A 360,693-nucleotide genomic window follows, 5' to 3' on the forward strand; every position below is an offset into this window, starting at 1 on the left:
GGGGGCCCGGGGCCCGGCGGGGGGGGCGGGGGGCCGGGGGGCCCCCCGGCCGGGGCCCGGGCGGGGGGGGCGGGGGCCCCGCCGGGGGGCCGGGGGCCCCGCGCGCCCCCCGGGCACGCCGGTCGGGGCCGGCCCCATACAGGACGCCGGCCGTCCGGGTTCTCAGGACACCGAGCAGGGCGTGCCGTTCAGGGTGAACGCGGCCGGGGCCGGGTTGCCGGAGCCGTAGGAGCCGTTGAACCCGATGCCGGTCGAGGCGCCGGGCGCGAGGGAGGCGTTCCACGACAGGCTCGTCGCGGTGACGTCGGCGCCCGACTGTGACCAGGTCGCCGACCAGCCCTGGGTGACGCGCTGGTCGCCGGGGAAGGTGAACCGCAGCGTCCAGCCGTTGATCGCGGAGGTTCCGGTGTTGGCGACGGTGACGGTGGCCCCGAAGCCCCCGCCGCCCCAGTCGCCGGCGGCGTAGGTGACCCGGCATCCCCCGCCGCCGTTCCCGGCCCTCGTGGTGACGTTCACTGTGCCGGACCTGGGCGAGCGGTTGCCCGCCGCGTCGCGGGCGTAGACCGCGAACGTGTACGCGGTGCCCGCGGACAGGCCGGTGACCGTCGCCGAGGGGGCCGCCTGCGTCGCCACCGTGGTCTCGGTCGTGCCCTGCACCCGTACGACGTCGTAGGCCGTCACGCCGACGTCGTCGCTCGACGCCGCCCAGGACAGTTCGACCTGCGAGGACGTCACCTCCGACGCGACCGGCACACCGGGCGCGGACGGCGGGGCGGTGTCGGCGGGCGTGTCCCGGTAGGTCAGGCCGTGGCCGTAGGGGAAGAGCGGCGTCTTGCCGTCCCCGTCGTTGATCGGCTGCTGGCTCACGTCGCTCATCCAGGTCATCGGCAGCTTCCCGGTGGGCTTGACCGCGCCGAACAGGACGTCGGCGACGCCCCGCCCCTCGGTGCCCGGCAACCAGGCGGCCACCAGGGCGTCCCAGCCGGGCAGCTGGGCGGCGATGTCCAGCGGGCGGCCCGAGACCAGCACCACGACCAGCGGCACCCCGGCCCGGCGCAGCGTGTCGAGGGTGCGCAGGTCGGTGGCGTCCAGGCCCATGGATCCGGTGCGGTCGCCCTGGCCCTCGGCGTACGGGGTCTCGCCCACCACGGCGATCGCCGCCCGGTAGGAGCCGTCGACGCCGCTGCCGTCGCGGCTGTAGGTCACCGTCGCCGCCGAGCCGACGGTGTCGCGGATGCCCTGGAGGATGGTGGTGCCGGGGGTGATGTTCCCCGTGGAGCCCTGCCAGGTGACGGTCCAGCCGCCGCTCTGGACGCCGATGTCGTCGGCGCTCTTGCCTGCGACGAAGATCTTCCCGCCGGAGGCGGTCAGCGGCAGGACGTTCCCGCTGTTCTTCAGCAGCACCTGCGACTTCGCCACCGCCTGGCGGGCCAGGGCGCGGTGCGCCGCGCTGCCCACGGTGGAGGTGTAGGACCGGTCGGTCAGCGGCTTCTCGAAGAGTCCCAGCTCGAACTTCTTGGTCAGGATGCGCCGTACGGCGTCGTCCACCCGCGAGGTCGCCACCCGCCCGGCCTGCACCTCGGCCCGCAGCAGGGTGATGAACTGCTTCCACGCCTGGGGCTCCATCACCATGTCGACGCCGGCGTTGACCGCGGTGCGCACGTCGGTGGCCGACAGCCCCTCGGCGCCGTCGATCTGGTCCACGCCGTTCCAGTCGGAGACGACGATCCCGGTGAAGCCCAGCTCGCCCTTGAGCACGGAGGTGATCAGGTACCGGTCGCCGTGCGTCTTGACGCCGTTCCAGCTGCTGTAGGAGACCATCACCGAGCCGACCCCGCGATCCACCGCGGCCTTGAACGGCGGCAGGTGGACCGCCCGCAGCTCGGCCTCGGTCAGGCGGGCGTCGCCCTGGTCGTCCCCGCCGGCCGTGCCGCCGTCTCCGACGTAGTGCTTGGCGGTGGCCATCACCGAGGCCGGGCCGCCCAGCTGCGAGCCCTGCAGTCCGGTGACGATCGTCGTCATCGACGCGGGGAGCTCGGGCACCTCGCCGAACGACTCGTAGGTGCGTCCCCACCGGTCGTCGCGTGCCACGCACACGCAGGGGGCGAAGTCCCAGTCGACGCCCGTGCCGGAGACCTCCTCGGCGACCGCCCGGCCGATCTGCCGCACCAGCTCGGGGTCCCGGGTGGCGCCGAGCCCGATGTTGTGCGGGAAGATCGTGGCGCCGACCACGTTGTTGTGGCCGTGCACCGCGTCCGCGCCGTAGACGAGGGGGACGCCCAGCGGCGTGGCGAGGGCGGCCCGCTGGAAGCCGTCGTACATGTCGGCCCAGGAGGCGGCGTTGTTCGGGGAGGGCGCCGAGCCGCCGCCGGACAGCAGGGAGCCCAGCCGGTAGGCCGTGATGTCGGCGGCGGTGACGGAGGCGCGCTCCGCCTGGGTCATCTGGCCGATCTTCTCGTCCAGCGTCATCCGCGAGAGCAGGTCGGCGACGCGGGTCGCCACCGGCAGGGACGGGTCCCGGTAGGGCTCTCCGGCCGCGGCCCGGAGCCCCGCTCCCGGGCCGGCCATGGCCGGGGTTCCCGCTCCGGCCACGGTCGTGGCCCCCGTCGCGGTTCCCGGGCCGGACGCGGCCCCGGCCGTGGTGGTCGCCGCCGGGATCGACATCCCGGCGGCCAGCAGCGCGGCGGTGAGCCCGGCGCGGAGCCGGGCCCGGCGGCCGGGTGGGAGGGAGGTGCGCACTTCGGTCCCCTTCACAGGGTTCGGTCCCCTTCACGAGGGTCGTCGGCGGGGCGGGCGTCGTGCCGGCCGGCGGCACGGCACGGGTACGGCGTCCCGGTCCGGGACCGGGACGCCGCGGCGGAGGGCCCGGGGTACGGCCGGGCGAGTGCGCCGTACCCCCGGGCCGGTTCAGGACGCGGTGCAGGTGTAGCCCGAGGGGACCTGGAGGTTGCCGCCGGGACGGGTGACCTGGAAGCCGAAGCTCGCCTTGGCGCCGGGCGCGAGGGAGCCGTTGTGGCTCGCGTTGCGCGCGGTGACGGTCTGCCCGTTGACGGTCACGCCGGCGTTCCAGGAGCCGGAGAGCGTGTGCCCGGCCGGGAGGGTGAAGGTGACGGTCCAGCCGTTGGTCGTCGAGGAGCCGGTGCTGGTGACGGTGACCGGATCGATGACGTAGCCGTTGTTCCACTGGTTCGCGGTGGACCCGGCGGCCGAACAGGTGCGGCCGCCGCCGTTACCCGGGTCGCCGTTGCCGGGGTCGCTCCCGCCGACGCTGTAGGAGAAGTTGTTCACCGCCAGACCGGCCTGGCCCACCCACGGCTCGAAGCCCGCCTGAACGCTGGTGAGGTACCACGACCGCTGGGCGTAGCCGCGGTTGATCGCGTCGTCGGCGAAGGTGCGCACGGCGAAGCTGATCGAGTTCGTCGCCGAGGTGCGGACGTAGGAGATCACGTTCCAGCCGATGTTGCCGTACCAGACCTCCCAGGTGGCCCCGGCGAGGTTGACCGTGCCCACCCGCGAGCCGACCGGCTGGATCGACCCCACGCGGTTGAGCCACACCATGATCTCCGCGCCGGTGTTCTGGCCGTCGGTCCGCGGGGTCGGGTCGAACCAGATGTCGTAGGCGGCGTCGTACACCCCGCCTCCGGGGTAGCTCATGCTGACGCTGGTCTGGACGCCGTTGAACCGGCTGTCGCTGACCCGCATCGGCAGGCCGCTGCCGGAGGTGCAGTTGGCGTAGTGGCAGCCGGCGTAGATCGACGGGTACGAGCCCGGCGCGCCGTTCGTCGGCTTGTTGTGGCTCGCCTGGGTGACGGTGAAACCGGTGCCCGTGACGTTGATGCACTGGGTCGTGTCGTCGCCCCAGTTGTTGTTCTGGACGATGTACTTGCCGTTCTGGATGCTGGTCGAGCCGTACTTCTCGCAGATGGTCGTGTCGGCACGCGCCGGGGCGGTGACCGCTCCGGCCGCGAGGACCAGGCCGAGCGCGGCGAGGATCACCGCGACGGCCCGGCTCATGCCGCGTCGTTCCGTCGTGTCCGTCATGGTGCGCTGCTCCGGGGGTCGCGAACGTCTGTGGGGTCCCTCCTGCACGACGCACCATAAAGTCCGGTCTCCCCGCTGCAAACGGCCGTCCGGCCGTGCCGCGCCGCGTCCGGCCGGTCACCAGGCGCTATCCTCACCGGCGGGCCGCGGGGCCCGTGAAAATTTCACCTGCCCCGCCCGGCCGGAGCCCCACGATCCGGAGCCCCACGGCCCGGAGCCCCACGGCCCGGAGCCCCACGGCCCGGAGCCGGGGCCGGGGGGTCAGGGCCCGGGATCCGTCCGCGTGGAGTTCACCGGCCGGAGCCCGCCTGCCCGGAACTCACCCCGCCGGGTCGTCCCAGCCGTGGAGCGCGAAGCCCCGCCCCTCTGCGATCGCCCGCAGGGCCGCCGCCGGATAGGCGACCATGTCGGCGGGCAGCGCGTCGAGCGGGTACCAGTCCAGGCCGTCGCACTTGCCGGGTTCGGCGTTGTACGGCTCGCCGGTCCAGCGCTCGGCCCGGAAGAACAGTCCGATCCGGTCGGGGGCGCGGTGCATGACGTGGACGAACGTCAGGTCCGCCGGGTCGACGGTGACGCCGACCTCCTCCGCCGCCTCGCGGGCCGCGGCCCGGAGCGCAGGCTCCCCGGCCTCCAGGTGCCCGCTGGGCAGATGCCACAGGCCGTCGCCGTACCCGGTGTTCGCCCGCCGTCCGAGCAGCAGCGCGCCGTCGCGGACGAACATCACGTGCACGTCGACGATCGCGGTGAACCGGGTCTCACGCACCCGGTGCGGCGCGGTCGCGACGCGCCGGTCGAGGGCCTGCGCCCACTTGACGGCGACGGCGGCGACCTGGATCAGCTCGCCGCGCAGCAGGTCGGGGTCGTCCTCGGCGAACGCCTCCAGGACCTCCTCGTGCAGGATGTGCCGCCAGGTGACCCTCCCCGCGCGCTTGGCCCCGTCGAGGTCGCGCTTGGCGCGGTCGGCGGCGGCCGTGCCCTCGGGGCCGGTGCCGTCGGGGTGCTCCTGCACGCCCCACATGGCGTCCTGCGCGGCCCGCTCGGCGGCGACGTCGGCGAGCACCTTCCCCAGGGATCCCGGCACGCCGGAGTCTCCGTCGGCCCTCACACCCACACCCTCTCCTCGCGCGTGCCGCCGTACGGTCTCCGGCGGGGCCGCCGTACGGCCGTACGGTCGCGGCGGCGGAGCGGTATCCGGCGGTGACGCCCTTCGCGGGTGAACCGCCGCGAAAAGGCGTCACCACCGACGACCGGTACCGGATCCGGGCGTCTAGTGACGGATCCGGGCGTCGCGGATGTCGGCCGGGAGGGCGGGCCTGCCGTCGACCGGCGGGGTCGGGTCCCCCTCGGCGGGCTGGATGCCGCCGGCCGCGATGCGGTCCAGGGCGGCGAGCCCGGCGGCGTCGACCGTCCCGAAGACCGTGTAGTTGGCCGCCAGACCGGAGTCGCCGTAGACCAGGAAGAACTGGCTGCCGTTGGTGTCCGGCCCGGCGTTGGCCATGGCCAGCAGCCCGCGCGCGTACGTCCTGCGCTGCCCGGTGGAGTCGCCCGGCCACGGCGGCAGATCGGTGGGCAGTTCGTCCTTGTACCGGTAGCCCGGTCCGCCCTCGCCGGTGAAGCCGGGATCACCGCACTGCAGCACCTTCAGCCGGTCGTAGGCGGTCAGCCGGTGGCATGAGGTGCGGTCGTAGAACCCGTGCCGGACCAGGTGCACGAAACTCTGCACCGTGCAGGGCGCCTTGGCCGGGTCGAGGGTGAGCCCGATGTCGCCGTGGTTGGTCTTGAGGACCGCGGAGACGGGGCGGGCAGGGGTGCGGCGCGGGTCCGGCGGGAGCGGGACCCTGCGCACGGCCGGCTCGTCCGGGGTCGGGGTGTAGCGGCACGGGCCCTTCGTCGGGCTCGTCGGCCTGTCCGCGGCTCCGGCGGCCGAAGCGGGCATCACTCCCGACGTGACCAGCGAGCCCGCCGCCGCCATGACCAGCGCGGCGCGTGCCGCGCGGCGCGGCAACGCTCTGTCGAACACGGTGACCTCCCGGGAGATGATCGATGACCTCATGAGGTCTAATCGATCTGACCGAGGACGTCAAGGAGTCGGCGGCGTATCCGTGGGACGCGAGGGGGCCGGAACGCCGCCGCGTCCCCGCGCCGGATGGCAGACTCGGACCATGTGGATGAGGCTGGTCCATGGGGACATCACCACCCAGAACGTCGACGCCGTCGTCAACGCCGCCAACTCCTCGCTCCTCGGGGGCGGTGGGGTCGACGGGGCGATCCACCGGCGCGGCGGCCCGGCAATCCTCGCCGAGTGCCGTGAGCTGCGCGCCTCCCGCTACGTCCACGGGCTGCCGACCGGCATGGCGGTGGCCACCACCGCGGGCGATCTGCCGGCCCGCTGGGTCATCCACACCGTCGGCCCCGTCTTCTCCGCCGACGAGGACCGCTCGGAGCTGCTCGCCTCCTGCTACCGCGAGTCGCTGCGGGTCGCCGACGACCTCGGCGCGGCCAGCGTCGCCTTCCCGGCGGTGTCGGCGGGGGTGTACGGCTGGCCGATGGACGACGCCGCCCGCATCGCGGTCGACACCGTGAACGCCACGGCCACGCGGGTGTCGGAGGTGTGGTTCGTCCTGTTCACCACGACCGCCCACACCTCCTTCGACTGGGCGCTCAGCCGGCTGAACCGGGAGTGACCCCGCGCCCGGCCGCGCCTGCCAATCCGGTGGCCCGGCCGCGGCCGTACGTGGCATGGTGAACCGGTGTCCGGAATGAGCAGACTTCCCCGTTCCGTCGATGAGGCCGTGGCCGCCGAGCGGGACGGCGTGATGCTCCGTCACCTGTTCTTCTGGGGGCACCGGCCGCCACGCGGCGGAGGCGTCGGCCCGGGATGCCTCAGCCAGTGGTGGGAGGCCCCCTTCACCGCGGGCGGGCACGTCTTCCGCTCCGCGGAGCACTACATGATGGCCTGCAAGGCGTGGCTGTTCGGCGACGGCGGGACCGCCGCGCGAATCCTCGGAGCCCGGCATCCCGGCGAGGTCAAACAGCTCGGTCGCGAGGTCCGGGGCTTCGACGAGACCGTCTGGCGCGAGCATCGCTACGGGATCGTGGTGCGCGGCGGTGTCGCGAAGTTCGGCGCGCACCCGGAGCTGAGGGAGTTCCTGCTGGGCACCCGCGGCCGGGTTCTGGTCGAGGCCAGCCCGGTGGACCGGATCTGGGGCATCGGGCTGGCGGCGGACGACGCGCGCGCCGCCTCCCCCACCGCCTGGCTCGGCCTCAACCTGCTGGGCTTCGCCCTCATGGACACCCGCGACGCCCTGGCGGACGACGGTCCGGCGGACAGCGGCTTGGCGGACGACGGTCCAAAGGACGGTGACCCGAAGGGCGGTGACCCGAAGGACGGTGACCCGGCGGCTCCGGGGACGGGTACGGGGCTCATCCCGAACGCGTCGCAGTGATCGCCCATGTACCCGGCTCCCGGCCTCACGCGGTGTGAGGGCCGAGCCGGATCCGTGACCCCCCGTCCCGCCCCGACCATGTGGCCGACCGGCCGGGCCACCGCGCCGAGCCTGCCTCCGGACGGCCGTACGGCCCGCCCCGGATCCCGGCGGGCACGGGTCACTCCGGATCCCGGCGGGCACGGGTCACGCCGGATCCCGGCGGGACGCGGACCTTACTGTATCGAGCATTCCAAAATGTGTTACGGTGACCGCATGGCACGGCCGAGGACGTTCGACGAGGACCGGGCCCTGGACGCGGCGATGCACGCCTTCTGGGAGAAGGGCTACGAGGCCACCTCGACCCAGGACCTGTGCGACGCCACCGGCCTGGGCCGCAGCAGCATCTACAACGCCTTCGCCAGCAAGCACGACCTGTTCAAGCGCGCGCTGGCCCGCTACATCGAGACCATGAACGCCGCCCAGTTCGCCCTCCTGGAGGACGAGAGCCGGCCCGGCGCGGAGCGGATCCGCACCCTGTTCGCCATGGTGATCGGCGACGACCCGGACGACCGGCGCGGTTGCCTTTCCGTCAACACCGTCGTGGAGCTCGCCGACCGCGACCCGGAGGCGGCCGCGATGCTGGAACGCGACACCGCGCGCCGGCTGGCCGTCATGCGCGTGGCGCTGGAGGCCGGGCAGCGTGAGGGCGGCATCACCTCCTCCCGGGACGCGGCCTCCCTGGCCCGTTTCGTCAACGCGGTGATCGCGGGGTTGCGGGTCTCCGGCCAGGGAGGCGCCGACCGCGCCACGCTGGAGGCGGTCGCGGCGACGGCGATGGACGCGCTCACCCGCGAGCCGGATCCGTCCGGCCCCGCGCCCCGCGAGCCCGCACCCTCGGACCTCGGGCCCGCCGGACCGCCCGCCCAGGACCGCTGAACGCCGGACCGCCGGCTCACCGGCCCCGGACCGGCGGCCCACCGGTTCACCGCCCTCGGATCGCCGGCCCACCGGTTCACCGGCCCCGGACTTCCGGCCGCCGGACCGCCGGGCCGCCCGCCCAGGACCGCTGAACGCCGTCCCACCGGCTCGGACCCCGCCCCTCCGAAAATCCCCGGAGCCCCGCGGCGTCTCCATGCCCGAATTTTGAACTGATCAATCCAAAACAGATGTCCCCAAGGAGCGCCGTGCACCGCGCCGTACACATAATGGCCCTCGGCATCTTCGCCATGGTGACCAGCGAGTTCGCCGTCGCCGGCCTCATGCCGCAGATCGCCGACGGACTGGGCGTCACCGTCCCGCAGGTCGGCTACCTCGTCACCGCCTTCGCGGCGGCCATGGCCGCGGGCGGCCCTTTCCTGACCGTGGCGTTGCTGCGGGTGAACCCGAGGACCGCGCTGACGGCGCTGTTCGCCGTCTTCCTGGCGGGCAACGTGCTGGCCGCCGTCGCCCCCGGCTACGGGGCCATGACGGTGGCGCGGGTGATCACCGGAGCCGCCTCCCAGGCGTTCTTCGGGATCTCGGTCTCGCTGTGCATGCGACTGGCGCGTCCCGAGGCACGGGGCCGGGCCGTCGCGGCGGCCATGAACGGCCTGATGCTCGGCACGCTGCTCGGACTGCCGCTGTCCACCCTGATCGGCGAGTGGCTGGGCTGGCGCGCCGCCTTCTGGGCCGTCGGCGTCCTGACCGTGATCGCCGCCCTGGCCACGCTCGCCGGGGTGCCGCGCCTGGAGCGCGACGGCGACGGCGGGAACCTCCGGAGCGAACTGGCCGCCTTCCGCGCCCCACGCCTGTGGCTGACGCTGTCCACCAGCACGTTCGTCATCGGCGCGACGTTCGCGGCCTTCACCTACTTCACCCCGGTCCTCACCGGCGTCACCGGCTTCGCCGCCGGGACCGTCCCGGTGCTGCTCGTCGCCTACGGCGCCGCCACCGTGATCGGGAACGTCGTCGTCGGGCGCCTCGCCGACCGGCACACCCTCGCCGTCCTGCTCTGCGGCCTGGTCCTGAACCTCGCCTTCCTCACCGGCTTCGCGCTGCTGGCCCACCTTCCGGTCCCCGCCGTGACGTTCATGATGGGGATCGGCCTGGCGGGGGTCACCCTCAACGCGGCGATGACCGCCCGCGTCCAGCGGGCCGGGAACGCCGGGCCCCTGGTCAACACCGTCCACACCTCCTTCATCACCCTCGGCGTCATCATCGGATCCTCGGCCGGCGGACTGGGCATCGACGCGTTCGGCCTGCGCGCCCCGCTGTGGCTCGGCGCGGCCCTGGCCGCGGCCGGGATCCTCACCCTCGTACCCGACGTCCTCCGCCGCCGCCGGACACCCGCGGACGCGCCGCGCGACGGCACCCGGGCCGACGACGATCTACTCACGGAAGCCGCGAGTTGAGAACGGCTTCGGGAACGCCTGGCCGTATGAAGCCCGGTCCGGTCTGATCCGGCCCGGCCCGGAACACCAGGCGGAGGTGTCCGGGCCAGGGTCCAGGCAGGGTCGGTCAGGCCGGGGCGACGAAGGTGCCCGGGCTGCCGTCGGTGGCCCGCCATTCCGGGCCGCGCTCGGGCCTCGCCTGGGCCAGCGCCTCGCGGACTCCCCCGGCGTCCCTGTCCGTGGCGTAGACGGGCGTGCCGGGCTGCTGGCGCCAGGAGTCGTCCAGGCCGCCGGCGTCGACCGGGTCGAATCCGAGCTGGTCGATCAGGTCCATGACGACCCTTTTCGCGGCCTCGTCGTCACCGGCCACCGGCAGGGCCACACGGCCCGGCGCGCCGGCGGGACGGCCGTGCTCGGCGAGGTGCCGGGCGTAGATGTTGTTGAACGCCTTGATCACCGGACGGCCGAGGCGCCTTTCCACCCAGCGGCTCTCCGGCAGGCCGGACTCGATCTCCTCGATGCGGCCGTCACGCTGCTGGGGGTAGTAGTTGCCGGTGTCGACGACGACCACGTCGTGCGGCACCCCGTCGAAGAGACCCGGAGGCAGCTCGGGCACCCGGCACTCCGGGATCGTGACCACGACGAGGTCGGCCCCGCGTGGCGTCTCCTCGACGGTCACCGCCTTCGCCCCGGTCTCCGAGGCCAGGTCGGCGAGGGTGTGCGGGCCGCGCGAGTTGGCCACCGTCACCTCGTGGCCGAGGTCCGTCAGCCGCCGGGTGAGGGCGCCGCCGATGTTTCCGGCGCCGATGATGCCGATCCTCATGGTCGCTCCAGGGATTGTCCGGTGAATACGGCGTGGCCGTCCGCTCCGGGCCCCGGGATGAGCGGGCCTGCGCGGCCCCGGAAGGGCCGTGGAGGCGGGCGCCACCGGAAAACCGATCGTACGCGAAATCGCCGCCGTCGCGGGTTCCACGCCACGTAAAGGAATTCCCCTCCGGACTTCTGAGCCATTCACGGGAATTTGAGACGCTGCGGTGCGGACCGGAATTCCGGAATACGGAACGCCCGAGAGTACGGCATGGCCCGCCGGCGCTCGCGGAGCCGCGCCCGCGCGCCGCATGGACGGCCACGTCCATGTGGTGCGCCGCCCGCCGAAGCCGTCGGCGCCGTCCACCCGCGCCCCTGCCGGCCGGCGATGGATGGCTATGCTCGGGAACACCACTGTCCGGCGTGCTGGAGGCGGGCGATGACGGAACGCAGGCCACTCGGTGTCGGCTTCGAGACGTGGGTCGACCGGCAGATCCGCGAGGCCGCGGAGCGCGGCGCGTTCGACGACCTGCCGGGCGCGGGCAAGCCGCTGCCCGGCGAGGGCGAGCCGTACGAGGAGATGTGGTGGATCAGGCAGAAGCTCCGCTCGGAGGGCCTGTCGATGCCGCTGCCCGGCACGCTCGCCCTGCGCAGGAAGGCCGAGGAGGCGCGGGCCGCGGCCGCTGAGGCGCGGTCGGAGGACGAGGTCCGCCGGATCGTCGGGGAGATCAACGAGGAGATCGTCGAGGGGAACCGCAAGGCCCTCTCCGGTCCCCCGCTGAACCTGATGCCCTTCGACGTCGAGGAGGCCGTACGCGACTGGCGCGACCGCCACCCCGTCCGGGAGGAGCCCTCCGAGCCCCCGCCCGCACCCGCGCGGCGCGGACGGGGACCGTTCGGCCTGTTCGGCCTGTTCGGTCTGTTCCGCCGGGGAGGGTGACCCGGGCTTCGGCCGGCGGACGCGACGCCGGTTCCGGGGGTGCGCCCGGGGCGTCACCGTCTCCCCTGCGGTCTCCCCCGCGGCGAAGGGCGCGCCCCGGCTCTCCGGGGCGCCGGCGCCCTTCCCGCACCGCGGATTTCTTGGAAACCGCCATTCTCGAACGAAAAAAGCGACCGGCCATTCCTTCCCCTCTACGGTTGACACCGACCGCGTCAATCGCAGGAGGAATCCATGAATATGAAACGGCTGGTCCGTTCGACCGCGGGAACCGTACTGCTGCTCGTTTCCGGTGTGGTGGCGCCGGGCGCCGTCTCGGCCTCCGCGGGCGCCGCGTGCACCTGGACGCGATCCGCCTTACCCGTGCCGGCGGGCACCGGGCAGTCCGAGGTCACCGCGACGAACCACCAGGGTGGCTTCTCGGGCCGCGCCGTACTCGCCGACGGCTACTGGCACGGCGTCTCATGGCGGAACGGGCTGTTCACCGACCACGGCACCAAGATAGGCAACGAGCCGCTCCTGAGGCTGCCGGACGAGAACCGGTCGGGCACGACACTGGCCTGGGCCGCCATAGCCGTCCCGCCGTATTACGGCCCCAGTTACGCGGTCCTCCTGAAGAACGGCCAGGCGGCGAAACTCGTCCGCCCGGACGGAACCGGATTCGTCACCCCGCTCGCCATCAACGAGAAAGGCGACGTCACCGGCAAGAACATGGTCCGGATCGACAACCGGTTCGAGTACCGCCTGCTGCGCTGGCCCGCGGACCGTCCCGGCCAGGTGATCGAAACCGTCCTGCCCGGCGGCTACCAGCCCGAGGACGCCGACGAGGACGGCACGGTGCTGCTGCGCGGCCCGGACGGCCCGGCGCTGTGGCGGAACGGCGCGATCACCCCTCTGGCGAAGGTGCCGGGGGCGTCCTCCACGTCCGCCACCAGGATCTCCAACGGCCGCGTGATCGGCCGGGCCGGCTACGCCTCGCCCTCCCGCGGCCAGGGCGTGCTGTGGGACACCGACGGGGTGCCGCGCCTGCTGCCGAACAGCTCCGACACCCGGGCCCTCAACCGCGACGGCCTGATCACCGGCCCCACCGACGAGGCCACCGGAGGCGGCGAGGGCATCTGGCGCCTCGACCGGTTCGTCCACGCCGTCCCGAAGTCGCCCACGTACAGCATGTCGCTCACGGTCGCCTCGGACGACGGCTCGGTGGCCGGGAGCACGTACAACGTGCACGACGGCACGGGCGAGTCGTTCGTCCTGCGCTGCGTCTGACCGGCCACGGCGTCCGGACCTCCCGCACCGGGAGTGTCCAGCCGCCCACCGGCGGAACGCGACCGGGCGGCGACACCGGCGGGCCGCGCGGAGCATGAGGATCAACGCGGCGACCCGGTGACGTGGTCGCGGAAGCGGGCGGCCGGGTGACCGGGTAAGCCGACGGGCCCCGCCCGCCGGGCAGGCGAGGGGGGCCGAGGGCCGGGCGGCGGAACCGTGTCAGTTGATCGTGACGATCGTTCCGGCTCCGTTGGGGTACTCGACGTAGCCGGTGTTCGTCCGCGGCGTCGCCTTCGTCCAGGAGGCCGTCAGCGGGATCGGCGTGCCGACGGTCGCCTTCGGCTTGCCCGGTGCCAGAGTGAGCGCGCCGCGCACGTGGTCGGCGGTCACGAGGTTGATCTGGGTGAGGAAGTCCGTGGACGTGGTCCCGGGCAGGTCGCCGAGGCTGAGCACGACCAGGGTGTGCCTGCCGGGGCGCGGGTGGGGCAGCACGACGCGATGGTCGCCGTCCGGGCTGGACACCCACGACTCGAACTCGAGCGTGCCGTTCTTCTCGTAGAAGATGACGCCGCCGACCTGAGCCTCGGGGTTCGCCGCCCGGATCTTGAACGAGACGGCCTTGGCGCCGTCGGGAACCATGACCGGGATCTCGCGGCCCAGCACCTCGCTCTCGCTGACGGTGCCCGGCACCTCGTCCGCCGACACGGGACCGTACGGGATGACCGGGAACCTCTTCACCCCGGGCGTCACCTCGAAGCCCACCGAACCGTCGGTTCCGGCGCCCTTCACCTCGACGGGCGCCCGCGCGCTCAGCGGGGTGGCGACGACCGCGCTGCGCACGGTCGTGCCCGCGCCGGTCCACGTGAGCCGCCCGGCGACGGTGCCCGTGATGTCCGACGGGACCGTCTCCATGGAGACGGTGAACTCCTTGGTCTCACCCGCCTTCTTGAAGACCAGCGTGGACGGCTTGACCTTGGTCTTGAAACCGGGCAGCTCGATCGCCGAGTGGTAGACGCCGGGGGTGACGGCGGTGACCCTGCGGGTGACCGTCCGGGAGCCGAAGAGGGTGCCGACGGAGATCGTCGGGTAGTTCAGGTCGGGCCCGGCCAGCGGCTTGACGCCGGTCCCGGTGCCGACGCCCAGGCCCTCCAGGTAGCCGTACCAGTCCTCGGCGCCCGCGTCGTAGGTCAGGCCCGGCGTGAGCATGCGGGCCGGGTCGACGTGCCCGGCGCCCTGGGCGAACACGTCCGGGGTCTTGGTGTCGTAGGCGGTGGTCATCATGGCCGATTTGATCGCCATCGGCGACAGGAGTGGGTGCTCGCCGAGGTAGAGGGCGGCCAGGCCGGCGATGTGCGGGGCGGCCATCGAGGTGCCGGAGTAGAAATCGAAGTCCTTGCCGCCGTTGCCGGGGGGCGCCACGGCGGCAAGGATCGCCGAGCCCGGCGCGGTGATGTCCGGCTTGAGCAGGTCGCCGTTGTTGGTGAGCGAGGGGCCGCGAGAGGAGAAACTCGTGACCTGTGGGTACGGCGCGCCGCCGGAGGCGGCCGGGACGAACGTGACCGTCGCGCCCGCGGTGGCCGCGTAGCCCTCGACCCTGCCCGAGTCGGGGGCGTTGACGTGCACGGTCGGCACGGAGTGCAGGTCGACGTCGGTGTCCTGGTCGGTCGGGTTGCCCAGCACCATGCCGACACCGCCGGCCCGCTTGACCTCGGCCGACTTGTCCACGCGGAGCGTAGTCCCACGCCGGCAGTAGACGATCTTCCCGGCGGTCTCGGCGGGGTCGAGCGAACCGGCCGCGCAGACCTGCGCGTCGGCCTCGGCGGCCGTGTCCATCTTCACCGACGCGGCCGTGACCAGCGGCTTGGGACCGAGCGGGGCGAGGACCGTGGTGCTCACGCCGTCGGCGACCGTGCCGTCGCCGAGCCGGATCTCGGCCTGCCAGGGCGCGATCGTGCCGGCCGCGACCGTCGTCGTCCACGGCATCGTGTTGTCCACCGTGGACGGGTCGGGACCGGAGTTGCCCCCCGCCGTCGCGACGAAGACGCCGGCCTCGGCGGCGGCCAGGAAGGCGCGCTGGACCGGATCGTCGGCCGCCGACTCGAACATGCCGCCGACCGAGTAGTTGATCACATCGACACCGTCGGCGACCGCCTGGTCGACGGCCGCCACGAGGTCGGAGGTGTAGCCGCCCGTGACTCCGCCGTCCTTGCCCTGCCAGAGGGCCTTGTAGACGGCGACGGCCGCACCGGGGGCGACGCCGGAGATCGTGCCGTAGTCGGCGCCGTTCGCCGTGGCCCGGACGGCGTGGTCGCCCGCCGCGGTGCCGGCGGTGTGCGAGCCGTGGCCCTGGGCGTCCCTCGGGGAGACGTAGTCGGCGCGCTTGTCCGGCGGATTGCCCTTCAACCACTGCTCACCGAAGTACCGGGCGCTGATGACCTTCTGGTTGCACAGGTTCGCGGCGAACTCCTCGCCGGTCTGGCACAGGCCGATGAAGGTGGCGCCGTCGGCCTTCTTCATGACCGTGACCCCGTCCTTCAGGTAGGGCCGGTACGGATCGGTTCTCGTGGGCGGCTCCGTGCTGAGGGCCGGGGCGGCGAAGGAAGGGTTCTCCGGCCAGATGCCGGTGTCGATGACACCGACGACGACGCCCTTCCCCGCCTTGCCGACGCCGCCGAGCTTCGCCCATAGGCCGGCGTCGCCCGTCAGGCCGAGGAAATCGGCGGAGTTGCGGTCGTCCAGGGCCTTGCGCAGAGTGTCGGGGACGACGGACAGCACGCCCTGGGTCGTGTGCAGCCGCAGTGCCTGGGCTGGGGTCAGCTCGGCGGTGAAGCTGTTGGAGGCGACCGCGTGGTGGCCGGTGGCGGCCGCGCCGACGCCGCGGGCCACCTTGTTCTGCCGGTCGACCAGGCGGTCGCGGTAGCGCCTGGCGTGGGAACTGGTGGTGTCGACCTTCCTGCCCTTGCCGCCCCTGGTGGGGGCGATGCCCTCCGTGCCGCCGTCGTAGGTGGCCAGCGGTGGTTCGGCCAGGGTGACGATGTACGAAGTGGGGGCGACCGCGGAGGCGGCCCCGGGAGGTGCCGACGCCGCAGCGGGCCGGGCGATGGCCGGGGTGATGACGGTGACCGCCAGCGCGGCGGCCAGCGCCGGCACACGACGGACGCGGGGGTTGCGGAACATTGCGCCTCTGAGGGGGAAAGAGACTGGTCACCCGTCCGGGAAGATCACCGGAGGGCCGCTACGGAGTCAAGCGTCCGGCGTGGATCCCTGTCGAGATATAGTGCTGACATTTTCGGCCGCATGACCAAAAACGACATTTCGGCAGGTGCTTCGTGGGCGATCGGTCCGTGCTCGGCGCCGTGGGCGTCACGGACTCCGACGAACGGGTGTACCGGTTGCTGCTGCGCCGGCCTGGCCGGCGGACGGGGGAGATGGCCGCCGAACTCGGCGTCGGCCCGGCCCGGGTGCGTTCCGCACTGGCTCGCCTGGCCGACGCGGGGCTGCTGCGCCGCGGTGGGCCCGGCCGGTACGAGGCGGTGCCCCCGGAGGCGGCGATCGAGTGGCTGGTGGATCGGCGACGGCTGGAGACCGAGGCGCGGCTCGCCGCGGTAAGGACGGTCGTCTCGGACTTCTCCCAGCTCTACCACTCGGGCCGGATGGAGGCCGGTCCGGCCGGGGTCGTGGAGGTCCTGGTGGGAGAGGAGGCCGTCAAGCGGGTCGTCACCGAGGTGCAGCGGACGGTCGGCACCGAACTGCTCGGCTTCGACCGCCCGCCCTACGTGGGCCGCCCCGACGACACGGCGGACACCAACGAGTCGGAGTTGAAGGACACCCGGAGCCTGCTGGCGCGTGGCGTGGACATACGCGTGGTCTACTGCGCCGACTCCCTGTACCGCCCGGGACGCCTGGAGACCCTGGTACGGCTGGCCGAGGAGGGCGAGCGCTCCCGCTTCGTCGAGCGCCTGCCGTTCAAGCTGCGCATCGCCGACCGCAGAGTCGGCCTGTTCCCACTGGTGGACGGGGTCTACGACAACATCGCGCTGCTTCACCCCTCCCGGCTGCTCGACGCGCTCGTCGAGCTGTTCGAGGTCTACTGGGAACGCGGCAGGCCGCTGACGGGCGTACCGCCGACGGTGGACGAGCGGCCGCCAGAGGAGGACCTGCTCGTGCTGCGGTTGCTGAACACCGGTCTCAAGGACGAGGCCATCGGCCGGCATCTGGGCGTCAGCCCGCGGACGGCCACCCGCAAGATCGCCGCCGTGGTCGAACGGCTCGGCGTGACGACCCGCTTCCAGGCCGGCGCGGCGGCCGCCGCCCGCGGCTGGCTCTGACGAACCCGGCGGGGGTGAACCCCGCCGGGGGCCGGCCCGGCCTCCGGCTGCCTGCGCGGCAGGCCGGTGACGCGGTCGCGGAGGCGGGTGGCGGCGGTGCCTCGGGGCAGGGGGCCGGGCGGGTCGCATAGGCACGATCGCCACGCCCGGCCCGGCGGCGACGAGGTCCTCGATGGCGGCCAGGTCCTGGCTCTCGAACGAGATCGCCGGCGTGACCCCCGCGCCCCGCCCGCCCGGCGGAGTGTCCACCGGTCAGGCCGCCTCGCTCCACCTGTTCACGTACCACCTGGGCTCGTCGGTCTTCGGCAGCCTCACCGGCCCCGTACGGTCACCGGTCACCGGCCCCTACGTGCCGAGGTCCGCCTGGAGCGAGACGTGCACGGGGGTGAACCCGCGCGCCCGGTAGAAGCGGACGGCGTCGGAGTTGGCCGCGTAGGCGGACACGACGGCCTGGTTCGCGCCCCGCTCCCCGGCCCACGCGAGGAACCGTTCGACGAGCCGGGCCCCCACGCCGCGCCCCCGATGCTCCTCGTCCACCCGCATGCTGAGCAGCTCGGCCACGACGGCGTCCGGGCGGAGTTCGTCCCGGCCCCGCATCCGGGCGGTGAGATGACCGACCACCGGCCCCTCGCGCGCATCGGACCGGGCCAGCAGCGCCAGGCTCCCCTCGCCCGTCACCATCCCCCGGTAGTAGTCGTGCCCCTCCCGGGCCGGCCAGTTCACGTCCATGAACGGATCCCGCCTGCCGCCGTCCTCCCGGAAGAGCGCCGCGGCCGAGGCGATGAGCGCGGGCACGTCCTCGACCCGCGCCGTCGTGATCATGATCTCCACGCCACCGACGGTAACAATCATGATTAATCATGTAAATGCCGACCTTGGAAGGCCATGCGGGTCCAGAGTGGTACGTCCTGCGAGCGGCTTCAGGCGTCGGTGTCCTTAGGATGCCGGGGTGAGGCATAGACGAGATGAACGGTCCTCCGGGGCTCGTCGACGAGGCAGCGCACCCGCCCTCCCGCGGTGACCTCGTACTCCCATTGCGGATACTCGCGGCCGCCCAGCGTCCCGGAGGCGAGACGCCCGCGCAGCCGGCGCTGACGGTCCGGGTCCTTCTGCGACAGCGGATCCGTACGCAGCGCCTCGAAACACTGCCGGGTGTTGCCCGGCGCCTCACCGCACAGATCGATCCAGCCCTTGGCCGCCTCTCCGGTGGCGAAACGCAGATGCCACTCGTCACCGACCGACGGCGGCGCTACCGCGTCACCGCGCTTGGGGCTCACGGTGTGGTCACCTCACCATGGTCCTCATCCGGCAGTGGACGGGTGAGCTGCGCGGTCAGCGCCGGGTCAGCCAGGATACGGGCGGTGGCGCGCCACTCGACGATGACTCGGTGCAAGGTGGCGTGGACGTCCAGATCGACCGCGTCGCGCGTGGCATCGACGAGTTCCTGCGCGAACTCGCGCCTCTCATCCGCGGACAGGTGCCGTCCCCAGGGAAAGACCACGGGCAGGGCGTGCAAGATGACGCGGACACCCTCATCGCTGGACAGCAGGGCGGCGATCATGCGGGCTGCGACATCCGCCGTCTCCTCGCGCTGGCGGTCGTGCTGAGCCGTGGAGATGAACAGATCCTCCCCGTCACGGCGTTTGACGTGGACCCGATGGAACTGATCGATGGTCTCGGCGACCTGCTTGGAATGCTTCGACAGGTCAGAGAACGGAACGGTCGGCACAGCCATACCACACCATATTTCGGAACACATTCCGAAGTAAAGCGAGGACACCGGAGGCAGCCGCGGCTGCGGAGCATGCGCCGACGTCGGCCGCGCCGGCCCTCCCCGTGATCCGGCGAGGCGAGCACGGGCGGCGGCCCGGTCGAGGTGGACGGCGGCATGGACGAGGGCGCGCAGACCGCGATCGCCCATGCCGTCATACCGGCTCAGGCCAGTGATCGACCGCAGGGGAATCCGGCGTCACCCTTCTCCCAAAGGCGAAGGTGAGGCGATATCTCGTCTTACTCGCCGATCTTCTTCGCATACAAGGTGATCAGCGTATCGACCGTCACCTTCCGCCCAGCGGCAGGTGTCTGCTTGGTCACCACCCAGTTGCGGTCGAACACCTGGAATCGATTTTGGCCGGTGGCGTCCTTGTCGTTCAAGATATAGAACCCGGCGGCCTGCATTGTGTCCTGTCCTTTCTGCAGGTTCATCCCGACGACGTTCGGCAGGACCTTTTTCTCTGCGGTCTCTTCCTTCTCCCCGACCGGGGTGGGGGCGGGTTTCGGATCGTCCCGCTCACCCGGCTCGGAGGACTTCTCCGCGGGCGGTGAAGCGGTGACGGTCACAACAGGTGTCGCAGTATCCGCACCCGCCCCACACCCGGCGAGAGCGGCGACGAACAAGACGAGGACGATCGAGTTGGTGATCCTCATGCGGACGCTCCTGTGCCATGACGGATGGGTAGGTGGGGACGTCCGAAGGAGTTCATGGGTTGGCCGGTGAACCTCGTTCCGTTGACCCGGCAGGTGACGTACCGCTCAGCGTCGGAGACGGGCCGGGAGCAGGCGGCGCGGATTCGGGTTGATCACCGTTTCTCCAGGTCAGATCTGGGAGCGGCTTCCTCGCGTGTCATGTCCGGGCGGCATCGGGTTCGGTGAGCAGTGCGTCGAGCACGTGCATGGCGCGCCACGCCTTGGTCATGCCGAACTGCGCGGAGAACCGTACGACGGCACGGGCCTCCTCCGGGGTGGCGCCGGCGCCGAGGGCGCGCGTCACGTGGGCGTGGAAGCTTTCCTGCAGGGTCTGGAAGAGCACGTCGACGGTCATCGTGATGAACGCGCGCTCACGGACCGACAGCAGTCGCATGCCCGCGCGCATCCGCGACTGCAGGTCCATGTAGGTGCCGAACGGCGCGTCCAGGGTGGCCACGGCCTGCCGCATCGACTCGGGCATCGGGCTGCCCGTGCCGTCGGCGTTCACCTCGTGACCCTGGCCGGTGGGGGCGGGCAGGACATGCGCCCGTTCCAGCTCGGTCAGGCGGGTGAGCGCCGCCAGGGCGGCGGGGTATCCGCTGTCGTAGGCGACGAAGCGCAGCATCTCGTGCAGGTCGTCGGTCGACAGACCGCAGTCGGCCGCCATCGTCACGTGCTGTTCGAAGGGCGGGCCGAGAGTCTGCTGGCAGACATCGGCGGTGAGGTACAGCAGGACCTTCTCGCGCCCGGTGAGCTCAGGGGTCTCGTCCCGGAGCAGGTGGTCGGTGGCGGCGCTCATCTCGGCGAACACCGAGTCCAGTGCCTTCACCTGGTCATCCATGGAAGCCCTCCTTATATGAACAGCTGTAGCGCTACGACTGTAGTGCAATGCTCGTCCGCCTACAATGGGCATCCATGGACAAGACCGCCTCCGCCCCGGCCGGCCCTCGCGATGGCAGGAAGGGCCGCAATCCACGGGGCCAGGGTGAGCGGCTGCGGGAGGACGTCATCGGCGCCGCCCTGCGCCTGCTGGACGAACTCGGCGACGATCAAGCCCTGTCCATGCGCGCGGTGGCACGGGAGGTCGGCGTCGCGGCGACTTCGGTGTACATCCACTTCGCCGATCGGGACGCGCTCGTACTGGCCGCCCTGGAGAGGTCCCATCGCGAACTCGTGGAGACCGTCGATCAGGCCGAGACCGCCGCCACCGATCCGGCGGGGAAACTGCGTGCCCGCGTCCTGCTGCTGGGCAGCTGGGTCCAGCAGCACCCCGGCCTGTACAAGGTGCTGCACGAGAGCACCCTCAACCAGCGGGCGGCCATGTCGTTCAAGCAGGAGCTGGCCGAGCGCACCACCGCCGCGGTGCAGCGGTGCATCGATGCCGGAATCGCCCCGGCCGACGATGCCGCCGTGGTCTCACTGGATCTGAGGGCGGCGGTGCACGGAGCCGTGTCGATGCGGGTCAATCAGCCCGACCTGCCATGGCCACCGCTGGCGGAGCAGGTCGATCGTTTCCTCGCCAAGCTCGTCGGCCTCGCACCCGCACCCGGCGGCCCACCGGAATGATCGCCTTGCGGGCGAGGAGCGCCTCGGCCGGGGATACCCGGTGAGTCGAGGATCCGGCACCTTCTCACCCACTGGTCATTCCGCCAGGAGCTGCAAGGACCACCCGGACATGCCCTGACCGCCGGAACGGCATCGGCCGTCTCATGTTCTCAGCGCTCGGGGCGCCGTAGCTCTCCGCGCTCGATGCCCCCGATGAAAGCGTCGTACTCGGCGTCGGTGAACAGGTGCGGCGGCTTGTCGAGGTTCTTGGAGTCGCGCAAGGCCACGACGCCGCGCTCCAGAAAGGCGACCTGGACGCAGTTGGTCCCGCCGCTGCTGAGGCTGCTGGTGTGCCAGCGGGCATCTCGGAGCTGGGCCTCGACCCAGGCGGTGTCCAGAGCGTTCTTGTTCACGAGAACTCCTTGGCGATGGTGGCGAGGAGCGGCAGCGACGCCTTCGGCGAGAGGGCGTCGGACTTCAGCAGGTCGCTGGTGGTCCGGTAGAGCTCGACGGTCTCGGGTTCGTTCAGGTGCAGGGAGGTTCGCAGGGACTCGACGCACACGAGGTCACGCCCGGCGGGGAAGGACATGAGCATGAACGGGCCGTCCATTCCCGCGTGCGCCCCGGCGGAGAACGGCAGAACCTGGATGGTGACGCTGGGGCTGGTACGGGCCAGATGCATCAGGTGCTCGATCTGGGCACGCATGCAGGCCCGCCCTCCCACCTCCTGGCGCAGCACGCCCTCGGGGATGACCGCCCAGAGCTTCAACGGCGGCCGGCGCTCCGCCATCGCGCGCTGATGCTCCAGGCGTAGCGCCACGAAACGGTCGATGTCCTCGGGGGTTTTCCAGACCCTGCTGCCTTCGGTCACCGCCCGGGCGTACTCCGGGGTCTGGAGCAAGCCGTAGATCGCCAGGGGGTTGAAGACGAACAGGGCGCCGGCGTTCTCCACCTGGGAGAAGTAGTCGCCGAGCGGATCGTCGACCACGCCTTCGTAGCGCTGCCACCAGTCGATCTCGCCGGCACGGCGCACCAGATCACGGAGTTCCTCGCGCAGAGCGGCATCGGTGACGCCGTAGACCTCGAAGAAGTGGGGAAGCTGCTGGATCCTGAGCCCCTGCAGCCCGTTCTCGATCTTGCTGACCGTTGAGAGGGACTGGTATCCGAGACGGCTCGCCGCCTCCTCCTGGGTCCATCCCAGAGCTTCACGGATCCGCCTGAGCTCCGCACCCAGGCGTCGTCGGCGCGGAGTGGGCTCGACGGGCATGACCACCCCCTTCTCGTGGAGAAGGGTAATGCTCTCGGCCTCCCCAGAGAACCTCATTTCCCCTACAGGAAAGACTTTCCTCTGAGAACAGCTTGCCTATGAGGTGACTCTTGCTCCACCATCATCTCGACAGCGGAAAGTGGTCGTCCGATCACATCTAGCCATAGCCGCTGGATCTGTTCGCTCATCTCCCCGGAGACGTCGATGCCTGCTGCTACGCCGGTCCTTCCTGCCCGTCAGTGCTACATGGTGTTCTCCGAGGTGGACCCGGAGGTGGTGGGTCCCGTCCGCGAGTTGGTCCGGGTTCACCTCAGGCTGTGGCACAGGGGCGAACTGAGCTTCGTGGCCGAGCTCGGAGTCACCGAGCTGCTGACGAACGTCTACAAGCACGCACCCGGCGCCTGTGAACTGCTGGTGCGCGAGACGGTGGATGGGATCACCATCGAGGTCACCGACTTCGACAGCGCGCTTCCGACAGTCAAGGAACCGCTCCTGGACGAAGAGGGCGGCCGAGGACTGTTCATGCTGTCCATGCTCACCGAGGACCTGAGGGTCGAGCCGCTGTTGGGCGGGAAGTGCGTGTGGTTCCGTCTTCGCGAGACCCGTCCCGGCCCTGGTGAGCCGCAGAAACCCTGAATAGATCACTTCGAAGGGCATCACCGTGGTCTTCCAGGAGGAAGAAGGCCCGGAGACCATGCACCCTCCCCCATGACCCGTCCGCTCCGGCTTCCCCGTGCCTGAGAGCGGACGCCCATGGGCCGCGTCCGAGCTTCGGCTTTCCCCGGACAGCGGCTCCGGCCCCGGGTTCGACGGCGAAGAACACAACCCGCCGGACCCGGGGCACTCCATGCGCTGGACGCGCTCATCATGCCCAGAGGACCGCACGATGATCGTTGATTGAAAGCACGGTCATCCGTGTCGCGGGATCCGTACCGGGCAGGCCGTCGGCATCGCGTCACCCGGGCAGCAGGTGTTCGCGCGTCACCGATACGGGACCGTACGGCCTGCTTCAGCACAGCCGGGGAACGAGGCGGCCTTCCGGGGGCGTGAGAACGCGGGCCGGGCGGACTTCTCCGTGGACCGCGAGAGGTAGGGCGGGCGGGACTCGAACCCGCGACCCAGGGATTATGAGTCCCCTGCTCTAACCGGCTGAGCTACCGCCCCTCGCGCGCGTACCGTACTGCGGCATTCAACCAAAGGTCGGGCCCGTTCGCACATCCGGCGAGCGGGTCGCGTTCAAGCTGTGATCTTCACGGGCCTTCGAGCGGCCTCAAGGAGCTTCGAGCGGCTTCGAATGCCTTTGAGGGGCTTCGCGCCGCCTTCGGAGGCCGGTGGGGCGTCCCGGACTCGCTACCCTACGGAGGGACCCTGTTGAGGAGTGTTTGACCATGCGCGTTGTTGATGCTTTTCGTGAGTCCTTCGGTGCGGAGCCGCGGGGGGTGTGGCACGCTCCGGGACGGGTCAACCTGATCGGCGAGCACACCGACTACAACGACGGGCTCGTCCTGCCGTTCGCGGTGCCGTGGGGGATCACCGCGGCGGTCTCGCCGCGCGAGGACGACGTCGTACGGCTGCGCTCGCTCCAGGCGGCCGAGCCGGGGGCCGTCGAGACCCTCGAGGACCTGGGGCGGGCCGCGGGATGGGCCCGCTACGCCGTCGGGGTGTTCTGGGCGCTGCGTGAGGCGGGGCACCCGGTGCGGGGCGCCGACCTGGTGATCGACGGGGACGTCCCGCAGGGGGCGGGGCTGTCGTCCAGCGCGGCGCTGGAGGTGGCCGTCGGCACCGCCCTCAACGACCTGTACGGCCTGGGCATGACGAAGCTGGAGGTCGCCCGGGTCGCGCAGCGGGCCGAGAACGACTTCGTGGGCATGCCCTGCGGGATCATGGACCAGGCCGCCTCCGCGCTCGCCGAGGAGGGCCGGGCGCTCTTCCTCGACTGCCGGAGCCTGGGGAGCAGGAACGTCCCGTTCGACCTCTCCGCGCACGGCCTGCGGCTGCTGATCATCAACACCGGGGTCCGCCACGAGCTGGCCGACGGCCAGTACGCCCGGCGCCGGCGCGACTGCGAGAGCGCCGCCGGGCACCTGGGCGTGGCCGCGCTGCGCGACGTGACCGACCTGGCGGCCGCCCTCGGGCGGCTCAGCGGCGACGAGCGCAGGCGCACCCAGCACGTGGTGACCGAGAACCACCGGGTGGAGGCGGTGATCGGGCTGCTGCGAGCCGGGGCGGTCCAGGAGATCGGCGCCCTGCTGAACGCCTCCCACCTGTCGCTGCGCGACCAGTTCGAGGTGTCCTGCCCGGAGCTGGACGTGGCCGTGGAGGCGGCGATCCGCGGCGGGGCGCGCGGGGCGCGGATGACCGGCGGCGGGTTCGGCGGGTCGGCCATCGCGCTGGTCGCCGAGGACCGGGTGCAGGCCGTACAGGACTCGGTGATCCTCGCCTACGCCGAGCGCGGCTGGGCCCGTCCGGAGATCTACCCCGCCGTCCCGGCCGCCGGAGCGCGTCGTCTCCAGTGATCCATCTATGTTATCTTGGTAACATGGTAACAGTTGAGCGGGTCCAGACCGGGCTGCGCGTCGAGAAGAACGTGCTGAAGGTCCTCAAGGGCCTCGCGGAATACCTGGACGTCTCCCTCGGCGATCTCGTCGAGGGCATCGTCCTGCACTCCTTCGAGGGCAGGGCGCCCTTCTCCGAGGAGACCATGGCGAAGATCGAGCAGCTCCGAGCCGTCTACGGGCTGACCCTGACCTCCGCCGACGCTCACCGGCTGGAGGAGGGGCGATGAGACTCACCGGCACGCTCACCGTCCCCCTCCCGCCGAGCCGGGCGTTCCGCCTGTTCACCGCGCGCGGCGAGCAGGACTGGGTGAAGGGCTGGGAACCCCGCTTCCCGGTGCCCGTCGAGGACGACACCGTGCCCGGCACCGTCTTCGAGACCGACGCCGACGGCGTGACGACCACCTGGGTCGTCACCGCCCGCGAGGAGCACTCCCGCATCTCCTACGCCCGCGTCACCCCGGGCCACCGCGCCGGGACCGTGACGGTCGCCCTGGCCCGCGACGGGGACGGGGACGGCAGCGAGGTGACGGTCACCTACGACCTCACCCCGTTCGACGACGAGGCCGCCCGGGAGCTCGCGGAGTTCGCCCGCGGCTACACCGCCTTCCTCCGCTCCTGGCAGGACGACATCGAAGCCTTCCTGCGAGCCGTCTGACGGCCCGCCGGCCGCGCCTCGCCGCGCGGCGCCACCACCGAGCTCCGCCGTACGGCCACCGTGTCCGGCCCGTACGGCGGCCCGCGGGATACCCTCCCGCCGCGCCTTCACGCCGTCCGCAGCCGGCCGCGCGGCGTCCCGTGGGAACCCCGGACGCCGTACGGCCCGCGCACTCGCACCCGCCGGCCGTACGGCGTCCACCACCGCCCGGGCAACGGGGGCACGGGCGGAACGTTCCGGGAGGGATCCCGGACGGCGGGGCGAGGGCGCCGACCGGCCGGGGGCCGCGCCCCGGCGCCCTCGGCCCGGCCGGAAACGGGAGGCACGGACGGCCGCCCGCCCCATAGGGTCGGGGAATGCCCTCCGAGATCGTGAACGTGGTCTACCGCAAGTACGACGACTCCCTGCACTGGCACCACCCGGCCGTACTCCTCGGCGAGGACGAGCACGGCGTCTGGACCGGCTGCCCCACCGGCACCGTCGCCCGCCGGGGCTCCGAGACTCCCATCACCTGGCACCACGCGTTCGTGATGCTCTTCCCCCGCGACGCCTGGTGGACGGCCTGCTTCAACGCCGAGCCGTACAAGGCGGAGATCTACTGCGACATCTCGACCGTGCCGGAGTGGCGTGACGGCGAGGTGACCATGGTCGACCTCGACCTCGACGTGCTGCGCATGCGCGACGGCCGGATCATCCTGGACGACGAGGACGAGTTCGAGGAGCACCAGGTCCGCTACGCCTACCCGCCCGAGGTCATCGGCAACGCCCGTGCCTCGGCGGACCTGCTGCTGGAGGCCGTCACCGCCCGCACCGCCCCCTTCGGCCCCGCGCCCCACTGGCTCTCCCTGGTGTCATGAGGGGTGCCTCATGAGGGCGGGAGCGGCGGGAAGGCGGGCGGGCGGCGCTCCAGGAAGGCCGCCACGCCCTCGGTGACGTCGGGACGGCCGAACGACTCGGCCATCAGCCGGACCGCGTCGGCCTCGGCCTCCTCCAGGCTCCGGTTCCAGTCGCCCCGGATCTGGCGCTTCATCACGGCCATCGACGCCGGCGAGCTGTGGAGCGCCAGCTCGCGGGCGTAGGCCGCGGTCTCCGCCATGAGGCCCTCCCCCGGCACCGAGCGGCTGACCAGCCCCAGCCCGTACGCCTCGGCCCCGGTGAACGTACGGCCGGACAGCAGCAGGTCCATGGCCCGCGCCTGGCCGGCCAGCCGGGGCAGGATCCAGGACAGGCCGTACTCGGCGATCAGGCCGCGCCGGGCGAAGGCGGTGGTCCACTTCGCCTCGTCCGCGGTGAAGACCAGGTCGCAGGCGAGTGCGCAGACCATGCCGAGCCCGGCGCAGGCTCCGTTGACCGCGGCGATGACGGGCTTGCCGAGCGTGGCCGGGAGGGTGACGGAGCGCCGGTCGGGCTCGCCCTCCCAGCGGTGGGAGCCGTCCAGGACCGCGGTGAGGTCCTCGAAGTCCGCGCCCGCGCAGAAGCCCCGGCCCGCGCCGGTCACGACGACCACCCGGACCGCCGGATCCCGCTCCGCCTCGGCGAGCAGGTCGAAGTAGCGGCGCCCCATCGCGTGGGTCCACGCGTTGAGGCGGTCGGGCCGGTTGAACGTCAGCGTCAGCACGCTCCCGTCGATCGACGACAGCACCGGATCCGCCATGTCCCGCCCATCCCCTCCGCCGGCCGTCCGCACCGGAACGTCTCCCGGGCCGGGAGACGCCCGCCGGGAACGCCCTCCGGGGGGCGCGCCTCCCGTCGCCGGGCACGGGCCCGGCCAGAACACCGAATCATGTTCTGCTCAGGCCCGCAACACCACCCGCCGGACGGCACGGCCCCGCCATCCGGACCGGCGGGGCCCCGCACCGCCCCGGACCCGTGGGGTCCGGCGCCGCCCGGTCACCGGGGCCGGGCGGCGCGTACGGCGGCGGCGCTCCCGGCGTCGCCCCGCTCCTCCAGCCCGGCGATGACACCGTCGATGTCCGGCCCCGGCCGGTTCTGGCTGAGCTTGAACTTCGCCTCGACGCGGCTGATGACCACCTCGACCCCGACGACGGCCCGCAGCTGACCGGCGACGAACTTCGCGGGGGCGTCGTCCACCGACCAGGCCGGGTCGTTCCCGGCCTCGTGCAGCTCGGTGAGCCTGCGGACCACCGACTCCGTCCAGACCGGGTCGTCGTGGACGACCAGCCGGCCGTGGACGTGCGCGGTGACGTAGTTCCAGGTCGGCACCACGCGCCCGTGCTCGGCCTTCGACGCGTACCACGAGGGCGTGACGTAGGCGTCCGGGCCCCGGACGATGACCAGGGCCTCGCCCTCGGCGGGCTGCCGCCACTGGTCGTTGTTGCGGGCGAGGTGACCGAGCAGCGCCCCGTGCGGACCGGCGTCCGGCTCGTACACGAAGGGCAGGAACGTCGCGAGGAGCCCGGCCGGGGTCACGGTGACCAGGTCCGCCGCACCCGGAGCGGCCAGGAGGTCGCGTACGGCGTCGGCGTCGGGAGCGAAGTGGGCGGGGACGTACATGGCCTTCCTTCCGTTCCGGGCGCCGCGGTCTCCCGGGCGGGGGCGCGCGTGACAGAACCTACCGCCCGGCCGGTCACCCCTCCGGGACGGGCCACCGGCCGCGTGACCGCTCCAGGGCGTCGGGGTGGTGGACGGATGCCGGGCGCGGCCCCGCCTCGGTCCCGCCTCGGTCCCGTCTCAGCCCCGTTTTGTCGTGGCGGTCGTGGCAGCGGTGGGAGACCGGCGTGGCCGGGCTCAGGACAGGCGAGGTGATCGGCTTTCAGGTGGCCGGGACACGGGAACGCGGAAGGTCCCGGGAGCGGACTCCCGGGGCCTTCGTTGGCTCCCGCGATAGGACTCGAACCTATAACCTGCCGGTTAACAGCCGGCTGCTCTGCCGATTGAGCTACACGGGATCGTCGCTTTGCGCTGGTCAGGGGGGAGGTTTTCCCCGCTCCTCTCGGCGCAGGAATAGATTAGCGCACTCTGAGAGTGTGTGTCGCATCGAAGCTCGCGGGTAGGTCGGAGAGGACCGCCCGTCCATGGGTAGGGGGTTCTCGCGAAGCGCGGATGTGGAGGTTGAGATGTATCGACTGATGTTCGGGGCAGGGCTCGCCGTGGGCTACGTCCTGGGAAGCAGGGCCGGACGGCAGCGCTACGAGCAGATCAAGCGCATGGCCGAGCGGGTGGCCGACAGCCCCGCCGTACAGGAGGCCGCCGGTCTGGTCGGCGCGCGTGTCTCGAAGGCCACCGACATCGCCAGGACCAAGGTCGGCGACGTGGCCAAGAACAAGCTCCCCTTCCTGCAGTCCGAGAACGGCTCGCAGATCGGTGAGCACGACGAAGCGGGCACCGGCTGGCCGCAGAAGGAGAGCCAGGCCGCGGCCGGACCCTACTGACCCGCGAGGTGCACGAGCACGACGAAGGCCCCTTTCCCGGGGGCCTTCGTCGTGTCCGGGGCAGGAGTCCCCCGGCCCGCCGTCAGACGCCGAAGCTGCGGCGGGCCTCCTCCAGCGCCTGCTCGGCCAGGGCCCGCAGGCCCGGGTCGTCGGGGTCCATGCCGCTGTCGAAGACGAACTCCCAGACCGTCCGGTCGTCGTCGGTCTTCCTGGCCACCAGCCGCACTCCCCCGCGCGCGTCCAGCGGGGCGTACCGGCTCACCACGATCGAGGCGGTCACCCGCTCCCGCACCGTCTCCGGGACACGGCCGGGCTCGGGCAGCAGCGCCCGGTGCTCCTCGCCCGACGTTGTGACCACCGTCAGGCCCTCCTCGTCCCACACCCCCCGGTCCACCCGGAACCACGGCAGCCTGGTCCCCCGGATGTAGAGCGCCCGGTCGGTGGCGATGACGTGGCCGTCCGGCCCCTCGGCGTAGGTGAGCACCCGGTCGGGCGGTGTGACGGCCTCGCGGACCTCGGCGGGCATGCGGTTGAAGAGCTTCATACGGCCACGTTATCCGCGAGCAGGTCGAGGGTGAGGGCGGCCGAGGCGGAGAAGTCACGGCTGCCCCGGCCGCTGCCGTCGAAGGGGTCGAAGCACTCGCGGAAGCCCGCCTGCCGTACCAGGCGCAGGGTCCCGGCGGCCAGCAACCGGGCCAGCTCGGTACGGCCGTGCGCGTCGGCCGCCCGCAGCAGCAGCCAGTTGGTGATCACCCAGGACGGTCCCCGCCAGTAGCGGGAGCGGTCGAACTGCGGGGAGCGGATCTCGCAGCTCGGCACCGGGTACCCCGCGGCGCCCATGAACCTGGGCGACTCCAGCACTCCCACCAGCGTGTCCACCCGGTCGGACGGCAGCCCCGGATCGAGCAGGGGGCCGAAGGAACCGACCGCGCAGACCGGGCTGAGCCGTCCGGACCGCAGGTCGCGGGCATGGAAGAGGCCGTCGAACCAGAGGCGTTCCAGCAGCGCCGCGCGGATCCGCTCCGCCGCCTCCCGGTGCGGCGCGGGGTCGGCCCCCGCCACCGGCGCCAGTTCGGCGAGCGCCTCGCAGGAGGCCAGCCAGATCCCGTTGAACATCGGATCCTCGACCGCGAAGGGGTGGTCGTGCAGGTATGCGGGGTCGTAGCCGGAGTCGCGGTAGCGGGAGGCCAGCCAGACGTAGCGGTCGTGGTGGCCGGTCTGTGGCTCACCGTGGGGCTCACCGTGGGGCTCACCGTGGGGCTCACCGTGCGGCTCCCGGCCCCGGTAGGCGGGGTGCAGGGGCGGCAGCGCGTCCAGCGGGGCGTCCCAGACGGGGCTGTCGTCCATCCCCGACTCCCAGGGGTGCACGATCGCCGCCAGCCCTCCCCCGCCGAGGTCCCGGGTGGCGGCGATGTGGTCGTGCTGCGCGACCAGCATCGGGTGGACCCGGCGGACCAGCGCCGCGGCCTCGTCGCGGTCCGTCGCGTGCCGCCACACCCACCAGAGGGCCAGGGCCTGCGACGGCGGCTGGGTCAGTCCGGAGGTGGGCACCCGGCGCGGGGAGGCGGGGTGGTCCCGCGACCGCCAGAAGGCGGGGCCGGGGAAGTACGTCTCGGCGTGGGAGGCGTGGGAGGGGTGGAAGACGATGTGCGGCACCATGCCGGTGCGCCACTGGCCCTCCATCAGGCCGAGCAGCTCCGCGCCGGCCCGGCGGGTGTCCCAGCGGGCCAGGCCCGCGACGACGAAGGCCGTGTCCCAGTTCCACTGGTGCGGGTAGAGGCCGGGTGCGGGCACGGTGCAGGAGCCCGTCCGGTTCGCACCGAGCACGGACCACGCCTCACGCCCGAGCGCGCCGTTGTCCAACGCGGGCCGCGCTTCCATTCGCCCAGTCTGCTCCCGCATCGACGAGGAGAACAAGGTTCGGATCGGCTACCGACCCGTTGCTCCGCCGCCGGCGGGCCGGGCCGCACGGGCCCGCCCGAAGCCGTGCCGGGAGCCCCCGGGACCGCTCCGGGACGCCCGAGGCCGCACGGGACGCCCGGGGCCGCACCGGATTCCCGGGGCCGCGCCGGGACGCCCTGGAAACGGCTGCGGGAAGTCCTGGAAGGGCCGCGGGAACGGCGAAGGCCCCGGGGAGCTGAGGTCGCTCCCGGGGCCTTCGCCGTACGGATGTCCCGCCGGACGCTCAGTCGAGGTAGTCGCGGAGCATCTGGGCGCGGGTCGGATGGCGGAGCTTGGCCAGGGTCTTGGACTCGATCTGGCGGATCCGCTCCCGCGTCACGCCGAACTCCCGGCCGACCTCCTCCAGTGTGCGGGGGTGGCCGTCGGCCAGGCCGAAGCGCAGCTGGATGATGCGCTGCTCACGTTCGGACAGCGTCGCGAGGATGTCGTCGAGCTGGTCCTGCAGCATGATGAAGGCGGCCGCCTCCATCGGCACGACGGCGTCGGCGTCCTCGATGAAGTCTCCGAGGTCGGAGTCCTCCTCCCCGATCGGCGACTGCAGTGAGACGGGCTCCTGGGCGATGCGCTGGATCTCGATCACCCGCTCGATCGGGAGGTCCATCTCCAGCGCGATCTCCTCGGGCGCGGGCTCGCGGCCGAGGTCCTGATGGAGCTGGCGCTGGACCCGGACGAGCTTGTTGATCGTCTCGACCATGTGCACCGGAATGCGAATGGTGCGCGCCTGGTCGGCGATCGCCCGTGTGATCGCCTGGCGAATCCACCACGTGGCGTACGTGGAGAACTTGTAACCCTTGGTGTAGTCGAATTTCTCGACCGCCCGGATGAGTCCGAGGTTGCCCTCCTGGATAAGGTCCAGGAACAGCATCCCGCGGCCGACATATCTTTTGGCTATCGAGACGACGAGCCGCAGATTCGCCTCGATGAGGCGCTGCTTGGCGCGGTTGCCCTCCCAGACGAGCTCCCGGAACTCCGGGAAGGCCAGGCGCGAGGCGGCACTGGTCAGCTTGTCCTCGGCGAACAACCCGGCCTCGATCGACTTGGCGAGCTCCACCTCCTCCTCGGCGGTGAGAAGCGGCACCCGGCCGATCTCCCGCAGGTAGATGCGGACGAGATCGCTGGTCGGCGCGCGTTTGCCGACGTCCTCCTCATCCGGGCGGCTCGGCTCCTCGTCGCCCTGGGGCTCGAGGACCTCCACTCCCTGTTCGGCGAGCATGCGCACGACGCGTTCGAGCGCGTCGGACGGCAGCTCTGATCTGTCGAGAGCGGCGGCCACGTCCTCGACCGTGACGCTTCCGCGCTCTCTTCCCTTTGCGACGAGGTCGGCCACCTGGTCTACCGCTGGCGGCCCGCTTGGCAGCACCGATGCACCCACGGGAGACAGTCTGCTGTATTAGGCAGTCAAAATGGCAGACCCATTTTTGTAACCGAAGGTAAGGCCGCGATCATTATCGAATCGAGACCTCATTAGGGTTTGACCTAATGACGGCATGGAAATCAAAGACCATTACGCTTCAGCTTCCCGCGGCGCGTTCCCGCAGCACGCGCCGCTGCTGCTCCATCGCGACCAGCTCGCCGAACAGGCGGTTGTACTCCTGCTGCTCCTCGACCGGGTTGGTCCGCTCCATCCGCGACTTCAGCCGCTCGATCTCCCGGGACACCGAGATGAGCTCCAGGGCGGCCAGCATGGCCGAGGCGTAGCGCTCCTCGATCCCCACGCCGGCGCGCAGCTCCTCCACGGCGAAGCGGGTCACCGTACCGCGCAGGTCGTCGGGCGCCCCGGCGAGCAGGCGGTCGACCCACTCGCGGCCGCCCGGCCCGGCGGCGGCCGCGCCCCCGGCGTCGACGATCAGCTTGTGCAGGGCGGCGTGCTCGGGCAGCGTGAACGCCTCCGCGCCGACCGCGTCGAACCCGGGTCCGAGCAGCGCGGGACGCTGTACGGCCAGCTTCAGGATCTCCGCCTCGGTCCGCACGGCCGGATCGGTGAGGTCGGCGACCTTCCTCGGCCCGGCGGGCCGCTGGGCCCGCTGCTGCTGCCGGTCGGCGGAGACGGAGATCTCGGCGATGCGGTCCATGACGAACCGCTCGTTGTTGAAGCCCAGCCACCGGTCGAGGTCGACGGCGTACAGCTGGCGCAGGGCACGGTCCTTGATGCCGGCCACGATCGGCGCGGCGGCGTCCAGGGCGGACAGCCGGCCCTCGTTGGTCGTCACGTCGTAGCGGGAGATCACGCTGCGGATCGCGAACGCGAACAGCGGCTCGCGGGAGGCGATCAGCTCGCGCACCGCGGCCTCGCCGTGCCCGGTGCGCAGGTCGCACGGGTCGAGGCCGTCGGGCTGCACGGCCACGAAGGTCTGGGTGACGAACTTCTGCTCGTCGGCGAAGGCCCGCAGCGCCGCCTTCTGGCCGGCCGCGTCGCCGTCGAAGGTGAAGATCACCTCACCGTGGGAGCCCGCCTGGTCGAGCAGCAGCCGCCGCAGCACCTTGATGTGCTCGGCGCCGAACGCGGTGCCGCAGGTCGCCACCGCCGTCGGCACGCCCGACAGGTGGCAGGCCATCACGTCTGTGTAGCCCTCGACGATCACCGCCTGGGACCGCCGGGAGATCTCCCGCTTGGCGAGGTCGACGCCGTACAGGACCTCGCTCTTCTTGTAGAGGGGGCTCTCGGGGGTGTTGAGGTATTTCGGGCCGTCCTCGGCGTCGTTGAGCTTGCGCGCGCCGAAGCCGATGACGTCGCCGGTGATGTCGCGGATCGGCCAGATGAGCCGCCCGCGGAACCGGTCGATCGGGCCCCGGCGCCCCTCCTTGGCCAGCCCTCCCTTGACCAGCTCGGCGGCGGTGAACCCGCGGGACATCAGGTGCCGGGTGAGCGCCTCCCACTCGGCGGGGGCGTATCCCACGCCGAAGTGCTCGGCGTCGGCCCGCTCGAACCCGCGCTCCGACAGGAACCTGCGCCCGGCCGCCGCCTCGGGGGCGGCCAGCTTGGAGGCGTAGAACTCCGCCGCCGCCCGGTGCGCCTCGATCAGCCGGCTGCGCTCGCCCTGCTCCCGGCCGGGGACGTATCCCCCCTGCTCGTAGCGGAGCTGGATGCCCGCGCGGTTCGCCAGCCGCTCGACGGCCTCGGCGAACGACAGGTGCTCCAGCCGCCGGACGAAGGTGATGGCGTCGCCGCCCTCGCCGCAGCCGAAGCAGTACCAGTAGCCGCGGGCGGGCGTGACGTTGAACGACGGGCTCTTCTCGTCATGGAAGGGGCACAGCCCCTTCAGGTTGCCGCCACCCGCGTTGCGGAGCTGGATGTGCTCGCCCACGATGTCGGCGATCGGGGAGCGCTCACGCACGAGCGCGATGTCGTCGTCACTGATCCGGCCTGCCACGCCGCGAGTCTAGTCGGGCGCCCCGACAGGTCGGCGTCCCCGAGGGCCTCCCCGAGGCGTCCCCGTGGCGTCTCCACGGCGCCCCCCGGGGGCGTCTCCATGGCGTCTCCGCGACGGAGCCGCGGCGGGGCCGTGATGGGGCCGCGACGGGGCCGTGATGGGACCCCGGTGGGATCGCGGCAGGGCCGCGAGGAAGCCGCAAGGGGGCCGCGAGGAGGCTGACTTTCCCGAATCGGTCATGACGGGCAATGAGGTCGGTTACAAATGTAAGGGCTGTTTCTCGATAGGTTACGCGGGTGGAGATCATGCGATCGGGGCACAAAGCACGACTGGCCGCCGTGACCGGCGCGGTGCTCGTCACCGGGGCCTGCGGCTCGGCCGGCGGGGTGACGAGCGTCAGCGCGCGGCCCGCCGCCCTTTCCCAGGCGGTCGCCGCGACGGCGACGGCCACCCCGGAGACCCCGGCCGTCACGGCGACCGGGAGCCCGGCGCCGGCGGCCACGGGGACGCCCGTCCCCCGGGTGCCGCCACAGACGGTGCGGCGTCCCAAGGCCGACGAGCCGGTGCAGGTGCCACCGCCCAGGCTCTCCGACTTCACCTACTCCTTCCCCGTCCAGGGATGCCGGGTGACCTACCAGAGCCAGCTCCTCGTGCTGCCCAAGACCACCGTCTGGGCCGCCAAGGGCTGCTCGTTCGTCTCCCCGGTGAACGGCGTGGTCGACGAGGTCAACGTCAAGAACCGGTGGTCGGCCTCCACCGACCGGGGCGCCGACCGCGAGGGCCGCTTCGTGACCGTCATCGGCGACGACGGCGTGCGCTACCTCGGCGGCCACCTGGAGCGGGTCGCCCCGGGGATCGTCCCCGGCCGGCGGGTGACCGCCGGCCAGATCCTCGGCCAGGTCGGCAACTCGGGCAACGCCCGCTCCACGGCCAGCAACCTCTACTTCGCGATCTCGTGGAAGACCGACCCGTCGCTCTGGTGGGTACGGCGCGGCATGGTCAACCCGTGGAACTACCTGGACGCCTGGCTGAACGGCAACCGCACCCTGTCCCCGCGTGACGAGATGACGGCCGTCAGGAACCGGACCGGCGCGACGCCCAGGTGCGCGACCCTGTGCGCCTCGAAGCCGAAGCCGAAGTCCAAGCCCACCGAGCGCCCGCCGCGGCCCGACGACAAGCACATCACGGTGGGCACGCTCAGCGGCGGCTGACCTCCGTACGGCCCGGCCGTCCCGCCCCGTGCGACCGGCCGGCCGTGCGGCCCCGTGCGACCGGCCGTGCGGCGTGACCGGGGGAGCGGGCGGCGTGGCCGGGTGAGGCCGCGGCCCGCGCCGGTCAGCGGGCCCCGTCCTCCAGGCGCCGGTGCCAGGTGACGGCCGCGGTGTCCGACAGCGAGGCGACCTGGTCGACGACCACCCGTAGCCGCCCGGCGTCGTCGGCCGCCTTGACGAAGGCCGCCCGCAGCGCGGGTTCCAGCGTCTCCGGGGCGCCCCGCATGATCAGGTCGGCCAGACCGCGGATGAGCTCGCGCTGCCTGGCCTGGTTGGCATGGTGGACGTCGCGGGTCATCACATAGTGGGCGGTGAGCCCCTTCAGCACCGCGCACTCCAGCCGGGTGACCCTCGGCACGATGAGGGCGGCCTCGTGGCGGCCCGCGGCCGGGCCGTACGCCTCTCGGGTGGCGACCTGCGCGGACCGGCACAGGTGACCGATGAGCTCGCTGGTCAGGGCCTTGAGCGCGGCGAGGTCGCCGAGGGAGCCGTCGAAGTGACGGGGCCAGATCGGCCGGGCCACCAGGCGGGTGAAGACGTGCTCCAGCTCGCCGGGGTCGGCGTCCGGGGCGTACCAGGAGGCGGTGGTCACGCACACCTCGCGGCGCTCGGCGGGGTCGCGCAGGGCCGCGAGCACGACGTCCCCGGCGTGCAGGGCGTCCTCCAGGTCGTGCACGGAGTAGGCGACGTCGTCGGCCCAGTCCATGATCTGGGCCTCGAAGCTGACCCGCCGCTCGGGGGCGCCCTCCCTGATCCAGGTGAAGACGGGCAGGTCCTCGTCGTAGGCGCAGTACTTGGGGCTCGTCCGGCGCGTCCAGGGATACTTGATCGTGGCGTCCAGGGAGGCCCGGGTGAGGTTGAGCCCGGCACTGCGGCCGTCCTCGGTGAGGACCTTGGCCTCCAGCCGGGTCAGCAGGCGCAGGCTCTGCGCGTTGCCCTCGAACCCCCCGCACGGGGCGGCGATCTCGTCGAGCGCGGCCTCCCCGTTGTGCCCGAACGGGGGGTGACCGAGGTCGTGGGCCAGGCAGGCGGTCTCCATGAGGTCGGGGTCGCGGCCGAGCGCCTGCCCCATCTCCCGGCCGATCTGCGCGCACTCCAGCGAGTGGGTCAGCCGGGTGCGGGGGATGTGCTGCCCGCTGCCGAGGGTCTCGCCCGGCCCGACCACCTGGGTCTTGGCGGCCAGCCGTCGCAGGCCCGCGCTGTGCAGTACCCGCGCCCGATCGCGCTCGAACGGCCCTCGCTCCGGGTTGCCGGGGGGTTCCGGCACCCATCTGGCCTGGTCATGCTCCTCGTAACCGTGCATAAGTGCAGTGATTTTATCCGGCGTCCGCCAATCCATTCCGAACTATGGGAAAACCTCGGATGCCGCGCCGGCGGCGGCCCGGCGGGCGGGGTCCCGCGTCTCGCGGGACCCCGCCTGCCGGACCTCTCAGGCGCTGGACCTCCCGGCCCGGCCGCCCCTTTCCGGCCAGGTCTCCCCTTCCGGTCCCCGGTTCCGTCCGGTCCCCGGTTCCGTCCGGCTCCTCCCGGCCTCCCGGGGGGTCAGCGGGTGTCGGAGTCCCCGCCGACCAGGGCGGCGCGGCCCGCCTCCAGCCGGGCCACCGGGATGCGGAACGGCGAGCAGGAGACGTAGTCCAGCCCGCTCTCGTGGCAGAAGTGGATGGAGTCGGGGTCGCCGCCGTGCTCGCCGCAGATGCCGAGTTTGATGTCGGGACGGGTCCGGCGGCCCTCCTCGGAGGCGAGCCGTACGAGCCGGCCGACGCCGTCGCGGTCCAGCGACTCGAACGGGGAGACGCCGAAGACGCCCAGCTCCAGGTAGCGGGAGAAGAACGCGGCCTCGACGTCGTCGCGGGAGAAGCCCCAGGTCATCTGGGTCAGGTCGTTGGTGCCGAAGGAGAAGAACTCGGCGGCCTCGGCGATCTGCCCGGCGGTCAGCGCCGCCCGCGGCACCTCGATCATCGTGCCGACCAGGGCCTCGACGCCGGTCTCGGCGAGGATCGCCCGCGCCTCGTCCCGGACGTTCTCCAGTTCCTGCACGGCGGCGACGAGCGGGATCATGATCTCCGCGCGGGTCCCCTCGACGGCCTTGGCCGCCTCGGCGATCGCCCGGACCTGCATGGCGAACAGTCCGGGGATGACCAGGCCGAGCCGTACGCCGCGCAGGCCCAGCATCGGGTTCTGCTCGTGCAGCCGCTTGACCGCGGCGAGCACCTTGAGGTCCTTCTCCTCCGCCTGGTCCCCGGCGAGGGCGACCTTCACCGACAGCTCGGTGCAGTCGGGCAGGAACTCGTGCAGCGGCGGGTCGAGCAGGCGGATCGTGACCGGCAGGCCCTTCATCTCCCGGAAGAGCTCCACGAAGTCGCCCTGCTGCAGCGGGCGGAGCGCCTCCAGCGCGCGCTCGCGCTCGGCGTCGGTCTCGGCCAGGATCAGCTCCTCGACGAGCTGCCGCCGGTCGCCGAGGAACATGTGCTCGGTACGGCACAGCCCGATGCCCTGGGCGCCGAACCGGCGGGCGCGGGCGGCGTCCTCGGCGTTGTCGGCGTTGGCCCGCACCTCCAGCCGTCGCTTCTCGTCGGCGTGCCGCATGACGCGGTCCACCGCCCGCACCAGCTCGTCCTCGTGGTCGCCCGAACCCTCGAAGTACTCCACGACCTGGGAGTCCACCACGGGCACCTCGCCGAGGTAGACCGCGCCGGTGGAGCCGTCGATGGAGATGACGTCTCCTTCGGAGACCACGACGCCGCCGGGGGCGGTGAACGAGCGGTCCTGGACGGAGACCTCCAGCTCCTCGGCGCCGCAGACGCAGGTCTTGCCCATGCCGCGGGCCACCACGGCCGCGTGTGAGGTCTTGCCGCCGCGGCTGGTCAGCACCCCCTGGGCGGCGATCATGCCGGCCAGGTCGTCGGGGTTGGTCTCCCGGCGGACCAGGATGACGTCCTCCCCCCTGCCCGCGAGCTCGACGGCCCGCTCGGAGGAGAAGACGGCCTTGCCGACGGCCGCGCCCGGGGAGGCGTTCATCCCCTTGGCGATCCGCTCGGCGTCCGCGTCCCCGGCGAAGCGGGGGAACATGAGCTGGGCGAGCTGGTCGCCGGTGACCCGGGTGACGGCCTCGTCCATGCTGATCAGTCCCTGCTCGACGAGCTGTACGGCGATGCGGAACGCCGCGCCGGCGGTCCGCTTGCCGACCCGGGTCTGCAGCATCCACAGCTTGCCGCGCTCGACGGTGAACTCGATGTCGCACAGGTCGCGGTAGTGGTTCTCCAGCGTCGCCATGATCTGCATGAGCTCGTCGTAGACGGGCTTGTCGATGCGCTCCAGCTCCTGCAGCGACAGGGTGTTGCGGATGCCCGCGACGACGTCCTCGCCCTGGGCGTTCTGCAGGTAGTCGCCGTAGACGCCCTGGTGGCCGGTGCCGGGGTCACGGGTGAAGGCCACGCCGGTGCCGGAGTCCATGCCGCAGTTGCCGAAGACCATGGAGCAGACGTTGACCGCGGTGCCGAGGTCGGCGGGGATGCGTTCCTGGCGGCGGTAGAGGATGGCGCGCGGGGCGTTCCACGACCTGAAGACGGCCTCGACGGCCATGCGCATCTGAAGGTGCGGGTCGGCGGGGAACTCCTCGCCGGTCTGGTCGCGGACGATGCCCTTGTAGGTCTCGACGAGGCGCTGGAAGTCGGCGGCCTCCAGGTCGAGGTCGTCGCGGCCGGCCTTGAGCTCCTCGAGCGCGTCGTCGAAAAGCTCGCCGTCGATGTCCTGGACGGTCTTGCCGAACATCTGGATGAGGCGGCGGTAGGAGTCCCAGGCGAAGCGCTCGTTGCCGCTGGCCTGCTTGGCCAGGCCGTGTACCGACTCGTCGTTCAGCCCGATGTTGAGGACGGTCTCCATCATGCCCGGCATGGAGAACTTGGCCCCGGAGCGCACGCTGACCAGCAGCGGGTCGTCCGCCTGCCCCAGGCGGCGGCCCATCTTCGCCTCCAGCGCCGAGAGGTGCTCGGAGACCTCCTCCTCCAGCCCGTCCGGGAGCCCGCCCTCCGTCAGGAAGTGGCGGCACGCCTCGGTGGTGATGGTGAAGCCGGGGGGCACCGGCAGGCCGAGGTTGGTCATCTCCGCCAGGTTCGCCCCCTTACCGCCGAGCAGATCTTTGAGATCTTTGTTGCCCTCGGTGAAGTCGTAAACGTACTTGGGCACGGCTGCTCCTTCTGCGACTTCAAGCGACGTGTGTCACCGCCTCACTCGGGACTCTACCGATGAAAAAGATGATGAAACGTCACCCATCGGTATGCAGTGCGTTTCGGCATGTCAGCGGGCATACGACGGTCTAATCCAATCCAAAGGAGAGCCAAATAAACCGCCATATCGGCCCGCCGGTGAATTGGTTTATACCAATTGGTATAAACCAATTCACCGGGCATTCACGGGCCGCCGGAGCCGCGCCGCGAGGTTCGGAAAGCGCATTCCATGACAGGCCGGAGAACGCGTACGGCCCCCGCCTCACGGGAGGCGGGGGCCGTACGGGACGGGACGCCGGGCGGGCCGGCGGCGGGTCAGTCGTTGAGGTGCTTGCGGAGGTAGGAGTCGACCTGGTCGAGGGCCACGCGCTCCTGGGCCATCGAGTCGCGCTCGCGGATGGTCACCGCCTGGTCCTCAAGGGTGTCGAAGTCGACGGTGACGCAGAACGGCGTGCCGATCTCGTCCTGGCGGCGGTAACGGCGGCCGATCGCGCCCGCGTCGTCGAAGTCGACGTTCCAGCGGCGGCGCAGCGCGGCCGCCAGGTCGCGGGCCTTGGGCGACAGGTCGGCGTTGCGCGACAGCGGCAGCACGGCCACCTTGACCGGGGCGAGGCGGTGGTCGAGGCGCATGACCGTGCGCTTCTCCATGACGCCCTTGGCGTTGGGCGCCTCGTCCTCGGTGTAGGCGTCGAGCAGGAAGGTGAGCGTGGCGCGGTCGACGCCGGCCGCCGGTTCGATCACGTACGGGACGTAGCGCTCACCGGTCTCCTGCTCGAAGAAGCTGAGGTCGGTGCCGGAGGCCTTGCCGTGCGCGGTCAGGTCGAAGTCGGTGCGGTTGGCGACGCCCTCCAGCTCGCCCCACTCGCTGCCGGTGAAGTTGAAGCGGTACTCGATGTCGACGGTCCGCTTGGAGTAGTGGGACAGCTTCTCCTGCGGGTGCTCGTACAGCCGGAGGTTCTCGGGGTTGATGCCGAGGTCGGTGTACCAGCGGTAGCGCTCGTCGATCCAGTACTGGTGCCATTCCTCGTCGCTGCCGGGCTTGACGAAGAACTCCATCTCCATCTGCTCGAACTCGCGGGTGCGGAAGATGAAGTTGCCCGGGGTGATCTCGTTGCGGAACGACTTGCCGATCTGGCCGATGCCGAACGGGACCTTCCTGCGCGCGGACTGCTGCACGTTGAGGTAGTTGATGAAGATGCCCTGGGCGGTCTCGGGCCGCAGGTAGGCCAGGCCGGACTCGTCCTCGACCGCGCCGAGGTAGGTCTTCAGCAGGCCGCTGAACTGCCGGGGCTCGGTGAAGGAGCCCTTGTTGCCGCAGTTGGGGCAGGTGATCTCGGCGAGCCCGCGCTCCGGGGCGTGGCCGTGCTTCTCCTCGAAGGCCTCCTCGAGGTGGTCGGCGCGGTAGCGCTTGTGGCACGACTGGCACTCGGTGAGCGGATCGGTGAAGGTCTCGACGTGGCCGCTGGCCTGCCACACCTCGGGGGCCAGGATCACGCAGGAGTCGAGGCCGACCACGTCGTCACGGCCCTGCACCACGGCCTTCCACCACTGGCGCTTGACGTTGTTCTTGAGCTCCACACCCAGCGGGCCGTAGTCCCAGGAGGCGCGCAGGCCACCGTAGATCTCGCTGGAGGGATAGACAAGACCACGTCGCTTGGCGAGGCTGACGATGGTGTCCATGATGTCCGTACGGCGTGCCATAAGGGAAAATCTCCATCCGGCTGGAGGTCGGCGAGGAATCGTTGGGCTCCAGCTTAGGGGAGCCGGGCGGGCCGGGTGCCCGCACGGACCGGCACGTCCGTCTTGTCCGTGAAAAGCCCGGGGGAACGTTCCCGGCGGCCCGTCAGGCCCGTGCGACGTCCTCGAAGGCGCTCGGCTCGTTGATCATCAGTGTCATGAGCGGGTACATCGCCATCCGGGCCGCGCCCAGCGCCCGCCGGTAGAACCCGGCACCCTCCCACTCGCTGACCAGCGCCCACAGCTCCGGGTCGTCCACCGACCTGGCGACCCGGCCCCTGATGTGCCCGGGCTGGGCGGCCAGAGTGTCGGCGATGTCGTGTGCCTGGGCCAGGAACTCCCCGGTCCGGGCGGCGGGCACCGAGTAGCGGATGACTGCGAGCATCCGCCCAGCATGCCAGAGCCGCCCGGAAGGGCCGCACCGCGCACCGGCGCGGGAAGAGCGGCGCCGCACGTGCCACCGGAAGGGCCGCGCCGTACACCGGCGCGGGAAGGGCCGCGCCGCGCGTGCCGTCGCGGGGAGGGCGGCGTTAGGCTCGGGCCGTGGCCGACAAACGAAGCCAGCGTCCCGCGCACCCGCTGGCCAGAAGCCGCCCCCCGGAGCGAGGACGCCCCCGGGGCGGCCGCCCGCTCCCGCCGGGCGAGCACTTCCTCACCCCGGGCGCCACGGGCCTGCGGCGCACGGTCGAGCGGCGCAGCGCGGCGCCGCTGGTCTTCCTGTTCGGGCTCCCCCGCTGGATCCTGCCCGCGCTGCTGGTGGTGCTGCTCCTGGCCGGCTTCGCGGTGCCGTCCGTCTGGGGCGGGCTCGCGGTGCTGCCGGCACTGGCGTTCGTCGCCTGGCTGGCCTACATGTCGTGGCCGTCGCTGGGGGTGAAGGGGCGCGTCCTGCGGGTGGCGCTGATCACCTTCCTGGTCCTGCTGATCGCCGACCGTTTCGGGGCCTTCTAACCTGATTTTGACAATCATTTTCATTCTCGTCCATACTGATGGACATGAAGTCGGACTTCTCCCGACGTATGCCCATGCATATCGCCGGCGCCCTCGCCCTCACGACCCTCCTCACCACCACCGCGGCCTGCGGCTCCGGCTCGGCCGACGCCGGGAGATCGGGAGACGCGTTCGGCGTCAGCGCGGCCATGTACCCGCTGCAGTGGCTGACCGAGCGGGTGGGCGGGCCCGACATCGCCGTCACCGGCCTGGCCAAGCCCGGCGTCGAGCCGCACGACCTGGAGCTGTCGCCCATCCAGGTGGCCCGGCTGGAGGAGACCGGACTGGTCGTCTACATCAGGGGCGTGCAGCCGGCGGTGGACGAGGCGGTCGGGCAGCACGCCGCCGACCGGGGGTTCGACGCGGCGACCACGGTACGGACCCTCCCCGCGACCGCCGGCGACGAGCACGGTGACGAGCACCCCGGGGAGACGGCCGAGGAGCACGCCGCCGAACACGGCGACGAGCACGGTGACGAGCACGCCGGGGAGGACGGCTCCCCGATCTCCTACGACCCGCACATCTGGCTCGACCCGTCCCGCTTCGCGACGGTCGCCGCCAAGCTGGGCGAGCGGCTCGCCGCCGCCGACCCCGCCCACGCCCCGGGGTACCGGGACCGCGCCGCCAAGGTGGCGGCCGAGCTGACCGCCCTGGACGGCGAGCTGGCGCGGGGCCTGCGGACCTGCGCCTCGGACGCCATCGTCACCAGCCACTCCGCGTTCGCCTATCTCGCCGACCGCTACCGCCTCCGCCAGATCGGGGTCAGCGGCGTCAACCCGGACGCCGAGCCCGCCCCCGCCCGCCTCGCCCAGGTGGCCGAGGTGGCCCGGCGCGAGAAAGTGACTACCATTTTCACCGAGAGCCTCGTCAGCCCCAAGGTCGCCGAGGTCCTCGCCACCGAGGTCGGCGCGAAGACTGCCGTCCTCGACCCCATCGAGAGCCGGCCGGAGAGCGGCGACTACACCTCCGCCATGCGCCGCAACCTCACCGCACTCCAGGCGGCGCTCCGCTGCTCGTGAAGGACCATCGTGACCTCTGACCAAACCGTTTTCGCCATGAAGGGCGGCCAGGTGAGCCTGGACCGCCGCCCGGTGCTCCGCGGCGTCGACCTGACCATCGAGCCCGGCGAGGTCGTGTCCGTGCTGGGCGCGAACGGATCCGGCAAGTCCACCCTCATCCGCACGCTGCTCGGCCTGACCCCGCTGACGGCCGGCACCACCCTCCTGTACGGCAGGCCGCCCGCCCGGTTCCGCGACTGGCGGCGGATCGGCTACGTGCCCCAGCGGCTGTCGGTGGGCGGCGGCGTGCCGACCACCATCCGCGAGGTCGTCGCCTCCGGCAGGATCGCCCGGCAGCGGAGGTTCCGCCGGACGAGCGCGGCCGACCGCGAGGCGACCGAGCGGGCCCTTTCCGTGGTGGGCCTGGCCGACCGGGCCAGCGACCCGGTCCAGGCCCTGTCGGGCGGCCAGCAGCAGCGGGTGCTGATCGCCCGCGCCCTGGCCGGGGAGCCCGACACCTACGTCATGGACGAGCCCACCGCCGGGGTGGACTCCGGCAGCCAGCAGCTCCTCGCCGACACCCTGTCCACGCTCGTCGCCCAGGGCAGGACGGTTCTGCTGGTCGCGCACGAGCTGGGCCCCCTGGAGCCGCTGATCACCCGCGCCGTGGTGCTGCGCGACGGCTGCGTCTGCCACGACGGCCCGCCGCCGCGCGCCGTCGGCGCCCACGCACTGCCCGGCCACGACCACGTGCACCCGCACGCCGAGGAGAATCCCGTGAGCACGCTCGACTGGAGGCCCACGCCGTGATCGAACTGCTCAGCCTGGGCCTCATGCGGCGGGCGCTGATCGCGGCCCTGCTGGTCGGCCTGGCCGCCCCGGCCATCGGCACGTTCATCGTCCAGCGCCGCCTGGCCCTGCTCGGTGACGGCATCGGCCACGTCGCCCTGACCGGCGTGGCGCTCGGCTTCCTGACCGGCACCGCCCCCGTGCTGACCGCCGTGGCGGTCTCCGTGCTGGGCGCCGTGACGATCGAGCTGGTCCGGGCGCGCGGCAGGACCAGCGGCGACGTGGCGCTCGCCCTGCTGTTCTACGGCGGCATCGCCGGAGGCGCGCTGCTCATCTCACTGGCCCCGGGCGGCAGCAACACCACACTGATGTCCTACCTGTTCGGCTCGATCAGCAGCGTCACCGCCCAGGACGTGTGGGCGATCGGCCTGCTGGCCGCGGCCGTGCTCGGCGTGGTCGCCGTCTTCGGGCGCGAGCTGTACGTGCTGTGCCAGGACGAGGAGGTCGCCAGGGCCAGCGGCCTGCCGGTGCGCTTCCTCAGCCTGCTGATCGCCGTCACCGCCGCGCTGACCGTGGTCATCGCCATGCGGGTGGTGGGCCTGCTGCTGGTCAGCGCGCTGATGGTGGTCCCGGTGGCGACGAGCCAGCAGTTCACCCGGGGGTTCCGGGCCACGATGCTGCTGTCCATGGTGTTCGGGGTGCTCGCCACGGTCGGCGGGCTCACCTCGTCCTTCTACGTGGAGGTGCCGCCGGGTGCGATCATCGTGGTGGTCGCCCTCGCGGGGTTCGTCCTCGCCCTGGGGCTCGGTAGATTCGTACGCCGCAGCCGATCACAGGAGTCCACGCCATGAGCAACAGGCGCGATGCCGTACACGCAGTCCTCCGCAGCAGCGAGGGGTTCCGCAGCGCCCAGGACGTGTACGCCGAGATGCGCGCGCAGGGCGCGAAGATCGGCCTGACCACGGTCTACCGGGCGCTGCAGAACCTCGCCGACGGCGGCCAGGTCGACATGCTCCGGACGGACGACGGGGAGTCCGTCTACCGCGCCTGCGCCAGCGGCGACCACCATCACCACCTGGTCTGCCGCGTCTGCGGGCGGACGGTCGAGGTGGCCGGGCCCGTGGTGGAGCGGTGGGCCGAGGCGGTCGGGGCCGAGCACGGCTTCACCGAGGTCACCCACACGGTCGAGGTCTTCGGCACCTGCGGCGCCTGCTCGGCGGCGAAGGCGGCGGGAACGACGGGAACGGCGGCCCGCTCCTGACCGGTCCGCTCCCGACCGGTCCGCGGTTCCCGGCGGGTCCGCTTCCGGCCGGTCCGCGGTTCCCGTCGCGTCCGCTCCCGTCCGGCCCGCGGCGCCCGTCCGGCGAGATGCCCCCGCGGGACCGTTCGCGGGATACGCTTCCGAGACGGCCGGTCGCCGTACGCGTTCCCGCGAAAACCACATATAACAGGAGTCAACATGCCATTCGCACATGACATGCTGTGCTCACTCGCCACCATGATCGATCTGATCAACACCTCGCCCACCGTCAACGGCGAGGAAGGGCTGGGCGATCTGCGGACGCTCGGCGAGTTCGTGGAACGTCAACAGGTGAGCAACGTCGGCAGGCTGCGCGCCGCCGACCTGACCGAGGTCCGGGCCCTGCGCGAGTCCTTCCACCGGGTCATCACCGCCCCCGACCGGGCAACCGTGATCATCCGGCTGAACACGCTGCTCGGCGGCACCAGGATCACCGCGGCCCTGGCCGAGCACGACGGCCACCCCCTGCACATCCACTACTTCGCGCCGGGCGTGTCGCTCGCCGAGCGACTGTCGGCCGACCTCGGCGTCGCCCTGGCCCACCTGCTCGTCGAGGACGAGTGGGAGCGCCTGCGGAGCTGCTCGGCCCCCGACTGCGACCACTTCTTCCTGGACGAGTCGCGCAACCGCTCACGTGTCTACTGCGACAGCCGCACCTGCGGCAACCGCATGCACGTCGCCGCCTACCGCGCCCGCCGCCGCGCCTGACCTCCTCCGGGCGCCCTCGCGGCGGGTGACGCCGCGGGAACGGCTCCGGCGATCGGCTTCACGGCGGACGGCTCCGCGGGAGCACCCGAAAGGCGGGGCGGACGAGAACGGTGAAGCGCCGTCCGGGGCGGGGCTCAGCTCGCGCCGAAGCTCCCGTGACGGCCCTCCCCCGCGATGAAACGCGCGGCGCCCGTAACGATGCCCGGCAGGACCTCCAACCCATGGGCCAGTTCGCCCTCCATGGCCTCCTCCTCGCTCAGCCCCTCCTGTTCCAGCACCGACATGCGGTCGCCGCGCATGCAGTCCTGTGGGAGACGCGCCAGGTCGGCGGCGAGGCTCTCGGCGGCCGCGCGTGCCCGGCCGGCCGGGACCACCCGGTTGACCAGGCCCATGTCCAGTGCCTCCAGGGCGGCCACCGGCCGGCCGGTGAGGATCATGTCCATCGCGCGGCCCGTCCCGACCAGCCGCGGCAGCCGTACGGTGCCACCGTCGACCAGCGGCACGCCCCAGCGGCGGCAGAGGACCCCGAACACCGCGTCCTCCTCGGCCACCCGCAGGTCACACCAGAGCGCCAGCTCCAGCCCACCGGCCACCGCGTACCCCGCGACGGCCGCGATCACCGGCTTGGTGAGCCGCATCCGGGTCGGACCCATCGGCCCGTCGCCTCCGGGCGCCACCCGATTGCCCCGCGCGGTGCCGACGGCCTTGAGATCGGCACCGGCGCAGAACGTGCCGCCCTCGCCCCACAGCACGGCCACCGACGCGCCCGGATCGGCGTCGAACTCACGGAACGCGTCGGCCAGGGCCGTGGCGGTGGGCCCGTCCACGGCGTTGCGCGCCTCGGGCCGGGACAGAACCACGGTCGTCACCGGCCCGTCCCGCTCGATCCTGACGGTCATCGCCCACCTCCGGCGCGGCGTTCCCCGACCCTTCGGGCCTTCGTGGCCCGATCCGACTCCCCCATTCAACCGGGAGCTCCCCGACTGCGGGTCTCCGCCCGGGAAACACCGTGTTCGGGCTCCGGACCGAATATGGGATGCGCGCCGCATTCGCCGGTTCATAGGGTGACGTACATGGTGAGGACCGCTTCGCGTCTGTCCGCTTATCCTCCTCTGAACGTGCAGGTGCACACGCCCCGCCTGACACTGTCCGGGGCCACGGACGAACTCCTGGAACGCCTGGTCCCAACGGTCCGCAAAGGCGTGGCCACAAAGCCTCCGTGGCCCTTCGACGATCCGATGTCGCTCTACGAGGAGAGCCCGGAACGCGAGTGGGGCTGGCTGCAGGGAGTGTGGCGCGGCCGCGGCAGGGTCGGCCCGAGCTTCTGGCGTCTGTACTTCGTCGTGGTCATCGACGGAGAGCCGGTGGGCATGCAGGACCTGATCGGCATCGACTTCACCACTTTCGGTACGGTCACCACCTTCTCCTGGCTCAGTCCGGACGCGCGGGGCGGCAGCCTGGGGAGGGAGATGCGCCAGGCGGTGCTGCATCTGGCCTTCGCCGGGCTGGGTGCCCGTGAGGCGGGCAGCGACGCCTTCTTCGACAACCATGCCTCGAACCGTGTCTCCCAGTCCCTGGGATACGTGCCGAACGGCATCGCCTGGGACACCCGGCGCGGTGAGCCGGCGGAGATCAGACAGTGGAGGCTGACCCGCGAGCAGTGGAACGAGCGGCGGCGCGACGACATCGAACTCGTCGCCGTCGATGAGTGCCTGCCGGTCCTCGGGATCGGCCCATCGCCGGCGGACTGATCACCGAGTCACCGCGTTCGGGCGGCTCCGCGCGGAGCCGCCGCCCCTTTCGATCTCAGACCTGGTTGGGCACCGCCCCGCCGTACCGGCGGTCGCGCTTGGCGTAGGTCTCGCACGCCTCCCACAGGTCGCGGCGGTCGAAGTCGGGCCACAGGCGGTTGAGGAAGACCATCTCGGCGTAGGCGCTCTGCCAGAGCAGGAAGTTGGAGGTGCGCTGCTCGCCGGAGGACCGCACGAACAGGTCGACGTCGGGGATCTCCGGCTCGTCGAGGTAGCGGGCGAAGGTCGTCTCATTGACCCGGCCGGGCTTGACGCGCCCGGCGGCGATGTCGGCGGCCAGGCGGACCGCGGCGTCCACGATCTCGGCGCGGCCTCCGTAGTTGACGCAGAACTGCAGGGTCAGCGTGGAGTTGCGCTCGGTCATCCGCTCGGCGTCCTGCAGCTCGCCGATGACGCTCTTCCACAGCCGCCCCGGCCGGCCCGCCCAGCGGACCCGCACGCCCATCTCGTGGAGCTGGTCGCGGCGGCGGCGGATGACGTCGCGGTTGAAGCCCATCAGGAAGCGCACCTCGTCAGGGGAGCGCTTCCAGTTCTCGGTGGAGAAGGCGTAGGCCGAGAGGTACGGGACGCCCAGCTCGATGGCGCCCTCGATGACGTCGAAGAGCGACGCCTCGCCCGCCTTGTGGCCCTCGGTGCGCGGCAGCCCGCGCTGCTTGGCCCACCGGCCGTTGCCGTCCATCACGATCGCCACGTGCCGGGGCACCAGGTCGCGCGGGATGGGGGGCGGAATGGCTCCGGAGGGGTGCGGTGCCGGAGGGCGGACGTTCACGTTGCAGACTCCCTTTCTACGTGTCGAAGAGAGCGTATTCCGTGTTCGAGGTGCCATTGGAGATACGCGGCGACCAGGCCGCTGCATTCGGCGCGGTGGCGCCCCTCGGAGGCGTCGGCGGTCGCCCAGTCGCCCTTCAGCAGCGCGCTCATCAGGGCGATGGTCTCCCCGGCGGGCACCGCGGCGCCGGCCGGGCGGCACGCGCCGCACACCACTCCCCCGGCCACGATGGCGAACGCCCGCACCGTGGGGGCCTTGCACCGGGCGCACGCCTCCAGGGCCGGGGCGTAGCCGGCGACGGCCAGCGAGCGCAGGAAGTAGGCGTCGAGCACCAGCCTGGGCTCGTGCCCGCCGGAGCCGAGCGTGCGCAGGCCTCCGACCAGCAGCAGGAACTGGCGGAGCGCGGGCTCCTTCTCCCCCATGATCAGCCGGTCGGCGGTCTCCAGCATCGCGCTGCCCGCGGTGTAGCGGGGGTAGTCGTGGACGAGCGCCTCGCCGTACGGGTGGATCGTCTCGGCCTGGGTGACCACGTCGAGGGTGCGGCCGGTGTGCAGCTGGAGGTCGACGTGGGTGAACGGCTCCAGCCGGGCGCCGAAGCGCGACATGGTGCGCCGGACGCCCTTGGCGACGCCGCGGACCTTGCCGGTGCGCCTGGTCAGGACGGTGACGATGCGGTCGGCCTCGCCCAGCTTGTGGGTGCGCAGCACGATGCCCTCGTCACGGTACAGACTCACCGGATCAGCTTAGTGCGGTGACCGGGGTGAAAGGCCGTTCTACCCGGTTCATCGGCACGGAACGATCACGAGTGCACGTTGTTCACCTGAAACTAACTAAACTTTGGCTCTCGGCGTACCCTCCGCCTTGATGTTCCACCCCCACCCCCGCACGAAAGGGTGCCATGCCCCGCGTGGTCCTGCTGGGTTCATCGCCCGGCCACGATGACGTCCCCGGCCAGCCGGCGCCGCCCGCCGCGCTGACGCTGCCCGCGCTCCCCGGCTGCCCCACGGTGATCGGCAAGCTGCACGGACAGCTCGCCTCCCTCGACCCGGCGCCGGTCACGATCGCCCGCGTCGCCGACGCGCCGGCCTACCGCGGCTTCCCCGGCACGCTCGTCGAGACCGCGGATCTCGCCGGCGACCTGCGCGCCCTGGCCGACGCGGTCGAGGACGGCGAGGAGAACCTGCTGATCCTCCCGGCCGACTCGCTGATCCACGACGAGCTGATCTACCAGATCACCAAGTCGAAGCGCGGCGCGCTGGCGCTGATCGCCAAGGAGCCCCGCGAGGACCGCGAGGAGGACGAGAACGGCGATCTCATCGTCCCGGACGTCCCGATCGCCGAGGCCGAGCCGGAGATCGGCGATCGGGTGTACGAGGGCCTGCCGGTCCGGCTGCGCGCCGCCAGGTCCCGGGTCGTCTCGGTCGGCTCGGCGTTCCACGCGGTGACCCGGCCCAACGCCATCGCGCTCGGCCCGCTGCACCTGCACCGCAAGCACGCGCCCACGCTGGCCGAGGCCGCCCGCGAGCTGGCGGACATGGCCCACCTGTTCGGCCCCGAGGACGACCTGGTCCAGCTCCTGATCCTGGGCCTGGTACGGCGGGGCGTCTCGGTCGGCATCCGCGGCCGCCGTGACCTGTTCTTCCGGCGGATCACCTCGCCCGAGCAGGCCGACGAGGCCGTGGCCGAGCTGGCGACCTTCGACGAGGACCGCGCCCGGCTGAACAACGCGGTCAAGGGCGCCGACGGCTTCTTCACCACCTACTTCGTCAGCACCTACTCGCGGTTCATCGCCCGCTGGGCGGCCCGGCGCGGGCTCACCCCGAACCAGGTCACGCTGATCTCGATCGCCCTGGGCGTGGCGGCGGCGGCGTGCTTCGCCACCGGTGCGCGGGCCGGGATGATCGCAGGCGGCGTCCTGATCTACTTCGCGTTCGTGTTCGACTGCGTGGACGGCCAGGTCGCCCGGTACGCCCGCAAGTTCGGCGTCCTCGGGGCGTGGCTGGACGCCACCTTCGACCGCTTCAAGGAGTACGTGGTCTTCGCGGGCCTGGCGGTCGGCGCGGCCGTGTCCGGCGTCGGCGACGTGTGGACGCTCGCGCTGGTGGCGCTGGCCCTGCAGTCCGCCAAGCACCTGCTGGACTTCTCCTTCGGCGCGGCCAACCGGCGCAAGCCGCCGTCGCCGCTGCCGTCGATGCCCCTGTCGATCAGCCCCGACACCGACCTGCGCCTGGCGCTGGAGCAGCGCCGTCTCGCGCGCAGCGGCGGCATCCGCGGGCTGCTGAGGATGTGGAGCAGGGCCGGCCGGAACCGCGCCGTGTACTGGGCCCGCAAGATGATCGTCTTCCCGATCGGTGAGCGCTTCGCGGCCATCGCGATCGTCAGTGCCCTCTTCGACGCCAGGATCACCTTCATCACGCTGATCATCTGGGGCGGCATCGCCGCCACCTACACGCTCACCGGACGTCTGATGAGGTCGCTCGCATGATCACCCAACCGCAGACCGCGCCCGTCCCGGACCCGTACGAGGAACGGCTGCGCATCCAGACCGCCCGGCTGCTCGCCTACCGCGACGACGGCCCGCTGGTGACGGCGCTGCGCGGCAGGGTCGGCCCCGGGCTGCCCGCGGTGCCCGCCGCGCTCGCCGCGCTCGCCGCGATCATCGCGATGGCTGCGGCCGGGATCCTCAAGGACGGCCCGGTCCTGCTGCTCCCGCCGGTGGTGATGCTCGTCCTCGTGCTGCCGACCGCGGCCCGCGACCACCTGGGCAGGATCGACTGGCTGCTGCCGCCGCTGATCCGGTCCACCGAGTTCCTCACGATCATCCTGATCGGCCTGGCGGCCGACGCGCCCAAGTGGCTGATGTACGTGCTGCTGTACGTGATCGGCTACCACACCTACGACACGGTGTACCGCACCCGGCAGAGCATCTGGCCGCCCGACTGGGTGTTCCGGGCGGGCCTGGGCTGGGAGATCCGGCTGCTGCTGATCGGCGCCGGCGCGGCGCTGGGCGTGCTGACCTGGGTGCTGGCCGCGCTGACCGTCTATCTCGGCGTGCTGTTCGCCGTGGAGAGCGTGACGAGCTGGGTGCGCCTCGACAAGCAGTCGGCGATGCAGGCGAGCGCGAGCGACGACCTGGAGGCCTCCCCCGAGGAGGCGCAGGAGCAGGTGACGGGCGAGCCCGCCTGATCCTCCTTCCTCACCCGGTCCTTCGGAGAAGGGGGCCGCGACGATCCGTCGCGGCCCCCTTCTCGCTTTCCGTCACGACGTCCCCGACGTTCCGATCCGGTCGGCGGCGACGAGGACGGCGGCGCCCAGGGCCGCCAGGCTCAGGTTCGCATAGACCTCGTAGCCGGTCAGGAAGTCCAGGTGCGGGATGACCACGCGGTTGAAGAGGTTGAGGAGCCCGCCCATGAACGGCTGGACGAACAGGCGGTCGATCGTCCCGCTGACGCCCTGGAGGAGCATGAGGAATCCGATGAACTGAATGGCTTTGCCCATGGATCCGACGCTAGGGATCGCCGTCCCGGCGGGGATCGGCCGTCGGAACGCCCCGCTCCGACCGGCGTCGCCGTCCCCGGGCCCCGCCACCGGCGAAGGTAGACGCCGGGTGCGACTTTGGTATCTCCTGCCGTCCGTGAGGAGCGGCGTCCCCCTCCGGGCTCCTAGGCTTTCGGGCGATGAACGGATCCGCACCCGCCGCCGGGGTACGGCGGAGCCCGCGCGACTGGGCCGTGGACCTCCTGCTGTTCCTGCTGGCGGTGCTCTTCGGGCTCGTGATGGCGGGGTTGCGGCTGGAGGTCCGCCCCCGGCCGGAGACGTGGCTGTTCAACCTCGACCAGGTCACCGGCGCGCTGGGCTGCGCCGCGCTGTGGCTGCGCCGCCGCCGGCCGGTCGAACTGGCCGTCGTGCTGGTGATCCTGTCGTCGTTCTCTGAGACGGTCGGCGGCGCGATGCTGGCCGCGTTGTTCACCGTGGCGGTGCACCGGCCGCCGCGCACCTCCTCGGCGGTCTTCGCGCTGAGCCTCGTGGGGGCGCTGGGCTTCGTCGTGCTGCGCCCGGAGCCCGAGGACCCTCCCCTCCTGGTGTTCCTGCTGGGCGTCTCGTTCCAGGGCGCCGCGGTGGGCTGGGGTCTGTTCGTCCACCACCGGCGCAGGCTCGCGGCGTCGCTGCGCGACCGCGCCGCCCGGGCCGAGACCGAGGCGGCGCTCCGCGCCGAGCAGGCCCAGCACCGGACCCGCGAGGCGATCGCCCGGGAGATCCACGACGTCCTCGGACACCGGCTGTCGCTACTGAGCGTGCACGCCGGCGCGCTGGAGTACAACCCCGGCGCCCCGGCCGAGGACGTCGCCCGGGCGGCCAAGGTGATCCGGGAGAGCGCCCACCGGGCGCTGCAGGACCTGCGCGAGGTCATCGGCGTGCTCCGGGCGCCTGTCGGCGAGCTGCCGCAGCCCACCCTCGCCGACGTCCGGGAGCTGGTCGCCGAGTCGGGCAGGGCGGGCATGGAGGTGACCCTCGGCGAGGACCTCGCCGGGGCCGCCCCCGATCCGGCGGGCCGCACCGCGTACCGGATCGTCCAGGAGGCGCTGACCAACGCGCGCAAGCATGCCCCCGGCGCCCGGGTGACGGTACGGCTCGCGGGGGCGCCGGGGACGGGGCTGACCGTCGAGGTGCGCAACACCGCTCCCCCCGCCGCGCCGGAGGTTCCTGGGCCCGCGTCCGGCGTCGCCGGGTCCGCGTCGCCCACGCACGGCGATCACCCGGACGAGGGCCCCGCCCTCGCGGCGGCCGCGTACGGCAGGCCGGGCTCATCCGCGTCCGGCGCGGGGTCGGGCCGGGGCCTGGCCGGGCTGGCCGAGCGCGTCGCCCTGGCGGGCGGCCGCCTGGAGCACGGCCCCGACGACGCGGGCGGCCGGCGGCTGACGGCCTGGCTACCATGGCCGCCATGACCGCCGTGACCGGTTCCGTCCCCGCGCCGGTCGGCGTGCTCATCGCCGACGACGACCCCCTGGTCCGCGCCGGTCTGACGATGATGCTGGGCGGCGCCCCCGACATCCGCGTGGTCGCCGAGGCGGGCGACGGGGCCGAGGCGCTCCGTCTCGCCGACCGGCACTCCCCCGACGTGGTCCTGATGGACATCAGGATGCCCTCGATGGACGGGCTGGCCCCGACCGAGAGGCTGCGCGCCCGGGGCGGCGCGCCGGAGGTCATCGTCCTGACCACCTTCGACGCCGACGAGCACGTCCTGCGCGCCCTGCGCGCCGGGGCGGCCGGGTTCCTGCTCAAGGACACCCCGCCCGGTGAGATCGTGACCGCGATACGCCAGGTGGCGCGGGGATATCCGGTGCTGTCGCCCTCGGTGACCCGCCGCCTCATCGACCGGGTGGCGGATCCCGCCCCCGACCTGAGGCGGACCCGCGCCAGGGAGCGTCTCGCCCTGCTGAACGACCGTGAGCGGGAGGTCTCCGTCGCGGTCGGCCAGGGCCGGTCCAACGCCGAGATCGGGGCGGTGCTCTTCCTCAGCGTGCCCACGGTCAAGACGCACGTATCGAGCGTCCTGGCCAAGCTGGGCCTCAACAACCGCGTCCAGATCGCGCTGCTGGTCCACGAGGCCGGGCTCCTCGACGACCACCGCGGAGACGGCCCCGGCTGAGACGGCCCGGACGGGCCGTACGGCCTGACCGGGCGGACCGCGGCGGACCGGCGCGAACCGGAGCGGCGCAGAGCGGGACGGACCGGCGCGAACCGGAGCGGCGCGGACCGGATCGGCCGGGGCGCATCGCTCCCGGGGCGGCCGGAACCGGGGCGCGGGCGGCGGGCCGTACGGCTCGCCGTACCGGCTCGCTGTGTTAGAAAGCAGCGGTGGAGTTGGACCGGCTGGACCGTGACATCATCGGGGCGCTCGTCGAGGACGCCCGCGCCACCTACGCGGAGATCGGGCAGCGGGTGGGCCTGTCGGCGTCGGCGGTGAAGCGCCGCGTCGACCGGCTGCGCGACCGGGGGGCGATCACCGGGTTCACCGCGCGGGTGGAGCCCGCGGCGCTCGGGTGGACCACCGAGGCGTACGTGGAGCTGTTCTGCGCGGGCAAGACCTCGCCGTCGGCGATCGGGGTGGCCGTGGCCCGCCATCCCGAGGTGGTCTCCGCCTGCACCATCACCGGCGAGGCCGACGCGCTGCTGCACATCAGGGCCACCGACGTCCGGCACGTGGAGCGGGTGATCGAGCGGATCGCGGCGGAGCCGTTCGTGGTGCGGACGAAGAGCTCCATCGTGCTCTCCCGCCTCACCGACACCCCGGTCATCGTCACGCACAACGAATCCCCGTTTCCCCGGTGAAACACGCAAGGAATCCGCGCGAACGCGCACGATCGCGCCCTTGGCCTGCGTGAACCCGCGTTCCTAGGCTGTAGCCGTTCTCACCGCGACGGTCTCGCCACGACGGCCGCCGTCGTTTCCCACCACGACGTCCTTTGCGGGGTTTCGCATGTCCAAGCACTACCTCATGTGCCGGCCCGACCATTTCGCGGTGGAGTACGCGATCAACCCGTGGATGCACCCGGAGGCGGGCGCCGACCGGGACCGGGCGATCCTGCAGTGGGAGACCCTCAGGAAGGTCTACCTCGAACTCGGGCACGAGGTCAGCCTGATCGAGCCGGTCGAGGGCCTGCCGGACATGGTGTTCGCGGCCAACGGCGCGCTGGTCGTCCGCGGCCGGGTGTACGGCGCGCGGTTCACCTACCCGCAGCGCGCCGCCGAGGGGCCCGCCTACCTGAACTGGTTCGTCTCCAACGGCTACGACCGGATCTGCGAGCCGGCCTTCGTCAACGAGGGCGAGGGCGACTTCCTCACGCTCGACGACGTGATCCTGGCCGGGACCGGTTTCCGGACCGACATCACCGCGCACAAGGAGGCCCAGGAGTTCCTCGGCCTGCCGGTGGTGACGCTGCAGCTCGCGGACCCGCGCTTCTACCACCTCGACACCGCACTCTTCCCGCTAAACGGACATAACGTGGCATACTTCCCAGGGGCCTTCTCGGCGGGCAGCCAGGAGGTGCTCCGCGCCATGTTCCCCGAGGCCGTCATCGCCACCGAGGACGACGCGACCGTCCTGGGACTCAACGCGGTCAGCGACGGGACCAACGTAGTGATCAACACGGAGGCGGCAGACCTCCAGCTGGAGCTCAAGCGCCGCGGTTTCGAGGTCGTGCCCGTCGACCTGTCGGAGCTGCGCAAGGCGGGCGGCGGCCCCAAGTGCTGCACGCTGGAGATCCGGGGATGAATCCAGGCAGGACGGCCTGACAGCTCTGACAGCTCTGACAGCAAGGAACCGCACCGAAGGAACGGCGGATATCGGATGACCAGCACCAACGAGTTCATCGAACTCAGTGAGCGCCGCAGCGCGCACAACTACCACCCGCTCCCCGTCGTGATCCACGAGGCGCAGGGGGCCTGGGTGACCGACGTGGAGGGCAAGCGGTTCCTGGACTGCCTGTCCGGCTACTCCTCGCTGAACTTCGGCCACGGGAATCCGAAGATCATCGCGGCGGCCCAGGAGCAGCTGTCCCGGCTCACCCTCACCAGCCGCGCGTTCTTCCACGACCAGTTCGCCGCCTTCGCGGCCGGACTCGGCGACCTCACCGGCAAGGAGATGGTCCTGCCGATGAACACCGGGGCCGAGGCCGTGGAGACCGCGATCAAGGTGGCCCGCAAGTGGGGTTACGAGGTCAAGGGCGTGACGCCGGACCGGGCCAACATCATCGTGATGGAGGACAACTTCCACGGCCGCACCACCACGATCGTCAGCTTCTCCACCGACCCCGACGCCCACGACGGCTTCGGCCCCTACACGCCCGGTTTCAGGATCGTGAAGTACGGCTCGGCCGAGGCGATCCGCGAGGCGATCGACGAGGACACCGTCGCCGTGCTGCTGGAGCCCATCCAGGGCGAGGCCGGCGTGCTGGTCCCGCCGGACGGCTACCTCACCCAGGTGCGGGAGCTGTGCACCGAGCGGAACGTCCTGATGATCGCCGACGAGATCCAGTCCGGCCTCGGCCGTACCGGTGACACCTTCGCCTGCGACCACGAGGGCGTCGTCCCGGACGTCTACGTGCTGGGCAAGGCCCTGGGCGGCGGCGTCGTCCCCGTCTCGGCGATCACCGCGAACGCGGACGTGCTCGGCGTGATCAGGCCGGGCCAGCACGGCTCCACCTTCGGCGGCAACCCGCTCGCCTGCGCGGTGGCGAACGCGGTCATCGAGATGCTCGGCACCGGCGAGTACCAGGCGCGGGCCAGGGAGCTCGGCGCGGTCATGCACGAGCGGCTGCGGGCGCTCATCGGCCACGGCGTGGTGGCCGTGCGCGGCCGCGGCCTGTGGGCGGGCGTGGACGTCGACCCGTCTCTGGCGAGCGGCCGCGAGGTCTCCAAGGCGCTGATGCGCCGCGGCGTCCTCGCCAAGGACACCCACGGCTCGACCATCCGGCTCGCCCCGCCGATCGTCGTCTCCGAGGAGGACCTCGTCTGGGCCGTCGAACAGCTCGCCGACGCCATCGCCGAATTCACGGGCTGACCGCCCCGGTACGGCCCCGCCCCACGGCGCGGGCCGTACCGGCCGTCACTCCCAGGCGCGCAGGAGATCCTCAGGGCCGTAGGCGGCCGCCAGACCACCCGCCGTCGTCCCGGATCGGGAAACGGCGATCATCGGAAGGGGCGTCGCCCCCGCGACGGCCCCCTGCGCCTGTGCCAACCTGGCGAGGTCGTGGTCGTCGAAGGGCCGCTCCTGGAGCCACTTCACCGAACCGACGAAGAAGAGCCGTTTGGCGATGGGCCCGCGATCGGCTCCGACGATGTCTATCTCCACATTGTTCGTGCGGGTCCAGAAAGAGCCCACCTCGACCACGTCGGGGAAGGTCTCACCGGGTAGCAGACGGGCCAGAGCCTCGCGTACCACGGGTTCCACCGCCCGCCCGCGCCAGGAGGTCCAGCCCTCCCGGATGCGGCGCAGCACCACGTCGGAGCGTCCTCGTTCGAGCAACGGCAGGGCGGGCTCAAGGAATCGCGTCCAGAACCGCAGGTAAGGATCGGCGATGCGATAGCGGCGATCCCTGGAAGGACGGGTGCTCAGAGGGAGCTCGGCGGCCACGACCTGTTTGACGGTGAGAAGCTCCAGGGATCGGGTCGTCGTCGCCGCGGAGAGGCCTCCGCAGGCCCGTGAGATGTTGCTGAAGGTCCGCTCGCCGGAGCCGATGACCCCGAGCACGTCCTTTGCGATCGCCTGCTTGGGGAACTCCGCGGCGAGCGAGCGTTCGGCGGAGACCAGCAGCGGAGACGTGGGGTCGGCGAGGGCACGTTCGAGGAACTCCCACACCTCCTCTCCGGGCTTCCACTCGGCGCAGATCAGCGGGAGCCCACCCGTCACCAGCCAGGCGTCGAAGGTCTCGGCCGCCGGAAGGGCCAGCATGCGGCCGACCTCACCCGGCGTCAGGGGACCGACTTTCATCTCCCGCCCGCGCTGGTAGAACGGTCTGCCGTAACCGGTGAGCGCCTCCATCACCGACAGGTCCGAACCGATCAGGATCAGCAGGACGGGCTTCTGCTCGAAGAACCTGTCCCAGGCCCGCTGCAACGTGCCCTCGAAGCCGGGGTCTCCCTGCGCGAGATAGGGAACCTCGTCGATCACCACCACGGAGGCCCGGTCGTCGGGCAGCACCTGGCTCAGCAGGTGAAACGCACCGTCCCAGGTGTTCACCGGGGTTTCGGCGAGCAGTGCCCATTCCCTGACCCCGGAAAGCGCGGCGTCCTTGCGGAACTGCTCCAGTTCCTGCTCCACGCGCACCCCGCCGGCGGTGTAATACAGCACCGGTGCACCGGAGGAGCGGGCGAACTCCTCCACGAGCCGCGACTTGCCGACACGGCGACGGCCCCGCATGATCAGGCAACGGCCCGGGCGGCTGCCGCCGATCGCCGCTCGTACCAGATCCAGGTGATCACGGAGAAGGCCGAGCTCACGCTCACGTCCGATGAACTGCACCATGGAATGCTCTCATCCATGTTAGTAACTTCGCTGGAACTTTCACCAATGAGAGTATCTTCCGCGACCAGTGGCGCCCGGACCGCGCCTCGTGGCGCGGCGGCTTCCGGGGCGGCGCCGTGTCAGGGCAGCCGGACCGTGCTGACCTCGGAGATCTCGGTGGCCGCCGCGGTGTCCCAGCGGACCGACGGCGGGGTGCTGTCCAGCGTCAGGGTGGCCACCGCGTTGGAGAACCACGGCCCGTGCGCGATCTTCCACTTCATGGACGGCTTGGGGATCTTCGCCAGGCGCGCCAGCCAGCCGCCGATCAGCGTGGCGACGCCGAACTGGGCGACGATGTTGGCCAGGCGGAGCGTACGGCTCAGCGGGTTGCGGATCGGCGAGCAGACGAGCTGGTAGACCGGTAGCCCGTCGGCCTTGGCGACGTAGGAGTAGTGCACGTCGCCGGACAGGATGATCACCGGCTTGCCCGTCCGCGCCAGCAGTCCGGCCAGGTCCTCGAAGGAGCGGCGGAAGGCCGCCCAGTGTTCCAGGTCGACGGCCTGGCGCAGCTTCTCCGACCAGCGCGCCACCCGGGGCCCCCAGGCGCCCTGGGCCAGCTTCTCGTTCCAGTTCTGGATGTGGTGGATCCCGGAGGGCAGCAGGAACGGCACGGACGTGCCGATCACGAAGCGCTCGGCGCCCTCCCGCCGGAACTGCTCGGCGAGCCATTCCCACTCGACCGGATCGATCATCCGCCGGTCCTTCGGGTCCAGCTGGCGGGCGCACCGGGAGTCGAGCATGATCAGGCGGGTGTCGCCGAGGTCGCGGGCGTAGCTCCACCGGTTGTCGGTCGGGACGGCGTCGGCGTGCTCGGCGAACGCGTCGAGGATCTCCGCCCCGTCGCCCTCGGCCTTGCACAGCCTGGCCAGCACCTCGTCGGAGGCGCGCTCCCCGGGCGACATGTTGCCCAGGTGCTGGTAGACCCAGTAGGCGCTGAGCCCGGAGATCACCCGGCGCGGCCACCACGACACCCGGGCCATCTGCTCGCGCCAGGTGGCGGAGGTGTTCCAGTCGTCCCGCAGGTCGTGGTCATCGAAGATCATCGCGCTGGGCATCGTGGACAGGAGCCAGCGGATCTCGGGGTCGGTCCACGCGTAGCGGTACAGCTCGGCGTACTCCTCGAAGTCCGCGATCTCCCCGGTGGGCTCGCCGTCCCGGCGGTTCCTGATGAACTCCAGCATCTCGCTGGACGGCTCGTCCGCGTAGACCTGGTCGCCGAGCAGCAGGAGCAGGTCGGGCCAGTCCTCCTCGGGCGTCTCCATCATCGTGCAGCCGTAGGCGCGCAGCACGTCCACCCCGTGGGAGATGGTGTGCAGCGTGTCGTGCGGGACGCTGGTGCGGCACGAGCCGAACATCACCCGGCGGGGACCGTCCGCCCCGAGGAGGCGGATGCGGCTGGGCGGCTGGTCGGGCAGCGGCCAGACGACCTCCCCGTCGAGGCGGACCTCGTAGGTCCCCTCATGGGAGACGTCGACGATCGCGTAGTGGTGGCCGTGCACGGTGAACGTCGACGCCCGCGACCGCACCCCGCCGACCTCGACGGTCACCTCGCAGGGCTCGCTGGTCTCCACCCACACCGACGCATCGGTCTCGTCCACGTAGCGCAGCATCGGACCGACGACAAGTTCCGGCACCTCAGACCTCTCAACCAGTACAGAACGGCAGGCTTTCACAGGGAAGCCTGCCGTATCGGCGCGTTCCCCCGGCCCGTTCCACCTGATCTGATCGGTTTCAACGGATCAGGCCCGCAGGCAGCGGAACGCACAAGAAACGTTCACACGAACGCAACATGCCCTGCTTGGCGGGCAAAAAACCCGTCATTAATGTGATCGTCACCAACAGTTCCGGGCGGGGCAACGGCGCCCCGCCCATCCTATGGAGGCTGTCCTCATGACCACCATGGTGCCGTCAACGACGCCGGCGACCACTCTCATCGGCCCGGGGCGCCAGGCGCTCGACGCCGCGCTGCTCCAGCTCGACCGGGCCGCCGACCGGCTCGGACTCGACGACGGCCTGCGCACGATGCTGGCCACGCCCCGCCGCTCGCTCACCGTCTCGGTGCCCGTCCGCCGCGAGGACGGCCGGATGGACGTCGTGCAGGGCTTCCGGGTGCAGCACAACACCACCCGCGGCCCCGCCAAGGGCGGTGTCCGCTTCCACCCCTCCACCGACATCCACGAGGTCACCGCGCTGGCCATGTGGATGACGTGGAAGTGCGCCCTGGTCGGCATCCCGTACGGCGGCGCCAAGGGCGGCGTCGCCGTGGACCCGGCCTCGCTGAGCACGCGGGAGCTGGAGCGGGTCACCCGCCGCTACGTCAATGAGATCATGCCGATCATCGGCCCGGACCGGGACATCCCGGCCCCCGACGTCGGCACCGACGAGCAGACCATGGCCTGGATCATGGACACGTACTCCATCAACGCCGGCCGTCCCGTGCCGGGCGTGGTGACCGGCAAGCCCACCATCCTCGGCGGCTCCGCCGGGCGGGCCGGGGCCACCTCGCGCGGCGTGCTGATCTCCGCGCTCAGGGCCCTGGGCGGCTCCGCGGACGGCCGTACCGTCGCGATCCAGGGGTTCGGCAAGGTCGGCGCGGGCGCGGCGCGGTACTTCGCCGACGCCGGCTGCCGCGTGGTGGCGGTCTCCGATGTCACCGGGGCCGTGGTGGACCGTTCCGGCCTGGACGTCGACGCCCTGCGGGCGTGGGCGGAGGAGACCGGCGGCGTGTACGGCTACCGCCACGCCGACGCCCTGTCCCACGACGAGCTGCTGGAGCTCGACGTGGACGTGCTGGTGCCCGCGGCGCTGGAGGGCGTGATCACGGCGGGCAACGCGTCCCGGATCAGGGCCGGACTGGTCGTCGAGGGCGCCAACGGCCCCACCACGCCCGAGGCCGACCGGATCCTCGCCGACTCCGGCACCACGGTGGTCCCCGACATCCTGGCCAACGCGGGCGGGGTGATCGTCTCCTATCTGGAGTGGGTGCAGAACCTCCAGGCGTGCTCCTGGAGCGCGGGCGAGGTGGACGCCAGGCTGCGCGGGCTGATGGAGGACGCCTTCGACGCGGTCGCGGCGATGTCGGCCGAGCGCGGGATCACCCTGCGCGAGGCGGCGCACGTCATCGGCGTGGACCGGGTCGCCGAGACCCACCGGATGCGGGGCCTCTACCCCTGAGCCGCCCTCCTGGAGCGGAGAGATCGGCCCGTCCGTGGCGGGTGGGCCGGTCGGGGAGAGTGGGCCGGTCAACGGCGGATCGGTCCGGGGGAGTGGGCCGGTCAGGGGCGGACCGGTCAGGGGCGGGTATGCCCGTCCCCGGCGCGGCGAAGCGCCGCGGCCGCGTGCTGGGCGGGCCGGTCGTCCTCCTCCAGGGCGCCGACCAGGCCCGCCAGGTCGCGCATGAGCCGCTCGGTGCGCTCGGTGCCGTAGGCCGCCTCGATCAGCCGGTGGTGGCCGGCCACCCCGCCCTCCACCCGGCCGAGCAGCTCGGCGCCGCGGTCGGCGAGGAAGACCGCGACCCGGCGGCGGTCGGCCGGGTCGTGGCCGCGGTAGACGAGGGAGCGGTCGATGAGCCGGTCGATCGCCTTGGTCAGCGTCGGGTGGGGCATCAGCACGGCCTCGGCCAGGTCTCCCATGGAGTGGCCCCGGCCGTCGGCGAGGGCGCGCAGGATACGCCACTGCTCGACGGTCACGCCCTCGGCGGTCACCGCGGCGGCGAGCCCGCGGTTGACGCTGCGCTCGGCCCGGCTGAGGAGGTAGGCGAGCGAGGAGCCCAGCCCGGTGGTCGCCACGTGACGCTCCCGTCTCGGTCGGGTGACGGGCCTGTCGGCGCCCGTCGGCAGTGGAGGATACTCCGCAGTGTGGCAGACATCGTCACGCCCGTCATGGAACCGCTGGAAGCCCGGTTGCTGCGGAGCGCCGCGCTGCGCGTCGGGCTCGTGGTGCCCCTGTCGGGGGTCCTCGGCCTGGTCGGCCCGTGCGCGGTCAACTGCGCGGTCCTCGCCGCCGACGAGGTCAACCTCGCGGGCGGGATGCTCGGCAGGCCCGTCGAGCTGGTGCTGGTCGACGGCGGCGGGCCGGCCGCGCGGGTGGCGGCCGAGGTCGCCGGGCTGGCGGCCTCCGGGGCGATCGACGCGGTGGCGGGCACGCACGGCAGCGACGTGCGGATCGCGGTCGTGCGGGCGCTGGGCGGCCGGGTGCCGTTCGTCTACGCCCCGCCGTACGAGGGGGGCGGGCACGCGCCGGGGGTGTACTTCCTCGGCGAGACGCCGGGCCGGCAGCTGCGGCCGGGCCTGGACTGGCTCATCGACCGGCGGCGGGCCCGCAGGTGGTTCCTGCTCGGCAACGACTACGTCTGGCCGCGACTGGTCCACGGGACGGCCCGGCGTCACCTGCGCTCGCGTGGCGCGGAGGTGGCCGGGGAGCGGCTGGTGCCGTACGGCGTGCGCGACTTCGCGCCGGTCCTGGCCGAGCTGGCCGCCTGCCGGGCCGACGCCCTGCTGGTCAGCCTGATCGGCAGCGACCTCGTCTCCTTCAACCGGGCCTTCGCCGAGGCGGGGCTGTCGCATCCGCGGCTGTGCGGGGCGCTGGAGGAGCACGGCCTGCTCGGCATCGGCGGTGACGCGACCGGCGAGCTGTACGGGGCGATGGGGTATTTCGCGAGCCTGGTCACCGACGAGAGCCTGAGCCTGGGCGAGCGCTACGTCCGCCGGTTCGGCCCCGACGCGCCGCTGCTCAACGGGCACGGCCAGGGGTGCTACGAGGCGGTGCTGATGCTGGCCGCGCTCGCGGGCCGGGCCGGGACGCTGGCCGTGCCCGCGGTGGACGCGGTGGCCGACGGCGCCTCCGTCGTCACCGCGCGCGGGCGGCTGACCCTGCTGAACCGGGGGGTGCGGCGGCGGGCCCATCTCGGCCGGGCGGACGGTCTGGACTTCGACATCGTCCGTTAAATCTTTCTATAGAAAACTTTTCATATGGAAGGATCGCCCCTAAGGTACGACCGGACCCCTTTCCGGCGCTTAGGAGCTCGCTTCCATGACCACCGAGCCCTCCATAGAGCAGTTCGGCTACCGACAGGAACTGCGCAGATCCCTCACCTTCACCGACCTGCTCGTCTACGGCCTGATCTTCATGGTCCCGATCGCGCCGTTCGGCATCTTCGGCAGCGTCTACCAGGGCTCCGGGGGCATGGTCGCGCTGACCTACGCCATCGGCATGGTCGCCATGGCGTTCACCGCGTCGTCCTACGCGCAGATGGCCCGTGCCTTCCCGATGGCCGGCTCGGTCTACACCTACGCGGGACGGGGCATCGCCGCCCCCGTCGGATTCCTGTCCGGGTGGGCGATCATGCTCGACTACGTGCTGGTGCCGGCGCTGCTCTACCTCATCGCGAGCGCGGCGATGGCGTCGTTCGTGCCCTTCATCCCCATCTGGGGATGGCTGATCGTGTTCGTGCTGCTGAACACGATCGTGAACTACACCGGCATCCAGATGACCGCGCGGGTCACCAAGATCATGCTGGTCGCGGAGCTGATCGTCCTGGCGATCTTCCTCATCGTCGGCGCGGTCGCGCTCCTGTCGGGCAAGGCCCAGGTGGGGGCGCTCAGCCCGCTGTTCGACTCCTCGACGTTCTCCTGGCCGCTGGTCTTCGGGGCGGTCTCGATCGCGGTGCTGTCCTTCCTCGGCTTCGACGGCATCTCGACGCTGGCCGAGGAGAGCCAGGTCGACAGCCGCCGGCTGGGCAAGTCGATGATCGCCGCGCTCGGCCTGGCCGGCGCGCTGTTCATCGCGCAGACCTGGGTGGCCGCGCTGCTCGTCCCCGACCGCGCCCGGCTGCTGTCCCAGGGCGACCCGGCCGGCACCGCGTTCTACGACGTCGCCGAGTTCGCCGGGGGCCGCTGGCTCGGCATCCTGACCGCGGTGGCCACCGCCATCGCCTGGGGTTTCGCCAACTCCCTCGTCGCCCAGGCCGCCACCTCGCGGCTGCTGTACGCGATGGCCCGTGACCGCCAGCTCCCGTCCTTCCTCGCCAAGGTGGACCCCCGGCACCGGGTGCCGGTCAACGCCACCCTGCTGACGGCGGCGGTGTCCCTGGCCGTCGGGCTGTACCTGACCACCCGCCCGGACAACGGCATCCCGCTGATCAGCGGGCTGGTCAACTTCGGCGCGCTGGCCGCCTTCCTCGTGCTGCACGTGTCGGTGGTCGTCCACTACGTCGTACGGCGGCGCAGCCGCGACCTGTGGCGGCACCTGCTCGCCCCGGTCATCGGCTTCGCGATCCTGGGCTACGTCGTGATCAACGCCAGCTTCGAGGCCAAGACGCTGGGGCTGTCCTGGATCGCCCTCGGCGTCGTGCTGCTGGCCGTCTCCTACGCACTGGGCCGCCGCCCCACGCTGTCCGGGATGCACGGCGACGCGCCGGAGCCCTCGGCCTCCCGCTCCGGGCGGACGGGGGACGCGCGATGAACGTCGTCTCCTACCGGCCCGAGCCCTCCGAGCTGAGCTACACCTTCGGCGGGCGGCCGGCCGTACGGCGGATCCGGCCCGGCACCGTCGTCGAGATGTACACCGAGGACTGCTTCGCCGGGCGGGTCCGCTCCGTCGGGGACCTGCCCTCGCGCGTCTGCGACTTCCCCTACCTGAACCCGGTCACCGGCCCCTTCCACGTGGAGGGCGCCGAGCCCGGCGACACGCTCGCCCTGCACTTCGTCTCCATCGAACCGGCCAGGGACTGGGCGGTGTCGGCGACCTTCCCGCACTTCGGCGCGCTCACGCCCACCCACGCGACGGCCATGCTCGCCCCGGCGCTGCCGGAGGTCGTCTGGCGCTACGACATCGACGCCGAGGCCCGCGTGGTCCGCTACCACGCCCGCAACGGCGACTTCACCGTCGAGCTGCCGCTGGACCCGATGCACGGCACGGTCGGCGTGGCGCCCGCCGCGTCCGAGGCGCGGATGACGATCACCCCGGACACGCACGGCGGCAACATGGACACCCCCGAACTGCGGGCCGGGGTCACGGTCTACCTGAACGTCAACGTCGAGGGCGGCCTGTTCGCGGTCGGCGACGGCCACGCCCGCCAGGGGCACGGCGAGGTCTGCGGCACCGCCGTCGAGGCGGCGATGAACACCGTCGTCGCGGTGGAGCTGGTCAAGGGGGTGACCACCCCGTGGCCGCGCCTGGAGGACGACACCCACCTGATGTCGACCGGCTCGGCCCGCCCGCTGGAGGACGCCTACCGGATCAGCCAGCACGACCTGGTCACCTGGGCCTCGGAGGTCACCGGCCTGGAGACCCTGGACGCCTACCAGCTCGTCAGCCAGATCGGCGAGGCGCCGGTCGGCAACGTCTGCGACACCAACTACACGATGCTCGCCAAGATCCCCAAGGCGTACCTCGGAGGTCCGGCGGTCTACGAGTCGGCCCACGAACGGCTGCGCGCCCTCGGCCGGGCCTACCTCGGACAGCGCTGACATCTTCGGGCCCGGATCAGGGGCGGGCCCGGCATGTCCCCCCGGCCGTCCGGGCCGTCCTGCGACGCGGCCCGGACGGCCGGCCGGGGCCTAGAGGGCGTCGGTCGCCGGGTGGATCGCCGCCCGGACGATGTCCTCGCAGACCGCGTGGGTGACCAGGGCGTCGCCGGCGTCGATGACGACGCCGGAGCGGACCGCGTCGAGGAACTCCCGGCAGACCTGCTCGATGCCGCGCTGCTCGCCGACCGGGACCCAGTCGCCGCGCCGGGTCAGCGTCTCCCCCCCGGCGTAGTCGATCACGTCGGCCAGGTTCACCACCCGGCGCTTGACGCCCCCGCCCATGACCTCCACGGTCTCCTCGGACGCGCCGCTCGTCCTGCTCATGATCCCGAACGCGGTGAAGCCGTCGCCCGACAGCTCCAGCGTCACGTGCTCCAGCAGGCCGTCGGCGACCCGGGTGCGGATCTGGGTGTGCTCGACCGGGCCGGGCGCCAGGAACCTGAGCGTGTCCACGACGTGGACGAAGTCGTCGAAGATCGCGACGCGCGGGTCCTCGGGGAGGTCCCTGCGGTTCTTCTGCATGACCACCAGGTCGCGGGGCAGGCCGAGCAGCTCCCGGTAGGACGGCGCCCGGCGACGGTTGAAGCCGACCAGCAGCGACCGCCGCCGCTCGCGGGCGAGCCGTACCAGACGCTCGGACTCGGCGTAGGTGTAGGCGATCGGCTTGTCGAGGTAGACGTGGACGCCCGCCCGGAGCAGCGGCTCGACGACCTTGACGTGCGCGGCGGTCGCGGCGTGCACGAAGGCCGCCTCGACCCCGGCCTCGATCACCTCCTCCACCGAGGTGGAGCGGGACGCCACCCGGTAGGCGTCGCCCAGGCGGTCGAGGGTGTCGCGGTTACGGGTGCTGAGGTGGATGTCGAGGCCGGGCAGCGCGGACAGGACGGGCAGGTACGCCTTCTCCGCGATGTCCCCCAGGCCGATCATGGCGATCTGCATGCTCCGAGCGTACGGCCTACGCCGCCGCCGCGAGACGGTTCCGCCACCACGCGATCGTCGAGGTCAGCGCCTCGTCGAGCGGGGTGGGCGACATGCCGAAGGTCGTCTGGAAATCGGTGGAGTCGAGAACGAAGGGCCGGGTGAACTGGTATCGCAGCTCCTCCAGCTCGCCGAGCATGGGCGAGAAGGCGCCCCCGGCGCGGACCAGCCAGTGCGGCATCGCCCTGACGCCCGGGTTGCGGACGCCGGCCAGCTCGCACAGCCGGTCGGCGACCTGGGCGGCCGGCAGCGGCGCGTCGGTGGGGATGTGCCAGGCGCGTCCCCAGACCCGGTCGTCCCCGGCCGCCGTCACCAGGGCCCGCGCCACGTCGGGGGTGTAGGTCCAGCTGTGCGGCTGCCCGGGGTCGCCGATGAAGCGGGCGACCTTCCCCGAGAGCAGCCGGGGGACGAACCTCTCCCCCAGGTGCGCCTGGTCCAGCGAGCCGGGGCCGAAGTAGTCGGAGGCCCGCAGCTCGGTCACCCTGACCCGGCCGGCCTCGTGCGCGGCCAGGGCGTCGCGCCACAGCCGCACCCGGACGGCGCCCTTGGCGCTGGGCGGGGTGAGCGGGTCGCTCTCGCGCATCGGCCGGTCGGGGGCGGCGTAGCCGTACAGGCAGCCGAGGATCACGTATCCGGCGCCGGAGGTCTCGGCGGCGCCGAGCATGGAGGCGGCCATCGGGGGCCACGCCTCGGCCCAGCGGTGGTAGGGCGGGTTGACGCAGTTGAACAGGGTGGCGGCGCCCCTGGTGAGGCCGGCCATCCGGTCGCGGTCGGCCACGTCCGCGGCGACCCGGCGGACGCCCGGCAGTTTGGGGCCGGAGCCGGAACGGCTGACGAGGACCACCTCGTCACCCCGCTCGGCCAGCAGCCGGGCCACCTGCGAGCCGACCTGCCCGGCCCCCGCGACGACGTGCTTGCTCATGGTCGCTCTCCCTCTCACTCTCACTGGTCTCTCACCGGTTCTCACTGCTTCTCACTGGTTCCACAGCAGCCGCAGCCCCGCGTTGACGAGGAAGACCGCGGCGAGCAGCGCCCCCGCGCCGGTACGGCCGGCCGCCACCAGGGCCGCCGCGCCGCCGCCGAACCAGACGACCTCCAGGGCGACCCGGCCGAGCCCGGTGGCCGGGATCGGCGCGTTGGCGCCGCCGCCCGCGCCGAAGACCGCCCAGACCACGGCGAACGCCACCGGGGCGCCCAGCCCGAGGAGCAGCCTCATCGGCCAGTTCGCTCCGGTGGTGAAGCCCCAGACCCCCGCCGCGACGAGGACGCCCAGCTCCAGCAGGAACATGACGAGGAGGTTCGCGCCTTTGGCGAGGTTCAGCATGGGGGGCTCCGATGAGATCGTTGCTTCGTTGTGAGAGCAATGCTCTCTCAAAAGAGAGACTCTCGTCAAGAGCAGTGCTCTCTTTTATTTCCGCCGCTCTGATATCGTCCTGACCATGAGCTCAAGCCGAACAGCACGGGAACGGGTCAGAGCCGAGCTGACCAGGGAGATCGCCGACATCGCGCGCCGGCAGCTCGCCACCGAGGGGGCCGCGGGGCTCTCACTGCGGGCCGTCGCCCGGGAGATGGGCATGGTCTCCTCGGCGATCTACCGCTACTTCCCCTCCCGGGACGACCTTCTCACGACCCTGATCCTCGACGCCTACAACGCCCTCGGCGAAGCCGTGGAGAACGCCGACGCGGCCGTGCCCCGCGAGGACCACACCGGCCGGTGGCTGGCGGTCTGCAACGCCGTACGGGACTGGGCGCTGGCCCACCCGCACGAGTACGCCCTGCTGTACGGCTCGCCCGTGCCCGGCTACCAGGCGCCGCAGGACACCGTCGCCGCGGCCGTGCGCGACACCGTCGTCTACGGCCGCATCGTCTCCGACGCCCTCCACGCCGGGGCGCTGAACCCGCCCGACCTCACCCCTCCCCCGGCCGCGTCGTTCGCCGAGGACGCCGCCCGGGTACGGGGGATCATCCCGGACGTCCCCGACGACGTGATCGCCCGCGCCCTGGTCGCCTGGACCGGCCTGTTCGGCTGGGTCAATTTCGAGCTGTTCGGCCAGTTCAACAACGCGATCCTCGACCGCGACCCGGCCTTCGACCACGCCATGCGCTCCCACGCCGCCTACCTCGGCCTGCCCCTCTGAGCCCGTCACCGCGCTCATCACGCCGCGGCTCCCGGCCGGGCCCGGGAGCCGCACCAGGCCGGCCCTCGAAGGGGCATGACCTCGGACGTGGCGCGTGTGACCTCAGGGTCGGCCGCACGCCCCGGGACAGAACCCGGCCTCGGGGAAGCGCTGTGACGGCCCGTCCAGGAGGGGCTGCCGCCGTGACTTCAGGTGCCGGTCGAGGAAGGCCGCCACGTACGAGCGGACGAGCTCGGCGGACCGCGCCGCGGGCAGGACGCCGGGAGGGTTCCTGATGCCGAGGGCGTCCTCCAGCAGCGGCGAGTCGGTGAAGGAGCCGTGTTCGCTGCCGGACAGCACCAGCCAGCGCTTCCACCCGGTCAGCCGCTTCCAGTCACGGTCCCACGAGGTGTCGCGGCCCCCCGGGACGTGCTGCGGCGACCCCATGAACATGAACGGCCGGGAGAGGCCGCTCCGGGGGATCCGGGCGTAGGTGGTGCCGTCCATGTCGATCCCGGCCCGCACGCGGGGGTCCTCCACCATGGCCGCCAGGGCGGCGGCCCCGCCGATCGACTGGCCCGCCATCGCGATCCGGGTGCGGTCGATCAGGCCGTGCGCCCCCCACCCGGAGATCAGCCGGTCGAGCACGAAGGAGACGTCGGCGGCCCGGCCCCGGACCACGCCCGTGCCGAAGCCCGGGTCGGTGTCGCTGTCGCAGGCGAGGCATCCGGCGACCCGCCCGCCGGGGAGGGTCGTGGCGTGACTCTCGTAGGTGTGGTCGATCCCGGCCACGACGTACCCCCGGCCGGCCAGGTCCTCGGCCAGGGAGGTGAGCGTGCTCACCGGCTCGGTGAAGCCCGGCGAGAGCACCACCAGCGGAAGCCTCCGTCCGGCGGGGGCGGCGTCCTTGACGGCGTTCGTACGCGTCCTGCTCAGCGTGTCGTACGGCACGCCGGCGATCCCCTTGCCCTTCAGCAGGAGCTCCGACTCCTCGGGCGTCATGTACGGCGCCCGAGGCCCGTCCCGCCGCCCGGCCGGGTACCACAGGGTGACCTTGAGTTCTCTGGCGTCGGCGTCGAGGTTCCACGGATCAGGGCGGGAGGTGTCCTTCAGGTACAGGGCGGTGGTGCCGACCGGGTGGGGGCCGGTCGGGGCGGGCAGGGCCGCGGGGCCGGTCGGCGTGACCGGCGGGGTGCCGGTCCGGGGCGGCGTGGGCGTGGAGCAGGCGGACACTGTCAGGACGGCCAGGACGGCCAGGGCTGTCAGGGCTGTCAGGACGGCCGGTCCCGCGACGACGGCCGGGAACTGTCTCATGGAGAGGTCCGATTCACTCGTGCAGCAGGGTCAGGGCCTTGACCAGCGCGGGGTCGCGCCCGGCGGCCGCGTCCTCGGGGGTCGGGGGCACGTGGTGGTCGGGCGGCACGCCGATCCGGTCGATCACCTCACGGTCAGGCCCCAGGTGGTGCCTGGCGGGGAGGCTCAGGACGGTGTTGTTCCTGAGCAGGTATGGCTGCGCCGGGCCGGAGACGACCCCGGCGGTCCTGGTGCCGACCAGCCGGCCGGCGCGCAGGTCCTTGACCGCGGCGCTGAAGTGCTCGCAGGCCGAGGCGCAGCCGCGGTCGACGAGCACCACCAGCGGCAGGCCGAGCAGCTCGACGGTGCCGTCGGTCCACATGGCCTGGCACCTGTCGTCCACGGTGCACTGGTAGGCGGTGACCCTGCCGTGGACGAACGCGCTCACCAGCCGGGTCGCCTCCGCGGGGCTGCCGCCGCCGTTGCCGCGCAGGTCCAGCACGAGGCCGGACAGCGTCCGGCCCGCGCGCAGCCTGGAGACGGCCTTGAGAACCCTGTTCGCGGAGTCGGAGGCGAACCCGCGCAGCCGTACATAGGCGACGTCGTCGTCCAGCAGCTTCGACGTCACCACCCGCAGGGTGGCCGGATCCTGCGGGTAGAGGCCGGGCTTGAGCGTGACGGTCCGGCGGCGGCCGGTGCTCTGCCGCAGGAGTCGCAGTTCGACCGGGCGCGCCTCCGGATAGCGCGGGTAGAGGGCGGCGATCGCGGGGCCGGCCTTCCCGTCGACGAAGGGCGCCGAGCCGTTGATCGATTCGATGACGTCACCGGGGCGCAGCCCGGCGGCCCGCGCAGCGCCGCCCGGTACGGCGGTGACGAACAGCGGGGGGAGCGCGGCGCCGGGGTCGCCGTCCACCTGCGGGCCGCTGACGTTCGCCTCGACACCCAGGTCGTAGCCGTCACCGTCGTAGTGGTCGGGCGGCGTTCTGACATCGTGCGTCCAGCGGGCGTGGTCGTCGCCGAGGGCGGCCACGACGGCCTCGAGGGTGACGACGGCCAGCCTGTCGCGAAGGCCGGGGACCTTATCGGTGATCTTCCGGTAGGCGGCTTCGAAGGCGGCCCAGTCGGCTCCGCGGTCGCCGGTCAGCGCGGGCATCGTCGCCTCGGGCAGGTCGCGCCCATCGCGGTTCAGCTCCTGGGTCAGGGCGACGAATCCGGCGGTCAGCAGCGAGCGCGCGTCCAGGGTGGCGCCGCCGTAGTGGTTGCCGAGGATGCAGAAGTACGCCTGTTCGATGATGTCGATCGTGGTGGCCGTCTCCGGCCCGGGGATTCCGCGAGGCCGCGCGCAGACCGTGCCGGCGGCCGTGCCCGCCTGGCTGCGCGGCGGCGGCGGCGTGGTGCAGGCCGCCGCCGACAGGAGGGCGAGCCCGGCGGCCGCGGCCCTGACGGCGGTCATGATCGTCTCCTTCGGCGATCGGATGCCCGGGGTGCCGTGCTCACCGATGACCTCGGCACGCCCGGTCATGACAGACGCCTGCGGATCCACCAGAAGCAGAACCCCGTGAGACCGGCGGTGAGCAGGGCGTAGATCCCGGTCTCGATCCACTGGAAGGGCCAGAAGCGCTCAAGGGGGTGGTAGGTCGCCCGCTGCCGGTAGCCGAGGCCGTTGACCTCGGCCAGGCACGCGCCCATTTCCGGCGATCTTCCCATCGGCGCGCAGGGGCCCGACGTGGTGGAGACGCCGACGGGGCCTTCCTCTCCGACACGGGCGATCGTGCGCCCGGACGGGTCGAGGAGGTCGCTGGACAGGGCCCAGGCGCCGGGATGACCGGGAACGACCGGCCTCAGCACGATGTGCGCGGATCCGGTCTCCCCGTCGATGGCGATGCCGGGCACGTTCGCCTGGCTGATCTCGAAGGTCTCGGTGATCGGGGACATCAGGTGGGGCCGGACCAGCAGCGGCACGGCGAACTGGACCGCGACGAAGGCGGTCAGGGTGAGGGCCACGGCGGGCAGCGTGCGGCGCACCAGCATGCCGACGGTCACGCCCAGGACGACGGCGAAGGCCGCGTACCCCATCGGGGTGATGCCGCGCGCGCCGAAGACCAGGGGAGCCATCACGGCCAGTTCGGGAACGGCCGACCTGTCCAGGGGGCCGGACCACCAGGTCACCACGAGGCCGCACAGGCAGGCGGCGGCCGTGGCGGTCAGGCCGATGAGGCCGAGCTTGACCGCCAGCCAGCGGCCGCGGGTGACGCTCTGGTTCCACACCAGCAGGTGGGTGCCCGCCTCCAGTTCGCGGGTGATCAGCGGTGCTCCCCAGAAGAGCCCGAGGAGGACGGGCAGGAGCAGCACGACGAGGCTGACGGCCAGGAAGGGCAGCTGGTGGCCGTCGAAGAAGCGGTCGTAGAAGCGCTCGCAGGTGTCGTCCCTCGTACAGGCGGCGATCCCCGCGGAGTAGCGGGAGGCCAGGTCCGGGCCGGTCAGGGCCAGGACGGCGGTGAGGACGACGAGGACGGCGGCCGTCATCGCGGCCGAGCCGCGGAACTGGCGCCAGGTCAGCCAGATCATCGCCGCACCTCCAGGGCGACCCGCCGGCCGTCGGTGACGGACCCGTCCATGTGGGCCAGGACGAGGTCCTCCAGGCCGAGCCGGCTGACCGTCCAGGCGGGGTCGTGGATCGGGGCGTCGGTGCGGACCACGTACGTGCTCTGCCGGTCGGTGTGGTGTGCGGAGACCACGTGCTGGTCGGCGGGGAGCCTGCCGGGGTCGCGGCGCGGGCCGGTGAGCCGGTGATGGGTGCTCAGCAGCGTGTCGATCTCCCCGGCGACCCGGACGCGCGAGTCGACGAGGACGATCAGGTAGTCGCAGACCCGTTCCAGGTCGGAGACCAGGTGGGAGGAGAGGACGACGCTGAACTCGTGCTCGGCGACGGCCTCCATCAGTCCCCGCATGAACTCGCGGCGGGCCAGCGGGTCGAGCGCGGCGACCGGCTCGTCCAGGATCAGCAGCTCGGGCCGTTTGGCCAGGCCCAGGGTGAGGGCGAGCTGGGCGCGCTCGCCGCCGGACAACCCGCCCGCCCGGTGGGCGGGGTCGATGCCGAGCCGGGCGATGCGCTCCCGCGCCGCGCCGTCGTCCCAGCGGGGGTTGAGCCGCGCCCCCAGCCGCAGGTGCTCGGCGACGGTCAGTCCCGCGTAGACGGGGGCGTCCTGGGCGACGAACCCGACCCTGGCCAGCTGCGCGGGCGTGCTTCCCGGCCGGCCGCCGAGCACGGTGACGCCGCCCGCCGTCGGTTCGAGCTGACCGCAGGCCAGCTTCAGCAGCGTGGTCTTGCCGGCTCCGTTGGGACCGACCAGCCCGACGACGTGACCCGCCGGGATGTCGACGGTGCACTCGCGCAGCGCCCAGCGCCTGCCGTACCTCTTGCCCAGTCCCCGGGCCTGTAAGACGGCGGTCACGCTATGTCCTCCTGAGCGGTGGTCCGGAAGGTCGTCATGAAAAGGGCCTCGATGCTCTCGTCGTCGAGACCGGCCAGGCGGGCCTTGGTCAGCCAGCGGCGCAGCTCCTGACGCAGCGGCCCGTGCGCGGCCAGCGAGGCGTCGGTCAGCGTCCTCGTCACGAACGTCCCGACGCCGGGCCTGGCGGCCACCAGTCCTTCGTGCTCAAGCTCCCGGTAGGCCTTGAGCACCGTGTTGGGGTTGATCGCCAGCCGCGCCACCACCTCCTTGACGGTCGGGAGCCGGTCGCCCTCACGCAGCAGGCCGAGCCGCAGCGCCTGCCGTACCTGCTGGACCAGTTGCAGGTACGGCGAGACACCCGACCTGCCGTCCAGATAGAACTCGATCACTGTTTCCACCATTTATCTAGTCTCCTAGTACTTTAGGCTAATGGATGTTGATGGATCATGGGAAGCACCCCGCCGGACCGGCTCCTCCGGCGGCCGGGACCGGCGCCCGCCCTCACTCCCCCGGGCGCCTCCCGGCACGCGCCCGGAGGTTCGTCCCTCTCCGGCGATGAATCCGCGCCCTCCACGGGATCTCCATCGGTGACGGAGTCCGCGCGCGACGAGATCAGGGAGACGGCGATGTCGATTACGGTGGAGGCCGTGGCCGGCGGTCAGGAGTTCACGCGTCTGGCGGAACCGCTGCGACGCGAGCTTCTGGCGCACTGCTACCGGATGCTCGGCTCGGTCCACGACGCCGAGGACCTGGTCCAGGAGACGTTCCTGCGGGCGTGGCGCGCGTACGACAGGTTCGAGGGCCGCTCGTCGCTGCGCGTCTGGCTGTACCGGATCGCGACCAACGCCTGCCTGCGGGCCCTCGAACAGGGCGGTCGCCGCGCGCTGCCCTCGGGGCTGGGCGCGCCGGGCGGACGGCCGGACCTCCCACTGGAGACCGGGGCGCCGGGAGTGAGCTGGATGCAGCCGCTTCCCGGCGATCCCGCCGACATCGTGGCCGGGCGCGACCACGTCCGGCTGGCGTTCGTCGCGGCGCTGCAGCATCTCCCCGCCCGCCAGCGCGCGGTACTGCTCCTGCGTGACGTGCTGGGACTGCGGGCGGCCGAGGTCGCCGGCATGCTCGGCACCAGCACAGCGGCGGTGAACAGCGCCCTGCAACGCGCCCGCGCGCAGCTCGAACGCACGGCGCCGGCGGACGACGCCGTCGGCGATCTCGACGACCCCGGCCTGCGGGCACTGCTCGGCCGGTACGTCACGGCGTTCCAGGACGCCGACCTCGCCGCCCTCGAACAGGTCCTGCACGAGGACGTGGCCCTGGAGATGCCGCCGTTCGCGACCTGGTTCACCGGCCGGGCGGCCGTGGTGGGCTTCCTCGGCTCACGGATCCTCGACCGGCCCGGCCGGATACGGATGGTCCCCACCGCCGCCAACGGCCGGCCCGCCTTCGCGGCGTACCTGCGCGATCGGGACGGCGTGCACCGCGCGCACGCCGTACACGTCCTCGACGTCACCCCCGCCGGGATACGCCGCGTCCTGGTGTTCATGGACGCCGGGCTGTTCGCGGCGTTCGGACTGCCCGTGGTCCACCCGGCCGGCTGACCGGGGGAGCGCACCGGCCGCGGTGGCGGCCGTACGGCCCGGGCCGCACCATTTCCCTCATTCGCAGCCCCTCTTCCTCGGCCGGGCGATGAGTTCGGCGACCGGCCCGGATCTCCATTCCCGAACCCACGGCGCACGGCGCCGCCCCCGGGCGGTGGCCGTGCCGTACGAGAACGAAGGAACACCCATGCCCCTCAAGGAACCCGCCGGGACCACGGCGCTCGCCTCCGGTGCCGGCCTCGCCCCGGCCGCCTGACCGCACCCGCACCCGCACCCGCACCCGCACCCGCACCCGCACCCGCACCCGCACCCGCACCAAGGGAGACCCGAAGAACATGTCAGAGAGCAAGCCCCGGGGAGTCACCGCGCTCCCCGTCTTCCTGCGCGTCTACGGCGTGCTGTCGTTGATCATCTTCGTCCCGCTGTTCCTGGGATTCATCGTCCGGTCGCCGTTGCTGGCCGAGGACGGCGGACCGATGAACTGGGCCATCTGGAACGACGTCCACGCCGGCCACGACTCCGCGCACGTGCCGCCGATGCTGTTCGCCATCTACATCACGTGGGCCGTGTTCCTCCTCCTGGCCGCCCGGCGGCCACCGGCGTACGCGTCGTTCCTCACCTTCACGATGTGGGGCAACCTCGTCCACGGTCTCCTGATGGCCGCGCAGGCTGCGACGGACCTGGACCGCTACTGGAGCAAGTTCCTCACCGACATCCCGTTCGTACTGATCCTGGCCCTCGGGATCTTTCTCTGGCGGCCGAAGGTGAGAGACGGCGAACTCGTCACGGCCTGAGACGGCCGGGGCGCCGAGATCATCTAGGCTGGGCGGTCGTGGAGTATTTCGTGTACGGCCGCGACCGTCCCGGCACGTTCGGGCTCAAGGTGGATCTGAGCGAGGACCACTGGGCCTTCATGGACGGGTACGCCGAGGTGCTGGTCGCCCGGGGTCCCACGCTGACCCATCATGGCGACGAGGCCGAGCCGACGGGCAGCCTGCACATCGTCGACCTCCCGGATGCGGAGGCCGCCCGCGCGTTCGCCCATGAGGAGCCGTACCACCGGGCCGGCGTCTTCGAGTCGGTGCGGCTGTACCGCTTCCGCAACGTCCTGGGCCGCACCATGTGGGACTTCACCGGGGCCGTCGACGGCTACGGCCGGTTCCTGGTGCTCGCCATGGGCGGACCCGGCCCCGCGCCGGCCGCGTCGGAACACCTGATCGTGTACGGCGAGCTGCTCTCCCTCGACGGTGAGACGCGGCTCGGCCGGGCGGCCCTGGTGGAGGCTCCGGACCGGGAGACCGCCGCGGCGCTGTTGCCGGCCGGCGACGACGGCCGCACGGAGGTCCACCCCTGGCGCTTCGGCGGCAGACCCGCTCAGGGCCGCTGACGACCGGCACGAGAGCGACCCGGCCATGTCGAGAGCCGACGTGGCTCATCGGATGAAGGCCCGTCCGGGCGGCAGGCCGAGATCGCTCGCCGTCGTCACTTGTAGTTCGGTGAACCGGCTACACGCGGAACTAAAGGTTATTTGTAGTTTCGCGAGGCCACAGTGCTGTTTCCCGATCAGCCCAGGCCTCGGGGCACCTGCCGCCGTCGGCTCCGCACTCGAGGTCCGGCCGGCTCCGCATCCAGGCCTCATTCCTCGGAGCGGGCGAACAGTTCGAGGTGGGAGCAGCGGGTGCAGCGGAACGCCTCGATGATCCAGCGCGTCTTTCCCATACGCCTGGCGTTGCCGAGCGGGCCGCGCTTCAGAGGACCCGCGATCCAGCGACCGTATCCCCGTGAATGCTCTCCGGCGTCCTCGACGAATCCCGGCTCCAGGTCCGTGCCGTCACATTGGGTGCAGCGCATGGTCATGGTTTCCAGTCTCTCGGATTCCCGGAACTCCACCGGCCCGTACTTCCCGGAGCGCCGACGCTGTAACGCTTTTTCGCTCTCGATGGCGACAGGGGCACGAGCTCATGATGACGTCCTCTCGCGCTCCGATCATCCGCATTTCGTGTCACTCGACAGGGCCGCCTCCCAGAGCGGCCTCAGCGATGAGTCGTGGGCCTTTCCGCGGTATGTACCGGCGGACCGACGAGTAGGGTCCGGTCACGGCCGGGACGACGAGGAGAGAGCCGACGATGACGACGAGTGGGGGCGCCGAGGAGTTCGCGGGCCGTACGGCGCCGTTCCGGGGGGAGTTGCTGGCGCACTGCTACCGGATGCTGGGCTCGGTGCACGACGCCGAGGACCTGTTGCAGGAGACCATGCTGCGGGCCTGGCGGGCCTACGACCGGTTCGACGAGCGGCGGGCCTCGCTGCGCACCTGGCTGTACCGGATCGCCACGAACGCCTGCCTCACCGCCCTGGAGAAGCGGGACCGCAGGCCGCTGCCGTCGGCGATCGGTGCTCCGGGTGACGATCCGGAGGGGCCGCTGACCCCGGGCTGGGAGGTGCCCTGGTTGCAGCCGTTCCCGGACGCGCTGGTGCCGCCCGCCCACGGTGACCCGGCCGCCGTCGTCGCGGCCCGGGGAAGCCTGCGGCTGGCCCTGGTGGCGGCCATGCAGTTCCTGCCCGCCCGGCAGCGCGCCGTGCTGATCCTGCGCGACGTCCTCGACTGGCCGGCGGCCGAGGTGGCCGAGGCGCTGGGCACCACGACGGCCGCGGTGAACAGCGCCCTGCAGCGCGCCCGCGCACGGCTCGGCGAGACGGCTGCGGCCGGCGAGGACGGCATCGGCGAGCCCGCGGACCCCGCCCGCCGGGCGCTGATCGACCGGTACGTCACGGCGTTCGAGAACGCCGACGTCGCGACGCTGGAGCGGCTGCTGACCGAGGACGTCGTCCTGGAGATGCCGCCGTTCCTCGACTGGTTCACCGGGCGGGCGGCCTACGGCCGTTTCATCGCCCGCGTCTTCGCCATGCGGGGCACCGGCTGGCGGATGGTCCCGACCTCGGCCAACGGCCAGCCCGCGGTGGCGGCCTACGCGCGCGGGGAGGACGGCCGCCATCACCTGCACACCCTTCAGGTGTTCACCGTCGCCGGCGGGCTCGTCCGCCGTAACACGGTCTTCCAGGACGCCGGGGTGTTCACGGTCTTCGGGTTGCCCGCCGTGCTGGAACCGGGGGCGTTCCCGGCGCGGGCCGGTGGGGCGGGGCCGGGAAATCATATGTAGACAGTCTACGTATCAGCGGTTAGCTTGAGCCCATGAGCGAACTCAGGCGATGGCCGTGGCTTCCCTCCGTGATCGCCGGCGGGCTGGTGCTCGCCCTCATGCTGCTGCTCTACGCCGGCAAACCGCTGCGTGGAATCGTGCTCGCCAGCGCCGTCAACATGGCGTGCGTCGCCTTCTTCCTGGTCGGCGGGATGTTCTTCGCCGCGCGGGTTGCGACCGGGCGGGGCGGGGCGGCGTTCGTCCGCCCGCTGCTGGCCGCCCTCGTGCCCTTCGCGGGCTGCCTGCTGGTCGTGGTGGTGTCCCGGCGGCTCACGCTGCCGGACGAGCCGTTCGCCGAGTCCTTCCTGCAGGACGGGCTCGGCCGGGCGGTCGTCGTCTACCTGCCCGCCGCGGCCGTGGGCTACGTCGCCGAGCTCTTCCGGCGGGTCCGCCCGGCGGGTCCGCGCCGCCGCTGAGCGTCCGGCGGCCGGCTCTCCCCCCGGGCCTCGGCCAGGCGGCCGGTCTCCCCGAGGCGGCCGGGCGGCCGGTCCCTCCTGCCGGACCTGCCGGAACCGCGGCCCGCCACGGCAGGCACCGCGGGCGGCGTACTCCCACGGGGTGATCCGTACCGCACCGAGAGTAGGCCGTTCGCCTCCGTCCGGCGGACGACAGCGCGGGCCGCGTCGGACACCATCGCCAGTGACCGTCCGACGACGGGCGGAAGCGATGGAACAGGAAGGAGCGAACCGTGCGCAAGGTCTACGTCGTGCTGGCCGGCCTGCTGCTGGCCTCCGTGGTCGTGCAGTTCTACTTCGCGGCGGTCGGCGCGTTCGACAGGCCCATGGAGGAGGGCTCGTTCGCGCTGCACGACACGTTCGGCATGATGGCCATCCCGATCCTGTCGCTGCTGGCCACCGTGGCCGCGGCCCTGGCCAAGGCGCCCGGACGGCTGATCGGGTTCACCCTGCTGCCGCTGGGCCTGGTGATCGTCCAGGTGCTGATCGTGGTCCTGGGCAGGGCGCTGAACGACGACACCGGCTACACCACCACCGCGGGCCTGGCCGTCCTCGGCCTGCACGCGATCAACGGCTTGGCCGTCATGGGGGCGGCCGGATCGGTCCTGCGACGGGCCAGGGCTCTGGCGGCGGCCCCGGCCGGAGCCGCGTCCGGCGGGACGGCACCGGGAGAGCCCGCGGCGCGCGTGTCATGAGCGTCGCCACCCTCATCACGTTCGACCTGCTGGTCTCGGTCCTGGTCGCCGTGGCGTGGCTGGGGGCGGGCGCGGCGGCGGCCGCCCGGCGGTCCGGGATCGCGCTGGCCCTGTTCGTCGCGGCGGCCGTCCTGTCGGTGGCCCGCGCCGTCACCGCCGCCGTGCTGGCCGGGGCGGGCTGGTGGTTCGTCCAGGAGAAGATCACCCTCACGGTGCCGCTGCTCGCCGTCGCCGGACTGCTCGCGGCGGCGGTGGCCGGGCCGCGCCTGGTCAGGGCGGCCCGCGGCGGCGGGGCGGACCTCGCGGGGCGGCCCGCCGTCGTCGTCCCGCTGCTCGGCGCCGGCTACGCCGCCGTGGCCGGGCCGGTGTACGCGCTGCTGCTCGGATACCCGGCGACCTGGAGCGCCGGGCTGGTCACGGTGGCCCTGGTCGGGGCGGCCGTGCTCCTCACCTGGCGGATCGTCTCCGCCCCCGTGTCCCTTCCGGCGTCCGCCACGAGGGTCGCCGTCGCGGCGGCACTGGCGGCGGGGCTCGCCGGGACGGGGCTGGCGTTCGTCCCCGCCCCGGAGACCGACGCGGGCGGCGGGCCGCCGAGCGGCCACATGGCCGCCGGGCACCCGGCGGACGGCCGTACGGCGAATGCCATCGGATCCCACACCGCCGGTGAGCACGCGACCGGCACCGGCGCCATGGGAGAGCACGGGTCGCAGACGCACGGAAGCGGCGGGGAAGCCACGGGAGAGCGCGCGCCGGAGACGCGCGGAGCCGCGGTGGGAGACACCCGGCCGGTGACCGCGCTGCGCGGCCCCTCCGAACCCGCGCCGGGCGGCACGGTGCGCAGGTTCACGCTGACCGCCCGCACCGCCACCGTCACCCTGTCCTCCGGGCGGCGCGTGGCGGCGTGGACCTTCGACGGCCGCGTGCCCGGCCCGCCGATCACCGCCGTCGAAGGCGACCTGATCGAGGTACGGCTGCGCAACGCCGACGTCACGTCGGGCGTGACGATCCACTGGCACGGCTACGACGTGCCCGCCGGCGAGGACGGGGTCCCGGGCCTGACCCAGGACGCCGTACGGCCCGGTCAGGAGTTCACCTACCGGTTCCTGGCGGACCAGGCGGGGACCTACTGGTACCACACGCACGAGGTCTCCGACATCGGCGTCCGGAAGGGTCTCTACGGCACGCTGGTGGTCAGCCCCCGGGCCGGCGGACCGGCCGGCTCCGGCTCCGGCTCCGGACCCGGTGCGGCGTCCGGCGGGGAGAGCGGGCGGACGCGGGACGGCGGCTCCGGCGGACCGGACGCGTCCGCGGCGGGACTGGATCTCACGCTGCCGGTGCACACCTTCGGGGGCGCGACGGTGCTCGGCGACCAGGACCGGACGATCGAGCGGTCCGCCGCCCCCGGGACCCCCGTACGGCTCCGTCTGGTCAACACCGACAACACGCCGCACCGGTTCACCCTGGCGGGCACGCCGTACCGGCTGGTGGCCGTGGACGGGCAGGACCTGAACGGCCCCGGCGAGCTGGGCAGGACCGGGCTTCGGCTGCCCGCGGGAGGTCGTTACGACCTGGCGTTCACCATGCCCGCGGCGCGGACGGTGCTGCTCGCGGTGGACGACCGTACGGAGGGGCTGCGGCTGTCACCGCTGTCATCGCGAGAGGGCAACCCCGCCTCCGGGGGCGCCTCGACGCCCGCTCCGGGGTCCGGACCCGGAACCGCCTCGGGGGCCGGTTCCGGGACCGCCGGATCAGCGGGGAGCGCCGGGGACGGCGCGAGCTGGCCGGAGCTCGACATCACCCGGTACGGGACCCCGGCCGGCACGCCGTTCGGCTCCGGCAGCCGCTTCGACCGGCGGTTCACCCTCGTGCTCGACCGCGGCCTGACGTTCTCCGGCGGCCGGCCGATGTACGCGCACACGGTCAACGGCCGCGCGTTCCCGTCCATCCCCACCCAGGTCGTCAGGGACGGCGAGCTCGTCCGCTTCACCGTCGTCAACCGGAGCCGTGACACCCATCCCTGGCACCTGCACGGTCACCGGGTGCTGGTGCTCTCCCGTGACGGGCGGGCGACGGGCGGCAGCCCGCTGTGGCTGGACACCTTCGACGTGCGTCCCGGCGAGGTGTGGGAGGTCGCCTTCCGCGCCGCCAACCCGGGCATGTGGATGAACCACTGCCACAACCTCGCCCACGCCGACCAGGGGATGGTCCTGCACCTGGACTACGAGGGCGTGACCACGCCGTTCCACGGCGCCCACGGCGGCTGAGGGCTCCCCGCCCGGCCGGCGGACGACGGGTCCCCGCGACGACGGTCGCGGAGACCGCGTCCCCGGCACACGGGACGTGCCGGGGGCGCGTCCCTATCCCCTGCCGAGCACCCGGCGCGCGATGCCGCCGAAGACCTGGTTCGGCCGCTGCTGCTCGCCGTGCAGGGCGTTCAGGACGACGAGGCCGCCGGTCATGGCGGGGATGACCCACTGCACGACGCGCAACCGCCGCTGCACCCGGGCGACGTCCTCCGGGGTCTCCTTACCCGGCTCCAGGGAGCCCTCGGCGGGCACGTCGCCCGCCCGCTCCAGCTTCTTTCCCAGTGCCCTGCCGTAGGCGGTGGCGACCATGGCCCCCGCGGTCAGCGCCGCCTTGGCGGTGCTGCTCTTCCCTACGCCGCTCTGGGTCGCGACGCGGCCCTTGTTGGCCGCCAGCACGGCGGCCGAGCCGAGGAGGTTGGCGGCGATGCCCGCGGCGTTGACCGGTGTCCACCGGCTCCATCCGACGTTAGCCACCCTCGTCCGCTCGCTCCTGTCGTCGACCGCCGAGGCGGCGCCGTTGAGACCGACGGCGCCCATCAGCGATCCGCCGAACCAGGCGGCCATGCCGAGATCGTGTACGGAGCGCACGATGGTGTTGCGTCGCATGTCTTTCCCCTGTCCCCGAGCGGCGGGCCGTCCGGTTCCCCGGCGGCCCGCCGCGTTCCATTGCGGCGGGGACTGCCGTACCCGACGTGTGGGCCGCAACCCTTCTGGGTGGAACTTCATTCTGCGGAAACCGGGGTCGGCCGCCCCACACGCGGTTCAGGTCTCCCGAAGAGAGGTGAATCACACTGGGAAGTTCGCCCGCCGTTGTCCCGGGCTTCAGGCCGTCGTTCCCGGACCCGCCACCGGCCCGTCCAGGATCTCTGCCGGGACGCGGAAACCAGCGCCGAATCGGTCGTGCAATGCACTACCCGGCGGCGTACCGTCTCCAAAAGACCGTCCCGTTCGAGAAATACGACGGATGAGGCTGATTCCGTCGCTCTGTGAGGAGTGATCCATGCCGAGAAGGTTCCTGTCCGCACTGGCCGCGGCGGCCGCCATGACCACCGCGACGATCACCGGAGCCGGCGTGGCCGCGGCGGACGGCACGACCGCACCGGGCGGCACGACCCCGGCGACCGGCATGACCGCGACGGGCGGCACGACCGCGGCGAGCGGCGGCGTCTGCGCGAGCGCCCCGGACACCCCGGTCACCACGGACGCCGTCTTCAGCGAGCCCGTCGGGGGCGACCCGGCCGCCATCGTGCGCAGGCTCTGCGGCCTGGTCCACCAGACTCCCGCGGGGGCGCGGATCCAGGTCGCGCACTTCGTCATGTCCGGTACGGCCGGCACGGAGTTCGCCGAGGAGCTCGCCGAGGCCCACCGGCGCGGCGTCGAGGTGCGGGTGATCCTGGACGGCGACAAGCGCGGAGCCACCGTGGCGTCGCGGCTGGCGGCCGAGCTGGGCACGGACACCTCGGCCGGATCGTGGGTGCACGTCTGCACCGGCCCGATGTCGGGCGGCACGGCGGCCTGCATCGGGGACAAGGGGCAGCACAACAAGTTCTACACGTTCTCCCGGACGGGCCGGGCCTCGAACGTGGTCGTGCAGTCGTCGGCCAACCTCACCGACCTGAACTCCACGACGTACTGGAACAACGCGGTCGTCCTGCCCGGCAACCGGCGGCTGTACCAGGCGTACGACGGCTACTTCGCCGACCTCGCGGCGGAGCGGAAGAACCTCGACTACTACCGCGTCGTCAACACCGGCGCGGCCGGCGGCTCGGTGCGGGCGCACTTCTTCCCGCGGGCGGGCACGGACGCCTCCACCGACCCCGTCGTCGAGTACCTCGACAAGGTCTCCTGCGAGGGCCGCACGAAGCTCCGCGTCGGGATGTCGGAATGGGACGCCTACCGCGTCGCGATCCCCGAGCGGCTCCGCGATCTCGCCGCCCAGGGCTGCTCGGTGCAGATCGTCTACGGGATCATGGACGACGAGGTCAGGCGGCTGCTGCTGGCCGAGCCCCGCGTCGAGCTGCGCGCCCTCGGCGACGGGAACGCGCTGCCCGGTCGCATCCACTCCAAGTACCTGCTGGTCGAGGGTTCCTACGACGGGGACCGCGACGCCCGCTGGGTCTTCACCGGCAGCCACAACTACAACGAGACGTCGCTGCGCCGCAACGACGAGACCATGCTGCGGCTCAACGACAAGACCATCTACCGGCGCTACGTCGCCAACTTCGACAAGGCCCGCGCCGCCGCCGTACCGGTGTCCGCGACCTGAGCACCCGCCCCGCGGCCCGGAAGGGCCCGCGACTCCCCCGCGAGCCGTACGGGGGTGCCCGGAGCACGCCGTACGGCCGGCGCGGTCAGGTCCCGTCCGGGCGGGTGGGCCCGGACGGGACCTGAACCCTCAGCGGGCGGCGCGGTTGACGGCGGAGATGACGGCCTTGAGCGAGGCGGTCGTGGTGTTGGAGTCGATGCCCACGCCCCACAGCACCTGGCCCGCCACCTCGCACTCGATGTAGGAGGCCGCCTTGGCGTCGGTGCCGGCGCTCATGGCGTGCTCCGCGTAGTCCAGGACGCGCACCGGGAAGCCGATCCGCGTCAGGGCGTCGCAGAAGGCGGAGATGGGGCCGTTGCCCACGCCCTCGGCCTCGCGGATCTCGCCGTCCAGCCGCAGGTCGACGCTGATGACGTCCTTCTCGTCGACCGTGGAGACGCCGCGGTGCGCGAGCAGGCCCAGCCTGCCCCAGGGGCGCGCCGGGTTCGGCAGGTACTCGTCGGAGAAGACCTCCCACATCTCGGCCGGGTTGACCTCCCCGCCGAGGGTGTCGGTGCGGGCCTGGACGACCCGGGAGAACTCGATCTGCAGGCGGCGCGGCAGGTCGAGGTTGTGGTCGGCCTTCATGATGTAGGAGACGCCGCCCTTGCCGGACTGGCTGTTGACCCTGATGACCGCCTCGTAGGTGCGGCCGATGTCCTTGGGGTCGATCGGCAGGTACGGCACCGCCCACGGGAACTCGTCCACCGGGACGCCCGCGGCGGCCGCGTCGCGCTCCAGGTGCTCCAGGCCCTTCTTGATCGCGTCCTGGTGGGACCCGGAGAAGGCGGTGTAGACCAGCTCGCCGCCCCAGGGGTGGCGGGGGTGGACCGGCAGCTGGTTGCAGTACTCGGTGACCCGGCGGATCTCGTCGATGTCGGACAGGTCGACCTCGGGGTCGACGCCCTGGGAGAACAGGTTCATCCCCAGCGTGACCAGGCACACGTTGCCGGTGCGCTCGCCGTTGCCGAACAGGCAGCCCTCGATGCGGTCGGCCCCGGCCATGTAGCCCAGCTCGGCGGCGGCCACGGCGGTGCCCCGGTCGTTGTGCGGGTGCAGCGACAGCACGATCGAGTCGCGGTAGGCGAGGTTGCGGTGCATCCACTCGATCTGGTCGGCGTAGACGTTGGGGGTGGCCATCTCCACGGTGGCCGGCAGGTTCACGATGACCTTGCGGTCGGGGGTGGGCTGCCAGACGTCGTTGACGGCGTTGCAGACCTCCACGGCGTACTCCAGCTCGGTCCCGGTGAAGGACTCGGGCGAGTACTGGAAGTAGATCTCGGTGTCCTCCAGCTCGGCCGCCAGCTTCCTGCAGAGCTTGGCGCCCTCGACCGCGATCGCGGTGATGCCCTCGCGGTCCTGGCCGAACACCACGCGGCGCTGCAGCGTGGAGGTGGAGTTGTACAGGTGGACGATGGCCTGCCTGGCGCCGCGCAGCGACTCGAAGGTCCGCTCGATCAGCTCGGGCCTGGCCTGGGTCAGGACCTGGATCACCACGTCCTCGGGGATCCGGTCCTCTTCGATGATCTGCCGTACGAAGTCGAAGTCGGTCTGCGAGGCGGCGGGGAAGCCCACCTCGATCTCCTTGTAGCCGGTCTGCACCAGCAGCTCGAACATCTTGAGCTTGCGGTGGGCGTCCATCGGGTCGATCAGCGCCTGGTTGCCGTCACGCAGGTCCACCGCGCACCACCGGGGCGCGGTCTCGATGACCTTGCCGGGCCAGGTGCGGTCGTCGAGCCTGACCGGGACGAAGGGCTGATAACGCCGGAACGGCATGGGACTGGGCTGCTGCTGCGGATACATGCAATGGCTCCTCGACGTGGGAAACGATCGTGGCCGACGCGCATGGCTCGCTCCGCGACGAGGGGGCCGACCTCTTACAGGCCCTCGTCGCGGCAGCTAAGAAGCAGCCCGCGCAGCATGTCTAGCACGTTAGCAGACCGTCCCAAATCCACGCCTGCGGATCTCATGAATCGAGACGTCCCAGCTCACGGGGGGTGTGGGACGACATCGTCAGCCGAGGAAACCCCGCTCAGGACAGAGCCGTACCGGCCGGGTTAGATTGACGCTACCGCCGAATCCGAATCGGGGAGACCCATGAAGGACACCGACATCCTCGCCCACATCCACGACCTCATCGAGGAGGAGCACGACCTGCGCCGGCGGCTGGCCTCCGGCGGGATCTCCTCGTACGAGGAGAACAACCGGGTCCGGCAGGTCGAGGAGGCGCTCGACCAGGCATGGGACCTGCTGCGGCAGCGCCGGGCGCGCCGGGACGCCGGGGAGGACCCCGACTCGGCGGCGCCGCGCCCGGTCGGCGAGGTCGAGGGCTACCGCCAGTAGCAGCCGGCGGGAGCCGCCGTCCGGCCGTCCCGCCGCCCGTGGTCGCCCGTGGCCGGCGCGGTCCGCGTGGTTAGACTGCGGCCCATGCGCCGAGCCCTCATGTCGCCGCTGCGACGAGCCGTCGGCGTGGCCACCGGCGTGCCGACCGGCCTGGCCGGGCTGGGGTGGGTCTGCGTCTCCTGGGCGGTCGGGGGCGAGCGCGCGCGGAGGGCGACGGCCGCGCTGGTCGGCCTGGAACGGCTCCGCCTGGCCTCCTGGTACGACCACCGCCGCGTCGGCGGCTCCGGCGGGCGCGGCGGGCGCGCCTATCTCCTGCTGCGGGGCGTCCTCGGCGTCCTGGGCGGCTACCTCGCCTTCGCGGGCGTGTTCCTGGCGACCCTCCTGCTGTACGGCGGGGCGGGGCAGCTCGTCTCGGGTGAGGCCCATCCCATCCCCCTCCGGTTGCCCGGCGTGCGGGTGACCGGGGACAGCTCGGTGTACGGCATCGTCCTCGGCCTGACCGCGCTGGCGCTGTCCGTCGGCTGGGGCGCCGTCCTGGTGGGCCTGGAGCGCAGGCTGGCCGACCGTTTCGCGCCCTTCGGGCGGGACGAGGTGATGAGAGGCCGGATCGCCGAGCTGACCGCCTCGCGCTCCGGGATCGTGCGGGCCGTCGACGACGAGCGCCGCCGGATCGAGCGCGACCTGCACGACGGGGTCCAGCAACGCGGGGTGACGCTGGCGATGCTGCTGGGGCGGGCACGGCACGCGTCCGAGCCCGCCCTGATCGACGAGGCGTACTCCGAGGCGCGGCGGCTGCTCGACGAGCTGCGTGACGTGGCGTGGCGGATCTATCCGGCGGAGCTGGACTCGCGGGGCCTGCGCGCCGCGCTGGACGAGGTGGCGCATCGCTCCGCGGTACCGGTGACGGTCGCCTGCCACTCACCCGGGCGGCTCGCGCCGGAGCGGGAGACCTGCGTCTACTTCATGGTCAGGGAGGCCGTCACCAACGCCAACAAGCACGCCGGGGCGGGCGCGATCATGGTCGGCCTGCGCGCGACGGAGGAGGAGGTGACCGTGACGGTCTCCGACGACGGCCGGGGCGGCGCCGACCCGGACGGCGGCGGCCTCGCCGGGCTGGCCCGGCGGGTGCGGGCGCTCGACGGGACGTTCACCGTGGACAGCCCGCCCGGCGGCCCGACGACGGTGACCGCGAGGCTGCCGTGCGCCTGATCCTCGCCGACGACTCCGTGCTGTTCCGCGAGGGGCTGGCCCGGCTGCTGCGGGACGCCGGGCACGAGGTGACGGCCGTGGGCGACGCCGCCGCGCTCCTGGAGTCCATGGCCGGGGCCCGGCCGGAGGCGGTGATCGTCGATGTGCGGATGCCGCCGTCGCACACCGACGACGGGCTGCGGGCCGCCCTGGAGATCCGCGGCCGGTGGCCCGGCGTCGGGGTGCTCGTGCTGTCGCAGTACGTCGAGCCGTCCTCCGCCTCCCGGCTCCTCGCCGGCCCCGGGGAGGGCCTCGGCTACCTGCTCAAGGACCGGGTGTCGGAAGTGGCCGGGTTCCTCGCGTCGCTGGAGCGGATCGGCTCCGGCGGCACGGTGTTCGATCCCGAGGTGGTCAGGCGGCTGCTCGCCCGTGCCCCGCTGGACACGCTGACCGGCCGCGAGCGGGCCGTCCTGGAGCACCTGGCCCAGGGCATGGTCAACACCGCGATCGCCGAGCGGCTGCACGTGTCGCAGAGCACGGTCGAGAAGCACGTCAACGCCGTCTTCGACAAGCTCGGCCTTGACCGGACCCCCGGCTACAGCCGCCGGGTGCTGGCGGTCCTGCGGTATCTCGACGTCTGAACCAGGCGCGCCGCGACCAGCACGGAGCCCGCGACCGCGGCCGTCACCAGCCAGGCCATGAAGGTCGGGTAGAGGTAGGCCACCTGGATCCAGGAGATGTCGCTCCCCCGGGCGAGGATCCGGAAGACCGGCACGACGGCCGCGCACAGCGCGAGCGGCGCCAGCCAGGGCAGCAGCCCCAGCCACCACCGCCACCCGCTCCGGCGGGCGGCCCACCTCCCGGAGCGGGCCACCCCGCGTGCCGCCGGCCCGGCGGTCGCCAGGATCAGCAGCGCGAACACGAGGTCCGTGACGAGGAAGGGCGTGGCGGGGATCTCCGGCGTCGCGCCCTCGATCAGGGCCACCAGGCCGTCCATCAGGGCTCCGGCGTCGGCGAAGGCCATGCCGGTGTTCGCCATGACGGCGACGCCGTACCCGGACGCCGGCATCAGCAGCTGCCCGGCGGTGGCGGTGAACAGGTCGCCGCCGTGCTCCACGACGGGGGTGCCGCGCTCCGTCTCGCCGAGCATCCAGCCGAGGGCGTACTCGTCGTTCTGCGCGGAGGGGGTGCGCATCTCCTCGACGGTCCGCGGGGAGATGCGGCCGTCCCGCTGCGCGATCAGCCACCGGGCCATGTCGTTCGCGGTGGTGAGGACGCCGCCGGAGCCGTTGCCGAACGCGGTGGGCTCCGGCAGGGCGACGGCCCGGCCGAGGATGTACAGGTGGCCACGTGAGGCGGGCGGCAGGTCCCGGTCGGTGTCGACCGTCCGGCTGTGGCGCATGCCGAGCGGGGCGAACACGTGCGCGTCGAGGTATCCGGCGAACGACCGGCCGCTCACCACCTCGACGAGCCGGGCGGCGACCTGGTAGTTCGTGTTGTGGTAGCTGAAGGCGGTCCCGGGCTCCGTGGCGAGCCTCGCCGTCCTGAGCCGGGCCACCGCGCCCTTCAGCGTGGTGGGCTGGGGCAGGCTCCGCTCGTGGAACGCCGTGTCCGCCATGCCCGACGTCTGGTGGAGCAGCTGCCGTACGGTGATCTTCGCCGCCCTGGGGTCGGCCATCGTGAACTCGGGCAGGTGGCGGCGGACCGGGTCGTCGAGCCCGAGCCTGCCCGCCTCCACCAGCCGCATCACGGCCAGGGCGGTGAAGGACTTGCTGACCGAGGCGACGGGCATGGGGGTGTCCGCCGTCACCGGTGCGCCCGCGGCGGTCACGCCGTACCCCGCGGCGTGGACGACCTCCGTGCCCCTGGTGACCACCACGGCCGCCCCGGGCAGCCCCGTTTCCTCGCGGTAGTCCTCGACGAACGCGGTGATCGCCGCGGGGGTGACGCCGCCGGGCGGGGCGGCTCCGGGCGGGGCGGCTCCGGGCGGGGTCCCGGGCAGGAAGGCACCGGCCGCGGGAAGTACGGCCATGCAGATCGCGATGAGAGTTCTCAGAGACACCCGCCGGACGCTAGTCGCCCGTTCAGGGCCGGAACCATTGCGAGAAACCTCCGTCTCCGCGATGGGAAACCGCCGTACGGCGGGGCCGGCCGGGACGTGTCGTGCGCTGCCCGTACGGCGGGCGGGAAGGACCGGGAACCCCGCTCAGTCCGCGGAGCGGCCCTGGCAGCGCGGATCGGCCGGTCTCTCCGGCGGGGCCGGGGCCAGCCACGACAGCATGCTCTTCTCGACGTACCAGCCGTGCAGGTTCACCCAGGTCCGGGGGGCCTGGTCGGGGTCGGGGCAGAGCACCTTCGACTCCAGCCTGTCGCCGCGGACGAAGCTCACGGTGCCGTCGGCCCCCAGTACGGTCACCATCTGGTCGTCGCTGGCGACCAGGTAGCCCACGAGCACCCTCGGCGTGTCCCGCCCCTTGTCCGCCTTCATCTGGAACGCCGTCAGCGGCAGGATCGGCGCCTTCATCACCACCACGCCCACCAGGAACGGCGCGAAGACCGCCACGACGACGGCGAGCCCGTGGGTGAGGAGCCGCGCGAGCACCCGCGGCACCGGACCGGTCAGCAGGCCCGCGATCCCCGGCGGCAGGATGAGCAGGACCGAGGTCGTCGTGTCCCGCGCGGCGATCGCCTGGCCGATGGCGGGCCACAGCGCGGCGTAGACGAGCACGGCGGCCGCCACGGGCAGGGCGTAGCAGACGACCACCCGCAGTCTCTCCCTGCCGGGGAAGCGGTCGCGCACCGTCAGCCCGGCGGTGGCCAGCGCCAGCATCTCCAGCGTCGGCAGGAACCGCAGCTCCCAGGAGACCAGGCCCACCACCACCGCCAGCACCACCACCCAGCCCGGCAGGCGCTCGGTGGCGTTCAGCAGCCAGGAGGAGCGGTTCGCGCCGCTCCAGTCCCTCGTGCTGATCCAGTACAGGGCGCCGAGCATCCGCCCGCACAGGACGAGGACCGGCAGGATCCACACGGTCGTCAGCAGCACGGCGGTGAGCAGGCCCAGCGGGCTGATGTTCTGCACCAGCAGGAGCAGGGTCTGGGTGTCCTGACGGCTGGCGTACCACAGCCGCATGATGAGCAGGACCAGGGGGAAGGCCGGGAGCAGCGCGAGCAGCCACTCCTGGTTCCTGGGGTGGATTCTGGACGTGCGCTTGGTCCGCCCGATGCCGATCAACTGGTCGAGCACTCCTGGACGGGAAGCGTCCGCTCCCACGGCCACCTGCGCACCGGCGGGGGCAGCGCGCAGGGCTGCTGCGCCTGTGCGACGTTGATGCCGGGGTTGGCCGCCAGCAGCGGGTCGATGTACATCTGGTACGCCTGCTCCCACCGCTGGTCCCGAGGGTCGGCGTAGGAGCGGTAGAGCGCGAGGTCGACCAGGTCGCGCAGCGCCCTGTTGGGGCCGGTGTTGACCGCCCACATCTCGGTCTTCTCCAGTGCGATGTCGTGGTGGACGAGTTTCCCACCGGACTCCGCGACGAACCCGGCCAGGATCGCCGCGTCGGTGGTCACCGCCTCGAACCTGCCCGCCTTCAGATCGGCGATGCAGTCACTGATCAGGTTGCGGGCGGTGGCCTTGGCCCCGGTCGCCTTCTCCAGCTCGATCGCGGAGGTGGAGCTGCCGAGCGTGCAGACGCGCTTTCCCTCCAGATCCACCAGAGAGGTGATCTTCCCCGGGTAGTCGGACCTCGTCACCACGGACTGCTCGGTGTACAGGTAGGGCGTGGAGAACCCGACGGCCGCGTCCTTCCGCCGATCGGGCGTCACGCTGAAGGTGGCGACCACCAGGTCCACCTTGACGAACCGGCCCTGGTCGTCCTTGGCCTGCATACGTGCCCTGTCCTCGGTCTCGATGGACAGGAAGTCGATCTTGTCCGGCGAGAAGCCCAGGTCGGCGGCGATCATGTAGGCGATCTGGATGTCGAACCCCTTGAAGGCACGCCTGCCCGTCTTCTCCTGGAGTGAGATGCCCGGGGTGTCGGACTTCACGCCGATCCGGAGCCGGTCCTTGCTGAACAGCCCGGCCCGCTCCCGCAGCTCCGCCTCGGTGGGCGGCCCGTTCGCCAGCAGGATGGACGTGCCGACCACGACCGCGGCCATGACCAGGGCCACCCAGCCGACGAGCCGGAAGATCCGGAACCTCTTGACCGGTGGCGGCTCCGGCTGCGGGGCCGGGTCGGGCACGGGATCGGGTACGGGATCGGGTACGGGATCGGGCACGGGGCCGGCCTTCTCGCCGGGGCGCCGCAGCTTCCCGGCGAAAAGACCCGCCTTCCCGGACGGTGCCGTCACGCCCTCGTGCTCTTCGGTCATAATCCCACGAACCCCCTGCTCATTAGGCAGGCTAGGGCGTGGCACCGGCTGTGAGGAGGCCCTTCATCAATACGAGATCAAACCGCCTCCCGGCGAAGTGACCGGAATACCCCCTAAGATCCAGTACCGAATGTCAGGAGCGGAGGACGACTCCTCCGCTCCCCCGAGAGGAGCGGCTTCCCGCTTTCCCCGGCTTCCCCGGCCGGGGCGGGCGACGAACGAGCTCTGCCCGTTTCGACCGCAGCTAAGGAGGCGATTCCCCTGCCGGGTGAACCCGTTGGGGGGATGCTGGACGGGATGGATCTCATCATCGGGCCGTACCACGTGACCGGCAGGCTGGGGCAGGACGCCGCCGGCGAGGTCCTCCTCGCCCACGACCCCGGTGGACGGCAGGTCGCGGTCAAGGTCCTCGACCCGGCCCTGACCGCCGATCCCGGCGTCCGGTGGCGGTTCCAGCAGGAGACGGGCGCCGCGTCCCGGGTCGCCCCGCGCTGCGTCGTCCCGGTGCTCTCCGCGGGGTTCGACGGTGACCGCGCCTACGTCGTCACCGAGCACGTCGAAGGCCCCTCCCTGCGTGAGCGGGTCGGGGACCAGGGGCCCCTGGCCGGGCCGGGCCTCGGCTCGCTGGCCGTGTCCGTCGCCGTCGCCCTGCAGGCGATCCACGCCGCGGGCATCGCGCACGGGCGGCTGACGCCGTCCGGCATCCTGCTGAGCCCCCTCGGGCCGAGGGTGGGGGGTTTCGGTCTCGCCGGCCTCCCCCTCCGCGACGTCCCCGGCGAGGCCGCGCCGCCGGAACGGGCGCGCGGCGAGGCGGCCACCGCCGCGTCGGACGTGTTCTCCTGGGGCGCGGCCGTCCTGTACGCGGCGACGGGACGTGATCCGTACGGCCGTGCCGGGCACGAACCGTACGGCGACGCCGACGCCGGCGACCCCGAGGAGACCGCGAGGGTCGTCCGCCTCCGGCCCGACCTGACCGGCCTGCACGGCCCGCTGCGCGATCTCGTGGCGAGCGCCCTCGCCGAGGATCCCGCCCGCCGCCCGGACGTGCGCGACATCGTCCGCGCCCTGACGGGCGTCAGCGACCCGGCCGCCGCGCCGGTCCCGCCCAGGCCGCCCGGCGCGGGCCCCGCGCCGGTCCGGTCGCCGGTCGTTCCGGAGCCGGTCTCCCCGCCCGTGCCCGGTCCGGAAGCCGCCCCGCCGCCCGTCACGGCGGTCCCGGGACAGGCCCCGCCGCCCGTGCCCCGTCCGGAAGCCGCCCCGCCGCCCGTCACGGCGGTCCCGGGACAGGCCCCGCCGCCCGCCGTACCGGCCGTCCCCGGGTACGCGGGCGCGGCCCCCGCCGTCGTGGGCACGGCTCGCCGTACCGATGCGGCCCGCCGGGCCGATGAGGCGGTTCCGGACACGGCGCGGCAGGTCAGGCGGCATCTCATCCCCGCGGTTGCGGGACTGGTCCTCGCCGGGGTCATCGCCGGGGTCGCCTGGCTCCTCCCCCGGGACCCGGCGACCGGCGACGTCGCGTCACAGGCCCGGCCCAGCGCCCCGGAGAGCGCCGGGCCCGCCCCCACGGGCTCCCCCGCCCCCGTGACGGCGTCGCCGTCGCCGTCACCGTCCCCGTCGCCCGCGAAGCGCACCGCCCGGCCTTCCACCGCGCGCACCCTGCCGTTCAAGGACGACTTCGGCGCCGCCGGCGGCTGGAGCAGCACGGCGGCGGGGAAAGCCGGGAAGCACCGGCCGGACCACGGCGCCTACCGGCTCACCGTCCGGGCCGGTGCGGACCTCCCGGTCACCGCCCCCGTCACCGCCTCGCTGCGGAACACCGTCATCACCGTGAAGGTGCGCCTGATCTCCGGCAAGGGAGACTTCGGGGTGTTCTGCCGCGGCCGGAAGGGGACGGCCGAGCGTTACGAGTTCGCGCTCACCGGTGACGGCGACGCCTCGATCACCCGGAGCGGCAAGGCTCCGTCGGCGGTGCGGCGCGTCCCCGGCCTGCGTCCCGGACGGCTCACCGTCCTGCAGGCGGTCTGCCGCGGCGGCGCGACCGGGACCACGCTGAGCCTGCGGGTCAACGGCAAGGAGGTCGTCTCCCAGGTGGACCGGGCCCGGCCGCCGGCCGCCGGTTCCATCGGTGTCTTCGCCCGGGGCCGGCGCGGCGGTCCCGGGCTGGACGTCGCGTTCAACTCCTTCGAGGCCCGCTCCTGACGGACGCCTTCCCGGTCCGTACGGTCCCGGCTCCGTACGCACCCGGCTCCGTGCGGTCCCGGCCCTGTCGGCCCGTTCTCAGGCGTCCGCCCCTGTCGGCCCGCTCTCAGGCGTCCGCCCGTGGCGGGCCGTACGGACCCTGCCCGTCCGGCCGCCGGGCGGGAGACCGGGTCAGACCGCGAGCAGGCTCTGGACCTCCTCGTCCCGCAGCTCCGCGACCGGGCCGGCGCGGACGACGCGTCCGGCGTCGAGGATCAGGAAGCGGTCGGCCAGGCGCAGCGCCAGGTCCACGTACTGCTCCACCAGCAGTACGGCGAGCCCCGAGGCGTGTAGCCGCTCGATCGCCTCCTCGATCTCGATGACGATGGACGGCTGGACGCCCTCGGTGGGCTCATCCAGGATCAGCATCCTGGGGCGGGCGACCAGGGCACGGGCGATGGCGAGTTGCTGCTGCTGGCCGCCGGACAGGAACCCGGCGTGGCGCTTCAGCAGGGGCTTGAGCCGGGGGAAGACCTCCAGCGCCTCCTCCAGCGCCTCCTTCGGCCCGCCGGCCGCCTCCAGGGCGACCTGAAGGTTGCCGAGCACGCTGAGCTGGGGGAACGCCGCGTGCCCCTGGGAGACGTAGCCCATGCCGAGCCGTACCCGTTCGTGGGGCGCGAGACGGGTCACGTCGCGCCCGTCGAAGACGACCGACCCGGCGGTGGCCGGGAGCACGCCCATCACCGTGTCGAGCAGGGTGGTCTTGCCGACGCCGTTGCGGCCCATCACGCAGACGAGCGTCCCGGGCTCCACCTCCAGGCCGACCCCGGACAGCACCCGGGCCCTGCCGTACCCGGCGTCAAGATCCCGTACCGACAGCATCGCCGCTCCTCCTCCCGAGGTAGACCTCCTGCACCCGGGGGTCCTCGCGGACCTGCTCCACGGGCCCCTCGACCAGGACCCGGCCCTCGTGCAGGACCGTGACCCGCGAGGCGTACCTGCGCAGGAACTCCATGTCGTGTTCGATGACGACCACCGTGCGCTCGCGGGCGATCGACGTCAGCAGCTCGCCGGTGCGCTCGCGCTCGCCCTGCGACATGCCGGCGACCGGTTCGTCCAGCAGGAGCAGCCGGGGCCGCTGCGCGAGCAGCATGCCGATCTCCAGCCACTGCCGCTGCCCGTGGGAGAGCACCCCGGCGGGCCGCTCCGCCATCGGGCCCAGGCCCGTCGTCTCCAGCGCCTCGGCGACGGCCTCACCGACGCCGCGCCGACGCCGGAGCAGCGACCACGGCGTACGGCGGAACGACGCGGCCAGGTCGAGGTTCTCCAGCACCGTGAGCTCCTCGAAGACCACGGAGGTCTGGAAGGTCCGCCCGACGCCGAGCCGTACGATCCGGTGCTCGCGCAGACCCGCCAGGTCACGGCCGGCGAACCTGATCTCCCCGGCGGTGGGGCGGGTGAGGCCGGTGACGGCGTCCACGAGCGTCGTCTTGCCCGCGCCGTTGGGCCCGATGAGGAACCGCAGCTCCCCCCGCCCGACGGTCAGGTCGACGCCGTCGACGGCGCGGAAGCCGTCGAAGACGACCGACAGGCCGCGGATCTCAATGATCGGGTCCTCCGGAACGCCCGCTCCGGGGCCGGACGGGTCAACGCCTGCCTGGGAGCCGGGCGGACTCATCGCTTCCTCCGGGAGGCATGCCCGGGGGCCGGACGGGTTCATCGCTTCCTCCGGTTCTCGCCGAACCGTCCCGCTGAACGGTTCCCGCCGGACGGTTCCCACCGGCGCGGAGAGGACGTCACGCGACCTCCTCCATGACGCGGCCGGCGCCGGGCCCGCCCGGCCGGGGGCTCGCCTCGGTACGGCGGGCACGCCTGCGGGCGAGCGCGTCCCGGCCCGTCGCGGCCAGGCCGAGGACGCCCCGCGGCGCGAGGGTCATCACGAGGATGAACAGGGTGCCCTGCAGGTACAGCCAGCCGCCGGCGAACTCCTCGCTGAACGCGGTCTTGGCGTATCCCATGACGACCGCCCCGGCGACCGCCCCGGCCAGGGTGAACCGGCCGCCCACCGCCACCGCGACGACCAGTTCCAGCGAGGGGACCACGCCCAGCAGCGCCGGGGAGACGATCCCGACGACCGGCACGAACAGCGCGCCGGCCAGCCCGGCCATCCCCGCGGAGATCGCGAAGGTGACGGTCTTGACGAGGGCCGGGTCGTAGCCGAGGAACCTGACCCGGTCCTCGCCGTCGCGGACCGCGACGAGCAGGCGGCCGAAGCGGCTGCGGGTCAGCTGCCGCGCGCCCAGATAGAGCAGGCCCAGCGTGAGCGCGACCACGAGGTACAGCCCGCGCTGGACGGCGTCGTCCGCCAGGTCCAGGCCGAACAGGTCGTAGAAGTTGGTCAGGCCGTTGGTCCCGCCGGTCAGGCCCTGCCGCCCGACGAGGAGGATGGCGAACGCGGCGGCGAGCGCCTGGGTGAGGATCGCGAAGTAGGCTCCCCGGACCCGCTGCCGGAACACCAGAAGGCCCAGCGCGGCGGCGATCAGCGTCGGGACCGCCACGGCGGCGGTCAGCGCGAACACCGGATTCGTGAACGGCCTCCACAGCGCGGGCAGTCGCTCGACGCCGCTCCACACCATGAAGTCGGGCAGTTCGCCCCGGGCGTCGGCGAGTTTCAGGTGCATGCCCATGGCGTAGCCGCCGAGTCCGAAGAACACGCCCTGGCCGAGGGCCAGCATGCCGCCCTGGCCCCAGGCGAGGCCGATGCCCAGGGCGACGATCGCCAGGCACAGGTACTTGGCCAGCAGGCCGAGACGGAAGGGCTCCAGCAGGAGGGGGGCGGCGACCAGCGCGAGCACGGCCACGGCCGCGAAGACGCCGGGGCCTTTCAGCGTTTTCAGCCCTTTCAGTGTTTTCAGGGTCTTCGGCATTTCCCGTGTCCTCGGTGTTTCCGGTGTTTCCGCTGTTTCCGGCGTTTCCGGATGGGTGAGGTTCATTCAGACCAGTGCCCTCGATCGGGTGACGAACAGGCCCTGCGGCCGGAACTGCAGGAAGGCGACGATCGCGGCGAACACGATGACCTTGGCCAGGCTGGCGTCGGTCCAGAACTCGGCGTAGGAGTTGAGCAGGCCGAGCCCGGCGGCGGCGATCACGGCGCCGCGGAGCCGCCCGAGGCCGCCCGCGACGACGACCAGGAAGGCATCGACGATGTAGTAGGTGCCGAGGGCCGGTCCGACCGGGCCGATCAGGGTGAGGGCGACCCCGGCGACCCCGGCGAGGCCGGAGCCGATGAAGAAGGTCCGCCGGTCCACCCGGCCGGTGTCGATGCCGCTGGTCGCGGCGAGCCGCCGGTTCTGCATCACGGCCCGCATCCGCCGTCCCTGGCCGGTGCGGTTCATGTAGGCCCAGACGGCGACGACGGTGAGGACCGCCAGGGCGAGGATGAACAGCCGGTTGTACGGCAGCGTGCCGAGCCCGCCGCGCAGCCAGTCCGGTGCCTGGACCTGGACGTTGGGCGCCCCGAACAGGTCGCGGGCGAGTTGCTGGAGCACCAGGCTGACGCCCCAGGTGAGCAGCAGGGTGTCCAGCGGCCGGCCGTAGAAGTGCCGGATCGCGGCCCACTCCAGCAGGAGCCCCATGAGCCCGGCGACCAGGAAGGCGACGGGCAGCGCCACGACCACCGCGTCGCGGCCGGCGACGCCCTGGAGCAGGTAGGCCGTGTACGCCCCGGCCATGATGAACTCTCCGTGGGCCATGTTGATCACGCCCATCTGGCCGAACGTGAACGTCAGCCCGACGGCGATGAGGAGCAGCACCGCGCCGATCGACAGGCCGATCGGCAGCTGGTTGAGAAACGCCTCCACCTTCGTCCCTTTCCGCGAGGGGTCTGGCTCCGGAGCGCGGCGGCGCCGCGGTTCTTGCCGCGGGTCGTTCACCGCCGCGCTCCGGAGCCGGTCAGGGGCGGCCCGGCCGGACGGCCGGCCCGGGGCGCGCGTCAGCCCGAGGCCAGGCCGCTCGCCCAGGGGTAGCCCTTCAGGTAGGGGTCGGGTTTGATCGGCTCGCCGGACTTCCAGACCTCCTTGATGAGGCCGTCCGGCTGGACCACCCCGATCCGGGCGGTCTTGTACATGTGCTGGTTCTCGCCGTCGATGGTGACCAGGCCCTCGGGGCGTTCCAGGGCGATGCCGCCCGCGGCCTTGCGCACGGCCTCGACCTCGGTGGTCCCGGCCTTCCTCACCGCCTCGGCCCACAGGTACACCGCGTTGTAGCCGGCCTCCATCGGATCGGAGGTGACCTTGCCGGCGCCGTATCTGCCCTTGAACGCGGCGACGAACTTCTCGTTCGCCGGTCCCTGGGTGGTCTGGTAGTAGTTCCAGGCGACCGGGTGGCCCGCGATGTTGTCCACGCCGATCCCCTTGACCTCCTCCTCGGCGACGCTCACCGACAGGACGGGCATCTTCTCGGCGGTGACCCCGGCGCTGGTGAGCTGCTTGAAGAACGCCACGTTGCTGTCGCCGTTGAGGGTGTTGAAGACCGCGTCCGGCGCGGCCTCGACGACCTTGTTGGTCAGCGTGCCGTACTCGGTGTGCCCGAGCGGGGTGTACTCCTCGCCGAGGACCTGCATCCCGTTGGCCGCCGCGTACGCCTTGATGATCTTGTTGGCGGTGCGCGGGAAGACGTAGTCGCTGCCGACCAGGAAGAGCTTCTTCTTCCCCTGCTCCTTCAGGTAGTCGAGCGCGGGGATGATCTGCTGGTTGGTGGTGGCGCCGGTGTAGAAGATGTACGGCGAGCTCTCCAGGCCCTCGTACTGCACCGGATACCACAGCAGGGCCTTGTTGCGTTCGAAGACGGGAAGCATCGCCTTGCGGCTCGCCGAGGTCCAGCCGCCGAAGGTGGCGGCGACCCTGTCGCGCCGGATGAGCTTGGTGGCCTTCTCCGCGAAGGTCGGCCAGTCGGAGGCGCCGTCCTCCACCACGGGGACCAGTTTCTTCCCGAGCACCCCTCCGGAGGCGTTGATCTCCTCGACCGCGAGGAGTTCGGCGTCCTTGACCGTCACCTCGCTGATGGCCATCGTGCCGCTCAGCGAGTGCAGGATGCCGACCTTGATGCCGTCGCCGTCCGCGCCGCCGCCGGCGGAGGCGGCGTTCCCGCCCGCCGGAGCCTCCCCGCCGCACGCGGCGAGCGCGACGGCCAGCAGGGCGGCGGTGACGCCGGAGCGCCAGGCTGTTCTCCTCAAGTGCCTTCCTCTCTCACCGGTTCCCACCGGTACGGCCCCGCACCGATCCACCTGCCGACAAGGTGGGCGAGTAAGGTTTCCCGAGAAGATCGCGGATGTTAATTGCGCTTTGCCGGGGTTTCACCCCCGTGACGGCCCGGACCGGAAACCACCCGGACATCACCGTGCAACACTTCGGTAACAGCCGGTTCTTATGGTCCGTCCAATGCGGCTCACACCACACGAGCAGGAACGCCTGCTCATCCATGTCGCCGCCGGTGTCGCCCGGGGCCGGAAGGCCCGGGGTCTCCGGCTGAACCATCCGGAGGCGACCGCCGTCATCGCGTCCTTCCTCATGGAGGGGGCCAGGGACGGCCGGACCGTCGCCGAGCTGATGGAGGCGGGGCGCACCGTGCTGTCCCGGGGCGACGTCATGGACGGCGTGCCGGAGATGCTGGAGTCGGTGCAGGTCGAGGCGACTTTCCCCGACGGCACCAAGCTCGTCACCGTCCATTGGCCGATCCCGTGACGGCGGGCGACCGCACGGACGTCCCCCGGGAGGCGTCACCGCGTACGGACCTTCCGCACGAGACGGCGCGGGAGGAGCGCATGGTCCCCGGCGAGATCCGGTACGGCGAGGCCCCCGTGCCGCTCAACCCCGGCCGTGAGCGCGTCACCGTCCGGGTCGTCAACGTCGCCGACCGGCCGATCCAGGTCGGGTCGCACTACCACTTCGCCGCCGCCAACCCCGGCCTGGAGTTCGACCGGCGGGCGGCCTGGGGCACCCGCCTGGACGTGCCGGCCGGCACGGCGGTGCGCTTCGAGCCCGGCGTCGAGCGCGACGTGACCCTGGTGCCGATCGCCGGGCGCCGGATCGTGCCCGGCCTGCGCCCGGAGTGGGCGGGCCCCCTGGACGGGATGGACGGGAGCACCGATGTTCGTTGAGCGGTCCCGCTACGCCGCGCTGTACGGTCCCACAACCGGGGACCGGATCAGGCTCGCCGACACCGACCTGTTCGTCGAGGTCACCGAGGACCTCGCCATGGGCCCGGCGGGCGCCGGCGACGAGGCCGTGTTCGGCGGCGGCAAGGTCGTCCGGGAGTCGATGGGCCAGGCCAGGACCACCCGCGCCGAGGGCGCCCCCGACCTGGTGATCACCGGCGCGGTCGTGCTCGACCACTGGGGCGTGGTCAAGGCCGACATCGGCGTCCGGGACGGCCGGATCGTCGCGCTCGGCAAGGCCGGCAACCCCGACACCATGGACGGCGTCCACCCAGATCTGGTGATCGGCCCGTCCACCGAGGTCATCTCGGGCAACGGGAAGATCGTGACCGCGGGGGCGGTCGACTCCCACGTCCACCTGATCTGCCCGCAGATCCTCGACGAGGCTCTGGCGGCCGGGGTCACCACGATCGTCGGCGGCGGCACCGGCCCCGCCGAGGGCACCAAGGCCACCACGGTGACCGGCACCTGGTATCTCGCCCGGATGCTGGAGTCGCTCGACGCCCACCCGGTCAACGTCGCGCTGCTCGGCAAGGGCAACACGACCGGCGCCGAAGGGCTGCTGGAGCAGCTCCGCGCCGGGGCCTCGGGGTTCAAGCTGCACGAGGACTGGGGCAGCACCCCCGCGGCCATCGACGCCTGCCTGTCGGTCGCCGACGCCACCGGGGTGCAGGTGGCGCTGCACACCGACACCCTCAACGAGGCGGGGTTCGTGGAGTCGACGCTGAAGGCGATCGGCGGCCGGGCCGTCCACGCCTACCACACCGAGGGCGCCGGCGGCGGCCACGCGCCGGACATCATCCGGGTCGCCTCGCATCGCAACGTCCTGCCCTCCTCGACCAACCCGACCCGTCCGCACACCGTCAACACGCTGGACGAGCACCTCGACATGCTGATGGTCTGCCACCACCTGAACCCCTCGGTCCCGGAGGACCTGGCGTTCGCCGAGTCGCGGATCCGGCCGGCCACCATGGCCGCCGAGGACGTGCTGCACGACCTGGGGGCGATCTCGATGATCGGCTCGGACTCCCAGGCGATGGGCCGGGTGGGCGAGACGATCATCCGGACCTGGCAGACCGCGCATGTGATGAAGCGGCGGCGCGGCGCGCTGCCGGGCGACGGACCGGCGGACAACCTCCGCGCCCGGCGCTACGTCGCCAAGTACACGATCTGCCCGGCGGTGGCGCACGGCCTGGACGGGGAGGTCGGCTCGGTCGAGCCCGGCAAGCTGGCGGACCTGGTGCTGTGGCAGCCTGCCTTCTTCGGGGTCAAACCGGACCTGGTGCTCAAGGGCGGCGTGATCGCCCACGCCCAGATGGGCGACGCCAACGCCTCGATCCCGACCCCGCAGCCGGTGCTGCCACGTCCGATGTTCGGCGCCGTCCCGGTCACCGCCGCCGCCACGTCGGTCCACTTCGTCGCCCCGCTCGCGATCGAGGACGGCCTGGCCGACCGGCTGGCCGTACGGCGGCGCCTGGTGCCGGTGGCCGACGTCCGCCGCCGGGGCAAGGAGAGCATGCCCCTCAACGACGCCACCCCCGAGATCGAGGTGGATCCAGACACCTTCACCGTGCGGGTGGACGGCGAGACGGTCGAGCCCGCCCCGGCCGAGACCCTGCCCATGACCCAGCGCTACTTCCTCTTCTGAGCGTCGCGTGAACGCCGCGCTGCTGCTGCTGGCCGACTCCCGGCTGCCCGCCGGGGGGCACGCGCACTCGGGGGGCGCCGAGGAGGCGATCCGCGCCGGGGCGGTCCGCGATCTCGCGAGCCTGGCCGCGTTCCTGCGGGGACGGCTGGCCACCGCCGGGGCGGTGGCGGCCGGTCTCGCCGCCGCGGCCTGCGACCTCGCCGCGTCCCGCGAGGCCGGCACGGCGGCGGCCGCGACGGCCGGGGCGACGACCATCGGGACCGGGAACGGGGCCGGGAACGATCACGCCGGGGAGGACCCCCGGGGACGGTCCGCGGACGGCCTCCCGGCGCGAAGCCGTCCGGACGGACGGCCGTCTCCGGACGCCGCGTGGGAGCGCCTGGACGCCGAGGCCGACGCGCGGACGTCGTCGCCCGCGCAGCGGGAGGCGAGCCGTACGCAGGGCAGGCTGCTGTTGCGGAGCGCCCGGCGGATCTGGCCGTCGCCGATCCTGGACGACCTGGCGCGGGCCGCGCCCGCGGGCGCGCACCACGCGGTCGCGCTCGGCGCGGTGGCCGCCGCCGCGGGGTGCTCCCCGGCGGAGGCGGCGCTCGCGGCGGCCTACACCGCGGTCACCGGCCCCGCCACGGCGGCGGTCAGGCTCCTCGGCCTCGACCCGGTCCCGGTCCACCGGCTCCTCGCCGCCCTCGCCCCCGACCTGGAACGGATCGCCACCGGCTCCGCAGCGCACCTGGCGGGCCCGCCGGACCCGGGATCCGGCGAAGAGGCCGGAGTACCGGGCTCAGGACCAGACGGGAGAATCGGCGCGCCGGCCCCGGGACCGGACGGGAGGCCCGGAACACCGGGCTCGGGATCCGCCGGGGAGGCCGGGGCGCCGGACCCCTGGGAACGGCTGCCCGCGCCCACCGCGCCCGCGCTCGACCTGCTCGCCGAACGGCACGTCCGCGCCGAGCCGAGGATGTTCGTCTCCTGACGTCCGGGGCGTCCTGACGGACGCCCCGGACGGAGCACCGGCCGGCACCGCCGCCCACCGGGAAGACCACCACGACAGACCACCAGGGAAAGAAGGGACGGTGACCCTCATGGGCGCTGACCACGACGACCACCACCCGGCGGCCGATCCGCGCGGGCGGGCGCTGCGACTGGGCATCGGTGGCCCCGTCGGCAGCGGGAAGACCGCGCTGACCGCGGCGCTGTGCCGGACGCTGGGCCCGGCGCTCCGCCTCGGGGTGGTCACCAACGACATCTACACCACCGAGGACGCCGACTTCCTCCGCGCGGCGGGGGTGCTCGACCCGGCGAGGATCGCCGCCGTGCAGACCGGCTGCTGCCCGCACACCGCCATTCGTGACGACATCGCCGCCAACCTCGACGCGGTGGAGTCCCTGGAGGAACGGTTCGGCCCGCTCGACCTGGTGATCGTGGAGAGCGGCGGGGACAACCTCACCGCCACCTTCAGCCGGGGTCTGGCCGACCGGCAGATCTTCGTACTGGACGTTTCGGGAGGCGACAAGGTCCCGCGCAAGGGCGGCCCCGGCGTGACCACCGCGGACCTGCTCGTGATCAACAAGACCGACCTGGCGCCGATGGTGGGCGCGGACCTCACGGTGATGAACCGGGACGCGGCGGCCGTGCGGGACGGAAGGCCGGTGCTGTTCACCTCGATCCGGGAGGAGCCGGACGCACCCGCGGTCGCCGAGTGGGTCTCCGGCCTCGTCCACGCCTGGGCCCACGAGCACGGCCGCACCCACGGCCACGAGCACGGCCACGCCGACGAGCACGGGCACGACCTCGCCCGCGAGCATGACCGCGCCCGCGCCTGATCGCGCGGAGGCGGCCCGGCCTCCCGGAGACCGCCCCACCTCCGCGTCTCCCGCTCACCCTCGCCTCACGGACGGGGACCGCCCCTCCCCCACCCCTCCCGCCGATCCTCGCCGTACGGAAGGGCACCGCCCCTCCCCCGCCCCTTCCGCGCCACGACGCTCGATGCGGGCCAGGGCCGCGCTGGTCACCGAGCGCGGTCCGGACGGCCGGACCGTCCTGGTCGCCATGCGGTCCGATCCGCCGCTCACGCTGCGCCGTACCGGGCCGGGCCGGGTGCACCTGGTCTCGACCGCGGCGGGTCCGCTCGGCGGCGACGACCTGGCCCTCGACATCGAGGTGGGTCCGGGCAGCGAGCTGGAGGTCCTGTCGGTCGCGAGCACGCTCGTCCTGCCCGGTACGGGGGAGTCGGCGCTGACCGTCACCGCCAGGGTCGGCGCCGGGGCGTCGCTGCGGTTCGCGCCCGAGCCGACCGTGCTGGCCGCCGGCTGCCTGCACCGCTCGGCGGTACGGCTGACGCTGGAGGAGGGCGCCCGGGTGTCCTGGCGCGAGGAGATCGTCTTCGGCCGGTACGGCGAGCGGCCCGGCCGCTGTCACGCCCGCTTCGACGCGGTGACCCCCGCGGGTCCGCTGCTGCGTCAGGAACTCGTCGTGGGCGACCCGGTGACCGACGGCTCCCCCGCGGTCTACGGCGACGCCCGCTGCGTCGGCAGCGTCCTGGTCACCGGGCGGGCGCCCGCCTCGTCGGTCGGGGACGGCTGGGCGATGCTCCCGCTGGCCGGGCCGGGAACGCTGGTCTCCGCGCTGGCCGCCGACGCCGTCGAGCTGCGGCGGCGTCTGGACGAGGGCCTGTCGCGCCTGCCCGGCACCGGGACGTGACGGCAGGCGCGCGGCTCGCCGAGCCGCGACACGGGAGGACGGGCACGCGGCTCCGCCGTACCCGCGTGGGACGGCGGAACCCCGCGGGCGGCCGTCCCGCCCCGCGCCGTCAGTCGTAGAAGCCGAGCCGGCGAAGCTGCTTGGGGTCGCGCTGCCAGTCCTTGGCGACGCTGATGCGCAGGTCGAGGTAGACCCGGGTGCCGAGCAGCGCCTCGATCTGGCCGCGGGCCCGGCTGCCGACCTCCTTGAGGCGGCTTCCCTTGTGCCCGATCACGATGGCCTTCTGCGAGGGCCGTTCGACGAACATGTGGGCGTAGATGTCGAGCAGGTCGTCGCGGCCCTCACGGGGCAACATCTCGTCGACGACGACCGCGATGGAGTGCGGCAACTCGTCGCGGACGCCCTCCAGGGCCGCCTCCCGGATCAGCTCGCCCACCAGCACCTGCTCGGGCTCGTCGGTGAGCTGTCCGCCCTCGTACAGCGGCGGGCTGGCCGGGAGCCTGCCGGCCAGCACGTCGCGCAGCACGTCGAGCCGCTCCCCGCTCTCCGCCGAGACCGGGACGATCTCCTCGAACTCGGCGAGCTGCGACACGGCCAGCAGCTGCGCGGCGATCTGCTCGCGGGTCGCCAGGTCGCACTTGGTGACGACGGCGACGACCGGGGTCTTCTTCACGGCGGTGAGCTTCTCGGCGATGAACCGGTCGCCCTTGCCGATGGGCTCGTTGGCAGGCACGCAGAAGCCGATCACGTCCACCTCGGTGAGCGTGGACAGCACCAGGCTGTCGAGCCGTTCGCCCAGGAGGGTGCGGGGACGGTGCAGACCGGGGGTGTCGACGATGATGAGCTGGGCGTCCGGGCGGTGCACGATGCCCCGGATGACGCGGCGGGTCGTCTGGGGCTTGGAGGAGGTGATGGCCACCTTGGTGCCGACCAACGCGTTCATCAGCGTTGATTTGCCGACGTTGGGCCGTCCGACGAAACAGGCGAAACCGGCGCGGAAATCAGCTGCTGAAGAACTCACGTCACCCATTGTCCCCGATCGTCGGCTCAGTTCTGACGCGGTGTCCCGTCCGGGCCGGCCACCAGCAGCCGCTCGCCACCCATGTCGCGCACGGCCCGCTCGTCCGCCGGGGAGGGACCCTCGCCCGCGGTGACCAGCGCCGCGGCCTCCAGGGACTCCGCGCCGCTGGAGACGGCCATGGCCACGGCGACCTGCAGCGCCGACAGCGTCAGCGAGGGCAGCGCCACGTCGGTCGCCACGTAGGTCCGGCCCGTCTCGTCGCGCACCGCGGCGCCCTCGGCGGTGCCGTTGCGGGCACGGGCGGAACGGGCCAGCACGATGATCTTGTTGTCCTCGGGGTCGAGGTTCGCGTCGCTCACGGCACAAGGGTATTCAGCCGCCGGATCAGGCGGAGAGGCGGCCGACCATGAGCCGGGCGAGCCGCCGGGTGCTCTCCTCGTCGATCCCGGCCATCCCGCTGTGCACCAGCGAGACGACGGTGTTGCCGACGCGGGCGAAGACCACGTGCAGCTCGTAGGGGTAGCCGTTCAGCCTGCCGCGCAGCCGCCCGGCCCGCACGTCGCCGGGCACGTCCACCTCCAGGGGGGAGACCCGCAGCGAGGTGCCGCGGCCGGCCAGGGGACCGGTCGCCACCGGGCAGTCGTCCAGGGCGTCGGAGATCTCGGCGAAGCGGAGGGCGGCGCCCACGCCGGCGTAGGACACCAGGGCGACCCCGGCCAGCTCGCCCACGTCGTCGCCCTGGTAGGTCACGGTGACCCGGGGCCCGGCGGCACGGCGCGGAGAGCCGCCGCCGGCCATGTTCAGGAGGGTCCGGCACTCGGGGTTCTCCGGGCGGAACGGGGGCCGCCAGCCGTCCCTCGGCCGGGCCGAGAACCCGTCCGGCATGTCCTCCTGGACGGGCAGCAGGCCGCGCAACCGCGCCTGCTCCGCCCTCGCGTCCGCCCGGGTGTAGCGCGCCGGCCCGGTGCCGCACGCGACCGGGACCATCGCCAGCAGCCCACATACGGCGACCGCGGCGGCGGCCCGGACCCCCGGGGTCCGAGTCCCCCGCCACATGTCCGTTCCCCCGATGTCGGGCGCGGGCCCCCGCCCCCGCCGACCTGCTTCCTTCCCACTCGGCAAAAGCGGCAATCATCGGCAAACACCCAGGACGCCGCCGACCCGGCCTTCTCTCAGGCCTTGCTCTGGTCGTGCTCCGACGCGGTCTCGGCCGGGTCGGCCTCCTCCGGGGGGACCCGCCGGACGAGGACCGTGCCGATCCGGTTGCGCCGCCCGGCGAGGCTCTCGGCCGTCAGGCTGAGCCCCTTCACGACGGCCTCGGAACCGGCGATCGGCACGCGGCCCAGCGCGTGGGCCAGCAGGCCGCCGACGGTCTCCACGTCGTCGACCTCCAGCTCGGCGTCGAAGAGGTCCTCCAGGTCTCCCACGGGGAGCCGGGCGGTCACCCGGACCGCACCGTCCCGCAGGGACTCGACGCGCGGGACCTCCTGGTCGTACTCGTCGGTGATCTCTCCGACGATCTCCTCCAGGATGTCCTCGATCGTCACCAGGCCGGCCGTCCCGCCGTACTCGTCGATCACGATGGCCTGGTGGATCCGGCGGGCCTGCATCTCCCGCAGGAGCTGGTCGATCGGCTTGCTCTCGGGGACGTAGGCGGCCGGACGCATGATCGTCTCGACCTGCTCGGCGCGGCCCGCCTCGCCCGTCTCCTGGACCCGGCGCACGATGTCCTTGAGGTAGGCGATGCCGATGACGTCGTCCTCGTTCTCGCCGACCACCGGGATGCGGGAGAAGCCGCTGCGCAGCGCGAGCGACAGGCCCTGGTGGAGGGTCTTGCCGCGCTCGATGAACACCATGTCGGTACGGGGCACCATGACCTCGCGGACGATGGTGTCGCCGAGCTCGAAGACCGAGTGGATCATCTCCCGCTCGTCCGGCTCGATGACCCTGCGCTCCTCGGCCAGGTCGACCAGGTCGCGCAGCTCGGCCTCGGAGGTGAACGGCCCCTCACGGAAGCCCTTGCCGGGTGTCAGGGCGTTGCCCAGCAGGATGAGCAGCTTGGGCAGCGGGCCGAAGATCCGGGTGAGGCCGTACACCAGGGGGGCGCCGGCCAGCGCGATCGGCTCGGCGTGCTGGCGGCCCAGCGTGCGCGGGGAGACGCCGACGATGACGTAGCTGACGACGATCATGATCGCCGCGGCGGCGGTGTAGGCCCAGCCCTGGTCGCCGAACCAGTCGATGCACAGCAGCGTGACGATCACCGTGGCGATCATCTCGCAGCTCAGCCGGATCAGGAGCAGCAGGTTGAGATATCGGGGCGGATCGGCGACGATCTCCTGCAGCCGAGGGGCGCCCCGGCGCCCCTCGCGGACGAACTCCTCGGCCCGGACCCGTGAGATCCGTGTCAGCGCCGTCTCCGCGCTGGCGATCAGACCGGCGACCACGACCAGGACGACGGCCGAGAACAACCACCCATTGGCACCGTTCACCGCTGGGCGCGCACCTCCCGCCACGATTCGAGCAGCTCGGCCTGGAGGCCGAACATCTCCTTGTGCTCCTCCGGCTCGGCGTGATCATAGCCGAGCAGGTGGAGGATGCCGTGGGTGCACAGCAGCTCGAGCTCGGCCTCGGCGCCGTGCCCCGCCTCGGCCCCCTGCCTGGCGGCGACCTGCGGGCACAGGACCACGTCACCGAGGAGGGCGGGGTCGGCGGGGGCGTCGCCCTCCTGCCGGGCGCCGCTGCCGCCGCCGGGCCGCAGCTCGTCCATCGGGAAGGACAGCACGTCCGTCGGGCCGGGCTCCCCCATCCACTGCTCGTGCAGCACGGCCATGGCCTCTTCGTCGACGACGAGGATCGACAGCTCGGCGAGCGGGTTGATGTCCATCCGCTCCAGCACGTGGCCGGCCAGCGAGACGATGAGGCCCTCGTCGACCTCGACGCCGGACTCGTTGTTGACCTCGATGCTCACCGGTCGTTCTCCACTGTTTTCACGATCTTCCTCGGGGGCGCTTGGCCACGCCTTTGATCGGCTGCGGCGCGCTCTGCCGCTGCGACTCGTCGTAGCGGCCGTAGGCGTCGACGATATCGCTCACCAGCCTGTGCCGGACCACGTCGGCGCTGGTCAGCCTGCTGAAATGGATGTCGGGGATGCCGTCGAGGATGTCCTGCACCACCCGCAGGCCGCTCTGGGTGCCACCGGGCAGGTCGACCTGAGTGACGTCGCCGGTGACGACGATCTTGGAGTTGAAGCCCAGGCGGGTCAGGAACATCTTCATCTGCTCGGGCGAGGTGTTCTGCGCCTCGTCCAGGATGATGTAGGCGTCGTTGAGCGTACGGCCGCGCATGTAGGCCAGCGGGGCGACCTCGATCGTGCCGGCCGCCATCAGCCGGGGGATCGACTCGGGGTCGAGCATGTCGTGCAGCGCGTCGTACAGCGGGCGCAGGTAGGGGTCGATCTTCTCGTACAGCGTGCCGGGCAGGAAGCCCAGCCGCTCCCCCGCCTCGACCGCCGGGCGGGTGAGGATGATCCGGTTGACCTTCTTCTCCTGCAGGGCCCGAACGGCCTTGGCCATCGCGAGGTAGGTCTTGCCGGTACCCGCCGGGCCGATGCCGAAGACGATGGTGTGCTTGTCGATCGCGTCGACGTACCGCTTCTGGTTCACCGTCTTCGGGCGGATGGTCCGGCCCCGGGAGGAGATGATGTCGAGGGAGAGCACCTCCGCGGGGCGCTCGGAGGTCATCCGCAGCATCGCGATGCTGCGCTCCACCGCGTCCGCCGTGAGCTCGGCGCCGCTGCGGACGAGCTCGGTCAGCTCCTCGAAGAGGCGCACGACGGTGCCGCTCTCCTCAGGGCTGCCGGTGATGGTGATCTCGTTGCCCCGGACGTGGATGTCGGCCCGGAAGGCGCCCTCGATGACCCGCAACAGCTCGTCGCCCGAGCCCAGCAGGCTGACCATCGAGTGGTCGTCCGGAATCACCACCTTCGCCTGGGTGCGCCCGGGGGTCTTCGACCGCGGCGACGTTCTGTTGGAATCGTTTGTCTCGGACATAGGCGGGCCTTTCGGCCTGTTCGCCTCCAGATATCGGAGTGTGACTTCTACGCCATGGTATCCGCGACGGGACCCGTGACGCCTCCCGGTTATCAGCCGGGAGGCCAGTTCAGGCCGCGCCCGCCGAGCACGTGTCCGTGCACGTGGAAGACGGTCTGACCGGCGCCGGGACCGGTGTTGAAGACCAGCCGGTAGCCGGACTCGGCGATCCCCTCCTGCTCGGCGACCTCGTGGGCGGCCCTGATCACCTCGTCGGTGAGCCCGTCGTCGGCGGCGGCCAGGGCCGCGGCGGTGGGGTAGTGCTCCTTCGGCACCACGAGCACGTGGGTCGGCGCCTTCGGGTCGACGTCACGGAAGGCCAGCGTGCGGCCGGTCTCGTGCACGATCCGCGCGGGGATCTCCTTGGCCACGATCCTGCAGAACAGGCAGTCGGCTTCACTCACCATGCGGGCACCCTATCCGGTCCGGGCGTTGCCAATCGGTGATGGTCCACGCCCAGCGAAGAAAGATCCACACGGATATGGTGGGTGTGCAAAACTTCAACAACTACAGACCATTGCGATTCGCACGACATGGCCGCCGGGCCGAGGACACGACTGGGTCATGCCCCCTAATGAACCGGAAGAGCGTAAACCCTCTGGGAAGGCCGAGCGTCCCACTGATGTGACCACCGAGACCCTCGTGGCCGACAGGTCGCTCGGGGCGGTGCCCGTCGGCTGGGACGCCGATGCGGCCGTTACCGCGCTCTACAGCGCGCACTACCGGTCGCTCGTGCGTCTCGCTGTCCTGCTCGTCCGCGATGTGGCAACCGCGGAGGAGGTCGTACAGGACGCGTTCGTCGCCATCCACGGCGCCTGGCGCCGCCTGCGCGACACCGACAAGGCACTCGCCTACCTGCGCCAATCGGTCGTCAACCGATCTCGCTCCGTGCTGCGGCACCGGGCGGTCGTGGAGAAGTACGCCCCCAAGGGCATGCCGGACGCGCCGAGCGCCGAGAACGGCGCGATCGGCGAGTTCGAGCGCTCCGCCGTCATCGAGGCGCTACGCGCCCTGCCCGCCCGGCAGCGCGAAGCACTGGTCCTGCGCTACTACGGTGATCTGTCCGAAGCACAGATCGCCCACGCGATGGGAATCAGCAAAGGCGCGGTCAAGAGCCACACGGCTCGTGGCATGGCCGCCCTACGAACCACACTGGAGCAACTGTCATGACCGAGTCCCCCGATGAGCACGGCGAGCTGCTGCGCCGTGCCCTCAACGCGGAGGCGAACTCGGTCGTTCCCTCCCCCGACGGGCTGGAGATCATCCGGGCCCGGATCGAGCGGCGCGGGCTGCGCGGACTCCGCGGGCTGGTGTGGTGGCGCGTCGGCGCCTCCGTCACTGGAGCGGTCCTTGGCGCGGCGACCGTCGTGATGATGGTCCCCCAGCTGCGCGAACAGGTGATCCAGGAGGTCTACAGCGGTGAGGTGAACTTCACCCAGTCCACCGCGCCCGACATGTCGGCCACCTCGCGCCCGCCGTCGAACAACGACAACCGGGTCCCGGCCGTCCCCAGGACGTCCAGCCCCCCGCCCCCGCCCGAGCCGACGACCGAGCGCTCCAGGAGCGCCGCGCCGAACACGAAGGCGACCCCCACGCCCAGGGCGACCCCCACGCCGAAGCCCACTCCGTCGGACGGCTGCCCCACGGTGCCGGGCGACGTCACCGAGGAGTGCCCGCCCACGCCGACCGCGGCGCCCGAGCCCACCGGTGAGACGGAGAGTCCGTGCCCACCCGCCGGCTGCTCCCAGCCGGACGAGCAGCAGCCCCCGGCTCCGAGCGAGGGCGTGCCCACCCCGGTGAGCCACTGACCGGCGCCGGTCCCCCGGTCGGCTGAGCCGCCGGCCGGGGGCCGGTCCGCCGCGCGGCCGGCCGGGAGTGCGTGCGACCGGTCCGCCGCATGCCCGGACGGCCCGGCCGTGCGGCCGGGCGGGGAGGGCCACCGCGGGCGGCGGGGCACGGCCGTACCGCCGTGCGCCTACCAGCGGCCGGTACGCGCCTGAAGCACCGCCGCGGCCGCGACCCCGGCCGTCGAGGTGCGCAGCACCGTCGGCCCGAGCAGCGCCGGGGCGGCTCCGGCGGCGCGGAAGGCGGTGATCTCCTCCTCGGAGACCCCGCCCTCGGGGCCGACGACCACCACGATGTCCCCGTCGGCGGGCAGCGGAAGCCCGGACAGCGGGGAGGCGGCCTCCTCGTGCAGCACGACGCCCAGCGCCGCCGCCGACAGCAGGTCCGCGACCTCGGCGGTCCTCGCGAGGCCGGTCACCTCGGGCAGGTGGAAGCGGCGTGACTGCTTGGCCGCCTCACGGGCCGTGGAACGCCAGCGGGCCAGCGACTTCGCCGCCCGCTCCCCCTTCCACTGGGTGACGGAGCGGGCCGCGGCCCAGGGCACGATCACATCCACCCCGGCCTCGGTCATCATCTCCACGGCCAGCTCGCCCCGGTCGCCCTTGGGCAGGCCCTGGACGACGACCAGGCGGGGACGCGGCGCGGGCACCTCGTAGCGGCGCAGCACCCGCACCCGCAGGGAGTCCTTGCCGGCGTCGTCCACCACGCACTCCGCCACGACGCCCGCGCCGTCGGTCACGTCGAGCCGTTCCCCGGCACGCAGCCGCCGTACGGCCGCCGCGTGCCTGCCCTCCGGACCGGCGAGCGTGAACCCCTCCCGGCCCAGATCGGCCGCGTCGGCCAGGAAGACCGGCGCCGTCATGCGGCGGGGACGCCGCGGCGGGTCCGGCGGGCGCCGCCCGCGACCCCCCGGAGGACGCCGCTGCGGGCCGGACAGGCGCCGCCCGCGACCCCCGGCAGGACGCCACGGCGGACCCGGGAGGCCCCGCCCGCGGCTCCCCGGAGGGCGCCGGGGACCGCCGGGTCAGCGGCCATTGAAGGCGTCCCGCAGGCGGGAGAAGAAGCCCTGCTGGCCCGGCGCGAACTTGCCGGGCGGGCGCTCCTCGCCGCGCAGCCTGGCGAGCTCGCGCAGCAGCTCCTCCTGTGCGGGGTCGAGCTTGACGGGGGTCTCGACGTTGATGTGGACCAGCAGGTCTCCGCGGCCGGTCTCGTTGAGCCGCTGGACGCCGCGGCCGTAGAGCGGAATCGTCTGGCCGGACTGGCTGCCGGGCCGGATGTCCAGCTCCTCGGTGCCGTCGAGGGTCTCCATGACCAGGACGGTGCCGAGCGCGGCGGCCGTCATCGGGATCTGCACGGTGCAGTGCAGGTCGTCGCCCCGGCGCTCGAAGACCTCGTGCGGCCGCTCGACGATCTCTAGGAACAGGTCGCCGGGCGGGCCGCCGCCGGGGCCGACCTCGCCCTCGCCGGCGAGCTGGATGTGGGTGCCGTCCTCGACGCCCGCGGGGATGCGGACCTTGATGGTCCGCCGGGTGCGGACCCGGCCGTCACCGGAGCACTCCTGGCAGGGGTTGCGGATGATCGAGCCGAACCCGCCGCACTGGGGGCAGGGCCGGGACGTCATGACCTGGCCGAGGAAGGACCGGGTGACCTGGGAGACCTCACCGCGGCCGTGGCACATGTCGCAGGTGTCGGGGTGGGTGCCGGGCGCGGCGCCCGCACCCGAGCAGACCTCGCAGAGCACGGCGGTGTCGACGACCAGCTCGCGGGTGGTGCCGAAGGCCGCCTCGCGCAGGTCCAGCTCCACCCGGATGGTGGCGTTGCGGCCCCGGCGGGCGCGCGAGCGCGGCCCGCGACCGCCGCCGCCGGCCGCCGCGCCGAAGAAGGCGTCCATGATGTCGCTGAACGGGAAGCCCGCGCCGAAGCCCCCGGCGCCCGCGCCCCCGCCGGGAGCGAACGGATCGGCACCCATGTCGTACATCTGCCGCTTGCTGGGATCGGACAGGACCTCGTAGGCCTGCGTGATCTCCTTGAACCTCTCCTGTGTCTCAGGATCGGGGTTCACATCGGGGTGCAGCTCGCGCGCCAGCCTGCGGTAGGCCTTCTTGATCTCCTCCGCACTGGCGTCACGGCGTACCCCGAGGGTGCCGTAGTAGTCGCTCTTAGCCACTTAGTTGACCTCTTAGGATGCAGCCAGGATCTGGCTGACGTAGCGTGCCACCGCGCGCACCGCGCCCATCGTGACCGGGTAGTCCATTCGCGTCGGGCCCAGCACGCCGAGCCGGGCCAGTTGCTTGTCTCCCGAACCGTACCCGGCGGCGACGATGGACGTGCCCTGGAGACCGGTGTAGGGGTTCTCCGAGCCGATCCGCACCGTCAGCGCCGACAGGTCCGAGGTTTCTCCGAGCAGGCGCATCAGCACGACCTGCTCCTCCAGGGCCTCCAGGACGTCGCGGAGACCGACGCTGAAGTCGGCTCCCGCGAGGTTGGCGGCCCCGGCGAAGACGATCTTCTCATCGTGCCGTTCGACCAGCGACTCCAGCAGCACCGACAGGATCGTGGTGGCGAACGGGCGGTCCTCGATCGGAAGCCCCGAGGGCAGGTCGGCGACCTTGTCGGGGACCTTGGCCAGCCCGCAGCCGTCGAGCGAGGCGTTGAGCGTCGCGCGCAGGTGCGCGACGCGGGTCTCGTCGACCCCCTCGGGCAGCTCGACGACGCGCTGCTCGACCCGGCCGGTGTTGGTGATGAGGACGAACATCAGCCGCCGCTCGTTCAGCGGGACCAGCTCGACGTGCCGGACCGTGGAGTGCGTCAGCGTGGGGTACTGCACCACGGCGACCTGGCGGGTGAGCTGCGCCAGCAGCCGCACCGTGCGGGTCACGACGTCGTCGATGTCCACCGCGCCGGCGAGGAAGCTCTCGATCGCTCTCCGCTCCGCGCCCGACAGCGGCTTGACCTGGGAGAGCCGGTCCACGAACAGCCGGTAGCCCTTGTCGGTGGGCACCCGCCCCGCGCTGGTGTGCGGCTGGGCGATGTATCCCTGCTCCTCCAGCACCGCCATGTCGTTGCGGATGGTGGCGGGCGAGACGCCGAGGTTGTGCCGCTCGGCGAGTGCCTTCGACCCCACCGGCTCGTTGGTGGACACGTAGTCCTCGACGATGGCCCGAAGCACCGCAAGCCTGCGGTCATCGACCAACGTGCTCACCTCCTTGCCCTGCGCCGAACCGGGAACGCGGAGTCTGGCACTCTGTGTTCCCGAGTGCCAAGTGTACGGCTCCTGCCGACGGGGTGCGATAAGGCGGCGGCCCTTTGCTAGCGTCCTCTGGATCGGTGAGGCGTGAGGAGGTGCGGTCGGCGTGTACGAGCGCGACGTGCTGGCGGGGAACTGGCGGCGTCCGGGCAGGGGGAGGATCCCGCAGGTCCCCGCCGAGATCGACCTGGTCGTGGAGGACGCCGACGGCGGATTCTGCGGCGCCGTGGTGGCCTGCGACAAGGAATCCGTCACCCTGGAGGACCGCTTCGGGCGGCGGCGCGTGTTCCCGCTGGAACCCGCCGCGTTCCTGCTGGAGGGCCGGGTCGTGACCCTGGTACGGCCGGCCGCCGCGCCCCGCGCCCCGCGGCGCAGCGCCTCCGGCTCCATCGCCGTGGAGGGCCTGCGGGCCCGGGTGGCCAGGGAGAGCCGGATCTACGTCGAGGGCGTGCACGACGCCGCGCTGGTGGAGAAGGTCTGGGGTCACGACCTGCGCGTCGAGGGTGTGGTGGTGGAGTACCTCGAAGGGGTCGACCACCTGCCGGAGATCGTCGAGGAGTTCGAGCCGGGCCCGGAGCGCCGCCTGGGCGTGCTGGTCGACCACCTGGTCGCCGGGTCCAAGGAGAGCCGGATCGCCGACCGGGTGGCCTCGCCGTACGTGCTGGTGGCCGGGCACCCGTTCGTGGACGTCTGGCAGGCGGTCAAGCCGTCGGTGCTGGGCATCGGCGCCTGGCCGCGGGTGCCGCGCGGCGTGCCGTGGAAGGAGGGGGTCGTCGCCGCCCTGGGCTGGGACCTCGCCCCGGCCGACGCCTGGCGGCGCATCCTCGGCTCGGTCACCACCTACGCCGACCTGGAGCCGGAGCTCCTCGGCCCGGTCGAGCGGCTCATCGACTTCGTGACCGCCCCGCCGGAGGACGTCTGAGACCGGCCGTGACCGGCCGAGCCCGCCGCCGTCCCCGCCGGGGCCGGGCGCGGCCGGCGAGGTCCACGGGATGACGGCCGAGACCGGAGCCCGGCGCGACCGGCGAGGTTCGCGGGATGACGGCCGAGACCGGGCCCGGTGCGGCCAGGTGAGGTCAGGTGAGGTCGCGGACCAGGGCGTCGGCCAGCAGCCGGCCGCGCAGCGTCAGCACCGCCCGGCCCGCCTTGAACGGCTCGACCTCCAGCAGCCCGTCGGCCAGCGCCCGGGCGGCCACCGGCGGCCGCTCGATCTCCGCCAGGGGGAAGCCCCGGGCGAGCCGCAGCTCCAGCATCAGCCGCTCGACCGCCCGGTCCTCGTCCGACAGCACCTCGCGGGCGTGGGCGGGTGAGACGCCCTCGGCCAGGCGGCGGGCGTAGGCGGCCGGGTGCTTGACGTTCCACCAGCGGGTGCCGCCCACGTGGCTGTGCGCGCCGGGGCCGACGCCCCACCAGTCGCCGCCGGTCCAGTAGAGCAGGTTGTGCCGGCAGCGCGCGGCCTCCGAGGTCGCCCAGTTGGACACCTCGTACCACTCGAAACCCGCCTCGGCGAGCATGACGTCGGCGATGAGGTAGCGGTCGGCCGCCACGTCGTCGTCGGGCATCGGCAGCTCACCGCGCCTGATCCTGGCCGCCAGGCGGGTGCCGTCCTCCACGATCAGCGAGTAGGCCGACACGTGGTCGGGCCCCGCCTCGATCGCCGCGGCCAGCGAGGTCCGCCAGTCGTCGTCGCTCTCACCGGGCGTGCCGTAGATCAGGTCGAGGTTGACGTGGCCGAACCCGGCCTCCCTCGCCTCCCGTACGGCGTGCGCCGCCCGGCCCGGGGTGTGGCGGCGCTCCAGCACCCGCAGCACGTGCTCGCGGGCGCTCTGCATGCCGAAGCTCACCCGGGTGAACCCTCCGTCGCGCAGTCCGGCGAGGTAGGCGCGGTCCACCGACTCCGGGTTGGCCTCGGTGGTCACCTCGGCGCCGGGGGCGAGCCCGAACTCCTCGTCGATGGCGCCGAGGATGCGGACCAGGTCGGCCGCGGGCAGCAGGGTGGGGGTGCCACCGCCGAAGAACACCGTCTCGACCGGCAGGTCGGCGTCGCCGAGGGCGGCCCGCGCCCGCCGCACCTCCGCGACGGCGGTCGCGGCGTAGTCGGCGTGCGAGGCGCCGGGACCCAGCTCGGAGGCGGTGTAGGTGTTGAAGTCGCAGTAGCCGCAGCGGGTCACGCAGAACGGCACGTGGACGTAGAAGCCGAACGGCCGCTCACCGAGCCCGCGCAGCGCGCTGCCGGGGAGCCGGCCCGAGGCCGGTACGGGGTCGCCGTCGGGAAGTGTGGATGGCACGGGTCAAGTCTGCCGCCCCGGGGCAGGTGCCCGGTACGGCGCCGCCCGCCGCCCGGGTGTCCCGCCGTACGCGCCGGGCACGGGGACCCCGCCCGGGGCCCGGTGTGCGCGGCGGTCACCGGGATCCCGTCCGCCGCTCCCCCGCCGGCGGGCGGCGCCGTCCCTACTTCTTGGCCTTGTCGACGGAGGATTCGGTGGACAGCGCGGCGACGAAGGCCTCCTGGGGGACCTCCACCCGGCCGACCATCTTCATCCGCTTCTTGCCTTCCTTCTGCTTCTCCAGCAGCTTGCGCTTACGGGAGATGTCGCCGCCGTAGCACTTGGCGAGGACGTCCTTGCGGATGGCGCGGATGTTCTCGCGGGCGATGACCCGGGCGCCGATCGCGGCCTGGATGGGCACCTCGAACTGCTGCCTCGGGATGAGCTCGCGCAGCTTCTTGGCCATCTCCACGCCGTAGCCGTACGCCTTGTCCTTGTGGACGATGGCGCTGAAGGCGTCGACGGCCTCGCCCTGGAGCAGGATGTCGACCTTCACCAGCTCGGCCTCCTGCTCGCCGTGCGGCTCGTAGTCGAGCGAGGCGTAGCCGCGGGTGCGGGACTTGAGCTGGTCGAAGAAGTCGAAGATGATCTCGCCGAGCGGCATGGTGTAGCGGATCTCGACGCGGTCCTCGGACAGGTAGTCCATGCCCTGCAGGGCGCCCCGGCGGTTCTGGCAGAGCTCCATGATGGCGCCGATGAACTCCGACGGGACCAGCACGGTCGCCTTCGTCACCGGCTCGAAGACCTTGTCCACCTTGCCGGTGGGGAACTCCGAGGGGTTGGTGACGTCGACCTCCTTGCCGTCCTCCATGATCACCCGGTAGACCACGTTGGGCGCGGTGGAGATGAGCGAGAGGTTGAACTCCCGCTCCAGGCGCTCGCGGACGATCTCCATGTGGAGCAGGCCGAGGAAGCCGCAGCGGAAGCCGAAGCCCAGGGCCGCGGAGGTCTCCGGCTCGTAGACCAGGGCCGCGTCGTTGAGCTGGAGCTTGTCCAGGGCCTCGCGCAGCTCGGGGTAGTCGTCGCCGTCGATCGGGTACAGGCCGGAGAAGACCATCGGCTTGGGATGCTCGTAGCCGCCGAGCGCCTCCGTGGCGGCGCGGACGGACGACGTCACCGTGTCACCGACCCGCGACTGGCGGACGTCCTTCACACCGGTGATGAGGTAGCCCACCTCGCCGACGCCCAGGCCCTTGTCCGCGACCTTCGGCTCCGGCGAGATGACGCCGATCTCCAGCGTCTCGTGCGAGACGCCGGTGGACATCATCTGGATGCGCTCGCGCTTGCCCAGGTGGCCGTCCATGACGCGGACGTAGGTGACCACGCCGCGGTAAGTGTCGTAGACCGAGTCGAAGATCAGCGCGCGGGCGGGGGCGTCGGCGACGCCGACCGGGGCGGGAACGTTCGCGACCACGTGGTCCAGCAGTTCCCGGACGCCCTCGCCGGTCTTGCCGGAGACCTTCAGCACCTCCTCCGGCTCGCAGCCGATGAGGTGGGCCAGCTCGGCGGCGTACTTCTCCGGCTGGGCGGCGGGAAGGTCGATCTTGTTGAGCACCGGGATGATCGTCAGGTCGGCGTTCATCGCCAGGTAGAGGTTGGCCAGCGTCTGCGCCTCGATGCCCTGTGCCGCGTCGACCAGCAGGATCGCGCCCTCGCACGCCTGCAGCGACCGGGAGACCTCGTAGGTGAAGTCGACGTGCCCCGGGGTGTCGATCATGTTGAGGACGTGCTCGGTGTCGCCGACCTTCCACGGCAGCCGGACCGCCTGCGACTTGATGGTGATGCCGCGCTCGCGCTCGATGTCCATCCGGTCGAGGTACTGGGCGCGCATGGAGCGGTCGTCGACCACGCCGGTGATCTGCAGCATGCGGTCGGCAAGGGTGGACTTGCCGTGGTCGATGTGCGCGATGATGCAGAAGTTGCGGATCACCGCGGGATCGGTCTGGCCAGGCTGAATGCGCACCGGTGTCCGTTTCGCAGTATTGAAGAGATCTACGGCTGGCATCCCAGCCGTCTTCCATGGTGACATGTCCGGGTGATTGCCCGGACCAGAGCACGGCGCGGCCTGCGGTTTCTCGCGGTGGTGGCGGCCGTCCTCCTTGTGCTCCCGGGGGTGGCCGCGGCCACCCTCACCCTGCAGTTTACCGGGACCCCGGCGTCCTGGGCGAAGGCGAGCGGCCACGACGCCCTGTGGCTGGGCCACGCCTGGGTGGACGGCCGCAAGAGCGCGGCGGACCTCAGACGCCTGGCCGACCGGCTGCGCCGGACCGGGATCAGGGACGTGTACGTCCACTCCGGGCCGTTCAACGCCGACGGCTCGCTGCCCGACCGCAGTCCCGGGGCGCGCGACTTCGTGAAGCGGTGGCACGCCGAGCTGCCGGACGTGCGGGTGTCGGCGTGGCTCGGGCAGAAGGTGGACGGCTTCCTGGACCTCGACGACCGGGCCGTCCGGGACCGGCTGGTGGAGAGCGCGCGCTCCGTCATGACGCTGGGCTTCGACGGCGTCCACTACAACTTCGAGCCGGTCGGCGACGGCGACGCCGACTTCCTGGACCTGCTGGAGCGCACCCGCCCGGTCCTCGGCGGCGGCCCGCTGTCCACCTCCACCCCGCAGATCGAGCCGTTCCCGCTGACCCGGCCGGTGGTCCGGGGCGTCATCGGCCACGACAAGTACTGGTCGCCGGACTACTTCCGGCAGGTCGCGGCCCGCGTCGACCAGGTCGCGATCATGACCTACGACTCCTTCCTCCCCTCCGAGCTGCTCTACGGCGGCCATGTCGTACGGCAGGCCGTCTTCGCCCTGGACCTCGTGCCCGCGGACAAGACCCTGCTCATCGGCGCGCCCGCCTACCACGACCACGGCGTTTCGTGGTCCGACGGGGCCGAGAGCGTCGCGACGGCCGCGAGGGGCGCGCGGCTGGCGCTGACCGCCCACGGCGGGCACCGCGAGCGGTTCGGGCTGGCGCTGTACGTGGACTTCGCCGCCACGGAGCAGGACTGGGAGGAGTACCGGCGGTTCTGGTTCCGACCGTGAGGGGAGAAGGGTAAGCTTGTCAGGCATCCTTCCGACCCGGCTGTCGATTTGAGCGATCGTCCAGCCGGTTGGTAGTCTGTTCAACTGCGTGTGGCGCGCCCTCTCTGCCCGCGCGCCCCACTCCGACAACTTTCACCGAGGCTTCTTCGTGGCGAACATCAAGTCCCAGATCAAGCGCAACCGGCAGAACGAGAAGGCCCGGCTGCGTAACAAGGCTGTCAAGTCGTCCCTGAAGACGGCGGTCCGCAAGTTCCGCGAGGCCGCCGAGCAGGGCAATGTCGACGAGGCCATCGCGCTGCAGCGCGCCGCCTCCCGTCAGCTGGACAAGGCCGCCAGCAAGGGCGTCATCCACAAGAACCAGGCCGCCAACCGCAAGTCGGCGATCGCCCAGCGCGTCGCCGCCCTGTCGGCCTCCAAGTAGTCCCGGTTCTTCCGGAGCTCGACCCGGGTCTTCCGGAGCGCCGCGTCCCCTCGGGGACGCGGCGCTCCGGCGTTTCCGGCCCTCGCCGCATCCTCCCGAGCCCCTCGGCGCTCGCCGGGCCATGCCGGCCTCCGCTGCTCACCGCGCGCCGGTACGGCTCGCCTTCCGCCGCGCCGTCGACCGGGCGCACGCCTCGGACCCGTACCGCCCGTCGGGACGGCTAACGGCCGGTACGGCTGGCGACGACGACCTGGATCAGGTGTTCCAGCGCATAGGCCGGGTCGGCCCCGCCGCCCTTGACCTGCGCGTCGGCCGCGGCGACGGCCTGCAGCGCGTGGGCGAGGCCCTCCGGGCCCCAGCCGTTCAGCTGCTTCCTGGTCCGGTCGATCTTCCACGGCGGCATGCCGAGATGGCTGGCGAGCTGTCCGCCCCGCAGATTGCGCGGGGCGCCGCCCACCTTGGCGAGCGATCGCAGGCCCCCCGCGAGCGCGCTGACCAGCAGGACCGGGGCCGTGCCGGTGGCGATCGCCCAGCGAAGCTGCTCCAGCGCGTCCCCCAGCCTGCCCTCGACGGCCGAGTCGGCGACGGTGAACCCGCTGACCTCCGCCTGCCCCCGGTGGTAGCGGGCGACGGCGGCCTCGTCGATGGTCTTGCCGGGGGTGTCGAAGGCGAGCTGGTTGCAGGCCGCGGCCAGCTCCCTGAGGTCGTTGCCGACCGCGTCGAGCAGCGCCGCGGCCGCGTCCGCACCGATGGACCGGCCGGCCCGTTTCATCTCGGTCCTGATGAACGCCAGCCGCTCGGCCGGCTTGGTCAGCTTGGCGACGGTCACCACGTGAGCGCCGGCCTTCTTGACGCCGTCGGCCAGCGCCTTGCCCTTGGCCCCGCCGGCGTGCGAGAGCACCAGCACGGTGTCCTCAGCCGGGCGGGCACTGTAGGAGACGACCTCGGCGGCGACGTCCTTGACGAGGTCCTGGGCGGAGCGGATCACCACCACGGCTCCACCGCCGAACAGCGACGGCGAGGACAGCCGGGTCAGCTCCCCCGGCTCGACCTTCGAACCGACCAGGTCGTGGACCTCCGCGCCCGGGTCGGCGGCGCGGCACGCCGCGACCACCTCGCCGACCGCGCGATCGGCCAGCAACTCCTCGTCGCCGACCACCAGTGTCACCCGTGCCGGGTCGTTCGCCGCCATGCCCAGCAGCATGCCACGTGCGGGTGACCGAATCGCAATCAGCAAGCCGTTCGCAATCCGGATGCAGTCGTCCTCGGGCACGCTGTGGAACAGCCGAAGGAGACGAGATCCTCCCCACGGCTGAAGCCAGGGGTCTCCACGCTCAAGGAGTTTCCATGAACCTCATGATGCGCTCCGCCGTCTGCCGTCACACCTGCCCTCGTTGCGGATCGCCCCTCGACGAGGGGCCCGTGGTGTACCGCTGCGCGCGCTGCGGCCGTTCGGTCTACGCCGCCGACGTGGACACCGAGTTCCGCCGCCCGCCGGCGCCTCCCGCTCCGGCTCCGGTTCCGACCCGGACCCCGGCTCCGGCTGTGGCTGTGGCTCCGGCTGCGGCTCCGGCTCCGGCTCCGGCCCTGGCTGCTGCTCCGGCTCCGGCCTGAGGCCTTCAACCGCATGGCCCCTCACGAGAGGCCGCGGCCCCTGACGACGATCGCCAGGCCGTCCTTCCCGGCCACCACGGCGAGATCTCCCGACAGGTCGGTGCGGTAGACCCGCATGCCCAGATGGTTGAGCCGGGCCAGGGTCGCGGGGGCGGGATGGCCGTAGTCGTTGCCCGCCCCGACGCTGATCAGCGCGGCCCGCGCGCCGGTGGCCGTGAGGAAACCGGGATCGCCCCTGGCGGACCCGTGATGGGGCACCTTGAGGATTTCGGCCCGGGGCAGGCCCCGTCGCAGCAGCTCCGTCTGGGCCTCCGTCTCCGCGTCCCCGCTGAGAAGCGCCGACCCCGTCGCCCAGCTCACATGGACCACGACGCTGGCGTTGTTCACTGCCGTCTCCTCTCCGCCGCCGGCGACGACGCCCTCCGGGGGGCCGATGACCGTGAGACGGGAGGGGCCGAAGGTCCAGCTCATACCCGGCCGCGCCGCCCACTCGGGGATCCGCCGGCGGGCGAGGTCGCCGCTCAGCCGGAGCCGCCCGGGCCCGGATCCCCCGTACGGGGTGACGACCACCGCTCCCACCTCGCGCCCCCGGACGACCCCGTCCAGGCCGCCGACGTGGTCGAGGTGCGGATGGGTGAGGATGACCAGCGGCACCTGGCGGATCCCCATGTCGCGCAGACACCGGCCGGTGGACACCGGATCGGGCCCCGCGTCGACCACCACGGCCCGCCCGGGACCGGCGGCCACCAGGAGGGCGTCTCCCTGGCCGACGTCACAGGCGACCAGCAGCCAGCGCTCGGGCGGCCAGCGGGACACGACCGGCCCCGCCACGGTCGTCGCGACGACCGTGCCGACGGCCAGGGCGAGGACGATCCGGCGCGGCCGCCGGCGCCGCAGCGCCAGGACGGCGACGGGCACGGCGACGGCCAGCGCCGCCAGGCCGGGCACGCCACCCGGCCACGGGATCACCGCCAGCGGGAACCCGGCGGCCCGCCCGGCCACCGTGATGATCCACCCGGTGGCCAGGCCCGCCGGGCGGACCAGCAACCGGGCGAGGTCCATCTGCACGGGGGCGACCAGCGCCGTGAGGAATCCGATCAGCGTGGCGGGTGCGACGGCGGGCCCGGCGAGGAGGTTCGCCGGGATCGCCACCGGTTCGAGCTGCCCGGCCATCAGGACCAGCACGGGGGTGACGGCGGCCTGCGCCGCCGCGGGCACGGCGACCGCCTCCGCCGCCCAGCGGGGCAGCCGGGTGGCGAGCCGGTCACGCCAGCGCGGCGCCAGGAGCAGGATGCCGCCCGTGGCGCATACCGACAGCGCGAAGCCGTAGGAGCGGGCGAGGACGGGGTCGAAGAGGATCAGCCCGAGGACCGTCGCCGACAGCGCCGCCACCCCGTCGCGGGACCGGCCGGTGCCGAGCGCCGCCGCCGCGACGAGGCCCATGACGAGAGCCCGCAGGACGCTGGGCGACGGCCGGGCCACCACGGTGAAGGAGATCATGGCCATCGCCGCGAGCACCGCCCTGACCGGCAGGGGGAGCCCCGCGACGCGGGCCAGGGCGATCGCCGCCCCGGCCACGATCGCCAGGTTGGCTCCGGAGACCGCGGTGAGGTGGCTGAGCCCGGCGGCCTTGAAGTCGGCGGTGACCTGCCGGTCCATCCCGGATACGTCACCGGCCACCAGGCCGGGCAGCAGGCCGCGCTGGTCGGGTGGCAGCACCGCGGCGGCCTCCCGCAGACCGGAACGGAGTGCCCCGGCCGCCCGCTGCTCCCAGGAGGGCGCGCCCAGTACTCGCGGAGGCCCGCGCACGAGCACCACGGCGGCGAGCAACTCGGCGGAGTCCGCGTGGACGAACCGGCCCCGGATCGCGACCCGCTGGCTGGGAAGCAGCGGTCGCCACTCCCCGCCCGTGGTGAGCAGCATCACCGGTGCGCGCAACGCCACCCTGCCGTGCGCCGTCTCGATCACCTCGACCCTCGCGGGCACCGCGAAGCCTTCCCGCTGGTAAGGGCCCGCGCGCCGGGGCAGTTCCCGGGGATCCCCCGTCAGCACCGCCTCGATCCCCGCCGGGGCTCCGCTCCTGACGAGTTCGGCCACCGGGCCCGTGCCGACGGCGTGGACCCGGAACGCCACCGTCCCGGCGACCGCGGCGACGCAGCCCAGCACCGTGAGAGACGTGTTCCGCCAGGCGGGGCGCGTTCTCGTGACGCGTGCGCCCATGGCGATGCCGAGAGCCGCCGCGGCGGCGAGCGCGGCGGTGACGGCTCCCACCGGGGCCGGGCAGCCCAGAAGGACGAGGGCGGTAGCCCACGAGGCGAGCGCGGGCAGGGTGAGCCGCGGGGCCCGGTCGAGAAGGACGCGCGCCGCATTCCGCGCCCGGTCCCTCCCGGTGAGGGTCCGTGCCCCGTCGAGGATCCGCGCCGCACCTGGTGTCCGGCCCCTCGGTCCGAGGATCCGTGCCATGTCCCGTGTCCACTCCCTCCGGTCGGGGGTTCGGGTCAAACCCGCACCCGGTCCTTCATCTCGGCGTACTTCCGGTCGCCGATGCCGCTGACCTCACGGAGCTGCTCCACGGTGCGGAATCCGCCGTGGCCGTCGCGGTATTCGACGATGCGGCGGGCCAGCACCTCGCCGACCCCCGGCAGTTGTTCGAGCTGTTGCGGGGTGGCGGTGTTGAGGTCGATGACGGCCTCCGCGGGAGCGGGGTCGGCCCCGGCCGCCGGCGCGGCGGCGGGCCCCGGCGCGCCCACGTCGATCTGCTCGCCGTCGACGAGCCTCCGGGCGAGGTTGAGGTGACCGGTGCCGGCTCCCCGGCGGACTCCCCCGGCGGCCCTGACCGCGTCGGTGACCCGGGACCCGGCGGGCAGAGCGATCACACCCGGCCGGCGGACCTTGCCGGTGACGTGGACCACGACCTCGGGGACGGCTCCAGGGACCCGGCCGGTTCCCGCGACGCCCGGCGCCGGCGGCTCCGGACCCTGCCGCGCGAGATCAGGCGGCGCGGAGGAGGGCGAGGGCGCCGGGGCCGCGAGCGGAGCGCCGGGGACGGGGGCGAGGGCGGGGACGGGCGGCGTGAGCGGCTCGGGCTCGGGCTGGGACCGCCAGGCGTAGAGACCGCCCGCGACGACCGCGGCCAGGGCGACGAGGAGAAGCAGGCGCAGACCGGGGCCGCTCGGCGCGGACGCGGGGGCCCGCGCGGCGACGGCCGTACGGAGAGCCTCGAAGGAGAAGGGGACGGGTGCGGAACGCGGGCGCGCGGCGGAACCGCCGGGCGGAAGGTCGCCCGGCGAGGGCAGGCCGCTTGCGAGCGGGGAGGGGCCTCCGGCGGACGGGGGCCGGCCGCCGGGTGGCGGGAATGAGCCGCCGGGCCGGAACGGGTCACCCGGCTGGAATGAACCGGCGGGAGGCGCGAACGGACCGCGGGGCTGGAGCGGGCCTGCGGAGGGAAAAGGGTCGTCGGGTAGGGGTGGGCCGGCGGGTGGGAAGGGGTCGCCGGGTGGGGGCGGGCCGGCGGCGCCGGGCGCCGTCAGCGCCCGCAGCCGTGACTCGGCCCGGAATCGCTCGGTGTCGTGGTCGCTGATCCGCACGCCTGGGACGCTACGGCGGGCTCACCTGCCGTATCCGCGCCGAATCCCGTTCTGGGGATAACCCGCCCTCCCGGGACGGTCTCTGGAAAGGCATCGTCCGATTCCGGTGGCGCGAGGAGACGCGGCCCCGGGATCCGACGCCGGAGAAAGCCGGAAGAGACCGGTAGGGAAGGGTGGGCGGCGAGGGACCCGGTGATCCGGTGAAGAGGCTCGGCGGCGGGCCGAGCCTCCCCCGGGGATGACGCATGGGAGGGTGCTCACCGGGCCGGTGAGCGGCTCAGCGGTGCGGGGAGACCGTGAGGCCGAGCATGCCGGGGCCCACGTGGGCTCCGATTACCGCGCCGACCTCCACCACGGTCACCGAGACGAGCCCGGGGACGCGCTGGGGCAGCCTCGCGGCCATGGCCCGGGCGCGGTCCTCCGCGGCGAGGTGCTGGACCGCGATGTCCACCGGGCCGTTCCCCGCGGCCTGGACGGCGAGATCCTCCAGGCGGGCGATGGCCCGGGAGGCGGTGCGGACCTTCTCCAGGGGGACGATCACGCCGTCGGCGATGTGCAGCAGCGGCTTGGTCCGCAACGCGGAGCCGAGCAGCGTGGCCGCCGCGCCGATCCGGCCTCCCCTGCGCAGGTGTTCGAGGGTGTCGACGTAGAAGAAGCTGCGGGTCTCCTTCATGCGACGGCGGGCGGCGTCGGCCGCCTCGGTCCGGGTGGCGCCCCGCGCGGCGGCCTCCGCGGCGGCGAGGACGGGGAAGCCGAGACCCATGGCGATCGACGCGCTGTCGATGACCTCGACAGGCACGAGCGAGTCCTCGGCCCCGGCGCGGGCCGCCTCGACCGTGCCGGACATCTCCCCCGACAGGTGAATGGAGACGATCCCGGTCGCACCCCGTGCCGCGGCGGCCTCGTAGGCGTCCGCGAAGCGCTGGGGCGCGGGCCTGGAGGTCGTGACCGGAGCCCACTCGCCGAGCGCGTCGTTCATCCCCGCACCGTCTATCTGGGCCACGTCGTCGAGCCCCCTGCCGCCGACGACGACCTGCAGCGGCACCACGGTGATCCCCAGGCGTGAGACCGACTCCTCAGGGAGGTAGGCGGTGGAGTCGGTGACGATGGCGACCGAGGGCGGCATATGCCGAGATTACCGGGCGGGATCGGCCGGACGCGGGGCGCCGTCGCCGGACCCGGGCGACGACGCCCCGATCACCGGACCCTCCGGGTCACCGGATCGGGAAGGGCGCCGGATCGGGACGATCACCCGACCGTACGGGTCTCCGAAACACCAGGAGGCTCCGGACCGCCGCGGACGCCCGGACCGGGACGATCACCGGACCGTCCCGGTCGAACGACCGGGACGATCACTGAACCGGGACGCCTCCGCGCCAGACGCGGCGGGGTTTGAGACCGAAGGCCCAGGCGAAGGCGCCCTCGTGGTCGGCGTCCCACTGGACGATGTCGGCCAGCCGCCCGGGGGCCAGGACGCCCCGGTCGGGGGCGCCGAGGACCGTGGCGCCGCCGAGGGTGGCCGCGCGGAGCGCGTCACCGACGCTCATGCCGAAGGCCGCCACGGCGAGGCTGATGACCAGGGACATCGAGGTGATGCCGCAGTGGCCGGGGTTGTGGTCGCTGCCGAGCGCGACCGTGACCCCCTGGCCCAGCATCCGGCGCACCGGGGGCAGGCTGCCGTGCTGGAGGGCCGTGCCCGGGCAGAGCACGGCGGGAACGCCGTACCTGGACATCAGCGCGATGTCGTCGTCGGAGGTGTGGTGGAGCAGGTCGGCCGACGCGCAGCCCATCTCCGCGGCGAGCTGCACGGCGCCGCGGCGGCTGTGGGCGCCGGCGTGGATGCGGGGCAGCAGGCCGACGTTGCGGCCGGAGGCGAGCACCCAACGGGCCTCGTCGGTGGTGAAGTGGCCCTCGTCGCAGTAGACGTCGACGCTGTCGGCCCCGGCCGCCGCGGCGTCGGCGCACCAGGAGCCCACGGCCTCGACGTAGTCGCGCTGGCGGCCGAAGTACTCCGGGGGGACGACGTGCGCGGCCATGAACGTGACGTGCACGCGCGGCATCATCGGCTCCTTCTCCAGCTCGCGCAGGAGCCGCACGTCGGCCAGCTCGCCGTCGCGGGTGAGGTGGTAGCCGGTCTTGGCCTCGACGGTGGTGGTGCCGCTGAGCAGCCACTCGCGCAGGCGCTCGCGGACGCCGTTGCACATGGTCCACGGGTCGGTGCCGCGGGTGACGGTGACGGTGGAGCCGACACCGCCGCCGGCGGCGGTGATCGCCGACATCGACGAGCCGCTGGAGCGCATCGCCATCTCGGCGTAGCGGTTGCCCGCGTAGACCGGATGGGTGTGGGCGTCGATCAGGCCGGGGGTGACCAACGCGCCGCCGAGGTTCTCCACGTGGTCGACGTCGACGATGTCGTCCACCACCCCGGGGACGCTCTGCGGCAGGTCGGCCGCGCGGCCTACCCAGGCGATCCGGTCGTTGTGCACGAGGATCGCGCCGTTGCTGCAGACGTCGTTGCCGGTCCAGAGCCGGCCGATGTTGGTCAGAAGGCGGACCGTCATCGCATCACCGCCTTGTGCGCGGGGGGAGGCGTCGGGGAGGAGACCTCTCGCGGCCGCGCCGGGCCGCCCCGGCCGGTGCCGGACGCCGTGCCCGCCGGGACCGCTGTGCATCCGGACGCCATCGGGGGTCTCCTGCTCTTATCCGCTTGCTCGTTGGTGGGGCGACAGTAGCGCCGGGATCATGATCAGGCGATTTCAGTTCAGTTACGTTATTTCACAAGTGAGCTTGCTGTACAGGCTAATTGGGAAGAACGCCACTTCACCCCGGCCACCGCCGCCCGGCCGTCCCGGGGGCCGCGCTCGGAGTGGACCTCTCCCTCGCAGCTCAGGCCACTTTTCTCTCATCCGCAACAGGGGACTCCGGAACACCTCCGGGCATGCCGTCCCTCTGAAATTTTTATCATGGCGACCCTGCCCTTGGCAGGAAAACGTCACTTTTGGAGAGTTTTGTACGATTTCTTCAAACCATCAGTCCATTCCACCGATGCCCCCGACCGCAAGCCGGGCCATTGAAATCCCGCCACTGGGATATCTAGTCTGAGCATCCACGGCGGTGAGAATCCACGGCGCGTGACCGGAAACGGTCACGCCGTCGAACGCGAGACCGCCCGGCGCGTACGGCCCGCGCACCGTGGAACCGGCCGCCGCGTACGGCCCGCACGCCGTCGGACCACCCGATGCGTACGGCCCGTGCCGCCAAGCCACCCGGCGCGTACGGCCCGCACGCCGGAGGCCCGGCGGAGACGTGGCGGCAGGCCCGCGCGGACGGCCCCGTCCCCGCGCGCCCGCCCCCTCCACCAGACCCCCCCTACCAGCAAAAATGCCATCGAAGTGGGGCCCACCATGTAATCTTTCGTGGAACCACCCTTCAGATGTAAGCATGGGAGCTACCTTGTCGGTCTCCGCGGACGCCGGACGGCATCGCATCGAAACACTTCTGGCCACGCACGAAGACCAGATCTTCAGGCGTTGGCTCGAGATAGCGGGAGCTTCCTCCAGCGGGCACGTCGACCGCGGAAACCTCAGCGGTCAGCTCCGTGAACTCTACAGCGCCCTCGTCCGGGCGTTCGGCGACTCCGGCGACCCGGGTGACTCCAGCGATCTGCGCGGGCTGCTCGCCGAGCTCTCCCGCAGCCGCGCCCGCCAGGGCTTCACCCCGACCGAGACCGCCACCGTGGTGTTCGGGCTGAAGGAGGCGGTCTACGAGAGCGCCGGCGCGGACGGCTCCTCCGAGACGCTGCAGGGCTTCCTCTGGTTCTCCCGGATCATCGACGACCTGGGCCTCTACACCATGGAGACCTACAGCTCGACCCGAGAGAAGATCATCCTCGACCAGGCCGAGCAGCTCCTCGAGCTCTCCACCCCCGTGGTCAAGCTCTGGGAGGGCATAGTCGCCGTGCCGCTGGTCGGCACGCTCGACTCGGCCAGGACCCAGGTCGTGATGGAGAAGCTGCTGCAGACGCTGGTGGACACCGGCTCCGAGCACGCGGTCATCGACATCACGGGCGTGCCCGCGGTGGACACCCAGGTCGCCCAGCACCTCCTCAAGACGGTGGTGGCGGCCCGGCTGATGGGCGCCGAGTGCGTGATCTCCGGCATCCGCCCGCAGATCGCCCACACCATCGTCACCCTCGGCATCGAGTTCGGCGACATCGTGACCAAGGCCACCCTCGCCGACGCCCTCGCCCACGCGCTGCGTGAGAGCGGCGTCGAGATCGTCAGGAACCGCGGATCCCGCGTCGCCCTGCGGACCGTGGAGGAATGATGGATCGCGTACCCGTCCTCAAACTCGGCGACATCCTGATCGTCTCCATCCAGATCGACCTCCAGGACCAGAGCGTTCTCGTGCTCCAGGAGGACCTGGCGAACAAGGTGGTGGAGACCGGCGCCCGCGGCGTGATCATCGACATCACCGCGGTGGAGATCGTCGACTCGTTCATCGGCCGCATGCTGGCGACCATCGCGGCCATCTCCCGCATGCTCGACGCCGAGACGGTCGTCGTGGGCATGCGGCCCGCCGTGGCGATCACCCTCGTGGAGCTGGGTCTTTCGCTGGGCGGTGTGCGCACCGCTCTCAACCTCGAAAAGGGTGTCGCATTGCTGAACCACCTCGACGGCTCCCAGATCGCCTCGGCAGCACGGTGACGACCCCCGCCGAGCTGCCCATCCACGGCAACAGCGACATCGTGCTGATCCGTCAGCGCGTCAGGACCGCCGCCGTGGAGGTCGGCCTCTCTCTCGTCGACCAGACGAAGGTCGTGACCGCGGCCAGTGAACTGGCACGCAACGCCCTGGTCTACGCGGGGGGCGGGCAGGTTCGGATCGAGGTCGTGCACAACGGCCTGCGCCGGGGACTGCGGCTCGCCTTCAGCGACGAGGGCCCCGGCATCCCCGACCTCGAACAGGCGCTCACCGACGGGTGGACCACCGGCGGCGGGCTCGGACTCGGACTCAGCGGCTCACGCCGGCTGATGGACGAGTTCGAGCTCAAGTCGGCTCCCGGCGAGGGAACGCTGGTGACGGTGACCAAATGGGCAAGGTGATCCGTTCCCAGAACGACACCTGGCTGCGGGCCGAGGACGCCAGCGCGATCGGCGCCATGCGGCGGGTCGCGGTCACGCTCGCCGAGGCGCGGGGGTTCGGCGAGGAGGACGCCGGGCGGGTCGCGGTCGCGGTGAGCGAGGCCGCGTCCAACCTGGTCAAGCACGCGGTCGAGGGGGTCATGCTGATCCGGCCGCACCCGGAGATGCCCGAGGCGATCGAGGTCGTCGCCCTCGACCGGGGCCCGGGCATGCGCGACGTCTCCCGCGCCCTGCGCGACGGATACTCGACGACGGGCACCCTCGGCATCGGCCTCGGCGGCATCGCCCGCATGGCCAGCGGATACGAGGTTCACTCCACGCCCGGCCGGGGCACCGTGGTCGGCATGTACTTCACCACCCGTGACGCCCCGCGGCCCGAGGCCCGGGTCAGCGGGATCACTCGCCCCATCGGCGAGGAGACGGTCTGCGGTGACGCGTTCGCGATCGTCGAGACCGGCGCCACGACGACCGTGATGCTCTGCGACGGGCTCGGGCACGGCGATCCCGCGGCCAAGGCGTCGCAGGAGGCGGTGCGGCTGTTCCTGAAGGACGCGGACCGGCCCCCCGTCACCATCCTCGAACGACTGCACGGCGGCATGCGGCAGACCAGGGGCGGCGCCGCGGCGGTGGCCCACGTCGACCGGGCCGCGGGCAGGATCACCTTCGCCGGGCTCGGCAACGTCTCCGCCTGGATCACCACCCAGGACGGCCGCCAGGGGATGATCTCGGTGCCGGGCATCGCCGGGCATCAGGCTCGCACCCTGCGCCAGTACGAGTACGACATTCCGCCGGAAGGCGTGGTCGTGCTCCACTCCGACGGTCTGTCGGACCGGTGGGACATCACCTCCTACCCGGGACTCGTCACCCGCTCCCCCTCCGTCGTCGCGGCCACCCTGCTGCGCGACGCCGGGACCCGCAGGGACGACGCCTGCGTGGTCGCGCTGAGGACCGGCCCATGACGGGCCGGACGACCGGCGAGGAGCTGATCCGGATCCGTGTCCGCGACGACTCCGACCTCTTCGTCATGCGGAAACTCGGCCGCGAGGCGGCGGAGGCGGTCGGCCTGGCATCCCAGGACCAGATCCGGGTGGCCACCGCGCTGAGCGAGATCAGCCGGGAGGTGCTGAGCGAGGGCCACGAGGCGTCCGCCGCGTTCCTGCTGGACGGCGAGACCCTGGTCGTGACCATCGACCTCCCCGCGGCGACCGGCTTCCGGTCGGCGGACGGCGTGACGCTGGCGGGGCGTCTCCTCGACGAGATCGAGTTCGACCGCGCCGAGGGGCGGGTGAAGATGGTGAAACGGCTTCCCGGGGGACGGCCCGACCGTTCGGTGGCGGAGATCCGCGCGCGGCTCGCCAGGCTGACGCCGGCGACCGCCGTCGACGAGCTGCGCCAGCAGAACCGCGAGCTCGCCGAGACCCTCCAGGAGGTCCTGCAGCTCAACGCCGAACTCCAGGAGACCAACCAGGGAGTGGTCGCCCTGTACAACCAGCTCTCCGAGGAGCTGGAGGAGACCAACCGCGGAGTGGTCGCGCTGTACGCCGAGCTCGACGAGAAGTCCCGGCAGCTCCGGGCGGCGAGCGACGCCAAGAACAGGTTCTGGACCACGGTCAGCCACGAGCTGCGCACCCCGCTGAACTCCATCATCGGTCTCGTCCGGCTCCTGGTGGGCCCCGGCGGCGAGCCGCTGGCCGAGGAGCAGCGCCACCAGGTCCAGCTCATCGGCTCCTCCGCCGAGACGCTGCTGACGATGGTCAGCGAGCTGCTCGACATGGCCAAGGCCGAGGCCGGGCGGCTCGAACCGCAGCCGTCCCAGGTGGACCTCGTCGCATTGACCGAGCGGCTGCGGATGACGCTGCGTCCCACGAGCGGGAACGACCGGGTCACGATCTCGGTGGACGTCCCCGGCGAGGCGTCGGAGATGCTGGTGGACGAGACGATGCTCACCCGGATCCTGCGGAACCTGCTGTCCAACGCGCTGAAGTTCACCCAGGAGGGCGAGGTCAGGCTCGACGTGCGGACCGACGCGCCCGCCCAGGAGATGGTCTTCACGGTGACCGACACCGGCGTCGGCATCCCCGAGGAGCACCTGGACCGGGTCTTCGAGGAGTTCTTCCAGGTCCCGGGACCGATCCAGGTGCAGGTGAAGGGCACCGGCCTCGGCCTGCCGTACGCCCGCCGCCTGACCGAGGCGATGGGTGGCACGCTCCAGCTGGACAGCGCCCTCGGCGAGGGCACCCGGGTCACCGTACGGCTGCCGCACCGGCAGGACGGGGAGCCGGTGGTCGGGCGGGTGCTCGTCGCCGACGACAACGAGGAGTTCCGGGCCACCGTGCGGCGGATGCTCGCCGGATTCGCCGCCCACATCGACGAGGCCCCGGACGGGGAGGTCGCGCTGGAGACGATGGCGCGCGAACGGCCCGACCTCGCGCTGGTGGACCTGCTCATGCCCCGTCTCGACGGCGCGGCGCTGATCGAGCGGATGGCCTCCGACGAGCGGCTCCGCGACGTGCCGGTGATCGTCGTGACCCACGCGACCTCCCACCACTACCCTCAGGGCGTCAGCAGGGTGCTGCCCAAACAGGGACTGCGGAAGGAAGACCTGCTGGAGACCGTACGAGAGGCTCTGGGGCGTGACCATGCCTGACGGACCGGCGACCGTGCTGGTCGTGGACGACACCCCGACCAAGCTCTACATCCTGTCCAGCTGGCTGCGCCGCTCCGGGCACGAGGTCCTGCAGGCCACCGGCGGCGTGGAGGCGCTGGGCAAGGTCCGGGACCTCCGCCCCGACCTGGTGATCCTGGACGTCCGGCTGCCCGACATGAGCGGCTACGAGGTCTGCGAGCGGATCAAGGCCGACGAGGCGACGTCCTCGATCCCGGTCATCCAGATCTCCGGGGCGGCGATCACCCCCGCCGACCGGACCCAGGGGCTGGAGCGCGGCGCCGACGCCTACCTCGCCGAGCCGGTGGAGCCGGACGAGTTCGCCGCCACGGTCGAGGCGACGCTGCGCTACTACCGTGCCCGGCAGCGGGCCGAGCGGATGGCGAACCGGCTGGCGACCCTCACCGAGGTCACCCTGGAGATGAACTCCGCCGACAGCTTCGAGGCCCTGCTGAGCACGGCCGTCGAGGGCGCCTCACGGATCCTCGGCCGGTACGCCGGGGCGCTGGCGATCCCGCCGGACGGCCAGACCCGCAGGTTCGTCGCGAAGTCGCCGTCCGCCGACGCGATCGCCCTGCCCGCCGCCCCCGACCTGCTGCTCCGGATCGGCGCGCTGTCGCTGGGCAACGCCGCGGGGACCCAGGTGTTCACGGCCCCGGCGCAGGACTGGCTGGATCTGATGCCCGACGCCGGGATCAGCGGCGAGGTCACGGCCGTGTTCTGCCGGACCAAGGTCGGCCGCCCGCCGGTCTGCCTGGGGGTGGAGGCGATCCGGCCGCTGGACCCGGACGAGGCCAACATCCTGCGCCAGCTCGGCCAGGCCCTGGCCCTCACCGCGGACGCCCTGCGCGCCTATGCCGAGGAGCACGCGATCGCCCTGACGCTGCAACGAAGCCTGCTGCCGGCGCGGATCCCGGACACCCCGGGGCTGGAGATCAGCTGGCGCTACCAGCCGGCCGTCGACAACGTCGAGGTCGGCGGCGACTTCTACGAGGTGCTGCGGCTGGGCGACCGGGTGATGCTGGCCATCGGCGACGTGCAGGGGCACTCCCTGCTGGCCGCGACGGTCATGGCGGAGCTCCGCCACGCGCTGCGGGCCTCCATGCTCGGGGCCGTGGACCTGGGCGCCTCCATGGCGTTGCTGAACAGCGTGCTGCGGTGCTACCACCCGCGCATGACGGCGACGGTGTGCCTGATCCTGATCGATCCGGCGACCGGCGAGATGGAGATCGCCAACGCGGGGCACATCCCGCCGCTGCTGATCGGCGGTGAGTCCCGCTACCACGGCCTGGGCAACCTGCTGCTGGGGGTGGCGGACGAGACCTACCGCGTCGACCGGGTCACCCTGACCGAGGAGGAGTCCGTGCTGATGTTCACCGACGGGCTCATCGAGGACCGCGACAAGCTGCTCGACGAGAGCCTGGAGATCGTGCGGTCCATGGCCGAGACCTCCGACGAGGACCTGGAGCTCTTCTGCGACCGGCTCATCCGGCAGTTCGGCGCCCGCGAGGACGACGTCGCCCTCGTGGCGTTCCGCCGTACGAAGGCCGGCTGAGACGGCGGGCGCGGGGTCGGCCGAGACGGCGGGCGCCACGCGGATCCGGCTCTGTGCGAAGGCCACCCCGGTACGGCGCGGGCACCACGCGGATCCGGCTCCCGACGGAGGGCCAGGCCCGGAGTGAAGACCGCCGCTGAGAGCCGCGGACACGGATCGGGGCCGGCCCGCGGATGCGGACCGGCCCCGGGAAAACGGCGGGTCAGACGGTCTCGACCGGCTTGGCGGTCCGCTCCAGTTCCGCGAAGAGGCCGGGCAGGACCCTGGCGTGCAGGATCGTGCCGTCCTCGGTGTGCTCCACGTCGATGACCTCGCCCTCCGTGTGGGCGCGGGAGATCAGGTCGCCGCGCTGGTACGGCACCAGCATCCTGACCTCCTGGTCGAAGCGGGGCAGCTCGCGCTCGATGACGGCCATCAGCTCTTCGATCCCGGCGCCGGTGCGGGCCGAGACCACGACGGTGTGCTTCTCCCGCGCGGTCAGCTGGGCCAGCACCACCGGGTCGGCGGCGTCGGCCTTGTTGACGACCACGATCTCCGGGATGTCCCGGGCGCCCTCGATGTCGGAGAACACGGTTCGCACGGCGGCGAGCTGGGACTCCGGATCGGGGTGCGAGCCGTCCACCACGTGCAGGATCAGGTCGGCGTCGCCGACCTCCTCCAGCGTGGAGCGGAACGCCTCGACGAGCTGGTGCGGCAGGTGCCGGACGAATCCGACGGTGTCGGCCAGCGTGAACAGACGGCCGTCGGGCGTGTGCGCCCGGCGGACGGTCGGGTCCAGCGTGGCGAACAGCGCGTCCTCGACCAGCACGCCGGCGCCGGTCAGCCGGTTCAGCAGCGACGACTTGCCGGCGTTGGTGTAGCCGGCGATCGCCACGGCGGGGACCTCGCGCTGCACCCGGCGTGCCCGCTTGGTCTCGCGCGCGGTGGTCATCTCGGCGATCTGCCGGCGCAGCTTGGCCATCCGCTCGCGGATCCGGCGGCGGTCCAGTTCGATCTTCGTCTCACCGGGACCGCGGCCGCCGATGCCGACGCCGGCCGCGGCGCGACCGCCGACCTGGCGGGACAGGTTGCCACCCCAGCCTCGCAGCCGCGGCAGCAGGTAGTTGAGCTGGGCCAGCTCGACCTGGGCCTTGCCCTCGCGGCTCTTGGCATGCTGGGCGAAGATGTCCAGGATCAGCATGGTCCGGTCGATGACCTTGACCTTGACGACGTCCTCGAGCTGACGGAGCTGGCCGGGGCTCAGCTCACCGTCGCAGATGACGGTGTCGGCGCCGGTGGCCGAGACGATGTCGGCGAGCTCCTGCGCCTTCCCCGAGCCGATGTAGGTCGCCGTGTCGGGCTTCTGGCGGCGCTGGATCAGACCTTCCAGCACCTCCGAACCCGCGGTCTCGGCGAGCAGCTTCAGCTCCAGGAGCGAGTTCTCGGCATCCGCCGCCGTACCGGAGGTCCAGACGCCGACCAAGACGACCCGCTCGAGTCGCAGCCGGCGGTATTCGACCTCGGTGACGTCCTCAAGCTCGGTGGAGAGTCCCACGACCCGGCGCAGTGCCTGGCGGTCGGCCAGGTCCAGCTCACCGGTGTCGATCGGCTCGTCGAACAGGTCGATGTCCAGCGACTCACGAGTGTCTATGTCGTTGCTCCATTCAGATGCATGGTTCATACGCGTCCTCATCTCACAGGGAACAACGCCTGAACCCTCCGGGTATCTTCCCTCGATGGTGCCACGCGGGCACCGCCATTCTCACCCGGTTATCGGCGGTTTCGCGGTAGGGACCCGCGGCGGACCGGCCGTTTCGCCGGGTGCCGCCGTGAGCCGAACCCGCGCCGCCGCCAGCCGGGATCCGCGCCATGAGCGGGGGCCCGCGCCGCCGCCCGCCGTACGGGCCGTCTCAGGAGGGCAGGACGTCGATGTTCCCCGAGCCGGTGCGCGCCTCGACCTTCCTGGGGGAGGCCGAGTCGTTTCCGACCTGGACGGTCTTGTCGCCGGAACCGGTGTCGAGGGTCAGCGCGTAGGTGTTCCGCGGCAGCCGCAGGGTGACGTCGCCCGAGTCGGCCTTGACGGTGACCTGGTCCGGCGCGTCGGCGAACCCCGCCTCGACCGCCCCCGAGCCGCTCTCGGCGGTGAACGTCCGGGCGGTCAGGGAGCGGGCGTCGATGTCGCCGGAACCGCTCTCGGCCCGCACGTCCTCGCCCTTCAGGCCACGCAGGGTGACGGCGCCCGAGCCGGTCTCGGCGGTGAGCTCCCCGACCTCCGAGGAGCCGGCCTCGATGTCGCCGGAGCCGGTCTTCGCGGTCGCCTTCGCCCCCTTCAGGCCGCGCAGGGTGATGGTGCCCGAGCCGGTGTCGGTCGTGACGTCCAGTCCCTTCGGGATCTCGACCCTGTAGTGGACCTCGCAGTCGCGGGCGCAGTTCTGGCGCAGGGTCAGCGTGCCGCCGCTGACCGGGTGCTCGGTCTCGGGACGCTTCTTGCCGCGCCAGCGGAGCGTCTCGGTGACGTGGACGCCCTGCCGGTCGGAGGCGTTGACCACGATGTCCCCCGAGTTCGTGGTGACGTCCAGGGACTTCAGGGAACCGGCGACGTCGTAGGAGACGACGTCCTGATTGGACGGGCCGAAGCCGATACCGGCCCCGCAGCCGGAGAGCAGCGCGACGGCGCCCAGCATCGCCCCGGCGACGACCAGGTTCTTCTTCATGGGTCCCTTTCCTCGGCACACCTCGGCTCGCGGAAGCGCTTCGCCCGCCCGGCCGCTCCCCGCGGCGGGGGAGTCGAGCACAACTCTCACACGGCCCGGTGAGCGGGGGCATCCGGGACTCCCCCGAGCCCACCCTGAGGAAAACCCCACCATTGACCGGCCGGGACCCGCCCAGTAGCGTCTATTCCACATCTCAGAATTGATTTTCCACGATACGGAAAACAATACGGAAAGGAAGCGTATGGACGACGTTGAGATCACCGGCCCCATGGCGGACAGGTTCGACGAGATCCTCACGCCGGAGGCGCTGGCCTTCGTGGCCGCCCTCCAGCGCGAGTTCGGCCCTCGCCGCCTCGACCTGCTGCGCGCCCGCCAGGAGCGGCAGGCGGAGCTGTCGGCGGGCGGCACCCTGGACTTCCTGCCCGAGACCGCGCACGTGCGCGAGTCGGAGTGGACGGTCGCCCCGCCCGCGCCCGGCCTGGTGGACCGCCGCGTGGAGATCACCGGTCCGGTGGACCGGAAGATGACGATCAACGCGCTGAACTCCGGGGCGAAGGTGTGGCTGGCCGACTTCGAGGACGCCAACGCCCCCACCTGGGAGAACACCGTCAACGGCCAGCTCAACCTGCGCGACGCGCTTGACCGGGCCATCGACTTCTCCTCCGGCGGCAAGAGCTACGCCCTCGGTCCGGACGAGGAGCTGGCCACCGTCGTGGTTCGCCCGCGCGGCTGGCACCTGGACGAGAAGCACGTCGTCGTCGACGGCTCCCCGGCCTCCGGCTCGCTCGTCGACTTCGGCCTCTACTTCTTCCACTGCGCCCGGCGGCAGCTCGCCAAGGGCAGGGGCCCCTACTTCTACCTGCCGAAGATGGAGTCGCACCTGGAGGCCCGCCTCTGGAACGACGTGTTCGTCCGGGCCCAGGAGCTGCTGGACATCGCGCGCGGCACGATCCGGGCGACCGTCCTCATCGAGACCTACCCCGCGGCGTTCGAGATGGAGGAGATCCTCTACGAGCTGCGTGAGCACTCCGCCGGCCTCAACGCGGGCCGCTGGGACTACCTGTTCAGCGTGATCAAGAAGTTCCGCACCCGGGGCCGGGAGTTCCTGCTGCCCGAGCGGAACGCGGTGACCATGACCGCGCCGTTCATGCGCGCCTACACCGAGCTGCTGGTCCGCACCTGCCACAAGCGGGGCGCGCACGCGATCGGCGGCATGGCGGCCTTCATCCCCTCCCGCCGGGACCCCGAGGTGAACCGGGTCGCGCTGGAGAAGGTCAGGGCCGACAAGACCCGCGAGTCGGGCGACGGCTTCGACGGGTCCTGGGTGGCCCACCCCGACCTGGTGCCGATCTGCCGCGAGGTGTTCGACGGCGTGCTCGGCGACCGGCCCAACCAGCTCGACCGGCTGCGCGAGGACGTCCGGGTGACGGCCGAGGACCTTCTGTCGGTCTCCAAGACGCCGGGCGAGATCACCGAGGCCGGGCTGCGCAACAACGTGGACGTGGCGCTGCGCTACCTGGCGGCCTGGATGGGCGGGCAGGGCGCGGTGGCGATCCACAACCTGATGGAGGACGCCGCCACGGCGGAGATCTCCCGGTCGCAGATCTGGCAGTGGATCCACAACGACATCGAGCTGGCCGACACCGGGGCCGTGGTCACCAGGGAGCTCGTCGAGCGGATCATCGACGAGGAGCTCGGCCGGATCAAGGCCGAACCGGGCTACGACGAGGCCGGCTACGACCAGGCCACCGCTCTGTTCAAGGAGGTCGCCCTGGACGACGACTTCGCCGAGTTCCTGACCCTGCCCGCCTACGCGCGGATGCCCTGAGGCGGCGTGACCGCACGGGAGATCCGGGAGGGAGGAGCGATGGCGGCGGAACCGCTCGCGGAGCTGACCCGGCGGCTGGAGGAGGTCCTCGGCCGCGGGTCGGTGATCACCGATCCGGTACGGCTGCGCACCTACGAGTGCGACGGGCTGACCCACCACCGGGCCGTCCCCGGCGTCGTCGTGCTGCCGGAGACGGCCGAGCAGGTCGCGGCCGTGGTACGGCTCTGCGGCGACCACGGCGTGCCGTTCGTGGCCAGGGGCGCCGGCACGGGCCTGTCGGGCGGGGCGCTGCCCCGCACCGACGGGGTGCTGATCGTCACCTCCAGGATGCGGCGTGTCCTGTCGGTCGACGTGGCCGCGCGGCGGGCCGTGGTGGAGCCGGGGGTCACCAACCTCGCGATCACCGAGGCCGTGCGCGACCTGGGCTACTACTACGCGCCCGACCCCTCCAGCCGGCAGGTCTGCTCGATCGGCGGCAACGTGGCGGAGAACTCCGGCGGCGCGCACTGCCTGAAGTACGGCTTCACGGTCAACCACGTGCTCGGCCTGGAGGTCGTCACCCCCGACGGCGAGATCGTCGAGCTGTCGGACGACGACCCCGGCTACGACCTGCTGGGGGTGTTCGTCGGCTCGGAGGGCACGCTCGGCATCGCCACCAAGGTCACCGTACGGCTGACGCGGGCGCCGGAGGCCGTGACGACGCTGCTGGCCGCCTTCGACGGCATCGAGCGGGGCGGCCGGGCGGTGTCGGCGATCATCGGCGGCGGCATCGTGCCCGCCGCCATCGAGATGATGGACGCCCTGGCGATCGAGGCGGCCGAGGCCGCGGTGGCCTGCGCCTACCCCGAGGGCGCCGGGGCGGTGCTCATCGTCGAGCTCGACGGACCCGCCGCGGAGGTGGCCCGCCAGTACGAGGAGGTGACCCGGATCTGCCGGGAGACCGGCGCGTTCGAGCTGCGGACCGCCGACGGCCAGGAGGAGCGCGACGCGATCTGGAAGGGCCGCAGGTCGGCCTTCGCCGCGGTGGGCCGGATCAGCCCCGCCTACATCGTGCAGGACGGGGTGGTGCCGCGGACCGCGCTGCCCGGGGTGCTGGCGAGCATCGACCGGCTGTCACGGGAGCACGGCATCCGGGTGGCCAACGTCTTCCACGCCGGGGACGGCAACCTGCACCCGCTGGTGCTGTTCGACGACGCCCGGCCCGGAGAGACCGAACGGGCCGAGCTGGTATCGGGGCGGATCCTGGACCTGTGCGTGGAGCACGGCGGGTCCATCACCGGTGAACACGGCGTCGGCGTGGACAAATCCCGATATATGCCGAAGATGTTCTCAGAAGATGATCTCGACACCATGCAGCGGGTGCGCTGCGCCTTCGACCCCCGGAGCCTGTCGAACCCGGGCAAGGTCTTCCCCACCCCCCGCCTGTGCGGCGAGGTCCCCGGGGTCCGCAGGGGCGCGCACCCGCTGGTCGAGTCAGGACGGGCGGAGCAGTTCTGATGGACGACCGGCGCGAGGACGCGCCACAGCGGACCACGTCACAGGGGACCACGTCACAGGAGACAGCGGCCCGGCAGGCGGCGTCCCGGCGGACGGCCCCGGACCGGGCGGCGCCGTACGGGACGGGGGCGGCGGTCCGGGAGGCCGGGCCCGGCGACGCCGTGTCCGGCGTCCGTCCCCGCTGGACGGCGCTGCCGGAGAGCACCGAGCAGGTCGCCGCCCTGCTGCGCCACGCGGCCGCGCACGACCTCGCCGTGGTCCCGGCCGGCGGGGGCACCAAGCCGAACCGGGGCCTGCCGCCCGAACGCTGCGACCTCGCGATCGGCACCCGCCGCCTCGACGGGCCACCGGAACACGCCGCGGGCGACCTGATCGTCCGGGTCACGGCGGGCACGACCATGGAGACGCTGGCCGCCGTCCTCGCCGAACGGGGCCAGCGGCTCTGCCTCGACGTCCCCGACGGCGGCGCCACGGTCGGCGGCACGCTCGCCACCGCCGAGGCGGGCCCGCTGCGGTTCCGCTACGGCACCGCCCGCGACCTGCTGATCGGCGTCACCGTCGTGCTGGCCGACGGCACCGTCGCCACGTCGGGCGGCAAGGTCGTCAAGAACGTCGCCGGATACGACCTGGGCAAGCTGTTCACCGGCTCCCACGGCACGCTCGGCGTCATCACCGAGGCCGTCTTCCGCCTCGGCCCCGTGCCGCCCGCCCGCCGCTGGGTCGTCGCGGAACCGCCCGTCTCCGGCTCGTCGGCCGCCGATCCGGACGCGACGGCCAGGCTGGACGCGCTGGTCGGGCTGCTGGCCGCCTCCCCCGCCGAGCCGAGCGCGATCGAGGCGGACCTGCCCGGCCCCGGCCGGGAGCCCTCCCTCGCCGTCCTGGTCGAGGGGAGCGCCGCCGAGGAGCGGGCGCGCGCCGTACGGGACCTGCTGGACGTCCACGGCCCGGCGCGGATCGCCGGTGAGGCGCCCGCGTGGTGGGGTGCGCCGCCCGGCGAGGAGACGCTGCTGGAACTGCGGTTCCCGCCCGGCCGGGCCGCCGGCGCGCTGCGGGCCGCGGCGGCGGGCGGCGTGCCCGCCCGGGTGCGCGGATCGGTCGCGTCGGGCGTCCTGCGGGCCGGCCTGCCCTCCGGCGTCGCCGCGCCGGAGTTCGCGGGGTTCGTGACGTCGGTCAGGGACGGCATGGCCGGACTCGGCGGCAGGCTGACCGTCGTCGCCGCGCCGCCCTCGCTGATGACCGCCGTCGACCCCTGGGGGCCGGTGAGCGCGCTGCCGCTGATGCGGCGGGTCAGGGAGCGCCTCGACCCCGATCGCAGGATGTCCCCCGGCCGCCTCCCAGGAGGGATCTGACATGGACCCCGAGCTGATCGCCGACTGCGTGCACTGCGGGTTCTGCCTGCCGACCTGCCCGACGTACGTGCTGTGGGGCGAGGAGATGGACTCCCCCCGCGGCCGGATCCACCTGATGGGCCAGCACGTCGAGGGCACCCCGATGACCCCGGAGATGGCCGGGCACTTCGACGCGTGCCTGGGCTGCATGGCCTGCGTGACCGCCTGCCCCTCCGGGGTGCGCTACGACCGCCTCATCGAACAGACCCGCGCCGTGGTGGAGCGCGAGCACGTCAGGGAGCCCGCCGACCGGGCGCTCCGGGAGATCGTCTTCCGGCTCTTCCCCTACCCCCGGCGGCTGCGGGCGCTGCGGCTGCCGCTGCGCCTGTCCGCGGGGGCGCGCCGCCGGATCGCGCCGCGTCTGGAGCGGATCAACCCGTCCCTGGCGGCCATGGCCGGCCTCGCCCCCGACGTGCCGGACCGGGTACGGCTGCCGCGCCGGGTCCGGGCCGTCGGCCGGCGCAGGGCCACGGTCGGGATGCTCACCGGGTGCGTGCAGGGCGAGTTCTTCCCGCAGGTCAACGCGGCCACCGCCCGGGTGCTCGCGATGGAGGGCTGCGACGTGGTCATCCCGCCGTCGCAGGGATGCTGCGGGGCGCTGTCGCTGCACGCGGGACGTGAGGAGCAGGCCGTACGGCTCGCCCGCCGGACGATCGCCGCCTTCGAGCGGGCCGGCGTGGACACGGTGGTGGTCAACGCGGCGGGCTGCGGCTCGACGATGAAGCAGTACGCCGAGATCCTCGGCGGCGAGTGGGCCGAACGGGCGGCCGCCATCCGGACCGCCGACCTGGCCGAGTATCTCGCCGCCCTCGGCCCGGTGGCCCCGCGGCACCCGCTGCGGCTCTCGGTGGCCTACCATGACGCCTGCCACCTGGCGCACGCCCAGGGGATACGGTCACAGCCGCGCGCGCTGCTGGCGGCCATCCCGGGTCTCACGGTGCGGGAGGTCGCCGAGTCCGCCGTGTGCTGCGGCTCGGCGGGCACCTACAACCTGCTGCAACCCGAGGCCGCGCGCGAGCTGGGCGACCGCAAGGCGGCGCGGGTGCTGGAGACCGGCGCCGACCTGCTGGTCTCGGCCAACCCGGGCTGCACCATGCAGGTCACCGCGGCCCTGCGCCGCCGGGGCGGCCCGGAACTGCCGGTCGCGCACACCGCGCAGGTCCTGGACGCCTCCCTGCGGGGCTTGGCGAAGGTGCCCTGAGGGCGGGACGGATCGGACAGGAGAAGCGCATGAGCGGCGTGCAGTCGGTCGACCGGGCTCTGGACGTGCTGGAGGCGCTGGCCGAGCGGGGCGGCGAGGCCACGCTGTCGGAGATCGCCGCCGGGACGGGCCTGCCGTACGGGACGATCCACCGGCTGCTGCGCGCGCTGGTCGACCGCGGGTACGTGCGCCAGGACGAGGGCCGCCGGTACGCGCTGGGCGGCGCGCTGCTGCGGCTCAGCGGGGTGGCCGAGCGCATGGTCGGCGCCTGGGCGCAGCCGTACCTGGCGAAGATGGTCGAGCTGTCCGGCGAGACGGCCAACCTCGCGGTGCTGGAGGGCGACTTCGTGGTCTACGTCGCCCAGGTGCCCTCGCCGCGGCGGCTGCGGATGTTCGCCGAGGTCGGCAGGCGGGTGCTGCCGCACAGCACCGCCGTGGGCAAGGTCCTGATGGCCGCGCGGCCGGACACCGAGGTGGCCTCCATCGTGGAACGGACCGGCATGCCGCGGCGGACCGCCAACACGATCACCGACCTTCCCGGCATGCTCGCCGAGCTGGGGCGGGTGCGTGAGCGCGGCTACGCGACGGACCTGGGCGAGGAGGAGCTCGGCGTCCACTGCCTGGCCGTCGGGGTGCGCGACGGCTCACGGGTCGTGGCCGCGATGTCGGTGTCCGGCCCGGCCGAACGGATCGACGCCCTGGACCGGGAGGAACTGGCCGGGGGCATGCGGGAGATCGCCGAGGCGTTCCGCGCCGAACTCGGCTTCTGACCGTCCGGCTCGGCTTCCGGCCGGCGGGTTCGCGGCCGGCCCGGATCGGCCCCGTACCCGGCTCGCGGAGAACGCGGGCGACGGCGCCCGCGCGCCGGGCTGCGAGGAGGGCCGGGCGCGGTGACGAACGCGGCGCCGCCGGAGGGCGCGGAGTCAGTCGTCGAGGGTGTGGACCGGGGCGTCCGAGGCCGAGCAGCGGACCTCGACCTTCACCTCGCCGGACTCCGACTCGAACTCGACGCGGGCCCGGCGGTCCGGCCCCCGGTCCACCTTGTCGACGTGGAAGCCCTGCGCCGGGCTCCACGACCGCAGGGTCACCAGCCCTCCGTCGCAGCGGGCGATCACGTTCCCGCCGGCCGTGGCGATCAGCCGGCTGCGGCCGGGCGACGCCCCGGCGGCGGGGGTGGGTGGCGTCCCCGCGTCCGCGGGCCCGGCGGTCGTCGGCCCGCCGGTCGTCGGGCTGAGGGCCGTCGGGCTGAGGGCCGTCGGCCCGGCGGTCGGAGACGCGGCCGGGGCGGCGGACCCGGGCCCGGCGGCGGTCGGGCCGCCCGAGGGGGCGGGATCCGCGCCCGGGGGCACGGCGGCCGGGGTCGCGCGGGCGAGGGCCTCGCGGACCTCCCGCGCGGACAGCGGACGTCCGGCGGAGTCGGCCAGCGGCTCGCCGAGGACACCGATCACCGTGACACCCGCCCCGGTCGCGATGACGGCGGTGATCAGCCAGCCCGCGGCGGCGGCGAGGGGAATGCGCCTGCTCACGGGTCCCACTCTCCCAGCACGATCGCTAAGGCGTGGTTAAGGGGTCGATAACGTGCTTATGCCGAGGGTCGCAACCGGGCTACCGTTGCGGCAAATGTCCAATGTGCTGCTCATCGAAGACGACGCCGTGATCCGCGTCTCGCTCACCCGCGCCCTGCACGATCGGGGCCACGCGGTGGCGTCGGCCGCCGCGGCCCTCGACGGCCTCCGCCTGGCCGTCGAGGAGCGCCCCGACCTGGTCGTGCTCGACCTGGGCCTGCCCGACCTCGACGGCCTCGACCTGCTGCGCATGCTCCGGGCGGTCAGCCGGATCCCGGTGATCGTGGCGACCGCCAGGGACGGCGAGGCGGAGATGGTCCGGCTGCTGGACGCCGGAGCCGACGACTACGTGGTGAAGCCGTTCACCGCCGCCCAGCTCGACGCCCGGATCCGCGCGGTGCTCAGGCGCGCCGGAGCGGACCGCGCCGACGGCGCGGTGACCGTCGGCGGTCTGCGGGTGGACGCCCGCACCAGAGAGGCGAGCCTGGACGGCGCGCCGCTGGACCTCAGCCCCAAGGAGTTCGAGCTGCTGCACTACCTGGCCTCCCGGCCCGGCGAGGTGGTCACCAAGCGGGAGCTGCTCACCCACGTCTGGCAGATCCCCTACGGCGGGGCCGACAAGACGGTGGACGTCCACCTCTCCTGGCTCCGCCGCAAGCTGGGCGAGACCTCCGCGGCCCCCCGATACCTGCACACCGTGCGCGGCGTCGGCGTACGGCTGGCCGCCCCGGCATGAGGCGCTGGCTGGCCCTGCTGGTCGCGGCGACCACCTCCCTCGTCCTGATCGCCCTGCTCGTCCCGCTGGCGCTGCTGGTCCGCACGGCGGCCGAGGGCCGGGCGATGAGCGCCGCCGGGAGCGAGGCCGACTCGGTGGCCGTGACGGTCGGCTCGGCGGACGCCGAGACCCTGCGGCTCGGCACCGAGCGGGCGGCGCACCCGGTGACGGTCTTCCTCCCGGACGGACGGGTGGTCGGCGCCCCCGCCCGGCGCTCCCCCGCCGTCGAGCTGGCCGCCCGGGGCCGCAGCGTCACGGCGGCGGTGCCGGGCGGTAGGGAGGTCCTGGTGGCGGTCCAGGGCGTGCCGGGCGGCACGGCCGTGGTGCGGGTCCACCTGAGCGACGCCGACCTGACCGAGGGGGTGGCGCGGGTGTGGGCCGGGCTGGCGGCCCTCGGCGTGGCCCTGGCCGGGCTCGGCGTGCTGGTCGCCGACCGGCTGGCCCGCGCGGTGACCGGGCCGGTCTCGGCCCTGGCCGGGGTGTCGCACCGGCTGGCCCGCGGCGACCTGGCGGCCAGGACCGTGCCCGGCGGCCCGCCGGAGGTGCGGGCGGTCGGACTGGCGCTCAACCACCTCGCCGAGCGCATCACCGGCCTGCTCGCCGAGGAGCGGGAGAACGCGGCCGACCTCTCCCACCGGCTGCGCACCCCGCTGACCGGGCTGCGGCTGGAGGCGGAGTCGCTGGCCGACCCCGGTGAGGCGAGGCGGATCGAGGCCCGGGTGGACGCCCTGGAGCGGGCCGTCACCTCGGTGATCGTCGAGGCCAGACGGCGGACGCGGGACCGGGCCGGCTGCGACGCGGCGGCGGTCGTCTCGGCCCGGGTCGCGTTCTGGTCGGTGCTGGCCGAGGACCAGGCCCGCCGGCTCGACCTCGACCTGGCCCCGGGGCCGCTCCCCGTCGCGGTCCCCGCCGACGAGCTGGCCGCCTGCGTGGACGCGCTGCTGGGCAACGTGTTCGCGCACACGCCCGAGGGGGCGGCTCTCGCCGTACGGCTGGCGACGGCGGACGGCGGGGCGCTGCTGACCGTGTCCGACGACGGGCCCGGCTTCGGGACCGGGACCGCCGCGCCCGCGGAACGCGGCAGGAGCGGCGCCGGATCGACCGGTCTCGGCCTCGACATCGCCCGCCGCACGGCCGAGTCGTCGGGCGGCTCGCTGTCCCTGGGCGCCTCCGCGACGGGCGGCGCGAGCGTCGTCCTCCTGCTGGGCGGGGCGTAGTGCTCCGGGGCGCGGCCCGCTTTTCGGAGCGGCCCGGAAACGCGGCTCGTTTCGTGTGGTCCTCCGGGGCGCGGCTCGTTTCGCGGAGCGCCCCGGGGCTCGGCTTGTTTTAGGGCGGGCTTAGCGCGGCGCTATCGTGATCGCGGCGAATCTAGACACATGAGACAGATCACCAAGGTCGCCCTCGCGACCGCCGCCACCGCGACCACCGCAGCCCTCCTGTTCGGCGAGGGCGGCACCGTCCTCGCCGCCGCCCGGCCCGCGGCCGGCGCCCCCCTCTCCGCCGCCTCGACGACCGGCACGGCGACCACCGTGGTGCCCGCCGCGGCGACCGCCGCCACCGCGGGCATCTCCTACCGCGAGGCGATCCGGATCGCCCGGAAGCGGGTGCCCGGCGCCCGGGTGACCGAGGTCGAGCGGGAGTGGGAGCACGGACGCCGGGTCTGGAAGGTCGAGCTGCGCAAGGGCCGCTGGGAGTACGAGGTCCACGTGTCGGCCGCCTCCGGGAAGGTCACCCGGGTCAAGCGGAAGCTCGACGACTGATCAGCAGGACTTCAGGACGGTCCGCATGGCGTCCTTCTCCCCGGACGTCACCCACAGGTCGTACTTGATCTTCACCTGGACCTGACGGGAGACGTAGGCGCACCGGTAGGCGCGGCGCGGCGGCAACCAGGTCGCCGCGTCGCCCGCGCCCTTCTGGCCGTTCAGCGGGCCGTCCACGGCCAGCAGGTTCAGCGGGTCGTTGGCCAGTTCCTTGCGCTTGCTCTCCGGCCACTGCTGAGCGCCCTTCTGCCAGGCGTCGGCGAGGGCGACCACGTGGTCGATCTGCACCGCCGAGCTGGTCTTCTGGCCCCGCTCGAACTTGATCGTCTTACCGCTGTAGGGGTCGTCCAGGACGCCGCTCACCACGATGCAGTCGTGGGTGCCCGCCTTGAACTTCTCGTCCTTCAGGTCGCGCTTGAGGATGTCGTTGCGGGTGTCGCAGCCGTTGTGGTCGACGTCCGACCAGGCGGGGCCGAACTCGTCGCGGTCGAAGCCGGTCATCGGGGCCCGGCCCTTGACCTGCAGCCTGTCGAGATCCTTGAGCGCCTGGGCCGCGGACTTCCCCGCGGCCGCGTCCTGCGTGCCGCCGGGGGCCGCCCCTGTCAGACCGCCGCAGCCGGCCAGCGTGAACGCCGTCATCGCGGCGACCGCACCCCGCACCGTCGCCGATCGCACTATGCCACTTCTCACACCGCTTCGTTACCCATGAACTGGCAAAGTACCCCACCACCGACAGGTGGTCATCAAAACCTCAACGCGGTGGCGAGCCCGAAGCGGGAGGACATCTCCCGCTTCGTCATACTTCGTCCCTTGATCTTCCTGGGTCTCCCCCGGTCTCCCCGGCGGCTCAGGCGCGGCCGTAGGAGTCCTCCAGCCGCTCGATGTCGTCCTCGTCGAAGTGACCGAAGGCGATCTCCATGATCCGGACGGCCGGCCCCGAGGAGCCGAGGCGGTGGGTCTGGCCCGCCCTGATCAGCACGCGGTCGCCGACCGCCGGCTCGATCCGCTCGCCGTCGATCTCGAACACCGCGCCGGGGTCGAGGGCGACCCAGAGCTCGTCGCGGTGTTCGTGCCGCTGCAGGCTGAGCCGCTGGCCGGGCGCCACCTCGATGATCTTCACCGTGGACTGCTCGTTGAGCGTGTACCGCTCGAAACCACCCCAGGGGCGCTCATCCCGTACAACCGCACCGAGCCGATCGATCTGCTGCAACTCTCCTCCATCCACTCTCACCCAAGCGTGTCGGGTGACTCGGGTAAGAGGCACTCTCGCATGCCTTCGTGACGAGCGCACATGCGCCACGGGTACGGCGGGCGGCCCCGGCGTGCACGGCCGCCCCCGTACCGGGCCGTCGCGGCCGGACAGGCGCCCGCCCCGGCGCGCACGGCCGCCTCTCACCCCCGCGCCGGTCAGGTGACGAGGATCCCGCCGTCCACCGGGATCACGGCGCCCGTCACGTAGGAGCCGGCGTCGGAGGCGAGGAAGACCGCGGCGGCGACGAGCTCGGCCGGGTCTCCCGCGCGGCCCATCAGCACCCGCGTCTCCAACTGCCGGGCCATGTACTCCGGGGCGTACTGCTCGGTCATCTCCGAGGCGAAGAACCCCGGCTCCAGGCAGTTCACCCGGATGCCCCGGCGGCCCGTCCACTGCTGGGCCAGGTCCCGGGTGAGGCCGATGACACCCGCCTTGGACGCGCTGTAGGCCGCCTGTGGCAGCCCGGCCGTCGTCTCCCCCAGGATGCTGCCGATGTTGACGATCGAGGAGCCGGGGCGCATGACCTGGGCACATGCCTGTGCCATCCAGTAGGTGCCGTGCAGGTTGACGTCCACGACCCGACGGAACTGCTCGGGGGTCTCCCTGAGCGCCGGCACGGCCGTGGCGACGCCCGCGTTGTTGATCAGGACGTCCACCGCGCCCAGCTCGGCGACGGCGGTCTCCACCAGCCTGCGGCAGTCGTCGGGGCTGGTCACGTCGGTCTGTACGGCGACGCACCGCCTGCCGGTCTCCTCGACCAGCGCGCGGGTGCCGTCCAGGCGCTCCGTGCGCCGCGCGCCGATCACGATGTCCGCGCCCGCCTCGGCCAGGCCACGGGCGAACGCCACACCGAGCCCCGAGGAGGCTCCGGTGACGATGGCGACCTTGCCGTCCAGCCGGAATCGGTCCAGCATCCGGTTCCCCCTCACTCGCGGTAATTACCGAACGAGATTCTAGAGGTGAACGCCGACCGCCCGTGAGGGGGCTTTCCCTCACGGGCGGTCGATGTGCGCCCGGCGCGCCGGGTCCGAGGCTCCGGGCCTCGGACCCGGAGCCTCGGGCTTCTACAGGCCGTACTCCTTGACGATGCGCTCGTGCCGCTCCACCTCGACGTCGATCGACCTGGCCAGGTCCAGCCAGGCCAGCGGGTGGACCCAGCGCTCGGTGGCGTCGTCGAGGAGGGCGTCCACCTCGGTCGGGGTCACGTTCGGCGGGACCGCGATCCAGCCGAAGACCCCGGGGATCCGCTCGCCGTTGGCCGGGTTGGTCACGGTGTAGTTCTCGTCGCTGTAGACCCACATCGGCCAGCCGCGCTCGGCCAGGACCTCGTTGAACTCGGCCCAGTCGGCCTCGCTCGGCGCCGCGCCGTCGAAGAACCAGCTCGTGTAGCCGCCGGGACGGAGCATGCTGACCGCGGCGAACGGCGGGATGAAGCTCTCCTGCTCCTCCGGCTTCTCCGGGATCGGCTCCAGCAGCTGCGGGTCGAAGACGACGAGGTCGCCGGCGTTGTAGTCCATGCCGGGAGGCTGCGGGATGGCCAGGCGGGCCGTGGCCGGGCCGGTGCGCAGGCTGATGACCGCCCGCTGGCTGCCGTCGGGCGCGGGGAGGATGACCCGCACCAGGCCCAGCTCCTCCTCGATCGGCCCCTCTGCCGACTGCAGCGGCATGCCGACCTTGGCCGCGCCCAGCCGTACCGTCTCCCAGTCCTCGGCGGCCGTCGCCATGGTGATCATCCGCCAGACGTCCTCGGCCTCGGTCTCCTCGGAGTCGATGACCTCCTTCAGGATCGCGGCGCCCTTGGCGTTGTCACCGGCCTGCTGTACGGCGCCGGCCCACAGCCGCCTCGCCTCGATGCCCGCACCACCGGCGGTCACCGCCGCCTCGGCCTCCGCGGCGGCCTGCTCCCAGCGCTCCCGCGCCCGGTGCAGGCGGCCCAGGGCCAGGTGGCGCTGCGCGGCGGGCAGCAGCTCGGCCAGCTGCTCCAGCCGCTCGTCCTGGCGGGCCTCGACCAGCAGGCCGGTGATGTAGCCGATGTCCTCCGGATCGGCCGTCGCGGCGTCGCCGGAGTCGACCAGCAGGGTCCAGTAGGTGTCGGCGCCCTGGCCGGGATAACCGAGGAAGCCCATCGTGGTGGTCTGCCGCCGGGTGGCCTCCAGGTCGCGCCCGGCCAGCGGGGCCAGCCAGCCCACCCAGCGCTCGGGGTCGGCGTTGAAGCCGTCGGCCGCGTCGAAGTAGGCGACCAGCTCGGCCTCGGGGCCGGGGGCCGGGAGCGCGGTGGCCGCGTCGCCCGCGGCACGCAGCTCGGCGACCCGTCCGGCGACGTCACCGGACTCGCGCAGCTCGCCGGCCGCGGACTCGGCGAGGTCGGCCAGCAGCCGGGTCTGCCAGACGCCCTGCCGGGCGACGGCCAGGTGACCGGCGATGATCGCGAGCTCGACCCGGGCGCGGTGGCCGCCCATCATGGCGAAGTAGTCGATCCACTGCTTGAGGACCCGGCCGAGCTGCCAGCTGTTGGTGATCTGCTCCGAGCCGGAGAGGAGGCGGATGGCCCGCGCCCACTCCACCCACACCCGCGGGTGGTCGGCCACGACGTCGAGGTCGGGCAGCGCCTCGACGGCCTCCGGCGTCCTGCCGAGGGTGGCGAGCGTGAACGCCCGCAGCACGCCCTCGCGGTGCGCCTTGGCCACCGGGTCGTCGGGCTTGAAGTCGGCCGCGGCGTCCAGCGCGGTCAGCGCGTCCTCCGGGCGCCCCGCGGCCAGCAGCGCGCGGGCCGAGGCGGCCCCCAGCTCCCAGCTCGCCTCGCGGCCGGCCTCGCGCAGCGCCGCCACGGCGGCCTCGGCGTGGGCGACGGCCTCCACCGGACGGCCGGCGTCGATCAGGGCGGCGACGTGCTGCTCGGCCACGGCGGCGAAGGCCGGGGAGGCGGGCGAGACGTCGAGGGCGCCCAGGGAGGAGAGCCGCTCGGCGGCGTAGCCGGGGCCGTCGGTGTTCGCCTGCGCGATGGCCAGCGCCAGGACGGCCCCGGGGGCCGACGGGCAGTCGCGGACGTCCTCGCGCCGGGCGAACTCGGCCAGCGCCTCGGCGTCGGCGAGGGCGACCGCGCCCTGGGCGCGGTTGCCGACCCGGCCGATCAGATGCCAGTAACGGGCGTAGAACTCGAGCCAGGGCAGCCCCATCGTTCCCGCCTGCTGGGCGATGGCCGGCGCGAGCACGTCGAGCTGCGCGTACCGGCCCTCCAGTGCCTGGGCGGGCACGTCGCCGATCGCCATTGCCAGACCGGTGTTCCCGGCTTCGTGCAGTTGCCGCTGGGTGTCGCCGACCCAGGACCAGATGTCCACGTCCATGGGACGTCAGTCTGCCAGGTCGGCGACCGTGCCCCAAACGACTTGACCATCTCGCCAGGTCCGATGCCCCGGCCGGTCCGCTCGTGTCCCTTTCGCCGTCCGGTCCGTCATCCGGTCCGCCGCCCGGCTCGTCATCCGGTCCATCGCCTGGCCCGCCGCCCGGGCCGCCGTCAGATGAGGATCTCGCCCGAGGCGACCAGCACCGCGGGTCCCGCGAGGTGGCTGGTGTGCTCGTCGAGGGTGACGGTGAGGGTGCCGCCGGGGACCTCCACCTCCCAGGTGCCGGTGCTCTCCCCCGCCAGCCGCGCGGCCGCCACCGCCGAGGCCACGGTGCCTGTCCCGCAGGACCGCGTCTCGCCCACCCCCCTCTCGTGGACCCGCATCACGATCCGGTGCGGACCCACCGCGTTGAGCAGCTCGACGTTCACCCCGTGCGGGAAGGCCTCCGGGTCGAACGCCGGCTGCCGCGTCAGGTCGAGCCCGGCCACCGGGTCGCCGATCACGCAGGCCAGGTGCGGGTTGCCCATGTCGACATGGACGCCCTCGTACTCGCGGCCCCCCACGACCGCCCGGCTCTCGCCCAGCACCCGGGGTGCCCCCATGTCCACGCTCACGTCGCCGCCGCGGGCCAGCCGTACCCGCCTGACCCCGCCACGGGTCGCCACGCCGAACTCGCCCTCGTCCATCAGGCCCGACTCGACCAGGTAGCGGGCGAAGACGCGTGTCCCGTTGCCGCACATCTCCGCGATGCCGCCGTCGGCGTTGCGGTAGTCCATGAACCACTCGGCCTCGCCGGCCTGGCCGGCCACCTCGGGGACGAGCTTCGTCCGCGTCACGCGCAGCACGCCGTCGGCGCCGATCCCGGCGCGCCGGTCGCACAGCGCCGCCACCCTCGCCGCCGTCAGCTCAAGCTCGCCGTCCGGGTCGGGGAGGATCACAAAGTCGTTCTCGGTGCCGTGGCCCTTCACGAATCGCATGTCCCAACTGTAGGCACGCCCCGGATCGGGGAGAGAATCGCGGGCGCGCCCCGGGACGGGCCCGGCCCGTCGCGGACACGCCCGGAGGTCGCCTCACGGGTGCGCCCCGGGCCGGGCCCGGCCGGCCGCGGGCGTGCCCGGGGTCGTCTCGCGGACGCGGCGCCCTCCGGTGGCCGTCGCGCGCCGCCTCCGCGGCACCTCCACGACGGCCGGTCACCTCGTGGGCGGAGCGTCCTCCACCACGGCCAGCGCGCGGTCGAGCAGGCCGGGATCCTCCTGCGGGAGCCACACCACCCGCGGGTCGCGGCGGAACCACGACTCCTGGCGGCGGACGAACCTGCGGGTCGCCCGGACCGTCTCGGCCTTCGCCTCCTCCTCGGTCCACTCGCCGGCGAGGAGACGCAGCACCTGGGCGTAGCCCAGCGCGCGGCTCGCCGTACGGCCCTCGGCCAGGCCGCGTCGCAGCAGCGACCGCACCTCGTCCACCAGTCCGGCCTCCCACATGCGCTCCACGCGCAGCGCCACCCGCTCGTCCAGCACGTCCCTCGGCACCTCGACGCCGATCTGCACGCTGTCGTAGACGGCGTCGTAGGAGGGCATCGTGGCCGAGAAGGGACGCCCGGAGATCTCGATGACCTCCAGCGCGCGGACGATCCTGCGGCCGTTGCCCGGCAGGATCGCCGCGGCCGCCTTCGGGTCGCTCCCGCGCAGCCGCTCGTACAGCGGGGCCGGGCCGAGGCGCTCCAGCTCGGCCGAAAGGCGTGCGCGGACCTCCGGATCGGTGCCGGGGAACTCCAGGTGGTCGAGGGCCGCCCGCACGTACAGCCCGGACCCGCCCGCCAGGATCGGCGCGGTCCCCTTCGCCCGCAGCTCCTCGATCAGCGGCCGGGCCGTCTTCTGGTACTCGGCCACGCTCGCGGTCTCGGTGACGTCCAAGACGTCGAGCAGGTGGTGGGGGACCCCTCGCCGCTCCGCCGGGGTCAGCTTCGCCGTACCGATGTCCATGCCCCGGTACAGCTGCATGGAGTCGGTGTTGATCACCTCGCCGCCCAGCCGGAGGGCGAGATCGACGGCGAGGTCCGACTTTCCGGCCGCCGTGGGTCCGACGACGGCGATGACTGGTAGCTGACGCACAGGACAAGTGTGTCAACCTCCGGGGTATGGGCGAGCCCCGTGGGTATGCATGCGGTTGACGTCACGTCACGTCACGTCGAACAGGGGGACGCAGCCATGTCGATCATGCAGAAACTCAAGGAGATGCTGCGGGGCAACCCGCGGGCCGGGGAGTTCGCCCAGAAGGGCATCGACAAGGCCGAGCAGATGGCCAGGCAGAAGAGCGGCGGCAAGTACGACGACAAGATCGACCTCGCCGCGCAGAAGGCGCGGGAGGCCGCCGAGAAGATGACCGCCCGGCCCGGCGAGCCCGGTCAGGCCGGGGGGTACGGCGAGGCGGGCACCGCCGCGGGATACGGCGAGCACGGCACGCCGCCCGGCCGGCCCGAGACCGACACCGACGCGCCGCCTGCCCCGGGCCGCCCCGGAGCGCCCCCGGCGCCCTAGCCGCCACCGGGAAGGCTCACCGGGCCCGTCCGGCCCGGCACCGGTTTCCGCCGGGGCGGCGCCGTCCGGCGAAGGTCTCCGGCCACGGCGTCAGGCACCCCGGAGGCCCGCCGTCTCCGGACGGTTCCGCTGTCCGGCACCCGTCTCCGGACGGTTCCGAGGTCCCGTCCGACGCCCTGTCCTGCCCGATTTCTGACCGGCCGACCGATTCATCCGACCGGAGCCGGTCAGCCCCAGTCGAGCATCGGCTGCAGGTAGCCCTCCAGGGTCAGCAGCCACCGCTTGGACTCCACGCCCTCACCGCCGCTGAAACCGCCCAGGCCGTTCCCGGCGACGACCCGGTGGCAGGGGACGATGACGGGGATCGGGTTGGCGCCCATGATCGAGCCGATGGCCCGCGCGGGGACGCCCGTCCCGCTGCGGGCGGCGAGCTCGCCGTAGGTCACGGCCTCGCCGTACCCGACCGTCTCGTACAGGGTGCCCAGCACCCTGCGCTGCACCGGCGTGGTCAGCCGCCAGTCCACCGGCGAGGAGAACGTCCGCAACTCCCCCGCGTAGTAGCGGGCCAGCTCGTCCAGCACCGGGGCCGTACGCGCGGGGTCGCTGGCCTCGGCCAGACCCAGTCGGAGCAGCAGCCGTTCCCGCAGCTCCCCGTCGCGGCCGCCGCTCCAGCCGACGCCCGCCACCCCGTCCTCGGTGACGGCGGCCAGCATGTCCCCCAGCGGGGTCGGGACGCTCCCGAACGCCACCGTTCCTACCATGTGCACCGTGTCCCTTCGCGAACTCGTCGTCCTCGGCACCTCAAGCGCGGTCCCCACCCGCCACCGTAACCACAACGGATATCTCCTGAGATGGGATGGTGAGGGGTTCCTGTTCGATCCGGGAGAGGGTACCCAGCGCCAGATGATCCGGGCCGGCGTCGGCTCCCACGACGTCACCTGGATCTGCGTCACCCACTTCCACGGCGATCACTGCCTGGGGGTGCCGGGCGTCGTCCAGCGCATCGCCAGGGACGGTGTGACCCACCGGGTCCGGGCGGCCTACCCGGCGAGCGGCGAGACCTACTGGCGGCGGCTGCGCCACGCCAGCGTCTTCGCCGACACCTCGGTGATCGACGAGTGCCCGCTCTCGGGCTCCGCGCCGGCCTTCGACGCCGGGCCGGTGACCCTGACCGCCCGGCCGCTCTCCCATCCCGTCGAGTCCTACGGCTACCGCCTCGACGAGCCGGACGGCCGGAGGATGCTCCCCGGGCGGCTCGCCGAGCGCGGCATCCGGGGCCCGGCGGTCGGCGAACTCCAGCGCGAGGGCTCGGTGCGCGCCCCTGACGGGTCGGTCGTGCTCCTCTCGGAGTGCAGCGAGCCCCGCCCCGGCCAGAGCGCGGCGTTCGTCATGGACACCGCGCTGTGCGACGGCGTCCTCGCGCTCGCCGAGGGCGTGGACCTGCTGGTGATCGAGTCCACGTTCCTGTCCTCGGAGTCGGACCTCGCCGCGCGGTACGGCCACCTGACCGCCGCCCAGGCCGGCCGGGTCGCCGCCGAGTCCGGGGTGCGCCGCCTGGTGCTGACCCACGTCTCCGAACGCTACGACGCCGCCGACGAGCCCCGGTTCACGGAGGAGGCGCGCCTGGCCTTCGACGGCGAAGTGGTGCTCGCCCACGACCTGATGCGTGTCGCGGTCCCGCGCCGCGACCAGCGATGACCGATGACCGATGGCCGATGACCGTCCTGGTTCCGCGTCGCGGCCACCGGCGCCCGCTCCGTTCCGCGTCGCGGCCACCGGCTTCCGCCCCGTTCCGCGAGCGACGGGGTCATCCCGTCCAGCGGGCGACGAAGTAGCCGACGCCGTAGGGGGCCGCGTGGTAGAGCACCTCGGAGTACGGCGCACCGCCCGCCCCGGCGAGGACCTGAAGGGCCGCGCGACCGGCCACCTGCGACTCCGCGGCCTCGCCCGGGTCGAGCGCCGCGAGTTCCCGGACGTCTCCCCGGGCCAGCGCGCCGACAATCGCGGCCTCGTACGGCTCGGCGCGGGGATCGAGGTAACCGGGGGACTTCTCCGTCAGGCGGGCCGAGCCGTCGGCCATGACGAGCAGCGCCACCCGGCCCGGTCCGTCCGCCAGCCGCGCGCCGAGCGCGGCGCACTCCGCCGGCGAGGCGTCGAACGGCACCGCGTGGAAGGACGAGGCGGCCATCCCCGCCCGGTCGAGCAGCCAGCGCCCGATCGTCAGGGACAGGGGCAGGACCGGCTCACCCTCACCGGCCCGGACGTCGACGCCCCAGGGCGCGAGGCTCCCCGCGGCGCCGGCCCCGTGCTCTCCGGCCAGGTCCGCTCCGCCGACCACCACGATCCGGTCGGGGCGGGCGTCGCGCAGCGCGTCCAGCGCGGCCGCGCAGGCCGCCCGGAGGTCGTCGAGCTCGGGGCCCGCGGCGCCGGCGAGTTCGGGGACCAGCAGCGGCGGGTGAGGACACACGGCGGCGGCGGCAAGCACCCGGCCAGACTAAGGGATCGGGTGCCGGCCGCCGCCGGTGGCCGCCGTCAGCCGTTGGGGCCGTTCGGGGGGACGGATCCGGGAGGGCCGTCCGAGCGGGGGTCGACGGAGCCGTCCTCGCCCGAGGACGACCCGGTGCCGCTCTGGTGCTCCTTGGCGGGCGCGGGCGAGCTTTTCTTACCGGTCGTGGTCTTACCGGTCGTGTCACCGTTCGAGGAGCGGGAGCCGCTCTGCGAGCCGCTTCCGGTGGCCGCGCCGTCGCCGCCACCCGCGGCGCGCTCCGTGCCCGGTCCGGCGTCTCCGACGGATCCGCCGGAATCACCGGATCCGTCGGACGCCTCGGATTCGCCGGATCCGTCCGAGGAGGCGTCTCCGGACTGCCGGCCGGACTCGCCGGAGGCCGGGTCCTGGCCGGCCTCCTGGCTGGTTCCGGTGCCGTTCGGCGCCGACGGGCCGGCGGGATCGTCGCCGCCGGCGACGGCGAAGACGATGCCGCCGCCCACGACGGCGGCCACCGCCACCCCTGCGACGGCGGAGGCGACGGTCATGGCCGGACCGCGCTTCCGCCTGCGGGTGGGGGCGGGCTTGCCGGTGGGCTCACCGGCGGGGAGGGGCTCACCGGCGGGGCCGGCGAGGATCTCGGTCTCTCCGAGCCGCCGGGGGTGGTCCGGCGAGAAGGGGATGGGGTCTCCGGACTGTCGGGGGTGGCCCGGAGACGAGGGGACGTGGTCTCCGGGCTGCTGAGGGTGACCCGGAGATGAGGGGACGCGCATTCGGAACAACTCCCTGCGGTTATCGGGGGGAAACCTCCACGGCTTCCGCGGGCGCCGGACCACACTAGCCACAGGAATGGTGTGATCGCACACTGATCACAACGAAATCACGACTTGTCATCGGTGGAGCCGACGACCGGGGACGACCCGGCGCGGCCCCCGAAATCCGCCCCGACCGGCGGCTCGGCGGGCGGTTCCGCACCGGGTGGGCGGAATCCGGGACGATCGTGTGAAGGACCGGAAAAGAACGGCGGAGGACTGGAAAAGACCGCCGGAGGACCATCACGGCCCGCCGCGCGGGACACGCCGCGGCGGGCCGTACGGAGAGGGACCGTACGGGAGAGCGGCGGTGGAGAGGGGCGATGGCCCGCCGCGCGGAGGCGCCGCGGCGGGCCGTACGGAAGGAGGTGGGCCGGATCGGCCCACGCGGTTCAGGGGCTGACGGAGCAGCCCGGCGTCTCCTGCGGGAGCGGGGCGGGCCGGCCGATCGCCGGCATGCCGAGCAGGACGCCCCCGCCCGAGGCGGCCGGGGCGGCCTGCCGGGCCTCCCAGGCGTCGCCCGCGCGGGTACGGCGCAGGCCCAGCATCGGGCCGTCGGCGACCAGGTGGTGCGGCGCCGCGTATGTGATCTCGACGGCGACCATGTCACCGGGGCGCGGCGTCCCGGCGGCGTCGCCGTCCCGGGAGCTCGGTGTGAAGTGCACCAGGCGGTTGTCGGGGGCGCGGCCGGACAGGCGGCGGGTCGCCTCGTCCTTGCGGCCCTCACCCTCGGCCACCAGCACCTCGATCGTCCGGCCGACCTGCTTCCCGTTCTCCTCCCAGGAGATCTCGGTCTGCAGGGCCACGAGGCGCTCGTAGCGCTCCTGCACGACCTCCTTGGGGACCTGGTCGTCCATGGTGGCGGCGGGCGTGCCGGGCCGGATGGAGTACTGGAAGGTGAAGGCGTTGGCGAAGCGCGAGGCGCGCACGACGTCGAGGGTGGCCTGGAAGTCCTCCTCGGTCTCGCCGGGGAAACCCACGATGATGTCGGTGGAGATGGCGGCGTCCGGCATGGCCGCGCGGACCCGCTCGATGATGCCGAGGTAGCGCTCGGCGCGGTAGGAGCGGCGCATCGCCTTCAGGACGCGGTCGGAGCCCGACTGCAGCGGCATGTGGAGCTGGTGCATCACGTTGGGCGTCTCGGCCATCGCGGCGATGACGTCGTCGGTGAAGGCGGCCGGGTGCGGGCTTGTGAAGCGGACCCGCTCCAGCCCCTCCACGTCGCCGCAGGCGCGCAGCAGCTTGCCGAAGGCGAAGCGGTCGCCGAACTCCACGCCGTAGGTGTTGACGTTCTGGCCGAGGAGCGTGACCTCCAGGACCCCCTGGCCCACCAGGGTGCGCACCTCGGCCAGGACGTCGCCGGGGCGGCGGTCCTTCTCCTTGCCGCGCAGCGACGGCACGATGCAGAACGTGCAGGTGTTGTTGCAGCCGACCGAGACCGACACCCAGGCGGCGTAGGCGGACTCCCGCTTGGTGGGCAGCGTGCTGGGGAAGGTCTCCAGCGACTCCTTGATCTCGACCTGCGCCTCCTGCTGGACGCGGGCCCGCTCCAGCAGCACCGGCAGCGAACCGATGTTGTGGGTGCCGAACACCACGTCCACCCAGGGCGCCCTGCGAACGATCTCCCCCTGGTCCTTCTGGGCCAGGCAGCCGCCCACGGCGATCTGCATGCCGGGCCTGCCCGCCTTCGTGGGACGCAGGTGGCCGAGGTTGCCGTAAAGCCGGTTGTCGGCGTTCTCCCGGACGGCGCAGGTGTTGAACACGACCACGTCGGCCGTCTCCCCCTCGGGCGCCGGGACGTATCCGGCGTCTTCGAGAAGGCCCGACAGGCGCTCGGAGTCGTGCACGTTCATCTGGCACCCGTAGGTACGGACCTCGTACGTGCGGGTGCTCTCCACGGTGGCAGTCATCTCAACAGACAAGGGTAGGCGCTCCGCGCGGCCTCCCGGTACGGCCGCCACCCCCCGCACTTTCGGTAAGGGAAAACAAACGGAGAGTAATGATCCTTGTTAGGGTGGGGCCCGAAGCCGCGTGCGAGAATAAGACTCGACCGACAGAGCATTTGGGGCGGTGAGCCGTATGGCGATGCTCGTGCAGACCTCGGAGGCGCCGGTGAAGGCCAACAAGCCTCACAGGAAGAAGGCGGCGCCGAAGCGGAACGGCCTCTGGTCCACCCCCGGGGAGCTCAGTGTCGATGAGTGGTTCGAGCTCAACTCACGCGACGACGGCAGTCGTTACGAGCTCATCGACGGGAGCCTCATCGTGTCCCCTGCCCCACCGTTCAGGCACCAGCGCCTCGGAGACCGGCTACAGACCTACCTGGAGTCCGTCGCACCGGAGGACATGGTCGCGGTCACCGCGACCGGCCTGATCCTGGATCGCAAGCCGGGTGTCATCCCCGATGTGATGCTGGTGGAGAAGAAGCCCTTCAGCGAAGGAGCCGAGGTCGCCCAGCCCGAATGGGTCCACCTGGTCGTGGAGATCGTCTCCAGGTCCACCACGGCGACCGACCGCAGGCTGAAGCCTTCCAAGTACGCCGAGGCGGGCATCCCCCACTTCTGGCGGATCGAGATGCTCCCCTTCCAGGGACAGGGCAACGAGCGACTGCCGATCGTGTTCACCTACGAGCTCGACGAGGACGGCGGCTACCGGCTCGTCCACCGGGTCGCCGCCGGAGGGGTGGCCGAGCTGACCGAACCGTGCAAACTGACACTCGACCCGGCGGGTCTCGCGCGGATCTGACACTCCGGAGCGGCTCTGACACGAATTCATCCCTATTTCATCGCATATCTCCAGGTCGTGACCTGATCGGTACCGCAGGGTTAGCCCGAGGTGCCCTTCACGGCTTTACGTTGTGCTCCATGACGGAGAACGGGGACGCGACTCCTCTTGTCGTGCTCAAGGACGTGAACAAGCATTTCGGCAGCCTGCACGTCCTGCGCGACATCAACCTGACCATCTCCCGCGGCGAGGTCGTGGTCGTCATCGGCCCCTCGGGCAGCGGCAAGTCGACCCTGTGTCGGGCGATCAACCGGCTGGAGACCATCGACGGAGGGACGATCACCTTCGACGGGCAGCCGCTCGCGGCCGAGGGCAAGGCCCTGGCCCGGCTCCGGTCGGAGGTCGGCATGGTGTTCCAGTCCTTCAACCTGTTCGCGCACAAGACGATCCTCGAGAACGTCACACTGGGGCCGATCAAGGTGAGGGGCACCGCCAGGGCCGAGGCCGAGCGCCGGGGCATGGAGCTGCTGGACCGGGTCGGGATCGGCGCGCAGGCGTCGAAGTACCCCGCCCAGCTCTCCGGCGGCCAGCAGCAGCGGGTGGCCATCGCCCGGGCCCTGGCCATGGACCCGAAGATGATCCTCTTCGACGAGCCGACGTCCGCGCTGGACCCGGAGATGGTCCAGGAGGTGCTCGACGTCATGGTGGGGCTCGCCGCCGAAGGCATGACGATGGCGGTCGTGACGCACGAGATGGGCTTCGCCCGCCGCGCGGCCGACCGGGTGGTGTTCATGGCCGACGGGCAGATCGTCGAGGAGAACACCCCCGACGAGTTCTTCACCGCTCCCCGGACCGATCGCGCCAAGGACTTCCTCTCCAAGATCCTCACCCACTGAGGCTCTCGGGCCGGCTGCACATTTCCAGGAAAAAGGGGTAACGAAAACATGCGACTACTACGTGCCGGTGCGGCGCTGGCGGCCGTCGGCGCGCTCACTCTGGGTCTGGCCGCCTGCGGGGGCGACGACGGCGGGGACGGCGGCAGCGCCGCCTACTCGACGGTCGTGGACAAGGTCAAGGGCGCCAAGAAGATCGTCGTCGGCACCAAGTGGGACCAGCCGGGCATGGGCCTGAAGAAGGGCGCCGAGCCGGAGGGGTTCGACGTCGACGTCGCCAAGTACATCGTCAAGGAGCTGGGCGGCGGCCAGGACGTGGACATCACGTGGAAGGAGTCCGCCTCCTCCAACCGTGAGGCGTTCCTCGCCAACGGCACGGTGGACATGATCGTGGCGACCTACTCCATCACCGACAGCCGCAAGCCGAAGGTGACCTTCGGCGGGCCGTACATCGTCGCCCACCAGGACGTCATGGTCCGCGCCGACGACACCAAGGTCACCAAGCCGACGGACCTCGCGGGCAAGCGGATCTGCCAGGTGGCCGGCTCCAACTCCTACAAGCGGATCACCGACCCGCCGCCGGAGGGTGAGCTCGACCTGGACGCCCAGCTCGTCGGCGCGGCGACCTACTCCGAGTGCGTGGCCAAGCTCCAGGGCAGCAACCTGGACGCCGTCACCACCGACAACCTGATCCTCGCCGGGTTCGCCGCGCAGGCGCCCGACAAGTTCAAGGTCCTCGGCCAGCCGTTCACCGACGAGAAGTACGGCGTCGGCCTGAAGAAGGGCGACACCAAGACCTGCGAGGCCATCAACACGGCCATCACCAAGATGTACCAGGACGGCACGGCCAAGCAGCTGCTGGACAAGTGGTTCGGCAAGACCCAGGGTCTGGAGCTGCCCACCGAGGCGCCGAAGTTCGAGCCCTGCGCCTGACGCCACGACCGGTCTCGTAGGAGCGGCGGCCGGTGACCCGACCTCGGGCCACCGGCCGCTGCCGTCCCCCGATGGAGCACGATGGACGATCTGATCAAATACGCGCCGGACCTGCTGGCGGGCTTCCTGAAGAACGTGCAGCTCTCCCTGGTCTGCGCTGTCCTGTCCCTGATCCTGGGCACGATCCTGGTGTCGATGCGGGTCGCGCCGGTCCCGGTCCTGCGGGCCGTCGGCACCACCTACGTCAACATCGTGCGGAACACCCCGCTCACACTGGTCCTGGCGTTCTCCGCGCTGGGCCTCAGCGACACCCTGGGGCTCACCTTCTCGGACGAGCCGAGCAGCAACGGGTTCTGGCTGGTGACGCTGGGCCTGTCGGCCTACACGGCGACGTTCGTCTGCGAGGCGCTGCGCTCGGGGATCAACACGGTGCCGCTGGGGCAGGCGGAGGCGGCCCGCGCGATCGGGCTGACGTTCTTCCAGTCACTGAGGATGATCATCCTTCCGCAGGCGTTCCGCGTGGTCATCGCCCCGCTGGGCAGCGTGATGATCGCAATGATCAAGAACACCACGGTCGCGGTGGCGGCCGGTTACCTGGCGGAGTCAGCGTTCGTCATGAAGGACACCTTCGACGAGACCGGCGTGTCGATCCCCATCTTCATCGGGCTCGTCATCGCGTTCATGGTGGTCACCCTGCCGATCGGCTTCCTCACCGGCTGGCTCGCCAACCGTCTGGCGGTGGCCCGATGAGCCGATCCGAGGCGTCGGTCCTGTTCGACACGCCGGGACCCCGCGCGCGGCTGCGCAACAACGTCCTGACGCTGGTGGCGGCGGTCGCCGTGGTCGCCGTCCTCTACGTCGTCTACGCCAGGTTCGACGCCAAGGGCCAGTGGGACGGGCAGATCTGGGAGCCGTTCGTCCGGCTCGACACCTGGACCGTCTACATCATCCCCGGCCTGCTCGGCACGCTGAAGGCGGCGGGTCTCGCCGCGATCCTCGCACTGGTCTTCGGCGCGATCTTCGGCCTGGCCAGGCTGTCGGACCACGCGTGGCTCCGGGTGCCCGCCGGCGTGGTCGTCGAGGTCTTCCGGGCGATCCCGCTGTTGCTGCTGATCTTCTTCATCTTCTACCTGGCGCCCAGTGCGTTCGGCGGCGGCGACTACACGCTGATCGCGCTGGTGACGGGTCTGACCCTGTACAACGGGTCGGTGCTGGCCGAGATCGTCCGGGCGGGCATCCGCGCCGTCCCCAAGGGACAGTCGGAGGCCGCCTACGCGATCGGGCTGCGCAAGGGCGGGGTCATGCGGCTGATCCTGCTCCCCCAGGCCGTCACCGCGATGATGCCGGCGATCGTGAGCCAGCTCGTGGTGCTGCTCAAGGACACCGCCCTCGGTTACATCATCGCCTACGTCGACCTGCTGAACATGGGCTTCAAGATCATCCCTGCGGTCAACTTCGGGTCGCTGATCCCGGCCGCCATCGTCATCGGGATCATCTACGTGGGCCTGAACATGACGCTCAGCGCCGTGGCCACCTGGCTGGAGCGGCGCAGCCGCCGCAGCCGCAAGTCCGCGGCCGGGCCGATCGAGCCGCCGGGTGCGGTCGGCGTGGCCGTCGGCAGCGGTGCCACTCCCGTCTGAGCCGCGATCCCCTTCCGGCCGCCCGCCGTCCCGTGCGGGCGGCCGGACCTGTTCCGGTGCGGCCATGGCGCGTGTCATACCGGCGACACGCGCCGGGTTATCGGGCAGGATGACCTCATGTCCCCCGAGCAGGCCGTCCTGCCGTACGCCGCCTGGCCTTCGCCGGTGTCCACCGCCGAGGTGGCCCGGTCCGGGCTGCGCCCGGCGTATCCGACGGTGTCCGGCGAGCAGGTGTGGTGGACCGAGGACCGCCCCGCCGAGGGCGGACGGACCACGATCATGCGGCGCGACCCCGACGGCACGCTCCACGAGCTGCTGGCCTCGCCGTGGAACGCCCGTACCCGTGTCCACGAGTACGGCGGGCGCGCCTACGCGGTCGTCCCGGGCGGCGGCGTGGTGTTCGCCAATCTCGCCGACCAGCGTCTTCACCTGCTGCTCCCGGGCGGCGCGCCCCGGCCGATCACGCCGGAGCCCGGCCGGGACGCGGGGCTCCGCTACGCGGACATGAGCGTCCGCGACGGCCGGGTCTGGTGCGTCCGGGAGCGGCACCACGACGGGCGGGTGAGCCGTTCGATCGTCTCCGTCCCGCTGGACGGCTCCGCCGAACCGCGCGAGCACGTCGGCGGGAGCGACTTCTACGCCTACCCGGAGCTCTCCCCCGACGGAGAGCACCTGGCCTACATCTGCTGGGACCACCCGCGCATGCCGTGGAACGGTACAGAGCTGCGGATCACCCGCCTGGCCGACGGCCGTTCACGAACGCTCTGCGGCGGGCCCGCCGAGTCGGTTCTGGCCCCCCGCTGGTGCGGCGACCGCGCCCTGTACCTCGTCTCCGACCGGTCGGGCTGGTGGAACCTCTACCGGGTCGCACTGGACGGCGCCGCCCCGGAGGCGCTCCACCCGGCGGAGGAGGAGTTCGCCGGACCGCTGTGGCAGCTCGGCGCCCACCCCTACGCCGTGCTGGACGACGGGCGGATCGCGGTCCTGCACGGGCGGGGAGACCTGCGGCTGGGCGTCCTCGACCCGGCCGGCGGCACGCTGACCGACCTGGACGTGCCCTACTCCGGCTGGGCCCCGGTCCTCGACCGCGACGGGCGCTCACTCGTCGGGATCGGCTACGGCCCTGCGACGCCCCGCTCGCTCGTGCGCCTGGACCTGCCGTCCGGACGCACCGAGGAGCTCCGGCACGACACCGAGGAGCCTCCGGAGAGCGCCTACCTCCCGGCCGCACGGAGCGTGGAGATCGAGGGCCGGTCCGGCCGGGCGGTGCACGCGTTCGTCCACCCGCCGTCGAACCCGCGTTGCCGCGGGGAGGGCCCCCCTCCCTACATCGTGTCCGTCCACGGCGGCCCCACCTCGCACAGCACGAGCGAGCCCGACCTGTGGAAGGCGTTCTTCACCAGCCGGGGCATCGGCGTGCTCGACGTCAACTACGGCGGCTCCACCGGGTACGGCCGCGCCTACCGCGACCGGCTGCACGGCGAGTGGGGGGTGGTGGACGTCGAGGACGTGGTCGCCGCCGCCGGGTGGCTGGCGGCTCAGGGTCTGGCCGATCCCGCGCGGATCGCGATCCGGGGCGGCAGCGCGGGCGGCTGGACCGTCATGGCGGCCTGCTGCGCCTCCGACGCGTTCGCCGGCGGCGTCTCCTACTACGGGGTGAGCGCGCTCGGCCCGCTCGTCGCCGCCACCCACGACTTCGAGTCCCGCTACGTCGAGTGGCTGGTCGGCCCGGAGGACCCCGTCCTGTACGGCTCCCGCGAACCGCTCGCCCGGGTCGCCGGGGTGAGCTGCCCGATGCTGCTCCTGCAGGGGCTCTCCGACCCGGTTGTGCCGCCCGCCCAGTCGCAGGCGTTCGCCGACGCGCTCGCCGAGCGCGGTGTCCCGTGCACCTACATGACCTTCGAGGGCGAGGCCCACGGTTTCCGCCGCGTGGAGACCCGCAGCGCGGCCCTGGCCACCGAGCTCGCCTTCTACCAGCAGATCTTCCGCGGCTGAGAGCCCGGCCCGGTCCGTCCCGGCCGTCCCACGGACCGGCCACGGGTCCCGCCCCCGGAGAGGGCATCCGGTGGGCCGGAGGGCACGGACCGGCCGGAACCGTACGGGCGGCAGGGCGGACCGGACGGGCCAGGCGGACAGACCTGGCAGACCTGGCAGACCTGGCAGACGGGACAGGCGGGTCGGGCGGGTTCAGCGGGCGAACTCGGTGGCGCGGGACTCCCGCACGACCGTGATGCGGATCTGCCCCGGGTAGGTGAGCTCCTCCTCCACCTGCTTGGCCACGTCGCGGGCGATCACCTGGGCCTGGATGTCGTCCACACCGTCGGGTTTCACCATGACGCGGACCTCCCGGCCGGCCTGCATGGCGAAGACCTTCTCGACGCCGTCATAGGAGGTGGCGATCTCCTCCAGCCGCTCCAGCCGCTTGACGTACGCCTCCAGCGACTCGCGCCGGGCGCCCGGCCGGCCGCCGCTGATGGCGTCGGCCGCCTGGGTCAGCACCGCCTCGACGGTCTTGACCTCCACCTCGTTGTGATGGGCCTCGATGGCGTGGACGACGTCCTCGTGCTCGCCGTATCTCCTGGCGATCTCCGCACCGATGAGCGCGTGGCTGCCCTCGACCTCGTGGGTGAGGGCCTTGCCGATGTCGTGCAGGACGGTGCAGCGCTTGAGCAGCGTCGGGTCGAGCCGGAGCTCGGCGGCCATGATCCCGGCGATGTGGGCCGACTCGATGAGATGGCCCAGCACGTTCTGGCCATAGGAGGTGCGGTAGCGGAGCTGGCCGAGCAGGGTGACCAGCTCCGGGTGCATGTCGGTGAGGCCCAGCTCCACCAGGGCGTCCTCACCGGCCCGCACGCACAGCTCCCTGACCTCCGCCCTGCTGCGCTCGTGCGCCTCCTCGATCCGCTGGGGATGGATGCGCCCGTCGAGCACGAGCTTCTCCAGCGTCAGCCGGGCGGTCTCACGGCGGACCGGGTCGAAGCACGACAGGAGGACCGCCTCGGGCGTGTCGTCGATGATGAGGTTGACCCCGGTCGTCGTCTCGAAGGCGCGGATGTTGCGGCCCTCGCGGCCGATGATGCGGCCCTTCATCTCGTCGCCCGGCAGGTGCAGGACGCTGACGACGGACTCGGCGGTCTGCTCGGTGGCCACCCGCTGGACCGCCAGTGTGACGATCTTGGTGGCGCGCTTCTCGCCCTCCTTGCGGGCGTCGCTCTCGATCTGCCGGACGATCAGGGCGGCCTCGCGCTTGGCCTGGTTCTCGATCTCGCGCACCAGCTCGGTCTTGGCCTCGTCACCGGTGAGACCGGCGACCCGCTCCAGAACGGCCCTGCGCTCATCGGCGACGCGGTCGAGCTCCTCCCGGCGGGCGGCCAGCTCGGTCTCGGTCTCGGCGAGCTTGCGGGCCCGCTCGGCCTGGCGTCTCGCCTCCTCGTCCAGGCGCTGCTCCCGCTCGGCCAGCCGGTTCTCCCGCCGCTCCAGGTCCGAGCGGAGCTCCTTGATCTCGTACTTCAGGCCCCGGCTCTCCGCCTCGGCCTCCTTGCGCAGCTCCGCGGCGGCCTCGACGGCCAGCTCGGACCTGCGCAGGATCTCCCCCGCGTCGCTCTCCGCCTTGGCCCGGATGTCGGCGGCCTCCCGCCGGGCGGCCTCCAGCTCGGTCTGGACCTCGGCCAGCTGCGCGGGAGAAGGGCCTATCGGCCCGCCGCCGGTACGGCGCAGCAACACGATCAACGCGACTATCGTCACCACCGAAAGAACCGCGACGGCCCCGGTCAGTATGACGACCACAATCGGATCCATGCGCGCCCCGCCCTCCTCGCGTCGCGGATATCAAGCATGCGAGGGGTCACACGCACGGCACGGAGAAGTCAGGCGGTGTCGTCACCACGGCAGGTGCCGACCGAGGGTCCACTCCACACCGGCTGATCACGCCGGCGCGTCGTCCGCCCTCATCCGCCGCTTTGTTCGCCCGTAATCAACCGTTATGACAATCCGCACTGCGCGGAGTAACTCCTCACTGTCGTCGAGGCTAAGCGTCAAACAGGTAACGGGCAAGCAAAGGCGCACTACGAACCGGCCGGCATCGCGAAGGCGGCGTTCCGGAGCGGCATCGCGGAGGCGACGCCCGGACCGGAGTGCTACCGGAATCGTCCGCGGCGCTCCGGCCTTCAGGCCGGGGAGCGCGTCAGTCGAAGGGGTGGTCGAGGTCGTCGGCGAACGCGGCGCCTTCCGGCTCCTCGTTCTCCAGGGCTTCGCGGACCACGCGGAACGCCAGCCCCGGACCGTACCCCTTGCGGGCGAGCATGCCCGCCAGCCTGCGGGTCCGGACGGCACGGTCCAGCCCCCGGGTGGCGGAGAGCTTGCGCGCCACCAGCCTGCGAGCGGTCTCCTCCTCCTGCTCGGGGTCGAGCTGCTCCACGGCCTCCTTCACCGTGTCCTCGTCGACCCCGCGGTGCCGGAGCTCCGAGGCGAGCGCCCTGCGGGCCAGCCCCCGCCCGGTGTGGCGCGAGCTCACCCAGGCGGCGGCGAACGCCTCGTCATCGATGAGCCCGACCTCGGAGAACCGTTCGAGCACGGCCTCGGCCGCCTCGTCGGGCACGTCGCGCTTGCGCAACGCCTCGGCGAGTTGCGCCCGGGTGCGCGGCCCCATGGTCAGCAACCGCAGGCAGATGGCGCGAGCCACCGCCTGCGGGTCGGCGTCGGGGCCCTGGCTCGCCGGGGAGCCCTCGACCGGCCCGTCCGGGAGACGCCCGTCGGGGGCGCTCCGGGAACGCCTCCCTCCGCGCCGGCCCTCGCGTCTTCCCCCCTTCCGGGAGGAACCCGAGGGCTCGGGCACGTCGGGCCAGGCGCCCCAGTCCCGCGGCCCGGCCTGGCCGGCCGGACCGGAGTCGGATCCCGTCGGTCCTGTCGTCGAGTCAGGTCCCGTCGTCATCGGCCGGTCCCGGATCAGGCGTCACCCGGCTTGGGGGTCGCCTTGGAACCCCGGCCGGACGCGGCGGGAGCGGGAGCGGCGGGAGCGGAAGCGGCGGGCGGCGGGGTGGCCGGACTGTCGAGGCGCGGGCCGATGCCGAGCTTCTCCTTGATCTTCTTCTCGATCTCGTTGGCCATGTCCGGGTGGTTCCGCAGGAAGTTGCGGGCGTTCTCCTTGCCCTGGCCCAGCTGGTCGCCCTCGTAGGTGTACCAGGCGCCGGACTTGCGGACGAAGCCGTGCTCGACACCCATGTCGATCAGACCGCCCTCACGGGAGATGCCGACGCCGTAGAGGATGTCGAAGTCGGCCACGCGGAAGGGCGGGGCCATCTTGTTCTTGACGACCTTCACCCGGGTGCGGTTGCCGACCGCCTCCGTGCCGTCCTTGAGCGTCTCGATGCGGCGGATGTCGAGACGGACCGAGGCGTAGAACTTCAGCGCCTTTCCACCGGTCGTGGTCTCGGGCGAGCCGAACATGACGCCGATCTTCTCGCGGAGCTGGTTGATGAAGATCGCCGTGGTGCCGCTGCTGTTGAGCGCGCCGGCGATCTTGCGCAGGGCCTGGGACATCAGGCGCGCCTGGAGACCGACGTGGCTGTCGCCCATCTCGCCCTCGATCTCGGCCTTGGGCACCAGGGCCGCGACCGAGTCGATGACCAGCAGGTCGACCGCGCCGGACCGGATCAGCATGTCGGCGATCTCCAGCGCCTGCTCACCGGTGTCGGGCTGGGAGACGAGGAGCGCGTCGGTGTCGACGCCCAGCTTCTTCGCGTAATCCGGGTCGAGGGCGTGCTCGGCGTCGATGAACGCCGCGATGCCGCCGCCCTTCTGGGCGTTGGCCACCGCGTGCAGGGCGACCGTGGTCTTACCCGAGGACTCGGGACCGTAGATCTCGATGATGCGGCCGCGCGGGAACCCGCCGATGCCGAGAGCGACGTCGAGTGCGATGGAGCTGGTCGGGATCACTTCGATGGGCGCCCGCGCCTCGTCGCCGAGACGCATGACGGAGCCCTTGCCGAACTGCCGCTCGATCTGGGCGAGAGCGGTCTCGAGCGCCTTCTCGCGGTCGTTAGCTGCCATGGGAGCCCCCCTGGAGGGTCACGGGATGAATCGGTTGCCAGAAAGCTACGGGGTGCGACCGACATTTTCTGGAAGAGCACGCCATCGGTGGCGGCGTGTCCAATATAGCCGAACGATTGTTCGACGGAGGCTCGACGCTCCCATCCGTCCCCGGCGCCCCGCGTCGCGGGACGGATGGACCGCATGGCACGGGCCGGCCGCACGGCACGGACCGGCGGGACGGCGGATCGGCGCGCACGGCGGGTCGGCGTGGACGACGGGATGTCGCGGACGACGGCATGGCGGATCGGCCGCGCGGCATGGACCGGCGGGACGGTGCGGACGGCGGATCGGCGCGCGCCGGCGCTCAGCGCAGGGCGGCGGCGACGTCGGACACCCCGCACACGGCCCGCCAGACGTCCTTGGCGGCGATGCCGTCCGCCAGCGCCTGGTTCACCGTCCTGCCGTCCAGGCCGGCGATGACGTAGTCGCGGGCCCACGACTCGGCGTAGGCGTCACCGAAGTGGAGTCTCATCCGGTTCCAGAAATCCGACAGGCGCATGCCTCCAGTCTGACCCCTCCCCGCGGTGCTCATGACCGGACGCGCCCGGTGTCCGCCGGGCGGCCACGCCGCCCGGCACGGGCCGGGACGGGCCGGGACGGACCCGGGACCTGCGCCGCGGGCCCACGGTGGACCCAGCAGTGAGCCCGACGGCGGGCCCGGGGTGGGCCCGCAGCGGGCCACCCCGGGCCGCGGTCACGCCGTCGTGGCGATGATCTCCTCCACGATTTCCATCGTCGTGCCGGGATGCAGGAACGCGAACCTTCCGACCGTCTCGCCCTCCCATCCGGTCGGCGTGACGAACCCGACCTGCCCGGCGAGCAGCCGCTCGGACCACTCGTAGTAGTCCCGCCCGGTCCAGCCGGCGCGGCGGAAGAGCACCGCCGACAGTTCGGGCTCGCGGATCAGCTCCAGGTGTCCGGTGCGGCCGATCAGCGCGGCGGTCTCGCGGGCCAGCCACAGCCCCCTCTCGACGGCCTCGGTGTAGGCGTCGGTGCCGTTGACCGCGAGGGAGAACCAGAGCGGCAGGCCGCGGGCGCGCCTGGTCAGGTGATAGGCGTAGTCGGTGGGGTTCCACTCGTCGCCCTCCACGTGCAGGACATCGAGATAGGAGGCGTCCTGGGTGTGCACGGCGCGGGCCAGGCGGGGCTCGCGGTAGAGCAGGGCCGCGCAGTCGAAGGGCGCGAACAGCCACTTGTGCGGGTCGACGACGAAGGAGTCGGCGTGCTCGATCCCCTCGTAGCGGTGGCGCACGGAGGGCGCGAACAGCCCCGCGCCGCCGTACGCGCCGTCCACGTGGAACCACATGCCGCGCTCGCGGGCGACCTCCGAGACCCCGGCGAGGTCGTCGATGATCCCGGCGTTGGTGGTTCCGCAGGTGGCCACGACGGCGATCACGTCGGAGGGGTCGGGGTCGGCCGCCAGGGCCGCGCGCAGCGCCTCTCCGGTGAGGCGGTGGTCGGCGGACGGCACGACGAGGGCGTCCACGCCGATGATCCGCAGCGTGTTGGAGACGGAGGAGTGCGCCTGGTCGCTGACGGCGACGCGCAGGCGGCCCCCGGGGCGGCGGTGCCGGGCGGTGTCCCTGGCCACGACGAGCGCGGACAGGTTGGCGGCCGAGCCGCCGGAGACGAAGCAGCCGCCCGCGCCGGCCGGCATGCCGGCCCTGTCGGCGATCAGCCTGAGCACCTGGTTCTCCGCGGCGATCGCGCCGGAGGCCTCCAGCCAGGAGATGCCCTGCAGCGACGCGCAGGAGACCACCATGTCGAACAGCAGGGCGGCCTTGGTGGGGGCGGCCGGGATGAACGACAGGAAGCGGGGACTGTCGGCGGAGATGACCGCCGGGGCCAGCTGGGTCGCGTAGACGTCCAGGACCTTTCCGGCGTCGGTGCCGCCGGGCGTGATGAGCCCGGCGAGGGCCGCGTCGAGTTTGTCCTTCACGCCGGGGTTGTCGAGGGGGACGGGGTCGAGTGAGAGCCGCTCCTTCATGTAGGAGAAGACCAGGTCCGTCAGCCGCTCGTCGTAACTGTGCACGCGAGAATTATGCGGATAAAAGGTTTAAAACGGATAACAAGGACCTCAGATCATGTTCAAGGTAGATTCTGTCGATATCCCCCCGCACCGTGTGACGTCCCGCGGGCGGACGGTTCTGTCGGTGGCGAAGGGCAGTATGGATCCGTGACCGGCTCAGCGCTCGACCACTTCAGCCCGGTGACCAGGGAATGGTTCGCCGGCGCCTTCGCCATGCCCACCGCCGCCCAGGAGGGGGCGTGGGCCTCGATCGCCCGCGGGGACAACACCCTCGTCGTCGCGCCCACCGGCTCCGGCAAGACGCTGGCGGCGTTCCTGTGGTCGCTCGACCGGCTGGCCGCCGAGCGCGCGGCGGAGGCGGCGGAGACGGCCGCTGTCTCCGGGGCGGACGGCGGGCCCGGCTCCGCCCCGTCCGGCGGGACCGAGCGGGTCGTCCGGAAGTCCGGCGACCGGCGGGACCCTCGCGGCTCCGGCGGTCCCCGCGGGCGCGCCGGAGAGGACGGCGAGGCCGCCCGGCGCTGCCGGGTGCTCTACGTGTCGCCGCTCAAGGCGCTGGCGGTCGACGTCGAGCGCAACCTCCGGGCGCCGCTGACCGGGCTGCGGCAGACCGCCCGGCGGCTCGGACTGCCGGTGCCGGAGATCTCCGTGGCGATCCGGTCGGGCGACACCTCGCCGGAGGAGCGGCGCCGGTTCGCGGCCAGGCCCGCCGACATCCTCATCACGACCCCCGAGTCGCTGTTCCTGCTGCTGACCAGCCAGGCCCGCGAGGCGTTGCGCGGGGTGGAGACGGTCATCGTCGACGAGGTGCACGCGGTGGCGGGCACCAAGCGCGGCGCCCACCTGGCCCTCAGCCTGGAGCGGCTCGACGCCCTCCTGCCCGCCCCCGCGCAGCGCGTCGGGCTGTCGGCGACCGTGCGCCCGGTGAGCGAGGTCGCCGAGTTCCTCGGCGGTCCCCGTCCGGCCGTCGTGGTGCAGCCCCCCTCGGAGAAGGAGATCGAGATCGAGGTCGTCGTCCCCGTCGAGGACATGACCGAGCTCGACTCCGCCCCGCCGCGGTCGCCGTCCGGTGACGGCGGCGCTCCCGGCCACGGCGCTCTGGGTGACGGTGCTCCCGGTGACGGCGACCTCGGCGACGACCGCTGGCTCACCGAGCCGCCCACCCGGCGGTCCATCTGGCCGCACGTCGAGGAGCGGCTGTTCGACCTGATCGGCGCCCACCGCTCGACGATCGTGTTCGCCAACTCCCGCAGGCTGGCCGAACGGCTCTGCACCCGGCTCAACGAGCTGGCCTGGGAACGACGGCCCGGCACCGGGGACGCCGACGCCGCCGGGGACGGCGGGGACGACGGAACGCCCTGGAAGGGGACCCCTACGGAGCCCGTCCACTGGGCCGACGGGTTCCCCACCCCGCCCGGCTCCGCCCCGGCCGGCCCCACGCCGGGCGTCGCCTCCACGCCGCCGACGGCCTCGTCCGCCACCCCGGCGGAGATGATGGCGCAGGCGGGCGCGTCCAGGGGCGTGATCCCGGAGATCGTCCGGGCCCATCACGGGTCGGTGTCGAAGCAGGAGCGCGCGGCGATCGAGGACGCCCTCAAGTCCGGGCGGCTGCCCGCCGTCGTCGCGACCTCCAGCCTGGAGCTCGGCATCGACATGGGCGCGGTCGACCTGGTCGCCTGCGTGGAGTCGCCGCCGAGCGTCTCCAGCGGCCTGCAGCGGATCGGCCGGGCCGGTCACCGGGTGGGGGCGGTCTCCCGTGGCGTGATCTTCCCCAAGTACCGCGGTGACCTGGTGCAGACGGCCGTGGTGGCCGAGCGGATGCGCGCCGGGGAGATCGAGGAGCTGCGCTGTCCCCGTAACCCGCTCGACGTGCTCGCCCAGCAGATCGTGGCGATGACCGCGCTCGACGAGTGGACGGTGGACGACCTGGAGACCCTGGTACGGCGGGCCGCGCCGTACCGCACGCTGCCCCGCGGCGCCCTGGAGGCGGCGCTCGACATGCTCGCCGGGCGCTATCCGAGCGAGGAGTTCGCCGAGCTGCGCCCGCGGATCGTCTGGGACCGCGTCACGGGTGTCCTGCGGGGCAGGCCCGGGGCCCAGCGGCTGGCCGTGACCAACGGCGGCACGATCCCCGACCGGGGGCTGTTCGGCGTCTTCCTGGCCGGGGAGAAGTCCTCGCGGGTGGGCGAGCTGGACGAGGAGATGGTCTACGAGTCGCGGGTGGGCGACGTGTTCGTGCTGGGCGCGACGTCCTGGCGGATCGAGGACATCACTGCCGACCGGGTCCTGGTCTCCCCCGCGCCCGGCCGACCGGGCAAGCTGCCGTTCTGGCACGGCGACAGCGCGGGGCGCCCGGCCGAGCTGGGCCGGGCGATCGGCGCCTTCCTCCGCGAGGTGTCCGCCTCCGGGGACGGCGCGGCGGAGCGGATCCGGGCGGCCGGGTTCGACGGGTTCGCCGCGGCCAACCTGCTGTCCTACCTCGCCGAGCAGCGGGAGGCCACGGGATACGTCCCCGACGACCGGACGCTGGTGGTCGAGCGGTTCCACGACGAGCTGGGCGACTGGCGCGTCGTGCTGCACTCGCCGTACGGCGCGCGGGTGCACGCGCCGTGGGCCCTGGCGATCGGGCGGCGGCTGCGCGAGCGTTACGGCGTCGACGTCCAGGCGATCCACTCCGACGACGGGATCGTGCTGCGCATCCCGGACACGCTCTCCGACCCCCCGTCCGACGTCGCGGTCTTCGACGCCGAGGAGATCGAGCGGATCGTCACCGAGGAGCTCGGCGGCTCGGCGCTGTTCGCCGCGCGCTTCCGGGAGTGCGCGGGGCGGTCCCTGCTGCTGCCGCGCCGCACGCCCGGCAGACGCACCCCGCTGTGGCAGCAGCGGCAGCGGGCCTCGCACCTGCTGGCCGTGGCGAGCCGCTACGGCTCGTTCCCGGTCGTGCTGGAGACGATGCGCGAGTGCCTGCAGGACGTCTTCGACGTGCCGGGCCTGATCCGGCTCATGCGCGACATCGCGGCGCGGCGGGTGCGGCTGGTCGAGGTGGAGACCTCGCAGGCGTCGCCGTTCGCCGCGTCGCTGCTGTTCAACTACGTCGGCGCGTTCATGTACGAGGGCGACGCCCCGCTGGCCGAGCGCCGTGCCCAGGCGCTGGCGCTGGACACGACCCTGCTGGCCGAGCTGCTGGGTCAGGCCGACCTGCGCGAGCTGCTCGACCCCGACGTCATCGCCGACACCGAGCGCGAGCTGGCACGGCTCGACCGGCCGCTGCGCGACGCCGAGGACCTCGCCGACCTGCTGCGCTCGCACGGTCCGCTGCTCGCCGAGGACGTCAGCCTGCGCGAGGGCGACCCGGCGTGGCTGACCGGCCTGGAGGAGTCCAGGCGGGCGATCAGGGTACGGATCGCCGGTCAGGAGCGGTGGGCGGCGATCGAGGACGCCTCCCGGCTGCGCGACGCGCTCGGCGTGCCGCTGCCGGTCGGCGTGCCGCAGGCGTTCCTGGAGCCGGTGGACGACCCGCTGGGCGACCTGGTCGCCCGGCACGCCCGCACCCGCGCCCCGTTCGCGGCGGCGACGGCCGCGGTGCGGTTCGGCCTGGGGCAGGCGGTCGTCACCGACGCGCTGCGCCGCCTGGCCGCGACGGGCCGGGTGGTGAGCGGGGAGTTCCGGCCCGGTGGCCGGGGCGAGGAGTGGTGCGACGCCGGGGTGCTGCGGCTGCTGCGCCGCAGGTCGCTGGCCCGGCTCCGCAAGGAGGTCGAGCCGGTCTCCCCCGAGACGCTCGCGGCCTTCGCCCCCGCCTGGCACGGCGTCACCGGCGCCTCCCGGAAGGGCAGGCCGCCGATCGACGCGCTGGTGGGCGCGATCGAGCAGCTCCAGGGCGCGGCGGTGCCCGCCTCCGCGCTGGAGACGCTGGTCCTGCCCTCCCGGGTGCCGGGATACGACCCGTCGCTGCTGGACGAGCTGACCTCCTCGGGCGAGGTCGTCTGGGCCGGGCAGGGTTCGCTGCCGGGCGCGGACGGCTGGGTGGCGCTGTACTTCGCCGACACCGCGCCCCTGCTGATGCCCGAGCCGCTGGAGATCAGCATGACCCCGCTGCACGAGGCGGTCCTGTCCGCCCTCGGCGGCGGAGGCGCGCTGTTCTTCCGCGAGCTGGGCGTCCGCGCCGGCGCGCTCCTCGTGTCCGGTCCGCCCCCGGACGACACGGTGCTCGCGGCCGCGGTGTGGGACCTCGTGTGGGCGGGCCGGATCACCGGTGACACGCTGGCGCCGCTGCGCGCCACGCTCGGCACCGGCCGCCCGGCGCACCGCCCGGCCACCACCCGCAGGCGGCGGCCGGTGCTGCCGAGCCGCAGCGGCCCGCCGACCGTGAGCGGGCGCTGGTGGTTGCTGCCCGAGCCCGCGGGGGACGCCACCCAGCGGGCGCACGCCCAGGCCGAGACGCTGCTGGAACGGCACGGCGTGGTGACCCGGGGCGCGGTGGCCGCCGAGCGGCTGCCCGGCGGGTTCGCCGCCGTCTACCAGGTCCTGCGCGCGTTCGAGGAGAGCGGCCGCTGCCGCCGGGGCTACTTCGTCGAAGGTCTGGGCGGGGCGCAGTTCGCCCTGCCGGGTGCCGTGGACCGCATGCGCGCCGCGGCGGAGCCGCCCCGGCCCGTCGAACCGGCCCCCGACCTCTGGAGCACCCGGAAGCCCGCGGCGGACACGCCGCGGGCGGTGGTGCTGGCCGCCGCCGACCCCGCCAACCCGTACGGCGCCGCCCTGCCGTGGCCCGCCCATCCCGGGGAGGTGTCCCACAAGCCGGGCCGCAAGGCGGGTTCCCTGGTGGTGCTCGTCGACGGGCACCTGGTGCTCTACGTCGAGCGCGGCGGCAAGACCCTGCTGTCCTTCACCGACGGCGAGCGACTGCGGCCCGCCGTGGACGCGCTGGCTCTGGCCGTACGCGACGGCGCCCTCGGCAAGCTGACCGTGGAGCGCGCGGACGGTTCGGCCATCGGCGACTCCCCCCTGGCCGGCGCGCTGGAGGCCGCCGGGTTCCACCCGACCCCGCGCGGTCTGCGCCTGCGGGCCTGACCGCGGCGACCGTCGTACGGCCCCGAGGGCACGCGGCACCGGCCATGGTCTCGGATTCGGGCTTCACGTCGGTGGAACCCGCCGGGCCGTCCTGGGAACACCCGCTTGCGGCCCCGGAACGGAGCCGGGGCCGGGCCGGGACCAGGGGGCCGGGGCCGGGGCCGGTCAGACGGTTTCGGAGAAGACCTGCTCGCGGGCCTGGCCGAGGGCCGAGACCAGGGCCCCGCGCAGCACGGGGTTGCCCTCGACCCGCGAGACCACGACCCGCGGCCGGCTCGGGCAGATCCTGGCCACGGCCTCCTCGACCCTGGCCGCCAGCGTGGAGCCGCCTGCCCGGCCGACGTCGCCGCTGAGCACGACCAGGCCGGGGTCCAGCACCACCGATACCGCCGCCACGCCGACCGCCAGCCGGCCGGCCAGCTCGACGAGGAAGTCCTCCGCCCCCTCCTCGACGGCCGCGCGGACGTGGTCGCCCAGAGACGCGGACACGTCGGAGAGAGCGACCTCATGCGAGCCGTTCGCGGAACCCCACGCGCCGACACCGCCGACGCCGCCGATCCCGGCCCTTGGGACGCGCCCTGAAACCGGCCCTGCGACCGGCCCGGAGATCGATGCGGGGCCGGAGGCGGTGCCGTACGCGCCGGCCGGGCGGGAGCCGACGCCGACACCGACGCCGAGGTCAAGGCCGAGACCTATGCCGTGCGCGCCGGCCAGGCCGCGCACGGCGTCCCCGCCGACCAGGCGCTGGAAGGAGCCGGACTGCGGCTCGTGCACGTCCGTGGGGAGCGGTTCCCCCGGCACCGGGAGCCAGCCGATCTCGCCCGCGCCGCCGGTGAAGCCCCGGTGCAGCCGCCCGCCGAGCATCACCCCGAGTCCCTGTCCGACCCCGGACCAGACGAGCACGAAGTCGTCCAGGCCCGAGGCGGCGCCGTGGGCGTGTTCGGCGAGCGCGGCGAGGTTGACGTCGTTCTCTATCCGCACGGGGACGTCGAGGGCGTCGCGGAGCCCGGCGAGCACGCCCACGTGCCAGGACGGCAGGTCGAAGGAGAAGCGGACGTCGCCGGTGCCCGGATCGACGACGCCGCGGGTGCCGATCACGAAGGCGCGCAGCCGGGAGCGGGTGATGCCGCCCGACGCGCAGACCGCCTCGACGGCGTCGCAGACGAGGCGGACCGGGTCGTCGTGACCGTTGGGGTCCACCGACACCTCGGCGACGGTCTCGCCGGTGATGTCGGCCACCGCCGCGCTGACGCGGTCCGGCTGGACGTCCAGCCCGGCGGCGTACGCGCACGACGGCACGAGGCCGTAGAGGGCCGCGTTGGGGCCGCGCCCGCCCGCCTGCTCGCCGACCACCGTGACGAGTTCGAGTTCCTCCAGGCGGGCCAGCAGCTGCCCCGCGGTGACCTTGGACAGGCCGGTCCGCTCTCCCAGCTCGGCCCGGGTCAGCGGCCCGCCGGACAGCAGCAGTTCCAGCGCCGCCCGGTCGTTGAGCTGGCGCAGCAGCCGGGGTGTTCCCGGGCGTCTGGGCAAGGTCGGCTCCCCCCGTCACGATCCGCTAACGATCGTTTCTTTTAAGAAAGTTTATTGTTAGTTTAACCATGGCCGGCCCGCAGGCGACAGTCCCGCGGGCTACAGGACGCCCACTCCGCCCGGAGCGAGCTCGGGTCGCGGGGACCCGAGCCGACAGCCCGAAGAGCGTCACCCCCGTTGAAATGCCGGAAAGGGAGAACTCCAGTGAAGTTCGCGAGAATCGCCACCACGACGGCCGCCACCGCAGCCCTCGCGCTGGGACTGGCCGCGTGCGGCGGCTCTGATTCGTCCGATGGCGCCGCCACCTCCGGGGCGTCGGCGCCGGCCGCCTCCGGCCCCAAGTACGCCGGCCAGACGCTCACCGTGTGGCGGCTCGGCGACAGCAACCCGGCCGCCCAGAAGTACATGGACGAGCTGAACGCGGCCTTCGAGAAGGAGTCCGGCGCCAAGGTCAACCTTGAGTGGATCCCCTGGCCCCAGGTGAACGACAAGTTCACCGCCGCCGCCGCGGGCGGCGCCGGCCCGGACGTCACCGAGATCGGCAACGACCAGGTGCCGCTCTGGCAGAGCCAGGAGGCGCTGTCCCCGGTCAGCGAGATCGTGAAGTCCGGCGACCAGGCGGGGATCCCGAAGAACCTCCTCGGCCTGGAGACCATCGACGGCGAGGTCTACGCCATCCCGTGGGGCGCGGGCTCCCGCGCGGTGCTCTACCGCAAGGACTGGTTCGCGGACCTCGGCATCGAGGTGCCGAAGACCTGGGACGAGGTCGTCGCCGCGGCCAAGAAGATCCAGGCCAAGAAGGGCAAGGACGTCGACGGCTTCGCCTTCAACGGCGGCTCCGACGCCAACCACCTGCTCGCCGCGTTCGCCTGGTCCGAGGGCGGCGAGTACGCCGTCAAGGAGGGCGACAAGTGGGTCGGCAAGCTGACCGACCCCACGTTCAAGAACGGCTTCGCCACCTACACGAGCCTGGTCACCGACGGCCTGTCCGGCAAGTCGCGCCTCACGCAGAACACGGTGGACATCCGCAAGCGGTTCGCCAACGACAAGGTCGGCATGTACCTGACCGCCGGCTGGGACCTGCCGGGCATCGAGGAGGACAGCAAGGGCAAGCTGAAGGGCGACAAGCTGGGCTTCTTCCCGCTTCCCGCCAAGTCCGGCGGTGAGGCCCCGTCCTTCTTCGGCGGCAACGACATCGCCGTCTGGGACGGCGCGAAGAACAAGGACCTGGCGGCCGACTACCTCAGGCTGGCCACGAACAAGGAGTGGGCCGGCCGCTACGCCGCCGACGGCGGTCTGCTGCCGATCTATCCCGAGGCCCTCGCGAAGCTGAAGGACGACCCGGCGCAGGCCCCGTTCGCCGCCGCCTTCGCCAAGGCCAAGGCGTTCCCCGCCGACCCCAACTGGACCGAGGCCAACGAGACCAAGGCCGTGCTGCAGAACGCCGCCCGGTCGGTCATCGAGGGCAAGGCCACCGCCGACGACGCCCTGGCCAAGGCCAACGGGGAACTCGAAGAGATCCTGAACCAGTAGCCCTATGACGAACACGTCCACGGTCGCCCGGGGCGGGGGGGCCACCCCCGCCCCGGGGCGGCGCCGCCACGCACCGCAACGTCCCGCCAAGGCCCGCGGGCTCTCCCCCCGGGCCGTCCCCTACGTCCTGCTCGCGCCCGGCCTGCTGGTGATCGCCGGCCTGCTGCTCTACCCGCTGGGACAGATGATCTTCATCTCCTTCCAGAAGGTGGGGATCCCCCAGATCAACGGGAAGAAGCCGGCGACCTGGGAGGGCTGGGACAACTACGCCAGGGTCCTCGACAACGAGGTCTTCTGGTCCTCCCTCCGCAACACCGTCGTGTTCGCGGCCGTCACGGTGACGCTGACGCTGGTCCTCGGGACCGCGGTCGGCACCCTGCTCAACCGGCTGAGCAAGAGGATGTCCACCTTCGTGGTCATCGGCATCATGTCGGCCTGGGCCGTGCCGCCGGTCGCCCAGGGCGTCATCTGGCGGTGGCTCTTCGACGCCGACGCCGGGATGATCAACTGGGCGCTGAACCTCCTGCCCGACTGGCTGTCGGAGCTGCTGTTCGACCGGTCCGACTGGACCGGCGAGCCGTGGCTGAACGACGCGTTCACCATCTACCTCGTGCTGGTCGTCTGCGTCCTCTGGTCGTCGTTCCCGTTCGTCGCGGTGTCGGTGCTGGCCGGTCTCAAGGGCATCCCCACCGAGCTCTACGAGGCCGCCCGGGTCGACGGCGCCACCCCCTGGCGGATCTTCAGGAAGGTCACCTTCCCGCTGCTCAAGCCGGTCTTCTCGGTGCTGACGATCCTGTCCATCATCTGGGACTTCAAGGTCTTCAGCCAGCTGTACGTGCTGATGAACGGGCCGACCAACCGCGAGGCGTTCAACCTGTCGATGTTCTCCTTCGCCGAGGCGTTCCGCAGCCCGCCGAAGATGGGCGTCGGGGCGGCGATCGCGGTGATCCTGACGCTGATCCTGCTCGTCGTCACCGCCGTCTACATCCGGCAGCTCGTCAAGACGGAGGACCTGCGATGACCCCGCTCGCCCGCAAGCGCCTCACGAGGATCGCGCTGAACACGGCCGGTCTGCTGGTCTTCCTGTTCGCGGTGTTCCCCGTCTACTGGATGGTCTCGACCTCCTTCAAGGCCAACGACCAGATCTTCACCACCGACTTCATCCCGTTCCCCACCCATTTCACCTTCGAGCACGTGGACCGGGTGCTCAGCGAGGGCGTGGCCGGCAACTCCATCTGGCTCTACATGCGCAACAGCGCGATCGTCGCCCTGGGCACCGTCCTCATCGGCGCCGCACTCGCGCTGCTGGCGGCCACCGCCATCGCCCGCTTCGCGTTCCGGGGCCGTACGGGCTTCCTGGTCCTGCTGCTCATCGTGCAGATGATCCCGGCGGAGGCGCTGCTCATCCCGCTCTTCCTCAACGTCAAGCGGCTCGGCCTGTACGACCAGCTGCTGGGTCTGATCGTCATCAACGTCGGCCTGACGCTGCCGTTCGGCATCTGGATGCTGCGCACGTTCGTCGCCGCGGTGCCCAGGTCGCTGGAGGAGGCCGCCTGGATCGACGGCGCCAGCCGGATGACGACCTTCTGGCGGGTGCTGTTCCCGCTGGTGGCCCCCGGCCTGGTGGCGACGAGCATCTTCTCGTTCATCACCGCGTGGAACGAGCTGATCTTCGCGCTCATCCTGATGTCGGACTCCTCGGGCTACACGATGCCCGTCGCGCTGCAGTTCTTCTTCGGCCAGCGCGGCACCGACTGGGGCGCCATCATGGCCGGTTCCACGATGATGACGATCCCCGTCGTCGTCTTCTTCCTCCTGGTGCAGCGGCGCATGGTCACCGGCCTCGTCGCGGGCGCCGTCAAGGGCTGACCCCGGCACCGGTACGGCCCGGCGCCCACGCGGTGCGGGCCGTACGGGACGCCGCCGGCGACCGATCCCCCGGTCCTCACGGTCCTCACGGTCCTCACGGTCCACTCGGTCCGCACCGTCCGCGCGGTCCGCGCCGTCGGACCCCGCCCCCCGATCCCCTCCGCCGGGCGACCCGTCCCGGCGACTCCCCAGGTAAGGAGCGTTCCAGCGCCATGTCCGAGCTCACCGCAGGTCCCGCCGACCGGGGCCTGTACCGTCTCGCGGCCGGCACGCTGCTCGCCGCCTTCCAGGGCGTCACCGCCCCAGAGTGGATCGTGCGGGAACTTGCGGCCGGCCTCGGCGGCGTCACCCTGTTCGGCTTCAACGTCGCGGGCCCCGACCGGTTGACGGCCCTCACCGCGCGACTGCGCGAGGCGGGTGAGCCGGTCGTCTCACTGGACGAGGAGGGCGGCGACGTCACCCGCCTCGACTACCACGAGGGCAGCCCCTACCCCGGCAACGCCGCCCTGGGCGCCGTCGACGACGTCGAGCTGACCCGGCGCGTGCACCGGGCGATCGGCGACGACCTGGCCCGCTGCGGGATCAACCTCGACATGGCCCCGTCCGCGGACGTCAACAGCGCCGACGACAACCCGGTGATCGGCACCCGCTCGTTCGGGCCGGATCCCGCGCTGGTGGCCCGGCACACCGTCGCCGCGGTGCGGGGCCTGCAGTCCGCCGGGGTGGCCGCCTGCGTCAAGCACTTCCCCGGCCACGGCGCCACCCACCAGGACTCCCACCTGGAGGTGCCGCTCGTCGACGCCTCCCTGGAGCTGCTGCGCGAGCGCGAGCTGGTGCCCTTCCGGGCCGCGATCGACGCCGGGACCAAGTCGATCATGACCGCGCACGTCCGCGTCCCCGCGCTGACCGGCGCGCTTCCCGCCACGCTGTCACCGGCCGCGCTGACCGGCCTGCTCCGCGGCGAGCTGGGCTACGACGGGGTGGTCGTCTCCGACGCCCTCGACATGCGCGCCGTCACCGACGCCTACGGCCTGGTGGACGGCGCCGTGCTGTCCCTGGCCGCCGGGGCCGACCTGTTGTGCCTCGGTCCGCTGCCGACCGAGGAGGACGTCCGCCGGATCATCGCCGGGATCCTCGCCGCGGTGCGGGACGGCCGGCTGCCCGGTGAGCGCCTGGAGGAGGCGGCCGAGCGGGTGGCGCGGTTGCGCGCCTGGTTCGCCGCGTCCCGGGCGGACGCGAGGACGGCGGCCGCGGCGGGCATGGACGGGGAGCGGGTGGTCGGCCTGGCCGCGGCCCGCCGGGCGGTCAGGCTCACCGGGACCGCGGCCCCGCTCGTCGATCCGCTGGTGGTGGAGATGGAGACCCCGCCGACCATCGCGGTCGGGGACGTGCCGTGGGGGTTCGGCCCGCTGCTGCCCCGGGCGGAGGTCGTTCGGGTCCGGCCGGAGGACGCCGACGTGCCCGCTCTGCTGGCGCGCGCCGAGGGCCGCTCCCTGGTCGTGGTGGTCAAGGACGCCCACCGCCACACCGTCGGCCGGTCGGTGGTCTCGGCGCTGCTGGCCGTCCGCCCGGACGCGACGGTGGTGGAGATGGGCCTGCCGGTCTGGCGGCCCGAGGGCGTGACCTACCTCGCCACGTACGGCGCGGCGCGGGCCAACGCCCAGGCCGCCGCCGAACTGCTCGGCGTCTGACGGCCCCGGCGGAACGGCACAGCCGTACGGGCGGCCGGTGCGGGGCGGCCTTGCGGAGGACGCTAAGGGGCGTTACGGGGCGATGCGGAGCGTACGGGGGTTCGGGCGCGGTGCGGGGCGGCCATGCGGAGACCGGGGCGGCGCGGGCCGTGCGGAGGCTCAGGCGGCGCGGGCGGTTCAGGACGCGAAGAGCTCCTCGCGTGCCTGCTCCAGCCCCGCCAGCACGGCGCCCCTCAGCACCGGGTCGCCCTCGACCTCGCCGGAGACCACGCGGGGCCGCACCGGGCACATCCGGGCCACGGCCTCCTCGATCCTGAAGGTCAGCTCGCCACCGCCGGCCCGGCTGACCTCGCCGGCGAGCACCACGAGCCCGGGATCCAGCACGACGCACACCGACGCCACGCCCAGCGCCAGCCGCCTGGCGACCTCGTCCAGCAGCGGCCGGCCGCGCTCCCCCGCCTCCACGGCCGCAGCCACGCACTCGGCCGCGCCGCGCCCGGTGAAACCGTGCGCCCGGGCCAGCTCGGTCACCGCCTCGTCGGTGACCAGCGACTGCAACCCCCCGGCGAGGGACGGCATGCGCCCGGGGACCTCCCGCACGTCCTCGGCGAGCGGAACGCCCGGCACCGGCAGGTATCCGATCTCCCCGGCGCTGCCGGAACGGCCGCGGTGCAGCCGGCCGCCGAGGACGACGCCGAGGCCGATGCCGCGGTCCACCCAGAGCAGCACGAAGTCGTCGGCCCGCCGCGCCGCGCCCAGGGCGTGCTCGGCGATGGCCACCAGGTTCACGTCGTTCTCGATCCTGACGTCGCGACGCAGGTCGCGGGCGAGCCGCTCGTGGATGCCCTCGCGCCAGTCCGGCAGGTCGAAGGAGAACCGGACGTCCCCGGTGCGGGGATCGACGACGCCGGGGGTGCCGATCACCACGGCCCGCAGCCTCGCCAGGGCGACCTTGGCGGACCGGCACGCCTTGACGATCGCGCTGTGCACGAGGGCGACCGGGTCGTCGTGCCCGTCGGGGGCGACCGTCACCTCGGCCACGATATCGCCGCTGATATCGGCGACGGCGGTGGTGACGAATTCCGGCCCCACGGCCAGGCCCACGACATAGGCAGAAGACGGAATAACTCCATAAAGGGCGGCATTCGGCCCTCTCCCGCCCGCCTGCTCCCCGGTCACCTCGACCAGTCCGCGTCCTTCGAGCCGGGCCAGCGTCTGGGACGCCGTCACCTTGGAAAGCCCGGTCATCTCACCGATCTGCCCCCGGGTCAGGGGACCGGAGTCGAGCAGGAGCTCCAGGGCGGCCCGGTCGTTGATCTCCCGCAGAAGCCTGGGAACGCCAGGACGTCGCTCCATACGCATGCTCTCTTGTCCGCCGTTTCCCCGTCGCTTTTGCATTCAGGCGAGAAGCGTTCGCATTAGTCAATAAAGGTTCCTGACAGCTTAGCCGCGCGGGAGCCGCCGCGGGTTCCCGCGGGCCACCGCGCCGTACCTTCCCCGGGGCCTCGCGGACGGCCACGACGTGCCTTCGCGGGTGCTCACGGACGGCCGCGCCGTACCCGCGCCGCATCCGCCGCGCCTCCCCGGAGATTCGCGGCCCGCGCGTCACGGGCCGTCCGCGGACCGCGACACGCCCGGCGGCACGGCACCCCCTCTGCCACGACCCGCCCGGCACGAACCATCACAGAGTGTGACGGAAACCCTCGCGGGGCGGACCCGCCGACGGTCACAGAGGCGACATGTTCGGCTCTTCCGATCCCTCGCGCCTAAGCAGTCAATAGCAGGCGGGATAATCGTCTACATGCGCCTATCTGCTCGTGTCGACTATGCCCTTCGTGCCGCCGCCGAACTCGCCGCCGCCGGCGACGGACCGACCACGGTGGGCGAGCTGGCCAAGGAGCAGGACATGCCGCCGAAGTATCTGGAGAACATCCTGCTGCAGATGCGCCGGGCCGGCCTGGTCCGCGGCCAGCGCGGCCCCGAGGGCGGCTACGTGCTGGCCCGCCCCGCGCGGGAGATCACCCTGGCCGACGTGATCCGCGCGGTGGACGGCCCGCTGGCCAACGTCCGGGGCGAGCGGCCCGAGCACGTCGGCTACCGCGGTCCCGCCGAGTCGCTGCAGAAGGTCTGGATCGCGCTGCGCGCCAGCGAGCGGGCCATCCTGGAGGAGGTCACGCTCGACAGCGTCGCCACCGGCGTGCTCCCCGAGCGGGTCATGACCCTCGCCGCCGACCCCTCCGCCTGGGACTGAGCCGGTCCCGTGCCCGAAGGCGACGTCGTCTACCGCACCGCGCGGCGGCTGGGCCGGGCGCTCGACGGCCGGGTCCTGGTCAGGTCCGACTTCCGCGTCCCGCGGTACGCCACCGCCGACCTGACCGGCAGGCGCGTCCTTGAGACCGTCTCACGCGGCAAGCACCTGCTCACCCGGGTGGAGGGGGGCCTGACCGTCCACACCCACCTGCGGATGGAGGGGAGCTGGCGGATATCGCCCGCCGGCCGGCCCGTCCCGCCGGGTGACGTGGTCCGCCTCGTGCTGGCGAACACCGAGTGGCAGGCGGCGGGGGTACGGCTCGGCATGCTGGACCTGGTGGCGACCGCCGAGGAGCACCGGCTCGTCGGGCATCTGGGCCCCGACCCGCTGGGGCCCGGCTGGGACGCGGCGGAGGCCGCGCGGCGGCTCGTGCGTGATCCCCGGGCGACCATCGGCGAGGCGCTGCTCGACCAGCGCAACCTCGCGGGGCTCGGCACCATCTACCGGGCCGAGACGCTCTTCCTCGCGGGGGTCTCGCCGTGGCGGCCGGTGGGTGAGATCGAAGATGTGGAAAGGATCGCCGCGCTCGCGCGGCGGCTGCTGCACGCCAACCGTGACCGGGTGACCAGGGCGACGACGGGCGACCCGCGTCCGGGGCGGGACACGTGGGTGTACGGCAGGGCAGGAAGGTCATGCCTGCGCTGCGGACATCGGATCAGTCGGGGCGAGATGGGGGCACAGCCGCAGGAACGGCTGATCTTCTGGTGCCGTCACTGCCAGCCGGGAGAACCGGCCGGCTAGGCGGCGACCATGTCGTTGACCTCGGGGAACACATCCTCGGGAAGCGAGCCGGGCACGGTCTCGGCGATCGGCAGGCGCTCCCGCTCGGGAACGTCACCGGCGAGCACCGGGGCGTGCTGAAGCTCGGCCAGGGCGAACTGGTCGGAGACCTCGCGGAGCACCTGCGACAGCGGCACACCGAGGGCGCCGCAGATCGACGCGAGCAGTTCCGAGGACGCCTCCTTCTGACCACGCTCCACCTCGGAGAGATATCCGAGGGAGACACGGGCCAACGTGGAAACCTCACGCAGGGTGCGACTCTGCCGCACCCGCAGTCGCCGCAGCACGTCACCGAGCAGCTGACGCAGCAGGACCATCTGTCGCTCCCTCCCCAGCGCGGGAGCCTGGGCGACCCCCCGCGCGATCGGTTCGTGCCGCCCGTTCTTGCGCGACCCTTGGTGCATACTCCTCGCCGTCATCATCGCTTGACCTTTACATCACTCACGGTTCCACCGTACCTGCATCCACCGATGCGACGGCAGACCACGGGGAGCATGTTCGCTGGGGACGTAACGCGGTAATCACCCGGAATGTTCCCCCACGCTCGTCTCCAGGACTCTCCGCAGAAGGTCCACTGCCTCGATCACCGTCGACCGCCGGATCTCGTCACGCGTTCCGGCGAGGTTCAGATCTTCATGCCATACCCGCCCGTCCGAACCGCTAACGGCCAAATGTACGGTGCCGACCGGTTTTCCGTCCTGCGGATCGGGTCCGGCCACCCCGGTCGCGGCCAGCCCGTAGGAGGCTCCGGTGAGCCGGCGGACGCCGTCCGCCATCGCCGCGGCGACGGCCGGGTGAACCGCCCCCTCCCGTGCCAGCAGGTCGGCCGGGACACCCAGGAGGCGGTGCTTGAGCTCGGTGGCGTAGGAGATGACCCCGCCGGCGAAGGCGGCCGACGCGCCGGCCGGGGCGGTGAGGGCCGCGCCGATCAGCCCGGCGGTCAGCGACTCGGCCACCGCCGCCGTCTCCCCCCGGCGGACGAGCAGGGACAGCACCTCGGCGGCGGGCGGGACGCGGCCCATCAGGCCTTCCTCGCCTGCTTCGCCACCTGCCGCAGCTTGACCGCGCGGACGACGTAGTCGATCCCCGTCCCCACGGTCACGACGACCGCGGCGCCCATCACGACCCAGCGGAACACCTCCGGCATTCCCGGCCACATGTAGAGGGCGATCGCGGCGATCTGCAGGACGGTCTTCACCTTCCCGCCGTAGCTGGCCGGGATGACCCCGTGCCGGATCACCGCGAACCGCAGGAGGGTCACGCCCAGCTCCCGGCCGAGGATCACGCCGGTGACCCACCACGGCAGCTCGTTCAGGACCGACAGGCTGATCAGCGCGGCGCCGGTCAGCGCCTTGTCCGCGATCGGATCGGCGATCTTCCCGAAGTCGGTGACCAGGCCGTAGCGGCGGGCCAGCTCGCCGTCCAGCAGGTCGGTGAGCGAGGCCACCAGGAAGACCACCAGCGCGGTGATCCGCCAGCCGTACCCCTCCAGGAAGAGGCACGCCACGAAGAAAGGGACCATCGCCAGACGGAGCACCGTGACGACGTTGGCGATGTTCCAGGCGCTCGGCCTGGAGTCCATGGATGCCGAGGTCGATCCGGTTCCGGTCTCTGGCGGGTTGGTCATACGCTCTCCCGGCCGGGCGGCGCGCTCACGGAGCGGCCTTGATTCGGGCGATCAGGTCGACCCCCTCGGAGTCGACGACGACGGCCCGCACGATCTGCCCCGGCACCAGGCCGATGCCCTGGACCGTGACGGAGCCGTCCACCTCGGGTCCCTGGTGGGCCGCCCGCCCTTCGTAACCGCCGTCGCCGAGGTCCTCCTCGACGAGGACGTCCACCTCGGCGCCGATGCGCTCCTCCGCCCGCTGGGCCATGAGCTCGTCGGCCAGCTCGGTGAGCGCGGCCACCCTGGCGTCGACGATTTCCTGGTCGAGCTTGCCGGGCAGGGACGCCGCCTCGGTGCCCTCCTCGTCGGAGTAGCCGAAGACGCCGATGACGTCGAGCCTGGCCTCCTGCAGGAAGTCGACCAGCTCGCCGAACTCCTCCTCGGTCTCGCCGGGGAAGCCGACGATGAAGTTGGACCGCACGCCCGCCTCCGGGGCGCCCGCGCGGATGGTCTCCAGCAGGTCGAGGAAGCGCCGGGGGTCTCCGAAGCGGCGCATCCTGCGCAGCACCGTGCCGCTGGCGTGCTGGAAGGACAGGTCGAAGTAAGGCGCCACGCCCTCGGTCGAGGAGATCGTCTCCAGCAGGCCCGGCCGGAGCTCGGCGGGCTGGAGGTAGCTGACCCGCACCCGCTCGATCCCCTCGACGGCGGCCAGGGCCGGCAGCAGCCTCTCCAGGGCCCTCAGGTCGCCGAGGTCCTTGCCGTAGGAGGTGGAGTTCTCGCTGACCAGGACGAGCTCTCTGACGCCCTCACCGGCCAGCCAGGCCGCCTCGGCGAGGATCTCCTCCGGCTTCCGCGACACGTAGGCGCCGCGGAAGGCGGGGATGGCGCAGAAGGTGCACCGCCGGTCGCAGCCGGAGGCCAGCTTCAGCGAGGCCACCGGCCCGCCCCCCAGCCGCTTGCGCAGCGGGCGGGGGCCGCTGGCCGGGGCCAGGCCCTCGGGCAGGTCGCCGTGGCCGGGGATGTGGGTCTTGGGGGCGGCGGCGCGCTCGACCGGCGAGATCGGCAGCAGCGTCCTGCGGTCGCGCGGGCTGTGCGGGACGAGCGGCCTGTCGGCCAGCACGTCGTCCAGCCGCGCGCCGATCTGGGTGTAGTCGTCGAAGGAGATGACGGCCGACGCCTCCGGCAGCGCGTCGGCGAGCTGGTCGCCGTAACGTTCGGCCATGCAGCCCGCGGCGACCACCTTGGCGCCGGAGTCGGCCGCGGCGAGCAGCGTGTCGATGGAGTCCTTTTTCGCTGAGTCGATGAAGCCGCAGGTGTTGACGACGATGACGTCGGGGTCGTCGTCGCCCACCTGCCAGCCGGCAGCCTCAAGACGCGCGGCGAGCTCTTCGGAGTCGACCTCGTTGCGCGCGCAGCCCAGTGTGATCAGCGATGCGGTTCGGCGGGATGACATGGTGAACACTACGGTATCGGGAGTTGGCCACCATCGGCGCACTCCCCCTCCCCCAGGCTCCCCTCCCCGGCCGTTCCGGCCCTCCGGGAGGCTCTTCCCGGCCCTCCCGGAACCCCGCGCGGTCAGGACTTGGAAGCCTTGTAGGAGTGTTTGAGCACCTCGCCCTCGGAGCCCGGGACACCGAGGTCCACGCCGTTCATCCGGACCGAGAAGGCCCCCGCGTCACCGAAGGTGACCTTCAGCGCCTTCTGCGCCCGCCACACGGACGCCTGACCGGCCGTCATCCGGCCGGAGAAGAGCCGGTGCCCGGCCGCGTCCTTGATGTCGAGCCAGGACGGGCGTTTCGCGGTGATCTGGAGGACCACCTCGCCCCGCTTCGGGGCGAGCGCCGCGCCGGCCCGGCGAGGGCCGCCGGCCAGCGGCCGCGCGTGCGCCGAGTGCGGCGCGGCCGACTTCTTGGCCGGGCGGATGTCGGCGGTCGGGGTCTCCTCCCCGCCCATCATCTTCGCCACGCCGAACACCACGATGATGGCCAGCGCCACCGCCATGGCCATCGTCCAGTTGGGCGAGCGCCGCTCCCGGATGTTGATCGGCTTGTCGGCCTGGAAGACGCTGGCCGCCCGCACCGGCAGCGGGACGCCCCCGTGCAGCTCGTCGTACTCGTGCACCATGGCCTCGGGGTCCAGCCCGAGGACCTTGGAGATGTTGCGTATGTGACCCCGCGCGTAGAAGTCGCCCCCGCAGTGCGAGAAGTCGTCGCGTTCCATCGCGTGGATCAGCGCCTCGCGCACGCGTGTGCGCGCGCTCAGCTGCCCGACGGTCATGCCCGTCGTCCGGCGCGCCTCTGCCAGACTGCCGCCAATGCTCATGCCGCACGCCCCCCCAGCCCATGACGTTGCGTAGTGAGTCCCATTCAATCAGTAATCAGGGGGACTGGGTACGCCGGGGGGGTCATCACCCTCTCAAGTCGGCCGGGAGAGACGGCGCGCCGTACGGCGACGGCGGCGGCGAGGCGCGGTCGTCACCCTCTCAGATCGGCCAGGAGACCCGGCAGGTCGTCGGGTTTGACCAGCACCTCCCTCGCCTTCGACCCCTCGCTCGGCCCGACGACGTTGCGGCTCTCCAGCAGGTCCATCAGCCGGCCCGCCTTGGCGAAGCCCACCCGCAGCTTGCGCTGGAGCATGGAGGTGGAGCCGAACTGGGTGGTGACGATCAGCTCGGCCGCCTGGATCATCAGTTCGAGGTCGTCGCCGATGTCCTCGTCGATCTCCTTCTTGGCGGTGGCGGCGGCGGTGACGTCCTCGCGGTACTCGGCCTGCATCTGGGCCTTGCAGTGCGCGACTATCTCGACGATCTCCTTCTCGGAGACGAAGGCGTTCTGCAGTCGCATGGGCTTGCTCGCGCCCATCGGCAGGAACAGCGCGTCGCCCTGGCCGACCAGCTTCTCCGCGCCGGGCTGGTCGAGGATGACCCGGCTGTCGGCGAGGCTGGAGGTGGCGAACGCCAGCCGGGACGGCACGTTCGCCTTGATCAGGCCGGTGACGACGTCCACCGACGGCCGCTGGGTGGCGATCACCAGGTGGATGCCCGCGGCGCGGGCGAGCTGGGTGATGCGGACGATGGAGTCCTCGACGTCGCGCGGGGCGACCATCATCAGGTCGGCGAGCTCGTCCACGATCACCAGCAGGTACGGGTAGGGCTGGTAGACCCGCTCGCTGCCGGGCGGCGGCACGAGCTTGCCCGCGCGCACCGCCTTGTTGAAGTCGTCGACGTGCCGGAAGCCGCTGGCGGCCAGGTCGTCGTAGCGGCGGTCCATCTCCCCCACCACCCACTCCAGGGCCTCGGCGGCCTTCTTGGGGTTGGTGATGATCGGCGTGATGAGGTGCGGGATGCCCTCGTAGACGCTCAGCTCGACCCGCTTGGGGTCGACCAGGACCATCCGCACCTCGTCAGGGGTGGCGCGCATCAGGACCGAGGAGATGAGGCCGTTGACGCAGACCGACTTCCCGGCGCCGGTGGCGCCCGCGATGAGCAGGTGCGGCATCTTGGCGAGGTTGGCCACGATCGTGCGGCCCTCCACGTCCTTGCCCAGGCCGACGATCATGGGGTGCTGGTCGGCCTGGGCGACCTGGGAGCGCAGGATGTCGCCCAGCGACACGAGGTCCTTGTCGGTGTTGGGGATCTCCACCCCGATCGCCGACTTGCCGGGAATGGGGCTCAGGATGCGGACGTCGGCCGACTTGACCGCGTAGGCGATGTTCTTGGTGAGCGCGGTGACCTTCTCGACCTTGACCGCCGGGCCCAGCTCGATCTCGTAGCGCGTCACCGTCGGCCCGCGGGTGAACCCGATCACCTGGGCGTCGATGGCGAACTGCTCCAGGACGCTGGTCAGCGCGTTCACCACGACGGTGTTGGCCTTGGTCTGCGGCTTGGGCGCGCTGCCCGGGCGCAGGAGCTGGCTGTCGGGCAGGGCGTAGGGGCCCGACTGCGAGGAGAGCAGGAGCTGCTCGACCTTGCGCGGCGCCGGGGTCGGCGCGGGCGGCTCGGGCGGCGCCGGAGGCTCGGGGCTGGGCACGGGCGGCTCGTCCACCAGCCCCGGCACGATCTCCGGTGAGTGCTCGGCGGCCCGCTCGCCCGCCTCGGTGAGCAGCGGCGTGTCGTACGGCCGGACGCCCTCGGGCCCCTCCGGGCCCTCCTCCTCCCCGTTCCCACGGCCGCCGCGGGGCTTCTTGGGCGTCGTGCGCCTGCGCGGCTCGCGGGTCCGGGCCGGGAGGTCCCGGTTGAAGAGCATGTGCCGGATCTCAGCCAGCCGTTCCGGGACCCGGTGCACCGGGGTGGCGGTGATCACCAGGACGCCGAAGCCCGCCAGGATCAGCAGCAGGGGGACGGTGATGAAGGCGGGCAGGATGCTCGCCGGAGGCGCGGAGACGATGAACCCGATCATGCCGCCCGCGGCGGCGACCTTGTCCATGCCGTCGGCGCCGCCCCCCGACGGGTACGGCGTGCCGTGCGCCACGTGCACGATGCCGAGCAATCCGGCCACGAGGGCGGACCAGCCGATGCCCATCCGGCCGGTGTCGGCGTTCTCGTCCGGGTGCCGCAGCAGCCGCCAGGCCAGCAGCGCCACCAGGATCGGCGCCAGCCAGGCGAGCGAGCCGAACGCCCCGCGCATGAAGCCGTTGACGATCTCGGAGAACGTGCCGGTGGTGTCCCGCCAGATCAGCGCCGCCAGCACGATCGCCCCGGAGAAGACGGCCAGCCCGAGCCCGTCGCGGCGGTGGACGGGGTCGAGTTCGCGGGCGTTCTGGCCCATGGCCCGCGCGGTGCTGCCGACGGCCCCGGCGAGCACCATCCAGATGCCCATGAGCAGCTTGCCGAACATGATGAAGACCCAGCTGATCGGGTCGGGCTGCAGGGGCGCGGGCCTTCGGGCGGCGGGCTTCGCCCGGGCGGCGGCCGCCCGCCTGGCGGGGGCCGTACGGGAGGGAGCGGACCTCGCCCGGCCGGGTCCCCCCTTGGCCGGGGGCTTGCCTGAAGGTCGGGACGTACGGGTGGCCATGGTAGCGAGGCTAACGAGCCGGGACGCGGATCGCTCGGCGGCGCGCCGGGGAGGGCCGAAGAAGCCGGCGAGGCGGGAGAGAGCTGAGAGGCCGGAGAGAGCGGCGGGCGCCGGGCGGACGGTGGCGTCACCGTCCGCCCGGCGCCGGAGGGGATCAGGAGTAGGAGATGTCGGAGGAGGAGTAGAGGCAGTTCACCCCGTCGGCGCCGCTGCCGATGTGGCTCGGCTCACCGCTGGTCACGCCCTTGTACTTGTCGCAGATCACGACTTTGCGGCTGGAGTCGTTGACGATGCGGATCGAGGAGAACCGGGCGGTGTCGCCGTAGTTGGTGTTGATGCCGGCGATCACCTTGCCCGGGGTCGTCGCCACCACGTTGGAGATGACCACGTTGCGCTGGTACTGCTTGGAGCAGTTGCCGCAGGAGCGGTAGAGCTTGCCGAAGTTCTCGACCCGGAAGTTCTTGATGTACATCGTGCCGGGGCCGTTGTGCTGGAAGACCTTGTCGCTGGCGGACCTGGCGCCGCCGCCGTCGATGGTCATCGTCTGGGAGGCGGAGGTGCCCTTGAAGGTGGCGGCGTCCTCGCCGACGTCCTCCCACCAGACGTTCCTGAGCGTGCAGGTGCCCGTGCAGTGGATGCCGTCGGCCGCGGGCGCGCCGAGGATCACGTTCTGCAGGGTGGCGCCGTCGGCCAGCTTGAAGATCGGGTCCTGGCTCTCACTCTGCCCGTCGGTGCCGAGGGCGCCGGTGCCGTAGTAGCGCTTCATGCCGCCGTCCATCGAACCGCTGACGTTGATGGTGGAGCCGACGGCCTGCTGGCCGTTCGGCGACGGCCAGGAGCCGGACGGCGGCGGGGTCGTCGGGCCGGTGGTGGGGGTCGCCGTGGGGGTGGGGCCGGGGCCGGAGCCGGCGGCCTTGAGGGTCCACTGCTTGCTCGCCGCCGAGTCGCAGGAGTTCTGCTTGACCGTGCTCCCCTCGGCGTTGAGGCACTTGGCGCTGCCGATGTTGACGACCCGGTAGTTCGAGCCGCCGGCGGTCAGGTCCCAGCTTTGGAAAGCGCTTCCCGAGCATCCCTGCTGAAGAACGAGTTTGCCCGCCGAGGTGCTGGCGTCCTGGATGCCGGCGCACCTGCCGCTGTGCGAGGCGACCAGCTTCTGGCCGCCGGAGGCGGAGGAGAGCTGCCAGGTCTGACTGGCGGCCCCGTTGCACGAGGACTGGGTCAGCGCCGCGCCGTCGGACGTCGAGGCGCCCGTCACGTCGAGGCAGAGGCCGCTTGCGGAGTTCACCAGCGTGTAGGACCCGGAGGCCGGCGCGGCGGAGGCGGGGAGTTGCAACCCCACCACCGCGCCGGCCGCGAGCAGCGCCGCGGCACCCGCCGTGACGCAGGCCCGCAGCCTGCTTTTCGTCGACACGATCGTCTCCCTTGTGAGCCTGGCTCTCGCGAGCCTGTCAGGTGGGCTGAAGGTAGTTTCACAAGATAGGACGACTTCCCGTGAAATGGAACAGTCGGAACCGGCCGATCTTTGGGACCAAAGGAAAGCGCATTCCGTCCTATGTATTGACATGATGTTTCATGTAGCAGAACATCCTCACCAACGAGGCGTTGGGAGGAGACTTCATGTCCGCACTCGACTGGTCCGTTCTGGGCGCGTACTTCCTGGTCATGGTGGGCATCGGCGTGTGGTCGAGGAGCCGGATCAGAAACGTGATCGACTTCTTCACCGCCGGAGGCCGGATCCCCTGGTGGCTGTCCGGCATCTCCCACCACATGTCGGGCTACAGCGCGGTCATGTTCGTGGCGTTCGCCGCGGTGGCCTACGCCTACGGCCTGGCCATGTACGTCTGGTGGGCGCTGACGATCGGCATCGGCGTCGGCATCGGCGCGTTCCTGTGGGCGGCCAGATGGAACCGGCTGCGCTCCAGACACGGCGTCGTCTCGCCGCTGGAGTACCTCGCCCGTCGTTACGACCTGCCCACCCAGCAGGTCCTCGCCTACAGCGGCGCGCTGCTGAAGGTCGTCGACATCGCGGCCAAGTGGGTGGCGATCGCCATCCTGCTCCGGGGCTTCACCGGGATGCCGATCTTCTGGGGCATCACGATCACCGGCGTCGTCACCCTCGTCTACATCACCGCCGGCGGCCTGTGGGCCGACGTGCTGACCGACTTCGGGCAGTTCGTCATCCAGGGCTTCGCGGGTGTCGCCATGTTCGTCGCGATCATGAGCCACCTGGACGGCGTGTCGACCCTGTGGACGATGTGGGACAAACTGCCCCCGGGACACGGCGACCCGTTCGCCGGGCCGTACACCACGACGTTCTTCCTCGCCCTGCTGTTCATCAAGACCTTCGAGTACAACGGCGGCATGTGGAACCTGGCCCAGCGCTACATGGCCTCGCCCTCGGGCTCGGCGGCCAGGCGGTCGGCGCTGCTGTCCAGCGCGCTGTGGCTCGTCTGGCCGCTGGTGCTGTTCGTCCCGATGTTCGCGGCGCCCCTCATCGTGCCGGGCCTGGCCAACCCCGAGGAGGCCTACGTACGGCTGGCCCAGACCCTGCTGCCGCAGGGCGTGATCGGCCTGGTGCTCGCCGGCTTCTTCTCCCACACCATGGCCATGGTCGCCTCCGACGCCAACGTGATCTCCTCCGTGATCACCAGGGACATCGCCCCGGCGATCGTCCGCAGGGTGCGCGACCTGTCGGCGCGGGCCGAGCTGACCTTCGCCCGGGTGACCACGTTCACCTTCGTGCTGATCAGCATGACGATCGCGATCGCGACCCAGGGCGAGGGCGTGGTGCTGAAGATCGTCGTGGACCTGGTCGCGGCCACGATGGGGCCGATCTCCATCCCGCTGATGCTGGGCATGCTCCCCTGGTTCAGGCGGAGCGGCCCCACCGCGGCGATCGTCTCCTGGGCGGCGGGCCTGGGCGTCTGGGCGTACGTCAAGTGGGTGGTCGAGTCCAAGGACACCGCGATGGTGGTCGGGGTGCCGCTGGTCACCTCGCTGGTCCTCTACGTGGCGGTCGGACTGCTGAAGCCGGAGAACCGGGCCGACCGCGACGCCCTGGTCGACTCCCTGGGCGACGACACCGAACCGGAGCGGACGGCCGCCGCGGGCGTCTGACCGCGACCCGGGAGGGGCCCTCCCCCGCCCCGGGAACCGGCCGGACCGGTCCGGCGCCGGAGGCCGGACGGGCCGCCACGCGGAAGGGAGGGGCCCGCCGCCGTCCGGCGCGTCCGGGCGGCGGCGGGCCCCCGTCCGTGCCTACCTGTCGGACTCCAGGACACCGCCGTTGGCGACGTCGGACTTCTCGATCTCCGTGAAGACGATGCGCACCGCCTCCGGGCGGACCTTGAGGATGTCCACGGCGGACCGGGTCACCGCACTGACGAATTCCCTGCGCTGGTCGAGGGTACGGCCGGAGAGCAGTTCGACGGTGATGTTCGGCATGCTGAACCTCCACTCCACAGTTATTTCGTTACATGAGAACATATCCCGCTACATGAAACAAGATGGAGTCGTGGGAGCACACCGCACCGCCGTACCGGCGGGACGGAGACCGGTGAGACGCACCCGCCGGGACGGGGTCCGGCCGCGCGGAGCAGGAAGCGGGGAAGCGGTCAGCCGGCCCGGAGAGGGTCGGGGGCGCCGAGCGCCTGCGAGACCTCCCGGGCGGCGCTCATCACCTCGGGGGCGAGCCGCTCGACCTCCTCGCGGCCGAGGTCCATCGCGAGGGCGGAGATGGAGATGCCGCCGAGCACCCGGCCCGTGTGGTCGAAGACCGGGGCGCCGACGCACAGCACGCCGGGGAGGTTCTCCTCGTCGTCCAGGGCGTACCCGCGGGCGCGAACCACCGCGAGGTGGGCCAGCAGGTCGTCCGCGGTCACCAGGGTGTGGGGCGTCCGCCCCGGCAGCCCCGCGCGGGCGCAGATCTCCCGGACCTCCTCCTCGGGGAGCTGCGCCAGGACGGCCTTGCCGATGGCGGTGCAGTGCAGGAACAGGCTCATGCCGATCCGCGAGGGCATCTGGTACGGCCGGCGGCCCTCCAGCTTGTCGACGTAGACCGCCTCGTCCCCGTTGCGGACGGCGAAGTGCGTGGTGTAGCCGGTGCGCTCGTGCAGCGCCCGCAGCGCCCCGGACGCCTGGCGGGCCGGGTCGAAGCGGTTCATGACCCGGCCGGCCAGGGTGAGGATCCGGGGGCCCGGCTCGTAGCCCCCGGAACCGTCGGACCGCGCGAAGCCCCATTCGACGAGCGACTGGAGGATCCGGTGGACCGTCGACTTCGACACACCCGTCACCGCGGCGATGTCGGTCACGCGGTGGTGCTCGGCGATCGCCTCCAGCACCGCCAGCGCCTTGTCAATAGAACTGCCTTCCCTGACCACGCTGCGAGCCTACTGGTCAGCGTGCCAACCAGCCCCCGTCCACCGCCAGCAGATGGCCGTTGACGTAGTCGGACGCGGAGGAGGCGAGGAAGACCGCGGCGCCCACGAGATCCTCCGGCGTACCCCAGCGGCCCGCCGGGATGCGCCCGGCGATCTCGGCCTCCCGCACCGGGTCCTCGCGCAGCCGCCGGGTGTTCTCCGTCGCGATGTAGCCGGGGGCGATCGCGTTGACCTGCACGCCGGAGGCGGCCCACTCGCAGGCCAGCGCCCGGGTCAGCCCGGCGACGGCGTGCTTGGACGCCGTGTAGCCGGGGACGTTGACGCCGCCCTGGAACGACAGCATCGAGGCGATCATGATGATCTTCCCCGAGCGCCGGGCCAGCATCCCCGCGCCGACCGCCCGGCTGAGCAGGAAGACCGCATCGAGGTTGACGTCGAGCACGTCACGGAAGTCGGCGTAGGAGTGCCGGTCCGCCGGAGCCCGGCGGATGATCCCGGCGTTGTTGACCAGCACGTCGACCGGACCGAGACGTTCGGCCGCCGCCGGGATCCGCCCGGGGTCGGACAGGTCGAGGATCCAGCGCGTCGCCCGGCGACCGGTTTCGCGGACCTCGGCCTCGACCTCGTCCAGGTCGTCGTCGCGCCCGTGCAGCACCAGGTCGGCGCCGGCGGCGGCCAGGCCCACCGCGACCGCCCGGCCGATCCCGGTCCGGGCGCCGGTGACGAGCGCGGTCCTGCCCTCCAGCGAGAACATCAGCGCATCTCGCCGATCGCGACCTGCTCCACGTCGTCGTACGCCTGGTTCTCCCCGCCCATCGCCCAGACGAAGGAGTAGCTGTGCGTGCCGAATCCGCAGTGCACCGACCAGGACGGCGAGATCACCGCCTGGCGGTCGGCGACCACGAGGCTGCGGGTCTCGTCGGGGCGTCCCATCAGGTGGATCACCCGCTGGTCGGCGGGCAGGTCGAAGTAGAGGTAGACCTCGGTCCTGCGCTCATGGGTGTGGCAGGGCATGGTGTTCCACATGCTGCCGGGCGCGAGCACGGTCACGCCGAGCACGAGCTGGCAGCTCCGGATGCCCTTGGCGTGGACGTACTTGTAGATCGTGCGCTCGTTGGAACCCTCGGGAGCGCCCAGCCGTACGGGCTCGGCGTCCTCCAGGGTGGCCTTCGCCGTGGGGAGGGAGGCGTGCGCGGGGGTGGAGACGAGATAGAACGGACCTCCCTCGAACGTCACCTCCCGCGTCCCCATCCCGGCGTACAGGCACTCCTTCGCGGCCAGCCCGTACGGCGTGCCGTCCACCGTCACCGTGCCCGCCTCGCCCACGTTGACCACGCCCAGTTCACGGCGCTCCAGGAAGTATCCGGCCCGCAGCCCGTCGGGGCAGGGCAGCTCCAGCGGCCCGTCACCGGGCAGCGCGCCGCCGACGACGATGCGGTCGTGGTGCGAGTGGACCAGGCGGACCTCTCCGGGCACGAAGAGCTGCTCGGCCAGGAAGCGGCGGCGCAGCCATTCGGTGGTCGCGCCGGGGATCTGGTCGGGCGCCGTGGCGTGCCGTACCTCCATCGACCCTCCATGTTCTCTGTTGATCAGATTTGTTCTATTACATGGAATTAAAGCCTGTTACATAGAACATGTCGAGCGTACGGCGCAGCCCCTGGCGGGCTTGCCCCTGACGCGCGGGTCAGGGGTTAACGTCGCGACGCCGCACACCCCCCGGCCTCCCGCATTCCCCCACTCCACAGAGGAACATCGCATGCCCACTCCGCCGCGCGTCTCCCGCGAAGTCCGGCTGACCACCCTGCCCGACGGCCTGCCGGGACCGGAGCACTTCGAGATCGCCGAGACCCCGCTGCCGACACCCGGGGACGGCCAGGTCCTGGTCAGGAACCGCTTCTTCCACGTGTTCGCCGCGCTGCGCACCCTCATCGGCGGGGGCGTGGACGGTGCGCCGTTCCCGCCGCTGCGCCCCGGCGACACCCTGTTCGGGGCGGCCGTCGGCGAGGTCGTCTCGGCCCCCGGGGGCAGCGGGCTGCGCCCCGGCGACCTGGTCTCGCACTGGCTCGGGTGGCGCGAGTACGCGGCCGTGGACGTCACAGACTGCACCCCGCTGGACGGTTCCCTGCCCGATCCGGCCGCCCACCTGGCGCATGGCCGGCTGGCCTACACCGCGCTGACCAGGGACGCCGAGATCCGGCCCGGCGACACGGTCTTCGTCTCGGGCGGCGGCGGGGCGGTCGGCTCGATGGCCGGGCAGATCGCCCGGCTGCTCGGCGCTGGCCGGGTGATCGGCAGCACCGGTTCACCGGAGAAGGCCGGGCGGCTGGTCTCCGAGCTCGGTTACGACGCGGCCGTGGTCCGCGGCGCGGGCCCGATCGGCGAGCAGCTCGCGCGGGTCGCGCCCGACGGCGTCGACGTGCTGCTGGACAACGTCGGCGGCGAGCAGCTGCGGGCCGCGGTGGCGGCGGCCCGGCCCGGGGCGCGGTTCGTCCTGGTCGGAGCGCTGTCCGGCCAGCTGTCGCCGCACGGTTCCGGCACCGAGGCGCCGGTCGGGCTGGACTCCTACCGGCTCATCCTCAGGCAGGTCACGATCCGCGGCTTCGGCGGCGCGGACGGCCCCGATGAACTCTCACGATGGAACGAGCGCTTCGGCGGCTGGCTGCGCTCCGGCGATCTCACCTTCCCGCACGTGCGGGTCCGCGGCATCGAGAACGCCCCGCGGGCGCTGCACGATGTGTTCCACGGCCGCCACCTCGGCACCGTTATCGTGGAGCTCTAGGCTCCGCCGGTCGGGGCCGCGGAACACGAGGACCCGGGTGCCGGAGGGCTGATGAGGATCGGCGACGCGGCGGCCGCGGCGGGGACCACCCCGCGCGCGCTGCGCTTCTACGAGCAGCGGGGGCTGCTGCCCCCGCCGCCGCGCACGGCGTCCGGGCAGCGGGAGTACGGCCCCCGCGAGGTGGCCCGGATACGGATCGTCCGCGAGCTGCTGTCCCTCGGGCTGACCGTCGAGGACGTGCGGAGCCGAGCCGATCGCCTCCACCTCCTGGAGGGCGACGACCCGCCGTACGACGCCCCCGGGTGCGCCGAGGGCAGGGGGGTCGTCGGGCGCCGGCTCGCGGCGCTCGACGAGGAGATCGCCCGCCTGACCCGGCTGCGCGAGCGGCTCGCCACCCGGACCGGCGTCCAGGACACCGTGGCCCCGTAGCCCCTTCGGCGGCATGCCCTCGTACCGCGTGCCCTCACAGCCTCACGATCCGGCGGAAAGGGGTTCCCGCCGCACGGCGAGAACCCCTCCGGAACGCGGGAACGGGCCCGTCAGACCTCGATGATCACGGGGACGATCATCGGGCGGCGGCGGTAGGTGTCGCTCACCCACCGGCCGACGGTCCTGCGAACCACCCGGCGGATCTGCTGGGCGTCGGCCACCCCGTCGGCCGCGTTGCTCTCCAGCGCCCGCTCGATCTGGGGCAGGATCTCGTCGAACGCGTCCGGGTCGATGCCGGATCCCCGGGCGTGGATCTCCGGGCCGCCGGCCAGCTTGCCGGTGGCGGAGTCGACGACGATGACGATGGAGACGAAGCCCTCCTCACCCAGGATCCGCCGGTCCTTCAGCGCGAAGTCGGTGACGTCGCCCACGGAAGTGCCGTCCACGTAGACGTACCCGGCGGAGACCGCACCGGCGAGCCGGGCGCGGCCGTCGACGAGGTCCACCACGACGCCGTCCTCGGCGATCACGATGTGGTCGCGCGGCACCCCGGTCAGCGCGGCCAGCTCGGCGTGCGCCCGCATGTGCCGCCACTCGCCGTGCACCGGCATGAAGTTGGACGGCCGGGTCACGTTGAGCAGGTACAGCAGCTCACCGGCGGCGGCGTGCCCGGAGACGTGCACCTTCGCGTTGCCCTTGTGCACCACGCGGGCGCCCCACCGGGTCAGGCCGTTGATCACCTTGTTGACGGCGGTCTCGTTGCCCGGCACCAGCGAGGACGCCATCAGCACGGTGTCGCCCTCGGCGATCCGGATCGGGTGGTCGCGGTTGGCCATGCGCGACAGCGCGGCCATCGGCTCACCCTGGGAGCCGGTGCAGATCAGCACCAGGTCCTCCGGCGGGAGTGCCTCGACGTCCCTGGAGTCGATGATCAGCTCCGGCGGCACCTTCAGGTAGCCCAGGTCGCGGGCGATGCCCATGTTGCGGATCATCGAGCGGCCGACCAGCGCGACCTTGCGGCCGTGGTTGGCCGCGGCGTCCATCACCTGCTGGACCCGGTGCACGTGGGAGGCGAAGCTCGCCACGATCACCCGCTTCTGCGCGGTGCGGATCACCTCGTCGATGACCGGCGCGATCTCCCGCTCACTGGTGACGAACCCCGGCACCTCGGCGTTGGTCGAGTCGGACATCAGCAGGTCCACGCCCTCGGCCCCGAGCCTGGCGAAACCTCCCAGGTCGGTCAGGCGGCCGTCCATCGGCAGCTGGTCCATCCGGAAGTCGCCGGTGTGCAGCACCAGTCCGGCCGGCGTCCTGATCGCGACGGCGAGCGCGTCCGGGATCGAGTGGTTGACCGCGAAGAACTCGGTCTCGAACGGTCCGAACCGGTGCCGCTCGCCCTCGACGACCTCGACCTTGGACGGCTGGATGCGGTGCTCGGTGAGCTTGGCCTCCACCAGTGCCAGCGTCAGCCTCGACCCCACGATCGGGATGTCACGCCGCTCGCGCAGCAGGTACGGCACCGCGCCGATGTGGTCCTCGTGACCGTGGGTCAGCACCAGCGCCTCGACGTCGCCCATCCGGTCACGGATGTACTCGAAGTCGGGAAGGATCAGGTCGATGCCGGGCTGCTCGGGCTCGGGGAACAGCACCCCGCAGTCGACGATCAGCAGGCGCCCGTCGTACTCGAAGACCGCCATGTTGCGGCCGATCTCCCCGAGGCCGCCCAGCGCGACGATGCGCAGCCCGCCCTCGGCGAGCGGCGGCGGTGTCCCGAGATCCGGGTGCGGATGGCTCATCCGGTCACCCCTTCCCCGCGCGCCGCGGACCTCGACCGGGCGCCGTGCTCCCGGCGCTCCTCGCGTTCCCTGTGTGCTCTGCGTTCTCTGAGGCTCAAACTTCCATTCCTCCCCACTGCGGCCACCTGCGGCCGCCACGTTTCCTTCTCATGCGATCCCGTCGGGCAGCTTCACGCCGCCCGCGATCAAGTCTTCTCGCAGCCGCGCGAGCTGCGGCTCCGTGGCCTCCGCCAGAGGCGGCCGCACGGCTCCGGCCGAGCGGCCCAGCAGGGCCAGCGCCGCCTTCGCCATGATCGCCCCACCGGCCTGCGTCATGATCCCGGAGACGACCGGGAGCAGCCTGCGGTGTACGGCGAGCGCGCCCGAGACGTCGCCCGCGCGGTACCGCTCCATCATGGCGGCGATGTCCGCGCCCACCACGTGCCCCACCACGCTGACGCAGCCCGCGGCGCCGACCGACAGCCACGGCAGGTTGAGCGCGTCGTCACCCGAGTAGAACACCAGGTCCGTCCCGGCCATCACCTGCGAGGCGGCGAACAGGTCGGCCTTGGCGTCCTTGACCGCGACGATCCGCTCGTGGGCGGCCAGCCGCAGGAGGGTCTCGGTCGCGATCGGCACGCCGGCGCGTCCCGGGATGTCGTACAGCATGACCGGCAGGCCGGTGGCGTCGGCGACGGCGGTGAAGTGGCGGTAGAGCCCCTCCTGCGGCGGCTTGCTGTAGTACGGGGTGACCACCAGCAGGCCGTGCGCCCCCGCCCGCTCGGCGGCCCTGGCCAGCTCGACGCTGTGACGGGTGTCGTTGCTGCCCGCTCCGGCGACGACCACGGCGCGGTCGCCGACCGTCTCGACGACGGCGCGCAGGAGACGCTCCTTCTCCTCGTCGGAGGTCGTGGGCGACTCACCCGTGGTGCCGCTCACGACGAGACCGTCGTTGCGCTGCTCGTCCACCAGATAGGCGGCCAGGCGCCGGACCCCTTCGTAGTCGACCGAGCCGTCCTCGGCGAACGGCGTGACCATCGCGGTCAGCATGCGCCCGAAGGGCGCGTCGGAGGTTGTCGTCGGCGCTGTCATAGACCGAACGGTACCCGGACTCCCTCAAAACGGTTGACCCCGCCACCCCGTCCGCGCTACTCGCGAGGACGGGCCGGTGAGGACGGATCTGCCCACGGCGCCCCGCCGCAGGCGACGGGCACGGGCGCGGCGACCGCCGGAGCGGGCCGTTCCCGTTCCCGGGCCGTCTTCCCCCTCGGCTCCCGGGGCACACCCCACACTACTCGACGCCTCTCCGGGGCGGCGGTCAGGAGAGGCCATACCCACCCGGTTTCTCAACTCTTGCTGCCAAAAACAAGCAAAAAATGCCATACGGGGCCGACGACCGGGCGCCGATACTCACCGGGCAAGCGAGAGACCGCCGATATGTGCTCGGGGGTACACACATCGACGGTCTCTTCCGTTGAATCGGGGCCGCTTACCCGGGCGTTACACGGTCTCTGAGATATTTTCTGGCGCTTTCGGCGTGGGCAAAGTTGGGGCTCCAAACAGCGGCGATCACCCTCCGTGTCGTCGCGGATGCGACAGGATGAGGCGACGCCCGCCGACCCCTGGGATGGACATCGTGGCAACCTCCGATCCTGTCTACCTGCGCGTCGTCGCCGACATCCGCCGTCAGATCGTCGACGGCTCCCTGCTCCCCGGCGCGCCCGTCCCCTCCCGCGCCCAGCTCACCCGCAAGTACGGCGTGGGCGAGACCGCCGCCCGGCACGCGCTGCGCGTGCTCGCAGCCGAGGGCCTGATCGTCGGCCGCGTCGGCTCCGGCCACTACGTGCGGGCACAGCCGGTACTGCTGCCCCTGCACCGCTGGCGCCTCCACGACCATCACGTCCCCTTCGCCGCCGACGCCGGCCCCGACGACGTGCGCGTCACCTGCGACCGCCGGTCCGAGCCGGCCACGGCCACCCCCGACATCGCCCAGCGGCTGCGCCTGGGCGGCTACGCCCCGGTGACCCGCACCCACTACGTCTTCCGCGGCGACGGCAGGCCGATCCAGCTCTCCACCTCCTACGAGCCCGCCGGGCTCGGCGAACCCGTTCCGGGTCCCGGCCTCGGCTCCGGTCCCGGCTCCGGTCCCGTTCCCGGCCTCGGTCCCGGCTTCGGGCCCGGCTTCGGGCCCGGCTTCGGGCCCGGTCCCGACGAGCATCACCGCGGACCGGCCGCCCGCCTCGCCGCCCTCGGCATCAAGGTCACCGAGATAGTGGAGCAGGTCCGCACGCGCGTTCCCCAGCCCGCCGAGAGCGACACGCTCGCCCTGCCCGCGGGCGTCCACGTCCTGCACGTGGAGCGCACCCACTGGGCCGGCGACCGCCCGGTCGAGACCAGCGACATCGTCATCCCGGGCGACCGCTTCCGCCTGATCTACACCCACCCGGTCCAGTCCTAGGTTCGCTCCGCGGGCCGTACGGGCGTACGGGCCGTCGCGTGATCCCGTACGCCGAAACCGGGCTCCCGACGCGGTGGGGCCGCGGGATCCCGCGGCTTCCGTGATCCCCACCGCGACCGCGCCGGAATGTCGGCGGCCCCTGGTACAACCGACCTGGTTTCCCGAGCCGGAGGTGCCTCGCGTGCGCGTCAAGGACATGCCCCCCAGCGACCAGCCCCGCGAGCGGCTCCTGTCGAACGGCGCGACCGCGCTGGCCGACCGGGAGCTTCTCGCGCTGCTGATCGGCTCGGGGAGCCGGGGCACCAACGCGGTGGAGCTCGCCTCCCATCTGATCGCGCACTGCGGCGACCTGCGCGGTCTGGCCCGCTCCGACGCCCACCGCCTGATGTCCGTCCCCGGCATCGGCCCCGCCAAGGCCGCCCGGGTGATCGCCGCCTTCCACCTGGTGCGCCAGGCGCAGTCGGAGCCGGAACGGCGGCGGATCACCTGCTCGGGAGACCTCGCCTCGGTCGCCGCCCCGCTGCTGCGCGGCCTCGGCCGTGAGCGCGTGGTCGTCGTGGTCTGTGACGCCGGGGGCGCGGTGACCCGCCGGGCGGTCGTCAGCGAGGGCGGTGGAGACCACGTCCCGGTGTCCGTCCGCGAGATCGTCAGCACGGTCCTGACCTCCGGCGGCGTCTCCTTCGGCCTCGCCCACAACCACCCCGGCGGCTCCCTCGACGCCAGCCCCGACGACCTGGAGCTCACCGCGCGCCTGCACGAGGCGGCCGAGACCGTCGGCCTCCGCTTCCTGGACCACGTGATCGTCACCGACGCCGCCTGGCGCCGTGTCGGCCTCGACGGCGCGTTCTGACGGTCTCTCCGATGCGGTTCGGGGTGAGGGCGCCGTGCCACCCGGACGGCACGGCGCCCCGCCCCGGCCCCGTCCGCGGACCCCTCCCCCGCCGTGGCCGGCCAGGCGTCTCCTCACACCGTTGTGAGGAGACGCCCGACCGATCCTCACCACGGCGGGAACCCGCGGAACAGGACCGGCCCCGGCGAGCCGATGGAACGTGGGAAGCGGCTCGCCGGACGACCGGGGCCCGGCGGGCGGCATGGGGTCGCCCGCCGGGGATCCTTGTGGTCCCGCATCGGCCCTCCACCGATGCGGGACCGCCTCCCGTCTCAGGCGCCATGGCCCCCCAAGAGACGGGTGGTCGGTATGCCCGGCGGCGGGGCACCCCTGCACATCCCGCCGCCGGGCACGCTTTTCTGCCGTCACCGCGCGACTTTCCGCCGTCACCGCGCGGCGCCGGTCAGCAGGCGGCGCCAGAGCTCCTGCGTCCGGCTCGCGATCTCCCACGGTGACTCGTGGACGATCGTCACGCCGTTCCGCCGCTCCGTCCGCCGTACGAACATCAGCCCTCCCGCCTGACACAGCTCGTAGAACGTGGCCTGGCAGTCGCAGGTGTGCTCCTTCACCCGCACCCGCGAGGTCCTCGGCCGCTCCGGCCGCCAGCCGACCAGCCCGTGCTCAGGCCAGAGAGGGCCCATGTGAACGCTGTGGTGCCGCTCCTGACTCGCCATCACCCAAAGCTTCCGTCCGGCCACCCTGTGACTATAGGTCCTCTCGTCCATCCAGGTCTACTTGCACGTATCTTCCACGGCGAATAGACGTCTGATTTGTGGGTATACGTGCTTGTTGGTCTAGCATTTGATCGTGCTTGATCGAGACGGCCCCATACCGATCTACAAGCAGATCGCCGAGGCGATCCGCGATCGGATCACCATCGGGGACATCACCCCCGGCGAGGCCATGCCCAGCGAGGCGGAGCTGGAAAGCGAGTACGGCATCGCCCGCACGACCGCGCGCCGAGTCGCCCGGGAACTGCGTGAGCAGGGACTCGTCTACACGGTCCAGGGCGAGGGCACCTTCGTCGGCGAGCCCGACGTACCGCGTGCGCCCCGCAAGACGCCCCGTTACCAGCGAATAGCCGAAGAAGTCGCCGAACGCATCCGGCGGGGTGACTTCCCACCGAACCGCGCCATCCCCAGCGAGAAGACGCTCATGGCCCAGTACGACGTCGCCAAGGCCACCGTTCGGAACGCCGTGGCCTACCTCCGCGAGCAGGGATGGGTCTTCACCGTGTCACATCGAGGAACGTACGTCTCCTCCAAGGAGAAGTGGCCCGACACGACGCGAAACCCGTGAGACATACCGGGTTACGAGGGGCGACCCGCCGTAACCGGCGCATGCCCTCTCCAGTGCCCGCCAGGACAGACACCGGGACGACCTCCCGGGTCGTGATCGGGTCGACGTCCGCGCGATGAGACCCGCGGGAACGTTTCGCGGCCTGGCGATCATCTTCGGGCCGCATGGGTGGGCCGGAACCAAGCGTTTTCACCACATGACCAGCCGGACAGCGCGCCGCCATATATCTTCCGGATGTGCTCGACCATGACGGGGACACCCACCTCTACCTCCAGATCGCCGAAATCATCCGGAAGCGGATCTCCGCCGAAAGGTTGTCTCCCGGAGAGCATGTCGCCAGCGAGGCCGACATCAAGAGGGAGTTCGGCGTCGCCAGGACGACCGCCAGGCGAGCATTACGACTGCTGCGCGAGGAAGGGCTGGTCTACGCCCTCCAGGGGGAAGGCACATTCGTGGGGCCGCCCGGCATTGGAGTCAGGCAACCAAGTAAGACGCCGATGTACCGGCAGATCGCGGAAGACGTGATCGAACGCATCCGCAGCGGAGCCATCCGGCCACGTCGCCCCATCCCCAGTGAGATGACCCTGACCCAGGAGTACGACGTGGCTCGGGAAACTGCCCGCCGGGCCGTCGCCCTCCTCCGCGAACAGGGATGGATCTACACCGTGCCGCAGCGCGGAAGCTATGTCTCCCCCGAGGAGAAGTGGCCCGGCGCGGCGGCCGGGCGCTGAGCCCCGGAGCCTCCGGGCCCCCGAGCGCCGCGCTCTCCGAGCTATCCCGGCGACTTGGCGGCGACGACGTCGAACGGGTTGATCGCCGGGGCCTTCTCGAAGAGGTCCGGGGCCTGCTCCGACAGTGCCCGGATCAGCTCGCCCGACATGTGGGCGGTGCGGGCCTCCTCGTCGGGGAACGCGCCGAAGATCGCGTACAGGGTGGAGCCCAGGCGCATGGCGAACCAGTCCGTGGTCCCCGGCTCCTTCTCGACGAGCTGGAGTGCCTCGGTCAGGAAGCTCTCCGCCGCCTCCTCCTTGCCCGGCTTGACTTCCAGCAGGGTGAGCAATCCCAGGGTGACCATCTCGCCTCCCGCTCGTTCCGGCGAAGGTCCTTCGCCTCTGAGCTTCTCCGAGATGGGGCCACGGCTACACCGCCCGACCTTCCGGGACCGTCACACATAAACCCGCGACCGTCTCCGCCGGGTCATGGCGGTGCCCGCAGTCATAAAACTCGCGGAACGACGCCGCTCTCACCGCTCCCACTTCCCGGGTTCCGCCCTGCCGTACTCGACCAGCAGTTCCAGGGCGCGTCGCTGACCGGCACCCAGGTCGGCCAGCATGAGCTGACCGAACCGCGCGTTGGCCGCCATCGCGGCGGTCGGCTCGGCGGGGGCGTCCGCGGGCAGCAGGCCGGGCAGCATCGCGTACAGCTCGCGGGCGATCTCCTCCACGCGCGGGTCGTCGGCGCCGACGCCGGCGAGGGCGCCCAGTCTCTCCCCCCAGGCGCGCTGCGGCGAGTCATCGCGCATGCCCGCGAGGTAGGACTCGGCGTCGAACTCGGGCAGCGCGGCGGCCGCCGCCCTGAGGGCGTCGATGTCCGGGCGCGCCAGGTCGAGCGTCTGGACGGCCGCGGCGAGCTCGGCGGGCAGGGTCGGGTCGTGCCCGTGTTCGAGGAGACGCGCGATCACGGCGCGGCGGTCCTTGATCACCGTCTCGCGGGCGGCCAGCTCGGCGTCCAGCTCGGTCAGCACCTCGCGCATGTCCGCCGCCCCGGCGTCGTCCAGCGCGTCGGCGACCTCGCTCAGGCTCAGGCCCAGGGAGGTGAGCCTGCGGATCTGCAGCAGGCGGCTCAACGCGCCGAGGCCGTACTCGCGGTAGCCGCCGGGGGTGCGCGAGGGCTCGGGCAGCAGGCCGATCCGGTGGTAGTGGCGGATGGTCCGCGTCGTGACGTCGGCGAGCCGGGCGAGTTCGCTTATCTGCATCATCATGACCGCCAGTGAAGCCGCTGACCTTACGACAAGGTCAAGCCGACGGCGGTCACGCGCCGGCGCGTGACCTCAGGGCCGCCAGGGCGCGGTCGGCGTGGGCGCGCATGTTCGTCTCGCTGTGCACGACCTCCAGCACGCGGCGGTCCGTGTCGATGACGAAGGTCATCCGGCGGGTCAGGAACGGCCCGGCCGCGAAGGCGCGGCGGGCGCCCAGCGCGCGGGCGACGACGCCGTCAGGATCGGACAGTAGGGGGAAGCCCAGCTCGTAGGTGTCGGTGAACCTCTTCTGCCGGGCGACGCCGTCGCGGCTGATCCCGACCGGATGGGCCCCCAGCGCGGCGAAGTCACCGGCCAGGTCGCGGAAGTGGCAGCTCTCGGCCGTGCAGCCGGAGGTCATGGCCGCCGGGTAGAAGAACAGCACCACCGGCCCCTTCTCCAGCAGGTCGCTGAGCCGCCGCGCCGTACCGGTCTCGTCGGGGAGTTCGAAGTCCTCGACCACGTCTCCGACCGCGGGCCCACCGCTCATGCCATGTCCTTCCCTCGCGCCGGCATCCCGTCCCGTCCCGGGTGGGGCGGCGGCCGGTGCTCCGGCCCCCATTGTGGAGGGGGCGACGGCTCGTGGGACAGGGCCCCCGCGGCCGGCCGTACGGATCTCCCCACCGTACGGCGGCCGCGGCCGCCCCGGCGGGGCGGCGTGCTAGCGTCGCCGCCCATGACGGAGAACGTGTACGTGGGCAATGCCGGCGTGGACGCCCCCGGTGACCGCGGCTGGCTGCTCGGGCACTTCAAGCCGGTCGGCGACGTACGGCACAGCGAGGACGTGGAGATCAAGTGGGGCGTGCACCCGCGCGGCGACGAGCGGGCGGAGTGGGTGCGGGGCGAGAAGCGCACCGCGCTGCTGGTGCTGATCAGCGGGCGGTTCCGGGTGGAGCTGCCGGGACGCAGCGTGGTGCTGTCCGAGCGGGGTGACTACGTGGTGTGGGGGCATGGCGTGGACCACTCCTGGTACGCCGAGGAGGAGTCGGTGGTGCTGACCGTGCGCTGGCCGTCCGTCCCCGGCTATGCCGTCGCCTGAGGACTTCCGATGGCCGCGGACGCCCTGCGGACCCGCCCGCGACTTCGTGCCGTTTCCGCACGTGGACGGACCTGTCCGCTCTATCCTGACCGCATGCCGTACGTCGAGGAACGCGTCTCCGCGGTGGAGACCGACATCAAAGAGATCAGATCCGACATCACCGAGATCAGGGGTGACATCACAGCGATCAGATCCGACATCGTCTCCATCAAGGACGAGCAGAAGAAGATGCGGAGCGACATCACGTCCATCAAGGACGAGCAGAAGAAGATGCGAAGCGACATCGTCTCCATCAAGGACGAGCAGAAGGAGATGCGGAGCGACATCACGTCCATCAAGAAGGGCCAGACCGCCATGGAGCTGAAGCTCAACCGCGCGGTCGGTGACATCGCCGAGCTGAAGGCCGGGCAGGTCGAGATCCGCGATCTCCTCGCCCGCGTCGTCGGCAGGCTCGAAGGCGTCAGCGGCTGACGTCCCCCGGTCCCGCTCGCCCGCCACCCTCCGGCGGGGAGCACGGCCCCGCTCTTCCGCGGAGAGCATGTATCACCCTCGATACCGGCATAACCGCAAATCCCGACGGAGGGGACCGTAACGCGCCGGGCGCCCGATGGCGGATGTCCGGTCAGAACACCGGGATGATGTCGTCCGGGTCGAGGAAGCCGACCTCGACGCCGTCGATGTCGAGCTCGGGGATCGCGGGGAACTCGATGCCCCAGCGCTGCACGATGGCCCGGATCTTGGCCATCGCCACCCGCCAGTTGTCGGCCTGCTCCTCGTAGGAGAGCACGCCCAGGCCCGCCTCGCGCGCGTGGTCCATCAGGACGCGGTGGTTGGCCAGGAAGTACGGCGGCAGCTCCCAGAAGCCGTCCGGCGGCTCCCACAGGATCATGGACAGGAACACGAACCCCGCCCGGAGCTGCCGGGTGATCAGCGTGCGGGTGTCGTCGGTGAGCCCGGGCCACTCGTTGTCGAGGATGGTCATGCAGATCTGCAGGTGGCGGGACTCGTCCCGGCCGATGCGGTGGAACATCTCGCTGAAGACCGGGTGGCGGGTGCCGCTCGCCATGCCGCGGAAGAGGGTGGAGGCCGCCATCTCCCCCATCATGAAGCTGGTGAACAGCACCGGCAGGGTGTACTTGCCGACGGCGCTGTTGTAGCCGGTCCAGTAGCGGCCGCCGTTGTGGTAGAGCCAGCCGATGTTGTTGTGGGCGGCCTTCTCCAGGTCGGTGACGGGGGTCCAGTCGAGCGGGCCGCCCGGCCAGAGCCTGGCGATGGTGCGCTGGCAGCACTCCTCGTGGTTCATCTCGTCACGGGTGATCGAGAAGAAGCACTTGCGGACCGGGTCCTCCTCGTGCTTCTCGAACGCCTGGATGGTGGCGCGGGCGAAGACCGCCGGGCCGGAGGCGTCGAAGTTGGCCAGCACGGAGAACCAGTACATGATCCCGAGACGCTGCTCGGTCGTGAAGGCGGCCGGGTCGAGGTCGTCCCAGGGCAGGTCGGCGGGGTTCCAGACCATGCGCTTGGACTTCTCGTAGATGGCCGCCAGCTTTTCGGTCTCCACCCGCCATTCCATCGGGTAGATGTTCGGTTGGGGAACCGCGGGGGCGGGCCAGAACCCACCCTCGGGAACCGTCAGGTCCGCCATGATGCCACCCCTTCGGCCGCCCGGTTGTGACAGGCACAGCTCACATCCTGCGCCCGGATGTCACAATCTTTCAAGAGCGTGCCCGTTGGGAGGCGGCGACACACGCGAGCACCGCGACGGCGGCCACGACCGTGACCGGCCCGAACCGCTCGCCCATCAGGAGCCAGGCCCACACCAGCGTCAGCATCGGCTGGGCGAGCTGGGTCTGGCCGGCGCGGGCGATCCCGCCCGCGGCCAGGCCGGCGTACCAGGGGATGAAGCCGAGGAACATGGAGAACAGTCCGACGTAGGCGAACCCCGCGAGCGACACCGCGTCCGGCCGCGATTCCGTCGTCAGTGCCAGTGCGACGGTCACCGGGACGGTGAGGGGCACGGCGACGACGAGGGCATGGGAGATGACGTGCGAACCGGGGATCTCCCGGGCGAGCCGGCCGCCCTCGGTGTAGCCGACGGCGGCCGACACGAGCGCGCCGACGAGCAGCAGGTCGGCTCCGGTGACGTGGCCGCCGCCCCGGCTGAGGGTGAAGGCGGTGATCGCCGCGGCGCCCAGGGCGCACGTCGCCCAGAAGAGCGGCCGGGGCCGCTCCCCGCCGCGTACGGCGGCGCAGGCGGCGGTGGCCGCGGGGAGCAGCCCGATGACCACCGCGGCGTGGGAGGTGCTCGCCCCGGCGGCGAGCGCCAGCCCGCTGAAGAGGGGGAAGCCGACCACGACGCCGGCCGCGATGAGCAGGTAGGGGCCGAGCAGGCGTCGGGGCGGCAGCAGGGGCGCCCGGGTGGCGAGGAGGAAGACCAGCGCCGCGGCGGCGGCGAGGGCGGCCCGGCCGGCGGCCACGAGGTAGGGGTCGAAGCCCCTCATCGCGAATGCCGTGGCCGGGAACGACATGGAGAACGTCAGGACGCCGAGTCCGGCGAGGACGGTGCCGCGCCACGCCGTGTCCGACGGGCCCTCACGGTGGGGCACCGCTACTCGATTCCGGACAATAGCGCTACTCTTATCCATCATGAATGACGATAGCAGTATCGTCCGGCTGGCAGCCAGCATCAGGGAGACCGCCGCCCGGATGCGCCCCGGCGACCGGCTGCCGTCGAGCCGCGAGCTGGTGCGGACCCACGGTGTGAGCCCGGTGACCGTGTCGCGGGCCCTGGGGCGGCTCGCCGCGGAGGGCAGGGTGATCATCAGGCCCGGCAGCGGCACCTACGTCGCCCCCGCCGTTCCCCGCCCGGACGACGCGGCGGACCTGTCCTGGCAGACGGTGGCCCTCGGCGACCGCGTGGTGGACGACGCCGCGGTGAGCGGCCTGCTCACCCCGCCGCCGGAGGGCGTCGTCCCCCTCACCGGCGGCTATCTCCCGGCGGCGCTGCTGCCGGAGCGGGCCCTGTCTGCGGCGGCCTCCCGCGCGGCGCGCCGTCCCGGCGTCTGGGAGACGCCGCCACTGAACGGCCTGGCCGAGCTGCGCGGATGGTTCGCCCGGGAGGCCGGCGGCGGCGTCACCGCGGCCGACGTCCTGGTGGCCGCCGGGGGCCAGGCCGCCCTGACCCACGCCTTCCGCGCGCTGGCCGCGCCGGGCACGGCCGTACTCGTCGAGACGCCCACCTACCCCGGCGCGCTCGCCGCCGCGCGGGCGGCCGGGCTGCGGGCCACGGCCGTGCCGGTGGACCGCGACGGGGTGCGGCCGGAGCTGCTGGCGGAGGCGTTCGCGGTGACGGGCGCGCGGATCTTCTACTGTCAGCCCACCCTGCACAACCCCACCGGCGCGACGCTGCCCCCGGACCGGCGGCACCAGGTGCTCGCGATCGCCCGGGCCGCCGGGGCGTTCGTCGTCGAGGACGACTACGCCAGATATCTGACGACCTCCCCGGCCCCGCCCCCGCTGGTCGCGCTGGACCCCCACGGCACCGTCGTGCACGTCAACTCGCTGACCAAGCCGCTGTCGGCGGGCATGCGGGTCGCGGGGGTCGTCGCCCGCGGACCGGCCGCCCTGCGGCTGCGTGCGAGCCAGGTCGTGGAGTCGTTCTTCGTGCCCAGGCTGCTCCAGGAGACGGCGCTGGAGCTCGTCGGCTCCCCCGCCTGGCCCCGCCACCTGGCGGCGCTGGGCGCCGAGCTGGCGGCCCGCAGGACCGCGCTGGTCACGGAGCTCACCGTCCACCTGCCGGCCGTCGACGTCCACCTCGTGCCCCGGGGCGGCCTCCACCTGTGGTTACGGCTGCCGCCCGGCACCGGCGAGGACGCGGTGGTGGAGGCGGCCCGGCGGGCGGGCGTCACGGTCAGTCCCGGCCGGGTCTATCACCCGGCCGAGCCTCCCGGGCCCCGCATCCGGGTGACCCACTCGGCCGCCGCCCACGTGGCGGAGCTGTCGGAGGGGGTGCGGCGGCTGGCGGCCGCCCTGGGAGTGCCACCGGAATACGGCAGGAACGGGCCGCGGGGTGAGATAGCTGCTGGTCAACCGCCGGTGAGCGCCCCGTAGGTGGTGGAACGGCCGACCTTGAGGGTGCGGGCGGCTTCGGCGACGGAGACGCCGTCGTCGACCAGCCCGCGCGGGGCGGCGAGTTCGGCGGTCCCGATGACGGTGGAGCGGCCCGATCTTCTTGCCGGGCAGCGTGTCGCCGTCGGCTTCGCGGCGTTTGACCGCTTCGATGCCCTCGGCCCGGCGTTCGGCGCGGAGCCCGGACTCGGCCGTGGCGGCCAGGGCGGTGAACGTGAACCGGCCTTCCCGGGTACCGAGGTCGAGGTTCTCGGGGTGGCCCCTGACCCACCGAACCCGGTTCGCCGTTCCACTCCTACCGGCGGGCCGAGTAGGCGCGGTACCAGTCAAGGGTGGCGGTGACGGCGGTGGCGTGCGGAGTCGCGGTGAACGGCCCGAACGTGGCGGTGAACTTCGAAGTGTCGCTCACGAACGGCCGGTCGCGCTGATACCACGTCTCGCCGAGGGCACGCACGGTCGGGTTGAACAGGCCGATCAGACGTTGCGCCGGACGGCCGAGCGCCGCCGTCCTGCAGGGCTTCCCCAGCGCGGCGATCACCAGATCGAGGAACTCCCGGCCCGTCACGGCCGGTGCCGCCGGCAGGTGCCAGACCTGGCCGTCGGCGCGCGTGTCGCGGCCGAGCCTCACCAGACCTCTGGCGATGTCGGGCAAGTAGCCGAGCGTATGGGGCTGGTCGAGCGCCCCGACCCAACGGATGGGCTTGCCGGCCAGCGCCGCCGCGAACACCGTCGCGCCGGCGACGGTGTTGACGCCGCCGGGACCGTAGTAGTCGGAAGCCCTGCCCAGCGCGACACGCAGCTCGCCGGATCGGTGGGCGGCAAGCAGGGACTCGGCCATCTGCGCGCGAACCCGGCCCTTGGGATTGCGGGCGGCGCAGGGCAGCGTCTCGGTCATGGGGGCGCCGACGGGTCCGTACATGTACAGGTTGTCGGCGAGCACGAGCTTGGCACCGGAGGCGGCGGCGCCCTGGCGCACCGCGTCGGTCATACGGGGGAACTCCTCCACCCATCGGTCATAGGCGGGCGCGGCGCAGTGGTAGACGACCTCGGCTCCGGCGCAAGCCGCCTCGGCCCCCTCCACGGTCGTGATGTCGGCGCGGTGGGCCTCCACCCCGGGCAGCGCCGGCACCCGTCCGCTGCGGTTGACGGCGCGGACGCGGCATCCCTGGGAGGCGAGCTCACGGACCACGGAAGCGCCAACGGCCCCTCCGGCGCCGAGGACGACATGCAGATCGGATAGAGCGGGCACGGTGACCTCCCTGTCGACAATTTGGAAACGCTGTTATGAAACATCGTTGCTATATACTTGTCAAATGGCACGCCCACGTACCCGCGACTACGACGAGTTGCGCCGAGACCTCCTGGACGCCGCCGGACGGTTGCTCGCCCAGGAGGGCCCACAGATGCTCAGCACCCGACGCCTGGCCCAGGAGGTCGGCACCTCCACCAAAGCCGTCTATAACCTCTTCGGCGACAAGGCCGGCCTGCTGCGCGCGATGTTCCTGGAGGGATTCGAGCGGCTCGCCGACGAGTTCGCCCGGGTGCCCGCCGACGGCGACCCGGAGGCCGGCCTGATGGCGCTCGGACTCGCCTACCGGGCCTCAGCCCTGGACAACCCGCATCTGTACCAGCTGATGTTCGGCCGCCCCATCGCCGACTTCCAGCCGGACCAAGCGACCCTGGACCAGATCCAAGGCACGTTCGACACGCTGGTACGGGCCGTCACGAGATGCGTCGACGCGGGCCGGTTCGCCCCCGCCGACCCCCGCGATATCGCCGTTCACCTCAACGCCTTGGTCCACGGCCTGGCCAGTCTTGAACTCCTCGGCTCGCTCGGCCCTCGCCCCCAGGCCGACCACCACTGGCATCTCGCCCTGGAGGCGGCTTTCCGCGGCCATCGCACCCCGGCCCCGTAGCCGGTCAGAGTCCAGCCGTGTGTCCCCATTCCTTCTGATCGGGGACGCACGGCTGGACTCTCCCATATGGGGAGACCCCACGCTGGGGGCATGGACGAGGAGCCGTTGCCGATCGGCCGGTTCGCCGGCGCCACTCACGTCGGCCCGTACGGCCAGATCGGGCCGACCGCGCATGCGCTGTTGTCCCGGTGCGCCGAGCGGCGCTGTCCCGTCCGCGGTCCGATCCGCGAGGCGTACGTGCCGGACCCGGCAACCACCCCGCCCGATCGGCTGATCACCCACCTGATGATTCCTTTGGAGGAGCCATGACACCGCGATTGGTCCACTGCGGCCCCGTCGCCTGCCTCAACGTCACCGGCCTGGGCGAGCCCGGCGGCGCCGAGCACGTCTCGGCCATCGGCGCCCTGTACGCTGTGGCCTCCGCCATGGGCGGTCCGGCCGGCCCCCTGGAAGGCCGCTGGTGGGTGGAGGACACCACCCTGCCGCCACTGGAGGTGCCGCGCGACCGATGGCGCTGGCACCTGCTGCTGCCGCTGCCCGACACACCCGAACCCGGGACGGTCGAGACGGCATGTGAGCAGGCCCGCACGTCCGGCGCCGCCGCCGACCGCGTCCAACTGGTCATCTTCACCGAGGGCGAATGCGTGGAACTGCTCCACGAGGGGCCCTACAGCGAAGAGAAAGCGTCACTCGACGTGATGGAGGCGTTCATGGCCGAGCACGGCCTGGTACGCAACGGCCTGCACCACGAGATCTACCTGACCGACTTCACCGATCCCGAACCCAGGACCCTTCTCAGGCAGCCGGTGGCACGCATCGCCGGGTGATCGGCCCGCCGCCGGCGCCGAGAGCGGGTGAAGCCGCCAGAGCCCGGGCGTCGCCCCTTCACAGACCACCCGGCAGGCATCGAAGATGACGCGGCCAAAGGCCGTGCGGGTGTCTACGGCGGACCGGACCGCGGACCGTCCCGGGCCCCGGATGGCGGCGGGACCGCCTCCGGGCCCGGCCCGGGTCGCCGTAGGACCGCCCCGGGCGGATCCGGGCCCGGCCGCGAGGCCGACCGCGGACCCGGTCGCGAGACCGCCGCAGGGAAGCCCGCGCCCCTGAACACCGCCGAACCGTCCATGGTGGAGTCGCACGGAATACAACCCTCTAATGCCATACAGTGGTTGCGAAGAGGTGATCGCCCCGATGAACGATCCTGCCGCCCTGGTCTGCGACTTCGTGAACACCTACGACGTCGAGAGCGGCGCCGACACGATCCCGTCCCCCGCGGCGCTGGCGGCCTGGCTCGCCGGGCGCGGGCTGGCCGCGCCGTCCGACACGGCCACCGCCGACGACCTCGCGCTGGCCGTCGCCCTGCGGGAGACCCTGCGCGAGGCGCTCCGCCGTAACCACGCCCCCCGCAACCGCGACGCCCACGGCCGCGGCGACGCCCGCGACCGCGATGACCTCCACGGCGTCCGCGACGCCGATGCCCCCGGCGGCCCCGGCGGCCCCGGCGGGCCGGCGGACGATGACGTGCCCGGCGACGGACGGTCCGGCCCTCCGTCGCGGGTGCTCGCCGGGCTCCCGCTGCGGGTGGTCCTGACGGCCGGCGAACCGGCCCTGGAGCCGGTCGCGGAGGGGACGCCCGCAGGGCTGGCGCGGATCGCGGCGGCGGTGATGGCCGCGCACGCGGCCGGGATGTGGTCCAGACTGAAGGTGTGCACCGAGAGCACCTGCCAGTGGGCGTTCGTCGACTCCTCGAAGAACCGCTCGCGGTCCTGGTGCTCCATGAGGGTGTGCGGCAACCGTACAAAGACTCGGGCATATCGGGCACGACGTCAGGCGGAGACCGGATCGCGTCATCTACGAGCCGGATTCCCCGATACGGTGTAGGTGCCTGTCTCACGGATCACCGCGCCTGATGCCCGCTCGCGCGGCCGGAGAACCGCGAGGCAGCGCGTCCTGAGGCGACGGCACGGCAGCAAAGGAGCGGGCCGAGATGGCAGACGTAGGCGTGCGGGTGGCTCGGCACGATGATGTCGCCGCGGTGACGAGCACCCAGATTCGCGCCTGGAAATACGGCTACCGGGACTTCCTTCCCGAGGGGCCGCTCGAGCAGATGACCAACGCGGCGGCCGAGGCGATGTGGCGGCGCCAGTGGGACGAGGCGATCGTCAGCCCGCCGTCCTCCCGCCACCGGGTCCTGGTGGCGGTCGAGCAGGTCGTCCTCGACACCGACGCGTTCCCCGCGCTCGGCCCCGGCGGGATCGAGGCCGCCGCGGCGATGCGGGGCGCCGAGCGTGTGGTGGGCCTGGCCTCCCACGCCCCCGCCGAGGACCCCGACCTGAACCCGGACACCACGGCGGAGATGCTCAGCTTCCTGGTGGACCCCGACTACGTCCGGCGCGGGCACGGCAGCCGCCTGCTCAACGCGACGGTCGACTACCTCCGCGACGACGGCTACCACACCATCGTGACGTGGGTCTTCGCCGACAACCACCGGGTCCTCGGGTTCCTGGAATCGGCGGGGTGGGGTGAGGACGGGGCCGAGCGGGTCCTTAACATGGGGCGGCCGGTGCGGATGGTCCGCCTGGCCACCGACATCAGCTGAACGCCGGCGCGCGCCGGCCCGGGGCCGCGATGCGCCCGGGACCGGCCGCGGGCCGGTGACAACGCTCGAGAGGAACCCCGCAGCCCATGGCCACCCCGAGCCAGTGGATCGCCGGAGCACGTCCGCGCACCCTTCCCGCCGCCGTCGTCCCCGTCGCCGTCGGCACCGGCGTCGCGATCGGGGACGGCGGGGCGGTGTGGTGGCGCGCCCTGCTCGCCCTGTTCGTGGCGCTCGCCCTGCAGATCGGGGTGAACTACTCCAACGACTACAGCGACGGCGTGCGCGGCACCGACGACCAGCGGGTCGGGCCGATGCGCCTGGTCGGCTCGGGGGCGGCGGCGCCCCGCCAGGTCCTCGCCGCGGCCCTGGGCTGCTTCGCCGCCGCCGCGGTGGCGGGCCTGGCGCTGGTCGTGGTCACCCGGGCGTGGTGGCTGCTGGCGGTGGGCGCGCTGGCGATCGCTGCGGCCTGGTTCTACACCGGCGGCTCGCGGCCCTACGGCTACCGCGCGCTCGGCGAGCTGTCGGTGTTCGTGTTCTTCGGCCTGGTGGCGACGGCGGGCACGACGTTCGTCCAGCTCGAACGGCTCTCCTGGACCGCCCTGGCGGCCTCCGTGCCGGTCGGCCTGCTGGCCTGCGCGATGCTGGTGGTCAACAACCTGCGTGACATCACCACCGACGGTCCGGCGGGCAAGCGCACCATGGCCGTGCTGCTGGGCGACCACCGTACCCGCGTCCTCTACACCCTCTGCCTCGTCCTGCCGCTGGCCGTCGCGCTCGTCATGGCGGTGTGGCGGCCGTTCACGGCGCTGGCCATCCTGTCCGCGCCGCTGGCGATCGCCCCGGTGCTGTTCGTCGGGCGCGGCGCAACCGGCCCGGCCCTGATCGCCACACTCCAGCAGACGGGCCGTTTCCAGCTCGCCTTCGGCCTGCTGTTCACCGTCGGCCTCGCCCTCTGACAAGGGCCGCCGAGCCGGTCCGGCCCTCCGTACGGGCCCGGCCCGGCGGCCCCGGCGGCCACCGGTGATCCTCACGGTCCGGCCGGTGCGCCGGGGTTCAGGCGGCCAGCGGGCGGCGCATCACCACGCGGGGCGCGAGCTCGATGCCCAGCTCGCGCTCATGCGCCACCAGCGCGGCCATCTCCGGCCCCCACTCCGCGGGATCCAGTACGGCGAAGCCGCGCCGGGCGTACCAGGGCGCGTTCCACGGCACGTCCCGGAACGTCGTCAGCGTCACCGCCGACGCGCCGACCGAGGCCGCGTGGTCGCAGACCGCCTCCAGCAGCCGCCCCCCGATGCCGCGCCGCCCGTGATCCGGGTGGACGGCGAGCTGGTCGAGGTGGACGCCGCCGTCCACCCAGCCGATCATGGCGAAGCCGACCGGCGGTGTGCCGGCCACCAGGACCCGCGACGGGTCGCCGGTCTCCGCGATCGTCGTGGGGTCGGGCGGGAAGATGATGCCCACCGCGGCGAACATCCCGTCGGCGGCGGTCTCCACCGCGGCCAGCCCGGGCAGCTCCCCCGCCTCGGCCCAGCGCGCCCCGCCCGGATCCGGGCGTCGATCTCCTGTCACGGGATCGGAGGATACCGGAGCATGCGCTTCCTCCCCAGGTGACCGGCATGCCGGGAAAGCCGCCGGAGGCCGATGACCCGGAGCATGGAAGGCCCGCCGGACAGCCGGGACGGGAGGGCCGGTGGAGGTCCGCGGCGCGGTGTCCGGAGCCCCCGTCCGGTGGGCTCCGCCGGACGAACCTCCTCAGGGCCCGCCGGATACCGCCGGACGGGCCCAGGACGGTCTCTCAGAGGTCGAGCAGGTGCTCCAGGCCCACGGTGAGCCCCGGCGTCTCCCCCACCCGGCGCACGCCCAGCAGGACGCCGGGGGTGAACGACGAGCGGTTCATGGTGTCGTGGCGGATGGTGAGGGTCTCGCCGTCCCCGCCCAGCAGCACCTCCTGGTGGGCGATCAGCCCGGCCAGCCGTACGGCGTGGACGCGGACCCCGTCCACCTCGGCGCCGCGCGCGCCCTCCAGCTCGGCGCTGGTGGCGTCGGGCATCGGCCCGGCCCCGGCCTTGCGCCGCGCCTCGGCGACCAGCTCCGCCGTACGGCGGGCGGTGCCGGAGGGCGCGTCGGCCTTGTTCGGGTGATGCAGCTCGACGATCTCGACGGAGTCGAAGTAGCGGGCGGCCTGCTGGGCGAAGTGCATCATCAGCACGGCCGCGATGCCGAAGTTGGGGGCGATCAGCGCGTTGACGCCGGGGCTGGCATCGAGCCAGCCGCGCACGGTGGACAGCCGCCCGGCGTCGAAGCCGGTGGTGCCGACCACCGGGTGGACGCCGTGGGCGATGCACCATTCGAGGTTGCCCATGACGACGTCGGGGTGGGTGAAGTCCACCACCACGTCGCAGCCGGTGAGCCCCTCGATCGGGTCGCCCTTGTCGAGGGGGGCGACCAGCTCCAGGTCACCGGCGGCCTCGACGGCCTTGCACACTTCCCTGCCGACGCGTCCGCGCGCGCCCAGAACTCCAACCCTGATCACGGCCACAGGCTATACCGTCGGCCGTCCCGCCCCCTCGCGAGCACCGCCCGGCGCGGCGGAGGAGCGGCTCGGGCGCCGGACGGCCAGGACACGGGACGGCCAGGACACGGGACGGCCAGGACACGGGACGGCCAGGACACGGGACGGCCAGGACACGGGACGGCCAGGACACGGGACGGCCCCGGCGCTCGGGAGCGCCGGGGCCGTCCGTGATGCCGTGAGACCGTGACCTCGAAGCCGGTCAGCCGGTCAGAGCCGCGCTGAAGTCCTTGCCCTCGTAGGGCCCGATCACCGCGAGGGTCATCGGGCGGCTGAGGACGTCACGGGCGACGGCGGTGATCTCCTCGGGGGTGACCGCGTCGATCCGGGCGAGGATCTCGTCCACCGACAGGTGCTCGTCGAAGACCAGCTCGCCCTTGCCGATCCTGGACATCCGGGAGCCGGTGTCCTCCAGGCCCAGCACCAGGCCGCCGCGCATCTGCCCCTTGCCCCGGCCGATCTCCTCTGAGGAGATGCCCTCGGCGGTGACCCGCAGGAGCTCCTCGCGGCAGATCTTCAGCACCTCGTCGATCTTCGACGGCAGGCAGCCGACGTAGACGCCGAACTGGCCGGTGTCGGCGTAGGAGGAGGTGTAGGAGTACGCCGAGTAGGCGAGCCCCCGCTTCTCCCGGATCTCCTGGAACAGCCGCGACGACATGCCGCCGCCGAGCGCCGCGTTCAGCACGCCGAGCGCGAAGCGGCGGTCGTCGGTGCGGACCAGGCCGGTCGTGCCGAGGACCAGGTTGGCCTGCTCGGTCGGCCGGTGCAGCACCCGGACGCCGGAGTGCGACTCGACGCCGGGGCCCGAGACGCGCGGGGGGACCGGCGCGGCGTCGCCGCCGAGGGCTCCGGCCCGCTCGTAGGCGGCGGCGACCAGTTCGACGACCCGCTCGTGGGTGACGTTGCCCGCCACCGCCACGACGGTGTGCGTGGGCAGGTAGTGCCGTCGGTAGTACTCGGCGATCCGGTCGCGGTCGATGGCGTTGATCGACTCGACCGTGCCGAGGATCGGCCGCCCGACGGGCGTGTCACCGTACAGCTCCGCGGAGAACTGCTCGTGCACCACGTCCGACGGGTCGTCGTCGTGCATGGCGATCTCCTCGAGGATCACGCCACGCTCGGCCTCGACGTCCTCGGGGGTGATGACCGAGGAGGTGACCACGTCGGAGAGGACGTCGATCGCCACCCGCAGGTCCTCGTCGAGGACCCGCGCGTAGTAGCAGGTGTACTCCTTGGAGGTGAAGGCGTTGATCTCACCGCCGATGCCCTCGATCGCCGCGGAGATCTCCAGCGCGTCCCGCGTGGGGGTGCCCTTGAACAGCAGGTGCTCAAGGAAGTGGGAGGCCCCCATGTGCTCGGGGGTCTCGTCCCTCGATCCGATGCCGACCCACATGCCGACCGCGACGGAACGCACGGTCGGCATGGACTCGGTCACCACCCGGAGCCCACCGGGGAGGACGGTGCGCCGCACCACCCCGGCGCCGTCCTTGCCGGGGTGCAGAGTGGTCGTGATCACGAGTTGCGGTCTTCCCCCCCGCGGCCGCCGCCGCCGTTGCCGCTGCGGGTACGGGTGCGGGTGCGGCGCGGCCGCTCCTCACCGGACTCGGCCGGGGCGGCGGACGCGACGGGAGCGGCGTCACCCGACTCCGGCGTGCCGGCCTCGCCCCTGGCCTCCGCCTCCCGCTCCACGACCTCGACCGGGACCAGGGACAGCTTGCCGCGCGAGTCGATCTCGGCGATCTCCACCTGGACCTTCTCGCCGACGTTCATGACGTCCTCGACGTTCTCGATGCGCTTGCCGCCGTGCAGCTTGCGGATCTGGGAGACGTGCAGCAGACCGTCCTTGCCCGGCATGAGGGAGATGAAGGCGCCGAAGGCGGCGATCTTGACGACCGTGCCCAGGTAGCGCTCCCCGACCTCCGGCATGTGCGGGTTGGCGATGGCGTTGATCGCCGACCGGGCCGCCTCGGCGGACGGGCCGTCGGTGGCGCCGATGTAGATCGTTCCGTCGTCCTCGATCGTGATCTCGGCGCCGGTGTCGTCCTGGATCTGGTTGATCATCTTGCCCTTCGGGCCGATGACCTCGCCGATCTTGTCGACCGGGACCTTGATCGTGATGATGCGCGGCGCGGTGGCGTTCATCTCCGCCGGGGAGTCGATCGCCTCCTGCATCACGTCGATGATGGCCAGACGCGCACCCTTGGCCTGCTTCAGCGCGGCGCCCAGGATCGAGGCGGGGATGCCGTCGAGCTTGGTGTCGAGCTGCAGCGCGGTGATGACGTCCTTGGTGCCGGCGACCTTGAAGTCCATGTCGCCCATGGCGTCCTCGGCCCCGAGGATGTCGGTCAGCGTGACGTACTGGTCGCCCTCGTTGATCAGGCCCATCGCGATGCCGGCGACGATGCCCTTGAGCGGGACGCCCGCGTCGAGCAGCGCCATCGTCGAGGCGCAGACCGAGCCCATGGAGGTCGAGCCGTTGGAGCCGAGCGCCTCGGAGACCTGGCGGATCGCGTAGGGGAACTCCTCGCGGGCCGGCAGGACCGGGATGAGCGCCCGCTCGGCGAGCGCGCCGTGGCCGATCTCGCGGCGCTTGGGCGAGCCCACCCGGCCGGTCTCGCCGGTGGAGTAGGGCGGGAAGTTGTAGTTGTGCATGTAGCGCTTGGTGCGCTCGGGGTTGAGCGTGTCGATCATCTGCTCCATGCGGAGCATGTTCAGCGTCGTGATGCCCATGATCTGGGTCTCGCCGCGCTCGAACAGGGCCGAGCCGTGCACCCGGGGCACGACGTGGACCTCGGCGTTGAGCTGGCGGATGTCCTTGACCCCACGGCCGTCGATGCGGACGCCCTCGTTGATGACCCGCTCGCGCATGAGCTTCTTGGTCACCGTGCGGAAGGCCGCGGAGATCTCCTTCTCGCGACCCTCGAAGTCGGCGCCCAGCTTCTCCAGCGCCAGGGCCTTGACGCGGTCGAGCTCGGCCTCGCGCTCCTGCTTGCCGGCGATGGTCAGCGCCGCGGCGAGCTCGCTGCGGATCGCGGTGGTCACCGCCTCCAGGACGTCGTCCTGGTAGTCGAGGAACAGCGGGTACTCGGCGGTCTCCTTCGCGGCGACCTTGGCGATCCTGGCCTGCGCGTCGCACAGCACCTTGATGAACGGCTTGGCCGCCTCGAGGCCCTGCGCCACGGTCTCCTCGGTCGGCGCGACGGCGCCGTCGGCGACGAGCTTGAGCGTGTCACGGGTGGACTCGGCCTCGACCATCATGATCGCGACGTCGCCGTCGTCCAGGACGCGGCCGGCGACCACCATGTCGAAGGTGGCGCGCTCCAGCTCCGGGTGGGTCGGGAACCCGACCCACTGGCCGTCGATCAGCGCGACGCGGACGCCGCCGATCGGGCCGGAGAAGGGCAGCCCGGCGAGCTGGGTGGACAGGGACGCGGCGTTGATCGCGACCACGTCGTACAGGTGGTCGGGGTGCAGCGCCAGGATGGTCGCCACGACCTGGATCTCGTTGCGCAGGCCCTTGACGAACGACGGGCGCAGCGGCCGGTCGATCAGGCGGCAGGTGAGGATGGCGTCCTCGGAGGGACGGCCCTCACGGCGGAAGAAGGAGCCGGGGATGCGGCCCGCGGCGTACATCCGCTCCTCGACGTCGACCGTCAGCGGGAAGAAGTCGAGGTTCTCCTTGGGATGCTTCGAGGCGGTGGTGGCCGAAAGGACCATCGTCTCGTCGTCGAGATAGACGACGGCGGAACCCGCCGCCTGGCGCGCCAGGCGCCCGGTCTCGAACCGGACGGTACGCGTGCCGAATGAGCCGTTGTCGATGACGGCTTCGCTGTTGTGGACACCCTCCACGGGGGACCTCCTTGTGGGATCGGTCGCCCGCGCCCGGTCAGGCACGCGTGTCGCGCCTGACCTCCTTTTGCCGGCCTCCCCGTGGTGCAGCGCCGGTCTTCGATCGAAGCGCCCGGTTCCGTACGGCTCTCGCCGTGATGACCGGGGGCCACTACCGAGGACCGGCCCTCCCACGCCGTGGGGCGCGCTTGCTGGCGGACGCGGGGCAGTTGTCTCGGCTGTTCAGTTTTGCGCATCGGACCGGTGCTCCTGTGGCGCGACGCGCCGGGCACCTTCCGATGTGGCCGGGGAGCGGCGCGTCGCGCCGCTCCCCGATCATTCTATCGCCGCAGGCCGAGCCGCTCGATGAGCGAACGGTAACGCTCGATGTCCTTGCTGGCGAGGTACTTGAGCAGACGGCGACGACGACCGACGAGCAGCAGCAGGCCGCGGCGGCTGTGGTGGTCGTGCTTGTGCACCTTCAGGTGCTCGGTGAGCTCGCTGATGCGCTTGCTGAGCAGCGCGATCTGCACCTCGGGGGAACCGGTGTCGGTCTCGCCCTTGGCGTACTCACCGATGATCTGCTTCTTTGCTGCGGTGTCGAGCGACACGTGTCTCCTTGAACCTCTACGGGCACGCGGGATCTCAGATGCCCGAGCGACCGTGCGTGCCTACAGTCGCCGTGGCGGCGTCAGCACCGGCGTGGCGGCGTCGCCGACCTCGCCAATTACAGAACTGACATGCCAGATTACCACCCGGCTCCAAGGTCTCGCACATCCGGTGCCGCGTACCCCGCGCGTCCGCCGTACTCCCGCGGACCGCTTTCACGCGGGCGGGAGCCCGGGAGACGGCTCAGAAGGAGCCGGGAGGGGTCCAGGTGCCGGTGAGGAGACGCGCCCGGTCGACGTCGGCGCGCATCTGCCCGATGAGCGCCTCGACCGAGTCGAACCTGAGGTTGTCGCGGAGCCGCGGCCCGAAGTCGACGGCCACGTGGGCGCCGTACAGCTCCAGGTCGTCGCGGTCGAGCGCGTACGCCTCGACGGTGCGGGGCACGCCCTCGAAGGTCGGGTTGGTGCCCACGGAGATCGCGGCGGGCCAGCGCTCGCCGTCGTAGGCGACGGGGAGGTTGCCGTTGGGGACGCACTGCAGCCAGCCGGCGTAGACGCCGTCCGCGGGGATCGCGGTGAAGGCGGGCGACTCGACGTTGGCCGTGGGGAAGCCGAGCTGCCGGCCCCGCTGGTAACCGCGGACCACCACGCCCTCGACCCGGTGCGGGCGGCCGAGCGCCACCGCGACGGCCTCGGTGTCGCCGGCGGCCAGCCCGTCCCGGATGAGGGTGGAGGAGATGATCTCCCCGTCGCTCACCAGCGGGACGGCCTCGGCCACGAAGTCGTACTTCTCGCCGAGCGTCTGCAGCGTCTCGATGTCACCGGCGGCCTTGTGGCCGAACCGGAAGTTCTCCCCGACCACGACGCCGCCGGCGTGCAGCCGGTCGACCAGGATGGTCTGCACGAACTCGTCCGGGCTCATCCGGGAGAACTCCAGGGTGAACGGCAGCACGCAGACCGCGTCCACGCCGAGCGCGGCCAGCAGCTCGGTGCGGTGCCGGGGCGTCGTCAGCCTCAACGGGTGCGTGCCCGGCCGCACCACCTCCTCCGGGTGGGGGTCGAAGGTGACCACGACCGAGGACATGCCGAGCTCGCGGGCCATCTCCACGGCGCGGGCCACCATCTTCTGGTGACCGCGGTGAACCCCGTCGAAGACGCCGATCGTGATGACGGACCTGCCCCAGTCCCCGGGCACGTCTTCCAATCCGTGCCAGCCTCGCACCGCAGCCTCTTCCCTCGTACCGGATCGACTTCCTAAAGCCTGCCACGTCCCGGGGGCTTTCCCGCAACCGGGGAGGCCGACGGAGATGACAGGTCACCTTACCCCGGACGCGGGAGCCGCCCTTCCGGGCACCGCCCCCGGGACGCGGGGACGCGCCGCCCTCAGGGCACGAAGACCGCCAGCGACCTGGTGAACCCGCCGCGCTCCTCGACCAGCGCCAGGAGCGTGCCGTCCGGGCCGAACACCCCGATCGGCCCCTCGCCGGCCCCCAGGGCGGGAAGCCGCCCGCCGTGCCCGACGACGGCCGCCTCCTCGGCGGTCACGTCCCGCCTCGGGAAGGCCGCCGCCACCGCCTCGGCCATCGGGGTGATCACGCAGTCCGCGGCGAGCTGCTCGATGGTCCGGGCCGTCGCCAGGCCGTAGGGGCCGACCCGGGTGCGGCGCAGGAACGTCAGGTGTCCCCCGGTGCCCAGCGCGGCGCCCAGGTCGCGGGCCAGGGCCCGGATGTAGGTGCCGCTGGAGCAGGTCACCGAGGCGTCGACGTCGACGACGTCGCCCTCGCGGCGGACGGCGGTGACCTCGAAGGCCGAAACGGTGACCGGCCGTCCGCTCAGTTCCACCTCCTCCCCCGCCCGGGCCCGCTTGTAGGCCCGCTCGCCGTTCACCTTGATGGCGCTGACCTGCGGCGGGACCTGCGTGATCCGGCCGGTCAGCGCGGCGACGCCCTTGGCGATCCCCTCGTCGGAGATGTGCGCGGCGGACGCCGTGGCGGTGACCTCGCCCTCCGCGTCGTCGGTGTTGGTGGACGCCCCGAGCCTGATCGTGGCGTCGTAGCCCTTCTCGGTGAGCGCGAGGTGCCCCAGCAGCCGGGTGGCCTTCTCCACGCCGACCACCAGCACCCCGGTGGCCATCGGGTCCAGCGTGCCGGCGTGTCCCACCCGGCGGGTGCCGGCGATGCCGCGGAGCTTGCCGACGACGTCGTGGGAGGTCCATCCGGCGGGCTTGTCCACCACGATCAGCCCGCTCGGCGGCGGGGTGCGCTTGGCGCGAGCCGTACTCATGTCGGGGTCGTCCTTCTGCGAGAGCCTCTGCGGGAGCTTCGGCGGGGTCCTTCCGGGCGCGGGTTCCTCCGGGCCGGGATTCTTACCGGCGGGGATTCCTCCGGGTCCGGTCTCTCCGGGTACGGGTTCCGGTGCGAGTTCTCGGTGCGGGTTCCGATGCGGTCCCTCCGGGCACGGGTTCCTCAGGCGGTGCGGGGTTCCTCAGGCGGCGCGGCGCAGCAGCGCGCGGAAGGCGGCCATCGTCTGCTCGACGGGCTGGTGGGAGGTGAAGCCCGCCGCCTTGGCGTGCCCTCCGCCGCCCAGAGTGGCGCAGACGCGGGAGAGGTCGATCCCACCCTTGGAGCGGGTGGAGACCTGCCAGGCTCCCTCGTCGTCCTCCTTGAGGATCACCGCCACGTCCGCGTCGTCGGTGCGGCGGACCACGTCGATGATGCCCTCCACCTCGTGGTACGGCAGGCCGTATGCCTCCCGGTCGTCGTGGGTGACGTACGTCCAGACCAGACCCAGGCCGTCGCCCGCCTCCGGTTCCAGGACCACCCGCTCCAGGGCGAGGCCGAGCACCCGGAGGTAGCCGAACGGGGAGCGGTCCCACAGCTCCCGGGCGATCTCCTCGGGGTTCAGGCCGGTGGCGATGAGCCGCCCGGCCATGGCGTGCACCTCGGAGGTGGTCGAGGAGTGCCGGAACGACCCGGTGTCGGTGACCAGCCCGGCGTAGAGGCAGGTCGCGATGTCCCGGTCGACCGGCAGGCCGAGCCGCCGGATCAGCTCCTCGGCGAGCACAGCGGTGGCCGCCGCGCCGGGGTCGACCAGGTTGAGCGTGCCGAAGCCGGTGTTGGACGGGTGGTGGTCGACCACCACCAGTTCGCGCGCCTTGCCCGCGACGCGGGCCAGCTCGCCCAGCCGGTCGGGGATGGGCGCGTCGAAGGAGATCATCAGCTCGGGCGCGGCGGGGTAGTCGTCGGGGTCGACGAGGAGATCCTGGCCCGGCAGGAAACGCAGCAGCCGGGGCACCGTGAAGCCGCGCTCCCCGAAGGAGGCCACGACCCGCTTGCCCACCGCCCGCAGCGCCAGCCCGACCGCCAGGGTCGAGCCGAGCGCGTCGCCGTCCGGGGAGATGTGGCAGGCCAGCGCGACCTCCTCCGCGGAGGAGATCAGCTCGACGGCCCGGTCCCAGTCACGACCGGGAACCGGGCCCTCGTCACGCGGCTGCGGCGTCACGTCGCCGAGCGTCCCGCGCGCTCGGACGGCTCGTCCTCGGCCTCGCCGGCCTCGTCCACGCCGTCCCTGTCCTCGGGCTTGCGGTAGGGGTCGGCCTCACCGGCGTGCCTCGCGCTCTCCGCCCGCCTGGCGATCTCGGCGTCCCTGGCCTTCGCCTCGGCGAACAGGCCGTCGAGGTGCCGGGCGTTGTCGGGGAGGGGGTCGTGGGTGAACAGCAGCGTCGGCGTGTGCCGCAGCCCGGTCTGGCGGCCCACCTCCGAGCGGATGAGCCCCTTGGCGCTCTCCAGAGCCGCCGCCGAGTCGGCCCGCTCGGCCTCGGAGCCGAACACGGTGTAGAACACCGTCGCCTCACTCAGGTCGTTGGTGACCCGCGTGTCGGTCACCGTCACGAAACCCAGCCGAGGGTCCTTGATCCGGCGCTCCAGCATCTCGGCGACGATCTGCTGGATCCGGTCGGCGATCTTACGTGCGCGCCCTGCGTCCATGTTCGCTCTCCCCCCTTCTCACAGTACGGCCGGGCGCAAGCGGGGGGCGGCCGGCCGTCTGCGGCTAGTCCTCGTTGTCGTTGTAGAGCCGCTGCCTGGCCGACAGCAACTCGATCTCCGGATGGAACGCGACCAGGCGCTCGCAGTCGTCCATGACCGCGCCGCAGTTCGCGGCGGTCGCCGAGACGACCGCGATCCCGATCTCCGTACGGCGGTGCAGGTCCAGATGGCCGGTCTCGGCGACGGCCACACCCGGGAACCGTCGCTGCACCTCGGCGATGATGGGTCGCACCACGGAGCGCTTCTGCTTCAGCGAGCGGACGTCGCCGAGCAGGATGTCCAGTGTGAGGGCACCTACATACATGTCGGATCACGCCACGAACGTCGTCGTGCCGCCGGCGGGAGCGGGACCGCCCGCCGGCCGGTGGCCCTCGCCCACGAGGGGCGGGGCCTTCCGGCCGACGGGCGGCCCGTCACCGGACCGGGACATCAGACGCGCGGCTTCTCCCGCATCTCGAACGTCTCGATGACGTCGTCGATCTTGATGTCGTTGTAGCCGACTCCGATACCGCACTCGAAGCCCTCGCGGACCTCGGTCGCGTCGTCCTTGAACCGGCGCAGCGAGGAGACCGTGAGGTTGTCGGAGATGACGACCCCGTTGCGGATGAGCCTCGCCTTGCTGTTCCGGACGATCGTGCCCGAGCGGACCAGCGTACCGGCGATGTTGCCGATCTTCGGCACCTTGAAGACCTCGCGGACTTCGGCGGTGCCCATCTGGACCTCTTCGAACTCGGGCTTGAGCATGCCCTTGAGGGCCGCCTCGATCTCCTCGATCGCCTGGTAGATGACCGAGTAGTAGCGGATGTCGACGCCCTCGCGCTCGGCCAGGTCGCGCGCCCGGACCTCCGGACGCACGTTGAAGCCGATGATGACGGCGTTGTCGTCGGCGACGGCCAGGTTGACGTCGTACTCCGTGATGGCGCCGACGGCGCGGTGGAGCACCCGCAGGCGCACCTCGTCACCGACGTCGATCTTGAGCAGGGCGTCCTCGAGAGCCTCGACCGAACCGGAGACGTCACCCTTGATGATGAGCTTGAGCTCGTCGACCTGGCCCTTCTCCATCTCGCTGAAGAGCTCTTCGAGGGTGCGGCGACGGCCGGACCTGGCCATGTCCGCGGTGCGCTTGCGCGCCGCCCGCTGCTGGGCGATCTGACGCGCCATGCGGTCGTCGGTGACGACGATGAAGTTGTCACCGGCGCCCGGCACCGCGGTCAGGCCGAGGACCTGGACCGGACGCGACGGACCGGCCTCGTCGATCGACATGCCGTTGTCGTCGAGCATCGCCCGGACGCGGCCGAAGGCCTCGCCACAGACGATCGAGTCGCCGACGTGGAGCGTGCCGCGCTGGACCAGCACGGTCGCGACCGGGCCGCGGCCCCTGTCGAGGTGCGCCTCGATGGCGACGCCCTGGGCGTCCATCGCGTCGTTGGCCCGCAGGTCGAGCTCGGCGTCCGCGGTGAGCAGGATGGCCTCGAGCAGGTTGTCGATGCCGGTCCCGTTCTTGGCGGAGATGTCGACGAACAGCGTGCTGCCGCCGTACTCCTCGGCCACCAGGCCGTACTCGGTGAGCTGGGCACGGACCTTGTTGGGGTCGGCGCCCTCCTTGTCGACCTTGTTGACCGCGACCACGACCGGAACCTCGGCCGCCTGGGCGTGGTTCAGCGCCTCGATGGTCTGCGGCTTCACACCGTCGTCGGCCGCGACCACCAGGACGGCGATGTCGGTGACCTTGGCACCGCGGGCACGCATGGCGGTGAACGCCTCGTGACCCGGGGTGTCGATGAAGGTGATCCTCCGGTCTTCGCCCTCGTGCTCGGCGGAGATCTGGTAGGCGCCGATGTGCTGGGTGATGCCACCGGCCTCCCGCGCCACCTCGTTGGTGTGCCGGATCGCGTCGAGCAGCTTGGTCTTACCGTGGTCGACGTGACCCATGACGGTCACCACCGGCGGACGCGCGACCAGGTCGCCCTCGTCGCCCTCGTCCTCGCCGAACTCGATGTCGAAGGACTCGAGGAGCTCGCGGTCCTCCTCCTCCGGGCTGACCACGAGCAGGTTGTAGTCCAGCTCGGCGGCCAGGAGCTGCAGCGTCTCCTCGTTGACCGACTGCGTGGCGGTCACCATCTCGCCCAGGTGCAGCATGATCTGCACCAGGGACGCCGGGTTCGCGCCGATCTTGTCGGCGAAGTCCGCCAGGGAGGCGCCGCGCGACAGCCGGATCGTCTGGCCGTTGCCGCGCTGGACCTGCACGCCGCCGATCGCCGGGGCCTGCATGTTGTCGAACTCCTGGCGCCTCTGGCGCTTGGACTTGCGACCGCGGGTCGGGCGTCCGCCCGGACGGCCGAAGGCGCCCGCCGTGCCGCCACCGCGGCCACGGCCACCGCCGCCACCGGGACGGCCGGCGAAACCGCCGCCACCGCCACCGGGACCGCCGGTGCCGACGCCGGGACGGCCACCGCCGCCACCGGGACGACCGGCGAAACCGCCGCCGCCCGGACGGCCACCGCCGCCACCGGGACGGCCCGCACCGCCACCGGGACGGCCACCGCCGCCACCGGGACGACCGGCACCGCCGCCGCCGGGACCGGCGGGCCGGCCCTGGGGCATCATCATCGGGCTGGGACGCGGACCGCCGGGACGCGGGCCAGCGACACCGCCGCCGCCACCCGGGCGCGGACCACCCGCGCCGGGGCCCGGACGGGGACCGGCGGCGCCGGCCGGGCCGGGGCGGGGCCCCGGACGCGGTCCGGCGCCGTCACGCTGCCCCTGCTCGCGGGGACCGCCGTCACGCGGGCCCGGACGCGGGCCGCGGTCGCCCGGACCGCCGTCACGGCCACCGGGACGCGGCGGACGGGCCTGGCCCATGCCGCTGGCGTTCGAGGAGAACGGGTTGTTGCCGGGACGCGGGCCACGCGGGCCCGGACGCGGGCCGGGCTTGGGACCGCCGGCGCCGGCGCCGGCGCCGGAACGCGGAGCCGAGGGTGCGCCGCCGGGACCGCCGGTGGGGCGGCCCTCCGGACGCGCGGCCTCGGGACGCGGGCCCTGGCTGGGACGCGGACCCGGACGCGGACCCGGCCGGGGGCCGGACGCCGGACGCGTGGCCTCGGGCCGGGGCGCCTCGAACCGCGGCGGCTGGACCGCCGAGGGCGGAGGCTGCTGCTGCTGAGGCTGGGAGACCTGCGGGGCCTCCGGAGCCTGCGGCGCCTCAGCCGCGGGGGCCGCGGGACGGGCCACGGGGCCGGGCCGCGGACCCGGCTTGGGAACGGGTCCCGGCCTGGGACCCGAGGATCGCGGCGCCGCGGGGGCGCCGGTTCCGGCCTGGCCATCGGCCGGCCGGGGTGCCGCCTGCGGCGGCCTGGACGGCCTGTTGCCGCCCCTGTCGGACGACCCCTTGACGGGACCGCCCAAAGCTTCGGTGAGCCGACGGACCACCGGCGCCTCGATGGTCGAGGACGCCGAACGCACGAACTCGCCCATCTCCTGGAGCTTGGCCATGACGACCTTGCTCTCAACGCCGAACTCCTTGGCGAGCTCGTATACCCGGACCTTCGCCACTGCACTCCCTTACTCGGCCCGGGAGGCACAGCCGCCGGACCGTCGTTACGTAGACGTACTCATCGCCGCATGCTCATCAGGCGCTCATAGCTATCTGACCAGCCCATCAACTCGGCGTCCTACATGACAGTTGGCAACCATTTCACCCGTTCCTTTCGGAGTGGAGCCCTTCCAGGTGAGCCCGTACCGGCGACGGGTCGAGCGGTCCCGCGGCGCGAAACGCCCGCGGAAACGCCCGCCGCCGCTCGGCGAGCTCCAGGCAGCTCAGGGAGGGGTGCAGTGAAGCACCACGCCCGTGCAGCCGTCTTCGCAGGTCGGGGACGATGACGCCCTCGACCGCCACCAGGCGGAGCAGCTCGGAGGAAACCGTGCGAACCCGGCACCCCACACACGTTCGCAGTGGGGTGGCCTGGTCACCATATTCCAGCTTACCGCGTGGGCGCATCTGCGGAACCGGCCGCCTCCCCCGTCTGGGTATCGGGCCGGATGTCGATGCGCCACCCGGTGAGGCGATTGGCCAACCGGGCGTTCTGCCCTTCCTTGCCGATCGCCAGGGAGAGCTGGTAGTCCGGCACGGTCACGCGAGCGGCACGCCCCTCGCTGTCGATCACCTCGACATGCGAAACACGCGAGGGCGACAGGGCATTCCCGACGAACTCGGCCGGATCCTCCGACCAGTCGATGATGTCGATCTTCTCGCCGTGGAGCTCGGCCATCACGTTGCGCACCCGCGAGCCCATCGGGCCGATGCAGGCGCCCTTGGCGTTGATCCCGGGCCGCCGGGAGCGGACCGCGATCTTCGTACGGTGGCCCGCCTCGCGGGCGATGGCCGCGATCTCGACGGTGCCGTCGGCGATCTCCGGCACCTCCAGGGCGAACAGCTTCTTCACCAGACCCGGGTGGGTGCGCGACAGGGTCACCGAGGGGCCCTTGGGGCCCTTCTTGACCTGCACGACGTAGCAGCGGAGGCGCTCGCCGTGGACGTACTCCTCGCCGGGCACCTGCTCGTTGTGCGGCAGGACGGCCTCGATCTTGCCGAGGTCGACCAGGACGACCCGCGGGTCCTTGCCCTGCTGGATCACCCCGGCCACCAGCTCGCCCTCGCGGCTGGCGAACTCGCCGAAGTTGATCTCGTCCTCGGCGTCCCGGAGCTGCTGCAGGATGACCTGCTTGGCGGTGGTCGCGGCGATGCGGCTGAAGTTGCCCGGGGTGTCGTCGTACTCCCGGACCACCTGGCCGCCGTCGTCCAGCTCGGCGGCGTAGATGGTCACGTGCCCGGTCTTGCGGTCGAGCTCGGCGCGGGCCTTGGCCGCCGCCCCCTCGCTCCGGAAGTAGGCGATCAGCAGCGCGTCCTCGATGGCCTTGACGACCAGGTCGAAGGAGATGTCCTTCTCCCGCTCCAGGCTGCGCAGGACGCTCATGTCGATGTCCACGAGGCTCCCCCTTAGCCCTCGTCGCCGTCTTCGCCGTCGTCTTCGGCGTCGTCGAACCGGCGGAACTCCACCTGCACCCGTCCTCGGGCCAGGTCCTCGTACCCGACGCGGCGCGGTGTCCCCGCCACGTCGAGCTCCACGCCGGTCTCGTCGGTGGCGACGATCCGGCCCTCCATGCTCGTGCCGTCCCGCAGGTCGGCCTTGACCAGCCGGCGCACCGCCCGGCGCCAGTGGCGCGGCTCGGTGAGCGGGCGGTCGACCCCGGGAGAGGAGACCTCCAGCACGTAAGGGGTGCTTCCCATCACGTCCCCGGCGTCCAGGGCCTCGGAGACGGCCTGGCTGACCTCGGCGACGTCGTCCAGGCTGACGCCGCCGTCGCGATCGACGACGACACGCAGCAGGCGCCGCTTGCCCGCCGGAGTGACCGTGACGTCCTCCAGGTCGAGCCCGGAGGCGAGGGCGACGGGTTCCAGAAGCTTCATCAGGCGGTCGCGGGATGTGGCGCTGCCCATGCCGACCTCCCATTTTCACGATCTACAGCCGGGCGGACCTCGCCCTTGCGGTTCACAAGCCTATCCACATCAGGGCGCGGAAGAAGCGCCACTCGGCGCGGCGAGCCAGCCCGAGAGGCGCGGTGAATGGTTTCCCAGCCCTTACGATGCTAGATGCGTCAGCAGCTCATCCGTACCCGGAGGTCGTCCGTGCGTTCCCTGTCCCGGCGTGACCTGCTGCGGGACACCGCCGCCGGGGCCGCCGCCGCGGCGGTCGCCGTGACGGCCGCCGGATGCGCCGAGGAGCCCGAGCACCAGCGCGCCGAGCCTCCCGACCCGGAGACCGTGCTGCTCAGGCAGCTGATCGCCGACAAGGAGCGGATCATCGGGCTGTACGCCTCGGCCTCCTCCGCCAAGCTCCTGCCCTTCAGGCGGCGGCACGAGGCCCACCTCGCCGAGCTGCGCCGGAGGCTTCCCCCCGCCGCCCGCGGCGCCGGGGCCTCCGCGACCCCGGCGCCCTCCGGAGACGCCGCCGCGCCGCCTGGGCCGTCTGAGCCCTCCGCTTCCGGGACGCCCGCGCCGGAGCCCCGCGCCTCCCTGCGGAGCCTGCGGACCGCCGAGCGGAAGGCCGCCGGCTCGCGCCCCCGGCAGGCCGAGGGCGCCTCACCCGCGCTGGCCCAGCTGGTCGCCTCCATCGGCGCCTGCGAGGCCGCCCACGCCGTGGCCCTGGGGAGGCCGCTGTGAGGGCCCGGGACACCGCGCGGAACGCGGGACCGGCCGGGGCCCCGGCGCTCACGGGACTCACGGGGGCCGCGGGGTTCACGGGAGCCGCGGGCGCGGTCGCGCCGGCCACCCCGGCCCCCGGAGCCGGCGGGGGGCTCGGCACGGCGCTGGCGGCCGAGCACGCCGCCGTCTACGCCTACGGGGTCCTCGCCGCGCGGGCCGAGGGCTCGCTGCGCTCCGTCATGACCGCCGCCTTCAACGCCCACCGCGCCCGCCGGGACCGGCTCCGCGCCATGATCATCGAGCGCGGCGGCACCCCGGCCGAGCCCGACGCGAGCTACCGGTTGCCCGCCGTCCCCTCCACCTCCGCCCAGTTGACGGACCTGGCCGTGTCGGTGGAGCGGGGGGTGACCGCCGCCTACATCGAGACCGTCGCGTCCGGTGACCCGGCCGTCCGGCGGATGGCCGCCCTGGCCGTGCAGGAGTGCGTGGTGCGGGCGTACGGCCTGCGCCCGGAGATCGAGACGTTCCCCGGCATGCCCGCCCCCGCGCCCTCCTCCCCCGCCGCCACCCCGACGCCGCCCCCGCCGTCCTGAATTCGTGCCCCCGTGCACGTGGCCCGGGGCCTCCGGGCGGCTCGGCATGGACGTCCGGCGCGGCCCGGGACCGCGAGACCCGTCCGGCGCGGACGTCCGGCGCGGTCCGGGATCGAGAGATCCGTTTGCCGTTCTCCAGACGGGTAGCTGAAAGGAGCAGACGGTCAAGGAGGAAGCAATGGGCTGGCAATACCGGAAGTCACTGAAGTTCGGTCCGTTCCATCTCAACCTGTCGCGCGGCGGCGTCGGGCACAGCTGGGGCAACCGGGCCTTCCGCGTCACGAAGACCGCCGACGGCAGGAAGACGGTGACCGTGCACCTCCCCGGCGGGTTCCACTGGCGCAAGACCCTCAGCGGCTCCCGCTGAACCGTGCCCGTCCGGGCGGTGCGCGACGTCCCGCGCACCGCCCGGACGCACGAGACGTCTCACATGTCGCCCGGACGGGCACACGGCGTCCTCCGCCACGCCCGGACGGGCACGACGTCCCACGCGTCGCCCGGACGGCCACGCGGGACCTCCCGCCGCCGGACGGGTCGCGGCGTTTCCCCCCTCTTCCCGGGGGCACAGTCGCCACGTGATGGATAAAACGGACATAGGGGATGACCGTGTCACGGTGACCCCGTGCGAGGACGGGCCGCTGCTGCTGCGGGGCCCGTTCGTCATCACCACCCAGGACGGAGCCGTCATCGACCCCGGCCGGTCCACGGTGGCGCTGTGCCGCTGCGGGCGCTCGGCGGCCAAGCCCTTCTGCGACGGCTCACACCGGCCCGCCCGCTTCCGCGCCCCGAGCGAGCCCGACCCGCCCGCCTGACGGCGCCCCGGCCGGCCCGGCGGCCCTGATCCGCCGGACCGAGTGCGCCGCCGTCCGCATCCGGCGGCCCGCGTACGGCACGCCGCCGAAGAACAGCCGCGCCGCGAGCGCCAGCCAGGCGCAGACCGCCCGCTCCAGCAGCCACACCGGCGCGAACAGCGCCGCGGAGAAGGGGAAGATCCGCCGCCCTCCGGCCCGGCGGCGGCCGGTCTCGGCGACCCCCACCGCCAGCCCGGCGCAGATGAGGACCGTCCCGTACCGGCGGCGCGACAGCGCGGCGGCCAGCGCGGGCAGCACGGACAGGAACGCCGCCAGCCGGACGGGCTGCGCGAGGTCGTCGTAGGCCTGCCGGACGCGCTGGGACCAGAACCGCGCCGGGTCGGGCGGCAGCCGGCGGACGTACAGACCCCGCGGACTGCACTCCCGCCCGCCGTGGACGCGGACCGTGCGGATGAGTTCGAGGTTCTCGAACAGCACGTCCCCGTCGTAGCCGCCCATCTCGTGGAAGACCGACCGGCGCACGCCGAAGGTGCCGGGGTAGTCGGCGCCGAAGGCACGGTTGAGGAGGGTCCGGGCGGTGTCCCAGCGGGCGTGCCAGGGCAGCGGGTCGAAGTGGTTCTGCGGCCTGACCAGATCGGCCCGCCCGAGCAGGACGCCGATCGCGGCCAGCTCGGCCTCGCCGTAGCGCACGTCGTCGTCGGCGATGACCACGCGCTCGGCACGGGCCCGGCGCATCCCGGTGATCACCCCGTTGACCTTGCCGTTGACGAAGGCGAGGTCGTCGTCGGGCCGGAGGTGCTCGGCGATCCCGGCCCAGACGGCGGCGTGCCGCTCGAAGACCGGAGACGGGGAGCCGTCGACGACGATGACCCGCGCGTGGCGGGCGAGCAGGCGTAGGTAGTCCGTCAGCTCCGCCAGGCCCGCCTCGTCACCGTCGTCCCAGCGCAGCGGCAGGACGTAGTCGAGGCCGGGGGCCTTCGCCGGGCCCGCGTCCGTCATCGGCCGCTCACCGCCAGCCCGGTCCCGTCACGCGCGGTCCCGTCACGCGCGGTCCCGTCACGCGCGGTCCCGTCACGCGCGGTCCCGTCACGCGCGGTCCCGTCACGCGCGGTTCTGCGCGGTCCGGCCTCGCGCAGTGAGGTGACCCCGCGCTCCCAGCTTCCCAGGAGGTGCTCGGCGAAGAGCCGGTCCAGGGCGAGGGCGCACGCCGCGCCGTACAGGACGTCGGCGGCCAGGCCGGGATGTTCTGCGGCGAACGCGCCGCACATGTCGTGCGCGGCGATCTGCTCGTGGACCGCGTCGGCCTGCACGTGCTCGTCGTAGAAACGGCAGGCCGCGTCGTCGCCCCCGAGGCGGCGGAGTCCCCGGGCGTACCTGCGGTTGGGGACCGAGGAGGTCATCTCGAAGGCGGCGAGGTGGCCCAGCAGCGCGCCCCGGTGCCGCCGGTGCAGCCCGAACAGCGAGATGACGTTGCCGGTCGCCAGCGTGACCGCCGGCACCCGGTCGAGGTGGGCGCCGTAGGAGTCGTCCAGGCCGAGCCCGCGCATCGTGGCCCCGAACAGCTCCGAGTGCATGCGCCCGGGGCGGCCCGCGCCGTACTCGTCGGCCTGGATCTCCACGAGGGCGGCCTTGGCCGCACCGCGCAGCCGCGGGATCGCCCAGGTATGCGGGTCGGCCTCCTTGAGGTGGTAGACGGAGCGGTGGACGACGAACTCGCGGAACCGCTCCAGGTCGGCCCGCCGTTCCAGGAACGCCGCCAGTGACGGGCCGCCGTCGGCGGCGGCCACCAGCCCGGCCAGCGCCCGGCGCATGCGCGCGGGCGTCCCCGCCGGTACGGCGGGCGGCCGCGGCACGGCCTCCGCGAGGCCCGCCTCGAACCGCCGTTCCAGCGTCCGCCGGACCGCCAGCAGCGACGGCTCCCACTCCCAGTCCTCGGCCACCTCGTCGAATCCCTGATAGTGCAGCTCGTAGCAGGCGAAGAGGGCGAGCTGGAGGTCCTCGTCCCCGAGGGGCGGTCCTCCCGCGGGCTCCGGCGCCGGGCCGAGGTCGTGCGGCGGCCGGGCCAGCCGGTCGAAGAGGAAGCCGGTGAGGGGCCCCCGAGGGGCGGGTAGCTGCATTTCTCGGAACTCCAGGGCGGTGCGGGTACGGCGGTGACGGGGCTCGGGGACGCGGCGGGTCCGGCTCAGCGCCGGTAGACCGACACGTGCCCCCGGCTGTCGCCGGTGAACGGAGTGGCCCGCCAGTCGGACCAGCGGTGTTCGAGCCGCATGCCCGCCAGGCGTGCCATGAGGTCGAGTTCGGCGGGCCAGGCGTAGCGGTGGTTGGCGGGCAGCAGCCGGATCCCGCCGGAGGTCAGGACGATCTTGGTGGTGTGCATCATCTGGTCGGCGGGCGACAGCCGGGCCGCCTCGGCCACCACCCCGTCCTCACGCAGCGACACCAGCCGCAGCGCCGTGCCGTGGTGGAACGCCCCCACGTCGGGCACCCACGCCTCGACCACGAACCGGCCGCCGGGCACGAGGTGGGCGGCGGCGTTGCGGAAGCAGTCGACCTGGGCGTCCTGCGAGGGCAGCGCGTAGATCGTGTTGTAGGCGAGGACGACGAGGCCGAACTCGCCGTCGACCCGGGTGGTGGAGAAGTCGCCCAGCGTCACCGGGACGCGGTCGCCGCCGGGCTTGGCCCGCAGTACCGCCGTCATCTCGGCCGAGCCGTCGATCCCCGCGACGGTGAGCCCCCGGGCGGCCAGCGGCAGGGCCAGCCGGCCGGTGCCGACACCGAACTCCAGGACGGCCCGGCCCTCCGCCAGTTCCTGCAGCCGGTCCACCGCCGGCTCGGTGGGCAGGTGCGTCGCGACCTCGTCGTAGACGTCGGCGGCGGCGCGGCCGTAGGCGGAAGGGTCGAACTCCTGCACCATGCGTCCCCCACCCCCCTGAATGACAAAAAGGGCTTTCCCCCCATAAGCCCACAAAAACCCCCGCGGCCGGTCCGGATGACGGACCGGGCGCGGGGGCTTCCGGATGTACGGGGACCCGGACGCGGAGACTCGGAACGCGCGGGGAACCAGATGCGGAGACGCCTGACGTTCCGGATGCGGAGGCTCCACATCCGGAACCCGGCCCCCTGGACCTACGCGCGGGGACTCAGGCGCGGGGACTCAGGCGCGGCAGGCGGCCTCGACGCGGTCGGCGGCCTCGGCGAGGGGGATCTCCTCCTTCGCGCCGGTGGCGCGGTCGCGCAGCTCGACGACGCCCTGGGCCAGGCCGCGGCCGACGATCAGGATCGTCGGCATGCCGAGCAGCTCGGCGTCCTTGAACTTCACGCCCGGGGAGACCCCCGCGCGGTCGTCCAGCAGGACCCGCAGGCCGCGCGCCTCCAGCTCGGCGGCGATCCGGCCGGCGACCTCGATCTGGTCGTCCTTGCCGGTGCCGACGACGTGGACGTCGGCCGGAGCGATCTCGCGGGTCCAGCGCAGCCCCAGCTCGTCGTGGCGCTGCTCGGTCAGCACGGCCAGTGCGCGGGAGACGCCGATGCCGTAGGAGCCCATGGTGATGCGGATCGGCTTGCCGTCGGGGCCGAGGGCGTCGAGCTTGGCGGCGTCGGCGTACTTGCGGCCGAGCTGGAAAATGTGGCCGATCTCGATGCCGCGGTCGATGGACAGGCCGGAGCCGCAGACCGGGCAGACGTCGCCCGCCCGGACCTCGGCGGCCTCGATCGTGCCGTCGGCGACGAAGTCGCGCCCGGCGACGACGTTCACGGCGTGCCGCCCCGGCTCGTTGGCACCGGTCACCCACGCGCTGCCGTCGACCACGCGGGGGTCGACGAGGTAGCGGATGCCGAGGTCCTTGAGCACCTGGGGGCCGATGTAGCCGCGGACCAGGCCGGGGTGCTTCGCGAAGTCCTCGGCCTCGAAGATGGCGGGCTCGCCGGGGGCGAGCGCCGCCTCCAGGCGCTTGAAGTCGACCTCGCGGTCGCCGGGCACCCCGATCACCAGGGTCTCGGTCTTGTCGGAGCCGGGCGTCGTGACCTTGACCACGACGTTCTTGAGCGTCCGGTCCGCGGTGACGTCCAGGCCGTGGTGGGTGTTGAGATGCGCGACCAGCGTCTCGATGGTCGGGGTGTCAGGAGTGTCGAGGACCTCCATGGCGGGCCGCTCACCGGTGACCGCGGCCGGGGCCGGGGTGGTGACCGCCTCGGCGTTGGCGGCGTAGCCGCAGCTGTGGCAGGACACGAAGGTGTCCTCGCCGGTCACGGCGGGGGCGAGGAACTCCTCGGAGGCCGAGCCGCCCATCGCGCCGGAGGTGGCGAAGCAGATGCGGTAGTCGATGCCGAGCCGGTCGAAGATGCGGATGTAGGTCTCGCGGTGCCGCTCGTAGGAGCGCTTGAGACCGTCGTCGTCGAGGTCGAAGGAGTAGGAGTCCTTCATGACGAACTCGCGGCCGCGCAGGATCCCGGCCCGGGGGCGGGCCTCGTCGCGGTACTTCGTCTGGATCTGGTACAGCGTCACCGGATAGTCCTTGTAGGAGGAGTACTCCCCCTTGACCATGTCGGTGAACATCTCCTCGTGGGTGGGCCCGAGGAGGTAGTCGGCGCCCTTGCGGTCCTTGAGGCGGAAGAGCAGGTCGCCGTACTCGGTCCAGCGGCCGGTGTTCTCGTAGTACTCGCGCGGCAGCAGCGCGGGGAAGAGGACCTCCTGGCCGCCCATGCGGTCCATCTCCTCGCGCACGACGCGCGCGACGTTCTCCAGGACCATCTTGCCGAGCGGCAGCCAGGAGTAGATGCCGGGCGCGACGCGGCGGACGTATCCGGCGCGGACGAGCAGCTTGTGGCTCGGGACCTCCGCGTCTGCCGGGTCGTCCCTCAGAGTTCGAAGAAACAGCGACGACATGCGCAGCAGCACGGCTACTCCTACCTAGCGGGGATCGAATGGCTACAGGCTATCGAGTCGCGCAACCGGGTTGCCGGTCATCCGGCGTTCTCCGGCGCCTCTCTGGGGCCGCGGGCGGGGCCGCGGCCCGGAGGCACGTGACGCGGAGGAACGCGGCGCGGGCTCAGGCCCGAGTCGCACAGCGCGGCTCAGAGGAACGCGGCGCAGACGGCCACCATGGCGACCGCCACCGCGGCCGAGCGGGCGCGGCCCCACCCGCGACGGGTCGTGACGAGCAGGCCCAGCGCCAGCACCCCGACGACCGCCGCCTTCCACGGCCAGAAACCCGCGATGTACTCCGGCCCGCCGGGCAGCGCCTTGTCCAGGCCGTCGAGCGCGACGAGCCCGGCCAGCACGCCGCCCGCCAGGTCGCCCCACCGGGTTCCGCGCCGGGCGAGGTGGGCCAGGACTCCCATCACGACCAGGACGGCCACCGTGATGTTCAGGCCCTCCGCGCCGCCCGCGCCCAGGAACATGGCGCCGGGGTCGAAGACCGTGGCGGCCAGCAACGACAGCAGCGGGCCGAAGGTGGCCAGCGCGCAGCTCAGCACCGCCCAGCCGAGACCGGCTGCGGTGTACCCCGCCACGACGACGAGCAGCACGTAGGCGTAGGGCTCGTAGAACGCGTCCAGCGGGCTGTGCGCGTACGACAACACCGCGCCCAGGGTGCCGAGCAGCATCCCCACGAGGAGCGACAGCACCATGTGCAGCACGATGCCGCGCTGCCGGCGGTCGATCTCCGCGCAGTCCACCTCCGCGCAGTCGTACTCGAAGGTCGGTTCAAGACGTGCCACAGATCCCCCGATCATCACGCGCTCGTGGCCTTGGAAAGCATATGTGACCTGCAAGAATGCACAAAATTCCACCAAGCGCCGTTAAACCGGGAAAGCTCCCTGCGGCGCCGCTCCCCGCCGGCTCCGCCGGAACGCCTTCCGCCTCCCCGGCGGGCCGCTCTGGCGGCGACGGCTCCGGTGGTACAGAGTCGGGGGTGAGAGCCGTCGATACGGTCGTCGCCGACGAGGGGCCGCCGCCCCGGGCCTCCCGGTCCGCCGGGGGCGGGCCCCGCGCCCGCGACGTCCGACGCCGAGGAGGCCGCGTGTCACTGCGAGTGGCGATTGTCGGGTCGGGCCCCGCCGGGATCTACACCGCCGAGGCGCTGACGAAACAGGCCGGAGCCGGGGTCGAGGTGGACGTCCTGGAACGGCTGCCCACGCCGTACGGCCTGGTCCGGTACGGCGTGGCCCCCGACCACACCTCCATCAAGTCGATCGCCGGGTACCTGCGCCGGGTGCTGGAGCTGCCCAACGTCCGGTTCCTGGGCGGCGTCGAGTTCGGCCGGGACGTGGGCGCCGCCGACCTGCTCGGCTGCTACGACGCCGTGGTCTACTGCACCGGCGCGATGGTGGACCGCCGGATGGGGATCCCCGGCGAGGACCTTCCGGGCAGCGTGGCGGCCACCGACTTCGTGAACTGGTACTGCGGCCACCCCGACATGCCGGCCGACCGGTTCGTCCTCGACTGTCCCGAGGTCGCGGTGGTCGGCGTGGGCAACGTGGCGGTGGACGTGGTGCGGATCCTGGCCAAGACCGCCGAGGAGCTGCGTGCCACGGACGTGCCGGAGGAGGTGCTGTCCCGCCTGGCGGGCAGCCGGGTCAGGACCGTCCACATGATCGGCCGCCGCGGCCCCGAGCACGCCAAGTTCACCCTCAAGGAGCTGCGGGAGCTGGGCGGGCTGGCCAACGCCGACGTGTGCGTGCGGCCGGAGGAGGCGGTGGCCGACGTCACGGGCCTGCCGCGGCAGGTTCGGGGCAACGTCGAGGTGCTGCGGGACTGGGCCGCCCGCGGGCCGGCGGGCCGTCCCCGGCGGCTGGAGGTGCGGTTCTGGATGCGCCCGGTGGAGATCGTCGGGGAGGACCGGGTGACGGGCCTGCGGCTGGAGCGCACCCGCCTGGAAGGGGGCCGGGTCGTGGGCACCGGCGAGTTCGAGACCCTCCCGGTGGGCATGGTGCTGCGCTCGGTCGGCTACCGCAGCGTCCCGCTGCCGGGCGTGCCGTTCTCCGAGGAGACCATGACCGTGCCGAACGAGGCCGGGCGGGTCCGCGACCGCGAGTACGTCGCGGGGTGGCTCAAGCGCGGGCCCACCGGGGTGATCGGCACCAACAAGTCCGACGCCGCCGAGACGGTCCGCACCCTCCTCGCCGACCTCGCCGGCCTCGCCCGCGACCCGGTACGGCGCGGCGACGTCGACGCCCTGCTGGCCTCCCGGGGCGTCTCCCCGATCACCTACCGGGAGTGGCTGGCCATCGAGGCGGCCGAGGCGGAGCTGGCACGGAGCCTGGGACGCGGCGAGCGCGTCAAGCTCCTGGGCCTGGCCGCCATGCTCACCGCGTCGGGCCGCTGAGCCGTACGGCGGGCGTGTCCACCCGGAGCCGCCTCGGGCCGCCGAGCCGTACGGCGGGCGTGTCCACCCGGAGGGCGTCCGGCGCGTCCACTTTCGAGCACGTTTCTGAGCACTTCTCTGAGCACGTCCGAACGACCCCCCGAACGCCCGTCAAGCACCACGAGGAGCGACCCCCATGCGCGTCACGCTCGGCGACCCGCTGGCCCTGATACCCGGCTTCGAGCGGGCCCACCGCGAGCAGACGGCGACCTACCCCCCTTCGGAGGTGGAGTGGCAGCCGGTGCACACCGTCTACGTGCCCGCCGACCGCTTCGACGCGGGCACGGTCGCGGCCTGGGGCGAGGCCGCGCTGGACCTGATGCGCCGGCACCTGTCCAGGAAGGACACGGCCCGTTTCTTCGAGATGCACGAGCAGACGGCCAGGGCCGTGCACGAGAGGGTGACGGCGAAGCTCGCCGCCGAACCGGTCGAGGACCTGCGGATCGACTTCGAGGACGGCTACGGCGGGAGCCCCGCCGAGGAGGACGGCCACGCCGTCCGGGCCGCCGAGGCGGTCGCCGTCATGCACGCCGGTGGAACGCTCCCCCGCCGGTGGGGGCTGCGGGTGAAGTCGTTCGCCGACGGCGACCCGGTCAGGAGCGTCCGGACGCTGGACGCCTTCCTCACCGGGGTGGTCGAGCGGGCGGGCCTGCTGCCCCCGGGGTTCGTGGTGACCTTCCCCAAGGTGCTGATGCGGGACTACCTGGAGCAGTTCACCGCCTGCCTCGCCGCCCTGGAGAAGGGGCTGGGGCTGGGTGAGGGCGAGCTGCGGTTCGAGATGCAGGTCGAGGCCGTCCAGACGCTGCGGTTCCTCGACGCCGGGCTCGTCGCCGCGCTCGGCGGCAGGCTGGCCGCCGCGCACTTCGGCGTCTTCGACTACACGGCGAGCTGCTCGCTGCCCCCGCACGAGCAGCGGCTGGACCACCCCGCGTGCGACCACGCCCGCCAGGTCATGCGGGCGGCGTTCGCCGGGACCGGGGTGGAGCTGTCGGACGGCTCGCTGGCCGCCGCGCCCGCCTCCGACGACCGGTACGCCGTGCGCAACCTGTGGTGGCGGCACGTGAGCCTGATCCGGCACTCCCTGGCGGACGGCTTCTACCAGGGCTGGGACATGCACCCGGCGCACCTGGTCAGCCGCTACGTCGCGGTCTACCACTTCCACCTGTCCCGCTACGACGAGTACCTCGGGCGGGTGCGGGCCTGGGAGGAGCGGCGCGCGGCCGAGGGCGGGACGCTGGAGGAGCCCGCCACGATCAGGACCGTGGCCGCCGCCCTGCGCCGCGCCGACCTGGCCCTCGGGAACGCCTGACCCCGTGCCCGGCCCCGCCCGTCCGTGAGGGGCCGGAGGGAGTAGGAGGGGGACCGTACGGCGGACCGGCCGGCCCGCCGTACGACGGGCGTCAGTCGATCAGCGCCCGCCACCGGCGGACACGGTCCGGGTCCACCGGGTCGGACCACGACGCCCGTACGGCGCTGCCGACGTGGAAGGCCCGCACGCCGTACTCCAGGAGCGCCGGGACGTGGGACGGCCGCAGCCCGCCGCCCGCCATGATCAGCGGCCCGTCCCCGGCGGAGCAGCGGGCCCGGATGATCTCCAGGCCGTCTCCCACGCCGCCGGGGGCGCCCGAGGTGAGCACGGTGGCGAGGTTGGGCAGCAGCCGCACGGCCCGCCAGCCCGCCCTGACGTCGGCCGCGTGGTCGACGGCCCGGTGGAAGGTCCACGGCAGCGGCGCGACGGCGTGGATGAGCGCCTCGGTGGCGGCCAGGTCGACCGCCCCGGCGGCGTCGAGGAAACCGAACACGAACCCGGCCGCGCCCGCGTCGGCGAGGGCCCGGGCGTCGCGCCGCAGGCCCTCCAGCGACTCGGGCGTGGCCAGGAACGACGCCTCACCGCGCAGCATGACCATCTGCGGCAGCGCGCACTCCTTGGAGATCGCGGCGACCGTCTCCGCCGCCGGGGTGAGCCCGTCGGCGGCCATATCCGCCACGATCTCCAGGCGGTCGGCACCGCCCTCCTCCGCGGCGACGGCGTCGCGGACGTCGAGGGCGATCACCTCAAGCAAGGATCCGGTCATGGAGTGAGGCTATCGGATGACTTTGTCCTGGGATCGCCTTGGTTCAGCGGCGCCGTTCCGGAGACGGTCCGTGATCTCTCATCGACGGCTCCTGACGATCGACGGCGAGCCGCCGTCCTCCGCGCCCGCCACGACGGGCTCGGCCGGGACGGTCAGCGGGCCGGTCAGCGGGCCGCGGAGGTCGGCGAACGGCAGCGCGCCGGCGAGGGCGTCGCCGCGCAGGCCGCCCGCCCTCTGGAACAGCGCCCCGGAGGCGCGGTGCGGCAGGTCCACCGTGCGCAGGTGGGTGAAGCGCTGGCCGCGGTAGTACCGCTGGAGTCCGGGGTTGTCCTTGGAGCAGTCGAGGCGCAGCCACCTGCGGCCCGTCGCCAGCACCCTCAGGCCCGCCCAGTCGAGCAGGGCCTGCCCCAGGCCGAGCCCGGCGTAGGCGCGGGAGACGGACAGCTTGTGGACGTAGAGCGCCGCCTCGGGGACGTCCCCGGCGGTCCAGAACTCGGGGTCGGCGTGGCCGTCCAGGGCGAGGGTGGCCGCGGGACCGGCCTCGCCCTCCTCACCGCCTTCGGCGCCTTCGCCGTCGAGCACGTACATGGTTCCCTCCTCGATCAGCGGGCTGATGCGCTCGGCCGGGAATCCCCCGGCGGGCCACTGCCGCACACCGCGGCGGTTGAGCCAGCCGGCGGTCTCGGCCAGGAGCGCGAGCACGCCCGCGAGGTCGCTTCCGTCCGCCCGGCGCAGGGTGAGACGGGTGGTGGTGGTGGGGTGGGTGGGGCGAGCGGTGCCGGAGTGCATGGTGCATCCCTTCGTTGCGATGGGTGAATGAGTGGACACGGAAAGTGCCGGTCCGATGGCGTACGGCGACCGTGTCCGGCCAGGCGGAACGCCTAGGGGTCGAAGACGCGTAAGGGGAACGCGGAGGGGGGCCGGGAACGGGCTCCGGCGGAGACGCGCCGGCTGCGGCGCCCGGGAGGACGGTGGCCCTCGGGGACGGACCGGCCGCGCCCGGAACCGGGACGGCGGCGGCGGCCGGGGAGTCCGAGCCGGTGGTGGTCCGGGAAGGCGAACCGGTGGTGGTCCGCGTGAACGGGACGGCGACGGGCCGGGCAGAGGAGCCGGTGGTGGTCCATGGGGCCGTGCGCGAGAGGAGCGAGAGGAGAGGGAACGCCGGGACCGCGGGCGCGGCCCGGTCCTCGCCCGTGGGGCGGGCGGGACTGGAGCCGCCCCGTCAGGGCGGTCACGGAGGCGTCAACGGCTTTCCAGTTCGTACCTGATCAGATGCTTGTCGGCGGGGAGCACGGACACCGCGACCCGTACCGGGGTGTCGGAGGGGTCGTAGCCGACCCGGACGTAGACGATGACCGGCGTGCCCTGCTGGAGCTGGAGCCGGTCCGCCTCCGAGCTGGTGGGCATGCGCGCCCAGATGTCATCGACGACCCGGACCTGGGGGTGGCCGAGCTCCTCCAGCACCCGGTTGCCTCCCCGGGTGATGTCGCCGGGGCGGGCGATCTCGGAGTCGGAGACCAGCTCCAGCGGGAAGTAGGAGTCGTTGGTGTTGTACGGCTGGCCGTCCACGAACCGCAGCCGGCGGCGGACCACGGCGTGCTCGTCGTCGGCCAGTTCCAGCCTGCTGGCGATCTCCTCGGCCGGCCGTACGATCGCGACCTCGATGTTCTGGCCGGGCGAGCGGCCCTCCTGGGAGACGGCCCAGGCGAACGCCTCGCGGGTCTCCCCCGGCTGGGGCCGCAGCTCGCGCTGGGGATGTATGAGCAGCGGACGGCGCTCCCTGACCACGGTCCCCCGGCGCGGGGTGCGGGTGACCAGGCCCTCGTTGACCAGCTCGCCCAGGGCGAGCCGCACGGTGTTCCGGCTCACCTGATGGGCCAGCATGAGCTCCGCCTCGGTCGGCAGCTGATCCCCCGGTCCGAGCGCACCGGAGTAGATGGTCCTCCTGAGCTCGGAGGCCACCTGCTGATACAGCGTTGACCGTGGCATTAAGTCCCCTTTGTGCCAACAAACTAGACGATCTGGTTCTAGCGGGAAACCGGCCCTTGACCCAACCTCCCGCAACCCGCATCATCCAATCGTTGGTACAAATCCATCGAAAGGTCGGCGAGGGGGTGAAGGTCCGGGTGTTGCCGGTCCCCGCGGACGCGCCATATGTGCCCTGGCGCGAACCCCGCGAGGCAACGCGTTCACTGCGCTACGCGCTGCATCGCCAGGGGTTCACCCACACCTACCAGAGCAACGGGAACGGGATGTCGGTCCTTTCGGTCCAGGCAGACCTGACCGTCTGGTGCAGAAGCGGGCTCTTCGTCTGGGACGAGGAAGGCCGCGAGACCTGCCACCCCGCCGACGATCCCGCGGGGGCGGCCCGCGTCATCTCCTTGCACTACCGGAGACCCGCGTCCGCCGCCCCCGTCCGGGAGAGGACGGGCTTTCGCGCCCCCGCCTCTCCCGTCGCCTACTCCGTGCGCGAGTGAACGGCCCGAGGACCCCAACCCTCGCCGGGGTCCTCGGGACGGCGCGCCGGAACGGGGCGCGTCCTGGCGGGTCCCCCACGCCCGCCAGGACGCGCATCCCACACCCCTCGCCGCGCCTCCTTCCGTCCCGCGCCCCCCTACCCCGGTGTCCCCGGTCACGGGTGTCCCGGCGTCGGCGTCCCCCGCTCCGGGCGTCCCCGCGGACACACCCGGTGAAGGCGTCCGCGGCACGGGTCCCCGCGCCGCGGACGGTCCCGGCCCGGTCATGCCGCCGTCCGCCCCGCCGTCCATGGCGGAGATCCGGAGGACCAGGCGAGCCCGGGGGGCCCGGCGCGCGTCCGGGGCCGCGGATGCGAACATGGGCTCCTACGCGACCCGGGCACCGGAGCCGGGCCGCCGCCCACGCGCCGCCCCCGAGGGACGCGGGGCCGGCCTCGACGGAGTCAGCATGCACAGCGGCCTTCCCCAGGACCCGCCAGGCGACCGGGACACGTCCCGCGACGCACCCGGCGGGACGCCCGGCCGGTGGGGCGCGCCCGGCGGCCCGGAGACGCACGGCGGCCCGCGAACGGCCGGAGGGGCGGGAAGCCGTCCGCGGGACGTCGACGAACGGCGGTTCCGCTCGGTGCTGGGTCACTTCGCCACCGGCGTGGTCGCCGTCACCGCGCTCGCCCCCGGCGGCCGCCCGCACGGCCTGGCCGTCGGCTCCTTCACCTCCGTCTCCCTCGAACCCCCGCTGGTGGCCTTCTGCGTGGGCAGGACCAGCACGAGCTGGCCGCACCTGCGGGCCGCCGACGTCCTGACGGTCAACGTGCTCGCCGAGCACCAGGGGCCGGTCTGCGACGCCCTGGCGGCCAGCGGCGGGGACAAGTTCGCCGGCCTGGACTGGACCCCCTCCCCCGCGGGCAACCCGGTGCTCGACGGGGCACTGGCCTGGATCGACTGCTCGGTCGAGGTCGAGTATCCCGCCGGAGACCACATGATCGTGGTCTGCCGGGTGCGCGACCTGGACGTCCACGCGAGCGGCGGGCCGCTGGTGTTCTTCCGGGGCCGCTACGGCGAGCTCCGCCCCTGACGCCCCTCCACCCCGGACACCTCCGGCCCCTGACGCCCTTCCGCCGCCGTCCCCACCCCGGACACCTCTCCGCCGGCGCTCCTCCATTCCGGGCACCCTCACCCCGGACGCCCTTCCGCCGACGTCCTCCACTCCGGACGGCCCTCCGCCGGCGCCCCTCCACCCCGGCCTCCGCGCCCCGATGTCCGCCACCGCTCCCGGCATCCGCGGAGGACGGGGACAATTGCCGGGTGCGATTCGGGATTCTGGGGACCACGCGGGCGTGGCGGGACGACGAGACCGAGGTGAACCTCGGTGGGCCCGCCAGGCGGGCGCTGCTGACCCTGCTGCTGGCCCGGCCCGGAGAGGCGGTGGCGGCCGACCGCCTCATCGACGACCTGTACGGCGAGCGGCCGCCGGACGGCGCCGGGCACGCCCTGCAGTCGCAGATCTCCCGGCTGCGCGGGGTCCTGGGTCCCGGCGCGGTGATCGAGGCGGCCCCGCCGGGCTACCGGCTCGCGGCCGGCCCCGGCGACGTGGACGCGCACCGTTTCGAGCGGCTGGCCGAAGAGGGACGGCGGGCGCTCGCGACCGGGGACCCGGCGCGGGCCGCCGCGCTGCTGCGCGAGGCCACGGACCTGTGGCGGGGCCCGGCGCTGGCCGACGCCGCCTCGGCCGGGTCCGTCCAGGCGCTGGTCACGCGGCTGGAGGAGCGCAGGCTGGGCGCGCTGGAGGATCGGATCGAGGCGGACCTGCGCCTGGGCGGGCACCGCTCCGCCGTACCGGAGCTGCGGGAGCTGGCGGACCGGCATCCCCTGCGGGAACGGCTGCGCGGCCTGCTCATGCGCGCCCTCGCGGCCGACGGCAGGCAGGCCGAGGCGCTCGTGGCCTTCGAGGAGACCCGGCGGCTGCTGGCCGACGAACTCGGCGCCGACCCCTCCGCCGGGCTGTCCGCGATCCACCGGTCCATCCTCCGGGGCGAGACGCCCGCCGCCCCCGGGCCGTCCACACCCACCGCGCCCACGACCGGCCCGCCCGCGTCCACCGCACCGGAGCCGTCCGCCCCCGCCGTGCCGGGGCCGCCCGCGCCCGCCGCATCCGGCCCCGTGCCCGGCCCGCCCGCCGCACCCGGCCCCGTCCTGCCCGCGCCGCCCGCGCAGCTGACGAACTTCGTCGGCCGCGCCGGAGACCTCGCCGAGGTGACCCGGCTGCTGGACTCCGCGCGTCTGGTCACCCTGCTCGGTCCCGGCGGCGCGGGCAAGACCCGCCTCGCGGTCGAGGCGGTGAGCGGCCGGTCCGGCGTCTGCTTCGTCGAGCTGGCGCCGTTGCGTGACGGCGCGGAGCTGCCGCGGGCTCTGCTCGGCGCGCTCGGACTGCGCGAGGGCGGGCTGCTCTCCGTACCGGCCGGGGCGACCCCCCTGTCCCGGCTGGCCGCGGCGCTGGCCGATCGGCCGCCGCTGCTGGTCCTCGACAACTGCGAGCACGTCGTCGCGGCCGTCGCCGAGCTGGCCGGGCGTCTGCTGGCCGCCTGCCCCGGGTTGCGCGTCCTGGCCACCAGCCGCGAACCGCTCGGCATCACCGGCGAGCACCTGTGGCCGGTCCGCCCGCTGGCGCCGGAGGAGGCCGCGCGCCTGTTCGTCGACCGGGCCGCGGCCGTACGGCCCGGCTTCGCCCGGAACGAGACCGGGAGCGAGGCCGGGACCGGAGCCGGAGCCGGGACTGCGACCGGGACCGGAAGCGGGATCGGGGCCGGGGCGGAGGCGGAGGCGGAGGCCGTGCGGCACGTCTGCGCGGCGCTCGACGGCCTGCCCCTGGCGATCGAGCTGGCCGCGGCGAGGACCCGCACCCACGACGTGACGGAGATCGCCGTCCGCCTGGACGACCGGTTCCGCCTGCTGACACGCGGCAGCCGCACGGCCGACGCCAGGCACCGGACGCTGCGCGCGGTCGTGGAGTGGAGCTGGGACCTTCTGAGCGAGGAGGAGCGGGTCGCGGCCAGGCGGCTGACGGTCTTCTCCGGCGGCGCGACCGCCCGCGCCGCCGGGCGCGTCTGCGGGATCGAGGACGCCGAGGACGTGCTCGACTCGCTGGCCGACAAGTCCCTTCTGGAGTCCGGCGGCGGGCGCTACCGCATGCTGGAGACGATCCGCGCCTACTGCGCCGAGCGGCTGGAGGAGGCCGGGGAGGCCGGGGCCGTACGGCGGGCGCACGCCGGCCACTTCCTGGACCTGGTCAGGGACACCGCGCCCGGCCTGCTGCGCGCCGGGCAGCTCCGCCGGATGGAGGTCCTCATCGCCGAGCACGAGAACCTCCACGCGGCGCTGCGCTGGGCCGTCGAGGCCGGGGAGATCGGGACCGGCCTGGGCCTCCTAGGGGCCATGTCCGGATATTTATGGATGCGCGGCATGCGTTCCTTGATGACGGCGCAGGCCGTCGCGCTGCTGGAGGCGATCGGATCCGACCCCGACCCGGCGTTCGGGGACGACTACGTCATGTGCGCGCTCACCGCCGCCGCCGGCGAGGCCGGCAGGGATGCGTGGGAGCGTCACCGAAGAGCCGCGGAGGCGATCGTCCTGCGTCCGGACCGGCCGCGGCGCAACCCGCTCGTCGCGTTCCTGTGGCCGATGCTCAACAGCGGCGGGTCCGGCGAGGACGTGGAGGCCGCCCTCACCGTGATCGGCCGTGGGCGGACCGCCCCCGACCCCTGGGAGCGGGCGGCCTCCCGCCTGGTCTGGGGCTACCCGCAGATGGTGACCGGTGACTTCGCCCAGGCCGAGCGGGACTTCACCGCTGCCGCCGACGCCTTCCGGGCGCTCGGCGACCGCTGGGGCAGGGCACTGGCCCTGGACGCGCTGGCGGGACTGGCCGGGTGGTGCGACGACCCGGTGCGGGCGATCGCGCTGACCGACGAGGCGCTGGCCCTCACCGAGGAGCTGGGAGCGGACGAGGACGCCTCGGACCTCCTGTGCAACCGGGGCGACCACCGGGTCCGCCTGGCCCGCTCCGCCGGATCCGAGTCCGTCCCCGTCCCCGGGTCCGGCGGTCACCGCTCCGCGGAGGGGCGGGCGGCCCAGGGCCCGCCGGACGGCGGACTCGACGGCGCGCGCGCCGACTACGCGCGGGCCGCCGAACTGGCCCGCCGCGCGGGCAGCCCCACCTGCCTGGCCGCCGCGCTGCGCGGTCTCGGCGACATCGCCCGGCTGGAGGGGGACCCGGCCGGAGCGCGGAGGCTGTACGAGGAGGCGCTGGAGCGCTTCGACCCGCACTGGGTCAGGAGCCTGAGCAACCGCGTGGGCACGCTCGTCGGGCTCGGCCGGGTCGAGGAGGGCCTCGGCCGGATCGCCGAGGCGCGGGCGCGGTACCGGCAGGCCGTCGAGCTGGCGGTGAGCGCGGGGCCGATTCCCGACGGCGCGCGGGCGGTGGAGTGCCTCGCCGGGGCCGCGCTGGCCGAGGGCGACGCCGCCGCGGCGGCCCGGCTGCTCGGCGCGGCCGCCGCGCTGCGCGGCGTCACGGCCGACGGGGACCCGGACGCGGCCGGGACGGCGGCCGCCGCGCGGGACGCGCTGGGCGAGCGGGCGTACGAGGCGGCCCACCGCGAGGGGCTGCGGCTGGCTCCGGACGAGGCGCTGCGCCTGGCCGGGGTCTCCGAGCACGTCATCCGCTCCTCGCCGGTCCTCGGCTCCGCCTCCGAGGACTGAGACCGAGGGCCGGGGCTGAGACCGAGGGCCGGGGCTGAGGGCCGGGAGCGCGGGACGCGCCGGAACGGCGGGCGGACGACGGGCATCGACGGGTGACGGGTGAGGACCGGCGGCGGGCGCTGTGAGTCTGCGGGAGCCCCGGTGAGCGGCCGGTGAGGCGCGGCGGGAGGCGGTGAGGCGGAGGTGAGGGCGCGGTGAGCGCCCCCGGACAGGCTTGCCGTCATGAACACCACTTCGCGGCTCAAGAACAAGAACGTCCTGATCTCCGGCGCGAGCGTCGCCGGCCCCGCGCTCGCCTACTGGCTGCGCCGCCACGGCTTCACCCCCACCGTGGTGGAGCGGGCGCCCGCGCCGCGCGACGGCGGCTACGCGGTCGACTTCCGCGGCCGGGCCCACCTGACCGTCCTTGAGCGGATGGGCATCCTGGACGACGTCCAGCGCGCCCGGACGGGCATGGGCGCGATGTGGCACGTCGACGAGTCCGGGAAGAAGCTGGTCTCCATGCCCGCCGACCTCTTCAGCGGCGACATCGAGATCCTCCGCGGAGACCTGGCCCGCATCCTGTACGAGGCCACCGCCGGCGACGTCGAGTACGTCTTCGGCGACTCCATCGCCTCCATGACCGAGGACGACCACGGCGTCGAGGTCACCTTCGAGCGGGGCGCGCCCCGCAGGTTCGACCTGGTCGTGGGCGCCGACGGCCTGCACTCGACGGTCCGCTCGCTGGTCTTCGGCCCGGAGGCGCGGTACGTGAAGGACCTGGGGCTGCACTGCGCGGTCTTCACCACCGGGAACTTCCTCGGTCTCGACCGCACCGGGCACATGTACAACACCCCCGGCAGGCTCGTCGGCCTCTACAGCGCCCGGAACAACACCGAGGCCAAGGCCATGTTCTACTTCGGCTCGCCGGAAGCGCCCTATGACCGCCACGACACCGGGCAGCAGAAGAAGATCCTCGCCGAGACGTTCGCCGGGGTCGGCTGGGAGACCCCGCGGCTGCTGGAGGCGATGTGGGACGCGCCCGACTTCTACTTCGACTCCATCAGCCAGGTCCGGATGGACCGCTGGTCGCGGGGCCGGGCCGTGCTGCTCGGCGACGCCGCCGCCTGCCCCTCGCCGCTGTCGGGCATGGGCACCGGCCTGGCCATGGTCGGGGCGTACGTCCTGGCCGGGGAGCTGGCGGCGGCCGGCGGCGACCACCGTACGGCGTTCGCCCGCTACGAGGAGGAGATGCGCGGCTACGCCGACGGCTGCCAGAAGGGGGCCGAGGGGACCGCGAAGGCGATGGTCCCGGAGAACCGCTTCGTCGCCTGGTTCATGAGCCAGAACTACCGGCTGCTGCCGTACGTGCCGTGGAAGGGGATGATCGCCAGGGGCGCCCGCAGGACGGCCGAGGCGATCACCCTGAAGAACTACTTTCTGTGACCAAGCATCACCCTGGGTACCAAATCATCATGGAACGAACGGCGCAGCCCGGTGGTCCCGGTCGCCGCGCGGCCGGAGGCCGGAGCGCGGGATGCCGGTGATCGCGGTCGTCCTGGCCCTGTGCGCCGCCGCGTGCAACGCCGCCGCGTCGGTGCTGCAGCGGCAGGCGGCGCGCGCCCTCCCGGAGAACGGGGTGTCCGGCCTGGCGCTGGCCTGGAGACTGGTGCGGACCCCGGTGTGGCTGGGCGGCATCGGCGCGCTCATCGGAGGCTTCCTCTTCCAGGCCTCCGCGCTGGACAACGGCGGTCTCACACTCGTGCAGCCCCTCCTCATCACCGAACTGCCCTTCACGATCGCCCTCGCGGCGAAGGTCTTCGACATGAGGCCGGACCTGGGGACATGGCTGGCCATCGGCTCCCTGACCGGGGGGCTCGCCCTCCTGCTGGCGGCCGCGGCCCCGTCGCCCGGCCTGAGGTATCCCGACCCGGCCGACTGGCTGGTCACCGTGGTGGCGACGGTCCTCACGACGGGGGCCCTCCTCGCGGCGGCGAGGGTCTCCCGCGGGCGGCTCCGCGCGGCCCTGCTCGGCACGGCCTCCGCGCTGGGGTTCGCCTTCACCGCCACGCTGATGAAGGAGAGCACCCACGTCTTCTCCAGGGAGGGGGCGGGGGTGCTGACCACCTGGCCGCCGTACGCCATGGCCGGGGCCGGCCTGGTCAGCGTGGTGCTCCTGCAGCAGGCGCTGCGCAGCGGAACCCTGGTGGTCGTGCAGCCCGCGCTCAGCGTCGTCGATCCCGTGATCAGCATCGTGTACGGCGTCGCGCTGTTCGACGAGGCGATCCGGCTGGGCCCGTGGGTCGTGGCGGAGCTGGCCGGTCTGGGACTGATCCTCTACGGCACCGTACGGCTGGCCCGTTCCCGGTTCATCCAGGGCTGAGCCGTACGCCGGCGACCGGCCCTCCGGCATCGGTGAACGACGGCCGGTGAACGACGGCCGCGGCCGGTCACCGGACACCGGTTCTCCGGGACCGAGCCGGACGCGCGCTCCCCAGGGCGGCGCGCCGGTCAGCGTCCCGGGCCGAGGGGGTCCGCGAGGCCGAAGAACGACTCGGCGGACGGCGCGGCGAACAGCGCCGCCGCCCGGACCACCCGGCGGTCGCGTTCCCCGTCGGACGCCAGCCGGTCCAGCGCGGCCGGCAGCTCCCCGGGGCCGGGGACGTGCACGCTCAGCCCGGCCCTCGCCATGGCCAGGACGCCGTCCCTGCCGTGGCCGGGGATCGGCCGGCAGGAGACGACCGGCACCCCCGCCGCCATCGCCTCCCGGCACGTCAGGCCCGCCGCGTTGTCCACCAGCGCGTAGGCGGCGGCCATCAGCCCCGGCATGTCGTCGCACCAGCCGAGGGCGATCCCGGTGCGCGCCAGGCGGCGGCGCAGCTCCCGGTTGCGCCCGCACAGCACGACGGGCACGTACCGTCCCGAACCCGCCAGGACGCGGGCCGTCTCCTCGACCTCCCCCACGCCCCACGAGCCCGCCGAGACGAGGACCAGCCGCTCCCCCGCCGGCACGCCCGGCGGGAGCCGCACCGTACCGGGACCGGGGCCGGGGCCGGAACCGGGACCGGGGCCGGAACCGGTGTCCGGAGCGGAGCCTGCGTCAGGGCCCGAGCCGGAACCCGGGCCGGCGCCGGGGCGGTGGAACTCCGGGCGCACCACGGGAGCGTGGCAGGCGGCCGGGCGGCCGGTCGCGGCCCGTACGGCGCGCGCGGTCGCCGGATCCGGGCACAGGTAGCGGTCGTTGCCCGGATGCAGCCAGAGGCGGTGCACCGCGAAGTCGGTCAGCAGGACCGTGCTGGGCGCCCGCAGGAGGCCGCGCCTCCGCAGGTGACCGGCCGCCTGCGCGGCCAGGTGGAAGGTCGAGACGACCTCGGACGGCGGCCTGCGGCGTACCAGCCGGCGCAGCCCGGCCGCGGCCAGGAGCGTCAGCGGCGACACCGGGACCGTCCCGTTCCGTACGGACACCCCGCCCGCCACGGGTGTCCCGTTCCGTGCGGGCCTCCGGCCGGGCGCGAAGAAGACCCGGTAGATCAGCGCGTACATCCAGGGGGCCGAGCGCATCATCCAGCCGTACCAGCGGCGCATCCCCTCCCCCAGCCGCAGCGGCAGCAGTTCCAGCACGTCGGCCACCTCGGCGGAGACGCCCCCGGCTTCCAGCCTCCTGGCCAGCTCGGCGGCGACCGCGTCGTGCCCGGCGCCCATGCCGGCGCTGAGGATCAGCACCGTGCGCCGCGTTGGCATCGCGCCTCCTCTCGCGCAGACTCGGAGGGGTGAGACGTTCCGCGCCGCTCCCGGCCGGCTCCGGCGAACCGGGTCGCGGGAAGACGGGCTCGGGGAGGACGGGCCTCAGGAAGACGGGTCTCGGGAAGGCGGGCTCGGGGATGACGGGCTTGGGTAAGGCGGGCCGTGCCACGCCGGCCTCGCGTGTGCCCGAAGCGCCGGGCCGGGCCGCGCTGGCGGTCGCGGGCCTGGCACTGCTCCACGTGGGACCGGCGGCGACCTGGCTGTCCGCCGTACGGCGTCTGCTGCCGGGGCTGGCCGGGGTGGGGACGCCCGGCCACGTCGCCCTGACCTTCGACGACGGGCCCGACCCGCACTCCACCCCGCGTTTCCTCGACGAGCTGGCGCGGCTCGGCTGCCGGGCCACCTTCTTCATGCTCGGCGAGATGCTCGAACGCCATCCCGGGCTGGGCCGGCGCGTCGCCGCCGACGGCCACGAGATCGCGGTGCACGGCTGGCACCACGGCAACGCCCTCGTCACCCCGCCGGGCCGGACCGCGGCCGGGATCGGCAGGACGGCCCGGCTGGTGGCGGACGTCACCGGCGTCCGCCCCGCCTGGTACCGGCCGCCCTACGGCGTGCTCAGCGCCGAGGCCCTGGTCGCCGCGCGGGCGCTGGGCCTGCACCCCGTGCTGTGGACCGCCTGGGGCCGCGACTGGACCCGGTCGGCGACGCCGTCCTCCGTGCTGGCGGCCCTGGCCCCCGGCCTGCGCGGCGGGGCCACGCTCCTGCTGCACGACTCCGACCGCACCTCCGCCCCCGGCTCCTGGCACTCGGGGCTCGGCGCCCTGCCGGAGCTGGTGGGACGCTGCCGTTCCGCGGGGCTGCGGGTCGGGCCGCTGAGGGACCACGGCGTCAGCGGTTCCGGCGGCGCCGGCCGCCGCCGTCCGGTCCTCCATGACGCCTCCGAGACCACCGTGCCGGGAGACGCGGTTCACGCCGGCGACACGGACGGCGCGGACGCGGAAAACACCCCGGACTTCCTGGAACGACTTTCATGACAATCCACCAACTATCACTCCGAAGGAAAAGCCCTGCGCTTTCCAATGACTAGGTAAGGGCAAAACATCAAACGCTCTCCCACCTCATTTCCGGTAAACATCAATGGCCCGAAAGCCCATGTTTGCCCTGCACGACGGGGGACATCCTCTGTTCATGCATTCGGGGGAGGGCGATGCGGCGGGCATCACGCCCAAAACGCACGGGGAGAATTTCCCGGTGGCCGCGCTGGTACTGCCGCGCGATATCCGCCGCCACCTCCTCTCGGTGTACGGCTTCGCGCGGTTCGTTGACGACGCCGGTGACGAGGGCCGCGTCCGCGACCCGCTGCGGCTGCTCGACGAGGTCGACGCCGACCTCGGCCTCCTGTACGCCGGACGGCTCCCCCGCCTGCCGGTCGTCCGCACCCTGGCGCCGCTCGTCGAGGCCCGCGCCGTCCCGGCCGAACCGTTCCACCGGCTGGTCGAGGCCAACCGGCGCGACCAGACCGTCGGCCGGTACGGCACGTTCAAGGACCTGCTGGCCTACTGCGAACTGTCGGCGAACCCCGTCGGCCACATCGTGCTGCACGTCTTCGGCCTGGCGACCGCAGGCCGGATGGCCCTGTCCGACCGCGTCTGCACGGCGCTGCAGATCGTCGAGCACTGCCAGGACGTGGGCGAGGACCACGCGCGGGGCCGCGTCTACCTCCCGGAGGAGGACCTGCGCCGCTTCGGCTGCGCCGAGCACGACCTCGCCGGGGAGACCACCCCGCCGAGGCTGCGCGGCGTCGTCGCCCTCCAGACGACGCGGGCCGAACGGCTGCTCGACGAGGGGGAGCCGCTCGTCGCCTCGGTGGGAGGCGCCGCCCGCGTCGCCGTGGCGGGCTACGTCGCGGGCGGCAGGGCCACCGTCGCGGCGCTGAGACGGGCCGGTCACGACGTCGTCGGGCGGGCGGTGCGCCCGCGCCGCGTCCGGATCCTCTCGGCGTGGACGGGCATCCTGGCACGAGGCATGCGAGGGGGGAACGGCCGTGGACGTCCCTGACGCCTACCGGCACTGCGAGCGGGTCGTCGGCCGGGAGGCGCGCAACTTCCTCTACGGCATGCGGCTGCTGCCGCCGCCCAAGCGTCACGCGCTCAGCGCCGTCTACGCGTTCGCCCGCCGGATCGACGACATCGCCGACGGGGACGAGCCGGCCGGGCGTCGTCTCGCGCGGCTGCGGGAGGCGCGGTCGGCCCTGGACGCGGTGCGCTCCGCGTCCGGCTGGCCTCCGCCCGGTCCCGAGGACCCGGTCCTGGTCGCGCTGCGCCACGCCTCGCTGCACCACCCCATCCCCCTGCGGGCTTTCGGGGAGCTGATCGACGGGTGCGCCGCGGACGTGCGGGGGACGCGCTACGCGCGGTTCGAGGAACTGCTGACGTACTGCCGGTGCGTCGCCGGGTCGATCGGGCGGCTGTCGCTCGGCGTCTTCGGCGTCCAGGACGGCCGGGACCTCCGTGAGGCCGAGCCGCTGGCCGACGCGCTGGGGGTGGCGCTGCAGATCACGAACATCCTCAGGGACGTGCGCGAGGACCGGCTGGCCGGGCGGATCTATCTTCCCGCCGAGGACCTCGACCGGTTCGGGTGCACCCTGGACGTCGACTCCTCCGGCGGGCTCACCGACCCGCCGGACCGGCTCGCCGCGCTGGTGCGCTTCGAGGCCGACCGGGCCCGCTCCTGGTTCGCCGAGGGCATGCGCCTGCTGGCCGTACTGGACGGGCGCAGCGCGGCGTGCACGGCGGCGATGGCCGGCATCTACCGGTGCCTGCTCGGCCGGATCGCGGCGGACCCCGCCGGGGCGCTGGCCGCGCGGCTGTCACTGCCTCCCTGGCGGAAGGCGATGGTCGCGGCGGGCGCGCTCGCGGGGACGGTCCGGTGAGCGGCGGTACGGCGCCCGGCGGTCCCGCCGGAAACGGCACGGGCGGTCCCGAAGGAGACGCCCCGGACGGCCCGGACGGCCCGGCGTGGGGCCCTCCGGCGGCGAGCGGTCCGGTGAGCGGCGGCGCCCCCGTCGTGGTCGTCGGCGGCGGCCTGGCGGGCATCGCCGCCGCCGTCGCGCTCGGAGAGGCCGGCCACCGCGTGACCCTGTTCGAGTCCCGGCCGAGGCTGGGCGGCGCGACCTGCTCCTTCACCCGCGGCGATCTGACGGTCGACAACGGCCAGCACGTGTTCCTGCGCTGCTGCACGGCCTACCGGGGTCTGCTCGAGCGGCTCGGCGGCGCCGGGCTGGTGCACCTGCAGGACCGGTTCGACGTGCCGGTGCTCACCCCCTGGGGGCGGTCCGGGCGGCTGCGGCGCGCGGCCCTGCCGGGGCCGTTCCACCTGCTGCCCGCGCTGGCGCGGTACCGGTTGCTGGGACCGGCCGACCGGCTGCGCGCGATGCGGGCCTCGCTGGCCCTGCGCCGGCTCGACCCGGCCGACCCCGCGATGGACCGGACCGACCTCGGGAGCTGGCTGGCCGCCCACGGGCAGAGCGACGCCGCGCGGCGGGCGCTGTGGGAGCTGTTCGCGATGGCGGCGCTGAACGCCGCCGTCGAGGACGTGGCCCTGGGGCCGGCCGCGATGGTCTTCAGGACGGCGCTGTTCGGCCGGGCGGACGCGGCCGACATCGGGCTGCCCGCCGTACCGCTGGGCGAGTTGCACGGCGCCGCGGCGCGGGCCGCCGTCGAGCGGCTCGGCGGCACGGTGCACCTGTCGTCGAAGGTCACCGCCGTCGGGCCGGGTCCGGCGGTCACCGTGAACGGCGGCCGGGTCGAGGCGTCCGCCGTCATCGTGGCCACGCCGCACGAGCAGGCCGCGGCGCTGCTCCCCGAGGAGGCCGTGCCCGGCGCCCGGCGCTGGAGCGGCCTGGACGCGAGCCCGATCGTCAACGTGCACGTCGTCTACGACCGGCGGGTCACCGAGGCGCCGTTCGCGGCGGTCGTGGGCTCCCCCGTGCAGTGGGTCTTCGACCGGTCGCGGGTGGCGGGGCTGGAACGCGGCCAGTATCTCGCCGTGTCGGTGTCGGCGGCGGACCGCTGGATCGACACGCCCACGGCGCTGCTGCGGGCCGTGTTCGAGCCCGCGCTGGAACGGATCTTCCCCGCCGCCCGGCGGGCCGAGATCGTCGACTTCTTCGTCACCAGGGAGCGGCGCGCCACCTTCCGCCAGCGTCCCGGCAGCGGCGCGCTGCGTCCCGGAGCCGCCACCCGGTGGCCCGGGGTCTTCCTCGCCGGCGCGTGGACCGACACGGGCTGGCCCGACACCATGGAGGCCGCCGTGCGCAGCGGGCTCTGCGCGGCCCGCCTGGCCGGACACCGCCTCGGCGGGCGGGCGGCCCGGCCTCCCCGGACATCCTGCCACCGGGAGACCCTGACATGACCACCGAGACCGCCGGGGACACCGGCGAGGCCACCGGAACCACCGGGACCGCAGGAGCCGCCGGAGCCGTCGACACCGCCGGACCCGCCAGGGCCACCGGGACCGCCGGTAGCGCCGGTAGCGCCGGGACCGTTCCGGCCGTCCCGGCCGCCGGAGCCGCCGTGCCCCTCGCCGCCCCGGTGATCGCCGCGTCCGCCGTGACCGTCGCACCGCCCGGGACACCCGGACCCGCCAGGACGACCGGGACGGCCGGGCGCGCCGCGCTCGCCCTGGACGCGGCGTGCGAGCACCTGCTGGGCCTGCAGTCCCCCGAGGGGTGGTGGAAGGGCGAGCTGCAGACCAACGTGACCATGGACGCCGAGGACCTGCTGCTGCGGGAGTTCCTCGGCATCCGCACCGAGGAGGACACCGCCGCGGCGGCCCGGTGGATCCGCTCCGAGCAGCGCGGCGACGGGACGTGGGCCACCTTCCACGGCGGGCCCGGCGACCTGTCCACCACGGTGGAGGCGTACACGGCGCTGCGCCTCGCCGGTGACCCGCCCGACGCCGCCCACATGCGGGCCGCGGCCGGTTTCGTCCGGGACTCGGGAGGCGTCGAGGCGGCCCGGGTGTTCACCCGGATCTGGCTGGCGCTGTTCGGGCGGTGGCCGTGGGAGCGGCTTCCGGCGCTCCCCCCTGAGATGATCTTCCTGCCGCCGTGGTTCCCGCTCAACGTCTACGACTGGGCCTGCTGGGCCCGGCAGACGGTCGTGCCGCTCACCGTCGTGGCCGCCCACCGGCCGGTCCGGCCGCTCCCGTTCGGCCTGGCCGAGCTGCGCACCGGCCGCGACCCCGGCGGGCGGCCCCGTCCCGGGTGGGAGGCCGCGTTCACCGCGCTCGACCGGGTCCTGCACCGGTACGAGCGGCACCCCGTCCCGGGCCTGCGGCGGGCTGCGCTGCGCCGCGCCGCCGAGTGGATCGTCGCGCGGCAGGAGGCCGACGGGTCGTGGGGCGGCATCCAGCCGCCGTGGGTGTACTCGCTGATGGCCCTTCACCTCCAGGGCTACCACCTCGACCACCCGGTGATGCGCAGGGGCGTGCGGGGACTCGACCGCTTCACGATCAGAGAGGCCGGGACACGCAGGCTGGAGGCGTGCCAGTCCCCGGTGTGGGACACCGTCCTCGCGGTCAACGGCCTGCTGGACGCCGGCCTGCCCGGCGACCACCCGGCCCTGCTCCGGGCGGCCGGATGGGTGCTCGGCGAGGAGATCCGCGGGCCGGGCGACTGGTCGGTGCGGCGGCCGGACCTGCCGCCCGGCGGGTGGGCGTTCGAGTTCGACAACGACGGCTACCCCGACATCGACGACACCGCCGAGGTGATCCTCGCCCTGCGCCGGGTGCGCCACCCGGGGGCACGGCCGGCCGTCGACCGGGCGGTGCGCTGGATGACCGGCATGGCCTCCCGCGACGGCGGCTACGGCGCCTTCGACGCCGACAACACCCGCGTGCTGTGCACGAAGCTGCCGTTCTGCGACTTCGGCGAGGTCATCGACCCGCCGTCCGCCGACGTCACCGCCCACGTCGCCGAGGCACTCGCCCACGAGGCCCCCGGCTCCCTCGCCCTGCGGCGGGCCGTGGTGTGGCTGCTGCGGGCCCAGGAGGCCGACGGGTCGTGGTTCGGCCGCTGGGGCGTCAACCATGTCTACGGCACCGGCGCGGTGGTGCCCGCGCTCGTCGCGGCCGGGGTGCGGCCGGACGGCCCCTGGATCCGGCGGGCCGTCGCCTGGCTGGAGCGCCACCAGAACGCCGACGGCGGCTGGGGCGAGGACCTCCGTTCCTACACCGACCCGTCCTGGATCGGGCGCGGCGCGTCCACGCCCTCGCAGACGGCGTGGGCGCTGCTGGCGCTGCTCGCCGCCGGGGAGCGCTCGCCGGCGGTGGACCGGGGCGTGACGTGGCTGGCCGACCACCAGCGGCCGGACGGCACGTGGGACGAGCCGTACTTCACCGGGACCGGCTTCCCCGGCGACTTCTCCATCAACTACCACCTCTACCGGCTCGTCTTCCCGGTCAGCGCGCTCGGCCGCTACCTGCGGCGGGAGCGGCGCGCGGACGCGGGTGCCGGGCCCTCCCCGGACGGCGCGCGCCGGGAGCGGCGGACCGGCGCCGGAGGCGGGCCCTCCCCGGACGGGGTGGGCGGGCATCGGCGCGCGGGCGGCGGGGAGGATCGGTCGTGATCGCCCTGCTGGTCTGCACCGCCCTGGGGATCGAGGCGCGTGCCGTACGGCACGGCCTGCCGGCCGGGGACGCGCTGGTGCTCCGCACCGGGATGGGGCCGGAGCGGGCCGGGCGGGCGGCGGCGCGGCTCCCGTCCGCGGGCGCGCTGGCCGTGGCCGGCTTCGGCGGCGCCCTCACGGAGGACCTGCGCGCGGGAGACGTGGTGGTCGCGAGTGAGATCCGCTTCGGGGAGCGGGCGCTGCCCTGCCCCTCGGCGTCGTTCCTCGCCGCCGAACTGTCCCGGTACGGCCTGCCGGTGCGGACCGGCCCGCTGGTGACCTGCGACCACGTGGTGACGGGCGCCGGACGGGGGCTGCTCGCCGGGCGGGGGGCGCTGGCCGTCGACATGGAGACCTGGCCGCTCGCGGAGGCCGCGAACGGCCTGCCGTTCGCGGCGCTGCGTGTCATCGCCGACACCGCCGGGGTCCGGTCGCCGTGGGCGGTCCCCGCGTACGGCGTCGTGGCGTACCGGACGCTGCGGCGGATCGGCCCGGCCCTGGCCCGCTGGGCGGCGCACGCCTCCGGCACCGGCCGCCCTTCCGGCACCGGCCACGCGGCGGGCGCCGGCCGCGTCGCGGACGCCCGCCGTACGGAGGGCGCCGGCCACGTGAGGGACACCGGCCACGTCATGGACGCCGGCCGCGGAACAGACCCGGGCGCGGACGACGACTCCGCGCCCCGGGGAGAACATCCGTTTCCGACATCCAGGGAGGGGTGATCCGGATGGCGATGCCAGTGCGCCAGTGCCTGCGAATCGGCGGCTACATCCTCGGTCAGCGGCTTCGCGGGCGGAGGAGGTTCCCGCTCCTGCTGGAGCTGGAACCGCTGTTCGCGTGCAACCTGGCCTGCTCGGGCTGCGGGAAGATCCAGCATCCCGCGGGGGTGCTGAAGCAGCGCATGGACGTCGCGCGGGCCGTGGCGGCCGCCGAGGAGTGCGGCGCGCCCATGGTGTCGATCGCGGGCGGGGAGCCGCTGATGCACCCCCGCATCGGGGAACTCGTCAGGGAGCTGGTCTCCCGGAAGAAGTACGTGTTCCTGTGCACCAACGCGCTGCTGATCCCGCGGAAGATCGACGAGTTCGAGCCCTCGCCGTACTTCGCCTGGACGGTCCACCTGGACGGCCTGCGCGAACGTCACGACGAGTCGGTGTGCAAGGAGGGGGTGTTCGACGCGGCCGTCGCCGCGGTCCGGGAGTGCCGGCGGCGCGGCTTCCGGGTCACCACGAACACCACCTTCTTCAACACCGACAGCCCGCAGACCGTCATCGAGGTGCTCGACTACCTCAACGACGAGCTTCAGGTCGACCAGATGATGATCTCCCCCGGCTACGCGTACGAGAGGGCGCCCGACCAGGACCGCTTCCTCGGCGTGCGGGAGACGCGGGAGCTGTTCCGCAAGGCGTTCTCCGGCGGGAACCGGCGGCGGTGGAGGTTCAACCACACGCCCCTGTTCCTGGACTTCCTGGAGGGCAGGGCCGACTTCCCGTGCACGGCGTGGGCCATCCCGTCCTACTCGGTGTTCGGCTGGCAGCGGCCCTGCTACCTGATGTCCGACGGCTACGCGGCGACCTACCGGGAGCTGGTGGAGGAGACCGACTGGGACTCCTACGGCCGGGGCCGCGACCCCCGGTGCGCCAACTGCATGGCCCACTGCGGGTACGAGCCGACGGCCGTCTTCGCCACGCTGTCCTCCCTGCGGGAGTCGCTGCGCGCGCTGCGCGAGGCCTGAACCGGCCCCGGGACGTCAGCGGGCTTGTCGCCGCACGGGAGGTGGCGCGCACCGCCTCACCGGCGGCGGTCACCGCTGCGCGGACAGTCCGGCGAGCACCCGGAAGGGACCGGGGGCCGCGCCCCGCAGCCGGGCCGGGAAGCGCAGCCAGCCGGGGACGTACGACTCGGTACGGCCGCGCTCGACGGCCGCGACGATCGCCCTGGCGACCCGCTCGGCGGGGATCGGCGCCGGCCACCGGCGGGTGTACGGCGCGCCGCGCCGCTCGAAGAACGGGGTGGCCACCACGCCGGGCAGCACGACCGACACGCCCACCCCGCGCAGCTCGTACCGGAGGCTCTCGGCGAAGCAGAGGAGGCCGGCCTTGGTCGCCGCGTACACCGCCTCCCCCGGCACGCCGACCGCCCCGGCGATCGACGCGACGAAGACGACGTGTCCCCGCCCGCGTTCCACCATGGCGGGCAGCAGCAGGCGGGTCAGCCGGATGGGGGCGGTCAGGTTGCCCGCCACCAGGCGCTCGATGGCGTCGTCCGGCATCGCCTCCAGCGGCCCGGCCCACCCGGCGCCGGCGTTTGCGACCAGGACGTCCACCGGGCCGGCGCGCCGGGCCAGGTCCGCGGCGTCCGTCACGAGGTCGCCGGCCAGCGCCCGCCCGCCGGTCCCGGCGGCGACGGCGTCCAGCCTGGCGGGGTCGCGGCCGGTCAGTACCAGGCGGGCCCCGGCCGCCGCCATGGCCCGCGCGGTCGCGGCCCCGATGCCGGACGACGCGCCGGTGATCAGCACGCGGGCTCCCGCGATCCTCATGGTCACACCATCCCCTCGTCACCGGGGGGAGACCGGAACGACTCCGACGCCGTCTCCGGCGTCGTTCCCCGCGCTGGCCCGCCGCATGCGCGCCGGGCCCTCACCCGGTCCGGCGGGGCTCATCGAGCGTGACGTCGAGCATGACGAGGCCCGCCGGGAACGAGAGGGGACGAGGACGCCGGATCCGGCCGGCCCCGCCGCCGCCCGGTCTCCGGCCGGATCGCGGCACCCCGCCTCGACGGGGTTTCCCGGTTGCCTCTAGCGTGCGGGTCATGACCGACGATGGGCGCTCGGCCCACATCCTCGACGTGCTGGTCACCGAGTTCGGTGACGCCATGGGACGCGACCCCGCCGCCTTCCGGCGCAAGTTCCGGAAGATGGCCGCCACCCCCTTCGCCTTCTACCGCGGCAGCGCGGCCCTGTTCTACGCGGACATGACGGGCGCGTTCGCCGACGACGCGTTCCTCGACGAGCGGACGAGGCGGGTGTGGATCCACGGCGACCTGCACGCCGAGAACTTCGGGACCTACATGAACGCCTCGGGCGTCCTGGTCTTCAACGTCAACGACTTCGACGAGGCGTACGTCGGCCCCTACGTCTGGGACCTCAAGCGGTTCGCGGCCAGCGTCGCGCTCATCGGGTACGCCAAGGCCCTGTCGGACGAGGCGATCACCGGCCTGGTGACCGGTTTCGCCCACGCCTACCTGGCCGAGCTGACCGCCGTCTCCGTGGGCGGGGACGACGCGATCGGCTCGCTGACCCTGGAGACCACCACCGGCGTGCTCCACCGGGTGCTGCAGCTCGCCCGGCTGAACACGCGGGTGGCGCTGCTGGACGCCGAGACCACGGTCGAGGACTTCGACCGCAGGTTCGCCGTGATGGACGGCCGCCGTCCCATCGACGAGGAGACCCGGCAGGCGGTGGAGGCGGCCTTCCGCGAGTACCTCACCACGTTGCCCTCGCAGCCCTCGGTCTCGCCGGTGGAGCACAGGATCAAGGACTTCGCGCTCCGCACGGGCGTCGGCATCGGCTCGGCGGGGCTGCCGTCGTACAACATGCTGCTGGAGGGCCACACCCAGGCCCTGGAGAACGATGTGATCCTCTACATGAAGCAGGCGCAGGTCCCGGCGGTCGCCCGGTACATCGCCGACGAACGGGTGAGCGGCTACTTCAGGGACCAGGGCCACCGTACGGCCGAGTCGCAGCGGGCGCTGCAGGCGTACGCCGACCCCTGGCTCGGCCACACCACGCTGAACGGCGTGGGCCAGCTCGTGGCCGAGGTGTCCCCCTACTCCGCCGACCTCGACTGGGGCGACGTCAACGAGCCCGAGGACCTCGCCTCGGTGATCGGGGACCTGGGCCGGGCGGTGGCCCGCATGCACTCGGTGGCCGACGACGAGTCCAGCCACGACCTGGTCGACTTCTCCACCGAGGACGCGATCGTCGAGGTCATCGGCGGCGACGCCGCCGGTTTCACCGCCATGCTCACCGGCTTCGCGCACGCCTACGGCGCGCGGGCCAGGGCCGACCACCAGCTCTTCGTGGACCTCTTCCGCAACGGCCGTCTTCCCGGCCTCTGACGGGAGCCGCCGGGCCGGTCCCGTCGGCGGCCCGGAATCCGGTGGCCGCCGGCGCGGCAGGCCCGGCCGCCGGGGGGCGGGCCCGTCACCGGCGCCGGTCCGCGTCGAGGGCGGCGCGGCGGACCCGCCGCGCCGCCCGCCTCACGCGCCCGTGGGCTCCCTGCGCCCGTCCCGCTCCCGGAGGGCCGTCGCCAGCCGCTCGCCGCGTCCGCCGTACCAGGCGCTCCAGACGCCGAGCAGCGCGATGGTGGCGATGAGCAGGAGCGACGACAGCCCGGCCATGACGTCGACGGGCAGCAGGTAGACCAGCGGGATCCGGGCGGCCGACTCGGCCAGCAGGACCGCTCCCCAGACGAGCGTCATGACCAGGTAGACCCGGCGGAAGGAGGGCTCGGCGGCGTAGAGGACGTCCCAACGCCGGGCGGTCTCCTCGTCCTCGGCGCCGAAGCGCTTGGCCACGGCGAAGGCTGCCGGACGGCCGGCGACGCAGGTGCCGAGGAAGATGAGCCCGGCGACGCAGGTCGTGAGGGACTTCGTCGCCATCAGCGTCCTCTCGTCGCCGGTGAGGAGGGACAGGGCGATCCCGACGCCGAAGACGACGGTCACGAAAGCGGCGAAGCCATCGAACCTGCGTTCCCGGATCGCGACGTAGCCGACGCGGAGGAACCCGACCGCGGTCGCGGCGAGCATGGCGGCGTACTCGCCGACGCCCACGGCGCGGAGGACGTAGTAGGCGGCGATCACGGGGACGACGTCCCACAGCACCACGCCGACGATCGAACGGTTCATCTCATGCTCCCGAAGGTGGTGTCCAGCCAGTCGCCGATGCGCGCCATGGCGAGCCGCTGCGCCCCTGACTGGCAGTGCGCGTCGGCCCCCTCCTCGGCGGTGAACTCGGCGAAGGTCTTGTCGCAGGTCAGGTGTTCGTACAGTGCCTCGGGCTGGCCGGCGAAGGCGAAGTCCCCCGCGGCCGAGCAGACGAGGGTGGGGCAGGTGATCCGCTCGGCGACGCCGTCACGCAGGTGGTAGTCGAGCAGGGCGGCGGCGTAGCCGCGCGGCGTGGACGCGCCCATGACCCGCATGCCGTGGACGACCACCCACCGGGTGACCGGGTCGGCGGCCATGAGCGCGGCCATGGCGTCGTCCGCCTCGGGCAGGGCGAGAGCGGCCCGCGCGGCCTCCCGGTCGCCGTCGAAGACGGCGGTGACCTTCCAGCCCATGTCGTAGACGCCGTCGAACGCGATCAGCGCGGCGATCCTCGGTTCGAAGGCGGCCGCGCGGGGCGCCAGCAGGCCCCCCATGCTCGCGCCCAGCAGCGCGACACGGCCGGGGTCGGCGATCGCCTCCCCCGCGGGCCGGTCGAGCAGGAAGTCCAGCACGGGTCCGACGACGTTCTCCCAGTCGGGGCGGAAGACGAGGCCCTCGCGACGCATCGGCCCCGGCTGGCCGGGTCCGTCGAAGGTCAGTACGTGGTAGCCGCGCCGGACCATGGCCTCGGCGGCGAAGAAGTGCATCTCCTCGGCGCTTCCGTCGAAGCCGTTGTGCATCACGACGACCGGGCCCGGCCCGTCGCCCGCCCGGTAGAGGTAGCCGGGCAGGGTGGTGCTCCCGTAGGGGATCTCGACGGGACGGATGTCGAGGTCGGACAGCTCGGCGGCGGCCCGGAAGCAGGCGACGGCCTCGTCGTGGGCGGCGTCGGCGCGCGGACCGGCGGAGTCTCCGTGCGGGCCGGCGGTGTCGCCGTGCAGGAAGAACCCGGCCGAGCGGTGGTAGGTGGAGGCACGCAGGAAGGCGTCGTGGGCGCTGACCCGGTGGCCGGCCGCGTGGCTCCGGCGGGCCTCGGCGGCGACCCGGTCGGCCGTCGCCCGCCACGCGTCGTGCCAGCCGTCGCGGTCGCCTTCGGCCACGCGTTCCACGGTGACGGCCACCTCGCCGAAGTCGGCGCCGCCGTAGGCGATGTGGCCCAGGACCCGCAACGTCTCGTACCAGAACGACGGGTCCTTCTCGAAGACCAGTGGACGCACCGGATCCCCTTCACTTAAAGCGAGTTATTTCGCTTTAAGGTAGCGGGAGCGGACTGCTAACGCAATGGGATTCGCGTTAACATTGGGCCATGCCAGAACATCGCCCCGCCCACCGGCCGGGAGGCCGCAGCGCCAAGGTCCGCGCGGCAGTGCACGAGGCCGTCCTCGACCTGCTGCTCGAGAAGGACTGGGATGATCTGTCCGTAACCCAGGTGGCCGAACGGTCCGGCGTCCACCAGGCCACGATCTACCGCCGCTGGGGCACGCTCGGCTCACTGATCGACGACGCGGTGACCGAGCGGCTCACCCGCTCCTCCCCCGTCCCGGACACCGGCACGCTCCGCGGTGACCTGGAGGCGTACGCCACCCGGATGGCGGCCGACCTGGCCGGTCCGCTGGGCCCGGTCTACGTGCGGGCCGCCATGCTCGGCAACCGCGCCGAGGACGCCGGGGAGCCCGACCCCTACCTGCTGGAACGCGCCGTGCAACTCCAGGCGATGCTCGACCGGGCCGCCGCGCGCGGGGAGGACCCACCCGCACTGCTGGAACTGATGGAGGTCGTCCAGGCGCCGCTGTACTTCCACATGATCTTCTTCGGCGGGCCCGCGGACGTGGGGCACGCCGTCGCCCTGGTCGACCGGCTGCTGTCGCTGCCCGGCCGCGGCCCCGGGGCCGCGGCCGGCTGAGACATCAGGCCTCGGTCGGCCTCTCGTAGCCCTCGGCCTCCCCGTAGACGTGCTCGTCGGGGTCGGACTCGGGCTGGCCCGCCGGATCGGTCTCCGACGTGGTGAACTCGCCCGCGATGTCGGGCTCCGCATATGCCTCGGGATCGTCCCGCCGGTCGGCGAGCGACCTGTTCTCCTCTGGCTGTGACATGTGCTCCCCTCCTCTTCGTACGGGGAGGACGTGCCCGCCGGGAGCCGGTGTATGTCCCGGCGGGGCACGGAAGGACGCGGGCGTCAGGAGCGGACCGGGGCGGGGCCGTGGGGATCCGCCGGGTCCGGCACCGGTGTCCGCGCCGGGCGTCAGGAGCGGGCCGGGGCGGTCGCCTCCGCGTAGTGGCAGGCCACATGGGTCTCCGCCGACGACGGCGCGGCGGGCAGGATGTCCAGGAGCTGCGACCTGCACCGCCCGTCCACCCCCGCCTCGGCCGCCGCGCCGGAGGCGAGGACCTGGCAGCGCGGATGGAAGCGGCAGCCGCCGGGGATGCGGGTCGGGTCCGGCGGCTCGCCGCCCAGCACCACGGGCTCGGGCGACTCCGGCAGCACCGACAGCAGCGCCTGGGTGTAGGGGTGCGACGGCGAGGTCAGGATCTGCTCGACGGGCCCGGACTCGACGATCCGGCCGAGATACATCACCGCGACGCGGTCGGCGATGTTCCAGGCCAGCCCGAGGTCGTGGGTGACGACCAGCGCCGACAGGCCCAGCTCGTCGCGCAGCCGCAGCAGCAGGGCGAGGATCTCCCCGCGCACCGAGGCGTCCAGCGAGGCCACCGGCTCGTCGGCGATCAGCACCCCGGGGTCGAGGGCCAGCGCCCCGGCGATGACGACGCGCTGCCGCTGGCCGCCGGACAGCTCGTGCGGGTAGGACTGCAGGAAGCGCTCCGGCGGGCGCAGCCCGGCCCGGGACAGCGCCGAGACGACCCGTTCGTGCTCGTCGGCCATGCCGTGGATGCGCGGCCCCTCGGCCACCGCCTCGTAGACGGTGTGCCGGGGGTTGAGCGACCCCATCGGGTCCTGGAGCACCAGCTGCACCTCGCGCCGGTAGGCCTTCAGCGCACGCGAGGAGTAGTTCAGCGGGGCGCCGTCGTAGCGGACCTCGCCCGCGGTGGGGCGCTCCAGCCCGAGCAGGGTGCGTGCCAGCGTCGTCTTGCCGCAGCCGGACTCGCCGACCAGGGCGACGATCTCCCGCCGGCCGACGGCGAGGTTGACCCCGTCCACCGCGCGGGCGCGCCGTCCGCGCGCGCTGAACTCCACGCGCAGGTCACGGGCCTCCAGCAGGGGGGCCTCGACGTCCGTACCGTCGCTTCGCCCGTTCACCGGACCTCCTTCGCCGGTCGCATGACCGGAACATCATCCTCGGCGCCTTCCGGGAGGTCCCCGGAGACGCCCGGGACGTCCTTGTGGCCCGGGAGATCCCCCGGCAGCGCCGGGTCCGGCAGGACGTGCACGCACGCGGCCCGGCGCCCCTCCCCGGCCGGCCACAGCTCGATCGGCCGCGACGCGCAGGAGGGCAGGGCGACGTCGCAGCGCGGGTGGAAGGAGCAGCCGGACGGCAGGTGCATGGGGTCGGGCGGGTCGCCGGCCAGGCCGCGGGGCGCCAGCCGGGAGGCGGGGTCGCCGACCGTGGGGAAGGCGGCCGACAGGGCGCGGCTGTAGGGGTGGCGCGCGTCGGCGAACACCTCCCGCGAGGGGCCGTGCTCCACCACCTGACCGGCGTACATGACCGCCAGGCGATCGCACATGGAGGCCAGGACCGACAGGTCGTGCGAGATCATGATCATGCTGATGCCGTGCTCGGCGATGAGCGAGCGGATCAGCGTCAGCACCTGTGCCTGGATCATCACGTCCAGCGCGGTCGTCGGCTCGTCCGCGATGATCAGGCGCGGCGAGCAGGCCAGCGCCATGGCGATCATCACGCGCTGGCGCTGCCCGCCCGACAGCTCGTGCGGGTAGTTGCGGCCCCGCCAGGCGGGCAGGCCGACCTGCTCCAGCAGCTCGGCGACCCTGCGCCGGGCCTGGGCGGCGGTGGCCTTGCCGTGCACCAGCAGCGGCTCGGCGATCTGCTCCTCGATGCGGCGCACCGGGTTCAGAGCGTGCTGCGCCCCCTGGAAGACGACCGACGCCGACGCCCAGCGGACCGCGCGCAGCCGTCCCCACTTCATGGCGAGGACGTCCTCGCCGTCGAGCAGGACCTCGCCGGTCACCCGGGCGTCGCGGGGCAGCAGCCGCAGCAGGGCCATGGCCAGCGTCGACTTGCCCGACCCCGACTCCCCTGCGACGCCGAGCGCCTGACCGGCCTCGAGGTCCAGGGAGACCCCCCGTACGGCCGGCACCTCGCCGGAGGCGACCCGATAGGTCACCGAGACGTCGCGAAGCTGAAGCAGGCTCATCGGGAAACCCCCCGCAGGCGTGGGTTGAGTACGGCCTCCAGCGCCCGGCCGCACAGCGTGAACGCCATCACGACCGCGACGATGCACAGGCCCGGCGCGAGGATGTACCACCAGGCGCCGGCGGTGGCGGCGCCCCAGTCGTAGGAGCCGCGCAGCAGGCCGCCCCACGACACCTGGCCGGAGTCGGCGCCGAGGAAGGCCAGCGTCGACTCGGCGACGATGGCGCTGGCCACCTGGAGGGTGGTGTTGGCCAGCACCAGCGGGGCGACGTTCGGCAGCACGTGCCGGGTCATGATGTGCCAGTGCCCCGCGCCCAGCGCCCGGGACCGCTCGATGTACGGCCTGGCCTCCACCGACAGCGTCTGCGCCCTGATCAGCCGGGCCGTGGACGCCCAGGACGTCACGCCGATCGCCAGGATGATCGTGGCGGTGCTGCCGCCGAGGATGGCCGCGAGCACCAGGGCCAGCACCAGCGAGGGCAGGACCAGGAACCAGTCGGTGATCCGCATCAGCACGGCGGAGGTCCAGCCGCGGAAGTGACCGGCCGCGATGCCGACCACCGTGCCGATGACCATGCTGAGCAGGGCCGCGAGGAAGCCGACGAGCAGCGAGATCCGCGAGCCCCACAGCACCATCAGCAGGACCGACCGGCCCGACTCGTCGGTGCCGAACGGGAACGCGAGGCTCGGGGCCGCCATCTTCGCGCCGGTCGCCTGGGTGACGTCCAGCCCGGTGGAGTCGGTGAGCAGCGGGGTGAGGAGGGCCAGGGCGACGGCCACGACGAGGATCACCGCGCCGTACAGCCCGGCGCGCTGGCGGCGGTACTCGCGCCAGAAACGTGCCAGCGCGAGCCTGCGGCGGGTCCGGGCGAGGCTCGCGGCGCTGACGGAGCCGGCGGCGCCGCCCCTGTCCCCCGCGCCGGTCGCGTTTCCGGCGCCGTCCGGGTTCCCGGTGCTCCCCGGTCCCGTGGTGTTCGGAGTGCTCACGCCGACCTCACCCTCGGGTCCAGGACGTGGTAGGCCACGTCGGCCAGCGTGTTCATGATGATCACGGCGGTGCACACCACGATGAACGTCCCCTGCATGACGGCGAAATCAGGACCCTTGATGGCCTCGTAGAACAGCAGACCCAGTCCCGGCCAGGAGAAGACGGTCTCCACCGACACCGCGCCGCCGACGACGAAGCCGATGTGGATGAACACCAGCGTGATGGTCGGCAGCAGCGCGTTGGGCACCGCGTGCCGGCGGCGCACCTGGTCGTCGCGCAGGCCCTTGGCGCGGGCGGTGGTCACGTAGTCCTGGCCGATCTCGTCCAGCAGCGAGGACCGCATGACCAGCAGGTACTGGGCGTAGACCACGGCGACCAGGGTCAGGCACGGCAGCACCAGGTGCAGGGCGACGTGCGGGATGTAGGCCAGGCCGTCGGGCGCGTCCACGCCCTCCATGCCGCGGGTGGGGAAGATCCCCGGGATCGGGCCGATGCCGGCGGCGAAGACCATCAGCAGCAGCAGGCCGAGCCAGAACGTCGGCACCGACCACAGCACGAGCGAGACGCCGGTGGACATCCGGTCGAACCGGCTTCCGTGCTTCCACGCCGCCCGGGTGCCCTGCCACAGGCCCAGGCTGACCGCGATGACCAGGCCGGTGCCGACCAGCACCAGCGTGGGGCCCAGCCGCTCGCCGATGAGGTCGAGGACCGGCCGGCGGTACTCGTAGGAGGTGCCGAAGTCCAGGCGCACGGTCCGCAGCACGAAGTCGGCGAACTGCTGCATCAGGGGCTTGTCCAGGCCCATCTGGCGGCGCAGCAGGTCGAGCTGGTCCGGGCTGAGCGGCACGTCGCGCGTGTAGGCGAGCGCGGGGTCGCCGGGGATCAGCCGGAACAGGAAGAACGTCGCGACGATGACCATGCCGATGCTGAGCAGGGCCCCGCCGGTTTTCGTCAGCGCGTAGCGCAGCACCCCCCGATGGGCGCCGCGCTCTTCCATGGCGGGGCCCGCCGCCGCGGTCGCGGCGGCGGGCTCCGTGTCGAGAGGTGCGGTCATCGAGACGCTACTCGCGGTCGTCGGTGACGGAACGGCGGCGGCGGGCCAGGAAGAAGCCCAGGGCGCCGAGGACCACGACGGCCACGACGCCGCCGATGATGGGGCCGGTGCTGGAGCCGCCGTCACCGGCGGAGCCCGCGGCCGCGGGGGCCGGGGCGTCCAGCGAGTAGATCGGCCAGTGGCCGCTGGCGCCGTAGAAGATGCCCTTGTCCTCCGGCATCGGTGTGATGCTGGAGATCCGGTCCTTGCGGTAGCCCTCCAGGTCGTTCTGGTAGTAGAGGGCGATCACCGGGGCGTCGGTGTAGAGCTGCTTCTCCATCTTCTTGATGACCTCGGCGCGCTTGGCGCGGTCGAGCTCGCTGAGCTGCTCCTGGTAGAGCTTCTCGTAGTCGGGGTTGCAGTAGAACGACTCGGTGCCGCCGCCGTCGCCGCTGGCCGTGGGCCTGCGGCTGCACAGGTGGGTGGCGAGGATCTCCTCGGGGTCGGGGTTGACCGACCAGCCGCTGATGGCGATGTCGAACAGGCCGGTGTAGCCGGTCTCCTCGGTGAACTTCGTCGAGTCGAGCTTCTTGGTGGTCAGCGTGATGCCGATCTGCTTGAGCCACCCGGTGAGGTACTGGGCGAGCTTGTCCTCGACGGGGGCGTCGGTGTGGATGCTGAAGCGCATCTCCAGCTTGCGCTTGCCGTCGGGCATGGTCCGGACGCCGTCCGGGCCCTTCTTGTATCCGGCGTCGTCGAGGATCTGGTTGGCCTTGGCGATGTCGAAGGTGACCTTCTCGTCGCCCTCGGCCTGCCAGAAGAAGTCCTTGTACATCGGCGGGATGATCGACCCGTCGGCGGGCACGGCCAGGCCGTTCTGCACCTGGTCGACCAGGGCCTTCTTGTCGATCGCGTAGTGGATGGCCTGGCGGACCTTCTGGTCCTTCAGCGCGGGGTGGCCGTCGCCGACGGGCTTGTCGTCGATCGTGGTGGCGCCGTGGTTGATCTGGAGGTAGGCGGCCCGGCGGCCGTTGCCGTTCCACTGCACGATGTTCGGGTCGCCCTTGAGCGCCTCGTACTGCGGGGCGTCGAGGCGGCCGATGAGGTCGATGTCGCCCTTCTTCAGGCCGGTGATCGCGGCCTCGGGGTTCTCGTAGAAGACGACGTCCAGCTCGTCGATCTTGGGCTTGCCCTGCCAGTAGTTCGGGTTGGCCTCAAGCCGGACGTAGGCGTCCTTCTTGTGCTCGACCGCGATGAAGGGGCCGGAGCCGACGATCGGGTACTGGTCGTTCTGGAACTTGCCGGGGTCGCCGGCCTTCTCCCAGACGTGCTTGGGCACGATCGGGATGGGGTTGTCCAGCATCGACGCCTGCGGCTTCTTGGTCTTGATGACCAGGGTCCGGTCGTCGGTGGCGGTGACGCTCTCGTAGTTCTCCACGACCGGGCCGTTGCCCTGCTTGGCCGCGTCGTTCGTCATGATCGTGTTGAACGTCCACGCGACGTCCTGCGCGGTGACCGGCTGACCGTCGGACCACTTGGTGTCGCGGATCTTGAAGGTCCACGTCAGCTTGTCGTCGGAGGTCTCCCACGACTCGGCCAGATCGGGGCTTGGCTGGAGGGTCTTGGGGTCGGGGACCGTCAGGTAGCTGTAGATCCACCGGTGGACCGACGAGGAGACCAGCCGGACCGCCAGGAACGGGCTCATCGAGTCGACGGCCTGCGTCGCGCCGATGCGGACGATCTTCTTTCCGGCTGCGGGAGCCTTCTGCTGTACGGCCTGCGCCTGCGTGGCCTGTGTCTGCGCCTGCCCTTGCGCAGCGGGGAGTGTGGCCACTACCAGCGCCACGCCCAGCGCCGCCAGGCGCCCGCCCAATCTGGTCATCGTTTCTGTCCCACCTTCGAACCGGTGAATCGTTGTAGAAGAAGCCACACCATAGGGACGGCGCGTGTCAACGAATGGTGGAAGATTGTTTCACTCTCGTTTCCTGGCGTGATATTTCTTTTCAGTCACGGCCCGGGGCTCCGGTGAGACGGGTCTTGACGGCGCACCGGCGACCGTGGGAGGCGGCGCGCGACCCGCGCCCTTCTCGCCGCCCGGGAGGCCCGGCGGGACCGCGTGGACGGTGAAGCCGCCGGTACGGCATGCTGCAGAACATGACTCTGTTCTCCGTGGAAGGCAAGACGGTCGTCGTCACCGGCGGCTCCCGGGGCATCGGACGCATGATCGCGACCGGTTTCGTCCGGGCCGGGGCCACCGTCTACATCTCCTCGCGCAAGGCCGCCGAGGTGGAGAGGACCGCCGCCGAGCTGGGCTGCGTCGCCGTACCGGCCGACCTGTCCACCGAGGACGGCGCCGCCGCGCTCGCGGAGGCGGTCTCGGCACGAGAGTCACGGCTGGACGTGCTGGTCAACAACGCCGGGGCCGCCTGGGGCGCGCCCCTTGAGGAGTATCCCGAGGCGGCCTTCGACAAGCTCTGGGGGATCAACGTCAAGGGCGTGTTCGGCCTCACCCGGCGATTCCTGCCGCTGCTGCGCGCCGCCGCGAGCCCCGGGGACCCGGCCAGGGTGATCAACGTCGGGTCCGTGGACGGCATCCGCGTCCCGGCCATGGAGACCTACGCCTACTCGGCGACCAAGGCGGCCGTCCACATGCTGACCCGGCACCTGTCCCAGCGACTCGCCGCGGACTCGATCACGGTCAACGCCATCGCGCCCGGACCGTTCGAGTCGAAGATGATGGCGTTCGCGCTCAACGACCCGGCGACCCGCTCGGCCGTCGAGTCGCACGTACCGCTCGGCCGGATCGGCACCCCCGAGGACATGGCCGGGACCGCGATCTTCCTCGCCTCGCGGGCGGGGGCCTACCTCACCGGGACGGTCATCCCGGTGGACGGCGGGATCACCGCCCACGGCTGAGCCGCCTCCGGCCGCGCGCCGGCGGGGCGGTGAGCCGATCGAGCCGCAGCGCTCCGAAGGCGGCCCCTCCGGCCGTGCGCCGCCGAGGCGGTGACGACGCCGGGACGAGCCCCGTACGGCGTGCGCCCCACTGCGCCGGGGCGCACGCCGTATCGGTTCCCCTTCCGGGCGGTGCGGCGGTTCAGACGGCCTCGGCGAGGGCTCGGGCGAGGCGTTCGGCGGCGCCGGGCGCGTAACGCAGGAACAGGTAGGGCTCGGTCAGCTCCAGCTCGATGAGGACCGGGGTCCCGTCGGCCGTGCGCACCATGTCGACGCGGGCGTAGAGCAGGTCCGGCAGCTCGCCGAGCACCCGCTCGGCCAGCGCCACCTGATCGGCCGCGGGGTCGCGCAGCTCGGCCCGGCTGTTCTGCCGCTCCGTGGCGGCCCCGGCGGTCAGCGCCGCGCTGCGCCGTACGGCGTGGCTGAACCGGCCGCCGAGGTACACCAGCGAGGTCTCCCCCTCGGTCTCCACCATGTCCAGGTACGGCTGGACCATCACGGTCCGGCCCTCGGCGGCGAGCCGGGCTGCGTGCGCCTCGGCCTTGCCGCGGTCACGGGTCCTGATCGTGTCGCGCGCCCCGGCCGAGACGGCGGGTTTGACCACGTACTCGTCCAGGACCGGCAGGTCGGGCGTCTCACCCGGTCCGACCCAGCAGGTCGGGATGAACGGCGCGTCCAGGTCCCGCATGTAGGTCTTGTCGGTGTTGCGCTCCAGCACGGCGGCCGGATTGAGCAGCCGGGTGACCCGCTCGACGCGGCCGGCCCAGCCGAGGAACTCCTCGCGCCGGTCGATGTAGTCCCAGGCGGAACGGACCACGGCGGCGTCGAAGCCGGCCCAGTCCGCCTCGGGGTCGTCCCAGCGCACGGCCCGCCCGCCGATCCCGGCCGCGGCCCAGGCCGCGAGGACGACCTCCTTCTCGTCGTCGATCCCGTCCGGGTCAGCGAATGTCACATAGGCCGCGGAAACGCTCACTTGGTGTCCTATACGTAAGTCATCAAATAACCGTATGAACACTACATAAAGCAGAGCATTTCCACAGAGCCGACGGTGACGGGCCGAACGCGGCGGAGGCCGCCGGATGGCCGGTCGGCCCGGCCGGCCCGGCCGGGACCTGGGGCTCCGCGGGCCGCCGGGCGGTCCGCGGCCGGGGCCGGAAAGCGGCGGAGGCGGCCGGGCGGTCTACGGCCGGGGCCGGAACCCGGGAAGCGGCGGAGGCCCCGGGCGGCCCGGGTCAGCTCCTGGGGAGCTTGCCGAGGGCCTGGGCGACGATGGTCGCGGTGTCGGCGATGGCCTGGTTCTCGTTGGGCGCCTTGGCGGCCCGGTGGGTGGTGTAGATCGCCATGACCAGCGGGGCCTTGGCGTTCTCCGGCCAGACGACGGCGATGTCGTTCGTCGCACCGTGGTACGAGCTCGCGCCGGTCTTGTCACCGACGGTCCAGGTCTTGGGCAGCCCGGCGCGGATGCGCTTGTCACCGGTCTTGTTCGCGCGCAGCCACCCGTTGAGCCGCGCCCGGTCCTTGGCGTTCAGCGCGTCACCGAACGTCAGCTCGCGCAGGTCGGCCGCGATGGCCGCCGGGGTGGTGGTGTCCCGCTTCTCCTTGGGGTTCCAGATGTTCAGCTCGGTCTCCCAGCGGTCCAGGCGGGAGACCGGGTCCTTGAGGGTGCGGAAGTACCGGGTGAGGCCGGCCGGGCCCCCGATCTGCTTCAGCAGCATGTTGCCGGCCGTGTTGTCGCTCTCGGTGATGGCCGCGTCGCACAGCTCGGCGACGGTCAGTCCGTCCTCCACGTGGTGCTCGGTAACCGGCGAGTTCTCCTTCACCTCGTCCTGCGTCCAGTGGACGACCTTCTCCATCAGCCCGGGCTCGGTCGTACGGGCCTTGTCCAGCACCGCGGCGGCGGCCACCGCCTTGAAAGTGGACAGCAGCGGGAAACGCTCACCGGCCCGGTGAGTGATCTTCTTGCCGGTGGCCGTGTCGACGGCGTAGACGCCGATCCGGCCGTCGAACGACGCCTCCAGCGCGCGCAGCCGGCGCCCGGCCTCGGCCTGACCGGACGGCGCGACCGCCTGCCGGTCGTGCCGGACCTGCGCCACCGGCGCGTGAACGGCCGCCGCGGGGGTCTGGACGGCCGCCGTGGCTGCGGCCGGGCCGTGGACCGCGCCACCCGCCAGGACGGAGACGGTCAGCGCGGCGGCCTTCAGTGCCGCGGGGAAACGCCGGGTGTGCAGGGGTCGCATGCCATGTCCTTCGGTCTCGATGACTACGGAGCTGCGAGCACATCAGAACGGATCAGCCGATGTCCAATATTCGCATGATCGCCGGATCAATAATCGAATGGATATAAAGCCAGGTCAGAGCACCAAAAAATGATCATGGAGGGTCGGGGCGACATAACCCCCGCAACACGTCCTCGACCCGCCCCGCTCCCGCAGACACCTGCCCTCGACCCGCCCCGTTCCCGCAGAGATCCGCCCGGCTCCCACAGGGACCCGTCTTCGACCCGCCCGACTCCCGCGGAGACCCGTCCGGCCGGCCTCAGGTTCGAGCCGCCACCCCGGGAGGCGGGGCGGCGGGGCGGGAACCGGCGGAAGGCCCTCATCCGGCCCCTCCGGAGGCGCAGCCGGGAAGATAAACCCTGTGGGGGTATGTTACAGTCTCGCTCGACATACCCCCCATGGGTAAACGAGAAGGAGGACGGACATGTGCACTGCGTGTGCGTGCGGCACTGAGCAGGTGCGGACCGAGGCGCCCGCTGAGACGGGCGCGGCGGACGGCAAGGTCTATTCGGTGAGCGGAATGACCTGCGGACACTGCGTCTCGTCGGTCTCCGGGGAGATCGGCAAGGTCGGCGGCGTCACCGGCGTCGCCGTCGATCTCCCTACCGGCGCGGTCACCGTCAGCGGCTCGGGATTCGCCGACGAGGAGATCCGGGCCGCGGTGGAACAGGCGGGCTACGCGCTGGCGAGCCGGCCCTAGGGGCGGGTCCCGGAAGAAGGCGGTGGGCGTGCACTGGCATGCACGCCCACCTGCGGGATCGGCCCGACTCGACATCACACCCGACCCCTACCGCATCCTCCCACCGCGAGGCGGATGCGAAGAACAGGAGTGCGGCATGAACGCCGTCAATCCGCGCAGATGGCGGGCACTGGTCGTGCTCGCCACCGCGCAGTTCATGGTCATCATGGACACCTCGATCATCGGGGTCGCTCTACCCGACATCCAGCGCGACCTCGGCTTCACGGCGGACGCCCTGCAGTGGGTTTTCAACGCCTACGTCATCGCCTTCGGCGGCCTGCTGCTGCTCGGCGGACGCCTGTCCGACCTGTTCGGCGCCCGCAGGGTCTTCACCGCCGGCTGGCTGGTCCTGATCGCCGGCTCGGTCGTCGCCGCCGCGGCGCAGGGCCCGTGGATGGAGATCCTCGGCCGGGGCGTGCAGGGCGCCGGTGGCGCCCTCATCGCTCCGGCCTCGATGACCCTGCTCATGATGCTCTTCGGGCACGACCCGCGCGAACTCGGCAGGGCCATGGCGCTGTACGGCGCCGCCGCGCCGGCCGGAGGCACCGCCGGAGTGTTCCTCGGCGGGGTCGTCACCGAGTATCTGAGCTGGCCGTGGGTCTTCATCCTCTACATCCCGATCGGCGTCGCCACTCTGCTGGCCGTACCGGCCCTGCTGCCCGCGGTCGCCGGCAGGCGCGGCTCGGTGGACGTGCTCGGCGGCCTGGCCGTCACCGCCGGGATCGCCCTGGCCGTGTTCGCCATCGTGCGGGCTCCGGAACAGGGCTGGGGATCTGCCACGACGCTGCTGGAACTGGCGGGGGCGGTCGCGCTGCTCGCGCTGTTCCTGCTCGTGCAGCGCGCGGTCCGGGAGCCGCTCATGCCACCGGCGATCTGGCGCACCCCCGGACTGGCCATCGCCAACCTGGCGATGGCGCTGCTGGGCGCGGCCTGGATCCCGATGTGGTACTTCCTCAATCTCTACCTGCAGCAAGTCCTGGGCTACAGCGCCTTCCCCAGCGGAGCAGCCCTGCTTCCCATGACCGTCGCCGTCATGATCTTCATGATCGGGATCACCGCCCGGCTGCTCGGCCGGTTCGGCGCCAAGCCGCTGATCGTCATCGGGCTCGCCGTACTCGCGGCGGGGGTGGCCGGGTTGTCCCTGGTCCGGGCGGACGGAAGTTTCGCCGCCGACGTGCTGCCCGCGTCGCTGGTCGCCGCGGTGGGGATGTCCCTGGCCTACATTCCCGCGATGATGTCGGCGATGTCCGGCGTGCGGCCCGAGGAGAGCGGGCTGGCGTCCGGCATCGTCAACACCACCTACCAGATCGGCTCGGCCCTCGGCCTGGCCGTGATGACCGCGCTCGCCACCGGCGGGGCGACCGCCGGAGCGACCGGCCGGGCCGCGCTCACCGACGGATTCCAGGCCGCCTTCGTCGGCGCGGCCGTCGTGGCGGTGTCGGGAGCCGTACTGACCTTGCTGCTGATGCGGAGACCCGCATCGGCCGGGTCCCCCGCGGCGGACGCCGAGGCGGCACCCACCCGGGTGTGAGAGTGACGACGAGCGGGCCCGCCCCCAGCGACGGCGGGCCCGCGAAATACGGTAGGGGGGTGGGGTGTTAGGTAGGGCGACGGGCCTCAGAGCAGGGAGCGGGGAGATGGCCGGATACACGGAAGCCAAAGAAGACCACCTCAGGCGGCTGCGCCGGATCGAGGGACAGGTCCGTGGACTACAGCGGATGGTCGGCGAGGACAAGTACTGCATCGACATCCTCACCCAGGTCTCGGCCGCCAACAGGGCGCTCCAGGCGTTCGCCCTGGAACTGCTCGAAGAGCACATGGCGCACTGCGTCGCGGAAGCGATCGCCAAGGGCGGCGGCGAGGCCGACGCCAAGATCAAGGAAGCCTCCGACGCCGTCGCCCGCCTCGTCCGCTCCTGATCATCCCGACCGGCTCGCGGCCCGTCCACCGATCAACACGAGCCACCCGCCGTCCGTCGATGGCCGTCCGTGCTCCGCCTCGAACACGATGACCGAACCGGAGTACGGCTCAGCGCGAGACATCGAACTCCCCGGCCTTGACTCCACCGACGAAGGCCCGCCAATCAGCGGGGCTGAAGAGCAGCTTGGGACCGTCGGGGTCCTTGCTGTCCCGGATCGCGACCACTCCGGGCAGGTCGGCGGCCACCTCGACGCACTGACCACCGTTTCCGCCGGAAAGCGATGACTTTTGCCACACAGCATTACTCAGGTCCATTCCCGCCTCGCATCCTCGATCATCTTGAGGGACATGTGCTCAGGGTAGGCCCATAGCCGGATCGTTTCATAGCGCTTCCAGGTCGCTGCCACGGATTCCGGGTCCATCGTGACGTGCCCTTCAGCTGAGGAGTCCACGTGGAGGGTATCCGGCTGTCCATGCGGAAGCTCAGCGATCATGAATGCGCCGAGAAGCCCGACAAGGCATTTCGGGTCCACTATTTGCAGGAAGATGTTCGACCTCTTTGCAGCATCGAGAAGATGGCCGAGTTGACCGCGCATCACCTCCGCGTCGCCTACCTGCCGACGGAGGACACCCGCGTCGATGAGGAAGAGAAGGGAGAAGGAGTCTTGTCGATCCAGCACTCTCTGCCGGTCCATTCGATCCTTTACCCGCTCCTCTATCTCCTCGGAAGTGGTGTGCGGTTCCTGGCTGAAGATGTGGCGGGCGTATGCCTCGGTCTGGAGGAGGCCGGGCATCAGGAGTGGGTCCCAGGAGCGCAGGACCAGGGCGGTGGGCTCGATCTCCTCGGCCCAGTCGCGGAACCAGATCGGGCTGCGGGACTGGGAGACGATGCTTTGGTAGATGCGGGTGAACGACGAGGCGTTGGACGGCTTGAAGAGCTGGTCCAGCCGTTCGGCGTCGGATCTCGACGGAGTGCGGGTGGCCGCCTCCAGGCGGCTGATCTGGGTCTGGGTACAGCCCAGGCGGGCTGCGACGGCGGCCTGGGAGAGCTGCTCGGCCTCACGCAGCCGCCGCATCTCGGCACCGAACCGCACACGCGGGGAGCCGGGGTCCAGAGATGGCATGTTGTCCATCGCACTTCCTCCCGAATTAGAAAAAACGGACCTATCCCTCGATTGTCGACATTGATCTGGCATGGTCATGCCAGCCACTGTCATCGCCTGCTTTAAAATGGTCTTATGATCTGTTGATCGACTGACCGTGGGTGAGGCATTCTAAGCACAGGAATTAGAACCCCAATAGCACTATAGAGAAAATCTTCCGTCACTCCATAGAACGGAGGGAACGGTCAGTCAATGCCGCGGAGACTGCCGGGCGTTTGTCCTCACGGCAGAAGGCTTCGGAGGGTGAAGCCACGGTGACGGGCGATTCTCCGGCCATCGAAGGCACGAAGAGTCTGGCCCTCAAATCGGCCGATCGATCCAAAACGGTCACTGCTGACAAATAGGTGGCCGAAGGGTGTGGCGCAGCCGGGCGGAGTGGGCGAAGATTGGGATGTCCCGGTCTCAGCCGCTCCGGAGGTGCTGAATGCGTATCACCCGACTGCTGGCCATCGGCTTGACACTGGCCATGGCGGCCTCGGGATGCGCCTCCGAGCCGTCACTGAAGGATGCGGCGGCCGAGCTGCAGAAGGATACGCACCGCCTGGAGACCGACGATCTCTTCAAGAACCCACTTATGAAACTCCGAGTGTTGCAGCGTCCAGAAAAAGACATCCCATGCGATAAAGGGAAATTTAAGCGGGTGTTGCGAGCCACGGCAGACGATGAACGAGCCGACGAGCCTCTGACCTCTCATCTTGGGCGGGCTCAGGCAGTTATGGAGAACGTCCTAGCCCAGCGGCTTGGCTACAAGGTTAATTCTGATTCCAGTCAGGAAAATGCAGAAGAGGGGCGCTTCGTTCAGGGTTCTAAGAGTTCAGGGGTCACAGTGATCGTGTATATTTCCCCTGAACCCCCTACGTGGCGACTGTATGCCATGACCACCTGCCTGCCACGATGAAGGCCGCGCTAGTTCCATACCCTTATTTGTTCTTTGGCTTGCTCGCTGGCAAGGAACGCCGACGAGTATTCAATTTTTTTGTCGAACCCGTCATTGCGATCCATCCACTGCTCGTATGAGGCCAACTTCGTCCGGAGCGCTTGCTCCAACGTCTTGTCTTTACTGACCTCTCTCTTGGCTTCGTTGAAGAGCTCATCATAAGTCTTTAGATGGCCAGTCTTCTTGCTGACAAGTTCGGGCGGCGGATCACTCGCGGGGTAGCGAGCCTCGTGGAGGATATACGCCATGTCGTACTTCTGGCGGAGGACGAAGTCCGATCGAGCCCCGGTCGCTTTCTCGACCCTGGTCTCGAAGCTGTCGGCCCAACCGTCCAGAAGAGTGCTGATGCCGTATGCCTTGGCCAGGGTCCAGGCGGCTCCTGGGATGGGGATCTTGTCGATTCCAAGAGCCATGGTGTTCTTTGTGATGTCTCGGATCAGGTCGTCGGTGGCGTCCAGTTCGCCACGTACATCCAGCGTCGCTTTGAACTCGACTCCGGCGAGGTCACCGAACATCCTCGCCGTGTCTTCGAAGTATCTGGTCGTGCCACGTGCGTCCAGACGGGCTGCGGCTGTCAACGTGTCATGGCGGAACCGGCCCGCTTCCGTGTCGAAGTCCTCGGTGAGCCGTTCGTCCCCGACGAAGGTCTTGAGGAAGCGATGGGTGTCACCGGGGCTGAGATAGAACGCCGGAGTCACCCCCGGAAGAGTGATCCAGTTCTCTGGGATCTTCATGCCGGAGGCGCGGTCCACGGCCTTGTCGAAACGGGCACCCGAGGCCATTTCATGGATGTAGGACTTCGCGATGGCCACCATGGATTCTCGGGCGGCCTCGGGCATGTCCTCACCGAAAGAGCCCGCCGCCCTCATCATGTCCATGGTGAACGCCGCGGCCTCCGGGCTGTGATGCCCTGCCTGTTCGGTCGTCGCCTCGGTGCCCGCCTTCACGGCCCGGCCGAAGGCCGCCGCCACCTCGTCCCCGGTGTCGATCACCTTGGCGTAGCCGATGAGGTGTTTCATCTTGTCGACCTGGCTCATTTTCAGATCCGTCCCGCCCATCTTCGCGAACGCGTCCCGTACGGCCGCGCCGTCCCCGGCGAGGAGATCCAGCGACATGGCGACCAGGTCGGCGGAGTATCCGTACGCCTTCGTATCGGTGGTTCCGGCGGCGCGGCGGTCCTGGCCCGGATTCTTGGCGAAGTCGTCCAGGACCAGGCCGCGGGCCACCGTGCTGCGGACGTCCGCCGGAGCGCCTGCCCCCTTGAGCAGGGCGAGACGGTTCCAGGCAGCGGCCTTGTCATTGGTCGGCTTCGCCAGGTCGGCCTTGACCTTGGTGAATGCGGGGACGAGGGCGGGAGCGTGGAGAGCCGCGCCCAGAACCTTGCTGAAGGCCGCCAGGTCCTGCTTGGCGGTCTTGCTGCCGGTGCGCGCGATACGGCTGGCCAGGCTGTCGCGGACCTGTGGGGACAGCAGAGCGTAGAAGGCTGCGGCGGCCTGGGGGTTCTTCGCCAGGGCGGCGATCTCGTCGACGTGCTCGTGGATCAGCTTGGCCTGGAAGTCGCCTTCGAAGGTGACGAAGATGTCCTTGCCGTACATGGTCGCCAGTCCCCGGGCGGCCTCCAGCGCCTCCAGGTCGGCGGGGAGCCGGACGAGCGAGGAGCCACCGGCCCCTCCCGTGCCGCCCGGCTCCGGGGCGCCCGCGCCCAGGTCGTTGATCAGGTCGATCCGGCGGCGCAGCATGGACACCTGCTCGCCGCCCCAGCCCGCGATGTCGGCGATCTCCCGCAGCTCCGGAGCGCTGATCCCGTACCGCCGCAGTCTGCCGTCGAGCTCCCGGCTGAGGGCGGTCAGCCGGTCGGCCGCGCCGCCCAGGGAGGACGCCAGCCCTCCCATCCCCTCGGGGTCGATGCCGCAGAACTCGTCACTGGATGCCACCGGGACTTCCCCCTTTTCGATCGTTGACGGGCGGATGGGACCGGTCGAGCCGGTCGGCGACGGCCCGGTGTCCGGCGAGAGCTGGCGCCGTGCCGGTCGGGTTCGGTGTCCGGCGAGGGCTCGGATCGCGCCGGTCGGGTTCGGCGTCCGGCCGGAGCTCGGGCCGCGCCGGTCAGGTTCGGCCGGCCGCCTCCCGGCGCATGGCGTTCGCCTGCGACTCGGGCACCGTGGCGGGCTGGCGGCGCAGCTCCTCCTCGATCGCGTCGACCACCCGTTGGGCGAGCTGTCCGAGCCGCCGGTGCCTGGCCTCCAGCTCGGCGGTCCACGCGGTGGCGGTCGGCCCCGTCCAGACCCGCCCCGACCGCATCGCCGCGGAGGAGGGCCGGTAGGCCCGCCGTACCTCTTCGGCCCGGTCCGCGGCCTCGGCCAGCAGGCGTCTCAGTTCCGCGTGCCGGGGATTGGGCACCATCGGCTCGGCCACACCGCCCCCGCCCTTTCCAGGACCCCGATGAAAACAGACCGTTGAATACCGTTGAATACCACAGTAGGTATTGATCGTTCACGCCGACAAGGCTCGGATGGCGTTTGCCCCGTTTTCGGGTTCGCTTATCGCCCGGCCCGATCCGCCATTTCCCGTGGAATCCCGTTTTGAAATATCACGACTTTCGCCTCGGCCGGGCGGGCTCTCCCCTGCCACGGCGGACCTCCCGGTCTCGGTGATCCGGAGACCGGGAGGTCCGCGCACGCGGGGAAGCAACCGGGCATCGCACGCCTCGCACGCGGGGAAGCGCCGGGCCGGGCAGGCCTCAGTCGTGAATGTGGTGGCGCCGTTCGAGAGCCGCGCCCTCGACGTCCACGTTCGGCATGATCCGGTCGAGCCACTTCGGGATCCACCAGGCCGACCTTCCGAGCAGGTGCATGAGCGCCGGCATCAGCAGCAGCCGCACGACGAACGCGTCCAGGAGCACCCCGAAGGCCAGGCCGAACCCGACCGAGCGAATGATGATCGACTCACTGAACACGAATCCGCCGAACACCGCCACCATGATGACGCCCGCCGCGATGACCACCGAACGGCCGGCGCGCAGGCCCTGAGTGACCGCGAGACGCGCCGGTGAGCCGTGCACGTACGCCTCACGCATGCCGGAGGCGAGGAACAGCTGGTAGTCCATGGCGAGGCCGAACAGGATGCCGACCAGGATCACCGGCAGGAAGCTCAGGATCGGACCGACTCCGTCGATGCCGAGCAGACCGGCGAGCCAGCCCCACTGGAACACGGCGACGACCGCGCCGAAGGTCGCCAGCAGCGACAGGATGAAGCCGCCGGTCGCGACCAGGGGCACCAGGAACGAGCGGAAGACCACGATCATGATGAGCAGCGACAGGCCGACCACGATCAGGAGATACACCGGCAGGACCTCGGCGAGGCTCTCGGAGATGTCGATGTTGATCGCCGCCTGGCCCGCCACGCCGAGCGAGACCTCGCCGTCCACGGCCTCCACGAAGACGGGCTTCATCGTGCGCAGGTCGCGGACGAGCCGCTCGGTCGACTCGCTGTTCGGCCCCTCGGAGGGCACGACCTGGAAGGCGATGACCGTCTTGTCGCCGGACACGCCGGCCGGGGCGACGGCTTCGACGTCGCCGAGGTCCGCGAGGGCGTCCGCGACGGTCGCCTCGGCGGCGGTGAGGTCGTCGTCCGGCACCGCGGCCGGGAGGGTGGCGACCACGAGGAGCGGCCCGTTCGCGCCCGCGCCGAATTCACGCTCGACGACGATGAAGGCCGCGTTCGTGGTCGATCCGCTCGGTTCGGACGAGCCGTCGGGAAGCCCGAGCCGCATGGACAGGGACGGAATCGCGACGACGAGCAGGGCGATCACCGAGGCGAGGGCCGTCACGACGGCACGCCACGTCGGCATGGGCGCGACGGGCCTGCTCACCGGTGCGGCGTCCGCCGCGGCCGGGGCCGCCGCCGCGCGTTCGCGTTTCCTGCGGGAGAGCACGCGCATGCCCGCGAGCCCGAGCAGGGCGGGCGTGAGTGTGATCGCGACGAGTACGGCGATCAGCACGCAGACGGCGCCGACCGTACCCATCAGTCCGAGGAACGGGACGCCTGTGACGTTGAGCGCGAGCAGGGCGACGATCACGGTCGATCCGGCGAACACGACGGCGTTGCCGGCGGTGCCGTTGGCGAGGCCGACGGACTCGTGGACGCCGACGCCCTGCAGCAACTGCTTGCGGTGGCGGTTGACGATGAACAGCGAGTAGTCGATCCCGACGGCCAGGCCCAGCATGACGCCGAGGACCGGGGTCACCGAGGCCATCTGCACCACGCCCGAGAAGGCGAGGGCCGCCAGGACGCCGGTGGCCACGCCGACGAGCGCCGTGACGATCGGGAACGACGCGGCCACGACGCTGCCGAGCATGACGAGCAGGACGACCGCGGCGATCACGACGCCGACCGCCTCACCGACGCCGATGATCTCCGGGACGCCCTGCGCGATGTCGGTGGAGAAATCGACCTCGACGCCGTCGATCGGCTTCGCCGTGAAGTGGTCGATGACCCCGTTCTTCGTCTCGGGGGCCAGTTCCATGCGGGGCTCGGTGAACGCGATCGTCACCTGGGCGGCGGAGCCGTTCCCGGACACCATACGGATCTTCGACGCGTGGGCGAGCAGTCGCTCGCCGAGCGCGAGCGACTCGCCGTTCCTCGTGAGCTCGGTGCGTGAATCGTCGATCTTCTTCCGCTGCTTCGCGAGTTCCGCCTTCTGCGCGTCCAGCCGCTTCTGCTGCGCGTCGAGCATCGCGAGCTGCGGCGCCGGCGCGCCCGCCGACTTCGCCTGCTCGCGCGCCGCGTCGAGCCGGGCCTGGGCGTCCGCGAGCCGTTTCGCACCGGCGTCCAACTGCGACCGGCCGGCGTCCAGCCGGGTACGGCCGTCCTCGATCTGCCGTTTGCCGTCGGCGAGTTCCCGTTCGCGGCCCGCCCGCTGCTTCTCGGTCTCGAACGGGTCGACGGTCCGGGCGACTCCCTTCAGTCCGCCGGCATCCGCGACCAGCGCGCTGATCCGCTGCCGCTGCTCCGGGGTGAACGGCGAGCCGTCGGCGGTGTGGAACACGGCGGTTCCGGACGCTCCGGCGAAGTCGGGGAACCTGCCGGCGAGCTCGTCCACGACCTTCGACGAGGCCGTGTTGGGGATGTCGAAGTTCGAGGTCAGCGTGCCGGATCCGGCGGCGAAGCCCGCGCCGGCCAGGACCAGCAGCACTGCCCACGTGGCGATCGTGATCCACGAGCGCCGTGCGGCCGCCTTGCCCAGCCGGTAGAGGAGTTCGGCCATGTAGTCACCCCTTCAGGGCTTCCGAGAATTATCATACGCAACGTACCGTATTTGAAATATCGCTAGGATGAGGGCCATGCCGAGCCGAGGTCGCGGGGCGCCCCGCAGTGAGAGCGCGCGGCTGGCGATCCTTCAGGCGACCGCCAGGCTGTTCGCCCAGCGGGGCTATGAGCACCTGTCGATCGAGGGGATCGCCGCCGAGGCGGGAGTGAGCAAGCAGACGATCTACCGCTGGTGGCCGGCCAAGGGCGACCTCGTGGCCGACTGCCTTCTGGACGGGATGCTGCTGCCGTCCAGGCTGACGATCCCGGACACCGGAGATCTGCGCGCCGACCTCGTCGCGTGGCTGGATCAGCTCTTCCAGCTCCTCCGGGAGCCGGACGGGCGCGGGCTGATGATCTCGCTGATCGCCGCCGCGACGGCGAACGAGCAGATCGGCGCCCGGCTGCGGGACAGCCTCGGCGGGAGCTCCTCGCTCGCCGGGCGCCTCGCCACAGGGGTCGAGGCCGGTCAGCTGCGCGGCGACGCGCTCGTCGCGGAGCTGAGCGAGGCCCTGGTGGGCGCCATGATCGTCAAGGCCCTCAGCGGCCGCCCCGCGGAGAGCGCGGACGCCGTACGGCTCGTCGACGCCCTCCTCGTGCCGCCGGGCTGACCGCGCGGCTCCGGCCATGACGCCCCCACCAAGCCGCCCACGCCCTCAGGCCGCTCGCATTCTCACGCCGCCTACGTCCCCCGAGCCGCCCGCGTCCCGAACCGTCCGCGTTCCCAAGCCGTCCGCGCGTCGGCCGGGGCACCCGTAAGGTTGGCCAGAATTGCCGGGACGGAGTCAGTAGGGGCTGATATGCCGGATGTGACGCCGGATCTGATCGCGGGGCGGTATCGGCTCGTGGAGCGGATCGGCCAGGGCGCCGGGGCCGAGGTGTGGCGAGCGTACGACCACCGGCTCGACGTGGCGGTCGCCGTCAAGATCCTCGACCCTCCGGCGGGCGGTGCCGCCGCGGCCGAGCGGTTCGCCCGCGAGATGCGGGCGGCGGCGCAGATCGTGCACCCCAACACGGTCACCCTGCTGGACGTCGGCCAGGAGGAGAACCGCCGCTTCATGGTCATGGAGCTGCTGACCGGCCGCGACCTCGCCGCCGAGCTGGCGGCGCGCGGCCCGCTGCCGGTGGCCGAGACCTGCCTCCTGCTCGCCCAGGCCGCGGCGGGACTGGCGGCGGCGCACCGCGCCGGGGTGGTGCACCGCGACGTCAAGCCCGGCAACCTCCACCTGAACGGCGACGGCACGCTGAAGGTCGTCGGCTTCGGTCTCGCGCACGTCGCCGGCGAGGCCGCGCGGCCGACCAAGGCCGGCGCCATCGTGGGCACCGCCGCCTACCTGGCGCCCGAGCAGATCGGCGAGTCCGGCGGGGAGGCGGCCTGCGACCTGTACGGGCTCGGCTGCGTCGCCTACGAACTGCTGTGCGGGCGTCCGCCGTTCACCGGCTCGGTGCCCGAACTCATCCACCAGCACGTCCACCGCTCCCCCGACCCGCTGAGCGTCCACCGGCCGGGCGTCCCCGCCGAGCTGGAGCGGCTCGTCATGGCCATGCTCGCCAAGAATCCCGGCGAACGGCCGGCCGGGGCCGAGCAGGTGCGCCAGGTCCTGGACGGCATCGCCCGCTCGGTCCACACCCCGGTACGGCCCGCCGCCACTCCGGCGGTCCGGGCGGCCCGCGCGGGCGACACCACCGTGTTCGAGGCCCCGCCGGTCCCACCGGTCGTTCCGCCCGCCGTACGGCCCGGCCGGCCCGGCGGGGCGAGAGGGGATCGGCGGCTCCTCCTTCAGGTCGGCGCGGCCCTCGCGGCCATCGTGGTCGCCACCGTGGGAGCGGCGACCCTGTTCTCGGGCTCGTCCGGTCCGGCGGAGACGACCGCCACCGTGTCCGCCGCCGCCCCCGTGGAGCCGGTCCGCGAACGGAAGCCCTCCGCCGCGCCGACCCCGGCCGCCCGGCCCACGACACGGCCGACCGCAAAGCCGACGCCCGCGCCGACCGGGACCCCGGCCCGGCCCGCCGTACGGGATCCGCGTGCCTGGCTGGCGGCCTTCGACCGGGCCGTGACCGCCCAGCAGGCGCGCGGCGGCATCGATCCGCGACTGGCGCGCAGGACGCACGACAGGATCCGGGAGGCGGCCCGCAAGCTCGCCGAGGGCAGGGCCCGGGAGGCGGGCAGGAAGATCCAGGAGGCGGGGCGGGATCTGATGAGGGCCCGCCGCGAGGGCAGGCTCGCCGACGGGCCCCTGACCGCGTTCCTCGGCGACGCCGGTCTCGACACGTTCAGGGACCCTGCCCCGAAGGACGACCACCGCGGTCGCCCCGGCAAGCACTAGCCGAGGGCCGCCGGTGCGCCCTGCTCGTCAGCCGAACGCCGTCAGGGCGCCCCGCTCGTCGAACGCGGCGTTCGGCGCCCACGCGATCTCCCACCGGTGGCCCTCCGGGTCGGCGATGTAGGCCGAGCGCCCGCCCCAGGGCCGGTCCACCGGCTCGGCGACCGGAACCGCGCCCGCCGCCACGGCGGCGGCGAAGGCGGTGTCCACCTCCGCGGCGTGGTCGACGTTGCAGGCCAGGGTGATTCCGGACCATCCGCCCGGCGGCGGCGTCCCCGGCGCGGCCTCGGCGGCCAGCTCGTCCAGCGGGTACAGCGCGAGCACCGCCCCGCCGAGTGTGAAGGCGGCCCACGCGTCGTCACTCGACGGCAGCTCCGGCCAGCCCAGCCCGCGGTAGAACGCCCGCAGCCGCGGCAGGTCTCTCGCCCCCAGGGTCACGATGGACAGTCTCGATGGCATCTCGGTCATGCACCCGATTCTGTCCCTGAGCCGCCGGCGTCGCGCCGTCCTGGCCGAACCGGGTCCGGGCGGAGAGCGCCCGGCCGCTGCCCCGATCCACGCCGTGGCGGATCAGGAACCGGCTCTCCGGGGCCGGGGACGCCGGCCGGCCCGCGCCCGGATGGCGGCGGTGGCGGCGTTCAGCTCGTGCTCGTCCTTGAGGGTGACGTTCCCCTCGTAGGTGACCCCGTCCGGCGGGTCGTCGTGGCCGATCGGGTCGGCGTCCCAGAAGTTGTCCCGGTAGACGACGTTCTCCAGCGGCGGCGCCACGTGCAGCACGGCCGTGTTGTCGGCGCGGGCGACGACGTTGCCCTCCACCGTCACCCACGAGGCCCCGTAGTCGGTGTAGAGCCCGAAGTTGTACGGCGTGCGGGTGTCCTCGATGACGTTGCCCCGCACCAGTGCGCCGTCGTCGTACGAGCGGCCCTGCGACCCGGACAGGTAGATCCCGCCGCCGTCGGCCAGGACCCGCATGGTGTCGGCGGTGCGGTTGTGCAGGATGCGGGTGCCCTCGCCGGGTCCTGCCACGATCCCGCAGTGCGGCACGTCACCGATCTCGTTGTGCGCGACGACGCAGCCGGACGTCTCCATGATCGAGATTCCGGGCGATCCGCGGTACTCCAGCCCGATGCCGCGTACCAGGTTGTCCTCGATCACGGTGCCGCGGCCGCCGGACACCACGACGGCCCCGGCGGAGATGGTGTCGAATTCGCAGCCCCGCACGGTGAGCCCTTCGCCTCCGGACACGCCCAGCCCGGACGCTCCGAGCCGGGTGAACCGGCAGCCCTCGACCACCGCGTCCACGGTGTCCTCAAAGACGACGCAGGCGGGAATCGTCACGGACGCGGCGGGATACGTCACGAACGCTCCCTCCCCCAGGGCGGCCACCTCGACGCCGCCGCCCTCGTAGTAGCCGCTGCCGTGGTAGTGCACGAAGCCCTCGGGGCGGCTCGGGCGCAGCCAGGTCGCGTCGGCGAACACCAGCCCCAGGAACGCCGTCCCCCGCGCGCCGGTCACGCGCAGCAGGGTCTCCAGCACCGGGGCGACCGCCTTCGTGCGCGCCGGCTCCTCGCCGGGACGGGGAAGGTAGTGCAGCACGTGGTCGCCGGGGCGGGATCGGTCGAGCACGAAGGTGCCCGGCTCGCGCAGGAAGCTCGGGTCGTTCTCGATCCGGGTGGGCAGTCCGGGGCCGGTGGAGGTGACGCCGCCCCACGCGGAGTCGTACAGCTTCATGGCCCAGCCGAAGGCGGGCCGGGCCATGGTGATCACCGCCCGGTCGCCGTCGCGGGCGACGTCCGCGACGCCCAGTCGGGCCTCGGTCCACGGGTAGACGCCCCGGTGGACGAACTCCACGTCGCGGGGGCTGCGCCAGCCGAGCGGGCCGGTGCTGTCGGTGACGTAGCCGGTGGCGGTCGCGGCCGGGGACGAGCCCGGCAGGCCCGGGATGCCGGCGCGTTCGGCCCGGCGGCCGTCGACGTGGAGCTGGCGGGTCTCCAGGTCGCCGACCTCGGCCGTCCAGACACCGTCGCGCTCCCTCCACCCGGTGATCGTCCGGCCGCCGCTCAGGACGGCCTCCTCCTGCGCGGGGGTGCCGTATCCGTACGCCTGGTAGACGACGCCGGAGTCGGCCTCGGTGAGTTCGAGGGGCCGGGTGAGCTCGTGGACGCCGCCCCGGAGCAGGACGACGACGTCCCCGTCCGCCTCCCTTCCCGCCTCCCTTCCCGCCTCCCTGGCGGCCGACCGGGCCCGTTCCAGGGTGGCGAAGGGGCGTTCGAGGGAGCCGGGCCAGAAGTCGTCCCCGCCGGGGGCGACGTGGAGATGGAGCATGCTTGACCGCCTTTGCTGTTTATACCGTACACAAGGTAATACACTATAAACACGGGAGGTGCCAATGGCGCGAGGCAGATCGGGGGACCCCGACCACGGCATGGAACTGCTGTGGCGGGAGGCGGAACACGAGCCGCGACCGGGCCTCAGCCTGCGCCGGATCGTGCGCGCCGCCGTCGAACTGGCCGACGCCGAGGGACTGGAGGGGCTGTCGATGCGCAAGGTCGCCGACCGGCTCGGCTTCACGACCATGTCGCTGTACCGGCACGTCCCCGGCCGCGACCAGCTCGTGGACCTGATGGTGGACGAGGTCACGGGCGAGGTCCTCGCCGAGGCGCGGGGCCGCTCCCCCTCCGGGGCGCCGGACCGCCCGCAGGCCGGGGAGGGCTGGCGGGAGAGGCTGGAGGAGGTGGCCCGGCAGGGGTGGGAGCTCCGCGGGCGGCATCCCTGGCTGGCCGAGGTGCGCGGATCCCGGCACCTTCCGGGCCCCAACGGCGTCGCCTACTACGACCACATGCTCGGCACGCTGGCCGGCACGGCGCTACGGCCGTCCGAGGTGATCGCGGTGATCGGACTGCTCGGCCGGTTCGTGGACGCCGAGGCCCTGCTCCTGGTCGAGACGCGACGCGAGGAGCGGCGCAGCGGCGTGTCGGAGCAGGACTGGTGGGGCGCCCGCGACTCCCTGTACGAACGGCTCGGCCGCTACCCCGCGATCACCCGCCTGTGGGAGACGGGAGGCTGGGACCGTCCGGAGGACTCCTTCACGTTCGGCCTGAGCCGCCTCCTGGACGGCGTCGAGGTGCTCGTCCGCGAACGCGCCGGGGAGCGTGACGATGGACCCGGCGGGGAGCGTGACGAAACTCGTGACGTAATTCGTGACGGGATTCGCGGGGAGAGCTGCCCCGAATGCGGCACCCCGCTGGACGCCGCCCGCTCCGGCCGTCCCCGCGTGTACTGCTCGCGGGCCTGCCGGCAGCGCGCCTACCGCAGGCGCAGCACCGACGCCTAGAGGACCAGGACCGCCTGGGAGATGAGCCGCTCCTGGCGTGACGGCTCGAAAGGGAGGGAGACGGGGATGCTGGACCGGCTGAACCAGGCCATGCGGTACGTCGAGGAGCACCTCGACGAGCCGATCGACGTCGCCGAGCTGGCGCGGATCGCCGTCACGTCGGACTACCACTTCCGGCGGATGTTCTCCGCGCTGGCCGGCATGCCGCTGTCGGAGTACGTCCGCCGCCGGCGGCTCAGCGTCGCCGGGGCCCTGGTGATCGCGGGAGAGGAGACGCTGCTCGACGTGGCGGTGCGGTACGGCTACGGCTCGGGTGAGGCGTTCGCCCGCGCGTTCCGGGCCGTGCACGGCATCGGTCCCGGCGAGGCCAGGCGGACCGGCGCGGCCCTGCGCTTCCAGCCCCCCATGTCCTTCCGCCTCGTCATCGAGGGGAGCACGAGCATGCGATACCGGATCGTGGAGAAGGACGGGTTCCGCGTGGCCGGCAGGAAGGCGCGGATCCCCCTGGTCCAACTGGGGGTCAACCAGCCGATGGCCGACCACATCCGGAGCATCGGCCAGGAGACCCTCGGGCGGATGGCGGCGCTGTCGGACCAGGAGCCCCGGGGGATCGTCTCCGTGTGCGACGACATCGACCCCGGCCGCGCGGAGGGCAGCGAACTGGACTATTACCACGGCGTGGTGACCGGCGCCGACGTCCCCGGGGATCTGGACGCCCTCGCCGTCCCGGCGGGGACATGGGTGGTCTTCGAGGACTCGGGGCCGGTCCCGGAGGCACTGCAGCGCATCTGGGCGGACGCCTACTCGCAGTGGTTCCCGTCCAACCCGTACCGCACCAGGCCGGGGCCGGAGATCCTGCGCACCCGGATGTCCCAGGACGGCGGGGAGGCCGAGGCCGAGCTGTGGCTCCCCGTGGAGCGGACCGGGGGCTGAGCAGGGGGCGGGAGCGGGGACCGGATCGAGGACCGGGCGCCCGCGGGCCCTCCCGACAGGAGCGACCCGCCGCCGGGGAAACCGTTCGCCACCGGCCCGGAGAGGAGAGGATCATGTCCGTCATGAGCCTCCCCGTAATCTCCGAGATCCCGACCGGACCGGTGCCCGTCCCCGCCGTCGTCGCGGCGCTCGCCGGCGGCGACACCGTCACCCCGGTGTGGCGCAACGAACTCGGCGGCCTGACGTTCCGCCTCGGGGACGCCTCCGGCGGCGGCCGGTACGTCAAGTGGGTCGCCGCGGGCACTCCGGAGATCGACCTCGCCGGTGAGGCGGAGCGCCTGGCCTGGGCGCGGCGGTGGGTGACCGTTCCGCGGGTCGTCGAGCACGGCGCGGACGCCGACGGCGCGTGGCTGGTCACGGCGGCGCTTCCCGGCCGGTCGGCGGTGGACCCCCGGTGGACCGCCGACCCGGCGACCGCGGCCGCCGCGATCGGCCGGGGACTGCGTGTGCTGCACGACGCCCTGCCCGTGGACGGATGCCCGTTCGACTGGAGCGTCGAGCGCCGGCTCGTCCGCGCCGACGAGCGTCTCGCCGCCGGCGACGGACCGGTGAGCGAGCTCGCCGCGCACGGATGCGCCGACCTCGCCGAGGCCAGGGCGCGCATCGGCGCGCCGCCCCCGATCGACCGCCTGGTCGTCTGTCACGGCGACGCGTGCGCCCCCAACACCCTGCTGGACGACGACGGCGCGTTCGCCGCCCACGTCGACCTCGGCTCGCTCGGCGTGGCCGACCGGTGGGCCGACCTCGCGGTCGCGGCGTGGAGCACCGACTGGAACTACGGCCCGGGATACGACGGCGTCATCTACGACGCGTACGGGGTCGCCCCGGACACCGAGCGCATCGCCTACTACCGCCTGCTGTGGGAGATGGCCTGACCGGTCGTGTCCACCCCGACCGAACCCGAGCCGTGCCGGGAGTTCGGCGTCTCCCCCGTCCGGTCCGGGTCGTTCTCCTCGGCGAGGACGCCCTTTACGAAGTACGTCCTATTTGCGAACAATCAGAACTATTCCGATTCAACCGGCATTTCGGGAAGGACCGGTCGTGGGCTTCGGCGCGGCCCCGGCCGTCCCGTCGTCAGAACCCCGCGCCCCCGGCGAGCAGTTCGGCGGCGGCCTGACCGCAGACGCGGGCGGCGCCGTACGTCGCCAGGTGGACCGCGCCGAGGTCGCGGCGGCCGGGTAGCCCCATCTCGACCACGACGGCGTCCGGCCGGGCGGCCAGCAGGTGCTCCAGGACCGCGGCCTGCCAGGCGTGGCGGTGGGCGTCGCGGACGACGGCGACCAGGGGCCGGCCGGACGCCGCGGCCAGGACCGTCTCAACCGCTCCCCCGGTGGCCTCCGGGGCGGTCAGGCGGGTCACCGTGGTGCCGGGCAGCAGTTTGCCGAGCGGCTCGCCGACGCCCCAGGGGGTGTGCGGGTCGATGGCGAGGTTCATCTCGGGGGCGAGTTCGAGCACGTGGGGCGGGGCGGGCAGCGGGATGACGGCCGCGGAGGAGCGCCGGGTGACCCGCAGCGCCCGCCGGGCGGCGGCCATACCGGCGGGGACGCCCCCGGGACGCGCGGACGCCTCCGGGGAACCGGCCGGCGCGACGGTACGGCCGGCGGCCGGCCCCCCGGGAGACGCGGAGACGGCGGACCGGCGGGCGGGTCCCGCCGAGGCGGCCCAGAGAGCCAGCTCGCAGACCCGCTCGGCCGCGTCGGCCAGCCGTTCCTCGGGGAGCCTGCCCTCGACCACGGCGTCGGCGATGGCGTCGCGCACCGCGACGGCGGTCCGCTCGTCGGCGTGCTCACCGCCCACGCAGATCGCGTCGGCCCCGGCGGCGACGGCCAGCGCGGACGCGCCGCCGATGCCGTGCGGTCCGGAGACCGCCTCCATCTCGATGCCGTCGGTGACGATGACGCCTCCGAAGCCCAGTTCGTCGCGGAGCAGGTCGCGCAGCAGCGGGCCGCTGAGCGTGGAGGGCATGGCGGGGTCGAACGCCGGGACCAGCAGGTGACCGGTCATGACCGCCCGCACCCCCTCGGCCACGGCCGCGCGGAAGGGCTGCAGCGCCACCTCGCGCAGTTCGTCGGCGTCGGCGCCGACGAGCGGCAGCCCGTGGTGGGAGTCGACGGAGGTGTCGCCGTGACCGGGGAAGTGCTTGGCGCAGGCGGCGACCCCGGCGGACTGCAGGCCGCGGATCCAGGCGGCGGTGTGCCGGGCGACCAGATCCGGGCCGGAGCCGAAGGAACGCAGTCCGATGACCGGGTTGCGCGGATTGGAGTTCACGTCCGCCGAGGGGGCGAAGTCGAGGTTGATCCCGGCCAGGGCCAGGTCGCATCCGAGGTCACGGGCGATCTCCTCGGTGAGGCCGGGGTCGTCCACCACGCCCAGGGCGAAGTTTCCCGGCCTGCTGCTGCCGGTGGCGGCCTCCAGCCGGGTGACCTCCCCCGTCTCCTCGTCGACCCCGACGAGGACCTGCGGGTTCTCCGCGCGCAGCGCCGCCGTGAGGTCCGCGACCTGGCTCGGGGAGGCGATGTTGCGGGAGAAGAGCACCACCCCGGTCAGACCTTCGGAGAGCCGCCGCCGGAGCCAGTCGGGCGGGGTCCTCCCCTCGAATCCGGGGAGGACAACGGTGTCCGCCAGGCGAAGCAGCTCTCGGCCGTGCTTCATTCATCCTCCTCGCCCGGCGACGGCGTCTCCTGCCGTGGGCGCGCGGGCAGCACGTTGTCCCAGGGGTCTTCCCGGCGAGAGCGCTCTCCCGGGACTCCCCGCAAATCTAATAGGAAAGTTTACTAATTGCCAGTGGGCTGACCGTGGGTCTTCACCCCGGCCACCGGCCGCCCCTCCCCTGCACGGCCGCCCCTCCCCTGCGCGGCCGGTCCGTACGAGGGAGGGCCTCCCGCACCGCCTGCTCTGCGCTCTCTCCCGGCCCTCCGGGCCCGCCGGTCCTTCACACGCCGCCAGACCCCCGGGCCCACCGGCCGTCCGCGTTCTCCCGGCCCTCCCGCACCGTGCCGACACGCCGGGGCGGGGCTCCGCGGAACGCCGGACGCCACCCCGGCATTGACTAAAGTCAACGGCAGCCGGCGACGTTCGGCGACGGCCGGCCGCACCTCCCGCTTCCTACGGTCATCAGCACCGTCTGGAACGACACGGAGGAAGCGTGCACAACGAGATCGAAGACGTCCCCGACGTGAGCGCCGAGTGGTACCGGCAGATCACCGCGTTCGCCCGGACCACCCCGCACTGGTTCCAGGAGCTGGCCGAGGTCGGTACCGAGGCCGTGCTGATGGTCTTCGCCGTCCTGTACCTCGTCGCCTGGTGGCGGGCCAGGCGCGGCGGCGACCGGGGTATGGCGCTGGCGCTCCTCGCCCCCGTCGCGATGACGGCGTCCTACCTGGTCAGCGAGGTCCTCAAGAACGCGCTGCGGATCGACCGCCCCTGCCGCCTGGTCCACGGCGTGGTCACCCTCGTCCCGTGCCCGGAGTTCGGGGACTGGTCGCTGCCGAGCAACCACGCGACGCTCGCCGGCGCCACCGCCGTGGCGCTGGCCGTCGCCTGGCGTCGCACACTGTTCTACGTGCCGGTGCTGGCGGTGCTGGGGGCGTTCTCCCGGGTGTTCGTCGGCGTCCACTTCCCGCACGACGTCATGGCCGGTCTGCTGCTCGGCGCGGTGGTGGCGCCGCTGGTCATGTGGGCCCTGGTCGCCCCGGTGACGAGGCTGGTCGGCAGGCTGCGCGGGCACGCCTCCCTGCGGGCGCTGCTGCTGGACACCGGTACGATCCGCCGTCAGAGCCGTTAGAAGCGCCCGTTCCGCTCCCGTCCGGGCTCCGGGAGGATCTCCTCCGGGTTCGGAGAGAACGGGCGTGAGCTGGTGTGTTCCGGCGAACAAGCGATTGCGCAAAGTCTCATAATGGGTGACGTGAACACGCGAAAGAACTCCGGCGGCACGACCAGGACCCCGGCCGGACGCCAGGGCGCGGCCAGGCGCGCGACCGCGTCCGGGTCGGCCTCCGAGCGCCGTGACCACCTCGTCAAGCTGGCCGCCGAGCTCTTCGCCCGCAAGGGGTTCCAGGCCACGACCGTCCGCGAGATCGCGGAGGAGGCCGGCATCCTGTCCGGGAGCCTCTACCACCACTTCGACTCCAAGGAGTCGATCGTCGACGAGGTGCTGACCACCTTCCTCGACGACCTGGTGGGCCGCTACCGCGCCGTGCTGGCGCGCGGGGGCGAGCCGCGCGAGGTCCTGGCGGAGATGGTCCGCACCGGGTTCGCCGCGCTGGAGCCGCACCGCGCCGCGGTCACCGTCATGCAGAACGACTGGAACTACCTGCGATCCCTGCCCGGCGACCGCTTCGGCTACCTGGTGAAGGCCGAGGAGGAGGTCGAGCGGATGTGGATCGAGCAGATCAAGCGGGGCCAGGCCACCGGCGGGATCCGCCCCGACGTCGATCCCAAGCTGACCTACCGCATGATCCGTGACACCATCTGGGTCGCGGTCCGCTGGTTCCGGCCTGACGGCCGCCTCGACACCGCGGCCGTCGCCGAGCACTACATCACGATCCTGTTCGACGGCCTGGCCACCGGCGAGCGCAGCAGCCACCAGGACTGACGGGGAGCGATGGACACACTGCACAAGGCCGTGCGGATCGCCCTGACGGAGGCGGCGGACCCGGGCAAGGCCGAGGCGATGCGGGCCTACATGAAGTCGGACCTGCCCTTCCTCGGGGCCCAGGCGGTGCCGCGCCGTACGGCGCTGCGGAGGGTCTTCGGCGAGCACCCGCTGCGGGACGCGCACGAGTGGCGCGAGGCGGCGCTGACGCTGTGGCGGGACGCCGAGTACCGCGAGGAGCGCTACGCCGCGATCGAGCTGACCGGTTTCCGGCTCTACCGGGCCCACCAGACGCTCGACGCGCTGCCGATGTACGAGGAGATGATCGTCACCGGGGCGTGGTGGGACTACGTCGACGAGCTGGCCGTCCACCGCGTCGGCGGCCTGCTGGCGGCCTTCCCCGACGTCATGCGCCCGCTCATGCTGCGCTGGGCCCGCGACCGCGACCTGTGGCGGCGCCGTACGGCCATCCTGTGCCAGAACCGGTTCCGGGGCGCCACCGACCCCGGTCTGCTCCACGCCTGCATCGAGCCGAGCCTGTCCGACAACGACTTCTTCGCCCGCAAGGCGATCGGCTGGGCGCTGCGCGAGTACGCCAAGACAAATCCGGGCGAGGTGCTCCGCTACGTGGACCACATGGGCATCACCGGCCTGAGCCGCCGCGAGGCCCTGAAGAACCTGACGGACCCAGGGAACCCGAGGGGCGGCCCGAGGGGCCCGAAGCGCCCGGAGGCATGAGGACCGCGGGGAGCTGAGGGGCCGCCCGCCGGCCCCGGTCCGGCGCCGCCGGGCGGCCCCTCCCGGGGAAGGAGGAGAGGCCACCCGACGGACCGTGCCGGCGGGGCGTCAGCGGGGCGTCACTTGAGCGCCCCGGCGGTCAGGCCCTTCTGGATCTGGCTCTGGAAGATCGTGTAGACCACGAGCATCGGCAGGATCGCCATGCTGAGCGCCGCGAACAGGGCCGACCAGTCGGCGTCGTAGCCCGCGGCGGTGGAGAAGTCGGCGATGCCCTGGGTGAGCACCCACTTGCTCCGGTCGGAGTTGAGCAGCACCAGCGGGAGCTGGTACTGGTTCCACTGACCCAGCACGTTGAAGATCGTCACGCTGACGATGCCCGGCCGGGCCATGGGCAGCATGATCTGGAAGAACACCCGGGTGTGCGAGGCCCCGTCCACGAACGCGGCCTCGGCCACCGCGCCGGGCAGCGTCCGGAAGAACGCGGCCAGGAAGAACACGGTGAACGGCAGCGAGTAGGCGATGTAGACCAGGACCAGCCCGGCGTGGGTGTTCAGCCCGATGAACGGCCCGACCACCGGCAGCGTCCCCATGTTCTGCACCACGAAGAACAGCGGGGTCAGCGCGAGGTAGACCGGGAAGGCCAGGCCCGAGACGAACAGGAGATAGATCGCCCGGTTGCCGAAGAACCGGTAGCGGGCCAGCACGTAGGCGGCCATGGAGCCGAACAGCATGGTGCCGAACACGCCGAACGCCACGACGACCACGCTGTTGATCATGTACTGGCCGATGTGGGCCTGGTCCCACGCCCGCGCCCAGTTGTCGAGGCGCAGGACGGCCGGCAGCGACCAGGCGTCGCCGAAGATCTCGTCCTCGCTCTTGACCGACGCCAGGAAGGTCCACGCGATCGGGATCACGACCAGGACCGTCCACACCAGCAGAGCGAGGTGCGTCAGGACCCCGAACGGGCCGAGCCGCCGCCTGCGCTCCTCCCGGGCGAGGGCCCGGCTCCGGGGAATCGCCGCTTCCGCCACTAGAACTCGATTCGCTCACGCCGCGACAGGCGCAGGGCCAGCGCCGCGAACCCGATGGTGAAGAAGAAGAGCACCACGCCCATCGCCGAGGCGTAGCCGAACTTGAAGTACTGGAAGGCCGTGCGGTAGATCTCCGCGGCCATCACGGTCGTGGAGTGGTCGGGCCCGCCGTGCTCGGCCGTCATCACCCACACGACGGCGAAGACGTCCAGCGCCGCGATGCCGAGGTAGACCCAGCCGACCTGGATGGTGTCCCACAGCAGCGGCAGGGTGATCCGGAAGAAGAGCTGCGCTCCCCCGGCGCCGTCGATCGCCGCCGCCTCGAACAGGTCGCGCGGGATGGAGGCGATGCCGGCCGAGAACAGCACCACGTAGAAGCCGACCGCCTGCCAGACGAGCACGCCGAGGATCGACCACAGCGCCACGCCGGTGTCGGACAGGAAGCCGACCGGCTCGAACCCGAGGGCCATCAGCGGCGCGTTGAGCATGCCGCTGCGGTCGGGCCGGAAGACCTGCTGGAACAGCACCGCGACCACGGCCACGGCCAGCACCTGGGGGAAGAAGAACACCACCCGGTAGAACTTCGACCCCCACACGCCCGCGGCGCCGCCCCGTCCCCCGGCGTTGAGCAGGAAGGCGAAGAACAGGGCGATGCCGATGGTGAGCAGCGGCATCAGGATCAGCAGGAGCAGGTTGTGGCCGACCGCCGTCCAGAAGACGTCGTCCGCGAAGAGCCTGCGGAAGTTCTCCACGCCGACGAAGCGGGGGGACGCGGTGACCCCGCGCCAGTCGGTGAGCGCGATGTAGAACGCCTGCGCGTAGGGGGCGATCACGTAGATCAGGTACAGCGCCACCGGGACCGCGAGGAACCCGGTGACGAACCTCAGCCTGCCGTGGTTCACCGGCCGTCCCTCGCTTCCCCGGCCGCCGCGCCCGCCGCGTGCTCCGTACGCGCCGGACGCGGAGCCCCTGCCGTATGAGCCGTGCCGCCGCTCACCCCGCCTACCTCGAGAACTTCTTCACGGAGGAGTCGTTCTTGATGGAGTCGGCCTTCTTCTGCGCGCGGTCCGCCCACTGGTCGACGGTGAGCTTGCCGTTCATGAGCTGCCCGGACGCGGCGGCCACCTCGTCGTGCAGTTCGGCGTACCACTTGCGGAACAGGAACCAGACGGTGTTGTCGCCGGCGGCGGTCAGCGCGTCGGAGGAGCTCTTCAGGCCCGGCTTGAGGGTGCGTCCCTCACCGGCGCCCTTGACGATGGTCAGCGTGGAGACCAGCTCCATGAACTTGCCGGCGCCCTCCTTCGAGAGCATCGCGCGCATGTACTCCATGCCCGCCCGGGGGTTGCCCGACTTGGACGGCACGACGTACTCCTCGCCCGGCTGGGCGTGCAGCGTGCCGTACGGCAGGGCGTCGGAGGAGGTGAAGTCCGGCAGCGGGAACATCGCGTAGCCGAAGTCGGCGGGGGTGGTGTCCTTCTGCTCGTTCTCCAGCCAGGAGCCGCAGGGCAGCATGGCGACCTGGCCCTTGTTGTGGGCGGTCTGGGTCTGGATGTGGTCCAGTCCCGCGGTGCCCTGCAGGAGGTACTTGGCGCCGAGCTCGGCGAAGGCGGCGGCGGCCTTCTTGACCGGCTCGGCCTTCCAGGCGCCGTCCTCGAGGTTGTCGATGTTCTTCAGCACGTCCTTGCCGCCGATCTTCGCGGCGAGCGTGAGGATGGTCTCGTAGATGTAGTAGGGGTGCTTTCCGGCGTAGGTGAACGGCGCGGCCTTGCCGGACTTCTTGATGGTCTCGCAGAGCTTGAGGAACTCGTCCCAGGTCTTGGGCGGCTGCCAGCCCTCGGCGTCGAAGAGCTTCTTGGAGTACCAGATGCCCCAGACGGTGTTGGCGTAGTTGAGGACGTACGGCGTGCCGTCGTAGCTGCCCAGTTCGATCGCGACGGGGTCGATCGTGTCGCGCACCTTGACGGCCGGGTCGTCCCAGCTCGGCGCGTCGAACAGCGGGGTGAGGTCGGCGAGCTGGCCGTCCTGGACGAGGGCGCCGAAGTCCATGGCGTTGGCGCCGGAGTTGTTGATGAACTCCGGGGGGTTGCCGCCGGCGAAGCGCGGCTGGAGGGTCTTGGCGACCTCCTTGGTCGCGTTGTGCTTGATCTCCAGCTTGGGGTGCTTGGCCTTGATCAGCGCTTCGTGGATGTCCTTGGCGTAGGCGTCGCCGAAGCCGCCGTCGAAGATCCAGATCTCCAGGGGCTTGTCCTCGGCGAAGCCGAGCGGGTTGGCCGCGCTGGTGGCTCCGGCGGCCGGCGCGGACGGGGAGGCTCCGCCGCCGGTGCCCGCGGGGGTGGCGCAGGCGGACAGCGCGGGCAGCGCGATTCCCGCGAGGACCGCGCTGCGCAGCAGCTCGCGCCGGGACAGTTGGGTCATTCTTCCTCCTGGGGGGTGATCAGGCACCTCGCCGGATCCTTCCGGCGTAGCGGTTCTCAAGGTCGCGGTTGTGCTCGTCGCCGCCGGTCACGTTGACGGACCGGTAGACCGGCGGCGTGCGGCCCGCCCCGGCCAGGGCGCGCACCACCTCGGCGACGACCATCTGGGCCAGCAGGGCGGAGGTGACGGTGGAGACCGCGCCGAACGTGCCGCCGCCCGGCAGCGGCATGATCGCGTCGCCGTACGGCGCGCCGTTGTCGAGGACCACGTCGGCGAAGTCGAGGAGCTTGCGGCCCGAGGGGTGGCGGGAGGTCATCTCCGTGCTGTGCCGTACGGAGGTCAGGGCGACCAGGGCGTGGCCCTTCTCCTTGACGACGGAGGCCAGCTCCACCACCGAGCCGTTCACCCCCGAGCTGGAGATCAGCACGAACGCGTCCTGGGGCCGCACGGGGGCGAGGTCGTAGATCCGCCGGGCGACCTCGGGGTCGCGCTCCAGCTCGCCGGGGGCGCCGAGGAGGACGTCCACCGGGGCTCCGCCGTACAGGACGAGGTCGCGCAGCGCGAGGCGGTTGGTCGGCACGAGCCCGCCCGCGCGGCCGGCGATCTCCATCGCGATGGCCTCGGAGTGGCCGGAGCCGAACGCCTGGATGACGCCGTCGTCCAGGACGGACGCGGTCAGCAGCGCGGCGGCCCGTCCCACCGCCTCCGCCTGCGTGCGGACGACCTCGTCCATCAGCGTCCGCGCCTCGCGGGCGTAGTCCGCGGCTCCGATCCCCATGCCGGTCTCCACTCGTCAGTTCCTTTCCACGCGGTGGCTCTCGAGCGCCCGGATGGTGAGCTCGAACGCCCGGTCGGTCTGCTCGTAGGTGCGCTGCGCGACGGCGACGTAGACGGTGTCGAGGACGAACAGCTGGGAGTGGACGGCGGCCAGGCCGCCCAGCCGGAAGGTGGTCTCCCTGCTGGCGGTGGTCAGCACCAGGCGGGCGAGGTCGGCCAGCGGGGAGCGGGCGAAGGAGGTGACGGCGACGGTCGTCGCGCCGCGGGCGGCGGCCTCGGCGAGCGGTTCCAGGACCTCGCGGGTGCGGCCTTGGTGGGAGACCCCGATCGCGACGTCGCCGGGGGCGAGCAGCGCCGCCTCGGCGAGGGACTCGTGGGCGTCGGCGTGGCTCCAGCAGGGCATCCCGATCCGGCGCAGCCGCCCGGCCATCATGCCCGCCGCGGACCCGCTGGTGGAGACGCCGAAGATCAGCGTCCGGCCGGCGGCGACGACGGCGTCGGCGACCCGCGCGACGACGGCGGCGTCGAGCTGGGCCGCGGTCTCCTGGATGAGCCGGGAGTCGGCGGCGGCCATCACGCCGATCGCGACGTCGAGGGGGTCGGTGGGGGCGATCTCGTGGCCGACGCCGGCGTCCCAGTGGGCCTGCGCGGCCCGCCCGGTCTCGGTGGCCAGCGCGACCCGCAGCCCGGCGTAGCCGCTGAAGCCGAAGACCCGGCAGAACCGGGTGACGGTCGCCGGGGAGCTGCCGCTGCGCTCGGCGAGCGCCATGATCGTGGAACGGGCGGCCGCGGCGGGGTCGGCCAGGATGGCCTCGCCGACCCGGCGGAGGGCTCCGGGCAGCGTGGGCGTCTCGGTCTGGATGCGTCCGAGCGCGCCTGCGGCCACAGACATTCCTTTCATCCGCCGGGAGGTTGGATGAAAATTATTCTTACCAAGGGACTGCGTCAACCCCTTGCTGCTTTCCGATGGAAAGTGATCCTTTGGCGAAGGAAATCACGCGAATTCCTGGAAACCGCGTTGATTTCGTCGGCACCCCCTGCTTTCATGCCATTCGGCTACGTCACGGCGGGCCCGCCCGCGGGCCCGGCCCGCCGCTCCGACGGCGGGCCGGGCCGCCGATACCATCCGATCATGCGGATCTCCCAGCTCAGCGCCGCCACGGACGTCCCCGTCCCGACCATCAAGTACTACCTGCGCGAGGGCCTCCTTCCTCCCGGGGAGCAGACGTCGGCCACCCGGGCGGAGTACGGCGAGGCCCACGTGCGCCGGCTGCGCCTCATCCGCGCGCTGCTGGAGGTGGGCCGGCTGCCCATCGCCGCCATCCGCAAGGTGCTCGCCGCCGTGGACGACGAGGGCCTGGACATGCACACCGTGCTCGGCACCGCCCACTACGCCCTCGCGCCCGGAGTCGAACCCCGGTCCGGCGACGAGGACTGGCGGCGTGCCCGCGCCGAGGCGGACCGGCTGATCGGCGACCTCGGCTGGCGGATCACCCCCCTCGCACCCGCCCGCGACGAGCTGGCCCAGGCCGTCCTGACCCTCGACCGGCTCGGCATGCCCGCCACGGACGAGAAGCTGCGGTCCTACGCCGGGGCCGCGCTCCGGCTGGTCACCGAGAACGAGACCGGCGTCATCCCCTTCGCCGGCCCCCGGGAGAGCGCGGTCGAGGCGCTGGTGGTCCTGACCGTGGTGTACGGCCGGATCTTCGACGCCATGCGCCGCCTGGCCCAGGAGTCGGTCTCGGCGGATCTCTTCGAGGCCGGCGCGCCCAGGACACCCTGAACCCGGCAACCGTCCCGAAACCGGGCAAGTGGGCATCGGTAACATTCTGTTCACATACGGGCAACAGCCGGGAAATCCCCCCTTGCGAGTCTTGCAGCGCACCAGACATCTCTCTCCTCAAGGAAGTCCCGCGGATGACCTTCAAGGCCGAATACATCTGGATCGACGGCACCAAGCCGACCGCCAAGCTGCGCTCCAAGACCAGGATCCTGGCGGACGGCGCCGAGCCTCCGCTCTGGGGCTTCGACGGTTCCAGCACCAACCAGGCCGAGGGCTCCTCCTCCGACCGTGTGCTCAAGCCGGTCTTCACCTGCCCGGACCCGATCCGCGGCGGCGGCGATGTGCTGGTGCTCTGCGAGGTCCTCAACACCGACATGACCCCGCACGTCAGCAACACCCGGGCCAGGCTCGTGGAGGTCGCCGAGCGGTTCGCCGGCCAGGAGTCCTGGTTCGGCATCGAGCAGGAGTACACCTTCTTCAAGGAGGGCCGCCCGCTCGGCTTCCCGCAGGGCGGCTTCCCCGCACCGCAGGGCGGCTACTACTGCGGCGTCGGCGCCGACGAGGTCTTCGGCCGCGACGTCGTCGAGAAGCACCTCGACCTGTGCCTTGAGGCCGGTCTGGCGATCTCCGGCATCAACGCCGAGGTCATGCCCGGCCAGTGGGAGTTCCAGGTCGGCCCGGCCGGTCCCGTCGAGGTCGCCGACCACCTGTGGGTGGCCCGCTGGCTGCTCTACCGCGTCGCCGAGGACTTCGACATCGCCGCCACGCTCGACGCCAAGCCGGTGAAGGGCGACTGGAACGGCGCCGGCGCGCACACGAACTTCTCCACCAAGGCGATGCGCGAGGGCTACGACGCGATCATCACCGCCTGCGAGGCGCTCGCCGAGAACGCGCTGGAGCACGTCAGGAACTACGGCGCCGACGTCGAGGACCGCCTCACCGGCCACCACGAGACCGCCCGCTGGGACCAGTTCAGCTACGGCGTCTCCGACCGCGGCGCCTCGGTGCGCATCCCGTGGCAGGTCGAGGTGGACAAGAAGGGCTACATCGAGGACCGCCGCCCCAACGCCAACGTCGACCCCTACACGGTCACCCGTCTCATCGTGGACACCTGCTGCACGGCGCTGGAGAAGGCCGGCCAGGTCTGATCGTCCCCGCCGCCCCCGTCCGGGCCGCGGCCGCCCCCGTCCGGGGCGGTCGCGGCCCTTCGCCGTCCCCGGGGTGCTCCTGTACGGAATATGGGGCCGAATTTGGCAGTTTGGGACAACACTAAACGGTGACAGCGCGCCGTAGCATGACTGCGATGCGAGACGTCGTGGAGCAGTTGCAACGCCTGGGCATGTCGGGCTACGAGGCCAAGGCGTACGTCACGCTGGTCGGGGCCGGACGGCCGCTCAACGGCTACGAGGTGGCCAAACGCTCGGGCGTGCCGCGCAGCACGGTCTACGAGACGCTGGGCAAGCTGGTGTCCCGGGGCGCCGCCTACGAACTGCACGAGGAGGAGGGCGTCGTCGGCTACCAGCCGCTGCCGCCCGCGGCCCTGCTGGAACGGATGCGCCGGGAGTTCGACGACTCGATGGAGTCGCTGCAGTCCTCGCTGCCCACGATCGCCGCACCGCCCGAGGTTCCGCCGACCCACAACCTCAGGGACGCCGAGTCGCTGCTCACCCGTGCCGGGGACGTGGTGGCCGCGGCCCGCTCCTCCCTGCTCGTCGCCGCCTGGCCGGAGGAGACGGCGCGGCTGTCCCCGTTGGTCCGCAGGGCCGCGAAGCGCGGGGTCGAGGTGTCGGAGACGTGCTCCGGGACCGAACGGGGCCCGGTGGGGGACGCGACGGGGGACATGACCGGGTCCGGGCGGGACGCGGTCGGGGGCACGGCCGGCGAGGACGCCGGGAGCCGTCTCCTCGTCGTCGTGGGCGACCGCCGGGAGGCCCTGATCGGCGGCCTGGCGAACGGCGCGGGCTGGGGTGTGTACACCCAGGACCGCGCCGTGGTGCTGCTGGCCGAGCGGTACATCGCCGGCGTCCGCCGTTGATCTTTCGGGGTGTCCGATATAGGTATGACCGCCTATGACATCCTTCAAGGAAGCGCCGTCTCCTGGAAGGCAGATAATGGATAAACCGGTCATCGTTACGGTTGACGACGACCCGGGCGTGTCGCGGTCGGTGGCGCGTGACCTGCGACGCCGCTACAGCCACTCCTACCGCGTCGTCCGGGCCGAGACGGCGGCCCAGGGCATGGAGAGCCTTCGCGAGCTCCGGCTGCGCGGCGACGACGTCGCGGCCGTCCTCGCCGACTACCGCATGCCCCAGATGAACGGCGTGGAGTTCCTGGAACAGGCCATGGACCTGTACCCCCACGCCCGCCGCGTGCTCCTCACCGCCTACGCCGACACCGACGCGGCGATCCAGGCGATCAACGTCGTGGACCTCGACCACTACATGCTCAAGCCGTGGGACCCGCCGGAGGAGAACCTCTATCCGGTGCTGGACGCCCAGCTCGACGCCTGGCAGCGGACCGACCGGCGCGAGACCGGCGAGCTGCGGGTGGTGGGCGCCCGCTGGTCGGCGCGGTCGTACGAGGTCCGCGACTTCCTGTCGCGCAACCAGGTGCCCTACCGCTGGATGCTGGCCGACACCCCCGAGGGCGCCGAACTGCTCGCCGCGGCGGGCGAGACGGGCGCGGGCGAGACGGGCGCGGTTGAGACGGGCGCGGGCGGAGCGGGTGCGGGCGGGACCGGCGCCGCCCCGCCGCCCGACCGGCTGCCCGTGGTGGTCACGGCCGAGGGCGTGACGCTCACCGCCCCCTCCGTCCCGGAGCTGGCCGCGGCCGTCGGCCTGTCCACCACCCCGGCCACCGACTTCTACGACCTGGTCGTCATCGGCGGCGGCCCCGGAGGACTGGGCGCGGCGGTCTACGGGGCCTCCGAGGGGCTGCGCACGGTGCTGGTCGAGCAGCACGCCTCCGGCGGCCAGGCCGGGCAGAGCTCCCGCATCGAGAACTACCTCGGCTTCCCCGACGGCCTGTCCGGCGCCCAGCTCGCCGACCGCGCCCGCCGCCAGGCCCTGAAGTTCGGCGCCGAGCTGCTCACCGCCCGCCAGGTCACCAGCCTGGAGGTCAGGGGTCGGGCACGGGTGATCGGTTTCGCCGACGGCGGCAGCATCGCGGCGCACACCGTGATCCTGGCCACCGGCGTCGCCTACCGGCGGCTCACCGCCCCCGGGCTCGACGGCTTCATCGGCTCCGGCTGCTACTACGGCGCGGCCCTGACCGAGGCGGCCGAGTGCGCCGGCAGCGACGTCTACGTCGTCGGCGCGGCCAACTCGGCCGGGCAGTGCGCGGTCCACCTGTCGAAGTACGCGCGCACGGTCCACCTCCTCGTCCGGGGCGACGCCCTGGAGAGGTCCATGTCGCACTACCTGATCGAGCAGATCTCCGGGCTGCGGAACGTCGAGGTGCACACCGGGACCGAGATCACCGCCGCCGAGGGCGACGGGCACCTGGAGCGGCTGGTCCTCAAGGGGCCGGACGGCGAGCGGGCGGTGGACACCGAGCGGTTGTTCGTCTTCATCGGCGCCGAGCCGTTCACCGACTGGCTCGGCGACACGGTCGAGCGCGACGCCCGGGGCTTCGTCCTCACCGGGCCGGACCTGACCGCCGGGGGGAACCGCCCCCGCAACTGGCCGCTCCAGCGCGAGCCGTATCACCTGGAGACCAACGTGCCCGGCGTGTTCGCCGCCGGGGACGTGCGGGCCGACTCCATCAAGCGGGTCGCCTCGGCCGTCGGCGAGGGCGCCATGGCCGTGGCGCTCGTCCACCGCTACCTGGAGAAGGCGTGAACGTGGCATACGGCGCGGGCGGGGCGTGGGCCCGCGGCGTCGCGGAGGCCGGGAGGAAGGCCGCATGACCGATCCTGAGGTGCTCAGAAGGCTGTTCCTGTTCGACAGGCTCGACGACGAGAAGATCGCCTGGCTGGTCGCCTACGGCGAGGAACGCGGCTACGACGCGGGTGAGACGGTCCTGCGGCAGGGCGATCCCGCCGAGTCGTTCTTCGTGCTCATCGACGGCGAGGTCATGATGACCACCGAGACCCCCGCCGGGCCGGTCTCCATGGCCCCCACCTCCCAGCCCGGCGTCTACGCCGGGGCGATCTCGGCCTACCTCGGCGACCGCGCCCCGGACACCTACGCCCACTCGCTGCGCGCGACCAAGCCGTCACGGCTCTTCGTGCTCCCGGCGAAGAAGTACGGGCACATGATCGGCGAGTGGTTCCCGATGGCGGTGCACCTGCTCGACGGGGTGCGTCTCGGCGGGCTCGCCCAGCGGGACTTCATCGACCGCAGGCAGCGGCTGACCGCGCTCGGCACGATCACCGCCGGGCTCACCCACGAGCTCAACAACCCGGCCGCGGCGGCCGTGCGCGCCGTGGGCGAGCTGCGGGAGATGGTCCGCTCGTCGCGGCGGGAGCTGGCCGCGCTGGCCGAGTCGGGCATCCCCGCCGACAGGCTGCGCGCCCTGATCGACCTCCAGGAGGGCTGCACGGACGGCGCCTCGGAGATTCCCGCGCGGTCCCCGCTGGAGATCTCCGACGCCGAGGACACGCTGGGCGAGGCGCTGGAGGACGCCGGGGTGCCGGACGGCTGGGAGCTGGCCCCCGCCCTGGTGAGCGCGGGCTTCGGCCCCGGCGGGCTGGACACGGTGCGCGAGGCGGTCGGCGAGGAGCACCTGCCCGGCGCGGTGCGCTGGCTCTCGGAGGCCATCGAGATCAGCCAGATGCTGGACGAGGTGACCGACGCGACCGGGCGGATCTCCTCGCTGCTGGCCTCCGCCAAGCAGTACTCGCAGATGGACCGCGCGCCGTACCAGACGGTGGACGTGCGGGAGCTGCTGGGCAGCACGCTCGCCATGTTCAAGGGCAAGATCCCGCCCGGGGTGAGCGTGGCGACCGACTACGACCCGGAGCTGCCGCCGATCCCCGGTTACGCCGGGGAGCTCAACCAGGTGTGGACCAACCTGATCCACAACGCGCTGGACGCGATGGACGGCAGCGGCACACTGACCGTCCGCACCCGCGTGGAGTACGACACCACCGCCCTGGTGGAGATCTGCGACACCGGCCCCGGCGTCCCGGAGCACCTGCAGGAGCGGATCTTCGAGCCGTTCTTCACCACCAAGGCCGTCGGCGAGGGCACCGGGCTGGGGCTGGACATCTCCTACCGCATCGTGGCCGGCCGGCACGGCGGCGACCTGCGGGTGGAGTCGAGGCCCGGCGACACCCGCTTCCAGGTACGGCTCCCGCTCGTCGAACCGCCCGCCTGACCGCCCGCCCGGCCGTCCGGCGGAAGCCGGGCGGCCGCGAGCGGAGGCGGAGCGGGAGACGGGTCCTGAGACGCGGGACGGGACCCGGGGGCGGGGCGGAAGCGGGACGGCCCGGCGGCTCAGGGGCCGTGGACGCCCTTGACCGTCTCCATCAGGCGGGCGAGGACCCGGCCGCCGGAGACGCGCAGACCGTCGTGCTCCCACTCGTTGGTCACCCAGGCCCGCACCCCGCCCACCGCGCGGGCCGTCTCCATCGACAGGCCCTCGTCGACGTACATGTCGTCGTAGTACACGGCGGCGGCGACCGGGACCCGGTTGGCCGCCAGCCGTACCGGGTCGTAGAGGGCGGGCCAGCCGGAGCGGGCCGCGATGATCTCGGCGGCGCCCCTGAAGGGGCGCAGCGCGGCGATCTCGTCGAACATCCAGGGATAGATCATCTCCCCGGTGGGCAGCAGCGGGCGCGCGTCCTCGGCGAAGTCCTCCGGCAGCAGGCGGTGCGCGGCCCAGGCGGTGGCGCCGCCCTGGGCGTAGATCGACTCGTGCAGGACCGCGTAGAGCGGGTTGCCGACGAACCCGGTGGCCGTCATGACCTCGTACAGGAACGGGTCGGAGAGCCGGTCGCCGGCCCACGCCTCCTCCAGCATCCAGTGCAGGCGGTCGGCGCCGTCGCCCGTCCCCAGGCACATGCCGAGGCTCTGCAGGCGGCGCACGGTCAGCCGGTCGCCGTCGGGCAGCAGGACCTCCCGGTCGCGCAGATGGTCGGCGATCGCGTCCAGGCGGGCGGAGTCGCCGGGGTGGCGGGCGAAGTACCGCTCGGCCTTGGCGCGGACCCTGGGGTAGGTCCGCGCGTAGACGTCGTCGGCGCTCGCCGCGAGCCCGGCCAGGCCGCCGGTGACGTAGCAGGCGGAAAGGCCCTCGGGCGCCCGCGACAGGTAGGTCAGCGTGACGAACCCGCCGTAGCTCTGGCCGAGGGTCTCCCACGGCCGCCCGCCGCACAGCTCGCGGCGGATCAGCTCGGCGTCGGCGACGATCGCGTCGGCGCGGAAGTGCGCGAGGCGGGCGGCCAGCCCGGCGTCGGAGCCGGAGACGGTCGCGGCGGTGACCGGGGTGCTGCGGCCGGTTCCCCGCTGGTCGAGCAGGAGCACCCGGTGGGTCTTCAGCGCCTGCCCCAGCCAGCCGTCCGCGCCGGTCGGCCGCGGCGACCTGCCGCCCGGCCCGCCCTGCAGGAAGAGCAGCCACGGCAGGTCCTCGTCCCGCCTGGCCGGGTCCACCGCCTCCCGGGCGAAGACCTCGATGGTCTCGCCTCCGGGGTCGGCGTGGTCGAGGGGGACGGTGAGGACGTGGTCGGTGAGGGCCACGCCGGGCAGCAGGACGGTCACCCGCCGAACGGTACCGGAAAGCGGCGAACCGGCGGACTCCTCGCCGCGCGCCTGCTCGGCGTTCCCCCGGCCGACGTCTACGATTCCTGGTCGTGACGATCGACAACGGCGGGGACGACCCCGCCTACCGGCGGCTCGCTGACGTCCTCCGGACGCAGATCACCCGCGGCGAGATGGAGATGGACCGCCCGATCCCCTCCGTGGAGGCCCTCGGGGAACGGTACGGCCTCACCCCCGAGGACGTACGGCGGGCGGTCCAGGTGCTCCGGGACGAGGGGCTCCTCTACACGCTGGAGGGCACGGGGGACTTCGTGTCCTCGCGCGCCGAGGAGACCGGCGGCGGCTGACCCGCGGCCGCCGGGCGCTCCGTGCCGCCGGGCGCTCCGTGCCGCCGGGTGCTCCGTGCCGCCGGGTGCTCCGTGCCGCCGGGTGCTCCGTGCCGCCAGTCGGCTCCGGGCCGCCGGGTTCCACGGGTGCGACGCCGGACGAGCCCGTCCGCGCGGAGCCGGCCGGAAGCCCTCCGGAGCCGCCGTGAGCGTCCGGAGCGGACGTGGCGTCGGGGCCGCGGGCTCAGCCCGCCGGTGGCTCGTCTCCCCCGGCGCCGAACGCCCTGGCCAGCAGGTAGCAGCCCAGCGCCAGGACGGCCCACGCCGCGGTGGCGGCGGTCAGGACCGCCCACAGCGGCCACCGGGCGGCCAGCCCGGCGGCGAGGACCGCGGCGAAGCCGAACAGCCCCACCGCGCCGAAGGTCGCGCCCCGGGCCTCGTTGCGGGCCTGGCGCACGCTCTCCTTCTTGGCGACCAGCGTCAGCGACGCCATCAGGATCGCCGGGAACGCCAGGAAGAGGCCGCCGAACCGCGGACCGGCCACCGTGGCGATCACGGCGGCGAGGGCGGAGACCCCGGCGCCGAACCCGAACCGGACCAGCCACTCGCGCGGCCTGGTCTCCGCGAGCTTGCGGGGGGCGAACCGTACCTCGTCGCGCCGCTCGTCGTCCCGCCGGCGGCCGCCGGAGCCATCGCGATCGCCGTGGAAGCCGTGGCCGCCGCGATCGTCGTGGGGACCGGTGCGGCCGCCGCCGGAGTCGCGCCCGCCGGGCAGGCCGCGGCGCCGGTCCTCGTGGTCGCCGTGGAGGTCGCTCGTCACGGCCACACCACCAGGTAGCCCGCCACGGCCGCGACCAGCCAGACGCCGAGCGCGGCCGCCGACCCCTTCCAGGCGCCCCACCGCTTCAGCAGCGGCACCCCCACCAGGCAGTAGACGACGAACGCGATCGCCCCGACCGCCATGCCCAGTGCCGCCTGACGGACGTCGGACACCCCGCTGAGTCCGGCCGTCACCAGCATGCCGCCCAGGGCCACGGACGGAGCCGCGGAGAACACGCCCGCCAGCCTCTTCGGGGCGATCGCCTCCGCCAGCGCGGCGAACAGCAGCACGAACAACCCGCCCGCCGCGGCCTTGAGCAACACCTTGACGACTTCGAGCCCCATGGCACTCCTTCTCCCGGGCATCCTCCACCCAGGCCACCACGCTGCCCGCGGTTCCGCCGGTCATGCCCTCCGCCACGCCGTACGGCCGCCGGAATCCGGCCCCGGAGTCCGGTCGCGGAGTCCGGCCCCGGGAGCGGGTCCCCTCCGGGCCGGCGCCGCCCGCCGCGCGGCGGGTCAGGGCCCGTCGTCCTCGCCCCAGGCCCGCCGGACGGCGGCCGGCAGGCCGTAGGAGTGCCCCCGGGGGGCGGTGATCCTCGGATCCCGGCGCAGCTCCTTCACCAGGGCCACGCAGAGCAGGAGCATGACGGCCACGAACGGCAGCGCGACCAGGATCGTGGCGCGCTGCAGCCCTTCCAGGCCGCCCGCCAGCAGGAGCACCAGGGCGATCATGCCGGTCAGCACCCCCCACATCACGACCAGCGGCCGGGGCGGGTGGAGCGATCCCCTGCTGGACAGCGAGCCGAGGACGAGCGCGGCCGCGTCCGCGCCGCTGACGAAGTAGAGCGCGACGAGGATCACGGTGATCGCGGTGGTGACCAGGGCCAGGGGCAGGTGGTCGAGCAGCGTGAACATCGCCGACTCCGGTCCCTTGGCGAGGGTCGCGGAGAAGTCCACCGTGCCCTCGCGCTGGAACCACACGGCGGCGCCGCCGCTGATGACGAACCAGAGCACGCTGACGCCGGACGGGACGAGCAGGACACCGATGACGAACTCGCGGACGGTCCGCCCCCGGGAGATCCGGGCGATGAAGGCCCCGACGAACGGCGCCCACGACATCCACCACGCCCAGTAGAAGATGGTCCAGGTCCCGAGCCACTGCTTGTCGATGAACGCCCCCGTCCGCGAGGACATGGGGATGAGGTCCTGCAGGTAGCCGCCGACCGACGCGGGGAGCAGGTCGAGGGTGGCGATCGTGGGGCCGAAGACGAAGATGAGCACGGCCAGGAGGGCGGCCAGGTAGATGTTGGCGGTGCTCAGCCACTGCACGCCCCGGTGCACGCCGGTCGCCGCCGAGACGACGAAGGCGGCGGTCAGCACGATGATGACGATCACCTCCAGCCGCCGGCCGCTGAGCCCGAACAGCGCGTTGAGGCCGTACTCCACCTGCAGGGCTCCCAGCCCCAGGCTGGTGGCGGTGCCGAAGACCGTGGCGAGGAGCGCCAGTAGATCCAGTGCCCGTCCCGCGAGCGGCCGGGGCCTGCCGCCGAACAGCGGGATGAAGGCGTCGCTGAACCGGTTGCCGCGCCCCATGCGGAAGGTCGAGTACGCCAGGGCCAGTCCGGTGATCGCGTAGATGGCCCAGGGGTGCAGGGTCCAGTGGAACAGCGAGTACTCCATCGCGACGCGCGCGGCCTCCGGCGAGCCCGCGGTGACGCCCAGTCCCGGAGGCGGCCGGAGCAGGTGCGTGACGGGCTCGGCGACGCCGTAGAACATGAGGCCGATGCCCATGCCGGCGCTGAACATCATCGCGACCCACGCGAGGTTGGAGAACTCCGGGGTGTCGTCGTCCTTGCCGAGCCGGATCGTGCCGTACCGGCTCGCCGCCAGTACGACCGCCAGGACCAGGAAGAGGTCGGCGGCGACCACGAACAGCCAGCCGAAGCCGTCGAGCACCCAGCCGAGCGCGTCCGTGCCCGCCGTGTTCAGCGATTCCGGGGAGATCACCCCCCACGCCACCATCGCGAGCAGCAGCGCCACGGCGACCGCTGCCAGCGGGACATCGAGTTTCCGCATGGAACCGGGCCCCCGTCATCGATGCATCCCCCGTATCCGGCTTACTGCCCGGTGCGAAGTTCGCGAACCGTGACAACCGTCCCGGGGGGTGAGACCGTCGAACAACCGACGGCGCTCGGAGGGGGACTGGATGGTTCCGGGATACCGCGAGGTGCGAGAGCTCGGCGGCGGGGGCGGCGGCCGCGTGGTGCTGGCCACCTACGAGGCCACCGGCGCCTATGTGGCCATCAAGTATCTCGGCGCCTCCCTGCGGGACTCCCCCGGGTTCCTGGCCGGGTTCCGGCGGGACGCCCACGTCCTGGCGGACCTGCGCGATCCCAACGTGGTCTCGTTCCACGAGTACTACGAGGACGTGATCCAGGCCGCGATCGTGATGGAGCTGGTGGACGGGGTCCCGCTCCGGAGGATCCTGGCCCGGCACGGCGCCCTCGGCCCCGAGGCCGCGCTGGTGGTGCTGCGGGACTCGCTGGCGGGCCTCGCGGCCGCGCACTCCGCGGGAGTGGTGCACCGCGGCCACCGGCCGGAGAACGTGCTCGTCCAGGCGGACGGCGCCGGCAAGCTGACGGACTTCGGCGTGGCCGCCCGCACCGGCGGGCCGGGGCCGCCGGGCGGCCTGCCCTACGCGGCGCCCGAGTGGTGGGACGGGCTCCCGGCCGGTCCGGCGGGCGACCTGTACGCGGCCGCGTGCGTGTTCTTCGAGTGCCTCACGGGGCGCCCGCCGTACGGCACGGCGCACGCGGGGCCCGGCCCGGAGACCGCGGGACCGGCGGAGCTCGCGGAGCTCGCGGAGCTCGCGGAGCTTGGGCGGCGGCACCGGATCGAGCCGGTCCCGGTGGAGGCGGTTCCGGCCCCGGCCCCTCGGCTCCACGGGCTCCGCGAGCTGGTGACACGCGGACTGGCCAAGGACCCGGCGGACCGGCCGGCCACGGCCCGGGAATTCGCCGCGGCCCTGGAGTCGGTCGCGCCCGCGGCCTGCGGGCCGGACTGGGAGCGGCGGGGGCGGCAACGCCTGGCCGAGCTCGCCATCGGGCTGGCGCTGGCGTTCCCGCTGGCCAGGACCACTCCCAGGGCCGGCGTCCCGAAGCCCGGGAACGCGGCCGGCCGGGCGGGCACGGCGCGCCGGCCCCGGCTCGGCCCGCGGATCGCGGCGGCCGCGGGGATGATCGGCGTCGCGGTCGTCACCGGACTGGTGGTCGCGGGCCGGACCCCCGACCGGCTCGCCTCGGGCACGGTCTTCACTCCCGCCCCGGGACGGCACGCGGGCGGCACGGCCGCCTCCGGCGACCACGGGACGGCCCGGCCGGCCGGCCGCGGACGGTCCCGGGACCCCGTCGTCCCCAGCCCCTCCCCCGGGCCGCCGAGGAGCGCCGCCCCCGGCCGGACCGCGCCGCCCGCGCCCACCGGGCCGGGCGGTTCCCCGGACCGGTCCGCTCCTCCGGCTCCCACCGGCGGGCCCGGGCGTCCCGGCCCCACCGCGCGGCCGGGCAGTCCGGGACCCACCGCGACGGCCACCGGTCCGGGCCGGCCGGGTCCCACCGCGACGGCCACCGTCCCCGGCCGGCCGAGCCCGACGGGATCGGCGCCCTCCCCGGGCACGCCGCCCCCGGCCGGGCCTTCGCCCACCCCCTCTCCCGGCGCCCCGGCCGCGGAGGCGGAGATCATCTCGTTCGACGGCTCCGAGGTCGGCTTCCGGGTGCGGGCCGCGGGCACCTCGGCGGTGACCGTGCGGCTGGGGTTCGCCCAGAAGGTCGTCGGCGGCGAGGGCGGGCTGACCGGCGGCGTCCGCACCCTGACGCTGTCCGGTCTGACGGAGTACACCCGCCGGGTCCCCGGGGAGTTCGCCGCCCTTCCCCCCTGCGGGGAGTACGCCCACCGGCTGGTGACGATCGCCGTCGTCCCCGGCGGCGAGATGCGCTCCCGGGACGTGCGGCTGGGCCTGCCCGCCTGCGGGCGGGGCACGGCCTCCGGGCCTTCCGGGCGCTCCGGCCTCTCCGGCTCCTCCGGCTTTTCCGGACCTTCCGGGCTCTCCGGGCCCTCCGCTCCGGAGGCGGACCCGGATCGCACCGGGACAGACTCCGGCGTCTCCGGGACGGGCGGCCTCCCGGAAATCGGAGACCTCACGGGGACGGACGACGTCTCGGAGGCGGCGGGGGCGGGTGGCTGAGTGGAGGTCCGGCCCGGCGGCGGACGGCCGAGTGGAGTCCGGCCCGGCAGGCGGACGGCCGAGCGGGTTCCGGCCCCCCGAAAACCGGGTGAAGCACGGCCGGTACCCAGGTTTCGCAAAAAATCACCTGGAACCTCGTCTTGTAGCTGGAAACCGGCATCGCTAGCTTGTCGATCGACAACCGACCCCCGCGGAGGCTTCCTTGACCAAGCTTGGCAACGTCCTGATCCCCGTGGCCGACATGGGAGAGGCGATCGCCTTCTACTCCGGGACGCTCGGCCTGGCGGTGCGCTTCCGCGACGGCGACCGGTTCGCGGCCCTGGACGGGGGCGGCGCCACGGTCGCGCTGGTGGCGGCGGAGGAGCGGGTGGCCGGGGAGGTCACCGCGCCGTCCTACCGGGTGGACGACGTCGCGCGGGCCGTACGGGAGCTGGCGGACGCGGGCGCGACGGTGGTGCGCGAGCCGGAGGCGGGACCGCACGAGACGAGGGCGGTGCTCCGCGACCCCTCGGGGAACACCCTCGTCCTCTACGCACCCATCTGAGTGGTCCTACCCAGTTTTGAGATCTATGCACGCTTTACCGTGACGTAACCTATTCTTGAAGCATGTAACCCCTCCCGTCACGGAAGACACTGGCCAATGGTGCCGCCACACGCGCCCCGGTCCCTCTCCGACCGCCCGCGTGAACGCACCATCGTTCGACCCCGTCCCCGATGCCCAGGTCGCGAAGGCGGCGCGACCACACACGCGTGGCCATCGGGGTTCTCGCGAAACTCTCTATGACCCCTGAGATGCACAAGTTCATCGAGCTGCTGGAAAGCCAGCTCGGTTACTCCGAGAAGTCGGACGGTTACACGAAGTTCGGCGGCTGGTACGACGGCACCGTGGTGTCGAAGGACGACTACTCCTCCGCCCCCTGGTGCGACATGTACCTGTCGTGGGCGGCGCACAAGCTCGGCTACGAGAGCTGGGTGGGGCAGTTCGCCTACACCGTCTACCACGCGCGGTGGTTCAAGGAGCAGGACGCCTGGGGCACCACCCCGGAGCCCGGCGCCATCGTCTTCTTCGACTGGGGCGGCTCGAACAAGATCGACCGCATCGACCACGTGGGCATCGTGACCAAGGTCGAGGGCCGGAAGATCCACACGATCGAGGGCAACATCGACGGCGGGGTCGCCAAGCGCAAGGTGCGCGACACCGACAAGGTCGTCGGCTACGGCTACCCCGAGAAGATCAAGGCCCGGCTGGAGAAGGAGGCGGCCCAGAAGAAGACCGTCGTCACCTCCTCCGACGTCCGGTCCGACAACTCGGTGGAGGTCTCGCCCGACCCCGGTGTGCTGGCGCTGTTCGCCGTGCCCGACCCCGTGCCGGTCGAGAAGACCGGCACGAAGACGACCGCCAAGCCCGCTCCCAAGCACGCCAAGGGCCCCGGCAAGCACGCCGCCCCCTCGCCGTCCCCCGCCCAGGCCGAGGCCCCGGCGACCACGACCACGACCGTCAACGGCGTCGGCACCGGTACGGCGGGCGCCACCGGGACCACCGGCACGACGGGCGCGACGGCGGGGATCACCGGCACGACGGCCGGGCAGGCCGCCGCGCCGTCCGGGACCTCGGCCGGAAAGCACGCCAAGCCGGCCACCGCGGACACCAAGGCGATCTCCGCGGACCCGGTCGCCTCCGGCCGCGACCTGTCCCTGCCCGTCCCCCAGCTCGGCAGCCCGACCGTTCTCGCGCCGGTCCTGCTCACCGCGATGGCGATGATCGCCCATGCCAGGATGAAGCAGTCGCGGACCCGCCTCGCCTTCGCCGGCGCGGTCCCCGCGGCCCCGTCGCGGAAGGCGCCCGCCCGCCGGGCCCCCGGCCGCCGCCGCGCACCGGGACGCCGCCGGATGACCAAGAACGCGCCTGCCACGGCCGTGTCCCCCGTCTCCACGGCCCCGGTCGTCGAGTCGCGGACCGCCGGGACGGTCCTCCCCGAGATCACGCCCACCCCGGTCCCCATCCCCGCGGCCACCACGGCGCGGGACGGCCGGGTGTCCCTCCCCGGGGCCGCGACCGCACGGACGGCCGTCTCCACCACCGCGGCGGTCCCGCCGGCCGAGCAGGCCGTCGTCACGGCCTCGTCCCTGCACGTCCACCGGGCCGACGAGGCCCTGCCGGCGGCACTCGCCCGTACCGGCTCCCACGGCGCGGGGGCCGAGCCGTTCCCCGACGCGGCCAGCCTCACGCACGCCGAGGAGACCGACCTGACGGCCCTCCTCGCCCGCGTGAGCGAGACGGCGGAGAGCTGGCTCTCCGCCGTCTCCGGGGACCGCCCCGAGGCCGCCTCCGAGAGCTGGTTCTCCCCCGTATCGGGCAGCCGGTCCACGACCGCCTCCGAGGGCTGGTTCGCGTCCGTTCCGGAGAGCCGGTCGGGCGCGGCCGGGGACGCCGCAGGGACCGGAGACGCCGGGAGGCCGGAGCGGGCTCCGGACCGGGAGATCTCCCCGGTCCGCCGCCACGACGGCCCGAGGGCGCCCTACCAGGGCAGACGCCGCCTGCGCGAGCATCCCGCCGAGGCCATCGCCTTCACGCAGGACGCCCGGCAGCAGGACCGGCGGCACCATCGCGAGCACCCGCTGGAGACGTCGGCCTTCGCCCAGGACGTCCCGCTGCGCGGCCGGCGGCACCGGCGTTCCGAGTCCGTGGCCGGCACGACCGTCCGGCTCGGGCCCGCCCCGGCCGTCCGCACCCGGTCCGTCGACCTCCCGAACCGGTCCGTCGACCTCCCGGGCCGGTCCGCGGACGTCCTGAGCCGGTCCGCGGCCGTCCTCGCCCAGGAGGACATCGTGGTCGGCGGTGACGTCCTGGTGCGCGGCGGTTACCGGGGACGCCGCCGGGCGAAGGTCCCGGAGCGGGTGTGACCGCCGCTCCCGGCCCCGCGAGGGATCCGGGAACGGCGCGCCCGAAGGTCTCCGGATGCCCCATGACGTCCGGGGGCCCGCGGGTCTCCGGGCGCTCCATGACGTCCGGGGGCCCGCCGGGAGCGGCGCCTCAGCGCCCGTCGTCCGGGTGCCGGCCGAGACCGCGGCGCAGCCGTTCCAGCTCCGCCTCAAGATCGGCGATCCTGGTGTCGGCCCCGGGGCCGGCCTGCGGGGCCTGACCGTACGGCGGCTGCGGGGCGACGGCGGGGCCGTCCCCCGGCCCCATCGGGAGGGGGTGCGGCGAGCGCCGCGAGTGGACGGGCCGCCGCGGCGCGCCGTACGGATCGTGCCCGCCGTACGGGTCCGCGCCGTACGGGTCGTACCGTCCGGACCGGTCGCCCTGGGGCACGGGCCCGTGCCCCGCCATCCGGGGGGCCTGCCGCGCGTCGTACGGGATCTCGGGGAAGGGCGCCGGCGCCTTCGGGCGGCGCCTGCGCCCGAGCACGACGGCCAGGGCGCCGAGCGCGGCCACGAGCGCCAGGCCTCCGCCGCCCCACATCAGCCACGGCGGGATCGGGCCCGGGCTCCTGTCCCGGCCCGCGGTGATGGCCTGCTGGGAGTCGGAGATGTACCGGGCGACGTAGGGGTGGTTCGGGTGCAGCGCCTGGACCTCCCGGAACTTCGGCAGCGCCTCGGAGTAGTGGTCGGCGAAGAACAGCTCCAGCGCCTCGTTGTAGGTCCTCGTCGTCACCGACTCGGCGGGCCGGATGTTCTTCTCGTTCAGCTTCTCCTTGACGACGCCGACCGGCAGCACGAAGCTCTCCCCCTCGGTGGAGCCTCCGTCCTGCTGGATCAGCCCGCCGACCAGGATGCCGATGACCTTGCCGTCCCTGCTGAACACCGGTCCACCGGAGTTCCCCGGGTAGGAGGGCGCCTGCGTCTGGATGTACGGCACGCCCTCGGGGGTCTGCCTGGAGGCGTTGTAGGGGCCCTCGGTGAACGCGGGTTCGAGCTTGGACTCGATGTTGAAGATCGAGGTCTGCGTCACCGTGCCGGGGAAACCGCTGATGTAGAGCGTGTCGCCGACCCGCACGTCGGAGTCGGCGCCCAGCGGAACGGTCGGCAGGTTGTTCATGCCGTTGGCCTTGAGGATCGCGACGTCCTTGCCCGGGTAGACCGTCCCCCTGGCGACCAGCTCGATGGGGACCGCCTTGGCGGTCTTGTCCACGCCGCCGCCGGGCAGGCTCTGCAGCAGGGACAGCGAGCTCTCGACGTTACGGATCTTGATGTTGTCGGCGTTCCAGATCTGGAAGATCTTGGCGGCGGTCCGGACGATCTCGTCGTCGGAGGCGAACTCGCCGAGGTCGGCCACCAGGTCGGCGGCGTCCTTCTTGTTGATCTTCTCGAGTGCCTGGGACGCGAAGGTCCGCGCCAGCTGGGCGTCCTCCTGACCGACGCAGTGGGCGGCGGTGACCATGTAGCCGTCCGGCGTGACCCACCAGCCCGTGCACAGCCCGCCCGCGGTGGCCTTCACGACCCGCTCCGGCTTCCCCGGCGAGAAGTAACGGCCCGGGTTCCCGGCCATCTGCTGGACGATCCACCGGTAGATGCTGTTGTCGTCGGAGGAGATCTTGCCCGACCGGACGGCCTCGACCCCCTGTACGGTCAGGTTCCTGATCGCCGCCGGCTTGGCCACCGGGGTCGGCACCGCGACGTCGGCGGTGTAGGACACCGAGGTGAGCTGCACGGCCGGATGCGTCCGGGCCGCCAGCCGCGTTCCCACGGGAATCTCCGAATCCTTCGGGGCCGCCAGGGCGGCTCCGGGTGACGCCATGACGCCGGCCAGGACCAGTCCCGCCAGCCCGGCCGCGACGGTTGTTCGTGCCTGCATTAGCTCGCTCTCCCCAAACTCGCTTTCCGGAGCGGAGCATTCCGGGCACGACTTGGGGAGGACTTGGAACCGGCTGGCAGCCCCGCCCGCTCATCGGCGGAGCGCGGGCCGGGCACGCGGCGGGCACCGTACGGCGCGGCCGGCGAGCGCTCCCCGTCCGGCGACGGGGCACGGGCCGGGGACGCGGCAAGGGCCGGGGACGCGGACACGCGGCCCGCGGCCCCGGCCTCTCGCGGGGCGCGTCAGCACGTCCACGGGCTCCAGGAGTTCCAGGAGGTCCAGGGGCTCCACGCGCTCCAGGTGCCGACGAGCCGTCCACGACGGCGGGCAGGGGGTGCAGGACGGCGAGCAGGAGGTGCAGCAGGTCCACCCGGACACGATCGGCGTGACCGGCGTCAGGATCTCGATCGGCCGCACCGGCACCGTCCCGATCGTCACCCCGGGGATCATCCGGACGGGCGGGACCACCGGAGGCGCCGGAGCCACCGGGACCGGCGGTCTCGGCCTCGCCGGGCCGGGAGGACCCGCGGACCCCGCCGGACCCGCGGGACCGGGTGGGCCTCCAGGCCCCAGCGCGTTCCCCGTGCCGGGGGGCTGGTCGCCGCCGGGGCTCCCGCCTGCCTGCCGGGGGCGGAGTGCGGCGCTCGCCCGCACCGTGGAAGAAGCACATGAATCTCCCTGTGCCCTTGATGGCGGAAATCTTGCTTGATTACGCACCGAATGTGCTGATCAGCCAAAAAGGTACTTCGGGGTGCAAAAAACCATCCGGACCACACGGTTCGCCGGAAGCAAATAGATGCCAGGAAATCACAACCCTCGCACCTTCTCACGGGGGTTGATCCCTGTTGTCGGATCCAATCCGAGAAACACCTGGCGCACCCGGTGCGCCTATCCGGAAAAGGCGATATTTCCGGCGGCCGGCGTCTCGACACGCCGGCCGGGGTGCCGCGCATGCCGGGGTCCAGGGCCGACAGGACGAACATGCGCGGCACGTCTTCCGAACCCGAGGGGCACGGAGGGCGACGGCTCCCGGTCGTGGGACGCGGACGGTGACGACTCCCGGTCACGGGGTCGCGAACCGGGGACTCCGGCCGGGGACCGGACTCTCCCCGGCCGGAGGACTCGGAAAGACCCCGGCGCTCAGAACGCGAAGACCAGGCCGGTAGCCCTGCGCAGCTCACAGGAGTTGGGGTAGGTCCGCTGGAACCGGATGTACCGGCCGTTCCAGGAGCCGTACGCCCGCGCCGTGACCGGCTGGTAGATGCGCGAGCAGAAGATCGGCGACACGACGCTGACGAACGCCGGGTTGCCCTGCGCCGGGGCCAGCTCCCTGCACGCCGCGTACGGGTTCGGGTGCGTGCCGCGCACGGGAGAGCAGCTCAGCCAGACGGTCCGCGGCTGGGTGAACGGCCCGTAGGCCCTGGCGACCGACAGCGTGAGCTGCCTGACGCCGGGGAAGGGCGGCCTCACGGACGGAGGCGGCAGGGGCATGGGAGGCGGTACGGGCCGGCCGGGCCCAGGCGGTACGGGCATGGGAAGCGGTACGGGCCGGCCGGCCCCGGGCGGCATGGGCCGGGGACCGGGCGGAGGCGGCGGGATGTCCGCCGGGTCCGTCATGTCCTGCCAGGCCGGGTCCGCCTGGAGCTGCGCGGAGCCCGGGTCGTACCCGGGGTCGTACTCGGGATCGCTGGGCCCGGTGGCCGCCTGGGCGGCGGTGACGGTGCCGCCGAGCAGGATCAGGCCGGTGACGGTCGTGCACAAGAGACGTCGCATGGAATCCCCAAAGAAAACGCGTTGCCTGAAAGGCCGGAAAGGGGCTTTCCAGCCTTTTCGGGGGGATGATGTGCGTCCTGAACAGTGAAAATGCTATATCCGCTAAGGCCGGGATGTCGCATGGCGACTCGCCGCCGAACGTCATCTGTGACCCGTTTTTCCGGCACGGAACCGCTTAATCAACACATAACCGATTAATCAGCACAAAACTATCCGGCCGACGCGAAACCGCTCCGCCGGAGCGGACAGGCGTCCCGGCCTCCGGCGCCATTCTCGCCGAGACCGGCGCCGCCGCGTGGGCTCATCGGGAAAACCGCGGGGAACTCGGCGAGGACGGCCCAGGCCGGCGCGGGTGACCCCGGGCCGGCGACGCGGGTCATCCCAGGCCGGCGCCGACGAGCCTGCCGCGCGGCTCCTCCGCCGGGGCCTCCTCCTCGTCGTGCCCCTCCACGGAGAGGTCCGGCAGGATCCGGTCCAGCCAGCGGGGGCACCACCAGTTCAGCCTGCCCAGCAGGGCCATGGTCGACGGCACCAGGAGCCCGCGGATGACGGTGGCGTCCACCGCGACGGCGACGGCGAGGCCGACACCGAAGATCTTGACCATGGGGTCGGGGTAGGCGATGAAGGCCACGAAGACGGCCACCATGATCAGGGCCGCGGAGGTGATGACCCGGCCGGTCGACCCCAGCCCCTCGGCCACCGCCCGGCGGTTGTCCCCGTGCCGCAGGTACGCCTGCCGTACGGCGGTGAGCAGGAAGACCTCGTAGTCCATCGACAGGCCGAACAGCACCGCGAACAGCATCAGCGGGATGTAGCTGTCGATCGGCACCGTGAAGAAGATCGCGGTCAGGAAGGAGTCGTCCACGCCGACCGGCGGGTCCATGCCGACCAGGGCGCTGCCCAGGCCGAAGGAGAAGACCAGCGACAGCGCGCCGAACGCCGCGCCGAGCGAGACCAGGTTCATCACCGCGGCCTTGATCGCCACCACGGGCGACCGGAACGCCAGGAGCAGCAGCAGCGCGCTCAGCGCCACCACGACGGCCATGACGATCGGGGTGCGCTCGGCCATCCGCGCGTTCGCGTCGGCCATGCCCGCCACCTTGCCGCCCACGTGCACCTCGGCCCCGTCGAGGCGGATCGCGCGCACGCCTTCGACCACGTCCAGCGCCCGCGGGTCGCCGGGACCGTACTCGGGGATCGCCTGGACCAGCGCGGCGGTGCCGGTGTCGTTGAGGACGGGGTCGGCGGTGTGCGCCACGCCGTCGACCGCGGCGACCTTCCTCTTGAGCTCCTTGAGCACGGCCGGCTCGGGCCCCGAGGCCGGAGCCTTCTCGTCGAGCGAGGCCACCACGATCAGCGGCCCGTTGAACCCCGGCCCGAACCCGGCCTCCAGCAGCTCGTATGCGCGGCGGGCGTCGGTGCCCTTCTCGGCGTAGCCGTCGTCGAGCGTGCCGAGCTTCATCCCGAGGGCGGGGGCGGTCAGCGCGCCGAGGATCACGACGCTGAGCGCGAGCACCCGCCAGGGGCGTCGGGCGACCCAAGTGCCGAGCGCCGACCAGCCCGAGGCGCCGTGGCTTCCCTTCCGGCCGCCCGCGAACGGCAGGCGCAGCGCGTTCACCCGGTGGCCGAGCAGGCCGAGGAGCGCGGGCACCAGGGTGACCGCGGTGATCACCGCGCAGACGACCGAGACCCCGGTGATCCAGCCGAGCGTCTGCAGCATCGGGAACCCGGCGAGCATGAGCGCGCTGAGCGCGATGATCACCGTGCCGCCCGCGAAGACCACCGCGCCGCCGGAGCTCGCCACGACCCGGCGCACCGCCTCGTGCACCGGCACCCCGGCGGCCAGCAGCCCGCGGTGCCGGCTCAGCAGGAAGAGCGCGTAGTCGATGCCGACGCCGAGCCCGATCATTGTCGCCATGATGGATGCCTGCTTCGGCACGTCCACGACGTGCCCGAGCAGGCTGATCAGGCCCAGGCCGGTCGCGATGCTGATCAGCGCCGTGAAGATCGGGATCATCGCGGCCACCACGGTGCCGAACGCGAAGACCAGCACCAGCAGCGCGCAGAGCACGCCGATGATCTCGCTGGCCCCCGTCTTGATCTCCTTGTCGGCGGGGGTGGAGGCGACGGCGGGCACCGCCTCGATCCCCGCCGCCCGCGCGGGGGCCGCCGCGTCCGAGACCTGGCGGCTGATCTCGGCCACCTTGTCGGTGTCGTGGCCCTGGAGTTTGGCGGTGATGATGCCGATCTGGAGGCTGGAGGCCATCCCGCCGACCCGGTAGGGGGTCTGCACCTCGGTCACGTGGGGCAGCGCGCGGATCCCGTCCATCGCCCGCTGGACCGCGTCCTTGCGGCTCTTGGCGGTGAGGGGCCCGTCGGGCGAGTAGAGCACGATCTGGACCGTGCCGCCCGTGTCGTAGCCGGGGCCGAAGCCCTCGCGCATCAGGTCGTGCGCCCGCTGGGCGTCGGTGCCGGGGATGGCGACGTTGTTGTTCACCGGGCCGGGGAACAGCAGCGAGCCCGCGGTGAGCAGCACCGCCACGGCGACCCACAGCGCCAGCACGGCTCCGCCGTGCCGCGCGCACCAACTTCCCAGCCGCCCCAGCAAGCCCGACATCGGTGACCGTCCCCTTGAGAACCCTCGAAACCGGCGCGGCCCTCGTACGGCACGCGAAATCCCCAGGAGAGCGTATTGCGAAATATCACGAAATAAGGGATCTCAACGGTGAATGAGACGATGAACACACTCGTACGCCGGACCCCGTCCGCATCAGCCGCCCACCGGGACCGCCCCGGGCCGCCGCCCAGGCCCCAGCGGCCCCATCGACCCCAGGAACCCACAGGTCAACGCCGTGACGACGCCTCGCCCCGAATCCGGCTCAGCCTTCGCCCGCCGGGTCCTCCGAGGGGCCGGGCTGTTCCGTGGCGGGCGGGTCCGGCGGCGCGGAGGGGTCCGGCCCGGTGGAGGGCTCCCCGGGCCCCGGGCCGGACTGCCCGGCGACGCCGACGGTGATCACGACCGTGGCGCCCGGCGCGGCGCACCCGCCCGGCTCCGGGCTCTGGGCCAGCACCTTCCCGTCCCGCTCCGGGTCGTCGACGAGCCGGGGCCGGAGCCGTACGGCGAGCCCCGCCCCGCTCAGCGCGTCACGCGCGGCCTCCGCCGTCCGCCCCGCCACCGACGGCACCGCCGTGCCGCGCCGGGACACGACGAGCGCGACCCTGTCGCCGGAGGAGGCCCGCGCACCCGCGCCGGGGGTGCTGGCGAGCACCTCTCCCCCCGGCCGCGCCGAGCAACGCGTGGTCACCGCCCCCCGGGCCAGGCCCGCCCGGGTGAGGGCCGCCCCGGCGGCCTCCGTGTCCAGGCCGGCCAGCCGCGGGACGGCCACCCCCGCCGAGATCTCCAGATCGACCCTGGTCCCCCGGGCGACGGTGGCCCGCGCCCGCGGCCGGCTCCCCACGACCTGACCGATCCGCCGGTCGGAGTCGGTCCGGGTGAGCGCGCCCAGGATCAGCCCGGCCTTCTCGATGAGCCGGGACGCCTCGGCGTGGTCGAGCCCGGCGAGCGCGGGAACGCTCACCCCCGGAACGGCCGGCGGCGGGGTGGAGGCGCCCTCTCCCGGCGGGACGGCGGTCTTCCCCGTCTGCGACCTCGTGGGCGGGACGCGCGGCGCGGTGGCGCCGGACGTGTTCTCGGCCGGGCGGGCCGTACGGCCGGGGTGCGCCGTGAGCCGGTCCCGCGTGCCGGTCTCGGCGGACGGACCGATCAGCCCGCCGCCCATGGCCTGGCTCCCGCCCCCGCCCACCGCGGGTACCAGTGCCCCCGCCAGCACCGCAGCGCTGACCAGCAGCGCGCCGGACATCGCGACGGAGGCCCTGGTGACCGCCCGCCGGGGATGGGCGGGCGGCTCGGTCACCCTGGCGGGGAAGGCGGCGGGGCCCGGTGCGGCGTCGTGGCCCGCCGCCCGCCCGGCGGACGACGGACCCGCCGTGTGCCCCATGGACGACGGGTCCGCCGTGGACCCCTCGAACGGCGGGGGGCCCGCCGGGTGCCCCGCGGGTGACGAGTCGGCCGCGTGCCCCCCGGATGACGGGTCCCCCGCGTGCCCCGCGGACGACGGGTCCCCCGCGGGCCCCTCGAACGATGAGAGGCCCGCCGGGTATCCCGCGCGCGGCGGCCCGGTACGGCCCGCGCGCGACGTGACGCCCGCCGACGGCCCGCCGCCGTCCTCCCCGAGGAGTGCGAGCAGCAACTCCCGGCTCGTGGGGCGGTCGCGGAAGTCCTTGGCCAGACAGCCCGCGACCAGCCTGCCGAGCCAGCCGTCCAGGCGGCCCAGCTCGGGGGGCGCGGTGAGGACGCGGTGCAGCACCGCCGCGACCGAGTCATGGCCGAACGGGGGCCAGGCATTGGCCGCGAAGCACACGGTGGCGCCCCAGGCGAAGACGTCGGCCGCCGGGCCCACCTCGGCCCCCTCCACCTGCTCGGGCGCCATGTAGGCGGGGGTGCCCGCGCCGCCGGACACCGGGGCGGCGCCGGTGTCCAGCGCCCTGGCCAGACCGAAGTCGATCACCCTGGGGCCGTCCGGGCCGAGCAGCACGTTCTGCGGCTTGAAGTCGCGGTGCACGATCCCGGCCCGGTGGATGGCGGCCAGCGCGGTGGCGGTGCCGATCGCCAGGCGTTCCAGGGCGCCTCCGGCCCGGGGGCCGCCGACCTCGACCTCCCGCTGGAGCGAGGGCCCGTCGACGAACTCGCTGACGATGTAGGGGCGGTCGCCCGCCAGCCCGGCGCCGACCACCTGGGCGATGCAGAAACGGGCGACCTGCTTGGCCAGCTCCGCCTCGCGCAGGAAGGCGTGCCGGTCCTCCCCGAGCGACCGGTACAGCAGCTTGACGGCGTAGTGCTCGTCCCCGCCCCCGGGACGCGCGGCGAGGTAGACCGTTCCCTGGCCCCCCTCCCCCAGACGGCCGATGACCTCGTACTCCCCGAGTCTCCGGGGGTCCGCTGACGTGAGCGGCTCCGTACGCGGCACGTGAGCCTCCCTCCCCCGCCGTCGCCCCTTGCATCCACTCAAGAAGAGGTGTCCCCGGCAGTCAACGGTGACCAGGCCACCGGCGGCCCGACCGTGACACTCATGTGATGCTCAGGTCAGTGCCTTTCCCCCCGATCCCCCCGAAACCGGCCCCGCTCGCCCCCGGGCGACCCGGTAGCCTGGCGAGGTGCTGGAACAGATCACGGCGACCCGCTACGTGACGCCCCTGCGGGAGGGCGGGTCGCTGCCCGGGGTGGTCGAGGCCGACGACCTCGGCACCTACGTCGTGAAGTTCCGGGGCGCCGGGCAGGGCCGCCGGGTGCTCGTCGCCGAGGTCGTCTGCGCCGAGCTGGCCAGGCGGCTCGGTTTCCGCACCCCCGAGCTGAAGGTGATCGACATCGACCCCCAGCTCGGCGCCCGCGAGCCCGACGAGGAGATCCAGGACCTGCTCAAGGCCAGCGAGGGCGCCAACCTCGCGGTCGACTTCCTGCCGGGGGCGCTGGGCTTCGAGCCCCTCACCTGGCCGCCCGACCCGGAGTTCGCCTCCCGGCTCATCTGGTTCGACGCGCTGATCCACAACGTCGACCGGAGCTGGCGCAACCCCAACCTCCTGCTGTGGCACGGCGACGTCTGGCTGATCGACCACGGCGCGGCCCTGTGGTTCCACCACAACTGGCCCACCGCCGACCCCCGGCGCGGCTTCCGCGCCGACGACCACGTGCTGGCCCCCTTCGCCACCGAGACGGCGCGGGCCGACGCCGAACTCGCTCCGATGATCACCCGGGACCTCCTCGACGCGGTGGTGGACGAGGTCCCCGACGAGTGGCTGGAGGACGAGCCGGGCTTCGACGGCGCGCAGGCCGTACGGCAGGCGTACGTCGACCACCTGCTGGCCCGTGTCCAGGAGCCGCGGACGTGGGTGCCGGAGCCGCCCGCCACGCCGGGGCGGGCCCCGCGGCAGGAGACGAAGACCGGCTCGGTGGGCGCGTTCTGGAAGGACAACCGGTGAGGGACGTCTACGAGTACGCCGTGATCCGGGTCATCCCCCGCGTCGAGCGCGGCGAGCTGATCAACGCCGGGGTGCTGCTCTACTGCCAGCCACGCGGCTACCTGTGCGCGCGGGTGGAGCTGGACGAGGCGCGGCTGCGCGCCCTGGATCCCCGGGCCGACACCGAGGGGGTACGGCAGGCCCTGGGCGTCTACCAGCGGTCCTGCGCCGCCGAGGAGGGCCCGCTGGCCGCCGAGCCGCTGGGCGGCAGGTTCCGCTGGCTGACCGCCCCGCGCAGCACGATCGTGCAGACCGGCCCGGTCCACGCCGGCCTCACCGCCGACCCCGACGCGGAGCTGGAGCGCCTGATGACCTGCCTGGTGCGCGGCGTCTGACCCGGCGCGGCGCACCGGTCAACGGTCCTCCGCTCGGAACGGCACCTCAGAACGGCACCTCAGAACAGCACCGACATGAAGGTGCCGACCTCCTCGAACCCGGCCTTGCGATAGGCGGCCCTGGCGGGGGCGTTGTAGTCGTTGACGTACAGCGAGACCACCGGCGCGAAGCAGCCGAGCGCGTGCTGGATCACGGCGGCCATCCCGGCCGCCGCGTGCCCCCTGCCCCGCAGCTCGGGGTGGACCCACACGCCCTGCACCTGGCAGGCCAGCGGCGTCACCGCGCCGATCTCGGCCTTGAAGACGACCCGGCCGTCCTCGATCCGCGCGTAGGACCGGCCGATGCGGATCAGTTCGGCGACCCTGGAGCGGTATAACGCGCCGCCGTCCCCGGCCTCCGGGGAGACGCCCACCTCCTCGGTGAACATCGCCACGCAGGCCGGCAGGAGGATCTCGAACTCGTCGGGCCGGACCCGCCTGACCAGCGGGTCGGGTGGCACCGGCGACGGCCGGACGGCCGCCATCACCGGCTGCGCCCAGCGGACGGCCCGAGCCGGGCCCCAGTGGGGCTCCAGCCGCTCCCACAGCGGTCCCACGGCCTCCACGGGGCCGACGATCGACGAGCAGCGGCGGCCCTGCCTGCGGGCACGGTCGGCGAAGGCGTGCACGGCCTCGTGGCCGGCGTTGACCGGCACCAGGTTGGCGCCGGCGTAACAGAGGGCGGTCAGGCCGCCGCGCGGTCCGAAGCCCCACATCTGCCCGCCGAGCCTGGCCGGGCTGAGCCCGACGGCACGGACCCGGGAGGCCACGAAGACGTTGGCCACAGGGTCGGCGTCGAGCAGCGCCAGAACCTCGTCACGGTCGTTGTCGTCGAGCACGCGCGACGCCATCGTGCGGAGCATCACGGCCTCAGCCTACGCGACCCCCTCGATTTTGGCAGGAACCAACTCAGAGGCCGTCATCCCCCCATGGCGATCGCGCGGGCCACCGGGCGCTCCTCCGCGGGCACGGGCTCGGGGTTTCCGGCGCAGCGGACGTCGGCGGCGATTCCGGGACGACGTGCCGCGCCGTATGCGGATCCCGTCCCGTTCCCGGCCGTTCCGGTCCTGGCGGCTCCGGCACGGCGGGCGTCATCGGACGCGGCCGGCGGCGCGGGCACGGGCAGGACACCGTCCCTCAGGTAGGCGAACAGGCGGCGGTCCACGCACGCGTTCCCGTCGAGGGCGACGCCGTGGTTGCCGCTCGTCGCGCTCACCAGCCGGGAGGCGGTGAACAGCCGGCGCAGCCGCAGCGCCCCGTCGTACGGCGTGGCGGCGTCCCGCTCGGCCTGGATGAGCAGGATCGGCGGGAGCCTCGGGTCGTCCCGCAGCCCGACCGGCGTGCCGCCCCGCTGCGGCCAGAACGCGCAGGGGGCGTTGTACCAGGCGTTGGACCAGGTGAGGAAGGGCGCCCGGCTGTGCATCCGCGTCATGTCCCGCCGCCAGACGCCCCAGTCGCGCGGCCAGGCGGCGTCGCGGCACTGCACCGCGAGGTAGACCGCGTAGCTGTTCTCGGCCGCGGCGTCGGTCTCGACGTTGCGGCGGTAGGCGGCGAGCAGCGGCCCGGCGTCGCCCTTGCGGACGTAGGCGGAGAACGCCTTGGCGAACTGGGGCCAGACCAGGTCGGAGTAGCCCGCGACGGTGTAGAGGTCGTCGAGTTCGCTCGGGCCGAGCCTCCCGCCCGCCGGGTGGTCGCGCAGCCGGTCGCGCATGGCGTACCAGGCGAAGGAGACGGCCTTCTGGGTCGGGCCGAGCCGGTAGAGGTCGTTGTGGCGGGCCGTCCACCGCAGGAAGTCCTGGTGCCGCCGGTCGAAGGTGACGTTCTGCGCGAGGTTGGACTCGTACCAGATCCCCTTGGGGTCCACCACGCTGTCCAGGACCATCCGCCCGACCCGGTCGGGGAAGAGGGTGGCGTAGACCGCGCCGAGATAGGTGCCGTAGGAGTAGCCGAGATAGTTGATCCGCCGCTCGCCGAGCGCCTCCCGGATCGCGTCCATGTCCCGGGCGGAGTTCTCGGTGGTCATGTACGGCAGCAGCCAGTTCCACCGGCTCCCGCACGCCTCGGCGTACCGGCGGGCGCGGTCCGCCAGCACCGACTCCTCCCGGCGGTCGCGCGGCACGTAGTCGGGACGGGGGGCGTCGTAGAGCTTCCCGGGGCTCATGCAGCGCAGCACGGGCCGGCTCCTGCCGACGCCCCGCGGGTCGAAGCCCACCACGTCGAACCGGCCGGACAGGCCGGGAGGGAGTTGGGCGGCGACCCGCCGGGCAAGGTCGCGGCCCGAGGCGCCGGGCCCGCCCGGGTTGACCAGCAGCACCCCCAGGTGGTCGCGGCCGGGTGCGGCCGTCCCGCGGATCCGGGTCAGGGCCAGGCTGATCGTCCGGGACGGGTCGCCGTAGTCGAGCGGCACCCGCACCGAGGCGCACTCCTCGGTGTTCGCCGCCCGGCCGGGGACGGCCGGCGGCCCGAAGATCCCGGTGCCGTGCTGCCCGCCGCAGGGTTTCCAGGCCGGCTCGTCCCGCCGCTGCGCCACCGCCCCCTGGGGCGCCCCGAGCGCGGCGACCAGCAGCGATACGCCCCCGATGACCCCGATGACCCTTTTCACATCATCCCCCTACTCCTACGGCAGAGGTGATGGTCTCCCGGGGCGGGACGGGGCCACCGGCGACACGGCCGGTTCTTTACCGGCGCACGCCCGGCCGATTACCTCCGCGAGGGACGCGGGACCGACGGCGGCGCGCCCGGACCGGGAGGTCCGACGGCCGGCCCGGGAGGTCCGCCGCATCACGCCGGACGGCCCCGCGCGAACCGTCCGGGATCCGTCTCCGGTGAGCAGCGGACGCGTGGAGCGGCGGACCCTCGTCGAGGGCGGGTGGATTCCCTTCCCCCCTGACCTCAGGTGACGGTGGAGACGACCACCCGGCGGTTCCTGGCGCGTCCCGCCGGATCGTCCGAGCCGTCGGACCTGGTGTTCGGCTCGACCGGTTTGGCCTCGCCGTATCCCCGCGCCTTCAACCGTGATCGCGCCAGGCCCCCCTCGCTCGCCAGCCACTCGACGACCGCCTGGGCCCGCCGTTCGGACAGCGACCGGTTGTAGGAGTCGTCGCCCTTGGCGTCGGTGTGCCCGTCGACGGCGATCGGCGCGCCCGCTTCCGCCTTCTCCCCGATCTCCCGGGCGATGCGCCTGAGCTCGGAGGCGGCCGCGGGCTTGATGACCGCCTCGTCGAAGTCGAACAGCACGTCGGCCCTGAGAGTGAAGGCGATCGAGTCGTCTCCCTTCAGGATCTCGCTCTTGCCGACCTCGTACGACTTCAGCTCGGCGGCCGGGATCTCCACCGCGGGCACCTCGACCGCGGGCACCTCCACCGCCGGCACCTCGACGGCCGGGACGCACTCGTTCCGGTCGTTGCAGGCGTTCGGCCGGATGATGAACGGGCGGATGACGAACGGCCGGATCACGAACGGGCGGATGATGAACGGCCGGATCACGAATGACACGATCCCGCCCTCCTTCGGTTCGACCTGGCACACCTCGGGTGTCGACACGCCCTCGGCGTGCTGCGCCTCGGCCCGCTTTCCGTCGGCCCGAACCGGATCGAGCTTGATCCCGCCCGCGTCGACGCCGGGTATCTCGACCGGCGGGATCTCCACGGCGGGAATCGACACCGGCGGGATCGACGCCGCGCCGAGGCACCCTCCGGGAGCCGGGGCGATCTCGGTGCACTGGGCGGGAACGCGCTGTGCGGGGATGTCGACGCCGGGGATGGTGACGGCGGGAACGGTGGTGCCGCCGATCTTCGCCTCCGGGATGACCACCGGGTCGGCGTGCACGGCCGGGATGTCCACCGCCGGGATGAGCTTCCCGTTCGGGCAGTCCGCCGGCTCGGACCCGGTCGGCACCGGCGTCGGCGTCGGCGAGGCCGGGCCGCCGGACGCCTCGGTGGCCGTGGTGGCCGCGGTGGTCGCGGTGGCGCTTTGCGAGCTCGCGTGGGCCGGCGTCTGGCGCTCCTCCCCGCCCCCGCCGATCGTCGTGGCACCGCACGCGGCCGTCACCACGGCGAGCAGCGGTGTCAGAAACCTGATTCTCGTCGTGATGGATCTCCCGGGGATTCTCCACATGACCCTCGACGATAGGAGATCCACCTTCAGGATCCGTATAGCGCGTTCATCGAGGCCGAGCGGCGGGGATCCGTGGCACGGGACCCGGGCGTGTGGATCCTCACGGTGGTGAGGATCCACGAAGCGCGTGGGTCAGCCGACGACGACCTGGGCGCCGGAGCCGTCCTCGTCGTCGAGGTCGACCTCGACGCCCATCTCCTCGGCCAGGCGCAGGGCCTCCTCGATGAGGGTCTCGACGATCTGCGACTCGGGGACGGTCTTGATGACCTCGCCCTTGACGAAGATCTGGCCCTTGCCGTTGCCGGAGGCGACGCCGAGGTCGGCCTCGCGGGCCTCCCCGGGGCCGTTGACGACGCAGCCCATCACCGCGACGCGCAGCGGGACCTTCAGCCCGGCGAGCCCGGCCTGCACCTGCTCGGCCAGGGTGTAGACGTCGACCTGGGCGCGGCCGCAGGACGGGCAGGAGACGATCTCCAGGCCGCGCTCGCGCAGGCCCAGGGACTCCAGGATCGCGGCGCCGACCTTGATCTCCTCGACCGGCGGGGCCGACAGCGACACCCGGATGGTGTCGCCGATGCCCTCGGCCAGCAGCGCGCCGAACGCGACGGCGGACTTGACCGTGCCCTGGAACGCCGGGCCCGCCTCGGTGACGCCGAGGTGCAGGGGGTAGTCGCAGCGGGCGGCGAGCAGGCGGTACGCCTGGACCATCACGACCGGGTCGTTGTGCTTGACCGAGATCTTGATGTCGCGGAAGCCGTGTTCCTCGAACAGCGAGCACTCCCACAGCGCCGACTCCACCAGCGCCTCGGGGGTGGCCTTGCCGTACTTCTCCAGCAGGCGGCGGTCGAGCGAGCCGGCGTTGACGCCGATCCGGATCGGCACGCCGTGGTCGGACGCGGCGCGGGCGATCTCGCCGACCTTGTCGTCGAACTTCTTGATGTTCCCGGGGTTGACCCGGACCGCGGCGCAGCCGGCCTCGATCGCGGCGAAGACGTACTTCGGCTGGAAGTGGATGTCGGCGATCACCGGGATCTGCGACTTCTTCGCGATGATCGGCAGCGCCTCGGCGTCGTCCTGGGACGGCACGGCGACGCGGACGATCTGGCAGCCCGAGGCGGTCAGCTCGGCGATCTGCTGCAGCGTGGCGTTGATGTCGGCGGTGACCGTGGTGGTCATCGACTGCACCGAGACCGGCGCGTCCCCGCCGACCGGCACGGAACCGACCATGATCTGACGGGATTTGCGACGCTCGGCGATCGGCCGGGTCCGTACGGACGGCATACCGAGAGCAACAGAAGTCATTTTTCAGCCCTTGAAAAAGTCGACGGCGTTGACAGTCTAGGCAGCCGCGGTGAGCTCCCGGGCACGAACCCGCGCCCAGGTGTCGGCGGCGAGCACCTCCTCGACCGAATCGGCCTCGGTGACGGCGTGCTCGGCGACCACCGCGGCGACGGTGTCGACGATGCCGGGGAACGGCAGCCGACCGGCCAGGAACGCCTCCACGCAGACCTCGTTCGCGGCGTTGTAGACGGCCGGGGCGGTGCCCCCGGCCTCGCCGACGTGCCGGGCCAGCGCGACGGCGGGGAACGCCTCGTCGTCGAGCGGCTCGAAGGTCCAGGTGTGGGCGCGGGTCCAGTCGACCGGGGAGGCGGCGCCGGGGACCCGGCCGGGCCAGCCCAGGGCCAGAGAGATCGGCAGGCGCATGTCGGGCGGGCTGGCCTGGGCGACGACCGAACCATCGGTGAACTCCACCATGGAGTGGATCATCGACTGCGGGTGGATCACGACCGTGATGCGGTCGAAGCCGATGTCGAACAGCAGGTGCGCCTCGATGACCTCCAGGCCCTTGTTGACCAGTGTGGCGGAGTTCACCGTGACGACCGGCCCCATCGACCAGGTCGGGTGGGCCAGCGCCTGCTCGGGGGTGACCCCGGTGAGCTCGGCGCGCGGCCTGCCGCGGAAGGGGCCGCCGCTCGCGGTGACGATCAGCCGCCGCACGGCCGAGGCGTCGGGGCCGGTGGGGCTCGCCGCCCACAGGCACTGGGCGAGCGCGCTGTGCTCGGAGTCGACCGGGATCAGCTGCCCCGGCCCGGCCAGGCGCTTGACCAGCGGGCCGCCGACGATCAGGGACTCCTTGTTGGCGAGCGCCAGCGTACGGCCCGCCTCCAGCGCCGCCAGCGTCGAGGTCAGCCCCAGCGCGCCGGTGATGCCGTTGAGCACCACGTCGGAGGGCCAGGCCGCGGCCTCGGCGACGCCCTCGGGCCCGGCGAGGACCTTCGCGGTCACGCCGAGCGCGGACAGGGCCTCGCGCAGCGCGGGGACGGCCGCGGGGTCGGCGACGGCCACCGCCTCGGGCCGGAACTCGGCCGCCTGGCGGGCCAGCAGGTCGACACGGGAGCCTCCGGCGGCGAGCGCGGCGACCCGGAACCCGCCCGGGTTGCGGGCGATGACGTCGAGGGACTGGGTCCCGATGGAGCCGGTCGAGCCGAGCAGGACGACGGAGCGTGTCATGTCTGGGTCCATGGCCCCATTCTCGCGGCTCCCGCCCACCGGTCGCGCCCCGCGTCGGGAGCGGGTTTCGCGGAACGCGGGAGACGGGCGATAAAAAGCGCAATTTAAGTCCGAATTTAGATATAGCAATACCTGTAAATCTTGAGAAATATAGACATGCGGCGCACTAGCTTCCCGACCCATCGATTCAGGTTTTCGGAGGTAGAGAAATGCGCCGTACGGCACGCCTGGTCCCCACCCTCACGCTCGCCGCGGGCAGCGCCCTGCTGCCAGCGGCGTTCGCCCACGGCGCGTCGGCGGCCGCCGCACCCGGCGCGGCGGTCGCGCACGGCTCGTCGGCGGCGGGCCCGCACGGCGCCGGCGCGGCGCGGAGCGCCTCACGACCCGCCGCGCGCGCCGCCGCGGTTAAGGCGGCCCCGGAGCCGGTCGGGAAGGAGGCCGCGGAAACCCGGAGCGAGCAGCGCGCCGTCAGCCGCTACTGGACCGGGGCGAAGATGGAATCCGCCAAGCCGCTCGACGTGCCCGCGCCCAGGAAGGAGGGTGTCCGGCTCACCGCGGCCGCGACCGCCGAGCAGGCCGCGGCCGACCCGGTCGAGGTCCCGGCGACCCGTCCGGGCGGCGGGACCGTGACACCCGCCGCGTCGGCGGCGCGCACCTCCAGCGGGGCGGCGTGGACCCGCGGCGGGACGGTGGCGAAGACCGCCGGCCGGGTGTTCTTCACCTACCAGGGCCGCAACGCCTCCTGCTCGGCCACCGCCGTCACCGGCGGCAACAGGAGCACGGTGATCACCGCCGGGCACTGCGTGCGGATGGGCGGCGCCTTCCACACCAACTGGGTGTTCGTCCCCGGCTACGCGAACGGCGAGCGCCCGTACGGCACCTGGGTGGCGACGGCCCTGTACACCACCCCGCAGTGGAACAACGGCGAGGACGTCAACTACGACGTGGCCGCCGCCGTGGTGGCCCCGCTGGAGGGCAGGTCGCTGACCGACGTCGTCGGCGGGCAGGGCGTCTCCTTCAACCAGCCCCGCAGGCAGCGGATGCACGCCTTCGGCTACCCCGCCGCCGCCCCCTACGACGGCTCCAGTCTGACCTACTGCGCCGGCCAGACGTTCGACGACTTCATGATGTCCCGCGACCTCGGCCTGAACTGCACGATGAACGGCGGGTCGAGCGGCGGGCCCTGGTTCGCCGGCTTCGACGAGAACACCGGGCTGGGCACGGTGAACTCCGTCAACAGCTTCAAGTACGGCTTCGCCGGCGGCTGGATGTTCGGCCCGTACTTCGGCGCCGAGGCCCGCGACGTCTACGAGGCCGCCCAGGAGGCGGCCACGCCCATTGACCGAAAGTAGTCACAACGACACACCACGTAGTGCAAAATCAGTCCTCATGACCTCAAGCCTCCCCCTGCTTGCGGGTGCCGCGCTCGTCGCCGGGCTCGTCGGCGGCCCCGCGGCCCGTCCCGCGACCGACACGGCGCCCCCCGGACCCGGCCGGACGGCGCCGGCCGTCGCCCAGCGGACCCGCCCGGCCGGCGCGGTGACACCCGGCACACCCGGCACACCCGGCACACCCGGTGCGCCCGGTGCGCCCGGTAAGGCGGGCCCGTCCGGTACGGCCGGTCCGGCGGCCCCGGTCACCCCGGTGGCCCCGATCGCGGCCGGTGTCGCCGACGTGGCGGAACACGCGGCCGCGGACGACGCGTACGGCCACCGGCGGGTGCTCGGCTACTGGACCCCCCGGCGGATGGCGGCGGCCGTCCCGATCGGCATGCCCGGGGAGGTGACCGGGCTGCTGGACGGCCGCCGTGCCGTCGCCGGCGGTGGCCGTACGGGGGCCTTCGGGGTGAAGGACCTTCCCGGTCCCGCCTCCGCAGGGAACGACCGCCCGGCCGTCTCGGGCGAGCGCCTGGCCGCTCCCGCGGCCGGGACCCGGCGGGCCGCCCCGGTCACCGGGGCCCGCTGGGTCACCGGCGGCTCGGTCGCCCAGACCACCGGGCGGGTCTTCCTCACCATCGGCGGGGTCGACTACGTGTGCTCGGCCAGCTCCGTCCGGAGCGCCAACCGCGACCTGGTGGTGACCGCGGGGCACTGCGTCAAGGACGGCACCGGCGCCTGGGCGGACAACTGGGTCTTCGTGCCGGGCTACGACCGGGGGCGGCAGCCGTACGGGCAGTTCACCGCCCGCCGCATGTTCGTCGCGGGCCCCTGGGCGCGCGGCGCCGACGACAGCTACGACGTGGGCATGGTGGCGCTGAACACCAGGGACGGCAGGCACCTCGGCGACGTCGCCGGGGCGCAGGAGATCGCCTTCGGCGCCCCCCGGGGCCGCCCGGCCCACGGTTTCGGCTTCCCCGCCGACGCCCCCTACGACGGTGAGCACCTGGTCTACTGCGCCGGGCCCGTGCGCGACGACCCGCACGAGCAGACCACCGACCAGGGCATGCGCTGCGACATGACCGCCGGCTCCAGCGGCGGCCCCTGGCTCACAGGTTTCGACTCCGCCACCGGCCGCGGCACGATCACCTCGGTGAGCAGCTTCAAGTACAGCGACGACCGCGGCACGATGTACGGCCCCTACTTCGGGAGCACCGTCAGGGACCTGCACACCGTCGCCGAGCGGTCCTGACGGAGACGGCTCCGGCGGCCCCGGGAGACGGCGGCCGGAGCGTGCGTGGCCCGCGGCCCGATGAGGGTCGCGGGCCACGCGGAGACGACGCGGAGGGGGAAGCCGGGCCCGGCCCGGCGGCCCCGCCGGGCGGTCAGAGAGAGGACAGGCCGGTGAGGACCATGACCTTCTCGTAGGTGAGGTCCTCCATGGCCGAGCGGACGCCCTCGCGGCCGACGCCGGAGTCCTTGACGCCGCCGTAGGGCATCTGGTCGGCGCGGTAGGACGGGACGTCGCCGATGATCACGCCGCCGACCTCCAGCTCCCGGTTGGCCCGGAAGGCGATGCCGAGGTCGCGGGTGAACACCCCGGCCTGCAGGCCGTACCTGGAGTCGTTGACCGCGGCGAACGCCTCGTCGACGCCGGAGACGGTCTGGACGGTCATGACCGGGCCGAAGACCTCCTCGCAGCCGAGCCTGGTGTCGCCCGGCACGTCGGCGAGGACGGTGGGGGCGACGGTGGCGCCGTCGCGGGTGCCGCCGGTCAGCAGCCGGGCGCCGGCCGCGACGGCCTCCTTGACCCAGCTCTCGACGCGCTCGGCGGCCTCGACGGAGACGAGCGGCCCCACCTGGGTCTTCTCGTCGGCGGGGTCACCGGTGACCAGGGCCTCCACGGCCGGGACCAGCTTGGCGAGGAACGCCTCGCTCACCTGCTCCTCGACGATGACCCGCTGGACCGAGATGCAGCTCTGCCCTGCCTGGTAGTTGGAGAACAGCGCCGTCCGGGAGGCGGCCCAGTCGAGGTCGGCGTCGGCGAGCACGACGGCCGCGGCGTTGCCGCCCAGCTCCAGCGTGACGTGCTTGCGCGGCACCCGGTCCATGATGGCGTAGCCGACCGGCCCGGATCCGGTGAAGGAGACGACCGGCAGGCGCGGGTCCTCGACGAGGGCGGAGGCGCGGTCGTTCGGGACGGGCAGGACCGAGAACATGCCGGCGGGCAGGTCGGTCTCGGCCAGGATCTCCCCCAGCACCAGGGACGACAGCGGTGTCGCCGGGGCGGGCTTGACGATGATCGGGGCGCCGACCGCGATGGCCGGGGCGACCTTGTGGGCGACCAGGTTCAGCGGGAAGTTGAACGGGGTGATCGCCAGGACCGGACCGTGCGGGACGCGGGAGACGTAGGCGAGGCGCCCCTCGGAGGCGGCCTCGGTGTCCAGGCGCACGGTCTCGCCGTTGAGGCGGCGGGCCTCCTCGGCGGCGAACCGGAAGGTGGAGACGGCGCGACCGACCTCGCCGCGGGCCCAGAAGATGGGCTTGCCGTTCTCCTCCATGATGAGCCGGGCGATCTCCTCGGTCCGCTCGGTCAGGCGGCGCGCGACGTGGGCGAGGGCCGCGGCCCGCACGTGGAGGGGCAGCGCGGCGGCCTGCCTGCGTACGGCGTCGGCCGCGGCGACGGCCTCCTCGACCTGCTCGGGGGTCGGCACGGAGCAGACGCCGACGACGCGGCCGTCATGGGAGTTGGTCACGGTGAGCTCGGCGTCCCCCGTGGCGGGGCGGCCGGCGAGCCAGAAGGGGCGCACGTCCATGGCTCAGACGCTATGTCACGGCCCTCGGGGCGGTGTTGCTCCACGATGCACAAGACCCTTGCGCCGCCGCGCCGTTACGCATAAAAATATCTCGCTCTCAGCCTGTAACGAAAACAGGGCCAATTATGGATATTTCTGAGATGGCACCTGTTTCATGGAGCGCGGCCCCGATCACGTCACAGATCGCCACCACCCGAGAGCGGAAAGGCATGGTCGCATGACCTCTACGGCGCCACGCGGCCTTCAGGGCGCCTATCTGGTCGGCGAGCGCGCCGGCCAGGACGAACTGCGCGGCAGGCTGCTCGACGTGGCCAGTCAGCTTCTGATCACCGTCGGCCCGGAGAGCCTGTCGATGCGCCGCATCGCAGCCGAGGCCGGATGCTCGACGACCGTCATCTACACCATGTTCGGCAGCAAGGAGGGACTGGCCGAGGCTCTTTACCTGGAGGGCTTCGAGCGGTTCCGGCGGCGGCTGGAGGCGGTGCCGCCGCACCGCAACGCGCTGGAGCACCTGACCGCGCTCGGTCCCGCCTACCGGGAGGCCGCGCTCGCCGAGCCCGGGTACTACGCGCTGATGTTCGAGCGGGCCATCCCCGGCTTCTCGCCGAGCGAGCGGGCCAGGACCCTCGCCAGGGCGGCGCTGAACGTCCTCGACCGGGTGATCGCCGACTGCATCTCGGCGGGCTATCTCATCCCGACCCAGCCCAGGAAGATCGCCGACGCGCTGTGGGCGGCGGCCCAGGGCGCGATCGGTCTGGAACGCGCCGGGCACCTGCGCGACGACCGCACCTACCAGACCGTCACCTACGCCACCATCTCCCGCTACCTCGCCGACCGCTCCTGACCGTCCGGCCTCCCGGCCTCCCGGTCGTCCGGACCGTCCACGCCGCTCGATCCGCCCCGGACCGCCGGGCCCGGCGCGCCGCGACCGCTCCGTCCCCGCCTCCGTCCCCACCTTCGTCCCCGCCTTCGTCCCCGCCTTCGTCCCCGCCCTTGGCCGCGCCGCGGCCGGCCCCGGCCTCCCGGCCGCCGGACTCGCGGCGGTCAGCCCGCGACGGTGAGCGCGACCCACAGCTCGGCGCGGACCGCCGGGTCGTCGAGGTCGCGGCCGAGGAGCTCGGCGACCCGGCGCATGCGGTAGCGCAGGGTGTGCCGGTGCACACCGAGCCGCTGCGCCGCCGCGTCCCAGTGGCCGTTGCAGGCGAGGTAGGCGCGCAGCGACTCCAGCAGGTCGGCGCGCGAGCCGTACTCGCGCAGGGGGGCGAGCAGCGCCGCGGCGAACGCCGCACCCGCCTCCGGGTCGAGCAGGGCGAGCAGGCCCTGCCCGGCGAGGTCGGCGAAGCGCATGACCCCCGCCTGGCCTCGGCGGGCCCCGGCGAGCGCCCGGTCGGCCTGGTCGAGCCCGGTGCGCAGGTCGTCGAGGCCGACCGGGGCGCCGATCCCGACGGAACCCTGACCGGCCAGCGCCGCGGCCGTCTCCTCCGCGCGGTCCTCGGCCACGACGACGACCACCCGGTCGTCGAGGGGCGCGGCGAACTCACCCCCGGCGGCCTCCAGCACCGCCTCGGCGTCGCCGGCCGCGCAGAGCACGGTCAGCGGCCCGTCCGGCAGCCCGTCGCCCAGCCGTTCCAGCGCCTCGACCCCGGCCCGCACCTGTCCGGCGAGCAGCAACCCGAGCACCGCCGAGCGGACCCGCCGCTCGGCGGCCAGGTGCTCCCGGCCGTGCTCGACGGCGAGGGTCAGCAGTGAGCCGGCGGCGTTGACCACGGTGTGCGCGACCGGGGTGAACGGCCGTTCCAGGCCGACGGCGAAGAAACCCCTGACCCGGCGGGCGCCGAGCGGCTGCACGACGACGTGCTCCCCCGGCGTGGACAGCGACAGGCTCGCGGGCGCGCCGCTCCCGGGGGGTCTGCGGAGGCGTTCCAGCTCGGGGCGGAGGGCGGCGACCCGGGAGGCGCCCCGGCCGGTGGCGTGCCGTACGGCTCCGGACTCGTCGAGCAGGACGGCCCAGCCGCCGAGCTCGCGGGCCAGGCGGTCGATGACCGCGCGCGGTCCCTCGGGGCGCAGCGCGGCGCGGGTGAGGCGTCCCTGGGCGGCGAAGGCGCGGCTGATCTCGTCGTACTGCTCGGCCGCGATCAGGTCGCTGACCAGCTTGCTGATCGCGACGAAGGGCGTGTCGCGGGGCACCTCGACGAGCGGCAGCCCGGCCCGCGCCGCCGCGGCCACCAGCTCGGCGGGGACCGTCTCGTGCCCCAGGCCGACGCCGAGCCCCAGGCCGGTGACGCCCTTGCCGACCAGCCGGGCGACGTACGGCGCGGCGTTGCCGGCGTCCAGGCGCATGCCGGTGGTCAGCACCAGTTCGCCGCCCTCCAGGAAGGGCGTCGGGTCCTCCAGCTCGCTGACCGCGACCCAGCTCACCGGCCGGTCGAGGCCGTCGTGCCCGGCCAGGACGCCGAGCCGGAGCGGCAGGCGCCGCACGACGGTGCGGAGCGTCGGCGCCACGGTCCACCTCCGGTTTGTACGTTACGTCCAGCACGCTCTTCGCAATTTTGCCATAGTGCATCATCAGCGCACCGGCGGACGCGACATACCTTCGCACTATGAGCACCGTCACCCAGGGCGGCCCCTCGCTTCCCCAGGAGCGCCGGGTCGTCACCGAGATCCCGGGCCCCAAGTCGCGCGAGATGTTCGCCCGCAAGCAGGCCTCCGTCCCCCAGGGCATCGGCACCACCCTGCCGGTCTTCGTGACGCACGCCGGTGGCGGTGTCGTCGTGGACGCGGACGGCAACTCCCTCATCGACTTCGGCTCCGGCATCGCGGTGACCGGCGTGGGCAACGCGGCCCCGCGCGTGGTCGAGCGGGTCACCCGGCAGGTCGCCGACTTCACCCACACCTGCTTCATGGTCACGCCGTACGAGTCGTACGTGGAGGTCTGCGAGAAGCTCAACGCGCTGACCCCCGGCGACCACGAGAAGCGGACCTTCCTCCTCAACAGCGGCGCCGAGGCCGTGGAGAACGCGGTCAAGGTCGCCCGCAGCGCCACCGGGCGCGACGCGGTCGTGGTGTTCGACCACGGCTACCACGGCCGGACACTGCTCACCATGACGCTGACCGCCAAGAGCATGCCGTACAAGCACGGTTTCGGGCCGTTCGCCCCCGAGGTCTACCGGGTGCCGCTGGCCTATCCCTACCGCTGGCCGACGGGGCCCGAGAACTGCGCCGAGGAGGCCGCGGCCCAGGCCATCGACCAGATCTCCAAGCAGGTCGGCGCGCAGAACGTGGCGGCCGTGGTGATCGAGCCGATCGCCGGCGAGGGCGGCTTCATCGAACCGGCCAGGGGATTCCTGCCGAGGATCGCGGAGTTCTGCCGTGAGAACGGCATCGTCTTCATCGCCGACGAGGTCCAGACCGGCTTCGCCCGGACCGGGAACCTGTTCGCCTGCGAGGACGAGGGCGTCGTCCCGGACATCATCGTGACCGCCAAGGGCATCGCGGGCGGCCTGCCGTTGTCGGCCGTCACCGGCCGCGCCGAGCTGCTCGACAAGGTCCACCCGGGCGGACTGGGCGGCACCTACGGCGGCAACCCGCTGGCCTGCGAGGCCGCGCTGGGCGTGATCGAGACCATCGAGGCCGACGACCTGGTCGGCAGGGCCCGTCACATCGGCGAGGTCATGCTGCCCCGGCTGCGCGCCCTCGCCGAGCGTCACCCGGTGATCGGCGACGTGCGCGGCCGCGGCGCCATGATCGCCATCGAGCTGGTCGTCCCCGGCACCAAGGACCCGCACCCCACCGCGGCGGGCGAGATCGCCAGGCGGTGCCACGCCGAGGGCCTGCTGGTGCTGACCGCCGGCACCTACGGCAACGTGCTGCGGTTCCTGCCGCCGCTGGTCATGCCCGACCACCTGCTGGAGGAGGGCCTGACCATCCTGGAGAAGGCCATCAGCGAGGTCTGACCGTTTACATCCTCATAAAAGGGGCACCCGGCTTGATGGCGGGTGCCCCTTTTGCTGCCATATGGCATGCACACGGGACGTGATTTAACCGCTCCTTGGCTCTCAGCACGACGATCACGGGAGATCGCGGCGTTATAACGGTTGCGATACGAGATCGCAGATCACGACCGGAGGCGCGATGAGCCGGCGGCCGACCAGAGGGGGGCAGGACGCCATGACCTTCGATCCCGAGGGCCTGACCCGCACCCAGCGGGAGGGCGACGCCTGCGTGGTCTGCCACAAGAAGTGGCCGCGCCCGCGCATCAGGATCGGGCGGCTGCCCGACGAGGCGGCCCTGTTCGCCTGCCCGGAGTGCGCCGACGCGCTGCTGCAGGACCCGCGGGAGAACGTCTACCCGCTGCCACGCCGCGCGGCCTTCTTCTAAACCCCCGGCGTCTTCCGGCTTCTGGACCCCCCGCATCTCCCGGCGGAGAAGGGGCTCGCCGTAGCGCCGGGAAGGGCCGGGAAAAGGGCCGTGCCCTCCCCCGCCGGAGCGGGGAAGGGCACGGAAGACGCGGTCCCGCGCCGGTGTCACCGGGCGGGGGCGCCTACTTGGTGAAACCGATCTTCGTCCAGTCCTTGTCGGCGTAGCCGAAGGAACCGTAGTTCGCCAGGGTCTTCTTGGCGGCGTGGATGTCGGGACGCTGGTAGATCGGGAGGGTGTGCACCTCGTCCCAGATCAGCTTGTCGGCCTGGTTGCCCAGCTCGATGGCCTTGGCCGGGTCCATCTCACCGCCCACCTGCTCGATGATCTTGTCGAGCTCGGGGGTGCCGATGCGCGGGAAGTTGCTGCCGAAGTTCTCCGGGCCGGTCGGCGTCTTGTAGATCTGCGCCAGGCCGCCGAGCGGGAACGGCGTGCCCAGCCACGAGAACGGCGTGAGGTCGAAGTTGCCGGGGATGATGAAGTCGTCGAAGAACTTGTCGCCCGGCACCGGCTCGACGGTGACCTTGACGCCGACCTCCTTCAGCATCGCCTGGGTGAGCTCGCCCTCCTGCTTGGACAGCGGCAGGTCGGCCGGGACGATGAAGCGGAGGTTGAGCTCCTTGCCGTCCTTCTTGCGGTACTCGCCCTCCTGCTTCCAGCCGGCGGCGTCCAGCAGCTGCTTGGCCTTCTCCGGGTTGTACTTGCCGAGGTCCCCGGAGTTGTCCACATAACCCTTCTGGGTGTTCATGTAGACGTGGTTGTTGAGGAGCTGGATCGGCCAGTCCATGTCCTTGAGGTCGGACTGGGCGATGGCCTCGCGGTTGATGCCGAGCACGACGGCCTGGCGGACCGACTTGTCCTTCAGCATCTCCGAGGAGCCGTTGAAGGTGAAGTGGCGCCAGTTCGGGGCCGCCGCCTTGCGGATGTCGACGTTCGGCACCTCCTTGGCCCGCTTGAGGTCCGCGGCGTTCGCCGGGATCTCCACCGCGTCGATCTCGCCGTTGGCGAAGGCGCCGATCATGGCGGTCTGGTCGATGGCCCGGAAGATGACCTTGTCGAGCTTGGCCTTCTGGCCCCACCACTTGTCGTCACGGACGAGGGTGGCGGTCTTGGCGGTCTGGTCCATGGACTCGACCTTGAACGGGCCGGCGGTGACCGGGAGCTTGTCGATCCAGCCCTTGTTGAAGTGCTCGGGCGTGTCGTTCGTGGAGGCCGGGTAGAGCGGCCCGAACAGGCCCTTCCAGTCGGGGTAGTTCTTGGCGAAGGTGACGATCACCTCGTAGTCGGAGGCGCCCTTCTCCACCGACTCGATGCGCTCGTAGCCCTCGGTCGAGGAGACCTGGTACTTCTTGTTCTCGCCGTTCAGCGCCTTCCACTGGGCGACGAAGTCCTTGTAGGTGATCGGCGTGCCGTCCGACCAGACCGCCTTCTCGTTGAGCTTGTAGGTGACGACCTCCTTGCCACTGCTGAGGTCCATGTTCCACTCGGTGACGTAGTCCGGGTTGTTGACGACCTCGGCCTTGTCATCGGCGATGCCGATGATCGGCATCAGCGGCTCGATCACGTCCTTGGTGCTGGCGTTGGTGCCGTTCACCTGGTTGTAGTTCCACTGCTCCTGCCACTGGCTGAGGCCGAGCTTCACCACGCCGCCGTCGGCGACCTGCTCGTAGGCGACCGGGTTGATCGTGCTGCCGGGCAGCTGGGAAGCCTGCTGCTGGGCGGCCTGGCTCGACTCGGCCTTCGGCTTGTCGCCGCTGCCGCCGCCGCAGGCGGTGAGGGCCATGGCCAGGAGCGCGGCTCCGGCGGCGGCCTTGTAGCCAACCTTCACGTGTTCCTCCATCGGGGATTCGTCAGGAGACCGCGGTCTCGGGGACCTCGGTCACCTCGGGGTAGTGGCAGGCGGCGCCGTGATCGGCGGCGGGCGCGAGCCGGGTGACAAGGGGTTCTTCGGTGTCGCACCGGCGCGCGTCCTCGGCGCTCAGCCGGGCGCGCTTGGGGCAGCGGGTACGGAACCGGCAGGCCGACGGCGGCGATGCCGGGCTGGGCAGGTCGCCCTCCAGCAGGATCCGCTCGCGTGAGCGCTCCAGGTTCGGGTCGGGCAGCGGGATGGCCGACAGCAGCGCCCGCGTGTAGGGGTGGGCGGGCCTGGCGTAGACCTCCTCGACCGTGCCGATCTCGGCGATCTTGCCGAGGTACATCACGGCCACCCGGTCGGCGATGTGCCGGACCACCGACAGGTCGTGGGCGACGAAGAGGTAGGACAGGCCGAGCCTGACCTTCAGCTCCTCCAGCAGGTTGATGACACCCGCCTGGATGGACACGTCCAGCGCCGACACCGGCTCGTCCAGCACGATCAGCTTCGGCTCCAGCGCCAGGGCGCGGGCGATGCCGATGCGCTGGCGCTGGCCGCCGGAGAAGTGCTGCGGGTAGCGCTCGGCGTGGGACGGCTCCAGGCCGACCAGGGTGAGCAGCTCGGCGACCCTCGCCCTGACGTCCTTGCGGCCGTGCGCGCGCAGCGGCTCGGCGAGGATGTCGCCGACCGGCATCCTGGGGTCGAGCGCGGCCATCGGGTCCTGGAAGACGATCTGCAGGTCCCTGCGGAGCGCGAGGCGCTCGCTCCGGCCCAGCGTGGCGCTGTCCTTGCCCAGAACGACGACCGTGCCGCCCTGGGGCGCCTCCAGCTGCATGATCTGCTGCAGGGTGGTGGTCTTGCCGCAGCCCGACTCGCCGACCAGGGCCAGCGTCTCGCCCTCGGCGATGTCGAAACCGATGCCGTCCACCGCGTGCACGGTGCCGACCCGGCGCTTGAACACCGCGCCCTTCATGAGCGGGTAGTGCCGGATCATGTCCTCGACCTTGAGCACGGTCTCCCGCTCGGCGCGCGGCCGGGGCGCCTCCGTCTCGACGGGGGGCTCGGGAACCGGGTAGATCGTGGCGCCGTCGAGGTTCTTCAGCTCGATCTCGTGCGCGCGGATGCAGGCCGCCCGGCGGGTGCCGGGGCCCACCGGCTCCAGCTCGGGCTCGCCGTCGTCGCAGGCGTCCACCTTCATCGGGCAGCGCGGCGCGAACGGGCAGCCCGGCGGCAGCGCGGCCGGCGAGGGCGGGTTGCCCTCGATCGGGATCAGCCTGGCCGACGGGCGGTCCATCCGCGGGATCGAGGCGAGCAGCCCCATCGTGTACGGCATGCGCGGGCGGTAGTAGATCTCCTCCACGCCGCCCAGCTCGACCGGCCGGCCGGCGTACATGACCAGCACCCGGTCGGCCAGGCCGGCGACGACCCCCAGGTCATGGGTGATCATCACGATGCCCGCGCCGGTCTCCCGCTGCGCGGTCTTGAGCACCTCCAGTACCTGGGCCTGGATGGTGACGTCGAGCGCGGTGGTCGGCTCGTCGCAGATCAGCACGTCGGGGTCGTTGGCGATGGCCATGGCGATCATGGCGCGCTGGCGCATGCCGCCGGAGAACTCGTGCGGGAACGCCTTGGCCCGGACGTCCGGGTGCGGGATGCCGACCAGGTCCAGCAGTTCGACGGCCCGCCTGGCGGCCTTGTCCTTGCCGACCTTCTGGTGGATCCGCACCGCCTCGGCGATCTGGTCGCCGATGGTGTAGACGGGGGTGAAGGCCGACAGCGGGTCCTGGAAGATCATGCCGATGGACTTGCCGCGGAGCCTGGTGAGCTCCTCCTCCGGCATGCCGATCAGCTCCTGACCGTGGAGCTTGACCGAGCCGCTGATCTCGGCGCCCTCGGGCAGCAGGCCCATCACGGCCAGCGAGGTCACCGACTTCCCGGAGCCCGACTCGCCGACGATGCCGAGCACCTCGCCCCGGCCGAGCCGATAGCTCACGCCCCGGACGGCCTTGATGCCGCCGCGGAAGGTGACGTTGAGGTCGTTCACCTCGAGAATCGTCATGTGTTACTCCCCGGGTCGAGCGCGTCGCGCAGGCCGTCGCCGATGAGGTTGACGCTGAGCACCAGCAGCACGAGCAGACCGGAGGGGAAGAGGAAGAGCCAGGAGTAGCCCGGGACCTTGTCACTTCCCGCCGCGATCAGGGTGCCGAGCGAGACGTCGGGCGGCTGGACGCCGAATCCGAAGAACGACAGCCCGGCCTCGCCGATGATCGCGGCACTCACGTTCAGCGTGGCGTCGATGATCAGCAGGGAGGAGAGGTTCGGCACGACGTGCCGAAAGATGATCTTCCATCCGGGGATGCCCATGTAGCGGGCGGCCAGGATGTACTCCCGTTCCCGCAGGGAGAGCGTCATGCTCCGCACGACCCGGGAGGTGATCATCCAGGAGAACACGGCCAGCAGCAGCACGAACCACAGCCAGGAGCCGCCCCTGAGGCGCGGCGAGACGATCGCGATGATCAGGAAGCTGGGCAGCACGAGCAGCAGGTCGGCGCCCCACATCAGGGCCTTGTCCAGCCAGCCGCCGAAGTAGCCGGCCGCGGCGCCGACGAGGGCGGCGAGGCCGGTGGAGATGAGCGCGACGAGGAAGCCGATGACGATCGACTTCTGCATGCCGTGCAGGGACACCGCGTAGACGTCCTGGCCGATCTGGGTGGTGCCCCACCAGTGCTCGGCCGAGGGCGGCTCCATGAACGCCGTGAAGTCCTTGTCCATCCAGTCGTGCGGGCCGAAGAACGGGCCGACGTAGGCCAGGAGGAGAAGCAGCAGCAACGCGATCAGACCGTAGCGGGTCTGCCGGTTGCGCATCATGCGGGCGAAAACGACCTTGGATCGCATCTCAGCTCACCCGCACCCGGGGGTCGAGGGCCGCCACGAGGAAGTCCGACAGCAGTCCCGCGACGAGCACGCAGACGGCGGCGAACAGGTTCACCGCGGCGACCGCGTTGGTGTCGTTCTGCTGGATCGAGTCCACCAGCCAGGCGCCCATGCCGTTCCAGCCGAAGATCTTCTCGGTGAAGATCGCGCCGGTCAGCAGCGTGCCGAAGGTGAAGGCGAAGTAGGTGGCGGCCGGCACCAGCGCGGTCCGCAGCGCGTGCTTGAGCAGCGCCGCCTTGCGGCTGAGGCCCTTGGCGCGGGCGGTGCGGACGAAGTCCTGGCCCAGTACGTCCAGCATCATGTTGCGCTGGATCCGGCTGTAGAAGGCGATCTGCCCGAGACACAGGGAGATCGTCGGCAGGATCAGGTGGTTGAGCCGGCTGATCGTCTGGTCCCAGCCGCTCAGTCCCGGGGTGTACTCGCCGGTGTACTCCAGCTTGGTGCCCAGCAGCTCGTTCGTCCCGACCGCTCCGATGGTGAGCATCTTCGCCATCACGAAGACCGGGACCGCCATGATGACGAAGGACGCGACGCCGATGACCCGGTCGCTGACCCGGTACTGCCTGATCGCCGCGAAGGCCCCGACGGCCACACCGATCCCCGAGCCGAGGACCGTGCCGATGAGCAGCAACCGGAGGCTGACGCCGATCCGGCGGCCCATCTCCTCGTTGACCGACTTGCCCTGCCAGGTCTTGCCCAGGTCACCGGTGACGACGCCGGAGGCCCAGGTCACGTAGCGCTCGAAGACGGGCTTCTTGTCATTGAGGTTGTAGTCGTCCAGCGTCGAGTCGACGACGGCCTCCGCCACGGGCGGTTGACGACCTTCGTACTTCGCCCTGGGGTTGAGGCTGGTCGCGGCGAGGAAGTACGCCATGCTCGCGGCGATCGCCACCAGCAGGACGTTGCTGACCAGCCGCTTCAGCAGGTAGGCGCCCATCGGCCTCCCCTCATGTGTCGCCCGGGAGCGCGAGGGACGGCGGCGGTTCACCGCTCGGTGGACGTCACCTGATCCCAACTAGCGCATGGTTGATCCCGCTATGTCTCTTTTAAGGCGGGATGAGCGAAACCATACCTGGGGGTAGTGATTACATCTGACCGTAGGGGGTAACGATCCGGATTCGAGATGTCCAGATCCTGTGACACAACGTCGTCTTCGCAGGTCAGAGCTCCGTCCTCGCGGCCTTCGAGCGCCGCCCGGCTCCGGGCGCGCCGAGGAGGCGGCCCCGGAGCCGGGACCGCCTCGATGGGCGAAGCCGTACGGAAGACCCCCTCGGCCCACGGAAACCGTACGGCAGAGCCGCCTCCACCCGCGGAATCCGTACGGAGGACGGCCGCCGGCCGGGACCCCACGGAACGCCCCGACGGGACCCCCGCGAAAGGGCCGGCCGGGACCCCCGTGAGGGAGCCCCGGCCGGTGGCCGCGCGGACGGCTCAGGCGGGCTGGAGCGCCGCGAGCTGGTCGCGCACGCCCCACGGGGAGCCGTACTCGCCCAGCAGATCCAGGAACGGCACCGCGTCGAACGCCTCCGGCCCCAGCACCCCGGAGCCGGTCCAGGCTCCGGTGGCCAGCAGCTCCAGCGCGACGACCGGATGCAGGGCGGTCTGCCAGACGACGGCCTGACAACCGTACTCCCGCATCGACCACTCGTTGTCGACCACGTGGTACAGGTAGACCTCGCGCGGCCCGCCGTCCTTGCCGACGCCCTTGACCCAGGTGCCCGCGCAGGTCTTGCCGCGCATCCGGTCGCCGAGGGTGGCCGGGTCGGGCAGGCTGGCGGCGACCACGTCGCGGGGCGAGGTCTCGACGCCGCCGACACGGATCTTGCCGGCGTTGTCCAGGCCGAGCTTGTGCAGGGTCTTCAGCACCCCGATGAACTCCTCGCCGAGGCCGTACTTGAACGTCACGCGCCTGGCGTCGACCCAGCGCGGGACGAGCAGCACCTCCTCGTGCTCGACGTTCACGCACTCCACCGGGCCGATGCCCTCGGGGAAGTCGAACACCTCCGGCTCGCTGAACGGCTCGGTGGTGCGCCAGCCGCCGTCCTCCCAGATGACCGGCGGGTTGAGGCACTCCTCGATGGTGGTCCAGATCGAGAAGGTCGGCGCGAAGTCGTAGCCGTCCACCACCAGGTTGGACCCGTCGCGGATCCCGATCTCGTCGATGCTCTCGAAGAGGTGGTCGGCGGCGTAACGGGCGAACACGTCGGCCAGGCCGGGCTCGACCCCCATGCCGACCAGGGCCAGCCGGCCCCGGTCGCGCCAGGCGCCGTCCATCGCGAACTGCTCGTCGCCCAGCTTCACCCCGGGCAGCTCGTACGGTCGCCGGGGGTGGGGGCGCGACAGCGACATGGCCATGTCCAGGTAGTGCGCGCCGGCGTTCAGCGCCGCCCGGAACAGGGGCATGGTGAAACGCGGATCCACGGCGTTGAAGAGCACGTCGCAGCGGTGCTCGGCCAGGGCCGCCTCCACCGCGGCCTGGTCGGAGGCGTCCAGCGCGATGGCGCTGAACCGTGGATCGGCGACCTTGGCCACCGCCGCGGCGGCCCGGTCCTGTTGGGAGTCGGCAACCACGATGTGTTCGAAGAAATGTCGGCGCGCGGCGATCGGAACGACGGCGGACCCGACGCCGCCCGCTCCCACAAGGAGGATTCTCATGGCCCGATCCTACTCACTGACTGGTCGACCAGCCAATAGCGAGGACACAAATTCACCACTGAATCCATCGCTGATCGCGAGCAGAGCTACGGAAATCGCGGTGATCCCACCGTCTGACAGACATACATGGGGACCCGCATGGCAGATGCACCCGGGGACGAGGCGGGCGCTCCGGGGTCGGGGGAAACACCCGGAGCGCCCCTGACGGGCCACGCCCGGCGGGGGGTCGGGCGCGCCCGCGGCTCGTCAGGCGCGGGTCACCGGCGGGTCACGGAGAAGCCGGTCACTCCACCAGGTTCTTCCACCGCTTCACCCAGTCGGTGTAGTCAGTGCATTCCCCGCCCGCGCCGCCGCAATCCTTCGACGGGCGAACGGCAAAGAAGACGCGCTTCAGCCACGCCGCGTCCCCGACATGGTGGGCGTCGCAGACGCGCCGCGTCTCGCCGCCGCACGCCTCGGGGTTCGCCGGGGCGAGGCCGGTCCAGGCCGCGGCGGCGCGCTGCGCGGCCGGCGAGGTGATCCAGTCGAGCCACCGGTACGCGCAGTTCGGGCTGGCGGCGCCGGAGGAGAGCATCCAGGAGTCGGCCCACCCGGTCATCGGCGCGCCGCCGAGCGCCTTCACCGGACGGCCCGCCCGCGCGAAGAGGTCGGCGTGGTACGGCAGGGCCCCGCCGAGCCGTACCCGGTCCGTCGCGAACGCCCGGATCACGTCCAGGGAGTCCCGCCAGTAGACCCGGCCGGGCCCGTCGTGCCGGGAGACCAGCTCCACGGCCGCGTCGAGCTGCTCCGGCGTGAGCTGGAACGGGTCGTCGATCTCCAGGTCCGGCCGCGTCTCCTTCAGCGCGAGCGCGGCCCCGGCGAGGCTCATCGGGGTGTCCCTGATCGCCGCCCGCTCGTCGTCGTAGAGGTCCTGCGGGCCCTTGGGCCGCTCACCCCGGTAGAGGACCTCGTCGGCGCTCCACAGGTACGGCACGCCGAAGACCTCCTCCCCCCGCCGCGTCGAGGGCAGCTCGCGCAGCCGCTCCGGAACGTCCTTGTAGGAGGAGAGGAGACCGGTGTCGATCGGCGCGACCTTCCCCTCCGCGACCAGCTCCCCGGCCAGCTCGGGTGAGGGCGACACGACGTCGTAGGACCCCGGCCGGAACTTCGCCGCCATCTCCTCGGCCGAGCCCACCCGGTCCAGCCGGACGACCCGGCAGCCGGTGCGCTCCTCGAAGGGCGAGACCCAGTCGGCCCCGGTCAGCGTCGCGCCGTACTCGACGTGGCCCTGGAAGGTGAGCACCCGCAGGATGCCCTCCCCCTTGCCGATCGAGGCCGAGGGCTTCGGCGAGGGGCTCCGTCCGGCCGGGCCGCCGGTCGTCCCGGGCCCCGGGGTGGCCCCGGATCCCGGCGTCGCGGCGGACGTCGCGGTGGGCACCGGGGTGGGCGCCGGGGTGGGCGCCGGGGACGGCGAGCCGGTGGACGCGGGCGCGGCGTTCCGGGCGGCGGCGGGGTCCCGGGCGGCGGCCGCCGACCCGGTCACGGTCCCGCCGGCGGTCACGGTGCCCGCCGCCACGCACGCGGCCAGCGCCAGACCACCCGCCAGCGCGCCCCGGCGTGTACGGCGCAGCCCGTCCCTGCCCACGAAGACCCCTTACCGACGCGTCGACATCTGTGCGGAGCCTACCCCGGCCCGCGTCCGGCCCGGCGGGGACTCGCGGCCGCGGATCCCCGCCGGGGCCCCGAGGCTGAGCCCGTCCGGCGGGCCGTCCCGCCCACCACGAGCCCGGGTCATCGGTCTCCCCGTCCGCCGTGCCCGCGGGGCGGGGTGTCAGGAGGCGGGGTGTCAGGAGTTGGTGGGGAAGCCGAGGTTGACGCCGCCGTGGCTGGGGTCGAGCCAGCGGGAGGTGACGACCTTGCCCCGGGTGTAGAAGTGG

At 72.7% G+C, this 360,693-nt stretch carries 326 protein-coding genes and 2 tRNA genes; 151 read left to right on the plus strand and 177 right to left on the minus strand.

From position 1 onward, the window contains the following. Positions 1–162: 162 nt before the first annotated feature. The 4 genes from ACFYSC_RS02440 to ACFYSC_RS02455 all read right to left on the minus strand — a co-directional run bounded on the left by ACFYSC_RS02440 (position 163) and on the right by ACFYSC_RS02455 (position 6,094). Positions 163–2,739: a glycoside hydrolase family 3 N-terminal domain-containing protein gene (locus ACFYSC_RS02440; RefSeq protein ID WP_389955507.1), complete on the minus strand. Its 2,577-nt coding sequence runs from the start codon at positions 2,737–2,739 to the stop codon at positions 163–165. Between the two features lie 168 nt (positions 2,740–2,907). After that, positions 2,908–4,041 (minus strand): cellulose binding domain-containing protein, encoded by a 1,134-nt coding sequence (locus ACFYSC_RS02445; protein WP_389955510.1) that lies wholly within the window; start codon positions 4,039–4,041, stop codon positions 2,908–2,910. Positions 4,042–4,360: 319 nt separating this feature from the next. Next, the gene (locus tag ACFYSC_RS02450; RefSeq protein WP_389955512.1) at positions 4,361–5,146 is read right to left on the minus strand and encodes an NUDIX domain-containing protein; all 786 of its coding nucleotides are present in this window, start codon (positions 5,144–5,146) and stop codon (positions 4,361–4,363) included. Positions 5,147–5,308: 162 nt separating this feature from the next. Next, entirely contained in the window at positions 5,309–6,094 is a 786-nt protein-coding gene (locus tag ACFYSC_RS02455) for a peptidylprolyl isomerase (protein WP_389955514.1), read from the minus strand. Positions 6,095–6,203: 109 nt separating this feature from the next. Between ACFYSC_RS02455 and ACFYSC_RS02460 the strand changes: the two genes are divergently transcribed. The 4 genes from ACFYSC_RS02460 to ACFYSC_RS02475 all read left to right on the plus strand — a co-directional run bounded on the left by ACFYSC_RS02460 (position 6,204) and on the right by ACFYSC_RS02475 (position 9,859). Continuing rightward, the gene (locus tag ACFYSC_RS02460) at positions 6,204–6,725 is read left to right on the plus strand and encodes an O-acetyl-ADP-ribose deacetylase (RefSeq protein ID WP_389955516.1); all 522 of its coding nucleotides are present in this window, start codon (positions 6,204–6,206) and stop codon (positions 6,723–6,725) included. Positions 6,726–6,800: 75 nt separating this feature from the next. Beyond that, positions 6,801–7,487, plus strand: coding sequence for an NADAR family protein (locus ACFYSC_RS02465; protein WP_389955518.1), 687 nt, complete (start codon positions 6,801–6,803; stop codon positions 7,485–7,487). A 255-nt stretch (positions 7,488–7,742) separates the two neighbouring features. Then, complete coding sequence (locus ACFYSC_RS02470; RefSeq protein WP_389955521.1) at positions 7,743–8,405, plus strand: TetR/AcrR family transcriptional regulator; 663 nt, start codon at positions 7,743–7,745, stop codon at positions 8,403–8,405. 248 nt (positions 8,406–8,653) lie between these two features. Further along, positions 8,654–9,859, plus strand: a complete 1,206-nt coding sequence (locus tag ACFYSC_RS02475; RefSeq protein WP_389955523.1) for an MFS transporter — start codon at positions 8,654–8,656, stop codon at positions 9,857–9,859. Between the two features lie 106 nt (positions 9,860–9,965). Here ACFYSC_RS02475 and ACFYSC_RS02480 read toward each other — a convergent pair whose 3' ends face one another. Next, positions 9,966–10,661, minus strand: a complete 696-nt coding sequence (locus ACFYSC_RS02480) for an NADPH-dependent F420 reductase (protein WP_389955526.1) — start codon at positions 10,659–10,661, stop codon at positions 9,966–9,968. Between the two features lie 423 nt (positions 10,662–11,084). Here ACFYSC_RS02480 and ACFYSC_RS02485 point away from each other — a divergent pair, with 423 nt between their 5' ends. Further along, the gene (locus tag ACFYSC_RS02485) at positions 11,085–11,585 is read left to right on the plus strand and encodes a DUF1992 domain-containing protein (protein WP_389955529.1); all 501 of its coding nucleotides are present in this window, start codon (positions 11,085–11,087) and stop codon (positions 11,583–11,585) included. A 231-nt stretch (positions 11,586–11,816) separates the two neighbouring features. Beyond that, a complete protein-coding gene (locus ACFYSC_RS02490; RefSeq protein ID WP_389955531.1) occupies positions 11,817–12,851 on the plus strand; it encodes a hypothetical protein in 1,035 nt (344 codons plus the stop codon). Between the two features lie 219 nt (positions 12,852–13,070). Here ACFYSC_RS02490 and ACFYSC_RS02495 read toward each other — a convergent pair whose 3' ends face one another. Then, positions 13,071–16,028, minus strand: coding sequence for a S8 family serine peptidase (locus ACFYSC_RS02495; protein ID WP_389955532.1), 2,958 nt, complete (start codon positions 16,026–16,028; stop codon positions 13,071–13,073). Positions 16,029–16,180: 152 nt separating this feature from the next. On the opposite strand from ACFYSC_RS02495, the gene ACFYSC_RS02500 reads away from it, so the two are divergent. After that, on the plus strand, positions 16,181–17,179 hold the full coding sequence (locus ACFYSC_RS02500; RefSeq protein WP_389955534.1) for a helix-turn-helix domain-containing protein: 999 nt from the start codon (positions 16,181–16,183) through the stop codon (positions 17,177–17,179). 345 nt (positions 17,180–17,524) lie between these two features. Here ACFYSC_RS02500 and ACFYSC_RS02505 read toward each other — a convergent pair whose 3' ends face one another. The 5 genes from ACFYSC_RS02505 to ACFYSC_RS02525 all read right to left on the minus strand — a co-directional run bounded on the left by ACFYSC_RS02505 (position 17,525) and on the right by ACFYSC_RS02525 (position 20,486). Then, the gene (locus ACFYSC_RS02505) at positions 17,525–18,001 is read right to left on the minus strand and encodes a GNAT family N-acetyltransferase (RefSeq protein WP_389956321.1); all 477 of its coding nucleotides are present in this window, start codon (positions 17,999–18,001) and stop codon (positions 17,525–17,527) included. A gap of 98 nt (positions 18,002–18,099) precedes the next feature. Continuing rightward, positions 18,100–18,456 carry a hypothetical protein gene (locus ACFYSC_RS02510; protein WP_389955537.1) on the minus strand — a complete coding sequence of 119 codons (357 nt, stop codon included), beginning with the start codon at positions 18,454–18,456 and terminating at the stop codon, positions 18,100–18,102. Continuing rightward, positions 18,453–18,914: a hypothetical protein gene (locus ACFYSC_RS02515; RefSeq protein WP_362928508.1), complete on the minus strand. Its 462-nt coding sequence runs from the start codon at positions 18,912–18,914 to the stop codon at positions 18,453–18,455. Before ACFYSC_RS02515 ends, ACFYSC_RS02510 begins: the two co-directional genes overlap by 4 nt. Before the next feature lie 275 nt (positions 18,915–19,189). Then, complete coding sequence (locus ACFYSC_RS02520; RefSeq protein ID WP_389955539.1) at positions 19,190–19,606, minus strand: PASTA domain-containing protein; 417 nt, start codon at positions 19,604–19,606, stop codon at positions 19,190–19,192. A 196-nt stretch (positions 19,607–19,802) separates the two neighbouring features. Beyond that, positions 19,803–20,486, minus strand: a complete 684-nt coding sequence (locus tag ACFYSC_RS02525; protein ID WP_389955542.1) for a carboxymuconolactone decarboxylase family protein — start codon at positions 20,484–20,486, stop codon at positions 19,803–19,805. Between the two features lie 74 nt (positions 20,487–20,560). Between ACFYSC_RS02525 and ACFYSC_RS02530 the strand changes: the two genes are divergently transcribed. Beyond that, on the plus strand, positions 20,561–21,211 hold the full coding sequence (locus ACFYSC_RS02530) for a TetR/AcrR family transcriptional regulator (protein ID WP_389955544.1): 651 nt from the start codon (positions 20,561–20,563) through the stop codon (positions 21,209–21,211). Positions 21,212–21,360: 149 nt separating this feature from the next. On the opposite strand, the gene ACFYSC_RS02535 is transcribed toward ACFYSC_RS02530, so the two are convergent. Both ACFYSC_RS02535 and ACFYSC_RS02540 read right to left on the minus strand, forming a co-directional pair. Continuing rightward, positions 21,361–21,603, minus strand: a complete 243-nt coding sequence (locus ACFYSC_RS02535; RefSeq protein ID WP_389955547.1) for a DUF397 domain-containing protein — start codon at positions 21,601–21,603, stop codon at positions 21,361–21,363. Continuing rightward, on the minus strand, positions 21,600–22,514 hold the full coding sequence (locus ACFYSC_RS02540) for a helix-turn-helix domain-containing protein (RefSeq protein WP_389955550.1): 915 nt from the start codon (positions 22,512–22,514) through the stop codon (positions 21,600–21,602). The genes ACFYSC_RS02535 and ACFYSC_RS02540 overlap by 4 nt, the downstream gene beginning before the upstream one ends. A 147-nt stretch (positions 22,515–22,661) precedes the next feature. On the opposite strand from ACFYSC_RS02540, the gene ACFYSC_RS02545 reads away from it, so the two are divergent. After that, positions 22,662–23,093, plus strand: coding sequence for an ATP-binding protein (locus ACFYSC_RS02545; protein WP_389955551.1), 432 nt, complete (start codon positions 22,662–22,664; stop codon positions 23,091–23,093). Positions 23,094–23,547: 454 nt separating this feature from the next. Here ACFYSC_RS02545 and ACFYSC_RS02550 read toward each other — a convergent pair. Then, positions 23,548–23,621 (minus strand) — tRNA-Ile (locus ACFYSC_RS02550). Positions 23,622–23,845: 224 nt separating this feature from the next. On the opposite strand from ACFYSC_RS02550, the gene galK reads away from it, so the two are divergent. From galK to ACFYSC_RS02570, 4 genes are all read left to right on the plus strand, one after another. After that, on the plus strand, positions 23,846–24,973 hold the full coding sequence (gene galK, locus ACFYSC_RS02555; RefSeq protein ID WP_389955552.1) for a galactokinase: 1,128 nt from the start codon (positions 23,846–23,848) through the stop codon (positions 24,971–24,973). 23 nt (positions 24,974–24,996) lie between these two features. Further along, positions 24,997–25,242 carry a hypothetical protein gene (locus ACFYSC_RS02560; RefSeq protein WP_362928502.1) on the plus strand — a complete coding sequence of 82 codons (246 nt, stop codon included), beginning with the start codon at positions 24,997–24,999 and terminating at the stop codon, positions 25,240–25,242. Further along, complete coding sequence (locus tag ACFYSC_RS02565; protein ID WP_389955555.1) at positions 25,239–25,670, plus strand: SRPBCC family protein; 432 nt, start codon at positions 25,239–25,241, stop codon at positions 25,668–25,670. Before ACFYSC_RS02560 ends, ACFYSC_RS02565 begins: the two co-directional genes overlap by 4 nt. A 356-nt stretch (positions 25,671–26,026) precedes the next feature. After that, positions 26,027–26,527, plus strand: coding sequence for a DUF402 domain-containing protein (locus ACFYSC_RS02570; protein WP_362928498.1), 501 nt, complete (start codon positions 26,027–26,029; stop codon positions 26,525–26,527). 8 nt (positions 26,528–26,535) lie between these two features. On the opposite strand, the gene ACFYSC_RS02575 is transcribed toward ACFYSC_RS02570, so the two are convergent. From ACFYSC_RS02575 to ACFYSC_RS02585, 3 genes are all read right to left on the minus strand, one after another. After that, the gene (locus ACFYSC_RS02575) at positions 26,536–27,324 is read right to left on the minus strand and encodes an enoyl-CoA hydratase-related protein (protein WP_389955558.1); all 789 of its coding nucleotides are present in this window, start codon (positions 27,322–27,324) and stop codon (positions 26,536–26,538) included. A 236-nt stretch (positions 27,325–27,560) separates the two neighbouring features. After that, on the minus strand, positions 27,561–28,184 hold the full coding sequence (locus ACFYSC_RS02580; RefSeq protein ID WP_389955561.1) for an FMN-binding negative transcriptional regulator: 624 nt from the start codon (positions 28,182–28,184) through the stop codon (positions 27,561–27,563). A gap of 319 nt (positions 28,185–28,503) precedes the next feature. Further along, positions 28,504–28,579 (minus strand) — tRNA-Asn (locus ACFYSC_RS02585). A 168-nt stretch (positions 28,580–28,747) separates the two neighbouring features. On the opposite strand from ACFYSC_RS02585, the gene ACFYSC_RS02590 reads away from it, so the two are divergent. Next, on the plus strand, positions 28,748–29,062 hold the full coding sequence (locus tag ACFYSC_RS02590) for a YtxH domain-containing protein (RefSeq protein ID WP_389955563.1): 315 nt from the start codon (positions 28,748–28,750) through the stop codon (positions 29,060–29,062). Positions 29,063–29,144: 82 nt separating this feature from the next. Here the strand turns inward: ACFYSC_RS02590 and ACFYSC_RS02595 are convergent, their stop codons facing one another. From ACFYSC_RS02595 to dnaG, 4 genes are all read right to left on the minus strand, one after another. Next, positions 29,145–29,606, minus strand: coding sequence for a hypothetical protein (locus ACFYSC_RS02595; protein WP_389955566.1), 462 nt, complete (start codon positions 29,604–29,606; stop codon positions 29,145–29,147). Continuing rightward, the gene (locus ACFYSC_RS02600) at positions 29,603–30,943 is read right to left on the minus strand and encodes a hypothetical protein (protein ID WP_389955569.1); all 1,341 of its coding nucleotides are present in this window, start codon (positions 30,941–30,943) and stop codon (positions 29,603–29,605) included. Before ACFYSC_RS02600 ends, ACFYSC_RS02595 begins: the two co-directional genes overlap by 4 nt. 304 nt (positions 30,944–31,247) lie before the next feature. After that, on the minus strand, positions 31,248–32,351 hold the full coding sequence (gene rpoD / locus ACFYSC_RS02605) for an RNA polymerase sigma factor RpoD (protein WP_389955572.1): 1,104 nt from the start codon (positions 32,349–32,351) through the stop codon (positions 31,248–31,250). Between the two features lie 184 nt (positions 32,352–32,535). After that, entirely contained in the window at positions 32,536–34,395 is a 1,860-nt protein-coding gene (dnaG, locus tag ACFYSC_RS02610; protein ID WP_389955573.1) for a DNA primase, read from the minus strand. 305 nt (positions 34,396–34,700) lie between these two features. On the opposite strand from dnaG, the gene ACFYSC_RS02615 reads away from it, so the two are divergent. Next, a complete protein-coding gene (locus ACFYSC_RS02615) occupies positions 34,701–35,606 on the plus strand; it encodes a M23 family metallopeptidase (RefSeq protein WP_389956323.1) in 906 nt (301 codons plus the stop codon). Between the two features lie 124 nt (positions 35,607–35,730). Here ACFYSC_RS02615 and ACFYSC_RS02620 read toward each other — a convergent pair whose 3' ends face one another. From ACFYSC_RS02620 to ACFYSC_RS02635, 4 genes are all read right to left on the minus strand, one after another. Next, positions 35,731–36,969: a deoxyguanosinetriphosphate triphosphohydrolase gene (locus ACFYSC_RS02620; protein ID WP_389955576.1), complete on the minus strand. Its 1,239-nt coding sequence runs from the start codon at positions 36,967–36,969 to the stop codon at positions 35,731–35,733. A 239-nt stretch (positions 36,970–37,208) separates the two neighbouring features. Beyond that, positions 37,209–39,851 (minus strand): pyruvate, phosphate dikinase, encoded by a 2,643-nt coding sequence (ppdK, locus tag ACFYSC_RS02625; protein ID WP_389955579.1) that lies wholly within the window; start codon positions 39,849–39,851, stop codon positions 37,209–37,211. Positions 39,852–40,207: 356 nt separating this feature from the next. Beyond that, positions 40,208–41,593: a glycine--tRNA ligase gene (locus ACFYSC_RS02630; protein ID WP_362928480.1), complete on the minus strand. Its 1,386-nt coding sequence runs from the start codon at positions 41,591–41,593 to the stop codon at positions 40,208–40,210. A 142-nt stretch (positions 41,594–41,735) separates the two neighbouring features. After that, a complete protein-coding gene (locus tag ACFYSC_RS02635; RefSeq protein ID WP_389955583.1) occupies positions 41,736–42,014 on the minus strand; it encodes an antibiotic biosynthesis monooxygenase family protein in 279 nt (92 codons plus the stop codon). Between the two features lie 158 nt (positions 42,015–42,172). Here ACFYSC_RS02635 and ACFYSC_RS02640 point away from each other — a divergent pair, with 158 nt between their 5' ends. From ACFYSC_RS02640 to ACFYSC_RS02665, 6 genes are all read left to right on the plus strand, one after another. Next, on the plus strand, positions 42,173–42,577 hold the full coding sequence (locus tag ACFYSC_RS02640) for a DUF6703 family protein (RefSeq protein ID WP_389955585.1): 405 nt from the start codon (positions 42,173–42,175) through the stop codon (positions 42,575–42,577). 68 nt (positions 42,578–42,645) lie between these two features. After that, positions 42,646–43,635 carry a metal ABC transporter substrate-binding protein gene (locus tag ACFYSC_RS02645; RefSeq protein WP_389955588.1) on the plus strand — a complete coding sequence of 330 codons (990 nt, stop codon included), beginning with the start codon at positions 42,646–42,648 and terminating at the stop codon, positions 43,633–43,635. A 9-nt stretch (positions 43,636–43,644) separates the two neighbouring features. After that, entirely contained in the window at positions 43,645–44,424 is a 780-nt protein-coding gene (locus ACFYSC_RS02650; RefSeq protein ID WP_389955592.1) for a metal ABC transporter ATP-binding protein, read from the plus strand. After that, positions 44,421–45,254, plus strand: a complete 834-nt coding sequence (locus tag ACFYSC_RS02655; protein WP_386150273.1) for a metal ABC transporter permease — start codon at positions 44,421–44,423, stop codon at positions 45,252–45,254. Before ACFYSC_RS02650 ends, ACFYSC_RS02655 begins: the two co-directional genes overlap by 4 nt. After that, a complete protein-coding gene (locus tag ACFYSC_RS02660) occupies positions 45,251–45,664 on the plus strand; it encodes a Fur family transcriptional regulator (RefSeq protein ID WP_389955594.1) in 414 nt (137 codons plus the stop codon). Before ACFYSC_RS02655 ends, ACFYSC_RS02660 begins: the two co-directional genes overlap by 4 nt. Positions 45,665–45,862: 198 nt before the next feature. After that, positions 45,863–46,411 carry a CGNR zinc finger domain-containing protein gene (locus ACFYSC_RS02665; protein ID WP_389955597.1) on the plus strand — a complete coding sequence of 183 codons (549 nt, stop codon included), beginning with the start codon at positions 45,863–45,865 and terminating at the stop codon, positions 46,409–46,411. 134 nt (positions 46,412–46,545) lie between these two features. Here ACFYSC_RS02665 and ACFYSC_RS02670 read toward each other — a convergent pair whose 3' ends face one another. Then, positions 46,546–47,310 (minus strand): crotonase/enoyl-CoA hydratase family protein, encoded by a 765-nt coding sequence (locus ACFYSC_RS02670; protein WP_389955599.1) that lies wholly within the window; start codon positions 47,308–47,310, stop codon positions 46,546–46,548. A gap of 174 nt (positions 47,311–47,484) precedes the next feature. Here ACFYSC_RS02670 and ACFYSC_RS02675 point away from each other — a divergent pair, with 174 nt between their 5' ends. After that, a complete protein-coding gene (locus ACFYSC_RS02675) occupies positions 47,485–48,162 on the plus strand; it encodes a GNAT family N-acetyltransferase (RefSeq protein WP_389955601.1) in 678 nt (225 codons plus the stop codon). A 55-nt stretch (positions 48,163–48,217) separates the two neighbouring features. Here ACFYSC_RS02675 and ACFYSC_RS02680 read toward each other — a convergent pair whose 3' ends face one another. Beyond that, positions 48,218–48,991: an isoprenyl transferase gene (locus tag ACFYSC_RS02680; protein ID WP_362928466.1), complete on the minus strand. Its 774-nt coding sequence runs from the start codon at positions 48,989–48,991 to the stop codon at positions 48,218–48,220. Further along, a complete protein-coding gene (gene recO / locus ACFYSC_RS02685; RefSeq protein ID WP_389955605.1) occupies positions 48,988–49,725 on the minus strand; it encodes a DNA repair protein RecO in 738 nt (245 codons plus the stop codon). Before recO ends, ACFYSC_RS02680 begins: the two co-directional genes overlap by 4 nt. A 164-nt stretch (positions 49,726–49,889) precedes the next feature. Between recO and ACFYSC_RS02690 the strand changes: the two genes are divergently transcribed. Together ACFYSC_RS02690 and ACFYSC_RS02695 are read left to right on the plus strand one after the other, a co-directional pair. Then, positions 49,890–51,476 carry a CDP-alcohol phosphatidyltransferase family protein gene (locus tag ACFYSC_RS02690; protein ID WP_389955608.1) on the plus strand — a complete coding sequence of 529 codons (1,587 nt, stop codon included), beginning with the start codon at positions 49,890–49,892 and terminating at the stop codon, positions 51,474–51,476. Continuing rightward, a complete protein-coding gene (locus tag ACFYSC_RS02695; RefSeq protein WP_389955611.1) occupies positions 51,473–52,177 on the plus strand; it encodes a DUF5941 domain-containing protein in 705 nt (234 codons plus the stop codon). Before ACFYSC_RS02690 ends, ACFYSC_RS02695 begins: the two co-directional genes overlap by 4 nt. A 72-nt stretch (positions 52,178–52,249) precedes the next feature. Here ACFYSC_RS02695 and ACFYSC_RS02700 read toward each other — a convergent pair whose 3' ends face one another. Continuing rightward, positions 52,250–52,489, minus strand: a complete 240-nt coding sequence (locus ACFYSC_RS02700) for a hypothetical protein (protein WP_389955614.1) — start codon at positions 52,487–52,489, stop codon at positions 52,250–52,252. 179 nt (positions 52,490–52,668) lie between these two features. Between ACFYSC_RS02700 and ACFYSC_RS02705 the strand changes: the two genes are divergently transcribed. The 5 genes from ACFYSC_RS02705 to rocD all read left to right on the plus strand — a co-directional run bounded on the left by ACFYSC_RS02705 (position 52,669) and on the right by rocD (position 57,554). Then, the gene (locus ACFYSC_RS02705) at positions 52,669–53,937 is read left to right on the plus strand and encodes a sensor histidine kinase (protein ID WP_389955617.1); all 1,269 of its coding nucleotides are present in this window, start codon (positions 52,669–52,671) and stop codon (positions 53,935–53,937) included. Continuing rightward, the gene (locus tag ACFYSC_RS02710; protein ID WP_389955620.1) at positions 53,934–54,641 is read left to right on the plus strand and encodes a response regulator; all 708 of its coding nucleotides are present in this window, start codon (positions 53,934–53,936) and stop codon (positions 54,639–54,641) included. Before ACFYSC_RS02705 ends, ACFYSC_RS02710 begins: the two co-directional genes overlap by 4 nt. Before the next feature lie 209 nt (positions 54,642–54,850). Next, positions 54,851–55,324, plus strand: a complete 474-nt coding sequence (locus ACFYSC_RS02715; protein ID WP_362928451.1) for an Lrp/AsnC family transcriptional regulator — start codon at positions 54,851–54,853, stop codon at positions 55,322–55,324. 148 nt (positions 55,325–55,472) lie between these two features. Then, positions 55,473–56,267 (plus strand): dimethylargininase, encoded by a 795-nt coding sequence (gene ddaH, locus ACFYSC_RS02720; protein ID WP_362928449.1) that lies wholly within the window; start codon positions 55,473–55,475, stop codon positions 56,265–56,267. A gap of 75 nt (positions 56,268–56,342) precedes the next feature. After that, positions 56,343–57,554, plus strand: coding sequence for an ornithine--oxo-acid transaminase (gene rocD, locus ACFYSC_RS02725; RefSeq protein WP_389955624.1), 1,212 nt, complete (start codon positions 56,343–56,345; stop codon positions 57,552–57,554). A gap of 45 nt (positions 57,555–57,599) precedes the next feature. Here the strand turns inward: rocD and ACFYSC_RS02730 are convergent, their stop codons facing one another. After that, positions 57,600–59,018, minus strand: a complete 1,419-nt coding sequence (locus tag ACFYSC_RS02730; protein WP_389955627.1) for an ATP-binding protein — start codon at positions 59,016–59,018, stop codon at positions 57,600–57,602. 119 nt (positions 59,019–59,137) lie between these two features. Next, positions 59,138–60,667 carry an alkaline phosphatase D family protein gene (locus ACFYSC_RS02735; protein WP_389955629.1) on the minus strand — a complete coding sequence of 510 codons (1,530 nt, stop codon included), beginning with the start codon at positions 60,665–60,667 and terminating at the stop codon, positions 59,138–59,140. Positions 60,668–60,947: 280 nt separating this feature from the next. Here ACFYSC_RS02735 and ACFYSC_RS02740 point away from each other — a divergent pair, with 280 nt between their 5' ends. Continuing rightward, positions 60,948–62,231: a Glu/Leu/Phe/Val dehydrogenase gene (locus ACFYSC_RS02740; protein WP_362928441.1), complete on the plus strand. Its 1,284-nt coding sequence runs from the start codon at positions 60,948–60,950 to the stop codon at positions 62,229–62,231. Positions 62,232–62,347: 116 nt separating this feature from the next. Here ACFYSC_RS02740 and ACFYSC_RS02745 read toward each other — a convergent pair whose 3' ends face one another. After that, a complete protein-coding gene (locus ACFYSC_RS02745; protein ID WP_389955632.1) occupies positions 62,348–62,845 on the minus strand; it encodes a MarR family winged helix-turn-helix transcriptional regulator in 498 nt (165 codons plus the stop codon). A gap of 69 nt (positions 62,846–62,914) precedes the next feature. Between ACFYSC_RS02745 and ACFYSC_RS02750 the strand changes: the two genes are divergently transcribed. The 3 genes from ACFYSC_RS02750 to ACFYSC_RS02760 all read left to right on the plus strand — a co-directional run bounded on the left by ACFYSC_RS02750 (position 62,915) and on the right by ACFYSC_RS02760 (position 66,526). After that, the gene (locus tag ACFYSC_RS02750) at positions 62,915–64,003 is read left to right on the plus strand and encodes a substrate-binding domain-containing protein (RefSeq protein WP_362928437.1); all 1,089 of its coding nucleotides are present in this window, start codon (positions 62,915–62,917) and stop codon (positions 64,001–64,003) included. A gap of 85 nt (positions 64,004–64,088) precedes the next feature. After that, complete coding sequence (locus ACFYSC_RS02755; protein ID WP_389955636.1) at positions 64,089–65,519, plus strand: APC family permease; 1,431 nt, start codon at positions 64,089–64,091, stop codon at positions 65,517–65,519. Next, positions 65,516–66,526, plus strand: coding sequence for an acetamidase/formamidase family protein (locus ACFYSC_RS02760; protein WP_389955638.1), 1,011 nt, complete (start codon positions 65,516–65,518; stop codon positions 66,524–66,526). The genes ACFYSC_RS02755 and ACFYSC_RS02760 overlap by 4 nt, the downstream gene beginning before the upstream one ends. A 90-nt stretch (positions 66,527–66,616) precedes the next feature. Here the strand turns inward: ACFYSC_RS02760 and ACFYSC_RS02765 are convergent, their stop codons facing one another. Genes ACFYSC_RS02765 through ACFYSC_RS02775 form a run of 3 tightly spaced genes read right to left on the minus strand, consistent with a single transcriptional unit; the run spans position 66,617 to position 68,888 of the window. Then, positions 66,617–67,525 (minus strand): Gfo/Idh/MocA family protein, encoded by a 909-nt coding sequence (locus tag ACFYSC_RS02765; protein WP_389955640.1) that lies wholly within the window; start codon positions 67,523–67,525, stop codon positions 66,617–66,619. Positions 67,526–67,541: 16 nt separating this feature from the next. Beyond that, positions 67,542–68,486, minus strand: a complete 945-nt coding sequence (locus tag ACFYSC_RS02770; RefSeq protein ID WP_389955643.1) for an NAD-dependent epimerase/dehydratase family protein — start codon at positions 68,484–68,486, stop codon at positions 67,542–67,544. Between the two features lie 51 nt (positions 68,487–68,537). Further along, positions 68,538–68,888 carry a YrdB family protein gene (locus ACFYSC_RS02775; RefSeq protein WP_389955646.1) on the minus strand — a complete coding sequence of 117 codons (351 nt, stop codon included), beginning with the start codon at positions 68,886–68,888 and terminating at the stop codon, positions 68,538–68,540. 115 nt (positions 68,889–69,003) lie between these two features. Between ACFYSC_RS02775 and ACFYSC_RS02780 the strand changes: the two genes are divergently transcribed. Continuing rightward, entirely contained in the window at positions 69,004–69,702 is a 699-nt protein-coding gene (locus ACFYSC_RS02780; RefSeq protein WP_389955649.1) for a TetR/AcrR family transcriptional regulator, read from the plus strand. A gap of 102 nt (positions 69,703–69,804) precedes the next feature. Here ACFYSC_RS02780 and ACFYSC_RS02785 read toward each other — a convergent pair whose 3' ends face one another. Genes ACFYSC_RS02785 through ACFYSC_RS02805 form a run of 5 tightly spaced genes read right to left on the minus strand, consistent with a single transcriptional unit; the run spans position 69,805 to position 74,830 of the window. Next, positions 69,805–70,995, minus strand: a complete 1,191-nt coding sequence (locus ACFYSC_RS02785; protein WP_389955651.1) for an alpha/beta hydrolase family protein — start codon at positions 70,993–70,995, stop codon at positions 69,805–69,807. 13 nt (positions 70,996–71,008) lie between these two features. Continuing rightward, the gene (locus tag ACFYSC_RS02790; RefSeq protein ID WP_389955654.1) at positions 71,009–72,496 is read right to left on the minus strand and encodes a S41 family peptidase; all 1,488 of its coding nucleotides are present in this window, start codon (positions 72,494–72,496) and stop codon (positions 71,009–71,011) included. After that, entirely contained in the window at positions 72,493–73,542 is a 1,050-nt protein-coding gene (locus ACFYSC_RS02795; protein WP_389955657.1) for an ABC transporter permease, read from the minus strand. The genes ACFYSC_RS02790 and ACFYSC_RS02795 overlap by 4 nt, the downstream gene beginning before the upstream one ends. Beyond that, a complete protein-coding gene (locus tag ACFYSC_RS02800; RefSeq protein WP_389955660.1) occupies positions 73,539–74,429 on the minus strand; it encodes an ABC transporter ATP-binding protein in 891 nt (296 codons plus the stop codon). Before ACFYSC_RS02800 ends, ACFYSC_RS02795 begins: the two co-directional genes overlap by 4 nt. Next, positions 74,426–74,830 carry a GntR family transcriptional regulator gene (locus tag ACFYSC_RS02805; protein ID WP_362928413.1) on the minus strand — a complete coding sequence of 135 codons (405 nt, stop codon included), beginning with the start codon at positions 74,828–74,830 and terminating at the stop codon, positions 74,426–74,428. Before ACFYSC_RS02805 ends, ACFYSC_RS02800 begins: the two co-directional genes overlap by 4 nt. A gap of 225 nt (positions 74,831–75,055) precedes the next feature. Here ACFYSC_RS02805 and ACFYSC_RS02810 point away from each other — a divergent pair, with 225 nt between their 5' ends. From ACFYSC_RS02810 to ACFYSC_RS02820, 3 genes are all read left to right on the plus strand, one after another. Next, positions 75,056–76,027, plus strand: a complete 972-nt coding sequence (locus tag ACFYSC_RS02810) for a sigma-70 family RNA polymerase sigma factor (RefSeq protein ID WP_389956331.1) — start codon at positions 75,056–75,058, stop codon at positions 76,025–76,027. 335 nt (positions 76,028–76,362) lie between these two features. Further along, entirely contained in the window at positions 76,363–76,821 is a 459-nt protein-coding gene (locus ACFYSC_RS02815) for a DUF6632 domain-containing protein (RefSeq protein ID WP_389955663.1), read from the plus strand. A gap of 38 nt (positions 76,822–76,859) precedes the next feature. After that, the gene (locus ACFYSC_RS02820) at positions 76,860–77,414 is read left to right on the plus strand and encodes a YciI family protein (RefSeq protein WP_389955665.1); all 555 of its coding nucleotides are present in this window, start codon (positions 76,860–76,862) and stop codon (positions 77,412–77,414) included. Between the two features lie 248 nt (positions 77,415–77,662). On the opposite strand, the gene ACFYSC_RS02825 is transcribed toward ACFYSC_RS02820, so the two are convergent. Then, a complete protein-coding gene (locus tag ACFYSC_RS02825) occupies positions 77,663–77,884 on the minus strand; it encodes a hypothetical protein (RefSeq protein WP_362928409.1) in 222 nt (73 codons plus the stop codon). A 269-nt stretch (positions 77,885–78,153) separates the two neighbouring features. On the opposite strand from ACFYSC_RS02825, the gene ACFYSC_RS02830 reads away from it, so the two are divergent. The 4 genes from ACFYSC_RS02830 (at position 78,154) to ACFYSC_RS02845 (ending at position 82,638) form a co-directional block, all read left to right on the plus strand. Next, positions 78,154–79,185, plus strand: coding sequence for a sigma-70 family RNA polymerase sigma factor (locus tag ACFYSC_RS02830; protein WP_389955667.1), 1,032 nt, complete (start codon positions 78,154–78,156; stop codon positions 79,183–79,185). Between the two features lie 32 nt (positions 79,186–79,217). Continuing rightward, the gene (locus tag ACFYSC_RS02835; protein ID WP_389955669.1) at positions 79,218–79,640 is read left to right on the plus strand and encodes a hypothetical protein; all 423 of its coding nucleotides are present in this window, start codon (positions 79,218–79,220) and stop codon (positions 79,638–79,640) included. A gap of 272 nt (positions 79,641–79,912) precedes the next feature. Beyond that, on the plus strand, positions 79,913–80,374 hold the full coding sequence (locus tag ACFYSC_RS02840; RefSeq protein ID WP_389955672.1) for a DUF6220 domain-containing protein: 462 nt from the start codon (positions 79,913–79,915) through the stop codon (positions 80,372–80,374). After that, positions 80,371–82,638: a multicopper oxidase family protein gene (locus tag ACFYSC_RS02845; RefSeq protein WP_389955675.1), complete on the plus strand. Its 2,268-nt coding sequence runs from the start codon at positions 80,371–80,373 to the stop codon at positions 82,636–82,638. Before ACFYSC_RS02840 ends, ACFYSC_RS02845 begins: the two co-directional genes overlap by 4 nt. A gap of 93 nt (positions 82,639–82,731) precedes the next feature. Here the strand turns inward: ACFYSC_RS02845 and ACFYSC_RS02850 are convergent, their stop codons facing one another. Further along, entirely contained in the window at positions 82,732–83,286 is a 555-nt protein-coding gene (locus tag ACFYSC_RS02850) for a hypothetical protein (RefSeq protein ID WP_389955677.1), read from the minus strand. A 394-nt stretch (positions 83,287–83,680) separates the two neighbouring features. Here ACFYSC_RS02850 and ACFYSC_RS02855 point away from each other — a divergent pair, with 394 nt between their 5' ends. Further along, on the plus strand, positions 83,681–84,946 hold the full coding sequence (locus tag ACFYSC_RS02855; RefSeq protein ID WP_389955681.1) for a phosphatidylserine/phosphatidylglycerophosphate/cardiolipin synthase family protein: 1,266 nt from the start codon (positions 83,681–83,683) through the stop codon (positions 84,944–84,946). A gap of 129 nt (positions 84,947–85,075) precedes the next feature. Here ACFYSC_RS02855 and leuA read toward each other — a convergent pair whose 3' ends face one another. Beyond that, positions 85,076–86,788: a 2-isopropylmalate synthase gene (gene leuA / locus ACFYSC_RS02860; RefSeq protein WP_389955683.1), complete on the minus strand. Its 1,713-nt coding sequence runs from the start codon at positions 86,786–86,788 to the stop codon at positions 85,076–85,078. A 294-nt stretch (positions 86,789–87,082) separates the two neighbouring features. Between leuA and ACFYSC_RS02865 the strand changes: the two genes are divergently transcribed. The 3 genes from ACFYSC_RS02865 (at position 87,083) to ACFYSC_RS02875 (ending at position 89,157) form a co-directional block, all read left to right on the plus strand. Then, the gene (locus ACFYSC_RS02865; protein WP_362928391.1) at positions 87,083–87,328 is read left to right on the plus strand and encodes a DUF2630 family protein; all 246 of its coding nucleotides are present in this window, start codon (positions 87,083–87,085) and stop codon (positions 87,326–87,328) included. A gap of 84 nt (positions 87,329–87,412) precedes the next feature. Then, on the plus strand, positions 87,413–88,537 hold the full coding sequence (locus ACFYSC_RS02870; protein WP_389955685.1) for a sensor histidine kinase: 1,125 nt from the start codon (positions 87,413–87,415) through the stop codon (positions 88,535–88,537). Beyond that, entirely contained in the window at positions 88,528–89,157 is a 630-nt protein-coding gene (locus tag ACFYSC_RS02875) for a response regulator transcription factor (protein ID WP_389955687.1), read from the plus strand. Before ACFYSC_RS02870 ends, ACFYSC_RS02875 begins: the two co-directional genes overlap by 10 nt. Here the strand turns inward: ACFYSC_RS02875 and ACFYSC_RS02880 are convergent. From ACFYSC_RS02880 to ACFYSC_RS02890, 3 genes are all read right to left on the minus strand, one after another. Further along, entirely contained in the window at positions 89,112–90,578 is a 1,467-nt protein-coding gene (locus ACFYSC_RS02880) for a serine hydrolase domain-containing protein (RefSeq protein ID WP_389955689.1), read from the minus strand. The genes ACFYSC_RS02875 and ACFYSC_RS02880 overlap by 46 nt on opposite strands. 144 nt (positions 90,579–90,722) lie before the next feature. Further along, a complete protein-coding gene (locus ACFYSC_RS02885) occupies positions 90,723–91,760 on the minus strand; it encodes a hypothetical protein (RefSeq protein ID WP_389955692.1) in 1,038 nt (345 codons plus the stop codon). Next, the gene (locus ACFYSC_RS02890) at positions 91,745–92,884 is read right to left on the minus strand and encodes a transporter substrate-binding domain-containing protein (protein ID WP_389955693.1); all 1,140 of its coding nucleotides are present in this window, start codon (positions 92,882–92,884) and stop codon (positions 91,745–91,747) included. Before ACFYSC_RS02890 ends, ACFYSC_RS02885 begins: the two co-directional genes overlap by 16 nt. 297 nt (positions 92,885–93,181) lie before the next feature. Between ACFYSC_RS02890 and ACFYSC_RS02895 the strand changes: the two genes are divergently transcribed. Beyond that, positions 93,182–95,083: a serine/threonine-protein kinase gene (locus ACFYSC_RS02895; protein ID WP_389955695.1), complete on the plus strand. Its 1,902-nt coding sequence runs from the start codon at positions 93,182–93,184 to the stop codon at positions 95,081–95,083. Between the two features lie 171 nt (positions 95,084–95,254). Here ACFYSC_RS02895 and urtE read toward each other — a convergent pair whose 3' ends face one another. The 5 genes from urtE to urtA all read right to left on the minus strand — a co-directional run bounded on the left by urtE (position 95,255) and on the right by urtA (position 100,295). Further along, positions 95,255–95,944, minus strand: coding sequence for an urea ABC transporter ATP-binding subunit UrtE (urtE, locus tag ACFYSC_RS02900; RefSeq protein ID WP_389955697.1), 690 nt, complete (start codon positions 95,942–95,944; stop codon positions 95,255–95,257). After that, entirely contained in the window at positions 95,922–96,740 is an 819-nt protein-coding gene (gene urtD / locus ACFYSC_RS02905; RefSeq protein ID WP_389955699.1) for an urea ABC transporter ATP-binding protein UrtD, read from the minus strand. Before urtD ends, urtE begins: the two co-directional genes overlap by 23 nt. A 118-nt stretch (positions 96,741–96,858) precedes the next feature. Next, complete coding sequence (gene urtC, locus ACFYSC_RS02910; RefSeq protein ID WP_389955701.1) at positions 96,859–97,989, minus strand: urea ABC transporter permease subunit UrtC; 1,131 nt, start codon at positions 97,987–97,989, stop codon at positions 96,859–96,861. 66 nt (positions 97,990–98,055) lie between these two features. Beyond that, positions 98,056–98,922, minus strand: a complete 867-nt coding sequence (urtB, locus tag ACFYSC_RS02915) for an urea ABC transporter permease subunit UrtB (protein ID WP_362928377.1) — start codon at positions 98,920–98,922, stop codon at positions 98,056–98,058. Positions 98,923–99,053: 131 nt separating this feature from the next. Continuing rightward, the gene (urtA, locus tag ACFYSC_RS02920) at positions 99,054–100,295 is read right to left on the minus strand and encodes an urea ABC transporter substrate-binding protein (protein ID WP_389955709.1); all 1,242 of its coding nucleotides are present in this window, start codon (positions 100,293–100,295) and stop codon (positions 99,054–99,056) included. A 205-nt stretch (positions 100,296–100,500) separates the two neighbouring features. Here urtA and ACFYSC_RS02925 point away from each other — a divergent pair, with 205 nt between their 5' ends. From ACFYSC_RS02925 to ACFYSC_RS02950, 6 genes are all read left to right on the plus strand, one after another. Beyond that, positions 100,501–100,803, plus strand: coding sequence for an urease subunit gamma (locus ACFYSC_RS02925; protein WP_389955712.1), 303 nt, complete (start codon positions 100,501–100,503; stop codon positions 100,801–100,803). Further along, the gene (locus ACFYSC_RS02930) at positions 100,800–101,219 is read left to right on the plus strand and encodes an urease subunit beta (protein WP_389955714.1); all 420 of its coding nucleotides are present in this window, start codon (positions 100,800–100,802) and stop codon (positions 101,217–101,219) included. Before ACFYSC_RS02925 ends, ACFYSC_RS02930 begins: the two co-directional genes overlap by 4 nt. Continuing rightward, positions 101,209–102,924, plus strand: coding sequence for an urease subunit alpha (locus tag ACFYSC_RS02935; protein ID WP_389955717.1), 1,716 nt, complete (start codon positions 101,209–101,211; stop codon positions 102,922–102,924). Before ACFYSC_RS02930 ends, ACFYSC_RS02935 begins: the two co-directional genes overlap by 11 nt. A 7-nt stretch (positions 102,925–102,931) precedes the next feature. After that, entirely contained in the window at positions 102,932–103,897 is a 966-nt protein-coding gene (locus tag ACFYSC_RS02940; RefSeq protein ID WP_389955721.1) for an urease accessory protein UreF, read from the plus strand. Positions 103,898–104,006: 109 nt separating this feature from the next. Then, a complete protein-coding gene (ureG, locus tag ACFYSC_RS02945; RefSeq protein WP_389955724.1) occupies positions 104,007–104,747 on the plus strand; it encodes an urease accessory protein UreG in 741 nt (246 codons plus the stop codon). 163 nt (positions 104,748–104,910) lie between these two features. Beyond that, positions 104,911–105,624, plus strand: coding sequence for an urease accessory protein UreD (locus tag ACFYSC_RS02950; RefSeq protein WP_389955727.1), 714 nt, complete (start codon positions 104,911–104,913; stop codon positions 105,622–105,624). 109 nt (positions 105,625–105,733) lie between these two features. On the opposite strand, the gene era is transcribed toward ACFYSC_RS02950, so the two are convergent. The 7 genes from era to ACFYSC_RS02985 all read right to left on the minus strand — a co-directional run bounded on the left by era (position 105,734) and on the right by ACFYSC_RS02985 (position 111,137). Then, a complete protein-coding gene (gene era, locus ACFYSC_RS02955) occupies positions 105,734–106,654 on the minus strand; it encodes a GTPase Era (protein ID WP_362928365.1) in 921 nt (306 codons plus the stop codon). Positions 106,655–106,671: 17 nt separating this feature from the next. Then, positions 106,672–107,004, minus strand: a complete 333-nt coding sequence (locus ACFYSC_RS02960; RefSeq protein ID WP_389955730.1) for a cytidine deaminase — start codon at positions 107,002–107,004, stop codon at positions 106,672–106,674. A gap of 25 nt (positions 107,005–107,029) precedes the next feature. After that, entirely contained in the window at positions 107,030–107,701 is a 672-nt protein-coding gene (locus ACFYSC_RS02965; protein WP_389955733.1) for a hypothetical protein, read from the minus strand. Between the two features lie 116 nt (positions 107,702–107,817). Continuing rightward, positions 107,818–109,134 (minus strand): hemolysin family protein, encoded by a 1,317-nt coding sequence (locus ACFYSC_RS02970; protein WP_389955736.1) that lies wholly within the window; start codon positions 109,132–109,134, stop codon positions 107,818–107,820. Continuing rightward, the gene (gene ybeY / locus ACFYSC_RS02975) at positions 109,131–109,613 is read right to left on the minus strand and encodes an rRNA maturation RNase YbeY (RefSeq protein WP_362928357.1); all 483 of its coding nucleotides are present in this window, start codon (positions 109,611–109,613) and stop codon (positions 109,131–109,133) included. The genes ACFYSC_RS02970 and ybeY overlap by 4 nt, the downstream gene beginning before the upstream one ends. 19 nt (positions 109,614–109,632) lie before the next feature. Next, entirely contained in the window at positions 109,633–110,694 is a 1,062-nt protein-coding gene (locus ACFYSC_RS02980; protein ID WP_389955739.1) for a PhoH family protein, read from the minus strand. A gap of 92 nt (positions 110,695–110,786) precedes the next feature. Beyond that, positions 110,787–111,137, minus strand: a complete 351-nt coding sequence (locus tag ACFYSC_RS02985) for a histidine triad nucleotide-binding protein (RefSeq protein ID WP_362928741.1) — start codon at positions 111,135–111,137, stop codon at positions 110,787–110,789. 160 nt (positions 111,138–111,297) lie between these two features. Here ACFYSC_RS02985 and ACFYSC_RS02990 point away from each other — a divergent pair, with 160 nt between their 5' ends. Continuing rightward, complete coding sequence (locus ACFYSC_RS02990) at positions 111,298–111,903, plus strand: SigE family RNA polymerase sigma factor (protein WP_362928353.1); 606 nt, start codon at positions 111,298–111,300, stop codon at positions 111,901–111,903. Beyond that, positions 111,900–112,541 (plus strand): hypothetical protein, encoded by a 642-nt coding sequence (locus ACFYSC_RS02995; RefSeq protein ID WP_389955743.1) that lies wholly within the window; start codon positions 111,900–111,902, stop codon positions 112,539–112,541. The genes ACFYSC_RS02990 and ACFYSC_RS02995 overlap by 4 nt, the downstream gene beginning before the upstream one ends. A gap of 167 nt (positions 112,542–112,708) precedes the next feature. Here the strand turns inward: ACFYSC_RS02995 and ACFYSC_RS03000 are convergent, their stop codons facing one another. The 3 genes from ACFYSC_RS03000 to hrcA form a co-directional block, all read right to left on the minus strand. Then, on the minus strand, positions 112,709–113,440 hold the full coding sequence (locus tag ACFYSC_RS03000; protein WP_389955746.1) for a 16S rRNA (uracil(1498)-N(3))-methyltransferase: 732 nt from the start codon (positions 113,438–113,440) through the stop codon (positions 112,709–112,711). Positions 113,441–113,602: 162 nt separating this feature from the next. Continuing rightward, positions 113,603–114,745, minus strand: coding sequence for a molecular chaperone DnaJ (gene dnaJ / locus ACFYSC_RS03005; protein ID WP_389955749.1), 1,143 nt, complete (start codon positions 114,743–114,745; stop codon positions 113,603–113,605). A 12-nt stretch (positions 114,746–114,757) separates the two neighbouring features. Continuing rightward, positions 114,758–115,771, minus strand: coding sequence for a heat-inducible transcriptional repressor HrcA (hrcA, locus tag ACFYSC_RS03010; RefSeq protein ID WP_362928739.1), 1,014 nt, complete (start codon positions 115,769–115,771; stop codon positions 114,758–114,760). Positions 115,772–115,931: 160 nt separating this feature from the next. Here hrcA and ACFYSC_RS03015 point away from each other — a divergent pair, with 160 nt between their 5' ends. Beyond that, positions 115,932–116,747 carry a DUF3097 domain-containing protein gene (locus ACFYSC_RS03015; protein ID WP_362928345.1) on the plus strand — a complete coding sequence of 272 codons (816 nt, stop codon included), beginning with the start codon at positions 115,932–115,934 and terminating at the stop codon, positions 116,745–116,747. A 154-nt stretch (positions 116,748–116,901) separates the two neighbouring features. On the opposite strand, the gene hemW is transcribed toward ACFYSC_RS03015, so the two are convergent. Next, a complete protein-coding gene (hemW, locus tag ACFYSC_RS03020) occupies positions 116,902–118,113 on the minus strand; it encodes a radical SAM family heme chaperone HemW (protein WP_389955754.1) in 1,212 nt (403 codons plus the stop codon). Between the two features lie 163 nt (positions 118,114–118,276). Further along, entirely contained in the window at positions 118,277–120,115 is a 1,839-nt protein-coding gene (lepA, locus tag ACFYSC_RS03025; RefSeq protein WP_389955756.1) for a translation elongation factor 4, read from the minus strand. 72 nt (positions 120,116–120,187) lie between these two features. On the opposite strand from lepA, the gene ACFYSC_RS03030 reads away from it, so the two are divergent. Then, positions 120,188–121,186 carry a hypothetical protein gene (locus ACFYSC_RS03030; RefSeq protein ID WP_362928338.1) on the plus strand — a complete coding sequence of 333 codons (999 nt, stop codon included), beginning with the start codon at positions 120,188–120,190 and terminating at the stop codon, positions 121,184–121,186. 148 nt (positions 121,187–121,334) lie between these two features. After that, the gene (rpsT, locus tag ACFYSC_RS03035) at positions 121,335–121,607 is read left to right on the plus strand and encodes a 30S ribosomal protein S20 (protein WP_362928336.1); all 273 of its coding nucleotides are present in this window, start codon (positions 121,335–121,337) and stop codon (positions 121,605–121,607) included. A gap of 220 nt (positions 121,608–121,827) precedes the next feature. On the opposite strand, the gene holA is transcribed toward rpsT, so the two are convergent. The 5 genes from holA to hutI all read right to left on the minus strand — a co-directional run bounded on the left by holA (position 121,828) and on the right by hutI (position 129,369). Further along, positions 121,828–122,799, minus strand: coding sequence for a DNA polymerase III subunit delta (gene holA, locus ACFYSC_RS03040; RefSeq protein WP_389955760.1), 972 nt, complete (start codon positions 122,797–122,799; stop codon positions 121,828–121,830). A 443-nt stretch (positions 122,800–123,242) separates the two neighbouring features. Continuing rightward, entirely contained in the window at positions 123,243–125,684 is a 2,442-nt protein-coding gene (locus ACFYSC_RS03045; protein WP_389955762.1) for a ComEC/Rec2 family competence protein, read from the minus strand. A gap of 35 nt (positions 125,685–125,719) precedes the next feature. Then, on the minus strand, positions 125,720–126,808 hold the full coding sequence (locus tag ACFYSC_RS03050; RefSeq protein WP_389955765.1) for a helix-hairpin-helix domain-containing protein: 1,089 nt from the start codon (positions 126,806–126,808) through the stop codon (positions 125,720–125,722). A 277-nt stretch (positions 126,809–127,085) separates the two neighbouring features. After that, positions 127,086–127,934, minus strand: a complete 849-nt coding sequence (locus ACFYSC_RS03055; protein ID WP_389955768.1) for a DegV family protein — start codon at positions 127,932–127,934, stop codon at positions 127,086–127,088. 226 nt (positions 127,935–128,160) lie between these two features. After that, a complete protein-coding gene (hutI, locus tag ACFYSC_RS03060; protein WP_362928326.1) occupies positions 128,161–129,369 on the minus strand; it encodes an imidazolonepropionase in 1,209 nt (402 codons plus the stop codon). Positions 129,370–130,249: 880 nt separating this feature from the next. On the opposite strand from hutI, the gene ACFYSC_RS03065 reads away from it, so the two are divergent. The 6 genes from ACFYSC_RS03065 to ACFYSC_RS03090 are packed head-to-tail and all read left to right on the plus strand — an operon-like array spanning position 130,250 to position 136,171. Next, positions 130,250–131,134: an STAS domain-containing protein gene (locus tag ACFYSC_RS03065; RefSeq protein ID WP_389955772.1), complete on the plus strand. Its 885-nt coding sequence runs from the start codon at positions 130,250–130,252 to the stop codon at positions 131,132–131,134. After that, positions 131,134–131,514 (plus strand): STAS domain-containing protein, encoded by a 381-nt coding sequence (locus ACFYSC_RS03070; protein WP_389955775.1) that lies wholly within the window; start codon positions 131,134–131,136, stop codon positions 131,512–131,514. Before ACFYSC_RS03065 ends, ACFYSC_RS03070 begins: the two co-directional genes overlap by 1 nt. Then, positions 131,511–131,912, plus strand: coding sequence for an anti-sigma regulatory factor (locus ACFYSC_RS03075; protein ID WP_389955778.1), 402 nt, complete (start codon positions 131,511–131,513; stop codon positions 131,910–131,912). Before ACFYSC_RS03070 ends, ACFYSC_RS03075 begins: the two co-directional genes overlap by 4 nt. Next, complete coding sequence (locus tag ACFYSC_RS03080) at positions 131,900–132,910, plus strand: ATP-binding protein (RefSeq protein ID WP_389955781.1); 1,011 nt, start codon at positions 131,900–131,902, stop codon at positions 132,908–132,910. The genes ACFYSC_RS03075 and ACFYSC_RS03080 overlap by 13 nt, the downstream gene beginning before the upstream one ends. Continuing rightward, complete coding sequence (locus ACFYSC_RS03085) at positions 132,907–134,598, plus strand: hybrid sensor histidine kinase/response regulator (RefSeq protein ID WP_389955783.1); 1,692 nt, start codon at positions 132,907–132,909, stop codon at positions 134,596–134,598. The genes ACFYSC_RS03080 and ACFYSC_RS03085 overlap by 4 nt, the downstream gene beginning before the upstream one ends. Next, positions 134,591–136,171 (plus strand): SpoIIE family protein phosphatase, encoded by a 1,581-nt coding sequence (locus ACFYSC_RS03090; RefSeq protein ID WP_389956336.1) that lies wholly within the window; start codon positions 134,591–134,593, stop codon positions 136,169–136,171. Before ACFYSC_RS03085 ends, ACFYSC_RS03090 begins: the two co-directional genes overlap by 8 nt. Before the next feature lie 202 nt (positions 136,172–136,373). Here ACFYSC_RS03090 and hflX read toward each other — a convergent pair whose 3' ends face one another. Both hflX and ACFYSC_RS03100 read right to left on the minus strand, forming a co-directional pair. After that, on the minus strand, positions 136,374–137,831 hold the full coding sequence (gene hflX / locus ACFYSC_RS03095; protein WP_389955786.1) for a GTPase HflX: 1,458 nt from the start codon (positions 137,829–137,831) through the stop codon (positions 136,374–136,376). A gap of 229 nt (positions 137,832–138,060) precedes the next feature. Further along, positions 138,061–138,864: a DUF4097 domain-containing protein gene (locus ACFYSC_RS03100; RefSeq protein ID WP_389955789.1), complete on the minus strand. Its 804-nt coding sequence runs from the start codon at positions 138,862–138,864 to the stop codon at positions 138,061–138,063. A gap of 241 nt (positions 138,865–139,105) precedes the next feature. On the opposite strand from ACFYSC_RS03100, the gene aceB reads away from it, so the two are divergent. Genes aceB through ACFYSC_RS03125 form a run of 5 tightly spaced genes read left to right on the plus strand, consistent with a single transcriptional unit; the run spans position 139,106 to position 145,548 of the window. Next, positions 139,106–140,692, plus strand: a complete 1,587-nt coding sequence (aceB, locus tag ACFYSC_RS03105; RefSeq protein ID WP_389955792.1) for a malate synthase A — start codon at positions 139,106–139,108, stop codon at positions 140,690–140,692. Between the two features lie 39 nt (positions 140,693–140,731). Continuing rightward, complete coding sequence (locus tag ACFYSC_RS03110; RefSeq protein WP_389955794.1) at positions 140,732–142,189, plus strand: FAD-linked oxidase C-terminal domain-containing protein; 1,458 nt, start codon at positions 140,732–140,734, stop codon at positions 142,187–142,189. After that, positions 142,189–143,538 (plus strand): FAD-binding oxidoreductase, encoded by a 1,350-nt coding sequence (locus ACFYSC_RS03115; protein ID WP_389955797.1) that lies wholly within the window; start codon positions 142,189–142,191, stop codon positions 143,536–143,538. The genes ACFYSC_RS03110 and ACFYSC_RS03115 overlap by 1 nt, the downstream gene beginning before the upstream one ends. 1 nt (position 143,539) lies before the next feature. Continuing rightward, the gene (locus ACFYSC_RS03120) at positions 143,540–144,778 is read left to right on the plus strand and encodes a (Fe-S)-binding protein (RefSeq protein ID WP_389955799.1); all 1,239 of its coding nucleotides are present in this window, start codon (positions 143,540–143,542) and stop codon (positions 144,776–144,778) included. 29 nt (positions 144,779–144,807) lie between these two features. Further along, positions 144,808–145,548, plus strand: coding sequence for an IclR family transcriptional regulator (locus ACFYSC_RS03125; RefSeq protein ID WP_362928302.1), 741 nt, complete (start codon positions 144,808–144,810; stop codon positions 145,546–145,548). Between the two features lie 153 nt (positions 145,549–145,701). Here ACFYSC_RS03125 and ACFYSC_RS03130 read toward each other — a convergent pair whose 3' ends face one another. Continuing rightward, on the minus strand, positions 145,702–146,304 hold the full coding sequence (locus tag ACFYSC_RS03130) for a hypothetical protein (RefSeq protein ID WP_389955802.1): 603 nt from the start codon (positions 146,302–146,304) through the stop codon (positions 145,702–145,704). 94 nt (positions 146,305–146,398) lie between these two features. Here ACFYSC_RS03130 and ACFYSC_RS03135 point away from each other — a divergent pair, with 94 nt between their 5' ends. From ACFYSC_RS03135 to ACFYSC_RS03145, 3 genes are all read left to right on the plus strand, one after another. Beyond that, positions 146,399–147,079, plus strand: coding sequence for a response regulator transcription factor (locus ACFYSC_RS03135; RefSeq protein WP_362928298.1), 681 nt, complete (start codon positions 146,399–146,401; stop codon positions 147,077–147,079). Further along, a complete protein-coding gene (locus ACFYSC_RS03140) occupies positions 147,076–148,335 on the plus strand; it encodes a sensor histidine kinase (RefSeq protein WP_389955806.1) in 1,260 nt (419 codons plus the stop codon). Before ACFYSC_RS03135 ends, ACFYSC_RS03140 begins: the two co-directional genes overlap by 4 nt. A 159-nt stretch (positions 148,336–148,494) precedes the next feature. Next, entirely contained in the window at positions 148,495–148,878 is a 384-nt protein-coding gene (locus ACFYSC_RS03145) for a PepSY domain-containing protein (protein ID WP_389955809.1), read from the plus strand. Here ACFYSC_RS03145 and ACFYSC_RS03150 read toward each other — a convergent pair whose 3' ends face one another. The 6 genes from ACFYSC_RS03150 to miaA form a co-directional block, all read right to left on the minus strand. Further along, the gene (locus ACFYSC_RS03150; protein WP_389955812.1) at positions 148,879–149,553 is read right to left on the minus strand and encodes an HNH endonuclease family protein; all 675 of its coding nucleotides are present in this window, start codon (positions 149,551–149,553) and stop codon (positions 148,879–148,881) included. A 172-nt stretch (positions 149,554–149,725) separates the two neighbouring features. Continuing rightward, positions 149,726–150,088, minus strand: a complete 363-nt coding sequence (locus ACFYSC_RS03155) for a phosphomannose isomerase type II C-terminal cupin domain (protein ID WP_389955814.1) — start codon at positions 150,086–150,088, stop codon at positions 149,726–149,728. 197 nt (positions 150,089–150,285) lie between these two features. Beyond that, positions 150,286–151,044, minus strand: a complete 759-nt coding sequence (locus ACFYSC_RS03160; protein WP_389955816.1) for an SDR family NAD(P)-dependent oxidoreductase — start codon at positions 151,042–151,044, stop codon at positions 150,286–150,288. A 150-nt stretch (positions 151,045–151,194) separates the two neighbouring features. Then, positions 151,195–153,474: a tetratricopeptide repeat protein gene (locus ACFYSC_RS03165; RefSeq protein WP_389955819.1), complete on the minus strand. Its 2,280-nt coding sequence runs from the start codon at positions 153,472–153,474 to the stop codon at positions 151,195–151,197. 170 nt (positions 153,475–153,644) lie between these two features. After that, the gene (gene dapF / locus ACFYSC_RS03170) at positions 153,645–154,451 is read right to left on the minus strand and encodes a diaminopimelate epimerase (protein ID WP_389955821.1); all 807 of its coding nucleotides are present in this window, start codon (positions 154,449–154,451) and stop codon (positions 153,645–153,647) included. A 213-nt stretch (positions 154,452–154,664) separates the two neighbouring features. Then, positions 154,665–155,585, minus strand: a complete 921-nt coding sequence (miaA, locus tag ACFYSC_RS03175; RefSeq protein WP_389955823.1) for a tRNA (adenosine(37)-N6)-dimethylallyltransferase MiaA — start codon at positions 155,583–155,585, stop codon at positions 154,665–154,667. Between the two features lie 96 nt (positions 155,586–155,681). Here miaA and ACFYSC_RS03180 point away from each other — a divergent pair, with 96 nt between their 5' ends. Then, positions 155,682–156,011, plus strand: a complete 330-nt coding sequence (locus ACFYSC_RS03180; RefSeq protein WP_389955826.1) for an antitoxin — start codon at positions 155,682–155,684, stop codon at positions 156,009–156,011. 227 nt (positions 156,012–156,238) lie between these two features. Here ACFYSC_RS03180 and ACFYSC_RS03185 read toward each other — a convergent pair whose 3' ends face one another. Next, positions 156,239–156,760 (minus strand): methylated-DNA--[protein]-cysteine S-methyltransferase, encoded by a 522-nt coding sequence (locus tag ACFYSC_RS03185; protein WP_389955828.1) that lies wholly within the window; start codon positions 156,758–156,760, stop codon positions 156,239–156,241. A gap of 19 nt (positions 156,761–156,779) precedes the next feature. On the opposite strand from ACFYSC_RS03185, the gene ACFYSC_RS03190 reads away from it, so the two are divergent. After that, entirely contained in the window at positions 156,780–157,709 is a 930-nt protein-coding gene (locus ACFYSC_RS03190; protein ID WP_389955831.1) for a ribonuclease Z, read from the plus strand. 109 nt (positions 157,710–157,818) lie between these two features. Here the strand turns inward: ACFYSC_RS03190 and ACFYSC_RS03195 are convergent, their stop codons facing one another. The 3 genes from ACFYSC_RS03195 to miaB all read right to left on the minus strand — a co-directional run bounded on the left by ACFYSC_RS03195 (position 157,819) and on the right by miaB (position 161,218). Then, on the minus strand, positions 157,819–158,496 hold the full coding sequence (locus ACFYSC_RS03195; RefSeq protein ID WP_389955834.1) for a class III extradiol dioxygenase subunit B-like domain-containing protein: 678 nt from the start codon (positions 158,494–158,496) through the stop codon (positions 157,819–157,821). A 47-nt stretch (positions 158,497–158,543) separates the two neighbouring features. Continuing rightward, positions 158,544–159,044 (minus strand): hypothetical protein, encoded by a 501-nt coding sequence (locus ACFYSC_RS03200; RefSeq protein ID WP_389955838.1) that lies wholly within the window; start codon positions 159,042–159,044, stop codon positions 158,544–158,546. Positions 159,045–159,700: 656 nt separating this feature from the next. Continuing rightward, entirely contained in the window at positions 159,701–161,218 is a 1,518-nt protein-coding gene (miaB, locus tag ACFYSC_RS03205) for a tRNA (N6-isopentenyl adenosine(37)-C2)-methylthiotransferase MiaB (RefSeq protein WP_389955840.1), read from the minus strand. A gap of 169 nt (positions 161,219–161,387) precedes the next feature. On the opposite strand from miaB, the gene ACFYSC_RS03210 reads away from it, so the two are divergent. From ACFYSC_RS03210 to ACFYSC_RS03235, 6 genes are all read left to right on the plus strand, one after another. Continuing rightward, a complete protein-coding gene (locus ACFYSC_RS03210) occupies positions 161,388–162,050 on the plus strand; it encodes a Uma2 family endonuclease (RefSeq protein WP_389955843.1) in 663 nt (220 codons plus the stop codon). Positions 162,051–162,169: 119 nt separating this feature from the next. Then, complete coding sequence (locus ACFYSC_RS03215; RefSeq protein WP_389955845.1) at positions 162,170–162,925, plus strand: amino acid ABC transporter ATP-binding protein; 756 nt, start codon at positions 162,170–162,172, stop codon at positions 162,923–162,925. A 48-nt stretch (positions 162,926–162,973) separates the two neighbouring features. Continuing rightward, positions 162,974–163,855, plus strand: coding sequence for a glutamate ABC transporter substrate-binding protein (locus tag ACFYSC_RS03220; protein ID WP_362928265.1), 882 nt, complete (start codon positions 162,974–162,976; stop codon positions 163,853–163,855). Positions 163,856–163,936: 81 nt separating this feature from the next. Next, positions 163,937–164,605 carry an amino acid ABC transporter permease gene (locus tag ACFYSC_RS03225; protein WP_362928263.1) on the plus strand — a complete coding sequence of 223 codons (669 nt, stop codon included), beginning with the start codon at positions 163,937–163,939 and terminating at the stop codon, positions 164,603–164,605. After that, positions 164,602–165,495 (plus strand): amino acid ABC transporter permease, encoded by an 894-nt coding sequence (locus tag ACFYSC_RS03230; protein WP_389955849.1) that lies wholly within the window; start codon positions 164,602–164,604, stop codon positions 165,493–165,495. The genes ACFYSC_RS03225 and ACFYSC_RS03230 overlap by 4 nt, the downstream gene beginning before the upstream one ends. Positions 165,496–165,612: 117 nt before the next feature. Continuing rightward, positions 165,613–167,490, plus strand: coding sequence for a S9 family peptidase (locus ACFYSC_RS03235; RefSeq protein ID WP_389955852.1), 1,878 nt, complete (start codon positions 165,613–165,615; stop codon positions 167,488–167,490). Positions 167,491–167,682: 192 nt separating this feature from the next. Here ACFYSC_RS03235 and rny read toward each other — a convergent pair whose 3' ends face one another. From rny to ACFYSC_RS03260, 5 genes are all read right to left on the minus strand, one after another. Beyond that, positions 167,683–169,293: a ribonuclease Y gene (gene rny / locus ACFYSC_RS03240; protein ID WP_389955855.1), complete on the minus strand. Its 1,611-nt coding sequence runs from the start codon at positions 169,291–169,293 to the stop codon at positions 167,683–167,685. 385 nt (positions 169,294–169,678) lie between these two features. Beyond that, on the minus strand, positions 169,679–170,329 hold the full coding sequence (recX, locus tag ACFYSC_RS03245; protein WP_389956338.1) for a recombination regulator RecX: 651 nt from the start codon (positions 170,327–170,329) through the stop codon (positions 169,679–169,681). A 110-nt stretch (positions 170,330–170,439) separates the two neighbouring features. Beyond that, positions 170,440–171,543: a recombinase RecA gene (gene recA / locus ACFYSC_RS03250; protein ID WP_389955857.1), complete on the minus strand. Its 1,104-nt coding sequence runs from the start codon at positions 171,541–171,543 to the stop codon at positions 170,440–170,442. A gap of 346 nt (positions 171,544–171,889) precedes the next feature. After that, entirely contained in the window at positions 171,890–172,084 is a 195-nt protein-coding gene (locus tag ACFYSC_RS03255) for a DUF3046 domain-containing protein (protein WP_362928251.1), read from the minus strand. Between the two features lie 195 nt (positions 172,085–172,279). After that, positions 172,280–173,617 (minus strand): pyridoxal phosphate-dependent decarboxylase family protein, encoded by a 1,338-nt coding sequence (locus tag ACFYSC_RS03260; RefSeq protein ID WP_389955860.1) that lies wholly within the window; start codon positions 173,615–173,617, stop codon positions 172,280–172,282. A 210-nt stretch (positions 173,618–173,827) separates the two neighbouring features. Here ACFYSC_RS03260 and ACFYSC_RS03265 point away from each other — a divergent pair, with 210 nt between their 5' ends. After that, positions 173,828–178,678 carry a DEAD/DEAH box helicase gene (locus tag ACFYSC_RS03265; RefSeq protein ID WP_389956341.1) on the plus strand — a complete coding sequence of 1,617 codons (4,851 nt, stop codon included), beginning with the start codon at positions 173,828–173,830 and terminating at the stop codon, positions 178,676–178,678. Between the two features lie 165 nt (positions 178,679–178,843). Here ACFYSC_RS03265 and ACFYSC_RS03270 read toward each other — a convergent pair whose 3' ends face one another. Continuing rightward, positions 178,844–180,208, minus strand: a complete 1,365-nt coding sequence (locus tag ACFYSC_RS03270) for an ROK family protein (protein WP_389955862.1) — start codon at positions 180,206–180,208, stop codon at positions 178,844–178,846. A gap of 204 nt (positions 180,209–180,412) precedes the next feature. Here ACFYSC_RS03270 and ACFYSC_RS03275 point away from each other — a divergent pair, with 204 nt between their 5' ends. The 4 genes from ACFYSC_RS03275 to ACFYSC_RS03290 all read left to right on the plus strand — a co-directional run bounded on the left by ACFYSC_RS03275 (position 180,413) and on the right by ACFYSC_RS03290 (position 185,301). Beyond that, a complete protein-coding gene (locus tag ACFYSC_RS03275; RefSeq protein WP_389955865.1) occupies positions 180,413–181,741 on the plus strand; it encodes an extracellular solute-binding protein in 1,329 nt (442 codons plus the stop codon). Positions 181,742–181,745: 4 nt separating this feature from the next. Then, positions 181,746–182,762 (plus strand): sugar ABC transporter permease, encoded by a 1,017-nt coding sequence (locus tag ACFYSC_RS03280; RefSeq protein WP_362928241.1) that lies wholly within the window; start codon positions 181,746–181,748, stop codon positions 182,760–182,762. Then, a complete protein-coding gene (locus ACFYSC_RS03285; RefSeq protein WP_362928239.1) occupies positions 182,759–183,610 on the plus strand; it encodes a carbohydrate ABC transporter permease in 852 nt (283 codons plus the stop codon). Before ACFYSC_RS03280 ends, ACFYSC_RS03285 begins: the two co-directional genes overlap by 4 nt. A 212-nt stretch (positions 183,611–183,822) precedes the next feature. Next, positions 183,823–185,301 (plus strand): glycoside hydrolase family 3 protein, encoded by a 1,479-nt coding sequence (locus ACFYSC_RS03290; RefSeq protein ID WP_389955869.1) that lies wholly within the window; start codon positions 183,823–183,825, stop codon positions 185,299–185,301. Positions 185,302–185,478: 177 nt separating this feature from the next. Here ACFYSC_RS03290 and ACFYSC_RS03295 read toward each other — a convergent pair whose 3' ends face one another. Next, on the minus strand, positions 185,479–186,657 hold the full coding sequence (locus ACFYSC_RS03295) for an ROK family transcriptional regulator (RefSeq protein ID WP_389955872.1): 1,179 nt from the start codon (positions 186,655–186,657) through the stop codon (positions 185,479–185,481). 445 nt (positions 186,658–187,102) lie between these two features. On the opposite strand from ACFYSC_RS03295, the gene ACFYSC_RS03300 reads away from it, so the two are divergent. Continuing rightward, entirely contained in the window at positions 187,103–187,552 is a 450-nt protein-coding gene (locus ACFYSC_RS03300) for an Rrf2 family transcriptional regulator (protein ID WP_362928233.1), read from the plus strand. Between the two features lie 9 nt (positions 187,553–187,561). After that, complete coding sequence (locus ACFYSC_RS03305) at positions 187,562–188,353, plus strand: Fpg/Nei family DNA glycosylase (protein ID WP_389955875.1); 792 nt, start codon at positions 187,562–187,564, stop codon at positions 188,351–188,353. On the opposite strand, the gene ACFYSC_RS03310 is transcribed toward ACFYSC_RS03305, so the two are convergent. The 7 genes from ACFYSC_RS03310 to ACFYSC_RS03340 all read right to left on the minus strand — a co-directional run bounded on the left by ACFYSC_RS03310 (position 188,350) and on the right by ACFYSC_RS03340 (position 196,424). Next, positions 188,350–188,709 (minus strand): helix-turn-helix domain-containing protein, encoded by a 360-nt coding sequence (locus tag ACFYSC_RS03310; RefSeq protein ID WP_389955877.1) that lies wholly within the window; start codon positions 188,707–188,709, stop codon positions 188,350–188,352. The genes ACFYSC_RS03305 and ACFYSC_RS03310 overlap by 4 nt on opposite strands. Positions 188,710–188,913: 204 nt before the next feature. Beyond that, entirely contained in the window at positions 188,914–189,414 is a 501-nt protein-coding gene (locus tag ACFYSC_RS03315; protein WP_389955880.1) for a CinA family protein, read from the minus strand. Continuing rightward, entirely contained in the window at positions 189,414–190,019 is a 606-nt protein-coding gene (gene pgsA, locus ACFYSC_RS03320) for a CDP-diacylglycerol--glycerol-3-phosphate 3-phosphatidyltransferase (RefSeq protein WP_389955882.1), read from the minus strand. Before pgsA ends, ACFYSC_RS03315 begins: the two co-directional genes overlap by 1 nt. Before the next feature lie 25 nt (positions 190,020–190,044). Continuing rightward, the gene (gene rimO / locus ACFYSC_RS03325) at positions 190,045–191,454 is read right to left on the minus strand and encodes a 30S ribosomal protein S12 methylthiotransferase RimO (protein WP_389955885.1); all 1,410 of its coding nucleotides are present in this window, start codon (positions 191,452–191,454) and stop codon (positions 190,045–190,047) included. Between the two features lie 122 nt (positions 191,455–191,576). Next, the gene (locus tag ACFYSC_RS03330; protein WP_389955887.1) at positions 191,577–192,323 is read right to left on the minus strand and encodes a helix-turn-helix domain-containing protein; all 747 of its coding nucleotides are present in this window, start codon (positions 192,321–192,323) and stop codon (positions 191,577–191,579) included. A gap of 152 nt (positions 192,324–192,475) precedes the next feature. Next, positions 192,476–195,013: a DNA translocase FtsK 4TM domain-containing protein gene (locus ACFYSC_RS03335; protein ID WP_389955890.1), complete on the minus strand. Its 2,538-nt coding sequence runs from the start codon at positions 195,011–195,013 to the stop codon at positions 192,476–192,478. 154 nt (positions 195,014–195,167) lie between these two features. Next, complete coding sequence (locus ACFYSC_RS03340; RefSeq protein ID WP_389955893.1) at positions 195,168–196,424, minus strand: pectate lyase; 1,257 nt, start codon at positions 196,422–196,424, stop codon at positions 195,168–195,170. A gap of 206 nt (positions 196,425–196,630) precedes the next feature. Between ACFYSC_RS03340 and ACFYSC_RS03345 the strand changes: the two genes are divergently transcribed. Further along, complete coding sequence (locus tag ACFYSC_RS03345; protein WP_389955896.1) at positions 196,631–198,130, plus strand: sodium:solute symporter family protein; 1,500 nt, start codon at positions 196,631–196,633, stop codon at positions 198,128–198,130. 141 nt (positions 198,131–198,271) lie between these two features. On the opposite strand, the gene ACFYSC_RS03350 is transcribed toward ACFYSC_RS03345, so the two are convergent. From ACFYSC_RS03350 to kduI, 4 genes are all read right to left on the minus strand, one after another. Next, the gene (locus ACFYSC_RS03350; RefSeq protein WP_362928215.1) at positions 198,272–198,457 is read right to left on the minus strand and encodes a tautomerase family protein; all 186 of its coding nucleotides are present in this window, start codon (positions 198,455–198,457) and stop codon (positions 198,272–198,274) included. Between the two features lie 170 nt (positions 198,458–198,627). Continuing rightward, the gene (locus ACFYSC_RS03355) at positions 198,628–199,392 is read right to left on the minus strand and encodes an IclR family transcriptional regulator (protein ID WP_389955900.1); all 765 of its coding nucleotides are present in this window, start codon (positions 199,390–199,392) and stop codon (positions 198,628–198,630) included. Between the two features lie 16 nt (positions 199,393–199,408). Continuing rightward, positions 199,409–200,146 carry an SDR family oxidoreductase gene (locus ACFYSC_RS03360; RefSeq protein WP_389955903.1) on the minus strand — a complete coding sequence of 246 codons (738 nt, stop codon included), beginning with the start codon at positions 200,144–200,146 and terminating at the stop codon, positions 199,409–199,411. Further along, positions 200,146–200,958, minus strand: a complete 813-nt coding sequence (gene kduI, locus ACFYSC_RS03365) for a 5-dehydro-4-deoxy-D-glucuronate isomerase (protein WP_389955906.1) — start codon at positions 200,956–200,958, stop codon at positions 200,146–200,148. Before kduI ends, ACFYSC_RS03360 begins: the two co-directional genes overlap by 1 nt. 190 nt (positions 200,959–201,148) lie before the next feature. Here kduI and ACFYSC_RS03370 point away from each other — a divergent pair, with 190 nt between their 5' ends. Further along, positions 201,149–202,171, plus strand: a complete 1,023-nt coding sequence (locus ACFYSC_RS03370; RefSeq protein WP_389955909.1) for an MDR family NADP-dependent oxidoreductase — start codon at positions 201,149–201,151, stop codon at positions 202,169–202,171. Positions 202,172–202,222: 51 nt separating this feature from the next. After that, positions 202,223–202,600, plus strand: coding sequence for a MerR family transcriptional regulator (locus tag ACFYSC_RS03375; protein WP_189244885.1), 378 nt, complete (start codon positions 202,223–202,225; stop codon positions 202,598–202,600). Positions 202,601–202,710: 110 nt separating this feature from the next. Here ACFYSC_RS03375 and ACFYSC_RS03380 read toward each other — a convergent pair whose 3' ends face one another. Both ACFYSC_RS03380 and dapA read right to left on the minus strand, forming a co-directional pair. Next, a complete protein-coding gene (locus ACFYSC_RS03380) occupies positions 202,711–204,396 on the minus strand; it encodes a ribonuclease J (protein WP_389955912.1) in 1,686 nt (561 codons plus the stop codon). Between the two features lie 147 nt (positions 204,397–204,543). Next, a complete protein-coding gene (dapA, locus tag ACFYSC_RS03385; protein WP_389955914.1) occupies positions 204,544–205,467 on the minus strand; it encodes a 4-hydroxy-tetrahydrodipicolinate synthase in 924 nt (307 codons plus the stop codon). Between the two features lie 544 nt (positions 205,468–206,011). Between dapA and ACFYSC_RS03390 the strand changes: the two genes are divergently transcribed. Then, a complete protein-coding gene (locus ACFYSC_RS03390; RefSeq protein WP_389955917.1) occupies positions 206,012–206,833 on the plus strand; it encodes a GntR family transcriptional regulator in 822 nt (273 codons plus the stop codon). A gap of 181 nt (positions 206,834–207,014) precedes the next feature. Next, positions 207,015–207,683: a UPF0758 domain-containing protein gene (locus ACFYSC_RS03395; protein WP_362928197.1), complete on the plus strand. Its 669-nt coding sequence runs from the start codon at positions 207,015–207,017 to the stop codon at positions 207,681–207,683. A 425-nt stretch (positions 207,684–208,108) separates the two neighbouring features. Here ACFYSC_RS03395 and ACFYSC_RS03400 read toward each other — a convergent pair whose 3' ends face one another. Further along, positions 208,109–208,396, minus strand: a complete 288-nt coding sequence (locus ACFYSC_RS03400) for a hypothetical protein (RefSeq protein ID WP_389955919.1) — start codon at positions 208,394–208,396, stop codon at positions 208,109–208,111. 133 nt (positions 208,397–208,529) lie between these two features. Here ACFYSC_RS03400 and ACFYSC_RS03405 point away from each other — a divergent pair, with 133 nt between their 5' ends. Both ACFYSC_RS03405 and ACFYSC_RS03410 read left to right on the plus strand, forming a co-directional pair. Then, positions 208,530–209,021 (plus strand): GntR family transcriptional regulator, encoded by a 492-nt coding sequence (locus ACFYSC_RS03405; RefSeq protein WP_389955921.1) that lies wholly within the window; start codon positions 208,530–208,532, stop codon positions 209,019–209,021. Between the two features lie 236 nt (positions 209,022–209,257). Continuing rightward, complete coding sequence (locus ACFYSC_RS03410) at positions 209,258–209,752, plus strand: GntR family transcriptional regulator (protein ID WP_389955924.1); 495 nt, start codon at positions 209,258–209,260, stop codon at positions 209,750–209,752. 41 nt (positions 209,753–209,793) lie between these two features. On the opposite strand, the gene ACFYSC_RS03415 is transcribed toward ACFYSC_RS03410, so the two are convergent. From ACFYSC_RS03415 to ACFYSC_RS03425, 3 genes are all read right to left on the minus strand, one after another. Next, a complete protein-coding gene (locus ACFYSC_RS03415; RefSeq protein ID WP_389955927.1) occupies positions 209,794–210,096 on the minus strand; it encodes a putative quinol monooxygenase in 303 nt (100 codons plus the stop codon). Between the two features lie 168 nt (positions 210,097–210,264). Further along, positions 210,265–211,002: a MerR family DNA-binding transcriptional regulator gene (locus ACFYSC_RS03420; protein ID WP_389955929.1), complete on the minus strand. Its 738-nt coding sequence runs from the start codon at positions 211,000–211,002 to the stop codon at positions 210,265–210,267. Between the two features lie 49 nt (positions 211,003–211,051). Beyond that, positions 211,052–211,528 carry a peroxiredoxin gene (locus ACFYSC_RS03425; protein ID WP_389955932.1) on the minus strand — a complete coding sequence of 159 codons (477 nt, stop codon included), beginning with the start codon at positions 211,526–211,528 and terminating at the stop codon, positions 211,052–211,054. 186 nt (positions 211,529–211,714) lie between these two features. Here ACFYSC_RS03425 and ACFYSC_RS03430 point away from each other — a divergent pair, with 186 nt between their 5' ends. Beyond that, positions 211,715–212,077 (plus strand): signal peptidase I, encoded by a 363-nt coding sequence (locus ACFYSC_RS03430; protein ID WP_389955935.1) that lies wholly within the window; start codon positions 211,715–211,717, stop codon positions 212,075–212,077. 93 nt (positions 212,078–212,170) lie between these two features. Further along, positions 212,171–212,548 (plus strand): hypothetical protein, encoded by a 378-nt coding sequence (locus ACFYSC_RS03435; RefSeq protein WP_389955937.1) that lies wholly within the window; start codon positions 212,171–212,173, stop codon positions 212,546–212,548. A 151-nt stretch (positions 212,549–212,699) separates the two neighbouring features. Here ACFYSC_RS03435 and ACFYSC_RS03440 read toward each other — a convergent pair whose 3' ends face one another. Together ACFYSC_RS03440 and ACFYSC_RS03445 are read right to left on the minus strand one after the other, a co-directional pair. Then, positions 212,700–213,722, minus strand: a complete 1,023-nt coding sequence (locus ACFYSC_RS03440; protein ID WP_389955940.1) for a hypothetical protein — start codon at positions 213,720–213,722, stop codon at positions 212,700–212,702. Between the two features lie 70 nt (positions 213,723–213,792). Further along, a complete protein-coding gene (locus tag ACFYSC_RS03445) occupies positions 213,793–214,683 on the minus strand; it encodes a DMT family transporter (RefSeq protein ID WP_389955942.1) in 891 nt (296 codons plus the stop codon). Between the two features lie 40 nt (positions 214,684–214,723). Here ACFYSC_RS03445 and ACFYSC_RS03450 point away from each other — a divergent pair, with 40 nt between their 5' ends. Beyond that, positions 214,724–216,187, plus strand: a complete 1,464-nt coding sequence (locus ACFYSC_RS03450) for a PLP-dependent aminotransferase family protein (protein WP_389955946.1) — start codon at positions 214,724–214,726, stop codon at positions 216,185–216,187. 313 nt (positions 216,188–216,500) lie between these two features. Here the strand turns inward: ACFYSC_RS03450 and ACFYSC_RS03455 are convergent, their stop codons facing one another. Then, entirely contained in the window at positions 216,501–217,454 is a 954-nt protein-coding gene (locus tag ACFYSC_RS03455) for an NAD-dependent epimerase/dehydratase family protein (protein WP_389955948.1), read from the minus strand. Positions 217,455–217,518: 64 nt separating this feature from the next. Here ACFYSC_RS03455 and ACFYSC_RS03460 point away from each other — a divergent pair, with 64 nt between their 5' ends. The 6 genes from ACFYSC_RS03460 to ACFYSC_RS03485 all read left to right on the plus strand — a co-directional run bounded on the left by ACFYSC_RS03460 (position 217,519) and on the right by ACFYSC_RS03485 (position 221,676). Beyond that, the gene (locus ACFYSC_RS03460; protein WP_389955951.1) at positions 217,519–218,121 is read left to right on the plus strand and encodes a TetR/AcrR family transcriptional regulator; all 603 of its coding nucleotides are present in this window, start codon (positions 217,519–217,521) and stop codon (positions 218,119–218,121) included. Positions 218,122–218,187: 66 nt separating this feature from the next. Next, positions 218,188–218,430 (plus strand): GyrI-like domain-containing protein, encoded by a 243-nt coding sequence (locus ACFYSC_RS03465; RefSeq protein WP_389955954.1) that lies wholly within the window; start codon positions 218,188–218,190, stop codon positions 218,428–218,430. Next, positions 218,427–218,948, plus strand: coding sequence for a GyrI-like domain-containing protein (locus ACFYSC_RS03470; RefSeq protein WP_389955958.1), 522 nt, complete (start codon positions 218,427–218,429; stop codon positions 218,946–218,948). Before ACFYSC_RS03465 ends, ACFYSC_RS03470 begins: the two co-directional genes overlap by 4 nt. 364 nt (positions 218,949–219,312) lie before the next feature. Then, positions 219,313–220,002 (plus strand): CGNR zinc finger domain-containing protein, encoded by a 690-nt coding sequence (locus ACFYSC_RS03475; protein ID WP_389955960.1) that lies wholly within the window; start codon positions 219,313–219,315, stop codon positions 220,000–220,002. Positions 220,003–220,108: 106 nt separating this feature from the next. After that, the gene (locus tag ACFYSC_RS03480) at positions 220,109–220,720 is read left to right on the plus strand and encodes a GNAT family N-acetyltransferase (protein WP_362928171.1); all 612 of its coding nucleotides are present in this window, start codon (positions 220,109–220,111) and stop codon (positions 220,718–220,720) included. A gap of 86 nt (positions 220,721–220,806) precedes the next feature. Continuing rightward, positions 220,807–221,676: a 1,4-dihydroxy-2-naphthoate polyprenyltransferase gene (locus ACFYSC_RS03485; RefSeq protein WP_389955964.1), complete on the plus strand. Its 870-nt coding sequence runs from the start codon at positions 220,807–220,809 to the stop codon at positions 221,674–221,676. Positions 221,677–221,773: 97 nt separating this feature from the next. Here the strand turns inward: ACFYSC_RS03485 and ACFYSC_RS03490 are convergent, their stop codons facing one another. The 14 genes from ACFYSC_RS03490 to rimP form a co-directional block, all read right to left on the minus strand. Continuing rightward, entirely contained in the window at positions 221,774–222,289 is a 516-nt protein-coding gene (locus ACFYSC_RS03490) for a GNAT family N-acetyltransferase (protein WP_389955967.1), read from the minus strand. 226 nt (positions 222,290–222,515) lie between these two features. Beyond that, positions 222,516–223,253 carry a 4-hydroxy-tetrahydrodipicolinate reductase gene (gene dapB, locus ACFYSC_RS03495; RefSeq protein ID WP_362928165.1) on the minus strand — a complete coding sequence of 246 codons (738 nt, stop codon included), beginning with the start codon at positions 223,251–223,253 and terminating at the stop codon, positions 222,516–222,518. A gap of 241 nt (positions 223,254–223,494) precedes the next feature. Continuing rightward, positions 223,495–224,805 (minus strand): M16 family metallopeptidase, encoded by a 1,311-nt coding sequence (locus tag ACFYSC_RS03500; RefSeq protein ID WP_389956344.1) that lies wholly within the window; start codon positions 224,803–224,805, stop codon positions 223,495–223,497. Beyond that, positions 224,805–227,141, minus strand: a complete 2,337-nt coding sequence (locus tag ACFYSC_RS03505) for a polyribonucleotide nucleotidyltransferase (RefSeq protein WP_389955969.1) — start codon at positions 227,139–227,141, stop codon at positions 224,805–224,807. The genes ACFYSC_RS03500 and ACFYSC_RS03505 overlap by 1 nt, the downstream gene beginning before the upstream one ends. 320 nt (positions 227,142–227,461) lie before the next feature. Beyond that, positions 227,462–227,731: a 30S ribosomal protein S15 gene (gene rpsO / locus ACFYSC_RS03510; protein ID WP_179818888.1), complete on the minus strand. Its 270-nt coding sequence runs from the start codon at positions 227,729–227,731 to the stop codon at positions 227,462–227,464. A 241-nt stretch (positions 227,732–227,972) separates the two neighbouring features. Continuing rightward, positions 227,973–228,950, minus strand: coding sequence for a bifunctional riboflavin kinase/FAD synthetase (locus tag ACFYSC_RS03515; RefSeq protein WP_389955973.1), 978 nt, complete (start codon positions 228,948–228,950; stop codon positions 227,973–227,975). A gap of 161 nt (positions 228,951–229,111) precedes the next feature. Then, positions 229,112–230,011 (minus strand): tRNA pseudouridine(55) synthase TruB, encoded by a 900-nt coding sequence (truB, locus tag ACFYSC_RS03520; protein ID WP_389955975.1) that lies wholly within the window; start codon positions 230,009–230,011, stop codon positions 229,112–229,114. A gap of 201 nt (positions 230,012–230,212) precedes the next feature. After that, positions 230,213–231,229 carry a bifunctional oligoribonuclease/PAP phosphatase NrnA gene (locus ACFYSC_RS03525; protein ID WP_389955978.1) on the minus strand — a complete coding sequence of 339 codons (1,017 nt, stop codon included), beginning with the start codon at positions 231,227–231,229 and terminating at the stop codon, positions 230,213–230,215. After that, positions 231,226–231,714, minus strand: a complete 489-nt coding sequence (gene rbfA / locus ACFYSC_RS03530; protein ID WP_389955981.1) for a 30S ribosome-binding factor RbfA — start codon at positions 231,712–231,714, stop codon at positions 231,226–231,228. Before rbfA ends, ACFYSC_RS03525 begins: the two co-directional genes overlap by 4 nt. Positions 231,715–231,778: 64 nt before the next feature. Continuing rightward, entirely contained in the window at positions 231,779–232,078 is a 300-nt protein-coding gene (locus tag ACFYSC_RS03535; RefSeq protein WP_179818894.1) for a DUF503 domain-containing protein, read from the minus strand. A 125-nt stretch (positions 232,079–232,203) separates the two neighbouring features. Beyond that, positions 232,204–235,326 carry a translation initiation factor IF-2 gene (gene infB, locus ACFYSC_RS03540; RefSeq protein WP_389955984.1) on the minus strand — a complete coding sequence of 1,041 codons (3,123 nt, stop codon included), beginning with the start codon at positions 235,324–235,326 and terminating at the stop codon, positions 232,204–232,206. A gap of 142 nt (positions 235,327–235,468) precedes the next feature. Next, positions 235,469–235,771 (minus strand): YlxR family protein, encoded by a 303-nt coding sequence (locus tag ACFYSC_RS03545; RefSeq protein WP_389955988.1) that lies wholly within the window; start codon positions 235,769–235,771, stop codon positions 235,469–235,471. Further along, the gene (nusA, locus tag ACFYSC_RS03550; protein ID WP_362928147.1) at positions 235,755–236,759 is read right to left on the minus strand and encodes a transcription termination factor NusA; all 1,005 of its coding nucleotides are present in this window, start codon (positions 236,757–236,759) and stop codon (positions 235,755–235,757) included. Before nusA ends, ACFYSC_RS03545 begins: the two co-directional genes overlap by 17 nt. An 11-nt stretch (positions 236,760–236,770) precedes the next feature. Beyond that, positions 236,771–237,271: a ribosome maturation factor RimP gene (gene rimP, locus ACFYSC_RS03555; protein ID WP_362928145.1), complete on the minus strand. Its 501-nt coding sequence runs from the start codon at positions 237,269–237,271 to the stop codon at positions 236,771–236,773. A gap of 153 nt (positions 237,272–237,424) precedes the next feature. Between rimP and ACFYSC_RS03560 the strand changes: the two genes are divergently transcribed. From ACFYSC_RS03560 to ACFYSC_RS03575, 4 genes are all read left to right on the plus strand, one after another. Further along, on the plus strand, positions 237,425–237,994 hold the full coding sequence (locus tag ACFYSC_RS03560; protein ID WP_389955990.1) for a hypothetical protein: 570 nt from the start codon (positions 237,425–237,427) through the stop codon (positions 237,992–237,994). Further along, the gene (locus ACFYSC_RS03565) at positions 237,991–238,569 is read left to right on the plus strand and encodes a ferritin-like domain-containing protein (protein WP_389955992.1); all 579 of its coding nucleotides are present in this window, start codon (positions 237,991–237,993) and stop codon (positions 238,567–238,569) included. Before ACFYSC_RS03560 ends, ACFYSC_RS03565 begins: the two co-directional genes overlap by 4 nt. A 178-nt stretch (positions 238,570–238,747) precedes the next feature. Beyond that, positions 238,748–238,936 (plus strand): DUF4236 domain-containing protein, encoded by a 189-nt coding sequence (locus tag ACFYSC_RS03570; RefSeq protein WP_362928139.1) that lies wholly within the window; start codon positions 238,748–238,750, stop codon positions 238,934–238,936. Between the two features lie 247 nt (positions 238,937–239,183). Further along, positions 239,184–239,381 (plus strand): CDGSH iron-sulfur domain-containing protein, encoded by a 198-nt coding sequence (locus tag ACFYSC_RS03575; protein WP_389955996.1) that lies wholly within the window; start codon positions 239,184–239,186, stop codon positions 239,379–239,381. Here ACFYSC_RS03575 and ACFYSC_RS03580 read toward each other — a convergent pair. From ACFYSC_RS03580 to ACFYSC_RS03600, 5 genes are all read right to left on the minus strand, one after another. Next, positions 239,328–240,380, minus strand: coding sequence for a glycosyltransferase (locus ACFYSC_RS03580; protein ID WP_389955999.1), 1,053 nt, complete (start codon positions 240,378–240,380; stop codon positions 239,328–239,330). The two genes, ACFYSC_RS03575 and ACFYSC_RS03580, sit on opposite strands and share 54 nt — an antisense overlap. Beyond that, positions 240,377–241,498, minus strand: a complete 1,122-nt coding sequence (locus ACFYSC_RS03585; protein ID WP_389956001.1) for an iron-containing redox enzyme family protein — start codon at positions 241,496–241,498, stop codon at positions 240,377–240,379. Before ACFYSC_RS03585 ends, ACFYSC_RS03580 begins: the two co-directional genes overlap by 4 nt. A gap of 65 nt (positions 241,499–241,563) precedes the next feature. After that, positions 241,564–242,295 carry a class I SAM-dependent DNA methyltransferase gene (locus ACFYSC_RS03590; RefSeq protein ID WP_389956003.1) on the minus strand — a complete coding sequence of 244 codons (732 nt, stop codon included), beginning with the start codon at positions 242,293–242,295 and terminating at the stop codon, positions 241,564–241,566. A gap of 240 nt (positions 242,296–242,535) precedes the next feature. Beyond that, the gene (locus tag ACFYSC_RS03595) at positions 242,536–244,278 is read right to left on the minus strand and encodes a proline--tRNA ligase (RefSeq protein ID WP_389956006.1); all 1,743 of its coding nucleotides are present in this window, start codon (positions 244,276–244,278) and stop codon (positions 242,536–242,538) included. A gap of 176 nt (positions 244,279–244,454) precedes the next feature. Then, positions 244,455–245,099: a hypothetical protein gene (locus ACFYSC_RS03600; RefSeq protein ID WP_389956008.1), complete on the minus strand. Its 645-nt coding sequence runs from the start codon at positions 245,097–245,099 to the stop codon at positions 244,455–244,457. Positions 245,100–245,401: 302 nt separating this feature from the next. On the opposite strand from ACFYSC_RS03600, the gene ACFYSC_RS03605 reads away from it, so the two are divergent. Both ACFYSC_RS03605 and ACFYSC_RS03610 read left to right on the plus strand, forming a co-directional pair. Continuing rightward, positions 245,402–246,706, plus strand: coding sequence for an FAD-dependent oxidoreductase (locus tag ACFYSC_RS03605; protein WP_389956010.1), 1,305 nt, complete (start codon positions 245,402–245,404; stop codon positions 246,704–246,706). Positions 246,707–246,881: 175 nt separating this feature from the next. After that, positions 246,882–248,054 (plus strand): DUF6986 family protein, encoded by a 1,173-nt coding sequence (locus ACFYSC_RS03610; protein ID WP_389956013.1) that lies wholly within the window; start codon positions 246,882–246,884, stop codon positions 248,052–248,054. 91 nt (positions 248,055–248,145) lie between these two features. Here ACFYSC_RS03610 and ACFYSC_RS03615 read toward each other — a convergent pair whose 3' ends face one another. From ACFYSC_RS03615 to ACFYSC_RS03625, 3 genes are all read right to left on the minus strand, one after another. Next, on the minus strand, positions 248,146–248,820 hold the full coding sequence (locus ACFYSC_RS03615) for a copper homeostasis protein CutC (RefSeq protein ID WP_389956016.1): 675 nt from the start codon (positions 248,818–248,820) through the stop codon (positions 248,146–248,148). Between the two features lie 78 nt (positions 248,821–248,898). Then, positions 248,899–249,609, minus strand: coding sequence for a GNAT family N-acetyltransferase (locus ACFYSC_RS03620; protein ID WP_389956019.1), 711 nt, complete (start codon positions 249,607–249,609; stop codon positions 248,899–248,901). A gap of 453 nt (positions 249,610–250,062) precedes the next feature. Next, on the minus strand, positions 250,063–250,809 hold the full coding sequence (locus ACFYSC_RS03625; RefSeq protein ID WP_362928117.1) for a GntR family transcriptional regulator: 747 nt from the start codon (positions 250,807–250,809) through the stop codon (positions 250,063–250,065). 92 nt (positions 250,810–250,901) lie between these two features. Here ACFYSC_RS03625 and ACFYSC_RS03630 point away from each other — a divergent pair, with 92 nt between their 5' ends. The 5 genes from ACFYSC_RS03630 to ACFYSC_RS03650 all read left to right on the plus strand — a co-directional run bounded on the left by ACFYSC_RS03630 (position 250,902) and on the right by ACFYSC_RS03650 (position 258,411). Continuing rightward, on the plus strand, positions 250,902–251,297 hold the full coding sequence (locus tag ACFYSC_RS03630; RefSeq protein ID WP_389956023.1) for a hypothetical protein: 396 nt from the start codon (positions 250,902–250,904) through the stop codon (positions 251,295–251,297). Positions 251,298–251,745: 448 nt separating this feature from the next. Continuing rightward, on the plus strand, positions 251,746–252,372 hold the full coding sequence (locus ACFYSC_RS03635; RefSeq protein WP_362928113.1) for a flavin reductase family protein: 627 nt from the start codon (positions 251,746–251,748) through the stop codon (positions 252,370–252,372). 230 nt (positions 252,373–252,602) lie between these two features. Beyond that, entirely contained in the window at positions 252,603–256,049 is a 3,447-nt protein-coding gene (locus ACFYSC_RS03640) for a BTAD domain-containing putative transcriptional regulator (protein WP_389956026.1), read from the plus strand. Positions 256,050–256,271: 222 nt separating this feature from the next. Then, complete coding sequence (locus tag ACFYSC_RS03645) at positions 256,272–257,474, plus strand: FAD-dependent monooxygenase (RefSeq protein WP_389956029.1); 1,203 nt, start codon at positions 256,272–256,274, stop codon at positions 257,472–257,474. A 91-nt stretch (positions 257,475–257,565) separates the two neighbouring features. Next, on the plus strand, positions 257,566–258,411 hold the full coding sequence (locus tag ACFYSC_RS03650) for a DMT family transporter (RefSeq protein WP_389956032.1): 846 nt from the start codon (positions 257,566–257,568) through the stop codon (positions 258,409–258,411). Between the two features lie 128 nt (positions 258,412–258,539). Here the strand turns inward: ACFYSC_RS03650 and ACFYSC_RS03655 are convergent, their stop codons facing one another. After that, on the minus strand, positions 258,540–259,769 hold the full coding sequence (locus ACFYSC_RS03655; RefSeq protein WP_389956034.1) for a hypothetical protein: 1,230 nt from the start codon (positions 259,767–259,769) through the stop codon (positions 258,540–258,542). Positions 259,770–259,909: 140 nt separating this feature from the next. Between ACFYSC_RS03655 and ACFYSC_RS03660 the strand changes: the two genes are divergently transcribed. The 7 genes from ACFYSC_RS03660 (at position 259,910) to hpnH (ending at position 268,172) form a co-directional block, all read left to right on the plus strand. Further along, positions 259,910–260,809 carry a polysaccharide deacetylase family protein gene (locus tag ACFYSC_RS03660; RefSeq protein WP_389956037.1) on the plus strand — a complete coding sequence of 300 codons (900 nt, stop codon included), beginning with the start codon at positions 259,910–259,912 and terminating at the stop codon, positions 260,807–260,809. A gap of 154 nt (positions 260,810–260,963) precedes the next feature. Next, positions 260,964–261,833 carry a squalene synthase HpnC gene (gene hpnC, locus ACFYSC_RS03665; RefSeq protein ID WP_389956039.1) on the plus strand — a complete coding sequence of 290 codons (870 nt, stop codon included), beginning with the start codon at positions 260,964–260,966 and terminating at the stop codon, positions 261,831–261,833. Continuing rightward, positions 261,820–262,707 (plus strand): squalene/phytoene synthase family protein, encoded by an 888-nt coding sequence (locus ACFYSC_RS03670; RefSeq protein WP_389956042.1) that lies wholly within the window; start codon positions 261,820–261,822, stop codon positions 262,705–262,707. Before hpnC ends, ACFYSC_RS03670 begins: the two co-directional genes overlap by 14 nt. Next, on the plus strand, positions 262,704–264,188 hold the full coding sequence (gene hpnE / locus ACFYSC_RS03675) for a hydroxysqualene dehydroxylase HpnE (RefSeq protein ID WP_389956045.1): 1,485 nt from the start codon (positions 262,704–262,706) through the stop codon (positions 264,186–264,188). Before ACFYSC_RS03670 ends, hpnE begins: the two co-directional genes overlap by 4 nt. Then, a complete protein-coding gene (shc, locus tag ACFYSC_RS03680) occupies positions 264,185–266,404 on the plus strand; it encodes a squalene--hopene cyclase (RefSeq protein WP_389956048.1) in 2,220 nt (739 codons plus the stop codon). Before hpnE ends, shc begins: the two co-directional genes overlap by 4 nt. After that, positions 266,401–267,162 carry a hypothetical protein gene (locus ACFYSC_RS03685; protein ID WP_389956051.1) on the plus strand — a complete coding sequence of 254 codons (762 nt, stop codon included), beginning with the start codon at positions 266,401–266,403 and terminating at the stop codon, positions 267,160–267,162. Before shc ends, ACFYSC_RS03685 begins: the two co-directional genes overlap by 4 nt. Before the next feature lie 5 nt (positions 267,163–267,167). Then, positions 267,168–268,172 carry an adenosyl-hopene transferase HpnH gene (gene hpnH, locus ACFYSC_RS03690; protein WP_389956054.1) on the plus strand — a complete coding sequence of 335 codons (1,005 nt, stop codon included), beginning with the start codon at positions 267,168–267,170 and terminating at the stop codon, positions 268,170–268,172. 69 nt (positions 268,173–268,241) lie between these two features. Here the strand turns inward: hpnH and ACFYSC_RS03695 are convergent, their stop codons facing one another. Next, entirely contained in the window at positions 268,242–268,976 is a 735-nt protein-coding gene (locus tag ACFYSC_RS03695; RefSeq protein WP_389956057.1) for an SDR family NAD(P)-dependent oxidoreductase, read from the minus strand. Positions 268,977–269,248: 272 nt separating this feature from the next. Between ACFYSC_RS03695 and ACFYSC_RS03700 the strand changes: the two genes are divergently transcribed. Next, positions 269,249–270,556 carry a DUF2252 domain-containing protein gene (locus ACFYSC_RS03700; protein WP_389956059.1) on the plus strand — a complete coding sequence of 436 codons (1,308 nt, stop codon included), beginning with the start codon at positions 269,249–269,251 and terminating at the stop codon, positions 270,554–270,556. A 141-nt stretch (positions 270,557–270,697) separates the two neighbouring features. On the opposite strand, the gene ACFYSC_RS03705 is transcribed toward ACFYSC_RS03700, so the two are convergent. Together ACFYSC_RS03705 and ACFYSC_RS03710 are read right to left on the minus strand one after the other, a co-directional pair. Then, positions 270,698–271,345 (minus strand): VC0807 family protein, encoded by a 648-nt coding sequence (locus ACFYSC_RS03705; RefSeq protein ID WP_389956061.1) that lies wholly within the window; start codon positions 271,343–271,345, stop codon positions 270,698–270,700. Then, complete coding sequence (locus ACFYSC_RS03710; protein ID WP_389956063.1) at positions 271,342–272,580, minus strand: alpha/beta hydrolase; 1,239 nt, start codon at positions 272,578–272,580, stop codon at positions 271,342–271,344. Before ACFYSC_RS03710 ends, ACFYSC_RS03705 begins: the two co-directional genes overlap by 4 nt. A gap of 89 nt (positions 272,581–272,669) precedes the next feature. On the opposite strand from ACFYSC_RS03710, the gene ACFYSC_RS03715 reads away from it, so the two are divergent. Beyond that, entirely contained in the window at positions 272,670–273,266 is a 597-nt protein-coding gene (locus ACFYSC_RS03715) for a TetR-like C-terminal domain-containing protein (protein ID WP_389956066.1), read from the plus strand. A 4-nt stretch (positions 273,267–273,270) separates the two neighbouring features. Here the strand turns inward: ACFYSC_RS03715 and ACFYSC_RS03720 are convergent, their stop codons facing one another. From ACFYSC_RS03720 to ACFYSC_RS03745, 6 genes are all read right to left on the minus strand, one after another. After that, the gene (locus ACFYSC_RS03720) at positions 273,271–273,456 is read right to left on the minus strand and encodes a hypothetical protein (protein ID WP_389956069.1); all 186 of its coding nucleotides are present in this window, start codon (positions 273,454–273,456) and stop codon (positions 273,271–273,273) included. A 149-nt stretch (positions 273,457–273,605) separates the two neighbouring features. Continuing rightward, on the minus strand, positions 273,606–274,619 hold the full coding sequence (locus tag ACFYSC_RS03725) for an ABC transporter ATP-binding protein (protein WP_389956071.1): 1,014 nt from the start codon (positions 274,617–274,619) through the stop codon (positions 273,606–273,608). Next, positions 274,616–275,692: an ABC transporter ATP-binding protein gene (locus ACFYSC_RS03730; RefSeq protein WP_389956074.1), complete on the minus strand. Its 1,077-nt coding sequence runs from the start codon at positions 275,690–275,692 to the stop codon at positions 274,616–274,618. Before ACFYSC_RS03730 ends, ACFYSC_RS03725 begins: the two co-directional genes overlap by 4 nt. After that, entirely contained in the window at positions 275,689–276,537 is an 849-nt protein-coding gene (locus ACFYSC_RS03735) for an ABC transporter permease (RefSeq protein WP_389956347.1), read from the minus strand. Before ACFYSC_RS03735 ends, ACFYSC_RS03730 begins: the two co-directional genes overlap by 4 nt. Before the next feature lie 137 nt (positions 276,538–276,674). Beyond that, positions 276,675–277,733: an ABC transporter permease gene (locus tag ACFYSC_RS03740; RefSeq protein WP_389956077.1), complete on the minus strand. Its 1,059-nt coding sequence runs from the start codon at positions 277,731–277,733 to the stop codon at positions 276,675–276,677. Between the two features lie 7 nt (positions 277,734–277,740). Next, positions 277,741–279,594, minus strand: a complete 1,854-nt coding sequence (locus ACFYSC_RS03745; RefSeq protein WP_389956079.1) for an ABC transporter substrate-binding protein — start codon at positions 279,592–279,594, stop codon at positions 277,741–277,743. 272 nt (positions 279,595–279,866) lie between these two features. Between ACFYSC_RS03745 and ACFYSC_RS03750 the strand changes: the two genes are divergently transcribed. After that, positions 279,867–280,628, plus strand: coding sequence for an SDR family oxidoreductase (locus ACFYSC_RS03750; RefSeq protein ID WP_389956082.1), 762 nt, complete (start codon positions 279,867–279,869; stop codon positions 280,626–280,628). Positions 280,629–280,809: 181 nt separating this feature from the next. Here the strand turns inward: ACFYSC_RS03750 and ACFYSC_RS03755 are convergent, their stop codons facing one another. Together ACFYSC_RS03755 and bla are read right to left on the minus strand one after the other, a co-directional pair. Beyond that, a complete protein-coding gene (locus tag ACFYSC_RS03755; protein WP_389956085.1) occupies positions 280,810–281,619 on the minus strand; it encodes a RimK family alpha-L-glutamate ligase in 810 nt (269 codons plus the stop codon). Positions 281,620–281,899: 280 nt separating this feature from the next. Then, positions 281,900–282,904, minus strand: a complete 1,005-nt coding sequence (gene bla, locus ACFYSC_RS03760) for a class A beta-lactamase (RefSeq protein ID WP_389956088.1) — start codon at positions 282,902–282,904, stop codon at positions 281,900–281,902. A 463-nt stretch (positions 282,905–283,367) separates the two neighbouring features. Between bla and ACFYSC_RS03765 the strand changes: the two genes are divergently transcribed. The 3 genes from ACFYSC_RS03765 to ACFYSC_RS03775 all read left to right on the plus strand — a co-directional run bounded on the left by ACFYSC_RS03765 (position 283,368) and on the right by ACFYSC_RS03775 (position 285,601). Continuing rightward, positions 283,368–283,643 carry a heavy-metal-associated domain-containing protein gene (locus ACFYSC_RS03765; RefSeq protein ID WP_389956092.1) on the plus strand — a complete coding sequence of 92 codons (276 nt, stop codon included), beginning with the start codon at positions 283,368–283,370 and terminating at the stop codon, positions 283,641–283,643. Positions 283,644–283,779: 136 nt separating this feature from the next. Continuing rightward, on the plus strand, positions 283,780–285,213 hold the full coding sequence (locus ACFYSC_RS03770; protein ID WP_389956095.1) for an MFS transporter: 1,434 nt from the start codon (positions 283,780–283,782) through the stop codon (positions 285,211–285,213). A gap of 106 nt (positions 285,214–285,319) precedes the next feature. Then, positions 285,320–285,601, plus strand: coding sequence for a metal-sensitive transcriptional regulator (locus ACFYSC_RS03775; protein WP_389956097.1), 282 nt, complete (start codon positions 285,320–285,322; stop codon positions 285,599–285,601). Positions 285,602–285,710: 109 nt separating this feature from the next. Here ACFYSC_RS03775 and ACFYSC_RS03780 read toward each other — a convergent pair whose 3' ends face one another. After that, positions 285,711–285,917, minus strand: coding sequence for a DUF397 domain-containing protein (locus tag ACFYSC_RS03780; RefSeq protein WP_389956100.1), 207 nt, complete (start codon positions 285,915–285,917; stop codon positions 285,711–285,713). Further along, entirely contained in the window at positions 285,908–286,735 is an 828-nt protein-coding gene (locus tag ACFYSC_RS03785; protein ID WP_389956103.1) for a Scr1 family TA system antitoxin-like transcriptional regulator, read from the minus strand. Before ACFYSC_RS03785 ends, ACFYSC_RS03780 begins: the two co-directional genes overlap by 10 nt. A gap of 454 nt (positions 286,736–287,189) precedes the next feature. Between ACFYSC_RS03785 and ACFYSC_RS03790 the strand changes: the two genes are divergently transcribed. Then, positions 287,190–287,663, plus strand: coding sequence for a hypothetical protein (locus tag ACFYSC_RS03790; protein ID WP_389956106.1), 474 nt, complete (start codon positions 287,190–287,192; stop codon positions 287,661–287,663). 8 nt (positions 287,664–287,671) lie between these two features. On the opposite strand, the gene ACFYSC_RS03795 is transcribed toward ACFYSC_RS03790, so the two are convergent. The 3 genes from ACFYSC_RS03795 to ACFYSC_RS03805 form a co-directional block, all read right to left on the minus strand. After that, the gene (locus tag ACFYSC_RS03795; RefSeq protein WP_389956109.1) at positions 287,672–289,636 is read right to left on the minus strand and encodes a hypothetical protein; all 1,965 of its coding nucleotides are present in this window, start codon (positions 289,634–289,636) and stop codon (positions 287,672–287,674) included. 172 nt (positions 289,637–289,808) lie between these two features. Continuing rightward, positions 289,809–290,117, minus strand: coding sequence for a hypothetical protein (locus tag ACFYSC_RS03800; RefSeq protein ID WP_389956112.1), 309 nt, complete (start codon positions 290,115–290,117; stop codon positions 289,809–289,811). 325 nt (positions 290,118–290,442) lie between these two features. Beyond that, entirely contained in the window at positions 290,443–292,968 is a 2,526-nt protein-coding gene (locus ACFYSC_RS03805) for an MMPL family transporter (protein WP_389956115.1), read from the minus strand. Positions 292,969–293,044: 76 nt separating this feature from the next. Here ACFYSC_RS03805 and ACFYSC_RS03810 point away from each other — a divergent pair, with 76 nt between their 5' ends. Together ACFYSC_RS03810 and ACFYSC_RS03815 are read left to right on the plus strand one after the other, a co-directional pair. Beyond that, the gene (locus ACFYSC_RS03810; RefSeq protein WP_389956117.1) at positions 293,045–293,620 is read left to right on the plus strand and encodes a TetR/AcrR family transcriptional regulator; all 576 of its coding nucleotides are present in this window, start codon (positions 293,045–293,047) and stop codon (positions 293,618–293,620) included. 198 nt (positions 293,621–293,818) lie between these two features. After that, positions 293,819–295,336, plus strand: a complete 1,518-nt coding sequence (locus ACFYSC_RS03815) for a protein kinase (protein ID WP_389956120.1) — start codon at positions 293,819–293,821, stop codon at positions 295,334–295,336. A gap of 27 nt (positions 295,337–295,363) precedes the next feature. Here the strand turns inward: ACFYSC_RS03815 and ACFYSC_RS03820 are convergent, their stop codons facing one another. After that, the gene (locus ACFYSC_RS03820) at positions 295,364–295,801 is read right to left on the minus strand and encodes a VOC family protein (RefSeq protein WP_389956122.1); all 438 of its coding nucleotides are present in this window, start codon (positions 295,799–295,801) and stop codon (positions 295,364–295,366) included. Positions 295,802–295,903: 102 nt separating this feature from the next. Beyond that, a complete protein-coding gene (locus ACFYSC_RS03825; RefSeq protein ID WP_389956125.1) occupies positions 295,904–297,658 on the minus strand; it encodes a right-handed parallel beta-helix repeat-containing protein in 1,755 nt (584 codons plus the stop codon). A 64-nt stretch (positions 297,659–297,722) separates the two neighbouring features. Between ACFYSC_RS03825 and ACFYSC_RS03830 the strand changes: the two genes are divergently transcribed. From ACFYSC_RS03830 to ACFYSC_RS03840, 3 genes are all read left to right on the plus strand, one after another. Next, the gene (locus ACFYSC_RS03830) at positions 297,723–298,667 is read left to right on the plus strand and encodes a TetR/AcrR family transcriptional regulator (RefSeq protein WP_389956128.1); all 945 of its coding nucleotides are present in this window, start codon (positions 297,723–297,725) and stop codon (positions 298,665–298,667) included. Between the two features lie 66 nt (positions 298,668–298,733). Then, the gene (locus tag ACFYSC_RS03835) at positions 298,734–299,600 is read left to right on the plus strand and encodes a GyrI-like domain-containing protein (RefSeq protein WP_389956132.1); all 867 of its coding nucleotides are present in this window, start codon (positions 298,734–298,736) and stop codon (positions 299,598–299,600) included. A 122-nt stretch (positions 299,601–299,722) separates the two neighbouring features. Beyond that, positions 299,723–300,535: an aminoglycoside 3'-phosphotransferase gene (locus ACFYSC_RS03840; protein ID WP_389956135.1), complete on the plus strand. Its 813-nt coding sequence runs from the start codon at positions 299,723–299,725 to the stop codon at positions 300,533–300,535. A 199-nt stretch (positions 300,536–300,734) separates the two neighbouring features. Here ACFYSC_RS03840 and ACFYSC_RS03845 read toward each other — a convergent pair whose 3' ends face one another. Beyond that, positions 300,735–302,312 carry a glycoside hydrolase family 3 N-terminal domain-containing protein gene (locus tag ACFYSC_RS03845; RefSeq protein ID WP_389956138.1) on the minus strand — a complete coding sequence of 526 codons (1,578 nt, stop codon included), beginning with the start codon at positions 302,310–302,312 and terminating at the stop codon, positions 300,735–300,737. Positions 302,313–302,805: 493 nt separating this feature from the next. Between ACFYSC_RS03845 and ACFYSC_RS03850 the strand changes: the two genes are divergently transcribed. The 3 genes from ACFYSC_RS03850 to ACFYSC_RS03860 all read left to right on the plus strand — a co-directional run bounded on the left by ACFYSC_RS03850 (position 302,806) and on the right by ACFYSC_RS03860 (position 304,992). Further along, complete coding sequence (locus ACFYSC_RS03850; protein WP_389956141.1) at positions 302,806–303,444, plus strand: phosphatase PAP2 family protein; 639 nt, start codon at positions 302,806–302,808, stop codon at positions 303,442–303,444. A 120-nt stretch (positions 303,445–303,564) separates the two neighbouring features. Continuing rightward, entirely contained in the window at positions 303,565–304,254 is a 690-nt protein-coding gene (locus ACFYSC_RS03855; RefSeq protein WP_389956143.1) for a TetR/AcrR family transcriptional regulator, read from the plus strand. Positions 304,255–304,263: 9 nt separating this feature from the next. Further along, complete coding sequence (locus tag ACFYSC_RS03860; protein ID WP_362942119.1) at positions 304,264–304,992, plus strand: DNA alkylation repair protein; 729 nt, start codon at positions 304,264–304,266, stop codon at positions 304,990–304,992. A gap of 119 nt (positions 304,993–305,111) precedes the next feature. Here the strand turns inward: ACFYSC_RS03860 and ACFYSC_RS03865 are convergent, their stop codons facing one another. From ACFYSC_RS03865 to ACFYSC_RS03885, 5 genes are all read right to left on the minus strand, one after another. Continuing rightward, positions 305,112–306,023: a carbohydrate ABC transporter permease gene (locus ACFYSC_RS03865; protein ID WP_389956147.1), complete on the minus strand. Its 912-nt coding sequence runs from the start codon at positions 306,021–306,023 to the stop codon at positions 305,112–305,114. Beyond that, positions 306,023–306,925 carry a carbohydrate ABC transporter permease gene (locus ACFYSC_RS03870; protein ID WP_389956150.1) on the minus strand — a complete coding sequence of 301 codons (903 nt, stop codon included), beginning with the start codon at positions 306,923–306,925 and terminating at the stop codon, positions 306,023–306,025. The genes ACFYSC_RS03865 and ACFYSC_RS03870 overlap by 1 nt, the downstream gene beginning before the upstream one ends. 100 nt (positions 306,926–307,025) lie before the next feature. Further along, entirely contained in the window at positions 307,026–308,438 is a 1,413-nt protein-coding gene (ngcE, locus tag ACFYSC_RS03875) for an N-acetylglucosamine/diacetylchitobiose ABC transporter substrate-binding protein (protein WP_389956153.1), read from the minus strand. Between the two features lie 19 nt (positions 308,439–308,457). Then, a complete protein-coding gene (locus ACFYSC_RS03880) occupies positions 308,458–309,216 on the minus strand; it encodes a sugar isomerase domain-containing protein (RefSeq protein ID WP_389956156.1) in 759 nt (252 codons plus the stop codon). A gap of 15 nt (positions 309,217–309,231) precedes the next feature. Next, on the minus strand, positions 309,232–310,107 hold the full coding sequence (locus tag ACFYSC_RS03885; protein WP_362942104.1) for a MurR/RpiR family transcriptional regulator: 876 nt from the start codon (positions 310,105–310,107) through the stop codon (positions 309,232–309,234). Positions 310,108–310,347: 240 nt separating this feature from the next. Here ACFYSC_RS03885 and ACFYSC_RS03890 point away from each other — a divergent pair, with 240 nt between their 5' ends. The 5 genes from ACFYSC_RS03890 (at position 310,348) to ACFYSC_RS03910 (ending at position 316,317) form a co-directional block, all read left to right on the plus strand. Beyond that, positions 310,348–310,998, plus strand: a complete 651-nt coding sequence (locus tag ACFYSC_RS03890) for a MerR family transcriptional regulator (protein WP_389956159.1) — start codon at positions 310,348–310,350, stop codon at positions 310,996–310,998. Positions 310,999–311,132: 134 nt separating this feature from the next. Next, the gene (gene glnII, locus ACFYSC_RS03895) at positions 311,133–312,146 is read left to right on the plus strand and encodes a glutamine synthetase (protein ID WP_389956161.1); all 1,014 of its coding nucleotides are present in this window, start codon (positions 311,133–311,135) and stop codon (positions 312,144–312,146) included. A gap of 155 nt (positions 312,147–312,301) precedes the next feature. Continuing rightward, positions 312,302–313,033, plus strand: coding sequence for a TrmB family transcriptional regulator (locus ACFYSC_RS03900; protein WP_389956164.1), 732 nt, complete (start codon positions 312,302–312,304; stop codon positions 313,031–313,033). A gap of 76 nt (positions 313,034–313,109) precedes the next feature. Then, a complete protein-coding gene (locus ACFYSC_RS03905) occupies positions 313,110–314,837 on the plus strand; it encodes an FAD-dependent oxidoreductase (RefSeq protein ID WP_389956167.1) in 1,728 nt (575 codons plus the stop codon). Positions 314,838–314,901: 64 nt separating this feature from the next. Further along, a complete protein-coding gene (locus ACFYSC_RS03910; RefSeq protein WP_389956170.1) occupies positions 314,902–316,317 on the plus strand; it encodes an ATP-binding protein in 1,416 nt (471 codons plus the stop codon). 119 nt (positions 316,318–316,436) lie between these two features. Here ACFYSC_RS03910 and ACFYSC_RS03915 read toward each other — a convergent pair whose 3' ends face one another. Then, on the minus strand, positions 316,437–317,696 hold the full coding sequence (locus ACFYSC_RS03915) for an alpha/beta fold hydrolase (RefSeq protein ID WP_389956173.1): 1,260 nt from the start codon (positions 317,694–317,696) through the stop codon (positions 316,437–316,439). Between the two features lie 92 nt (positions 317,697–317,788). Between ACFYSC_RS03915 and ACFYSC_RS03920 the strand changes: the two genes are divergently transcribed. Further along, the gene (locus ACFYSC_RS03920) at positions 317,789–318,043 is read left to right on the plus strand and encodes a GntR family transcriptional regulator (RefSeq protein WP_389956175.1); all 255 of its coding nucleotides are present in this window, start codon (positions 317,789–317,791) and stop codon (positions 318,041–318,043) included. A 223-nt stretch (positions 318,044–318,266) separates the two neighbouring features. On the opposite strand, the gene ACFYSC_RS03925 is transcribed toward ACFYSC_RS03920, so the two are convergent. From ACFYSC_RS03925 to ACFYSC_RS03935, 3 genes are all read right to left on the minus strand, one after another. Beyond that, positions 318,267–318,842, minus strand: coding sequence for a DUF3147 family protein (locus tag ACFYSC_RS03925; protein ID WP_389956178.1), 576 nt, complete (start codon positions 318,840–318,842; stop codon positions 318,267–318,269). Further along, a complete protein-coding gene (locus ACFYSC_RS03930; protein ID WP_389956181.1) occupies positions 318,839–319,186 on the minus strand; it encodes a DUF3147 family protein in 348 nt (115 codons plus the stop codon). Before ACFYSC_RS03930 ends, ACFYSC_RS03925 begins: the two co-directional genes overlap by 4 nt. 174 nt (positions 319,187–319,360) lie before the next feature. Then, entirely contained in the window at positions 319,361–320,920 is a 1,560-nt protein-coding gene (locus ACFYSC_RS03935; RefSeq protein WP_389956184.1) for a BCCT family transporter, read from the minus strand. 130 nt (positions 320,921–321,050) lie between these two features. Between ACFYSC_RS03935 and ACFYSC_RS03940 the strand changes: the two genes are divergently transcribed. The 3 genes from ACFYSC_RS03940 to ACFYSC_RS03950 all read left to right on the plus strand — a co-directional run bounded on the left by ACFYSC_RS03940 (position 321,051) and on the right by ACFYSC_RS03950 (position 325,988). Beyond that, positions 321,051–323,084 (plus strand): protein kinase, encoded by a 2,034-nt coding sequence (locus tag ACFYSC_RS03940; protein ID WP_389956187.1) that lies wholly within the window; start codon positions 321,051–321,053, stop codon positions 323,082–323,084. 202 nt (positions 323,085–323,286) lie between these two features. After that, positions 323,287–323,628: a VOC family protein gene (locus ACFYSC_RS03945; protein ID WP_362942069.1), complete on the plus strand. Its 342-nt coding sequence runs from the start codon at positions 323,287–323,289 to the stop codon at positions 323,626–323,628. A gap of 248 nt (positions 323,629–323,876) precedes the next feature. Beyond that, positions 323,877–325,988, plus strand: a complete 2,112-nt coding sequence (locus tag ACFYSC_RS03950; protein WP_389956191.1) for a CHAP domain-containing protein — start codon at positions 323,877–323,879, stop codon at positions 325,986–325,988. A 130-nt stretch (positions 325,989–326,118) separates the two neighbouring features. Here the strand turns inward: ACFYSC_RS03950 and ACFYSC_RS03955 are convergent, their stop codons facing one another. The 5 genes from ACFYSC_RS03955 to ACFYSC_RS03975 form a co-directional block, all read right to left on the minus strand. Continuing rightward, positions 326,119–327,879, minus strand: coding sequence for a trypsin-like peptidase domain-containing protein (locus ACFYSC_RS03955; RefSeq protein ID WP_389956194.1), 1,761 nt, complete (start codon positions 327,877–327,879; stop codon positions 326,119–326,121). A gap of 90 nt (positions 327,880–327,969) precedes the next feature. Beyond that, the gene (locus ACFYSC_RS03960; protein ID WP_389956197.1) at positions 327,970–328,317 is read right to left on the minus strand and encodes a hypothetical protein; all 348 of its coding nucleotides are present in this window, start codon (positions 328,315–328,317) and stop codon (positions 327,970–327,972) included. A gap of 702 nt (positions 328,318–329,019) precedes the next feature. Then, positions 329,020–329,652 carry an SSI family serine proteinase inhibitor gene (locus tag ACFYSC_RS03965; RefSeq protein ID WP_389956200.1) on the minus strand — a complete coding sequence of 211 codons (633 nt, stop codon included), beginning with the start codon at positions 329,650–329,652 and terminating at the stop codon, positions 329,020–329,022. 376 nt (positions 329,653–330,028) lie between these two features. Continuing rightward, complete coding sequence (locus ACFYSC_RS03970; protein WP_389956202.1) at positions 330,029–332,269, minus strand: MMPL family transporter; 2,241 nt, start codon at positions 332,267–332,269, stop codon at positions 330,029–330,031. Positions 332,270–332,531: 262 nt separating this feature from the next. Next, positions 332,532–334,679 (minus strand): PASTA domain-containing protein, encoded by a 2,148-nt coding sequence (locus ACFYSC_RS03975; protein ID WP_389956205.1) that lies wholly within the window; start codon positions 334,677–334,679, stop codon positions 332,532–332,534. Between the two features lie 187 nt (positions 334,680–334,866). On the opposite strand from ACFYSC_RS03975, the gene ACFYSC_RS03980 reads away from it, so the two are divergent. Together ACFYSC_RS03980 and ACFYSC_RS03985 are read left to right on the plus strand one after the other, a co-directional pair. Next, entirely contained in the window at positions 334,867–335,688 is an 822-nt protein-coding gene (locus ACFYSC_RS03980) for a HipA family kinase (RefSeq protein ID WP_362942048.1), read from the plus strand. Next, positions 335,685–336,062, plus strand: a complete 378-nt coding sequence (locus tag ACFYSC_RS03985) for a DUF3037 domain-containing protein (protein ID WP_389956207.1) — start codon at positions 335,685–335,687, stop codon at positions 336,060–336,062. Before ACFYSC_RS03980 ends, ACFYSC_RS03985 begins: the two co-directional genes overlap by 4 nt. Positions 336,063–336,121: 59 nt before the next feature. Here the strand turns inward: ACFYSC_RS03985 and ACFYSC_RS03990 are convergent, their stop codons facing one another. The 5 genes from ACFYSC_RS03990 to dxr all read right to left on the minus strand — a co-directional run bounded on the left by ACFYSC_RS03990 (position 336,122) and on the right by dxr (position 342,728). After that, complete coding sequence (locus ACFYSC_RS03990) at positions 336,122–336,964, minus strand: GNAT family N-acetyltransferase (RefSeq protein WP_362942173.1); 843 nt, start codon at positions 336,962–336,964, stop codon at positions 336,122–336,124. Between the two features lie 56 nt (positions 336,965–337,020). Beyond that, positions 337,021–338,703, minus strand: coding sequence for an alpha/beta hydrolase (locus tag ACFYSC_RS03995; RefSeq protein ID WP_389956210.1), 1,683 nt, complete (start codon positions 338,701–338,703; stop codon positions 337,021–337,023). 290 nt (positions 338,704–338,993) lie between these two features. Then, positions 338,994–340,217 (minus strand): OmpA family protein, encoded by a 1,224-nt coding sequence (locus ACFYSC_RS04000; RefSeq protein WP_389956212.1) that lies wholly within the window; start codon positions 340,215–340,217, stop codon positions 338,994–338,996. A 132-nt stretch (positions 340,218–340,349) separates the two neighbouring features. Continuing rightward, entirely contained in the window at positions 340,350–341,519 is a 1,170-nt protein-coding gene (ispG, locus tag ACFYSC_RS04005) for a flavodoxin-dependent (E)-4-hydroxy-3-methylbut-2-enyl-diphosphate synthase (protein WP_389956215.1), read from the minus strand. 36 nt (positions 341,520–341,555) lie between these two features. Further along, on the minus strand, positions 341,556–342,728 hold the full coding sequence (gene dxr / locus ACFYSC_RS04010; RefSeq protein WP_389956217.1) for a 1-deoxy-D-xylulose-5-phosphate reductoisomerase: 1,173 nt from the start codon (positions 342,726–342,728) through the stop codon (positions 341,556–341,558). 209 nt (positions 342,729–342,937) lie between these two features. Here dxr and ACFYSC_RS04015 point away from each other — a divergent pair, with 209 nt between their 5' ends. Both ACFYSC_RS04015 and ACFYSC_RS04020 read left to right on the plus strand, forming a co-directional pair. Then, positions 342,938–344,080, plus strand: a complete 1,143-nt coding sequence (locus ACFYSC_RS04015) for a trypsin-like serine peptidase (protein WP_389956220.1) — start codon at positions 342,938–342,940, stop codon at positions 344,078–344,080. A 37-nt stretch (positions 344,081–344,117) separates the two neighbouring features. Beyond that, a complete protein-coding gene (locus ACFYSC_RS04020) occupies positions 344,118–345,356 on the plus strand; it encodes a hypothetical protein (RefSeq protein ID WP_389956222.1) in 1,239 nt (412 codons plus the stop codon). Positions 345,357–345,489: 133 nt separating this feature from the next. On the opposite strand, the gene ACFYSC_RS04025 is transcribed toward ACFYSC_RS04020, so the two are convergent. After that, on the minus strand, positions 345,490–346,920 hold the full coding sequence (locus tag ACFYSC_RS04025) for an aldehyde dehydrogenase family protein (RefSeq protein ID WP_389956224.1): 1,431 nt from the start codon (positions 346,918–346,920) through the stop codon (positions 345,490–345,492). A gap of 217 nt (positions 346,921–347,137) precedes the next feature. Between ACFYSC_RS04025 and ACFYSC_RS04030 the strand changes: the two genes are divergently transcribed. Then, positions 347,138–347,764, plus strand: coding sequence for a TetR/AcrR family transcriptional regulator (locus tag ACFYSC_RS04030; protein ID WP_362942021.1), 627 nt, complete (start codon positions 347,138–347,140; stop codon positions 347,762–347,764). Between the two features lie 200 nt (positions 347,765–347,964). On the opposite strand, the gene ACFYSC_RS04035 is transcribed toward ACFYSC_RS04030, so the two are convergent. Then, a complete protein-coding gene (locus ACFYSC_RS04035; protein WP_389956228.1) occupies positions 347,965–349,422 on the minus strand; it encodes a PucR family transcriptional regulator in 1,458 nt (485 codons plus the stop codon). 98 nt (positions 349,423–349,520) lie between these two features. Between ACFYSC_RS04035 and gabT the strand changes: the two genes are divergently transcribed. Continuing rightward, positions 349,521–350,873 carry a 4-aminobutyrate--2-oxoglutarate transaminase gene (gabT, locus tag ACFYSC_RS04040; RefSeq protein ID WP_362942015.1) on the plus strand — a complete coding sequence of 451 codons (1,353 nt, stop codon included), beginning with the start codon at positions 349,521–349,523 and terminating at the stop codon, positions 350,871–350,873. Positions 350,874–351,087: 214 nt separating this feature from the next. Then, the gene (locus ACFYSC_RS04045) at positions 351,088–351,297 is read left to right on the plus strand and encodes a hypothetical protein (protein WP_362942012.1); all 210 of its coding nucleotides are present in this window, start codon (positions 351,088–351,090) and stop codon (positions 351,295–351,297) included. 163 nt (positions 351,298–351,460) lie between these two features. Here the strand turns inward: ACFYSC_RS04045 and ACFYSC_RS04050 are convergent, their stop codons facing one another. The 6 genes from ACFYSC_RS04050 to ACFYSC_RS04075 form a co-directional block, all read right to left on the minus strand. Continuing rightward, entirely contained in the window at positions 351,461–353,164 is a 1,704-nt protein-coding gene (locus tag ACFYSC_RS04050; RefSeq protein ID WP_389956233.1) for an ABC transporter family substrate-binding protein, read from the minus strand. 22 nt (positions 353,165–353,186) lie between these two features. After that, positions 353,187–355,247, minus strand: a complete 2,061-nt coding sequence (locus ACFYSC_RS04055) for a dipeptide ABC transporter ATP-binding protein (RefSeq protein WP_389956236.1) — start codon at positions 355,245–355,247, stop codon at positions 353,187–353,189. After that, complete coding sequence (locus tag ACFYSC_RS04060) at positions 355,244–356,083, minus strand: ABC transporter permease (RefSeq protein WP_389956239.1); 840 nt, start codon at positions 356,081–356,083, stop codon at positions 355,244–355,246. Before ACFYSC_RS04060 ends, ACFYSC_RS04055 begins: the two co-directional genes overlap by 4 nt. A gap of 1 nt (position 356,084) precedes the next feature. Next, positions 356,085–357,059 carry an ABC transporter permease gene (locus ACFYSC_RS04065; protein WP_362942000.1) on the minus strand — a complete coding sequence of 325 codons (975 nt, stop codon included), beginning with the start codon at positions 357,057–357,059 and terminating at the stop codon, positions 356,085–356,087. A gap of 494 nt (positions 357,060–357,553) precedes the next feature. Beyond that, positions 357,554–358,777: a saccharopine dehydrogenase family protein gene (locus ACFYSC_RS04070; RefSeq protein WP_389956243.1), complete on the minus strand. Its 1,224-nt coding sequence runs from the start codon at positions 358,775–358,777 to the stop codon at positions 357,554–357,556. Between the two features lie 283 nt (positions 358,778–359,060). Next, complete coding sequence (locus ACFYSC_RS04075; RefSeq protein WP_389956247.1) at positions 359,061–360,401, minus strand: extracellular solute-binding protein; 1,341 nt, start codon at positions 360,399–360,401, stop codon at positions 359,061–359,063. Positions 360,402–360,693: the final 292 nt, after the last annotated feature.

The organism is Streptosporangium sp. NPDC004379 (genome assembly GCF_042873875.1).
Classification (GTDB): domain Bacteria; phylum Actinomycetota; class Actinomycetes; order Streptosporangiales; family Streptosporangiaceae; genus Streptosporangium.

Coding starts and splice junctions, on each gene's coding strand:
- ACFYSC_RS02445 (WP_389955510.1), bottom strand. CDS start 4,041: ATGACGGACACGACGGAACGACGCGGCATGAGCCGGGCCGTCGCGGTG.
- ACFYSC_RS02455 (WP_389955514.1), bottom strand. CDS start 6,094: ATGAGGTCATCGATCATCTCCCGGGAGGTCACCGTGTTCGACAGAGCG.
- ACFYSC_RS02460 (WP_389955516.1), top strand. CDS start 6,204: ATGTGGATGAGGCTGGTCCATGGGGACATCACCACCCAGAACGTCGAC.
- ACFYSC_RS02465 (WP_389955518.1), top strand. CDS start 6,801: ATGAGCAGACTTCCCCGTTCCGTCGATGAGGCCGTGGCCGCCGAGCGG.
- ACFYSC_RS02470 (WP_389955521.1), top strand. CDS start 7,743: ATGGCACGGCCGAGGACGTTCGACGAGGACCGGGCCCTGGACGCGGCG.
- ACFYSC_RS02480 (WP_389955526.1), bottom strand. CDS start 10,661: ATGAGGATCGGCATCATCGGCGCCGGAAACATCGGCGGCGCCCTCACC.
- ACFYSC_RS02485 (WP_389955529.1), top strand. CDS start 11,085: ATGACGGAACGCAGGCCACTCGGTGTCGGCTTCGAGACGTGGGTCGAC.
- ACFYSC_RS02490 (WP_389955531.1), top strand. CDS start 11,817: ATGAATATGAAACGGCTGGTCCGTTCGACCGCGGGAACCGTACTGCTG.
- ACFYSC_RS02495 (WP_389955532.1), bottom strand. CDS start 16,028: ATGTTCCGCAACCCCCGCGTCCGTCGTGTGCCGGCGCTGGCCGCCGCG.
- ACFYSC_RS02505 (WP_389956321.1), bottom strand. CDS start 18,001: ATGATCACGACGGCGCGGGTCGAGGACGTGCCCGCGCTCATCGCCTCG.
- ACFYSC_RS02515 (WP_362928508.1), bottom strand. CDS start 18,914: ATGGCTGTGCCGACCGTTCCGTTCTCTGACCTGTCGAAGCATTCCAAG.
- ACFYSC_RS02520 (WP_389955539.1), bottom strand. CDS start 19,606: ATGAGGATCACCAACTCGATCGTCCTCGTCTTGTTCGTCGCCGCTCTC.
- ACFYSC_RS02525 (WP_389955542.1), bottom strand. CDS start 20,486: ATGGATGACCAGGTGAAGGCACTGGACTCGGTGTTCGCCGAGATGAGC.
- ACFYSC_RS02530 (WP_389955544.1), top strand. CDS start 20,561: ATGGACAAGACCGCCTCCGCCCCGGCCGGCCCTCGCGATGGCAGGAAG.
- ACFYSC_RS02540 (WP_389955550.1), bottom strand. CDS start 22,514: ATGAGGTTCTCTGGGGAGGCCGAGAGCATTACCCTTCTCCACGAGAAG.
- ACFYSC_RS02545 (WP_389955551.1), top strand. CDS start 22,662: ATGCCTGCTGCTACGCCGGTCCTTCCTGCCCGTCAGTGCTACATGGTG.
- galK (WP_389955552.1), top strand. CDS start 23,846: ATGCGCGTTGTTGATGCTTTTCGTGAGTCCTTCGGTGCGGAGCCGCGG.
- ACFYSC_RS02560 (WP_362928502.1), top strand. CDS start 24,997: ATGGTAACAGTTGAGCGGGTCCAGACCGGGCTGCGCGTCGAGAAGAAC.
- ACFYSC_RS02565 (WP_389955555.1), top strand. CDS start 25,239: ATGAGACTCACCGGCACGCTCACCGTCCCCCTCCCGCCGAGCCGGGCG.
- ACFYSC_RS02570 (WP_362928498.1), top strand. CDS start 26,027: ATGCCCTCCGAGATCGTGAACGTGGTCTACCGCAAGTACGACGACTCC.
- ACFYSC_RS02575 (WP_389955558.1), bottom strand. CDS start 27,324: ATGGCGGATCCGGTGCTGTCGTCGATCGACGGGAGCGTGCTGACGCTG.
- ACFYSC_RS02580 (WP_389955561.1), bottom strand. CDS start 28,184: ATGTACGTCCCCGCCCACTTCGCTCCCGACGCCGACGCCGTACGCGAC.
- ACFYSC_RS02590 (WP_389955563.1), top strand. CDS start 28,748: ATGTATCGACTGATGTTCGGGGCAGGGCTCGCCGTGGGCTACGTCCTG.
- ACFYSC_RS02595 (WP_389955566.1), bottom strand. CDS start 29,606: ATGAAGCTCTTCAACCGCATGCCCGCCGAGGTCCGCGAGGCCGTCACA.
- ACFYSC_RS02600 (WP_389955569.1), bottom strand. CDS start 30,943: ATGGAAGCGCGGCCCGCGTTGGACAACGGCGCGCTCGGGCGTGAGGCG.
- ACFYSC_RS02615 (WP_389956323.1), top strand. CDS start 34,701: ATGCGATCGGGGCACAAAGCACGACTGGCCGCCGTGACCGGCGCGGTG.
- ACFYSC_RS02620 (WP_389955576.1), bottom strand. CDS start 36,969: ATGCACGGTTACGAGGAGCATGACCAGGCCAGATGGGTGCCGGAACCC.
- ACFYSC_RS02630 (WP_362928480.1), bottom strand. CDS start 41,593: ATGGCACGCCGTACGGACATCATGGACACCATCGTCAGCCTCGCCAAG.
- ACFYSC_RS02635 (WP_389955583.1), bottom strand. CDS start 42,014: ATGCTCGCAGTCATCCGCTACTCGGTGCCCGCCGCCCGGACCGGGGAG.
- ACFYSC_RS02645 (WP_389955588.1), top strand. CDS start 42,646: ATGCCCATGCATATCGCCGGCGCCCTCGCCCTCACGACCCTCCTCACC.
- ACFYSC_RS02660 (WP_389955594.1), top strand. CDS start 45,251: ATGAGCAACAGGCGCGATGCCGTACACGCAGTCCTCCGCAGCAGCGAG.
- ACFYSC_RS02665 (WP_389955597.1), top strand. CDS start 45,863: ATGCCATTCGCACATGACATGCTGTGCTCACTCGCCACCATGATCGAT.
- ACFYSC_RS02670 (WP_389955599.1), bottom strand. CDS start 47,310: ATGACCGTCAGGATCGAGCGGGACGGGCCGGTGACGACCGTGGTTCTG.
- ACFYSC_RS02675 (WP_389955601.1), top strand. CDS start 47,485: ATGGTGAGGACCGCTTCGCGTCTGTCCGCTTATCCTCCTCTGAACGTG.
- ACFYSC_RS02690 (WP_389955608.1), top strand. CDS start 49,890: ATGCCCCGCGTGGTCCTGCTGGGTTCATCGCCCGGCCACGATGACGTC.
- ACFYSC_RS02695 (WP_389955611.1), top strand. CDS start 51,473: ATGATCACCCAACCGCAGACCGCGCCCGTCCCGGACCCGTACGAGGAA.
- ACFYSC_RS02700 (WP_389955614.1), bottom strand. CDS start 52,489: ATGGGCAAAGCCATTCAGTTCATCGGATTCCTCATGCTCCTCCAGGGC.
- ACFYSC_RS02705 (WP_389955617.1), top strand. CDS start 52,669: ATGAACGGATCCGCACCCGCCGCCGGGGTACGGCGGAGCCCGCGCGAC.
- ACFYSC_RS02710 (WP_389955620.1), top strand. CDS start 53,934: ATGACCGCCGTGACCGGTTCCGTCCCCGCGCCGGTCGGCGTGCTCATC.
- ddaH (WP_362928449.1), top strand. CDS start 55,473: ATGTCCAAGCACTACCTCATGTGCCGGCCCGACCATTTCGCGGTGGAG.
- rocD (WP_389955624.1), top strand. CDS start 56,343: ATGACCAGCACCAACGAGTTCATCGAACTCAGTGAGCGCCGCAGCGCG.
- ACFYSC_RS02730 (WP_389955627.1), bottom strand. CDS start 59,018: ATGGTGCAGTTCATCGGACGTGAGCGTGAGCTCGGCCTTCTCCGTGAT.
- ACFYSC_RS02735 (WP_389955629.1), bottom strand. CDS start 60,667: ATGCTGCGCTACGTGGACGAGACCGATGCGTCGGTGTGGGTGGAGACC.
- ACFYSC_RS02740 (WP_362928441.1), top strand. CDS start 60,948: ATGACCACCATGGTGCCGTCAACGACGCCGGCGACCACTCTCATCGGC.
- ACFYSC_RS02755 (WP_389955636.1), top strand. CDS start 64,089: ATGACCACCGAGCCCTCCATAGAGCAGTTCGGCTACCGACAGGAACTG.
- ACFYSC_RS02760 (WP_389955638.1), top strand. CDS start 65,516: ATGAACGTCGTCTCCTACCGGCCCGAGCCCTCCGAGCTGAGCTACACC.
- ACFYSC_RS02765 (WP_389955640.1), bottom strand. CDS start 67,525: ATGCAGATCGCCATGATCGGCCTGGGGGACATCGCGGAGAAGGCGTAC.
- ACFYSC_RS02770 (WP_389955643.1), bottom strand. CDS start 68,486: ATGAGCAAGCACGTCGTCGCGGGGGCCGGGCAGGTCGGCTCGCAGGTG.
- ACFYSC_RS02775 (WP_389955646.1), bottom strand. CDS start 68,888: ATGCTGAACCTCGCCAAAGGCGCGAACCTCCTCGTCATGTTCCTGCTG.
- ACFYSC_RS02780 (WP_389955649.1), top strand. CDS start 69,004: ATGAGCTCAAGCCGAACAGCACGGGAACGGGTCAGAGCCGAGCTGACC.
- ACFYSC_RS02785 (WP_389955651.1), bottom strand. CDS start 70,995: ATGAGACAGTTCCCGGCCGTCGTCGCGGGACCGGCCGTCCTGACAGCC.
- ACFYSC_RS02790 (WP_389955654.1), bottom strand. CDS start 72,496: ATGACCGGGCGTGCCGAGGTCATCGGTGAGCACGGCACCCCGGGCATC.
- ACFYSC_RS02795 (WP_389955657.1), bottom strand. CDS start 73,542: ATGATCTGGCTGACCTGGCGCCAGTTCCGCGGCTCGGCCGCGATGACG.
- ACFYSC_RS02805 (WP_362928413.1), bottom strand. CDS start 74,830: ATGGTGGAAACAGTGATCGAGTTCTATCTGGACGGCAGGTCGGGTGTC.
- ACFYSC_RS02810 (WP_389956331.1), top strand. CDS start 75,056: ATGTCGATTACGGTGGAGGCCGTGGCCGGCGGTCAGGAGTTCACGCGT.
- ACFYSC_RS02815 (WP_389955663.1), top strand. CDS start 76,363: ATGTCAGAGAGCAAGCCCCGGGGAGTCACCGCGCTCCCCGTCTTCCTG.
- ACFYSC_RS02825 (WP_362928409.1), bottom strand. CDS start 77,884: ATGACCATGCGCTGCACCCAATGTGACGGCACGGACCTGGAGCCGGGA.
- ACFYSC_RS02830 (WP_389955667.1), top strand. CDS start 78,154: ATGACGACGAGTGGGGGCGCCGAGGAGTTCGCGGGCCGTACGGCGCCG.
- ACFYSC_RS02835 (WP_389955669.1), top strand. CDS start 79,218: ATGAGCGAACTCAGGCGATGGCCGTGGCTTCCCTCCGTGATCGCCGGC.
- ACFYSC_RS02845 (WP_389955675.1), top strand. CDS start 80,371: ATGAGCGTCGCCACCCTCATCACGTTCGACCTGCTGGTCTCGGTCCTG.
- ACFYSC_RS02850 (WP_389955677.1), bottom strand. CDS start 83,286: ATGCGACGCAACACCATCGTGCGCTCCGTACACGATCTCGGCATGGCC.
- ACFYSC_RS02855 (WP_389955681.1), top strand. CDS start 83,681: ATGCCGAGAAGGTTCCTGTCCGCACTGGCCGCGGCGGCCGCCATGACC.
- leuA (WP_389955683.1), bottom strand. CDS start 86,788: ATGTATCCGCAGCAGCAGCCCAGTCCCATGCCGTTCCGGCGTTATCAG.
- ACFYSC_RS02865 (WP_362928391.1), top strand. CDS start 87,083: ATGAAGGACACCGACATCCTCGCCCACATCCACGACCTCATCGAGGAG.
- ACFYSC_RS02870 (WP_389955685.1), top strand. CDS start 87,413: ATGCGCCGAGCCCTCATGTCGCCGCTGCGACGAGCCGTCGGCGTGGCC.
- ACFYSC_RS02890 (WP_389955693.1), bottom strand. CDS start 92,884: ATGACCGAAGAGCACGAGGGCGTGACGGCACCGTCCGGGAAGGCGGGT.
- ACFYSC_RS02895 (WP_389955695.1), top strand. CDS start 93,182: ATGGATCTCATCATCGGGCCGTACCACGTGACCGGCAGGCTGGGGCAG.
- urtE (WP_389955697.1), bottom strand. CDS start 95,944: ATGCTGTCGGTACGGGATCTTGACGCCGGGTACGGCAGGGCCCGGGTG.
- urtD (WP_389955699.1), bottom strand. CDS start 96,740: ATGAGTCCGCCCGGCTCCCAGGCAGGCGTTGACCCGTCCGGCCCCGGA.
- urtC (WP_389955701.1), bottom strand. CDS start 97,989: ATGCCGAAGACCCTGAAAACACTGAAAGGGCTGAAAACGCTGAAAGGC.
- ACFYSC_RS02925 (WP_389955712.1), top strand. CDS start 100,501: ATGCGGCTCACACCACACGAGCAGGAACGCCTGCTCATCCATGTCGCC.
- ACFYSC_RS02935 (WP_389955717.1), top strand. CDS start 101,209: ATGTTCGTTGAGCGGTCCCGCTACGCCGCGCTGTACGGTCCCACAACC.
- ureG (WP_389955724.1), top strand. CDS start 104,007: ATGGGCGCTGACCACGACGACCACCACCCGGCGGCCGATCCGCGCGGG.
- ACFYSC_RS02950 (WP_389955727.1), top strand. CDS start 104,911: ATGCGGGCCAGGGCCGCGCTGGTCACCGAGCGCGGTCCGGACGGCCGG.
- era (WP_362928365.1), bottom strand. CDS start 106,654: ATGGGTGACGTGAGTTCTTCAGCAGCTGATTTCCGCGCCGGTTTCGCC.
- ACFYSC_RS02965 (WP_389955733.1), bottom strand. CDS start 107,701: ATGTGGCGGGGGACTCGGACCCCGGGGGTCCGGGCCGCCGCCGCGGTC.
- ACFYSC_RS02980 (WP_389955739.1), bottom strand. CDS start 110,694: ATGTCCGAGACAAACGATTCCAACAGAACGTCGCCGCGGTCGAAGACC.
- ACFYSC_RS02990 (WP_362928353.1), top strand. CDS start 111,298: ATGCCCCCTAATGAACCGGAAGAGCGTAAACCCTCTGGGAAGGCCGAG.
- ACFYSC_RS02995 (WP_389955743.1), top strand. CDS start 111,900: ATGACCGAGTCCCCCGATGAGCACGGCGAGCTGCTGCGCCGTGCCCTC.
- ACFYSC_RS03000 (WP_389955746.1), bottom strand. CDS start 113,440: ATGACGGCGCCGGTCTTCCTGGCCGACGCGGCCGATCTGGGCCGGGAG.
- holA (WP_389955760.1), bottom strand. CDS start 122,799: ATGGCGGCGAACGACCCGGCACGGGTGACACTGGTGGTCGGCGACGAG.
- ACFYSC_RS03045 (WP_389955762.1), bottom strand. CDS start 125,684: ATGGCACGGATCCTCGGACCGAGGGGCCGGACACCAGGTGCGGCGCGG.
- ACFYSC_RS03055 (WP_389955768.1), bottom strand. CDS start 127,934: ATGCCGCCCTCGGTCGCCATCGTCACCGACTCCACCGCCTACCTCCCT.
- hutI (WP_362928326.1), bottom strand. CDS start 129,369: ATGACGGTCCGCCTTCTGACCAACATCGGCCGGCTCTGGACCGGCAAC.
- ACFYSC_RS03065 (WP_389955772.1), top strand. CDS start 130,250: ATGGGAGCTACCTTGTCGGTCTCCGCGGACGCCGGACGGCATCGCATC.
- ACFYSC_RS03070 (WP_389955775.1), top strand. CDS start 131,134: ATGGATCGCGTACCCGTCCTCAAACTCGGCGACATCCTGATCGTCTCC.
- ACFYSC_RS03080 (WP_389955781.1), top strand. CDS start 131,900: ATGGGCAAGGTGATCCGTTCCCAGAACGACACCTGGCTGCGGGCCGAG.
- ACFYSC_RS03085 (WP_389955783.1), top strand. CDS start 132,907: ATGACGGGCCGGACGACCGGCGAGGAGCTGATCCGGATCCGTGTCCGC.
- ACFYSC_RS03090 (WP_389956336.1), top strand. CDS start 134,591: ATGCCTGACGGACCGGCGACCGTGCTGGTCGTGGACGACACCCCGACC.
- hflX (WP_389955786.1), bottom strand. CDS start 137,831: ATGAACCATGCATCTGAATGGAGCAACGACATAGACACTCGTGAGTCG.
- ACFYSC_RS03100 (WP_389955789.1), bottom strand. CDS start 138,864: ATGAAGAAGAACCTGGTCGTCGCCGGGGCGATGCTGGGCGCCGTCGCG.
- aceB (WP_389955792.1), top strand. CDS start 139,106: ATGGACGACGTTGAGATCACCGGCCCCATGGCGGACAGGTTCGACGAG.
- ACFYSC_RS03110 (WP_389955794.1), top strand. CDS start 140,732: ATGGCGGCGGAACCGCTCGCGGAGCTGACCCGGCGGCTGGAGGAGGTC.
- ACFYSC_RS03115 (WP_389955797.1), top strand. CDS start 142,189: ATGGACGACCGGCGCGAGGACGCGCCACAGCGGACCACGTCACAGGGG.
- ACFYSC_RS03120 (WP_389955799.1), top strand. CDS start 143,540: ATGGACCCCGAGCTGATCGCCGACTGCGTGCACTGCGGGTTCTGCCTG.
- ACFYSC_RS03125 (WP_362928302.1), top strand. CDS start 144,808: ATGAGCGGCGTGCAGTCGGTCGACCGGGCTCTGGACGTGCTGGAGGCG.
- ACFYSC_RS03135 (WP_362928298.1), top strand. CDS start 146,399: ATGTCCAATGTGCTGCTCATCGAAGACGACGCCGTGATCCGCGTCTCG.
- ACFYSC_RS03140 (WP_389955806.1), top strand. CDS start 147,076: ATGAGGCGCTGGCTGGCCCTGCTGGTCGCGGCGACCACCTCCCTCGTC.
- ACFYSC_RS03145 (WP_389955809.1), top strand. CDS start 148,495: ATGAGACAGATCACCAAGGTCGCCCTCGCGACCGCCGCCACCGCGACC.
- ACFYSC_RS03160 (WP_389955816.1), bottom strand. CDS start 151,044: ATGCTGGACCGATTCCGGCTGGACGGCAAGGTCGCCATCGTCACCGGA.
- ACFYSC_RS03165 (WP_389955819.1), bottom strand. CDS start 153,474: ATGGACGTGGACATCTGGTCCTGGGTCGGCGACACCCAGCGGCAACTG.
- dapF (WP_389955821.1), bottom strand. CDS start 154,451: ATGCGATTCGTGAAGGGCCACGGCACCGAGAACGACTTTGTGATCCTC.
- ACFYSC_RS03180 (WP_389955826.1), top strand. CDS start 155,682: ATGTCGATCATGCAGAAACTCAAGGAGATGCTGCGGGGCAACCCGCGG.
- ACFYSC_RS03200 (WP_389955838.1), bottom strand. CDS start 159,044: ATGACCGTCGCCTCCGCCGTCGCAGGGGTGGCGGTGGCCGCCGTCGTG.
- miaB (WP_389955840.1), bottom strand. CDS start 161,218: ATGACTGCCACCGTGGAGAGCACCCGCACGTACGAGGTCCGTACCTAC.
- ACFYSC_RS03210 (WP_389955843.1), top strand. CDS start 161,388: ATGGCGATGCTCGTGCAGACCTCGGAGGCGCCGGTGAAGGCCAACAAG.
- ACFYSC_RS03215 (WP_389955845.1), top strand. CDS start 162,170: ATGACGGAGAACGGGGACGCGACTCCTCTTGTCGTGCTCAAGGACGTG.
- ACFYSC_RS03220 (WP_362928265.1), top strand. CDS start 162,974: ATGCGACTACTACGTGCCGGTGCGGCGCTGGCGGCCGTCGGCGCGCTC.
- ACFYSC_RS03225 (WP_362928263.1), top strand. CDS start 163,937: ATGGACGATCTGATCAAATACGCGCCGGACCTGCTGGCGGGCTTCCTG.
- ACFYSC_RS03230 (WP_389955849.1), top strand. CDS start 164,602: ATGAGCCGATCCGAGGCGTCGGTCCTGTTCGACACGCCGGGACCCCGC.
- ACFYSC_RS03235 (WP_389955852.1), top strand. CDS start 165,613: ATGTCCCCCGAGCAGGCCGTCCTGCCGTACGCCGCCTGGCCTTCGCCG.
- rny (WP_389955855.1), bottom strand. CDS start 169,293: ATGGATCCGATTGTGGTCGTCATACTGACCGGGGCCGTCGCGGTTCTT.
- recA (WP_389955857.1), bottom strand. CDS start 171,543: ATGGCAGCTAACGACCGCGAGAAGGCGCTCGAGACCGCTCTCGCCCAG.
- ACFYSC_RS03255 (WP_362928251.1), bottom strand. CDS start 172,084: ATGCGCCTGTCGGATTTCTGGAACCGGATGAGACTCCACTTCGGTGAC.
- ACFYSC_RS03265 (WP_389956341.1), top strand. CDS start 173,828: ATGCCCACCGCCGCCCAGGAGGGGGCGTGGGCCTCGATCGCCCGCGGG.
- ACFYSC_RS03280 (WP_362928241.1), top strand. CDS start 181,746: ATGACGAACACGTCCACGGTCGCCCGGGGCGGGGGGGCCACCCCCGCC.
- ACFYSC_RS03285 (WP_362928239.1), top strand. CDS start 182,759: ATGACCCCGCTCGCCCGCAAGCGCCTCACGAGGATCGCGCTGAACACG.
- ACFYSC_RS03290 (WP_389955869.1), top strand. CDS start 183,823: ATGTCCGAGCTCACCGCAGGTCCCGCCGACCGGGGCCTGTACCGTCTC.
- ACFYSC_RS03295 (WP_389955872.1), bottom strand. CDS start 186,657: ATGGAGCGACGTCCTGGCGTTCCCAGGCTTCTGCGGGAGATCAACGAC.
- ACFYSC_RS03300 (WP_362928233.1), top strand. CDS start 187,103: ATGCGCCTATCTGCTCGTGTCGACTATGCCCTTCGTGCCGCCGCCGAA.
- ACFYSC_RS03310 (WP_389955877.1), bottom strand. CDS start 188,709: ATGGTCCTGCTGCGTCAGCTGCTCGGTGACGTGCTGCGGCGACTGCGG.
- ACFYSC_RS03315 (WP_389955880.1), bottom strand. CDS start 189,414: ATGGGCCGCGTCCCGCCCGCCGCCGAGGTGCTGTCCCTGCTCGTCCGC.
- pgsA (WP_389955882.1), bottom strand. CDS start 190,019: ATGACCAACCCGCCAGAGACCGGAACCGGATCGACCTCGGCATCCATG.
- rimO (WP_389955885.1), bottom strand. CDS start 191,454: ATGTCATCCCGCCGAACCGCATCGCTGATCACACTGGGCTGCGCGCGC.
- ACFYSC_RS03330 (WP_389955887.1), bottom strand. CDS start 192,323: ATGAGCATTGGCGGCAGTCTGGCAGAGGCGCGCCGGACGACGGGCATG.
- ACFYSC_RS03335 (WP_389955890.1), bottom strand. CDS start 195,013: ATGGCCACCCGTACGTCCCGACCTTCAGGCAAGCCCCCGGCCAAGGGG.
- ACFYSC_RS03345 (WP_389955896.1), top strand. CDS start 196,631: ATGTCCGCACTCGACTGGTCCGTTCTGGGCGCGTACTTCCTGGTCATG.
- ACFYSC_RS03350 (WP_362928215.1), bottom strand. CDS start 198,457: ATGCCGAACATCACCGTCGAACTGCTCTCCGGCCGTACCCTCGACCAG.
- ACFYSC_RS03360 (WP_389955903.1), bottom strand. CDS start 200,146: ATGTTCTCGCTGGAGGGCAGGACCGCGCTCGTCACCGGCGCCCGGACC.
- kduI (WP_389955906.1), bottom strand. CDS start 200,958: ATGGAGGTACGGCACGCCACGGCGCCCGACCAGATCCCCGGCGCGACC.
- ACFYSC_RS03370 (WP_389955909.1), top strand. CDS start 201,149: ATGCCCACTCCGCCGCGCGTCTCCCGCGAAGTCCGGCTGACCACCCTG.
- ACFYSC_RS03375 (WP_189244885.1), top strand. CDS start 202,223: ATGAGGATCGGCGACGCGGCGGCCGCGGCGGGGACCACCCCGCGCGCG.
- ACFYSC_RS03380 (WP_389955912.1), bottom strand. CDS start 204,396: ATGAGCCATCCGCACCCGGATCTCGGGACACCGCCGCCGCTCGCCGAG.
- dapA (WP_389955914.1), bottom strand. CDS start 205,467: ATGACAGCGCCGACGACAACCTCCGACGCGCCCTTCGGGCGCATGCTG.
- ACFYSC_RS03400 (WP_389955919.1), bottom strand. CDS start 208,396: ATGGCGAGTCAGGAGCGGCACCACAGCGTTCACATGGGCCCTCTCTGG.
- ACFYSC_RS03415 (WP_389955927.1), bottom strand. CDS start 210,096: ATGGTCACCCTGGGATTGCTCACCCTGCTGGAAGTCAAGCCGGGCAAG.
- ACFYSC_RS03420 (WP_389955929.1), bottom strand. CDS start 211,002: ATGATGATGCAGATAAGCGAACTCGCCCGGCTCGCCGACGTCACGACG.
- ACFYSC_RS03425 (WP_389955932.1), bottom strand. CDS start 211,528: ATGAGCGGTGGGCCCGCGGTCGGAGACGTGGTCGAGGACTTCGAACTC.
- ACFYSC_RS03430 (WP_389955935.1), top strand. CDS start 211,715: ATGACGGAGAACGTGTACGTGGGCAATGCCGGCGTGGACGCCCCCGGT.
- ACFYSC_RS03435 (WP_389955937.1), top strand. CDS start 212,171: ATGCCGTACGTCGAGGAACGCGTCTCCGCGGTGGAGACCGACATCAAA.
- ACFYSC_RS03440 (WP_389955940.1), bottom strand. CDS start 213,722: ATGGCGGACCTGACGGTTCCCGAGGGTGGGTTCTGGCCCGCCCCCGCG.
- ACFYSC_RS03450 (WP_389955946.1), top strand. CDS start 214,724: ATGAATGACGATAGCAGTATCGTCCGGCTGGCAGCCAGCATCAGGGAG.
- ACFYSC_RS03460 (WP_389955951.1), top strand. CDS start 217,519: ATGGCACGCCCACGTACCCGCGACTACGACGAGTTGCGCCGAGACCTC.
- ACFYSC_RS03465 (WP_389955954.1), top strand. CDS start 218,188: ATGGGGAGACCCCACGCTGGGGGCATGGACGAGGAGCCGTTGCCGATC.
- ACFYSC_RS03470 (WP_389955958.1), top strand. CDS start 218,427: ATGACACCGCGATTGGTCCACTGCGGCCCCGTCGCCTGCCTCAACGTC.
- ACFYSC_RS03475 (WP_389955960.1), top strand. CDS start 219,313: ATGAACGATCCTGCCGCCCTGGTCTGCGACTTCGTGAACACCTACGAC.
- ACFYSC_RS03480 (WP_362928171.1), top strand. CDS start 220,109: ATGGCAGACGTAGGCGTGCGGGTGGCTCGGCACGATGATGTCGCCGCG.
- ACFYSC_RS03485 (WP_389955964.1), top strand. CDS start 220,807: ATGGCCACCCCGAGCCAGTGGATCGCCGGAGCACGTCCGCGCACCCTT.
- truB (WP_389955975.1), bottom strand. CDS start 230,011: ATGAGTACGGCTCGCGCCAAGCGCACCCCGCCGCCGAGCGGGCTGATC.
- rbfA (WP_389955981.1), bottom strand. CDS start 231,714: ATGGACGCAGGGCGCGCACGTAAGATCGCCGACCGGATCCAGCAGATC.
- ACFYSC_RS03535 (WP_179818894.1), bottom strand. CDS start 232,078: ATGTATGTAGGTGCCCTCACACTGGACATCCTGCTCGGCGACGTCCGC.
- ACFYSC_RS03545 (WP_389955988.1), bottom strand. CDS start 235,771: ATGCGCCCACGCGGTAAGCTGGAATATGGTGACCAGGCCACCCCACTG.
- rimP (WP_362928145.1), bottom strand. CDS start 237,271: ATGGGCAGCGCCACATCCCGCGACCGCCTGATGAAGCTTCTGGAACCC.
- ACFYSC_RS03560 (WP_389955990.1), top strand. CDS start 237,425: ATGCGTCAGCAGCTCATCCGTACCCGGAGGTCGTCCGTGCGTTCCCTG.
- ACFYSC_RS03570 (WP_362928139.1), top strand. CDS start 238,748: ATGGGCTGGCAATACCGGAAGTCACTGAAGTTCGGTCCGTTCCATCTC.
- ACFYSC_RS03580 (WP_389955999.1), bottom strand. CDS start 240,380: ATGACGGACGCGGGCCCGGCGAAGGCCCCCGGCCTCGACTACGTCCTG.
- ACFYSC_RS03585 (WP_389956001.1), bottom strand. CDS start 241,498: ATGCAGCTACCCGCCCCTCGGGGGCCCCTCACCGGCTTCCTCTTCGAC.
- ACFYSC_RS03590 (WP_389956003.1), bottom strand. CDS start 242,295: ATGGTGCAGGAGTTCGACCCTTCCGCCTACGGCCGCGCCGCCGCCGAC.
- ACFYSC_RS03610 (WP_389956013.1), top strand. CDS start 246,882: ATGCGCGTCACGCTCGGCGACCCGCTGGCCCTGATACCCGGCTTCGAG.
- ACFYSC_RS03615 (WP_389956016.1), bottom strand. CDS start 248,820: ATGACCGGATCCTTGCTTGAGGTGATCGCCCTCGACGTCCGCGACGCC.
- ACFYSC_RS03620 (WP_389956019.1), bottom strand. CDS start 249,609: ATGCACTCCGGCACCGCTCGCCCCACCCACCCCACCACCACCACCCGT.
- ACFYSC_RS03625 (WP_362928117.1), bottom strand. CDS start 250,809: ATGCCACGGTCAACGCTGTATCAGCAGGTGGCCTCCGAGCTCAGGAGG.
- ACFYSC_RS03635 (WP_362928113.1), top strand. CDS start 251,746: ATGCACAGCGGCCTTCCCCAGGACCCGCCAGGCGACCGGGACACGTCC.
- ACFYSC_RS03645 (WP_389956029.1), top strand. CDS start 256,272: ATGAACACCACTTCGCGGCTCAAGAACAAGAACGTCCTGATCTCCGGC.
- ACFYSC_RS03650 (WP_389956032.1), top strand. CDS start 257,566: ATGCCGGTGATCGCGGTCGTCCTGGCCCTGTGCGCCGCCGCGTGCAAC.
- ACFYSC_RS03655 (WP_389956034.1), bottom strand. CDS start 259,769: ATGCCAACGCGGCGCACGGTGCTGATCCTCAGCGCCGGCATGGGCGCC.
- ACFYSC_RS03660 (WP_389956037.1), top strand. CDS start 259,910: ATGACGGGCTTGGGTAAGGCGGGCCGTGCCACGCCGGCCTCGCGTGTG.
- hpnC (WP_389956039.1), top strand. CDS start 260,964: ATGCATTCGGGGGAGGGCGATGCGGCGGGCATCACGCCCAAAACGCAC.
- shc (WP_389956048.1), top strand. CDS start 264,185: ATGACCACCGAGACCGCCGGGGACACCGGCGAGGCCACCGGAACCACC.
- hpnH (WP_389956054.1), top strand. CDS start 267,168: ATGGCGATGCCAGTGCGCCAGTGCCTGCGAATCGGCGGCTACATCCTC.
- ACFYSC_RS03695 (WP_389956057.1), bottom strand. CDS start 268,976: ATGAGGATCGCGGGAGCCCGCGTGCTGATCACCGGCGCGTCGTCCGGC.
- ACFYSC_RS03700 (WP_389956059.1), top strand. CDS start 269,249: ATGACCGACGATGGGCGCTCGGCCCACATCCTCGACGTGCTGGTCACC.
- ACFYSC_RS03705 (WP_389956061.1), bottom strand. CDS start 271,345: ATGAACCGTTCGATCGTCGGCGTGGTGCTGTGGGACGTCGTCCCCGTG.
- ACFYSC_RS03715 (WP_389956066.1), top strand. CDS start 272,670: ATGCCAGAACATCGCCCCGCCCACCGGCCGGGAGGCCGCAGCGCCAAG.
- ACFYSC_RS03720 (WP_389956069.1), bottom strand. CDS start 273,456: ATGTCACAGCCAGAGGAGAACAGGTCGCTCGCCGACCGGCGGGACGAT.
- ACFYSC_RS03730 (WP_389956074.1), bottom strand. CDS start 275,692: ATGAGCCTGCTTCAGCTTCGCGACGTCTCGGTGACCTATCGGGTCGCC.
- ACFYSC_RS03740 (WP_389956077.1), bottom strand. CDS start 277,733: ATGACCGCACCTCTCGACACGGAGCCCGCCGCCGCGACCGCGGCGGCG.
- ACFYSC_RS03745 (WP_389956079.1), bottom strand. CDS start 279,594: ATGACCAGATTGGGCGGGCGCCTGGCGGCGCTGGGCGTGGCGCTGGTA.
- ACFYSC_RS03750 (WP_389956082.1), top strand. CDS start 279,867: ATGACTCTGTTCTCCGTGGAAGGCAAGACGGTCGTCGTCACCGGCGGC.
- bla (WP_389956088.1), bottom strand. CDS start 282,904: ATGCGACCCCTGCACACCCGGCGTTTCCCCGCGGCACTGAAGGCCGCC.
- ACFYSC_RS03765 (WP_389956092.1), top strand. CDS start 283,368: ATGTGCACTGCGTGTGCGTGCGGCACTGAGCAGGTGCGGACCGAGGCG.
- ACFYSC_RS03770 (WP_389956095.1), top strand. CDS start 283,780: ATGAACGCCGTCAATCCGCGCAGATGGCGGGCACTGGTCGTGCTCGCC.
- ACFYSC_RS03775 (WP_389956097.1), top strand. CDS start 285,320: ATGGCCGGATACACGGAAGCCAAAGAAGACCACCTCAGGCGGCTGCGC.
- ACFYSC_RS03780 (WP_389956100.1), bottom strand. CDS start 285,917: ATGGACCTGAGTAATGCTGTGTGGCAAAAGTCATCGCTTTCCGGCGGA.
- ACFYSC_RS03785 (WP_389956103.1), bottom strand. CDS start 286,735: ATGGACAACATGCCATCTCTGGACCCCGGCTCCCCGCGTGTGCGGTTC.
- ACFYSC_RS03790 (WP_389956106.1), top strand. CDS start 287,190: ATGCGTATCACCCGACTGCTGGCCATCGGCTTGACACTGGCCATGGCG.
- ACFYSC_RS03805 (WP_389956115.1), bottom strand. CDS start 292,968: ATGGCCGAACTCCTCTACCGGCTGGGCAAGGCGGCCGCACGGCGCTCG.
- ACFYSC_RS03810 (WP_389956117.1), top strand. CDS start 293,045: ATGCCGAGCCGAGGTCGCGGGGCGCCCCGCAGTGAGAGCGCGCGGCTG.
- ACFYSC_RS03820 (WP_389956122.1), bottom strand. CDS start 295,801: ATGACCGAGATGCCATCGAGACTGTCCATCGTGACCCTGGGGGCGAGA.
- ACFYSC_RS03825 (WP_389956125.1), bottom strand. CDS start 297,658: ATGCTCCATCTCCACGTCGCCCCCGGCGGGGACGACTTCTGGCCCGGC.
- ACFYSC_RS03830 (WP_389956128.1), top strand. CDS start 297,723: ATGGCGCGAGGCAGATCGGGGGACCCCGACCACGGCATGGAACTGCTG.
- ACFYSC_RS03835 (WP_389956132.1), top strand. CDS start 298,734: ATGCTGGACCGGCTGAACCAGGCCATGCGGTACGTCGAGGAGCACCTC.
- ACFYSC_RS03840 (WP_389956135.1), top strand. CDS start 299,723: ATGAGCCTCCCCGTAATCTCCGAGATCCCGACCGGACCGGTGCCCGTC.
- ACFYSC_RS03845 (WP_389956138.1), bottom strand. CDS start 302,312: ATGAAGCACGGCCGAGAGCTGCTTCGCCTGGCGGACACCGTTGTCCTC.
- ACFYSC_RS03860 (WP_362942119.1), top strand. CDS start 304,264: ATGGACACACTGCACAAGGCCGTGCGGATCGCCCTGACGGAGGCGGCG.
- ngcE (WP_389956153.1), bottom strand. CDS start 308,438: ATGACCCAACTGTCCCGGCGCGAGCTGCTGCGCAGCGCGGTCCTCGCG.
- ACFYSC_RS03880 (WP_389956156.1), bottom strand. CDS start 309,216: ATGGGGATCGGAGCCGCGGACTACGCCCGCGAGGCGCGGACGCTGATG.
- ACFYSC_RS03885 (WP_362942104.1), bottom strand. CDS start 310,107: ATGTCTGTGGCCGCAGGCGCGCTCGGACGCATCCAGACCGAGACGCCC.
- ACFYSC_RS03890 (WP_389956159.1), top strand. CDS start 310,348: ATGCGGATCTCCCAGCTCAGCGCCGCCACGGACGTCCCCGTCCCGACC.
- glnII (WP_389956161.1), top strand. CDS start 311,133: ATGACCTTCAAGGCCGAATACATCTGGATCGACGGCACCAAGCCGACC.
- ACFYSC_RS03900 (WP_389956164.1), top strand. CDS start 312,302: ATGCGAGACGTCGTGGAGCAGTTGCAACGCCTGGGCATGTCGGGCTAC.
- ACFYSC_RS03905 (WP_389956167.1), top strand. CDS start 313,110: ATGGATAAACCGGTCATCGTTACGGTTGACGACGACCCGGGCGTGTCG.
- ACFYSC_RS03910 (WP_389956170.1), top strand. CDS start 314,902: ATGACCGATCCTGAGGTGCTCAGAAGGCTGTTCCTGTTCGACAGGCTC.
- ACFYSC_RS03930 (WP_389956181.1), bottom strand. CDS start 319,186: ATGGGGCTCGAAGTCGTCAAGGTGTTGCTCAAGGCCGCGGCGGGCGGG.
- ACFYSC_RS03935 (WP_389956184.1), bottom strand. CDS start 320,920: ATGCGGAAACTCGATGTCCCGCTGGCAGCGGTCGCCGTGGCGCTGCTG.
- ACFYSC_RS03940 (WP_389956187.1), top strand. CDS start 321,051: ATGGTTCCGGGATACCGCGAGGTGCGAGAGCTCGGCGGCGGGGGCGGC.
- ACFYSC_RS03950 (WP_389956191.1), top strand. CDS start 323,877: ATGCACAAGTTCATCGAGCTGCTGGAAAGCCAGCTCGGTTACTCCGAG.
- ACFYSC_RS03955 (WP_389956194.1), bottom strand. CDS start 327,879: ATGCAGGCACGAACAACCGTCGCGGCCGGGCTGGCGGGACTGGTCCTG.
- ACFYSC_RS03965 (WP_389956200.1), bottom strand. CDS start 329,652: ATGCGACGTCTCTTGTGCACGACCGTCACCGGCCTGATCCTGCTCGGC.
- ACFYSC_RS03970 (WP_389956202.1), bottom strand. CDS start 332,269: ATGTCGGGCTTGCTGGGGCGGCTGGGAAGTTGGTGCGCGCGGCACGGC.
- ACFYSC_RS03990 (WP_362942173.1), bottom strand. CDS start 336,964: ATGCTCCGCACGATGGCGTCGCGCGTGCTCGACGACAACGACCGTGAC.
- ACFYSC_RS04000 (WP_389956212.1), bottom strand. CDS start 340,217: ATGTGGAGAATCCCCGGGAGATCCATCACGACGAGAATCAGGTTTCTG.
- ispG (WP_389956215.1), bottom strand. CDS start 341,519: ATGACTTCTGTTGCTCTCGGTATGCCGTCCGTACGGACCCGGCCGATC.
- dxr (WP_389956217.1), bottom strand. CDS start 342,728: ATGACACGCTCCGTCGTCCTGCTCGGCTCGACCGGCTCCATCGGGACC.
- ACFYSC_RS04015 (WP_389956220.1), top strand. CDS start 342,938: ATGCGCCGTACGGCACGCCTGGTCCCCACCCTCACGCTCGCCGCGGGC.
- ACFYSC_RS04020 (WP_389956222.1), top strand. CDS start 344,118: ATGACCTCAAGCCTCCCCCTGCTTGCGGGTGCCGCGCTCGTCGCCGGG.
- ACFYSC_RS04025 (WP_389956224.1), bottom strand. CDS start 346,920: ATGGACGTGCGCCCCTTCTGGCTCGCCGGCCGCCCCGCCACGGGGGAC.
- ACFYSC_RS04030 (WP_362942021.1), top strand. CDS start 347,138: ATGACCTCTACGGCGCCACGCGGCCTTCAGGGCGCCTATCTGGTCGGC.
- gabT (WP_362942015.1), top strand. CDS start 349,521: ATGAGCACCGTCACCCAGGGCGGCCCCTCGCTTCCCCAGGAGCGCCGG.
- ACFYSC_RS04045 (WP_362942012.1), top strand. CDS start 351,088: ATGACCTTCGATCCCGAGGGCCTGACCCGCACCCAGCGGGAGGGCGAC.
- ACFYSC_RS04055 (WP_389956236.1), bottom strand. CDS start 355,247: ATGACGATTCTCGAGGTGAACGACCTCAACGTCACCTTCCGCGGCGGC.
- ACFYSC_RS04060 (WP_389956239.1), bottom strand. CDS start 356,083: ATGCGATCCAAGGTCGTTTTCGCCCGCATGATGCGCAACCGGCAGACC.
- ACFYSC_RS04065 (WP_362942000.1), bottom strand. CDS start 357,059: ATGGGCGCCTACCTGCTGAAGCGGCTGGTCAGCAACGTCCTGCTGGTG.
- ACFYSC_RS04070 (WP_389956243.1), bottom strand. CDS start 358,777: ATGAGAATCCTCCTTGTGGGAGCGGGCGGCGTCGGGTCCGCCGTCGTT.